This window comes from Tenacibaculum sp. TB-56 (genome assembly GCF_059716275.2).
The window spans coordinates 949386-1410758 of sequence record NZ_CM201367.1; the positions used below are offsets into that span (position 1 = coordinate 949386).

Below are 461373 nucleotides of genomic sequence, written 5' to 3' on the forward strand. Positions count from 1 at the left end.
TAATGCTATAGCGTTTCTTTTTTAATCTTTCAGAAGCAACTAAATCTTCTAAAACTTTTTTGTTTTCAACTTCAGCAACCCCAAGAATTGCAGGGCTTGTGTTCGCTTTTTCTTCTCCTAATTGTGAAATTACCTCGCCAAGTTTATCTATTTTATCCCAATAAACCTCTTCCTTATCTCCCTTCATTTCCATGATAGGACTTGCTTCATCGTTTTTATCAGGATCATTTTCAGTATCAAAAAGGTTTTCTAAATTATAAAACCCTACAGTTCTAATTTTATATTTCTTTCCCTCTTGTTGTGCGTAAGTAGAAAAACCAACAAAAATTAAAACTAAAAGTGTAGCTATATTTCTCATTTAATAAATTTTACCCTGCAAAAATAAAACAATTTTTCATGTCTATTTTTTATTGTTTTATAATTTATTTATTAATAATACTCCCTTAACTTAAACATAATCAGAAATTTCTTAATTTTGTCACCCTTTGGTTTTTAATAGAATCAGAGGAGTTAACAAATTTAAATATTTTATAAACAATCATTTATGAGAAATTTTACGATGACAATGTTGTTGTTGTTTTTAGGCTTTACAAGCTTAAATGCGCAGAATGTTGTAAAGGGGATCGTAATAAACAGCGATTCTGAAAATCCCATGCAAGGTGTTTCTGTAAGTGTAAAAATTGCTAATGTTTCTAGTGTTACTGACGCTAGCGGAGCTTTTACATTAACTGGTTTACCAGACGGAAGACAAATTGTAACGGTATCATTAAGTGGGTATGAAACCCAAAACTTTCCGGTAGAATTATCTGGAAAAACAGTAGACTTAGGTACTATCTTCATGTACGAAGATATATCTGAAGATCAAGATTTAAGTACTATCACCATTACGGATGATGAGTTGAATGACGACACTAGTGCTGCAGACAACATTTCTGGATTACTACAAGCTTCTAGAGACGTTTATTTACGTACAGCTGCTTTTGAGTGGAGTGGTTCTTTTTACAGAGTTCGCGGTTTAGATTCTGAAAACGGTAAAGTTTTGATTAATGGTATTGAAATGAACAAGTTATACAACGGAAGACCTCAATGGAGTAACTGGGGAGGTTTAAACGATGTGTTTCGTAACCAAGAATTTAGTAATGGTTTAACACCATCTAACTATGCTTTTGGGGGAGTTTTAGGTTCTACCAACATCAACACAAGAGCTTCTGAGTACAGTGAGGGTGGACGTATTTCATACGCTTCTTCTAACAGAAGTTACAGTCATCGTTTAATGGCTACTTATACTTCTGGTTTATTAGCTAACGGATGGGCAATAGCTGCTTCTGGTAGTAGAAGAGCTGGTAACGAAGGGTATGTTGACGGTACTTTTTATGATGCTAACTCAATCTTTTTATCTATTGAAAAACAAATCAACGATGCGCACAGTTTAAATTTAACTGTTATCGCTGCTGAAAACGAGAGAGGAAAATCATCTCCAAACACTCAAGAAGTTTTTGATATTAGAGGAATTCGTTATAACTCTTACTGGGGGTATCAAAATGGAAAAATGAGAAACTCAAGAGTGAAAAGATTATACGAGCCAATTATAATGTTAAACCACTATTGGAACCTTTCTGACAACACAACCTTAAATACAAATATTGGTTATCAATTTGGTGAAATAGGAAACAGTCGTTTAGATTATAATGGAACCAACAATCCAGATCCTACATACTACAGAAAATTACCAAGTTGGTATTTATCAGACCCTAACGGACCTGATTATGAAAATGCATACAAAGCCTTAACCGGCTTCCAAAATGATGGTCAAATTGACTGGAACGAATTATATTTTGGAAACGAAGGAAGTCCTGAAAATGCACGTGCTATTTTATATGAAGACAGAAATGATGATAAGCAATTAACTGCTAACATGATTTTATCTTCTGAATTAAATGAAAATATTACGTTAACAGCTAGTGCTGAATATAGAACATTAAGATCTGAAAATTTTGCTACTCCTATAGATATGTTAGGAGCAATAGGATATTTAGATGTAAATACATTTGGCAGTACTTTTGACCAACAACAAAGTAACTTATTAACTCCAAGCAGGACTGTAGGGTTAGGTGATCGCTTTAAGTACAACTACAACTTCGACTCTGAAGTATATGGAGGGTTTGCTCAATTACAGTTTAAATACAGTAATATTGACTTTTACGTAGCTGGACAAGCAAACAACACTACACATCAAAGAGAAGGTTTATTCCAAAACGGATATTTCCCTACAAATTCTTACGGAAAATCTGATAAGTTAGATTTCTTTAACTACGGAGCAAAAGCTGGAGTTACTTATAAAATTTCTGGTCGTCATTTAATTGATGTAAACGGAGGTTATATTACAAAAGCACCATCTTTACGAAACTCTTTTGCTAACTCAAGAGCAAGCAATGTAACAGTTGCTGATGTTGCTGAATTAAATAGTGAAAAGATTTTATCAGGAGATGTAAGTTATATTTTTAGAAGTCCATTAATCACTTCAAAAGTAACAGGATACTTTACCGATGTTCAAGATGCTACTGAAATTTCTTTCTTCTTTGCTGATGGTATTGGAGGTGATAACTCTGCGTTTATCCAAGAAATTTTAACAGGTATCGATAAAAGACATTTTGGAGTAGAATTAGGTATTGAAGCACAAGTTACTTCAACAATTAAATTAAAAGGAGCGGCTAATATTGGTCAGTACACTTATAACAACAACCCAAACCTTGTTATTACTACTGAAAATGCTTCTGCTCAAGGGTTCGTTAACGGTAAAAGAGATATGGGGACTGCTTCATTAAAAGATTACAGAATTGCAGCTGAACCACAAAAAGCGTACTCTTTTGGTTTTGAATATCGTGACCCTGATTACTGGTGGTTCGGAGCTACAGTTAACTATTTAGACGAAGCTTTTGTGGATGTTTCTCCTATTAGAAGAACTAGCAACTTCATTAATGAAGATGGTGACCTTTTCTTAGACTACGATCCTGTACTAGCTAGAAAACTGTTACAACAAGAGCAATTTGATGATTATTTCGTTGTAAACGCTATCGGTGGAAAATCTTGGAAAGTAGGTGATAATAAATACATCGGGTTATTTGCTAGTATAAATAACATTTTCAACCAAGAATATAAAACAGGAGGTTTCGAACAAGGAAGAAATGCTAATTACCGTGAGCTACGCGACGATAACGCTAACGGAACGCCTTCTTTCGGAAACAAATACTGGTACGGTAGAGGTACTACTTATTTCTTAAACGTAAACTATAGATTCTAAAAAAACATTCAAAATGAAAAAAATAAACTTATATAAGATTTTTGCAATTTTATTTATTGCAATTTCTGTTTCATGTGTTGATAACAACGACTTTGAGTTACCAACAATGGGAGCAGACAAAGAGTACGCTAATTTAAAATCGTTAGATGAAATCATTGCTTTGTACAATGGTTCTCCAGTAGAATTTACTGATGACACAACTGTATACGGTTATGTAATTTCTGATGATAGAGAAGGTAACTTCTTTAAAGTTTTAACTATTCAAGACAAACCAGAAAACCCAACTGTAGGTTTAGAGGTAAAAATAGATGATACCAATTTAAGTGCTCGTTACAATGTAGGTAGAAAAGTTTACATCAACTTAAAAGGTCTTGCTTTAAGTAAATACTTTGCATCTTTTCAAATAGGTAGTTTAAACGGAAACAGTACTGATAGAATTGACACCAATGAATACCTTAACCATATTGAAAGATCTACTGAAATCGTAGATATCGTACCAACTACTTTAACAATTGGTGACTTAACTGATAACCATATCAATACGTTAGTTAAAATTGAAGGTTTACAATCTCAAGAAAAAGGATTAACCTATGCTGATCCAGATCCAAATAATACTTCTTCTGTAAACAGATACTTTACAAGTTGTGAAACTTTTGAGTCTATTATTATGAGAACAAGTGGGTTTGCTACTTTTAAAGCATACCCTATTCCTGATAAAAAAGGAAGTGTTACTGCTATTTTAAATAAATTTAGAAGTGATTACCAGTTATTCATAAGAGATACTAATGACGTTAACTTTACTGAAGAATACGGTTGTAACAACAACCCTACTGAAGCTTCTTTAGCAGAAGTTAAGGCTTTATATGCTGGTAGTGAAACTACAGTAACTCAAAACTTAAAATTAAAGCTTGTAATTACTTCAGACCTTTCTACAGATAACATTTCAAATCAAAATGCTTTTGCTCAAGATGCAACAGCTGGTATTGCTTTACGTTTTAGTGATGCTTACGATTTAAAGTTAGGAGACGAAATAGAAATTGCAGTTGGCGGAGCTAAATTAAGTGAGTATAATGGCTTATTACAGTTAAACGTTTCTCCATCTAATATCCTTAGCACAACAGCTGGAACACTACCTACTCCTGAAATAATTACCATAGCACAGGCTTTAACAGGAGACTACCAAGGAAAGTTAGTACAAATTGAAGGTGTACAGTTCAAAGACAACACTAAAACATATAGTGGTAATAATGAGTTAATTGCTGAATGTGATGGTACTCCATTAATAACGTATGTTAGAAATGATGCTTCTTTTGCAAGCAATAACGTAAGCGATAAAAAAGGAACAATTACAGGAGTAATGTCTGACTTTAATGGAGTTCAAATCTATTTAAGAAATGAAACTGATGTTAACTTTACAGAAGACTATACTACTTGTGGTGGAGGTGGTTCTACTGGTGATGCTGATTTATATATCTCTGAATATGCAGAAGGTAGTAGTAATAATAAATATATTGAGATTTATAATGGCACAGGTGCTGACGTAGATTTAACTAACTATACTGTTGGATTATATGGTAATGGTTCAGCTACTGTGGGTAACACAATCGATTTAAGCACCATTAAAAGTACCTTAGCTGACGGTGAAGTAATTGTAATTTATAATGGAGGAGCTTCTGATGCTGCTATTACTGGTTCAGGAGGAACTACTTCTACTGTAACTTACTTTAATGGAGACGACGCTATCGCTTTATTAAAAAGTGGTACTGTTATAGATGTAGTAGGTAATATAGGAGAAGATCCAGGAAGTGCTTGGGCTGTTGCTGGGGTTTCAGACGGAACTAAAGAACACACTTTAATTAGAAAAGCTTCAATAACTCAAGGTAATGCTGATTGGACTGCAAGTGCAGGTACAGATGCTGACAATTCTGAATGGATTGTTAAAGATCAAAACGATTTTACCTCAATAGGTGTAAGATAATCTATCTTTCAATAAAAATTCAAAAACCCAAGTTCTAGAACTTGGGTTTTTTTATGCATCTTTAGCTAGTAAAATAACACCTATGTTTTCTTCTAACGATAGATTAAACCGCGCTTTTAAAAAAGCAAAAAAACTACCCTTAAACGAAGCATCTAAGTATGTTTTATTTTCCGATTGCCATAGAGGCGATAATAGTTTTGCTGATGATTTTGCTCGTAATCGAAAAATATATCATTTTGCCTTATCTCAATATTTACAAAAAGATTTCACCTATATAGAACTAGGTGATGGCGATGAGTTATGGGAAAACAAATTTGTGAATATTTTTAATGCAAATAAAGATGTGTACTTATTACTTCAAAAATTTCATCTAAAAAATAAGTTGCATTTTATTTGGGGAAACCATGACATGAATTACCGAAAACCCAAAAATGTTAGAAAAAACCTAAGCTATTATTACGATACTATTGATGGAAAAGAAAAAGAGTTGCTCCCTAACGCTTCCTTTTCTGAAGCCATTCGATTAACTCAAGATGACGGAAAATCAATTTTCTTACTTCATGGTCATCAAGCAGATTGGTTTAATTATACCTTTTGGAAATTCAGTCGATTTTTAGTGAAGGTTTTATGGCGACCATTACAAATACACGGAATTAAAGACCCTACAAGTCCCGCTCAAAACTTTAAAGAACTTATAAAAGTAGAACGTCGTTTAGAAAACTGGATAAAAACCAATAATAACCAAATGATTGTTACTGGGCATACACACCGACCTCGATTTCCTTCTTGTGAAGAATTACCTCATTTTAATGATGGTAGCTGTGTTCATCCTAGATGCATTACTGGTTTAGAAATTGAAAACAACGAAATTACACTCATTAAATGGCATTTAGTAACCAACAATAACGGAACCATGCAAATTACACGAACCGTTTTAGAAGGGCCTGAAAAAATAGTAGAATACTTATAAACACTTTTCTACATCAAATTAACCTAAAATTTACCTTGGTAACAGTTTATTAAATTGTACTTAATATTAGAATCAGAAAAAGCCAGTAATTTTGAACTACCTCACTCTTGAGGCGTACAGTCATTATAAATTATTAGTTTTTGTCGACTATTTATCTGACTTACATAATACTGCCTTGCATAAAGGCAGTTTTTTTAATATTCAGTTAACACTTATTTAACATTAGAGCTAGTTATTTGCCGCGACAAAAACTAATAACTAAATCTAATGAACTGTAAAACAGCACTTACAATTGTAAGTATGTTTGTGTTATCTTATACACATGCTCAACAAACAAATGCCCCTAAATTTGGAAAAGGCTTATTTAATTTAACAGGAAAAGACAGCACTTGGTCTATGAATATGAGTGCTAGAATGCAATTTTTAGCAACTGCTGAATGGGATTCTAACAAAGAAGGATTATACAATCCATCATCTTCAATGTTGGTAAGAAGAGCTCGCTTAAAATTTAAAGGATTTGCTTTTTCTCCAAAATTAAAGTACAAATTGGAAATAGGAATGTCTAATAACGATATTAGCGGAGCTTCTGAACACACAGGTAATGCTCCAAGATATATTTTAGATGCCGTGTTAAAGTGGAACTTTCACCAAAATTTCGAGCTTTGGTTTGGGCAAACTAAGTTACCAGGAAACCGTGAGCGTATTATTTCTTCAGCAGACATGCAATTGGTTGATCGTTCTTTATTAAACAAACGTTTTAATATTGACCGAGATATGGGGATGCAATTACGCCACCATTTTAATCTATCAGACAAATTCGTGGTTAGAGAAGCCATAGCAATTTCACAAGGTGAAGGAAGAAATATTACTGTTGGAAATCTAGGTGGTCACCAATATACAGCACATCTCGAGTTTTTACCTTTCGGATTATTTGAAGGAAATGGAGATTATAAAGGAGGCGATTTAAAAAGAGAACAAACACCTAAGTTAGCTATAGGTATGAGTTATGATTTTAACAACAATGCGGTAAAAACAAGAAGTAATCAAGGCACCTATATGGTAAATGATGAAGGTTACTACGAAACAAACATTTCAACCTTCTTTGTTGATGCCATGTTTAAATACAAAGGATTCTCTTTTATGGGAGAATATGCTTACAGAGATGCTGAAGACCCTATTGCAAAAAACTCTGACGGAACACCAACCGATGATGTAGTACAAGTAGGTAGCGCATTAAACCTTCAATCAGGATATTTATTTGACAAAAACTGGGAATTAACTGGACGTTACACCAATGTTTCATTAGATAAAAACATTGTAGGAAAAGGGGTAGAAAACCAATATACATTAGGATTATCGAAATATATAGTAGGACATAAATTAAAAGTACAAACCGATGTTAGTTACCTAGATATACCTACGGAAACCAATCATTTTATGTACCGATTACAAGTAGATATTCACCTATAAATGATAACATAAACATAACATAAGAGCATTCTTGTGTAACTAAATTTGCAAAACTTAATTAAAAACTAAAAAATGGGAGATCCATATATTTTGATGCTAGTCGCACTAGCTGTTTTAGCTATCGTCGACTTAGTTGTGGGAGTTAGTAACGATGCTGTTAACTTTTTAAATTCAGCCATCGGTTCTAAAGCAATTAAAGTAAGAAATATTATGATAATTGCGAGTGTTGGGGTTTTTATGGGAGCCGTAACATCAAGTGGTATGATGGAAGTTGCTCGTAAAGGAATTTTCAATCCTAACATGTTCATGTTCCAAGACATCATGTTTATTTTCATGGCAGTAATGATTACCGATATTTTATTACTAGATATCTTTAACTCATTAGGAATGCCAACCTCAACAACGGTTTCTATCGTATTTGAATTATTAGGAGCAGCTGTATGTATTTCATTAATCAAAATTGCTGCAAACGACTCTCAATCTATTTCAGATATTTGGAACTACATCAACCATAAAAAAGCGGTTGAAATTATAAACGGAATATTACTCTCCGTAGTAGTTGCTTTCTCTGTTGGAGCTATTGTTCAGTTCTTTTCTCGTTTAATTTATTCATTTAATTTTGAGAAAAGACCTACCTATATAAATTCATTATTTGGTGGTTTTGCTATTACAGCGATTACTTATTTTATCATTATTAAAGGTATGAAAGGAACTCCTTTTTACAGTGATGTAAAACATTTAATTGAGGGGAATACTATACTTATTATTGCTGGAAGTTTTGTTTTTTGGAGTGCTATTTCGCATGCTTTAATTCAATTCTTTAAGGTTAATATTTTAAAATTAATCATTGGTGTTGGTACTTTCTCTTTAGCAATGGCGTTCTCTGGTAACGACTTAGTAAACTTTATTGGTGTACCAATCGCTGCATGGAACTCTTACCAAGCTTGGGAAATATCTGGAGTTGCCCCTGACGCATTCTCTATGGGGATTTTAGCTAAAAAAGTACCTTCTAACGTTTGGTTATTATTATTAGCTGGAGCAATTATGGTTATTACCTTATGGACTTCAAGCAAAGCAAAGGAAGTAATTAAAACCGGTATCGATTTATCTCGTCAAGGTGATGGACATGAAAAATTTCAACCAAACCCATTATCAAGAATCGTAGTAAGAAGTGCTATGGGTATCAATGCTGCTATCAGCTATATTGTTCCTCAAAAAACATTAACCTATATTGATACTAAATTTCAAAAACCAGTAATAGAATTACCTAAAGACAAAACGTATGAAATGCCAGCTTTCGATTTAGTTAGAGCTGCCGTTAACTTAATTGTTGCAGGTATCTTAATTTCTATTGCAACTTCTATGAAATTACCTTTATCAACTACTTATGTAACTTTTATGGTAGCAATGGGTACTTCGTTAGCTGATAGAGCTTGGGGACGTGAAAGTGCTGTATATAGAGTTGCTGGTGTTATCAACGTAATTGGAGGATGGTTCTTAACAGCTATTACTGCTTTTGCTACTGCTGCATTAGTTGCTTACTTAATTAGCTGGGATAAAGTAATGATTCCTGTATTGTTATTAGTTGTTGCTCTTTTAATTGCAAGAAATACTTTACAACACAGAAAGAAATCTAAGCAAGAGAAGAAACAAGTGCATATGGAAAGGGCAGAATTAATCACTATTAACGGTGTGATTGAAGAAAGTTCTGACCACATTGCTGAAGTTGCGCAACGTATTAACAAACTATATTCAAGCGTTGTGAAAGATCTAGCTACGCACGATTTAGTAAAGTTGCGTAAAACAGATAAGCACGTTACGAAACTAAACGATGAAATTGATAATTTAAAAGATGGTGTATTCTACTTTATTAAGTCATTAGACGATACTTCTGTGCAAGCAAGTAGATTCTACATCTTAATTTTAGGGTATTTACAAGACGTAGCACAATCGATTAGCTATATTTCTAGAGCTACGTACAAACACGTAAATAACAACCATAAAAACCTTAAAAAAGGTCAAATTAAAGACTTAAAGAGCATCGATAATACTCTTTCTAAATTATTAGAAGATATTAGTGAAACTTTTGAAAATAGAAGTTTTGACAACTTAGAACATATCATTAATGAGAAGAAAGAATTATTAAAAGATGTTTCTCAATCTATTGAAAAACAAGTAGACCGTATTAGAACTGATGAAACGAGTCCGAAAAACACTACATTATACTTTAGTATTTTAATCGAGACACAAGATTTAGTTTCTGGTTTAATGAGTTTATTAGAAACATACGAAGAGTTTCACGTCAGTACAAAATCTGCTGAAATAGACGCTTAACAAATAAAAAACCGAGTTACTAAGTAACTCGGTTTTTTTATTCCTTTTATTTCTTATATAGTCTTACTAGCTTCTTTTCATTGGTCGCATTAATCCTTCTTGAGCAACTGAAGCTATTAATCTTCCTTCTCTAGTATAAATATTACCCATAGCAAAACCTCTAGCTCCAAAAGCATTTGGGCTTTCTATTGAAAATAACATCCAATCATCAAAATTAAAATCACGGTAAAACCACATTGAGTGATCTAAACTAGCCAGTTGAGTATTTCCAAAATTAGCAATACTAGCATTCGGATTTAAACATGCTGATAAAATATTGTAGTCGGAAATATAAGTAAGTATTTGCTGCTTTATTCCTAATGGTAAATCTTTCGCATCTCCTTTCAACTTAAACCAAACATCAACCACAGGTGGTAAATCTTTACGATCTAACGGATTTACTATTTGTACAGGTTTAAAATCTATAGGTCTTTCAATACTTAAAAAATCTTTCATTTTTTGAGGTAGAAAAGCTCCAAATTGATCTAACATATCTGTCCAACTTAACAACTCTTCCGGTTGTTTTATGTCCTTTTTTATTGGTTTTTGATGTTCAAACCCTTCTTCTTCTTTATGAAATGAACAAGACAAAATAAAGATAGTTTTATCTTCTTGATGAGCTGTTACTCTTCGTGTAGAAAAGCTTCCACCATCACGAATAGCTTGTACATTGTATGTTATGGGTAACTCTAAATTTCCCGCTTCTAAAAAATACGAGTGTAGTGAGTGCAAAATACGCTCTTTAGGTGTTGTTCTATACGCTGCATTTAAGGCCTGAGCTAGTACTTGTCCTCCAAAAACATTCGGACTTCCTATATCTCTACTTACTCCATTAAAGTTTCCATTTCCTAAATCGTCGAGGGTAAGTATATTTAATAGTTCTTGAGTGTTTTTCATCTTATTTTATTAGGAAAACAAATTTGAGAAAAGTTTTTGGTTTCTCAATACAAAAAAAGCCTCTACATTTTCATGTAAAGGCTTTTGATTAATAATATTCTATAGTATTGTTACCCTACAATATTAATAATTTTACCAGGAACGATAATTACTTTCTTTGGCTTTCTTCCTTGTAATTGTGCTTGTGTCTTTTCGTGCGACATTACCGTTTTTTCAATTTCTTCTTTACTCATATCTAACGGTAATTCTAAGGTAAAACGCATTTTTCCATTAAAAGAAACTGGATAGTTCTTAGAACTTTCAACTAAATGCTTTTCTTCAAATTTTGGGAAAGCTACAGTTGAAATAGATTCGGTATGTCCTAACTGACTCCATAATTCTTCTGCAATATGAGGAGCATACGGAGAAATTAATACTAACAATGGCTCTAAAATAGCACGTTTGTTACATTTTAAGGCTGATAACTCATTCACTGCAATCATAAAGGTAGAAACTGACGTATTGAACGAGAAGTTCTCTATATCTTCTTCTACTTTCTTAATCGTTTTATGTAAGGTTTTTAATTCTTCTTTAGTTGGCTCTTCGTCTGAAACGTTGATACCATTTTCGTCAGCAAATAATTTCCATAATTTCTTAAGGAAAGAATATACGCCTGAAATACCTGAAGTCTTCCAAGGCTTAGTTTGCTCTAACGGCCCTAAGAACATTTCAAATAAACGTAAACTATCCGCACCGTATTCTTCACAAATCAAATCTGGATTTACCACATTGTATTTCGATTTCGACATTTTTTCAACCTCACGTGAAACTTTAATCACTTCGTCTTCATCTTTAATGAATTCAGCATCTATGAAATCTGGCCTCCATTTTCTAAAAGCTTCAGTATCTAACTCATCAGAAGTATTCACAAATGAGACATCAGTGTGTATAGGTGTAAACCTAAATGCATGATAAATTTCATCAATAGGGAGATTTCCATTTTCTGCTCCTATAAAATCTCTTAATCCTCTTCTTATTTCATCTTCGCAATTTAAATTAATATATTCTTCCAAATCATCAATTTTATCAACCAAAGACTTAGAGAAGAAAATTGGTTTAACCATAAATGAATTTCCTTCACTTATTTGATTATCAAAATTATCTAATATTTTACTACTAGGTTCATATTCCAATCTATACACAAAAGCAGAAGTTCCTAAAATCATTCCTTGGTTGATGAGTTTTTTAGCAAATTCATCCACAGGTAACAATCCTCTATCAAATAAGAATTTTTGCCAAAAACGCGCATATAATAAGTGTCCTGTCGCATGTTCAGAACCTCCAATATATAAATCTACCTCTTTCCAGTAATCAACCGCTTCTTTGCTTACAAATTCTCCTTCGTTATTCGAATCCATATAGCGGTTAAAATACCAAGAACTTCCTGCCCACCCTGGCATGGTGTTTAGTTCAAGAGGGAAAACAGTCTCGTTGTCAATCTTAGTATTTTCAATAACAGTATTTGTTGTTGTGTCCCATGCCCAAACCTCAGCGTTTCCTAATGGTGGCTTTCCGTCTTCAGTAGGTAAGTATTTTTCAACTTCAGGTAATACAATTGGCAAATACTTTGCATCAATCATTTGAGGCATTCCATCTTTGTAATATACTGGGAATGGTTCTCCCCAATAACGTTGACGACTAAATACTGCATCGCGTAAACGATAGTTTATTTTTCCGTAACCAAATCCACGTTTTTCTAATTCGTAGATTACAGTTTTCATTCCTTTCTTATAATTTAAACCATCTAAAAAATCAGAGTTTGCTAATTTGATTCCGTCTTTAGCATCGTTTGCTTTTTCAGAAATATCAACATCTGCAAAAATATTCGGAATCTCTAATCCGAAGTGTTTTGCAAAATCGTAATCACGTTGGTCACCACATGGTACCGCCATAACAGCCCCTGTACCGTAACTTGCTAATACATAATCACCAATCCAAATTGGCACTTGTTTTCCTGTAAACGGATGCAATGCATACGCACCAGTAAACACTCCTGAAATAGTTTTTACATCTGCCATACGATCGCGCTCTGAACGTTTTGCTGTTGCTTCTATATAAGCTTCTACCGCTTCTTTTTGCTCAGCAGTTGTAATTTTCGCCACTAAATCGTGCTCTGGAGCTAAGGTCATAAAAGACACTCCGAAAATAGTATCAGGGCGTGTAGTAAACACATCTATTTTAGCATCATGTCCATCCACATCAAAAGAAACCATTGCCCCTTGTGAACGACCAATCCAATTGGTTTGGCTATCTTTTAATGGTTGAGGCCAATCGATAGTTTCTAAACCATCTAATAAACGTTGTGCATACGCAGAAATTCGCATAGACCATTGGGTCATTTTTTTACGAATCACTTGATGTCCACCACGTTCTGAAACTCCGTTTACAATTTCATCGTTTGCTAATACCGTTCCCAATGCTGGACACCAGTTTACTTCAGTATCAGATAAAAATGTTAAACGGTATTGTAATAGTATTTCTTGTTGTTTTGTTACTGAGAAGTTTTTCCATTCTTCTGCAGAAAAAACAGCAATATCTTCATCAGAAACAGCATTTACGTTCGCGTTCCCTTCTGCTTCAAATTTAGCTACTAAGGTTGCAATATCTTCTGCTTTATCTGTGTCTTTATTATACCAAGAGTTGAACAATTGGATAAAAATCCACTGTGTCCATTTATAATACTCAGGGTTCGAAGTACGAACTTCGCGAGACCAATCAAATGAAAACCCAATATTATCTAACTGACGACGATAGGTTTTGATGTTCGTTTCAGTAGTAATAGCGGGATGTTGTCCTGTTTGAATCGCATATTGTTCAGCAGGTAACCCAAAAGAATCATATCCTTGTGGATGCAATACATTAAACCCCTTATGACGCTTGTAACGTGCATAAATATCAGATGCGATATATCCTAACGGATGCCCTACGTGCAATCCTGCTCCTGAAGGATAAGGAAACATATCTAACACATAATATTTTGGTTTATCAGAATTGTTACTAGCTTTAAATGTTTGGTTATTTGCCCAAAATTCTTGCCACTTACGTTCTATTTCTTGATGATTGTATTGCATTTGTAACTTCTTGTTTTAAAGGATGCAAATTTACAATTATCGTTTGGATGTGAAAAGCTATAAAAACAAAAAGGCTTCATTAGTACAAAACCAATGAAGCCTTTTATTTATTTTAAATAAGTTTTACCCTTTAACCGGTACAGTAACTACAACGTTACCCCAACCTAAATACATATTAAACTCATCTTCTTCACCATCAAAAGCGATTGAGAAAGCTTCAATATTTTCGTTTGCTCTAGAAACTTTTCCTGTAACACGTACTACATCATCTGATTCGTTGTAAGAATAAGCTCCCCAAACATTTTTAGCAGTATTTAAAATAACCGTCCATTCTTTGTCTCCTGGAATGGTAAATAACGAGTATGTTCCTGCTTTTACTTCTTTTCCTCCAAAGTTTACATCTTTGTAAAAAGTAATTTCTGGGGCTTCATTTGCTCCTGTTCTCCATACTTTACCTGCAACTGCTAAACGAGATACTGGCCTTCTTTTTAACTGAGGACGACTATAAATAATTTTTACTTTTTTATCTGAATTTCTGTAACTACTTGGGTATGTAGCTGCATCCATCGGACTTTTATCTAAGTTCGAGAAATCTTGAGCTACAACTTCGTTAGAGAATACTAGAGCTACAGCAAATACAATAATTGATAAAATAGATTTTTTCATTTTTAAATTTTTAGTTAATATTTGGGAGATTTGTCTCCAAATTTAAGTAACCTTACTCGAAAATTAAAATTTATACTGTAAGAATGCTGTAAAGTTTCTTCCTGGTTCATAAATTCTAGTCATTGGTAAATCTGCTTGGTTTTTATATGAAAAGTTTAAGTGGTTGATATAATTCTCATCAAACACATTTAAACAAGCTACCCCTAACGTAAAATTTTTAAACGGTTTTACCCCTAATTTTATATCAAAAGTTTGGTAACCTTCTGTTTCAGTTTCACCAAAAGAAGGAGCTATATCTTTTTGAGTTGACACTACGTTATACTGTGCTTTTGCCCAATACTTTTCTTTGTCTACTCCCATAGAAATTTTTGAAGTGAAAGGCGGATTCAACGGCAACGACTCATCAAAATCTTTGTTTTCTGTTTTTACATAAGCTACTTCTGTTTGAAAATAATAGTCATTAAACATTTGCAACTTTGCAGCTACTTCAAATCCAATTTTTCTAGCATCTTCAATATTGGTAAATACTTTTGTAAATTCTGGTTTTTGATTTGGCATAAATTTCCTTGGGATGGTTGGGTCAACCACTGCTGAAATATAATCTTCAAAAATTGAGTAAAACGCTGATGTTTGATAATGTAATTGCAAGTTGTTGTTCAATCCTAATTTTCCTTTTAATCCTAACTCAAATTGGTTATTTACTTCTGGTCGCAACATCGGGTTTCCTAAATATTCGTACGAATCTGAACCAATCGTAAAATGATTGATATAACGCTCAGCCATATTTGCAGTACGTACTCCTCTACCAAATGCAGCTTCTAAAATTGCTTTTTTAGAAAATGCGTGTTTTACCGAAATGTTACCGCTCACATTGGTTTCGTTTGTTTTTACAACAGGATATCTTGCCGCAAAATCTGCTTCTAAATCTTTGGCGTTAGCACTTACTAAATCTACTCGAAAACCTGTAGTTAATATAGTTTTAGGTGCCAGGTTAAATTTTGCTTCAGAAAACATTCCGAAATCATTAATATAAGCATCTTGCCAAATCTTATCCACTTTAACCATTGGTGTTGGCAACATCATACCATTCATCATTTTAATAGTACGTGTACGATTTCCTTCTCTTTGTATATGGTTAACATCACTTCCTATAAACAAATCAAGGTTTTTGTGTAAATCTAACTCAAACTCTATTTTACCTCCTATAGTAGTTGATTCTACTGGTGATGAAGCAAAAACCATGTGATAATTCGGACGATTTGTATTCGTCATTAAATGATCTACATAGCTGTAAAAACCTTTGGTAGTAATTGTTTTTAAGGTGCTACCTATATTTATTGCTTTGTAATCTAACGATACAATTGTACTGTTGTCATAATCGGTATCCATTGGTAAAGCAGCATGTTTTATGTCTCTGCCAAACGATTGACGCCAGTGCGCTTGCAAACGTTGATGTTCAGTAATGTTATACCCTAATTTAACTCCATAATCGGTACTAGTGAATGATGATGGAATCTCAGTACCACTTCCGTCTTTATAATCTCCAAAGTTTCGGTAGCCTACATTTCCTACCACATCAAATTTATTGGTAACATGTTGTAATTGTAACATGTTTACAAATGAATTTCCATTGGTTTCATATCCTGTTGAAAATTTTCCGTGGAATCCGTTTTCTAACATGTTATGATTTTCTGTCACCATATTTACGATACCTCCAAAAGTTGCTCCATATCGTACCGTAAAAGGCCCTTTGATGATTTCAATTTTTGAAATTTCTTCTGGAATAATGTGTGTAGTAATCGGATCCATTCTATTCGGACAAGCATTTACTGCTTTTGTACCTCCATCGTACATCACATTTAACTGCTCGTAGGCAGCTCCTCTAAATGTTGGATCCATTGCATAGTTTCCTCTTTTTATCACCGAAAACCCGTTAATTTCAGAAAATAAATCTGCTACATTTTTAGGTTGAATTACCTTTTTTTGATAATCATTTTTAACGGTGGCATGAACAGGATTTGTTTTTATTTTTCCTTCAACGATTACTTCGTTTAACTGTATAGTTTCTTGTTTAACTGTGTCTTTTTTTTGTTCTTGAGCAGACATAGCTATTGTGCAGATGCTAAGAAGCATCCATCCTAAATTTTTCATTAAAATTGAATTTAATTTTTACATAATTGTATAGCAACACCTATCAATTCAAAAAACTTTTGAATTGTTTACGATGTAAAAAACTGTATGAAAAAATTAAATTGTAGGCGGGTGAAAAACTTCCTGATTGAATGAAAAGCGATAGTTTTTCTTATAAGAGAATGATTCTTTTTCTTTTATAAACTTTTTTTCTTCTAAGTCTAAATTTAAAACCGAAACAAATCCGATAGGATATTCTTCCATTGAAATTCGTAACGATTTAAAATCATCATCTTGTTGTTGTTCAAGCTCCATCATTAACTGGCATTTACCATTACAGTTTAACTCTGGTTTATCTTTGTTGATACACAAAACTTTTGAGATATAATCGTAATTTATTGCATACTCTACAAAAGGAGCTATGGGACGTAACATGGCTATCATGTACAATGCAACAAAAAAATATATGCTAAGTTTTTTCAACAAGAAAAAGGGGCTTTTTTTACTTACGCAAAGATACGACTATCCCCACTGATTACCAATAACAAAAAACACGATTTTTTTCTTTTATTTTAATTTATTCTAAATAAAAAACTTATATTTGCACGGATTTTACGAAAAGATAATGATTGTTTTTTATACTGAAACCAAGAAAGTTACCTCTATTACCCCTGTAAAAAAACTGCAGGAAGTTACAATTTGTAATTCAGTTTGTTCTAGCAACTGTATTAAACCTAAAAGTAAATGTTGTAATAAGTACCAAAAGAAAGGCATTAATTGTAAAAGATGCCCTTTAACATTCGATTTTAAAGCTGTTTCTTAAAAATTTTCCCTTTGTTTATAAATGCAAAAAGCCCTTGGTAGATTTTCTATCAAGGGCTTTTTAAATTGTATTTTTATTGCTTATGCTACTTTTAATAAAAAGTAATTCTTTTTACCTCTTTGTAATAACACATACTTATCAGCTATTAAATCTTTTGAAGTGATTACGAAATCTTCACTTACTTTTTCTTTATTTACCGATATTGAATTTTCTTTCAAAGCTCTTCTAGCATCTCCATTAGACTTTAAGAAACCTGTTTTAGCTGCTAAAGCTGAAATCATATCTAACCCTTCAGAAACATCTTCAGAAGTTACCTCAGCTTGTGGTACACCATCGAACACATCTAAAAAGGTTTGTTCATCTAAGTTTTTTAAATCGTCAGCTGTTGAATTTCCAAATAAAATATTAGAAGCAGCAATAGCCTTATCTAATTCTTCTTTTGAATGTACAAACGTTGTTACTTCTTCAGCTAACTTCTTTTGTAACGCTCTTTGATGTGGTGCTTCTTTATGTTCAGCAATTACAGCATCAATAGTATCTTTATCTAGAAAGGTGAATATCTTAATATACTTCTCAGCATCTTCATCCGAAGTATTTAACCAAAACTGGTAAAACTTGTATACTGATGTTTTATCGGCATCTAACCAAACATTTCCTCCTTCAGATTTTCCAAATTTAGAACCGTCTGCTTTAGTAATTAACGGACATGTAGCAGCAAATACTTTTGCTTCTTCACCTGGAGTCATTCTACGAACTAATTCTGTACCTGTGGTAATATTACCCCATTGGTCAGAACCTCCCATTTGTAATTTACAATTTAAGGTTTTATATAAATGATAGAAATCATACCCTTGAATTAGTTGATAAGTAAACTCTGTAAAACTCATTCCGTTACCTGCTTCTCCTGTAATACGCTTTTTTACAGAATCTTTTGCCATCATGTAGTTTACAGTGATTCTCTTTCCAACATCACGCACAAATTCGATAAATGAAAAATCTTTCATCCAATCGTAATTGTTTACCAATAAAGGAGTGTTTTTAGCTCCGTTATCAAAATTTAAAAAGCGACCTAAGGTTCTTTTTAAACCTTCAACGTTTTTCGCTAAAGCTTCTTCATTTAATAAATTACGCTCATCAGATTTTCCTGTTGGATCACCGATCATACCAGTCGCACCTCCTACTAAAGCTACTGGCTGATGCCCTGCTTTTTCAATGTGAACTAATAAAATAATTGGAACTAAACTACCAATGTGTAACGAATCTGCAGTTGGATCAAAACCAATATAAACCGATGTCATTTCCTTTTGAAGTTGTTCTTCGGTTCCTGGCATAATGTCGTGAATCATTCCACGCCATTGTAATTCTTCTACTAAATTCTTGGTCATTTTATTCTATTTTTAAAGAAGCAAAGATAAGTTTATCAACCAAAATAAACTAAATTCGCTGTATGATTTTAGTTACAGGAGGAACAGGTTTAGTAGGCTCACATTTATTATATTATTTAAGCCAAAAAAACGATACAATTCGAGCTATTTTTAGAACAGAAGAAAAGCGTGAACACGTAAAAAAAATCTTTTCTTATTATACAGATGATGTCCAACAACATTTCTCTAAAATTGAATGGATTAAAGCTGATATTACCGAAACCCCTTCTTTAGAACCTGTTTTTAATAATGTAACCGAAGTTTATCACTGTGCTGCCTTAGTTTCTTTCAACCCGAAAGATTACAGAAAAATGCGCCAAGTGAATATTGAAGGAACTGCAAACCTTATCAATTTTGCTATTGATGCTGGCGTTAAAAAATTCTGTTTTGTAAGTTCTATCGCTGCTGTGGGAAATTCGATTAACGGAAAGCCAATTAATGAAGAAAACGAATGGTCTGATGCTGATGAAAATCACGGATATGCAATAACCAAATACGGTGCCGAAATGGAAGTGTGGAGAGGAAGTCAAGAAGGTTTAGAGGTCGTAATCGTGAACCCTGGTGTTATTTTAGGTAGTGGTTTTTGGAACGAAGGGTCAGGAAAAATGTTTACCCAAGTACATAATGGATTTAACTTTTATACCGAAGGTAAAACTGGATTTGTTAGCGTAAAAGATGTGGTAAAAGCAATGATAAACTTGATGAATTCTGACATAAAAAACGAACGTTATGTTCTAGTTTCAGAAAATAAATCGTTTCAAGAAGTATTTAATGCTATTGCTGATGGGTTACAGAAAAAAAGACCTTCTAAAAAAGTAGGGAAATTAGCAACTGCTATTTTTTGGAGAATTGATTGGCTTATAACAAAACTTACAGGAAAAGAGCCTTTATTGACCAAAAACTCAGCTAAATCTGCCCATAACACCTCTTTTTATACTTCAAAAAAGATTATTGAACAACTTGATTTTGAATTTGAATCAATTAATGAAGTTATTTCAGAAACTTGTAAAGACTTTAGAAAATAGATTCTTATTTTACTTTCTCTAGTTCTTTATAATCTCTTTCTATTAATAACTCTTCAGGAACTTCTTTAAACACTCGCTTGTCATTTAAAACAGAATCTTTTAGTATTTTGTCTTTTCCTTTTATAGAGTCTTGCTCTTTTTTCATTTCTTTATAAAAAGTAGCTAATGAATCTATATTACGTTTTACCTTTTTTAAAATTTCTGTATATTCATCAACTTGTGAGGTGTAATAAACATTGCTAATATCAAAACGAGTGGTGTCTATTTTATATTTTTCATACACCAAAAACATGTAATTATCCTCTCGTTCTAAAAACTTATTTTTTTGATTTTTAGCGGAAGAAGCTATATATATATCAGTTAACAACAAAACCATCGAATCTTTCGAAATCAGATTTTCTGGCTTTTTATAAATCGTATTACTGGTACACGAAACTAAAAGTATACCGATAAGTATATAAGCTGCTTTTCTCATCTATCTATTAAATAGTAATCGTTTTCCTTTAATTTCTTCGTTAAACATTCCTTCGTTATACATAAGGTTTCCGTTTACAAAAGTATGGGTTATTTGGTTTGAAAATTCAACTCCCTCAAACGGAGACCATCCACATTTATACAATACGTTTTCTTTATCTACTGTCCATTTTTTATCAGCATCAACTAACACTAAATCAGCATAAAACCCTTCTTTGATAAATCCTCTTTTTTCAATTTTGAAGATTTTTGCTGGATTATGGCTCATTTTTTCTACCGCTTTTTCAATTGGCAGCACTCCTTCTTTCACTTTTTCTAAAACAGCTATAACCGCATGTTGCACTAACGGACCACCACTTGGCGCTTTGGTATATACGTTATCTTTTTCCTCTATCGTATGAGGTGCATGGTCGGTTGCAATGATATCAATTCTATCGTCTAACAAGGCTTTCCATAATCCGTCTTTATCTTTTTGCGTTTTCACAGCTGGATTCCACTTGATAAGTGTTCCTTTTTTATCGTAATCAGCATCGGTAAACCACAAATGGTGCACACAAACCTCAGCAGTTATTTGCTTTTCTTCTAACGGAACATCATTTCTGAATAAATGCGTTTCTTTTTCTGTAGATAAATGGAAAATATGTAGGCGAGCTCCTGTTTTCTTAGCTAATTCAATTGCTTTTGATGATGATAAATAACATGCCTCTTCACTACGAATTAACGGGTGATATTTTACCGGAATATCATCTCCATATTTTGCTTGATACTCTTCTGTGTTTTTTCTAATGGTTGCTTCATCTTCACAGTGCACCGATATTAACATATCGGTTGAAGAAAATATTTTCTCTAATACTTCTTCATTATCTACCAACATATTTCCTGTTGATGATCCTAAGAATAGTTTGATTCCAGCAACATCTTTCGGATTCGTTTTTAACAATTCTTCTAAATTATCATTTGTTCCTCCGAACATAAAAGAGTAGTTCGCATAGGATGTTTTACTAGCAATGTCAAACTTATCTGCTAACAATTCTTGAGTTGTTGCTTGCGGTACCGTATTTGGCATTTCAATAAAAGAAGTGATACCTCCAGCAATAGCTGCCTTACTTTCTGTTGCAATATTTGCTTTATGTGTTAATCCAGGCTCACGAAAATGTACCTGATCATCAATCATTCCTGGAATTAAGTATTTACCAGCAGCATCAATTACCTGCATATCATCAGCAGGTACAATGGTTTCATCTATCTTTTTAATAAATTCTCCTTCTAATAAAACATCGCCTTTAAAAACCTTGTTTTCATTAACGATTTGTGCATTTTTAATTAAAATTGATTGCATGTTGTTATTTTGGTAATCCGTTAATTCTCATTTTTATCACGCCAAAAACAGCTTCTTTGATAATTCCTTTGCTAAGTTTCGATTTTCCTAATACTCTGTCTGTGAAAATAACCGAAACTTCTTTTATATTAAATTGATGTTTCCAAGCTTTGTATTTCATTTCAATCTGAAATGCATAGCCTACAAATTTCACTTTATCTAACTTAATCGTTTCTAACACTTTTCTTTTATAGCATACAAAACCAGCGGTGGTATCATGAATTGGCATTCGTGTAATCAATCGTACATACTTTGATGCAAAATATGATAGCAACACTCTACTCATAGGCCAGTTTACTACATTTACCCCTACTGAATATCTTGACCCTATTGCTACATCGGCTCCTTCAATAGCACATTCGTTATACAATCGAATTAAATCGTTGGGGTTGTGTGAAAAATCGGCATCCATTTCAATAATGTAGTCATACTTCTTGGCAATGGCCCATTTGAATCCATGAATGTAGGCAGTACCTAAACCATTTTTTCCTTTTCTTTTTTCAATAAAAAGCTGACTAGGGAACTCTTGTTGTAGATTTTCTACGATTTCAGCAGTTCCATCAGGTGAGTTATCATCGACCACTAATACATGAAATGCCTTTTCTTGACTAAAAGTTGCTCGAATAATAGCTTCGATGTTTTCTTTTTCGTTATAGGTAGGGATTATGACTAAGGCGTCTGACTTCATGTAATTTTCATATAAATCAAGGCAAAGATACACTAATTTATTACTAATTTTGTGTTAATTAAAAGTATAAAAACAATTGCAAGCAATAGAGCGAATTATTAATGATAGTAGTTGGATAACCTTGGTTATTGTTACAGCAATTATACTGCTAGCCTTGATGAAACTACTTAAACCTACGCAATTATATGGTTACGTTGTTGCTTTTATCTCTCCTGGTTTTTTTCATAAAAGAATTGAAGAAGGAGATTCTTTTTTCACGCCTTTTAGGTTGTTTTTATTTTTCTTTTCTACGATTGTAATTTCCTTATTTTTATTCCAAGCTGTACTTGCAGAATTATACCCTCAAGGTTTTTTAGCTTTTCTTGGACTCTTTTTCTTTGTTACAACATACCTTGCAATACGAGTATTTTTAGACCATGCAATTGCTAATATTTTAGGGTTAACACCTATAATCTCCTATTTTTTATACACAAAATCAGGCTATTTGTATGTACTTTGTATATGGCTACTTCCTTTTATCATAGTGTATCAATATACATTTCCTAATAAACTATTCTTAATTTCCTCATTCTGTGCATTGCTTATTATTAGGGCTTTTTTAATATTAAACAATAATAAAAAGCTTGTGCTTAGTAAGTTGTTCTATTTTATTTTGTACTTTTGCACCCTTGAAATAGCACCGCTATTAATTCTTTATAAAACAACAACTACGTAATAAAGAGAATGTTTATGAAAGTGAAAACTATTTTAGTCTCTCAACCAAAACCAAAGACAGAAACTTCACCGTATTTCGACTTAGCCGAAAAACAAAAAGTAAAAGTTGACTTTCGCTCATTTATACATGTCGAAGGAATTCCTGTGAAAGAGGTAAGAGCTCAAAAAGTAGATTTAAAAAACTACACTGCAATTATTTTAACTAGTAGAAATGCTGTTGATCACTTTTTTAGAATTGCAGAAGAAATGCGTTTTACAGTGCCTGATGATATGAAGTATTTTTGTCAATCTGAAGCAGTGGCTTACTACTTACAAAAGTATGTAGTTTACAGAAAACGTAAAATTTATGTTGGAAACAGAACGTTTCCTGAATTAACTAAATTAATTAAAAAGCATAAAGACGAAAAGTTCTTATTGCCTTCTTCTGACAAACTGAAAGATTTAATTCCAGAAGAGTTAAATAAGTTAGGAGTCGACTGGAAGCGTGCCGATTTATACCGCACAGTAGTAAGTGATTTATCTGACTTAGAAGATGTTTTTTATGACATTTTAGTATTCTTTAGTCCATCAGGAATTGATAGTTTATTTGAAAACTTCCCTGATTTCAAACAAAACGATACTAGAATCGCTGTATTTGGTAATTCAACTATTCAAGCCGTTGAAGATAGAGGTTTACGTGTAGATATCGCTGCACCAACACCTGAAACTCCTTCAATGACGATGGCTTTAGAAAAGTACATTAAAGAGGCTAACAAAAAGTAAGTAAATTAATTTTTTACATACAACCAAGAGACTGTCTACAAAGGCAGTCTCTTTTGTTTTTAACAAATCATTGTAACCTAGGTAACATTTCAAGCATATTTATTTCATTAATTTTACGAAATATTTTTACCCGAAAAACACATGGATAAGTACCTAGACATCATAAAAAACTCATACACTGGTTACTGGAACTACATTAAACAATCAGTACTAATGGAGTTGAACTGGGAAAATTATTTTTACGGATTAATTATTATTTCTCTAGTGGTATGGGGATTAGAAATTGTGTTTCCTTGGCGTAAAAATCAACCTTTATTTAGAAAAGATTTTTGGTTAGATACATTTTACATGTTCTTCAATTTCTTTTTACTAAACCTTATCGTACTTATTGCCTTATCAAATACAGCAGAGCAGTTTTTTAATGATATTTTAGGTTTGGTTGGACTATCCGTTGCGAATTTTCAATTATTCGACATCAACACATTTCCTTATTGGGCTAGACTTTTCGTATTTTTTATCATTATTGATTTTGTTCAGTGGTTTACGCACACGTTACTACATCGGTATGAATTTTTATGGAACTTCCACAAAGTACATCACTCAGTAAAACAAATGGGGTTTGCAGCACACCTTCGTTATCACTGGATGGAGCCTGTTGTTTACAACTCCATGAAATACATTCCGCTTGCAATTATGGGTGGGTTTACAGCACAAGATGTTGCTATTGTTCATTTTTTTAATATTACTATTGGTCATTTAAATCATGCCAATATTAATTGGGATTATGGTTGGTTAAAATATATTCTAAACAATCCAAGAATGCATATTTGGCATCATGCAAAAGAGCTTCCTGAAGATAGAAAAATGGGCGTAAATTTTGGCATCACACTAAGCATTTGGGATTATATTTTTAAAACAAACTACATTCCCTATAACGGGCGTGATATAGAACTAGGATTTGATGGAGATGAAGAATTTCCTAAAGATTTTATTCACCAAGAAATGTATCCGTTAGGAAAGAAATAGCATTTTCATAATTTAAAAAACTCACAATACTCTCATCTCCAAAAAAGAGTAATTTTTAACGTATTTTAACTTACTTCTATACAAGCTTCTTCTAAGTAGTTTGTTTCCAATTTGTATCTTTATCGCTTTTAATAATTAACAGATGAAGTACATAAAAATTCTATTCTTATTTATTGTCGTTCAAGTTACTGCACAACAAGGTGGTATGTGGATTCCTTCCCTTTTAGAAGGAATGAACGAGCAAGAAATGACTTCTTTAGGAAGTAAATTAACTGCAAAAGACATTTACGATGTAAACAACTCAAGTTTAAAAGATGCTATTGGGCATTTTAATGGTGGTTGTACTAGTGAAGTTATTTCTCCTGAAGGGTTAATATTAACCAATCACCACTGTGGTTTTGGAGAAATTCAATCGCACTCTTCTTTAGAAAATGATTACCTAAAAGATGGTTTTTGGGCTATGAGTAAGCAAGAAGAATTGCCTAACGAAAACTTATACATTGAGTTTATTGTTCGTATTGATGATGTAACTACTAAAGCGTTAAATGGAGTTACTAATACAATGACCGAGCGCGAAAAGCAATCGACAATTGATAAAAACATCAATGAAATTCAAAAAACAGTACAAAAAGAAGCATGGCAAGGTGTTAAAGTAAAACCTTTTTATAAAGGAAATCAGTACTTTTTACTTGTTACTGAAAGATTTGATGACGTTCGTTTAGTTGGAGCGCCACCAAGTAGTATCGGAAAATTTGGTAGTGACACTGATAACTGGGTGTTCCCTCGCCATACGGGAGATTTTGCGTTATTCAGAATTTATGCTGATAAAAATAACCGTCCTGCTAAATACAGCAAAGACAACGTTCCTTACAAGCCAAAACACTTTTTACCAGTTTCTTTAGATGGAGTTGAAGAAGGTGATTTTACAATGGTTTTCGGGTTTCCTGGTAGTACTAACGAATACTTACCTGCGGTAGCTATTCAACATATTACAGAAGAATTCAACCCTAGTAATATTGCGATTAGAGAAGCTGCTTTAAAAGAAATTGATGCGCAAATGAAAGCAAGCGATGCTGTTCGTATTAAATATGCATCAAAACAAGCTCGTATTGCAAATGCATGGAAAAAATGGATTGGAGAAAACTTAGGTATAAAAAAGAGTAATGCTATTGCTGAGCGTCAAGCTTTCGAAGCTACTTTCAAAAAAGCTTTAAAAGAAAAAGGATTAGAAGCTAGCTACGGAAATATTCTTCCAGAGTTTGAAAAATTATATGCTGATTTTACTGAAATTAATATTAGAAGAAGAAACTTTATTGAAGTTTTCTTAGTAAACAACGAATTAATGCAAATAATGTTTAGAGCTTACCAATTAGAACAAGTAGCCTTAAACAAACCTGAAAGATTTGACGAAGCTAAAAACTCATACATCAACAGACTTAAAGGAATCCACAAAAACTTTGATGCCAATGTAGACAAAGGAGTATTTAGCAATGTAATGCCTTTATACAATCCTAAAAATGTAGACGCTTCTATCTACGAAAAAACAAGCTTCACTAACTTAGATAACGCTTTACAATTATTTGAAGGAAATGCTAAAAAGGTCGTGAAAAACTTAAATAAAGATGTTGCTTACCAGTATGCAAAACCTATGATTAAAGAGTTTTTCACCAAAATTGATCCTGAGTTCCAACAAAAAAACCAACCTATTACAGCGTTACAAAAAACGTATATGAAAGCATTAATGGAAGCATTACCAAATGCACGCTATTTTCCTGATGCTAATAGCACTTTACGTGTTACTTACGGTCAAGTTCGTGGATACTCTCCTAGAGATGCAGTATACTACAACCCCGTAAGTTATTTAGATGGTGTTATTGAAAAATATGTTCCTGGTGATTATGAGTTCGATGTTCCACAAAAATTACGTGATTTATATGACGCTAAGGATTTTGGACAATACACTGATAAAAACGGAAAAGTTCCTGTATGTTTCTTAGGAACCAACCACACAACTGGTGGTAACTCTGGTAGTCCAGCTATCGACGCACATGGAAACTTAATCGGGTTAAACTTCGACCGTGTGTGGGAAGGTACGATGAGTGATATGAATTACGATCCTGAAATTTGTAGAAACATCATGGTGGATGCTCGTTATATTTTATTTATCATTGATAAATACGCCGGAGCAAAACATTTAATTGATGAAATGAAATTAGTACATCCTAAAAAGAAATAATTCTTCAATAGATCTCAACTAAAAAACCGATGAAAATTTCATCGGTTTTTTTCTACTCTCATTTTAACAACTATTTATATCGATTTTAAATATTCTTTCTTTGTTAAGTTCTTAACTTTAACAACGACCTAAACTGCAAAATCAACTTTTATGGAGCATGTTGTTATAATTGGTAATGGAATTTCTGGTGTTACTGCTGCAAGACACATTAGAAAATTATCAGACAAAAAAATCACCATTATTTCTGCTGAAACTGAAGAGTTCTTTTCAAGAACAGCATTAATGTATGTGTATATGGGGTACATGAAATTTGAGCATACAAAACCTTACGAATCATGGTTTTGGAAGAAAAATAACATCGAACTCAAAAAAGATTATGTTACTAAAATACATTCATCAACCAAAGAAATTGAATTTAGTAATGGTGGAAAATTAGCGTATGATACATTAATCATCGCTACAGGCTCAAAACCTAATAAGCTTGGTTGGCCAGGGCAGGATTTAGAGGGAGTAATGGGCATGTATCACAAACAAGACCTAGAGTCGCTTGAAAAATATGCTCCAAATAATCAAATATGCAAAAGAGCGGTAATTGTTGGTGGCGGATTGATAGGTATTGAACTTGCCGAAATGCTTCATAGTAGAAATATTCCCGTTACTTTTTTAGTTCGTGAAGATAGTTTTTGGAACAACGTATTACCTTCGGAAGAATCAGCTATGATAAATCGTGAAATTTTAGAAAACCATATTGATTTGCGTTTAAGAGTAAATCTTAAAGAAATTAAAGCTGATGAAAACGGACATGTAAAATCTGTAATTATTGAAGAAACTGGTGAAGAAATCACTTGTAATGTTGTGGGATTAACCGCAGGAGTTTCTCCTAATATCGATTTTTTAAAAGGTTCAGAAATTGAACTTAGTAAAGGAGTTAAAGTAAATCGTTTTTTAGAAACCAACATCAAAGACATCTATGCTATTGGCGATTGCGCTGAACAACACGAAGCTATCGGGTTTCGACGTCCTATTGAAGCTGTTTGGTATACTGGTAGAATGATGGGGGAAACCGTTGCGCAAACTATTTGTGGCAACAAGACCCAATATAAACCTGGGCATTGGTTTAACTCTGCTAAATTTATTGATATCGAATACCAAACCTATGGTTGGGTATGGGCACAACCTAAAGAAAATGAAACTCATTTTTATTGGGAGCATGAAAATGGTAAAAAATGTATTCGATTAAATTATGATAAAAACACGCAAGAATTTATCGGAATAAACACTTTAGGAATACGTATGCGTCATACCTTTTTCGATAAAGTTCTGACAGAAAAACGTTCTGTAACTTATGTATTAGAACATCTGGCAGACGCTAACTTTGACCCAGAATTTTATAAGCTTCATGAACCAGAAATTGTGGCAAAATTCAACAAAGAAAATAATACTACTATTCAATTAAAGAAGAAAAGCTGGAAACGCATTTTTAGCATTTAAACCTAATCGTAATGAAAGTAATACAAAACATAGGATTAAGCATATTTTTAATTGGATTAAGTATTTTCGTTTCTCTCATTTTCTTAGGGAAATATGAACTTAGTTCAGAACTTTTTGAAAAAGTAATCTCTAATAAAGGCATCAAAAGTGAGCTTTTTATTAATGATATAAAGAACAATGTTGTTGGAAAAGAATTCACTAATCCTTTTTCATTTTCTTCTAAAATTACTTCTGCCCTGGAAGTAGCTAATACTACTCACAAAGAAAATAGTGAATGGGATAAAGTTATTTGGAGTAAACCCCATAGTTTTTCTTATGAAATTGCAAAAGAAGCTGGAACAGGAATTGTAAAAGAAAATAAAAGTCTTTTTTGGCTACTAACCTTCGGTTTAGGAATCATTGGTTCTTTATTATTTATCATTCCAACTGTAATTACCCAAGGACCTCCAGGTATTAAAAACAATGGAGTTTGGTTGAATTCTTCCACTAATAGAGGCTGGATTGGTTGGTTTGTTTTTTTGTTCTTAGTTACGTTTTACATACTTCTTTATTTCTTTCCAGATTATATAGTAAACTGGACATACATTGTTGATCCAATCAGCCAATATTTAAGTGGAAATTTAGCGTCTCAATGGTTTTTGTACGGATTTTTGTATTGTGTGGTAATGGTTGTAATGGCAATAAGAATGTACATTAAATACCGTCATAATAAATACCAAACCCTTAGAACAACATCTGTTTTATTCTTTCAAATTGTTTTTGCTTTTTTAATTCCAGAAATATTAGTTCGTTTTGAAAAACCTTGGTACGATTTTAAAAATGCTTTTCCGTTAGATTATGATTTCTTTTTTAGTTGGAATTTAGATCAGCTAATTGCTAGCGGTGGCTTCGGGTTGTTCATTTTAGTTTGGGGAATCGTACTCACCTTAGTCATTGTTCCAGTTATGGTATATTTCTTCGGAAAACGTTGGTACTGTTCTTGGGTTTGTGGTTGTGGTGGATTAGCAGAAACTTTAGGAGATCCTTACAGACAACTATCAGACAAATCATTAAAAGCATGGAAATTTGAACGTTGGATAGTCCATGGAGTTCTTGTATTTGCCTTAATAATGACTGGATTCACATTATATTCTTATTTTTCTGGAAGTCAAGAAGTATTAGGAATTAAAACGCAAACCATTCAAGATATTTATGGTTTCTTAATCGGATCCATTTTTGCAGGTGTTATTGGTACAGGGTTTTATCCAATTTTCGGTAATCGTGTTTGGTGTCGTTTTGGATGTCCGTTAGCCGCTTATTTAGGAATTGTACAGCGTTTTAAATCTCGATTTAGAATTACTACCAATGGCGGACAATGTATTTCTTGCGGAAATTGTTCTACGTATTGTGAACAAGGTATTGATGTACGTGCTTATGCTCAAAAAGGAGAAAACATAGTACGTGCTAGTTGTGTTGGTTGCGGAATTTGTTCGGCTGTTTGTCCTCGTGGTGTATTAAAATTAGAAAACGGACCAGAAAAAGGACGTATCAATCCTACAGAAATTTTACTTGGCAACGATGTAGACTTAATGAAACTGGTGAATAAAAAATAAATTTTATTCAATTCTAAAAACACAATACCTTGCAAGCTTTAAAATAGCAAATGAAACCTTTAATTAAAGTAATCATCCCCGCCTATAATGAACAAGACTCTATTGCTCTTGTCATAAACGACATTCCTTCTATAGTAGATGAAGTCATTGTGATTAGCAATAATTCAACTGACAATACCGAAGTTAATGCAAAAAATGCAGGAGCTACAGTACTTTCAGAAAATAGAAAAGGGTACGGATATGCTTGTTTAAAAGGAATGCAGTATGTTTCCTTAAAAAACGAAAAACCAGATATCATTGTTTTCCTAGATGGAGATTATTCTGATTACCCTGAACAACTCAACGAACTTGTTGAACCTATACTTAAAAACAATATAGATTTTGTAATAGGATCCCGAGTAAAACACTTGCGTGAACATGGCTCTATGACTCCACAACAAATTTTCGGCAACTGGTTAGCTACAACTTTAATGAAACTATTTTTTGGCGCTAAATTCACCGATTTAGGTTCCATTTAGAGCTATTAAATACGACAAACTATTAGCTTTACAAATGGAGGATAAAACCTACGGATGGACGGTTGAAATGCAACTAAAAGCCTTAAAACAAAAATTAAGTTATACTGAAGTCCCTATGAAATACCGAAACAGAATAGGCGTTTCAAAAGTTTCAGGAACTGTAAAAGGTAGTATATTAGCTGGCGTTAAAATTTTAGGTTGGATTTTTAAATATAGCTTTAAATAATGGTCTTAGAATATACAATAATTACGCTATACACCATATCGCTAGTTCTTATTTTACTATATGCTTTAGCGCAATTTAACTTGCTGATAAATTATTTAAAAGCAAGAAAAAAGCAAGACAACTCACCTAAATTTGATTTTTCAAATCCGAGCGAAATTCCTTATGTAACCATACAATTACCCGTTTTTAATGAGTTGTATGTAATGGAACGCTTGCTAAATAATATAGCAAAACTTGAGTATCCCCGTGAAAAATTAGAAATTCAAGTACTGGATGACTCTACAGATGAATCGGTTGAAAATACTGCCAAACAAATAGCAGAACTTCAAAAAACAGGATTAGACATTCAACATATTAGACGAGAAAATCGTCAAGGATTTAAAGCTGGAGCTTTAAAAGAGGGGTTAAAAACTGCTAAAGGAGAATTCATTGCCATTTTTGACGCAGATTTTTTACCTAAAGAAAACTGGTTGTTAGAAACGGTTCCTTATTTCAAGGACCCTAAAATTGGTGTGGTACAAACTCGTTGGGGACACATCAACAGAAACTATTCGACCTTAACAAAAATTCAAGCTTTTGCTTTAGATGCTCATTTTACTTTAGAACAAGTGGGGAGAAATAGTCAAGGACATTTCATCAACTTTAATGGTACCGCTGGTATATGGCGTAAAGAATGTATTTATGATGCAGGAAATTGGGAAGGAGATACCTTGACCGAAGATTTAGACCTAAGCTACCGCGCACAATTAAAAAACTGGAAATTCAAATACTTAGAAAATGTTGTAACTCCAGCTGAATTACCTGTGGTTATTAGTGCTGCTCGCTCACAACAATTTAGATGGAATAAAGGTGGAGCCGAAAATTTTCAAAAAATGCTAAAAAGGATTCTTACAAACAAGAATATTCCTTTGAAAACTAAAATTCACGGAACTCTGCACCTTCTCAATAGTTCAATGTTTACTTGTATTTTTTTAGTAGCTATTTTAAGTATACCTATGTTGTATATTAAAAACGAATATGCACATTTAAAAATTTACTTTTTAGTGATGAGTTTCTTCATCATAAGCACACTGATTTTCTTTATTTGTTATTGGTTTATGTACAAGAAAACTTATGGAGGAGGTATGTTAAACTTTATAAAATATATCGGAGCTTTTTTTGCCTTTTTCTCTATTGCAATGGGCTTTTCACTACACAACACCATTGCTGTTTTAGAAGGTCATCTAGGAAAAAAAAGTGAATTTGTTAGAACACCAAAATTCAATATTAAATCGTTAAAAGATAGTTGGAAAAACAACAAATACATCCGTAAAAAACCTTCGTTACATGTAATTATTGAAGGAGTATTAACCCTGTATTTTGCATTTGGAATGTATAGCGCTTTTATTGTTGGGAATAAAGGCGGTGATTTTGGAATGTTTCCTTTTCACTTAATGTTGTTTGTTGGTTTTGGATATGTTTTTTATAAATCTCTGTTTTCTAAGGCATAAATGTCTTTACTAAAAAAATACAACGTACTTATACTAACATTTGTTAGTGTATGCTTTTATACCTTTTTTGCCTACTCTTTAGAACGTACCGAGTTTTACAAACTACTAATTTTGTGGATTGGCTTATTTGGTTCTTTTTATTATTTGCTACAAAACAAACAGGTTTCATTTAAATATTGGGTTGCTATTGCAATTCTTTTTAGGTTGATATTCTTATTAGTTATACCTAATTTATCACAAGATTTTTATCGATTTATTTGGGATGGTCGTATGATTTTAGAAGGATTTAATCCGTATTTATCTTTACCTCAAACTTTAATTGAGCAAAACAACGCACCTATTTTACAAGCAACAGAATTGTATAAGGGAATGGGACAATTAAACGGAAGTCATTATACTAATTACCCTCCCATTAATCAGTTGTGTTTTTTATTAGCTGCTTTGTTTTCAAAACACAGCATTTTGGGAAGTGTGATTGTGATGCGCCTCCTCATTATTTTAGCTGATATTGGAATTTTATACTTCGGAAAAAAGCTCTTAGAAAAATTACAGTTACCCGTTCATAATATCTTTTTATATATTTTAAATCCTTTCGTAATTATAGAGTTTACTGGGAACTTACATTTTGAGCCTGTAATGCTGTTTTTTGTAGTTTGGAGTTTGTACAAATTGCAACATCGAAAATGGATTTGGGCAGGTGTTTTGTTAGCTTGTGCGGTTTCCGTAAAACTAATTCCCTTGATTTTCTTACCCTTATTTTATCAATGGTTTGTAAAAAATGAAACGTCTTATACTGTCGGTATCAAAAAATTAATTGGTTTTTACACAGTTGTACTATTAACAATTGCCATAACTTTCCTTCCATTTTTCTCTCTTGAATTCATAGCCAATTATTCGAATTCTTTAGGACTTTGGTTTCGAAATTTCGAGTTTAATGCGAGCTTCTACTATATTGCAAGAGAAATAGGTTATTTGTTTAGAGGATACAATGAAATTGCTATTATAGGTAAAACAATCCCTCTTCTTACTGTTAGTTTTCTTTTGGTTCTTACTTTTTTCAGAAGAAATACATCTACGATGCAATTGATAACAGCAATGTTATTTGGTTTATCGTTCTATTATTTTGTAAGTACAACAATGCACCCTTGGTATATTGGTTCTCTTCTAATTTTATCAGTATTTACCAAATATCGTTTCCCTATGGTGTGGAGCTTTGTTATTATATTAAGTTATCAGGCTTATGCTAATATTCCTTGGAAGGAAAATCTTTGGCTAATTGCCTTAGAATATGTGGTTTTATACTCTTTCCTGATTTGGGAATTGAGCATAAAAAAACCCACTCATAATTGAGTGGGAAAAATTGCTATGAAAAAGAAAAAGAAAGTGGTTTTTCAACCACAATTCAAAGATAAATAAGTTTTTCTTTTTTACAAATACTTTTTTTAAAATTTTTAATCTTTTTTTTACCCTTTACAAACCTTTGGTTAACACTTTGTGACTTTATTATCTTTCAGTTGATATTTTTCTTCACTTTCTGGACAAACAGCATATCCTTTTTCATCAAAATCTAAGCGATGCCCATATTCACTTATCCAACCAATTTGCTTAGAAGGATTCCCTACAACTAATGCATAGGGAGCAACTTCTTTTGTAACTACGGCTCCAGCACCAATAAAAGCATATTCTCCTATATTGTTACCGCAAACAATCGTTGCATTGGCACCTATGCTCGCACCTTTTTTTACAATGGTCTCTAAGTATTGATTTTGTCTTTTAATAGCGCTACGCGGATTAATAACATTCGTAAACACCATAGACGGACCTAAAAAAACATCGTCTTCGCAAATAACCCCTGTATAAATAGAAACATTGTTTTGAACTTTTACATTGCTACCCAATACAACTTGTGGTGATACCACTACATTTTGACCTATATTACAATTATTCCCTATTATACAATTAGGCATTATATGACTAAAATGCCAAATTTTTGTTCCTTCTCCAATAGTACATCCGTCATCTATAACAGCTGTTTCGTGTGCAAAAAACGTTTTATTTGTATCCATATAAACAAAAATAAAAAAACTCAACCTAAATGGTTGAGCTTTTAATTATTATTCAACTTTAAAAAGAATTGGTAAGGTATATTTTACTTTTACTTCTTTGTTGTTCTGCTTTCCTGGTTGAAACTGCGGAATTTTATTCACCACTCTATCCGTTTCCTTTTCTAATTTAGCGTGTGGCGCTCTAATTTGAATATCGATCACGCTTCCAGATTCATCAATTACAAACTGTGTTAAGATTTTATATTTTCCAGAACTTAACCCTACGTCTTGCGCAAGTACTGAATTAAAATTACGTTGTACATGTTGCTGAATTTTTCGTTCGAAACACTTTCTATTTTCTTCTTCTGATAGTCCTTCACAGCCTTTAAATACTGGTGTGTTTTGTACATTATTGATTGAAATTGGATCGTCTGCTTTATCAATTATTTCTTCTTCTTTTTCCTGCGGAATTGCAGTTACATCTATTATAGGTTCATCAACAGGCATTTCAATTACCGCAGTAATTTCAGTATCATTGTCTACTACTTTTGGTTTTTGAATTTCTTTAAGTACCTTTTTTTTCTTTGGATATTCCGTTACCTGTTCAACTCTTTTTAAAATAAAAGGCTGTTTAAAGCTGTAAACGGGTTCGTACAACTCACTACTTGAGGGTTTTAAAACCGCTACTTCCTTTTCTGTTTCATGCTCTAAAGCTAAAAAAACTATAAATAAAGTGAGTACTAAGCCTAACTGAGTAAAAATTGTTGAGAATTTTTCTAACTGCTTTCTAGCATGTTTTTTTGTTGTTTTCATAGTGCATTTATTTTAAATTACTAATCATCTAAAAACAAGAAACATGCCAATAAAAAAAGCAATCCGAAATGGATTGCTTTTAAGTTTTTATAAGTAAGATAATTTACTACTCTACGTTAAATGTAATAGGTAATGTATAACCAACTCTTACTGGTCTACCTCTTTGTTTACCTGGTTGCATTTTAGGAATTTTTCTAGCTACTCTTTCAGCTTCTTGCTTTAACCTTGGGTGTGGAGCTCTTGCTGCTACGCTAGTAATAGAACCATCTTTGTCAATCTTAAACTGAACATAGATTCTCTTTTTCCCTGGTGATAAACCTAATTCATTAGCCAACTCGGCGTTAAAGTTACGCTGAACATGTCTTTGTAAATTCTTGTTTAAACAGTCTTTCTTTTGTTGTTTTGTACCTGTACATCCAGGAAATACAGGAACTTCTTCAATAATAGCAAAAGGTACATCTTCTACTACTTCTTCTACCTCTTCTACCTCTTCGATGTCTTCAACAATGATTTCTTCAGATTCATCAGTTTCTGTAGATTCGATAATTGTTTCTTCTACTTCTTTTTCGTCTTCTACTACTTCAATTTTTTCAGGAGCTGGTGGTGGTGGCGTATTTGGTTTTGGTTTTGGTGGCTCAATTTGAAGCTCGATTGTTTCTTCTTCAATTTCAGAAGCCATATTTGCCATACCTAAGTCAGCATATTCTTTATCATATGTTTTATTTTCGATAGCAACATACGTTACAAATAAAGCAAAAACCAAACCTATTTGCATAAATAGCTTACTGTAATTTTCTAAGTTTGATTTTGGATTTTTCTTGATTTCCATCCTAAATGTTTTTAATAGTTCGCTAATTTAATTAATTTATTTCAACTTATACAAGCATAATCTTTAAATAGCCTCATTTTTCTTAAAAAAAGAATTATATGCAATAAAAGCTATTAAAATACCCGTCGTGTTTGCGATTACATCTAAAATCTCTCCTGATCGATGTGATGTGATTGTAACTTGTAGAGTCTCAATAATTATGCCGTAAAAAAAACAACAAAAAACTATTAAATATTTACTAATTCTTGTTGTTCTTAAGGCTATCAACCATACGAAGCTTAGTACAAAATAAGCAAAAGCATGCTTAATTTTATCTAAATGGTTTATCTGTATGGGTGATTTTCCTAGCTTTATTAAACTAAGAATAGCAATACCTAAAGTAATAAGTATTGCTATTGTTGTTAGTTTATCCTTTAATAAGCTCTTGATATTGTTCAGCACTTAATAAATCTGCTACTTGTGAATCGTCTGATAATTTTACTTTTACCATCCATCCTGCTCCGTAAGGATCAGAGTTTATCAATTCTGGTTCATCTTCTAAAGCTTCGTTAAACTCTACTACTTCACCTGATAAAGGCATAAATAAATCTGAAACTGTTTTTACTGCTTCTACCGATCCGAAAACCTCTTCAGCTTCTAATTCTTCATCTAAAGTGTCAACATCTACATATACGATGTCTCCTAATTCACCTTGTGCAAAATCAGTAATACCAATAGTTGCTACACCGTCTTCTACCTTAACCCACTCGTGATCTTTGGTATACTTTAATTCTGATGGAATGTTCATTGTAATTATTTTTTATTGTGTTTGTTTTAATTTCCTAGGTTATATACTATATTAATTCCTGCATTAATTGATTGTCTTGGAAAAGTAGTAGAAACCGCATACTCAAACGTTTGATGATTATAATAAAAAGAAGCAGTTAAATTACTTGTTAAATTATAATCGGCGATAAATTTTAATCCGAATAACTTTTCTCCTCCTGTTATCTGGCTATTCTCTTTATCTACACTTCTTATTAAAGTTAGGTTGTCTCTTAACGAAACATCTGCTCTTAAATTTATATCTCCTTTTAAGGTTTCTTTCTTTCCTGTAAATCTGGTGACAAATTTAACATCTCTAATCTTATATCCAAATCCTAAAACATATTCTGTTCCTTTAATATCTGTTAACGTGTTATTGTTAAAGTTTAAAGTTAACGTTCTATCTTTTCTTACTTCTCCTTTAAACGAAATAGAATTTTTCATTCTGAAATCTACTTTTATTAATGGAGAAAATTCATCAATTAAAGTTGCCGACGAAATTAAGAGTTCTGGTTGATAATTACCAGAAGTATTTGTATTTGTTGTACTATTCGCATCATACTGTAAATTATTGGTGTAATTACCTATAGTATAAAGGGAATTATATCCGTGTGATAAGGTAAATGAGCTAAAGTTTTTCTTAAACCATTTGTACTTCATAAATCCGTTATAACGCAAAGTCCAGTTAGGGATTGGAATGTTTTTAAAGATTCCTGTACTTACCGAATTAGGACTGTTACCCGAATATGCTGCAATAAATGCTGGCAACATTGCTTGTTGTCCGTTTGTTTTAAAACCTGGATCACTGTTAGCCGGATTGGAATTGTTAGCAGTTATACCTTGCTCATTAGCTAGTCTTCCTGAAATTTCTTGCCTATAATCTAAAAAGTTTTGATACAAGGTTTCATTATCTGTAAAAGCAGTTCCTAACATAAAATGGCTTATGCTATAGTTTCCTGTTTCAAAAGGCTTGATATTAGGATCTTGCTCAAAACCTCCACTTCCGTTAGAAACAACATCTAATTGTTGTGTTAAATTACTTGTTTGAATTCTGTTTCCTTGTAAATCGATAGTTAAGTCTCTAAACGGTTTTACTGATACAGTATAATCTAGCTTTTTATATCTTGTCTTGGCGTAGTTTTTACTGTAATATTCTTCGCCGTCATTTCGGGTGATTAACCATCCGTTTTCAATTGCTCTATTTAAAATATCTGTTTGACTACCAAAAACAAATCCTAAAGTTGGTGCTAAACCTCCATCATAACTATTTCTTCCTAAGAATCCTACCGAAGGTTTGTATCCTTGTAATAGTGTTCCGTTATTTTGAGCATAGCTAATTTTCGCCCTTTTTACCGATGTTAAAACATCGTAAAATCCTTTTCCTAGTTTTTGTCCGAAAGTAGCTTTGCTTTTTAACTTTACATTTTGTGCTACTTGATTCCCCCCTAAAGTAGCTGTTCCTTGTTGAGCTGGTTGTTTTTTTGCTCCTTTTAACAACAACTTATCTACCCCTATAATTTTATAAAAACGTCCAAAATCTATATTGGTATTTAGGTTATGAGTATTCGCATTTTGAATCATGTTTCCAACTTCTTCAATATAACTTTGCGAACCTGCTTTCCAATCAAAGTCTGCTGTATAACCATAATCAGCATTAATAAAGGTTAAAAAAGGAAACTTATCTAATGGCAATTTATAGGTTGCGTTTAGTTTTTGATGATAATTATCGGGTCTACCAATACTAAAAAACTGATCGTAAACTTCTAGTTGTTCATCTTGTCCAAAACTATCATATATATAGTTGTTCGTTGCGTTGAAGTTTAACTGTAACGATTTTGTTAAGTCAAAACCAACTGTATAATCCCAGTTAAATAAAAACCTACGCTGTATAAGTTCTGGTTGCGGTGTTAACCCAATATCTTGAATTAAATTTCGTGATTGTTGGCTGTTGTAATTTCTATTAATTCTTGAATTTATCGCTAAGGTTTTAGGTACTGGATTAAAGTTTAAATCTTTTATAAATTGTAAATACCTGCTCTTAAATCCTTCTGAATTTTTAAATGGTTCAATAGAAAAAGGCACAAAATTGAAGTTGTAACTAGCTCCTGCCATTACATTTTTATTCTCGAACTTTTCAATATTGTAATCTTTATGAAACTCTTCGCTGTGTGCATAAGAAGCAGAGAAATTTTCTACATCGTAAAACTTTGGCTTTTTCTTACTCTCTGGATTCCTGTTTTTCTTTACATTGATAAAACTAATGCTTTTTCTTCTTGTATAATCTTGCGCATTTTTACTATTTGGATTTTTATCAATCGCATCTTTTAATTCTACATCTTGAAACTGCGGATCGTATTTTGGATCTCTAAATTCTTCACCATACGTATAACTCATTGGTACTTGCATGTTCCATTTTTTAGGCATCATTTTACCTAACTGAACATTGGTTGCTACACTATATTGTTTAACCTCTTCAATACTTCGTTGCTGAACTCTATCTTCAACATTACCAAAACCAACGGTAGACATTCTTCCTGCTAAAGAAACATCTAACACATCAGCCATGTTTGCATCGGCATTTACTACAGCTGCCCAACCACCTTTATTATCAAAACCTACGGCACGTAATTCGTTAAACCAAACTTCTACTGATTTTGGAGAAACTGTCTTGTTTTTAACTCCCAACATTATGGTTCTTATTTGCGCCAATGTCGGATTTCCTTTAACCGAAATATCCAATCCTTTAGAGCTTACACCAGCAAAAATGTTAGAAATAGGATCTCCTGTTGGTCGTTGGATTTTAAGGTTTGCTAATTCTTCAAGTAAAATATCTAAGTTGTTTTCAGTTGGCCAAATATCTGTATCGATAGAAGCATTTGATGCTGATATTTTTAATGGCTTTTCAATTTGATAGTAATTATCGTTTAAGTCGGTTCCTAAACGGATAATTGCAACCATATCGTCATCACCTGCTCCTTCTGGGGTATTCGGACTTTCGGCATGTAAAAACATACGTAAGTTTTTATACCTACGCATATCAATGCTAATATTTTTATAAATCGTTCGCGCCTGATCAGCTTCTAAATCGGTAACTCTTAAGGTTACAGATTGCTCATTCTGACGTTGAATTCTATTCGTTCCTTGTAATTCTTCTCGTTCAATTCCTGGAGGCAACGCGTAACGTTCTGGGTTTTGTTCAATACTTACAACTCCTACTTCAAACTTATTTAAATCTACTGTTTGTAAAGGAACTGGTGTACCTGACTCTGGTAAAGTTTTGGTATATCTACGCCAATCTCCTCTAACCAATTCGAACTCTCCGAAACGTAAAACTACTGGCATTTTAAATCCTGCAAGAAACATTCGTATAAAACGAATACTGTTAAAATCGGAAATACCATTAATTCGTTGAAAGTCTTCTACATTTCTTACCGGAATTCTAAATTGATACCATTTAACCTCTCTCTCTGCCCCATTAAGTAATGTTACTCTTTCATTTTTAACATCTATAATGTGATTTTTATTTGTTCTTCCTGCTAAATCATTATTGTCTTGAGGTAAATCTGTTTTATTTAATGAAACCTCGTACTCAAAATAACTATTTACAGGATTCATCGTTTGATCCTTATTGATGTCTTCTGTATCTGGATAAGTGGTTGATGATGTTGGATACGATTCTCCTGATTGACTTGCCGTTGGCGAATTTCCTTCTGTACCGTTATAGTTTTTATAACGTGATAAAACCGAAGGATCAGTACTTTCAATTGCTCCTCCTCTAAAAAATTGGAAATTATCTCCTGCCGGATCATCTAATCCTGCAAAAGCAGGAAACTTTGCTCTTTCTTCTTCATCGCTCAATCCGTCTAAACCAACATCTTGGTTTGTTCTTGCATCGTTGCTAGAATCAAAAGCATATATGATTGATGGATTGATAGGTGTGGTTCCCCAAATAGATGTTTCAACATTTCCTCCATCTACTTTTTGTCCATCTTCAGGAAGTCCATTTTCGTACTGTTTTCTTCCGTCTTTTAAAATATCTTCAGAAACATTTCCTAAGTTAATAAACAGCTTTCCTACTCGGTTAGTTGGGTCATCTGGATTAACTCCTGCTGGCAATCCTTCTTCCGCAGTAATTGAATAATTATCATACGGATCCATTAACCAAAACTGAATGTACTCTACGTTTGCTTGCTCAAAATTATTGGTGGTTAATGCTCGCATAATACCTCCCCAGCGCTCTTCTGGCAACACAGTGTTAGCATTTTCATTATAGTTATACGGACCTCTTTCTGCAGGATAATAGGCTAAATCTAATGTGCGAACTAAATTTTGCTGCGTAATATCTAAATCTGTTTCAGGAAATAACTCATTGTAACGTATTTGACGAACTTCATCTCTCGACAACTCATTTTCATCAATATTACTTGGTCTGTTTCCGCTTCCGTAAAATAACTGATCAACATTATACCATGCTAATTTTCCTCTTTTATAATTGTATTCTAAGCCAAAAGCACCACCATCAAATCCTTGCGATTCTGGTGTACTTGCTAAAAACCATTGTTGTGGCGAACTTAAGTTGATTGGAATTTGAGAAGCTTCAAAATCATCTAAATATGAAGTTGCTGTACCGTCTACATTAATTCCGCTTGGAGCACCTGGTAATAAATAAGCCATATCTGCTCTTACCGAAACATTTGAAGGTACTTCGGTTTCCACGAATGGCAGTTTGTTTGCTAATTTAGTTAAATAAGGTACTTCAGAAGAGTAATCTAAATTTAACCCTAACATGATATTATCAATAGGCTCTCCACCAAAATTTACTTTAGGTGTGATAGGTTTTTCGCTAACATTTAAGAAGGTTCCTCCTAAAATAAAATCGTCTGAAAAACGATGCTCTATATCTACTCCAATAAACGTTTTTCTTTGTTGATTGAAAAAGGTATTATTTTCTACGGAAGCATTAATTGGAATTCCTGATGCTTCTAAACCTGGATCTAAAATTTGTACACGACCTAACTGATAATCTACCACGTAATCAACTCCTTCAACTAGTTGTCTTCCTCCTGCTGTAACACGTACTGAACCTCTTGGAACATTGAATGCTCCTAAAGAAATTCCTCTACTAGTTTCCGATTTAAAATATCCTTTTAAAAAGAATTTATCTAGATTTTGATATTCGTTTTTTGCTTGAATCTTAGTAGTTAAATACAATTCCTCAAAACCATATTTTTCTTGATCAAGCGGATTCGTTAACTTTAGTAATAAATCTTCTCCAAATGGTTCTGGTTCGGGAAACAAAATGTATCCTCTTTCAGAATTTACCGTAATTCCTTCTACATAATCAAAAAAACCATCTCCATTCGTAACTGCATACTCACTTTGGTCTAGCTTATCTAAATTCAGTAACCTTAATAAAGGCTCGTTCTTTAACGCCGTAGTTGTCGCGTTTTGTAAGGTGTTTTGTAGTGTTCCTGTTTCGTCATCTCGATACAATAACTCGAAACGGAAACCATCACGTTGTAACGGAAATGCTCCTAAAGCATACACATTTTTCATCATTAAACGCCAGGTAGGAAAAGGCTCACCAGGATTCGTTGGTGTTGATGTTCCTGGACGTACTGTGTTTAAAATTTCGCTACGTAATAATTTTACGGCTATGTTTGATGGCGCTACAATTCCGTCGTTTGAAAATTCACCTACTCTAAAAACTGTTTCGCTATTAGATGCACCAACAACAGTATACTCAAAAGCTACTGCTAAAACTTCTCCGTCGTTTAATCGTCGGTTTAACGAAATAAACCCTAACTGCGGATGTAACTTAAACTCATTAGGTTGTAACCTACGAGCATTTTGTAAATACGTGTAGTTAAAACCTTGTCGAGCTGGAACACCAATACCGTTTATGGCATTATCTACCGTTGCAACATCTCTAATTCCACCACTAGTAGCAGTTAATAAAGAACTTAAATTGTTTACTCCGTTATATGGTAAAATCGCAGAATTAGCAGATATTGCTCCTGGTGTGGTAATAATTTCTGACGGATTCACCTCGTTGTCATCATCTGACTCTCCTAAATCGGCAAAAGCAACGATACTACGATAATCGCTTACATTTTGATTTCTGTTCGTTACCCAAACTTCTATACGAGTAATGTTTATCGGGCTATTAATTAGCGGGTATCTCTCTAAAGCTTTTGAGTAATTTTCTCTAAAATATTGCGATAAGAAGAAGTGTCGATCATTATCATAGTCAGAAGCTCGTAACTCAAAAGGTTCAATCGTTGCGCCACCTTCGGCTATTACCGTTTTAGATTGTGAATTTTGTTGTGAAAAAGCAGCTGTAACATACGTCTTACCGAATTGCAATTGTGTTTTTACTCCAAATAACGATTGCGCTCCGTTAATTAATGAGTTTTTAATCGGCATACTAATGTTACCCGCTTCAATATTTCTTATAATATCGTCTTCGGTAGGTGTGTACTCTAATTTTATAACATTTTGAAAATCGAAAGTAGACTGTGTATCGTAATTTGCGGTTACTTTTAATCGCTTCCCTACTTTAGCTTGTATACTCGCACTAATTTGTTGATCAAAATCAAACGTAAAACTACTTTGGTTTTCTACAGAAATTTGAGGGTTCTCGTTATTTTGATAAACTCCTCCTAATTTGATATTAATTTGCCCTGTTGGATTTACCTCCACTGTATTTCCACCAAAAACAGATTCAAAAAATTTAGAATTTACATAATATTTTGGGAGTAAGTTTTTACGAGCAGCATCACTTCCTTTTTTCTTCGGATTGGTAGCATCTACCTTTTCTTTGAAGTAATCTTTTAAATCGTTTTTTAAACGATACTCGTCATACTCTTTTGGTGTCATAAAAATAGGAGTTCCCACATAGTAATCTCCTACTTTTTCAACAATCATAAACTTGTTCAACACCTTATCATAAGTAACTACTTTTTGACTAGGGTTACTTAAAAAAAGAGCGCCGTTTTGGTTATTTTTAAAATTATATTTGAGAGGAACAACAGTATCTTTCTTAACAGTTTTTGTACTATCGTTTTGCGTATTTTGCGAAAACGAAACAACACTTACTAAAAAAGCAAGCACTGTTACTAGTCTGTTCATAACTGATTTTTCCAAACTTTTTTATAATTTTTTCAACGCCTGCTTTATAAGTATTTCAACACTTGCATCAGGTGTTTCTTTTAATATTCCCCCTATTACTTTATCGGCCTGCTTCCTAACAAAGCCAAGAACCTCTAAAGCAGATAACGCTTCTTCTTTATTTGTATTGTTCTGTACTACAGAAACTTCATCAAGATCAAAAGTTTTTAAAACTTTATCTTTTAAATCGACAATAACACGTTGTGCTGTTTTTGCTCCAATTCCTTTAACTGATTGTATAAGTTTTACATCTTCTGAAGCTATAGCTTGTTGAACTTCTTGAGAAGTCATTGAAGACAACATAGTTCTTGCGATACTTGGTCCTACACCTGAAACTGAAGTTAATAATAAAAACACTTCTCGTTCCATCTTGGTTGAAAAACCATATAACGTATGTGCGTCTTCCCTAATAGATAAGTGTGTGTATAACAACACATATTCATCATTTGGTAATGATGAATATGTGTTTAGTGAAATATGCAGTAAATACCCTACCCCGTTACAATCTACAACGGCGTATGTAGGATTTTTCTCCACAAGCTTCCCCCTAATTTGTGTTATCATCCAGCGATTTTTTTCTATTTGCCTAAAATAGACAAAATTATTTTTTAAAAAAAGTTTCCTAACCCTATTAAGAGTTCTGAAGAGCTTTCTTTTTAGCTTTCATTTCTTTATTCTGAGCGTCAACCACTGCTACGGCAGCCATGTTTACCATTTCATCTACACTAGCACCTAATTGTAAAATGTGTACTGGTTTACTCATTCCTAATAAAATAGGCCCTATAGACTCTACTTCATCTACAGCTTTCATTAATTTGTACGTAATGTTTGCTGATTCTAAGTTAGGGAAGATTAAAACATTGGCTCTTTTTCCATTTAATTTAGAAAACGGGAATTCTTTAGCTAATAACTCAGGATTCAACGCAAAATCTGCTTGTAATTCACCATCAACAACAACATTAGGGTAATTACGGTGGATATATGAAACTGCTTCTCTTATTTTGGCTGAACTTTCAGATTTAGATGAACCAAAGTTTGAAAAACCTAACATTGCTACGTTTGGCTTCATTCCAAACATTTTAGCTAATACTGATGTTAACTGTGTAATCTTAGCTAAATCCTTCGCTGTTGGATTGATATTAATCGTCGTATCTGCCAAGAACATTGGTCCTTGCTTAGTTAACATCATGTTCGTAGCCGCCACTCTTGTTACTCCTTGATCTTTCTCAATCAATTCTAACATTGGCTTTACTACTGACGGATACGGTCTTGAATATCCTGTAATCAATGCGTCTGCTTCACCAGAATTTACCATCATTGCAGCAAAATAGTTACGTTCACGCATCCATTTTTGAGCTTCTAAAAACGTAACTCCTTTACGTTGTCTTGTTTTCCAGAAAGCTTCAGCATAACGATTTCTTCTATCTTCTTCTTCATCTGTTTTAGGATCGATAATCGGAATATCAGCATCAAAACCTAACTCAGCTTTTAACTCTAAGATGATTTCTCTTCTTCCTAATAAAATTGGATGTCCAATTTTTTCTTCATAAACTCTCTGTGCAGCTTTTAACACATCTAAATGATCTGCTTCTGCAAACACTAATCGTTTTGGAGCTTTCTTAGCTCGGTTATGTAACATCCTAACCTCTTTACTTCCTGTCCCTGAACGATCCATTAACTCTTCACGGTACTTGTCCCAATCTTCAATAGGCTCTTGAGCTACACCAGAATCCATCGCAGCTTTCGCAATTGCTGGAGGAATTTCATAAATTAATCTTGGATCAAATGGTTTTGGAATGATGTACTCTTTTCCGAAGGAAAGACTTACCTCATCGTACACAATATTCACTTGCTCTGGCACTGATTGCTTAGCTAAATCTGCCAACGCATGTACCGCAGCAATTTTCATTTCTTCGTTAATCTTTTTAGCACGAACATCTAATGCTCCACGGAAAATAAAAGGGAATCCTAACACATTATTCACCTGATTAGGATGATCTGACCTTCCTGTTGCCATGATGATATCATCTCTAGTAGCAATTGCTAAATCGTAATCAATTTCTGGTTCAGGATTCGCCATTGCAAAAACAATAGGATTTTTTGCCATAGACAACAACATTTCTGGAGAAACCACATTTCCTTTAGATAAACCAATAAACACATCAGCATTTAACATGGCTTCTTCTAAAGTATTCACATCTACATCTGTAGCAAACTCCGCTTTTTGAGAGGTTAAATTCTCATTGTCTTTTCTAATGACACCTTTACTATCACACATGATTACGTTTTCGCGTTTAGCTCCAAGAGCTAAATACAAACGTGTACATGAAATAGCTGCTGCCCCTGCTCCGTTCACCACTATTTTAACATCTTCGATGTTTTTTTCATTAATCTCTAATGCATTTTTTAAGGCTGCAGCAGAAATAATTGCAGTTCCGTGTTGGTCGTCGTGCATTACAGGAATATCTAATTCCTCTTTTAATCTTCGTTCAATTTCAAAAGCTTCTGGAGCTTTGATATCTTCTAAATTAATTCCTCCAAAAGTAGGAGCGATTGCTTTTACTGTTTCTACAAATTTATCTACATCTGTCGCGTCAACTTCAATATCAAAAACATCAATATCAGCAAAAATTTTAAATAACAATCCTTTTCCTTCCATTACTGGTTTAGAAGCTTCAGGACCGATATCGCCTAATCCCAAAACAGCTGTTCCGTTTGAAATAACAGCTACTAAATTGCTTTTTGAAGTATATTTATAAACGTTGTTTTTGTCTTTCGCTATTTCTAAACAAGGCTCAGCAACACCTGGTGAATACGCTAATGATAAATCGTGTTGAGTTGCGTATTTTTTGGTAGGTACTACTGCTATTTTTCCTGGCTTCGGTTTGGCATGATAAAGTAAAGCTTCATGCCTTTTTCTAGAATCTCTCATAGGTTCGTTCTTGTTTGTTTGAACTTACAAATATACATTTTGTTTGTTAAGTAAAAATAATTTACTACCCGATAAAAGTTATAGTACTCCTTATACTATTTATGTTAAATTTAAGAGTTACAGAACATCAATCAAAAAAAATTGACAACCTGACAAAAGTCATGTTTAGTATTTCTTTTTCTCCTCAACTTTGTCCCAACCTTAAACCAATAGAAAATGGAAACCACACAAAGACACATTATTGATGAAGAAGTACAATGGGACAAAACTAAGACTATTGTAAGTAAAACCGATATCTACGGAACAATTTTATATGCTAATGATGTTTTTTCTAACACTTGTGAATATAGCACCATTGAATTAGTAGGAGAACCTCACAACATTATTCGCCACCCAGACATGCCTAAAGTAGCTTTTAAAGTGTTATGGGATGCGTTAAAAAAAGGTGAGAACTTTCATGCTATCGTTAAAAACCTAACAAGAACTGGTAGATACTATTGGGTTATTACAGATTTTGATGTTGAAAAAGACGAAAAAGGAAAAATAACTGGTTACACCGGTAGAAGAAAAGCTTTACCACAAAGTGTAATTCAAAAAATAGAGCCTTTGTACAAAACTCTTTTAGAGATAGAAAAAATAAAAGGAGAAAAAGCCAGTGAATTATACTTCAATTCTTACTTACAAGAAGAAGTAAACTCTTCTTATGAAGATTTTGTTGTAAAGTTATTTGAAGATAGTGGAGCTGCTGGATCAAATGGAGCAGTAGTAGAAGACACCCCTAAAGAAGGAGGCAAGATTAAAAAAGGAATTAATTGGTTTTTCTTTGGAGAAACTAACCCTAAATAGATTAAAAATAAAAGCAGGTTTTAAACCTGCTTTTATTTTTTTAAGAAATTAATATTTCTTGTCAGTCCTGAAAACTTAGTCCGCTTTACTGCCGATTTTTTAAATACTTTACTAAACGTTTCTTGCGTCAACTCTTGCCAATCCCGTTTTGTCATATCTAACAAACTCTCTTGCGGTGCAAACAACGACTCTTCATGTGGTTTTGAAAAACGATTCCACGGGCATACATCTTGACATACATCACAACCAAACATCCAATCTTGCATTTCTCCCTTAAATTCTGATGGAATTGCATCTTTTAACTCAATTGTTAAATATGAAATACATTTACTTCCATCCACTGTATTATTAGGTAAAATAGCTTGTGTTGGGCATGCATCAATACAACGAGTACAACTTCCACAATGATCTGTTTTAAAAGGAACATCGTATTCTAATTCTAAATCGATAATCAATTCAGCTAAAAAGAAAAAGGATCCTTGTTGCTTTTGAATTAATAACGAGTGTTTTCCATTCCACCCCAACCCAGATTTTGTTGCCCAAGCACGTTCTAACACAGGAGCAGAATCAACAAAACAACGCCCTGAAACTTCGCCTATTTCATCATTAATCAACTGTAATAATTCTCGTAATTTATCTTTTATGATATGATGATAATCTTGTCCGTAAGCATATTTAGAAATCTTATAACTTCCTTCTTGCTGAACTTCCGAAGGAAAATAATTATACGATAAAGAAATTACTGATTTCGCCCCATCAACCAATAACCTTGGATCTAAACGTTTATCAAAATGGTTTTCCATATAATGCATCTCTCCATGATATCCATTCTGTAACCATTTTTCTAATCGAGGAGCTTCCTCTTCTAAAAAATCAGCTTTTGCTATACCACATTCCAAAAAACCCAAGCGTTTTGCTTGTGCTTTTATAAAATTTGAGTATTGCTGTTTCTTATCCAAAATACATGGTTTTATCGCCACAAAATTACCAAAAGAAAAATTATAATTTTATTCACTTTTTATTTACAAATAAATGTTGAAATTTGTTTGTTAGTATTACATGACAAACTTTATTCATAATGAAAAAGATATATAAAATATTATTAGGTATTATAGTTTTTTTCTTCATCCTTTTGATTAGTATTCCCCTACTATTTCAAGATAAAGTGATGAACTTGGTAAAAACTACCATTAACAACAACGTAAATGCTAAAGTTGATTTTAGCGACTCAAGTTTAAGCTTGCTTAGAAATTTCCCAAACGCATCAGTACAATTATCTAACCTAACGGTTATTAATAATGCTCCTTTTGAAGGAGATACTTTAGTATACGCTAAAGAAGTAAACTTAGCCTTAAAACTTACCGAACTTTTTAAAGCTTCATCAGAACAGTTAAATATTAAATCGTTTACTATTGATGATGCCTTGGTAAATGTACTAATTGATGAAAAAGGAAATGCGAACTACGATATTGCAAAACCTTCTGATACTAAAGAGGTAAAAGATGAAGAACCATCAACTTTTGGATTATCAATTAACTCATACGCTATTAACAACGCTACGATAAAATATAATGATAAACAAGGGAAACTACATCTTGAATTAACTGAGTTAAACCACAGTGGTAGCGGTGACTTCTCTCAATCAAACACAGAGTTAGACACTCAAACTTCTACCTTAGTTTCTTTTGGAATGGACGGAAATTCGTACGCAGAGAATCAAAAAATAGAGTTAGATGCCATTTTAGGAATGGATTTAACCAACATGAAGTTTTCTTTCTTAAAAAATGAAGCTAAATTGAATAATTTACCTTTAATTTTTGACGGATATGTTCAAATAAACGAAAATAACCAAGAGGTTGATATTAACTTTAAAACACCATCGTCTGACTTTAAAAACTTTTTAGGATTGATTCCTGAAACTTACACTAAAAGTATTGCTAACGTTTCTACTACTGGTAACTTTAGTGTTGACGGAAAAGTAAACGGAATCATTGACGACAACCATATTCCGAAGTTAGATATCACTATGAAATCTAACAACGCTTCATTTAAATATCCTGATTTACCAAAAAGTGTTCAAAACATCAACATAGATACCCAAATAAAGAATACTACAGGTAAAGTTGAAAACACCTATGTTTCTATTAACAATTTATCATTTAAAATTGATGAAGATACTTTTTCTGGAAAAGGAAATGTCTACAATTTAACAACTAATCCTAAAGTTAATGCTACTGTAAAGGGGACATTGAATCTTGCTAAATTAAGTCAAGCTTACCCTATTGATTTACAAAATGAATTAAGTGGTATTTTAAAAGCAGATTTACATACCGAATTTGATATGAAAGCTATTGAAAATAGTGTTGTAAGTCGTATTAAAAACAACGGAAAAATGGAGGTTAGCGATTTTGTTTTTTCTTCGGAAGATGTTGTAAATCCTCTTCATATCAAAAACACCGTTGTTACTTTTACCCCAAGTACTGTTTCATTAACTAAGTTTGATGCTACTACAGGAAAAAGTGATTTAAATGCTACTGGAACTCTTAAAAACTTATTAGGTTTTTTACTTTCTGATAATAAATTACAAGGGAACTTCAACCTAAATTCAAATGTTTTTTATGTAAGTGATTTTATGCAAGAAAATCCAGAGACTTCTGAGAAAAAAGAAGAAACTTCTAAAGAAAACACATCTAGTGAATCTTTAAAAATTCCTGCTTTCTTAGACTGTTCTGTAAAAGCAAATGCAAAAACGGTACATTATGATAACTTAACTTTACAAAATGTTACCGGAACACTTCTTTTAAAAGACGAAAAAGCCATCTTACAAAATATGAATGCTGGTATTTTTAATGGTCAAATTGCTTTAAATGGAGAAGTTAACACACAAAAAGAGAAGCCTACTTTCGATATGAAGTTAGGTATCAAATCTTTTGACATTGCTCAATCCTTTACTAGTTTAGATTTGTTACAATCATTGAGTCCTATTGCGGGTGCTATGAGTGGTAAATTAAATTCTGACATTGATTTATCTGGTAGTTTAAATGATGATTTTACACTGAACTTAGCTTCTGTTTCTGGTAAAGCATTAGCTGAATTGTTAACGACTAGCATCAATCCTGAAAAAACTAAAGCGTTAAGCTTACTAAATGATAAATTATCATTTATGGATTTAACAAAACTAGACCTATCAGATATTAAAACATATTTATCTTTTAAAGACGGACAAGTAGTTGTAAAACCTTTCGATTTAAAGTATAACGACATTGGAATTACTGTTGGCGGAAGTCATGGTTTTGACAAAACAATGAACTACAATGTTACTTTAAATGTTCCTGCTAAATACTTAGGTAACGAAGCCGAAGGATTACTTTCTAAATTAAGCGCAAAAGATCAGCAAAATATTACAGTTCCTATTACGGCTAATATTACGGGTAACATGATGAGTCCTTCTGTAAAAACAGACATGTCTTCATCGGTTAGCAAATTAAGTCAAAAACTAATCGATCAACAAAAAGACAAATTAGTCAATGATGCTTTAGGTGGTTTATTGGGAGATAAAAAGAAAGACAGTACTTCTACAACCACTAAAAAGGATGAAACTGTTAAAAAAGTAACCGACGTATTAGGTGGGTTATTCGGAAAAAAGAAAAAAACACAGCAAAAAGATACGGTTAAGTAATCTTTTGTAACATTTCTTTTACCTCATAGTCTTACTATTAATTAAGAGAACTTTGTAAGTTATTTAACACTTCTTAAATACACTTTACAAAGTTCTTCTTTTATGTTTGCTACCAACAACTAACTGACTATGAAAAATATAACTACTTTTTTATTTCTAATATGCTCGTCAATAACCTTTTCTCAAGTTAAAGGAAGAGTTACAGACACTAAAAAACAACCTATTTCTTTTGTAAGTGTTTACTTAGAAAACACGATTACAGGTACAACTACCAATACCAATGGAGATTATGAATTAGCACTCTCCAAAACAGGAAATCACACCCTAATTTTTCAAATGTTAGGTTATAAAACCATAAAAAAAACAGTTAAAATCAATTCTTTTCCTTTCACAGTAGATGTTTCTTTAACAGAAGAAGAAGTGGTTTTAGATGAAGTTGTGGTTTCTTTAGAAGAAAATCCTGCCAACAAAATTATTAGAAATGCTATTACTCATAAAAATAAAAACACTGATAAATTTGCTGAATATACTGCCGATTTTTACTCTAGAGGATTATTTAAAGTAAAGGATTTACCAAAGAAATTTTTAGGACAAGATATTGGTGATATGGGTGGTGGATTGGATTCTACCCGAAGTGGTGTGGTGTACCTTTCTGAAACGGTTTCTAAAATTGCATTTCAAAAAAGACCTAAAAATTTTAAAGAACACATTATAGCCTCAAAAGTTAGTGGTGAAGACAATGGCATTAGCTTTAACCAAGCTGAAGATGTTAACTTTAATTTTTATGAAAATTCTTTTAATCTAGCGGATGTTCGTATAATTTCTCCTATAGCAAACGGAGCTTTCGGGTACTATAATTACAAGCTAGCAGGGGTATTTTACAATGAAAACGGAAAATTAATTAACAAAATTCAACTACTACCTAAACGAAAAAATGACCGTGTTTTTAGTGGATATATTTATATTGTTGAAGATGATTGGGCTGTGTATGGAGCCGATGTTATTGTAACAGGAGCACAAATAAGCTTGCCAATGGTTGATTCTTTACATATTAAACAGAACTATAATTTTTCAACAAAAAATAAAGCGTGGGTTCCTATAACTCAAACCATCGATTTTAAAGCAGGTATGTTCGGATTTCATTTTAACGGACGCTTTTCTGCTGCTTATTCAAATTATAATTTTTCTCCTGATTTTAATGAAAAAACTTTCAGTAACGAAATACTTTCCTTTGCTGAAAATGCTACAGAAAAAGATTCTACATATTGGAACACCATACGTCCAGTAGCTCTAACAGTAGAAGAGATAACAGATTATAAACTGAAAGACAGTATTAAAGCTATTCGAAAATCAGAAAAATATTTAGATTCAATCGATACCAAAAGCAACAAATTTAAACCGTTGGATATTCTTTCTGGTTATACCTACCGAGATTCTTACAACAAATGGTCGTTGAGCATTTCTTCTCCCGTTGAAAACATCAATTTTAACACCGTACAAGGCTGGAATTCTTCTTTAGGAATTAACTACCGAAAAACTCTAAATAAAAAAGGAAAACGATTTGGTATGGGAGCCGATGTTAATTATGGTTTTTCAGAAAAAAAAGCGCGCCCTACTGCCTACTTCAACTACCAGTGGAATAATACAACAAGACCATACCTGCATATTTCTGGAGGAATTGCTACACCACAATTCAACCAAAAAGAACCTATTTCTAAGTTTTGGAATACCATAAGTTCAATTGGTTTTGAAAGAAATTACCTAAAAATCTACGAAAAAACTTATGCAAAAGCTTCTTTTTCACAAGAAGTAACTAACGGAATTCGTATGTTTTCTTCTCTAGAATTTGCCGATAGAAAACCGCTGTTCAATACCTCAGACTATGTAATGTTCCCTAAAAAAGATGTTGATTACACTTCTAACAATCCACAAGAACCAAACAATTTTACTTCAGGATTTACTCCGCATCAAATGTGGACATTTTCGGTGGGAGCTAACATCAATTTTGGTCAAAAGTATTTATCATATCCTGATGGAAAATACAATATTACCAGTCGTAAATATCCATCGTTGTATATTGGTTATCAAAAAAACTTCGGATCTGGAAATTCTGAGTGGAATTCAGATATCATATTCTCACAACTGTACCAACATATTAATTTAAGCAACTGGGGAGAGTTTTCCTACAAAGCTAAAGGAGGACTGTTTTTAGAACAAAAAGACATTCCGTTTATAGATTATGCTCATTTTAACGGAAATCGTTTATTAATAGCTCCAAACAACAACTATTTAAACAACTTTTACATGCTTCCTTATTACAAATTAAGTTCTAACGATAAATATGCTGAACTTCATGGAGAATACAACTTTAAAGGAGCATTATTAAGTAAAATCCCTTTATTAAATAAGCTGAATTTTCATTTAGTTACAGGAGCAAAAGGATTATTTACTGCGGGTAACAAACCCTATTCTGAATTTGCTATTGGTTTAGACAATGTTGGTTTTGGAAAATGGCGTTTTTTACGTGTAGATTTTGCTCGCTCAAACTTTAACGGAAAAAATGAAAACAGAGTCCTTTTTGGGATAAAATTGTAAATTTGTAACACAACTGTTTTATATGAAAACAACCCTATTACTTTTTGGTATCGCTGCAGATTTAGCTGATAGTTCTTCATTAACCCTAGAACTACCTAACAAAAGCACGGTAGCTAGTTTTAAAGAATTTCTTTCTAATGAATTTCCTGAATTTCAAAAAATGAGTTCGTATGCTGTGGCTATTAATGAGAGTTATGCAAGCGATGATACACTCATACGAGAAAATGATGTAATAGCCATTATACCTCCAGTAAGCGGAGGATAGTTGTTCAATGATATACTTACTAATGTAATAATGATTTAATGTAGCATGAACTTTAAGAATGTCATTATTACATTAAATCACTAATACATTAAGTCAATATTATACTGTTTCTTGCTTAAGATATCTTCCTACGAAAAAGGTTCCGAAAGGTAAAATAGACAACAAACAAACGATTCCGAAAGTTTTCCCGTTCCAGTTTAACTCGTATTTCAACATAATTGCTAATACGATATACCCTACAAATAGTAATCCGTGAGGCATTCCTAACATTTTTACATATTCTGGATTTCCTTGCATGTATTTAATTGGAACTGCTATAAAAAGCAATAAAATGTAAGATATTCCTTCTAATAAACTTACTAATCTGAAAAAATTAATCATTTGTTTACGCTTAAAAATTCGTTTGCAAAGATACTGAAATATTGCGTCCTGCAGAAGATACTCCAGAGGCAAATTCTTTATAATGTTCGTCAAATAAATTAGACAATTGCGCTTGTATTGCTATGTTTTTAGTGAACTGATATTTTCCGTACAATCCAACAGTCATCCAGCTAGGAGTACCGTAGTACATATCAATATCATTTGTAGCATCAGGGTTCACAATTGGTGTTTGATCGTGATTATCTATGCCTTCTGTTAGGTTATAATCAGAAATGTCTTTTTTAGCATTGAAAACTAGATTAGCTCCTCCTTCAAACTTCTTGTTTACATAACTTAAATCGAAACGACCAAATAATGGTGGAATAGATGATAATGGTTCATCTGGCACTCCTTTTTCTTCCGACTTTAATGTATTCCCTTTAGTGTATGTAATTGACCCTGAAGTTTTCCAATTTTTAGAGATTTTACCTTCGTAACTCGCAGTAAATCCTGTAATGTAAGCTCTTCCTCTGTTATAATTCGTTAAAATTTCTCCATCAGCAGTATTGTACTCATCCCCATCATAAAACACAGTACTTTGTCCAAAAAATTCATACGGGATTCGAGTGATATTTCGATCTAATATTGTGTAATAGGCATTCATTCCTACTCTAAACTTTCTATTATTAAAATATTTTTGAAGTCCTATTTCAAAATTGTATGCGTATTCTGGTCCGTAACTCGGTATTAGGAACCGTTAACCTACCGCTTTTCTCTCTAATTTTTCCTACATCATCAATATTTGGAGAACGGAACCCTGAAGAAATTACTCCGTTTAATTGCCAATTTCTTGTTGGCTTATACACATAACCTATCGTTGCTGTAATGGATTGATTATCTAATCGAATATCGTTTTGAGGAATATCTATGAATGTTTCATCGATCCATTTAGCTTTTAATACTGTATGTGTACCTCTAATTCCTGTATTTAAAGTAGATTTAGCATTGATATCCTGACGGTAATCTACATAAAAAGCAGAGCTTAAATAACTACTCCCACCGTCAGGATAACGAGATTGCACTGCAAAATCACCATCAAATCCGATAATTTCATTTTCGTTTAATCGCAATGTTTTTCCGTAAGAATTAGAAGCCACATCATTATAAGCAAGCTCAACTCCATATCCTAAATTTCTATGCGCTGCTAACGGAACTGTAAAATCTCCATTCAAACTAAAAACATCTACTGCTTCCTTTCTATACGATCTATCTAAACTTCCAAATTTTCGTTGAATACGACTCTCTTTTATGTTTTGATATGCTAAGGTAATTGTTCCTTTATCCATCCATTTTTTCTTCGGATTGATGAGTAATTGTGGAGAAACTAATAATCTTTCTTGCGGTCCATAATACCACTCTGCAAATTTTAAATCTCCATTTCCTTTTAACTCTGTTAACTTATCAAAACGTGGAATATTTGAAGAGTTTGAATATTGAATGTTTAACTTAAAATCGGTGTCTTTTGAGAAAGGAATATAAAACTTCTGCAATACATCTGTTTGACTGTAACCAGTATTTCTCTGAATATTTAAATTAGAATTTGCAACTGGTGTATCGTTGTAATAACTATCAGTATTATTAGAGTAGAAAGGTACTTTACCCCAGTCATCAAAACCATGAGAGCGATTTTTCCCCATTCGTAAATCACCGAAATTACTGTGAGCTACACTTGTAAATGAAGCCCATTTTTTAAATCTAAGCTCGGTAGAAACCACATTGGTTACCTCATTATTTGCAGAGCTGTATCGTAAAAAGGCACTTCCTTTCACTTCACTACCTTTTTCTGATATTTTTGGTGTTTTTGTATAGTAGTGAATTACTCCACCCAGAGCATCTGAACCATAAATTACTGATGACGGACCAAAAACAATTTCAGTTCTGTCTAGTAAATTGGGAGCTACTGTAATTGAATTTTGTAAGTGTCCTTTTCTATAAATTGCATTATTCATACGAACACCATCAACCACTAATAACACTCGGTTACTTTCCATTCCTCGCATTACAGGACTTCCTCCCCCAAATTGTGATTTTTGAATTTTTATTCCAGGTACACTCGATAATAAATCTGCTGATGTTTGTGGTGATAATTTTTCTATCTCTTTTGATGAAACTACCGCAATTTGTTCTGCTATACGATTTGTTTTTTCTCTGTTCTTAAATACCGAAACGACCACCTCATCTAACTGCTCTGAGTTTTTTGACAAATACACATGATAATTATTTGCCTTTAAAGCTGATTTTTTCTCTTGATATTCTGCATACGAAACATGCGAAAAAATTAGCACTTCATTTTTTGAAAAAGCTGAAATATCAACTTTTCCTAACTCATCGCTTACAGCATACGTTGTATTATTTTTATTAAATACAGTAACAGATTCAACAGGTTTTCCTGTTTCAGCATCAATAACAGTAAGGTTTTGTGAAAAAATTGTGGTTACAATTAGTAAAAAAAATACAGTAATTATTTGTTTCATAAATTAACTAAAAACAGTTTCTAATACGTCTAACGACTTGGGTTTCCGAAATCCTTCCAAATGTAATTCATAATATTTTATGATAATTCGAAGAATAATTTGCCTATCATTTTTTGAATAGGAAATTGAATTTATTGCATCAAAATTTATGCCTAACAAACTTTTAAAAAGATTAATTTCTTTACCTGTTAAATTCCCTTTTTCATATACCAAATCAGTAAAACTTCCTTCTAACAAACTAAAGGCTTTTTTATCAGATTCGGAAGTATCAGGATAAAACCCTAAATACTTTGATAAATTTAATAAAAACAACAAGTGAAAATTAGCCACCTCATCGTGAGTATCTATCCAAACTAAAGAGGTTTCTAAGTACTGATACAATGGAATATTTTCTTCTTCTTCTTGAATGATTTTTGATAATATTTCAGACAAAAACAATATGATAGATTGCTTTACTATTGAAGTATGTATTGTTTCATACGGATGAATTACCTGCACTTCTTTTATAGAGTGTAAAGAACTTTTATTACTATGATTTGCTGTGATTTGTAATTGTGTTAACGGTTGAAAGTGAGCTGCCTTTAATTTTCCTTTTTTAGCTTTTAAAATCCCTTTTAACATATACGATTTCACCCCTTCTTGTAACGTAAAACACTTTACAATTAAACTTGTATCACCATACTTTAGCGAACTTAAAACAATAGCTTTGGTAGCAACAACCGCCATTTAATCGAGTTTATCAGTTAAAATCATCAATCAAAGATATTTAATATTGACTATAAAAATGGTACTTTCGTACAAATTTGACGCACTTTGGTATGGCTGTAGAAATAGAAAGAAAATTCTTAGTAAAATCAGAAGCTTTTAAAGAAAGTTCATTTCAAAAAAATTATATAAAACAAGGGTTTTTAAATTCAGACAAAGAACGAGTAGTTCGAGTTCGAATAAAAGACGACAAAGGTTTTTTGACTATAAAAGGAGCTTCAAATGCTAGCGGAACAACCCGTTTTGAATGGGAAAAAGAAATTGATAAAAATGAAGCTAAAAGTCTTTTTAATCTTTGTGAAAAAGGGATTATAGAAAAATACCGATACTTAGTAAAAATTGATAATCATACTTTTGAAATAGATGAGTTTTTAGGAGAAAACAACGGTTTACTAATTGCCGAAGTTGAACTAAAAAATGAAAATGAAAATTTCACAAAACCAGAATGGTTAGGAGAAGAGGTTACAGGTATCGCAAAATATTACAACTCAAACTTAAGTAAACATCCTTTTATTAATTGGTCTTCTTAGATACAGAAATAAACAGCTATAAAGTGGCTTAAACTTCCTAATAATACGAAGACATGAAACGTTGCGTGATTGTATTTTAGCTTTTTAATCGAATAAAAAACAGCGCCAACAGTATAAAAAACGCCTCCCAAAAAAAGATAGAATAATCCTTCGCTAGAAAAACTATCAATTAACGGTTTAATTAAAAAGACTATTTGCCAACCCATTAATAAGTATAACGCTGTTGATAATTTGTCAAACCTTCCTGTAAAAAACAACTTTAAAACAACGCCTGTTAACGCAAAGCTCCAAACAACGATAAATAAATACCAACCTAAATTCGGTGATAAAACCAGCAAGCAAAAGGGAGTATATGTTCCTGCTATAAGCACATAAATAGCAGCATGATCAAAAATATTAAGCTTTCGTCTAAGCTTGGGTTCTTTAGCTGCATGATAAAAAGTAGATGCTGCGTATAAAACAATCATACTTATTCCATAAATCACCAAACTAATACCTTTCCAAAAAGCATTATATTCAAATGATTTTTGCAGTAACACAGGAAAAGCAATAATACTTAAAAGCAATCCTAAACCATGAGAAAACACATTAAGTCTTTCCTCTTTATCACTATAACGATGATTTAATTTCTCACTCATTATTTAATCGGTTTGTATCTTTCATATACAACTCATCATTAATCAATTCATTGTATATAACACTGTAAGTTTGCTCTTTAAGTTTTTTCTTATCTTCTTGAACTAAGTTTGCTGTTTCAATAAAACTGCATTGTTTTACTCTAAATGTTCCAGGAGATCCTTTGAAAATATCCCAAGAAAATAAACGTTTTCCATCGTAGTATACTTGAGGAACTATTGGTATCTGATGTTCAATCGCTAAACTAAACGCTCCATTTTTAAACGGTGCTAATACAACATCTTCATCAGGAACCAATCCTTCAGGAAAAATAGCGACGCTTGTTCCGTTTTTTAATCTGCTATGTGCTTGCTCATATACTTTTCTTCTACTTTCTGCATCACTTCTATCAACCATAATAACCACTTTTTTGTAAAAGAAACCGAAAACAGGAAACTTTACCAATTCTTTTTTTCCTACAAAAACAATTGGGTTTTTACTCATAGCTATTAACACCCAAGGATCTAAAAAAGAAGCATGATTTGCACAAAACATATAACTTTTATTTCTATCAATCTCTTGCTCTTTTTCAATTTTTAATCGGAAACCCATTCCGTAAATTAAAAAGAAAGCCCAAGCTCTAACAACTTTCCAAAATAACGGATAGTACTTTTCATCTGATGTTAAAATCAACATAAAAGGAGCCATTAACAAAATTGAAGCGACCATTAACAAGTAAAACCAAACACGCCAAATAAATCGAATAGGAAAAAAAATATACTTCAAGCCTTTAAAATTAAAAATGGATAACTCTTTTTTCTCATCAACTTAACAAAGGAGAGTAAATAGAAATGCGAATGTAGTAATTTCTTTTGTTTGATGAATTTTAAGCTTATTTTTGCTTACTTAAGTAAAAAATTTTCAAAACAGATTTATGTCAAGAATTTTAACAGGTGTACAAAGTACAGGAACCCCACATTTAGGAAATTTATTAGGAGCAATTTTACCTGCTATTGAAATGGCTAATGATTCAAAAAACGAATCGTTTATTTTCATTGCAGATATGCACTCTTTAACTCAGATTAAAGACGGTAACGAATTGCGCGAAAACACCTATAGTGTAGCGGCTACTTGGCTTGCCTGTGGAATTGACATTAACAAAACCGTTTTTTATCGTCAAAGTGATATTCCTGAAGTTACTGAGTTAACTTGGTATTTAAGCTGCTTTTTTCCATACCAACGTTTAACTTTAGCACATGGTTTTAAAGACAAAGCCGATCGTTTAGCAGATGTAAATGCTGGTTTATTTACCTATCCTATGTTAATGGCTGCAGATATTTTATTGTATGATGCTGAAGTTGTTCCTGTAGGAAAAGATCAGTTACAGCACTTAGAAATGACACGTGATGTTGCCAACAGATTTAACAACATAGTAGGTGAAACTTTAGTTCCGCCTCAAGCAAAAATAAATGAAGACACCAAATTAGTTCCTGGGACTGATGGTGAAAAGATGAGTAAATCTCGAAATAATTTCATCAATATTTTCTTACCAGACAAAAAGTTACGTAAGCAAATTATGGCTATTCAAACGGATAGTAAAGCCTTAGAAGACCCAAAAGATCCAGATACTGATAATGTTTTTGCTATATATAAATTATTAGCTTCGGAAGAACAAATTGCCGAAATGCGTGCTAATTACGAAAATGGAGGTTATGGGTACGGACACGCTAAACAGGCTCTTTATGAACTAATTATTGATAAGTTTGCTGATGTACGCACAAAATATAACCACTACATGGAAAACCGTCATGAAATTGATGAAGCTTTAGCTGTAGGAGCTGAAAAAGCACGAGTAATTGCTAAAGATGTTTTGCAAAGAGTACGTGGTAAAATAGGATATTAATCCTACCCAAACTAGTAACTTAAAACTCTCAATAATATGAAAAAACTAGTATTTCTTTTTTTCTTCGGAATCTTGGCTTGTAGTACTCCAAAAGAAAAAACACAAATAGTAGAAGCTTCATGCGGTCAATGTAAGTTTGGTTTAGATAGCCAACATGGATGCGATTTAGCAGTTAAAGTTGATGGACAAGCCTATTTTGTTGATGGTGCTCACATAGACGATTATGGAGACTCTCATGATGAAAATACCGGTTTTTGTAATGTTGTTAGAAAAGCTGAAGTTTCTGGAAAAGTAGAAGACGGAAGATTTAAAGCTACTTCTTTTAAAATTGTAAAAGAATAGTTTTTAAATTTTTTAGAAACAAGGTTTCTAGATAAAAACATAAAAAAATCCGAAGTAGAAAACTACTTCGGTTTTTTTATATACACCAATAATTGTATATACTTTATATATTATGTATATTTGTTTCTCCTTTAAATTATTAAAACAACTTAACAAATGAAAAAACTGGTAGAAGTAAACGATACTCTTCTTACCAAACTGAAAGTGTTATCCGCTTTTGAAGGATTAAGTGTAAAAGCTTTAATGGAAAAAGCTATTGAATTGTTTGTTATTCAAAAGGAAAAAGAACAATTAGATAGTTTAACCGAAGAACAAAAAGAAGACTTAGGCTTATTACTCTTAATGCAACAAGCTGATAGAACCGACACAGTAAGTGAAGAAGAGTTCTTAAAAGCATTAAAATAATGAATATTATCTATTCTCGTCTGGCTTTAAAAGATGTAAAAAAAGTAAAAGATGAAAAATTAAAATTGGCTTTACTTGAATTAATTAATGATTTAAAAAGAGCTGAAAACTTGCTAGACGTTAATGGTATAAAAAAAATGTCTGGTCATCCAGATGCTTATCGAGTAAGAATAGGTGACTATCGTCTAGGTATTTATTATTCTGATAATGAAATTACTATTGCTCGTTTTGTAAAGCGAAACGATATTTATAAATTATTCCCATAAAAAAATCGATGTAAAGTTTACATCGATTTTTTATTTTAGATTTTATTTAGCTTATGGAGCTGGATTCGGAATTACCTTGTGCACTGCTTCAATCTCTGCTAAAATATCTTCTGACAATTCAATATTGATAGAATTGATATTTTCTTTTAACTGACTCATTTTCGTAGCTCCAATAATATTACTCGTTACAAATGGTAACTGATTAACGTACGCTAAAGATAACTCAGCTAACGTCAATCCGTGTTTAGTTGCTATTTTTTGATACGCTAAAACTGCTTTTTCTGAACCTTCATTTTTATATCTAGCTATGAACCTTGGAAATAAAGTTCCTCTTGCTCCTTCTGGAGTTTTTCCATCAATATATTTTCCTGTTAATACTCCTTGTGCTAGAGGAGAGTAAGCCAGTAAACCAATATTTTCTCTCATAGAAACTTCAGACATTCCCACTTCATATCCTCTATGAATTAACGAGTATGAGTTTTGAATCGTAACCATTCTTGGCAAACCGTGTTGTTCTGCTGTTTGCAGATATTTCATCGTTCCCCAAGGTGTTTCGTTAGACAAACCTACGTGCTTTATCTTTCCTTGTTTTACAAAATCGTTCAAGGTTTCTAAAATCTCTAAATGCTTTTCAGCTTCTTTAGTAGAAGTTTTATACGGATAATCACGCACTCCAAAACAGTTCACTCCACGATCTGGCCAATGTAACTGATACAAATCAATATAATCGGTTTGTAAACGTTTTAAACTACCTTCAATCGCTTCAGATATATTTTTTCTATTGAAACCACCTGTTCTGATGTGTGCCGTATAATCTCCACCTCCAGCGATTTTAGACGTCAACACTACTTTTTCTCTGTTTCCTGTTTTTTTGAACCAAGAACCTATAATTTTTTCCGTAGCTCCGTATGTTTCTGGGAGTGCTGGCACAGGGTACAATTCCGCGGTATCAAAAAAGTTTACCCCTTGTTCTAAGGCATAATCCATTTGTTCGTGACCGTCTGCTTCTGTATTTTGTCGACCCCAAGTCATTGTTCCTAAACAAATTTTAGAAACTTTTACATCGGTATTGGGTAGTGTGGTGTATTTCATTCTTTATATCGTTTAACTGTTGAATTGTGTAATTGTTTAAAAAAGCAACATAATAAACACTTCAACAATTACACATTTAAACTTTTAATTTGAAAGTTTGTTGATTTGAAAATTAGTGAATTAACTCATTTTCAAATTTGCTAATTAAGAATTGCTTCAATTCCTGGTAAGGTACGTCCTTCTAACATTTCTAGCATCGCTCCTCCACCTGTAGACACATAACTCACTTTATCAGCAAATCCGAATTGTTTTACAGCAGCAACTGAATCTCCTCCACCTACTAAAGAGAATGCTCCATTTTTAGTTGCTTCTTCAATTGCATTTCCTAAACCAATGGTTCCTTGTGCAAACTTTTCCATTTCAAAAACTCCTAAAGGACCATTCCATAAAATTGTTTTTGATTTTGCGATAACTTTAGCAAATTTTTCAACGGTTTTAGGTCCGCAATCTAACCCCATCCATCCATCAGGAATTTCATTTGTGTCTACTACTTGTGTATTCGCATCGTTTGAAAAAGCATCTGCGATAACTGCATCTACAGGTAAATGAATTTCTGTATTATTCTCTTTTGCTTTCGCTAAAATTTCTAATGCTAACTCTAATTTATCCTCTTCAACTAATGAGTTTCCAATCTTACCTCCTAAAGCTTTGATAAACGTAAACGTCATACCACCTCCAACAATAATGTGATCTACTTTTTCAATAATATTTTCAATCACACCAATTTTAGACGACACTTTCGCCCCTCCTAAAATAGCGGTCACTGGTTTCTCTGAATTGTTTAATACCTTATCGATGCTTTCAATCTCAGTTGCTAATAAATTTCCGAAGCATTTATTTTCTGGAAAAAATTGTGCGATAATCGCAGTAGATGCATGTGCTCTGTGTGCTGTACCAAAAGCATCATTTACATACGCATCTCCCCATTTGGCTAATTGTTCAGCAAAAGCAACATCTCCCGCTTTTTCTTCTGTATAAAAACGTAAGTTTTCTAACAATAAAACTTCTCCGCTTTTTAAATTAGTTACTGCTTCTTCAACTACTGAACCAATACAATCATCAACAAACTTCACTTGTACACCTAACACTTCTGTTACCTTGCTAACAATATGACGTAACGAAAATTGATCTTCTTTTCCTTTTGGACGTCCTAAATGCGACATTAACACACAGCTACCACCATCTTCTAGTATTTTAATAATCGTTGGTTTTGCTGCTTGGATTCTTGTATCGTCTGTTACTTCAAAACTATCGTTTAAAGGCACATTAAAATCTACGCGAATTAATGCTTTTTTATTTTCGAAATTGAAATCGTTCAATGTTTTCATTTTAAGTTGTGTTCTGTTTCAGCAAACAAAAATAATTATTTAAATCTGATTGGTTTCTATTCTTTTTGAGCTTTCAATCTTATATCTTTGTTAAACTTACATGCTTATTAATATGAACACAACATCTATAAAAATAACTTCTGAAAAACTTAATTTACAAGAATGTTACGATTTTGTAGCTGATCCTTCTTGTGGTGGAATCGCTGTTTTTGTAGGTACTGTAAGAAATGCTACACAAAACAAAAAAGTAACTCAACTAGATTTTTCTACCTACAAGCCTATGGCAATTAAGGAAATGCAAAAAATTGCGGATGCTGCTTTGGAAAAATTTGGAGTAACAAAAATTGCCATTCATCATGCAGAAGGTTTGTTAACTATTGGTGATATTCCTGTAATTATTACAGTTTCTTCTCCGCACAGAAAAGCCGCTTTTGAAGCTTGTCAGTACGCCATTGACACCTTAAAAGAAACAGTGCCCATTTGGAAAAAAGAATTTTTTGAAGATGGAGAAGTTTGGGTGAATGCGCACCCTTAAAAATACTATATTTGGTATTAAGTCATTTCTAATAATGTAAATACATAACAATCTTTATTGGGGCATTAGCTCAGTTGGCTAGAGCGTCCCGATAAGTCGGGAAGGTTTAGTGTTCGACTCCGATATGCTCCACTTTTTTATCTTTAAATCATGATTGAGTTCACAACTGTAACCCACCCAACAGAATTGCTTCAAATATTAGAGTTGCAACAACAGAACTTGCCTGGTAATTTATCAGAAATAGATAAAAAAGAACAAGGTTTTGTTACCGTTCATCATGATTTGGAGTTACTGCAAAAAATGAATGATGTACATCCGCATATTATTGCAAAAAGTGGAGAGCTAGTTATTGGTTATGCTTTATCAATGTCTAAAGTTTTCAGGAATGATATTCCAATTCTCATTCCTATGTTTAATAAAATTGACATGACTTCAAAAGGCACAAAATCATATGTTTTAATGGGGCAAGTTTGTATAGACAAGCATTACCGAGGAAAGGGAATTTTTAGAGGTTTATATACTAAAATGAAAGAAGAATTCTCTGGATTATACGATTGTATTATTACTGAAATTGATAAGAAAAACACTCGATCTATGAATGCGCATAAAGCAATTGGTTTTAGAACTTTAAAAACCTACAGAAGTAACAATCATAATTGGGAGATTATTTATTTAGGTATCTAATACGGTAAATCAGCAGGTTCAACAAAATTGACTGCTGGATCATATAACTCAGTTAAGAGATTTTTTATTTCAGTCATGAATTCTTCTAATCTTTCTTCTGTAATAGCGTTATCAGGTTTTCGATAATTAGATGAGAAATTCATCTGTAAAAAGCCACTTTTTAAGTTTTTGAAGGAGATAATTCCTGCTGCCAATCGTTTCTCAAAATTAAATTGTGTGTGTTGAGTATATAAAAACGCATATAACATTACCTGAATGGCTTTGTGGTATTTTAAATCGCGTATCACTTCAAAGTCGAGTACTTTTAAGTTCGTGCTATCAACCATTCCTGTTTTATAATCAATAATTCTAGTAACACCGTTGAGTTCATCAATTCGATCGACAATTCCTTTTATTTTTATTGGAAAATTAATTCCTTCAACCATAATTTCTGAAGATAATTCTTGCTCAGTAGCTATTATTTTCAATTGATTATTTTCGTCTTTTAAGAGTTGTTTTTCTTTAGCTAAAAAATTCTCTACAAAACGATTTGCAACTTCAAAAATTAATCGATTCTTTCCTGTGGTTAAATCTCCATTTTTAAAATGTTTTGAGAAATAAAAAGTTACGAGTTCTTTGGTTTTCTTCTGCATATTTTCAACATCTCCTAATTGTAAATATTTTCCTTCAAAGGGTTTATATAATTCTTCTAAGGTATCATGCACAACAGTTCCCATCGTATTTGCAGCAACTGTTTCTTCAACGTCGTCTAATTCATTAATTTTTAAAATTTTCTGTTTGTAAAAGGCAATCGGATTGTACAAATAATTGGTTAATGCTGATGGAGAAGTCCCTTTTTGAGCTAATTCTTGTAAGCGTTCAAGAACTTTTTCATCCTTCTGAATTTCTTTTAATTGAACAGGCGATGTTACTACTTTAGGACTCACTATTTTTTCAGTAATATCATCTCGCATCATTTCTAACTGCGTTACAAAACGACTTTTTTCTCCACTTCCAAACACATCATGTTCGGTATTGTATAAAATGTAAATGTTTTTAGCACGTTGTAACAATCTAAAAAAATGGTAAGAGAACAGTGCATCTTTCTCCCTGTATGTTGGTAAACCAAACTCTATTTTTACATCAAAAGGAATAAACGTGTTCTGTTGATGATTTCCTGGCAAAACTCCTTCATTTACTGAAGTGATAATTACATTTTCAAAATCTAGTACACGTGTTTCTAATACTCCCATTAACTGTAATCCTTGTAACGGTTCTCCTTGAAATGATAAACTTTCTGATTGTATTAGTTGCCTAAAAAATTGATGTAAGGTTTTTAAATCTTGTACATAACCAAATTCATTATGCAAGTTTTGCAACTGAGTAAACGCTGTATAAAATCGGAATAAATATTCTTTTTCCAACTCATTGGCTTCATCTTTCAACAAGTTGATCAACTCAATAATTCTGTTTAAAAACTCACTAATTGATACAAACGAATTGAAAATAGTAACTATTCTTTCTTTAATCTCCTTACTAACTGGAGAAAGAAATGTTATGATTTCTTCTTGATTAATGAAGGTATTATTCTCTTTAGCTACTGTTTCTGAAAGCACATCTGCAATGTTTGTTTGCTCATCTTTCTGTAATAATCGATAAATAGTAGCATCCTTTACCAAGCGTACCACATCTTTATGATAAAAAAGGTTTTCTTCCTTCTTTTCTAACTTTTCTTGATTCAGAAATAATTGAAAAATAGCAAAGATTAAACTCGTTGTTGGAATATCTTTTAGTGGATATCCCATCGTAATATTAATCGCATCTACACTTGATGGCAACGAATTCAACGTAATTGGCAACAGTGTTTCATCTGCCAAAACCAACGCTGTGTTATTATAATTAGGAAGTTTTTCTAAAATCTCTCCTGCATATTTTATCTGTGTGATATTTTTAGATGCTCCAATTACCTCAATATGTTTGCTTTCTGAAAAGTAGTCTTTAATCGTTTGAATTGGGTGCTGCTGATAATATTTCCAACGAGTTTTATACTTTCTTAAAAAACTTCCTGCTTGATGTTGACTTTCAAAAAATGTTTTGTCAATATCCCAATAGGCTTCTGCATTTCCATTCAACAAAAATTGTTCAAATAACAATTCTTCCGCAGCATTTAACGCATTAAACCCTATAAAAAAGTATTTCTTTTGTTGATTTCTATGGATGAAATCCGCTACTTTTTTAGTTGATTCTCGATATAAAACCCCTTGATATCCGATATTGTTTTCAACCAAAAATTGATAAAAAGCATCGTAATATTTGTTCAACTTTTCCATAAAAGAAAAGTGATCTTTCATCAATTCGGTTTCTTTAAACTCTCCTTTTACCGACCATTTTCTCAAACGATGAATATCCCGCAAATACACAAAGATTTCTCTCGAATTAATTAAATGTTGATCGATTTCATTAAAATCTTGTAAAAGCGTGAATGCCCACGACGAAAACACATCAAACGAATCTGGATTCTCTTCTTGCTCTTTGTAAATGGTATAAAAATGGAAAAGTAGCTGAACAGCATCTATCTTTTTCATTTCAGAAATTTCTTCAACAAAATCACCAATATTGATAATCTCTGGTAAAAAGCCTGCCGAAATTTTCTTTTTAAATGTTTCTTTTACAAAAACTCCTGCCCTTTGTGAGGGCAATATAAACACAACATTTTCAAACGATTTGGTGTTTTGTAAAATACTATCTAACGTTTCTGAAATAAAAGACTGCATACCTTGGTTTTCTTGTAAGCAAAGTACAATTTTTATCCTACTTTTGATAGTACAAACAACCTTTAGTCATGAACACAACAAATACTTTAAAAGTAGCTTTAATTCAATCGGATTTGGTTTGGGAAAACCCAACAGAAAATAGAAAACGATTTGAAGAAAAAATGAATGGTTTGTCAGATAAAATTGATTTAGTCGTTTTACCTGAGATGTTTACTACAGGATTTACCATGAATGCTTCAACTGTTGCTGAAACTATGGAAGGTGAAACGGTACAATGGCTACAATATTTGGCTCAAAAAAAATCCACAGCTATTGTAGGCAGTATTGTTATTCGTGAAAATGATTGTTTTTACAATCGTTTGTTGTTTGTTCGTCCTTCAGGAAAAATAGATTCGTATAACAAAAAACACACCTTTACACTGGCAGGTGAACATGAGATTTTTTCCGCAGGAACTGAAAGAATCATCGTTGACTACAAAGGATGGAAAATTTGCCCGTTAATATGTTATGATTTACGTTTTCCTGTATGGGCTAGAAACACCGATAATTATGATTTATTACTGTATGTGGCAAGTTGGCCTAAACCTCGTATTGAAGCTTGGGACAGCTTATTAAAAGCGCGTGCTATCGAAAACATGAGCTATACCATTGGTGTGAATAGAGTAGGTGTTGACCCTAATAAGTATGAATATACAGGAAATACCGTATGCTATGATACTTTAGGTAATTGTTTAGCTAAAAATAACCAAGGAACTGAGGAAATATTGATTGTTGAATTAGATAAAAATGAGCAAACAAAAATCCGTGATCGATTTTGTTTTTTAGATGACAGGGATGCCTTTGTTATTAAAAAATAACGTCATTACGAGGAATTTATGACGAAGTAATCTGTTTGTAGAATAACTATAAACTAGAAGATTACTTCACTACCGTTCGTAATGACGCTACTTAATTAGTTTATGCAGGAACCATCCATTTAAAATTGAACTTTGTATCAGGTACTACGATACGTTCAGTGATTCTGTACATTCTATCCGGTAATTTCATTAAGAAATCACGTGCTTTTTCTGCTTCTGGAGTTAAATTGGTGATTTTATCAATTTCCCAAGTTTCATTCAACTTTTTAAGAATGTCAACATAGTCAAAGCCAGTGTATACACCTATTCTTTGCGCTACTGTAGAGAAATCATCAAACAAACTTCCTTTTTCTCCAAAAGATTCTCTTAAATGCATTGCGGGCATTACAATTTTATGTTTCATCATGTGTTGAAATGCCAACATCATTTCACTTGGATCTATCTTAAAGATTTCTTTCACAAACTCAGTATACGCTAAGTGATGACGCATTTCATCTCCAGCAATGATTTTAGACATTTTTGCTAAAGCTTTGTGTCCTTGCTTTTTTGCAATTTTAGCTACATTATTGTGTGAAATATATGTTGCTAACTCTTGAAAACTTGTGTACACGAAGTTTTTATACGGATCAGTAGCTGTACCAATATCAAATCCATCAGCAATTAAATGCTGTGTAGATATTTCTACCTCACGCATATTAACTCTTCCTGAAAGATATAAGTATTTGTTTAACACATCTCCATGACGGTTTTCTTCCGCAGTCCAAGCACGCACCCATTTTGCCCAACCATTATCTGGTTGTTGTGTAACTCCGTCTAAGTCTAATAACCATGACTCATACGTTGGTAAAGCTTCTTCAGTAATAGTATCTCCTACTAAAACCACCCAAAAATCATCATCAAGTTCTTTTGATAGTTCTTGAATTTCTTTTACTTCATCAATAAAAGAATCTTTTTGTGAGTTGGGTAAAAAATCGGTAGGTTGCCAAATCTTTTCTATTGGCATCAAGAATTTGTCTACAAAACTGTCAATGTTTTTTTCCAGCGTTTGCATTACTTCCTTTCTAATGTTTTGTATCGACATAATTAAGGGTTTATATTTATTGTTGTTTGTTTTCGTTTAAGTATATCTAGTATATCCCAGACTTTACTGCTGTTTCAGTTTTTGCTATTAACTCATCAAACGGTAAACTGTTTACTTTTATAGGTTCGTGAGTTTGGATCTTTATAGGACATCCTATTCCTAATGGAAATTTTCCGTATTTAAATACTTTCCACGAATTATTGATTGATAAAGGCACCACATACGCTTCTGGATTGTATTTAGCGATCATTTTAAGTCCGTTTACAGAGAATGCCTTTGGTTTTCCTGTTCTACTTCTAGTTCCTTCTGGAAAAATAGCTGCAGACCAGTTATTTTCATTAATTCTCTTAGCAAACTTTCCTAATTCAGATAAGGCTTGTTTAGGGTCTTTTCTATCAATTAAAGCAGCTCCTCCGTATTTTAAATTGAAGGAAATGCTAGGAATTCCTTTTCCTAGTTCTTTTTTTGATACAAATTTTGGGTAGTGTCTTCTAAGGTACCAAATAATTGGCGGAATATCAAATGTACTTTGATGATTGGCTACAAAAATTAAGGTTGTATTTTCTGGCAAGTTGTGTTTGTTTTCAAATTGAACTCGTATTCCTAAAATCAATAACGATTTAACAAGAAACCAATTCATGAAATTTACTACATTTTGATGTCCTTCTTGACCAAAAAGCTTCAACCCAATCCATTGTATTGGATGAAAAATTAACAATAGCGAAAAAAACACCAATGCAAAGATTGATGAGAGAATATAACTTAAAATCTTCATTCTATTTAGTTGTTTTGTTGTTTATTAGTTTAGTTTTTTACTAATTAAAACCGCTACAAAAACATACCGATTTCATTTTTAAAACTTTACTAGTGCGTAAAAATAAAAAATCCCGCGAAAGCGGGACTATAATTTTATCTTAAAACCAGTTGCTCCAAGGAATTCTTGAGAGAATTAGTAATAAAGCTAATCCGTAAAAGATGGCAAAGGTTTTAAACTTAGCTTCGCTTTTTACTTGTTTTTTGTGCTTAGACCACCCTATTGTAATTAACACAATAGCAATTATCATCATTAATGGGTGCTCTACTGCTAACAAAAGTGTCATTGGCTCTCCCATAACCTCACTTCCATTAGCTTTTAAAGCTTTATACCAAGGAGACATAAAATACCATCCTAAACCAATTAATAATTGAATATGAGCTGTTATTAATGTAAATAACCCTAAACGGAACTCTTTGTGGGTAAATTCTTTCTTTTGTACTAATCCTATAATAGCATTTACCACCGTAAATATTAAAACTGCTAATACAATGTATGCCCAATAAGAGTGTAATGTTTTCATCATGATTTTTAAGTTTTGTCTGTGTAAAAATACTGAATTTTCTGCATAAAAAAACCACCTCGTACGAGGTGGTTTTTAAATTATTTTTTGGTTGGATATTACTTAAAGATATATCTTAAACCTACTTGCATTTGCCAACGAGATGAGTTTAATCCTGAATCATCTACAGAATAGATGTTTGTTGCATTAGGATTGAAACTAAACTCAGGAGTTGTTCCATTAATTCCTTCATTTCTTAAAATAGAAGCTTCTCCAAAGTTAGATACAAATTTTCTTGTACCCCACTCTTTGTTTAATAAGTTAGTAAAGTTAAAAATATCAAAAGTAGCTTGTAGTGTATGCTTTTTCTCTCCAATGTTTAAAGAAAAATCTTGAATTAACTTCATATCAACTACATGACTCCAAGGTCCAAACTGAGCATTTCTTTCAACATATTGACCACGACGTGTTCTTAAATACTCGTCATTTTCAATATAGCTATTTAATCCCTCCCATTGTTGAGCAGTTGTTAAACCGTTAGCTCCATCAACTAATACAATATCACTAGCATCTACTGGTACGTACATTAAAGCATTATCTCTTGAATCATCATTTAACAAATCTCTTCCTTCACTATAAACATATGAGAATGGAGCTCCTTGTTTACCTTCATAAACAAAAGAGATAGCTGTTTTTAAGTTTTCGTTCCACTTATACTCGTAACCTACGTTTGCTAAAACTCTATGACCTTGTGCAAACTGAGATCTTGCTAATTCAGATCTGTTTTTACCATTTACAGATAATTGGTTTCTCCATTGAGAACTATTTTGAGAACTTGTTCCTTCAAAAATACTTTTAGAGTCACCATAACTATATGTTACACTACCATTGAAACCATAAATAGGAGTTTTTCTTAAAGTTACAGACGTATTCCAAGAATACCCTTTGTTAGTATTCGATGCTAAATATATACCATCATAAGTTGGATCAACTCTATCATTTCTATTCCATAATGGTCTATTATCACCAGTTCCTGTAAGAGTTTGAGTTGGATTTTTAAGGTTTACATTTTCATAATAAATAGCTTTTAAGTTATCATTATATAAAGCGTCTGCACTTAAAATAAATCCTCCTGGTAATTTTTGATCAATAGCTAAGTTATACTTTACCACTTGAGGTAACTCAAATGATGGAGCAAATAAATCAATATTACCTCCTACTTGTCCACTTCCAGGAACAGCTCCTACTGGTTGAGAATTTACATCTGGGTTAAATGAAGCTACTCCATTATTTGTAAAATAATAACCTCCTGTAATACCGTTATTGTTGTATGTACCTCCTGGCCATACTAATGGCAATCTAGACACGAAAATACCAAAACCTCCTCTAACTTGAGTTTTAGACTCTCCGTTAACATTCCAGTTAAATCCTAATCTTGGAGAGAAATAAAGTTTAGTTTCAACTTTTTTACCAACTCTTGCTCCTAATAATCTACCACCTAATAAAGCTGCAGTTCTTGTGTTAAAATCATCATTAGCTATACCATCTTCCCATAATGGAATATCTAAACGTAAACCAGCTGTGAACTTAAAGTCATCTGTGATATCAACCTCATCTTGAATATAAAATCCTATTTGAGATGTCGCAAATTCAGACGCTCCACTAGAAGAATCTCCAACACCAGGAGCTAATAAAGAATATCCTCTTTGGTAGTTAGACGGTGCTCCTCCTGCCATAAAATCAGCTACAGAATCGTACTCATAATAACCAAAGTTATTAGCAAAGAATAAGTTTTTTGCTGTAGCAAATTCATTGTGTGTACCTATTGTAAACTTATGTCTTCCTGAGAAAATCTCGAAGTTATTTGTTATTGTAAGAATATCTTGCTCTAACAAGTTTGCTGTTGAATATTGTTCTGACCCAAAACGAATAGTACCATTTCCATCATCAATTCTCACATAAGGAAATGGATTTCCAAAAGGATCTCTATCATCTCTTACAGAAGTATAACCTACCACTAAATTGTTTGAAAACTTATCATTAAACCTAGAGTTAAATTCTAACGAAGTAGAGTTTGTTTCTGAAGGGAAAAATATAGCTGTGTTATAAAAATTTATTGTAGAATTAGTAGATCTACTAGCATTAATTTGCTCAGCATTAACATAAGAATGTTTTAACGATAATTTGTGCTTATCATTTATGTTCCAATCTAATTTCGCAATAAATTTATGGCTACTTAATTTATCCGTGTTATTTGCATAACCTCCTGGATTATAACCGTAAGTGTTTTGTAAAAAACTACTTAGGTTTTCTAAATCTGTAGCTGAAGAAGCTCCATTATAATTAGCAATATCATAAGGTTGTGGAGTTTCATCATCTTGTCTTTCATAGTTTACGAAAAAGAATAATTTATCTTTAACAATTGGACCTCCAATTCTAGCACCATAAGTTAATGCAGTAAACTCATCTAATTTTTTACGATTATTTTCTGAAATAGCATATGGAGTTTTTCCTGCTAAACTCTCATTTCTTACAAAAGCATAAGCAGAACCTTCAAACTCATTTGTTCCTGATCTTGTAATTGCACTAATTGCACCTCCTGAGAAACCAGAAATTTTCACATCAAAAGGAGCTACGTTAACTTGAAATGATTCAATAGCATCAACAGAAAAAGGATTTACTCCTGTTTGACCACCGTTTGTACCTGATGCTGCTAAACCAAACACATCATTATTGACAGCTCCATCAATATAAATAGCATTATAACGATTATTTTGACCTGCAATAGATATTTCGTTGTCATTAGTAATTTGTGCTTGTGGTGTTAATCTAACAAAATCAGCTATACCTCTAGATACAGAAGGTAAGTTTTGAATTTGTTTTTGAGAAATCGTTGTCTCAGATCCATTTTTATCAGATCCAAAAACACCGTTATTCTGAGCTGTAATTACTACTTCTTCTAAAGTATTAGCGTCTTCTACCATTACAACTGTAAATCTTTTAGATTCCCCTAAACCTAAAACAACATTACTTTGCTCGTAATTTTTTAGACCAACAAAAGAAATAGTAACCGTATAAGGTTCATCCTGATTTCATGTTAGTAATTCTAAAATAACCATCAAAGTCGGTTGATGCACCATACTTTGTTCCTGTCGGTGTGTGAACAGCAACAACATTCGCTCCTGGTAAAGACTCTCCAGTAGGATCTGTTACTTTCCCTCCAATGGAAGAAGTTGTTACTCCTTGCCCTAAAACCGTAGCTGTCGCAAAAAACAAAGCTACAAGTAATACATTTTTAAATGTTTTCATTTTTTAATCTAATTGTTATTAAATGCAAGTGCAAATATCCTGCTTTTACATATGGCTAATATTAAATTAATGTTAAGTTTTAACAAGAATTTAAGACGCTTTAAGTTAATAAAACTGAAAAACAAATCTGATTACCAGTCAATTATATATCAACAGAGTTGTTAACAAAACCTAATTATAAGTTAAAGAAATAAAAATAAATACGATTGACAGAAGTTTAATCGTTAACTAAGTTCTTTTGAGCCAATTCTTTTCCTAGTTCTACTCCAAATTGATCATATGAAAAGATATTCCATATTACTCCTTGAGTAAAAATTTTATGTTCGTAAATAGCTAATAACATTCCCAAAGTATAGGGCGACAGTTTATCGAACAGCATAGAATTACTTGGATGATTCCCTTTAAAAACTTTATATGGTAAAAGTTGATTTATTTGACTTGCTTGACCATTTAATTTCAACTCTAAATGAGCTTCTTCTTTTGTTCTTCCAAAAGCTAGTGCCTCTTGTTGAGCATAATAGTTTGCCATCAATTTCTCATGATGATCTTCAAAGTCGTATAATGGTTCTCTAAAACCAATGAAATCCACTGGAATTAATTTGGTACCATGGTGTAGTAATTGCATGAACGCATGTTGAGAGTTAACTCCTGTTCCTCCCCAAATAATGGTTCCAGTTTGGTAATCAATCTCCTCTCCATTTCTATCTACATTTTTACCATTACTTTCCATAATAGCTTGTTGCAAGTGCTCTGGAAATTTAGCTAAATATTGACTGTAAGGCAATACCAATTCTGTTTCAGCATCAAAAAAATTGTTATACCAAATACTTAATAAAGCCAGTAAAACCGGAATATTCTCATCAAAATTAGTTATTCTAAAATGTTCATCAACTTTTTCTGCTCCTTTCAATAACTCTTTAAAATTATCAAATCCAACAGATAAGCAAATTGACAAACCTACTGCAGACCAAAGAGAAAATCTACCTCCAACCCAATCCCACATCGGGAATACATTTTTCTTGTCAATTCCAAAACTATCAACAGCTTTCATATTACATGAAACTGCGACAAAATGTTTAGAAATATCAAAAACTGTGGCTGATTTTAAAAACCAATCTCGAATGGTATTTGCATTACTCATTGTTTCTTGAGTTGTAAAACTTTTTGAAACAACAATGAATAAAGTGGTTTCTGGATTAATTTTTTTTAAAATCTCAAAGACATGATCTCCATCAATATTAGATACAAAATGAGTGTTTAGCTTATTTTTATAAAACTGAAGTGCTTCTACAACCATTTGAGGTCCCAAATCTGATCCGCCAACACCTATATTAACAATATCTGTAATAGGTTTTCCTGTAAAACCTTTCCATTTTCCTAAAATAACTTTATTACTAAAAGCTTTCATTTTACGTAAAGCCGTTTGGATTTTAGGTTTTACATCTTTTCCTTCTACAAAAACTGGAATATCAGAACTGCTTCTTAAAGCTGTGTGCAATACTGCCCTATTTTCAGTAACGTTAATTTTATCTCCTGAAAAATATTTTTCAATAGCATCTTTTAGTTCCGCTTCTTCAGCCAATGAGACCAATAAATCTATCGTTTCTTGAGTAATTCTATTTTTAGAAAAATCGAATTGGAATTCATCTATAGAAATAGAAAACTCTTCTTTTCTGTTCTTGTTTTTAAGAAACAATTCTTTCAACTCATACTCTTTTGCTTGTTGAAAGTGTTTTGTTAAATTTTCCCAAGCAACAGTTTCAGTTGGCTTTATGTTAAGTAAAGGCATAGTTAATTCGTAGCTAATATTTCTTTTTCTTTAAATGAAAGAGGCTCTGGTTGAGGATATTGTATACTATCTAATTGTCTCTTCAATGGTTTTATAAACTCAAAATACGTAGGTTTAATTTCTGCTGCCAAAGGTTCTGCTGAAGGAAGCTTTTCTCTAAACGGGTCTACTTGTCTACCATTTTTCCAGAAACGATAGCACACATGCGGACCACTCGTATTTCCTGTCATACCTACCCAACCTATTACATCTCCTTGTTTTACGTAATCTCCAACGCGTACATTACGCCTTTTCATGTGCAAATATTGCGTTGTATAGGTACTATTATGTTTTATTTTAACATAGTTTCCATTCCCCCCTCTTCTAGCAGACTCTACAACTGTTCCGCTAGCAGTAGTCATAATTTCTGTTCCATATCTAGCTGCAAAATCAGTTCCTTTATGAGCTCTTACTTTATTACCATATAACTTAATTCTTCTTCTTAAATTATAGCGTGAAGAAATTCGGTATTGAAATTTAATTGGAGATTTTAAAAAAGCTCGACGCAACATATTTCCATCTTGATCGTAATACTCAGGGATTTTCTTAATTGAGTCTGCAACAAATTTATACGCATATAAATCTTCTCCTCCATGGCTAAAAACAGCTGCTTTTACCTCTCCATAACCTACAAAAACGGTATCATTTATAAATTTTTCCTCATAGATTAATTTAAACTTGTCTCCCTTCTGTAATCGATAAAAATCTAATGTCCATGCGTAAATATCTGCCACGGTATTCGTAAGTGTTGGTTTTAGTTGTAAACTATCCATCGTAATCGAAAGGTTTGAATAAATTTTACCTGCTATTTCTTTCTGTACCGTTTTAATTGGTTTTCTGTACTTGTACGCTGAAATTATAGAATCTTTAAAATCAATAATTGTAGCTTCAACTTTGTTGTGTTTATAAATAAAAACTTTAGCTTGTTCTAAAGTATCTTTAGATGCTAAAATGGTGTATGCTCTTCCAGATCGAACTCTTCTTACATCAAAAGTATCTTTAATTTTTGTAGCGATTTCATTTATTTTAGGATACATCACACGATGTCTATCCATAATTACTCCAAAACTTTCGCCTTCCTTAATCGTATCGTTAATAACAGTAAAATTATCTAAATTAAAACCGTAAGCTATAACTGGCTCTGGTTCTTTTATTTCAACTGGTTCTGTTATAACTACTTTCTTTTCTTCTTTACAAGAAAACAGAAGTAAGGCGATAATAAATGGAAGGATTATTTTTTTCAAAAAAAAGCTGCTTTAGATTTGAGTTTATGCGCAAAAGTACAAATAAATAGTATTTTTTCTTACACTTTAACAATTCATAAACAGCATATATTACTTTTTTAATCTACAACAATTTCAAAAGGGTTTGCTAAACCTTTATATGCGTCTAAATCTGCACGCAATGAACCAACAGCTAAAGAAGCTCTCATCTTGATAGGTATTTTATTATCATCTGCTGAAATCCAAATAGTTACACTTTCTTTTTCCTTGAAAACTCTACCTGCTTGAACTAAAGGTCTAAACTTTTGGGTTTTTACTTTACCAAACTTTGTTTTAACCGTTTCGTTGCCTAAAAAACGTAATTTGAACGGATAACTTTTATTATCAAAAAACATATCGAGTTCAATTTCTTCACCTTTTTTCATGTTTTCTGTATCTTGACTTCTTAAGAAATAAAAGGTAGAAATCATATCTTGAGGGGATTTTACTGAAATCAATGTATCTTTTTGTTTCAAAAAATCTTGAACGTATGCCGTATTTTTTTGATGGTTAAAAGTTATATGACGATTCTTTTTATGCCCACCTTCATCAATTTTTCTTTTGAATAAATACGGTTGAACTTTATCAATTCCAAAATAACTCTCATACCTGTCTTCAACCTTAAAAAACCAGCTAATAACTCCTGTTGTTTTTCCAGTTCCTACAGCATGAAGCACTTTTTTATTATTTAAGTTCTTCTCCTTTAATTGTAAAACAGCCGTTCCTGCTTTTAAAAATCCGCTATAACTCATATCAAATCGTAACCACTCACCGCTCTTATATGCTACAGGGTTTTCTTGCGCAAAGAAACTTTGCACAACGACTAAAAACGTAAAAAATAATATTCTTTTTCTCATAATATTCAAACTTATGAAAATTGATAAACAATTACTATTCCAAAAATCAAAAAAGCTGTTTAACCAAACATTAAACAGCTTTTATTTTATTGTTATACCGGTTAAAAAGTTCCCCAGTTTTTTAATTCTTCTTCACTCCATAGATATGGGAAGAAAATTCTTCTCTGATATTTAGGATGCAAATACTTACGCCAGTTACTACCACCGGTAGCCTCTATATCACCTTCCTCACCTCCAAGGTATTTTCCTGCAGCATTGTAATGAGCCATTACCCACTTTACATTTACCGTATAATCGTAATGACGCATTGCTCTGATTAACGCTTCATCATTTTGAACATCATCTGGTAATTGTTTGAATTTTTTTGAAAGGTTACAATCATTATAATCTTCCATAAAATCGATAAAATCACCCATATACTTCTTTTCAAACAACGTTAATAAGGTGGTTTTTTGACCTGTGGTATAGTTTTTTCCTGCTGCTTGCCAATACAAATGATCGTAAGCATTTTTAAATGATGAATTTCTGTCAATCGTATCTCTATAACGAGCATCTATCAAATTAATTAAATCTGTTGATGCAAACTCAATTTTACGATATTGTGCACTTTGAAAACCACTCGCAGGGGTAAGTGTATTACGGAATTTTAAGTATTGGTCTACATCCATTCCGTCACCCATTACTGTAAACGAACTACACAACATATCAAAATAGCGACTAATACGCATTAGATGTTTAGAAAACTTTTCTGCTGTAATTTCTTCAGATTTTGCTACCTGATCAATTTCCCACAAAATCATTTTGAATAATAATTCGTTTACTTGATGATACATGATAAACACCATTTCATCAGGTAATGTTGTTCTTGGAATCTGTAACCCTAAAAGTGCATCTGTTTGTATATAATCCCAATAAGTTATAGGTTCGCTCCAAAGTAATCCTTCTAGCATTGCTTCTACAGGAACACCTAACTTATCGTATTTTTCTTCTATTGCTTTTAATATTTCTTCTTTGCTCATTTTACATTTGTTTGAGAAAAAAGAAAAGAGAAAAGAGAAAATAGACAGTAAAACCATCTATTTTCTTTTCTCTTTTTTCTATTATCTATTAGTTTATAACGTTCCTCTTAATTCTTGCTCTCTTTCGATTGATTCGAACAACGCTTTAAAGTTTCCTGCTCCAAAACCACGAGCTCCCATACGTTGGATAATTTCAAAGAATAACGTAGGACGATCTTCTACTGGTTTTGTAAAGATTTGTAATAAATACCCTTCTTCATCAGCATCAATCATAATTCCTAGAGATTTTAGCTTTTCAATATCTTCTCTTAACTCGTGACTAAATTCTTCTAATCTTCCTGGAACTGCTTTGTAATATTCTTCTGGTGGAGTTGATAAAAATTCTACCCCTTGAGATCTTAATTGACTTACTGTTTTTATAATATCATCAGTAGCAACAGCAATGTGTTGTACTCCTGCTCCTTCATAAAAATCTAAATATTCTTCAATTTGAGAACGTTTTTTTCCTTCAGCTGGCTCGTTAATTGGGAATTTGATTCTTCCGTTTCCGTTAGACATTACTTTACTCATTAAAGCAGAGTATTCTGTATGAATTTGTTTGTCATCAAATGATAAGAAGTTTTCAAATCCCATTACATCTTCGTACCATTTTACCCAAACATCCATTTGATTCCAACCAACATTACCAACCATATGATCGATATATTTTAATCCTGCTGTTGGTGGATTATAATCTGATTCCCATTTTTGGAAACCTGGTAAAAATGTTCCGTTGTAATTTTTACGCTCTACAAACATATGAACTGTTTCTCCATACGTGTAAATTCCCGCTCTTACAACTTCTCCGTGCTCATCTGTTTCAACAGTTGGCTCCATGTATGATTTTGCTCCTCTTGAAGTTGTTTCTTCATAAGCTTTTCTAGCATCTTCAACCCAAAGTGCTACTACTTTAACTCCATCACCATGTTTTACAATATGCTCATTAATTGGTGACTTACTGTTTAAAGGAGTCGTTAGTACTAATCGGATTTTATCTTGTACTAATACATAGCTTACTTCTTCTTTTGAACCTGTTTCTAGTCCTTTATAGGCTAACGATTGAAACCCGAATGCTGTTTTATAAAAATGCGCTGCTTGTTTTGCATTTCCTACATAAAACTCTACATAATCTGTTCCTAAAAGTGGTAAGAAGTCTTGCGCTCCTTCAAATATTTTTTCTAAACCGTAGTTTACTGATTTTATTTCCTTACTCATGATGTGATAATTTGTTGATTAGCGAATTAGCGAATGTTTTTGCTAAGTAACTCAACTACTAATACGTTTTGAGCTGCTAATTATTTTGTTTAAAATTTTAATAATTGTATTTAGTTTCTCTATTAGTTTACCTGGATTAGGATATGAATCTAGATTTTCACATAAAAACAACCAATATTCGGTTTCATCAGCCTCTTTTAAAGCTATTTTCATTTTGTGAATGAAATCAGCTTTACTTTCAGCATTTTGTGCTTCTTTAACATTAGCTCCTATTGATGTTCCTGATCGAATAATTTGTTTAGCTAAAACAAACTTTCTTTTTTCTTCTAGTGATTCCGAATATCTGACTATTTCAAGGGAAAACTCAAAGGTTTCTTTTAAAATAGGATTATTTTGATACTTATCACTTTTCGAAAAAATCATCATTAGCTCATTTCCTAATTATCAAATTAACTAATTACTCCTCTAACCAAGATTTGTAATAATCTTCATCTGCTATTTTCATAGCTTCTTCGGTTACTTTTAACGGTTTAAAAGTATCAACCATTACGGCTAGTTCTTCAGTTACAGTTTCACCGATACTTCTTTCAGTAGCACCTGGATGTGGTCCGTGAGGAATTCCTGCTGGGTGTAACGATATATGTCCTGGAGCAATATCGTTTCTACTCATAAAATCTCCATCTACATAATACAACACTTCATCAGAATCAATATTACTGTGATTGTATGGTGCTGGAATAGCCTGCGGGTGGTAGTCGTATAACCTTGGCACAAAACTACAGATTACAAAAGCATCTGTTTCAAAAGTTTGATGCACTGGTGGCGGTTGATGAATACGCCCTGTTATTGGTTCGAAATCGTGAATTGAAAATGCATACGGATAGTTATATCCATCGTATCCAACCACATCAAATGGATGTGTTGCGTACACCATTTCAATAATTTCATCTTGTTTTTTTACATTGATAACAAAATCGCCTTTTTCATCATGCGTTTCTAACTCTTCTGGTCTGCGGATATCACGTTCACAAAATGGTGAATGTTCTAATAATTGTCCAAACCAGTTACGATATCTTTTTGGAGTATATACCGGACGATATGATTCTACGATAAATAATCTGTTATCTTCCGTATCGAAATCTAATTTATAAATGATTCCACGAGGAATTACTAAGTAATCACCATATTTGAAATCTAAATTCCCTAACATCGTACGTAATTTCCCCGTTCCTTTGTGGATGAAAATTACCTCATCTGCATCTGTATTTTTATAAAAGTAATCTTTGGTAGATTCTTTTGGAGCCGATAAAATGATGTTACAATCAGAATTGGTAAGAACTACTTTTCTACTTTTTAAGTAATCATTTTCTGCTGGAACTTGAAATCCTCTGAAGCGATACGATTGAATATTATTTTCTTTCGCTACTTTAGGCGCAATAGAGTATTGCTTACGAATTTCTTTGACCATTGTTGGTCTGTATTCATGATAACTGTTGGTTGACATTCCGTCGAAACCAATTGTACCAAATAATTGTTCGTAATATAAACTTCCGTCTTCTTTACGAAATTGTATATGTCGTTTATGTGGAATTTTTCCTAATTTATGATAAAAAGGCATACTTGATAATTTGATAATTAATTAATGTGTTAATTTGATAATTAACTCCTTTTTTAACTAACTAGTTGCAACTATTCAGGGTTGCGCTTTATCATAAATTTTAAATGTGATAAAAGGTCTAACCAATACATTTCTAGAACTTTAGTTGTTGTTCTACAAATATACAGAAAAGTGTGGTTTTTTATTAACTTTCAGGAGCTAATTCTACCTCTAAACCATCTAAATCTGGTGTAATTTGTATTTGACAACCCAATCGGCTATTGTCTTCTACATAAAAAGCTTCGGCTAGCATTGCTTCTTCATCATCTCCCATTTCTGGTAATAAGTGATCAGATTTAACATAGCATTGACATGATGCGCACATTGCCATTCCACCACAAATACCAATAGTTCCTTCTGGAGCTAATTCGTACGAACGAACTACCTCCATTAAGTTCATAGCCATATCTGTTGGTGCTTGTACCTCGTGAGTAACTCCGTCACGATCGGTAATTTTTATAGTAATATCTTGTTCCATCTTACAAATTCATTTTTTTTCGAAGTGTTTTCGCTCTTTTATCTTCCCCATCATGTGTCCAACCTGGTGAATTGAATATATAATTCAGTTTGTCGCTCCATTTATAAGCTCTTTTGACATCACTCCAAATAGCAGCGTATTCATGCGTTGCTACTTTTACGGGATTAAAGGTTTCAATATTAACTGTAAGACCATATACAGGTTTATCAACTTCTTTTAATTCTTCTGAAAAGGTACCAAACATACGATCCCAAACAATTAAAATTCCTGCATGATTACAATCTAGGTAACGAATATTAGAAGTATGGTGCACTCTATGATGTGAAGGTGTATTGAAAATGAATTCAATAGGTTTTGGCAGTTTATCTACCAATTCTGTATGCACAAAAAACTGATAAATTAAACTGATTCCCATCATCGTAAACATCATTAAAGGATCAAATCCTAATAACGGAATCCACATCCAAAAGAAAAATTTATGAATACGTTCACCGACTCCTTGGCGTAACGCTGTTCCTAAATTCATATGCACTGACGAATGATGTGGTACATGACCTGCCCAAAACAAGCGTACTTCGTGATTTAAACGGTGGAACCAGTAATAAGCAAAATCATCAGCCAACAACAATAAAATCCATGCCCACCATTGACGTTGTACAATACCTTTTAATGGGCTAATTTCATGCAAGTAGAAAAAAGCCACAAATGCTAAGATTTTTGGAATAAATTCAACAATAGCAGAAAACACCATCATTAACATTGATACTCTGGTATCTTTACCATGATATTTTTCTTTTGCTATTCGGTATTCCACTAACATGGAAATGAAAAATATAGGCAAAGCGAAGTACAATAATCTGTCTTCGGATAATTGCTGTATGTATTCAGTTAATGTCACGCTTAATTTATCGCTTTAACCACAGCTTTAGGCGCTTCTTTTCGAGTACCGTCAAACCCGTCAACACCACCAACTGTGGTATATTTCATCACATATTTTTTATCTGGATGAATACGTTGGAAAGCACTCTGACACATTAAGGTCGCTTCGTGGAATCCACATAAAATCAACTTTAACTTTCCTGGATATGTATTTACATCACCAATGGCATAAATACCTTCTACATTGGTTTGATAATCTAAAGCATTATTTACTTTAATGGCATTTTTTTCAATCTCTAATCCCCAATTGGCAATTGGTCCTAACTTTGGTGCCAATCCAAATAATGGAATAAAATGATCACATGCTAAAGTAAATGGTTCTTTATCTTTTTGCTCAACTACAACGCCTTCTACCTTACCTTCTCCAACAATTCCTGTTACTTCAGCTGGTGTTATTAGCATCAATCTTCCTTCGTTTTTTAACTCTTGTACTTTATCAACTGAATCTAAGGCCCCTCTAAATTCATTTCTTCGATGTATTAATGTTACCGATTTAGCCACATCAGTTAAGAAAATTGACCAATCTAAAGCGGAATCTCCTCCTCCCGCAATTACCACATCTTTATCACGATACAACTCAGGCTCTTTAATCATGTACTCAACTCCCTTATCTTCAAAGTCAGCAATATTTGGAATAGGTGGTTTACGCGGTTCAAAACTTCCTAAACCTCCTGCAATTGCTACTACTGGTGCTTGGTGTTTTGTTCCTTTATTGGTGGTAACGATAAACGTTCCGTCCTCTTGTTTTTCAATCGTATCTGCACGTTCTCCTAAGGTAAACCCTGGTTCAAATTGTTTAATTTGTTCCATTAATTTATCTGTCAAATCTCCTGCTAAAATCTCAGGATATGCTGGGATATCATAAATAGGTTTCTTTGGATAAATTTCTGAACATTGCCCACCTGGTTGTGGTAAAGCATCGATTAAATGACAACGTAATTTTAATAATCCTGCTTCAAAAACCGTGAATAATCCTGTTGGTTAGTGCTCCAATAATTAATATGTCTGTTTGTATCATTTTAGTTACAAAATTGTCTTTTTATATTGACAATTCCTGCCTTGGTATTTAAGACAGGAATGTTTTATGCGTTAGTGATTGAGTGACTTGTTTGAACTCTCCTCTTTTTTAAAACCGGAAAGCTAACGACGAAAGCACATTCGAACACCCAAAATTACAGTAATAATTCAGTTTAAAACCTGACTTTTATCAGTTTTAAGCTACGTTTATTACCTCTTTAATTTCTGGCGCATATTTTTTAATAGTAGCTTCCACTCCGTTCTTTAAAGTCATCTGATTAACAGAACAACCACTACAAGCTCCTTCTAACTGTACTTTTACCGTATTATCTTCAATAGATAACAACTTGATATTCCCTCCATCACTTACTAAGAATGGACGAATTTCCTCTAAAGCTTTTTCTACGTTATTTTTTATGTCTGTTGTTGCCATAATAAGTCCCTTTTAATCTCCCCAAGGGGAGAAACTCAAAACAGGGTGTCTGAGTTTTATTTATACTTTCTTAGCACATTACATGTAGTGAATCCTACTATAACACTCACTTTTTCCCTCCCTTTGGGAGGGATAGGGTGGGCTTTATTTTGTGCTACAACCACTCATGGTAGTAATTCGTACTACTTCTGTTGGTGGTAAATTAGCATTTCTTTTTAATAGTTGTGAAACCATTTCTTTAGTTACCTCTGTAAAAGCTTCTGCTAGTGGTGTGTTTTCTTGTAAAGCTACTGGATGTCCAACATCTCCTGCTTCACGTATGCTTTGTACTAATGGTATTTCTCCTAAGAAACTTGTTTCAATATCTTCTGCTAAATTTTTAGCTCCTCCTTCTCCAAAAATATAATATTTATTATTAGGAAGTTCTGCTGGTGTAAAATACGCCATATTTTCAACGATACCTAATACTGGCACGTTAATACTTTCTTGTTTAAACATTGCCACTCCTTTTTTAGCATCTGCTAAGGCAATGTTTTGCGGTGTACTTACCACAACTGCTCCGTTAATTGGTACTGCTTGTACTATTGATAAGTGTACATCACCTGTTCCTGGGGGTAAATCGATTAGTAAGAAATCTAACTCTCCCCAATCTGCATCAAAAATTAATTGATTTAATGCTTTTGAAGCCATTGGTTCACGCCAAATTACTGCCTGATTAGGATCTGTAAAGAACCCTAATGATAATAATTTTACTCCGTAGCTTTCAATAGGCTTCATTTTTGAGCGCCCATTTACATTTACCGCTAATGGTTTTTCTCTTTCAACATCAAACATTAAATGCTGTGATCGAACCGATAAACATCGGCATCTAACACTCCAACTTTAAAGCCCATTTTTGCTAATGAAACCGCCATGTTTGAGGTAATAGTAGATTTCCCTACTCCTCCTTTACCTGACGCTATGGCAATAATATTTTGAATATTAGGAATTTCTTTTCCTCTAATTTGATTTGGATTTTCTTTTTGTTGAACCTCCACCTTCACATTCACTTTTACATCGATTTTTTGATCAACATGTTCGTGAATTGCTTTCATAATTTCAACTTCTATTTTCTTTTTTGCTTGCAATGAAGGGTTTGAAATTGTTACATCAACAATTACTTCATTTCCAAAACTTACAACGTTGGTTACATTTTCGTTTTCAATTAAGCTTTTACCTTCTCCTGGCGCTGTAATTGTTTCTAACGCTTTGTATATATCTTGTTTTTTAAAACTCATGTTTTAGGGTGTATACTTTGAGCAGCAAGCTTTAACCTTGTTGCTTATTTTTATTTAATCTTAACTGCAAAGATACATTTTAGAGCGCAGAAAATAAAGTGTTTAGATAGCTAATATTTATGGTTTTATCAACTTGTTTTATAGACACAAATTCTGCGGATTAACTCTATTTTTAGAAATGTAAGATACAAACTTTTAAATAGCTAGAACTAGTGTAACTCTTCGCTCGGATTCCAAAACACCTTTTTAAAATCTTGAATTTGATTATCAATAACTTTTATCCCTTCGCTTTCTAACAGTTGCTGCATTAAGTTAGTTCCATCAAAATGATGTTTTCCTGTTAGCAGCCCTTTTCTGTTAACTACTCGGTGTGCTGGTACTTCTTTTTCTGAAGAATTATTCATTGCCCATCCTACCATACGTGCGGAACGAACTGCTCCTAAGTAAGTCGCGATTGCTCCGTAACTGGTTACTCTTCCGTAGGGAATTAATCGAGCTACTTCGTATACTTTTTCAAAGAAGTTTTTGTCTGTCATGTCGTAAAGATAAAATTCTTTTAAAAATATACGAATATGGTTCTCCATACTCTCGAAGTTTCAGGACTCTTCTGCTATTAGAAAAACCACTCGAACGGACATTTATCACAAACCTAACGCGTTAGCGATTGCAGCAAGTTACCGTGTAACGCGGAAAGCGCGACCCGAAGGGGAACGCCCAAAAACAAAAAATCCTGCAAAAAAGCAGGATTAGTAATTAAGTTTGAATTTTATATAGGTAATCGGTTTTCCGATTTCTAAATATTGTTTTTCGTAGAATGTTTGCGTACCGGTTACTTCTTCTGGGCTATACACGTTTTTATACACATCGTGGTTGGCGTGTAAAATTTCGTGTCCTTCACCATGTAACAACCCTAAAGTGTATCCGTGCATGAATTCACTATCGGTTTTTAAGTTGACTGTTCCTTCTGAATTTAAAATAACATGGTATTTCTTTAAAAATTCAGAATTCGTCATACGGTGCTTAGTACGCTTATACTTAATTTGTGGATCTGGGAAAGTTATCCAAATTTCAGAAACTTCGTTTTCAGCAAAAATATAATCGACCAACTCTATTTGGGTTCTGATAAATGCAACATTGTTCATGTCGTTTTCAAGGGCTGTTTTAGCTCCTCGCCAAAAACGTGCTCCTTTAATATCAATACCAATAAAGTTTTTATCATGATTCTTTTCTGCTAACGCAATGGTATATTCACCCTTACCACAACCCAATTCTAAAACTATCGGATTGTCGTTTTTAAAGAAGTCTTTCCATTTTCCTTTGTGTTGAAAATCGTTAACTACTTCTTCACGAGTTGGCTGAATAACATTAGCGAACGTTTCATTTTCTTTGAAACGCTTTAATTTGTTTTTACTTCCCAAAGTGTATAGAAATTAGGCTCTGTCTTCAGTTCCTTCTTTTTTGAAACGTGCTGCTTCTTTCATCCAATAAGCAAATAACACTAATAGGACTAGTAAAAAGAACCAGTTTACAGCGTTAGACGTCCACCAACCTGCATCTGATTTAGCGATTGTTAAACGTAACCAATTAAACGGAGCGAATAAAAAGTCGGTAAATAAACTACCAATCCATTCAAAAATATTGCCTGCTATCATATCTTAAGTATCTTTACAGCTGCAAAAATATAAAAAGAAACAATGTTAGCCAATTTTTTCGGTAAATCTAAACCCATAAATTTTATTGTACTCCTTGTACTTTTTTTAGGGTATTTTGTTTTAAGTATTTTTTCTAAAGAATTATCATTTAACCTTCTTACAGAATTAGGGTGGTTTTTAGTAGTTTTTTCTGTTTATAATTTTATCATTGCCAAAAACTTACTAACCTACGATAACTCTTTTGCTTTTCTGTTTTTTATAATACTAATTGGGTTTTTTCCTGATGTAATTAACATAAACAAAACTTTTTATGCGAATTTAACTGTACTACTCTTCTTACGAAAAGTATATAGCTTACAGTCATCTAAAAACCTGTTTCACAAATTGTTTGATGGTGGTTTATGGTTAGGTATTTCTTTTTTGATAGAACCTTATACAGCCTCGTTAATCATACTACTTTACCTATCAATTTTTCTACATCAACGGTTTACATATCAAACCTTGTTGATTCCTGTAATCGGAATTTTCGGACCTGTATTTTTATACTTTACATATTGTTTTTGGTATGATGAAACAGAAAAGTTTACAGCTCTTTTTAACTGGAATTTGTATCCGGATTTAAGTTTTTACTCGCATCAAAAATCATTATTCCCTATTCTTTTTATTAGTTTCTTTTTAATAGCCTCTATACTTTTAAAAAGTCCTGGAGCACTTTCTGTACCTAATAAGTTTAGAAAAAACTGGATTTTAGTACTGACACAGTTTATTATTTCAACTATAATTTTTCTTTTAGTTGAAGATGGCTCTGGAACTGAATTTTTATATGTGTTTTTCCCAGTATCTGTTATTCTAGCTAACGGAATTGAGTTTTTTCAGAAAAAGTGGTATGCTAATGCTATTATTGTTTTGTTTTTACTTGCTTCTTTTGTTGTAAGTGCATTTATGTAAAGTTCTACAACTTTGCTCCATAAGCTAAATCGCCTGCATCGCCTAAACCAGGAACGATATATCCTTTCTCATTTAACTTTTCATCAATATCACCAATCCATAAAGTTGTTTCTTCAGGAACGTGCTTTGCTACATACTCAACACCTTCTTCTGAACCGATTACCGATACCAGAATTATTTCTTTAGGTGTTCCGTATTTTTTAATTCCTTCATAAACCTCAACCATTGAGCGACCTGTTGCTAACATAGGATCTACTAACAATAATGTTTTTCCATCAATTGATGGTGCTGCAAAATATTCTACCACTATTTCAAACTCTTCATCATTATTCGGATGGTGGCGATACGCCGAAATAAAGGCATTTTCTACATCATCAAAATAATTCAACATTCCGTTATGCAACGGTAATCCTGCTCTAAGAATTGAGCACAACACAATATTATTCGTTGGTAAATTTGCTTGTTTTGTGCCTAAAGGAGTTGTTATTTCTTTAGTGTCGTAATTCAATTCTTTACTAAGTTCATATCCTAAAACTTCACCTATTCGTTCTATATTTCTACGAAAACGCATTGAATCTTTTTGAACGGTAACATCTCTAAGTTCTGCTAAGAATTTATTAAGAATAGAGTTTTGCTTTGCTAAATGATGAACTTTCATTGACTTAAATCTTTTAAAACTGTACAAAAGTAACAGAAAATTATTAGGATTTCACAAAGTTAGCTAACGCTTTTAAGAGCTCTTCTTTTGCTTCAATATGACTCATATGACCGTTGGGCAACTCAATTAAAGTGGTTTTTGTTCTGTTCGATTCTTTTACAACAGCATCATAATTTAATATTGAATCTTGTTTACCTGCAATCATCAATCGTTTATCAATTGTTTGCAAAACTGCTTCTTTGTTTTCACGTAAACGCATTCCTTCACTTGCAGCAATATATCCTCTTACAGGAGTTTTTAACGCTTCAGCTATTACTTTTTCTATTACTTCGGAAAATTGCTCTCGGGTTTGTTCAGCAAATAAATTACCTATCGACATTTTTACCAAGGTCTCATAATTTTCTTTTGCCATTTCATTAGCTCTAAGGCGTAACTTTTTTCTTTCTTCGCTGTCTGCTTGAGAAGTAGAATTTAGCAAACACAACCCTTTTACATTCTTCGAATATTTTTCTGCAAAAGCAAGAGCAACATACCCTCCCATTGAGTGCCCTACAAAAATAGCTCTGCGAATTTTTAATTCTTGTAACACAGCTTTTACTGCTTCTGCCATTTCTTCCATCGAATGAATATACCCAATACATCCTGTTTTTCCATGCCCCAACAAATCAATACATATCACACGGTTTCTTTTAGAAACTTCCTCAACAACAGCATCCCACATGGTATTATTTTCTAAAAATCCATGTAACAAAACAACGCTATTTCCTTTACCTGAATCTGTGTAAAAAACCGTGGTTTCCTTAAATTTTACAATCATTTTTTAATGTATATTGGTCGCCTATTAATTTGTTAAACGATGCACAAAACTAAGGAGATATTTATAAACGGGTTTGCTTTATTTTCAATGTTTTTCGGAGCTGGAAATTTAATTTTACCCCCTCTTTTAGGAAAAAACGCAGGAAACTTATGGATTTGGGTTACCCTTGGTTTTTTTGTTACCGCGGTATTTATTCCTATGTTAGGAATTTTAGCACATGCTAAACTACAAGGTACCATGTACGATTTTGGTAAAAAAGTATCTCATCCTTTTAGCCTTGTTTACTGCTTTGTTATGTATGTTATTTGTCTTGCTTTACCTGCGCCCAGAACAGCATCTGTAACTCATGAAATGGCTATTGCTCCTTATTTTGATAGTAGTTCTTTACTTACTAGTACTGTTTACTTTGGGTTGGTTTTTGTCTTTTCAATAAACCGTTCGAAAGTATTAGAATTGTTAGGGAAGTTCTTAACCCCACTTATCATATTTATTTTATTGGCGATTATTTTTGTTGGAATTTTCACCGCTCCTGAAGCTGTAAACCCATCATCTTTTAAAATGCCTTTTGTAGATGGTTTGCTAGAGGGCTACCAAACTTTTGACGCTATTGCCTCCATAGTCGTTGGTGGAGTTTTAGTAGTTTCGATGAACTTTAACACCAATACTTCATTTGAAGAAAAAAAGGAAGTTATTACCAAAGCTGGATTCATTGCTGGTTTCGGATTGTTAATCATCTACGCAGGACTTATTTACAACGGAGTTTTATTTAGTTCTACTTTTGGTGAAGGTGCTACCAGAACAGAAATTTTAAACTCTTTAAGTTACCAAACACTTGGTAATATAGGTAGTGTTTTTTTAAGTGTTTTGGTTGCTTTAGCATGTTTTACAACAGCAGTTGGAATTATTACGGGTACAGCAGATTACTTTAAAGGAATTAATAATAATTCTCAAAAAGTTTTTATAATCACTGCTATTATTGGTTGCTTATTAGGAATTGCTATTGGACAGTTTGATGTAAAATATATCATAAACATTGCATTACCTGCATTGATGTTTATTTACCCAATAACCATCATTTTAATTATATTGAACGTACTTCCAGAAAGATACACTTCAACTACCGTGTTTAAAATTGTGGTTGCTGTTACTTTTCTATTTAGTATTCCAGACTTTTTAGGCTACATTATTGATGCTGAATATTTATCTGGATTTAAAAACACCATTCCGTTTGCTGAACAAAATTTAGGATGGGTTTTACCTGCGTTTTTAAGTTTTATAATCGCTAATTTGATTCAAAAGAAAAAGCCTGCTCTAACGGAGTAGTTTATTTAATTACGATTTTTGAATACCATTATCATAAACTAAAAAAGCTCGCGATTGCGAGCTTTGTTATTCTATATTTAAGTTGAATATCTTAAAAACGATATCCTAAATTTATTCCTACCCTAGGCACAACTGCACGAGATTCAGAAGTAAATAAGTTTCTACCTAAACCTCCGTAGATATCTACCACAAAACCCCCTGAAGACACATATTTAGATCCAACCGCTACACCCAAAGCTCCATCCGTATATTCTTTGTATTGTTTAAGCGTTGTTCCTTCTACCGTAACCTCTCTTTCACCTGTATTTATTCCCATAAAAACTTCTCCAAAATAATTCCAGTTACTACTATCGCTAAAATAATGACGGAAGAATGGAGTGAACATTTGCTTTTCGTTGTACTTAAAATCAGCCGATCTTTTTTCAAAATTGAACAATGCTGAAATACCGATTGACGAACGTTCTGTTGTATAATATTCGTACGATAATTCTAATGTTTTAAAAGCTAAAGCATCAAATAAATCTGCTTTAATTTCTTGTTGTGCCTGTGCAAAAGAGCTAACAAAAACGACAACTACTAAAAGTATTTTTTTCATATTAAATTTTACTGATTATTTCCTTTTTATACCTATCAAGTATAATACCGCAAACTTACACCTTTTGCTAAAATTGAAACAGCAAAGTATTGTTAAAGGTTATTAAGAACAATTGCAATTGGTATCGCATTTATTTTTTTTAGCCTTAAAGAAAAACTTTTTCACTAAAAAAATAACCGCTCCTAAAACAACTAAATATGTTAAAACTTCTTGCATTAGCTTAAAATTTGATAGGCTGCAAAAGCAGATAAGTACGCTAAAACACCCATGCTTACTAATTGAACCAATGGCCATTTCCAGCTTTTTGTTTCACGTTTTACAATTGCCAAGGTTGCCATACATTGCATTGCAAATGCATAAAACAACAATAACGACATTCCTGTAGCAAAATTGAATCGTTTTTCACCAGTATCTGGGTTGATTTCTGACTCCATTTTTTGTTTGATAGTAGTTGAATCTTCGCTGTCATCTTCAACACTATAAATGGTAGCTAGTGTACCAATAAACACTTCACGAGCAGCAAAAGAACTAATCAATCCGATTCCTATCTTCCAATCATAACCTAGCGGTTTAACAATAGGCTCAATGGTTTTACCTGCTATTCCAATGTATGAATTTTCTAATTTAGCTGAAGCTATCTTCTTTGATAATTCTTCTTCTGACAACTGCTGATTCGCTACATTTTCAACTACATTTTTTTCTGCATTTTCAAAAGCTGACGGTCCGTGAGACGCTAAAAACCACAATACTATCGAGATTGCTAAAATGATTTTTCCTGCTCCTGAAACAAATGCTTTTGTTTTATCTAACACATCAAAAAATACATTTTTTACCGATGGTATTTTGTAGTTAGGCATTTCAACTACAAAAAGTGAATTGTTTTTAATTTTTAATGTTTTGTGTAACACATACGCTGCTATAATTGCTGCAGCAAACCCTAAAATATACAGCGCTAACAAGGTGAAACCTTGTAAACTTAAAAAACCGAACAACTTAGTATCTGGAATTATTAATGCGATTAAAATTGCATACACGGGTAATCGTGCCGAACAAGTTGTAAATGGTGTTACTAAAATGGTAATTAAACGCTCTTTCCAACTACCAATAGTACGAGTTGCCATAATTGCTGGTATTGCACAGGCAGTTCCTGAAATTAACGGAATTACACTCTTACCACTCATTCCGAATTTACGCATAATTTTATCCATTAAAAACACCACTCTACTCATATATCCTGATTCTTCAAGAATAGAAATAAACAGGAATAAAATGGCAATCTGCGGAATAAAGATTACTACTCCACCAACACCCGGAATAACACCATCTGTAAGTAAGTCGGTAAACATTCCTGCAGGTAATTGTGCTTTGGTAAATTCAGCAATTTCAGCAAATAAACCATCTATAAAATCCATTGGAGTAGACGCCCAATCAAAAATAGATTGGAATATCAGTAGTAATAATCCGAAGAAAATTACATACCCAAATATTTTATGTGTAAAAACTCTATCGAGCTTACTACGTACATCTGTAGCTTTTGACTTATCTACGTGATACGTTTTCTTTAAAATGTTATTTATTTGCTGATACCTATAAATTGTTTCTTTATGTTGATGCTTTTTCTGGGTTGCTTCTTCACTTTCAAACTCCTTTATTTTCTCTTTTTCTACATCAGAAAGTAATGAAGTGTTCTTTTTGGTAAGTAACATCCACATTTCATAGGCTGTAAATTCATCACTTATTAAAGACAGCTTCTTAAAATAATTCGCATCTATTTTTTCTGCTAACTCGTTAAAGTTAGAATGCACTTGCAACGATTCATAATTGGCAATTACGTTTTTTAAATCATCAATTCCTTCATTATTTCTTGCCGACATTAACACTACTTTGGTGTGCAATTCTTTTTCTAAAGCAGGTATATCTATCGAAATTCCTTTACGTTGTAGCTGATCTGCCATGTTTAAAGCCAAAACCGTCGGAATTTCTAAATCTTGAATTTGAGAAAACAGTAATAAGTTTCGCTTTAAGTTTTCAATATCAGCAACCACAACAATCATATCAGGTTTATCATCTCGATGCGCTGTCATCAACGTTTTTAAAACGATACTTTCATCTAAAGAAGTTGGGTTGATACTATAAGTACCTGGCAAATCGGTAATCGTTGCACTTTTACCATTGGGTAGTTTAGAAACTCCTTGTTTTTTATCAACAGTAACTCCTGGATAGTTTCCTACTTTTTGATTTAAACCTGTAAGTTGATTGAATAATGATGTTTTTCCTGTATTCGGATTTCCGATTAATGCTACTTTAATACGATTACTCATCGACTATAATTTAAATATTGATATTTGACAAGCTGTCTCTTTTCGAATTGCTAAATGACTCCCATTTACACAGATGTACATAGGGTCTTTTAACGGAGCTATTTGAAGTAATTCAACCTCTGTTCCCGGCAAACACCCCATTTCTAATAACTTTAACGGAATTTTATCTAAACATTCTTCAGATATAATTCCTTTTTCTCCGATTTGTAATGATGCAATTGTACTCAAAAAACACGTATTTTTAGCTAGCAAATATACCAAAATAGAATCATTCTAAACAATATATCAATACAATATATCATTTACTTACAATCGATTGTTCTCTTTGTTTGTTGTGTTATATTTGTGGTATGACTTTCGACGAAATTATTGGGCAAGAACACATCAAAAAACACTTACAGCAATCTGCTGAAAACAATAGAATTCCGCACGCGCAACTCTTTGTTGGTAAAGAAGGTAGCGGAACCTTGCCTGTGGCGATAGCCTATGCTCAATACTTGTTGTGTAGTTTTTCAGATAATGCGGAAGCTTGCAATATTAAGTGTAATAAATTACAGCATCCTGACTTACATTTTGCTTTTCCTGTTACTACAAACGATTCAGTAAAAAAACATCCAGTTAGTAATTTGTTTTTAGAAGATTGGAGATCTTTTATCGAAAAACAACCTTACGGAAGTTTGTTTAATTGGCTACAACACATTGGCGTAGAAAACAAACAAGGACAAATTGGAGTAGATGAGGCAGAAGACATCGTAAAAAAACTACAACTAAAATCGTACGAAGGAGGTTTTAAGGTGATGATTATTTGGATGGCTGAAAAAATGAATGTTGCCGCTTCAAATAAATTATTAAAACTGATAGAAGAACCACCGAGTAAAACAGTTTTTATTTTAGTTACTGAAGATGAAGGGCAAATTATAAACACAATAAAATCTCGTTGTCAAGCATTACATTTTCCTGTGTTAAGCGAAAGTGATATTGCAACCACTTTAGTGCAACAAAAAGGGATTTCAGAAAATGAAGCGATTAGAATTGCGCATCAATCTGAAGGAAATTATAACAAAGCCTTACTTCAGTTAAATAACGATTCTAACGATTTAATTTTCGAGCAATGGTTTATTACTTGGATTCGTGCTGCCTTTAGAGCCAAAGGAAACGCTGCTGTTATTCAAGATTTAATTGGTTGGTCAGAAGAGATTTCAAAAACAGGTCGTGAAACACAAAAGCAGTTTTTACAATATTGTTTACAGTTTTTCAGACAAGCCTTATTACTTAATTACGGAACTCCAGATTTAGTTTTTTTAGAAACGCAATCAGCCAATTTCGAATTGTCAAAATTTGCTCCGTTTATCCATAGTGGAAATATCATGACTATTGAAAAAGAAGTAAGTGATGCGCAATACCACATTGAAAGAAACGGAAACGCTAAAATTATTTTATTAGATTTATCTATCAAACTAACACGTTTGTTGCATACCAAAGAAGAAAAACTTCAATCATAAGAATTATGAGAACACAATATTTTATTGCTGCGTTAATTTTCGGAATGTTTTTTGTTGCCTGCAAACAAGAAAAAGAACCTTTATTGAAAGATTATTTGATTGGTAATTGGGAAACTACCTATTTAAAAATAGAATATTTAACAGCTAACGAAACGGATAACACATCTGTTTTTGAAGACGATTTTAGCAAGCCATCGTCAGGAAAAGCACAATCTTCTTACAAAAATGATGGAACTTTTGCTGCTTGGTTCGTACAGCCTGATGGTCAAAAAATAGGTGAAACGACCGGAAAATGGGAAACCAAAGGAGATAGTTTGTTCGTAGATTATTTATATTTAGGAAATCAGGTGCAAGCTTGGTATACAATAAAAATAGCTGAAAATGGTTTTGAAGCTGCCTCTACATACGATTGGGATAACGACGGTGATAAGGACGATACTTTATCAATGAAAACTAAAAGAATTAAACCATAAAATTGTACATTTTCAATAACATATCGCTACGAATTAGAATATTCTTGTCAATGATACTTTTAGTGTTATTGGCTTCTATTTTAATTGTTTTAGTCACAATTTACCAGTACGATGAACAAACTAAAGATTATAACATCTCAAGGTTTGAACGTAAAGAAGCATCTACAAAACAAGATATAGAAATAGAGTTAAAACGTAGAACAACGTATCCTGTAACTACTCAAAATTTAGCTAAAATATTTCAAGACAGAATTTATGACATTGCTTATGTACATAAACTTACCATTTCAATGTATGACATGGATGGTAATCTGTTAAAGTCTTCTATCCCTTATAATTTCGACAAAAAAGAAGGCAACAATCTTTCTGATGAAACCATTAGAACTCTTGCTAATAACTCCAATCATAAAATCTTAAAAAGTAGAACAGAAAAAGGAGTTACCTACCAGTCTTCTTACTCGTATATTAATGATACTCGTTTTAAACGAATTGGAATTTTAGAATTGCAAATTGCTCAAGACAACGAAGAACAACAGCACGAACTTCGCGAATTTATTTCACGCTTGTCATTGGTGTATTTATTAATGCTCATCATCGCAATTGTTTTAGCCTATTTCTTATCAACATATATTACACGTTCTATCCAAACAATTTCAGAAAAAATTAAAGAAACACGCTTAAACAAACGCAACGAAAAAATTACGTTGAACTCTGCTAGTTCAGAAATTAACTCGTTAGTAGCTGCCTACAATAATATGATAGATCAGTTAGAAGATAGTGCTGCTAGACTTGCTAAAAGTGAACGTGAGCAAGCTTGGAGAGAAATGGCAAAACAAGTAGCGCATGAAATTAAAAATCCGCTAACTCCTATGCGCTTATCGGTGCAAAGTTTTGAAAGAAAATTTGACCCGAACGATCCAAATATAAAAGAAAAGCTTTCTGAATACAGTGAAACTCTTATTCAGCAAATTGATGTGATGAGCTCTATTGCCTCTGCTTTTTCTGACTTTGCTAAAATGCCAACGCAGCGTCGTGAAAAACTAAATGTAGTAGATGTTGTTAAGCATTCACTAGATATTTTTACCGAAGATTATATAGAATATCTTCCGCAAGAAAAAGAACTTTATGCGAGTCTTGATAAAACACAATTGGTACGAATTGTAACTAATTTGGTTAAAAACTCAATACAAGCAATAAAAGAAACTGATAAAAACCCAAAAATTGAAGTAAAAGTGGCTTCGGAAGGAAACAGTGTTAAAATTACGGTTTCTGATAACGGTAAGGGAATTAGCGAAAAAAACAAAGAGCTTGTTTTCGAACCTAAATTCACCACAAAAACAAGTGGAATGGGGCTAGGTTTATCAATTATAAAAAATATTATTGAAGCGTATGACGGATCTATTTCTTTGACTTCAACCAAAGGAGTAGGAACCGTTTTTACCATAATTTTACCAAAAACATAAATAGTATCATGAATTTTGAAAATATTTTAGTTGAACAAGCTAACGGACTAGCATCTGTTACCATCAACAGACCAAAAAAATTAAACGCTTTAAACAAAGCTACAATTGAAGAATTACACAGTGCTTTTAAAGCTTTAGAAGACGATTCAGCAGTTAAAGTAATCATCATTACAGGAAGTGGTGAAAAAGCTTTTGTTGCCGGTGCAGATATTTCTGAATTTGCTCATTTTTCTATTGAAGAGGGAGGAATGTTAGCAAAAAAAGGACAGGAAACTTTATTTGATTTTGTTGAAAACCTATCTACTCCTGTTATTGCCGCTGTTAACGGTTTTGCTTTAGGTGGAGGATTAGAATTAGCAATGGCTTGTCATTTTAGAGTAGCTTCAGACAATGCTAAAATGGGCTTACCTGAAGTATCTTTAGGAGTTATTCCTGGATATGGAGGTACACAACGCTTACCACAATTAGTAGGTAAGGGAAAAGCTATGGAATTAATTATGACAGCAGGTATGATTTCTGCTGATGAAGCAAAAGAAGCTGGTTTAGTTAACCATGTAACTTCACAAGAAGAACTACTTCCTTTAGCTGAAAAAATTGCCTCTAAAATTATGCGAAATTCTTCTGTAGCAATCAGTGCAGCAATTAAAGCTGTAAACGATAATTTTAAAGATGGAGTTAATGGTTTTGAAACAGAAATCACTGAGTTCGGAAATTGTTTTGGAACCGAAGATTTTAAAGAAGGAACTACTGCTTTTTTAGAAAAGCGTAAACCAGATTTCCCTGGGAAATAACAAGATATTCATACAAGCAAAAAAAGCATCTAACCTAGGTTAGATGCTTTTTTTTTCATTAAGGGGATTACATTAATAAGCTAGGGGGTTATTAACTGAGGCAAATATATATTAAATTCAATAACAGCCAAATTTTAACGTAATTTTTTTATTAAAATAACCATATTTTTACATTATTATTTTAAAAAACACTAAGCCTTTCCATTCCACTCATTGTAAAACTGCTGTAAAAAGTCCTCCATGTATGCGTGTCTTTGTGCTGCAATAGCTTTACCTGCTTGTGTGTTCATTTTATCTTTTAATAATAATAACTTTTCATAAAAATGATTAATAGTTGGCGCAGTAGACTTTTTATACTCCTCTTTTGTCATCTTTAAATTCGGAGGAATCTCAGGATTGTACAATTCCCTGTTTTTAAAACCTCCATAATTAAAACAACGAGCAATACCAATAGCGCCAATAGCATCTAATCGGTCTGCATCCTGAATTACATCAAGTTCAGGAGAAGTGAACTTTTGTTCAAAATTTCCTCCTTTAAAAGAAATGTTCGTAATTATCTTTTCTATATGAGTAATGATTTCTTCAGAAACCCTCTGACTTTCTAAAAATGTTCTCGCTTTTTGCAGCCAACAGTTTCATCACCATTGTAAAATTTGCTATCCGCTATATCATGTAGTAAAGCTCCTAAAGAAACCACAAACACATCTACCTTTTCATCTTCTGCTATCAACAATGCGTTTTTGTATACGCGCTCAATGTGAAAAAAATCATGCCCTCCCTCTGCTCCTTTTAAGGTATCTTTTACAAACTCAATTGTGTTTTGTATTATTTGCTCTTTGTTCATATTCCAAAAATAAAAATCCTGCACTTGTAAGTACAGGATTTTTACATATTATTTATGTTTGCTTCTTTCTAAGTAGTAACTGATGACTTTACTAAATTGTTAGCCACTAAATATTCTGCTATTTGAATTGTATTGGTCGCTGCTCCTTTACGTAAATTATCCGCTACAATCCACATATTTAAGGTATTTGGTTGAGATTCGTCTCTTCTAATTCTACCTACAAAAACCTCATCTTTATTATTTGCTAAAATAGGCATTGGATAAACGTTGTTTTGTACATCATCTTGTACAATAACACCTTCAGTTTGTGTAAGCAACTCACGAACTTTATCTAATTCAAAATCATTTTCAAACTGAACATTCACCGATTCAGAGTGCCCTCCTGCTGTAGGAATTCTAACCGCTGTAGCTGTAATACTAAAAGAATCGTCTCGTAAAATCTTTTTAGGTTCTTTTACCAACTTCATTTCCTCTTTAGTGTAACCATTTTCTAAAAACACATCACAATGTGGTAATGCATTTCTTCCAATAGGATGTGGATACGCCATTTCTCCTTCAACTCCTGCCTCTTCATTGTCTAATTGTTGAACAGCTTTAACACCCGTTCCTGAAACAGATTGGTAAGTAGAAATCACCACACGTTTCATTTGATATTCTTTATGTAATGGTGCCAATGCCATTACCAATTGAATAGTTGAACAGTTAGGATTTGCAATGATTTTATCTTCACTAGTTAGTACATCTCCGTTAATTTCTGGAACTACTAACTTCTTTGTTGGATCCATTCTCCAAGCTGATGAATTATCAATTACGGTTGTACCAACCTCAGCAAATTTAGGAGCCCATTCTAACGATGTATCCCCTCCAGCAGAAAACAACGCAATATCTGGTCGCATCGTAACTGCGGTTTCTAAACCTACTACTGTATAATTTGTTCCTTGAAATTCAATTTGATTTCCTACTGAACGTTCTGACGCAACAGGAATTAATTCTGTTACTGGGAAATTACGTTCTGCTAATACTTGTAACATTACATTGCCTACCATTCCGGTAGCTCCTACTACTGCTACTCTCATCTTTTTGCTATTTGAGTATAAAAATTAATTGTTTGTATGGTACAAAGGTTTAAAAAAATTAAATTGGTTGTATCTTATTTGTATAAAAAAAAGCGTTAAAGTTTAAAATTACATCACTTTTCATTTAAAAGTCTTGTTTTAAACAGTAAAGCACCTAAAAACTAGCCACTAATCATTTAGTAAATATAATTACAGTTTTAAATGTTTAAGGCTCAATTACCGAGTAAAACGCAAAAAATCAGTACATTTGCACCGATTTTATGCAAAATCAATAAAATATTGTTTAACTTAAAAGGTATAGCATGCAACTGTACAACAAGTTAAGCGCAGAAGAACGCGCTAAATTAATAGACGAAGCGGGTAAAGACCGTATTACTATTTCTTTCTATCGATATTACAAGATAGAAAATCCAACCCTATTTAGAAATAAACTATTCCTAGAATGGAATGAGCTAGAAGTATTAGGAAGAACCTATGTTTCTTATGAAGGAATCAATGCTCAAATTTCTGTTCCTGCTGAAAATTTCAACGCTTTAAAAAAACAATTAGACAGCATTTCTTTTTTGAAAGGAATCCGTTTAAATGTAGCTGTTGAACACGACAACAAATCATTTTTAAAATTAAAAGTAAAGGTTCGTGATAAAATCGTAGCTGACGGATTAAATGACGACACTTTTGATGTAACTAATAAGGGAGTGCATTTATCTGCAAAAGAATTTAACGAAATGTTAGCGGATCCTAATACGGTTTGTGTAGACATGCGTAATCATTACGAAAGTGAAATTGGGCATTTTGAAGGTGCTGTAACTCCAGATGTAGATACATTTAGAGATTCGTTAGATATTATTGAAGAAGACTTAAAAAACCATAAAGAAGATAAAAACCTATTGATGTATTGTACAGGAGGAATTCGTTGCGAAAAAGCTTCTGCCTACTATAAACACAAAGGTTTTAAAAATGTTTTCCAGCTAGAAGGAGGAATTATTGAATATACCCGTCAGGTAAAAGCTGAAGGTATAGAAAATAAATTTTTAGGAAAGAATTTTGTTTTTGACCACCGAAGAGCTGAAAAGATTTCTGATGATGTAGTTTCTAACTGTCATCAATGTGGAAAACCTTGCGATACACATACCAACTGCGCCAACGAAGGTTGTCATTTATTATTCATTCAGTGTGATGACTGTGCTGAAAAAATGGAAAACACCTGTTCTCCTGAGTGCCAAGACATCATTCATTTACCCTACGAAGAGCAAAAAGAATTACGTAAAGGAAAACACGCAAGCAATAAAATATTTAAAAAAGGACGTTCAGAAGCTTTAAAATTTAAAAAGTAATGCAAAAGATTGAGTTAATGGCACCTGCTGGTAATTTCGAGTCGTTACAAGCAGCGTTAGATAATGGATGTGATTCAGTATATTTTGGTGTTGAACAATTAAATATGCGTGCTCGAGCATCTATCAACTTTACCTTAGATGATTTAGAAGAAATTTCACGTAGATGTTCAGAAAAAAATGTTCGTACCTATTTGACCTTAAACACCATTGTGTACGATCATGATTTATCTATCGTAAAAACCTTAATCAAAAGAGCCAAAGAAGCAAATATTACTGCGGTAATTGCTATGGATCAGGCTGTAATTGCAATGGCAAGAGCTGAAAATATGGAAGTTCATATTTCCACTCAAATCAACATTACCAATATCGAAACGGTGAAGTTTTATGCCATGTTTGCCGATACTGTAGTGTTGAGTAGAGAGTTAAGCTTACGTCAAGTAAAAAAGATTACTGAACAGATTGAAAAAGAAGAAATCAAAGGACCTTCTGGTCGCTTGTTAGAGATTGAAATTTTTGGTCACGGGGCTTTATGTATGGCTGTTTCTGGAAAATGCTACATGAGTTTACACTCACATAATTCATCTGCAAACAGAGGTGCTTGTAAACAAAATTGTCGTAAAAAGTATACCGTAATTGATCAGGAATCTGGTTTTGAAATGGAATTAGACAATGAGTACATCATGTCTCCAAAAGATTTGTGTACGATTGATTTCTTAGATCAAGTTGCAGATGCTGGAATTAAAGTGTTGAAGATTGAAGGTCGTGGTCGCGCTCCTGAATATGTTGCCAAAGTAATTAAATGTTACCGTGACGCTATTGATAGTTTATCTAACGGAACTTACGATAAAGAAAAGGTAATTAGCTGGATGTTAGAGCTTGAAAAAGTGTACAATCGCGGTTTCTGGAATGGATATTACTTAGGTCAGAAATTAGGTGAGTGGAGTAAAGAACCAGGTTCACATGCTACTCAAAAGAAAGTTTACTTAGGAAAAGGAATGCACTATTTTCCTAAAGCTGAAATTGGTGAATTTAAAATAGAAGCATACGATTTAGCTGTGGGTGACACCATTTTAATTACAGGTCCTACCACAGGTGCTCAAGAAATGGAATTAAAAAGCATGTTTGTGAACGATAAAGAAGCACAAACTGCAACCAAAGGTGATGAAGTTACTATGAAATTAGATTTCAGAATTCGCCCATCAGACAAGTTATACAAAATTGTAAAAACCGAATTTGCTAAAAACTAATGGTTGTAATTACCTTACAAAGAAACAAGTGTATTGGCTGTAATTATTGCGTGGAGCTAGCTCCAGCACAATTTCAAATGTCGAAAAAAGACGGAAAATCAGTTTTATTGCATTCTACAGAAAAGAAAGGTTTCTTTACCATAAAATCTCACGACGATAGTATTTTTGAGTCTTCAAACGAAGCTAAAAAAGCATGTCCTGTGAATATTATTGAAGTAAAACAAGTATAGTTTTTAAAAAAAGAATCAAGACTAACAAAAGCTCTCTTACGAGGGCTTTTGTTATTTTTACACAATGGACTTACAACCTCCTTTTCGTAAAATTATTCATGTAGATATGGATGCTTTTTATGCATCTGTAGAGCAATTGGATAATCCTGAACTAAGAGGAAAACCCGTTGCTGTGGGTGGTAATGAAGTGCGAGGTGTGGTTTCTGCTGCTAGTTACGAAGCTCGAAAGTTTGGAGTACGTTCTGCTATGAGTGGTGTTTTAGCAAAACAAAAATGTCCACACATCATCTTTGTACCTCCTAGATTTGATCGCTACAAAGAAATATCCTCTAAAATTAGGAAGATATTTTACGACTATACCGATTTGGTTGAACCTCTATCGTTGGACGAAGCCTACTTAGATGTTACTGAAAACAAAAAAGGGAATCCGTCAGCAAGTATGATTGCCCAAGAAATTCGTCAGCGAATTTGGGAGGAACTAGAATTGAGAGCCTCGGCAGGAATTTCCATTAATAAATTTATTGCGAAAGTAGCTTCCGATATTAACAAACCCAATGGACAGAAAACTATAAATCCAGAAGAAGTTCTTGAATTTCTAGAACAATTACCTGTCAACAAATTTTATGGAGTAGGTAAAGTTACCGCTGCAAAAATGCACAACCTCGGCATTTTTACTGGATTAGATTTAAAACAGAAATCACTGGAAGAACTTTCTAAATTATTTGGAAAATCTGGCGTACATTATTACCATATTGTTCGAGGGATTCATAATTCAGCAGTAAAACCTAATCGTATTCGAAAATCAATTGCTGCCGAAACTACTTTTCGTGAAAATTTATCTTCCGAAGTATTTATGTTAGAACGGCTTGATAAAATTGCTGATGAGCTAGAGCGTCGCATGAAAAAATCGAACACCAAAGGTAAAACAGTTACCTTAAAAATCAAATACAGCGATTTTACGCAACAAACTCGTAGTAAAACCACCAATCACTTTCTACAATTAAAAAATGAGTTCTACCCTATCGTAAAAGAGTTGTTATATCAAGATACTCTTACCAATTCTGTTCGCTTGTTAGGAATTTCTTTTAGTAATTTGAACACAGAAAAAAAAGAACCTGTTTGGGTTCAATTAAAGTTCGATTTTTAAATAATTGGTATTTTTAGTGAAACTTTTGTTCCGCTTGTATTTCCATTTTCATCGATTACATCTGAATATTCTAATGAAAAATTATTTTTGTACTCATTAGCGAAGTTTTGCAGTCTTTCTTTGGTCAAATCAATTCCTATAGATTTTCTGTTTAGCGATTTATTATTTCTAATTTTCAACGCTGCATCTCTTCCTATTCCGTTATCAACAATGTCTATTTGAATGAATTCATCAGAAATTTTACTTACAGACAAACTCACTTCTTTTTCGCCTTTCTTAGATGACAACCCATGCCAAATCGAGTTTTCTAAAAATGGTTGTAAAATTAAAGGCGGTATTTTAATTCTTTCAATATTTACGTTCGGATCAACTTTTTCTATGTAATTTATTTCATTCGAAAATCGAATATTTTCAATACTCATGTATAAATTCATGGTTTTTAGCTCTTCGCTAAGGGTTACCTCTTTTATTGATGACGATTCTAAAATACTTCGAATTAACTTTGAAAACTTGTTTAAGTAGTGTACCGCATTCTTTTGTTCGTTGTTAATAACATACAATTTTATTGAATTTAAGGCATTAAAAACAAAATGTGGATTCATTTGAATTCTCAATGCTTCTTGTTCTAGTTTCAATATTTTTTTGTCGTTATTTAACAAACGTTGTCTGTACATAGAATACAACAATACCCCTAATAACGCTATAGAAACTAAGGCAATGATTAAAACATTTCTGTTTCGAAGTAATTTAAGTTTAGCAATCTCATTTTCTTTTGCTAAGCTTTTAATTTTATTTCTACTTACCTCATTATCATATTTATTAATAAGGTTGTTTACGTAAGAAATATTTTTGTCATTGAAAGTTTTTCGTTCTCCTTCTATTGCTTTTTTATAAAAATCATATGCATTTTTAAAATCTCCTTTTTCTTCATAAAATTCAGATAAATACAGGTTAGACTTGTTTATTCCTAAAGGAATTTTATGCTTTTTTGCAATTTCTAATGCTTTTTCGAGGTTCACTTTTGCCTTACCTAAACTATCTAATTTTAATTGGATGTATCCTAAAGTTGCAAAGATCTCTGAGGTATAATACTGATTTCCTATTTTCTCAGAAACAGGAACAACTTCATTTACATAATTATACGCTTCTTCATATTTTCCTTGCATTAATAAAACATCACCTATACTTTTGTGGCATATTACTTTTCCTAAATCTGATTTAATTTCTAAGTTATACGCCAACGATTTTTGATAATGTTCTAATGCTGCATCAATATCTCCTAAATTCTTAAACGCAAATCCTATATTCTGATGATTTATTGCCAGCCCTCTTTTATCTCCTGTTCTACCTTGTATTAAAATAGACTTTTTAAACATTTCTAATGCTAGCTGATATTGTTTTAAGGCTAAGTAGATGTTACCGATACTGTTGTTAGAAATACTAATACTTATTTTAGTATCTATATCTGGTCGTTCAATTTTATCTGCTAGCTCTAACGCCATTTGATGATAATTTAAAGCACTTCTAACCTTGTCTTGGCGTCTGTAAACTACACCTATTTGATTAAGAGTAACAATCTCAGCATTTACATCGTTTATTTCTCTTGCTAGCTCTAAAGCTTTTAAATGGTTTTCTATAGACTTATCAAAGAAGGAGTTATTTCTAAAACTTCTTCCTAATAAGTTATACGCGTAAATTTCTCCTAGCTTATAATTGTTTTTTCTGCTTTCTTTAAAGAGTAAATCGATCTCTTCGCTATCAAATCTACCTCTTTCAAAAAAACGGTACAGCTCGTAATAATTATCAATTTTTTTATTTACCGCTATATGAATGAGACTATCTTTATTTCCTCTATCATTTATAGCATAGCTAGAAAAAATTATAAAAAAAAGAAAAGGGATAATTACTAACTGCTTCATTTACAACTAAAATTTTTCTAAGAAATCTGATTTTCTCTGACGAGACACAGGAATTTTATGATTATTTTCTAACACAACATAGCCATCAGACTTTAAAAACTCTTTAATTTTATTTAGATTGATAATGTAAGAATTGTGTATTCTAAAAAAATGATCTTCAGGAAGTAACGAATCTATTTCTTTCAATTTTTTGGTTACTACAATTTTTTTATTTCCTGAAGTATGTATGGTTGAATAATTTCCATCAGATTCTACAAATAGAATTTCATCTTCCGATAAAAAAACCAGTTTTCCATCGGTGTTTATCGTAATTTTTCTTCTATTGAATTTTTTATTGAAGCTCGATAATATCTTTTCAACCTTTTCTGTATTGTTATACTTCTTATGGTGAAGTTTTATTCTACCTATAGTTTCTTCTAAATCATCCGAATCAATTGGTTTTAGAAGATAGTCTATTGCTTGATTTTTTAATGCTTTAATAGCATATTCATTATATGCAGTGGTAATTATAATAGCAAAATCTTTGTTATCTAATTTTTCTAACAACTGAAAACCATCCATCGTAGGCATTTCTATATCTAAAAAAAGACAATCAATATCATTTTCATTAATATATCTAATTGCTTTTTCTGCTTCGGTAAATGTTTCGATAATTTCTATATCTTCATTAAAATTTGACAACTCCCAAGACAACCCTTGTATTGCTTTCGGTTCGTCATCAACTATTACAGCTCTTAACATTGTGTGTACATTTGTACCAAATGTAATAGATAATATCTTAAAAATAAAATATATAGATAACGCTTTATTTAAACCATAACTAAAGAGCTATAGTATCATAAAATAATTACCATTTACACAAAAAAACAAACCATTTATACATCTACCCCCTAAAAACATCTTTTTTCCTCTGATATTTGTAGTGTAATACACAAGGGGAATCATATTGATAAATTGGGGGATTAATCAATAATGATATTAAGTTATGAAACACCGCTTTAACGAGCGGTGTTTTTTTTGTATAAATTTTAATGTTCGGTTTATATACAAAAAAAGCTCAACTATTTCTAGTTGAGCTTTTATCTTATCTAATCAGTTAGTTTCTTAAGCCTCGAATGGAGTTACAGAAACGTATGATTTGTTATCTCTTTTCTTTTGGAATTTTACAACACCATCAACTTTAGCGTGTAAAGTATGATCTTTACCCATGTAAACGTTTTCACCTGGATTGTGTTGAGTTCCTCTTTGACGAACAATAATGTTACCTGCAATTGCAGCTTGTCCTCCAAAAATCTTTACTCCTAATCGTTTCGATTCCGATTCACGACCGTTCTTCGAACTACCGACACCTTTCTTATGAGCCATCTTTGTAAGTTTTTAAAGTTAATTATTTACTTAATGCTTCAATTAATTCTGCTTTCTTTAAAGAAGTGTATCCTGAAATACCTTGCTCTTTAGCTAAAGCTTTTAATTCTGCAACAGTCATAGAACTTAAATCGTTAGATTCAGTCTTTGCTTCTGCTTTAGGAGCTTCTTTTTTAGCAGCTGCCTTAACACCAGAAGTAGCAATTCCTTCAATTTGGATTTCAGTTAAATACTGTCTGTGTCCATTTTTCTTTTTGTAACCTTTTCTTCTTTTCTTTTTGAAAACGATTACTTTATCACCTTTTAAGTGACCTAAAATCTTTGCAGTTACTCCTGCACCTTCTATAGCTGGGGCGCCAATTGTAACGTTTCCGTTCTCTTCAACAAGCATTACTTTATCAAAAGTTACTTTTGATCCTTCTGCCTCTTGTAAACGGTGTACGTATACTTTTTGGTCTTTAGCTACTTTAAACTGTTGCCCTGCTATCTCTACGATTGCGTACATACTATTTGTTTTGCGTTTATACTTTTATTCACACTTTCTTATTGAAAATGCGGGTGCAAATATACGTTTTTTACTTCAAGAAACAATCTATTCATCAGAAAATTACTCTCTTAACGTAATTTTTCTCATTTCTAATCCTAATTCTGTAACAAAACAAATAATTTAACGTCACATAGGCTAATTAAAACAATTCAAAATTAAATTTCAATCAATGAGAAAAAGAGTTATCACTCTAGCTTCGGCTTTATTAGTAGGTTTTTCTGCTAATGCACAAAAAGTGGAGTTTGAAGAGTACGATTTAAACAATGGAATGCATGTTATTTTGCATCAAGACAATTCTGCTCCTGTAGTTACTGTAGCTGTAATGTACCATGTTGGATCGAAAGATGAAGAAACTGGAAAGACAGGAATGGCGCATTTTTACGAGCATTTATTATTCACAGGAACAAAAAATATTGGTCGTGGTGAATGGAATAAAATTGAAGCTGCCAACGGTGGAACTGGAAATGCAAATACCAACTGGGATAGAACTTACTACTACGAAACTTTCCCTTCTAACAACTTACAGTTAGGTTTATGGATGGAATCTGAGCGTTTATTACACCCAATTATCGACCAAAAAGCAGTTGATACACAAAACGAGGTGGTAAAAGAAGAAAAGCGTCAACGTATGGATAATGCTCCTTATGGAAAAATCATTTACGGAGATGTTTACAACCACATTTTTGACAAGCACAATTATGGTAGACCAATGATTGGTTACATTAAAGATTTAGATGCTGCTACTTTAGCAGAGTTTCAAGATTTTTACAACAAATGGTACATGCCTAACAATGCAGTGTTAGTAGTAGCTGGTGATTTTGAAAAAGCTAGTACTAAAAAAATGATTAAAGAGTATTTTGAGCCAATTCCTGCACGTACACTTGCTAAACGTGTAAAAGTTGTTGAGCCAGAAAGAACTCAAGAAAAAAGAGTTAAAGAATACGACACTAACATTCAATTACCTGCTCTTTTATTAGCTCACAAAACTCCTTCTATGAAAGAAAGAGATTCTAAAATTTTAGATGTTATTTCTACTATTTTAAGTGACGGAAGAAGTTCTCGTTTATACAAAAAGTTAGTTGACGATAAGAAAAAAGCCTTACAAGTATTCTCTTTTGCAAGAACTTTAGAAGATTATAGTGTGTACAATATCGGTGCGATTCCTTTAGGAGAAACTTCTTTAGATGACTTAATTAAAGAAATGGATGAAGAAATTGAGAAATTACAAACGGAATTAATTTCTGATAGAGATTTACAAAAAGTGCGTAACAAGTTCGAAAATCAATTCGTTGCTTCAAACTCAAGCATTGAAGGTGTTGCGAACTCTTTAGCTAGAAACTACATGTTAGTAGGTGACACCAATCAAATCAACAAAGAGTTAGAAGTTATCAACTCTATCACCAAAGAAGAAATTAGAGACGTAGCTAAAAAATATTTAGCTAAAAATCGTCGTGTTGTTATCGAATATTTACCAAAAAAGAAATAATCATCTAAACTGAATTTTAATGAAAAAAATATTTTCAATAATCACAATATTATTTCTATCATTAACTGTTTCAGCACAGATTGATAGAACCCAACAACCAAAACCAGGACCTGCTCCTAAAATTAATTTAGGAACTCCTAAAAAATTCACATTACCTAACGGATTGCGAGTTTTAGTGGTTGAAAACAACAAATTACCTAGAGTAACTGCAACTTTAACAATTGACAATCCACCAATGTCTTTTGGAAACAAAAAAGGAGTTGAAGGTTTGTTAAGCGGAATGCTAGGTACTGGATCTACAAATACCCCAAAAGCTAAATTTGACGAAGAAGTTGACTTTTTAGGAGCAAACATCTCTTTTTGGAATGAAGGTGCAAGAGCAAGCTCATTATCAAAATACTTTCCAAAAGTATTAAACTTAATGGCGGATGCTGCTTTTAACCCTGTGTTTACTCAAGAGGAGTTTGACAAGCAAATGAAGCAAGCTCTTGACGGAATTAAATCGAACGAAAACAACGTTGCTGCTATTGCTGGTAGAGTAGAAAGTGCTTTAATCTATGGTAAAAATCACCCTTATGGAGAATTTACAACAGAAGAAACCTTAAAAAATGTTACGCTTCAAGATGTAAAAGATTTATACAACAACACGTATAAACCAAACAATGCGTATTTAATTATTATTGGTGATATTACTTTTAAGGATGCAAAATCTCAAGTTGAAAACTTATTCAACGGATGGAAAAAAGGAGAATTAGCAGCGCAAACTTTACCTAAAGTTGAAAACCCTGCAACTACTGAAATCAACTTTATCGATATGCCAAATGCTGTTCAGTCAGAATTAGCAGTTGTAAATGCTGTTAATTTAAAAATGGGTGATAAAGATTACTATGCTGCTTTATTAGCTAACCAAATTCTTGGTGGGGGTGGTACTGGTAGATTGTACAAAAACCTTCGTGAAGATAAAGGTTATACTTACGGAGCTTACTCAGGAATTGGAGCTGATAGATACGCATCTCGTTTTAAAACTTCAGCATCGGTAAGAAACATGGTTACTGATAGTGCTATGGTTGAAGCGATGAAAGAAATCAACAAAATTCGTTACCAAAAAGCGACTCAAGAAGAGTTAGATATTGCGAAAGCAAAATACATTGGAAGCTTTGTTCGTAATGTTGAAAAACCTCAAACTGTAGCGAATTACGCATTAAATATTTTAACAAATAACTTACCTGAAGATTATTACCAAAACTATTTAAAAAACATTAACGCTGTAACGCTAGACGATGTTCAAAATGCAGCTATTAAATATTTTAAAGGTGATAAAGCTCGTATTATCATTACTGGTAAAGGAATTGATGTTTTAAAGAATTTAGAAAAAACAGCTGATTACAAAATCAACTATTTTGATAAAAACGGAAATCCTACTGAAAAGCCTGCAATGAAAAAAGCAGTTCCTGCTGGTGTAACTAAAGAAACTGTACTTAACAAGTATTTTGATGCTATTGGTGGTACTGATAAAATTAAGAGCTTAAAAACAACCATGGTTGTTTACGGTACAGAAATGCAAGGAACAAAAATTGAAAGCACTGAAAAAAGAAATGCTACACATTATGCTAATACAACAGCAATGAATGGAAACGTTATGATGAAAGTTGTAATGGATAAAAGTGCTGTAAAAATGAACGGACAAGCGTTACCTCCTGCTATGGCAAATGATATGACGCAACTTTTAGGAGTTTTTCCTGAAATTGGTTTATTAGCTAATGCTGATGCTAAATTAACAGGTATCGAAACTATTAACGGTAAAGAAGTATATGTAGTTGCTAAAAAAGGAGCTGTTGTTTCTACTTCTTTTTATTATGATGTTAATAATGGTTTAAAATTAAAAGAAACCCAAACAATTAACATGGGTGGACAAACACAAAACCAAGAAGCTTTATACAGTGATTATAAAGATTTTGGTGGAGTAAAGTTTGCTACTAAAAAAACAGGAAGTTTAGGTACACAAAAAGTACAATTCATTTTAAAAGAGGCTAAAATCAACGAAGGAGTTTCTGACGCTGATTTTCAATAATAAGTAAACTTTTTAGTTAAAAATTAAGAGAACCAAGACGCAAGTTTTGGTTCTTTTTTTTGTAAAAACTAACCCCTTACACCTGAATACTGAATACTGAATACTGAAAAAACTACTTCGCCTTATTCACCAACCAAACACCTAATAAAATTATTCCGCCAGCAAAGAACTGTATAAAACTTAATTTTTCACCATCAATAACGCCCCACATAACCGCCACCACAGGTATTATGTACGTTACAGAAGAAGAAAACACAGGTGAAGAAATATGTATTAATTTATTAAATAACACTTTAGCTATTCCTGTTCCAAAAATGGCTAAAACAGCTACATAACCTAAGGCATTTGTCGTCTTTGACGTTACTTCAAACGTTGAGAAAAAACCAGAAAAAGTCAATACCAATAATGCTGGAACCGATAACAACAAAAAATGCCCTGTCGTAATTGCCAAAGCATCTAAATCTGACAAGTATTTTTTAATCATATTTACATTAAAAGCATACCCTACAGAAGCAATAATAACCAACAAAGCATACCAATAATTCTGATTCGGATTTAGTTCTGCTCCTTTTAAAATCAAAACCAACGTACCAATTAATCCAACTAAGATTCCGATAAGTTGTTTCTTTTTAAAAGCAAAACCAAACACCAATGCTCCAAACATAAATGTATTGAAAGGTGTTAATGAGTTTAAAATAGCTGCGATAGAACTATCAATTCCATTAATGGCAAAAGCAAACAAAAAGACCGGAAAAAAAGTTCCTAAAGCGGCGGTTATAGCAATATACTTCCAGTGTTTTTTTTCGATTTTCCGAATACTTCTAAACCCAATTAACAATAAAAAAACTGCTGAAATTACCATTCGTAAAGCTCCTACTTGTACTGGGCTTAAACCAATAAGCGCCTTTTTCATCAAAATAAAAGAGCTTCCCCAAACTAGCGAAAGCACAATTAAAAACAACCATTTTTGCTGTTGCTTATTCATTATCAAGTATTTTAATAACAAAAGTCGCTTATTTATATTTTAAATTTTGATTTTATTAATAAATTTGCTGAATAATCCAATAAATAAAAATGATGAAATTTTTAAAAATATTTTTTGTTGCTGCTTTTGTAAGTTTAACAATGATTGCTTGTAAAAGTGAAGCTAAAAAAGAAGAAGCTCAAGAACAAAAAACCGAAACAGTAGCAGAAGCTAATCCACAAGAACTTTCATTAAACATTTCAGGAATGACTTGTGAAATAGGTTGTGCAAGAAAAATAGCTTCTGATTTAAATAAAAAGGATGGAGTTTTAGAAGCTAACGTTGTGTTTAACGATAGTATTGCAACTATAAAATATGATGCTAACAAAACTAACAAAGCTGAATTAATTGCCTTTGTTGAAGGAATTGGTAGCGGTGATATGTACAAAGCTGCTGAAGCTACTAAAAAAGTAGATGAGAAAGCTTGTAAGGCTGATTGCACTATGGCATGTTGCGCAAAAAAAGATGCTGATAAAAAAGCTTGTGGCGACGATTGTAAAAAAGAGTGCTGTACAAAAACAGAAGCTGAAAAAGCTGCTTGTAAAGAAGATTGCACTATGGCTTGTTGTGCTGAAACAAAAAAAGCATAATTTCTTATTTTAAACAATATTGAAAGCTCCTAAATTAGGAGCTTTTTTTATGTCTTTTAAGTATCTTTGCTAAAACTTTTCATCAGATGAAGAAACATTTTCCTCTCATTGTAAAAATCTCGTTAATTGCGGTATATGTTATTTTTTTAGCTGGTTCTGTTGTTCGTATGACAGGTTCTGGAATGGGCTGTCCTGATTGGCCTAAGTGTTTCGGATATTACATTCCGCCAACTTCTGAAGAAGAAATTACTTGGCAACCTAATTACGAGTACAAAAAAGGAATGATTATCGTAAAAGATGAAGCTTTATTTGTTGCGGGTCATAACATTAAAACCACTGATGAATTTAATGCTAACAATTGGGAAAAGTACACCAAACACGATTACGCTAAGTTTAACAAATTCCATACTTGGACGGAGTACATCAACCGATTAAGCTCTGCTTTGGCTGGAATTCCGTTTCTATTTTTAATTTTTGTTTCTGTTAAATTTTGGAAGGAAAAAAAGCTAATCACACTTTTATCATTCGGAGCTTTCTTTTTAATGCTCTTTGAAGCGTGGCTTGGAAAAACGGTGGTAGACTCAAACTTAAAACCTACAATTATCACCATTCACATGGTTGGTGGTTTGGTAATTATAGCCCTGTTATTATGGCTACTTTACATCGTTTCTGATCGTAAAAAAGCATCTTACAAATACAACTCTTTATTTAGCAAGCTAGTTATTATTTCAGCTGTATTTTCTTTAATTCAAATTGCTTTAGGAACACAAGTACGCCAATTTATTGACGAACAAGTAAAATTACACGGATTTGAAAACAAGCACTACAGCTTAATGGATCCTAACCTTAAATTTTACATTCATCGCTCGTTTACCATAGCAATTGTATTGGTAAATTTGGGATTATTTTACTTAAATCAAGTAAAGAATTTAGGTTATAAACTAGTAAACTGGATAGTTTTCTTAATCTTTTTAGAAACGATTACAGGTATTTTAATGTACTATGCAGAATTCCCATTAGGAACACAAGCTGTACACTTATTATCAGGTGCTATTTTATTCGGATTACAATTTTATTTGTGGTTACAGAGTAGGAAAGTAACGATTCAATAGCTTAATCTTTCCATTCAAGCGTTTCCATCATATGAATCATATCTTTTTTAATATATTCAACAGCTGGTAAAATAGAATCGTAATTTGGCTTGGTATAAAAAAATAAAGACCCTTTTAAAAAGTGCTTAGAGCTGTCTGTTGCATGAAACTGCACTTGCGAAGCTGCATCCCCTAAAATTTGATATAAACTCCCGTAAACCTTAGTATTTGGATTTACATATTCTACAGGTGCGGTAATTTGATCTGCTTTTATAGCATGTTCAAACACTAATTTTTCCGACTCCATTAACAACTCCCTCAAATTTCCTTCAATTGGACGATACGTAATATCTACCGATGCTTTTAAAGTTGGATACTCAACCTTCATCCAGTTTTTTGGTAAGTTTTTAGATTGTGTTATTTGAGTTGTTTCAAAAGAATATGGCTTTTGAAGTGGCATTTTGCTGTACCTTTTACTAGGATACTCTAAACTTAAATATGCTTTAGGTTTAGGTAAGGTTTCTTCACTACAACTTATCAAAAATATTGCTGATGCCAGCAAAAAGAATTTACGCATTTCGGGTAACTTTTACTTGTTTTATACGTTTTTTAGCCAACGCTTCAATAGTAAACGTATAATTACTGAAGTTTATTTTTTCGCCTTTTTTAGGAAACTTTCCAGAAACTTCTAAAATAAAGCCTGCGAGGGTTTCACTTTCTCCTTTGGCCTCTTCAAATTTCTCTTCATCTTCATCATCTAAGACACGGCAAAAATCTTTGATGGTTATTTTTCCTTCAAAAATATAATTATTTTCATCAAGTTTCGAGTAGGTCAAGTCTTCATCATCAAATTCATCATTAATATCACCTACAATTTCTTCAATAACATCTTCTAAGGTTACAATTCCACTTGTTCCTCCGTATTCATCAACTACAATAGCAAGGTGTTTTTTCTTTTCTTGAAACTCAATTAATAAATCGTCTAACTTTTTGTTTTCAGGCACAAAAAATGCTTCCCTTAATAGATTTTGCCATTTAAATGTCTTCTTATTCAAATGCTCCAATAAATCTTTTGCATACAACACCCCAACAATGGTATCCATATTTTCACGATATACAGGATTTCTTGAATAACCGTTCTTTAAAATCATTTGCAGCACCTCTTCATAACTTGCATCTTCTGAAATGGCACAAACATCGGTTCGAGGTTTCATAATTTGTACTGTTTCGGTATTTCCAAAACTTACAATTCCCTCTAAAATTTTTTGTTCTTCTTTGGTTGTAGCATCATCTGAAGTTAGCTCTAACGCTTGTGATAAACGCTCAACTGAAAGGTTGTTGTTTTTGTTTCCTAGTCTATTTTCTATAACACTAGTTAACTTGATAAGCGGAAAACTTAACGGAGTTAACAAGGTGTTTAAAACCTGAATTGGTTTTGCCATCATTTCGGCAAACTGCAATGATTTTCTGCTTGCATATACTTTTGGTAATACTTCTCCAAACAATAGAATTAAAAAAGTAATAAGTACAATTTCTATCAAAAAAAGTACAGAAACATTGAAGAAATAAAAATCCAGCTCATAATCTAACCCCGTAAACAATACCTTACCAATATTTGCAAATAACAATACAATAAGAATGTTAATGAAGTTATTGGTAATTAAAATTGTACCTAGTAATTTTTTGGGATCATTTAATAATTTTACTACTGTATTTTCATCTTTCGAATTTGATGACAACTCATCTAACTCGGTTTGTGAGATTGAAAAAAACGCTACTTCAGTTCCTGAAACTAGTGCAGAACAAATTAATAAAAGCAGTAAAAGCAAAAGGTTAACGGTTGTTAACCAATCAAAACTTGATAATAATAAAAATAAAGGTTCGGGTTCTGGATCCAATTTTTAAAATTTAATTATACTAAAATGGTAAATCGTCATCTTCTTCAGGAGCTACACTTGGTGGTGTAGGATTTCCTTGCATTGGTTCTGCGCTAGATTGCGGACTACTTGGGTCTTTTTTAGTAGATAAAAACGTCATGTCTTGTACATGAATTTCGGTAGCATATCGTTTTTGACCATCTACTTCATACTGACGTGTTTTTATACGACCTTCGCAATACACACGATCTCCTTTGGTTAAATATTTTTCACAAATTTCAGCCAATTTATTACGCACTACAATATTATGCCATTCAACATTGGTTACCTTTTCTCCGGTTTGACGATTGGTATATGTTTCATTAGTAGCTAATGGAAAACGCCCTATCGAATTTCCTCCTTCAAAATAGTGCATTTTAACCTCATCACCTAAATGTCCTATTAAAATAACCTTGTTTATTGTTCCTGCCATAGCATTATAGTTTAGTGTAAAATCAAATATACAAAAATTAGGACTCCTTGTTTAGATATTCCTCCAAAAACTTATCTATCAACACCGGCACAGGTTGCTCTTTTACTTTTGACCAACTCATTGTATTCTCACTAACATTGGTCGTTTTTACTACCCAAAACTTCGTAACTAAATGTTGATGTGACAATTTATGAACAATATCTTCTTTATTAAAAAGTGATATGGTGGTTTCTTCAGGAAATAATTTTACGAATTGATCATGCTCTATCAACTCTTTTTCGTCCGTTTCTTTTTTTGTTTCCACAAGTGGAAATTGATACAATCCTTGCCAAATTCCTTTTCCAACACGCTCTTCTAATACTGTTTGGTTATCCTCTGTAACTGGTACCAAATAATTAAAATAACGTTTCTTTATTTTGATTTTCTTTTCTTTTACAGGAAGTTCTTTTACACTGTTATTTGCCAATGCTACACAACTTTCAGCTAGCGGACATTCATCACACAGCGGATTTTGAGGCTTGCAGTGTAACGCACCAAAATCCATGATAGCTTGATTGTACACTCCTGGTTGTGTTGCATCAATTACAGTTTGTGCTAACTCTTTAAACTCTTTAATTCCTTTGGTAGAATTAATAGGAGTAGCTATTCCAAAATAACGAGATAACACTCTATATACATTACCATCTACCACAGCAACAGGCTCATCATAGCAAATAGACGCAATTGCTGAGGCGGTATAATCGCCTACTCCTTTTAATTGTAATAATTCTTTATAGCTTTTAGGAAATACGCCTTTAAACTCTTCCGAAATATAATTAGCTGTAAAATGTAAATTTCTTGCTCTTGAATAATAACCCAAACCTTGCCATAATTTTAACACTTCACTTTCTTCAGCTTTTGCTAAATCAAATACTGTTGGAAAAGCTTCTGTAAACTTTAAAAAATACGGTAAGCCTTGCGCAACGCGGGTTTGTTGTAACATAATTTCACTTAACCAAACACGATACGGATCTTTAGTTTTTCTCCAAGGAAGTTCTCTTTTGTTTTGTAAATACCAGAAAATTAATTGTTTAGATAAAGACATTTATGTAAATTGTGCCGGCAAAATTAACATATTTTATTTAGATATTTTTATTCTTATTTTTTTCGGAATAGATTAATTATCATATATTTGCACCCTCAAAAATTCAAAAAGTAATTTCAAAAAAATATATAGAATGACAAAAGCAGATATCGTATCTAAAATTTCAGATAAGAGTGGAATTGAAAAAGCAGATGTTTTAGCGACTGTTGAAGCATTTATGGACGAAGTAAAAGATGCATTAGAGAGTGGAGATAATGTATATTTAAGAGGTTTCGGTAGTTTTATTATTAAAACTAGAGCAGAAAAAACTGGTAGAAACATTTCTAAAAATACAACTATCAAGATTCCTGCACACAACATACCTGCTTTTAAACCTTCTAAGGTATTTACTGAAGGTGTAAAAACTAAAGTAGCCGTAAAATAATTAAGAAAGTATTAACCAAAAGCCTTATTAACTAAGGTTTTACAAAACATTTTAACTATGCCAAGTGGTAAAAAAAGAAAGAGAGCTAAGATCTCTACACACAAAAGAAAGAAAAGAGCGAGAGCAAATCGTCATAAGAAGAAAAAGTAAGCAGTAGCTTACTTTTTCGTTGCTTTTATAAGCTACGTTCATTGACATTAAGGTTTTAACACCTTAAAATGGTATAAATTATACCTGTTTACAAATTTTAATCCGTCTTCGTAAGCAATTACGACGGCATAAAACCATATTCAGAATGAAAACAGAATTAATAATTCGTTCCAATTCTTCTGATATTGATTTCGCCTTACTAAGAGATGGTAAACTTATTGAGTTAAACAAAGAAACAAGCGACCATAATTTTTCAGTCGGGGATATTTTTCTTGCTAAAATAGGAAAAGTAATGACTGGTTTAAATGCCGCTTTTGTAAATGTTGGTTATCCTAAAGATGGTTTTTTACACTATCACGATTTAGGACCACAAGTACAGTCTTTAAATAAATTCATTAAGAAAGTAAGCACAGGTAATTACAAAGAGTTCACTTTAAAAAACTTTCGTTTTGAAGAAGACATCAACAAAGACGGAAGTATTAACGATGTACTAAAATCAGGTCAAAGTTTATTAGTACAAATTGTAAAAGAACCAATATCTACCAAAGGTCCGCGTATTAGTTCGGAACTTTCAATAGCAGGTAGGTTTTTAGTTTTAGTTCCTTTTTCTAACCGTATATCGGTATCACAAAAAATAGCAGATCCGAAAGAAAAGGAACGTTTAAAAAAATTAGCAAAAAGTATCAGACCAAAAGGGTTTGGACTTATTTTACGTACTGTTGCCGAAGGTAAAAAGGTAGCAGAACTTGACAAAGATTTACAAAACTCACTTGACCGTTGGAAAACAATGTGTAAACGCATTGCTAATAATAACACCCCAACTAAAATATTAAGTGAGTTAAACAGAGCATCTTCAATTTTAAGAGATGTAATGAACGATTCTTTTACAAGCATTGTAACCAACGATGAAACTTTAAAAGTTGAAATTAAAGAGTATTTACAAGAAATATATCCTGAAAAGGAAAACATTGTAAAACTTCATGCGTCTGAAGTACCTATTTTCGAAAAATATGGTATAGAACGTCAAATTAAAACATCGTTTGGTAAAACAGTTTCTATGAGTAAAGGGGCTTATTTAGTTATAGAGCATACCGAAGCTTTACACGTAATTGATGTAAATAGTGGTAACCGCTCTAATAAGTCTTTAAACCAAGAAGAAACTGCCTTAGAAGTTAATTTAATTGCTGCCAGTGAAATTGCTCGTCAATTACAATTGCGAGATATGGGAGGAATTATAGTTGTTGACTTTATTGATATGAAATCTGCTGAAAACAGACAGAAATTGTATCAGCACTTAAAAGACGCGATGGCTTTAGACCGTACTAAACACAAAATTTTACCTCCGAGTAAATTTGGTTTAGTACAAATTACAAGACAACGTGTACGACCTGAGTTAGAGATAAAAACACGTGAACCAAATCCAAATAAAAATGGAGAAGTGGAAGCTCCTATTGTCTTATTAGATAAAATAGAAGCAGAACTTGAACGCCTTATAAATAGTGGTAAAAACTATAAGGATATTACTTTAAATGTACATCCTTTTATAGCTGCTTATTTAACAAAAGGCGTGAACTCTATCCGTTTTAAATGGTTTGTTCAATACAAAAAGTGGATAAAAGTATTACCAAGAGATGCTTACCAGTACTTACAATATAAATTCTATTTTAAAAAGAAGAAAAAAAAGTAAGTAAGGCAATCTTATTATGAAATAAAAAACCCGTATCGTTTGATACGGGTTTTTTTTATGTTTAAAACCAAAACCCTAAGTTAAATAACCAATAATGTTCAGAGTGATCTGGTGACCAAGTATATTTTAATTCAACAGGTCCCATAAACGTTTCTACGCTATAACCTAAAGCATATCCTGATTTGGTGTTTTTAAATAAGCTTCCTTTATCAAAAATATCTTCTTCTACACGAGCATAATTGGCAATAAACATTGCGTAATGATTTTTTAAAACCTCATAACGCAGATTAAATTCTGATCTTAAGTAAGACTGATTATTTAAACCTCCTGTATCATAACCATACATAGGAATGAAATTATTAATATAGTTTTGATTGTAGCCTCCTAAGTGATAATCAAAAATTTCGAATGACTTTTTTCCTAAAGTATATCCTGCTTGTGAGGTATATTGAAAGGTCAATTTATCATAAAAAGTAGTAGCAAACCCCAAGGTTCCTCCTAACTGCGAAAATTGATGAAAGGGCTCGCTATTGGGTAATAGTCCTTCTAACCTATTATTCCTATCAGACCATAAAAACCACTTAAAGCCTATATCTGCATAAAACCCTCTTGTAGGGAACATTTCTTTGTTGTAGGTGTCTAATTTTAAATATGAATAGGCATTTATATAATTACTTCTATCAAAAAAGTCTTCTTTACCATCAGAAGATATATTTTGTGTGCTTGCTTCAATATTTTTATGCTCTGTTCCTATACCAATCGCAAACTTTTTATCGAAGGTTGTTTGAAAGTATAATGAACTTGAAAAATCTGAATACTTTCCGTTTATAAGTCCTGTATCATAAATGAAATCACTATTGAAAGAGTTGTATCTTGTACTAAAACCATAACTTGTTAAAAATCCGTTATCCACAAAATATTCTAAGTTATATCTGATTTTATCACCAATACCAAAATCAACAGAAAGTTCATCATTTTGAAAAAGCAACTTTTTATGATTATAATTCAATAAGACTGCTGACTTATACAGTAAATCATAATGTAACCCAAGACGTAAATAAGACTGAATTTTTTCTTCTTTTACTGTTAGCTCTAGTTTTTTTCCATGGAAAGATTTATCGAAATGATAATCAATTCTAGTAAAGTTTTTTGTCGCTGTTAAGGTGTTTATTTTCTTAGAGATTTCTTTGTAAGAAACACTATCTCCTTCACGTAATTGCAACTTTCCTAAAATATAATTATTGGTATAGTTTTTATTTCCTTTAATAATAATTCTATCAACAATAAACTTTTTTTCTTTTAGCTCTACCTTAGGCAGTTTTCTTTTGATAGGCTGCATTTTTGCAATACTATCAAAAACCACTCTGTACTTTTTTGCTACTTTATACCCTTCATCTAAAACTTCATTTTTTTGATTAAAATCTATAACACTATACTCTATAACATTTGGGCGAATGTAGACATTTAACAGCTCTATTTGCTCGTCAGACTTCTTATACATTTGAAAGTTAATAATCTGCATCAACAAAGAAGCTACAGAAACTAACTCATCTTTTTTTAATAACTCTCCTTGAACGCTGACTCCTATTATGATATCAACTCCTTTCTTTTTCATAACATCAGCAGGAAAGTTATTTACAACTCCACCATCAACCAATAATTTCCCTTCAATATCTACCGGATTTAATAAAGACGGAAAGGCAGCACTTGCTCTAAGCGCTAGCGGTAACGAACCCGTTTCTAAAACTTCCTCTTCACCTGTTTCTATGTTTGTACCTATACAATAAAAAGGTATTGGTAATTTAGAAAAATCACTAATTTCATCTACTGGTGCTAATAATTCAGTTAAAAAATTTAAGACGTTTTGTCCTTTTGACAAACCTAAAGGTAACCCTAAACTACCTTTCTTTATCGGAAGAGATACCGCATATTTTTCACCGTGAAGTTTGCTAAAAAAAGGTTTTTCTTTTCTTGGAACTTTATCTTGTAGCAAACTCATAAAATCTGTTTCAAAAACAGCTTCTTCTATTTGATCGGCTGTATAGCCAGCAGCATATAAACCTCCTACAATAGCTCCCATGCTTGTACCACCAATATAATCGATCTGAACACCAGCTTTTTCAAGCTCTTTTAATATCCCTATATGAGCTATACCTTTTGCACCACCGCCACTAAGCACCAAACCTACTTTAGGTTGTTCTTGGCCAGCATCAGCGCTGGAAATAATAATAAAATTAGCAACTTTTTCATTCTTCTTTTTTTTGATAATATTGATATATTTTTTGAGCTCGTGCATTACCTACAACTTCTTTCAATTCTTCTAAGCTAGCACTTTTAACACGTTTTGCTGACTTAAATTTACGCAATAAATTGGTGATTGTTTGCTTACCAATGTCAGGAATTTGCTCTAATTCTGATTGAATAGCACTTTTACTTCGTTTATTTCTATGGAAAGTGATCCCGAAACGGTGTGCCTCGTTACGTAAATACTGAATTATTTTAAGCGTTTCAGATTTTTTATCTAAATACAACGGAACAGAATCTCCCGGATAATAAATTTCTTCCAAGCGTTTTGCAATTCCTATAATAGCTATTTTCCCTCTTAAATCGAGGGCATCTAAACTTTTTAAAGCAGATGATAATTGTCCCTTTCCTCCATCAATAACGATTAACTGAGGCAATGGTTGTTCTTCTTCTAACAATCGTTTATATCTTCTGTATACAACTTCTTCCATCGAAGCAAAATCATCGGGACCTTCAACTGTTTTGATGTTAAAATGACGATAGTCTTTCTTACTTGGTTTTCCATCTTTAAAAACCACACAGGCAGCTACAGGATTGGTTCCTTGGATGTTCGAGTTATCAAAACATTCAATATGACGTGGTTCTTTTCCTAATCGCAAATCCTTTTGCATTTGCGCCATAATTCTTTTTACATGACGATCAGGATCCACAATTTTTATTTGTTTAAACTGCTCTTGACGGTAGAATTTCGCATTGCGTTCAGAGAGTTCTACAATACGTTTTTTATCTCCTAGCTTTGGAATAGTTACCTTAACATCTTTACCAACACTAACTTTAAAAGGCACAAAAATTTCTCGTGATAACGAATTAAAACGCTGGCGAGTTTCAATAATAAATAACTCTAAAAGCTCTTTATCGGTTTCATCTAATTTTTTCTTAATTTCTGTAGTATACGATTGTACTATGGAGCCATTCATCACCTTAAAGAAGTTTGCGTAGCCATGCGATTCATCAGAAATAATGGAAAACACATCTACATTATTAATCGACGGGTTGACAATTGTTGATTTTGCTTGATAATTCTGTAGCGACGCTAATTTTTCTTTAATCTTTTGTGCTTCTTCAAAGCGCATATCGGAAGCAAAATCGAGCATTAATTTTTCAAACTGCTGTAAACTTTCTTTGAAATTTCCTTTGATGATGTTTCGAATAGCTCTTATATCTTCTAAGTAATCTTCTTCTGTTTGATATGCTTCACAAGGCCCTTTACAATTACCTAAATGATATTCTAAACATACTTTGTATTTATCAGCATCAATCTTATCCTGACTTAAGTCGTAATTACAAGTACGTAACGGATACAGCTCTTTAATTAAATCTAATAGAGCATGTACCGTTCGCATATTGGTATACGGACCAAAATATTCCGAACCATCCTTCACAACTCTTCGTGTAGAAAACACGCGCGGAAATCGCTCCTTTTTAATACAAATCCACGGATACGATTTATCATCCTTCAACAATACATTGTATCGTGGTTTATATTTTTTTATTAGATTGTTTTCAAGAAGCAAAGCATCTGTTTCCGTATCAACCACCACATGCTCAATACGAACAATTTTCTTGACTAAAACTCGTGTTTTTCCATTCTCATGATTCTTGGTAAAGTACGACGAAACACGTTTTTTTAAGTTCTTAGCTTTTCCTACGTAAATAATCACATCTTCCTTATCAAAATATTGATAAACTCCGGGTGAATTAGGCAGTGTTTGTATTTGAAGTTCTAGCGATGTTGGCATACAACGAAAATACGATTTTTTAGCCTTTTAAAAGGGTATAAACGCTAGTTTTAGTACCTTTACGATATGGGTAAACTTATTGATAATTTTGGCAGACAAATTAGTTATGTTCGGTTAGCTGTAACTGACCGCTGTAACTTGCGTTGTCAATATTGCATGCCTGCACACGGTATTGATATTGTGCCTCGTGAAGAACTACTTACCTACAAAGAAATGTACCGCATTATCAGAGTACTTACTGAATTAGGAGTAAACAAAGTTCGTTTAACTGGTGGCGAGCCTTTTGCTCGTAGAGATTTTATGTCGTTTTTAGAGATGTTATCGTACAACGATTTACTGGACGCTATCAATATTACTACCAATGGTGCTCTTGTTTCTAAACACATCAAAGACTTAGAAAAGCTTGAAAAAATAAAAACCATCAACTTAAGTATTGATAGTTTACATGCCGATAAGTTTGCCAAAATTACACGTCGTGATGTATTTTCCGAAGTATATAAAACCTTTGAATTACTGGAAAAAAGTCCACTCAATTTAAAATTAAATGTAGTAGTGCAATCGGGTTTTAATACTGATGAAATAGTTGACTTTGTTGCATTAACCAAAGATAAAAATATTGCGGTTCGCTTTATTGAAGAAATGCCTTTTAACGGAAAAGGGCAACGAAACACCGAAGAAATATGGAATTACAACCGAATTTTAAACGAGATACAATCAAGCTATAATATTACACAACTCATCACAGAAAAATCATCGACTTCTCGCAATTTTTCTGTTGAAAATCATATAGGAACTGTAGGAATTATTCCTGCTTTTACTCGTACTATATGTAATGATTGTAACCGAATTAGAGTTACCTCAACAGGAACTTTTAAAAACTGTTTGTTTGATGATGGTGTTTTTAACCTACGAGATTTTATTAGAAATGGTGCCAGTAATGAAGATTTGAAAGCGTTATTTTTATCACTCATAAAAGAAAAACCAGAGAATGGTTTTGTAGCCGAAGCCAATCGTAAACAAGGAAATGTTTCTGAAAGCATGAGTACAATTGGAGGATAGATTATGGATAATTTCATCAAACAAAACCCCATCATTTCAGGTTTTATAATAGTTATTCTTACATCTCTTTTACTTTTATATCATCTGAAAAACATAAAAAAAGAAAAAAACAATATGGATATATCTATTTTGTCTAAAACATCAAAAATCGATTTAGTCATATTAATTATTACCTTATATCTTATCGCACTAGTATTAATTATAAGAGGTCTATGATTACAGTAGAAGAAGCTAAACATATAATTTTAAAAAACACACAAGATTTCGGAATTGAAGAAATTCCCTTTTTAGAAACAGTCGGAAGAGTTTTAAAGGAAGACATTCTTGCCGATAGAGATTTCCCTCCTTTCAACCGAGTGGCTATGGATGGTATAGCGATCAATCATCGTTTTTTTGAGTATGGTGTTCGCGATTTCAAAATTGAAGGTATTCAGCCTGCAGGAGCACCTCAACAAACTATGGAGAATACTTCAAACTGTTATGAAGTGATGACAGGAGCCTGCTTACCTAACAATACAGATACGGTTATTCGCTACGAAGATGTAGAAATCAATACCTTAATGGCAACTATCAATATTGATAAAATTACCGAAGGGCAAAATATTCATGTACAAGGTTCAGACAAAACCAAAGAAGAAGTTCTTATTAAAAAAGACACAATTATTTCTGCTGCTGAAATAGGAGTTTTAGCTACAGTAGGTAAAGCTATGGTTAAAGTAGCCAAACAACCTAAAGTAATGATTATTTCTACGGGTGATGAATTGGTTGACACTCATAAAACTCCGTTAGCACATCAGATTAGAAGAAGTAATGTATATACCTTAGTTTCTTTATTGAATGATTTAAAAATTCCTGCAAAAACTGCTCATATTGCTGATGAAAAATCAGTTTTAAAAGAAAAAATAGCGTCTTTTCTACAAGAATATGACGTGCTTTTATTTAGCGGTGCTGTAAGTAAAGGGAAGTTTGATTTTTTACCTGAGGTTTTAGGTGAACTGGGTGTTAAAAAGTTATTTCATAGAGTTTCACAAAGGCCAGGAAAGCCTTTTTGGGCTGGTGTTACTGATAATTGCAATGTGTTCGCTTTTCCAGGGAATCCAGTGTCTACATTTGTAAATTGTTTGGTGTATTTTTATCCTTGGTATTATAAATCTGTTGGAGTTTCTTCCGAAGAAAAAACAGCAATTTTAGTAAAAGACATTACTTTTAAACCTAATCTAAGCTGTTTTTTACAAGTAAAATTAACTTCGGAAAACGGACAAGCATATGCAACTCCAATACAAGGAAATGGTTCCGGTGATTTAGCAAGTTTGGTCGAAGCTGATGGCTTTATTAAACTACCAAAAACTGAAGAGATAGAATTTAAAAAAGGAAGTGTTTTTCCTATACTAACGTATCGGAGTTTTTAATTATTAATGTTTAGTTTTGAGTTAAAAATTTAAAATGAAGGAAAGTATTGTTCAAGGCAAGAGTTTTCAATTCTCTTTAAAAATAATTTCTCTGTACAAAAAACTACAACAAGAAAAAGAGTTTATAATTTCAAAACAGCTTTTAAGAAGCGGAACTTCAATAGGAGCAAATATAGAAGAAGCTTTAGCTGGTCAAAGTAAAAGAGATTTTATTTCTAAAATGTCTATTTCTTCAAAAGAAGCTAGAGAAACTAAATATTGGTTACGTTTATTAAAAGAAAGTAATTTAACAAATATTGATGTTACAGATATACTTTCGGATATTCACGAGCTAATTAGGCTATTAACAGCAATTGTAAAAACATCACAACAGAGTTTAACTAAAAATTAAAAACTCAACATTCAAAACTTATATAAAGTGAGCAACTTTTCCCATATAAACGAGCAAAACCAACCTAAAATGGTAAATGTTTCTGATAAAAAAATCACGAAACGTACCGCTATTGCCAAAGCAACTATGTTTTTAGGTTCAGAAATTGTGAGTCATTTTACCAATGATGAACTCATCACTAAAAAAGGACCTGTTTTTCAAACAGCTATCATTGCTGGAATTCAAGCCGTAAAAAAAACTTCTGATATCATCCCAATGTGCCATCCTTTGTTAATCAATGGTGTGGACATTGATATCAATATTGTAGACGATGAGCATGTGGGGGTTTTTTGTAAAGTAACCATCGAAGGTAAAACAGGAGTAGAAATGGAAGCTCTTACTGGAGCTTCAGCAACTTGTTTAACTATTTATGATATGTGTAAAGCTATCAGTCAAAAAATGGTAATTAAAGAAGTAAAGTTAGTAGAAAAAACAGGTGGTAAATCGGATATTAAAAATGGATGATAAGCATACTAAACATACAAACTTAGTTAAAAAACATAATGATAATTTTGCTCCTAATGAAGTAGCTATTTTAGGAACTAAGTGTGGGGTTATCGCTGATTTAGTTCATAACGTTTCAAAAAAATTATCGAACTATAACTTAGGGTATTTTGATGCTTCACATGCTAAAGATGTTGAGCAAAACACCCTAACTGAATACACCTTTCATCATGAAGGAAATTTACAAATAAAGACTACTTCTTCAGTAAACAAATACGAACAACGCTTACAGTTTTACAATCATGATTTAGTATTCATCAATGGAAATCATTACCAAGGAGCTAAACAAATTTTAATTTTAGATGATGAAAAGGAAGCTTCTGTAAAAAAGAGATTAGACCAACTAACGAGTATTCAATTTGTAATTAAACTGAATGAAAACTCAAAATATTTTGATTGTTTACTAGAACGTTTTCCAAACATCAAAAATAGTACTTCTTATACAATTAATGAGGTTGATAAAATATCTAATCATATACATAATCTCATTAAAGAAAATATTGCTCCCGTAAAAGGATTGGTTTTAATAGGCGGAAAAAGCACACGAATGGGGCGTAACAAATCGGAGTTGATGTATTATAAAAAACCACAAAAAGAACACGTAAAAGAGTTGCTAGAAAACAACAATTTAGAAATTTTTTATTCTGTTCAAGCCTCCTCAGAAAAAGAGAATGAAATTCATGATACCTTTTTAAATTTAGGACCGTTTGGAGGTATTTGCTCTGCTTTTCAAAAAGATCCAAACTCAGCATGGCTTGTCATGGCTACAGATGTTCCGTTTGTAAACAATGAGCTTATTCAATTGTTATTACAAAAGAGAAATCCTGCTAAAGTAGCCACTACCGTTAAAGGAAGAAACAAAGAATTTCCTGAACCTCTAATCACCATTTACGAACCAAAAGCCTACGGAAAATTATTAGCTTATTTAGCACAAGGATATTCGTGCCCACGTAAAATGCTCATTAATTCTGATGTTGAGATTATTGAAGTTGACGATAACTTAATAAGAAACATCAACACTCCTGAAGAGTTCGAGCAGGTTAAAAAAGAGCTCAATTCAAAATAAAAAAGCACTTAAATCTAGATTTAAGTGCTTTTTTGTACCAAAGGTGGGACTGTGTATTAAAAAATCGAAAAACTTAACTATCTAGTTTTCAATCGTTATTATTTACAATATTTAGGTAAATATACCCTTTTTTGACACAAATTTGACACGTGTCTTTTACCTTTTTTATAAAAAACACCCTTTAATTATTTTTTACATTCTCTTTTATATATTTTTTGTATTATTTATACTCACTATAAAAATAATAATATAAAAACCTAAATATCAAAAACTTAGACTGAGTATAAAATGAATATAAAAGTGAGTATAAATTTCTATGAGTATAAAATTTGTATTCATTAAAAAGTTGTTTCTTCTGGAATACATTTTTTGTAAAAAATAGGGAAATGAAAGAATTTGTAAAAAACCCGTTTGAATCTTTATAATTTTTATGATACTTTTATAAGGAAGAAAACTTGCTTTTAAAATTGCTGAATCATAGTCGTATAAAAACCAATTATTATTCCGCATATCCTTCCAAAAAAGGAAACTATAAAGCTAAAACATACGCATATAAACTAGTTGTGCGTCATATAACCAAAACCAACAAATGGCAATTCCAAAAAACAAAGAAGAATTGATTTTTGAAATCAAAAACAACTATTCCAAACTGAAAAAGGACTTGGAAACTATTCCAACGGAATTAACCAAAGAAAAAGAACTCGATGGACACGCCAAAGAAACGAAAATGAGTATTTCCGATTTGGTTGCTTATCTCATTGGCTGGGGAGAATTGGTATTAAAATGGAATCACAAAAAAGAAAACGGAGAAAAAGTTGATTTTCCCGAAACAGGGTATAAATGGAATGAATTGGGGAAACTTGCACAAAAATTCTATTCAGATTATGAAAATCTTGACTATTCCGATTTGCTGAATAAATTAGACCAAACCGTAGATAAAATCCTCAAGTTGATTGAAAGTAATACGAACAAAGAACTTTATGAAAATGCTTGGTACGACAAATGGACAAAAGGAAAAATGATACAGTTCAACACTTCTTCACCGTATAAAAACGCCAGAAGTAGAGTGCGAAAATGGAAAAAAACTTTAAAAACAATAAATTAATATGCAATACGCTTACACGATAATTTACGTTGAAAACGTAGTCGAAACGATTGAATTTTATAAAAGAGCATTTGGCTTTGAAAAGAAATTTGTAACGCCTGAAAACGACTACGGAGAATTGATTTCAGGAGAAACAACAATCGCCTTTGCTTCTTTTGAACTTGGAATTTCAAATTTCAAGAAAGGATTTGAAAAAATAGATAAGTCAAAAAAGCCGTTCGGAGTAGAAATGGCATTTACAACAGAAAATATCGAAACGGATTTTAAGAAAGCGATTGATGCAGGTGCAACTGAATTTGAACCACTTGTAGAAAAACCCTGGGGACAGAAAGTGGGGTATGTTTTAGATAATAATGGATTTTTAATTGAAATTTGTACACCTATAAAGAACTAAAAATACGAACGCACAACAATGGCTATAAGCAATTGGGACTAAAGTGATAAAACGAAAGTATAAACATAAAACAAAGGTCAGTGCTAAACCGAAAAGTTAGGGCATAAAATCCCCAACTGCTCATAGCCGAGACCGTTGTGCGTCATTCAAAAAAACACCGTACTATAAATGAACTACCAAACTTTTAAACCGAATTCCGACTTGAAATCTATTGTCAGTTGTTATTGGACTTTAGAAGTTTCTGCCGAATCTGATGCCCAAAAACAGCGGATAATTCCAGACGGAACAATTGAAATGGCTTTTATACTTGGAGACGACATTAAAAGGTACACTTCCGAAGATGAATTCATTATACAACCTCGTGCAATGGTTCTTGGACAGACAATTGAACCCTTCTATATCGAACCGACAGGATATGTAAATACTTTCGCAATTCGTTTTTATCCTTACGGTTTTGCGAATTTTGTAACAATCCCGATTAAGAATTTGGCAAATAAGGAAACACCAATACAATTATTGTTTGGAGAAAAAACGGCTAATGAATTGGAACAAAAAATAATTGAGGCAACCAATAGTAGTGAACGAATAGAAATTATTGAAAATTTTCTTTTAGCCAAATTAAATGAAAAATCAACAATTGACAATATCGTAAAAACAACAATTGATGCCCTTTTGGCAACAAACGGAAGTGCTTCTATAACTGCAATTCTCAAAGAAGATATATCAAAACGGAGACAACTTGAACGAAATTTTTTAAAGCAAATTGGAGTTAGTCCAAAACAGTTAGGAAAAGTAATCCGACTACAAACTGCCCTAAAAATGTTACTTAACAAGAAGGTAGAAAACCTAACAGAAATTGCATACGAAAGTGAATATTTTGACCAAGCACATTTTATAAAAGACTTTAAGGAGTTTACAGGCATTAACCCTAAAGAATTTTTAGGAAACGAAAAAATGGTACTTTCTTCACTTTTCTACAAATAGCCAGCGTGTCGCATTTTTACAATTTTAGTATTTGCAAGTATTCTAAATTTGTGTTGTCAAATCAAAATGGACAAAATGAAAAAATCTATTCTTTGTACAGCCATAATTATTTTCCTTAGCATTACAGCGTGTAACAACAAATCTAAAACCGAAACTAACTCGGTTGAACCTAATATTAATCAAAAAACAAAAGAAATGAAAAGTCATATTTCAATTTTTGAAATTCCAGCAACGGATATTTCACGAGCAGTAAATTTTTATCAGGCAATTTTAGACATTAACATTGAGAAAATAGAAATGCCCGAAATGGAAATGGGAATATTCCCTTATGAAGAGCATATTGTTACAGGAGTTATCGTTAAGACCGAAGGAGATAAACCTTCGGCTAATGGAGTGACTATATACTTGAATGGTGGAGATAATCTTCAGGTCATTCTTGATAAAGTGGAGAAAAATGGTGGTAAGATAATTGTTCCGAAATCACCTCACGCAGACGATAGTGGATATTACGCACTATTTCTTGACTCGGAGGGAAATAAAATGGGACTACATTCCCCGAACTAAACGCGGGAAAAGAACGAACGCACAACAACGTATATAGCTCATAGCTAATTAGTTAATTACTAAAAATTAGTGCTTATTTGCCAAAAAGCCAAATTTTTGAATTTGGCTTTTTGCGTTAATAAGGAAAAAAGAAAAATTCAAAAATTTGGCTTGTGCTTAACCGAAAAAACAGTACCTTTTTACACGCTACGAGCCATATACAAAACCGTTGCCAGTAATTTGAGAAACTGTAACTATTTGAAACAAAATTAGTCTTTATTTGAAAACACAATTAATGAAAAAAACTATTTTACTAATTCTACTTTTAGCTTCATTAAAAAGTATCGGACAAAAATCAGAATTAAACATTACAATTGACGAAAGGATTGAGACAATCTATTCAATAGCATTTTTAGACAATTACTTTTTAGTTAGTAATCACGATAATCTTTATAAATCAAAGTTGAGAAAAAAACTCGATGCTCTGAAGAATCATAAAGCAGTGGTTTTATTTGACACATTATCTAAAAAACACGGATTTAATTTTTATAAAGTTACTGACTGGGCTTTACAGTTCGGAAAATTTCCTGAATTAAATAAAGTGAGAGAAGTAGCAGAACCATATCCTTTTATTGAAAGCGAAAGCGATTATCTTATTGAAAATTTCAAAAAAGAGTTTATTTCTTTCAATCAAGATTCATTATTTCAAGAATATTTAACTGAAATAAAACCATTGAATGAAAAGGTTATTAATCAAGTAAAAGAATCCAAATCTATTCAAGAGCTTCCAACATATTTAGAAAGTTATTACGGAACTGAATTGGGTTCATATAATTTAATTCTTTCACCATTAGTTCATTCAGGAGGTTTTAATGCGGAATTCGTAGAAAATGGAAAAAAAGAAGTTTATGCTATAATTGGACCAAATGGCGAAATTGAACATATTCCTTATTTTGAAAAGGAATTTCTTGAAATGGATTTGATTTTACACGAATTCGGTCATTCATTCGTAAATCCCTTAATGGTAAAATATCACAATGAAATAGAGAATCTTAAAGAAAAATATTATACTGAAAGTTTAAAGAAAACTGGAGAAAACGAGGGTTATAGCGAATGGAAATATGTTTTTAACGAACTTTTGATAAGAGCAACAACTATAAGAATAACAGAGAAAAATTTTGGAACAGAAAAAGCTAAAGAACTTTTAGATTATGAAAAATCTATTGGATTTTCATTGGTAGAAAATATCGTAGGAATTTTAAAAGAATATGAAAATAACAAAAATAAATATCCAAACTTTAATAAGTTTTATCCGATTTTAATTGAACGAATGAAATAAAAACTACTGGCAACACCGTGTATAATTAATTGCTTTGGTCGTTGCCTATTTGGAAAATTCCTTCGGAATTTTCTCGCGTTCGTTTTTGTTTACTAAATTAGTTGCTTAAACACGCAACTAACCATACACAAAACCGTTGGCGGTAATTTGAAGAAACGATTAACAACGAAAAACAATCAAGAAAATGAAGATATAAGTAACTGTAAGGTAGAATAAGAATTGAAATACCTTTTACAATGCAAAGTAGAAAGGGTAAGTATAAATATTAAAAAATTAGAAAATGACACAGTTACAAATGATTGACAAAACAAAGTCAATAGCTCAAATTGATAAAAATATTTCTGCCGTATTTATGTACGGGTCATTTACCAAAAATGAAGGAGATAAATATTCAGATATTGAGTTCTATATCTTCTTAAAGGACAAAGAAAATTTTTCGGCTGAAAATTGGGTAAGACAAATTCATCCTTTGGCATTATATTTTACCAACGAGTATGGAAGTGAAGTTGCTATTTTTGAAAATATGATAAGGGGGGAATTTCATTTTTTGACAAACGACCAAATGGAAGTTATCAAATCGTGGGACGGTTTGGTAGAGTTTAGCGACTTTGACAAAATGATTTTAGTAGATAAAGAAGCCTTATTGACTAACACTCTCAAAGAAATCAAAACTAAAATACCTGACCGAACAACAAGTGAAAACACCTTGTGGTTAAGTCAATCATTGTTGAATGTTTTACTGACAACAAGCAACTTAATTAAACGACAGGAATTTGCTCACGCTTACCAAAGTTTATCAAATACTCAAAAATACTTACTTTGGTTAATCAGAATTGAGACATCTCAAACTAAACATTGGGAAAGTCCTACAAAAAGTTTAGAGAAAGACATAGACCCAGAGTGGTATTCATTATTTCAGCAGACAACATCAAGCTTAGACCCGACAGATATTAAAACAGCTTTCAAGAATACACTAACATTGACTGAAAAACTTTTTGATAATCTTGGAGTTGAAGCAAAATTAAAGGGATTATTAAGGAGAATTGAATAAAAAAACTACCGCCAACATTGTGTATAAGTAATAGCGGTTTAAGTGATAAAACGAAAGTATAAACATAAAACAAAGGTCAGTGCAAAACCGAAAGGTTTGTGAGTAGAAATCCGCTACTACTCATACACGAGACCGTTGTGGTGCATTTAAAAACTGACATTTGCGAAAACATTGAGGTTTGAAAAATCATAAAATCTATAAGAAAAAAACTAACTGAATTAACCAATGAACAACAGAACACTTGAACAACAGCGGATTGAATTTATCAATCAAAAATTTCTTGCTACACCATTAGCTGGTTTGATTATATGGACTATAATTGGATTAATCGGAATCTTTTTTTCTGACTTTATAGCAGTTTGGTCAATTTTTATTGGAACCGGAAGTATTGTATATCTAGGTCTGCTTCTCTCAAAATTCACAGGTGAAAATTTCCTAGATAAAAGTAAACCGAAAAACGAATTCGACACTCTTTTTCTTTTTACGGCTGGACAAGCGATACTTGTCTATTCAATTGCAATACCATTTTTTCTGGTTGACTATTCTTCTCTTCCAATGACTGTAGGAATTCTGACTGGATTAATGTGGTTGCCATTTTCTTGGATTATAAAACATTGGGTTGGAATTTTTCACACCTTGACTAGAATCATTACAGTTCTAACTCTTTGGTATCTTTTACCCGAATATAGGTTTATAGCTATTCCTTTTGCAATTGTTTTAATTTATGTCATTACATTAATAATCTTAAAAAACAGAAAGAAAACTGAATAAAAACGACACCACAACAATGTATAACCGCAATTACGGCGGATTCGACTACGTCCGAATCCACTCGGAATTGCTAAAGTCAGTGCCAAACCGAAAATTAACGCATATTAATCCGTAACTGACGGTTATACGAGACCGTTGCCACAAATTTAATAAAATGGAAAACTTAAAAAATAAAAAAAAAGCATTCATTATTATATTATTTTCTATTTTGATGTTGATTTATGGTTTAATTACTAAAAGTTCTCCTGCTGCTGGATATGATAATGTGCCTTTAAAATTTTATGAAATTAACCTATTTGGGTTAAGTATTAATTATCAAAGTTTTGTATTGATTTTTATAATTACATTGGGAATTGGAATTTATTTTTTTGTTTTTAAAAGTGATGAATCTTTAAAGCAAGATTTGAAAAAAATCACTTCTAACAAAAAAAATAAAGCAACAAATTCCGATAATAAAAATTTAGAAATTAAAAATACGCCAAAAGAATCTAATGAAAACTTGAATTCAAATAATAAAAGTTATATATACTTTATATTATTTTTTTCTTTGATTTTTACATTATATATAGCTTGTATAGGAAGAGGAACTATTTGGTTTTTTATAATTTTATCTTATTTACTTTATATCTTTCTTAAACCAAAATCTAAAAAGGAATTGATTTTAAAATCAATAGGTTTTCCACTTATCTTTTTATGTATAATTTCATTTTTTTTAAGTAGAGAAATATATTATGGTTATAATTTTTCATATATTTTAGGAAAAAATATAGCTCCTTATCTTATATGTGTTCTTATCGTTTTTTTTAGCAAATTTCGAAAGTTAAATACTCCTGCAAATTTTAGTTTCAAAAACCCATTATTATGGATTTCTATAATTTGTCTTTTAATAAGTATAGTAAATTTTACAGCATCTGAATATTTAAAGATGATTATGAAGTGATAAAACTTGTGGCAACACCGTATATAAAAAATAGCTTCCTCTGCCCTAACCCGCAAATTTTGGTATATTTACGATGTCGCCAAATCTTTTGATTTGGCTTTTTGAAAAGTAAGATAAAATCAAAATGCAAAAGATTTGGCTTGTGGCGGGACGGAAAAGAAATCGCTAATTTGCACGCTACTTATCATATACAAACACGTTACCTGCAAGCTGAACAAACCGATGAACATAGGAAAAGAAATTAGAAATAGATTATCCAATTATGAAAAATTAGGTGTTGAAAAACAATCTAATGGAACTGAATTAATTGGTAAAGCACCTCACATTGCACCTTTAGCTTATTTACATTCAATATACAAAGGACTAAATAAAGAGGAAATTGATAGGCTTGAACGAGAATTAGAAACTGAAATACCAACAGACTATAAAAAGTTCCTACAATTTTCAAATGGACTTCATATTTTCAACACAACATTTTGTCTTGATGGATTGAGAACATCATACAACAGAATAAAAGAAATCGAAAATCGATTACCATTCTCAATTTTGACAACTAATCTTTATGAAAGACCTAAAAACGCAAAGTCCGAATATTTTTTTATTGGTGGATATGATTGGGGAAATGGTTCACATTTGTACATAAATAGAAATAATAATAAAGTCTATCGTTGTAAAGAAAATGATACAAAACCACTCAATGAATGGAATAACTTGAATGAAATGATATTAAGTGAAATTGACAGACTAATGGAATTGCATAATACAAATGGGGAATTGAAAGAAAATATCGAAAAAACAACACCGGAAAGCCAATTTTCATCAGATAAAAAAGGTTTCTGGAACAGATTGAAAAAAATGTTTTAATAAAAAAAGCCAGCAGGTAACACCGTGTATAATTCATTGCTAGTTCTAGCCTACTTACGAAAGTCCTCGCGGACTTTCTATCTGTGATTTATTTGCTAACTTTAGTGCTTAAACCACGCAACGAAACCATACACAAAACCGTTGTGTGTAATATCCCAATCAACCGTAAACTGAACTAAAAAATGACTGAATTACAAACTATAAAGGAAAATTTTAAATCGGATTTAAAAAAATTACGGATTTTATTAATCATTCTGACTTTAATCCAAATCGGATATATGATTATAATCTTTGCGGACACAAAACTGTGGATTAAACTCGACTTTGATTATAAAGCAAACTGGCTGATTTGGACTCTGAATTTAATTGTTGCAGGAATTTTTATCTGGTTTAATTGGACAAAAATGCCGATTAAAAAAAAGACAAAAACAAACAATACGTTTATGATTTTGTTTTTAGGAATTATAGGAATGTGGTTATGGATTCCAAACAAACGTGAAATAAATAAACTGACTGAAAAATAAAAAATACTACACACAACACCGGCTCCTATGAAAAGCACTAGTCTAGTTTTTCAAAGTTACTATATTTATTTTTAATTCTTACATAATAATAATTTTAGGGTGTTGAATTGTTGATAATTCCGAAGGATTATCAATACTTCAATACCTTATAACTTGCTCCGCATCCTATATGTGATCAACTCTATTGGTCGTCACCAGCATCTGTATGATTATAAGTTATAATAAGTCCAGCCACTTGCTATAAAAATGTGATCTTCGGGTTAATTTTGAAGTCACCCACGTTGTTTTGTGATATGGACTCTAAATACTTCTTTTCTGAGCTTTGTTATTGATTTATATACTATTCTATAACTCCTATCTCATAAGGAGTCTCTGTTTTGATAACGGCCAAAGTTCTACTAAGTAACTTACGAGCTATCTTTATGATTATCTTCTTAGTATCCTTACCATAATGCTTTCGGTAATAATGCTGCATCACTGGGTCTGTTCGAATCGCCTGCCATGAGGCTTCTATAAAATATGATCGCATTAATCGATGTGCTCGTGGCGTTATACCTATCGTTTTATAATTATCACCACTCTGATAAATACCTGGAGCTAACCCTACATAACCTGCCAAGTGTTTTATGCTATTAAACCTGCGTAAATCTCCTAATTCACTAATAATTCCACAAGCTACAATTCCACCAATACCCGGTATGCTTCTAAGCAAATAATAATCTTTCTTAAAATGCTTACGACAATAAGCTCTTAACTGATTACTAACTAAACGTAAATCTTCATCTACAAATCGAAAATAACGCATCCTACTCTCTAAGCTTGCTTTTGCTATTGCATATTCAAATATTATATCATCTAACCACCCCCGAAAACCATGACTCCAATGGTCATTATCGTACTGTTCTGGAACTTTTATTCCAAAGTAGAGCAACTGCATTTTTATGTAACTCTTGATACGTCTAAAATCCTTTACCAAATCATTACGCCTACGAAATAAACTACGCAAAGCTTCGCGATGCTCATCGGGCACATAAATACTACTTAATCGACCATCTTTCAATTCTCTACTAATCAACTGTGCATCTATACGATCGGTCTTTGTAAAACGCTCTTTCCCCTTACGATGGATATCGGCAGGATTAACTACTAAAGAGCGCCAGCCATAACTCTCAAAACAACGATGGGCATAATAGCCACAACATCCTGCCTCATAAGCTGTACTTACATCATATCCCGAAAAATGTCTATCAACATAAGCTTTCAATTGCAAAGGGTCTGGTGGCATACTAAAACTTTTGCCAGAAAATAGATCTGTTGAACAATGAACTTTCCAGCTGCGCTTGTGTATGTCAATTCCTATATATAATTTAGTGTCGGCAGTAATTTGAGTATTCATATCTTTATGTTTTTGTGAACTTTAAAGATACTCGTCTTACTGCTTTTTCATGGATGCTATAATTCATTGCGGCGGAATTTTCTCTCGAAAATTCCACGTTTTTTTCTATCTTTGAGCTACAACGGAATAAATCCTGCGTATTTTTCCGCAACGAAATCATAGCCAAGGCCGTTATGCAACATTAACTTCGAGATGAAAGTAAACCTAAAAGAAATTACAAAATCAAATAACAAGAGTGATTTTCTTCCTGTATTTCCAATATTAAAAGATGGAAAGTTATTTTTTGGAATTAATACTAATGGTATAAATCACTGTATTCACGGAAATAACACATTTATTGTTTGTTATAATTTAAATGAGAATAAGGTTGACTGGGTTAGAGAATTTAATGATAAAAACACTATTGGAATAGAAACAAATTTTGTAATTCATAATGATAAAATCATTGGATGTACAACAAGAGAATTATTAGCTTTAAATATAAATACAGGAATAACCTTATGGAAAAAATCATTCAAAAACTTTAGTGGTGAAATAACAATATTAAACAATAGATTATTTTTCTCAAACTGGGGAGAATTAATGGAATTAGATTTTGAAAAAGGAAAGAAAATTCAATCAAAAAAACCAAGAGTTAGTTGGTTTGACTCAAAACTTACTAACTACAAAGACAGATATTTTATTTCTACAAGTAATTCCAAAATTTTAGAATTATTTATTGAAAATTTAGACATTAAAAATCAATACAAATTTACAGGAGGTTGGGCTATTGGAACTGAACCTATATTTTTTAAAGACAAATTAATATCAGGTAGTTATGGTAGTAAAATAGTCATATTTGACTTAATCGAAAATAAAGAAATAAAAAGGTTTAAAAAAGTTACTGGTTCAAAACCGCAACAAATAAAATCAGATAATAGTTTCTTTTTCGCTGAAAAAGAAAACAATGATAACACCTCTATTTTAAGTTGTTATGATTTGATTAAAGGTAATAAAACGTGGAAAAAATCTTTTGAAGAAATAATAAAACTAGGTTTAATACAAAATGAACTGTTCATAATAACATTAAAAGATAATTATATATCGGTACACTTGATAAATAAAAAAACGGGAGAAATCAATAAAACTATTGAAAGTAGTTCTAATAGCGCATTACAAAAATTTAATCATTTCAGAGGTATTGATTTAGTTCACAATGAAAATACTCTAATTTCATCAATCGAACCTAATACTCTAAAAGTAAAAACGTTGCATAACATTGTATAACCGCAATTACGGCGGATTCGACTTCGTCCGAATCCACTCGGAATTGCTAAAGTCTGTGTCTCGTTTGAAATTTTTCGCTAAATTTGTCCGTAACTGCGGTTATACGTATTCCAAGGTTAAAAACAAGTTTTTTTTAGAAATTTACTGCTGCTATATTTACAAAGGGAGTACCTCTTTTAATTACTGCAAAACTGCGTGCTAAAATTTTATTTCTAACGTTGTTTAATACAATCATTTTATGTTTGCCTTCCTCTAACTTTCTGTGATAATAATTCTTTAACTCCTGATCAGACTGTATCGCTGAAACAGCAACCATACTTAATAATGTCTTCATTTTTCTATCGCCTATATAGTGGCTTTGTTTTCGTCGCCTAATAGAGCTTCCTGAGCTATATTCAAATGGGGCGATTCCACAATAACTTGAAAATGAACGCCAGTTATTAAATTTCATAAAATTGGATGTATGATAAAGTAATTGACAACTTAATATCAGACCTACTCCTTTTACAGTCCTTAACAACTCATAGTTGTGCTGTAACTTATCATCTGTCTTTAATAATTCTTTCATACGTTTCTCTATAGATAATACTTGCTTGTCAATGTACTTTATTGAGCGTTCTAATATCTTACAACAAGGGTCTGTTGAAGGACTTGAAAGCAAATGCTTTTGCTCTTTTAAAGTAGATTTTAAACCACTACGGTCTCTTACCATTTGATCTCGCAAAGCTAAAAGCCTACCAATCTCTTGAAACTCTTTTGGCTTTACATTACTGGGTTCTAATTCTTCTCGGTATATCCATCCAAATCGGGCAATCATGTAGGAATCTAGTTTATCTGTCTTCTCTCTAGCAAGACCTGTACTACGTTTAATTCGTATAGGGCTTTCTTCTACATAAATAAGTGATAGTGACGACAAAAAAACCGATAGCTTTAAGGAATAATTCCCTGTATTTTCAAAACAGAAAAAATACTCTGATGTTTCTAAATGGCGTTTACTCCATCGGATAAGCTCTTCATATCCCTCTTCATCATTTGAAAATACCGCATGTTGCCTACTGTTGTATAAGGTGGCATCAATGGTCTTTTTTGATACATCAATCCCAATTACATCTCTTACTTTTTTCATATATTTAAAAAATTAATGATTAATGACGTTTTGCAACTATTTCCTTTAATGAGCCATAGTGGCTAGGTATTCCAAGTAGTTCAACTAAACGTCGTGCAAGAAGTAGAGAGGACTATTACGTGTAATAGGTATTACCTAAAGACCGTTCGAGTTCTCCTCTCTACTCTTGTTAAATTTAATAATATCAAAGTAAAGGAGACCGTTGTAGCCAATTAAACAAAACCGTAATCTATTCTGAAACTTATCCAAAAAAAAAACATTTATATAAACAAAAAAATACGTAATCCGTCGTATTTTTTTAATCAAATAACTACTCTAAATTGGTAACCTTAATTATATCATATGAAACATAAAAGTATTCTACTAATAACACTTTTTGGTTTATTATCATCTGCATTTGCACAAAAAGTAGATTTTATAAATGCACCTTTAAATCCTATTGCTGTAAAATATAAGCTTGAACATTTTAATCTCAAAGGAGATGTTTATGGTTATGATCATTTTATTTTCTCTGAAAGCGGTTATTTAATAAGCTCTAATGAGCTAGTAAACTCTAAAGTCTTTATTTATGATGAAAATAACAGACTACTACACAATACAGAAGGTGAAACCTATAAGTATAATGACCAAGGTTATATAGCAGAACAAACGTATGCTAGTTTAGGGAAGAAAACCATAAAATTTCATTATAATCCAAAAGGATTGCTAATCAAAGAAGAACATGATACGTATAGCATTATTTATGAGTACGATAGCTTAAACCGCATAATAAAACAAACATCAAACATTCTAATAATAAATTATACCTACAAAAAAGAAGGTGATGTACTTTACGTAGAAGAGAATAAAACAAACGGCGGAGAAAAATTTAATACTATTAAACACGCATTCAGGAAGGGCCATAAAATAGCATTTAACACTGTAAAATTTGGGCCAACATTCGATAAACATGGTAATACATCAATTGCTGGTTTTAACCAAACGATACTTTACAGTGAATTAGCCAACACACCCAAATTATCACTTATTTACAAGAAAAGTTCATATAGAATGAATGATTTATATAATTGTAAACTGTACGTAAATAACAAAATTGTAAATTTTTTAAACACGCGTTTAATTAATGATAAAGATGTTATGGTTTACAACCCTTTTCAGGAAAACTATATGATTATTCGTAACGCACTTGACGAAGCTAAATCTGGTAAAAAGCAAGTATTTAAAACCATATATTTAAACACACATGCTTACTTGCAGTTTATTGGACAATCTTTTTATTTATTTTATAAAGGCATTAGTATATCAAACAAATTCTATCTTAGAAATAAAAGTTTAAAGATTTACAATCAGTTTAACAATGCGATTTGTTATGATGATTTTTTAGATAAAACATTTTTTGTAAAAATGACTCCTAATATAAATAAGGTGTTTCTTCCGCTTGAAGAATTACAATCTGAAGACAATATTTTCTTTATGATAAATGATGAAACAAAAATTTTTGTTGAAAAAGGAATGGCTTTAAAAAATTCTGAATACACCTTTGCTTACAATAATAATGATTTTGTGCTTTTTAAAAATAATGAACCTCTTTACTATTTTCCTAATTTAAAAAACGCAGAAAAAGAAACAGTTCATCCAGGTAGGAAATACAATAAAACAACAGACACATATCAAATTGCAAAAAAAAATACTGAAACACCAAAAAACACCTCAACTTGTCTTTCAGGAAATTGTGAAGATGGATATGGCGAGTTAAAAACCGATGAATATATTCTAAAGGGCTTTTTTAAAAACGGAAAAGCTAATGGTTTTGGTAAACAAACCTTTAGCGACAACGCTGATTATTACGAAGGTAATTTTATTGATGGTTTTAGAAATGGATTTGGCATGTTTATATGGCATGATACCAAACAATACTACATTGGGCAGTTTAAAAATGGTACGTTTCACGGTTATGGTTATGTAAAAAAAGGTGGCGAAATTTTACAAGCAGGTTATTACGAAAAAGGTAAGCAAACCCGTAACATGATTACTGCTAATTTTAAAAACAAACGTGCTGTTGGTAATTGTATAGGAGACTGTAGCAATGGTTTTGGCTTTTATCAATTTGCAAATCGAGATACTTACGTGGGCTTCTTTACTAATGGGCAAATAGATAAAGTTGGCGCCTACGGATGGTCATCGGGAGATAGCTACATTGGCGAAATACAAAATAAAAATTTTAGTGGCCAAGGCGTACAATATTACAAAAGTACTGGCACAACGTATTACGGTAATTTTTCAACAGGACAAAGACACGGTTTAGGTGTTTACCTAAACAAAAACAAACAAATAAGTAGTAAAGGCTATTGGGTAAATGGCACACTTAAAACGGCGTATTAAAAACAAGCAATAATGAAACAATTAATAATATATTTCACAACAAGTATTTTTTTACTTAATATATCCTTTGGTTTTGCACAAGGTCTTAATAAAGAAGGAATTTTCCAGAAATACTATCTTTTAAGCAATAAAAGATTAGAAGAACTTAAAGAAACTAAGAGGTTATCATGGACAGCATACAATAGACTAGTTAACAATAACACTATAAGAGTTGCTGGAGAGTATTTAGCTTTTAAAAAAAATAAGAAGAATTATGATGAGATTACTTTTATTTTGGGAGGTAGATGGCTTACTACATCAGGTAAGCTCTATATAAATAAAAATAAATCTTATGGAGAAGGTCTTAAAACACCAAGATACTCAAGTGTAGCTATTAAGCCTACTTCAGATATTCGTTACAAAAGTAATGGTCAACTGTTTGCTAGCATAGAAGATATTGAAGGGTTTATTATTAAACCTGAAGGTAATTTATATTATGAAGATGGTAGTGTTCTTTATAGTGAAGAATTAGATGAGTCTGGTCAATACAACCGTATAACTATAAGAAGAGCTAATGGTGAATACGATGTTTTATTAAATGCTATGCTACCAGAAGGCTTGGGTTCTAAATATTCAAATATGATTTATCCAACTAGACCAAGTAGTCTTATTATTTCACCTTTGTCTAAAGAGACCTCAATAATAAATTTTGAAAATGGACATAAGTATATAGGTCTTTCTACTGTTGGTACATATGATGCAAGTGGTAAAGGTGCATTTACTGGTTTTATGCCTACCTTATTTATGGAATACGGTAACGGAGGTGTGTTTTTTTTAGAGAAACCGTGGTCTAAAACACCTTATCAATGGGCTTTGGTTGTTGATGGAGAAGTCGAAATGACGATTCCTGCAAATGAAACTGATAAACCACAAATAGATAGCCTTCTAAATAACCTGTCAGTTAAGATGACTTATTACCCTTATTCTTACCCATTAATCAAAAATGAAGAAAGCAAAGCTATACATTGGCCAACAATGGATGGTTATCTTCATAGTAAAGACACTACAAATCTTAATGGTTATGGAATCAAATTTCACACAACCGATTCTATTTTTAAAGGAGATCATTCATATTTAGAAGTTGGTACTTTTAAAAATGGAAAATTACACGGTATGGGTTATAAAGTAAATATAACCAGACTTTATAATGATCAATATTCAAGTCGTCCAAGTAACCATGATGAGGATTATAAAGCATTTGCTGCTCGTGTTAAAGGTGCTGCAGGTGTTTTTGAAAATGGCACATTAGTAGAAGGAAGAGAATTGAATATTGATAATGCAAGAAAAACATATATAAATGGTAATAGATGGAAACATATACCTGTTGAAGGTTTTGCATACATTGGACAAGAGCCACTCATATATAAAAGTAGTGTTTATTATGGAGAGATGCCTTTTACAGAAGTTCCTATTTACAATTCATATGTTTATATAAGCAAAATAAAACGCCAAGTAAAAATTTTAGAAGTAAACACAACTAAGAGAGCTATTAAAGTAATGGGAGATTTTAATGAGCCTGTTTGGTTAGATAAAAACTCTGGACCTATATACTATCAGTATACAACAAAAACAACAACTACCAAATTTTGTCCTAAAACCATCACTCGTGACAAGCATAAAGAAATAAATGTAAAGAAATCTATACCTAGAACCACAACTAAAGTTAGAAAAGTTGAAGGAGCTATAGTAGATTATTATTATACTACTCGCAGCAGTGACCCTATAGAGTATACTGTAAAAGAAACGGTTTATGATGGTTTAGAAACGGTAACTTGTCCAGTTTGTAACGGTACTGGAATAAGAAATATCCCGGCAAATAGTAATGAGCATAGACTGCTAACTTTTTAAAAAAACTTAATCACAATAACTACCTTTTATGAAAACACTTAGAAAATTATGGTGCTTAATTATACTCTTTTCAATTATTAATGTTTATTCACAAGAAAAAGAAAATAATTCACCCTACGATAAACTTTCGAAAGTAAATAAAGGCTACAAATTACTTTCACCAGAAGCCGAAGCATTTATTGATTCATTTAACAAAAATCAAGATAGTGTTGTGCAATATGTTAATGATATGGGAAGATCGTTTTATAAATATAAGGTACCCTCGTATGTACAAAAAGAAAAATTATTATATGTCATAAATGAGCTTTTCACTGTTCAACCATATTTAGTCTTTAGAATTTACATGGTTATTAATGAAAGTTTCAGGAATTATATTTATGAAAATATAACCTCTGATATAAAAATGTCTTTGAAGTTTGCAAGTGAAAGATATCTTAATAAAAAAAGAGAATAGAAAATGCCAACAAAGGCAATTAAATACTAATGCTATTAAAATAAAACACAATGAACCAGACCATTAATATATTTTCAGCTATTCTATTGTTACTTAGTTTTAATGCAAGTGCTCAATCCCTACCACAAATAAACGCTAAGGATTATGAATTTGAATCAAACACCAAACAAGTTGAAATCACCACCTACAATGTTGAAAATGATAGTGTAGTGGTATCAAAAATTAGTAGCTACAGCTTTAACAGTGAAGGTGCTATGAAAAGCTATGAGTACCGAAATAAGCAAAACAAGTTGTGGGGAAAAGTAAAAAACACTTACAAAAAGGGGAGATTACACAAAAAAACTGGGAAGTATAGTAATTCTACCCTAAATAAAAAGCATTACTACACCTATGATGACAATGGTAACTTAACCAGTGAGCAAATTCGTTTAAATAACGGAAATACGAATACTGTAAAATTCGAATATAAAGACAATTTGCTTTACAAAATTAACAGTACTGTAGATGAAACTGTCATCACACATCAATATACCCAAAAAGGACATTTATTTAAAAAAGTAGTTTCAAAAAAACAAGGCGATACATCAAATGTTATATCCAACCATTTTTATTTAAAAAATAAAGAAATTTTCTCTTACACAGAGCCAAAAAAACATTATAAATTACATATCTATAACGAAAACGTATACATTGGTTTTGAACTTATAGACGACGAACGTGTTAAAAGCAAACTAGAAAGAGGTATACAACGATTTAACAAAGAAGCCCCCAAAGATAATCTTCCGTTCAATCTACAACAACATTGTAACCAAACTTGGCAATTTTACAATAAAAATTTAGACAAAGTAATCCCTTTTGAAATAAAAATTTACAAGTACAAAAAAGATGCTTCGGGTAAGAAAATAAAATATGCTAAAGCAATAGTTGATATAAAAACTAAAACCATTTCTAGCGTTAGTTTTTATAAAACAACCTTTAATAATAACAGTGTTGTAGGTAGTACAGCTTTCGATGAAAACCTATTTTCAGAGTTTAAAGAAGATATTACATTTATAAATATCCCATAACATTTATAAAATGACAACTAACAATTTTGAAATAAAACCACTATCCTCTCAAGACAGAAATAAACTTAGAAAACAGTACTTATTTGCTGTTTTGTTCTTAGGTGTTGCAAGTGCTATATTTTCTTTCATCTATTTTTTTGTTATAAAACCAGATAACTTTAGTGGAATTCCTATAGTGATGTTTTCTATATTTCTGGTATTCTTTGCTGGTATTTTTTCTTATATATTTTGGAATACCTATATCGATTTAAAACGCGGTATTAAACACTGTTACACAGGTATTATTACCGATAAACGTGTTGACAAACACACTACTAAATCAAGAAGTTATAATACCAAAATGGGCACAAATACAAGACACAAGTCTAGCAGAACCTATTATTATATAACCATTGATAATAAAGAACACAGCGTTCCTTATTCAAAATATGCAAAAGTAAACGTTAACGACAAAGTGTATTTAGAATCTAGCCCAAAAAACAAAGAAGTTTTAGCTTTTACTATTTTAGAAAAAAATCAAAATCCAATTACAAATACTGCCAAAACATCTTATTCTTCCCCTTTTAAGAGTAAAAGCATTACTAAGCCAATGCGCCAAAGTGAAATTGATTTAGTGAAAGAAAAATTTTTTAAAAAAGTAAGACGAGCATTAATTTACATAGCTATTTACAGCATTTTATTGTTTACCCTATGGCAAGGAATATTCATTTTTTTAATTCCTGTAATAATCGCCTTTATTTATACTTCAATTAAATTACTGATTCTAATCAATAAGTATGCAAAATTCAATAGAAACGGAAATCTAAAACAAATAACTACAGTACAAGTAATCGACAAGTTAACAATGACTTCTAATACAAGCTCTACTAAATTTAGAGTGACAACCAATGCAGAAAGTATTAATGTTTCTGAAAAAATTTACAAGAAACTAAAGGCAAATGCTATAATAGAATTACACAAAGCAACTTTTCTTAAAAATTTAGTAGGAGTTAGTATTGATGAAGGAACACAATATTTAGAAAATTTATGAAAGCCGGACTTTTCAAAATAGCATATAGCATCATCCTTATATTTTTTATAAGCCATAAGCTATATAGCAATGTAGCTCAACCTGGTATTTGGAACGCGGGCGGCACTGTTTTTACAATGCTACATCCCGAAGATTCCCTTAGCTTTAAAAAAGTACAAATGCAACAAGAGCAAATTTACATTCAGTTGTACAAAGGCTTTGCGGTTGTAAAAGGCGTTTACTGGTTTCGCAATACTACTAAAGACCGCTTACAGTTTAAAATGGGATATCCTGTAAATGGTATTTACGCTGGCGGAGAAACAGACTTAAACCAAGTGAGTATAGATTCATTAAATGCGTTTAAAATAAAAGCCAAAGGCAAGTGGCTACCACTACTTAAACAATCTTATCCAGAGCTTAATAATAATGATAAAAATACAATGCCATATAGCGACAATTGGAAAGTGTGGGAAATGACGTTTCAACCCAACGAAATACAAATTGTCGAAGTATATTTTATAGTAAATACCAATAATGCGCAAATAAGAAAGGGTTATAATGTGGATAACAAAAATGCGTTTATTTACCTGTTAGAAAGTGGCAGTGTATGGCAGTCACCAATTGAAAAAGCAACGTTTTATGTACAGTTAATGGATGGATTGCTGCCAACAGATATAAACGGAATGTCTTCAGGTTTCCATTTTAAATTTAGCAAAAAACATAAACTATTTGTAGGTGAAAAACAGCACTTTTCCCCTACACCAAAAGACAATTTAGTGATTAACTATTATACTCAAGAAGCTAAATTTTCATTTCATAATACGCTTTCAAACACCAATGCTTTATACTTATCTATTGACAGTTTAGGAACTTTACCTAAAAATGGCCTCGAATATAAAGCCATAAAGTTAGGCAACCCTTATAGCGTAAAACCCACAGTTGATGGTTTTTTACCAATGCTATTAACCTATTTTGTAATGTATCTTCCAGGTATAATAATTGCTTTTTTAATAATACTATTTATACGATATATGCTTAAACGAAGAAAACTAAAAATCAATTCTTAAACTAGCCTAAACAATGCATTCCTTTATTGAAAAACATCTAAAACATTATTCGCAATGGGATTTTTTGGTTTTCACACTCTTTACAATTATTTCCATTTTAAATGGAAAAACCACCATATTTTATATGCTCTATTTCTTTTGGTGCAATGAAGTATTGCGCATTATTATTGACCGCCTACTTTATAAAACTAACTCAAATGCCATTTTAGGATCATCTAAAAAGCCTTCTATTTTACCTTCGTTATTACCAATGGGTATATATTTTGTATTTATCGTTGTCTTTTTTGGTTTTGTTTCCAGCTGGAAAAATGAGGAAATTACGTTAATGAATATGCAAATATTGTTTTTTAAAAATACATTTTTTGTACTTAACTTAATTTTTGTAGCTATAGAACGCATACTACTTCACAGAACACAACAGCAAGTAATAGTGATTTTTGGAATATTCACACCTAATATGCTCATACTCCATATGTCAATTGTTCTTGGCGCTTTATTAATGTTTTTTGTAGTACGTAGTTTTCCCGAAACATTTACTCCAAGCAACCTATGGGGTTCGGTTATTATTATCTTTCCATTCTTACTTATAAAAGCTTTTTTTGCTTATTACATGCAGAATAAATAAAAATGTAACTGGCTACAATCGAGTAGACGGCTCCGCACCCAAATAGGCACGGAGTTCGCCTCTCACACTACCGTACGTAAGGATCTCGTATACTGCGGTTCAATAATGATACATTACTGTTTGAGGTATTCGACTAAACTTATGTAACCCCGCCTTTTCAATCGTTCGTTTGTAATTGTAGTTCTAAGAATAGGGCTTTGAGCAATAAGATTCGACATACTTATGATATTCACATGATGTTAAAAGATGATGAACTCAACTCTTTTTTCAATTCTACAGCATTTGACGTAATGCTTTTAAAAGTTGCCAATGATGATGTGCAAAGTTTTAAAAACAATAATAATTGGTTATCAAACCATCCAATAACCGCAATATTATTTTCAGACACAGAAAACACTTGGAATCAAATCAAAAACAAACACTTATGAAACCCGTTTTAAAGAATTAGTTTTTGGCGAGTTTCCATCAGAAAATGAAATAATGAACACCATAAAAGTAATTGCTAAAAGACTAAAAACAGTTGTGTGGAATATTGAAACGGAAAAATAGCCAACACTATAAGCCATACACATTTGCAGTTCGCACTAGTTAACGATTCATCAAAAACTGCAAAAAGAATATGCCTTTGCCAACGCTAATAAAAAAATAACAAAGTTATCAGACGGTACAGTAAATTCAAGTTAAAACTTTATAGATAAACCCGCAAAACACTAGCTTTCCCTCCAAATGGTTAATAACCATATATTAGTTTGCCTTTTATAATTTTTCTTTGCGTTTTGCGGTTATTCATTTTATTATAAACAACTTAATTTTTAATCCTTTCTCACTATTTTACAAATTTCATTCTCATGTTTAGGCTTTTGAATACAAAAAACGTATTCTAGAATACGAATATTAATAGTCTTTTTTTATTTGTATTCTTTATTGTATTCATATTAAACAACTGTAAAACAACAATTTAAACCAAAAAATTACGAAAGATTCACAGGATTTAAAATCAACCGTTTTACCTTTTGCGTTGAAATTTGCGTTTTTATGCTTCAAAATTTAAGTTAAGCCTAGAGGTGTTTTCGTTGAAATTTCATTTTTACTTAGACTTTTCCTTCTATATTTAATCTCATGAGTATAAAATTATACTCATGAATATAACTTATTTAGAGTTTTCTGAGTTTATACTCAATTTTATACTCGACATAAAGAAATGAAAACCAGTTAATTAAAAACAAAAAACACAGCTGAGTATAAAAAATATAATTTTTTTATAAAAATTACTCCAAACATATTAAAAATGAAAATCTGCATTTTTTACTATTGCGTCAAATGTTGCGTTTCTTTGCGTATAAGTTTCTGTCATTTTTAAATCATGATGCCTTGCTTGATGACGTACTTTTATAGAGGGAACTCCACTGTTTAACAAATCAGTAATTCCAGTATCTTTTAAAGAATACCATTGATACTTTTTTTCAATTTTATACTTATTTCTAAACTTCGTCCATTCATCAGAAACCTTTTTAGGAGGTATTTGTTCTTTTCCTGATTCAAAATTGTTTTTAGAGAACAAATAGTAGTCAGGTTTAGCCCCTTCTAAATGTTTTAAGAGCAAAGGAAATAATGAGTTCGGTATTGTAACATTATCAGATTTTTTGTTTTTCGAATTTTCTCCTGATATAGTAATAAACCCTTCTTTTAAATTAACATCACTTACTTTCAATTTTGTTAATTCTGTTCTTCTAATAAAGCAATAGTATGTACACATACATAAAACATAATAATTAAAGTTTGTTCTCTTTAATTCTTTTAGTTTTTCCTTTTCTTGCGTTCGCAAAACTTCACGCACCTTCTTTTGTTGCGGTATAGGTTTTATAAGTTCTGCTGGATTTTGTTTGATATAACCTTTAGATCTACACCAAATGAAAAAAGTATTTAAAAACTGAAGATAATTATTATAGGTTCTAGGGCTATAATTCTTTTCTAAGTACAAATAATCTAAAAAAGCATGAACAAAAGTATTATCTATTTCTATCATGAACTTTACTGTTCTGTTTTTTTCTTTCATAAATAGACCAAGCATTTTTAAATAAGATTTATATCCATTTAAGCTTACTTGACGTTTAATTCCGTCTTTTACTTCTTTCTCTTGGACTAACAAAAAAGTATCTACGCAATCTTGATAAGACTTATACTGTGTGCTTTTTTCTTCATAAAAAGGAGACCAACCATGTTCTAACTTACTATTAATAGCTGCTACCATTTTTTTTGCATAACGCAACCTCTCTGTTTTGTTGTTGAGTTTAGGAACACGACTTCTGAAACGCTTAAACTCCTCCTTTGCAGGAACCTTAGCATAATAAACAATAATCCAGTCTTGATTTTGGCGTAATTCCGCTGGTTTGTAGTCTACAAAGATTTTTGCGGAATTTTCTTTTTTAAGTTTTGACATTTTTTTTATTACCCTTCATTTTCAACGATTTGAAAGGGAATAGTTAAATGACTCAATTTTGACACAGCTTTTTTACCTTTTTTAAGATAAAACACTGATTCTGTGTTCATAACACAGCAATAGTACCAAAGGTGGGACTCGAACCCACACGCCCTTGCGAGCATCGGATTTTGAATCCGACGTGTCTACCAATTCCACCACTTTGGCTTTTGGTGAGTGCAAATCTATAAAATATTTCGTTCAAAATATCTTTTAAACTCTTTAAAATAGTTTTATTTTTGCCCATACAACAACATTAACTAAAATATACTTTTCTAAATGGCTACAAATCAATTAAGCCCTAAAATATTTGCTTGTTCACAAAGTATTGAATTAGCAGAGGAAATCGCTAATGCATACGGAGTTGAACTTGGAAATGTAACTACCACTCACTTTAGCGACGGTGAATTTCAACCTGCTTTCGAAGAATCAATCAGAGGAAGAAGAGTTTTTATTGTAGGATCTACATTTCCATCAACAGATAATTTAATGGAAATGTTATTAATGTGTGATGCTGCTAAACGTGCATCTGCAAGACATATTACTGCTGTAATGCCTTATTTCGGTTGGGCTCGCCAAGACAGAAAAGACAAACCTCGTGTAGCTATTGGAGCTAAATTGGTAGCTAAGTTATTAGAAACTGCTGGAGCTACTAGAATTATGACGATGGATTTACATGCTGATCAAATTCAAGGTTTCTTTGAAAAACCAGTAGATCACTTATTTGCTTCTACCATCTTTTTACCTTATGTAAAAAGTTTAGGTTTAGATAACTTAACTATTGCATCACCAGATATGGGAGGCTCTAAAAGAGCTTACGCATATTCTAAATACTTAGAAAGTGATGTAGTTATTTGTTATAAGCAGCGTCAAAAAGCCAATGTAATTGCTCACATGGAGCTAATTGGTGAGGTAAAAGGTAAAAATGTAATTCTTGTAGATGATATGATTGATACAGGAGGAACACTTACCAAAGCAGCCGATTTGATGATGGAACGTGGTGCAAAAAGTGTACGGGCTATTTGTACTCACCCTATTCTTTCAGGTAATGCCTATGAAAGAATTCAAAATTCGCAATTAACAGAGCTAATCGTTTCAGATACAATTCCTTTAAAAAAGAATATTTCTAAAATAAAAGTTGTATCTTGCGCCGCTTTATTCGCTGATGTGATGCATAAAGTTCAAGACAATACATCTATTAGCGATCAATTTTTAATGTAAATAAACAAAGTAATGAAATCAATTACAATCAAAGGATCACAAAGAGAAAGCGTAGGTAAAAAAGCAACAAAAGCCTTACGTAATGCTGGAAAGGTTCCTTGCGTATTATACGGAGGAGACAAGCCTGTTCACTTTTCAGCAGATGAAAAAGCGTTCAAATCGTTAATCTATACTCCAGAAGTATTTACTGCTACGATTGAATTAGAAGGAGCTACTTATAGCGCTGTATTACAAGATGTACAATTTCACCCAGTAAGTGATGAAATTTTACACATCGACTTCTATCAATTATTTGATGATAAAGCTGTAACTATGGAAATTCCTGTACGTTTAGTAGGAAAATCTAAAGGTGTTATGGTTGGTGGAGCTTTACGTCACAACTTACGTAAATTAAAAGTAAAAGCTTTACCAGCTAACTTGCCAGATTTTATCGAAGCTGATATTACTGAGTTAGAAATTGGTAACAAGTTATATGTAACTAAGTTACAAAACGATAACTACTCAATTTTACACCCAGATAACACAGTGGTTGCTCAAGTTCGTATGTCTCGTAACGCGGCAAAAGCAGCAGCTGAAGCTGAAAAGAAATAAGACTTACCTCGTTAAGTTTTTAAAAAGCGTTACCAAGTGTAGCGCTTTTTTTATTTTTGACACATGATTTTTAATACCCTTTGGAAAAGATTATTTGGTTTTTCTAACACACATTCAACAGCTACAGAAAACGATACAATGAAGAAATTTTTAATAGTAGGTTTAGGTAATATTGGTGAAAAATATGACAACACACGTCATAATATTGGCTTTAAAATAGTAGATGCTTTCGTAAAAGAATATGATGGGTCTTTTGAATCTGAAAAACTAGGTGATGTTGCTACACTTAAAATTAAAGGAAAAACAGTTATTGTTTTAAAACCGAATACTTATATGAATTTAAGTGGAAAAGCGGTTAAATTTTGGATGCAAAAAGAAAATATTCAAATTGAAAACTTACTGATTATTACCGATGATTTAAATATCGACTTCGGAAAGATTCGTATAAAAGGAAAAGGTAGTTCAGGTGGTCATAACGGATTAAAAGACATCCAAGACAAGCTTAATACTGGTTCTTATCCACGTTTTCGCTTTGGGGTTGGTGCTGACTACTCTAAAGGAAGACAAGTTGATTACGTGCTAGGGAAATGGTCTTCTGAAGAAGAAAGTGCCATGATTGAACGCATACCAACTTCTGTTAATGCTATTACCTCATTTATCAATGCAGGATTAGCAAATACTATGAATGAATTTAACGGAAAGTAATCTGTTAGTTTGTTAGTTCATTGAAAAATTGAAATATTGAAGAATTAATATATTCATTCCTTAAATCAATAACTCATTAGAGCATTTCCTCATTAACCAATTAAATCATTCGCTAATTATCCGAAGCATACCACTCTGCAAAACTAGTTTCTGTTTCCTGTAACTTAATTGCATGTAGTTTGATACTTTCTGGTAAACGCGATTGGATTTTTTGAGCAAAATCAATCACCATCATTTCACTGGTTGGTTGATAATCTACCAAAATCACATGATGCCCTCTATCTTTTAACTCTTTGGCTAATTCAATATGAGGTGTGTTTTTATTAAATACTGTTGCATGGTCAAACACATCAACAATTTCTTCTTTTACAATCTTTTTTAAATCTCCGAAATCGATAACCATACCGTATTTAACATTCGATGTATCTCTAATTGGTGAGCCAATTACCGTTACCGAAAGTTTGTAACTATGCCCGTGAACATTTTTACACTTTCCGTCATAACCATACAATGCATGCCCAGTTTCGAAGTTAAATTGCTTGGTAATTCTAATCTTGCCCATAAGTTTCTATTTTAAAAGAAGTGATGAAAGATTACTTCACTTTAGCTTGTCTTAAGCGACAACTAAAAGATTGTAATACGTTATTTTCTTTTAAACTTCTTGTTTGCTCTGTATTTATTAAAAAAATACACTACTGCTACACCTGCTGCTAAAATGGCAAATAAATAATCTCCGCCCATACTATTTTGTTTTTATTCGCCGAAAGTACGAATTTGTTTTACAACTTTTGTTAATATCCATACAAAACCTACTGAAACTACGACTCCAATCAATAGTGTTAATATCGGATTCTGTGCTACCCACTTTCCTACTTCATACCCAACTTCATATCCTGCATTGTAAGCTGCAGAGCCTTTTTCTTCTTGTACTAAAAGCATCGCTTATTTTTTAAATTTTTCTAAAGCCTTTTTGGTAAAGTCTGACAAGACTAATTTTCCAGAAGTTTCAGCTCTTTCAATTAGTAATTCTTCCCAGTGTTCGGTTCCTTTCCATAATGCTCTCTTCATTTCTACTAAAGCTTCTGGATTGTACGATGCTAATTTCTCTGATAAAATCTCAACCTCTTTATCCAATTCATTTTGTGTTTCAAAAACACGCGCATACAACCCTTTTTCTTTCGCCCAATACGCATTTTTCCAACTAGTCGCATCCAACGTTAATTCTGCCAATCCGCTTACGTTTATTTTACGTTCTACAGCAGGTGCAATTACAAACGGACCAATACCTATTGTAAATTCAGAAAGTTTAATAGCGGCTTGTTCTGTAGCCAACACATAATCGCAAGCTGCTGCTAATCCAACTCCGCCACCTACAGTTTTTCCTTGTACTCTCCCTATAATTAATTTTGAACAACGACGCATTGCATTAATTACATTCGCAAATCCTGAGAAAAAAGCTTTTCCATCTATTGAGTTATCAATCGCAACCAATTCATCAAACGAAGCACCTGCACAAAAAGCTCGATCTCCTTCCGATTTTAGTATAATTATTGAAACCTCATCGTTTGTTGATAATTTATCAAACTCGTTGGCTAAACGCTCTAACAATACACTTGGAAAAGAGTTACTTGCTGGGTGCCCGAATTCAACTGTTGCTATTTTATTTTCAATATGCGTATATAAACTTCCGTTTTCTCTAGTTGTAGTCATTTGTTTATTCTTTGTTCAAATTTACGAGAAATGTTACTGCAAGTAAAGTTCTTTCCAGAAATTTTGTAAGAGTTCTCGATATATTTTTCTTCATTCTTCAGAAAAACACTCGAACTGACACTATTTTTGTTGAGCAAGCGGTAAAAATTTACTTCTAAACTTAACAACTAATGGAACTGCTCTGGCAATCATCCATAGATAAAAAGCAATCCAAATTGCATGTAATTTATAGTCTAGAGAATCAAAAAATAAGAGTGTAGGAATAAAAACCAATCCTGTTGCTAACAACAAAACGTTTCGTAAATATTTCATTTCTCCCATTCCTTTAAACATTCCGTCATAAATAAAGGCGATAGAACATATAGGTTGCATGATTAAAATAATCCAAAAAGTATTGTAGAACTGTTCTAAAACTTCAGCTTCTTTGGTGAAAACTCTTCCAATAAACTGATACAAAACAAATCCGACCAACGCTAAAAACAATCCGAAGAAAAAGCCATATTTAATTAATCTGTTTCCTAGAACGACCAAGGTTTTATATGCTTTTGCGCCTAAAAGTTTTCCTGATAAAATATTTCCTGCGGAAGAATAGCCATCAATCATAAAAGCACCCATAAGCCATAAATTAAAGCCGATAGTATACGCTGCAATATAGGCATCGCCATAATCGGTAGCGTAGGATGTTCCGAAATATAGGGCAACATTTAGTGCTAAAGTTCGAACAAATAAATTCAACACCATATTGATAAACTTCGGAATTTCAGAGTTAAATGGTAATGTAAATTTTAATGAAATATCGGTCTTTTTCAATAACAATACGGCAGAAATTATCGCCATGGTAACTTGAGCTGCTACACTTGCATACGCTGCTCCTTGAATTTGCATTGCAGGAATATATCCTTCAATTCCATAAACCAGCACAACGTCTAACACTATATTTATAACAGTACCTATCAAGGCAATTACCATAGGGTAAAAAGTGTTTTGTAAACCCCGGAATGTACCAAAGATTGCAATGGTAAAAAGCGTAAACGGAAACCCAAAAACACGGATTTTATAATACTCAATCGAGTAGTCTAAAATCGTTCCTGACGCATTATACAATTCAAAAATTTCTTTAGCAAACGGGTAACTCAATCCTAGAATAAGAGCGCTTACCCCTAATACAATAACAATGGCTTGTGCAGGTAGATTTTTAATTTCCTCAAGCTTATTAGCCCCTAAATATTGAGAAACGATGGAAGAAATTCCGCTACGTGTTTGCCCGAACACCCAAATTAACATCGAAAGAAAAGCACCTACAATACCAATCGCAGCGATACTTTCAGTAGCATTGTATTCAATATTCCCCACAATGGCTAAATCGGTGGTAGAAAGTAAGGGTTCTGCAACACCTGCCACCAATGCAGGAAAGGCTAGTTTGTTAATGTATTTAAAACTGATATCGTGTTGCATAGTTTGTTTTGTCAAAAATATCAAACATCTTTATTTTTTAACTCTCTACAAGAAGCAATTTAGTAGTTTTTTGTTAAAGAAATGTTAACAAAAACTCAGAGTTTTCCCTAATGCTAACTAAAAACAAATAAGGAAACCCCTTGTTGCAAAAAATAATAAACTCTTCTATATTTACCTCGAATTACACGTAAAAAAATAACCTTGTAATTCACACTCATGCATGAAAAAGGAGGTAAAGCAGAAAATTCTACACAACAGAGTATGCTATGAATCATTTAAAAAATTTATAAAATGAAAAGAATTAAAATTTTATTACAAGTATTTTTAGTAACACTTTTGGTGTTAAGTTGTACTAAGAATGAAGAACAACTAAATGAGAATCAAACTCTAAACATTTCTTCTGTAAATATTGCCTTATTAGGAAAAACTAGCACTAACTTACTCAACAAGTACTATAATAAAAGTAGCTCTAAAAACACTGATGAAGTAAGTTTTAGTGATGAAGATAAAATAATTATGGGAAGTTTTATTGAAGAAAAGCTAACTTTAATCGAATCGAATGATTATGATGTCAGATTTTTGGATAATAATTTCTCTCTTGAAGCTAATCAATTTCTTGCAGAATTAATGGTTTCAGTTGATGAATTAAAAAGTATAAATGATTTTAAATTAAAAATATCAAGTCTAGTAGAAAAAGTAGATAATTCATCAATTAATGATTTTGAAAAAAAAGCAATAATTGGAACAATCGAAGTTACAAAAAATTCAACCATAATTCACGCTCCTATCGAGTTAGGAGGAGAAGGCTTAACAACTCTAAATCCTGATTTAGCGGCCAAAAAATGGAGCTGGAGGAGAGCTGCAAAAGGTGCTGCTGCAGGTTCAATGACATTCTTTTTAGGTATTGGTTTAGCTGTTGTTGCTCCACCAGTTGGTTTGGCTGTTTTAAGTGGTTGGGCTTGGTCTGCAGCTGCTGGAGCTGTAGTAAGAGGTAGTGGTATTATAAATGACTTATAATAAGGAATTAACAATGGTTATTAAAAAAAAGCAAGTCTATTTTTTCTTAGGAAGTATCTTTTTAATTTATTTTATTTTATTTGATGAATGTGAACATACTACCTTTTCGAACAAAATTTTTATAATTAATATACTAAAATCTATTCTATTATCATTCATTATAAGTTTAATTCTTCATTTTTATCAAGGCAAAAGGGATTGATTTTAATCAAAAACAAGGAGGTTAAAATTAACCTCCTTGTTTTTTCAACAAAAAGCTTGCCTTTTTAATATATATATTTGCCGCCATTATCTTTACAATAAAGATAAAAATTGCATGCAAAAAGAAGGTAAAGCAGAAAATCCTACACAACAGAGTATGCTATGAATCATTTAAAAAATTTATAAAATGAAAAGAATTAAAATTTTATTACAAGTATTTTTAGTAACACTTTTGGTGTTAAGTTGTACTAAGAATGAGGAAACTGTTGATTTAAATGAAAATAAATTAACACCAGAACAAATTGGAAAAATCCATAATATGGCTATGGATAACTTCAAGAACAACTTTAATAATCAAAATAATTTAGAAAGTAAAGAATTAATTGACGAAATAATAAAGTTCAACAATTCTTTTATTATATGTTTCAATTAGTTGTCATTCCGACCGAAGCGGAGGAATCACATTATTTAATTGTTCTCTTCCAAAACACCATATCTCTAGATAACAAATTACTTCTTCGTCAACATTCGTTTAATTTCATTGAGCTTCATCAATGCTTCTATTGGTGTCAACGTATCAATATTTGTTGTCAAAATTTCCTCTCGAATGTCTTCTAACAACGGATCGTCTAACTGAAAAAAGCTCATTTGCATATCTTGATGCTGTGCTTCTTTCAAGGTTTCTTTTACCTCTTGATGCTTGTGACTTTCCTCTAACTCTTTTAGTATTTTCTGCGCTCTGTGAATTACCATATTCGGCATACCCGCCAACTTCGCTACATGAATACCAAAACTGTGGTCACTTCCTCCTTTTACCAACTTACGCAAGAAAATAATGCTGTGATCTAATTCTTTAACTGATACATTAAAATTCTTGATACGCTCAAAGGTCGTAGTCATTTCATTCAATTCGTGATAGTGCGTCGCAAACAACGTTTTTGCTTTTGACGGATGCTCATGCAAATATTCAGCAATTGCCCAAGCAATCGAAATTCCATCATAGGTTGAAGTTCCTCGTCCAATTTCATCTAACAATACCAAACTACGATCGGAAATATTATTTAAGATGGATGCAGTTTCATTCATTTCAACCATAAAGGTCGATTCTCCCATCGAAATATTATCGCTAGCTCCTACTCTAGTAAAAATCTTATCTACAATTCCTATTCGAGCATTTTGTGCGGGTACATAACTTCCCATTTGTGCCAGTAACACAATCAATGCGGTTTGACGTAAAATCGCTGATTTACCCGACATATTCGGACCTGTAATCATTATAATTTGTTGCTGATTACAATTCAACACAACATCGTTAGCAATATATTCTTCACCAATGGGTAATTGTTTTTCTATAACTGGATGACGTCCATTTTTAATTTCAATATCGGTGCTTTCATCCAACATCGGACGCACGTAGTTATTCTCCATTGCCAAGGTTGCAAACGATAACAATGCATCTATCTTTGCAATACTCTGTGCATTTTGTTGTACAGGTTGCACAAAACCAATAATATACTGTACTAATTTGGCAAAAATCTCCGTTTCTAACTGCTGAATTTTCTCCTCTGCTCCTAAAATTTTTGCTTCGTATTCTTTTAACTCCTCCGTAATATAGCGCTCTGCATTCACCAAGGTTTGTTTACGAATCCACTCTTCTGGAACTTTATCTTTATGTGTGTTTCTAACTTCAATATAATACCCGAATACGTTGTTAAAGGCAATTTTTAAACTCGGAATTCCTGTTCGTTCTGTTTCACGAGTCAACATACTATCTAAATACTCTTTTCCTGAGTTTGAAATATTTCGTAGTTCATCCAACTCTTCTGAAACTCCGTTTGCAATAGCATTTCCTTTATTAATGTTTACAGGAGCTTCTTCTAAAACAGTCTCGGTAATTTTATCAATTAATTCATCACAAGTATTAATTTTTTCTCCTAATAACCTAACGGCAGCGTTTTCGCTGCTTTCTGCGGATTCTTTTATCGGAAGAATCGCTTTCAACGAGTTTTTTAACAAGACAACTTCTCTTGGAGACACTTTGCCTGTTGCAACTTTCGATATCAATCGTTCGATATCAGAAATTTGTTTTAATTGATACGTTACTGTTTCAGAAAAGGCATCGTTATCAATTAAAAACTTCACTAATTCGTGTCGCTGCTGAATTTGGGCTAAATCTTTTAACGGAAGCGCTAACCAACGTTTTAATAAACGTCCTCCCATCGGAGAAATTGTTTTATCGATTACATCTAGTAACGAAACCGAATTCACAGAATTACCTCCATATAACTCTAAGTTTTTTACGGTAAAGCGATCCATCCACACATAATTATCTTCCGCAATTCTACTGATAGATTGTATGTGTTCTATTTTGTTGTGTTGTGTTTCCGATAAGTAATACATCGCAGCACCACCGGCTACAATTCCATATTCCAGCTCCTGAACTCCAAACCCTTTTAGGTTTTTTACTTTAAAATGATTTCGGAGTAATTCATCTCCATAATCTTTTTGAAACACCCAATCCTCCAAATAAAAGGTATGAAAACGATTGGTAAAAACTTCTAAAAAGCGTTGCTTATTCTTTTTTTCAACCAATACCTCACTTGGTGTAAAGTTTTGCAAGAGTTTATCGATATATTCTTCATTTCCTTGGGCAATGAGAAATTCTCCTGTAGAAACATCTAAAAAAGAAACGCCTAGTAATTTCTTTCCAAAATGAACTGCGGCTAAAAAGTTGTTCGATTTCGATTGTAATACCTCATCATTCAAAGCAACCCCTGGTGTTACCAACTCCGTAACTCCTCTTTTTACAATCGTTTTGGTCATTTTCGGATCTTCCAACTGATCACAAATTGCCACACGTAACCCAGATTTTACTAGCTTGGGTAAATACGTATTTAAAGAGTGGTGTGGAAAACCTGCCAAGGCAGTTTCACTTTCACTTCCGCTTCCTCTTTTGGTTAAAATAATTCCTAAAACTTCGGATGCTTTTACCGCATCTTCTCCAAAGGTTTCATAAAAATCGCCCACTCTAAAGAGCAACATTGCATCAGGATATTTTGCCTTGATTCCGTTATACTGTTGCATTAATGGAGTTACCTTTTTTGCCTTTGTTTTTGCCAAGTTTGTGGATTTTTTAGGTTAGTTTTGCGAAGATATAAAAGTTTAGAGTTTCTTTCGTTTCAAGTTATCCACAACTTTAAACTTTTGAACCTGAAAACCAATTTATGAGGAAATTAAAAAACAGCGAACTCGGTAGAAAAACAGTTGAGGAATTTAAACAAACCAACAAAACTCCCATTATTGTAGTGTTGGACAATATTCGTAGTTTGAATAATGTAGGTTCTGTTTTTAGAACTTCGGATGCTTTTTTAATTGAAAAAATTTACTTGTGTGGTATTACAGCAACGCCGCCTAATAAAGAAATTCACAAAACTGCTTTAGGTGCTACCAAATCGGTAGATTGGGAATATATTGAAAACACCATGGATTTGGTTGAAAAGCTACAAACAGACAATGTAAAAGTACTCTCTATTGAACAAGCTGAAAACAGTACGATGCTAGATACTTTTACTCCTGAAACTAACCAAAAATACGCAGTAGTATTTGGTAACGAAGTTAAAGGTGTACAGCAAGCCGTGGTTTCTGCTTCTGATATGTGTATTGAAATACCGCAGTTAGGTACCAAACACTCTTTAAACATCTCCGTAAGTTGTGGTGTGGTTTTATGGGATCTGTTTACGAAAATGCGTTAAATCTTATGTTTTTTTTAGTTAAAAAGTATACTTTAGTACGCAATTGCACACAAATATTTTTTTAACTTAAGAAAACCCGTATAATATGGAAAACAAAAACTTACAAAAAACAGCTATGAATTTAAGCCCTGATACGGTGGAAGATCCGAAAACAGGAGGAGGGAACCAAGGAGGATCTACCGGTGGCGGTGGAACTGGTTCAGGAGATGGGGATACCAAGAAGAACTAAAAATACTAAAAACCACCTAATCTGGTGATTTTTCTTATCATTAAAATGAGAACATTTTTCCTTATACTTTCCTTTTATTATAGTATTTCTATTTTTTCACAAAAAACTGAAAAACACTCTCTTAAACAAAAAAAAGAAGAAATTTTTAAGGCAAGTAAAGAAGCATACCTTTCAAAAGACACTCTTACTTTAAACGAAAAAAATAAGCAATTATTAAATTTCTTCGATAAATACAAAGATTCCTCTTTATTAGCAAAATACTACCATAACAAGGCTTTACTTCATAAAATAAACTACTCTCCTGATAGCTCTTTTTATTATTATAATCAATCAAAAAATATCTCTAAAGATTTAAAAGACTCTATTGAAGTTGGTAAACGTTTACTAAGTATTGCTGTACTTCAAAGGGGTATTAAAGATTTTTTAGGAAGCCAAATTAGCTCAATAAATGCTTTACAGAATTTAGAAACTACAAAGTCTACAAAATATTTAGGAACTGTATATAACAACCTAGGAATTATTGGAGAAGAGCTTAATCAAGTAGATGAAGCCCTTTCTTATTATCAAATAGCGATTAAATTTAGTTTAGAAAACAAAAATGATTTAGAATACCTTTATATAATAAACAACATAGGTGTTTTGTATCAAAAAAAGAACCAACATGCTAAAGCTATTCCTTACTTTCAAAAAGGATTGTCTTTTGATAAAATAGAACAGAAATACCCAACTCAACATGCTTTTTTATTGGAAAACTTAGCTTTTAGCAATTACTCATTAGGGAAAAAAGAAGGTGTACTTCAGCAATACAATGAAGTACTTAGCGTTAGAAGAAGATTAAAAGAGTTTGATAATATTGCTGTTACGCATATAAATATCTCTAATTATTATAAAGACCTTAACCAACCCCAAAAAGCCCTTTTTCATTCAAACGAAGCACTAAAATATGCCAAACAAACTCATAACAATAAAAAATGGCTAGAAGCTTTAAAAAACTTAGCTAACTTAACCAAAGGAGAAGAATCAAAACAATATTTATTTGAATATATCACCTTAAACGATAGTCTCTTTCAAAATGAACGTCGTTTAAAAAATCAGTTTGCTAAAATTAGGTATGAAACCGATAAAAAAGAAAAAGAAAATGTTGTTTTAAAAACAGAAAACCAACAAAAGCAAGCAGAAATTACTTATCAAAAACAACAAAAAACCATTGGTTGGCTGGTTGCTTTAAGTGGCCTTTTATTTTCTGGTTTTAGTGTGTTGTTTTACTTTCAACGTAAACGAAAAATACTGTATCAAGCGCAATTACAAAAAGTAGAAGCAAGAGAACACGAACGTCAACAAATTGCTAAATCTTTGCATGACGAAGTAGCTGGGGATTTACGTTTACTACATCAAAAGTTAGAAAAATCAAACCTATTAGAAGAAGCTGTAAAGCTAAATTCAGTAAAAGAGAACGTTCGTAATTTGTCGCATCAATTAAGTAGTATCAGCTTTGATAAAGTGTCTTTTAAAGATCAAATTATCAATTTAGTAAGCGATTATTTTGAGTTAGATTTTAAAATAAAAGTCTACGGTATTCGAGATTATGATTGGACTTCCATAGACAATTCTATAAAACGATTACTCTATTTAAGCACTCGTGAAAGCATACAAAACTGTAAAAAATATGCTAAGGCAAGTACTATAACTATCGATTTCTCAGTACACAAAAAATATGTACATTTGAATATTACTGATAACGGTGTTGGTTTTAATACCGAAGTCAGTAAAAAAGGGATTGGTTTACAAAACCTACAAGACCGCGTTGAAGAGTTAAACGGAACGTTAACCATAACTAGTGAAGTAGGTAAAGGAACCCAAACCCATATTCAAATCCCCTTCCATGTCTAAGAAAACGAAAATTCTTTTAGTTGACGACCATCAATTAATTATTGAAGGTATTCTTTCTTGTTTAAAGAATATAGATGGTCTAGAAATTGAAACAGCTAATTCTTGTGATGAAGCTTTTTCAAAAATAAAATCGAACTTACAAACGAGTCCTTTTCATCTTATTTTTACCGATTTAAGTTTCGACAATCAGAGTCAAAACAACACTTTTATTGATGGTGAAGCGTTGATAAAAGCAATTCAAGAAAAAGAAATTCCTATCAAGATTGGTGTAATAACAGGACACTCTGAAACAAACAGAGTTTTTAATATAATTAAAAACTTAAATCCTTTAGCCTATATTTTAAAAGGAAATTGTAGTGTCGATGAACTAACGTTTGCAATTCAAAAAATGCTTAAAGATGAGGTGTATTATACACATGAAATACACCAAAAACTCTTAAAAAGAGCCTTAATTGAAATCCAAATGGACGATGTTGCTATTCAAATTTTAAAAGAACTTCCTAAGCATCCTAAAATTTCAAACTTAGAAGGGCTTATAAAAAAGAACGATGGTTCGTTACTTAAAGTTAGATCTATAGAAAGCAAACTTTCAAAATTAAGAACTGATTTACAAGCAAATAACAATACAGACTTAGTTCTTAAAGCCAAAGAACTTGGGATTATAGATTAATTTTTGCGGAAAAACACATTTCTTTTTACGGTTTTCCCCTTTTGTTACCTAAAAGGAACCTATATTTTCGCAGGGAAATTCAAAACTTGCTGGGAGAATTTTGAAAAAGAAAAACGTAAAAGCTTTTAGTTGCCTAGAGGCTTTTTTTATTTTAACTAACCGATTTGCATAAATCTGCATTATTTTTTGCGGAAATCCCTTTTTTTTAAACAAATGATCTTTTTAATTTCGTGACATCTTTTTCCAAAATTGCATGGAAAAAAGACATTTAAGGGGAAAACTAACCTTCTAGAAAATCTAGGAGGTTTTTTTTGTTACTATAGGTAAAATTGTAAATTAGGCATTTAATCATTTTACGTTTAAATGACCCACAAATATATTATTGCTTTAGATCAAGGAACCACAAGTTGTCGTACCGTAATTATTAATAATGAAGAAAAAATTGTTGCTAAAGTTCAACAAGAATTTCAACAATTATTCCCTCAATCAGGTTGGGTAGAACACGATGCTGCCGAAATCTTACAAACACAACTTTACACCCTACAAAAAGCTATTCAACAAGCTAAAATTTCGCCTTCTGAAATTGCAGGGATCGGAATTACAAACCAAAGAGAAACTACCGTGGTTTGGAATAAAAACACAGGAAAACCTATTTATAATGCCATTGTTTGGCAAGATAAACGTACTGCTGATATTTGTGAACAATTAAAAGAAACGGGACTAGAAAACTATGTTAGAAAGACAACCGGATTAGTTATTGATAGTTATTTTTCTGCCACTAAAATTAACTGGATTTTAACTCATGTTGAAGGAGCTCAAAAAGAAGCAGAAAAAGGAAATTTACTCTTCGGAACAATTGACACCTGGTTACTATGGAATTTAACCAATGGCAAAGTACATGCTACCGATTACAGTAATGCTTCTCGTACTATGCTGTACGATATTAAAAACCTTTGTTGGGATAAAACACTTGTAAACGAATTGAACATTCCTTTTTCTATGTTACCTGAAGTAAAACCTTCTTCTTTTCACTTCGGAAATTATGAGTTGGACGGAATTCAAATTCCGATTGCGGGTATTGCTGGAGATCAGCAATCTGCGTTATTTGGACAAGCTTGTTTTAAGAAAGGAGAAGCTAAAAACACCTACGGAACTGGTTGCTTTATGTTAATGAATACAGGTGAAAATCTAGAATATTCTGAAAATGGTTTAATTTCTACCATTGCTTGGGGAATTAACGATAAAGTGTATTACGCGCTCGAAGGAAGTGTGTTTGTAGCTGGTTCTGCTATTCAGTGGTTACGCGACGGTTTACAAATAATAAACAGTGCGGAAGAAAGCGAGTTGTTTGCTGAACAAGTTACTGATGAAAATCCTGTATATGTAGTTCCTGCTTTTGCTGGTTTGGGTGCTCCATACTGGGATATGTATGCTAGAGGAGCTGTTTTTGGATTAACTCGTGATACTGGAAAAAACCATTTAATTAAAGCCACACTGCAATCTTTAGCCTTTCAAACCAAAGATATTTTAGATGTGATGCAAAAAGACAGCCTTTTACCGCTCTCATCTTTAAAAGTTGATGGCGGTGCTTGCGCTAATAATTTATTAATGCAGTTTCAGGCAGATATTTTAAATGTGACCGTAGAACGTCCTGAAGAAATAGAAACAACAGTGATGGGAGCTGCTTATTTAGCAGGAATCTGTGTGGGTTTATGGAAACAAGACGACATTATAAATAGAAGAAAAATAAATCAACAATTTATACCTTCATTTACTAAAGAAAAAAGAGAACGATTGTACAAAAAATGGCAAAAAGCTGTTGAACGCACCAAAGATTGGGTTGACTAAAAAGTAATTCAATCTTTTAAAAAACTATGATGAATATAAAAAAATTACTTTCTGTACAACGTATTACCTTCTTCTTAATACTCTCTTTTATACTTATCGCATTTGTGCCTTTTATACACTTCATAGATTATGATGCGAAAGATGATCGTTTTGGTTTATGGCCTTTAATTGCTATAGCAATTATTTTAATCGGTTTGTTCATTTTACTTATCGATTATATTCTATTTAAAATTATTAAGGATAAAGTCTTATTAAATCTCATTGAAGTAATATTGTTACTTATAATACTCTCTTTCATATGGTCTAATTAAGTAAGGTTAATTAAGTTTTATCTTACTGTAGTCTTACCGTTTATTTTCAAAATCCTGATAAATATCATGTTTTAATTTCGCTTTTCCCTATATTTTTGAGAAAACAAAGAACAAGGAAAAAAATGACACAATTACTAAATATTCCATTAGTATCTTGGACAAACGGAACCATTATGATGATAATTTTCGGATTTGTTTGTGTAGGATTGGTTGCCGCTCTTTTAATTCTAATTAACAGTGGCAAGAAAAAAGACAGTTAAATTATTTGTAACAAATAATACTATAAAATAATTGCGTTGAAAAAGACGAAGGTCTTTTAAAAACCCGTAAAGTGGGTAAACTTTAGTTTTAATAGTTGATTGAAGAAGCACTCTATAATAATGTGTTAGTGGTTTAACGTTTGAGTGCTTCTTCTTCTTTTTTTATTTAAAAGCATTTAATCCGGTAATATCTAATCCAGTAATTAATAAATGTATATCGTGAGTTCCTTCGTAGGTAATTACACTTTCTAAATTCATTGAGTGTCTCATTATTGAATATTCTCCTGTAATTCCCATACCTCCTAACATTTGACGCGCTTCTCTAGCAATATTAATAGCCATATCCACATTATTACGCTTCGCCATAGATATTTGTGCTGAGGTAGCTTTCCCTTCGTTACGAAGCACACCTAGCCTCCAAGCTAATAATTGCGCTTTCGTTATTTCAGTAATCATTTCTGCCAACTTCTTTTGTTGCAGTTGAAATTGTGCAATAGGCTTACCAAACTGAGTACGTTCTTTCGTATAACGTAACGCTGTATCGTAACAATCCATCGCAGCACCAATAGCACCCCAAGCAATTCCGTAACGAGCAGAATCTAAACATCCTAACGGAGCTCCTAAACCAGATTTGTTTGACAACAAGTTTTCTTTAGGAACTTTTACGTTATCAAAAATTAGCTCTCCAGTAGCAGAAGCTCTTAACGACCATTTGTTATGTGTTTCTGGTGTTGAAAACCCTTCCATACCACGCTCTACAATTAGTCCATGAATACGTCCTTCTTCATTTTTAGCCCATACCACAGCTACTTGTGCAAAAGGTGCATTAGAAATCCACATTTTTGCTCCGTTCAATAAATAATGGTCTCCCATATCTTTGAACTTAGTTTCCATTCCTCCCGGATTACTTCCATGGTTTGGTTCTGTTAAACCAAAACACCCCATCCATTCTCCAGATGCTAATTTTGGCAAGTACTTTTTACGTTGCTCTTCATTTCCGTATTTATAAATTGGATACATTACCAATGAAGATTGAACAGAGGCAGTAGATCGCACTCCAGAATCTCCTCTTTCAATTTCTTGCATAATTAAACCATATGAAATTTGATCTAATCCTGCTCCTCCATACTCTTCAGGAATATACGGTCCAAATGCCCCAATTTCTGCTAACCCTCCAATTATTTGCTTAGGAAACTCTGCTCGTTGTGCGTATTCTTCAATAATAGGAGAAACTTCACGTTTTACCCATTCTCTAGAAGCGTCTCTGACAAGCTTATGTTCTTCAGTTAATAAATCATCAATGTTATAATAATCTGGAGCTTGAAATAAATCCATAGTTAGTCGAGTTTTAGAATTCTTTCAAATGTAATTAAAAAAATGATTTTTTTCTAGGGTTTCCGTATGTTTGTACCGATGAGATTTACTTTAGGAAAAGAGGAACGGTTAAAGAGTAAAAAGCTGATAGGTAGGCTTTACGAAGAAGGAAAAATAATTAAAGTTTTTCCGCTTCGAATGGTGTATATACAAGCCGAACACACCTCTAAATTTCCTGCACAAGTAGGGGTTTCTGTTCCGAAACGGAATTTTAAAAAAGCAGTAGACAGAAACCGGATTAAACGTTTATTACGAGAAACTTACCGGAAAGAAAAACATACAATTTATGAGGCTGTAGATAAACAATATGTGTTTATGATTTCTTATCTTGCAAGAGATGAATGGAAATATGCTGATATTGAGCATAAAATGAAGAAATTATTAACACAGTTTATTACAGAAATTACTCAAGATGAAAAATAGAACAGTACTTATTTTAGGTTCCCTCATTATCATCTCTCTTTTCTTTTCTTTTCAGTCTCGTTTTTTTGAGATCGCTAAACAAATTGAAATTTACAACAACCTTTTTAAGGAATTAAACATCAATTATATTGATGAGATTAATCCTGGTGATCTTACTGATAAAGCAATAAAAAATACGCTTCAAAACTTAGATCCTTACACAAACTTCTTTAACGAACAAGATGTTGAAGATGCTCGTATTAGTCGTGAAGGTGAATATGGTGGTTTAGGTATTTCTTCTTTTACTATAAACAAAGGAATTGTTATTTCTGAAGTATACAAAGGCTTTTCTGCCGATAAAGCAGGATTAAAAGTAGGTGATATTATTACCACTGTAAACGATGTGGAGTTGTCTAGAACAGAAAGAAGCCAATTTTCACAAATGTTGAAAGGAGTTCCTGGTAAAAAACTTTCTTTAAGAGTAAATAGAAACGGAGCAACAAAAAACATATCAGTAGAACTTGATAAAGTTATTTTAAATCCCGTTCCTTTTTACGACATGATTGATGCTGAAACCGGATACATTGTTTTAACACGATTTATAAGTCAAAAAGCTACCGAAGGTGTTGTAAATGCTTTTGCTGACCTTAAAAAAAGAGGAATGACAAAACTTGTGTTTGATTTACGATACAATCCTGGTGGATCATTATATGATGCTGTTAATATTACAAACCTATTTATACCTAAAGGATTAAAAGTTGTAGACACACGTGGTAAAAGTCAAAAAAATAGTAGAACTTATAAAACTAACAAAGATCCGCTAGATGCCAATATTCCTATTGTAGTGTTGATAAATGGTCGTTCAGCCTCAGCTTCAGAAATTGTTTCAGGAGCTTTACAAGATTATGACCGAGCAGTAATTATGGGAGAACGTTCTTTTGGAAAAGGCTTAGTTCAGCGTTACTTTAATTTAAGTTACGGAACCCAAATGAAAATTACTATTTCTAAATACTACACTCCTAGTGGGCGTTGTATTCAAGAATTAGATTACGCCAATAGAGACCCTAAAACAGGAAAAGTGCCTAAGTTTTCAGATACTACTCTTAATGAATTTACTACTAAAAATGGAAGAATAGTATTCGATGGTGGTGGTGTAACGCCAGATATTGTTAGTGACTTTTCTAAAAAAACAGAAGAAACTGATGAATTACTTAAATCAAGAGCCATCTTTAATTTTGTAACCGATTTCACTTATCAAAATCCTAATTTATCTGCCGAAAACTACACGTTTACACCTAAGGATTTTAATAGCTTTAAAGAATATTTACTTCGTAAGGACACCGCTTTTGTTTCTAACGAAGAAAGGTTATTTCAGTCTGCATACAAGTCGGTAAAAAACAATAAAATTATTACTCCAGAATATACTACAATCATTCAACAACTAAAAGCTATAAAGGTTGCAAAGATTGTAGAAAATCAAGATTTGCTTTCAAAGGAAATTGAAAATGAAATAGTTGAGCGTTATACCTACAAAGAAGGAATGTATAAACATTTATTTAAAAATGATATCACTATTAAAAATGCTGTTACGCTGTTAAACGATACCAAAAAGTATAACAGTATTTTAGAGAAATAGCTTCCAGAATATAATTTGTATATTTGCACTTTAAAAACATATGTCAAAACCTATCCAAAAAGAACGTACAAGAGCACACGAATCTACAAGCGCTATTGAGCGTTTATACATCTCAATGCGACACCTCTTTAGTCGTGGTTTTTATAAACCGATGGGAGTTTCAGGTGAAACTTTACGTAAATCACTTTTATCATTACGCCCAGAAATTTATGGGTCGATTGCTGAAGACAAAACCGAATTAAACGGATTGGTATACGTTATTGAACGTTTACCTGAAGGAATTGAAGAATGTCAATTTATTTACTTAACCGCCGACGAAGGGTATCGAAATTCTAAATTCAAAGCGATTGTACCTCCTAAAAGAAGGAGAAACTGCTATCGTATTGATAAAAACCAAATGAATATCGAAATTACTCGTGGTCGTTCAGAAATTTATGATATTCTAACACACTTGACATTTTTATTTATTGAATCTCATAAAATAAAAGATCGTGTTGTAATTAACAACGGAGAAAGCTTCATTCGCGAATGGTTACTCTTAGAAGATATAGTACTACATAACAAAACTCTTACTGATGAAGAAAAAGATGTAATTGTAGTACATCTTGGTAACATTTTAGGAAGAACCTACGACGAAATTTACGACGCATACAACACCTTTTCTACAGAAGAAAACCCGAATAGATTTTTCCATTTAATTTATTGGTTAGGTAAGCTAGCTATTAACGAATCTTTATACGATCAAAAACGCTCTATAAAATTCAGCTCAGTGTTAACTGAAGAAATCGGTCATCATTATTACGGTGAATTATGGGCGAATAGCATCAAAAAAGTCTTGTTAGATAACGGATTGATAGAACGTCCTATCCATATCATCAGTGCAAACATGCACAGTGTAATGAATAGTATTTATGGTAAAAACGCATTGCCTAAAGAAGCTAAAAAACACAAAGATTTTCAGTTATTCGAATTGTTAAGTAACTCTAACAGTAGTGCTTTACAATCTGCTGTGAAAAATTATGCTTCGGAAAACGGGTTGATTTATATCAAAGATACTTCAGGAACCAATATCAATGTACAAGTTATCGACACTGATAAAATTGATTTTGACACCAACTCTTTTAACAAAGTAAATTCAGTTGGAGAAAAACCTGTAATTATCGTAATGGATTATGCCTTTGGTGAGCAAGCTTTTGAAACCATGGATGAATTGTTAAAACCTTATAAAACCGGAGGTAAAACAATCCATTTAGATGTTCAATCGGTTTCTATTATGGGGAAAGCTGGTATTTTAGAAGGTGGAAAAGGAGATATTATGATTCCTTCTTCACATATTTTTGAAGGAACTGCTGATAATTACCCGTTTAAAAACGAACTATCAAAAGAAGATTTAGAAGGTTTTGGTGTTCAAGTTTTTGATGGAGCTATGATTACCGTACTTGGAACATCTCTTCAAAACAAAGACTTATTAAAATTCTTCCACGATTCTACTTGGAATGTAATCGGGTTAGAAATGGAAGGTGCTCATTATCAAAAAGCGATTCAATCAGCTTCAAAAATTAGAGGAAATATTTCAGAAAATGTAAAAGTGCGCTACGCATATTATGCATCTGATAATCCGTTAGAAACTGGTGCAACACTGGCTTCTGGTGGACTTGGAATGAGCGGAGTAACACCAACTTACGCCATTACACAAAAAATACTTGAGCAAATATTCTAGTCATAGAACGACTATCAAAAATATAAAAAGGCTTCTTTTAGTTTAAAAAGAGGTCTTTTTTACTTTTTATGCAATTTTAAAGACAGGTTTTGCTCATAGCCTTTTTTCTTATTTTATATTTGCACTCACAATACAACAACACACACAATGAATATTCTAATTTTAGGATCGGGCGGTAGAGAACACGCCTTTGCTAAAAAACTTTCAGAAAGTACAAAAATCAACAACCTTTTTGTAGCTCCTGGTAACGCAGGAACTGATGCAATTGCTAAAAATATAGCTATCAATCCAACTGATTTTGCTCAGGTAAAGGAAACTGTTTTACAACACGATATCAATATGGTAGTTGTAGGTCCTGAAGCTCCTTTAGTTGAAGGAGTTCACGACTTTTTCTTAGCTGATGAAGAGTTAAAAAACATTCCTGTAATCGGACCTAAAAAAGATGGTGCCTTATTAGAAGGAAGTAAAGATTTTTCGAAGCAATTTATGGAAAAACACAACATTCCTACAGCTCGTTACGAATCTTTTACTACTGATACTTTAGCTGAAGGAAAAAAGTTCTTAGAAACATTAGATGCTCCGTATGTGTTAAAAGCTGACGGATTAGCTGCTGGAAAAGGAGTTTTAATCTTAAACGATTTAGAAGAAGCCAAAGCTGAATTAGAAGAAATGCTTTCCAATCAAAAATTTGGAAGCGCTTCATCAACTGTAGTTATTGAAGAGTTTTTAAAAGGAATAGAATTATCTGTTTTTGTTTTAACTGACGGAAAAAATTATAAAATTTTACCTTCTGCTAAAGATTACAAACGTATTGGAGAAGGCGATACAGGGCTAAATACAGGCGGTATGGGCGCTATTTCTCCTGTTCCTTTTGCAACGGATGATTTTTTAACGAAAGTGGAAGAATTAATCGTTAAACCAACAATTGAAGGTTTTCAAAAAGACGGAATTGATTACAGAGGATTTATTTTTATCGGATTGATGAACGATAACGGAAATCCTTCTGTGGTTGAATACAATGTTCGTATGGGAGATCCTGAAACAGAAGTGGTATTACCTCGTATTCAAACAGATTTAGTCGATTTATTTGAAGGAGTTGCAACGCAAACTTTAGGAGAAAAGTCATACGAAGTTACTCCACAAACTGCAACTACAGTAATGTTAGTTTCGGGTGGATATCCTGAAACTTATGAAAAAGGGAAAGAAATTACAGGTTTTAATACCGTAGATGATTCTATCGTTTTTCATGCTGGAACTACTTTAAAAGACGGTAAAGTTGTTACGAGCGGTGGGCGTGTGATGGCAATTACTTCTTTTGGAAACTCAATTGAAGAAGCTCTAGAAAAATCGTATAAAAGCATCGACAAAATAACTTTTGATAAAATGAACTATCGAAGAGATATCGGATTCGATTTAAAATAATAGTAATAAAAAAAGGAGTTGATAATCAACTCCTTTTTTTATTTCATTGCCTTTTCTAAGGTAAACGAAAACTCAGATCCTTCTCCATATTTACTTTTTAGAAGAATGGTTTCGTTATGGGCTTCAATAATATGTTTTACGATAGAAAGCCCTAATCCAGAACCTCCTTGCTCACGTGATCTACTTTGATCTACACGATAAAAACGTTCAAACAAACGAGAAAGATGTTCTTGTTTAATTCCTTCCCCATTATCGTTTATTTTAATGATAAGTTTATTCTGATTATATGGTTCAACACTCACTGTAGTAATACCACCTACTCTACCATATTTTATTGAGTTTACCACTAAATTGATTAATACTTGTTCAATTCGTTCAACATCTCCTTTTACTAAGTGAGGAAAATCGTACACGCGATCGAAACGCAGTGTAATGTTTCTCTTTTTAGCTTTCATTTCAAACAAATCAAACACATTTTGAATCAACTCAATAATGTTGAATGTTTGTATATTCATTTTCATTCCCTCTGTTTCTAACTTAGCAATCATATCTAAGTCTTTTACAATAGAGGTTAATCGCTCTACACCCTTATTAGCTCTATCTAAATATTTAGCAAGAATTTCTTTATCATCTGCAGCACCTTCCAATAGCGTTAAAATATATCCCTGCACCGTAAATAATGGTGTTTTTAACTCGTGGGCTACGTTTCCTAAGAAATCTCGACGAAAAGAATCTCGCTGCGTTAAATGGGCTATTTCTTCACTTTTCCCTTCAACGTATTCTTGTACACTTTTAGTAAGCTCTTCAACGTCGGTCGTTACTTTCTTTCTTTTTAAATCGTTGATATCTAAAATAGAAATATCTTCATACATCTTTCTTACTCGTTGGTAAATAAAATGTTCTGCTCGATATTGTATGACAAAAAACGACACAATAAACATGGCGATACCAAAAACGATAACTGCACCAATTCCTAAAATATTAACTAAAAACAGGTATGATAATACTGCTATTATCAACGATAATAACGTAGAATAGAATGCCGACCAAAGGGCGTATCTGTATGTTTTTTTTATTTTTACCATAGATAAAAAAATAGATTGCTAGCTAGCAATCTACTTATTATTTTTTGAGTTCAAAAATTATTTGTCTACTTCGTCTAGCACAAACTTATAGCCTACCCCTTTAACCGTTTTAAAATAGTTATCTCCTATTTTTTCGCGTAGTTTACGAATATGCACATCAATAGTTCTACCACCTACTACAACTTCATTCCCCCAAACGCTATCTAAAATTACTTCTCTTTTAAATACTTTTCCTGGTTTTGAAGTTAGTAAAGAAAATAGTTCAAACTCTTTTCTTGGCAACACTATTTTTTCATCTCCTTTAAAAACAACATACTCATCTCGGTTGATGATGATATCTCCAATTTTCGTGGTTGTATCAGCTTTTTCTTCTGTTTTTAAACGACGTAGCAATGATTTTACCTTGCTAATTAACACTTTTGGTTTAACAGGCTTTGTAATATAATCATCAGCTCCCGCATCAAAACCAGCTACTTGCGAGTAATCTTCACCTCTAGCAGTTAAAAAAGAAATTAAAACATCTTCTAAAGATTTTATATTTCTAATTTTTTCACAAGCTTCGATACCATCCATTTCTGGCATCATGATATCTAGTAAAATTAAATGTGGAGTTACTTTTTTGGCTGTTTTTACAGCTTCTGCCCCATTATTGGCAGTAAAAACCTGATATCCTTCTGATTTTAAATTGTAACCTACAATTTCTAAAATATCTGGTTCATCATCTACTAGTAGAATTTTAATATCGCTAGTATTCATAGTTCATTTATAATTGATATCCAAAAGTAATCATAAAATAATAAACGCTTGATACACACGCTTAACTTAACGTTCATTTAATATTTAATAAACTTTTACTTAAAAAAACACCTCGTAAAGCACAAAAATTTCCATTTTTTCAATGTTTTTGTATCTTTATAAAAAGAAATTCTATGAAAATTATTCCGTCTCTTGATGAGATTCTATCAAAAGCTAAAAATACATTTAACCGCTTTCCTATAACACATGCTTGGGTAGTTATTGGTACATTTTTTACTTTATTTACTATTGAAGCAGACACTTTTGATCGTACTGCTAATGGTAAAATTATTTTAACTTTTGTTTTAGGGGTAAGCTGGTTAATCGCTACTCGTTTTTTTCTAGAACAATTCAAAAAGAAAAATTATTGGGTATTTTTAATTACTCTTGGCTTCTTAATAGGTTTTTATTTTAGTATCGATATAGATACATATCGGATAGATAAAACTTCAATCATACGATTCTTTCTTTATTTTATAGCAGGTCATTTGTTTGTGATGATTGCTCCTTTTATTACAAAATGGAATAAATCGGCGTATTTTAATTATTTAAAAGCTGTTTTTATATCTATTGTTAGAAGCCTGTTCTTTTCACTAATTCTTTATTTAGGAGTTGTATTAGCTTTGCTTGCTGTTAAACATTTGTTCAATATTGATGTTAAGGGTGACCGTTTTTTACAAGTCTTTGTAATCTGTATAGGTATTGTAAACACATGGATTTACCTTTCTGATTTTCCAAAGAATATTCACAATCAACTTGCTATTAACTACACCAAGGCTTTAGAGGTTCTAGTAAAGTATATTTTAATTCCGTTAGTCATTTTATACCTCATCATTTTATATGCATACAGTTTAAAAATTGTGATTAATTGGAATTTACCTAAAGGATGGGTTTCGTATTTAGTAATTGCTTTGTCTTTTTTAGGTTTTATTGTTCAAACACTGATCAATCCTATTCAAAAAACAATTAACTCACGTGCTATTAGAAGATTTCACCCTTGGTTTTATTACTTGTTGTTACCTTTATTAGGATTACTTTTTGTGGCTATTTTTAGACGTGTTAATGAATACGGAATTACCGAAAATCGCTATTTCGTACTTGTTCTTGCTTTCTGGATTTTAGCCATGACATTGTACATGATTTTTAGCAAACAACAAAGAATTAAAATATTTCCACTAAGTCTAGCAATTATAACCTTGCTTATTTCCTTCGGGTTTTGGGGTGCTTTTTCTATATCTACTAAAAGTCAAGTTCAGCAATTTGAAAAAGTGTACACCGATATTAAAAACACTGATTTTTCAACCACTTTTGAAAAGAAGAATCAACTCCGTTCTATTATTCGTTACCTAAATAAAAAAGACGAGCTAGAGAAAGTTACAGCAACCATAGGTTACAACCCTAAAACCGTATTTAAAACTGAAAGTCATTGGCAACTACAAGAAAAATTAATGGATACTCTAAATATCAAAGCAACAGATCGTCCTGAAAAATTATACGGAGCCTATTATTATAATTTGGATGATTTTAATATAACGTTAGATCTTAAAAACTATGATTTTTTAAAACGTTTATACATCAACCTTCACGAAAATAAAAACTCTATAAATCAGTACCAATTTACTTTAACTGAAAGAAGTAATATTCTAAAAATTTCTACAGGAGAAGATTTAATAGGTGAAATCGACTGTACTGAAATGATTAAAAATCTTAAAAATCAAGAGCTCAATTATAATTTACCCCTTGATTTAATGACTATTGAACAGCATTTTGAAATGTTGAATGTAAAACTTGTTTTTCAAAGTATTAATTTATCAAAAATTGATGATAATGCCTTAGAAGAATATTTGTCTAACGCTACTATTTATGTTTTAATTAAAGAAAAAGATGCTGAATAAACTCAACTTACAAAACATTTTGTTTTTAGATATTGAAACCGTTCCAGAAGTAGAATTATTTACCGATTTATCTCCTGAAATGCAAGAGTTGTATGCGTTAAAAACGCAGTATCAACGAAAAGATGAATTTACTCCTGAAGAGTTTTACCACCGAGCAGGTATATGGGCAGAATTTGGAAAAATCATCTGTATTTCTGTTGGCTATTTTGTAGAACGAAAAGGCGTAAATCAACTACGAGTTACTTCATTTTATGGCGATAATGAGCATAAACTTTTACTAGATTTTAAAAACCTGTTAGATACGCATTTCAATCACCCAAATCACTTATTATGTGCTCATAATGGAAAAGAGTTTGATTTTCCGTACATCGCACGACGTATGATTATCAATGAAATTGAACTACCTAACAAACTCAATTTATTTGGTAAAAAACCATGGGAAGTTCCGCATTTAGACACCATGGATTTATGGAAATTTGGAGATTATAAACACTATACTTCTTTAAAATTACTCACTGCTATTTTAGGGGTTCCATCACCCAAACAAGATATTGATGGAAGCGAAGTTGCTAATGTTTATTACCAAGAGAAAAACTTATCAAGAATTGTTGAATATTGCGAGCGCGATACCGTAGCAGTAGCTCAATTACTTTTACGTTTTTTAAACAAGCCTTTGGTTGACGAAATTGATATTATCAACGTTTAATAGAAGAACAATCTAAATTCCTCCCTTTGGGAGGGTTAGGGTGGGCTTCTACCCTTCCAACTTCATAGAAAGCTCAAACCAACGTTCTTCCTTTTCTTCTAAACTCTCAATAATTTGTTGCAGCTCAAGCGATTTTTCATTGATATCGTCCATTGCTATTTCTCCATTGGTAAATTGTGCTTCAAGATTGACCTTCTTTTTTTGTAACTTTTCAATATCAACCTCTAACTGACCAAACTCACGTTTTTCATTATAACTCAACCTTCCTTTTTGAGGTGCTTTTTCAGACTTTTCTGCAACTGTTTTCTCTTCTTTAGGTTCTGGTGGTAAAGAACTCTCATACGCTCTGTAATCCGAGTAATTTCCTGGAAAATTCTCTACTTCTCCTTCTCCTTTGAAAACAAACAATCCATCTACGATTTTATCCATAAAATAACGGTCGTGTGATACCACCATTAAGTTTCCAGGGTAATCCAGTAAAAAACTTTCTAATACATTTAGCGTTACCACATCTAAATCGTTGGTAGGCTCATCAAGAATTAAAAAATTAGGGTTTTGAATTAACACCGCACATAAATACAAACGCTTTTGTTCTCCTCCACTTAATTTCTCTACAAAATCATGTTGCTTTTTTCGGTCGAATAAAAATCGTTCTAATAACTGGGCTGCAGAAATTCTTCTTCCTTTCGTTAACGGTATTTCTTCTCCAAATTCTTTGATGACTTCTATTACTTTTTGTCCTTCTTTTATTTGGATTCCTTTCTGTGTATAATATCCAAATTTTACCGTCTCTCCTACAATTACCTTCCCGCCATCAACAGGAATTTTACCCGTTAGTATGTTTAAAAATGAGGATTTCCCCGTTCCGTTTTTTCCAATAATTCCAATACGTTCTCCTCTCTTAAAAACGTAGTCAAATCCATCTAAAATTACCTTGTCGCCAAAGTTCTTTTTCAGTTTATGAAGCTCTACTATTTTGCTTCCTAAACGCTCCATGTTAATTTCTAACTGAACTTCGTGTTCTTTTCTTCGTTGATGTGCTTTTTCTTTGATTTGGAAAAAGTCATCAATACGTGATTTTGACTTGGTTGTACGTGCCTTTGGTTGACGACGCATCCATTCCAACTCTTTTTTAAACAAACTTTTCGCTTTGCTTAAATTGGTTGCTTCTAAAGCTAAACGCTCTTCTTTATTTTGAAGGTAATACGAATAATTTCCTTTGTACTTATAGAGTTTTCCGTTATCTAGTTCGATGATTTCATTACACACACGCTCTAAAAAATAACGATCGTGCGTTACCATAAACAGGGTAATTTTTTCCTTTGCAAAAAAAGCTTCTAACCATTCAATCATTTCTAAATCTAGATGGTTGGTTGGCTCATCAAGAATTAGTAAGTCTGGTTTATTAATCAGAATAATTGCTAGTGATAATCGCTTTTTTTGTCCACCAGAAAGTTTTCCTACTTTTTGCGATAAATCATCTAATTTTAACTTAGAAAGTATCTGTTTGTATTGCGTTTCAAAATCCCAAGCATTGTGTTGCTCCATCAACTCAAATGCTTTTTGATACGCCTCAGCATCATCAGGATTTTGTAATGCTTTTTCGTATTGTTGGATGACAGGAAGAATTGTACTTTCTGTAGAAAAAATAGTTTCTTCAATCGTTAAATCAGGATTCAAGTCATCGTCTTGCGCTAAATAGGCAATGTTAATTCCTTTTCGGCTAATAACTTGTCCTTCATCAGGCGTATCTTTTCCTGCAATAATGTTTAAAATAGAGGTTTTTCCACTACCGTTTTTTGCAACAAAGGCTATTTTCTGATCTTTATTAATTCCGAAGGAAATATCTTCAAACAACACTTTTTCACCATATGATTTTGCTATATTTTCTACTGATAGGTAATTCATCCTCTAAAATTTTATGCAAAGAAACGAAAAACCCAAGCAAATCGCTGTAATCTATTTTCTTTTTAAAAGTTTTAATTAAGTGCTTATGATGAATTTTTTTAATTGTACTTTTATTTAAAATTATAGGATAGATGCTTGTTGTTAAAAATTTAGAAATCTCTTTTAAAAATGCACCTTCAGTTGTTCAAGGTATTTCTTTTGAGCTCAAAAAAAATAAAACTTTGGGTATTGTAGGAGAGAGTGGTAGTGGAAAATCGATAAGTTCTTTAGCTATTTTAGGATTACTTCCTAAAACAGCTACTATAAAAGGCAAATTATTTTTTAATGAGCAAAACCTATTGGAGTTTAACGAAGCAGATTTTCAAAAAATAAGAGGAAATCAAATTGCGATGATTTTTCAAGAACCTATGAGTTCTTTAAATCCGACCTTAACTTGTGGCGTTCAAGTGGCTGAAATTTTGCAACAGCACACGCAACTATCTTCCAAAGAAATTAAAGAAGAAGTGATTTCTTTATTTTCAAAAGTGAAACTTCCAAGACCAGAAGCTATTTACAATTCGTATCCGCACCAAATAAGTGGTGGACAAAAACAACGGGTTATGATTGCAATGGCAATTGCTTGTAAACCTCAACTTTTAATTGCAGATGAACCTACCACAGCGTTGGATGTAACGGTGCAAAAAGAAATAATTTTATTACTGAAAGAGTTGCAGCAAGAATTTGGTATGGGTATTATTTTTATTTCTCACGATTTAGCGTTGGTTTCTGAAATTGCAGATGATGTCGTGGTAATGCACAAAGGAAAATTGGTTGAGAAAGGGAGTGCTAACCATGTTTTTTTGCATCCGAAGGAAAGTTATACAAAAGCTTTAATCAATTCGAAACCCAACACAAAAAAACGACTAAAAATCTTACCTACGGTTAGCGATTTTATCAACGATACGATTGATTCAACAGTGTATACAGATGAAGAACGCACTACTTTTCATCAAAAAATTTACAACAGACCCCCATTATTAGAAATTGTTAATTTACATAAAGATTTTATCAGCAATGCTTCATGGTGGTCAAAACCAACAGTAGTAAAAGCTGTAAATGATGTGTCTTTTAAAATTTATGAAGGTGAAACCTTAGGGTTAGTAGGAGAGAGCGGTTGTGGAAAAACGACCTTGAGTAGAACTATTTTGCAGTTAGAAAAAGCGACTTCGGGAAGTATCTTATACAACGGAACAGATATTGCCAAACTTTCTAGAAAAGAGTTTAAAAAACTTCGAAAAGAAATTCAAATTATATTTCAAGATCCGTTTTCTTCATTAAATCCTAGAATTACTGTTGGAAATGCGATTTTAGAACCGATGAAAGTTCATAATATCTTAAACTCTAACAAAGAGCGAAAAGAATACGTGTGTAACTTGTTAGAAAAAGTAGGGTTGGAGACAACGCATTTTAATCGCTATCCACATGAATTTTCTGGTGGACAACGTCAACGTATAGGAATTGCTCGTGCCATTACTTTACAGCCTAAATTGATTATTTGTGACGAATCAGTTTCTGCATTAGATGTATCAGTACAGGCACAAGTTTTGAATTTATTGAATCAGTTAAAAACAGAATTCAACTTCACTTATATTTTTATTTCACATGATTTATCGGTAGTAAAATATATGGCAGATCAATTAGTAGTGATGAACAAAGGTAGGGTAGAAGAAATAGCTGATGCTGATGAGATTTACCAACATCCAAAGACAAAATACACACAAACGCTAATTAACGCCATACCAAAAGGATTATAACTTTTTTCACTGCGTTATTAATGGTATATTGCACCGTTAAAACGAAAAGAAAATTATGAAGATTATAGTACCAATGGCTGGAATTGGGTCTCGTTTAAGACCACATACTTTAACAACTCCTAAGCCACTAACGGTTATAGCTGGTAAATCAATTGTACAACGATTAGTAGAAGATATTACTTCTGTTGTAGATCAACCTATTGAAGAAATTGCTTTTATAATCGGACCTGCTGCTAAAGGTTTTCCTGCAGATACTAAAGATAAATTAATAAAAATAGCTGAAAATTTAGGTGCTAAAGGTTCAGTATATGTTCAAGAAGAAGCGTTAGGAACAGCACATGCTATTTACTGTGCTAAAGAATCATTAGGTGGTTCGTGCGTAGTAGCTTTTGCTGATACGTTATTTAAAGCAGATTTTACTTTAGATGCCAATGCTGATGGGGCTATTTGGGTTAAACAAGTAGAAGATCCTAGTGCTTTTGGAGTAGTAAAATTAAAAGATGGTTTTATTACTGATTTTGTTGAAAAACCTAAAGAGTTTGTTTCTGATTTAGCGATTATCGGTATTTATTATTTTAAGGATGCTGATAAATTACTAGATGAGATTAACTATTTAATTGATAATGATATCAGACCTTCTGGTGAGTATCAATTAACTGAAGCTTTAGAAGCGTTAAAACAAAAAGGAGCTAAGTTTATTCCTGGTAAAGTAAGTACTTGGATGGATTGTGGTAAAAAAGATCCAACGGTAGATACTAACAAACTTGTATTAGGATTTGAACAAGCTGATGGCAACAATTTAGTATCGGAAGACGTTGTATTAGAGAATGCTGAAATTATTCAGCCTTGTTACGTAGGAAAAAATGTAGTGTTGAAAAACACTAAAATTGGTCCTTATGTTTCAATTGGTGAAAATAGTGTGATTGAAAACTCAACTATTACCAACTCACTAATTCAAACAAATGTGCATATTTCAAATGCAAATTTAGATAATGCCATGATTGGAAATCATGCAAAATACAATGCAAATTATACATCGGTAAGTATAGGTGATTATACAGAGCTTACATAAATTTTTAAAAGAAGAAAGGCTAAAGGTTTTAGGCAAATGGGATAACCTTTGTTATAATGTGCCTTTTATTAAAAAGAGAGAAGAGAGAAGAGAAAAGAGAGCTTTTCTGTCTTTCTTCTTTCTTCTTTTTACTTTCTCCTTTTACCTTTCACCTCAACACCTTAACGCTCAAGATAGCATTCCAGCTGCTGTGGATGTTAATGAAAGGAACAATTTTGAGTTTCAACAACACTTTTTCAGAGCTCTTTCAGATAAGGCTATTTTCAATTATAAAAATGCGATTGAGCATTTAGAAAAGTGCAATAAGATACTTCCTAACAATACCGCTGTTTTATTTGAGCTTTCAAAAAACTATACACAATTAGGCAGAAACCCTGAGGCTTTAAACTACATTGATATGGCTTTAACTAACGATCCTAGTAATTTATGGATGCTAGAACATAAAGTCACTATTTTAAGAAAGCTTGCTAATTTTGAAGATGCAATAATCACACAACAAAAAATTGTAGAAAAACATCCTAAGAAAAAACAAGTATTGGTTTATTTACATCTTCAAAACAAAGATGTTGAAGCTGCAAAAACTGTCTTATCTGAATTAAGAGAGGCTAAATTATTAAACGCTCAACTGCGTAAAATAGAGGAAAACTTAACTGCTCGTACGGTAAAAGTAGTTGCCTCAAATAAAACATCTAAAAATATCGATGCTAAATCGCTTTTTGAAAAAGAAAAGTCATTTGTTAATTTAAAAACGTTACTAGATGAATTGGCTACCGAAAAAAATTCTGATTTATTAAAGTACAGTGAAGAAGGATTATCGCTTTTTCCAGCCCAACCTTTCGTGTACTTAATGAATGGTAAAGCATACAATGACAACAAAAACTTTAAAAAAGCATTGGTAAGCTTACAAAACGGCATTGATTTTGTTATTGACAATAACGAAATAGAAGCAAAGTTTTATTTAGAAATGGCAAGGTCTTATCATGGGTTAAACGATATTAAAAAATCAAATTCTTACAAGAATAAAGCTGCCAAAATTTTAAAATAAAACTAACATCGTTAGTATAAATTTATGAGATATATCACTCTTTTACTTATCGTATTCTTAAGTATTACTTCATGTAAGTCAACTAAAAACGTTACTAGTAACACTGCTATTAAAGAACTTTCTGCACGAAAAGTAGCTAAAAAACATAGTGCAGCAAACTTTGATAAAGAAACGGTAGACGCTAGGTTAAAGATAAACTATAAAGACAACAGAGAAAATGTTGGTTTTTCTGTTCGTATGAAAATTAAAAAAGATGAGGTTATTTGGTTGAAAGGGTCTAAAATGATTACCGTTTTTAAAGCTAAAATTACCCCAACTAGAGTACAATTTTATTCTCCTTACAAAAAGAACTTTTTTGATGGAGATTTTTCCATGTTGAAAGAACTGTTAGGAACCGATATTAACTTTCAGCAATTACAAAACATGTTGTTAGGCGAAGCTTTGGTTGATGTAAAATCGGAACGTCAAGAAGTGGCTATACATGATAAATCATATCAATTATCGCCAAAAAACCAATCAGAATTGTTCGATTTGTTTTTTTACATCAACCCTTTGCATTTCAAACTGAACAAACAATCGGTTATAAATCCGCTAAAAAACCAACGTTTAGATATTAGTTATCCTAAATATTCTAAAAAAAATAGTACTTTATTCCCTGAAAAAATCAACATTCAAGCCAAAGAAAATAATAAGTTTACTATTATTGATATTCATACGCGTTCGGTTGAATACAACACGAAATTAAATGTAGATTTTACTATTCCTAACGGATATAAAGAAATTCAATTATAATGAAACACACTGTTTATTACATCTTTTTATGCCTGTTTTTTATGGGACTTTCTTCTTTTGGTCAAAGTAGAAAAGAACTTGAGAATAAGCGAAAAAAACTTCAAAATGAAATACAGCAGGTTAACAGTCTTATAATTAAAACCAATAAGAAGAAAAGCAACGCTTTAGACGATTTAAAAGATTTAAGCCAAAAAATTACGGTACGTGAGCGCTTAATTGAAACAATAGAATTAGAGTCGAAAGCTTTGTCTTTAGAGATAAAATCAAACGAAAAAGAGCTTAAAAAATACAACGATGAATTGGCTAAATTAAAAGCTGATTATGCTGATATGGTTGTAAAATCATACAAAAGTAAATCGCAACAAAGTAAAACCATGTTCTTACTTTCTTCTGAAAGCTTTTATCAAGCTTACAAGCGTTTAAAATACATGCAACAATACAGTGATTTTAGACGAAAACAAGGTGAAGAAATTGTTGTAAAAGCTAAAGAAATTGAGCAGTTAAATGATTCGTTAATTGTACAAAGAAAATCTAAAGAGGCTTTACTTTCTGATGAGAAAAATCAGAAAAAAGAAATTGAAGAAGATAAAAAAAATCAAGAACAACTCATTTCAAAAATTAAAAAGGAAGAAAAAAAGTATAAAAGTGAGTTACAGAAAAAACAGAAAGAAGAAAAAAGAATTGCTGCTAAAATTGATAAGTTAATTAGAGACGCTATTGCCAAAGCCAATGAAGGTAAAAAAACCGACAAAGGTAAAACGAGTAGCTCTGGGTTTATTTTAAATGCTGAAGAAAAAGCCTTATTAGCTAATTTTGAACAAAACAAAGGAAATCTTCCTTGGCCAGTTAATGGTATTATTACCAGAAAATATGGAGTACAACCGCACCCAACATTTCCTGGAATCAAAATCAACAGTCACGGATTGTATATCGCAACCAAAGCAGGTACCGATGTAAAAAGTATTTTTAACGGAAAAGTATTAGTAATTCAATTACATTCTGATGGTAGAAAATCTGTTTTGGTACAGCATGGTAACTATATTTCTGCTTATAACAAGCTAAAAGAAGTATACGTTAATAAAGGAGATGTTGTAAAAACAGGCGATAAATTAGGGAAGGTTTTCACCGATAAAATTACGGGTAAATCACAACTTAGTTTTATGCTGTATAAAAACAAAGACCGATTGAATCCTTCACAGTGGATTCGCTCATAATAATTATGAAACGAACATTAATAAATTTTAAGCTTTATCTTTTGTGAAAAAAGCTTAAAATTTATTAATGTGAGAGCGTAGCGGTTACACACGTTCTCAATTTTATAATTAAACTTTTGATAAAACAATTATAAAAATTTAAACGTGTGAAAAACGCAGCCAACTTTATTATTGTAACCGTAGCTATTTTAGCTACACTGGTTATTGGAAAAGGAATTTTAATTCCGTTCATTTTCGCACTTATTTTTTGGTTTTTAACACGAGAGATTCGAAAAACTATTTATAAAATTCCTTTTGCTAAGCGATTTATTCCTTTTTGGTTGAGTAATGTGTTTGTGTTTTCTCTTATTGTTTTAGGTTTTGGGTTTGTTTCTGAAATTATTACCAATAGCATTTCCAATTTAACCACATCATATTCGAAATATGAACCTAATGTTGATGCTATCATTAAAAGTTTAGATACCTTTTTTCATATTGATATCATTACTTCGGTAAAATCGGTAGTAGGAGATTTTGATTATGGCTCTGTTTTAGGCGATATAGCGAACGGAATTAGTAGTTTGCTGGGTGATACCTTTATGATTATTATTTATGCCTTATTTATCTTCTTAGAGGAAAGCAACTTTAAGTTAAAACTACAACGTGTATTCTCTAATCATGAAGGAAGTTCAAAAAGCTTTCAATTTATCTTAAAAAAGGTAGAAAGCTCAATTTCTAACTACTTACGTTTAAAAACCTATGTAAGTTTATTAACGGGTATCTTAAGTTATTTTGTTTTGCTAATGGTTGGAGTAGATGGCGCACCGTTTTGGGCCTTCCTTATCTTTTTATTAAACTACATTCCAACTATCGGATCATTAGTCGCTACAGCATTCCCAGCAATTTTTTGTTTGATTCAGTTTGGAGAATTCACTCCGTTTTTAATTGTTGTATTTGCCGTTGGTGCTATTCAGGTAGTCGTAGGAAATGTTGTAGAACCTAAAGTTTTTGGAAAATCGCTGAATTTAAGCCCGCTAGTTACCATTCTTTCACTAGCTGTTTGGGGAGAAATTTGGGGAATTACAGGGATGATACTTTCAGTACCTATTACCGTAATTATGATTATTATCTTTTCTCAGTTTGAAAATACAAAAAACATTGCCATTCTCTTATCCGAAAGTGGCAATGTTGATGATATTTAATATACTCTATGTTTCTTTCTACTTTAAACTAAAAACACATCGTAAAGGTTTAAGCCAACTAAGAGTAAAATGATTATAATAGCAACTTTTACTTTCTATTTTTAATTGATATACCATAACCAATAAAAAATAAGGTACTCACTACTAACAAAACTAGCATCCTGTTTTCGTTTAGTCTATTAAGTCCATCTTCGAAATCATATGGTATTAAATGGCAATTGACAAGTAGCGATAATAATATTATGTATATAGCTAGACCTTAGCATTATTTTTTAATAAATCTAATAGCTCTACATTCATCTGGATCACCATATTCTATAAATAATACAGGTTTCTTTTCTTTTACATAAACTTGTATAGTTCTTAACGCTAAACCTGTACCATCATTTTCGCCAAACTTTAAATCTGTAGGTAGAAAATACTTATCTTTTGAACGATTTTCAATAAAATTCTGTTTCCATGTTCCTTGTACGTTTATTTTTTTATTAGATTTTATAAAGTCGAAAATATCTATAGGCATATTATTCATCTCTATTGTTTTATCTTTTTTTAATTTTATTATAGAATTATTAGTTTTAAAATTATTATTAATACTTCTTTCTACTATATATTCACCAATAAAAAAACTATCTTTTTGTTTTTCTGTTAATTGATTAAGTCCTGAGTCTAAATTACAGGGGATTAAATAACAATTATAAAGAAATAAAGTTAAAAGTAAATAAAGTTTTACTATATGTTTGTTTTTTAATGATTTGATTTTCATTTTATCTAACTTTTAGTTTAAATTTAAAATATTGTTTAATAGTTGAGAGAGGTTTGTTATTCCCAGAACCATCTCTGTCATAATTCTCTCCTATATGAAGTAATAGAGAGTTTCTACTAGTGCCATTTGATAGTTCAACAATAATCCAATCAGGGTCACTACTTGGAGAATATTTAACACTTGCCCCACCTATAAAAAACTGCACCCAATTAGCACTAGCTACAACATCAATATGTTTATTAATAGAATCAATAATACCTGCATGATCTGGGCTAAAAGAATAACCTCCTGAAAGAGGAGTAATTCTATTTAAAAATTGATCATATGTTATCCCTTCTTTATCTAATCTTTCAAAAAAATCAACTTTAATATCATTAGGTACATTACCTGCTAGCATTTGTTGTGTCATATCATAATCAAAAGGAAATTGTCTTTCGTCTTTACCTTCTCCGTTTGCAAATTCATACAATAAATATCCAACCCCTTTTTTACCGTCGTTTTTAAAAGCATATTCTTTATTAGCTTCTTTGGTTTGGTTAGCATCTGGGTTTAACTTAAAAGCAGTTTTTGTTAAGGCTTTTGTAAGTTGCTGGTCTAAATATTTATTTAAATCATCCCAAATCTCTTTAGAAATTTTATCTTTAAGTTGTTCTAGTCTTTTAGCATATTCTCTTAAGGTTTTTTACCAAGGTGTTTCTAAAGCATCGAAAGTAGGAGTGTCTAGAAGAGTCTCAAAATTATTTAAGTCAATATAAATTTCAATAGCTTGTTCGGCAAAGGTTGCGGCTTCTAGGGAAGAATCAGTACTTAAATAAGTTACTAAGCTATCATAAGCTCCTTTATTATTTTCATCAAATAACCATTCTCTCTCCTCAATAGTTAAACTTTTAGATAAGCTAGCAGGTAATAAATATACTGGTGAAGTTATTGTTGTTACTTCTTCTATTGAATCATTTGTTGACCCTCGTGTACTACCATTTGTACCTCCACCAACAGGATAATCAGTGCCTGTGTCTGTAACTCCACCACCACCAGATTGACAATCATAACTCCAAGTAGTTATGGTATTAGTTGTACATTCTCTTCTCGCTCCTAGCATTGGGTCTCCATAAAAACCACAACTAGTATCTCCAAAACTATGACTTAAAGGTTTTCCGTCTAAATATCCCTTACATGATAAGTAAATACAACTACTTGTGTCTTCTTCTGTTTCGGTAACTAACCTAGGAGCACATCCGTCTGTTTTATTTTGATAAAATTCAGTGCCTAATTTCAAATTAATGGCGTTGTTAATTTTAAACTCGCCTGTGCTAGTAATAAAATAGCTTACAAGATGCTGGATAATTTTACCATCATTATATTTTGTTACTACTAAATTATAAATTTGGTTCTTAAGGAAATCATTACTTGAAACAGCGAATGTATAACTTGTACTAGTTTTTGTTTTTAATTTTAAAACTAAGCTTTTGTCAAAAAACAAATTATTTAATTTTACACTTTCTTCTTTTGATAGAACATCTTGTTCTAAATTTAATTTTTCAATTCTTTCAACCACATTAAAATCTACTGATTTTAACTCATTAAAAGTTAAGTATTCTCCTTGAATAACTTTATTTGGATTTGAATCAATGGTTTCGTCTGTTTCACAACTTAACATAAATACTGTAATACCTAGCAATAATACAATACTTAAAAAATTAACAATCTTGCCTCTTTTTAATTTCATAATAATAACTTTTATTTTTTGCTCACAAAAGTAAATCATCATAAATTAAAACAGGTAAGTGTTTTGCATAAAAAAAGTAAGTGAATCACTTACTTTTTATTATTAAACTATCTTTTATAGTTATATTTATACATTTACTTTTTGAAGCTGTTTTAATCCATGAAAATAGATTTTAGCTCTATGGCTTCCTTAGGATCCATTTTACCGGCTAAAACTAAACTTAATTGCTTTCTACGTAAAGCAGCTTCATATCGTTTTTTCTCTAACTCTGTTTCTGGTTCAATTTGTGGAATTGGTACAGGCTTTCCTGTTTCATCAACTGCTACAAACGTGTAAATTCCTTCGTTTACTTTAGTTTTCTCACCAGATTGACGGTCTTCAATCCAAACATCAACATAAATCTCCATTGAAGATTTAAACGCACGAGAAACTTTTGCTTCTAAGGTAACTACACTTCCTACAGGAACTGATTTTGAAAAAGCTACGTGATTTACAGAGGCTGTTACTACAATTCTTCTCGAATGACGGCGTGCAGCAATACTACAAGCTCTATCCATACGAGCTAATAACTCTCCTCCAAAAAGATTGTCTAAATAATTGGTTTCTCCTGGTAATACAAGATCGGTAAGTACCGTTAACGATTCGCTAGGTGTTTTTGCTCTCATCAATTACATTTTGATGCAAAGATACAGCAAGAAAAAAACCTATACTAGTTCTTGATTTGAAATTACGCTAAAATAAAAAACAACTTTTATAGTGTAATTTTAATGGAGAAATAGTATTAACTACAATAAATTGGGTTTATTTAGCCAACAACCAAGCGTCTTCGCTTACCTTTTCTTTGATGATTTCTAAGGCTTTTCTAGCTTCTTCTTTGGTTGCATAACTAGCAAAGGCTACTTGAGTTAATCCATACTTGTTTTTTCCAAGAATCGTAGCTTCATATCCTTTGTTTTCTAACTCTGCTAATTTGTTTTCAGCATTGTGTACATCTTGAAAAGCCCCTGCAATAATATGAAAGTTCTTAGCCTCTTTGCTAACGTTTAAATTAATCGTTGGTAACGGATTCTCAATCACAAAAGTAGCCGATTGAATTTTCTTTTGTACCGACTCTTCCTGATTAGCCAATAATTCTTGCTGTTGTTGATTCTGAATTCCATTCCAACCTACATACGCAACTCCTACGAAAACTGCAGCTGCTGCAGCTCTTCTGATATATAAAGGAATTGTTTTGCTTTTCTCTTCAGAAACAACAGGCAAAGGTTTTACAGTTACTTCTTTTACTCTTTCTACTGAAGGAGTAGCAACCTCAGCCAATCCGAAAGATGCTGTTAAGAAATTACTTGTAAGGTTTGGTTCAAAAACTACTTGACCAGCTTCGTTTAATGCTAAACTTCCAACTGACGCAACTTCTACTGAAATCGTTTTTAAGTTTTTATTCCACTCTGCAACTTCATTTGCAATAAAAGTAGTAGCTTCTTCAAAAGAAATATTCTTGTCAGAAGCAATATAGTTAGCCAATAACCCATCATTATGCTGTAAATACGCATTAAATGTCAATTGTTTTTTTGGCGGATAAAAAGTGTGAGTAGTAGTATTTACCCTTGCACCAATGGTGTTGGTTACAAATCCTCCAAAATTAGGAACAATTACGCAGTCGTATCTATATAATAAATCGTTGATGTAGTTGGCTAATATCATAAGAACAAATATAGCTTTTTCAATGTATAGTTTCAAGTGATTGTTCAATTTTTATTAACAGTTTTTTGTATATTGAAAATCAAATTATTGCTGTATGAATTCTGAAAAACTGCTTGCTGTACTACGATTACAGGCTACCAAAAATGTAGGTGATATCTTAGCAAAAAAGTTAATTACTGCTGTTGGAAGTGTTGAAAATGTGTTTAAAGAAAAAACTCATGTGCTACATAAAATTAACGGAATTGGAACACAGGTAACTCAGCATCTTTTTGATAAAAACAACTTAAAAAGAGCAGAGGAGGAGCTCAACTACATTCAACAAAACAACATTGCTTTTTCTTATTTTTTAGAGGATGATTATCCGCAAAACTTAAAGCATTGTGTCGATGCTCCCATACTTATTTTTAAAGATGGAAATCTCAACCTTAACAACGATAAAATCATCTCGATAGTAGGTACTCGAAACATGAGTTCGTATGGACGCGATTTTTGTAATCAACTTATTGAAGATCTTAAAGAACACAATCCAATAATTGTGAGTGGATTTGCTTACGGAGTAGATATTTGTGCCCATAAAGCGGCTATAAAAAACAACTTACAAACCATCGCTGTCTTAGCACATGGTTTGGAAGAAATTTATCCGAAGACACATAAAAAATATATTCATGAAGTAAACAATAATGGCGGGTTCATTACCGAATTTTGGCACGATGAACAGCCAATGCGAGAGAATTTTCTAAAACGAAATCGTATTGTGGCGGGAATTTCCAAAGCGACTATTATTATCGAATCTGCTGAAAAAGGAGGTTCGTTGGTTACTGCAGATATCGCCAATTCGTACAATCGTGATGTGTTTGCGCTATCAGGAAGAGCTACAGATATTTACAGTAAAGGATGCAACAACCTAATCAAAAACAATCAGGCGCATTTGTTAACTTCTGCTGAAGATATCGTAAAAATGCTTAATTGGGACATACGGCAAGCTGCAGTACCCAAGCAAGAAAAGTTATTTGTTGAACTTAATTCTTCCGAACAAAAAATTTATGATTATTTACAACAAAACGGAAGACAGTTGCTAGACGATATCGCTATTAATTGTGAATTGCCAATTTATCAACTCTCTTCTATTTTAATTCAATTGGAATTAAAAGGTGTTGTAAAACCCTTACCAGGAAAAATGTTTGAAGTTTAATCGCAGGGCGATTGCCAAGAGTTTTGTTAAGAATTAACAAATATTATTCCAAAGAAATAAATTCAAGTATCTTTGAAAAAAGGTTCTTAAATGACGTCAGAAAACAAACTTATATCACAAAAAAAACCAGCTTTTCCCGTTACTAAAAAGCTAGGAAATTATTTGAAAAGACATAATCGTACGATTCAAATTCCTATTTTTTATGATGATTTGCTGCGTTTTCAAGGATCAATTGTGGTGTATGATAAACACGAAAACGACACCTTGTGGGTACGTGTGTATTACAATGAGTTTGAGCGACAAGAAATAGATTTAAGCCTTAAAAAAATCTATAATATTCTGCATTCTAACGGTTCTGATGCCAGTATACAACACTTAAATATTGATGCTGTTGATTATTGTACCTTCGGGAATTCGAAGCCTTTTCGAGTAAAAGTTCGAAATATTTTAAACGATAACTACACCTATTTTTACGTAAAAAAAACGGATGCCTCTCGTATTTACGGTTTAGAACTCGAAGATATTTTATCGCCGTATAACTTGAATTTTTTAGTGTATCAAGACACCTTGATTGAAGAGCATATTTCAGGAATTCCGGGTGATGTCTTTATCAATGATTATTTAGATAATTGCATTGAAATTGAAAAAGCACAAATAGCCAAAGAGTTTGTTAAGTTTAACGAACGTTGTATGATTCGTTTATTGGGTGATATGCGCTCGTACAACTACGTTGTGGTGCCTACGCACGATTTTGAAAATGTCGTGTATAAAATCCGTCCGATAGATTTTGACCAACAATGTTACGAAGGAAAATTTAAAGTGTATTATCCGCAGTTTTTTAAAGAAAACCTAAAAATGGTTCAATTAGTAGCAGATAAACTTACCTCATCATCTATAGAACAATATCAGTTAGAAGAACGATCAATTGTTGCTAAAAGAATTTTAGGGTCTCGCACACGCTTAAATCGCTTGATAAAAGCGATGAAAGCTGATAATATTTCTATACCAAAAAATATCGAACAATTAAAATCAGAAATTTTTGATTTTACAGGAGATATCAACTTTAGAGATAGTGATGGAATGGGAGAAATACTAGACAGTGCACTCACATTTGTTCGTAGAAATTACGAAGATGTGAGTATGAAAACCATTATACAGCAACAGCAAAAATTGTATTAACGATTTCTACTTCGAATACTCTCAATAATCACTGTTGCTAGAATTAAACTTCCACCAATAAATGTGTTCCACGTGGGAACTTCCTTTAGAAAAATAAAGGCTAAAATAATTCCGAAAATAGGTTGAACACTACTAATTATACTTGCAGTTGATGCGGTAAAAAATTGTAGTGAATGTACCATTAAACTATGTCCGATAGCTGTGGTTAACAACGCTAATAACAACAAGTAGGGGAGTTGCTCTTGAAATCCTGAAACATCCATAAAAAACAGCACTGGAACTAATAAAACTGTAATGATTACCGTTTGATAAAACATGAGCATTACCCCGTTGTATTGCTGTACATATTGTTTTAAAATTAAGATACGAATCGCATACGACAAAGCGGAAAGCAAACCAAATAACACTCCTTGAACCTGTGTGTTTTTAATATCGAAATCTGGGGCTAAAATGTACAAGCCTAGCAAAACCAATAATCCTAACACAATATGAATCGGATTGAATTTAATTTTTAGAAACAAGGGTTCTAAAAAAGCAATCATCACTGGAAAAGTATACAACGACAACATTCCGATAGCTACATTCGATAGTTTTAAAGCGTAGAAATAAGTAATCCAATGTGCACCCATTAAAATTCCCCCCATTAAAAACGGAAACAAATGTCTTCTGGATTGTATGGTTAAATCAATCTTTTTAAATCGACAAAACACATACAAAATCACCATGGCAAATACCGAACGGAACCACACAATAACTTCCGAAGGCATGGCAATATATTTACCTAATACTCCTGAAGTACTGATAAACAGGGTTGCTAAAATAATTCCTGATAGGTTTTTGATGTGATTGTTTTGCATGGGCATAAAAGTATGTCATTTCGACCAGAGGGAGAAATCTTAAGAAAATGAGTACTTCATTGAATGAGATTTCTCGTTTCACTCGAAATGATAGTTTCTTTGTTTCGTCATTGCGAATGGACACTGAGCGAAGTCGAAGTGGAAATGAAGCAATCTCTAAGTTTTAATTGTCACGTCAAGCGAATTTCTTTTTCGATAGAAAAAAAGAAATTTGTATCGAGATGTATATAAACTAGTTCTCGATACAATTTTCACTCATTCTAATCGTGAAAACCACTCGAACAGACAACTTCTTTGTACCGTCATTGCGAGCGAGGAATGACTTTTTATACTTTCTGTAAGGTTTCTAACGCCTTGTGCACACTATCAATTTTAATAAATGTGATCAGTAAGCGCAATCCGTTTATGGTTTTCTTTTCTTTCATTACAGAACTCTTCGGATTTTGCTGTACGTACCTCAACATTTTGGTAAACGCTTCGGTTTGGTAAAAAGCACTTTGCTGATCGGCTACAAAATATCCAATTAATCGTTTTTGCTTTAAAATCACCTTTTCTAAACCTAGTTCTTTCGCTAACCATTTAATACGAACACTGTCTAATAAATCGGCCACTTGGGTTGGATATTCTCCAAAACGATCGATAATTTCAGTCTCAAAAGTTTGCAATTCTTCTTCTGTAGTTAAGGTTCCTAATTTGTTGTATAAACTTAAACGTTCGGTAACCGAATTCACATAATCATCTGGGAATAGAATTTCAAAATCGGTATCAATTTGTACCTCTTTTACATACTCTTTTGGTGCATTTTCATCCGTAGGATATAAGTCTTTAAACTCATTTTCCTTCAGTTCTTCAATCGCTTCATGTAAGATTTTCTGATAGGTATCAAAACCAATATCGTTGATAAATCCGCTTTGTTCACCTCCTAACAAATCTCCCGCGCCACGAATCTCTAAATCTTTCATGGCAATATTCAATCCGCTTCCTAAATCAGAAAACAGCTCTAATGCCTGAATTCGTTTACGCGCATCATCGGTCATGTGATGATACGGTGGAGTGATAAAATAACAGAAGGCTTTTTTGTTAGAACGCCCAACACGACCACGCATTTGGTGTAAATCTGACAGTCCAAAATTATTGGCGTTGTTGATAAAAATCGTATTGGCATTCGGTACATCCAATCCACTTTCGATAATGGTGGTAGACACCAATACATCAAACTCATTGTTCATAAAACCAAGCATGAGTTCTTCTAACTTTTTTCCTTCCATTTGTCCGTGACCAATACCAATTTTCGCACTTGGCACCAAACGCTGCAACAACCCTGCTACTTCTTTGATGTTTTCAATACGGTTATGGATAAAAAATACCTGTCCACCACGAGAAATCTCGTACGAAATCGCATCGCGAATGGTTTCTTCACTAAAGCGAATTACATTGGTTTCTATCGGGTGACGGTTTGGTGGTGGTGTTTTAATCACCGATAAATCTCTTGCCGCCATTAAACTGAATTGTAATGTACGCGGTATCGGCGTTGCCGTTAAGGTTAGCGTATCGACATTTTCTTTAATGGTTTTTAGTTTATCTTTCGCTGCTACCCCAAATTTTTGTTCCTCATCAATAACCAACAATCCCAAATCTTTAAACTGAACTGCTTTATTGGTTAACTGGTGCGTTCCAATCACAATATCTACACTTCCATCAGCAACCCCTTCTAACACTCCTTTGCGTTGTTTTGTGGTTCTAAAACGGTTTAGATAGTCAATCGTAACCGGAAAGTCTTTTAATCGCTTAGAAAAGGTTTTAAAGTGCTGAAATGCCAAAACCGTAGTTGGTACAAGCACCGCAACCTGTTTTCCGTTATCTACCGCTTTAAATGCCGCTCTAATGGCAATTTCTGTTTTTCCAAAACCAACATCACCACACACCAAACGATCCATCGGTTGTTCTTTTTCCATATCGGCTTTTACTTCTTGGGTAGAAGAGAACTGATCGGGTGTGTCTTCGTATAAGAAACTCGCTTCCAACTCGTGTTGCATGTGCGTATCGGTCCGAAAGCAAATCCTTTTTGAAGTCTACGTTTTGCGTATAGCTGAATAAGGTTAAACGCGATTTCTTTAACGCGGGTTTTGGTTTTCTGCTTGACTTTCTTCCAAGCATTCGACCCTAGTTTATATACTTTTGGTGGTTTTCCGTCTTTTCCGTTGAATTTGGAAATTTTGTGTAGCGAGTGAATACTCACGTATAAAATATCGCGGTCGCCATAAATTAACTTGATGGCTTCTTGCTTTTTACCTTCTACATCAATTTTTTGAAGTCCGCCAAACTTTCCAATTCCGTGATCGATATGTGTTACATAATCGCCTACGTCTAATTTAGTAAGTTCTTGTAGGGTGATGGATTGCTTTTTCGCATATCCATTTTTGAGTCGGAATTTGTAATAACGCTCAAAGATTTGATGATCCGTATAACAAACAATTTTACTATCAATATCCACAAATCCTTGATACAACGGAAACACGATGGTTTCATAAGAAACTTCTTCTTCGTGGTCATCAAAAATATCGTGGAAACGTTGTGCTTGCTGTTCGTTAGAACATAAAATATAATTAGTAAATCCTTTGGCTGAAAATTCGTTGAAATTCTGAATTAACAAGTCGAATTTTTTGTTGAAAGACGGCTGTGGGTGGGTATTAAACTGAATAGTTACGTCATTCTGAACTTGTTTCAGAATCTCACCTTTATGCGACGCTGAATCAAGTTCAGCGTGACGGTTTTTACCAATGTTAACTAATGTAAAATCTTGTAATTGATTACGAATAAGCTCACCGTTGCAAAACAATTCTTCGGGTTTTGCATGTTTGATTTCTGTAGATAATTCGTTAAACGACAGTTCTGCTTTTCGGTAGAATTTATCCAACGAATCGCTTAACAAATCTACATTCTTCACAAAAACAGCGGTTTTAGCCGATATGTATTTTAAAAAGCTTTCTCGTGACTCTTGTAGTGTTTTGTTTTCTACATTGGGCATAATGCTCACTTTCTTCAGTTTTTCTTTAGAAAGTTGCGTTTCAACATCAAACGTTCGGATGCTGTCTACCTCATCACCAAAAAACTCAATACGATAGGGTTCGTCGTGCGAAAACGAAAACACATCGATAATTCCACCACGTACCGAAAACTCTCCTGGTTCGGTTACAAAATCGACACGTTTAAAATGATATTCAAACAATACTTCGTTGACAAAATCGAGCGATACTTGCTCGCCCACCACCACTTTTAGCGTGTTTTTTTCCAGCTCTTTTTTGGTGACTACTTTTTCGAATAGGCCGTAGGATAGGTAACAATAATCGCAGGTTTTTTACGAGAATTGATACGGTTTAACACCTCTGAACGCAAGAGTACATTGGCATTGTCAGTTTCTTCTATCTGATAGGGTCTGCGATATGAACCCGGATAAAACAACACGTTTTTATCGCCCAATAACTGCTCTAAATCGTTTAGATAATACGCGGCTTCTTCCTTGTCATTAAAAATTAACAAGTAAGGTTTATCGGCTTGTTTAAAAGTTTCGGAAATGACAAAAGACAACGAAGAACCGACCAAATTCGTTAGTTGAAAATGGTGTGGATCTTGTTGAAGCTGATGAACAATCTGTTTTACATTCTCAGATTGTTGATAGTGATTTACAATTGCTTGCTTGCTCAACGTACAAAAATTTTACGCAAATGTACGAGGATTATTTTTTATTGAAAGGGTTGTTTTTTAACTGCTTCTATAAGGTTAATTGTGTTGTTTAAACAATGATGTCAACAAATAAAACACAAATAGAAATTGTAAAGGTTAACTAATTCGTTGACAAAATCTTATATTTTGTTATGCGTATAAACACAGATGATTTAACACTAATTCGAAGCTATTTACAGAAATGACAACTCTTTTACTTTAAACAATTTCCTGTTTCAAAATCTTGTTTGGTAATTAATTTTTCGTTGATAGTATTAGTATCCCAATCTTGTGCAATCAACCATTGATTGTTTATTTTTTTCAACACCGCGTGAAACTTTCCATAAGAAATAGTCGGTTTTTTATCTTTTTCTGTAGAAATAATTCGGTAATAACCCACTTCATAACCTGTATCTTCCTTATAAATTCTTTGATCGAAACAAAAATCAATCTGTCGTTTTCTGTTAAATAGAAAAAAACAAAGAGTAGCTGCTAATTTCATTTTTTACCACAATTAAAATTTGCTCGACAACAAGTTAGTTATTTTTTTATACTTTTTTACAAAATGATAAGAAATGCCTATTCAATCTTTAAGCTTTGGTTTTACAAAGCTAAAAACCTCATAAAACGATTTTAAACAACGATAACAACACGATATAGGTATTTGTATTACTATTTTTTAAAAACGCCTTAAACCACCAATTAAATAATCGTGTTTTATTACTCGTTTTTATGTGAAATAAAATAACTATAAAAAAAAATAATACTTTGTTTTTAAGGAGAATTGTTAACTTTCGGCGAAAGTTGACGGGCTTTAAACTTACCTGTTGATAGTATTTATAAAAAATAAAATTATGTCGATATCAGATTTATATTCAAGCGGAAAACACAAACAAGAAATAGGGCATTTTGCCAGCATCGTAAAAATTGCTAAAGTTGATGGAATCATTTCTGAAGGTGAACAAGAATTATTAGATAGAGCTTCTAAAAAATTAAACATTAGTGAAGAAGAGTATACACTAATTTTAAAAACTCCTGAAAAATTTCCTGTAAACTCACCAGTAAGTTACGATGAGCGTATTGAACGTTTATATCTTTTAACTAAAATGATTTTTGCTGATGAAGAAGTAGCAAAAGAAGAAGTAGGTTTGCTACGTAAAATAGCATTGGCTTTAAATTTTACTTCTGAAAATGTTGAAAAAGTTTGTGATGAAGCCATCCATTTAGTTTTAAACGATAATGACTTAGATGACTTTACTACGGCCATTAAAAATGTTAATATCAATTAATTCAATTATACTAAAATCCTTTAAAACCAGTTATTACTCATAAACAAATCCTCCCAAATGAAATATAAAATATTATTCATAACTATCTTTACCTGTTTAACAACGGCTGTTTTTTCTCAAAACTTAAACGATTCTTGGCAAATAGGTATAGGAGCAGGAATAACAAAATTTAGTGAAAGCGATGCCGCTTTTATTGGCGATCAATACTTATTTCAAGTACCAACCTTAAGTTTAACTATGCCTATTGGCGATCGTTTTTCTTTAGATGGAGCTATGTCATTCAATACAATTGATGATATCGGTTTTATCTCTAATTCAGCGAAGTATTTTTCTATGGATGCTTCTTTTCGTTATAATTTTGATGCTGTATTAGATAAACTTGCTCCGTATGTTTTTGTTGGAGGAAGTTTAGTAGATTCTGATCGTAAAATGACTCCAACATTGAATATTGGTGGTGGTGGAATTTACTGGGTGAGTGATAAAGTAGGTATCAATCCTCAATTATATTACAAACACTCTTTTGAAGGATACGAAAGTATGCGTTCGCACATTCAAGGAACTTTAGGTGTTGTTTTCAAATTAAATTGGAATAATAGTGGCTCTTCAAGCAGTCGTAGTTCAGCGAAACATTTAGGAGGTTGTATGATTTAAACCTCAAAATAACACAAAAAAAAGCCGCTAATTAGCGGCTTTTTTTTGTTATGATAATGCGTTTATTGCATTTTGTATTCTTATAATAGTGGTTTCTTTACCAATCATTGTCATAATATCAAACAAGTCTGGTCCTGCTAACTTACCTACTAAACTTAAACGAAGTGGTTGCATTACTTTGCCAAAACCAATTTCTTTAGAAGTAATCCACCCTTTAATTTCTGTTTGAGCATTTTCAATTGAGAAATCTTCAATTTTAGAAATCACTTCGATTAACTCTTGCATTAAAGCTCCAGTTTCTGTTTTCCATTGTTTCTTTACTGCTTTCTCATCATATTCTGAAGGGTTTTCAAAGAAAAAGTTTGATAACTCCCAGAAATCTGCCACGAACGTAGCACGTTCTTTTATCAATCCAACTACTTTTTCAACAAAAGCTTCGTCCGTTTTAATTCCTTTTTCTTCAAGAATAGGTAAGTATAAATCGGTTAAAACTTTGTTTGATTTTTGTTGTAAATACTGTTGATTAAACCATTTGGTTTTATCTGGACTGAATTTCGCTCCTGATTTACTTACTCTACTTAAATCGAACGCTTCAACCAATTCTTCTAAACTGAACATTTCTTGTTCCGTTCCTGGATTCCATCCTAAGAAAGCTAACATATTAATGAAAGCATCTGCAAAATATCCGTCTTCTCTGTATCCACGAGAAACATCACCCGTTTCTTCATTTGTATATTCTAACGGGAAAACTGGGAAACCTAATTTATCACCATCACGCTTACTTAATTTTCCTTTTCCTACTGGTTTTAAAATTAACGGTAAGTGTGCAAATTTTGGTGCTTGCCAATCAAAAGCGCGGTATAATAATTCATGAAGTGGGAGAGAAGGTAACCATTCTTCACCACGAATTACGTGCGAAATTTCCATTAAATGATCATCAACAATATTTGCTAAGTGATAAGTTGGCATACCATCTGACTTAAACAAAACTTTATCATCTAAAGTATTTGTTTCAACTTTTATCGTACCACGAATTTCATCTTGTAAAATCAACGTTTCGTCTTGTGGTGTTTTAAAACGAATTACATATTTATCTCCAGCATTAATTTTAGCATCAACTTCTTCTTTAGACAGTACTAATGAATTTACCAATCTTCCTTTTTCACGATTGTGCCAGTTGTAAATAAATGTCTTTCCTTGCTCTTCATGATCTTTACGGTGTGCATCTAAATCTTCTGCAGTATCAAATGCATAGTAAGCCCACCCTTTTTCAATCAACTCATCAGCGTATTGTTTGTACAACTCTTTACGCTCTGACTGACGATATGGTCCGAATTTTTCGTTTTTCCCTGGACCTTCATCAAAAGGAATAGTACACCATTCTAACGAATTGATGATGTATTGTTCTGCATTGGCTACATAACGAGTTTGATCTGTATCTTCAATACGTAATACAAAAGTTCCGTTATGTTTTTTAGCAAATAAATAATTGAATAAAGCAGTTCTTACACCACCCATGTGTAACGGTCCTGTCGGACTCGGAGCAAAGCGTACTCTTACGTTCTCAGTCATTTTTTATTGATTTGAAAACGCAAAGATAGTTTTATGTTTAGAAATAGAAAAGAGAATCAAGTTCGCTTCGCAGAAAGAAAAAGAGATAATTATAAGCAGTCATCTAATTCTGTTAATTTGTTACTGCGTACAACCCGCTTTTAAAGCTTTTCAAGCGTTTTTACCCTAAAATAATATGTTTACACAAATCTTAACTTAAAATTCCTTATAAAACACGTATTTTTATAATTACTTATGGGAGAGTTTAGTAAAATACAGCAAAAGCTACAGCAATTCAGTAGAAAATACTACACCAATGAATTGATAAAAGGAAGCATTTTATTTGTTTCGTTAGGATTGATATATCTATTTTTCACCTTATTTATTGAATATTTTCTTTGGTTACAACCTACTGCTAGAACCATTTTATTTTGGTTGTTTATTACTGTTGAATTGTTTTTACTATTCCGTTTTATCTGTTTCCCTATTTTTAAAATTATAGGATTACAAAAAGGAATTTCTTTTGAAGAAGCTTCTAAAATTATTGGAAACCATTTTCCTGAAGTACAAGACAAATTATTAAACGTACTTCAATTGCAACAAACCAATCTGCAATCGGATTTATTAGCTGCAAGTATTGAGCAAAAATCGAAAGAACTGCAACCTATTTCTTTCAACAAAGCCATCGATTTTAGCAACAATAAAAAGTATTTGAAATATGTATTGATTCCTATTTTTATTTGGATGCTTTCTCTGCTTACAGGAACTTCTGAAAAGCTTTCTCAAAGTTTAAATCGTGTAGTGAATCATTCTGTTGCTTACAATCCTCCTGCGCCATTTTATTTCGATTTAACAGCTAAAGATTTGCGTGTAATTAAAGGAAAAGATATTACCATATATTTTCAAACGAAAGGGGAAGTTATTCCTAGTGAAGCAAAAATTCATTTTAACAATCAACAGTACTTTTTAGAAAATGAAGGAAACGGATTGTTCTCTTATACTTTTTCAGAAGTACAAGTACCTATTTCTTTTTTTGCTAGTGCAAACGGAATTAATTCACAAGAATATGAACTTACAATAATCAATACTCCTTCGATTCAAAACATTTCATTACACCTACAATATCCGTCGTACACAAAAAAAGGGAATGAGACTATTCATAATACAGGAAATTTAAATGTTCCACAAGGAACATTCATTACCTGGGGAATTAAAACTTCTGAAACCGATACAGTTACCTTCATTAATAAAGAAAAAAGAGAAATTTTTACACAAAAAGAAAACGATCAATTTGAATTAAAAAAACAACTGAATGAAAGTTTACACTATCAAATTTCCACATCTAATAAAAACCTAAAAGATTACGAACAATTACAGTTTTCAATTGATGTGATTAAAGATGAATATCCAACCATTTCTGTAAATTCAAACATCGATAGTATTACTCGAGGTAATGCTCAATTTGCGGGTCAAATTACCGATGATTATGGTTTTAAAAAACTAGAAATATTCTATTACGATAAAAACAATACTCAGATTATTCAGAGTAAATCATTAACCATTAATAAAGAAAATATACAAACTTTTTATTTTGAATTCCCTGGTAGTTTAGATTTACAAGAAGGGATAAATTATGAAATGTACTTTCAAGTGTACGATAACGACATTGTAAATGGCAGTAAAAAAGCCCTGAGTAAAAAGTTTAGTTATCGTCAAAAATCTGAAGAAGAAATAGAGGAGGAGCTATTATTAGAACAAAAAAACTACATTGAAAACATTAACAATTCTTTGGATCAACAGCAAAAAAGTAAAAAAGAATTAGAGAAAATACAGTTCGATTTACAGAATAAAAAGAACATCAACTGGAACGACCAGAAGAAGATTCAGAATTTGGTTAAGCGTCAAGAGCAGTATAAAGAAATGATGCGACGTCAAACGCAAAAATTACAAGAGAATTTCTCTGAAAAGAAAGAGGAAAACGAAACACTTCAAGAGAAAAAAGAAAACCTACAGAAGCGTATAGAAGAACTTAAAAAACTTGATAAGCAACAAAAGTTATTAGATGAGTTAAAGAAGTTGGCAGACAAACTAAATAAGGAAGAACTCATAAAAAAGACCAAAGAACTAGCTGAACAAAACAAACAACAAGAACGTAGTTTAGAACGTATTTTAGAAATGACAAAGCGTTTTTATGTTGAGCAAAAAATGTCTCAGTTAGCAAACAAGCTTGATGAATTATCAAAAAAACAAGAAGATTTAAGTAAGCAAAACACAACAAAAGAAAAGCAAAAAGAAATTAACACTGAATTTCAAAAAGCAAAAAAAGAATTAAATGAGCTTCATAAAGACAATGAAAATTTAAAACAACCCATGGAAATTCCTTCTATGGAAAATTTAGAAAAAGAAGCTCAAGAAGAACTTAATAAAGCTGATGAAAATTTAGAAAATAATCAGCAACAAAAAGCTAAAGAAAATCAGAAAAAAGCTTCTGATAAGATGCAGCAAATGAGTCAGAAAATGCAACAAGCAATGCAATCGATGAGTGCTGAAATGGAAGAGGAGAATATGGAAGGTTTACGTCAAATCTTAGAAAATCTAATTACGTTTTCTTTTGACCAAGAAGCACTGATGGATGAGTTTTCTTCAACCAACTCATCACATCCTAACTTTGGTAAAAACCTTCAAAAGCAGCACCAGCTTAAAACTTATTTTGAACACATAGATGATAGCTTATTTGTGCTTTCTATGCGTATACCAAGTATCTCATCTAAAGTACAAGATCAATTAGCACAAGCGCATTATAATTTAGATCAATCATTAGAAAACTTTGCAGATAATTATTTCCAGAATGGAATATCAAACCAACAGTATGTAATGACTTCTGCTAACACTTTAGCAGATATGTTAAGTAATACATTAGATGCTATGCAAAATCCAAAACCAGGGAATGGAAAGGGGAAAGGAAAAGGTAAATCGTTTAGCTTACCAGACATTATTCAACAACAAAATGTACTAATGGAAAAGATGAAAGAAGGTATACAAAAACAAAATCAAGGCAAACCTAAAGATGGTAAAGATGGACAAAAAGAAGGTGATGGTGAAGGCAAAAAAAACGACGATTTAGATGGTGAATTATATCAAATTTATAAAGAGCAATCTCAGTTAAGAGAACAATTAGAAAATGCTATTAAAGAAGGAAACGGAGAAAATAAGGAAGCTAAAAAAGCATTAAAAAAAATGGAACAACTAGAAAATGAGATTTTAGAAAAAGGTTTTACGCAAGAAAGTATTAATAGAATGCAGCAATTAAATTATGAATTGCTAAAACTAGACAAAGCTACCTTTGAACAAAACAGAGAAAAACAACGTAAATCGAACACCAATTTACAAGAGTTTAACAACAATACTAGCAAAGAACTAAAATTTAAAAAGTTGTTTTATAACCAAACAGAGATATTAAACAGACAATCATTACCTTTGCGCCAAAATTACAAAAAGAAAGTACAAGAGTACTTTAGTCTTCCGAAAGACAAAAAATAACGTATTAAAAAGCCTTAGATAATAGTAAATATTATAGCTTTTTAATTCACAGTTTAAGATTAAGAACATATAGTATTTAATATAAAGAAATGATTGCATTTAATTACGAAACCGAGTTTCAATTACACAATGAAGAAAACACATCTAAATGGATAGAAACGTGTATTGAAAAGGAAGGTTTTGAACTAGGAGAAATCAACTATATTTTTTGTGATGATGCTTATTTACACAAAATAAATGTTGAGTTTTTACAGCACGATACTTTAACCGATATCATCAGTTTCGATTATACGTTAGGTAAATTAGTAGGAGGTGATATTTTTATTTCTGTAGAAAGGGTTAAAGAAAATGCTAAAGAGTTTAATGTTTCTTTTGAAAACGAATTGCACCGCGTAATTATTCACGGTATTTTACACTATATGAAATACAAGGATAAGACAGAAGAAGAAAAAGAATTAATGCGTTCGAAAGAAAACGAATGTTTAGAAATTTTAGATAAAAATTAAAATCGTTCCACGTGGAACTGAATAAAAAAATGAGTTTATTTAATACAACATACGATGTAATTGTAGTAGGAGGTGGACATGCTGGTAGCGAAGCAGCAGCAGCAAGTGCAAATATGGGAGCACACACTTTGTTAATTACAATGAACTTACAAAACATTGCTCAAATGAGTTGTAATCCTGCTATGGGAGGGATTGCAAAAGGGCAAATAGTACGTGAAATTGATGCCCTTGGTGGTTATAGTGGTATTGTAACTGATAAGACTGCTATTCAATTTAAAATGCTTAATAAATCGAAAGGTCCTGCTATGTGGAGTCCGAGAGCACAATCGGATAGAATGCAATTTGCAGAGTGCTGGAGAACAATGTTAGAGCAAACAGAAAATTTAGATTTTTATCAAGATTCTGTTAACGGATTGTTGTTTGATGGAGATACTATCACAGGTGTAAAAACTGCTTTAGGTTTAGAAATAAAAGCTAAAACAGTAATCGTTACAGCAGGTACTTTTTTAAATGGATTAATTCATATTGGTGAAAAAACATTTGGTGGAGGTAGAGCAGGAGAAGGTGCTTCAACAGGTATTACTGAAGATTTAGTTACGAAAGGATTTGAAGCTGGTAGAATGAAAACAGGAACTCCTCCTCGAGTAGATGGACGCTCTTTAGATTATTCTAAAATGACCGAACAACCAGGAGATGATAATCCAGAAAAATTCTCGTATTTACCGGTTACAAAACCATTAACTAAACAACGTTCTTGTTATTTAACCTATACCAATCCTGAAGTACACGATTTACTTCGTGAAGGATTCGATCGTTCACCTATGTTTAACGGTAGAATTAAATCTACAGGACCACGTTATTGTCCTTCCGTAGAAGATAAAATCAATCGTTTTGCAGAGAAAGAACGTCACCAAGTTTTTGTAGAACCAGAAGGATGGAATACGGTAGAAATATATGTAAATGGATTCTCTACATCACTTCCAGAAGATATTCAAGACAAAGCTATACGTTCTATTCCTGGATTTGAAAATGTGAAATTTTTTAGATATGGATACGCAATCGAATACGATTATTTTCCACCAACACAATTAAAACATAACTTAGAAACGAAGTTAATTAACAACTTGTTTTTTGCAGGTCAAATAAACGGAACGACAGGTTATGAAGAAGCAGCTGCACAAGGTTTAATGGCAGGTGTAAATGCCGCTTTAAAAGTTCAAGAAAAAGAGCCTTTCATTTTAAAAAGAAGTGAAGCTTATATAGGTGTTTTAATTGATGATTTAATTACCAAAGGAACTGAAGAACCCTATCGTATGTTTACTTCGCGTGCTGAATACAGAACACTTTTAAGACAAGATAATGCTGATTTACGATTAACTGAAAAATCGTATAAATTAGGATTAGCTTCTCAAGAAAGAATGGATAGAGTAGAAGAGAAGAAAAACAAAACACAAAACCTTATCGATTTTATTAGTGATTTAAGCATTACAAAAGAAGAGATAAATCCGATTTTAGAAAGTAAAAATTTAGCAACAATTAATCAGTCAATGAAATTGTTTAAAATTGCTGCGAGACCTCAGTTAAGTTTTACTGATTTTAGATCAATAGATAAACTAGAAAACTATATTCAAGAGAATAATATTGATCAAGAAATTATTGAACAAGTAGAAATTCACTTAAAATATTCTGGCTATATAGAAAAAGAAAAAAGCAATGCTGATAAATTAAACAGATTAGAGAATGTTCCTATTCCTTCAACATTTGATTACAGCAAAGTAAAATCTTTATCATTTGAAGCTAGAGAAAAATTATCTAAAATACAACCTACATCCATTTCTCAAGCAAGTAGAATAAGTGGAGTATCACCAAGTGATATTTCAGTACTACTTGTATACATGGGAAGGTAACTTACCGTATTTAGAACCATAAAAAATAAAATGTTCCATGTGGAACGTTTTATTTTTTTATGTATAATTGTTTAACCAAAAACCAATGTTCCACATGGAACACTCAACACACATAAAATTTGATTACAGAAAAAGAGTTCTATAAGAACTTAAAACCTTTTTTAAACTGTATAGATTATACAGTTTCAGAGGAGAGTTATGAAGTAATGAAAAACGAAGCTTACGATATGCTTGTAACTTCTCCTGTTCCAAACAACTTAGATAAATATTATTTAAGTGAAAATTACATTTCACATACAGATAGTAAAAAATCTCTATTTGATAAAGTTTATCAGATAGTAAAAAACCATACCCTTAAGAAAAAACTTAAATTAATTAACTCATTTAAAACAGAAGGAAAAACTATTTTAGATGTAGGAGCGGGTACAGGTGATTTTTTAAAAGTATGTAAAAATGGTGGTTGGAAAATTACAGGTGTAGAACCATCAGATAAAGCTCGAGAATTTGCTGAAACTAAAAATATAATTTTACACGAAAATTTAACTCAAGTTGAAAACAAGCAATTTGATGTAATTACGCTTTGGCATGTTTTAGAACATATTCCTAATTTAGTTGAATATATTGAACAGTTAAAAAAATTGTTAAAGCCTAACGGAGTATTAATTATTGCTGTTCCTAATCATAAAAGTTACGATGCAAAATATTATAAAGAGTTTTGGGCAGCTTACGATGTTCCAAGACATTTGTGGCATTTTTCTAAAACAGCTATTTCAAAACTATTTTCTTTAGTTGATATGAATGTTGAAAAAATACTTCCAATGAAATTCGATTCATATTATGTTTCACTTCTATCAGAAAAATACAAAACAAAAAAATCACAACCCATAAAGGCATTTTTGGTTGGTTTACAATCAAATTTAAAAGCAAAAAGCAACGGAGAGTATTCTTCTTTGATTTACATCCTAAAAAACAAGTAAAACTTAATTTAAGGACAGTTATTTCTATTTAAAATAATAAAATATAGAAACACCTTAAGAAAAATAAAAAACCTCTTAAAATTGATTTTTTAAGAGGTTTTTTAATAAACTAAAATTATAAAATATTTAATTTATTATAAATTTTAACTATTTAATAAATACACTGCAAAAATGGCTATTAAAAAGTAAACTGCTAATGTCATTGCCCCTGCATAATCTTTTGCTAATCGTTGACCAATTAATAAAAAGATTAAAGTTAATGCACATAATTCTGCTCCAATTAAAGCATAGGTATTATTTCCTGTAGTTGCTAAATGGAAAATTCCTACAAACATTAAAGCACCTGCTAACAATTCTAAAACTAAAATAATAGCTAATAATAGTGGTACTGAATTTTTTAATGGTGAGTTTTGAAAATGATCTTTTATAAAAGATAAATTTCCTTTCCAATCACTTACCTTATCTATTCCAGATTGTAAAAAAGTAACGATTAAAAAAAGTAATAACAAGATTTCTGTTATGCTTTGTTGTATAAGTTCCATAAAGTTGATTTTTTACAAATATATATTTTAAAATGGACTGTAACAATTCAAAAAAAGTTCGTCATATAAATAGTATCTTTAACAAAAAAATTACTAACATTTAAAAATTAAAACTATGCTAAATTTGTTACCAGTATTACCTTACATACTTGCAGCTTTCTTTTTAATTGCAGCATCATTCTTTATAATTAAACAACAAACAGCTGCGATAATTGAACGTTTCGGACGTTTTCAAAGCATTCGTCATTCTGGTCCTCAATTTAAAATTCCATTAGTAGATAGAGTTGCAGGAAAATTAAGTTTAAAAATTCAGCAATTAGATGTAATAGTTGAAACAAAAACATTGGATGATGTATTTGTAAAATTAAAAGTATCTGTTCAATACAAAGTAATAAAAGATAAGGTATATGATGCTTTTTATAAGCTAGATTATCCGCACGATCAAATTACTTCGTATGTTTTTGATGTTGTTCGTGCAGAAGTACCTAAAATGCGCTTAGATGACGTATTTGTTAAGAAAGATGATATTGCAATTGCTGTAAAAACAGAATTAAACGACGCGATGATGGATTATGGTTATGATATTATAAAAACCTTAGTTACTGATATTGATCCTGACGCACAAGTAAAGGCTGCTATGAACCGTATTAATGCCGCAGATAGAGAAAAACAGCAGCGCAATATGAAGGTGATGCACAACGTATATTAATTGTTGAAAAAGCAAAAGCTGAGGCTGAGAGTAAGCGTTTACAAGGACAAGGTATTGCTGATCAACGTCGTGAAATTGCTCGTGGTTTAGAAGAATCTGTAGAGGTTTTAAACCGTGTAGGTATTAATAGTCAAGAAGCATCTGCTTTGATTGTAGTAACACAACATTATGATACCTTACAATCGTTAGGGGAAGAAACAAATAGTAACTTAATTTTATTACCTAATTCACCACAAGTAGGAAGTAATATGTTAAATGATATGGTAGCAAGCTTTACAGCTAGTAATCAAATTGGAGAGGCGATGAAAAAAGCACAAAAAGATAAAGACAACGAATAATTATGATATTATCTACCACACCATCGTTAGAAAATAAACCAGCTAAAGAATATTTAGGTATTGTTTCTGGTGAAACAATTATAGGTGCAAACGTTTTTAAAGACTTTTTTGCAAGTATTAGAGATATTGTAGGAGGTAGATCTGGTTCTTATGAAAAAGTGCTTAGAGAAGCGAAAGAAATAGCTATAAGAGAAATGACTGAAAGAGCTCAAAGACTAGGAGCTGATGCAATAGTTGGAATCGATTTAGATTACGAAACCGTTGGTGGAAGTGGAGGTATGTTAATGGTAACAGCCTCTGGAACCGCCATAAAACTATAAACAAATAAAAAACCGAAACGTAAATGTTTCGGTTTTTTTTATTGATAAATATATACTTATTTCTTGTCTTCTACTTTATCGGTAGTATCATCATCATTTTTGGTAGCATCTTTAAATTCTTTGATACCAGTACCCAATCCTCTCATTAATTCTGGAATTTTTCTACCTCCAAATAATAATAACACTAATGCAACGACAATAGCTATTTGCCAAGGTCCAATCATTCCTAAAAATATAGTAAGTAAATTCATTTTTATTAAATTTTGCGTTACAAAGATACAAAATTAACCTCTGTGTTCAATTACACCACCAATTACTTTTTTATCTCTAAAAACTTCTGGTTTTCCTTTGTAAAAAATAGAACCACCAAACGATACTTTTGCATCTAAAGTTTCACCTGCTTGTACTTCTACTTTAGATCCAGAACCTGCTTTAACAATAGTCATTTCTTCTACTGATAATTTATATCCGTGGTACATACCACCTAAATCTGCATCTACATTTTGGTTCTTTGTGCTTCCAGAAAGCCTAATAACAGCTCCTGAAGAGCTTTTTACCTTTAGGTGCTTAACCTTAACTGAAAGATTAATAAAAGCTCCCTCTTGAGCCTTTATTTCAACTTTTTGTTGATTAATATCTTTACCTGTTACAGTGGCACCTTCATTAGCATCAATTATATCAATATCTTCTTTGTAATACAAGGTTGCTTTCACTTTTCCGTTGGCAGTAGTTTCAGGAAATTTTAATAATACTTTTAACGTATATCCTTCAACTTTGATCTTTACTTTATCAGTTTTTTCACCAGTAACAACTATTTTAGATTCGTTAGATCTAACTAATTCTAAATCGATACCATTGTACACTTTTACTTGATAAAAGCTACCTAATTCTTTAGTCATCGTTGTTTGTGCTGACGCTATAACGGTCATCAAAAACAAACTTATGCATACTAAATTCTTCATAATAAATCCATTAGTTTATTGTCTTAAAACAATAATTATACCAATACAATAAAGACAAATATTGAAAATTATTGTTGAAAATAGTATTTTAATATGAAATCAAATTAAAATCAAGGTGTTTACGCTCTAAATCAGTGTGTTTCACTTTCACTACAACTTCATCACCTAATTGAATCATATTTTTAGTCGACTGACCAACCACAGCATATTGTTTTTCATCAAAAATGTAGTAATCATCTTTTATGTCTTTAATACGCACCATACCTTCACATTTGTTGGATTTTATCTCTACATAAATTCCCCATTCAGTTACACCAGAAACAACACCTTCAAATTCTTCATCTTTGTGATCTTGCATGTATTTAACTTGCATATACTTGATAGAATCTCTTTCGGCTTTAGAAGCTAATTCTTCCATTTTTGAAGAATGTTTACACTTTTCTTCATATACTTCAGCTTTTGGAGAATTACCACCATCTAAATAGTGCTGTAATAAACGATGCGTCATTACATCAGGATAACGACGAATTGGCGATGTGAAATGGCTATAATAATCAAAAGCTAATCCGTAGTGACCAATATTTTGTGTAGTATATTCTGCTTTACTCATCGAACGAATCGCTAAGGTTTCTACCATATTAGCTTCACCTTTTCCATGAACATCAGATAATAACTTGTTTAGACTATCCGAAGTTTTTTGTCGTGTTTCAGTATTGATTTTATAACCAAACTTACTCACAATATTCTGTAAAGAGGCTAATTTTTCAACATCTGGTTCGTCGTGTACACGATACACAAAGGTTTTATTACTTGGTTTTCCACCTGATAACCCTACAAATTCAGCTACTTTTTTATTCGCCAATAACATAAATTCTTCAATTAATTTATTAGCATCTTTTGCTTCTTTGAAGAATACGCCTGTAGGATTTGCATTTTCATCTAAATGAAACTTCACCTCAATTTTATCAAAAGAAATAGCTCCAGATTTCATGCGCTTTTTACGCATTTTCTTGGCTAATTCATCTAATTTGAGCGTAGCTTCAACAATAGTTTCATCAACTTCATAAGACTCACCAGTTAAGGAAACATCTTCTGGAATTATATTACCTTTTGTTTCTATTATTGCTTGTGCTTCTTCATAAGCAAAACGCTTATCAGAATAGGTAACCGTTCTTCCAAACCATTGGTTGACAACTTGCGCTTTTTCATTCATTTCAAACACAGCTGAAAACGTTAATTTTTCTTCATTTGGACGTAAAGAACAAACTCCGTTACTTAACATTTCTGGTAGCATTGGTACCACTCTATCAACTAAATATACTGATGTTGCTCGATCGTAAGCTTCATCATCTAAAATAGTTTTGGGTTGTACATAATGTGAAACATCTGCAATGTGAATACCTATTTCATAGTTTCCATTTTCTAGTTTGGTAAATGATAAAGCATCATCAAAATCTTTCGCATCTTTTGGGTCGATGGTAAACGTTAAATCACCACGCATATCTCTACGCTTCGCAATTTCTTCTTTCGTAATTTCTATTGGCAATTCTGAAGCTTCTTTTTCAACTTCATTAGGAAACTCATACGGTAAACCATATTCTAATAAAATAGAATGAATTTCTGTATCATGATCTCCAGGTTTACCAAGTACTTGCGTAATTTTTCCGAAGGGATTTTTAGAATTTTCCGGCCAATCAGTGATTTTCGCAACTACTTTATCTCCATCTTCAGCACCATTTAATTTACTCTGTGAAATAAAAATATCAGCGTACATTTTGTTACTGTCGGGTACTACAAATCCGAAGTTTTTATTCATTTGCAAAACCCCAACAAACTCAGTTTTTGCTCTGTCTATAATTTCAACAACATCTGCTTCTTGTTTGTTACTTCTGCGTTTATTGTATACATAGGCTTTAACAGTATCGTTATGTAAACCTTTACCTAAGTTTACAGAAGGTACAAATATGTCGTGTTCAAAATCGTCACAAATAAAGTAAGCATTTCCGTTAGATGTAACATCTAAGGTTCCTACATGATATTTTCGATCTTCATTAAGCTGAAATTTTCCTCTATCTACTTCTTTTATCTTTTTTTGAGATGTTAGCTCAGCTAATTTTTGAATAATTTGAGTTTTTCCATCGGTATCTGATATTCCCATTTTAGCAGCAATTTGTTTGTAATTGTACTTTTTATTGCTGTCTTCGTTAAGTACTTTGAAAATGTTTCGGGTAAGATCTTTAATTACCTTTCCCTTTTTTTTGTAGATTTTTTTCTTTCTAGTCATTAATCTTTCGTCTTATTTAATTTTCAACCAAAGTACGAATAAAAATAACGCTAATGATTTTAAATAACTGTTATAAATTCATTTTGTACATTTCAATTTTTATTTAAAAGTATGTATATGAGTGATTCATGGTTTGTAATTGTAAATCCAGTTGCAGGAAAAGGTAATTTTAATAAGATATGGAATACTATTCAACAAGAATTAACAACTCAAAAAATTCCTTTTAAATATGCACAAACTACACATACTAAACATGAAATAGCGTTAGTTCAAAATGCTATTAATGAAGGATTTAAAAAAATTATTTCGGTAGGTGGTGATGGTACTTTACATCATATTATTAACGGTATAATGTCTCAAAAAAACATTGATAGTCAAGAAATTACAGTAGCGGTTATTCCGTTAGGAACAGGGAATGATTGGATTAAAACCTATAATATTTCAAAAAATATAAAAGAAGCTATTAGTTATATTCAACAAGAAAAAACGATACATCAAGATATTGGTCTTTTAGAATTAAAAAACACCTCTTCGTACTTTTATAATGTAGCAGGAATAGGTTATGACGGATATGTTGTTAATAAATTGAATAAACTAAAAAGATTTGGACCTATTGCTTACTTATTAAGCGGAATAGCAGGTTTGTTACTTTATAAAAAAACTGAATTTACTATAGAAGTCAACAATCAAATTATTGAAACTAAATGCTTAATGACCTTATTCGGAATTTGTAAGTTTTCTGGAGGAGGAATGCAATTAACTGATTATAAAGCTAGTAGTAATGGTTTATTTGATATTACCATTGCTAAAAACTTCTCATTAATAGATTTATTATTGAATATTAAAAAGTTGTACAACGGTAAAATAGTAGAACATAAAAAGGTAGAAACACTCCTATCAAACTCACTGTTAATAACTCCAAAAAATACTACAGATATACCTTATATTGAGGCAGATGGCGAGTTAATAGGTCAAGGCTCAGTAAAAGTAACAATGTTTAAAAAAGCTATTAAAATCCTTATTCCGTAAAAAAGTTAAAAAAAACTTAAGAAAATTGTAACATATCTTAAATTTATACGTCTTTATAATAAAAGAAAGTCGTTATAAATGAAAAGCTTACGCAAAATAATAGCACTATTTATTTTCATATTTATTACAGGAATTATCGTTACTGTAGTAAGCATTAATACGACTTTAAACGAAAAAAATCCTACAGAAGTAGTAAAAGCAAAAGACTCTCTTTACCTTATAAAAGCTGCTAAAAAAGCCGTTTAATAGCAGAGCGATAGCCAAATAATATTCAATTACACACTTATCAGTACTTATAAACAATAGTAGCTTACACAGCTTAATTTTCGGAATTTTATCCTACAAACGAGAAAGAAAAGAATTCCTTCTCCCAGCTTTATTTCAATCAAAAGAAACTTAAGAAAGCTTTCTAAGTAAAGAATCACAAATAGGTAACAATTAAAATTGATCTTCAGAAAAAGAAAATCTAGAATTTCAAAAAAACTGTTATCAACATATAATATTATTAATAAAAAAGATTTTTAAAATTTAAAAAAAGAAATGATTGTTATTATAGCGTGTTAATATGTGGAATAAAAAGTGGATTTTATTTTTGGTGAAGTGACTTATTAAAATAAATAAACAAGTTATTAGCTGAATAAAATCTTTAAAATCAATTATAAAATAGAGTTATTAACAAAAGTTATAAACAGCAATTCACTAAATTTTATGAATAGTTAATTTATTTTTAAATGTAAAAAAAGGGTTAATTTTATGTTGATAAATGTTCATTAAAATCTCAAAAAAAAAGTTGCATAATTAATTCTTGTTCTTGTATTGTAAAAAATATCTAGAAAATCAAATTTTCTTTTCAGAATATACTATTAGTTCTTAACAATTAGATAACATAGTTTAACTCCTTAATTTTAAAGAGGTTATTAAGAATACTAAAAAAAGCATTGTTAATTACTGTTGATAACCGTGAATAACTGTATTTTTGTAACTCACAACTGAATTAAAATCAACAAATTATGACAATCGCTGTAGGAAATGACCATGCAGGTACCGAGTATAAGTTTGAAATTATTAAACTTTTAGAAGAATTAGGACATAAAGTAATCAACTTTGGTACAAATGATACTAATAGTATGGATTACCCAGATACCATTCATCCAACTGCAGAAGCTGTAGAGACAGGACAAGCAGAAATGGGAATTATTTTATGTGGAAGTGGTAACGGAGCGCAAATGACCGCTAATAAACACCAAGGAGTACGTGCCGCTTTATGTTGGAATAATGAATTGGTAGAATTAACACGTCAGCACAATGATGCTAATATCTTAACGATTCCAGCTCGTTTTGTATCGTTACAACAAGCTTTAGGTTTTGTAAAAATATTCTTATCAACTGAATTTGAAGGTGGGCGTCACGCTAACAGAGTAGAAAAAATAGCTTGCTGTTAATGAATATTACGATTAAAACATTTCAAGAATTAACAACTTCAGAATTGTATGAGCTTTTGCAATTACGTTCTGAAGTTTTTGTTGTTGAGCAAGATTGTGTGTATCAAGATATTGACGGAAAAGACTTAAAAGCATTGCATGTTTTAGGTGTAAAAGAAGGAAAAATAATAGCCTATACACGATTGTTTAACAGTGGTGAATATTTTGATACACCCAGTATTGGTAGGGTAGTAGTTAAGGAAAGTGAACGTAAATATGGGTACGGACACGATTTAATGAAAGCTTCTATACAAGCAATTGTTGATAACTACAATGAAACCACCATAACCATTTCTGCACAAACCTATTTACAAAAATTCTATGAATCTCACGGATTTAAACAAGTAGGTGAAGGTTATTTAGAAGATGGAATTCCGCATATAAGAATGGTGAGGAAGTAAATTTAGTTATCTTTCTCTTTCTTATTCATTTTATAAAGTAGATATCCAAAACCTACTAAAAAATGCAGTATAATAATTCCTGCTATGATGTATATAAATGTGTTTGAATTATTGTTCATAGTCATAAAATTACAACAATAATATTTTTTAAAAAGTAACTTAAGTTACAGTAACTCTCCAACCTCTTTAACCTCACCAACTTGCATATTTCCTAATAAAATATCACCTACACGAACACGAACTAAACGAAGAGTAGGAAATCCAACAGCCGAGGTCATTTTACGTACTTGCCTAAATTTTCCTTCGGTTAAGGTAACAGATATCCAAGGAGTAGGACCGTGACGAGCATCGCGAATTTTTTTAGAACGTTCTGGTAAATCAGGAGTGTCAATTAAGTCGACTTTACAAGGTTTAGTCATGTATTTTTTTCCTTCAAAACCAATTTCAACACCGTTTTGTAATTTTTCAATAGCTTCCGCAGTAATAGCACCATCTAATTGAACGTAATATTCTTTTTCAACTCCACCTCTGGTAGTAATAAAATCACTTACTTTTCCGTCAGTTGTCAATAATAATAAACCTTCCGATTTTACATCTAATCTACCAACAGCCATAGTTTTTTCAGGAAAATCATACAATTCTCCTAACAATTTGTGTTTACCTCCTTTTATTTGATTGGTTATAAATTGGGAAAGAAAACCATAAGGTTTGTAAATGATAAAGTGATGATGTTCTGACATCTGTTATTTTTAAAGAGTACAATATTACAAAATGTAACATAAAAAAGATGGGGAATTAAAGTTAGTTTTTCATAACTTAGCCATTCTTATATATTAAAATAATTAGCACGATTTATGGCAGCAGATAAAGAAAAAGAAGCGAAACTAAAAGCGCTTCAACTTACACTAGATAAGCTAGATAAGACCTATGGAAAAGGAACGGTAATGAAGTTAGGCGATAGCCAAGTAGAAGATGTAGATGCTATTTCATCGGGTTCTTTAGGCTTAGATTTAGCTTTAGGGGTTGGAGGTTATCCTCGCGGAAGAATTATTGAAATTTACGGACCAGAATCATCAGGTAAAACTACTTTAACGATACATGCAATTGCTGAAGCTCAAAAAGCTGGAGGTATTGCTGCTTTTATTGATGCAGAACATGCTTTCGACCGTTTTTATGCTGAAAGTTTAGGAGTTGATGTTGATAACTTAATTATCTCTCAACCAGATCATGGAGAGCAAGCTTTAGAAATTGCTGATAACTTAATTCGTTCAGGAGCTATTGATATTGTAGTGATTGACTCTGTAGCTGCCTTAACACCAAAATCTGAGATTGAAGGTGAAATGGGAGATTCTAAAATGGGATTACATGCACGTTTAATGTCGCAAGCTTTACGTAAGTTAACAGGAACAATTAGTAAAACCAACTGTACGGTATTTTTCATTAACCAATTACGTGAAAAAATTGGTGTAATGTTCGGTAATCCTGAAACTACAACGGGTGGTAATGCATTAAAATTCTACGCATCGGTTCGTTTAGATATTCGTAAGAGAACTCAAATTAAAGATGGCGACAAGGTAATTGGTAACAGTACGAAAGTTAAAATTGTAAAAAATAAAGTAGCTCCACCATTCCAACAAGCAGAATTTGATATTATGTATGGAGAAGGAATCTCAAAAGTTGGTGAAGTTTTAGATATTGGTGTAGAGTACGGAATTATAAAGAAAAGTGGTTCTTGGTTTAGTTACGGAGACACAAAATTAGGTCAGGGTAGAGATGCTGTAAAAGGAGTTATTAAAGACAATCCTGAATTAATGGACGAACTAGAAAATAAAATTAAAGAAGCTATTGAAAATCAAGAATAAGTAATTTAAATTCAAAGTTCAAACTATTACTATTTAAAAAGCTGTTCTTGTTAAAGAACAGCTTTTTTATTTCAAAAATTTTAAATAGTAAAAAATATTTTAAACTCCTGTACTACCAAAACCACCAGCACCACGTTCAGTTTCGTTTAAAACTTCTACTTCTTGCCAGTTTACACGTTCGTGTTTTGCAATAACTAATTGAGCAATTCGCTCACCATCGTTTACTACAAAATCTTCGTTAGATAAGTTTACTAAAATCACTCCAATTTCACCACGATAATCAGCATCAACTGTACCAGGAGAATTTAATACGGTAATTCCTTTTTTAGCTGCGAGTCCACTACGCGGACGAACTTGAGCTTCATATCCAACAGGAAGCGCAATAAATAACCCAGTTTTAATAATCGCTCTTTCTAAAGGTTTTAAAATAATTGTTTCGTTTATATTAGCACGTAAATCCATTCCTGCAGAACCTTCGGTTTCATAAGCTGGAGTTTGATGTTTGGATTTGTTTATGATTTGTACGTTCATATTTTTCAATAATTTTTAAAATTCAAATATAATAAGGTTTAAGATTAGAGAGTAGTTTATAGATTTCTTAATTTTGTATAACAAACAAATACTACTTATGAGCAATCAAACAAAAATAGCTGTATTAGGAGGAGGAAGTTGGGCAACTGCTATTGTTAAAATGTTATCCGAAAATTTAGAAACGATTGGTTGGTATATGCGTAGTGTGTATGCTATTGAACATATAAAACGCAACAAACACAATCCTAATTATTTAAGTTCTGCAGAACTGCATCCAGAACAACTCGATTTGTCTGATGATATGAATTATATTGTTGAAAATTATGATGTGTTAATTTTTGCCGTTCCATCAGCATTTTTAAACAAAGAGTTAGAAAAATTGACTGTTTCGTTAGAAAATAAAGTTGTGTTTTCTGCAATTAAAGGTATTGTTCCAGAATCTGGGTTGATTGTTGGCGAGTATTTTCATGAAAGCTACAATGTTCCGTATGAAAATATAGGAGTAATTACAGGTCCTTGCCATGCCGAAGAAGTAGCGATGGAACGTTTATCATATTTAACATTGGCTTGCCAAGATCAAGAAAAGGCTAAAGAATTAAGTAAATCGATAGCAGGCCGTTATATAAAAACAAAAATTTCCGACGATATTATAGGTACTGAATATGCAGCAATGCTAAAAAATATTTATGCTATTGCCGCAGGAATAGCTCATGGTTTAGGCTATGGAGATAATTTTCAAGCAGTATTAATGAGTAACGGAATTCGTGAAATGAAACGCTTTATTAAAAAGGTTCATAAAATGAAGCGAAATATTAACAATTCGGCATATTTAGGTGATTTGTTAGTTACAGGATATTCTACATTTAGTAGAAATAGAATGTTTGGAAATATGATAGGTAAAGGCTATACGGTAAAATCTGCGATGTTAGAAATGAGTATGGTTGCAGAAGGATATTATGCCACTAAAAGTGCTTACGAAATTAATCAAAATAACGGTGCAAAAACTCCAATTATAAACGCTGTATATAATGTCTTATATGACAAAAAAGAAGCGAAAGATGAGTTTTTAAAGTTAACAAATAGATTAGATTAGTTGTTTGCATTTGTACAAATAATCCTTCTTAAAATGAATTAAGAAGCCTCATCAATCACTTCTATAATTGAGTTGTTTGTAGGTTTTGTATAGAAAAATAATAACAAATTTAATTTAAAAATCTGATTAGTAAATATTTTTGTTAAATTTTTGATGAAAAATAAGTAGTGGTATAAAATTACTGATTATTATATTTTTATTACTTTTAGTTTAAAACTAAACAATTATGAAATGAGCCATAACAAATCTTACCATCCTTTTAAAAAAGATTATTGGCGAATTACATCTGACTATAAAAAAAATAAAAATTAACAGATGAAAACAATTCAAGAAGCTGTTGAAATTACCATCAGAAAAACGCCTTTTATAGAAGAGGCTTTAAATGAAAAGTTGATAAATGTATCTTCATTGGCAAGAGAAATCTTACCTGAAGTTTCAAAGCTTTTAAAGAAAGATATAAAAGTTGGTGCGGTAATGATGGCAATTAATAGGCTATCACCAGCGAATGAATTGAGAGTTCGTAAAAATATTAAGCGACTTGCCTTAAATTTAGGTGATGTAATTGTACGTTCTGATTTATGCGACTTTACATTTAAAAATACCACTTCATTACTTAGAGAAATTGCTAAAATTTTAAGCAAGTCTGCTGATAGTAATGACTATTTCTTAACTGTTTCACAAGGAATTTTTGAAACCAACATTGTTACCAGTAAAAATTTACAGCCATTTGTTGAAGAAATTTTTAAGAAAGAAACATTAATTAATAATGTGAACGATTTAGCATCAATCACGTTAAAGCTTCCAAAAGATAACTTAGATCAATCAGGAATTTATTACTTTATTTTAAAGCAATTTGCTTGGGCAAATATTGCTGTACAAGAGGTAATATCTACTACTCATGAAATGACCATCGTGGTAAAAGAACGCGATGTAAATGAAACATTTGCCATTTTAATGGATTTGAAATTGAATTAATCCATGCAGAAAAAAGATCCCTATGCTTCCCTCAGAATTAAAGAATTCAACATTTTTCTTTTAGTTCGCTTTGCTTTGGTATTTGCTTGGTCTATGCAATTTATCATTATCGAGTGGCAAGTGTATAGTATTACAAAAAATCCATTATCATTAGGTATCATTGGGTTGATGGAAGTAATTCCTGCAGTTTCTATGGCATTGTTTGCAGGGCATATTGTTGATCAAAAAGAGAAACGAAACTTACTTGCTTTGTGTATCGGATTGTTTTCGCTCATAAGTTTAGGTTTATTCTTTTTAACTCTACCTAGTTTTGTTGAAGGATGGGAGCAAAACACTATTCTCTATGCTATTTATGCATTGGTATTTTTTGGCGGATTGTTACGCTCGTTTTTCGGACCAACGATTTTTTCACTAATCGCCTTAATCGTTCCTAAAAAATTATACCCAAATGCAGCAACATGGAGTAGTTCTACGTGGCAAATAGCTTCGGTATTAGGTCCTGCTTTTGCAGGTTTAACCATTTCTTGGATTGGAGTACATTGGTCGTTGTGCATTGTTTTCGGACTGGTTTCTGTATCATTTTTAACTGTATTCTTTATCAAAAAGAAACCAATTTTAAACCCGAAGATTGGCGAACCTGTCATGAAAAGTTTAAAAGAAGGAGTGCGTTTTGTGTATAAGACAAAAGCGATTTTAGGAGCCATTACGTTAGATATGATTTCGGTATTGTTTGGCGGAGCTGTAGCCTTGTTACCTGTATACGCACAAGATATTTTAAAAGTAGGTCCTGAAGGATTTGGGGTTTTACGTGCTGCACCTGCTGTAGGAGCGTTTTTAACGATGTTAATAACTGCTTATATACCTATCAGTAGAAATGCTGGAATGAAGCTCTTAGCAGCTATTTTTGGTTTTGGAGTTTGTATTATAGTTTTTGGACTATCTTCTGTTTTTTGGATTTCAATCGTAGCACTGTTTTTTAGTGGAGTTACCGATGGGGTTTCAATGGTTATTCGTCAAACGATTTTACAATTAAAAACACCCGATCACATGCGTGGTAGAGTAGCCTCGGTAAACTCTATGTTTGTTGGGTCTTCTAACGAATTAGGTGCTTTTGAAAGTGGTGTAACAGCAAAGTTAATGGGAACGGTAACCGCTGTAGTTTTTGGTGGAACTATGACCTTAATTACGGTAGTAACTACAGGAATAGTAAATCCAACACTTCGAAAATTAGATTTGACGAAAGATTTGGAAGCGCATGAGAAAATAGAGTAATAATAGCTTTTACTTACATAAATTAAAAAACGCCCAGAAACTCAGTTTCTGGGCGTTTTTTATATCATTATTTAGTCAATTAAGACATATCAAAATAGTTGATTTTTGTAATTGTTTTTGTTGTTTGATCGAAATCGATATTTATAAAAACATCACAACTATCACATTCAGCATATAAAATACTTTTATCACCATTTCTACCAGTACTAAAATCAATAGTACCTAATTTACTAATAGGGTCTCCCACAGTTACTGTAATACCTTTTATGGTAAAACTAGCTTCACTATTTAAAACATCAAATGATTCGATGTAAGGTTTTCTTCCTGAGGTAGAAAAATCAATTTTTAATCCATTGAATTTATAGTAATAGTAAAACCCGTTATCTTCATAAGAATTAGAAGCACCAAGTAGCGATTCTATCTTAGCTTGTTTTCCAAGCGTTTTTTTTAAATCACCTAAAGTGATATTATTGATTTTAATATTGTTAAAATCAGAACTAGAAATAATATTGGTTTGGCTTTTTACTATAAAACTGGTTAATAAAAAGAATACGACTACAACTTGTTTCATGCTACTTAAAATAATTGTACTAACCTTTTTTTGGTAGGATTTTAGATCGCCAAAGATAAAATTCTAAGATAATTTAGAGGGTAAGAAACTAGTTAAATTTTACTGTTAAGTTTATCTTTTCTTCCAACTCTTTTTCGTGCAATAAAGTTGTATCATTATTCCAATTAAAGCGTTTAGAAAACTCTTGTATTACAAAGTTTTTATGAATATCAACACTAGGTTTATCAAAAAACAAACGCCCCGTTCTTCTCATAAAAAAGTCGGTAGGTGTGCAAGTCATTTCGTGTTTGGTAGTAAACCAAATTTCAGCTTGTAATAAGCGTCTTTCAAGGTTTTCTTCCTCTAACTCATCAAATTTATCTAAAATAAGTTCAGTTTGTTTTCCGTAGTTATGCACTAAATAGTTAGCATCTTTTTCAGTGAAACCAAACGGTTTTATACGTTTATAAATCTGATTGCCATATAATTTTACCGATTTGTAGTTTTGAAATGGTTCACCAGCCAATACAATTTCTTCAGTTTGAATAGGGTCGAAATCTACCTCAAAACGGCGTTTCATTTTTTTAGCAACGATATCTACAATACGTTCAGCCATTTTTCGATATCCAGTTAATTTTCCTCCAGCAATAGAGATTAACTTGGTGTCAGACACAAAAATTTCATCCTTACGAGATAACTCTGAAGCTGATTTTCCTTCTTCATGAATTAAAGGGCGTAATCCAGCCCATGAAGATTGAATATCATCTATTGTTAAATGAATATCAGGAAACATATTGTTAACCGCTTCAATCAAATACAAAGCATCTACCATTGAGGTTTCTACTGAATCTTTGTCTTGTTGATAATTGGTATCAGTAGTTCCGAAATAGGTTACTTTTCCACGAGGAATAGCAAACATCATACGACCATCAGGAATATCAAAATAAACGGATTGTTTTACAGGCAATTTTTCATGTGGAACTACTAAATGCACTCCTTTGGTTAAGTGTAAACGTTTTCCAATTTTAGAGTTATTTATTTGACGCAATTCATCTACCCAAGGTCAGTCCAGCATTTACTACATATTTCGCCTTGATATCGTAGCTTTCTTTGGTAAAAACATCAGTTACTTTAGCGCCTACTACACGATTCTTTTCATAAATAAAATCATCTGCATGCGTATAGTTTAGTATTTGAGCATCGTATTGACTGGCTGTTTTTAACACTTCAATAGTTAAGCGCGCATCATCGGTACGATATTCAGCATAAAAACCTGCTCCGTTTAAAATGTTTTCTGGTAACAAAGGCTCTTTTTCTAACGCTTCATTTTTGGTAAGCATTTTACGTTTATCATCGCCTTCAACAGAAGCCAACACATCGTAAACTTTTAATCCGATAGAGGTTAACCACGAACCGTAGGTTCCGCCTTCAATAAGTGGTAAAATCATCTTTTCAGGAACCACCAAATGAGGTGCTAATTTATGAACAATGGCACGCTCGGTACCTACTTCTTTTACCAACCAAAAATCGAATTGTTTAAGGTATCGTAATCCACCATGAATAAGTTTGGTTGATTTACTAGAAGTACCAGAAGCGAAATCATTTTTTTCAATAAGGGCAACTTTCATACCACGTGAAGCCGCATCTAAAGCAATACCCGCTCCAGTTATTCCGCCACCAATTACTAAAATATCGAACTCCGTTGTTTGTAGTTCTTGCTGAATATTAGCTCGGTTAAAAAAAGAAAAATTGTTCATAGATGTTTTTTATCTACCAAAAGTAAGAATAAAAAGAACTGAAAGAGAATAAAAAAAGCGTTGAATTTTTTAATTTTGATATAAATTTTACTCATTTTAATCGTGAAATCAACTAGAATTGACAAAAATTATAAAACCATTAGATTACAACCTCTAATATCAGAATTATCAAAACGACCGATAATTTCAAAACTATTGTCTTGGTATACTTTTCCTAAATCTTGTGTAGCAATAAAAGAACAAGAATTGTAGTTTGCTAAATCGATTACATTAATTCCGCCAGATTTTCCCTTTGGCAAAATAGTCAAAGCATCTTCAGTATCACGAGTTAAAATTTGCATCCAAGGCGGACAGTTAAAAATACCATTTCCTTTCGAATATCCTTGGCTTAACAATTCTGTCATTCCATATTCAGAATGAATATTCTTCACTCCAAATCCGTTACTTAAAATCGTGTGTAACTCGTTGCGAATAAGCTCTTTTCTTCTCCCTTTCATACCACCAGTTTCCATAATAATAGTATTAGAAAGGTTAAATTCATATTGTTCAATTAAATCTAACAAAGCAAATGAAACACCAATTAAAAGTACTTTTTTTCCTTGGGTATCCAGAAACTTAAGTTTTTGAGCTAACTCATCAAGATTGTTGAGGTAGAATCCGCTTTCAGGATGTTGAGAACGCTTGATTAAATCATCAACCATATAAATTAAAGAAGACCCCTTTCGTTCTAAATAATTTGGCAACAAAGCTAGTACCACATAATCTTCGATATTTCCGTAAAAATGTTCAAAACCTTTTAAATAGCTGGTTTCGTACCAAGATAAATCGGTAACTAAATGTTTACTAGTTGTACTTCCCGTTGTTCCCGAACTGGTAAAAGTTTCTTGAATTTCATCAGCAGATGAAAGCACTTCACGAGTTTTAAAAAACTGAATAGGTAAAAACGGAATTTGCTCTACAGTATGTACATCAGAAGGATGAACATAGATTAAATCGCAAAAAGAACGATATACCTTGTTATTAGCAAATTGATGCTTAAAAACCTGTAGTGCTGTATTCGTGAAATCTTCAGTAGATTGTATGTTAAAAACGGTACTTTTCATAAACTTTCACAAAAATACAAGTATTCCACGCAACCTTTTTAATTTTTTTTCATCTAGTAGGTAAATCAATAAATTTAAAATATAGATAATGAAGAAAATTTTAGTTCTTTTTTTAAGTGTGTTTACCTTTTATTCTTGTTTGGATGATGACGGACCGAATTTTAGATATGAGTTTTTAAAGGTTGACAGTGCGGAAACTCCAGAGAGTTTTACCTTCGGGGAGGTAGATACCATAAAAATTAAGTATACACTACCTAATAGTTGTTATGCTTTTGACGGATTGTACTACCAAAAAGTTGATACTACCAGAATAGTGGCGGGTACGGCAATAGTTAATCTTGATGGTGCATGTACTCAAGAAACAAGACAGGAAGAATATGTTTTTACTGTTGAAGCAAGTCAACGAGAAGATTACGTTTTCAAGTTTTGGAAAGGTAAAAATGACGAAGACGAAGATGTATATGAAGAAGTGGTAATTCCAGTAAATTTGTAGCATCAATTTAGAGAAACTCATACAAGAATGCTGTCGTCAAAATATAACAGCTCAAGCTCAAGTTTATCAGTTATTTTCTGGTAAACTTTTTGCGCTTTGTTTAAAGTATTCTCGAAATTATCAAGATGCAGAAGATACATTGCAAGACAGTTTCTTAACCATTTTTAAAAAGATACCTCAATATAATAATGAAGGTTCTTTTGAAGGATGGATGAAGCGAATAACCATAAATACAGCTTTACAAAAGTATAGAGAGAAATCACCTTTACAATTAGTGTCGGAAGGAATTAATGAGGAATTAGAAGAAGAAGTTGTATTAGAAACAGAAAGTGTAAATGTTGATGTATTGTTAAGTTTAATTCAAAATTTACCAGATAGGTATCGTTTGGTTTTTAACTTGTATGTTTTAGACAATTATTCGCATAAAGAAATAGCGTCGTTACTGAATATTACAGAAGGAACGTCCAAATCTAATTTATCAAGAGCACGACAATTGCTAAAAAAAGAGGTAGAAGTGTATCAAGCAACAGCACAAAAGGCATAAATGATGGAAGATAAAAACATCGATAGACTTTTTCAAGAAGGACTTAAAGATTTGGAGGTAACTCCGAACGATAGTGTGTGGAACGGAATTGAAAGTAAGTTAAAAAAGAAGAAAAAGAATCGTTTGCTTCCTATTTGGTGGTTTTCTGGCGGAGTTGCAGCCATATTAGTTTTAGGACTTTTATTGTATCCTTATATTGATAAACAAGAGAATTTAGAAAAAATAAACCCAGTAATTGTTGAATCAGAATCATCAACACCTGAAGAAAATAAAAAAGAAGAACTAAAAGATATTTTATTAACTGAACCAATAAAAGAAAATTTAGAAGAAACACGTATAGTAAAAGAAGAAACGAAAAAGAAAAAAGTATTGAAAGAAAAACTTCATACGAATGAAGTTTTAGTCGCTAATCATGTTGTGAAGATTAGTAAAAATGAGCTACAAGAAAAAGATAGCAACACAGAGAATGGAGTTGTTGAAGGGTCTTTATTCTCTAAAAACCATGTTGTGAAAGAAGAAAATACTGGCAAGCTTGAAAATAGCTTGCCAGTTATTACTGAAAATGCTCAAGAAGAATCAAACAAAAAAAATGATAGTGTAAAACAAAAAATTACTCCTAAAAAAGATTTTTTAGCCTTTGTTGATGAGAAATCGGTGGAAGAAACAAAAGAAAAGTCTAAAACAAAATCTTGGTCTGTATCACCTACAGTAGCAGTTTTAAACTCTAATTCATTTTCAGAATCATCTCCAATAGATGCGAGTTTATCAAATTCAACAAAAGGAAATACAAGCTATTCGTATGGAGTTCAAGTAGCATATCAACTAAATAAAAAATGGACACTTCAATCAGGAATTCATTTACAAGAAATGGGTTATTCTAATACTAATGTAGCTGTTAATCCTGTAAAATCAAGTAGTTCAAATGTAGTTTTCAGCTCAGGTGAAAGTTATGCATTAAATGATGCATCACAAGAAAGTTTTAGTTCTAATTCCATTTCCATAAGTAGAGGAAGCCTTGATGGAGAGTTAAATCAAAAATATGGATATGTTGAGGTTCCAGTACAAATAAAATACAATTTTTTAGAAGGAAAAAAGCTTAAAACAGAATTAGTAGTTGGTTTTAGCTCGTTGTTTTTAAATAAAAACGATGTAACTCTTAATACAACGAATTTTTCTACTTCAGGCGAAGCCAATAACTTAAACTCAATTAATTTTAGTGGAAACTTAGGAATTGATTTAAACTATCAATTGGGTAATAAATGGTCTATAAATATTAATCCAATGCTAAAAACCCAATTAAATACCTTTAAAAATGATTCGAATGGATTTCAGCCTTACTTTATAGGAATTTACACAGGAATTAATTACCAATTTTAATTAATAAATAATAAGGGGAAATTTAAAAGGCTAAATGTTCAAAACATTTAGCCTTTTATTATTTTATTTCTGTTTTCCTTGAAAAAAATCTAAAACACTATCGTACTTTGGTTCAAATAGAATGTCATAAAAAGAACGTTTAGGTTCTTTTTTAGAAACCTCTTCTTGATTTGATTCGCTAATAGTAATAATGTTAAAATTCTTATTAACAAGGTTTTTATATTCATTTTGAAAAACTTCCAATTTAGTTATGAAGTCTTCGTAAGAAATAGTAGAATTATAATGCATTGTTTAGCTCTAATTTATACTTATTTAATAAAGTCTTAATAATAGCTAAGTTCGCTTTATCAGAATCAACAGCTAAGTAGATGAAATATCCACCACTAGGAGCGATACTGATAATGTGAACTTGAGTAGATAAAGTAATTGCAATATCTTTAATTTCTTCATCTAAACCTAAAGCACTAATTGCATTTAACTTAGCTTTTACAACTTCTAAGTTGTATGCTGAAGCTAATTCAGGATCAAAACTTGGATTAGCAGTATTAGAAACTAAAGCTTCACCTGTTTCTAATTCTGTTACACATAGGGCAATGTAACCAGGAATGTTCTTACTTACGTTTGTTACTAAGTCATTAAGGATTTCTGTCATTTTTGAGAGATTTTAAATATTAAAAAATGGTTTATTCTGATTTTAAATTCTTTTTTAGAGATAAAGACACCACACTAGTATTCATAACACCTTCAGTCAGTATACATAGTACATGATCTTGATTATATTTCATTATATAAAAAAAATGATTATCAGACTTTACAATAATTTCATTTGACGGTTTTACACTAAGTACTTGTGTAAAAAAGTCATCAACCATCTTAACCATGATATTGGTTAATGCTGAAAAATTATTTAAATCATATGCGTCTTCTTCGTGAAAAGAATCTACAATAGTTCCATCATTATTAATTAATAATAAAGCCTTAGCATCAGTGAACTTATACAGCTCTTCTAAATTCATATATTATATAAATAAAATAAATTAATAGTTCTCTTTTTTTAAAAAAAAGGAACACTCTAAAAAATGAGTTTGTAGGGGGGAGTACAAACGAGAGGCAAAGATAGTAATTTTTTTTAGAACCTGCTAAAGAACAAGTTTTTTTTTAATAAAACAAATTATGTTAACAAAAGGTTAATAAGTATTGTTTTTAAATTTAATCACCATAAATTTTAACAACCAAATCACCTTTATCATTCATAGAAGCTCTATACATACCAGCAGTATTGAACTCAAAAGACATGTTTCCGTTTTTGTCAAGAGCTACGACACCACCAGTACCACCAAGTTTGGTTAATTTGTTTTGAATAACATCTTTAGTAGCCTCTTTCAATGTTTTTTGTTGATATTCCATTTGTGCAGAAATATCATAGGCTACTTGAGTACGTATAAAATATTCACCCCAACCAGTTGAAGAAACACCACAAGTTTTATTATTTGCATAGGTACCCGAACCAATAATAGGAGAATCTCCAATACGACCCCAACGTTTGTTAGTCATACCACCCGTAGAAGTACCCGCAGTAATATTTCCATCTTTATCTAAAGCAACACAACCAACTGTACCATATTTACTGTTTTTAATATCAGCATCGTAAAAAGCAGTTTTTTTATCGTCATGGTCTAATTCCGTTTTTTGTTTGTCTTTAATTCGTTGTAAAGATTTGAAACGATTTTCGGTATAAAAATAACTTGGATCTACAATATCTAAACCTTGTTCTTTAGCAAATAGAGAAGCTCCACTACCAGAAAGCATCACATGATCAGAATTTGTCATTACTTTTCTTGCAGCTTCAATAGGACTTTTAATATCTTTTACCCCTGCTACAGCACCAGCATTCAAGGTTTTTCCATCCATAAAAGAAGCATCTAACTCGTTAGTTTCTTCATGCGTAAACACAGCTCCTTTTCCAGCATTAAATAAGGGAGATTCTTCCATTACCTGAATAGTTTTTACAACAGCATCTCCACTAGAACCTCCATTTTTTAAAATTTCATACCCAGTTCTTACAGCTTCTTCTAATTTAGCTTTATAAGCAGCTTCTTTTTCAGGAGTCATGTTTTTTTTCAGAATTGTACCAGCCCCACCATGAATAATAATTGCAAACTCGTTTGTAGGAGTATTATTTAGCTCTTTTGAAGTTGTTTTAGTTTTATTACAAGAAAACAGTAGGAAGGTTAAAGTAAGGCAGTAGAAAATATTTTTCATGATTTTGTTAATTTTTAAACAAACAGAGTTGTTTTTGTTTAATTTATTAATTGTAAAATTATTCGTAGTTTTGAGCTTTAAATTTAAAAAACTAAAATTACAATATAAAACATGGCAGATTTTGGTATTAAAGAAGCTTTAGTTCAATTAGGCTTAAAAGATATAAACAACGGAACTTCAACAGGTTCAGTAAACTTCGCAAACGGAGAAATTATTGAAAGTTATTCACCAGTTGATGGTAAGTTAATTGGTAAGGTAGTAGCAAGTACTCGTGAAGATTATGATAAGGTGATGGACACTGCTACTGCAGCTTTTAAAGAGTGGAGATCTGTACCTGCACCGCAAAGAGGAGAAATTGTTCGTCAATTTGGAAACAAATTAAGAGAATTAAAAGAACCATTAGGGAAGTTAGTTTCTTATGAAATGGGAAAATCTTACCAAGAAGGTTTAGGTGAGGTTCAAGAAATGATTGATATCTGTGATTTTGCTGTAGGTTTATCTCGTCAGTTAAACGGACAAGTAATCCCATCAGAAAGACCAGGACACGTAATGCGTGAACAATGGCATCCATTAGGAGTTGTTGGTATTATTTCAGCATTTAACTTCCCAGTTGCTGTTTGGTCTTGGAACACAGCTTTAGCTTGGATTTGTGGTAACGTATGTGTATGGAAAGGATCTGAAAAAGCGCCTTTATGTTCAGTAGCTTGCCAAAATATTATAGCTGAGGTTTTAAAAGCTAACGATTTACCAGAAGGAATTTCTTGTATTGTTAATGGAGATTATAAAGTTGGTGAATATATTACTGAAGATACTCGTATTCCTTTAGTATCTGCTACTGGTTCTACAAGAATGGGACGTATTGTTGGTGCTAAAGTTGCTGAGCGTTTTGGTAAATCTTTATTAGAATTAGGAGGAAACAATGCAATTATCATTACTCCAACTGCTGACTTAAAAGTAGTAGTTCCAGGTGCTGTATTTGGTGCTGTAGGTACTTGTGGTCAACGTTGTACGTCAACTCGTCGTTTAATCATCCACGAATCTGTGTATGATAAAGTAAGAGATGCGATTGTTGGAGCTTACGGTCAAATTAAGATTGGAAATCCATTAGATGAAAATAATCACGTTGGACCATTAATTGATACTGATGCTGTAAATACGTATTTAGCTGCTATTGAAAAAGCAAAAGCTGAAGGAGGAAACGTATTAGTTGAAGGAGGAGTTTTAGAAGGAGAAGGTTACGAAAGTGGATGTTATGTAAAACCAGCAATTATTGAAGCAGAAAACCACTTTGAAATTGTTCAACACGAAACATTTGCTCCAATTTTATATTTAATGAAGTATTCAGGTGGTGTTGAAAATGCTATTGAATTACAAAACGGGGTTGCGCAAGGATTATCTTCTTCAATCATGACAAATGAAATGAAAGAAGCTGAAAAATTCTTATCATTCGCAGGATCTGATTGTGGTATTGCTAATGTTAACATTGGTACTTCAGGAGCTGAAATTGGTGGAGCATTTGGTGGTGAAAAAGAAACAGGAGGCGGACGTGAGTCTGGATCTGATGCTTGGAAAGTATACATGCGTCGTCAAACAAACACGGTAAACTATTCTGATGAATTACCTTTAGCACAAGGAATTAAATTCGATTTATAAGAAAACACAGTTTTCAAAACATAAAAAAGTCACATCAATTTGATGTGACTTTTTGTTTTATACTAAGTTGGTCATCTTATTTTTCTAAAGCAGCGGCAATAGCTTTATAAGCTTCGTGTGCTTTCGACATTTTTGCATATTCTAAAGCGGTATATCCTCTTTCAGATTTAGTTTTTAATTTAGCTCCGTTATCAATTAATAATTGAACAATATCTGCTTTGTTATATCTAGCAGCAAACATTAAAGGAGTTAACCCTACAGACTTTCTGTTAATATCTGTTCCATTATCAACCATTGCTTTTACAGCTTCAAAATTTCCAGCTCTAATTAATTTACAAAAAGTACTTACATCAGGACTTTCAATAGTCGTTTTTACAGGAGCTTCAAAAGAAGTTGAAGCAGTAATAGTTCCAAAAGATAAGGCGATTGCTAAAGCAGTTAATACAAATTTTTTCATGATGTTACGTTTTTATTTTAAGATTAGGTTACAGCTAAAAGACGCCTGTTAATACATTACGTTTCACCAAAAACACATACTTAACAATTATTTAAGATAAGCTCTTAAAAATCTCTTAATAGATTTAAATTATTTTTAATAAATTAACAATCAATAAATTAAAGGGATTGATGAGTAAACGGTCAACATATTTATTCAGTGTTTTTTTAACCATTACAATAGGTACTTTGTTGTGTTGGTATTTATGTTGTAAGAAGCAGTACAATACAAATGGAAAGACGCAAGAAGAAACATATTATGAAAAAAAATAATTAACTAACTAAAATAAACTTAAACCAGAAACTATGAATTTATGTCTTTTAATTCCATTAATAGTAGGACTTATTACTGCTTTTTTAGGCTATTTAATTGGAAAGCTATCTAGCAAAAACATAAAAAACGACGAGATTGTTCTTTTAAAAAATAAGATTGCTAAACTAGAGGCTAGTTTACGAACTTGTAGAGAGAATAACTCAAATCTTGAAACAGATTTAAAACTAGCAAGAACAGGTACAGAAACTTCTTTTGACAGCGCACTAGTCAAGAAAATTTTTGGTAAAAAGATAAAAGAAAACGACTTGAAAATAGTTGAAGGTATTGGACCAAAAATAGAAAGTCTTTTTCACAATTTTGGAATTGACACCTGGAAAATATTAGGAGAAACCTCTGTAGAAAAATGCCAAGAGGTATTAAATAGTGGAGGAGATCGTTATAAAATTCATAAACCAGATTCATGGCCAAAACAAGCTCAGCTAGCTTCAGAAGGAAAATGGCAAGAGCTTAAAGATTGGCAAGAGACATTAAATGGAGGAAAGTAAAAAAACGCAATAAAATTCTGACCCTTGATAATTTCAAGGGTTATTTTTTACCTCAAAACATAGATTGATTCTTAATATAAAACCAAGTACCTTCGTTACTTAAAAGGTGCAAATGAAAGATATTAACTTTATTTTTTTACTACTAGCTTTAGTAGCTGAAATAATTGGAACAATTGGTGGATTTGGTTCTTCTGTTTTCTTTGTTCCGTTAGGAAATTTTTATTTCGATTTTTATTCTGTGTTAGGCTTAACCGCTATTTTTCATCTGTCGAGTAATGTGAGTAAAATCTTTTTATTCAAAAAAGGATTAGATAAGAAGTTGTTGATAAACATAGGAATTCCTTCTGTGATTTTTGTAATCTTAGGAGGTGTATTATCAAAATATTTAAACAGTACGTATTTAGAAATCTTTTTAGGTGTTTTTTTAGTAGCATTTAGCGCTTTTTTTCTGATTAGAAGTAAATTTTCTTTTTCTCCTAACAGAAAAAACGCCATTGTAGGTGGTACCCTTTCAGGATTTTCAGCAGGATTATTAGGTACAGGAGGAGCTATAAGAGGGTTAACTATGGCAGCTTTTAATTTAGAAAAGAGTGTGTTTATAGCAACTTCTGCTTTTATTGATTTTATGATCGATTTTTCAAGAACTTTTGTGTATTACCAAAATGGCTATATTCATGATCATGACTTAAAATATGTGCCTTTTTTATTTGTCATCGGTATAGTAGGTACATTCATCGGAAAGAAAATACTAGCCTATATACCACAGTCTAAATTTAGAACCTTGTCGTTGTCTTTTATTTTATTGATTGGGATAGTAACGATTGTTCAGTTGGTGTTGAGGTAGTATGTTTTAAAACTCATAGAAATTAAAGTATATTTGAAAATGAATGAAAAAGAACTTTTAGAAGTTATTACAGCGTATTTTGAAGAGAAAATATTTGAAAATCATAAAATTAGCTCTTTAAAAACACACTCTAAACTTAAATCATACAAGATAAACCCTATTGTAGTTAAGTATTTATCAAAAATACTTGAGAATGATTTTACTGCAATAGGAATTGCTAAAGCATTGTACTATCCTAGAGTTTTGGGAACTTCTATTAATACCTCATTTGGAACAAGAATTCAAAACATGTTTGTCGAGTTAAATTTGGCAGAAGGTTCTTTAATCAAAGGAATGGATATTGAGTTTACAGATAAAGTTGATGGACGACGAAAATGGTGTCAGCTTAAATCAGGGCCAAACACAATTAATTCTGAAGATGTGAGTCCTTTGCTTAAAAAATTCACTACGGTAACTAATTTGGCAAGAACGAATTCAATGGATTTAAATAATTCAGATTTAATACTAGGTGTTCTTTATGGAGAAGAAGATCAATTAAGTCAACATTATCGAAAAATAGATGAATTGTTTCCTGTAATTATTGGTGAAGAGTTTTGGCATAGACTTACAGGCTTTCCAAACTTTTACAATAAGTTAGTTTCAAACTTAGATTTGATGACTTTAAATTTAGATACAGAAGGTTTTTTCAAACAAGGTTATATGGCGTTAGCTAAAGAGATTGAAGCATCTGATTTGTTCGATTTTGAATAGTATTTATTTAAAAACTTAATTATAGAATAGCCTATTTCTTTACCCAAATTGCAAGGTACAGCATTTCCAATTTGTTTGTATTGTTGAGAAACAGAACCTGCAAACTCCCAACTGTCAGGAAAAGTTTGTATACGAGCATATTCTCTAACTGTAAATGGACGCGTTTCTTCTGGGTGGCAACGTTCGGTTTGTTTTTGTGCGGGGCTACAAGTAAGGGTTAAGCAAGGTTCATCCCAACCAATTCTTCTTGCCATTCCGGTTTTTCCTCCTCCTAAATAAAAGCTTTTACCCATATATTCTTTTTGAATATCTATAGGTAAATCTCTCCAATAACCTTTTTGAGGAACTAAATCTAATACTTCTTTTTTATGTTCAGGATATTTTGAACCAGGAGACTTAGGTACGTCTTTATCATATAATCGTCCTTTTTTTAGGGCGTCTGATAAATTGTAAATGGTATTGTAGGGAGTAGGGTATTCGTAATTAATATTTATATCTTTTCTTACACCAACCAAAATTAATCGTTCTCTTTTTTGCGGAACGTTATAATTAATTGCTTTTAAAACTTGAACAGGCACTACATTATATCCAATTTCATCTAAGATAGAAATCATTCCTTGTAGTGTTTTTCCTTTATCATGAGAAAGTAATCCTTTTACATTTTCACCAATACAAATTAAAGGATTAACTTCTTGAACAACTCTTGCAAATTCGTAAAACAAAGTTCCTCTAGCATCTTCTAACCCTAATTTTTTTCCGGCATAGCTAAAAGCTTGACAAGGAAATCCTCCTGTAACAATTTCAACTTCATTTTTATAGTTTTCAAAATTGAAAGATTTAATATCACCTTCTAAAACATTCCAGTGAGGTCTATTTTTTCTTAAGGTTTCACAGGCCCATTTATCAATTTCATTAAGAGCTACACATTTTATTCCTGATTGTTCTAAACCGATTGCTAAACCACCAGCTCCAGCAAATAACTCTAGTACTTTATATTCTTTAAGAGGTTCTTCAGTATTATCAATACTTTCATCTATTTCAGTAATCAGCGGTTCTATAAGAGCGTTAATCTCTTCTTTTTTATAAACACGATAGTTACTCATAGGTTCGCGAACAGCATTTAATTTTCCTTCTCTATCCCATCTTCGTAAAGTTTCTTTACTTTTACCCAATACATCTGCTGCTTCTGAAATTGAATAATAACCTTTTGTAACCATATTATATAACCTTATACATTGGTTACAAATTTAAGATAAAAATCTACATAAAAAAACAGTGAGAAATAATCTTTTACATTCTTAACTATACTTCACTTTCCTTAGCACACGCATCGCTTCTTTGTATTTGATATAGGTGGTTTTATCTTCTAGATTTTTAATATAGTTTTTTGCTTTTTTAAGTTGTAACGGAGCGTTTAAAAATCCGTTTAAATAGCAAATTAAGTAGGAGGTAGGAAGCCTGAATACATCTTCATGTTCAGTAACTGAAAGCGGTTTATTTTTTATAATTTTTGCTACAATACAGTTGTTATTATTGTAAATATGCAGTAAAATATTTTTATCGTATTGTGGTGGTTCAAACAAAAACTCGGTAACAATATCATGTTTTCCGTTATCTTTAAAATTGATGATGGTTTTTTCTAATGGATAACGTTTTTCGGTTTTATCAATTCCTAAAACAATGTATTCAGTAATAATAAATGATTGCTCGTTATAACTGATTTGAACATCATCTAACGAAGAAAAAAACAAACGAACTTGTTCGTTGACTAATTCAATATCTACTCGAGTAAAAAACTCTTCGTTGTTAATTAGTTTTCTTTTTCCTGCCCAACACAATACGAATTGCTCGTTAAATACTTTGTATCTTGGATTGTATTCTGGTTTATGTCGGTTGATAAAATCGAAAACACCATCAAGTGTGAGTTTAATATTGTTATTGGCATTTTTTTCAATAGCTTCAACAATTGCTTTATTGTTGTTTCTAAGTTCAAAACTACCTTCTACAGGTATTGAGTTACTTCCTCTACGGTAAAACACTGCTCCTTTACTATATTTCCATGTGTTTTTTGCCAAAGACGTAATAGAGTTGTTAGGGTATATAGTTACCAACCCTATTACTTTATGACGCTGTAAACGAGGAAAAGGAACGTTTTCATATTCTATTTTAGGAGGATTGTTTAGATAAGCGTTAACCAGATTTTGAATTTTGCTATCATCGTAAAAATCTACACCAATAATAGCATTTTCTTCATCTTCAACACCAATAACAATATAAGAATTGTTATTAGGATTTGAATTAGAAAGGGCGCAGACGTGTTTTATAAACTTAGCTTTTCCTTCTTTTGAGCCTAAGGATAACTTTTGCTTTTTATCATAAAAACTATTCTCATCGTTATGAGACAGTAAGTTTTTAATTAAAAGACGTTTGTTAATCACAGCTTAAGCATTTTTGTTCACAATAGTTGCGCTAGCTTGTGCTGTAGGGTATACGATTAAATCTTCAATATTAACGTGATATGGGCGTGTAACAACAAAATGAATAATATCTGCTATATCTTCAGGTTGTAGTGCTTTGTAACCTTTGTATACGGTTTTGGCTCTTTCAGAGTCTCCTTTAAAACGAACATCAGAAAATTCAGTTTCTACCAAACCTGGATGAATGGCACACACCCGAATGTTATGTTGGTTTAAATCGATGCGCATTCCCTTGTTTAAAGCGTTTACAGCGAACTTTGAAGCACAATACACATTTCCGTTAGGATATACATCTTTTCCTGCAATAGAACCGATATTTAAGATAAATCCGTTGTTGCGTTCAACCATTTGAGGAATCACAGCTTTTGAAACGTATAAAAGTCCTTTTACGTTTCCGTCAATCATAGCATCCCAATCGTCTATATTTCCATTTTGAAAGCTGTCTAGTCCGTGTGCATTACCGGCATTGTTAATAAGAATGTCTATATGTTTAAATTCACTAGGTAAACTGTTGATTGCTTTTTTAACTTCATCGTTATAACGAACATCGAATTGAAGTATATGTACTTTAGTAAACTGAGATAGTTCTTGTTGAAGTTGTTGAAGCTTTTCAATACGTCGGCCACAAATAATTAAATTGATGTTATTTTTAGCAAAAAGTTGAGCGGTTGCCTTACCAATACCTGAGGTTGCTCCTGTAATTAAAGCAGTTTGTTGCATGGTTTTTGTTTTTTATAAAGGTAACCTTTTTTATGTTAAGCAACTATTAATACCACTTCTCCATTAAAATTATACTATAAAAATTATTCTTTTCCGTTTTATACTTCAAAATAAAATAAAACCATAGCTATGGCTATGCCTTGATTTTCTTTCTCTTCTAAACAAAAAATACCTGCTTTTTATTTAGCGTAATTTCAATTAAGAACTGGTATAAAATGAAAAACCGCCCCTTGCGGAGCGGTTCCTTTTAGTTGGCTACTACACCAACCAAAAATCAACTAACCAAACTTTATTTTTACTTCCTTTTCGGAACTGTTTCTCTTTCTATCTTAGTACGTTTTCTACCGCTATTCCTTACAGCTGGTTTAGTACTAGTGGTACTTTCACCTTTTTTGTATTGTATAAACCCTCTACCAGAAAAAACATAGGTTCTTTGAGAATTTACATGATACAGTTCTATCTCACCATCATTAATAACGGTTAAATCAAATTCTTCAGTATCTCCGTTATCATAATTAAGTGTTAAATATTTTAAGTTCTGTTCGCCTTGAACATTACGGACGATATAACTTCCCTTAAAATCCCAATTAATATTAGCAACATTTGTGCCAAAAGGATCGTGAGATGAATAGAATGTCACATCATTTTCTGGAGTGAACTGTAAGTAATTTTCATAATCAAATGGGTTGTTAATTCCTGCTACAGATTCTCCAGTTTTTTCCCAAGCTATATACTCTTGTAAAAAGTATTCAATATTATCATAGAACAACATGTCATAATCAAATTGATTTCTTTGGTATCCAACCAAATAGTAACTTACGTTTTGCGATAAGTCATCAATTCGAATTCTATTATCTGAAAGTTGTACTACCTCAAATTCAAAATATCCATCTATATTGTGTCGAGTTTCTAATACAGTTCCATAAGTTCCGTAGCTTCCAACTGCAATTCCTAAACCGTTTCCTGTATGACCGATATCAACAATATTGTTGTTTGCATACATGGTTCCGTTTAAAAAGGAAATGGTAAACGCTCTTGATAAAAATGGAACATCGCCTGTACCTGTTGTTTTGTGATAATCTACATACCATAAATCATAACTCGAAATATATTGACGTAATGAAAAACCATCATCTCCAAATCCATCATGTACAATTTCATTTCTTACAACACATGAAGTAAGTGTTACGCTACCAACAAGTAGTAATAAAAGTAATTTTATACGTTTCATAAGCTTTCGTTTTATGGTTATGCTTATGAGTTTTCAAATTACGTGCCAAAAATAAAAAACACCTCTTTTGGAGGTGCTTTTTTATAGTTACGTTTAACAGATTTACTGCATAAAAATCTTTTTTTGCTTTTCGATATTTTCCACTTTTACATAGTGAATTTTATCACCAATTGTATACGAAACCATCGCTTCATTTTCTTTCAATTCAAAAGGAAATTTTTCTGTAGGATTATTCGGTGTATTGCCAAATTCCTCTTTAGGATCTGCATGTAAAATTAGGTCTTTTCTATCTTCACCTGATGAGGTTTTGTAACGTGCAGCAATATATTGTTTATCGTTATGTTGCTCTATTACTGCATTAGTTATTCTGTTTTGAAAATATACTTTTTGAAAATCAACAGGCTCTTTAGCAGTAAAATTGATAATTAAGTTAGTAGAATTATAACTGCCTTTTACACCTCCTGTAACGTGAGCATAACTTGCTGATTCTATTTTAAAAGGATGATTGTTTTCCATTTTTACACTTGCGCATTGTGTTAGACTAAAAGCTAAAATTAAGATTCCGATTAGTTTCATCTGTTTAAATTTTTTATTGTTTTTAATTGGTCAGATGTAATTCGCCATTAAACAGTTCTATTAGTAAAAAGAATTGTGATGGCTCATTTCATAGAGTTGTTTTTTAATGTTTAAATTTAGGCATTCAAGTAGTGTGCCAAGTCACAAATATAATCAGATTTATATGAAGTTGAACTTCAGTTATTGGGAGCTAAAAGAGTGGTTTACAACTGTAGATTTTACTGTAGTTGGTAGTGGAATTGTAGGGTTAAATTGTGCGTTACAATTGCGAAAAATGCATCCGAAAGCAAAAATTATAATTCTAGAAAAAGGAATGTTACCGCAAGGAGCTAGTACCAAAAATGCTGGTTTTGCTTGCTTTGGAAGTTTATCTGAACTCATAGATGATTTAAACACACATACTGAAGAAGAAGTTGTTAGTTTGGTAAAAAAACGTTGGGAAGGATTGCAATTGTTACGAACAACTTTAGGTGATAAAAACATCGATTTTCAGCAAAATAAAGGATACGAATTATTTTTAACCACAGAACTGTACGAATCGTGTTTAGCACAGAAATCGAAGATAAATGAATTATTAAAGCCCTTATTTTCTTCGGAAGTTTTTACGGTTGATGACAATAAGTTTGGTTTTCAAAATATTCATCAACAGTATATAACTAATCAGTTTGAAGGACAGCTAGATACTGGAAAAATGGCCGCTAAATTGTTAGAAAAAGTAGTGTCTTCAGGAATTAAAATCGTAAACAATATTCAGGTTAAAAATTTTATTGAAAACAACGAACAAGTTGAGGTTGAAACCAACCAAATTACATTTAACACTAAAAAATTATTTGTTGCAACTAACGGATTTGCCAATCAACTGTTGAATGAAAACGTGCAACCCGCTAGAGCACAGGTGTTAATTACCAAACCGATTAAAAATTTACACATCAAAGGAACTTTTCATTTAGATAAAGGTTATTATTATTTTAGAAATATTGATGATAGAATTTTGTTTGGAGGTGGTAGAAATCTCGATTTTAAAGGTGAAGAAACTGCCGATTTTGGACAAACTGCACTTATTCAAAACAAATTAGAAGAAATTTTAAAAACAACTATTTTACCAAATACAGAAGTTGAAACAGACCACAGATGGAGTGGAATTATGGGAGTTGGAAATCAGAAAAAAGCGATTGTAAAGCAACTTTCTAACAATGTATTTTGTGGTGTTCGTTTAGGAGGAATGGGAGTTGCTATAGGTAGTTTGGTAGGGAAGGAGCTTGCGGAACTTTTAGATTAACACTATTTCATCTGAAATAAAAAGAATGAGTATAAAAGAAGAATTATATAAACAATGTGAGTCGTATGTAGATAAGCGTTTACAAACGGTGGAAGAAACAATAGCTTCTCATCAAAAAAGCTTGCAATCTGAAACAAAAAGTTCTGCTGGAGATAAACATGAAACAGGACGAGCAATGCTTCAGTTAGAAATGGAAAAAGCAAGTCAACAACTTAGTGGAATTGCTCAAATGAAAGAGGTCTTAGCAAAATTGAAAATAGATATTACTTCAGAAGTAGTTTGTTTGGGCAGTGTGGTGGAAACTTCTACTACAAATTATTTTATCAGTATAAGTGTAGGTTTACTAACGGTTGATAATAAAAAATACTTCGCTATCTCACCTTCTTCACCAATAGGAAAGCTAATTTTAGGAAAAAAAGTAGGAGAAAGCTTCGATTTTAATGGAGCGAAAAACACTATTAAAAAAATTTTCTAAAAAAAGTAGGGTAAATTAAAACCTAATTGTTTTATATGCAGGAAAGGTTGTTATAACCAAGAATAGAAAGAGAAACTACAATACACTTTTATCTTTTGGTGTTTAATACGGTAAGAGTGTATTTTTTTTAAGAAACAAATTTATTTTAAGATAGTTGAGTAATAATTATGAGATAGTTATTATTGGTTTAAGCAGCCTTTTTTAATTTAAAAAAGGCTGTTGTTTTTTCCTCAATATTTTCTTGATGATTTATAAAAATTGATTGGTCATCATAAGCAACTTCTATCAACCAATATCCTCCTTTAAAATAAGATTTTACTACAGTTCCTTTTAAATTTGAAGGCTCATCAACAATTTGTAGTTGATTTGGGTATAACAACATGGTTTTATTGTTAATTGAAATTTCATTTACATCATCAAATAACGAAGCCACATATTTTTCCTTCGGATATTGGTATAAGTTGGAAGGACTGCCATATGCAAGTACTTGATGATTTCGGATTACCATCATGTTATCGGCAAATGATAAAGCGTCATTTCCGTCATGGGTAGCTACAATACAAGCGATGTTTTTCTTTTTTAGGTAAGCGAATAATCGTCTACGTAACGAGTTTTTTTTGAAATTATCTATCTGACTAAAAGGTTCGTCTAACAATAATAACTCAGGTTCTTTGGCTAATGCTCTAGCAATAGCTACTCGTTGTTGCTGACCACCGCTTAAATTTTTTACTTTTTCGTTGGCAAGCTCTGTCATTTCAATAACTCCTAAAAGTTCTTGAGTTCTTTCTTCTGCTTCTTTAGGATAAAATCGTGATAAGAATTTTTTAATATTCTCACTTACCGAGGTAAACGGCATTAAATCAAAATCTTGTGCTACGAACTTGAAAAATTCCATTCCAGGAACCAAGTGATGTTCTGGACCTAAAATTTGAGTGTCGTTCCAAAATAAATCTCCTTTACCAACATCCAACAAACCATATACAATTTTTAAAAGAGTTGATTTTCCGCAACCACTTTCACCCATAACACACAAATGTTCTCCTTTCTCTAAGGTGAAATTAATGTTTTCTAAGGTTTTTTCTTTTGAAGGATAGGTAAATGAAATATTGTTTACTTGTAGCATAAATGCAAAAGTAACGGATTAGTAGGAAACAAAAAACCGACACTTTCGTATCGGTTTATATTTTTAAGCGCTTCTTTCAACAAAGCGAATAATACTTTTGGCGATGTCTTTTCCTGTGGCTTTTTCAATACCTTCTAAACCAGGAGAAGAGTTTACTTCTAAGATTAACGGACCTCTATCTGACTGTAACATATCTACACCTGCAACACCTAATCGCATTGCTTTAGCAGCTTTTAAAGCAGCGTTTTCTTCTTCATCAGTTAATTCTATGATTTCAGCGGTTCCACCTCTGTGTAAATTTGATCTAAATTCACCTTCTTTACCTTGACGTTTCATAGCACCTACAACCACACCATCAACCACAAAAGCACGAATATCAGCTCCTTTTGCTTCTTTAATATATTCTTGAACGATTACACGAGCTTGAAGACCGTTAAATGCTTCTAAAACCGATTCAGCAGCTTTTTTTGTTTCAGCTAATACAACTCCTAATCCTTGTGTTCCTTCTAGTAATTTGATGATTAAAGGAGCTCCGCCTACTTTTTTAATAATTTCAGAAGTGTCTTTAGAATAATTGGTAAAAACAGTTTTTGGCAACCCTAAATTTGCTCTAGACAATACTTGCAAACTGCTTAATTTATCTCTAGATCTCACTAAGGCTTGTGACTCTACAACCGAAAAAACTTTCATCATTTCAAATTGGCGTACTACAGCAGTACCATAAAATGTAACTGAGGCCCCGATACGAGGTATAATAGCATCTACATCAGTTATAAGCTCATGGTTGTATACAATAGCTGGTTTTCTTTTTTCAATAATTAAATCACATTTTGTATGATCTAATACCAGCATTTGATGACCTCTTTTTTCTCCTGCTTCTACTAAACGTTTTGTTGAATATAATTTTGAGTTTCTAGAAAGAACAACAATTTTCATGTGTTTGTTTTTACTGTTTTTTTAATAGTCATAATATAACCTTTCTTAATGAAAATAATCAAGCAAATATTTTATTTAATGATTATTTAAATTACGCAGGTTTCATTTTATTTTTCTTTTGACGTGATGTTTTTTTGTGAAACATCAACGATAAATTTTTTATTTAAAAATTTTCTACCAATTAAAACTGGATAGGTCATTTTACCTCTATCAGATAAAGATAGTTTTATTTTATATTTTTTATCGAAAAAAACAACAGATGTTGATACCACATATCTTTTTTGTTTTTTACCGTTTGAGCTCCGTATACTTTTAACTTGATACTTGTTGGTTTGTAGCAATTTATTATTGTATTTTTCTGTTTTCGGACACAATAATATAAATTCTAACACGCCATCTTTTTCTTTAATATGCTTACAATGTATCGCAGAAGTATAGGCACCCGTATCTATTTTAGCAGGCAAATCTTCAATTTCCCAGTTTAAAAAGGATATTTTTTCAACTCTTCCTATTAGTTTCATAAGATAAAAAGTTAAGGAGGGCGAATTACTTACTATTTTTTGAAATACGCAATACCCAATTATCTATTTATTAAAAATAAAAAAACCAGTGTTTACACACTGGTTTAAAGGTACTTATTTTTTTGTTGAATTTACCAAATTCTAACGCGATCTTCTGGTTTTAAGTACATGCTATCTCCTTCTTTAACATCAAATGCTTCATAGAAAGCATCAACATTTTTAAGAGGCATGTAGGCTCTGTATTTTCCAGGAGCATGTGGATCTGTCATGATTTGGTTTTTTAAAGCCTCATCACGTACTTTAGTTCTCCAAATTGTTGCCCAAGAAAGGAAGAAACGTTGCTCAGGAGTATACCCATCAATGTTTTCAGGACGACCATTTTTTTCTAAGAAAATTTGTAATCCTTCATAAGCAGCTTGTACACCACCTAAATCACCAATATTTTCACCTAACGTAAATTCACCGTTTAAGTTCATGCTATCAATAGCAACAATGTCACTAAATTGTTTGATTAATTTAGAACCAGCTTCTTTAAATTTTTCTGAATCTTCTTCTGTCCACCAGTTTTTTAAGTTTCCATCACCGTCGAAACGAGCACCAGAATCATCAAAACTGTGTGAAATTTCGTGACCAATAACTGCTCCAATTCCTCCGTAGTTTACAGCTTCATCAGCTTTGTAGTTATAGAAAGGAGGTTGTAAAATTGCTGCTGGGAAAACGATTTCATTGTTTACCGGGTTAAAGTAAGCATTTACTGTTTGAGGAGACATTCCCCACTCGGTTCTATCTACTTCTTTACCTAATTTAGCCATATCTTTTTCAAAGTTCCATTTACGAACGTTTACAGCGTTATCAAAGTATGTACCGCCATCTTCTAACCCTTTTACTTGTAAAGTAGTGTAATCTTTCCACTTATCAGGATAGGCAATTTTAACAGTTAATTTGCTTAATTTTTCTAAAGCTTTTTCTTTAGTTTCAGCACTCATCCAAGGTAATTGCGCGATACGTTTTTCAAAACCTAACATTACGTTATCAATCATTTCCTTAGCTTTTTGCTTTGCTTCTGGCGGGAATTTCTCGTCAACATATAATTTACCTAAAGCTTCACCTATTGCACCGTTTAAATTAGCTAAAGCACGCTCATTTCTTGGTTTTTGTTGTTTAGCTCCACGCATTTCTTTGCTATAAAACTCCCAATTAGCTTTTTCTAAATCGGTAGATAATAAACCTAATGAGTTGTTAATTGCATTCCAACGTAATACTAATTTAACATCTTCAATAGGAGCATTTTTTAATACTTCGTTCATAGCTTTGAAGTATTTAGGATCGGTAACGATAACTTTTTCGATATTTTCAACACCAATTCCTTTTAAATGTGCTTCCCAATCAATTACTGGAGCTAATTCAGTTAATTCAGCAATAGTCATAGGATTGTACATTTTACGAGTATCTCTACGCTCTTCTTTAGTCATCATTGGCTCAGCTAAACTTTTTTCAAAAGCAACAATAGTTGCTGCATTTTTCTTAGCTGTTGCTTCATCATCACCAAATTCTTGTAACATTTTTGCTACAAACACTTGATATTTTTCAAGTTTGTCTTTTACTTTTTCGTCTACATAGTAGTCTCTAGATAAACCAAGTCCACCAGCGCCCATATAACCAGCATTCATGCTACTGTTTTTAAGGTCGTTAAATACCCCAAAACCGTAAAAACCACCACCACCGTAAGGAGCCATGTTGGTAATATATGTTTGTACGTCGTTTAAGTCTTTAATTTCTTCAATTTTTTTAAGAAAAGGTTGTAAAGGTGCTTTACCAGCGTTGTTTCTAGCTACGGTATCCATGATAGTTTCGTAGTAGTTTACCGCTTTTTCTTGATCAGAATCTATTTCGTTTCCTTCAGCATCTTTTATTTTTTCGAAGTTTCCTTCTTCAATCGCTTTGTTTAAGATGGCTAAGACATCTTTGGTAGTGGTTTTTCTTAATTGATTGAATCCTCCCCAAGAAGTTTCATCAGCTGGAATTTCAGTTTTATCAACCCAAGAACCGTTTACATATCTAAAGAAATCGTCTGTTGGTTGTACCGAAGTATCCATGTTTTCTAAAACAATTGCCTGTACTTTTTCTTCAGGCTTTTTGTCTGTTTTACAAGCAACGACTCCTAAAGAAGCAACTGCAGTTGTAAACAACATTTTGTGAATGGTTTTCATTTTTTGTGATTTTTGATTGAATCTTATATTTAACAAACTACCTCGAGGTTTTGCCTCGAGGTAGTAAATTTACTCTAATAAGAGTGTGTTTTTATAAAAGTGTTACAGTTTTTAACTCTTTATTTCAGATTTTTGAGCATTTGGTAACGATTCAAATCCCATATTGAATAAAGTGAATCCGAAAATATCAGCATATTGCTCAATAGTTTTAGCTACAGGAGTTCCTGCACCGTGACCCGCATTTGTTTCAATTCTGATTAATACAGGGTTATTTCCTTGTTGCTTGTCTTGTAATTCAGCAGCAAATTTAAAACTATGTGCAGGTACTACACGATCGTCATGATCACCTGTAGTTACCATTGTTGCAGGATATTGAACACCTTCTTTTACGTTGTGTACTGGTGAATATCCTTTTAAGTAGTTAAACATTTCCTCACTTTGTTCAGAAGTTCCGTAGTCGTAAGCCCAACCAGCTCCAGCTGTAAAGGTGTGGTAACGTAACATATCTAATACTCCAACAGCAGGTAACGCTACTTTCATTAAATCAGGACGTTGTGTCATTGTAGCTCCTACTAATAATCCTCCGTTTGAACCACCTCTAATTGCTAAATAATCAGAAGAAGTATAGTTTTCTTTAATTAGGTATTCAGCAGCAGCAATAAAATCGTCAAATACGTTTTGCTTTTTTAACTGAGTACCTGCATCGTGCCATTTTTTACCATACTCTCCACCACCACGTAAGTTTGGTACAGCGTATACACCACCTTGTTCCATCCAAACAGCATTAGCAATACTAAAACTAGGAGTTAAAGAAACGTTGAATCCACCGTAACCATATAAAATAGTTGGGTTTTTACCGTTTAACTCTAATCCTTTTTTATAGGTAATAATCATAGGAACTTTTGTTCCGTCTTTTGAAGTGTAGAATACTTGCTTGCTTTCATAGTCCTCTGCGTTGAAAGAAATAGCAGGCTTCCAGTATAATTCATACGTTCCGTCTTCTGGATTGAATTTGTAAGAAGAACTTGGTGTGTTGTAGTTTGTGAAAGAGAAATATAACTCTTTAGCCTCAGTTTTTCCACCGAAACCACCAGCAGTTCCTACGCCTGGTAATTTAACCTCACGGATTAATTTTCCGTCAAAATCGTATTGTACTACTTTAGAAACAGCATCTACCATATATTTCGCAAAGAAATATCCACCTCCAGTTGAAGGAGATAATACATTTTCTGTTTCAGGAATAAAGTCTACCCAGTTTTCAGGTGTTGGGTTTGAAGCATCAACAGTAACAATCTTTTTGTTAGGAGCGTTTAAGTTAGTAACTAAATATAATTTACTTCCTCTACTGTCTATTACACCAGTATCGCTATCAAAATTATCAATGATAGGGGTTAACTTGCTATTTGGATCCGTTAAATCTTTGATGAATAACTTGTTTCCTGAAGTTGAAGTTGAAGCAGAAATTAATAAGTATTTATTATCTTCAGTTAAGTAACCACCTACATAACGGTGCTTTTGTTCTGGAGTAGCTCCAAAAATAACTTCATCAGAACTTTGAGGAGTTCCTAATTTGTGATAGTATAATTTATGTTGATCAGTTTTTGCTGACAACTCACTTCCTTTTGGTTTATCGTAGCTAGAATAGTAAAAACCTTCGTTTCCTTTCCAAGCAATTCCAGAGAACTTTACATCAACTAAAGTATCTCCTTTAATTTCTTTAGTTTCAGCATCCATTACAATTACCTTTCTCCAATCACTTCCTCCTTCAGAAATAGCGTAAGCTACTGTTTTTCCATCTTTAGTAAAGCTGATAGACCCTAATGATGTAGTTCCATCTTCAGCAAAAGTGTTAGGGTCTAAGAAAACCTCTTCTTTCCCGTCTTTATCTTTTCTATAGATAACGTATTGGTTTTGTAATCCGTTATTTTTATAGAAATAAGTATAATCTCCTTCTTTAAATGGCGTTCCTACTTTTTCGTAGTTCCATAATTCAGATAAACGTTCTTTTAATTGTTCGCGATAAGGAACTTTACTTAAATAATCGAAGGTAACTTCATTTTCAGCTTTTACCCAAGCTTCAGTTTCAGCACTTCTATCATCTTCTAACCAACGGTAGTTGTCAGTTACTTTGGTGCCAAAGTATTCATCTACCACAGGTTTTTTAGCTGTTTCAGGGTAATTCACACTAATATCGTTTTTAGATTGTTTTTCTTCTTTACAAGAAACTAAAATAGCTCCTGCACAAATAATGGGAAGAAGGATTCTTTTCATGATTTAAAAATTGGTTAATTGGATCAAATTTAGAAGAAAAACGATCATAACAATTCATTTTAAGACGAATTTAACAAAAATACCACTGAAAGCTATTGAAATAAAAACGACTACCTTTACATAATTATAATATGATAGATAAACATGACAGAGAATTTAAATAAAGAAACGTTCTTTAAGAAGGTTTTTAATTATGAAGAGAATAAAGAGTGGAAATTTGAAGGAGAAATTCCAGCAATTATTGATTTTTATGCCGATTGGTGCGGACCATGTAAAGCTTTGGCTCCTGTTTTAGAAGAGTTGAGTAATGAGTACGAAGGAAAAATCAATATTTATAAAATAGATACTGAAGCTGAACAAGAATTATCAGCTGCTTTTGGTATTAGAAGTATTCCGTCGATGTTATTTTGTCCAGTAGGAGAAGACCCACAAATGGCTCACGGAGCGTTACCGAAAAAACAGATAGAACAAATAATTTCAGATGTATTAAAGGTTGAAAAATAAGCCCTTTTTTACACTAAAATGAGAAGTTAAAAAGTGATGCAATTAGCATCACTTTTTTTATGTGCAAACACCAAACAAGAAACTCAGTGAGTATCACTGTTTAAGCGATTTTTTGGTTTTTAAGTGTTTGTTTTTAAGTTTTTTATGAAAGGAGTTGGTTTTGTTAAAATCAGCAAAAAAATCCATTTTGTTAAAAACTTCAAGGGATTTGTGAATAAGTAAAGCTTTCAATTTTTAGCAATTTTTTCAATCTTTGTTTCTCCCTCAAAGCGAGAAAAAAATAACACACTAAAAGAGCTAAAAAAAGCATGGCATCTATTGAACCAATTTTACAAGAAAATAAAGACAGATTTGTAATTTTTCCAATCCAACATAACGATTTATGGGAGTGGTATAAAAAGCAACAAGCTTGTTTTTGGACTGCAGAAGAAATTGATTTACATTCAGATTTAAACGACTGGAACACCAAGTTAACAGATGATGAGCGTTACTTTATTAAGCACGTTTTAGCATTTTTTGCAGCATCTGACGGAATTGTAAATGAAAATTTAGCAGAAAACTTTGTAAATGAAGTTCAGTATTCAGAAGCAAAGTTCTTTTATGGTTTTCAAATCATGATGGAAAATATTCATTCTGAAACCTATTCATTATTAATTGATACCTACATTAAAGATGAAGAGGAGAAAGACAGGTTGTTTAAGGCAATTGATGTTTTTCCTGCCATTAAAAAGAAAGCTGATTGGGCATTAAAATGGATTGAATCTGATTCGTTTGCTGAGCGTTTAATTGCTTTTGCTGCGGTAGAAGGAATCTTCTTCTCAGGATCATTCTGTTCAATTTTCTGGTTAAAGAAACGTGGGTTATTACCTGGGTTAACATTCTCAAACGAGTTAATTTCTCGTGATGAGGGTATGCATTGTGATTTTGCTGTACACTTACACAACAATCACTTAGTAAACAAGGTGCCAAAAGAAAGAATTAAAGAAATTATTATTTCTGCTTTAGATATTGAAAGAGAGTTTATTACCGAATCACTTCCAGTAAGTTTAATTGGTATGAACGCAACGTTAATGACTCAGTATTTAGAGTATGTTACCGATAGATTACTTTTAGAATTCGGATGTGAAAAAGAGTACGAGTCTACTAACCCATTTGATTTCATGGAAATGATTTCATTAGAAGGAAAAACTAATTTCTTCGAAAAAAGAGTATCAGAGTACCAAAAAGCCGGAGTAAAATCAGGAGGTACAGGAAGCATCAGCTTTGATGCAGATTTTTAGGAACCAATAAGCTGCTATTCCCCTACATGCAGTATTACTCAGCTAAAGCACAGTAAACGTGCTTTAGCTTATATATCGTTTCAACAAGAAACAAATTAAAATTAACATTTTACAAGTTGCCTAACGAAGCATGTTTTGGCGACGCTATTAACCAACTAAAAACCAATATCAATATGTATGTAGTAAAAAGAGACGGCAGAAAAGAGCCTGTGATGTTCGATAAAATCACAGCAAGGGTTAGAAAAATGTGTTACGGATTAAACAATATCGTTGATCCGGTTAAAGTAGCAATGCGTGTTATTGAGGGATTGTATGATGGGGTAACTACTTCTGAATTAGATAATTTAGCGGCTGAAGTAGCTGCAACAATGACAACCGCGCATCCAGATTATGCAAAACTAGCAGCAAGAATTGCCGTATCTAACTTACATAAAAATACTAAGAAGTCATTTTCTGAAACAATGACTGATTTGTATGAATATATCAATCCACGTACCGGAAATAAAGCACCATTATTAGCTGATGATGTATATAAAATCATCATGGATAATGCGGATAAATTAGATTCAACAATCATTTACAGTCGTGATTTTAACTACGATTATTTTGGTTTTAAAACATTAGAGCGTTCTTATTTATTAAAGTTAAACGGAAACATTGTTGAGCGTCCGCAACAAATGTTAATGCGTGTTGCTATTGGTATTCATAAAGAAGATATTGATGAGGCAATTGCTACATACGAATTGATGAGTAAAAAATATTTTACACATGCAACACCAACGTTATTTAACTCAGGTACGCCAAAACCACAAATGTCTTCTTGTTTCTTATTACAAATGCAAGATGATAGTATTGATGGAATCTACGATACGTTAAAACAAACAGCTAAGATTTCTCAATCTGCAGGAGGTATAGGTTTATCTATTCACAATATTCGTGCAACAGGATCATACATTGCAGGTACTAACGGAACATCAAATGGTATTGTACCAATGTTACGTGTTTTTAACGATACTGCTCGTTATGTAGATCAAGGAGGAGGAAAGCGTAAAGGTTCTTTTGCAATGTATTTAGAGCCTTGGCATGCTGATATTTATGACTTCTTAGACTTAAAGAAGAACCACGGTAAAGAAGAAATGCGTGCGCGTGATTTATTCTATGCTATGTGGATTTCTGATTTATTCATGAAACGTGTGCAGGAAGATGGTGAATGGACGTTAATGTGTCCACACGAATGTCCTCATTTATATGACACTTATGGTGAAGAGTTTGAGCGTTTATATACAGGATATGAGGCTGCTGGTAAAGGTAGAAAAACGATCAAAGCACGTGATTTATGGGAGAAAATCTTAGAATCACAAATTGAAACAGGTACTCCGTACATGTTATATAAAGATGCAGCAAACCGTAAATCAAATCAAAAGAATTTAGGAACCATCCGTTCTTCAAATTTATGTACTGAGATTATGGAATATACTGCAGAAGATGAAGTAGCAGTATGTAATTTAGCATCGATTGCAATTCCAATGTTTGTTGCTGAAGATGAAAATGGAAACAAATTCTTTGATCACCAAAAATTATTTGAAGTAACTAAAAAAGTTACACGTAATTTAGATACTGTAATCGATCGTAACTACTACCCAGTAAAAGAAGCTGAAAACTCGAATTTCCGTCACCGTCCGGTAGGATTAGGAATTCAAGGGTTAGCAGATGCTTTTATCATGTTACGTTTACCATTTACTTCAGAAGAAGCTAAGAAATTAAACCAAGAAATTTTTGAAACCTTATATTTTGCAGCAGTTACATCATCTATGGAAGTTGCAAAAGCAAAAGGAGCCTATTCAACATTTGAAGGATCACCAATGTCGCAAGGAGAATTCCAACACAATATGTGGGGAATTAACGATGATGAATTAAGTGGTCGTTGGGATTGGGCGAAGTTGCGTAAAGAAGTGAAAAAACACGGGGTTCGTAACTCGTTATTAGTAGCGCCAATGCCAACTGCATCTACTTCTCAAATTTTAGGAAACAACGAAGCATTCGAACCATATACTTCTAACATTTATACTCGTAGAGTATTATCAGGTGAGTTTATCGTAGTAAACAAGCATTTATTAGAAGATTTAGTAGAGTTAGATTTATGGGACAACAATATGAAAGAGGATATCATGCGTGCAAACGGATCTATCCAACATATTGATGAAATTCCTCAAGACTTAAAAGATTTATACAAAACAGTTTGGGAAATGAGTATGAAAGATATTATTGATATGGCACGCCATAGAGGATATTTTATCGATCAATCTCAATCGTTAAACTTATTTATGCAAGATCCAGACTTTGCTAAGTTAACGTCAATGCACTTCTATGCTTGGAAATCTGGATTAAAAACAGGAATGTACTATTTACGTACCAAATCTGCAGTAAACGCGAAGCAATTCACGTTAAATGTAGAAAAGAAAGAAGAAGACAAGCCAATGAGTACAGATGAATTCAAAGCGATGGTAGAAGCTTCTAAAAACGCTGAGGGACCAGACGATTGTTTAATGTGTGGATCTTAAGAATTTGTTTTAATTATTCATTAAAGATTGCTGAGCGCAGTCGAAGCAAAATTAAAAGTGAGAAAAGAGAAGTTGAAAGGCTTCTCTTTTTTGTATTTTCGAAAAAATTTATTTGATAATGAACTGGGAACAACTCCTTTCTTTAAAACGTTTTGGTGATACCCATAAACGTGAACGTGCAAAACAAGACGAAACTCGTTTAGGTTTTGAGGTAGATTTTGATAGAATTATCTTTTCATCGGCTTTTCGTAGCTTACAAGATAAAACACAGGTAATTCCGCTATCTAAAACTGATTTCGTTCATACACGTTTAACGCATAGTTTAGAGGTTTCTGTTGTAGGTAGAACTTTAGGTCGTAGAGTAGGAAAGGAGCTGTTAGAGCGTCATCCAAATTTAAAAGAGTTAGGATATACCTTTAACGATTTCGGAGCGATTGTCGCTGCAGCATCAGTAATGCACGATATAGGGAATCCGCCATTCGGTCATTCAGGAGAAAAAGCGATTGGGGAGTATTTTAAAACAGGTAAAGGACTTCAATATAAAGAGCAACTAACCGATTTAGAATATCAAGATTTGATTGATTTTGAAGGGAATGCCAACGGATTTAAAATCCTTACAGAAAGCAGAGAAGGTATTGAAGGAGGTTTACGTTTGTCGTATGCAACCTTAGGAGCGTTTTTAAAGTATCCAAAAGAGAGTCTTCCAAAGAAACCAACCCAACATATTGTCGATAAAAAATACGGCTTCTTTCAGTCGGAAAAAGCTGCTTTTTCTGAGATTGCTGAAGATTTAGGTTTGTTAAAAAAAGAATCTGAAGGAGTTTCTTACTACCGTCATCCATTAGCGTATTTGGTAGAAGCTGCGGATGATATTTGCTATACGATTATCGATTTTGAAGATGGAATAAATCTTGGCTTAATTGAAGAAGATTATGCTTTAGAATATATGATTAAGTTGGTAAAAGATACGATTGATAGTAAAAAGTACCATTCATTGCAACATCAAAAAGATCGTGTAAGTTATTTGCGTGCTTTAGCAATTGGCGTGTTAATAAATGAAGCTGTTACCATCTTTTTAGAGAATGAAGAGGCTATTTTAAACGGAACTTTTGATAAAGGTTTGTTAGACAAGTGTAAATACGAAGCACAGATTAACGATATCATCAAAATAAGTGTTGATAAAATTTACCGAAGTAAAGAAGTGGTTGAAAAAGAAGTAGCTGGCTATAAAATCATTGCTGATTTACTAAATGTTTTTGTAACAGCACTTAATAATAAGTTTGATAACAAACAGTCAAACTACGATAAGTTGGTATTGAACTTACTTCCAGAGGAATACCAACAAGAGAGAGAAAATTTATATGACAGAATTATGCAAGTGTGTAGTTATATTGCAGGCTTATCTGACGGATATGCCATTCGATTACACAGAAAATTAATGGGATATATTAGTTAGAAAATGTTAAATAGTTGGTTTTTTGATTAAAATTTAACGGGTTTAACATATTATTGCTAAAAATTAATAGGGTAAAGTAAAAGTTGCCTGTTATACTAGTCATTAACCACTTTATTATGAATAAAAAAATACTTTTTTTTAGCTTTTTAACTATAGCTATATGTAGTGTTGTTTTTAAAGTTTCAGTTAATAATGAAACAGAGATTGACAAACTAAGAAAACAGCATGCAAAAATCTTACAAGAACATCCTTTTCAAAAAACGGGAAACCTACCTAAGAAAAAAAGAAAAGCACAGGGGCTACCTCCTAATGCTTATTTTGAACAGAAATATTTGAGTGAAATTAACCCTAGTACAGGAAGAACACACAAAGAAAATGTTTACAGACTTCAAGAGGAATTAAACAAACGAAGAATTGGACGAAAAGTACCTGGTGATGCAGATAATGCTTGGGTAGAAAGAGGACCCGATAATGTTGGAGGAAGAACCAGAGCTCTTTTATTTGACCCTAATGATGCTACTAAAGAAACCGTTTTTGCAGGAGGAGTTAGTGGTGGTTTGTGGAAAAACTCAAATATTTCTAATTATAACCAAAAATGGGAACGTGTTGGAATTCCAGAGAACTTAGCAGTGTCATGTATAGCTGTGGACCCAAATGATTCAAAAATCTTTTATGTAGGAACCGGAGAATCTTATGTAAATGGAGATGTAAACGGAGACGGTTTATGGAAGTCTATAGATGGAGGAAACACGTGGAACAAAGTATTAGGAGGGGTGACAGGAGAAACCTTTCTAGATACAAATTCTAAATTAACAATTAATTCACCTGCCGAAATAGGAGGAGATTATGTCTCAGTATTAACAACTGCTTTTGGAGGTGATATTACAACACCTATTACAAAAGATTTAGTTTTAGTTATAGACGGTACAGTTCCAACAGAAGATGGTTGCGATGCTATTACAAATGCAGCAGAATTAAATGGAAAAATAGCAGTTATTAGAAGAGGAGCTTGTAATTTCTCAGCAAAAGCAAAAAATGCTCAAGATGCGGGAGCAGTAGCTGTAATTATAGTAAATAATGTAAGTACAGCACCTTTTAACATGGCTGCAGGAGATGGGTCGGAAGCAGTAACTATTCCTGCAGTAATGATAAACCAAGAAATAGGTGATGCTATAATAACGAAGTTATCTAAAGGTTCTGTAAATGGAACGTTAACAAAATTAAAAGAGGATGCGACAAACTCGACTATAGTTCCAGGAATACAGCACATAAACGATATCGTAGTAAGAAATAATGCTGGAGTTTCAGAAGTTTACGTTGCGGTAGGAGAAGCAGGATATACGGGAGAAGTTTCATTAGGAGGAGACAGTTTTGGAGTATACAAGTCTGTCGATGGTATAAATTTTACTAAAATAAACCTTCCTAAAACCTCTGGAGGTAATCAGTATGAGCCAAATAATTTAGAAGTTGCAACTGATAACTCTATTTATCTTAGTACTACAAGAAGTTTCACTTTTAGTGATGGTGGAGGCGCTATCTTTAAATCCACTGATGGAGATAATTTTAACCTTATATATTCAATAAATAATGGGGTTCGAACCGAGATTGCTGTATCTCCAACTAATGCAGGAACAGTATATGTTTTAGCAGAAATTTATGATTCGGAAACACCTGTTAAAATATTAAAAACAACAAATGGTTTTGCTACTGTAAATGAAACAGCATTACCAAATGATGCAGATACAAATATTGATGCAAATGATTTTACGAGAGGTCAAGCTTTTTATGATTTATTGATAAAAGTTGACCCAAATAATGAAAATACAATTTACGTAGGTGGAATAGACTTATTTAAATCAACAAATGGAGGAACAACATGGACTCAATTATCTCATTGGTACGGAGGGTTTGGAAAACAATATGTACATGCCGATCAACATGGGTTAGCATTTGCTTCTTCTGATAGAATGGTTTTTGGTAATGATGGAGGAGTTTACTTTTCTAATAACTCAGGAATTACGATAAGTGCGAGGAATAATAACTATAATACACTACAGTTTTACACAGTTGGTGTAGCACCAACAACGGCTTTTGATGGAAAGGAGTACTTTTTAGCAGGAGCTCAGGACAATGGAACCCAATTAATCGAAGAAGCATCAGAAGGAATTAATAGTTCAGAAGATGTTTCAGGAGGTGATGGAGCGGCTAGCTTTTTTGATACAGATGGAACTGATAAATATTATATAGTTAATTATGTATATAACCAAGCAATTGCATTAAAAAACTTAGCAAATAATCAGGAAATAATTATTAACGAAGAAGAAAGTTCGAATGGAGATTTTATTAATCAAGAAGAATTAGATTCAAATCTAAATATCTTATACTCAAACTATTCTTCAGTAGGTAATTATGTTGTTAGGAGATACTCTAATATATTATCTAACTCTGTAGCAAAACAAAACTTATCTAATTCGTTAATGAATAGTGAGCCATCTGCATTAAAAGTTTCCCCCCATACAACAACTTCAAGCAAGTTATATCTTGGACTAAAAAATGGAAAACTATTAAAGGTTGAAGAAGCAAATTCAGGTTCAGGAACTTGGTCAGAAATTACAGGTCCAGAGTTTATCGGATCAGTTTCTGATATTGAATTCGGTGTTAATGAAAACCAAATATTTGTTACGATGCACAATTACGGAGTACAAAATATCTGGTATACAAATGATGGAGGGGCTAACTGGGTAAGTAAAGAAGGAAATTTACCAGATATTCCAGTAAAAGCTATTTTGCAAAATCCACTAAGCACTAATGAGGTTATTATAGGTACCGATTTAGGTGTGTGGAAAACACAAAACTTTGATGATGCTTCACCAAATTGGTCTCAATCGTATAACGGTATGAGTAATGTACCTGTTTTAGATCTAGATTTGAGAGATGATCATACTGTTTTTGCAGCTACTTATGGTAGAGGTATTTTCTCTGGAAAATTTACAATTGACCCTAATGGAGATGCTGATGGAGACGGTGTGTTAAACGGAGTTGATAACTGCCCTAATACAGCAAATGCAGACCAAGCAGATGTTGATAATAATGGAATAGGTGACGTATGTCAAGATACAGATGAAGATGGTGTTTTAGATGTTGATGATAACTGTCCTAACACAGCAAATCCAAATCAAACAGATATTGATAATAATGGAATAGGAGATGCGTGTCAAGATACCGATGACGATGGTGTAATGGATGATGTGGATAACTGTTTAACTACAAAAAATCCAGATCAAGCAGATACTAACGGTAATGGTATAGGTGATGTGTGTGATACGAGTTATAAGAATGCAGATAACATTTCTGTTAAAACAATTTCAGAAACTTGTGTTGATCAAAACGATGGAAAAATAGTAGTAGAGGCAAAACAAACCTATGTAAGTTATACAGTAACTGTTAAAGGAACTTCAACAGATGTAACCGAGCAATTAACAACAACATCAGCTACCTTTTCAGATTTAGCACCAGGAAACTATGAAGTATGTGCAAAGGTTAATGACAGAGATGATTACACTCAATGTTTTGAGGTAAATATTAAAGCATCTAACCCTGTATCGTTAAAATTAGCTAAAAATGAAGCATCTCGAAATTACACGGTCAATGTAACCTCAGGAACGGCACCATATACAGTATATTTAAACGGAAACATACTAGATACATTTACGACATCAACATTTGATGTAAACACTAGTGAAGGAGGAGTTTTAGAGGTTAAAACAGCAAAAGCATGTGAAGGAAAGTTTAATGTAGTTATCAATAATATTTTCTTGAAAAAGAACCCAGTTACAGAAACAATAGATTTGATGTTACCTGATAATGCACCTTCTAGTATAGAGGCTAAAGTATATAATATAAAAGGAAAATTGATTCTTGAAGGAAGATTTGAAAAGCAAGGAAACGAACTGTCAATCCCTTTTAACGGATTAAATTCAGGAACCTATATCCTTAAAGTAGGAAACGAAAACACCAACACATTTAAAGTTTTAAAACGATGAGAAAAGCAATAAAAACAATCGCCCTATTTTCACTTCCTTTATTTGTGGCTTGTGGAGGCGGAAGCAAAGAACCTGTAAATGAAGCACCAACAAGTGTAAACTTGGTATATCCTACAGAAAATTTATTATGTATAGATAATAGTATTCCATTTGATTGGAGCGATGCTACAGACCCTAATAATGATAATATTAGTTACAAAGTAGAAATCTCAAAAAACAGAGAATTAACCAATATTGCTAAATCACAAACAGTAAGTAATTCTCAAGCTACAATTACTTTAGAAAAAGGGGTAGCGTATTACTGGAGAGTTACTGCAGTAGATAATAAAGGAAAGCAAGGTGAGCCGTCATCAGTATTTGCTTTTTATACAAAAGCAGATGGAGAGAGCAATATAGCACCCTTTACGGCAGAATTAGTGAAACCAGCAGACGAGGACGCAGTGGATGAACTAACGGTTACTTTAGAGTGGAAAGGAGCCGATTCTAATACAGGAGATACCTTAACCTATGATGTTTATTTTGGTGAAGATGCAACTCCAACAACGTTAAAAGAAGAAGGTATAAGCACCACTAGTGTAGAGGAAACTGTCGAGTCAGGAAAAACTTACTATTGGAAAGTAAATACAATTGATAATGCAGGAGCAAAATCGATTGGGCAAATATGGAGTTTTACAGTAAAATAAAACAAGAGTTTAGAATAAAAAACGACGCTGAATAGCGTCGTTTTTTATTGAACTTATTTATTTAAATACTTTTCTGCAACTTTTTCAAGTTCATCGTACCAATTCTGACCAAACTTTCTAATTAAAGCTTGTTTTACAAATTTGTATACAGGTACTTGCAGTTCTTTTCCTAAAGAGCAAGCATCATCACAAATTTCCCATTTATGGTAATTAACTGCAGCAAACTCACTATAATCTTTTACACGAACAGGATATAAATGACAAGAAACAGGTTTTTTCCAATCTACAATTCCTTGGTTATAGGCTTCTTCAATAGCACACAAGGCAGTTCCTTTATCATCAAAAATAACATAAGCACAATCGGCATCATTGATTAAAGGAGTTTCTAATTCTCCAAAATCGCTAGTTATCCAAGTTCCTTGTTTTTCAATAGCTTCAATACCTTCTTTGCGTAAAAAAGGTTTAATTTTAGGATAAATTTCTTCCAATATTTTGGTTTCTTCTTTTTCTAACGGAGCACCTGCATCACCATCAATACAACAAGCACCTTTACAAGCAGATAAGTTACAGACAAACTCTTTTTCTATAAGATCTTCTGAAACGATGGTTTTTCCTAATTGAAACATAAAATGTATTTAAAGTTGGAAGTTTATATGACTTCACGTAAATTTAAATGCAAAAATACTAGATTGTAAGATTACTTATATAATTTTGCACACGAAAAACATCAACTATGAACTTTAACTTTAAAGAAATTTTTACAGCCTTTATGGTATTATTCGCGGTAATTGATATTGTTGGAAATATTCCTATTATTATCGATTTACGTAAAAAAGTAGGGCATATTCAATCAGAAAAAGCTTCAGTTATTGCAGGTTTTATTATGATTCTATTTTTATTTTTAGGACAAAGACTATTAAATTTAATTGGTATAGACGTCCATTCTTTTGCAGTAGCAGGAGCTTTTATCCTATTTTTCTTAGCATTAGAAATGATTTTAGGAATTACCTTATATAGAAGTGATGATGAAGAAGAGGCTTTAAGCGCAACAGTTTTTCCGTTAGCATTCCCATTAATTGCAGGTTCAGGGAGTTTAACAACCTTACTTTCTTTACGTGCAGAGTTTAGTTTAGAAAACATCATAGTAGCAGTATTGTTAAATGTAATTGTAATTTACATCGTGTTAAAAACATCTTCTAAAATTGAACGTGTAATAGGTCCAAACGGAATTAACATTATTAGAAAAATATTTGGAGTTGTGCTACTAGCAATTGCAGTTAAATTATTTGCAGCCAATATTAAAATATTATTAGCATAAAATGAATTTTGACGTATTAGTTGTTGGAGGAGGCGTCTCTGGAATGCAATGCGCCTTAGTTTTAGGTTCTGCATTAAGTAAAGAATATGCAAAAGGTAAGAAAGTTGGAATTATAATGCATCAAAGAGCTTCTCATTTGCAAGAGGCTTTATTTTATAACGTACTAGGTTTGGTTCCTGGAACTCTAGGGAAAGATATTTTAGAGGAAGGAAAAAAACAGCTAGAAGAAATTTACCCTGAAGTTGTTCAGATAGAAAATGAAAAAGGAGCAGCGGTTTTAGACGAAGGAGAAGGATACAAAATAATCACGAACAAAGGTGAATATACCAGTAAAATGGTTGTGATAGCACTAAATTATGCAAAACCATTTGAAATTGCTGGTTTAGAGCAATATGTAGAAAAGCACATGCGAGCAAATGCAATGAAAGATAGAATACAATTACGTAACTTTAATCACTTGATTAAAGACGGATTGTATGTATGCGGAACCTTAGCGGGTTGGCGAAGTCAATTTGCCATTGCTGCTGGAAGTGGTGCTAGCGTTGCAACAGATATTTTAACGGTCTGGAATGAAAATGTACCAACTAAAGTACACGATAAGAATAAAAAAGAATAATTATTAAAAGTAGTAGATTATGAAGAAAGTAATTGGACTCATAGCAATGTTAGCATTGTTTGTGAATTGTGGAGGTAGCGATAGCGAAGTTATACCCCCAAAAGAAGAAAAGGTTGTCGCTGTAAATGACTCTTATGAAGTAACCGAAGATACAGCTTCTGAATTAAACTTCTTATCAAATGATACGTATACGCAAGGAAGTATAGAAGTGTCGTTCCCAACAACCTCTAATGAAAATGGTATTATAGTTCAAACCAACAATAAAATAACTTATACGCCAGCTAAAAGCTTTGTAGGTGCAGATTCTTTTACTTATACTATTTGTAGTACAAAAGAAGAGGATAAGTGCTCAACAGCAACAGTAAGTATAACTGTTGTAGATCAAGGGAGTCCTGATGCAAAAAATGACGCTTATACTACACAAAAGAATATAGAAATTACTATTAGTGATTTCTTAGAAAATGATAATTTAATTGACGATGCAGAATTTGAATCTATTGATAATTCTAGCACAAATGGATCGGTTACCTTAAATAGCAATGGAACAATAAAATATGTGCCACAAGCTGATTTTGTAGGTAATGACACATTTACATATACAATTTGTGATGATGATACTACAAAAAGTTGTTCTACAGCCACTATAACTATTAAGGTAGAAGAGCCTTCTAATAATGCAGGGAGTTTTAATATACCTTCTGAATTAGCTGAATATTATAAAAATACCGATTTTAATTTGACGGGTAATGACCTAAAAGAAGAATTAGCTACAACGATAATAGGTACACATACTACCAACTTATCATATACTCCTGGTGTATGGGATGTATTAAAACAATCTGATTTAGATCCTACAGATAATAGCAAAGTAGTCTTAATTTACGGGTATGATGATAATGACGGAAATTATGTAACAGATAGAACTCGTAGTAAAGATGCAAATGGAGGCGCACAAGGAACTGATTGGAATAGAGAACATGTATACCCTAAGTCTTTAGGAAACCCGAATTTAGGAACATCTGGACCTGGTGCAGATGCACATCATTTAAGACCTTCAGATGTTAAATTTAATAATGATAGATCGAGTAAAAAATTTGCTGCTGGCTCAGGTAATGCTGGTGATGTTTCTGGAAACTGGTATCCAGGTGATGAATGGAAAGGTGATGTAGCGCGTATGATGATGTATATGTATTTACGATATGGGAGTCAATGTTTACCAAAAAATGTAGCTGTAGGTTCTACAGTAGCTTCTGACAGTAATATGGTTGCTTTGTTGTTAGAATGGAATGCTGACGACCCTGTGTCTGATTTAGAAATACAACGTAATAATGTTGTAGCTAATAATCAAGGAAATAGAAATCCATTTATTGATAATCCGTATTTAGCTACTCTAATATGGGATGGTAGTGAAGCGGATAACACCTGGAAGTAACGATTTATTTTTAATATAATTGAAAAGCCTGAGCAGATGCTCAGGCTTTTTTTTGATTTTGTAATAGATAGTCCACACAGATTATAATATTGTAATGAATGGTGGCAAATGTATTTTCTTTTTAAGCTTATAGTATGGAAAAAGGTACAAACGTAATAAATTGAAGAATATGTGAAATTCGATATAATTGAGCATAAAAAAACCGAAGCATTTGCTTCGGTTTTTTATCTATAGATTATTATAAAATCTTATCCTTTAAAACTTGCTTTTAAGAACTCAGAGTTCATACGAGCAATGTTTTCTAAAGAAATTCCTTTTGGACATTCAACCTCACAAGCTCCAGTGTTAGTACAGTTACCAAAACCTTCTAAATCCATTTGAGCTACCATGTTTTTAACACGTTCAGTAGCCTCAACTTGTCCTTGAGGTAATAAAGCGTATTGAGATACTTTTGCTCCTACAAATAACATTGCAGATGAGTTTTTACAAGTAGCTACACAAGCACCACAACCAATACAAGTTGCAGCATCCATTGCTTTATCAGCATCTTCTTTAGGAACTAAGATTGCATTCGCATCGGTAGTGTTTCCAGAAGTGTTTACAGAGATATACCCTCCAGCTTGTTGAATTCTTTCAAAAGAACTTCTGTCAACTACTAAATCTTTAATTACAGGGAACGCTGCAGCTCTAAATGGCTCAATTGTAATTGTATCACCATCGTTAAACATACGCATGTGTAACTGACAAGTAGTTACACCACGGTCTGGTCCGTGTGCTTCACCGTTGATGTACATAGAACACATACCGCAAATTCCTTCACGACAGTCGTGGTCGAATGCTACAGGTTCTTCACCAGTGTTTACTAGTTGTTCGTTTAATACGTCCATCATTTCTAAGAAAGACATATGCTCAGAAATATCGGTCACTTTATATTCGACCATTTTTCCTTTATCGTTCGCTCCTTTTTGTCTCCAAATTTTTAGCGTAAGATTCATGTTACTCATATCTCTTTTCTTATTTGTATGAACGTTGTTTTAGTTCAATATCGTTAAACTCTAATTCTTCTTTGTGTAAAACAGCATCAGCTGGTTCACCTTTATATTCCCAAGCAGCAACGTAAGCAAAGTTAGCATCATCACGTTTAGCTTCTCCTTTTTGAGGTCCGTCTAATTCAACAGACTCTTCTCTAAAGTGTCCTCCACAAGATTCAGTTCTGTTTAAGGCATCTTTAGCGAATAATTCACCTAATTCTAAGAAATCAGCAACTCTTCCTGCTTTTTCTAATTCTGGGTTCATTTCGTTAGCTTCTCCAGGAACTTTTACGTTTTTCCAGAAATCTTCACGTAACTCTTTAATTTCAGCCATCGCTTCTTTTAAACCTTGTTCGTTACGCGCCATTCCACATTTATCCCACATGATTTTTCCTAATTTCTTGTGGTAGTAATCTACAGAATGCTCTCCGTTATTGTTGATGAAGAAATCAATACGATCTTTAACTGCTTTTTCAGCTTCTTCAAATTCTTTTGTATCAGTAGAAATTTTTCCTGTACGAATATCGTCAGATAAATAATCACCAATGGTGTATGGTAATACGAAGTATCCGTCAGCTAAACCTTGCATTAAAGCAGAAGCTCCTAAACGGTTTGCACCGTGATCAGAGAAGTTTGCTTCACCAATAGCATAACAACCAGGAATCGTTGTCATTAAGTTATAATCTACCCAAATTCCTCCCATAGTATAGTGAGTTGCAGGATAAATCATCATTGGTGTTTTGTATGGATTGTCATCTACAATCTTCTCATACATTTGGAATAAGTTTCCGTATTTAGCTTCTACAATAGCTTCACCTAATTCAGTGATTTTAGTTGCAGAAGGGTTTTCAATACCTTTTAATTTTGCTTGCTCTTTACCGTAACGCTCAATTGCCGATTTAAAATCTAAGTAAACAGCTTCACCAGTAGCATTTACACCATAACCAGCATCACAACGCTCTTTTGCAGCACGAGAAGCCACATCACGAGGTACTAAGTTACCAAAGGCAGGGTATCTTCTTTCTAAGTAGTAATCTCTATCTTCTTCAGCGATTTGAGTTGGCTTTAATTTACCTTCTCTAATAGCTAATACATCTTCCATTTTCTTCGGAACCCAAATACGTCCGTCGTTACGTAACGACTCTGACATTAAGGTTAATTTAGACTGATAGTCTCCCGAACGAGGAATACATGTTGGGTGAATTTGTGTATAACAAGGGTTTGCAAAGAATGCTCCCTTTTTATGAATTTTCCAAGCAGCGGTTGCGTTAGATCCCATTGCGTTGGTTGATAAGAAATATACGTTTCCGTATCCACCAGAAGCAATTACTACTGCGTGTGCAGAGTGACGCTCAATTTCACCAGTAACTAAGTTACGAGCAATAATTCCACGTGCTTTTCCATCAACAATAACAACGTCTAACATTTCATGACGATTGAACATTTCAATCTTACCACGAGCAATTTGACGGTTCATTGCAGAATATGCTCCTAATAATAACTGCTGACCTGTTTGTCCTTTCGCGTAGAAAGTACGAGATACTAATACCCCACCAAACGAACGGTTATCTAATTGTCCACCATAATCACGAGCAAAAGGAACACCTTGCGCCACACATTGATCGATGATGTTTGCAGAAACCTCAGCTAAACGATAAACGTTAGCCTCACGAGAACGGTAATCTCCACCTTTTACAGTATCGTAAAATAAGCGGTAAAAAGAGTCACCATCTCCTTGATAGTTTTTTGCTGCGTTAATACCTCCTTGTGCTGCAATAGAGTGCGCACGACGAGGAGAATCTTGGTAAGCAAATGCTTTAACGTTGTATCCTAATTCTGCTAAAGTTGCACAAGCAGAACCACCTGCTAAACCAGTACCTACTACAATTACGTCAATTAAACGCTTGTTAGCAGGGTTTACCAAGTCGATTTTATCTTTATAAGTTGTCCACTTATCTTTTAATGGAACTTTTGGTATTTTTGAATCTAAAATTGCCATATTTAAGTGGTTTTATTAGTGATTGAAAAAGTGGAATAACGCAATGATGATAAATCCTGCTGGAATACCAATAGCATATATTTTACCAAATGTTTTCAATCCTCTGGTATATTTGTTATTTGCTCCAACTGACTGGAATGCAGAGTTGAACCCGTGTAATAAGTGTAATGCTAAGAAAACAAAAGCAATTACATAAGCACCTACTCTAAGTGGATTTACAAATTTGTGTTGTAACTCGTGGAAGTATCTAAACTCTCCATCGTGTAAACCACTCCAATCACCTTGAATGAATTTGGTGTTGATTTCTGGAAACCAAAAATCGATAAAGTGTAATACAATAAACGCTAAAATAGCGGCTCCACTATAAATCATGTTTCTACTCATCCAAGTAGAGTTCGCAGCTCCGTTATTTTTAGCATAACTTACTTTACGTGCACTGTTGTTTTTCATTTCTAAGATGAATCCCATTACAAAGTGAAAAACGACACCAAAAATTAAGATTGGTTGCATTACATACTGTACCAAACCGTTAGTTCCCATAAAATGAGATAGTTTGTTGAATGTAGCTCCGTTATCTGGAAAAATTGAGGTGATGTTAATTGCAAAATGTTGTAATAAGAAAAACATCAGGAAGAATGCCGAAAGTGCCATGGCAAATTTTCTTCCAATAGAAGATTTTAGTAATCCGCTCATTATTTTGTTGATTGATTAAATAATAAGACAAATTTAAGCGGAACGCATTACTTGAACAAACTTTACGAATTGTTTTCTTAAATATTTAGAATGGGTTTAAATAGAGGGTTTTTTTGAAAGGGTTTCGTTATCGGTTAAGATATTCGTCGTTTTAATGATTGATATCGTCTGATAGCGAAGTTAGTTGTTTAAAGGTTAAGAATAAAACCAAATTTAAAATATGAGCTAGCTCCAAGGGTTTTTCTAACGGAATCATGTGTCCGCAATTTTTAATAGTAATATTTTTTCCGTTTTTAGTTGTTTGTGTAAACTCTTTTACTTTTTTTGGATTGATAAGTGCATCATTTTCCGCAGTAATAAAAAGGATAGGAATGTTTAATTTTGAAACTTCTTGTGAAATATTTATTCTAGATGAAGTAGCTTTTAACTGACGCAATAATACTTCTTTTCCTAAATCTGCATCCATTTTTTTGATGATGGAAACAATCTTGGAATTACTGTGATTATCAGGGTGTAGAAATTGTTGAATTCTTGCTTGTGAGATTCCTTTATAGGTGTGTTTTTCTAAAAAATCAATGGTGCTTTTCCGCAGTTGAATTTCTGAATCACTCAATCCGTCTGTGTTGGCGGCAACTATAATTAGTTTTTTTACTTTTTCAGGATGGTGTACCGCAAAGTTCATAGCAGAAAATCCGCCTAAAGAAAACCCAACAATTGTAGCTGGAACTTCAATATGATTTGTAATAATTGTATTGATTTCTTCAAAAGAGTTTGCTGGAGTAATGTCAATATGGATAGGCAATATGTTTTCTAACTTCGGAAACACAAATTGCCATAAATCTACCGTACACATCGTACCTGAAATAAAGTATATTTTTTGCATTTATTGATTGTAATTAGAATTGACTAAGCATTTGTTGTTTTTCCATTTTCCTTTGAGAGACTCATCAGAAATAATTTTATCATCACAAGTTAAAAAATTTCCTTTTGGGTCTTTTTTAATGACTTTTAGCTTTCCTTGATGAATGGCGTTGATTACTCTGTAAATTAATCCATTTTTAGGGAGTTTTCCATTTTCCTCAGAAAGAGACAACCCTATTTCGTTATTAAACAAATCCATTTCTGATGAAATTTCATCAGGAACAACACCGTCTTCTAATTGTTGTTTTTTAAAAGTTTGATAGTTTTCTTTTTGCGTGGCCTTCCAAGGGATCGAGCCGCTTTTTTTCCAATTTCTTGTTGTAACAAAGCCATCCAAAAAGCATGACGAAACGCATCTACTTTTCCACCAGAATAATCACCATCTAACAAGGGAGAAACTCTTATAGAGTCACTTACTCTTAATGCTTCACGTGAAACAATTAAGGCTTGTTTAGCCTTGAAAGGGTGGAGTAGTACCCAATTTTTTTTAGGGGAAGATAATTTTTTAAATTCTTCCCAGTTGGATTGAGAAAACGAAGAAATATTTAAAAAAAGAAAAGTTGTGAGTAGTATTTTTTGCATTAACAATATTTTAGAGCAAAGATATAGGGTTTTGCTTGTTCTTGTTTTGTGTAAGAAAATAATGAACAAAAAAAACCACGCAACGCGTGGTCAACTACACAACTAATACGTTTGTTACACTAATACAAACAACCTTTTTTGACATGGTAAAACTACAGCTAACAAGATGAATAGATATTATTTAAGTTTTAACAAAAGGTCAAATTAATGTGCTCTTTATGTTTTTAATGTTATCTAAAAACAACAGATATTATTGTTTTTAAAATAGCGAAAAGAGCGGTTGTGGTCTCCCCAAGAAATTCCTTTTCCAGTTTTAAAAGCCTCTTCAACTTTTGGTTCGTCATGGTATACTGAAGAAACTGCATAAAAACAGGACTTTTATTATTACCGAAAACCGCAGTTTGCTCAGGGGTCATATAAAAATTATTATTAGTAGCATCGTACTCTACATATCCAGAAGCAGCATGTGCAGCTAACCATTCTCTTACATATCTTTCTGAAGTATTTGTTTTACCTGCCAATTCACTAGAAGATAAAGCATCAGATTCTGAAAGAGATTTGTACAATCCTAGTTTGTCACCAATGGTAACAAGAGGTTCGATTAGCAGCAGCCCCCATTTCGGTAACCACTTTTCCTAATAACTCGTGTAGTTTTGTTTCGTTTAGTTCCATAATTAAATAGTTTAGTTGTTAGTAGAAAAACTAATGAGAAACAACTCGTTAATTATGCACTAGATAAAGTAGAAAGCTTGCAAACTCATTAGTAATATGAGGAGCGAGCTGAATTTAAAAAATAAAAAAACAGGCAACAAAGGAAATCCCTGCCAATTAGCAGGGATTTTTTACTGTTTTTTACGATAAGCTTTTGTTTACTCTTTGATTTTTTGTCCTCTGCCTATTAAGAAATATAAAACAGCTCCAAAGAAGTTGGCGAATAAAACTAATAGAATCCAAAGAATTTTATCGTTTCCTTTAAATTTACTTTTTAAAATATCAATAAGAGCTACGATTGTTGGTATAATACCCAATAATATAAAGACTAAAATTAAAAGAATTTGCCAAGGGCCTATTATTCCTAAATAATTCATTTTCGATATTTTTATTTACAAATAGTTATAAAAGCAGTAGGTGCCCACCATGAATTTATTCCAAAAGAAACAGATATAATTTCGTATCCTTGAGCACTTTTCTCGTTTACTATTTTTTCAGTTTTTTCTTTCAATTCACTTGTTGACCAAGCAGAACTAAGCTTAATTATTGAGTAATTTTTCATTCTTATAAAATTTATTAGTAATAATTTGAATGCAGAATCGTAACTTCTTTTATGTTTACTTGGAGTAAAAGATGGAAGAATTCTAGCAATTTTTGTATGCTAAAAGTAATAAAAATAGTAGAAAGAAGATTAATTTTATCAGAAACAAAAACGCCATTACAATTCTTTAAAAGTAATCATAATGGCGTTTAAAAAGTGTGGGAAATAATACTATTTATTCATAATATCTTCTATTTCGTCTGCTTCAATAGGTATGTTGCGCATTAAGTTAAAAGGCTCTCCAGTTTCTTGAATTACAACATCATCTTCTAAACGAATACCAAAACCTTCCTCAGGAATATAAATACCAGGTTCTACCGTAAATACCATATTAGCTTCCATTGGTTGGTGTAATAATCCGTAGTCATGCGTGTCTAATCCCATGTGGTGAGAAGTTCCGTGCATAAAGTACTTTTTGTAAGCTGGCCAATTAGGATCTTCATTTTGTACATCTGCTTTGTCTAATAAGCCTAAACCTAATAATTCCGAAGTCATTAATTTACCAACTTCTACATGATAATCAGCCCAAAGAGTTCCTGGAACTAACATTTTTGTAGCATCATTTTTTACGCGGTTTACAGCATTATACACTGCTTTTTGTCTGTCAGTAAAACGACCAGAAACAGGAATAGTACGAGTCATATCCGAAGAATAATTTGCGTATTCAGCTCCTACATCCATCAATAATAAATCTCCTGCTTTACATTGTTGGTTGTTTTCAATATAGTGTAATACGTTTGCGTTGTTACCTGATGCAATAATTGGTGTATATGCAAACTTCTTAGAACGATTTCTGATGAATTCATGAATAAACTCAGCTTCTACTTCATATTCCCAAACACCAGGTTTTACGAAATCTAACACACGTCTAAATCCTTTTTCAGTAATATCACAAGCAGTTTGAATTAAATCGATTTCGATTTGATCTTTTAGTGAACGTAAACGTTGTAAAATAGGGTTGCTCTTTGCTACAGAGTGTGCAGGATATTTATTTAATAACCATTTAGTAAAACGAGCCTCACGCGTTTCAGTTTCAACAGTAGCACGGTAATGCTCGTTTGTGTTGATGTAAACTGTATCTGCTAACGCCATCATTTCAGCCAATACTTTTTCTAAATCTTGTAACCAGTGTACATTTTTAATTCCGCTAGTTTCTAAGGCTTTTTCTTTGGTTAGTTTTTCACCTTCCCAAACAGCAATATGTTCATTGGTTTCACGTAAAAATAATACTTCACGTAAGTTTTCTTTCGGACAATCTGGAAATAAAACCAATACACTTTCTTCTTGATCAACTCCACTTAAAAAGAAAATATCTCGGTGTTGTTCAAAAGGTAAAGTGCTATCTGCACTTACAGGATATATATCGTTTGAGTTAAAAACAGCTAAACTATTTGGCTTCATTTGCGCCATAAAGTTTTTACGATTTTTTATAAATAATTGACTGTTTATTGCGTCGTATTTCATAATGATTCAATTAAATTTGATAAAGTCCTTCAAAAATACGGAAAGAAACTGTGCAAATATTAGCCATTTGGCGCTAATTTATGTTTTTTCGAATCCTACTCATGTGTCGGGTAGAAATTCCTAAAAAGGAAGCTAAATAGTGTAGCGGAACTTCTTGAAGCAATTTAGGTTCGTTTACGAGTAGTTTTTTGTAACGCTCTTCAGGTGTTAGTGTTAATAAATCAATACGGTAATCGTCAATTAAAAAAATTTGATGTTCAACTAAATTGTAATAAAACTGATGAAAAGCCTTGTTGTGTTTCATTAAATATTTAAAATCATTTATCGTAATAACCCAAAGTTTGCAAGTACTTAATGCTTTGATGTTTTTAGGGGAAGGAGTTTGTTGTAAAAAACTTTTTAATGATGAGGTAAAACTATTTTTTAAACCTAAATAAGTGGTTTTTTCCTCTCCAGAAACAGCAACAGCATGCTGTAAAATACCACTTTCTATAAAACAGAAATAAGAGCAAATTTCTCCTTTTTCAACAAAATATTGGTTTTTTAACAAAGAAAACTCTTTAAAATACTCGACAATCTCAGGAATGAGATTGTTTAAAGCGTTGTCATTTACAATTTCTTGAAGGTGTTGTGCTACTATTTTTTTTGAAGCTTCCATTTATGGAAATAAATTTTAGCTTAAAAATATAAAAAAAGAAGCTATTTCAAAACATTTAATACCATGTCATTTTGAATGAATTTGAGAATTCTATTACAAAAAATATCCCTTAACTTGTAATAGTTAAAATTTCTCTACACGCGAAAATGACGTTTTGAAATAACCTCTTTTTGAGAGTTTATGTTTATAAGAATTATTCTAGCTCAACAGTTCCCATATCGGTGTTTTCACCTAGAACAGAATTAACTCCTTCAACAGTTTTTGGTGTTAAACCAGAAGCTTCATCTGGAGTAAAGGTTACGTTGTAAGTACCAGCTGGAACTCCGTATAACATAAATTTACCTTCTTCATTTGTTAAAGTGGTAATTGTTTCTTCTCCAACAACAGTGCTAACTTCTACTTGATAGTCAAAAGGATTTACCATTCCAGAAATAGCACCTGAAGCAGCTTCAGTAATTACTCTAATGGTTGGTTTTAAACTATAATCTCCGTTACCTTCAACTACGATTGATTTATCAACCATAAAATCTAAGATAAATGAGTATTTAACACCGCCTACTAAATCTTGGTGTACATTTAATTTTAATCCTGATTGTTGAGCACTAGGGGTTGCTAATGGATGTGTTTGTCCATCTACCACAATCGAGTTGTTTTCACCTAAAACCAAACGGATTTGGCTAATTTTTCCAGCTGGAATTTCGGTATCAACTAATAAAGCCTCAACTCCTCCGGTTAACTCCAATAAGTCATATACTTGTGGGGTTACGTTTCCTAAGCTCTTCCATCCGTTTTCTCCATCATTAGCATTAATCATCACGTCTTGTACGTCGATGTTTACTGCATCATAATCTCCAGGAGCATCAACTAAGCGAACCTCTACTTGAGATGTTTTTGGATCATCGTTAGAACAGCTAATAAAAGCGGTAAAAAAAGTTGCTAAAGCAACTAGTAAAAAAACATGTTTTTTCATAATTATATTGGTTTTGTAATACAAAATATATAACTAGATTTCTACCAAAATATTGCTTTATGTAAAGATTAAAATATCAAAACCCCAGATACCTAATGAGCTAATTTTGTTATTGAGAAGCTTTATTATTATTTCTTCTATTATGGTTGTTTCGTTTTCTTGGGGTGTGTTTTTTAGTACCTTCAGAAGTAGTTGTAGGCTTCTTTTTTTTAGATTTAAAAGGTTTCTTAGAAGTCTTTTTTTCAGTACGCTCTGGTTTTGTACGTTCTGTAGTTACTTCATTTTTTATAGTGGATAAATCAAATCCTTCTAACTGAGAAACGATAATTTTTTGACCTAATAACTTCTCAATACTTTTTAAGTACGCTTCTTCTTCTTGGGCTACTAATGAAATAGCTTCTCCGCTAGCACCAGCTCTTCCTGTTCTACCAATTCGGTGTACATAATCTTCAGGAACATTAGGAAGTTCAAAATTAATAACGTGTGGTAATAATGGAATATCCAATCCACGAGCTGCAATATCAGTAGCTACTAATACTCGAATAGAATTGTCTTTAAAGCCTTTTAAAGCTTTGGTTCTTGCTCCTTGACTTTTGTTACCATGTATAGCTGCGGCAGAAATACCTCGTTTAACTAGTTTTTCGGTTAACCTGTTAGCACCGTGTTTAGTTCGAGTAAAAATTAATACTTGACTCCAGTTTCCTTTTGAAATCAACTGACCAACTAGCTCCGTTTTTTTACTTTTTGGAACTTTATATAGTTTCTGATTTACTTTTTCAGCAGTTGTGTTTTCAGGAGCCGCTTCAACCAACACAGGATTGTGTAAAATACCTTCTGCTAATTTTTTTATTTCTTTAGAAAAAGTTGCCGAAAACAACAAGTTTTGACGTTTTTGAGGTAAAAAAGAGATAATTTTTTTAATATCTCGTAAAAAACCCATGTCAAGCATTCTATCGGCTTCATCTAAAACCAAAACGTCTACACGTTTTAAAGAAAGTTGATTTTGCTCGTGTAAATCTATTAATCTACCAGGAGTAGCCACCAAAACATCAATTCCGTTTTTAAGTGTTGCTATTTGAGCGCTTGGTTTTACGCCACCAAAAATAGCGGTAGATTTAATATTTAAATGGGTGCTGTATTCGCGAACATTATCATAAACCTGAGCGGCTAATTCTCTTGTAGGTGTTAGTACCAATGCTTTGATTGGACGATATTTTGGATTCTTTTTTTCTGATATATTTTGTAAAATAGGCAAGGTAAACCCTGCAGTTTTCCCTGTTCCGGTTTGTGCAGAAGCTAATACGTCTTTGCCTTCTAAAATAACTGGAATTGCTTTTTCTTGAATAGGAGAGGGAGTTTCATACCCTTTTTCGGTTACAGCTTTCACTAAAGCTTTTGATAAACCTAACGATGTAAATGTCATATATAATTCTTCAGTAGTATCTAAAGAAAATACCACTATGAGCCAACAAAGGTACTGCTATTTTATTGGGCTTTGGCTATAAATAAAAAAGACGCCTTATTTAGACGTCTTTTTTTTAAAGTTTTAATATGTGTTTAACTTTTAGCCATGGCACTTTTTATAATACCAACAATAACTAATAAAACAGCTCCACCAACACCACTACCAGCAATATTACCAATAATACCAGAAATATCAATATTTAACATTCCTAGTAATTGAGCACCAAGCCCCCCTCCTAAAATTCCTACCACCGAATTCCATAGGGTACCTAGAGAAAACTTTTTTAACAAAGCCCCAGCAATGTTACCACCAATGGCACCACTTAATAAGCTAATTAATAATTCCATAATTTATAATTTTTGATTAGTTAATTTGAATTAAAGAACGTAAAAAATAAATTATAAAGCAACTAAAATCAGTTTGTTAGGTGTTTCCTAAATGGAATAAAGGATCTCCCATGTTAATAATCGGAAAGTTGTTTTTAGCAATGATATAGCCATTTGCTGGAGATTTTACGGTAAAGTTTGTTTCTCCATAAGTATCCATAATATGCCCTAAAACTTCCCCTTTTTTAACTTCAGCACCGTTATGAACGGTTGGATTAAACAAACCAGCAACTTTTGCGCGAATCCAACTGCGTTTGTTAATGTGAATAGAAGAAGGGTTTTCAGGAACTTGAACTCTTTCGTGTATCATTTTAAAGTGTTTTAGAATACGAAGCGTTCCATCAATTCCTTGTTGAATGGCTTTTTCTTCTAAACGCAATGATTCTCCTCCTTCATAAACAATTACAGGAATATTGTTTTTATAACATTGATTTCTAAAGGACTTCGGAATAAGGCTAGAACCGAACATAAATGGAGCACTAAAAATACTGGCTAGTGTACGTCCTATTTCATCTTGAGGTGTATATCGTATTTGTGGAAAGTTGTTGCGTTGTTCACCACCCGTATGATAATCAATAGCGAAATCTACATTGTTAGTTATTTCTTTTATTAGGTAATATGCCATTCTACTGGCTAAAGATCCTGTTTTAGATCCAGGAAAGCTTCGGTTTACATCTTTACCATGCATGTCACGAGACATGTTTAAGAAACCAAAAACATTTAACAAAGGAACCACAATAACACAACCACGATGAATTTTATACGATTTGTCAATTAACATTCTTCGTACCAATTCTACGCTATTAACCTCGTCTCCATGTAAACCACCCTGTAATAAAATAGTTGGACCTACTTCATCTCCGTTAAAAATATAGACAGGGATTTCTATGAGGGTTCCTGTAGGTAATCGATCAATTGGGATTCTGATAAGTTTAGATTCACCCAATCCTATTTTTTGCCCTCTTATTTCTATGGTTTCGTTTTTAAAGTTTTGGTCGAACATTTTCTTCTAAAAATTTAATAATAGTTTTAGCGATATTGTCTTTGGTGTACGTTTCAATTCCTTGCAAGCCAGGAGTAGAGTTAACTTCAATTAATAAGGCTCCTCGTTTTGAAAGTATCATATCTACTCCGGCGACAGAAAGGTCTAAGAGTTGAGTAGCTTTAATGGCTATTTCTTCTTCTTCTGGGGTTAAAGTAACTTTACATCCACTTCCTCCTTTATGAATGTTTGAACGAAAATCATCGTCTAATCCTTTACGTTTCATTGAAGAAATTACCTTGCCGTCTACCACAAAAGCACGAATATCTTCACTATTACTTTCTTTAATAAATTCTTGTAATAAAATACCAGTATTAGAGCTGTATAAAGTATCAATAATAGAAATGGCAGATTTTTTACTTTCTGCTAAAATAACTCCTGATCCGTGTGTGCCTTCTTGTAATTTAATTATGATTGGAGCTTCTCCTAACAAATCTATTTGTTCTGTTACATTTTCAGAGTCTACAGAAAAAACAGTTTGTGGTATTGGCAATCTATTTCTGCTAGCTATTTGTAAGGTCTCTATTTTGTTTTGTGCTTTTAAAATACCAGATGAACTAGCTGTACTGTACACTCCATTTAGTTCAAACTCTTTTACAACAGCAGCTCCGTGTCTCATTGCAGAAAAGCCTATTCGAGGAATAATAACATCAGGAACATCAATAATGTCTTTACCTTGATAAATAATTGCAGGTTTGCCTTTACCTAGTTTGATAGAACATTTTAAATGATTTATAATTTCAACTTTATGACCTCTACGAAGTGCTTCTTTATATATTCTTTGTGTTGAATAAATATGTTCGCTAACAGAAAGAATAAAAATGGTCATAGCTTTATGTAATTGAGTTAACACAAATCTAATAATTTTTTGCGGGTGTATTACTCGGAGGAAATACCCCAAATTTCTGTTAATTTTTTTGAAATAGTTTTAACATACAGTATTTTCACAAGCTACTAAACCAAATAATCATGAAAACCTTAGCAAAAGTTTGTATTGCTTTGTTGCCATTTACAGTAGTTGCTCAACAACCTACTTCAGCAGAAAAAATACAAGATGCTTTACAGCAAAAAGAAGCGTTAACAAAAAATTCCACGGTAAAAAATATTTCATTTAAAAGCATCGGACCTACAGTAATGAGTGGACGTGTGGTGGATATTGATGTGAATCCAAATGATCCAACAGAATTTTATGTAGGATTTGCTTCTGGTGGGGTATGGCATACCAATAACAACGGAACTACTTTTACTCCAATTTTAGATAATTCTCCTACACAAAATGTGGGTGATATTGCTGTAGATTGGAAAAATGGAACAATTTGGGTTGGTACAGGAGAAAACAATTCTTCTCGTTCGTCGTATGCAGGAATCGGAATTTTAAAATCTACCGATAAAGGTAAAACTTGGATAAACGTTGGGTTACTCGATTCACATCATATTGGGCGAATTTTAATCAATCCGAAAAATCCTGATGAAGTAATAGTAGGTTCTATAGGACATTTATATTCATCAAACAATGAAAGAGGAATTTTTAAAACTACAGATGGAGGAAAAACATGGACAAAAACCTTGTTCATTGATGAAAATACAGGGATTATTGACATTCAACCTGTACCTAACAACTTCAATATTTTATATGCTGCTGCTTGGGAACGCGAGCGTAAAGCATGGAATTTTGATGGAGATGGAAAAAATTCTGCAATATATAAATCGACTGATGCTGGAAATACGTGGACTAAAATTTCGGATAACAATGGTTTTCCTAATGGAGATGGAGTAGGAAGGATTGGTTTAGCGGTATATGATGAAAACACGGTATATGCTTTTCACGATAGTCAATTCCGAAGAAAAAAAGATCCTGCTAAGAAAGAGAAGGGAGCAGGAGCCTTAACAAAAGAGGAGCTTGCATCAATTTCGGCAGATGAACTTTTGAATATGAAAGACAAAAAATTGAATTCATATATCAAAATGAATGGTCTTCAAGAAAAATATCGTGCGGAAAATATTAAGCAAATCATTCGCTCAAGTCCAGGGGAAATGAAACCAAGTGATTTAATTGGTTATTTAAAAGATGCAAATGCAGCGTTATTTGATACTCCAGTAATAGGGGCGGAGGTTTTTAAGACTACTGATGGAGGTAAAACATGGAAAAAAACACATGAAGGGCATTTAGATGATTTATACTATTCTTATGGGTATTATTTTGGAGAAATTCGTGTAGATCCGCAAGATGAAAATGGAATTTATGTATTAGGAGTTCCAATTTTAAAATCGAAAGATGGAGGAAAAACATTTACATCTATTAGCAAAGAAAATGTACATGCCGATCATCAAGCATTATGGGTGAACCCTAAAAAACAGGGACACCTAATTGATGGAAACGATGGTGGGTTAAATATTTCATACGATGATGGTGAAAGCTGGATTAAATTAAATCAACCAGCAGTTGGGCAGTTTTATACCGTGTATGCGGATAATCAAGAAGTGTACAAGGTATATGGAGGATTACAAGACAACGGAGTTTGGGTAGGAAACCACAATGCAAAAATTGACAAAAGCTGGCATCAAACAGGACAAAATCCTTACGAAAGTTTAATGGGAGGTGACGGAATGCAAGTTGCCGTTGATGACAGAAATCCGAATATTGTGTATACAGGGTATCAATTTGGAAACTATTATCGAATTGATAGAGCTTCAGGAAAACAAACTTATATTCAACCGAAACCTAAAAAAGATAAACCAGCATATCGATTCAATTGGCAAACTCCTATTCAGCTATCAAAACACAATCAAGATATTTTATATTTAGGAGGAAATAAGTTACACCGTTCTTTAAATAAAGGTGATGATTGGGAAGAAATTTCTGGAGATTTAACCAAAGGAGAGAAGGAAGGAAATGTAGCTTACGGAACGTTAACTACTATTTCTGAAAGCCCATTCCAATTTGGGTTAATCTACGTAGGTTCTGATGATGGATTGGTACAAGTGACTAAAAACGGAGGAGGAAGTTGGGAGAAAATTTCCAATTCTTTACCACAAAATTTATGGGTAAGTCGTGTAATAGCTTCAAAATATAAGAAAGAACGTGTATATGTTACGTTAAACGGATACCGTTTTGATGATTTTACACCTTATGTATACATGTCTGATGACTACGGAAAAACATGGAAAAACATCAGTAGTAACATACCAACTTCCGCAGTAAATGTGATTAAGGAAGATCCAGAAAAGGAAAACATTTTATACCTAGGAACAGATAACGGATTGTATGTTTCTTTCAATCAAGGAGAAACTTGGGAAGCGTTTAGTAATGGTTTACCAAATGTAGCCGTACACGATTTAGTAATTCAACCAAAAGCAAAACATTTATTAGTAGGTACCCACGGACGTAGTTTATACAAAGCAAATGTCACATCGTTACAAGAGTTTGATGGTAAAGAAGCTATTTTTAGTATCAAGAATATTAAAAAAAGAAATTCTTGGGGAAGCTCTTGGAGTAAGTGGTTAGAGCCTTATACGCCAAGTGTTAACATTCCATTTTATGTGAATTCTGATAAAGAAGTTGTGTTAGAAGTATATTCTTCAGATGATATTTTGGTAAATACGTTAACAACGAAAGCTTCAAAAGGATTTAACGAGGCTGTGTATGATGTTTCTTTTTCAGAAAAAGGAAGAAAGAAATACCTGAAAAAGCACAAAGATGCTGAGATAAAAAAAGCAAAGAATGATAAATACTATTTACCAAAAGGAAAGTATAAAGTAACAATGGGCGAGTTAAGTCAAACATTTGAAATTCTTTAAAAAGAATAATTTATAAAAGAGAAAAGCAAGATTGTTGTTTTTCTCTTTTTTTTGAAATAAAATTTACACGACTTAATAAAGAAACATTACTATTTTTGCGGCATGGGAATTATACGTGTAAACGACATCCGATTATTTACGAATCATGGATGTTTAGATGAAGAAGCAAGAATCGGTTCGGAATATAGAGTTGATATTGAAGTAAAAGCTGATTTACAAACATCTGCAAAAACAGATAATTTGGTTGATACGGTAGATTATGTGCATTTAAATAAAATTGTAAAAGAAGAGATGGCAATTCGTTCTAAATTACTAGAGCATGTTGCTCAACGAATTTTAGATAGAATCTTTAAAGAAATACAACTGGTTGATGAAGCGGAAGTTAGCGTAGCAAAAATTAATCCACCAATTGGCGGAAATGTTGCTGAGGTAGCAATTGTTTTATCGGAAGTGCGTAAAAAGTAAAAAAAGCTTGCAAAAAAAGATAAAAGCTGTAAATTTGCAGTCCTTATCAATATAAGGTGTCGTGGCCGAGTGGCTAGGCAGTGGTCTGCAACACCATCTACAGCGGTTCGAATCCGCTCGACACCTCAAAAAGCACATCTAAACGATGTGCTTTTTTGTTTTTATTAACAAAATAACTCGCTAAAATTCTGCATCTTTGTCGTTATGCGAATTTATCCGATAGAAACAGGTAACTTTAAATTAGACGGAGGCGCTATGTTTGGCGTGGTTCCGAAGTCGATTTGGCAGAAGACAAATCCAGCCGATGAAAACAATATGATCTCAATGGGCATGCGTTGTATGTTGATTGAAGATGGTGATCGATTAACCTTAATCGATACAGGAATTGGAAACAAACAGTCCGATAAATTTTTTGGTTATTATTATTTATACGGAGATTTTTCATTAGATACTTCTTTAGCAAAATACGGTTTTCATAGAGATGACATAACCGATGTGTTTTTAACACACTTACATTTTGATCACTGTGGAGGAGCAATTCAATGGAATAAAGACAGAACAGGATACGAACCAGCCTTTAAAAATGCACGTTTTTGGAGTAACCAACGTCATTGGGACTGGGCAGTACACCCTAATGCACGCGAAAAAGCTTCCTTCTTACAAGAAAACATTTTACCTATTGAAGAAAGTGGACAATTAAATTTTTTGCATTTAAATGCAAGGGATTATGTTGGTTTTGATGTCTTATTTAAAGACGGACATACAGAAAAGCAAATGTTACCAAAAATAGAATATCAAGGAAAAACCTTAGTATTCATGGCAGATTTATTACCAACAGCAGGTCATGTTCCGTTACCGTATGTAATGGGTTATGATACGCGTCCGTTACTTACCTTAAAAGAAAAAGAAGCTTTCTTAAAAGAAGCTGCCGATAAAGAGTTTTACCTGTTTTTAGAGCACGATGCTTACAATGAGGTAATAACTGTTAAGCACACTGAAAAAGGAGTTCGCTTAAAAGACACATTTAAATTTACAGATATTTTTAATTAAGAATAGAGATTATGAGAGTTTTAAAGCCCGTATTTTACTCGGCAATTGCAGTAGCTACATTAGCTAGTTGTAACACAGTAAGCAAAATCCCTGTACCAGCAGGAAGCAATACAGTAGTTAATATTCCAGCAAAAAAAGCGGAGTTAACTGATTATGAACAAGAAAACTGGCAACATTTAGATTTAGCAACTGATACAATTCCTGGAATGAGCGTTAACAAAGCGTATGAATTCTTAAAAGGAAAGAAACATGTTGAGGTTGTTGTTGGTGTAGTTGATTCGGGTACCGATTTAAAACATGAAGATTTAGTTGATGTAGCTTGGGTAAACACTAAAGAAGTTGCAGGAGACGGAATTGACAACGATAAGAATGGTTATGTTGATGATATCAACGGGTGGAACTTCTTAGGAGATTCATACAAAGAGCACTTAGAGTACGAGCGTATTTTAATGAACCCTTCTATTGCTGATGCTGAAACTTTAGCAGAAGTAGAAGCTTTTCAGGCTGAAAAAGTTGAAGAAGCTAAAAAAACAGTTAGTCGTTACGAGAACTTAAAAATGGGTGCAGTAGAGTCTGATAAAGTATTCACTAAATACTTCGGAAAAGCAACCTATACAAAAGAAGAGGTAGCAGCAATTAACACAAACGATCCTGCGTTAGGTAATGCAAAAGATTTTGCAACTAGAATGTTCGGATTTTTTGATACGTTAACTGAAGCAAAAGAATACTTTGAAAAAGGGATTAAAAATGCTCAAAAAACAATTGACGGAGAAAACTTAAAAACAGATTACCGTACAGTTGTAGGAGATAATGCTTACGATATTAACGATAAGCCAGGATACGGAAATGGTAATACAGGACACTCTGAAAAAGGAGAAGCTCACGGTTCTCACGTATCAGGAATTATTGGTGCAACTCGTAACAATGGTAAAGGTATGGATGGTGTTGCTAATAACGTAAAAATTATGGCAGTACGTTCAGTTTCTGATGGAGATGAGTACGATAAAGATGTTGCTTTAGGTATTCGTTATGCAGTTGATAACGGAGCAAAAGTAATCAACACAAGTTTTGGTAAAGGTTTTTCACCAAACAAAGAGTGGGTTTACGATGCTATTAAGTATGCCGCTTCCAAAGATGTATTAATTGTAAATGCAGCAGGAAACGATGGTAAAAACATTGATGTTGAAAAAACATTCCCAAATGATGCTCCAGACTTAGTAAATGAGGTTTCAGACAACTTCTTAACTATTGGTGCAATGAGTGCTAATTATGATGAGAACTTACCAGCAACATTCTCTAACTACGGTAAAAAGAATGTAGATGTATTTGCTCCAGGAGTACAAGTATACTCAACTACTCCAGATAATGAGTATAAGAAATTCAACGGAACATCTATGGCTTCTCCAGCAGCAGCAGGGGTTGCAGCATTAGTACGTTCTTATTATCCTGAATTAACAGCAAGTCAAGTAAAACACATCTTAATGAATTCAGGAACTAAGATTGATTTTAAAGTTATAAAACCAGGTACAGGAGCAAGATATGGTAACGAGCCAGTAAAAGTTCCTTTCTCAGAATTATCGGTTTCAGGACGTGTTGTAAACGCATACAATGCAGTTAGAATGGCTGAAAGAATGGTTAACGGAAGAAAATAAGACTATTATAAATTAGCTAAAAAAGAGCATTATTTTTTGATGCTCTTTTTTTGTTATAATGAAAATGCTATGCAATTAGAGTTCAATAAAAAAACAGAAGAACTAACTATTAAAGACGAAGTTCCTATGCATTCTTGGTTAGTTATAATTTTAATGTTTGTTAACGGAGTTAATATGGGAGTTCAGCTATACTTAATGAGTTATCAGAACAATGAATTACTATTTAGCTTTATGTTTTTATTAGCTTTAGTTTCGGTAGCTGTGATATTGTATTACGTTGTAAAAAGATCGTGGAAGTCTAAATATTTACTAAAAGAAATAGCAGGACTGGAAACAAAAGTAGCTTACGGAAGAGAACGTATTTTTTTAAAGCTACAAAACGGGAAAAGACGTAGTTTTCCAATATTAAAAAATGAAGAAGAATTAAAGAGTTTGAAAAGAACACTAACCTCAATGGGAATTAAACCAGTTTAATATGAAGAAAATAATTTTTAGCCTTTTATTGTTGCCAATGGTTTCATGTGCTACAATGAAAAATGGTACCGATACTAATGTGGTAAAAGCACACGAAAATAAGCAATCTACCAATAACGGTTATTGGCAACAGCATGTAGATTATACAATGGATATTGATATGGATGTAAAAACCTATCAGTATAAAGGAATCCAAAAACTGGTGTACACAAATAATTCACCAGATGTGTTAGATAAAGTATTTTATCACTTATACTTTAATGCTTTTCAACCAAACTCTCAAATGGATGTTCGCTCAAGAAACATTCAAGATCCAGATAGAAGAGTAGGTGATAGAATTAGTAAATTATCACCTTCAGAAATAGGATATATCAAAGTAAACTCTTTACAACAAAATGGAACAGCGGTAAAACACGAAACTGTTGGAACCATTTTAGAGGTTACCTTAAACGAGCCAATTCAACCAGGACAAAGCGTAACATTTGATATGATTTTTGATGCGCAAGTACCAAAACAAATCCGTCGTTCAGGGCGTAATAGTGCAGAAGGAGTTGCTTTGTCTATGACACAATGGTATCCTAAAATGGCTGAGTATGATTTTGAAGGATGGCACACACCTCCGTACTTAGGAAGAGAATTCCATGGAGTTTGGGGTAATTTTGATGTGACATTACATATCGACAAGAACTATGTAGTTGGAGGAACAGGATATGTACAAAATCCACAAGAGGTAGGTCATGGTTACGAAGACAAAAAGCAACCATTAAACCTTCCTTCAGGAGATAAGTTAACATGGAAATTTACAGCACCAGATGTACATGATTTTACATGGGGGGCAGATCCAGAGTTCATTCACGATACGTATAAAATGAAGAATGGTATCGATTTACACTTCTTATACAAAAAAACATTAGATGCTGAATATTTAGAAAACTGGAAAAAATTACAGCCAAAAACAGCTGAGTTAATGGAGTATTTCAGTAAACATATTGGGCAATATCCATACAAACAATACTCAGTTATCCAAGGAGGAGACGGGGGTATGGAATACGCAATGTGTACGTTAATTACTGGGCAGCGTGAATGGAGAAGTTTATTCGGTGTTACTGCGCACGAGTTAGCACATACTTGGTTCCAATTCTTGTTAGCAACTAACGAAAGTAAACACCCTTGGATGGATGAAGGATTTACCACGTATATTTCAAACAAAGCTGAAAATGAAATTTTAGGTGAAGGAAAGGAAAATCCACACACAGGTTCTTACAGAGGATATAATTATGTGGTGGGTAATAATATTGAAGAGCCTTTAACAACACATGCTGATAGATATCACACGAACACTGCATACGGAGTTGCGAGTTATTCTAAAGGAAATATTTTCTTATCGCAATTAGAGTATATTATAGGTAAAGAAAACGTAGCAAAAACCTTAAAAAAGTATTTTGAAGATTTTGCGTTTAAACACCCAACACCAAATGATATTAAGCGTACAGCAGAAAAAGTTTCAGGTATTCAGTTAGATTGGTACTTAAATGAATGGACGCAAACGACGCATACAATTGACTACGGAATCAAATCTGTTAACGGTAAAGAAATTACCTTAGAGCGTATTGGTCAAATGCCAATGCCTATTGATGTTGAGGTAATTTATACTGATGGTTCAAAAGAACCGTTTAACATTCCGTTACGTATGATGCGTGGAGAAAAACCAACCAACGCAACTATTATTACTGATTGGACTTTTGCGCATCCAACCTACACGTTTACTGCAAAAAAAGAGGTAAAATCAGTTGAAATTGATCCGTCTAAATTAATGGCAGATGTAAATCAAGCAAACAATTCATACGGTAAATAAAACCAAGTTATATAAAAGCTTATAAACGGAAACCCATTCAGGTTTCCGTTTTTTTGTTGTAAAAGTTTAATCCTTAGTTTTCTTTGTGTAAATATCTCACAGATTCTATGTAATTTTGTGGCTTAATTTCACAAATGAATCCTTTTAAGAGGAATTAATGAAAGAAATTATAGAAGATTGAACAAAGACAATTAACAATTCAGAATGTCAGAAGAAAAGAAATCATTGAATTTTTTAGAGCAAATTATTGAAGAAGATTTGGCTAACGGAATGCCAAAAGAAAATTTACGTTTTCGTTTTCCACCAGAACCAAACGGATATTTACACATTGGGCACACGAAAGCCATTGGTATTAGTTTTGGTTTAGGGGAAAAGTATAACGCTCCTGTAAATCTTCGTTTTGACGATACCAACCCAGCAAAAGAAGAACAAGAGTATGTAGATGCTATTAAACGCGATGTAGCTTGGCTAGGGTATCAATGGGAAAAAGAATGTTATTCTTCTGATTATTTCCAGCAGCTTTACGATTGGGCTGTTCAATTAATTAAAGACGGAAAAGCGTATGTAGATAGTCAGTCTTCAGAAGCGATGGCCGAACAAAAAGGAACGCCAACGCAACCTGGAGTAGCTGAACCTTATCGTGATAGAAGTGTAGAAGAAAATCTAGATTTGTTTACACGTATGAAAAATGGTGAGTTTAATGAAGGAGCTCATGTATTACGTGCAAAAATTGATATGACTTCGCCTAACATGCTAATGCGTGATCCTATCATGTACCGTATCCTAAAAAAAGCACACCACCGTACAGGAAACGATTGGGTAATTTACCCAATGTATGATTGGACGCATGGAGAGAGTGATTATATAGAACAAATCTCACACTCGTTATGTTCGTTAGAGTTTAAACCTCACCGTGAATTGTACGATTGGTTTAAAGATAATGTGTATGAGTACAGTAAATCAGAATATCCTTTACCTCCAAAACAACGTGAGTTTTCTCGTTTAAACTTAAGTTATACGGTAATGAGTAAGCGTAAGCTGATGAAATTGGTAGAAGAAGGTGTTGTTTCTGGATGGGATGATCCACGTATGCCAACTATTTCAGGGTTACGTCGTAGAGGATATACACCAGCATCTATCCGTAGTTTTGTAGAAACTGTAGGAGTTTCAAAAAGAGAAAACGTAATTGATGTAGCGTTGTTAGAGTTTAAAATTCGTGAAGATTTAAACAAAACAGCAAACCGAGTAATGGCTGTGTTAGATCCTGTGAAGTTGGTAATTACTAATTATCCAGAAGGAGAAGAGGAAATTTTAATTGCTGAAAATAATCCTGAAGATGAAAACTCAGGGTCAAGAGAAGTGCCTTTTTCAAAAGAATTATATATTGAAAGAGATGACTTCAAAGAAGAGGCAAATAAGAAATACTTCCGTTTAACCATTGGTAAAGAAGTTCGTTTAAAGAATGCGTATATCATTAAAGGAGAATCTTGTGTCAAAGACGAAAACGGAAATATCACTGAAATTCACTGTACATACGATCCGTTGAGTAAATCAGGAAGTGGTACAGAAGAAAGTAAGCGTAAAGTAAAAGGAACGATTCATTGGGTATCGGAAAAACATGCGGTAAAAGCAGAGGTAAGAGCGTACGATCGTTTGTTTTTAGATGAAGCTCCAGACAGTCATAAAGACAAAGATTTCATGGAGTTTTTAAATCCAAATTCGTTGGAGAAAATTACAGCTTATGTTGAGCCTAGTTTGCAAACAGCAAATATTGGAGATCGTTTCCAGTTTCAACGTTTAGGATATTTTAATGTAGATGACGATTCAACTTCAGAAGCTTTAGTATTCAACAAAACAGTAGGTTTACGCGATACTTGGGCGAAGAAGAATAATTAGAATAAACATACTAGAATTAATATAAAAACCGCTGCTTTTATGATAAAAGTGGCGGTTTTCTTTTAACAAAAATTCAATTTTCACTTTTCATCAGAATATGTATCTTTACAGATTAAGGAAAGATGTGATAAAAGAGATTTTATCTAGTTGAAAGTCAATAATAAAAATGCTTTTTGATACTGTGTAAACTACAGGTTTAAAAGGCTTTTCAAAAAATATACTATTGTATGAGTTGTAGCAGTTGCTCAACTAACAAAGACGGTGTACCTAACGGATGTAAGAGCAATGGAAATTGTGGAACAGGTACCTGCGGAAGTGGAAATAAACTTGCCGTTTTTGATTGGTTATCGAATATGACTTTACCTACGGGTGAAGCTCCATTTAATATTTTTGAAGTCCGTTTTAAAAACGGTCGAAAACACTTTTTTAGCAATCCTGAAAACCTTACCATTTCTATGGGAGATGTGGTTGCGGTAGAAGGTTCGTCGGGTCATGATGTAGGTATTGTATCGTTAGCAGGAGAACTGGTAAAAGTTCAAATGAAAAAGCGAAAAATTGATGCAGATAGTGAGGAAGTAAAGAAAATTTACAGAAAAGCTTCACAAAAAGACATCGATGTTTGGCAAGAAGCTAGAGATAGAGAGCCAGAAACCCAACGAAAAGGAAGAGAAATTATTAGTCGTTTAGGTTTAAAAATGAAACTTTCTGATGTTGAGTATCAAGGAGACGCTACCAAAGCTACTTTTTATTACACAGCTGATGATCGTGTAGATTTCCGTCAATTAATTCGCGATTTAGCAAGCGCTTTTTCTATTCGAGTTGAGATGCGTCAAGTAGGAATGCGTCAAGAAGCTGCTCGTTTAGGAGGGGTAGGGTCTTGTGGTAGAGAACTGTGTTGTTCTACTTGGCTAACCGATTTTAGAAAGGTAAATACCGCAGCGGCTAGGTATCAGCAATTATCGTTGAATCCGTTAAAATTAGCAGGACAATGTGGTAAGTTAAAGTGTTGTTTAAACTACGAGTTAGATACGTATTTAGACGCATTGCAAAGCTTTCCGAAGCAAGATAAAGTTTTAAAAACTGAAAAAGGAGATGCTGTTTTTGTGAAAATGGACATCTTTAAAAAATTACTTTGGTACACTTACAAAGAAGAAAGCTTTAAATGGTACAAACTGTCATTAGATCAAGTTCATGAAATTATAGAAATGAACAAAAATAATGAGCTTGCTTTACCGTTAGAAGAATACGAATTAGAGATAGCAGAAGAAACTCCAATAGATTTTGAAAATGTTGTTGGCCAAGACAGTTTAACTCGTTTTGATGCTCCTAAGAAAAGCAGAAATAACAGAAGAAGATCAAGAAAACCTGTAAGTAAAAAACCAGAAAATCAGGCTTCGGAGGCTAAAACAACAAGAAAACCTCAAGCAAAACAGGTAAAAAAGGCAGAAGGAGAGCCGAAACCAGATAAAAAACGAGTTGACAACAGAAAGCCAAGGCCTAAAAACAATCCGAGAAACAGGAAACCTAAACCTGAAGGAGGTACAACAGAGAAGCCAACTCAAGGGCAACAAAAAAAGCCTAGAAATCCGAGAAGAAAGAATAATAATCAGCGTAAAAAAAATAATAGCGATACTAAAAACAACCCCAATAATGAGAACTAAAATTGGTTTACTTTTTTTTATAGCTACACTAATTGTATCGTGTAAGTCAAATAGTGATTTTGATGAATATGTGGCACTTCCAAAGAGTGCTTGGCATAGAACAAATACGATACAATTTACATTTCCAGTTAATGATTCAATAAATAAGAAAAACCTATTTATAAATCTTAGAAATAATAAAGATTACGAGTACAGTAATCTTTTTTTGATAGCCCAAATGAATTTTCCAGACGGTCAAGTTATTGTCGATACTTTAGAGTATGATATGGCAGACGTTACAGGAAAGTTTTTAGGGCAAGGTTTTTCAGATATTAAAGAGAATAAACTTTTTTATAAAGAAAACATAACATTTCCAAGCACGGGAGATTATATCTTTAAAGTTCGTCAAGCTATGCGAAAAAACGGAGAAATTCAGGGCATAGAAGAATTAGAAGGAATAACTCATGTAGGATTTAGAATTGAAAAAACACAATAAATGACAAAGAAAAAAACAGCAAATTTTAGTAAATACATTAAATGGTTTTGGGGTATTATTATAGGAGGCTTTCTTACGTTAGGTCTTCTGTTTTTACTTGCCTCTTGGGGTGTGTTTGGTGCTTTACCTACTTTTGAAGAACTAGAAAATCCAAGAAGTGATTTAGCAACAGAAGTAATTTCTTCAGATGGAAAAACCTTAGGTAAATACTATGTAAATGCGAATAGAACTCCAATTCAATATAAAGATTTACCAGATAATTTAATAAAAGCTGTAGTTGCTACAGAAGATGAACGTTTTTACGAACATTCAGGAATTGACTTTAGAGGAACTGCTAGAGCGGTTGCTAACTTAGGAAGGTCAGGTGGAGCAAGTACCATTACACAACAGTTAGCTAAAAATTTATTTAACAGAGGAGGTTCTAGTAATATCTTTAAAAGATTATCACAAAAACTTAAAGAATGGGTTGTAGCGGTTAAGTTAGAGCGTCAGTACACAAAAGAAGAGATTGTGACGATGTACTTTAACACGCAAGATTTCATTTTTAATGCGGTGGGTATTCGTTCAGCAGCTCGTATTTACTTCGGGAAAGAACCTAAAGATTTAGATTTGCAAGAGTCTGCTATTTTAGTAGCAATGCTTAAAAACCCACGTCAGTTTAATCCACATAGAGAACGTTCAAAAGCGAAATCGTTAGTTCGTAGAAATGTAGTGTTTGGTCAAATGCAAAAAAATGGGTTTATAACGGAACAAGAAAAAGACTCATTACAAAAATTACCATTAAAAATAAATTTTACTCCTGAAAGTCATAGTGATGGTTTAGCCACTTATTTTAGAGAGCACTTACGAAGCTATTTAAAAGAATGGGCAAAAGAACATCCTAAGGCAAATGGTGAAGAGTATAATATTTATAGAGATGGATTAAAAGTTTATACAACGATTGACTCACGTATGCAACAATACGCAGAAGAAGCGGTAGTAGAACATATGTCTAACCTTCAAACGTATTTTGACAAAGAACAAAAGCGTAATAAAACAGCTCCTTTTTACGATATTAATGAAACTGAGATAGAAAGAATTTTACGAAGAGCTAAACTAAATTCAGATCGTTACCAACGAATGAAGGCAAATGGTAAATCTGAAAAAGAAATAGATAAGGTGTTTAATACTGCAACAGATATGCGTATTTTCACATGGAAAGGAGAACGTGATACGGTAATGACACCTTACGATTCTATTCGTCACTATAAATATTTCTTACGTTCAGGTTTGGTATCTATTGAACCTCAAACAGGTCATATCAAAGCTTGGGTAGGAGGTATTAATCACAAGTATTTTAAATACGATGCAGTAGAGCAACAAAAGCGTCAAGTAGGTTCTACCTTTAAACCTTTTGTATATGCGACAGCAATTAATCAATTAAAAATGTCTCCTTGTGATAAGTTGCCAAATACACCATATACTATTCCGAAGGAAAAATATGGAATGCCAGAAGATTGGACACCAAAGAATGCTGGAGGTAAATATGGTGAAGAGATAACCTTAAAAGATGCTTTAGCAAAATCGTTAAACGTAATTACAGCCCAATTAATTGATAAAGTCTCACCAATAAATGTGGTACGATTAGCAGAGTCTGCTGGAATAACATCTAAATTAGAGGCAAATCCGTCTATTGCATTAGGTGCTGTAGAATTATCATTAATGGAAATGGTAAGTGCTTATTCAACCTTTGCAAATAAAGGATTACGTGTAAGCCCGTTAATGGTTACGCGAATTGAAGATAAAAACGGAACTGTTTTACAAGAGTTTGTTCCAGAAACAAAAGAGGTATTAAGCGAAGAATCAGCTTATGTTATTTTAGATTTAATGCAAGGAGTAACGAAGGTAGGTTCAGGAGCACGTTTACGATCTAACTATACATCAGGAGGAGATGCGGTTACAGGTTTCCCTTACAGATTTACCAATCCGATTGCAGGAAAAACTGGTACTACTCAAAATCAATCAGATGGTTGGTTTATGGGTATGGTTCCTAATCTAGCAACTGGTATTTGGGCTGGAGGAGAAGATAGAGCTACACACTTTGCGGGGTTAAGATATGGTCAAGGTGCAACGATGGCACTTCCAACCTGGGGTATATTCATGCGAAAGTGCTATGAAGACAAGACATTAGACATCAGTAAAGGAAATTTTGAAAAACCAGAAAATATAAGTATTAATTTGGATTGTTCAAAAGTAACAGCTCCGGAAGAAGGCGAGGAAGAAGAAAACCTTAACGATACAGATTTTTAGTAACGAAGCTTTAAAACAACAACTATAATGATAAATAAAAAAGTAAATAACGTACAAGAAGCATTAGAGGGCGTAAAAGACGGAATGACTTTTATGTTAGGTGGATTTGGTTTATGCGGTATTCCTGAAAATGCTATTGCAGAGTTAGTTAAAATAGGAGTAAAAGATGTTACTTGTATTTCTAACAATGCAGGGGTTGATGATTTTGGCTTAGGATTATTATTACAAAATCATCAAATAAAGAAAATGATTTCTTCTTATGTTGGAGAAAATGACGAATTCGAACGTCAAATGTTATCAGGAGAGTTGGAGGTAGAATTAACTCCACAAGGAACTTTGGCAGAAAAGTGTAGAGCAGCACAAGCAGGTTTTCCAGCATTTTATACACCAGCAGGTTATGGTACAGAAGTAGCAGAAGGTAAAGAAACACGTGAGTTTGATGGAAAAATGTACGTACTTGAGCCTGCTTTTAAATCAGATTTTTCATTTGTAAAAGCATGGAAAGGAGATACTGCGGGGAACTTAATTTTTAAAGGAACTGCACGTAACTTTAATCCAAATATGTGCGGAGCTTCTAAAATTACGGTTGCTGAAGTAGAAGAGTTAGTTCCTGCTGGAGAGTTAGATCCAAATCAAATTCATATTCCAGGAATTTTTGTACAACGTATTTTTCAAGGAGAGAAATATGAAAAGAGAATTGAACAACGAACAGTAACTCCTAAATCGTAAATCATGGCATTAAGCAAAGAACAAATAGCACAAAGAATAGCTAAAGAATTACAAAACAAATGGTATGTTAATTTAGGAATTGGTATTCCTACGTTAGTTGCAAACTATATTCCTGAAGGAATTGAAGTTGAGTTTCAATCAGAAAATGGTTTGTTAGGAATGGGGAACTTTCCCTGTTGAAGGAACTGAAGATGCCGATTTAATTAACGCAGGAAAACAAACGGTGACTGTGTTAGATGGAGGGTCTATTTTTGATTCTGCAACTAGTTTTTCAATGATCCGTGGGCAACACGTACAACTAACCGTTTTAGGGGCGATGGAAGTGGCTCAAAATGGAGATATTGCCAACTGGAAAATACCAGGAAAAATGGTAAAAGGAATGGGAGGAGCAATGGATTTAGTAGCTTCTGCAGATAATATTATCGTAGCAATGATGCATACCAATAAAGCAGGAGAATCTAAATTGTTAAAGAAATGCTCGTTGCCATTAACGGGTGTAGGTTGTGTAACAAAGATTGTAACCAATTTAGCGGTATTAGAAATTAAAGACAATAAATTTTACTTGTTAGAAAGAGCTCCAGGAGTTTCTGTTGAAGAAATTCAAGCAGCCACTGAAGGTACTTTAGTAGTCGAAGGAGATATTCCTGAGATGAACTTTTAACAAAATTATAGGATAAAAAAAGACGTAAAGCATTAAGCTTTACGTTTTTGTATTTTAAATAAATAGATGAAAATAATTTCATACAACGTAAACGGAATACGAGCAGCACTTAAAAAAGGATTTATCGATTGGCTTCAAGCTGCAAATCCTGATGTAATCTGTATTCAAGAAACAAAAGCACATAAAGAGCAGTTAGATGTAACAGAGTTTGAAAATGCAGGATATCCATATCACTATTGGTTTTCAGCAGAAAAAAAAGGATATTCATCTGTGGCTATTTTCTGTAAAGAAGAACCAAATCATGTAGAGTACGGAACAGGAATCGAATCAATGGATTTTGAAGGAAGAAACCTTCGTGTAGATTTTGATGAGGTATCTGTAATGAGTATGTACTTACCTTCAGGAACGAACAGTGATCGATTAGATTATAAGTTCAATTATATGGATGAAATTCTTGAGTATGCTACTGAGTTAAGAAAGGAAATTCCGAATTTAGTTATTTGTGGAGATTATAATATTTGTCATGAAGAAATAGATATTCATAACCCAAAAATGAAAGGTGTTTCAGGGTTTTTACCTGAAGAACGTGAGTGGTTAGGAAAATTTATAAATAGTGGTTTTATTGATAGTTTCCGTCACATACATCCAGAAAAACAAGAGTATTCATGGTGGAGTTATCGCGCAAATGCCAGAGCGAATAACAAAGGTTGGCGTATTGATTACAATATGGTAACTGAACCATTGAAAGATAAAATTTCAAGAGCATATATTTTACCAGAAGCGAAGCATTCAGACCACTGTCCGATTGCAGTTGAATTAGATTTATAAAACCCAAAATGAAAAAACTACTATTACTACTACTTTTTACAACATCCATAATAGCACAACAACCTGCAGATAGTCTTTTAGTGGCTAAAGACAGTATTAACGTTGAGCTGATGGTAAATGATTCTATAAATCCAATACAAAATCAAGAGTTATTTTCTACAAAGGATTTAAAAATGATTGATAGTTTGTTGGTAGAAGAAAAATTTAATTCTTCGTTGTTTGACAGTATTCAATATGTTATTAACGATAAAGATATTTTAGGTAATTCAACAACAATACTTACTACAGAATTGTTAAAGAAAAGATTACACGATTTAAATGTAAAAACTCCTTTTCATTTAGAGTACAATCCTGCGTTAGAAAAAGTAATTAACAGCTATTTAAAATATAGAAAGAAATACTATCCAGCTTTAATGGCGCGTGCTCAATATTACTTTCCAATGTTTGAGCGATATTTAGACCAGTACGACATTCCTCTAGAAATGAAGTATTTGGCAATTGTTGAATCTGCGCTTCGTCCAGATGCCCGTTCTTGGGTAGGAGCTACCGGTTTATGGCAGTTTATGTACGGAACAGGTGTTCAGTTTGATTTAAAAGTAAATTCGTATGTAGATGAACGCCAAGATCCTGTAAAATCTACCATTGCAGCATGTCAATACTTAAGTCAATTATATAAAATTTTTGGTGATTGGGATTTAGCTTTAGCTGCGTATAATTCAGGACCTGGAAATGTATCAAAAGCAATAAAACGTTCTGGTGGGTATAAGAATTATTGGAATATTCGTCCGTTTTTACCTACAGAAACAGCAGGCTACGTTCCTGCATTTTATGCGACAATGTATATTTTTGAGTATGCAGATAAACATCATATTTATCCAGACGCACCTAAAATCTTCAATTTTGAAACAGATACAATCCGTGTAAAGAGAACTATTAGTTTTGATCAAATTTCAGAGAAAACAGGTATTAATTCTGATTTATTATCATTTTTAAATCCGTCTTACAAGCTAGATATCATTCCATATGTAAAAGAAAAGAATTATGCTGTTCGATTACCTCGAAGAGATATGATTGAGTTCTTAGAAAAGGAAGAAGAAATTTACGCATTGGCTAACGAAGATGATGCGAAAAGAGAAAAACCATTACCTAAGTACTTTGAAATGGATAAACGTATTCGTTACAAAGTACGAAGTGGAGATTATTTAGGAAAAATAGCGAATAAGTTTGGTGTACGAGTTAGCGATATTAAAAGATGGAATGGTTTACGAACCCATCATTTAAAAATAGGCCAGCGATTAAGTATTTATCCGAAGAAAATGGCAATTCCAAAAGAGGTTTCACAAAAGAAAGTAGCAACTCCAAAAGGCAAGCATGAGGTTTATGTTGTTAAGTCTGGAGATTCTTTATGGACAATTTCTAAAAAATATCCTACAGTTTCTATTGAAGAAATTAAAAAATGGAACAATATTTGGGGTGCTAAAAGTTTAAAGCCAGGAATGAAGCTTAAAATTTTTAAAAGTTAAAACCAATTATTTAAACGCTATCAACTATGAATAAACTATTAACCTTTTTTGTATTGATTTTTATATCAATATCATGTAAAACAGAAGGAGGAAAAAATAATCATGTTTTACCCACATCAACAGGTAACACCAATAAAATTTTGGTAGTTATAAAAGGAGTTGATTGGGAAGGAAGAATTGGAGATGAAATCCGTACTACTTTTGGAGAGCATCAAGTGGGTTTACCGCAACCAGAAACATTATTATCTGTAAGTCAAATAGATCCTGTAGGCTACAAAGGTTTTATAAGGAATGCAAAGGCTGTTTTAATAGTTAGAGAAGGAGAAAATGAGAAAATAGTAGTTGAAAAAAACAAATACGCACAGCCTCAAATATTAGTTTATGCAACAGCAAAAGATAAAGAAGGTATTGTAAATTTAATCCGAAATAGAGGAAAAGAAATCTTGCAATTATTTAAAGATGAAGATGTTAAATTTATTCAAAGAATTTTCAATAAAGAAAAATTAGACGAGAGTAAATTTAAAACAATTAAAGATTTAGGTGTTACAATTACAATTCCTGAAAGGTATAATTTAGTTGAAGATACAGGTGAATTTTTATGGTTACGTCAACACTTAAAAAGTGGAATTGCTAGAGGAGACGGATCGAATAATATATTAGTATACAGTTATCCGCTAGAAGACGAAGCTAAAGTTGCAGATAATATCACCAATATGAGAGATGTTATAGGTGAAAAATACATTCCTGGAAGCAAAGAAGGAATGTACATGATTACTGAACAAGCCTATACACCGTTTACGTATGATGCAGAAATAGATGGAAAAAAAGCCTATGAAACTAGAGGTAAATGGGAAGTGAAAAATGATTTTATGGCAGGGCCTTTTATTAATTATACTATAGTTGATAAAGAGCACAACCGAGTAATTGTTTTTGAAGGATTTACTTATGCACCCTCTGTAAATAAAAGAGATTTTATTTTTGAACTAGAAGCAATCGGAAAGTCGTTAACAATAAAATAGCCCCGACTAACAAAGACTAAGTAAAGCATCAATTTAAAAATTGATGCTTTTTTTATGTAACAAAATTCAGGGATGATAGACTTATAAAATAATCAACCAAATTAGTAACCAAATGATTGCACATTTTTTAAAACTTGAGTGGAAACAATTTTTTCGCTCCTCTTATTTTGGGAAAAGTATTGCACTAAAAATTATCATGGGCTTTTTTGCCTTGTATATGTTAGCGTCTTTTTTAATGATAGGTTTAGGAGGCTATTTTTTTATTAAAAAAGAATATCCGAATACAGACCCTTTGTTTTTTGTAAATGGAATTATCATTTTCTTGTTAGTAGCCGATTTAATTTTTCGCTATTTAATGCAAAAACTTCCTGTGCTGAATATTAAACCATTTCTTGGATTACCCATAAGAAAGGAAAAGTTAGTACATTTTGTATTAGGCAAATCAGCCTTTTCGTTTTTCAACTTCATGCCGTTGTTTTTTTATGTTCCTTTTTCAATAGTACTAATAGGACAAGGTTATAACGCTTTGGGAGTTGTAGGATGGTTGCTTTTAATGATTACACTAGTATTAAGCGCTAACTATCTTAATTTTTTAATTAACAAAAATAACTATGCACTAGGAATAATGGTTGCTGTTTTAGCACTATTGTTTTTGGTAAACAAATACGAAATATTCAACATTACTGAGTTTTTTGCACCAGTTTTTCAATCAGTATATAACAATCCAATAGTTGCTCTTTTAGGAGTGTTTTTGCTTGCAGGATTGTATTATTTGAACTTTAAATTCTTACGAAGTAAAGTATATTTAGATGACGCGATTAAAAGTAAAGAAGAAGTAGCTAGTACTACTGATCTGTCTTTTATTGATAGGTTAGGAGATGTAGCGCCATTTATAAAAAACGACATCCGACAAATCTGGAGAAACAAACGTACTAAAACAGTATTTTTTATGTCTTTTTTGTTTCTTTTTTACGGAGCTATTTTCTTTGGACAAGACACCTATCGAGAAAAAATGCCTGCTTTTTTAGTCTTTGCAGCAATATTTATTACCGGAGGTTTTACACTTAATTATGGGCAATTTATTCCTGCTTGGGATAGTGAATATTATAAGATGCTTATGAGTCAAAATATTCGTTATCGAAAGTTTTTAGAAAGTAAATGGTACTTAATGGTTGTGGTATCGGCAGGATTATATCTTTTAAGCATTCCATATTTATATTTTTATGGATTAGACATCTTTTTGATGATTACAGCTGGAGCTATTTTTAATATCGGATTCAACTCATTGTTTTTACTATTTGCAGGAGCGTTCAATAAAAAACGAATCGACTTAAATAAAAGTGGATTTTCAAACTATCAAGGAACTAGTGCAACACAGTTTTTAATTATCATTCCTATTATGGGGGTTCCAATGTTCTTATTTTGGATTTTTAACAAGTTTGTAGGATTCAATTCTGGTGTTTTAGCAATTGCTATAACAGGAGCAATTGCCTTAGTGTTCAAAAATTACTTTATGAATAGGATAGAAAAGAGATACATTAAAAATAAATATGCTGCAATACACGCATTTAGCCAAAAATCATAACCAACCTTAAAAGAACTAAAATGATTTCAATACAAAATATTTCAAAAACCTACGGAACAGCACAAGTTTTAAACCTTGAAAATATAGAAATTCCTAGCGGACAATCTTTTGGATTGGTAGGAAATAACGGAGCAGGAAAAACTACGTTGTTTAACTTGTTGTTAGATTTGATTCGACCTACGACTGGAGAAATTGTAAATAATCAAGTAGTAGTGAATAAAAGTGAAGATTGGAAAACCTTTACAGGATCGTTTATCGATGAATCTTTTTTAATAGGTTATTTAACTCCTGAAGAATATTTTGATTTTGTAGGAGATTTACGCGGAATGAACAAAGCCGATATACAAGGTTTCTTAACTCAGTTTGAAGAATTTTTTAATGGTGAAATCTTAGGGAAGAAAAAATACTTACGAAGCTTAAGTAAAGGAAACCAGAAAAAAGTAGGTATTGTTGCTGCAATGATGGGGAATCCTCAAGTAGTAATTTTAGATGAACCTTTTGCAAATTTAGATCCAACCACTCAAATCAGATTAAAAAAGCTAATTAAAAAATTAACTGAAAATAACGAGGTAACCGTGTTAATTTCTAGCCACGATTTAAGTCATGTTACCGAAGTTTGTGAGCGCATAGTAGTTTTAGATAAAGGAAACTTAGTAAAAGACATTCACACATCACAAGAAACATTACAAGAGTTAGAAAGCTATTTTTCTATTTAAAATAGGGTTAAAATCACCTTATAATTATTATTTTTACCTTTTTACGTACAAAAAAGACAATTATAACGTTGTTGTACAGTAAAAGCTTTATTTTATGAAAAAAGGGGGCAAAATAATAGTATTCAGTGTTTTAGCAGCTATCGTATATTCGTGTAGTGTTAAAAAGGACGCTTTTTTAAATAGAAGTTACCATGCTGTTACCACCAAATACAATGTGCTTTTTAATGGAGAACAAGCGTATTTAAAAGGCCTTGAAGAAATTCAAGAAAAACATGAAGATAACTTTTGGAAACGTTTACAAATTGAACCTATTACGTTTGATGAGAGTACAATAGATACTAAAGTACTAACTCCAGGTACAGGTTTTAATACTGGAGAAGAAGACGAAGAGAATAAAAATCTTACTCCTTTTGAAAAAGCAGAAGAGAAAGCTGTAAAAGCAATTCAAACCCATTCAATGAACATTAATGGGTACGAAAAAAATAGTCAAATAGATGATGCTTATCTTCTTTTAGGAAAATCAAGATACTACACACAGAGATTTATTCCAGCGTTAGAGGCGTTTAACTACGTTATAGTTAACTACCCTAAAGCAAACTTGAACTACGAAACCAGAATTTGGAGAGCTAAGGCAAACATTCGTCTAGGAAATGAAAAAAGAGCGATTCAAACATTACGATTATTATTAGATGTTTTAGACGAAACGGAAAAGATCGGTAAATCGACTAAAGAGCAAGCCTATACAGCTATGGCAATGGCGTATGAGCAAACAGATACGATTCAAAAAGTAGTAGATTACTTAAAATTAGCCACTACAACAAATTACAATAAAGAACAAACAGCGCGAAACATGTTTGTTTTAGGGCAAGTGTATAGTGAATTAGATAGAAAAGATTCTGCTCGAATGGTGTTTAAAAAACTAGCAGAAAGTAGAAAAGCACCAGATAGATTCCGTATTAGAGCAGAAATAGAATATGCTAAAAATACTCCGAACGATTCAGCATCTATAGTAGTGTTGGCAAGAATGAAAAAACTCATAAAGAATACAGATAATCGTAAGTTTTTAAACGCACTGTATTATCAAGCAGGAGTTTTAGAAGAAGGAAGAAATAACTCTGAAAAAGCAGTTGAGTACTATAAAAAATCACTACAAGCAAAGCATAATAATAACTATCAAAAAACGTATGCCTACGAACGTTTGGCAGATATGGCTTTTGAAAAAGAAGATTATCTACTAGCAGGTTCGTATTACGATAGTGTAATGCAGGTGGTTTCTAAAGAATTTGATCAAGAAAAAAGAATCCGAAAAATCCGAAGAAAAAATAAAGGACTTACTACTTTAAGACAATACGAAGAAACAGTGAAGAACAACGACAGTATTCTTCAATTAGTAGCTATGACTCCCGATGAAAGAACTTCTTTTTTTGAAAGCTATATAGAAAAAATTAAAAAAGAAGACGAAGAAAAACAACAGCGGTTGTTAAATGCGCAAAACTTCGGAAATAGTTTTGGAGGTGGTGCTTCAATAAATAGTGTAGCAAATAAAGGAAAATGGTATTTCTACAATACACAAGCTCTTAATTTTGGAAGAGGAGAGTTTCAAAAAATATGGGGAACACGCCCTTTAGAAGATAACTGGAGATTGTCAGATAAGTCAATAAATACTGTCGAGAACACATCAGCAAATGCAGAAGGAACAAAAGTTAATCCAAGATATGAGCTTTCAACCTATCTAGATGCGATTCCAACCGACGAACAAGTAATTACAAATTTAGTTTTGGAACGTAATGAGGCATTGTATCAATTAGGGTTGATTTACAAAGAGCAGTTTATAAATCATGCACTAGCCATTAAGAATTTAGAACGCTTAAGAGAAGTAAGTACAGATGATAAGTTAGAATTACCAATAAGCTATCACTTATATCAAGTTTATAAAGAACAAGGAGATATAGCAAAATCTAATGAGTATAAAAATATCATTTTACAAAAGTATCCTGAAACAACGTTTGCTCAAATAATTAAAAACCCTGACGTAAAGTTAGTAACGGAGAAAAAAGAAGATGAAATTTTAAACAAGTATAAAGAAGTTTACTATTTGTATAAAGAAAATAAATTTGAAGAAGCTGTTAATGAGATAGATAATTTTTCTTCTTCACTACAAAATTCAAATTTAATTCCTAAATTCGCACTCCTAAAAGCCCTAGCAATAGGTAAATATCAAAATAAAGAAACCTATAAAAAAGAGTTAGAGTTTGTTGCGGTTAGTTATGCAACTACCGAAGAAGGTAAAAAAGCAAAAGAAATCATAGAACAATTAAATAAAACATAAATCCCTTAAATTCCCCTAATATGTTTGGTAAAGAGAATAAAAAATCCGGAGAAAACAAAGTTGCAGAAAGAAATATCATAGGACAAAACACTAAAATTACTGGAGAAATCATTTCAGAAGGAGATTTTAGAATTGACGGTTCTTTAGAAGGAACCATAGTTACCAATGGTAGAGTAATTATTGGAGGTTCAGGTCTTATTAAAGGAAAAGTAGAATGTACTGATGCTGATATTGAAGGAAAATTTTCAGGTGAATTATTAGTTTCAAACGTGCTTACCGTAAAATCAACAGCAAACATTAATGGAGATGTTGTTATAGGAAAGCTTTCTGTAGAGCCAGGAGCAGAGTTTAACGCAACATGTGCCATGAAAGGAGCGGTAAAAGAATTGAACAAAAATGAGCAAGGACTCAAAGAAAAATCCGCTTAATAAATACATACGATTCACAGGAATCGCACTTCAAATGGGTTTAACCATTTACGTAGGAAGTTTACTAGGTGAATGGTTAGACCAAAAATACCCTAACGATAGTGAACTTTACACAAAAATTTGTACACTTGCAGCGGTTTTTGGTGCCATATATTCTGTAATACGCCAAGTAATTAAGATAACCGATAATAATGGGTAAACGAATACTACTATTTTCTTCTATCATACTAACTTTAGGGATAGGAGGCTTTTTTTTAAACAGCTTTTTACTTTCTAATGCAGGGGTAACACTTTCTTTTTCGGTGTTACAAGTGTATTGTTTTAATGTAATAGCAACCATTTTAATTTATGCGTTAATAGAATGGGTGTTAGGATATTTACCCAATGAAACAGGATATTTATATTTAGGAATGTTGATGGTGAAGTTCGGTATCTTTATCCTATTATTTCAAAAGAGTATTTTTTCAGAGACAGGATTAACAACTCCAGAAAAAGCCACCTTGTTGGTTCCTATTATGGTATTTTTAGTTATTGAAACTATAGCGCTTTCAAAAATACTTAATGCCAAATAGATGAACTGTTTAAGGTATGGTATAGGCTTCTTTAAAACTAAGCAAAAAAAGGGTTTGTAGTTTTAATTAAATGTGTACCTTTGCAGCGAAATTTACAGACCCAAAATCTATATTTAGTAAAGGTATGATGGTAGCAAACAGAACTATCAAGTTTTTAACACTTTTGACACTTGTGTTTTCATCGTTAACTGCATTTGCAGGAGGAGGCGATACAACTTCCAACGATAATGGTAGAGTTAACACTAAAGAATCGATAGACTCTTACATTAAGCATCACTTAGCAGACTCTCACGATTTTAGCTTGTTTTCATATACAAATGATGCAGGAGAACGTAAACACATTGGGTTTCCGTTACCAGTAATTGTTTGGACAACCGAAGGATTAAGAGTTTTTATGTCTTCAGAATTTCATCATAATGATGACGGTGCTGTTATCGTAGAAAAAGATGGAGTTAAGTTAACGAAAATTCACAGTAAAATATATGAGTTAAATGCAGGTGAAGAAGCGGTTGCTTTTGATGAAGAACACCACGCTACAAATGCACAAAAAGTGTTAGATTTATCTATTACTAAAAGTGTTTTTGGTATGTTGTTCGCAGGTTTGTTAATGTTCTTCGGATTTAGAAGTTTAGCTTCAGGATACAAGAAAGGGCCAATTCCAACAGGTGCGGCACGTATATTAGAGCCTTTAGTATTATATGTAAGAGACGAAATTGCGCGTCCAAATATCGGAGAGAAGCATTACCGTAGATTTATGGGGTTCTTATTAACTGTGTTCTTCTTTATTTGGTTATTAAACTTATTAGGATTAACTCCGTTAGGATTTAACGTAACAGGTCAAATAGCAGTAACAGTTTGTTTAGCTTTATTCACATTCTTTATTGTGCAATTTAGCGGAAATAAAGATTATTGGAAACATATCTTCTGGATGCCAGGTGTGCCAGTATTAATGAAAATAGTATTAGCGCCAATCGAGGTATTAGGTATGTTAACTAAACCATTCTCTTTATTTGTGCGTTTATTTGCGAACATCACAGCAGGTCACTCTGTAGTAATGGGTATCGCAGCATTGATGATTTTATTAAGAGCAAAGTTTGGAACAGCAGGGGCAACAGGAATCTCTTTCTTCCTAACTTTATTCTTAACTATTATAGAATTATTAGTAGCCTTTTTACAAGCTTATATCTTTACCATGTTATCATCGTTATTCATTGGTATGGCTGTAGAAGAGCATGATCATCATTAAGAACTAGAATCAAAAATTTGTTTAATTATATATAAATCAATTATTATGACACTTAATTTAGTTGGAGCAGGATTAATCGTAATCGGAGCAGGATTAGGATTAGGGAAAATCGGTAGTAGTGCAATGGAAGCTATTGCTCGTCAACCAGAAGCAGCTGGTAAAATCCAAACTGCAATGATTATTATTGGAGCATTATTAGAAGGTTTAGCATTCGGTGCTTTACTTTTAGGATAAGCTACAAAACAAAAAAACAAATTCCTGTAACGGTTGGTTACAGGAATTGTTTACACAATTAAACAAAAACACGAAAAAATAAATAATAATGGGAATATTTAATGACTTTTCAATAGGGTTGTTTCTTATGCAACTTGTAATCTTATGTTTGTTAATCTTTATAATGGCAAAGTTTGCATGGAAGCCTATTTTGAATGCGTTAAATGAGCGTGAAGAAGGAATTCAAGGAGCTTTAGATGCTGCAGAAAACGCTCGTAAGGAAATGCAAAATTTACAAGCTGATAATGAGCGTTTATTAAAAGAAGCAAGAGCAGAGAGAGACGCAATGATGAAAGAAGCTCGTGAAATTAAAGATAAAATTATAGCTGATGCTAAGCAAGAAGCAGAAGAGCAAACTACTGCAATGATTGATAACGCAAAAGCTACTATAAAACAAGAGCAACAAGCAGCTATCGCTGAGTTAAAGAAAACAGTAGGTAACTTATCTATTGAAATCGCTCAAAAAGTAGTAAGAAAAGAATTAGCTTCACAAGACGATCAGTTAAAGCTTGTTGAAGGAATGTTAGAAGAGGTTACTTTAAACTAATCACTAGATGAAAGAAGCAAGAGCAGCATTACGTTACGCAAAAGCAGTTTTAAACTTAGCTAAAGGTTCAGGAAATGAAACTTTAGTAAACGATAACATGAAGTTAATCGTTAATACAATTGCCGAAAGCGCTGATTTAGATGTTATGCTTAAAAGTCCTGTAATAAAAGCTGCAGATAAGCGTAGAGTTTTAAATGCACTTTTTGGAGATAAAGTAGATAACATTGTAAAAGGGTTATTTAATTTATTAGAGGAAAATAAGCGTATGATTATGTTAGAGTCTATTGCTAGACAATACTCAGTAATTTACGATTTTGATAAAAGCATGCAAGTTGCTAAAGTTACTACTGCGGTAGCTTTAACAAAAGAGTTAGAAGATAAAATACAAGCAAAGATTGTTGCCTTAACAGGAAACAGCGCTAGTATTGAAAATATAGTAAATCCTGAGATTTTAGGAGGATTTATCTTACGTGTTGGAGATGTGCAGTACGATGCAAGTATCTCTAATCAATTTAATGAGTTAAGGAGAGAGTTTGACAACGGTCATTACATTCCAAAAATTTAATTATACATCAAAAGAAATAAGATGGCAGCAATTAAACCAGCTGAAGTATCAGCAATTTTAAAGGAACAATTAACAAATTTTGAGTCTAAAGCTTCATTAAACGAAGTAGGGACAGTATTACAAGTAGGTGATGGTATTGCACGTGTTTACGGTTTATCTAACGTACAATATGGAGAATTAGTAGAATTCGATAACGGATTAGAAGGTATCGTATTAAACTTAGAAGAAGATAATGCAGGTGTTGTATTATTAGGAGCTTCTACTTCAGTAAGAGAAGGATCTACTGTAAAACGTACAGAAAGAATTGCTTCTTTAAAAGCTGGAGAAGGAATTGTAGGACGTGTTGTTAACACTTTAGGGCAACCAATCGATGGTAAAGGACCAATCGAAGGTGAAACTTTCGAAATGCCTTTAGAGCGTAAAGCACCAGGAGTTATCTTCCGTGAGCCTGTAACTGAGCCAATGCAAACAGGTATCAAATCTATCGATGCAATGATTCCAGTTGGTCGTGGTCAACGTGAGTTAATCATTGGAGACCGTCAAACAGGTAAATCAACTGTTGCTATTGATACTATTTTAAATCAAAAAGAATTTTATGATGCAGGACAACCAGTGTACTGTATCTACGTAGCTATCGGTCAAAAAGCTTCAACAGTAGCAGCTATTGCTAACATGTTAGAAGAAAAAGGAGCGTTAGCATATACAACTATAGTTGCTGCAAATGCATCTGATCCTGCACCAATGCAGGTATATGCACCATTCGCAGGAGCTGCAATTGGAGAATATTTCCGTGATACTGGTAGACCAGCTTTAATTGTTTATGATGATTTATCTAAACAAGCAGTAGCTTACCGTGAGGTATCTTTATTATTAAGAAGACCACCAGGACGTGAGGCATATCCAGGGGATGTATTCTACTTACACTCAAGATTATTAGAGCGTGCTGCAAAAGTTATTAATGACGATGCTATTGCTGCTGAAATGAACGACTTACCAGAATCATTAAAAGGTAAAGTAAAAGGTGGAGGATCTTTAACGGCATTACCAATTATTGAAACTCAAGCTGGAGACGTTTCTGCATATATTCCTACAAACGTAATTTCGATTACTGATGGTCAGATCTTCTTAGAGTCAGATTTATTCAACTCAGGGGTTCGTCCAGCGATTAACGTAGGTATCTCTGTATCACGTGTAGGAGGTAACGCTCAGATTAAATCAATGAAGAAAGTATCTGGTACTTTAAAGTTAGATCAAGCTCAGTATCGTGAATTAGAAGCATTCGCTAAGTTTGGTTCTGATTTAGATGCTGCTACAATGAACGTAATTGAAAAAGGTAAGCGTAACGTAGAAATCTTAAAGCAAGCTCAAAACGATCCTTTTACTGTAGAAGATCAGGTAGCTATCATTTATGCAGGTTCTAAAAACTTGTTAAAAGATGTACCAGTAGAAAAGGTAAAAGAATTTGAAAGAGATTATTTAGAGTACTTAAACGCTAAGCACAGAGGTACTTTAGATACTTTAAAAGCAGGAAAATTAACTGACGAAGTAATCGATACTTTAACAGAAGCTGCTAAAGAAGTTTCAGCTAAATTTTCAGCTTAATAAAAAGACTTTAGTATTGAGTATTGAGATGAAACTTCTCAATACTCAGTGCTCAATACTAAATACTACAAAGTATGGCAAACTTAAAAGAAATACGTAACAGAATTACTTCGATTAAATCAACAATGCAGATTACCTCTGCCATGAAAATGGTATCGGCAGCAAAGTTGAAAAAGGCTCAAGATGCAATTACAGCAATGCGTCCGTATTCATCTAAGCTTACCGAATTATTACAAAGCTTAAGCGCTACTTTAGATAGCGATGCAGGTGGCGTATATTCAACAGAAAGAGAAGTAAATAAGGTATTGTTAGTTACTGTAACTTCTAACAGAGGTTTATGTGGTGGTTTTAACTCATCTGTTATCAAAGAAACAGTTAAAACAATCAATGAAAAATATAACAATACTACTGTTGATTTATTAACGATTGGTAAAAAAGGAAACGATATTTTATCAAAAGAATATACAGTTGTTGAAAATAGAAATGACATTTTTGATGACTTAACTTTTGAAAACGTTGCTGAAGTAGCTGAAAAGTTAATGAATTTATTCGTAGATGGTTCTTACGACAAAATAGAAATCATTTACAACAGGTTTAAAAATGCTGCTACTCAAATTGTACAGGTAGAGCAATTTTTACCAATTCAACCTGTAGAAGGTGAGGCTAATGCTAATTTAGATTACATTTTTGAGCCTTCTAAAGAAGAAATTATTTTAGAGTTAATTCCTAAGTCATTAAAAACACAATTATACAAAGCAATTCGTGATTCATTTGCTGCCGAACACGGTGCTCGTATGACTGCAATGCACAAAGCAACGGATAATGCTACGGAATTACGTGATGAGTTATTATTAACTTATAACAAAGCTCGTCAAGCTGCTATTACAAACGAGATCTTAGAGATTGTTGGTGGAGCAGAAGCTTTAAATAACTAAGAGAAACACCTCGGAATATTCTGAGAGTTATCATAAAAGAAAAGCGAACCAATTTTGGTTCGCTTTTCTTTTATACTAGATTTTGAATTGTTTTTTTGATAGAGTTAATATCAATCTCACAAATTTCTTGTAATTGCTGAACAGTGCCGTGATGGATAAACGCATCAGGAATACCCAAAAGTTTAATGTTTCCTTGATAGTTTACTTCGGAAGCATATTCTAATACTGCACTTCCAAATCCGCCTTTAATCGTACCATCTTCAATAGTAATAATCGTATCGAATTTATTGAAAATTGTATCTAAAAGTAGAGTATCTAATGGTTTTACAAAACGAAGGTCGTAATGTGCTACAGCTTCGTTGTTTTCAAGCTGATTTATCGCTTCTGAGACATTATTAGCTATTGTTCCGATAGATAACACTGCTACTTTATTTCCTTCTTTTAAACAGACTCCTTTCCCTATTTCAATATTTTCAAAAGGAAGTTGCCATTGTTCTAATTTTCCTTTTCCTCTCGGGTAACGAATTGCAATCGGATTTTTCAATCCTTGTTGAGCGGTAAACATCATATTACGTAACTCAATTTCGTTTCGAGGAGCAAAAACAATTAAATTCGGAATGGAACGTAAGTAGGCTAAATCAAAAACACCGTGATGTGTTGCTCCGTCTTCACCAACCAATCCAGCTCTGTCCAAGCAGAAAATTACAGGTAAGTTTTGTAAAGCTACATCATGAATTACTTGATCGTAAGCACGTTGTAAAAAGGTAGAATAAATGTTACAAAATGGAATTAACCCTTGAGTTGCCATACCTGCAGCTAAAGTTACTGCATGTTGTTCGGCAATCCCCACATCAAAAGTTCGGTTAGGAAAAGCTTCTAACATAAACTTCAAGGAACTACCTGTTAACATAGCAGGAGTAATTCCTACAATTTTTTCGTTTTGCTGTGCTAATTCAACAATGGTTTTACCAAAAACATCTTGATATTTTGTGTACTTGCTTTCTTCTTTGGGTAATACATCACCAGAAATTTTATCAAATTTTCCAGGAGCATGGTATTTTACTTGATCTTGTTCTGCTTGTCGTAATCCTTTTCCTTTAGTAGTAATTACATGCAAAAACTTTGAGCCTTGAATATTTTTTAAACGTTCTAATTCAGAGAGTAATTCCTCAAAATTATGTCCGTCAATAGGACCTGAATAGTCAAAATTTAAGGCTTCAAAAATATTGTGTTGTTCAACTTCTAATCGAGGTGATTTAATCTTAGTTAAATAATCCTTTAAAGCACCGACTGATGGATCAATACCAATAGCGTTATCATTCAGAATAACTAACAAATTAGTATTGGTGTCTCCTGCATGATTCAACGCTTCAAAAGCCATTCCGCTTGCGATAGAAGCATCACCAATTACCGCAATGTGATGTTTGTGAACTCCTTGTAATTTAGAAGCAATTGCCATTCCTAAAGCTGCTGAAATAGCGGTAGAAGAGTGTCCAACACCAAAGGTGTCGTATTCACTTTCAGAACGTTTTGGGAAACCTGAAATTCCATCAAATTGACGATTGGTGTGAAAAACGTCTTTTCTTCCTGTTAAAATTTTATGTCCGTAAGCTTGATGCCCAACATCCCAAACTAATAAATCGTTAGGGGTATCAAACAAATAATGGAGTGCAATGGTTAGCTCTATCACACCTAAACTTGCGCCTAAATGTCCTTCTTTAGTGGCAACTACATCAATAATAAACTCGCGCAATTCTTTGGCAAGTTGTGGTAATTCGTCTGATGTTAGCTTACGTAAATCAGCAGGAATTTGAATGTTTTTCAAAAGGTCGTTCGACATATAGCAAAAGTACAAAAAGGTAGAGATTCCTAACTTTTTAGACTAAAAACTTTGTAGTTTTGTTGTATGAGCAAATTGTACTTGGTGCCTACACCGATTGGGAATTTAGAAGATATTACGCTGAGAGCGTTAAAAGTCTTAAAAGAAGTAGATTATATTTTAGCAGAAGATACGCGTACTAGTGGAAAACTGTTAAAGCATTTTGATATTGCTACGCCCATGCAATCGCACCACATGCACAATGAACATAAAACGGTTGAAACCATTGTAAAACGTTTGCAAAGTGGTGAAACTTTTGCTTTGATTTCAGATGCAGGAACTCCTGCAATTTCTGATCCTGGCTTTTTACTGACTAGAGCTTGTGTACAAAACAATATTGAGGTGGAATGCTTACCTGGGGCGACTGCTTTTGTGCCTGCATTAGTAAATTCTGGTTTACCAAATGATAAATTTGTTTTTGAAGGTTTTTTGCCTGTAAAAAAAGGACGTCAAACACGTTTACAGTTCTTAGCTGAAGAAACACGCACCATGATTTTTTATGAGAGTCCGCATAAATTATTAAAAACCTTAGCAAATTTTGCTGAGTATTTTGGTGAAGATAGACAGCTATCAGTTTCTAGAGAATTGACAAAATTGTTTGAAGAAACCAAGCGAGGAAGTGTAAAAGAAGTGTTAGCATATTATACTGAAAAACCTGCCAAAGGCGAGATTGTAATTGTGATTGAAGGGAAAAAGTAGTTTAGATTGTTGGACTATTAGATAATTGGATTTTTAGAGTTTTAATTGTTCGCAAATTTATATTCAGGATACTGCTCTTCGAGAAGTTTTTCTGACTTTTTAGGGATTAGCTCTAAAGTGATGTAAGACACTAATATTAAAAGAACCGAAAAGACAGAAATAAAAAGCGTAAATTCTTTTCTATGCATCAGTTCTGCTAATCGAAAAATATTATATACATTAGAAAAAAAGACAATAAAGTTAGTAGATGCCATTTTAAAAATGATATCTTCTAATAACCAGTTTTTACCAGTTTCTTTTACTCGCTGCTTTTGTTGCTTGATTAAAAATTGACATCTAATTATTATAAAAAGGAAAAAGAAAACTTCTAAACCGTAGAAAAAATACTTTCCATAATATGGTATTTGGAATAAAAAATAAAAGATAAAAACAGAACTTAGAGTTAAAATTATTTTAGGTAGCGTAAACCATTGTTTTAGGTAGCTCCAAATAATTTTTCTGTACTTTTTATTCATTTGCTTTTGTTTTTCTTCAACGACATTCATAAACCCAAAAACACCAAATTTTTTGAACGATTTATCGCGAGCTTGCTCAAAAGTGAGTGTTGGATTTTCTTCCCAAATTTGTTCAATATCGTTAGCTAGATGATCTACTAACTCTGTTTGCACATCATAATGCTCAACAAAATGTTGACGTGTAAACTTGTATAATTGTTCTATATGTTGATCGGTTAGTTTCATAGCTATTAAATTAAATACTGATATTTTTTTTCAATAAAATCTCTTTTCTCTAGAAAACTTTGAGAGAGTAAGTAATTAAAAACAAAAGCAGTTAGATAAATATAGATAGCATTTTTTTGATAATTACCATTATAAAAAATGTCAAAAAAATTAGGGAAGTTTAAAGCAAAAATAATAACAAATGAGCTTACAAAAGAGTAAGTTTTTACAATTTTAAGAAACTTATGTTTCTTTGTAAAATTACAGGAAACATATGAAGTATATACAAGATTTAACATTAATGAACTAAAAATGAAAATAGAAGTTTCTTTAACATATTTAGGACCAAAAAAGAAGCATATAAACGAGAAGAAAAGTATAACGAGTACATTTTTAGGATATATGACTTTTTTTAAGATGTCTTTTAAGATAGCTTTAGTATAATGCCAATGTAATTTCTTGGTCTGTTTTTCATATCGGTTTTTTAGAGCTTTTTTTCTGCTCAACATATACTTTATAAAAGGTACTTGAAAACCTTTACCTTCAAAAAAAGCATTTGTATCTTCAATGTTATTTTCAATTTCGGCAGCAATATGATCTACCATTTCAAAACGGATATCGATATATTCAATTCCTATTCCTTCTAAAAAAAGGTCTATTTTTTTAATTTGTTCTTTTGTTAATTCCATAGCTAAAAAAATTATTCCAAACTAAACTTAGGGTTTACCAATTGTTGCATGGTACTTAAAAACTCCTGCATTTCTGAAATACGATTAGCGGTTTCTTTCGTTCCATTTTCTGTGAGTTTATAATATTTACGTAAGCGATTACCAACTTTTGCAACTTCAACATCTAACAAGCCTTCTGCTTCAAGTTTGTGTAGGGCAGGATACAAAGCGCCTTCAGTAATTTTTAGTTCACCTTTGGTAAGTTCTTTTACTTTTTGTGTGATTTCGTATCCGTACATTTTATCATTTTGAGCTAATAACTTCAAAATAATAGTTTGTAAAGAACCCTTATATAATTTCTGATTTCCCATTGTGTTAATATTGAATGGTTTGTTTTTAGTTGCTTTTTTGTGTTTGCGACTTGCAACAAATATACATAATTTTCTTATGTATAAAATTCTTAGGTATATATTTTATAACAACCCTAACTTTTGTTCGTGCTTAGTTTCTTATTTTTGTAATCCTTATAAAATGAATAAATGTCTACATTTCACAAACTACGTATTGAAAAAATAATAAAGGAAACGGCAGATGCTGTTTCAATTTTATTTGATGTTCCTGCTGAGTTAGCAAGTAATTATACCTTTATTGCAGGACAATATATTACCATAAAAGCCAATTTAGATGATAAGGAAATAAGAAGAGCTTATTCTATTTGTGCTTCACCTAACAGTAAACAAATAAAAGTAGCGGTAAAAGCTGTTAATCACGGAAAATTTTCAACCTATGCTACTACGAAATTAAAAGAGAATACTTTTTTAGAAATTTCTGAACCAGAAGGAAAGTTTATCATAGAGCCTCAAGCGCAAAAGAATTATTTAGCGTTTGCTGCAGGAAGTGGTATAACACCAGTTTTATCGATGGTAAAAGCAGTGTTAGAAAATGAACCAACTTCAACAATTACTTTGGTTTTTGGAAATAAGAAAGCAGAGAGCACTATTTTTTACGATGAATTAAATGAGTTAGCAGAAAAATACTCTTCTCAATTAAATTTACACTATGTGTTTAGCCAAGAGGTTAAAACCAATACTAAGTTTGGTAGAATTGACAAAGGACTTGTAAATTACTTTGTAAAGAATGTTCATAAAGATATTTCTTTTGATTCAGTGTACTTATGTGAACCAGAAGAGATGATTCAAACAGTTTCTAATACACTTCAAGAAGATGGGTTTGACGAAAGAGATATCAATTTTGAATTATTTACAGCAAGCGTTTCAGATGAAGAAGCAGCGTTAAATATTCCTGATGGAAAATCTGAAATCACTGTACTATTAGATGATGAAGAGCATACTTTTATGATGGAAAAGACAGATACGGTTTTAGCGGCTTCTTTACACCATAAATTAGATGCTCCTTATTCTTGTCAAGGTGGGGTTTGCAGTAGTTGTATTGCAAAAGTTACCGAAGGAGAAGCAGTAATGGCGAAAAACTCAATTTTAACAGACGAAGAATTAGAAGAAGGATTAATTCTTACGTGTCAAGCACATCCGACGACTCAGAAGATTGTGGTAGATTTTGACGATGTTTAGTAAGTCGTAACTTTATAACTATGGATTTCTACGATTTTAAAAATGCTTTTTTAGTAGGTGTTTTTATGGCTTTTATGATAGGCCCAGTGTTTTTTATGCTAATAAAAACAAGTATTTTAAAAGGTGCCCGAGCAGCTATTGCCTTTGATCTTGGGGTAATTTTAGGAGATATTTCTTTTATGTTAATTGCCTATTTTGGAAGTAGAAGTTTGTTAGAAAAAATAAAAGACGATCCGCGGTTGTTTCTTATCGGCGGATTGGTCTTAATTGTTTACGGATTAATCACTTATTTAGACAAAAACAATAAAAAGGAAGCAGAAGCTCCTGATGTTGTGCTTCCTGAAAGTAATAACTACTTAAAACTACTATTTAAAGGATTCTTTTTAAACTTTATTAATATTGGCGTTTTGGCTTTTTGGTTAGGATTAATTGTGGTAATTGGTCCTACTTATGACATGAATCCGAAGTATTTAGTATGGTATTTTGGTACTGTAATAGCAGGATATATGATTACCGATTTAGGAAAGATACTTTTAGCAAAACAATTAAAAAGTAGATTAACTCCTTTAGTTATTTACCGTATAAAACGCGGAATGGGAATATTACTCATCGTTTTCGGAGCTTTCCTAATGTTGAAAGGCTTTATTCCTAATGAAAAAATTGATAATCTGATTGAAAAAGTAGAATCGATAGATTAAACAACGGGTAAGCTTCGAGGAAATTCAACCCTTGGCTATTTCTTGCGATTAAAAGCCAATAATCATTTTGGCTATTGAAAAGTAAATTAGAATTCCAAAAATATCATTACTGGTTGTAATAAAAGCTGCCCTGTTGCAATAGCAGGATCTATCCCATATTTATCTAAAATTAACGGAATAGAGGTGCCAACCAAACCAGCGACAATAATAACTGAAAATAGTGAAGTAGAAATAGCTAAAGCTACTTGAAAATCCCCTTTGGCTATCCATACAAAAGAGAATAATAAAATAGCTAAGATTACCCCATTAAGCATTGCTAAAGAAACTTCTTTTAATAAACGATTCCAGATAGAACCTTTAATTCCATCATTAGCTAAACCTTGTACAATAATTGCAGAGGATTGTACTCCTACATTACCAGCCATCGCCGCAATTAGTGGTGTAAATAAAAATAGAATAGGGCTTTTTTCCATAGCATCTTGAAAAACTCCCATAATACTAGCAGCACTTAGTCCACCAACCATTCCTAAGAATAACCAAGGTAAACGTGCTTTGGTTAAGGCAAAAATACTGTCCTCAGAATCTACATCTTGGGTAATACCGGCAGCTAATTGGTAATCTTTTTCAGCTTCCTCTTTAATTACATCAACAATATCATCAATGGTAATTCTTCCAACTAAAACTCCTAGTTCATCAACAACAGGAATAGCTTCAAGGTCATATTTACTCATAATATTAGCAACTTCTTCTGCTTTATCATGAACATGAACAAAATCTACTTTCGGAATATAAACGTCTGATATTTTTGCACGGGTAGACGCCATTAAAAGGTCTTTTAAAGACAAACGCCCTTTTAGCTTTCCTTCATCATCTACTACGTAAATAGAATGCACTCTGGTAACCTCTTCTGCTTGTAAACGCATTTTTTTTACACAGGTAAGTACATTCCAGTTTTCATTAACTTTTACAAGCTCTTTTGCCATTAATCCACCGGCAGAATCTTCATCGTAACGTAATAATTCAACAATTTCTTTAGCGTGTTCACGGTCTTCAATTTGTTGGATTACTTCTTGTTTACGCTCTTCTGGAAGTTCAGCGATAACATCGGCAGCATCATCGGTATCTAATTCATCAATTTCTTCGGCAATCTCTTTGGCAGAAAGTTGTTCTAGAATGTTTTCACGTACCTCTTCGTCAACATCCATTAATACCTCTGAGGTAGTTTCACTATCAAGTAGTCGAATGATATATACAGCATCATCAAAAGACAATTCATCTAAAACTTCTGCAATATCCGCGTGGTGGAATTCTGAGAAGAATTTAGAAAGCGATTTATTTTTCTGATTTTGTATAAGCTCTTCTACGCGCTCTAGTAAGTCTTTCGTAATTTCTAATGCCATCGTTTACGATTTTAGCCGATAATCGAGAGTTGAATGTTCTAAAATTAACTTAAAAATAAGCGTTTAACTGTTGTCTTGTGCTATTTTTTGTGTCAATTCTATGAATTTTTGTACCGATAATTGTTCGGGACGCATCGCAAATATAGGGTCTTCTTTTAAGGTATCCGAAAGATTGAAAGATTTTAAGCTTGAACGAAGCATTTTTCTTCGTTGATTAAAGGCAGTTTTTACTACTCTAAAAAATAACTTTTCATCTACAGGAAGTGTATAGTTTTCTTTTCTGATAAGACGAATAACTCCAGAATCTACTTTTGGGGGTGGGTTGAAAACTGACGGAGGAACGGTAAATAAATACTCAGCATCGTAAAAAGCCTGTGTTAATACGGATAATATTCCGTAGGTTTTACTTCCTTCTTTTTCAGCAATTCGTTCAGCTACTTCTTTTTGAAACATTCCAGAGAATTCAGGAATATACTCTCTGTTTTCAATCGCTTTAAAAACAATTTGTGATGAAATATTGTATGGAAAGTTTCCTATAATAGCTACTTGTTGCTTATTAAAAATCTCTGTAAAATCCTTTTTTAAAAAATCACCTTCAATGATATTAAATTTTTCTTTTGAAGTGTCTAACTTAATATGTTCAACAGGAAAGGTGTCTTGTAAGTAAACCACCGATTCTGAATCAAGTTCCATTACGGTAACCTTAGGTTTTTTTTCTAACAAATACTTTGTTAAAACCCCCATTCCAGGACCAATTTCTAATACATTATCGTATCCGTTTTCGGTTAAAGTATCAGCTATTTTTTTTGCAATGTTTTCATCGTTTAAAAAATGCTGTCCTAAATGTTTTTTAGCTCTTACGGTCATTCTTTATTGTATCTATTTGGTTGGTGGTTTTATTGTTAAGGCTATAACTGTTAGTCCAAAACCTATCCCGCTAATTACTCCACTAATGGTTTCCCAAGGGTTGTTGTCATAAGTGTAATACCCCATAACTCCACCTAAAGTTGCTATGAGTATTCCTAAGATTATGAGTAGTTTTTTCTTTTGATAGATTTTTTCTTGCATGTTTAGTTGCAGTTCACTGTAGGATAAAACTCATTCACTACTTTAAGTTCTGTACGGAACGCTAACATTTTATCTGCAAACTTTTTTAATCCATCGCTGCGTAATTTATCTGCACTGTGTTTGTAGTAGTTGTCCAAATCTTCACGAGTTCTTGCTGTATATTGAATAGAGTAGGTAATTCCTCCCATTTCTTCTTCAACCAGAACTTGCGTCATTTTTGCGCTGATAAAATGTCCTGTTGCTAATACTTCAGGAATATGGCTTTCTATCCAAGTTAACCATTCAGCGTGGATACTTTCGTCTATATTTACGGTTACATTGTATATGTACATTCTTTTTAATTTGGGAATTTAAAAATTTGAAAATGAAGTAATTTATGCATCTTCAAATTTTCAAATTGATTTGTTAAATATCGTCTCCTCTTATTTTTCTAAACTTTTTACGAGCTTCTACTAAATAGATGCTCGAAGGGTGGTCAAAAATAATCTTTTGATAGTATTCTTTTGCCTTTTCAGGGTTATTTAATTCGTTGTTGTACAATTCTGCCATGTAGTAATAAACATCATCAACATAAATTCCGTTTTTATCTAAGGCTATGATTTTAGCATAGTTTAAAATAGCTTCATCATATTGCTTCTTTTTAATAAATAATTGGGCTTGTTTAAACAAGGCTTCATCTTCAATAGCTTGTCCTCTATAAGTTGTAATAATTTCACTTAAAACAGCAATAGCTTGGTCGTTTTTATTCTGAAAAGCTAACAAATCGGCTTTGGCGTATTCTTTTAATCCAGAAGAAATGCTGTCTTTAGGTTCGTTATCTGATATAGTTAAAAACAAGTTTGCAGCATCGTTGGCAATAAGTTGAGAGGCTGATCCTTTTAAAACTTTTAGTTGCGCTTTAGCCCATTTAAAATCATTTTTAAAGTAAGATGCTTGGGCAACTTTAAAACGAGCTTCTTGACCTATATTATGATTTTTAAATGAAGTTTGTACCTGCGAATAATAAATGAGAGCTTTATTGAATTTACCCATGTACACTAAAACATCTCCTAATTTTAATTTTATTGATGCTTTTATAAATCTTGAGTTAGAAAAATCTAAAGATTTGTGTAAAATAACTTCAGCTTGTTCAGGGATGTTTTTGGTAAAGGTTAAATAATCAGCATAAGCTATTTGGGTGAATAATGTGTTTGAATTTATACCGTATTCTTTAAAAATAGCATCAAAACGTTGGTCAATGTCTGGTTGTTTGGTGTCTATAGCTATTCTCAGATTGTTGTTTATGGCTTCAAACTTATCTCTTGGGTAATTGGTGTTTTCTATAATAAGATCAAAACATTCTTTAGCAGTTTCGTAGTCTTTATTTTCCAAAGCTATTTTACCTAGTTCATTAATCCTATTTAAATTATCAGGATCTCTGGCAAACAATGCTTTGCTTTGAATAAGTGCTTTGCTATATTCTTTTTGCCTAATAAACAACCAAGAAAGTAGGTCGTTCCAAATGTCTTTTGGGTTACTTATAGATCTTTTTAATAAAGCTTTTTTGAATAAAATATTATTTTCATCTTCACTATCATCGGTTAAGTATTTACCAGCATAACGTTTAACATTGTTGAGGTAGCCTTCGTTTTTATCAACCAAATCGATGTATGATTCGAACATTTGTTTAAAATCACCTTTTTCACCATAAATTTGAGCCATTTGAAACCCATAATTAGCTTTCGGATTTATATCCATTATCTTTTGAAAGGTTTCAATAGCTAAATCTAGTTTGCTGTAATTTTTAAACATACCAGCAATTAATGCTCCGTAATTAGCCTTGTTATTAATGGATTCTATTGCTAATTGATAATGTTTGTTTGCAGTATCTATTTTTTCTTGACGTTCGAAGTTGTGACCGAGAACAACATGCAAGTAAGCTAAATTTGGTTTTTCTTTTAATTTTTGAAAAAGAAGCTCTTCAGCAACTGAAAATTGTTCGGTTTCTTGGTAGCAAGTAATTAATCTTTCTAAATAAGTAGTGTTGTAAGGGCTTTGGTTGTATAACTCTTTATATAACTGAATTGCTTTTTCATATTCATTATTTCTAAAATAATTTTCAGCAATGATAAATTCGTTTTGTTGCGCATGACAAAACAAACTAAATATCAGTAAATTAAATAGAATAACGACTCTTTTCATTTATCAAAAATACTGAACATAATTGTTAAAATACTATTAAAAGGGGTGCTTTTTTGAAAAGTACTGTAACATTTTGGCACGAACTTTGTTTTATTAGTAAAACAACTAAACAATGTTAATTATGAAAAACTTTACTACACAATACGAGATAGCAAAGCAGAATGCAAATGAGTTTATGAGAAAAGGTCAAATAACTCAATATTTTGAAGCATTGCTTGAAATGAACAAATACAAGAGATTAATGGTAGCGGTAGTTGCCAATTAAACATATTTTTTTTCAATGGGGATTGATTAATTAAAAATCCCAAGCGTCGTAATTGAGGCTTGGGATTTTTTCATTTTTATAGTGAAGATTGATTAATTAATCATATCAAAACCACAGTAAGGAACTAATACTTCAGGAATTTTAATTCCGTTTTCAGTTTGGTAATTCTCTAAAATACCAGCAAGTACACGAGGTAATGCTAAAGAGCTTCCGTTTAAAGTGTGTACTAATTGGCTTTTTCCTTCTTTATTTTTGAAACGTAACTTTAAACGATTTGCTTGAAAAGTTTCAAAATTTGAAGCAGAACTAATTTCTAACCAACGTTCTTGAGCAGTTGAATATAATTCAAAATCAAAAGTTAAGGCAGAAGTAAATCCTGTATCACCACCACATAAGCGTAAAATACGATACGGTAATTTTAATTCACGTAAAATTTCTTTGATATGTTCTACCATTCCGTTTAAGGCATTGTATGAATTATCAGGATGCTCAACACGAACAATTTCTACTTTATCAAATTGATGTAAACGATTTAATCCACGAACATGTGCTCCGTAGCTTCCAGCTTCACGACGAAAACAAGGAGTGTAACCAGTTACAGTAATTGGTAAATCATTTTCTTGTACTATTTCATCTCTAAAGATATTGGTTACTGGAACTTCAGCTGTAGGAATTAAGTACAAATTGTCACCTGTTACGTGATACATTTGTCCTTCTTTATCAGGTAACTGACCCGTACCAAAACCAGAAGCTTCATTTACCAAATGAGGAACTTGTACTTCTTTATAACCAGCCGCTGTATTCTTATCTAAGAAATAGTTGATTAAAGCACGTTGTAAACGAGCTCCTTTTCCTTTGTATACAGGAAAACCAGCACCTGTAATTTTTACACCTAATTCAAAATCGATGATGTCGTACTTCTTAGCTAATTCCCAGTGAGGTAAGGCATTTTCTCCTAAATCAGGAATAATCCCTTCTTTAAAAATTTCTTCATTATCTTCTTCATTCTTTCCTGCTTTTACAGAAGCATGCGGAATGTTAGGAATTTGATATAATAACTCGTTTAATTTATCAGCAGCAGCGTTTAACTCTTCAGTTAATTGTTTAGATTCCTCTTTTAATTCACCTGTTTTTGCTTTTAGTTGATTCGCTTCTTCAACTTTACCAGATTTAAAAAGACCACCAATTTCCTTGGATATTTTGTTAGATTCAGCCAATATATTGTCTAACGAAACTTGTGTAGCTCTACGTGTTTCATCAGTAGTTAATACTTCTTCAATAATTGCTTCGGCATCAGCAAAATTACGTTTTGCTAATCCGTCTAAAACAGTTTGTTTGTTTTCTCTAATAAACTGAACCTGTAACATCTTTTTAATTTTTTAAGAAAAGCAAAGATAAAAGAAGCAACAGACTTAAGCAATGCTAGAGGCTAATTGTTTTGAGGTAGTTTAAAGAAGTTTCTTTGTCTTTTTTAAGTTGTGATATTAAATCGGGAACAGAATCGAACTTTTGTTCATCTCTTAAAAAGTATAACAGTTCAATAGTTAACTCTTTATTATATAGATTTTGGTTGAAATCAAAAAAGTGGACTTCAATGGTTTGGTATTCGCCATCAACAGTAGGACGATTTCCAATATTCATCATTCCGTAAACAGTAGCATTTTCTATAGTTGATTTTACAACGTAAACTCCTGTTTTAGGAATCAATTTATATTCTTCAGAAACATCAATATTAGCAGTCGGAAATCCTATTTTTCCGCCTAATTGTTTACCGTTTACAACTTTTCCTGTGAGAGAAAAGTTATAACCTAAATAGTTGTTGGCGGTTTTTAACTGACCGTTGGCAAGTGCTTTTCTAATTTTGGTAGAGCTTACAGAAACTTCATCAATATCTTGAGCAGGAATTTCTTCGACCGTAAAATCGTATAAATGAGAATATTCAGTTAGCTGTTCAATGTTCCCTTCTCTATTTTTTCCGAAGTGATGATCGTATCCAATTATTAATTTAGAAATTTTTAGTCGATTCACTAGAACATCTCGAACAAAGTCTAAAGCAGTAAGTCTTGAAAACTCTTTACTAAACGGATGAATGATTAAATAATCTAATCCCAATTTTTCAAGATGTTGTGCACGTTCATCAATTGTATTAATCAATTTGATAGAAACGTCTTTTTGTAACACCATTCTAGGGTGTGGAAAAAAAGTAAGTAGTACCGATTTTTTTCCGCTAGATTTTGCTTCATGCACTAGCTTTTCAATAATTTTTTGATGCCCAATGTGCACACCGTCAAAAGTACCAATGGTAACTATTGTTTTTTGAGTAGGAGTGAAGTCAAAAATAGAATGTGTAATTTCCAAGGTTACAAATAAATTTAGGCAAAAATACAATTTGTATAAGAGGATAAATAATATTTCAAGAATAAAATCTAAAATTCAGATTTAGTAAAAAAATTATCTAATTATTTAATAAAATAGTAAAAAAGAACAGTGTATATTTCGTAAATGAAAAAAAATTGTATTTTGCAAAGCAGTTAACAAATTATTTTACATTATGATGAAAAAACTATTACTTGTTGCATTTGTGCTATTTGGCACAGCAATAATGGTTGCTCAAACTACCATTACAGGTACGGTAAAAGACGTCTCATTAGGAGAGCCTATTCCGGGAGCAAACATTAAGGTTTCAAGAAAAGCAGTAGGTACATCTACTGATTTTGACGGAAAGTTTACAATGACGGTAACAGATACCCCACCGTTTACAATTGAAATCTCTTCTTTAGGGTATCAAACAAAAACAGTTGAGATAACTAAAAACAACCAAGTTGTTGAGGTTAGCTTAACCGAAAATGCTACTTCGTTAGATGAAGTTGTTATCTCAGCTTCTAGAACTCCAGAACGTGTTATGGAATCGCCTGTAACTATTGAACGTTTTGATTCAAGAGCGATTAAAAATACCGCTTCTGCATCGTATTACGATGGATTAGAAAATTTAAAAGGAGTAGATATTAACTCAGGAGGTTTAACTTTTAAAACAGTTAACACTCGTGGTTTTGCTACTTTTGGGAATGAGCGTTTTGTTCAGTTGGTTGATGGAATGGATAATGCATCTCCGGCATTAAACTTTGCAATTGGAAACTTATTAGGAATTTCTGAAGTAGATGTAAAAAGTGTTGAAATTTTACCAGGAGCCGCTTCTGCTCTATATGGGGCTAACGCATTTAACGGTATTATGTTAATGCGTAGTGAAAACCCATTTAATGAACAAGGAATTAGTGTAGGTTTAAAAGCAGGTTTAACAAGTCAAGAAGCAGCAGGAGACAATGGTTATTATGATGCTACTATCAAAATGGCACATGCTTTTGATGATTATTTTGCAGTTAAAGCTAGTTTCTCTTATTTGAAAGGAGAAGAATGGCATGCTACTGATTATAGAAACACAACAGGTATCGGTGGTACATATATTCCAGGTATGAGTCATAATGATGATCCTAATTATGATGGCGCAAATACTTATGGAGATGAAGTTTCTGTTGATTTAGGAGGAGCTATTGGAAAAGTTAGTAGAACAGGATATAGAGAGGTAGATTTAATGTCTAACGAAGCAAAAAGTGTAAAGTTCAATGGAGCTATTCACTATCGTCCATTAGGAAATGATCGAGTAGAAATAATATGGAACTCTAAATATGGTACAGGTAATACTATTTACCAAGGACAAAACCGTTACAATCTTGCTAATTTCTTTATGGAGCAACACAAATTAGAAGTTAGAGGTAAAAACTTCTTTGTTAGAGGATATTACGCAGGTGAAGACGCAGGAGATTCTTACGATACTCGTTTTGCTGCAATCAATATAAATGGCAAATGGAAAGATAATACAGCTTGGTTTCAAGAATATGCGGGAGCATATTTAATGCATGGATCACATGATATAGCTAGAGAGTTTGCTGATAGAAACAGACCAGAACCTGGTTCTGCTGAATTTACAAGATTATTTAATGAGGTGACTTCTGACCCAGACTTATTAACAGGATCTAAGTTTAGAGATAATACAAGTTATTATCATGCAGATGCAAACTTAAATTTACGTGATTATATTGATTGGGCAGAAGTACAAGTTGGAGGTTCTTATAGACAATATAGATTAAACTCTTACGGAACTATTTATACTGATAATGACGGGCCAATTAAATATGGAGAATATGGTGTATATACACAAATCCAAAAGAAAATGATGGATGATCGTTTAAAGTTTACAGCTTCTGCACGTTATGATAAGTCAGATAACTTTGATGGTAACTTCACACCAAGAGTTTCATTAGCTTATGCAGCAGGAGAAAACAAAAATCATAACTTTAGAGCATCTTTTCAAACAGGATTCCGTAATCCTACAACACAAGATCAATACATTGGTTTAGCTACAGGAGCAGGATACATTATAGGAACAGCTCCAGATAATATTGATCGTTTTTCTGCTACTGCACAAACTACAACAGGGACTTTTACCTTAACAGGTCAAGATGTACTCAATAGAGGGTATTCAGCGGCTTCAATTACTGAAAAAGCAGATGCACCAAACGATCCAAGTGTTCCAGATCCTTCTCTAGTTAAAACAGCTTTGGTAAATCCAGAAAAAGTAAAGTCATTTGAAATAGGTTATCGAGCAGCGCTTCCTTTAGGAGAAAACAAGTTATCAGTAGATTTTAGTACTTATTATAATATGTATTCTGACTTTATTTCAAATAAAGACGTGGTTGTTTTAGTTGACCCTACGACACAACCTACTCTTAGTAATTTACAAAATAGAGATTTGATAAGAACTTTTAGTGTAAAGACAAACTCAACAGTAGATGTAAATTCATACGGAGTAGGTTTAGGATTAAACACTAAAATTTTTAATGGATTTGATATAGGATTAAATTATACATGGTCTAAATTTGATTTTGATCAAGCAGCTGACCCAGATTTCGAAGCAGGTTTTAATACACCTGAGCATAAAGTAAAAATGCAATTTGGACACCCAAATTTATTTGAAAATTTTGGTTTTAACATTAGTGCACGTTGGCAAGATGAGTTTTATTGGCAATCTACTTTCTTAGAAGGCACAATAGAAGAAAGAACAGTTCTTGATGCTCAAGTTAACTACTCTATCCCATCAATAAAGTCTGTGTTTAAAGTAGGAGGTTCTAATTTAACAGGAAAAGAATACTTAAGTGCCCCAGGAGTGGGAGCTGTTGGTTCTCAATACTACATTTCATGGACTATCAACAACTAAAAAAAGAAACAATGAAAAATACAATAAAATATACATTTTTATCTGCGTTATTTTTAGGTTTTGTTGCCTGTGATGTAGATAATACATTACCTGAAATTAAAGGAGAAGCAGAGAGTACTGTAGCATTAGAAGCAGGTAGTGCAGACTTTTCAAAATATGTTGCTATTGGAGCATCTTTTACAGCAGGTTTTACAGATAACGCTTTGTTTAAAGCAGGGCAAGAAAATTCTTTTCCAAATACCTTGGCAAAGAGATTTGCTTTAGTTGGTGGAGGAACATTTACTCAACCGTTAATGAATGATAACTATGGAGGGTTAATTTTAGCAGGAAACCCTGTATTACATCCAGTAACAGGAGAAAGGTTATTTGATGTAAGATTAACTTTCAATGGTGAAGGTCCAACCTCTTTAAGTAACGTTAATCCAATGGCGATGTCTACTACAGATTTTGCATTGAATAATCCAACAGGACCATTTAATAATGTAGGGGTGCCAGGAGCAAAAAGTACGCATTTTATTGCACCAGGATATGGTAATTTAGCTAATTTCCCTGCAGCTGCAAATCCTTATGCTATAAGAGTAGCTGGAAATACAAATGCTTCTATTATTGAATTGGCAGTTGGTCAAAACCCAACATTTTTTACTTTGTCTGAGTTTGGAGGAAACGATGTTTTAGGTTATGCTATCTCTGGAGGAGACAATTCTAGTCCAATTACACCTACAGCAACTTTTGATTTTGCTTTGAGTACGGTTGAATCGGCCTTAAAAGAAACAGGAGCAAAAGGTGTAGTGGCAAACTTACCATATATTACAAGTTTACCTCACTTTACAACAGTACCACACGCACCATTAGATCCTAGTAACCCTGATTTTGGGGCGCAAATACCAACATTAAATAATGTTTTTGGAGCGATAAATGGAGTTTTTGAAGCTATTGGTGTTCCAGAAAGATCAATTGTGTTTGCTACAGATGCTGCAAGTGCTGTTGTGATTAAAGATGAATCGTTAGAAAATAAAACTGCTCAAATCGTTGGTGCTCTATTGGCAAGTCCTACTTTCCCTCCTTTTGTAGCGAGTTTTGGATTACCTACTGATGCAACTACATTGCAAAAAGTAGCAGGTTTATTAGGTACTTATTATGGTCAAGCAAGACAAGCGACTGCTGATGATTTGTTAGTGCTACCAAGTATGAATGTGATAGGAGAGGTGAATGCTGATTCAGTTGCATTTTTAATGTCTCAAGGTTTACCACAACAATTGGCAGGAATGTTTTCTGTAGAGGGTGTGTCTTTGCCTTTGGAAGATAAGTGGGTTTTGATTCCTGGTGAACAGGCAGAAATAAAAGTAGCAACGGATGCTTATAACACAAGCCTTAAAACAATGGCAGATGCAAACGGATATGCTTTTGTTGACTTTAAAGCTATTTTACAAGAAGCTTCTACAGTTGGTTTAGAATTTGGAAATTACAATATGAATACTAGTCTAGTAACTGGTGGTTTAGTTGGTTTAGATGGAATTCACTTAACTGGTAGAGGATATGCTTTAATGGCTAATAAAATGTTAGCTGCTATTGATGCTACCTACGGATCTAACTTTACTGTAGGTAAGGACGGTTTAGCTAAACCAGATGATTATCCAACAAATTACTCACCTACTTTACAATAGTGAGCAAAATATAAAGTAAAAAAAGCTGAAGATTAATCTTCAGCTTTTTTTTTGTCTTTATCGGAGTTCATAACATATTTTTTATACTTACCATCTTTGTATCTATGGTATATAAATATAGGCATTAATACAAAAGACATGTATAAAACGCCTAAACCCATTACAACTTGACCTTTGAGATGGTCAGTGTTTAAAAGATAAGCTCCTACAATCATCCAAAGTAAAAAGATTATAAATAATATTTTAAGTAATGTCTTCATCTGTTCTTTTGAAATAGTTTTCTAATGCAAAAATAAAAATCCTAAACGGTTAGGCTTAGGATTTTTGCTTGTTTTATGGTTTTAAAAGACTATGCTTCCATTTTTTGTAACCAAGAACGTACATTTACCTCTTGATTAATAATGTTGCTTAATTCTTCTATTTTAACACGTTTTTGCTCCATGGTATCTCTATGACGAATGGTAACGGTATTGTCTTCTAAAGTATCATGATCTACAGTAATACAAAAAGGAGTTCCTGCAGCATCTTGACGACGATATCTTCTACCTACAGCATCTTTATCATCGTAAGAAACATTGAAATCCCATTTTAAATCATCTACAATTTTACGAGCTATTTCTGGCAACCCATCTTTTTTTACTAATGGTAAAATAGCTGCTTTTGTTGGAGCTAAAACAGCAGGTAATTTTAATACTGTTCTAGTGGTACCGTTTTCTAATTCTTCTTCTTGTAAAGAGTTAGCGAAAACAGCTAAGAACATTCTGTCTAAACCGATAGAAGTTTCTACTACGTATGGCACATAGTTTTTGTTCTCTTCTGGATCGAAATATTGTAATTTTTTCCCAGAGAATTCTTCGTGTGCCTTTAAATCGAAGTCGGTACGTGAGTGAATTCCTTCTAATTCTTTAAATCCGAATGGGAATTTAAACTCGATGTCAGCAGCAGCATCCGCATAATGCGCTAATTTCTCATGGTCATGAAAACGATAATTATCAGCTCCCATTCCTAATGATAAGTGCCATTTTAAACGGGTTTCTTTCCATTTTTCATACCATTCTTTTTGAGTTCCTGGTTTTACAAAAAATTGCATTTCCATTTGCTCAAATTCACGCATTCTAAAGATAAACTGACGTGCAACGATTTCGTTACGGAAAGCTTTACCTGTTTGTGCAATTCCGAAAGGAATTTTCATACGACCTGTTTTTTGCACGTTTAAGAAGTTTACAAAAATTCCTTGCGCAGTTTCAGGACGTAAGTATACTTGCATAGCACTATCGGCAGAAGCACCTAATTGAGTACCAAACATTAAGTTGAATTGCTTTACTTCTGTCCAGTTTTTAGAACCAGTTAACGGATCCGCAATTTCTAACTCTTCAATTAAGGCTTTAACATCCGCTAAATCTTCATTTTCTAAGGATTTCGCTAACCTGCTTAAAATAGTATTAATTTTTTCTTGATACCCTAGTACTCTTCCGTTCGTTGAAATAAACTCTTCTTTATTAAAAGCATCGCCAAAACGTTTTGCAGCCTTAGCTACTTCTTTATCAATTTTGGCTTCAATTTTAGCACAGTAATCTTCTACTAAAACATCAGCTCTATATCGTTTTTTAGAATCTTTATTGTCGATTAATGGATCGTTAAAAGCATCAACGTGCCCAGAAGCTTTCCAAGTAGTTGGGTGCATTAATATTGACGCATCAATACCTACAATGTTTTCGTGCATTTGCACCATTGCTTTCCACCAATAATCGCGAATATTTTTCTTTAATTCTACTCCGTTTTGAGCATAATCATACACCGCACTTAATCCGTCATAAATTTCAGATGATTGGAATACATAACCGTATTCTTTAGCGTGCGATAAAACTTTTTTAAATTGATCTTCTTGTTTTGCCATATTGCAAAAATAGAATAAGGATTTGAACTTAGGGTATTGAAAAAGAAAAAAGTGAAGAATTTAGTAAACTCTTCACTTTGGCTGAAATATTGTGGGTAACTATTGTTTTATTTAAGCTTAATTTTGGTGTTTCCAGAATACACCCCGTCAATAAATGCACTTATAACGTACGTGCCTCTTTTAATGTCGTCACGATTAACCAATACTAAAGAAACTAAGCTTAAGCGGTTGTTGTCGTAATTTACTTCAAGCGAATCGGTATATTGAACTTGAGCGCCAGTTTTTAAACTAAACTTTCCTTTAGGGGCAATTACATTTTTGTTTTCATCAGTAATTTGAATGTATACTCTTTTTTCACCAGAAGAAGTGATAGGGTTTTCTAATAAATCAAAATTTATTCGAAATGCATCAGTTCTGTTAGATCTAGAGGTTGTAGTAAGTTTTCCGCTACTACGCTCTTTCATTGCAATTGCTTTAACAGGACTTGTTTTAATAATACCTCCAATAGCTACTTTAGCTTCTAACTCTTTGTTTTTTTCTACTAAATTTTCGTTTACACTGTCTTTTTGTTGTAAAATTTCGTTAGCAATAACATTTTCTTGCGTTAAGGCTTCGTTAGCGCTGTTTAAAGAATCTATTAGAATGAATAACTTTTTGTTTTCGCGCTCTAGAGTAGCAATTCTTCTTCGATATTTTCTGATTAAATTGAAATTATCAGACTTTAAATCTTTAATAGAGTCTCTTAAACTCTTCATTTTTGTTAGCTCTATCTCTAATCTATCAGCTAAACGTTTTTTGCCAACAACAACATCGGTGTAATCTTTAATCATTTCGTCAAGATCTTGCTGTAAATCGGCTTTTTCTTCTAAGAAAATGTTGTTGAGTGTTTTGTTTTCGTTTGATTTTTGCTGAGCATAAAAAATTAGGAAAACTGTTAGAAGTAGGAGTACGATAATTAGTACATTCTTCTTTTTTTGATGATTCATGATTTTAGGGGAATTGAATTTATATTATGTCTTTTCTATCTATTAAGGAGGTTTATTTTAAATCTAATGAATTTTTGCCGACGTTAATACCATTTACAAAGGTACTAATGTGATAAACACCTGCAGTTATTTTATTATTAATATTTACGACTGAAACCATAGACAATTGTCTGTTGTTATAATCGGCGATTAAAACATCACTACATGGTATCTTTTTTTTATTATGAGTACAATCATCTTTTATAGGCGCCACAACATTGTTGTTGTTATCAGTAATTTGAATGTGTACTTCTTTAGGACCTGGTGCAGCTACTTTATTTTCTAATAAATCGAACTCTATTTTAAAAGCATTTACCTTTTCTGATCTCGTTGTAGAAGTATATTTTCCGTTTCTCTTTTTTTTAAGCGCTTCTGCTTTAATTGTTGATATTTCAATAACTTCTGCAATGGCAACTTTTTCTTTTAAAACTTGACGTTCTTTACTTAGCTGGTTGTTTATACTAGATAATTTTGTGTTTTGATGTTCTTTAAAGAGTAGTGCCTGTTTAACACTATCGTTTTTTGAAAGTAACTCATCGTTTATACTGCTTAGGTAATTTATTTTTTCAAAAAGTTTATGGTTTTCTTCGATAAGGATTTTTGTTCTTTTTCTGTAGTATCGTATAAATCGATAATCAGCTTCTTTTAAGTTTTTAACAGAATCTCTTAGTTGAACAACCTTTTCTAGCTCGTCTTTTAATTTTAAAGAATATTCATTTTTCTTAAAACTAGCTTGCCTATAGTCTTTAATGATAGTGGTGAGTTCTTGTTCTAACTCATCTTTGTCTAATTCGAAAACAGCTTTTAATTCGGAATAGTCTTTAGCATTTTGATAGGAAAGAACACCTATAATAAACACTAATAGAATCAAGAAGGCTGTAAAGCCATTGTTTTTTATTATTGAAGGGATCATCATTTTAGGGGGTATGATGCATTATTGTGTTTTGGGCTAATATACTATTTATTTTTTAACACATTTGTAAATAAATGCAGGCGGAAAGTTTAAAGGCTCAAAACTTAAGTCAATATTATTACCAAAAACATCTTTTAATTTCTTGTAATAAGTTAAGCTGTATTGGTACTGAATGAAAGCTCCGTTAGTAGCAAGAAAATTATAGTTTTTTACTAAAATAGCATGTGAAATTTCTTTAGGAATAATAGTTAAAGGTAAGCTAGAAATAATATAATCTGCTTTAGTGTAGCCTAACTTTTCAAGTTCCGGTTTAATTTTTTCAGCAGATGCTTTTAGAACAATTAACTGTGGATGTTTTATTTTTTGTAACTCTTGGTAAAAAACATCATTAATTTCAAAACAAATCAGTACAGAATTCGGTTTGATTTTATTGAGAATATGATGTGTAATTGCTCCATTACCAGGGCCTAGTTCTACAACTACTTCCGCCGTAGTAAAATCAATTTCATTTAGCATTTTATTAGCCAAATACCTTGAACTAGGAATAATTGTTCCTGATGTTTTATAGTTTTTTACTGCTTCTTTAAAAAAGTTAAATTTAGTGCTCAAAATATCGTTTTCTGTTACTTTTTGTATCTTTCTGTTAAAAAAGGCTTGTAAAGATGCAATTTTTAAAAGATATATTTTATGTATTCTACCCCAATTTATGTATAAATTGTGAAACAACATTACTTCAAAATGAAAAATTTCTGTGTACATTTTGCAAAAATGATCTTCCAATTATAGACGATAATGAGCATATAAATGTTACATTAATGTCAACTTTTTATGGTAGAATTCCTGTAGAAAAAGTACGTTCGTTTTTGTATTATCAAAAAGATGGAATTACTCAAAAACTCATTCATCAATTAAAATATAAAAATCAACCAGAAATAGGAGTTTTTATTGGTGAGTGGTTTGGAAGTAATTTAGTAGATATGAATGTTTTTGAGGACATAGATTATATTGTTCCTGTTCCATTGCATCCCAAAAAGCAGAGGAAGAGAGGTTATAATCAAGTAACATTATTTGGAGAAACATTAAGTAAGATACTCGATGTTGAATATAAACCAAACGTGCTTATTAGGTCTTCAACAACTAAAACGCAAACATTAAAGCAGCGATTTGAACGATTTTCTGATAGTAACACCAAATTCAAATTAGCAAACACCACAATTTTTGAAAACAAACATGTTTTACTAATTGATGATGTGATTACAACTGGAGCAACGATAGAAGCTTGTGCAAACGAATTGTTAAAAACTAAAAATATAACCATTAGTGTTGCTACTATGGCGTACACGCAAAAAGGGTAGTAACTTTCCATCTTAATTTACTACTTTTGAAATTGGATTTAAAACCATCAATTTGTGAAAAATAAACATCTTATTTTAATAACACTTTTTGCTTTTATCATCGTTAGTTGTGCACGTAAAGGAAGACCAGAAGGAGGCCCAAAAGATGAAACAGCACCCATTATGGTTACTGCAAATCCACCATACGAAACTATTCATTTTAAAGAAGATAATATTCGTATTTATTTCGATGAGTATATTGTTTTAAAAGATTTACAAAAACAATTAGTGGTTTCACCTCCAATGAAAAACCCACCACTAATTACACCTCAAGGAGCTCCAAGTAAGTATATCAATATAAAAATATTAGATACACTACAACCGAATACAACCTATACATTTAACTTCGGAAATGCGGTTCAAGACAACAATGAAAACAATAAATTAGAGAGTTTCAAGTACGTGTTTTCTACAGGGAATTATATCGATTCGTTAACAATAAAGGGCTCTGTCGCTGATGCTTTTGATAAAAAGGAAGTAAAAGAAGTAAGTGTGTTATTGTATAAGTTAGATAGCGTTTATAACGACTCAATTATATACAAACAAAAACCTAACTACGTAACGAGTACGTTAGATTCTACAAACTTTGAGTTTAGTAATTTACGAGAAGGAAAATATTTAATGTTAGCTTTAAAAGAGCAAGCAAACGACTATATTTTTAGTAGTAGAAATGACAAAATAGGTTTTGTAGCAGATACGATTACATTGCCAGCAGATAGTATTATAAGTAACCCGATTCGTTTTTTTAAAGAAATTCAACCGTATGAATTTAAAAGAGGGAAAGAAGTAACTAAAGGAAAAATTCAGTTTGGATTTGAAGGGAAGCAAGATGATATAAATATTGAAATACTGTCGGAAGTTCCGCAAGATTTCAAATCATTTACACAGTTAGAAAAAGACAAGGACACATTAAACTATTGGTATACTCCGATTGTAAGAGACTCGTTAAACTTTATTGTAAACAACCTAAATTTTAAAGATACGGTTACCGTATTTTTAAGAAAAAAACAGATTGATTCTTTATCAGTGTCATCAAACGTGGGGGGTGTTTTACATTTAAAAGATACAATGTTTATTCAAACGAATAACCCTATTGTTTCTATTGATAAATCCAAGTTTTCTTTAATAGATAAAGATACTGTTGAGGTAGCTTTTGAGTTAAAAAAGCAATCGATTAACAAATTAGCTGTTTTATTTGAGAAGAAACCTAAGTTTGGCTACATTTTTAAAGGATTGCCACAAGGAATTACGGATGTTTACGAAACCACCAACGACACGTTAAATTACAAGTTTACTACTCGTGCAGTAGATGATTACGGAAGTATAGTGTTGGATGTTAAAAAAGAAACACCACATCCAGTAATTATTCAATTATTGGTGAAAGATGAGGTGAAAGAAACAGTGTATCTTTCAGAATCTAAAAAAATAGAGTTTGCCTTGTTAGAGCCTAAAGAATACAGTGTAAGAGCTATTATTGATGAAAATAATAACCGTGTGTGGGATACGGGTAATTTCTTAGAGCGTAAACAACCAGAGCAAATCATTTACTTAGAAACAGAGTTTAAATTAAGAGCTAACTGGGTACAAAACGAAACGTTTGTAATTAAGTAAATGTCATTTCGAAGGAGTCTACGACTGAGAAATCTCACTCTAGAGATTTAATTCTTCAAAAAGACACGTTTAAAAAAGCTTAGAAGCACATATTAATGTGCCTCTAACCAATTTGCTCCTGTATCTATTTCAACATCTAACGGAACGCTCATTTTAAATGCATTTTCCATTTCTTGTTTAATGATAGGTTTAATGATGTCTAACTCATCTTTATGGGCATCAAAAACCAATTCATCATGGACTTGTAGTAACATTTTCGACTTGAAATTTTCTTGCTCAAATCGCTTATAAATGTTAATCATGGCAAGTTTAATGATATCAGCAGCAGAACCCTGAATAGGTGCGTTTACTGCGTTTCTCTCAGCTGCACCACGAACAATTGCATTACGAGAATTGATGTCTTTCAAATAACGACGACGCTTTAAAACAGTTTCTACGTATCCGTGTTCACGAGCAAAATCTACTTGTTCAGCAATGTAACGTCTTAGTTTAGGATAGGTAGCATAATAGGTGTCGATTAATTCTTTGGCTTCTGAACGAGTTAAATCGGTTTGATTGCTTAATCCGAAGGCAGAAACTCCATAAATAATTCCGAAGTTAACCGTTTTAGCATTGCTACGTTGCTCACGCGTTACTTCTTCAATAGGAACATTAAATACTTTAGCAGCAGTAGAAGCATGAATATCTTCTCCATGCTGAAAAGCTTTAATCATGGTTTCTTCTTCACTTAAAGCAGCGATAATTCGTAATTCAATTTGACTGTAATCTGCCGCTAATAACACATAATCTTCATTTCTTGGAATGAAAGCCTTACGTACTTCTTGTCCGCGTTTTGTACGAATAGGAATGTTTTGTAAGTTCGGGTTGTTTGAACTTAAACGTCCAGTAGCAGCTACTGCTTGCGCATACACCGTATGTACTCTTCCTGTTTTTGGATTGATTTCATTAGGAAGTGCATCAACATAGGTGCTTTGTAATTTTTTATACTGACGATATTCTAAAATATCAGACACTATCTGATGGTCTTTGGCTAAATAAGAAAGTACATCTTCCGCAGTAGAATATTGCCCTGTTTTTGTTTTTTTAGGTTTGTCAACCAACTTTAATTTGTCAAATAGGATAGGACCTAATTGCTTTGGAGAAGCAATGTTAAACTCTTCTCCAGCTTGTTGGTAAATGTTTTGTTCTAATTGCTGAATATCTTTGGTTAACTCAACTGATAAGGACTTTAAAAAGTCGGTATCTAAGTTAATACCTTCAATTTCCATGGCTGATAATACAGAAACTAACGGGATTTCAACTTCATTAAACAGTTTGGTTACATTTCCGCTTTCTAATTCCTTAGAAAAATGCTCTTTTAATTGATACGTTACATCAGCATCTTCTACAGCATATTCAGTTTGTTTTGGCAATTCAACTTCGCGCATAGAAAGTTGATTTTTACCTTTTTTACCAATCAATTCAGTTATTGAAACAGGTTGGTAGTTTAAATAGGTTTCAGAAAGTACATCCATGTTATGGCGCATATCTGGATTGATAAGGTAATGCGCAATCATGGTGTCAAATAGTTTACCTTTTACAGGTATGTTATAATTTGATAATACTTTGATATCGTATTTTAAATTGTGACCTATTTTTTCAATAGTTTCCGCTTCAAAAAATGGACGAAACTCTTCTAAAATAGTTGTGGTTTCTTCTTGGTCTTCTGGAAAAGCAACATAGTATCCTTTGTTAGCTTCCCATGAAAAAGCAATTCCAATTAATTCAACCTCTAGTGCTTTTAAACCCGTTGTTTCGGTATCAAAACACACAGAGTTTTGTTGCAATAACTTTTCTAATAAGAGTTTTCTTGAAAGAGGTGTATTGGCTAATTGGTAAAAATGATTGGTGTTTTCAATGGTTCTAAATCCGTTGATAGTATTTTCTTCTGAAGTATTTCCGCTACCTGGAGCGGCAAACAAATCGAATTGACCTGAAGTGCTAGTTTTGGTGGCTTTTGGTTTTTCAACAGAAGAAGAATTTTCTTGAATATCTTCTGGAGAAGCAAATGTTTTTAGGAAGTTTTCTGTTAAACGACGGAACTCTAAATCGGTAAAAATTTCTTTGGTAGCTTCAATGTTTGGTTGTTCAAAAATTAGTTTATCTAGCTCTAATTCTACAGGAACATCTAACATAATAGTAGCTAGTTGCTTTGAAAGTATACCAAGTTCCGCATTGGCTTCAATCTTTTCTTTCATTTTACCCTTTAATTCATGGGTGTTGGCAAGCAATCCTTCCATAGAACCATAAGCAGCAATGAATTTTTTAGCTGTTTTTTCACCTACACCAGGTAGTCCAGGGATATTATCAACAGAATCCCCCATCATACCTAAAAAGTCAATTACTTGTAATGGATCTTCAACTTCAAACTTAGCTTTTACTTCTTCAATACCCCATTTTTCATAACCATTCCCCATACGTGGCGGACGGTACATAAAAATGTTATCAGACACTAATTGAGCAAAATCCTTATCAGGAGTTACCATATAGGTTTGCAGACCTACTTTTTCGGCTTTTTTGGCAAGAGTTCCAATAATATCATCAGCTTCATATCCTTCTTTTACAATAGCAGGAATATTCATTGCTTCTAATATTTTTTCGATATACGGAACCGCTAAACGAATAGCTTCTGGTGTTTCTTGTCGGTTAGCTTTGTAATGTTCAAAAGCTTCAACACGATCAGTACTACCTCCTTTATCGAAACATACAGCTAAATAATCGGGTTTTTCTCGTTTAATTACATCTAGTAAAGAGTTTGTAAACCCCATAATAGCAGAAGTGTCTAAACCTTTAGAGTTGATTCTCGGATTTTTAATAAAAGCGTAATACCCTCTAAAGATTAGCGCATATGCATCGAGTAAAAAAAGTCGTTTTTGATCTGCCATGTTGTATATTGAGTCTGTTGAATTAAATTATTGATACCTATTCGCTTACGGTAAAAAGGCAATATTGTTTATTCGTGAGAATTTTGAAGGTAAAGCTACAAAACTTTAACAAGATGTTAAAAACCTATTTTAAGAATCGCTGTATCTTTGTTTATCCTTAAAAATGAAGTAAATGTCTCGTTGGGTAGTAACTCTTATTATAATATCAGCAATTGTTATTCTGCTTGAAACGTATGCGTTTCAGGCAATAAAAACACTAACTAAAAGTAAAATTGTACAGTACAGTTGGTTCTTGGTAAGTTTGCTGGTGTATGCGAATTTTTTCTATGTAATTCTTACGTCAGATAGAGGCTCTGGACAAACAATTAAGTTTCAATGGGCAGTAGGGATGTTTTTACTTGTTTTGGTGCCAAAATTAGTAGTATTGTTGTTAATGTTTGGTGAAGACGTTGTGAGGTTGGCTCAAAAAGGATTTTCATTTTTCTCTAAAGAAGAAACCAAAGATTTAGCAGGAAGAAGAGCTTTTGTATCAAAAATAGCCTTAGGGTTGGCTGCACTTCCTTTTGCAAGCATGCTGTATGGTATGGTTAAAGGAAAATACAATTATAAAGTATTAAAATATCAATTAAGTTTTAAAGATTTACCCGAAGCTTTTGATGGCTTTACCATATCTCACATTACCGATATTCACTCTGGAAGTTTTGACAATCATGAGAAAATTCAATACGGAGTAGATTTAATCAATGAGCAACAATCAGATATGATTTTATTTACAGGTGATATGGTAAATAATTTTGCTCATGAAATGGATGATTGGGTGTCTGTTTTTTCTCAATTAAAGGCTCCTAAAGGGATGTTTTCTGTTTTAGGAAACCATGATTATGGTGATTATTCAGACTGGACAAGTCCAAGAGACAAAAAAGCTAATTTTGAAGCAATCAAAGATATTCACCCAAAGATTGGGTTTGATTTATTGTTAAATGAAAACCGTTATATTGAAAAAGACGGACAAAAAATAGCATTGATAGGTGTAGAAAACTGGGGGAAAGGTCGTTTTAGTAAAAAGGGAGATTTAGCAAAAGCCTCTGAAGGAGTAAAGCAAGAAGATTTTAAGATTTTACTTTCTCATGATCCCAGCCATTGGGAACATATGGTAAAGACAGATGAACACAATTATCAATTAACGCTTAGCGGACATACACACGGATTACAATTTGGAATTGAAATTCCAGGTTGGTTCAAATGGAGTCCCTCTAAATATGTGTATAAGCAATGGGCAGGATTGTACGAAGAATTTGGCAGATATATTAACGTAAACAGAGGATTTGGATATCACGCTTTTCCTGGAAGAGTAGGGATTTGGCCTGAAATTACCGTTATAGAGTTAAAAAAAGCCTGATTTTCAGTATTTTTTAAGAATTAAATAATATTTACCTAACAAAAAATTAGTAATTTTAGGCTCTTTACTGATTAAACTTATGCAAAAGATGACAAAGTTTGGTGAAATTATAAGTATTAACAAGCCTGTGTTAATTGATTTTTATGCAGATTGGAGTGAGTTAGAGCCTAGTTTAGACACACTTCGTGATGTTGCTGCTGCTTTGGGAGATAAAGCGAAAGTTATCAAAATAGATATTAAAAAGAATGAAATTCTTGCTGAAGCTTTGCGTGTAAAAGGAAATCCTACATTTATCATTTACAAAAATGGGGAAATGAAGTGGCGTCAAACAGGTGAGCAAGATGCCAATACCTTAATTGGTTTGGTGCAACAATACGTTTAATCGCAGGGCGATAGCCAAAGATTTAATTTTCCGAGGTTTGTCTCGAAAATAGTGAGGCTTATTCACTTAAATTCCTCTTATACTTACTCTGAGGCACTTGATTTTATAGCCTTAAATTCGTAACCTGTTTCCGAAAATTCTTGAAGTACTTTTGGTAGTGCATAATATAGCTTTTCACTAGCTTTTATACTGTCGTGAAAAACGACAATGCTTCCGTTTTGTGTATTTTTAAGTACATTTTGTAAGCATTTTTCTTTTGAAATAGTTTTGTCAAAATCAGCAGAAAGTACATCCCACATAATAATTTTGTAACCTTTCGCAATCAATTTTTTTGCTTGAGTTCTTTTTATTTTTCCGTAAGGAGGACGAAACAGTTTTACTGTTTGATGAGTTAACAAACTTTCACACTTATTTATATTTTCAATATAAGTGGTATTACTGTTTTTCCAGCCGTTTAAATGATTAAAAGTGTGGTTTCCTACCGAATGTCCTTCTGTAATAATTCTATTGAAAACAGCAGGATGTTTACGTATGTTATCACCTATGCAAAAAAAAGTAGCTTTCGCATTAAATTGTTGGAGTTGATCAAGTACAAATTCCGTTACTTCTGGAATAGGACCGTCATCAAAAGTTAGAAAGATTTCTTTTTGATCAGAAAAAAAAGACCACGTATACTTTGTGAATAAACGTTTAAGTATACGTGGTGTTTTTATAAAATACAACCTCATTAATTAAGGTTTTATAGAATCTAGTTGTTCTAGTTCCAATTCTTCTTCAGTTGGTGCTCTAAAGAATCTTTCGTGAACCATATAGTCTTGGAATGCTTTTTTTCCGTACTCTTCATCTTTGTCATAACGTACAATTTGCTGAATAATGTTTTGGTACATGTACAGGTTAGTTTGTATGTTATCTTCTACCAAATAAAGGTCTTGAGGATCAAAAGTAATATAGTATTGTAGTTTTTGCTGGAAGATGTCAATCAATGTTTCAGCAGTTTCACGTGCTTTATCAATATCACCAATACGGTAGTACAATTCTGGATATCCTAAAGAGAAGTTATAGTGATCAAAATCTCTAATAGGCATTTTATGTAACGATAAATCTAACACGTCTTTTGCGTTTACAGAATCACCTTTTTGCATAAACTCTTCCGATAAACGGATTAAGTTATTACGTAAGGAAATAGCGTTACGCTTGCTTTGTTCATCCAAATAAATTTCACCGTTATTAATAGTTTTCCAATCCCATTTTTTAACGTTAGCATACATTTTTTCTGGGTCGATACGTCCCATTTCAAAAATAGATTGTCCTTCATTAGAAGTTTTAATAGGAACCAGTTTGTACGACATTCCATCTAGCTGTAAATAATCTTTTAACCAGATGTACTCTTCATCTGCATTAGCACCACCTGTAAAATAAAGAGGGCGTTTCCAATCAAAATTATTTAAGATATCTAACATTAAAATTCGCGCTTTTGATAAACCTCTGTCATCAACAGTAATATCAATATAATCTACCATTTTATCAGCATCTTTTGCTGCTACCAAACCAGATTTTAACGCATTTTCTTTGTTAACAGGAATACGGATTTTATTGGTTGGATAGAATTTTTCTCTTGCTCCATCTCCAGCATCTAAATAGGTTGCATCATTGTCACTAGCAATCCAACGCATAAAGTCGCTGATAGAAAGAACAGAATCTTTTAACTGCGGAATAGGATAATGGTACGCCATATCTAAGGTTCCGTATTTGTACTGGTCGTGCGTTAATTGTGACGGAATAGGATCTGCCGTATATGTTTTCTTTTTCATTTGATCGATATACCAATCTGTTTGAAAAAGGCTAGTGTTTACAACTTTAATATCTCTACGTACTCCTTCAACTTGTTGCATATACCATAGCGGGAATGTATCATTATCACCTATGGTAAAAATAATCGCATTCGGATCACAGCTTTCTAAATAGGTTTGCGCATTTAATCGGGCTAAATAGCGATCTGATCTATCATGGTCATCCCAGTTTTGGAAGCCCATTAATGCAGGAACAGCAACTAATGAAACTGCAGAAGTGGCAATGGCAACCACACGTTTGTTGGCGTACTTTTTAAAATAATCATATAAAGCAAGTACCCCGAAACCAATCCAGATGGCAAAGACATAAAACGAACCAACTACGGCATAATCACGTTCACGTGGTTCAAATGGTTTAGGGTTGGTGTAAAATATAATAGCTAGCCCTGTAAATAAGAAGAACAAGGTTAGTACATAAAAATTCTTTTTATCTCTGTTAAGTTGATATAACAGTCCGAAAATTCCTAAAAGTAAAGGCAAAAAGAAATAGGTGTTCCGTCCTTTGTTGTTTTTAACATCATCTGGTAAATTTTGTTGAGAGCCTAAGCGAGCTTCATCAATAAAATTAATACCGCTTAACCAGTTTCCGTTTTCAATGTCTAAATGTCCTTGAATATCGTTTTGACGACCTACAAAGTTCCACATAAAATAACGCCCGTACATATATCCAAATTGAAAATCAACCATGAATTTTATGTTTTCTAAAAACGTTGGACGTCTTTTACTTCGAGCAGGAATTCCAGCAATGCTTTTGTATTGTTGCTCAGAAGCAGGATTTACCATACGAGGAATAAACCCTTTGTGTTTGCTTGAATAATTAGGAAGTACGTTTTTATACCTGTTTACAATAACATACTTACCATCTATTTTTTCATATTTAGGTTTGTCGTCTTTATATGGATTTTCGGCATCTTGTTCTCTATCATAAGCTACAGAATAGTAATTATCATAAAAAACATTTGCATCACCATATTGTTCACGATTGTAGTATGCTAGTAGTTCACGCGCACTTGATGGGTTGTTTTCATTAATAATGGTATCAGCATTGGCACGAATTGGTAACATTAACCAAGACGAGAAACCAATCATTATGAATAATACTGAAAGTACTAAAGTGTTTGCAGTAACCATATTCTTTTTACGCGTGTATTTTAATCCGTAAAAGAATAAAGCTATTAAAACAATTCCTGCTATAATAGTTCCTGAGTTATAAGGTAGTCCTACTTGGTTGATAAAGAATAATTCAGCAGCACTAAAGAACTTTAAAGTAAAAGGGAATAAAAACTTAAACACAAACGCTAAAACTAATACTGCAACTAGTGTAGCAATTGCAGTTGTTTTGATGTTGATATCCTTATATGTTTTGAAGAAATATACCAAAACGATTGATGGAATTACTAATAAGGATAGTATATGAACTCCAAAAGATAGTCCAACTACAAAGCTAATTAATACCAACCATTTATTTCCTCTAGGAGTATTTAATTCACTTTCCCATCGTAACCCTAACCAAAATAGTAGCGCCATTAAGAAAGAAGACATGGCATATACCTCTCCTTCTACAGCACTAAACCAAAAGCTATCTGAAAAAGTATACGCTAAAGCACCTACTAATCCGCTTCCTAATACAGCAATAGCTTCATTATTACCTAACCTTCCATTTTTTATAGCCATTCTTTTAGCTAAATTGGTAATTGTCCAAAACATGAAAAGGATAGTAAAAGCACTTGCTAACCCAGACATAAAGTTGACCATTTTAGCCAACTGACTAGGATCACTAGTAAACATAGCGAAAAAAGCACCTAACATTTGAAATAAAGGAGCACCAGGAGGGTGTCCAACCTCTAAATTTACAGCAGTTGCGATGTATTCTCCACAATCCCATGAACTCACTGTGGGCTCAAGAGTTAAGGTATAAGTGATTAACGCTACTGCAAACGAAACCCATCCTAAAATGATGTTCCACTTTTTATAGTTAAACTCAGTCATAGTTTTTTATCTAGATATAAAGTACGAATGTATTAATTACTAATGGTTTTTTTCGTTGAAAACAAAAATATAATTTTAACAGTTTCCCTAAAATAGTCACTCATATAAAGTTCTGTTAAATGAAATTTTAGAGGTTAAAAAAGAAGTAACCGAAAAAAAGTGTAAAAAATTTGCTGAAATATAATTTTGTTTTATATTTGCATCCGCAATAAGCAATTGGCCTATGGTGTAATGGTAACACACCGGTTTTTGGTACCGATATTCAAGGTTCGAGTCCTTGTAGGCCAACAAAATCCTTACGAATTTCGTGAGGATTTTTTTATAAAAAGTGTTTAATGATTTCTAAATATAAAACTTTGTTTTTATATTTGCACTGTAAACATTGGCCCATGGTGTAATGGTAACACACCGGTTTTTGGTACCGATATTCAAGGTTCGAGTCCTTGTGGGCCAACTAAAAAGTCTTAACTGTATAAGTTAAGGCTTTTTTATTTGTAACAAACTTCAAAGATTATCGTCTTCATTTTAAAATAACTACTATTATGAGACGAATTGTAATCACCTTTTTTAGCCTTTTTGTATTAACTACTGCTTTTGCACAAGAACAAAACTTTAAAGAATTCTATCAATCTAATAAAGATAGAGCTGAGGTATCGTTAAATATCTCTAGTTTCTTTGCTAATATGTTCATTTCTGATGAAGATACTGATGAGTTTGGAGTGTTTTTAAAGAAATCTAAAAACTATAAAATCATGGTTTTTAACAATAACATGTCCTCTGTTCAAAAAGATTTTCAAAAGTTTGCTAGAAAAAATAAATTAAAAACTCTAGTTAGAGTAAAAGACGGTAAAGAAAGAGTTACGGTGTATTTTAGAGAAAGCAAAGATCGTATTAAAGAAATTATTGTTAATGTTCATGACAATATGGATGAGTTAGTTTTATTAGGAATTAAAACCAACCTTACAATGGATGAATTATCAGCTATGGTTGAAGCGTCTCCCAAAAATAAAAGCATAGCTTCAAATTAAAATACTTCTTAGTTCCTTAAGTGTAGTCGAAGAGAAGCCTAGAGAACTAACCTTATTATATAGAAAACTCCGACAATTTTTGTCGGAGTTTTTATTTAATCAAGCATAGCCTTTAAGCTTTCTACTACTTTTTTACTGTTTCCAATAAAAATTTGGTCCTCAACAATAAAAACTGGGCGCTTTAAAAAGGTATATTCATCTAAAATATACTGGCGATAATCAGCTTCAGTAATATTTTGATTTTTCAAATCCATTTCTTTGTAAAGTTTTGCTCTTTTGTTAAATAAACTCTCATAGCTATCAGTCATAGCACGCATTTCTTCTAACTGAGCAACTGTAATTGGTTGGGTTTTTATTTCTTGTTTTTCAAACCCATCAAGATTTACTTCTTTTAAGATTCTACGGCAAGTATCACAAGTTTGTAAAAAATAAACTTTCTTCATCGTGTTATGTTTTTAAGACGTTAGATTTTAACCATTAAATAATAAATACTCAACACAAGTTTTCATGGTTAAATAGGTATCTTTGAAATAGCTAAAATAAGTAGAAAAATGAACAAACAATTTGAAGTTTTAAAAAGATCAAGAGAATTAGTTTTAAAAAGAATAGAAGGCTTAACAACAGAGCAATTACATACAATTCCTGAAGGTTTTAATAACAATATTGCATGGAATGTAGCTCATTTAGTAGTAACACAACAGTTATTGCACTATAAGTTATCTGGATTGAATTGTTTAGCACCAGATGAATTAATTGAAGAATATAGAAAAGGAACTTTTCCAACGAAAGAATTTACAGAAGAAGAATTTGAAGAAGTAAAAGAATTATTACTTGGTTTGCCAGATACTTTACAAGAAGATTTTGAAGCAGGAATTTTTACAGAATACGAAGAATATGAAACTAGTACAGGTTTTGTAATCGATTCTATTGAAAGTGCTATTGCGTTTAATAACTTACATGAAGGAATGCATTTAGGTATTATCATGACTTTGACGAAGTTGGTGTAATAGCTGCTTAACTCTGAAGAAAATAATAAATATCGATAGATGAAGTTCAATACCAAAACCATACACGGAGGACAAGAGCACGAAGAAGCTACAGGAGCGGTAATGCCACCTATATTTCAAACATCTACCTATGCGCAATCAAGTCCGGGAGTGAATAAAGGATATGCGTATTCACGTGCAGCCAATCCAACTCGTACGGCTTTAGAAAAAGCTTTTGCAGCTCTTGAAAATGGAACTCACGGATTTGCTTTTTCTTCAGGTTTAGCGGCAATCGATTGTGTATTACGTACTTTAAAGCCAGGTGATGAGGTGATTGCTGGTGATGATATTTATGGAGGAAGCTATCGCCTGTTCACTAGATTGTTTCAAAAAAACGGATTGAAATTTCAATTTGTTGATATGGATGAGGTATCGAGCGTAACTAATGCGATTTCTGAAAACACAAAATTAATTTGGATTGAAACTCCAACAAATCCGTTAATGAAAATTGCGGATATAAAAGAAATTACAAAAGCTGTAAAAAACAAAAGAGCTGATATTTTAGTGGCGGTTGATAATACATTTGCGACTCCTTATTTACAGCGTCCGTTAGATTTAGGAGTTGATATTGTAATGCATTCGGCAACTAAGTATTTAGGAGGACATTCCGATTTGGTGATGGGAGCTTTAATGGTTAAAGATGTTCAATTAGCTGAAGAATTACATTTCATACATTTTGCTGCAGGTGCTATTGCAGGACCGATGGATTCTTTTTTAGCACTTCGTGGAGTAAAAACTTTGCATTTGCGTATGCAGCGTCATTGCGAAAACGGGAAAGCTGTTGCTGAATATTTAGTAAGTCACCCTAAAGTAGGAGAGGTGTTTTACCCAGGTTTAGAGAGTCATCCAAGTTATGAAATAGCTAAAAAGCAAATGGATGACTTTGGAGGAATGGTTTCTTTTCGACTAAAAGATGAGAGTAAACAGGCAGCCTTAACTTTTTTAGAAAACACTAAAATTTTTACATTAGCAGAATCGCTGGGAGGCGTAGAAAGTTTGGTGAGCCATCCAGTAACAATGACCCATGCTTCAATTCCAGAAGCGGAACGTTTAAAAATTGGAATTACCGATTCTTTAATTCGTTTAAGTGTTGGAGTAGAGGATATTGATGATTTATTAGCTGATTTAGAGCAAGCATTGAATAGATAAAAGAGTGTTTTACTTTTAGGCTTAAAGGTAAATGGTAAAAACATACTAATAAAAAAATCCGAAGTGTAAGCACTTCGGATTTTTTATTATACAAAAACTAAAATTATTTAGCTTCTGCGTATCTTCTTTCTACTTCGTTCCAGTTGATTACTTTAAAGAAAGCTTCAATGTAATCAGGACGACGGTTTTGATAGTTTAAGTAGTAAGCGTGTTCCCAAACATCTAATCCTAAAATAGGAGTTCCGCCACAAGTAACACCAGGCATTAATGGGTTGTCTTGGTTTGGAGTAGAGCAAACTTCTACTTTTCCTCCTTTGTGTACACATAACCAAGCCCATCCTGAACCAAATTGTGTAGCAGCTGCTTTAGAGAAAGCATCGATAAATGCTTCTTTCGATCCAAATTCAGCTTCGATAGCATCTTTTAATTCTCCAGATAAATAGCCTCTATCTTCTGGGTTCATTACTGTCCAGAATAAAGAGTGATTATAAAAACCACCACCGTTGTTACGTACAGCAGCATTGCTCATGTCTAAATTAGTTAAGATATCTTCGATAGATTTTCCTTCTAAATCAGTACCTGCAATAGCATTGTTTAAGTTGTTTGTATATCCTTGGTGGTGCTTGCTATGGTGAATTTCCATAGTTCTAGCATCTATATTTGGTTCTAAAGCGTCGTAAGCGTATCCTAATTCTGGTAAGTTAAAAGCCATAATTATTTGTTTTTAAATAGGTTAAATTTTTCGTTTTTCTGAATGTAAATTTAACCCAAAAAAATAAGGCAAACAACTGTTTGCCTTATGGATAATTTATTTGGGTATAAATAATAACTATTCTTTAATAAGTCGGTTTATCTTCTGAAGAAAATTCACTCATAAATTCTTCCGCTCTTTCTACCATTTGTATACTTCCGCAGTAAAAAGGAACACGTTGATGTAATTCTGTTGGCTTAATATCCATGATGCGTGTAAATCCGTCAGAAGCTTTACCACCTGCTTGTTCACAAATAAAAGCCATAGGGTTACATTCGTATAATAAACGTAGTTTTCCTTTAGGAGTTATCGCTGTAGCAGGATAAATATATACACCACCTTTAATCATGTTTCTATGGAAGTCTGATACTAATGATCCGATGTAACGCGCTGTATACGGACGGTTATCAGCTTCGTTTAACTCTTTACAGTGAATTAAGAAACGTTTCATCCCTTCTTGGAAATGTGTAAAATACCCTTCACTTACTGAGTAAATTCTACCAATTTCTGGGAATTGCATGTTAGGGTGTGATAAGTAAAAAGTTCCGATTGCTGGATTTAACGTAAATCCGTTTACACCGTTACCAGTAGTGAAAACTAACATAGTTGAGGTACCGTATGCAACATAACCAGCAGCTACTTGCTCGCTACCTTTTTGTAAGAAGTCTTCTTTAGTAACAGGAGTTCCTACAGGAGAAATTCTTCGATAAATAGAGAAAATAGTTCCAACAGATACGTTTACATCAATGTTAGATGATCCGTCTAGAGGATCCATCAACAAAACATATTTGTTTTCGTTAGCTTTATTACTTCCTTCAACAATTACAAAGTCATCTTCTTCTTCACTAGCAATACCACAAACAATTTCACGGTTAATTAGTGTTTGTTTGAATAAATCATTAGCTAAAACATCTAATTTTTGCTGTGCTTCACCTTGTACATTAATATCTCCAGCAGCTCCAGTAATATCTACCAATCCTGCTTTTCTAATTTCGTGATTCACCACTTTGGCAGCAAGACGAATAGAATTTATTAAACGAGATAATTCACCAGAAGAATATTTAAAGTCTTTTTGTTTGCTGATGATAAACTCACCCAGCGTCATATGCTTGTTACTCATGTCAAATTTTTGTGTTGTGCGTACAAAGATGCCAACTTTTATTTAGTATTTTAAAATTTTCAACAAAAAAATATGATGTGTTTTAATTTTTCATTTGTTTTATCAGAAAGTTTTAAGAGAAGTATCTTTACCCAAAAAAGTAAGAAATGAGTTTTATTATCAGACCAGGAGAGCAAAAAGATGCTCAAGCTATATTAGATTTAATTATTGAATTAGCTGTTTTTGAGAAGGAACCCAACGCGGTTAAAATTACGGTAGAAGACATTATTAAAGATGGTTTTGCTGAAAAACCAAAGTTTAAAACCTTTGTAGCTGAAGAAGATAATAAGATTATAGGTATGGCGTTGTTTTATGAACGTTATTCTACATGGAAAGGAAAAGCAATTCACTTAGAAGATTTAATGGTTACTCAATCTAAAAGAGGTATAGGTGCAGGAAAAGCACTGTACACTTCGGTATTAAAATATGCTTATGAAAATGGGTGTAAAAGGGTAGCTTGGGAAGTTTTAGATTGGAATACTGGTGCTGTAGATTTTTATAAAGGAACAGGAGCAACAGTATACGAAGAGTGGAGAGTATGTCATATGAATGAACAAAGCTTACAACAATATTGTAATGAGAATATTTAAGTTTGGAGGAGCATCAGTAAAAGATGCTAATGGAGTAAAAAATGTTGCACAAGTATTGCAACATGAAGGTACAGAAAATACTTTGGTAGTAATTTCTGCCATGGGAAAAATGACTAACGCGTTTGAACGTGTGGTTGATAGTTATTTTTATAAAAAGGAAGATCTTACAGAGGCTTTAAGTTTTATAGAAAGTTTTCATCAACAAATGATGGATGATTTATTCAGTCAAAACCATGAAGTTTATAACAAGGTCAATTGTTTATTTGGAGAGTTAAGCGGATTTATGGCTCGAAACACTTCAAAAGATTATAATTTTGTGTACGATCAAATGGTTGGTTTTGGTGAATTGTTATCAACAACTATAGTAAGTGCATATTTGTCTGAAATAGGAGTTAACAATCAATGGTTAGATGTAAGAGAATTGATTAAAACCGATGGTAATTACCGTGACGCAAAGATTGATTGGGAACAAACTCAACAACAAATTCACGATAAAGTTGATGTTTCTCAATTAAATATTACTCAAGGATTTTTAGGAGGTTTTGGAGAACAAACTACAACGTTGGGCAGAGAAGGTTCTGATTATACCGCAGGTATTTTTGCGTATTGTTTAGATGCCGATAGTGTTACTATTTGGAAAGATGTTGAAGGGGTATTGAATGCTGATCCTAGAGTATTTTCAGAAACAGCTTTGTTAGAAGAAATTTCATATACCGAAGCGATAGAAATGGCATTTTATGGAGCCTCTGTAATTCACCCAAAAACGATTCAACCTTTAGAGCAAAAAAATATTCCGTTGTTTGTACGCTCGTTTGAAGATGTTACAAAATCGGGAACTTGTGTTGGTAGAGGAAAGAAAATAACTCCAGAAATACCGTGTTACATTGTAAAGAAAAATCAAATTTTAGTGGCAATCTCTGCAAAAGATTTTTCTTTTATGGTGGAAGATAATATCAGTGACGTTTTTAAAAAATTACACGAATACAAATTAAAAGTAAACTTGATTCAAAATTCTGCTATTAGTTTTTCAGTTTGTATCGAAGATAAGTACAATCACTTTAAAGACTTTTATAATGACTTAAAAGGAGCGTATAAGATTAAAGCTTATGAAGATACGACCTTATTTACCATTCGTCATTTTGATGATGAAGCCATAGAAACTATTAGAAAGCGAGGAAAATCAATCATTCGTCAGATTAATACTGAAACGGCGCAATTAGTGATTCAAGAAAACGTTTAAAGCTAGCAAAAAATGATTTATATTTGCAGTTATGTCAATTGATAACTGTGTATGGGATTAGTAACACCTAAAGAAGTTGCAAAAGCAATAGGAGCTGATAAGTTCGGGGTTTTCGGAACATTTTCAGGATGGTTGCTGATGAAAGTTCTACGAATTTCAAAAGCTAATGAAGTTTATAACAAGCATAAGCATAAAAAGGATTTACCTTTTTTAAATGGTTTGCTTGATGAGTTTCAGATAGAGTTTGAAATTCCTGAAGAAGATTTAAAACGTATTCCTAAAGAAGGACCGTTTATTACCATTTCTAATCATCCGTTAGGAGGGATTGATGGTATTTTATTATTAAAACTTTTATTAGAACATAGAGCAGATTATAAGATAATCGCTAACTTTTTATTACACAGAATAGAGCCTTTAAAGCCTTATGTAATGCCCGTAAATCCTTTTGAAAATCATAAGGATGCAAAATCGAGTGTTACAGGAATTAAAAACGCTTTACTGCATTTACGTGAAGGAAAGCCTTTAGGACTTTTTCCAGCAGGAGAAGTATCTACCTATCGTGATGGGAAGTTAATGGTAGATAAAGAGTGGGAGCAAGGAGCTGTTCGTTTGATAAAAAAAGCGAAGGTACCAGTAATTCCTATTTATTTTCACGCTAAAAACAGTCAGTTGTTTTATACGCTATCTAAAATTAGTGATACCTTAAGAACTGCAAAACTTCCATCGGAATTATTATCTCAAAAAAATAGGGTTATAAAAGTAAGGATTGGAAAACCAATTTCAGTAAAAGACCAAGATGCTTATCCTGAAATCCCAGAGTTTTACCAGTTTTTACGTAGAAAAACGTATATGTTGGCAAATCCGTATGAGAAAGCTTCTCAAAAGATTTTATCAACACAAAACCTTAAAATTCCGAAGAAAGCCAAAAATATTACTTCTCAAAAATCACCAGAGTTATTTGTAAAAGAAGTAGATGCTTTACGTGAGAAGGGAAGTAGGTTATTAGAAAGTAAAAATTATGAGGTGTTTTTTGCAACTGCAAAAGAGATTCCTAATATTTTACATGAAGTAGGTCGTTTGCGCGAAATTACCTTTAGAGAGGTTGGAGAAGGAACCAACAAGCCGATTGATTTAGATAGGTTTGACAAGTATTATCACCATTTATTTTTATGGGATAATGACCAAAAGAAGTTGGTTGGAGCTTATAGAATGGGCTTAGGAAAAGATATCTTTAAAAAGCATGGTGTAAATGGTTTTTACATTCACACGCTGTTTAGAATTGAACCTGAGTTATACCCAATGATGGAAAAAACCATTGAAATGGGACGTGCTTTTATCATTAAAGAATATCAACAAAAACCAATGCCACTATTCTTGTTGTGGAAAGGTATAGTTCATGTCACGTTACGATATCCAGAACATAAATATTTAATGGGAGGAGTAAGTATTAGTAACCAATTTTCTGAGTTTTCAAAGTCGTTGATGATTGAGTTTATGAAGTCGCATTATTACGACCCATATGTGGCGCAATACATTCATCCGAAGAAAGAGTTTAAGGTGAAGCTGAAAGATGCCGATAAAGACTTTGTTTTTGATGCTACAGAGGCAGATATGCAGAAGTTCGATAAACTTATTGATGAGCTAGAACCAGGAGAATTACGTATTCCTGTGTTAATTAAGAAGTACGTAAAACAAAATGCACGATTAGTAGCTTTTAATGTAGATCCGAAGTTTAATAATGCTATTGATGGATTAATGTATATTAAGGTAGCAGACATACCAGAAAGCACGGTAAAACCCGTAATGGAAGAGTTTCAAGCAGAGTTAGAGCGTCGCGCAGCAGAGAACTTGAATAAATAATAGCTTATAAAAAAGCAGTAATAAAAAAAGCATCGTACTAAGTACGATGCTTTTTTTATTATGTAGTTTCAAAGGTTATTTGAATAACCTGAAAATATCATTTCCGTTAGCAAATAGCAGTAATGCTATTAATAAGATAAATCCTGTGATTTGCGCGTATTCTAGGAACTTATCACCTGGTTTTTTACCCGTAATCATTTCCCATAAGGTAAATACAACGTGACCACCATCTAACGCAGGAATTGGTAATAAATTCATAAAACCTAACATGATTGATAAGAATGCTGTAATGTTCCAGAATGTTTCCCAGCTAAATTCAGAAGGAAATATACTTCCAATAGAAATAAATCCTCCTAAACCTTTGTAAGCACCTGTACTCGGATTTAAAATCTTTTTCATTTGCTTAATATAGTTAGTTAGGGTTGTCCAAGCTTTGTTTGCTCCTGCAGGAATAGCTTCTCCAAAAGAATAACTTCTTTCAGCTAAGGTGTAATATCCTAACTTTTCTAAATCTGGTAAAGATAAAATAGCAATAACAACACCTAATTTTCCTTCTTCAGTAACTTTTACAGGAAGGCTCACATTTTGGTTATCTCTTTTAACGGTAATAGTTACATCTTGACCTTTATTTTTATCTAGTTCAACTTGAGCTTGATCAAAATAGGTTATTGGTGTTCCATTAATAGAAGTTATAATATCTGTCTTTTTTAATCCACTTTTGTTATTTGGAGAATCTTCAGGAACTTGTCCTATTACAAAAGGTGTTCTGTAGCTTAGAAAAGCACCAGCATCTTTACTTCTATCAACTAATTTAGAAATAAAATCGGTAGGAATTTCTTTTTCTAGAACGGTTCCATTTCTTTCTATAGTATAATTATGCCCGTTGATAAATTCTAAGGGAAGCTCTCTAAATTTTTCAATTTTTTGACCGTCAATAGTTAAAATTTTATCTCCTGTTTCTAAACCTAAGTCTTTTCCTAATTGGTCTTGAACCCAAACACCATCTTTTAAGCTTTCGTTTGGCAAGTATTTCTCACCATAAGCCCACATCAAACAGATGTATATTAAAATACCTAAAATGAAGTTTACAAAAACGCCACCTAACATAATAATTAAACGTTGCCATGCTGGTTTAGAACGAAACTCCCATGGTTGTGCAGGTTTTTGCATTTGCTCGGTATCCATACTTTCGTCAATCATACCAGCAATTTTTACATAACCTCCTAACGGAATCCAACCAATACCATATACTGTATCACCGATTTTCTTTTTAAATAAAGAGAATTTGTAATCGAAAAATAAATAGAATTTTTCTACTCGGGTTTTAAACAGTTTTGCTGGAATAAAGTGTCCTAATTCGTGTAAAACGATTAAGAGCGATAAGCTTAAAATAAATTGTGATGCTTTTATTAAAATCTCCATAAATGGTGTTCGTCTAAATTTAAAATCTGACAAATGTACGTTTTTAACAACAGTTGTAAAAGTTTGTATGTAAGTTAGCCTTTGGTTTTAACAAAGTTTTTAGGATAGTAGTTTATAAACCTTGTTTTTAGTCGTATTTTTGTAGAAAATTTTAGTACTGTGGATATTAAATTCTTCAAAAAATCGAAAAGCACCCTAATTTTTATACTTGTTTTTAGTGCAATTGTTGTTCCTGTATTTTATCATTTAGTAAAAGTTGATACTAAATTACCTATTTACAATCCTGCAGACATCAATCCAAAATTAGTTGATGTTTCCGTAAGAAATAGAACGAAGAATCATAAAGTAGGAGAATTTACTTTGATTAACCAAAATGGTGATACGATTACCAATGCTGATTATAAAGATAAAATATACATAGCTGATTTCTTTTTTACCCGTTGTCAAACCATTTGTATTGCAATGGCGTATAACATGAGCGAATTGCAAGAGCATTACAAAAATGATGATGATATTATGTTTTTATCGCATTCTGTCACTCCAGTTATGGATAGTGTACCACAATTACGAAAGTATGCCGATGAAAAAGGTGTGATTGATGGAAAATGGAACGTAACCACAGGTGAAAAAAAGCATATTTACAACTTAGCACGTAAGCATTATTTTGCTGTGTTAGATGAAGGTGATGGAGGAGAGAGTGATTGGGTTCATACCGAAAACTTTGTGTTGATAGATAAAGAAGGACGCATTAGAGGTTCGTATGACGGAACTAAAAAAGAAAACATGCAAAAAATAATCGATGATATTACTCTTTTAAAAGAAGAGTATAAATAGGAGATTATAAAAAACTCATAAGTAAAAAGACCTTGATGTTAAGCTTAACATCAAGGTCTTTTAGTTTATGGTAGAATTTAGTTTTTACTTTTTATTACCGTCTTCGTCAAAATTCTTATTAATCTCTTGTTCTGTTTTAACTACAGATACCGCTAACGATAACAACATAATCGCCATTGGCTGCCATGTTAATTCTTTCGATAAGTAAGCTAAAACTAAAGCTGCAACTAACGAAATTGCTGAATATTTCATAAACTCCTTAGAGAAAAAAGAATTAGCGAATTGCCAAATAGTATCGTTTTTCATGGTTTTATTAGTACGGTAACCGTAAATCGCATTGATTTTTTTTGGTGGAAAAAAGTGAAAAATAATACTGAATAAAAAAAGCACTCCGTTTATAGAAAGCACATAATAAATAGGGTTCATGTTTTAATGTTTAATAGAATTTATAATTCCTTTTAACAAGGTGTTTACATCTGCATTTTTGGTAAGTCCAGTACGAACTACCACCAAATCTTGATCAGGCAAAATAAATACATTTTGACCTTTATAGCCGTTAAAAGAATACATATTTTTAGGAGCATCAGGAAATTTTCCGCCAGCGTTTAACCAAATTTGTGCTCCGTAAGAACCATCAGAGGTTGGTGTAGGTTTTGTAGCATAATCAACCCAATCTTTATCAAAAAGGTGCTCACCATTCCACTCACCGTTGTGTAGGTATAACAATCCAAACTTAGCCCAGTCTCTTGTAGTAGCCCAAGCATAAGATGAACCTACATAATGATTACTCATATCGGTTTCAACTATCATAGAATTCATGCCAATTTTATCAATTAAAGCACTATACCAAAAATCAAGATATTCTTGTTGTGTGTTGAATTTTGTTCGTAAAATACCAGAGAGTAAATTGGTAGTTCCAGAAGAATAATTCCAAGTCTCGTTGGGTTTACCTACTAAAGGCTTGTTGACTTGAACTTTAGTCATGTCTTTTTCTAAAAACAACATTTTAGTAACATCAGAAATGGTATTGTAATCTTCTTCCCATTCTAGGCCAGAATTCATTTGTAATAAATTGTGAATGGTAATGTTTTTACGGTCGTCACTTTCCCATTCTGGAAATAAATTGCTTTGTTGAATATCAATTTTCCCTTGACATTTTAAAATACCGAACAAAGTACCTGTAATACTTTTGGTCATCGACCAACCTAATTGCTTTGACTCTTTGGTAAAACCAGTATCGTATTTTTCAGCAATAATTTTGTCTTTGTATACTACAATAACCGAACGAGTTTGATTTCTATCATTAAAAATAGTATCAATAGTTTCGTTAAGTTTTTTATAGTTAATATTAGAAAAAATTGTGTCTTTATGATCAGCATTTCCGTAAGGAAATGGAGTGTTGTTGTCAGGTTTAGAACGTTTAGGTGTGAGTTGAGGTTTAGTAATATCGAAATCATCAGTAACCAAAACAGCTCCGAGTCCTTTACGGTATACGGCTTTTCTTTTTAGTAAACCGTACACTGAACCTGTTGCTGATTTTTCTTCAATATTAATTTCGTCAGAAGTTACATTGATAGGAGAAAAGTTATTGTCGTTAGCATCGGTAAACTCTAAACTTCTTCCAGCAAGAAAAACCGACGAAGCAGTGTTTTTGGCAGAGTATCCAGCAAGGATATTTAGCTTCGGATAGTTGTAATAAATAGCGATACCCAAGGCTATTACAATGAGTAAAAGGATTCTTTTAAAACTTTTCATAAAACGTGGTTTTAAGCAAATGTAATAATTTAATTGTTTGATGATTGTATTTGAAAAGCAAGCCCTACCTTTGTGCTAAATTTGATATTTTACATGTTTAGTATAGATAAAATTCGAGCTGATTTTCCTATTTTAAATAGAGAAGTACACGGAAAAAAATTAGTGTATTTAGATAACGGAGCAACTTCGCAAACTCCGCAGGTGGTAATTGACGCTATTGTTGATTATTATTCTAATTACAATGCCAATATCCATAGAGGAGTACATACGTTAAGCCAAGAAGCAACTGATAAATATGAAGAAGCAAGAATTAAAGTCCAAAAACACTTTAATGCGAAGCATTTGTATGAAATCATATTAACTTCAGGAACCACTCACGGAATTAACATTGTAGCGTCTGGTTTTTCGGCAATTTTACAAGAAGGTGATGAGGTACTAGTTTCGGCTTTAGAGCATCATTCTAATATTGTGCCTTGGCAAATGTTATGTGAGAAAACAGGAGCTATTTTAAAGGTAATACCAATGAATGAAGATGGTTCGTTACGAATGGATTTATATCATGAATTGTTAAACCCAAAAACTAAATTAGTTTTTTGTAATCATGTTTCGAATGCATTGGGAACTATCAATCCAATTAAAGAAATTATTCATGCAGCGCATAAGTTTGGCGCGTATGTATTGATTGATGGTGCGCAAGCGGTTCCGCATATAAAACCAGATGTACAAGCATTAGATGCTGACTTTTATGTAGCATCAGCACATAAAATGTGTGGGCCAACAGGTGTTGGAATGTTGTATGGAAAGGAAGAATTGTTACAATTATTACCTCCATATCAAGGAGGTGGAGAAATGATTGAAACCGTAACTTTTGAAAAGACTACGTATGCAGGATTACCACATAAGTTTGAAGCAGGAACTCCTAATATTTGTGGAGGAATTGCTTTTGGAGTAGCTATTGATTATATGAATTCGATTGGTTTTGATGCTATTCAACAACAAGAAAATGAATTGTTAGCATACGCAACCCAAGAGTTAGAAAAAATAGACGGATTAAAAATCTACGGAACAACGAACAAAACATCGGTGATCTCTTTTAATTTAGAAGGAATTCATCCGTATGATGTTGGAGCAATTTTAGATAAATTGGGTGTAGCAGTTCGTACAGGACACCATTGTGCACAGCCTATTATGGAATTTTACTGTATTCCTGGTACTGTAAGAGCATCGTTTGCTTTTTACAATACTATAGAGGAAGTAGATGTGCTAGTAAACGCGGTTAAGAAAGCGCAGATGATGTTAAGTTAAAAGATTATAATAATTTAAAAAAGCCTCCATTGGAGGCTTTTTTTGTTTGTAATTATATTTTGATTTTTAGTCTCTTGACATAAATATCTGCAAAACATACCAGAATAATAGCATTAACGAAGCAAATAAACCTAATGCTGCAGGAATGTAATCGTCTGTAGAAAATTTATGAACTAAGTTAGAAGTTTGATATAAAATAGATTCAGCTGCCAATACACACATTCCAACTGAAAACCATAACCCTAAGTTAAATCCGAATAAGGTTCCAGCAATAATTAATCCGATAGCGATAAAAAAACCAACTGATAATCCAGCTCTGATAAAAGAAAAATCTTTTTTAGTAATAAATACGATGGAAGAAATTCCAACAAATAATGCAAGTGTTACAATTCCTGCCTGTTTTATAATATCAAAGTTGTTGGTATACGAAATGGCAATATAAATTAGAGGGACAAAAATAAAAGCTTGCGCAAAAACATACCCTGAATAGGCTAGGTACTGCAAGTTTTTATCCGAAGTTTTTAAAGCGGTGCTTTCAGCGTAACTGGTTATCAACATAAAACCTCCTAGTAATAATAACCACTTATAGCCTTGTGTCATTGATAAGGCGAATTCTACTATAGTAGCACTTTGCAAGAATAAATATTCAAACAAAACGAATAACAATACACCACCAGCAACGTGTGTGTGTTTTTTTTTTAAAAAGCTATCTTATCAGCTTCTGAAACTTGTGCTACAAGCACTTTTGGCTCAAATGAGTTTTCCATAATTATTTTTTTAAACTAAATGTAAATATGTGTTTTTTAGATGATTTTTAAATTTAGCTTTCCATGTTGTAGAAAATACAATTTAAGTGTGTTAAAAATGTCGTATTTAAAATTTTTATTGTTTAAAATTGACGTTTTTTTATTGTTTTTGTTAAGTTTTAACATTTCTATATTGTTAAGAAATGCAGGCTCCCAAGTGATAAAACCTAATAAATTAACTTTTTTTTAACTTTTATCTAGCGTTTAAAAAAAATTATATATTGCATATCGTTAAAAAACCCTTCAAATAATTATCAAAGTGATAGGTATTTAACAGTTTGATTGAGGATACCTTCTCTTTTGAGTTTTTTAACAAGTTTATTGCCTTACAGGCAGTTTTTTAAATAACTAATTTTTTAATTTTTCACAACATGAAAAGAATTTTTTTAACACTAGCTGTAGCGGCATCTGTTTTAGTAGGTTGTCAAGAAACCTCTAAAGACGAAGCTCCGTTAGAACAAGAAGCAATTGACATGAGCGATTTCTATGTAGTAACTGATGAAGTTTCTCACAAAGGAGGAACCGAGCAATGTCATTCAATGCGAGTTTTAAACAAACAAGTGAAAGAGAACCCAGGATTATACAAGAAAATGTATGATATTGAGTATGCTACAAGAAAGTTAACAACGGCTAAAGGTAAACCAGGAGGTGGTTCTGGAAGCGGTGATGTAGATGTTTTACCAATCGAAGATGGATTAGGAACTATTAACATTCCAGTATACGTACACGTTGTTTTACCAAACGCAAGTAGTGTTACAAACTCTCAAATTCAAGCACAAATGAACGTGTTGAATGATGATTTTAGTAGTCCAAACACAAACCAACTTCCTTCAGGAGCTACTGATTTTATCAACGATGCAACAAATACAGGAATCCAATTTACATTAGCAGGTACTTTTAGACATGACGACCCTAAGTCTTCATGGGGAACGAACGATGCTGTAAAAGCTGCTTACCCTCCAGTTACTCCTTCAACTCACTTAAACATTTGGGTGTGTGAAATAGGTGGAGGAATTTTAGGATATGCTCAATTCCCAGGAGGTAGTTCTGCTACTGATGGAGTAGTGTTATTAGCAGGAACTTTACCAGGAGGGTCTTCTGCTCCATATAATATGGGTAGAACTGCAACTCACGAAGTTGGTCACTACTTAAATTTACGTCACATTTGGGGAGACGGAAGATGTCGTCAAGACGATTTCGTAGCTGATACTCCATCTTCTGATGCCTCAAACTACGGATGTCCAACGTATCCAGATGTTAGCTGTAAATCTGCTGATATGACTATGAACTATATGGATTATACAAATGATGCTTGTATGTACATGTTCACTGATGGTCAGCGTAACAGAATGAGAGCTTTATTTGCTTCAGGTGGTGCAAGAGCTTCTATGTTAAACTAGAAAAAACCAAAGTCTTTTAAAAAGACGTTCTCAATAATTATTTTTAATTATTATAAAGCCAAGAGGTATTAAGCTCTTGGCTTTTTTTATATTTTTAACAACTCAAATAAAACGTGCACATTGAAAAAAATAAAATTCCCAACACCGCATACCATTTTATTATTAATAGCAGGGTTTGTTGCTATTTTAACGTGGTTTATACCCGCAGGTAAATTCGATACTTTACAGTATCAAGAAGCTGATAATTCTTTTGTTTATAAACATTTAGAAGAAGAAAAAACAATGCCTGTGAATCAAGAAACTTTGGAGAGTTTAGGAATTAAAATTCCGTTAGAAAAATTCACGAGTGGAGATATTGCAAAACCGATTAGTGTACCAGAAACCTATACCCAACTAGATCCAAAACCTCAAGGGTTTTTAGACTTTTTTAAATCGCCTATAAAGGGTATTATTCAATCTTCGGATATTATCCTGTTTGTATTAATTTTAGGAGGAATCATTGGTATTATGAACTTTACAGGAGCTTTTGATGCGGGTATTGCATGGTTAGCAAAAACATTGAAAGGGAAAGAATATTGGTTGATTTTTGTGGTAACTACTTTAATTGCTGTTGGAGGGACTACCTTCGGATTAGCAGAAGAAACCATTGCTTTCTATCCGATTCTAATTCCGATTTTTTTAGCAGCAAAATACGACGCTATTGTGGCTTTAGCTTGCGTGTATATTGGTTCTTCAATTGGTACGATGTGCTCAACGGTAAATCCGTTTAGTGTGATTATCGCTTCAGATGCTGCTGGAATTAACTGGACGACTGGTTTTACAGGAAGATTATTAATGTTGATTGGAGGAATAATCATCTGTGTGATTTATATTTTACGATATGCCAACAAAGTTCAAAAAGACCCAACAAAATCGATTATTTACGATCAAAAAGAAATGATAGAAGGTCTTTTTGGAAGCTCAACATCAAATACACATACGTTAACAGGAAGATTACGCATCATATTAACTGTTTTTGCGATGTGTTTTGTGATTATGATTTACGGAGTTTCTCGTTTAGGATGGTGGTTTGAAGAAATGACAGTCGTGTTTTTAATAGGGGCAATTTTAATTGGTTTCTTAGCCAAAATGAAAGAAGAAAACTTTGTAACTACGTTTATTAAAGGAGCAAACGATTTATTAGGAGTTGCTTTTATTATTGGTATTGCTCGTGGTGTTTCAGTATTGATGGAACAAGGGTTGATTAGCGATACAATTTTACAACATGCAAGTGAGTTTACTACAGGAATGTCTAAAGGAATTTTCACAAATGTGATGCTGTTTATTTATTCAGGATTGTCGTTTTTTATTCCAAGTTCATCAGGAATGGCGGTATTAACGATGCCAATTATGTCGCCTTTGGCAGATACAGTAGGTGTAGGTAGAGAAGTGATTGTAAATGCTTATCAATATGGAATGGGGCTGTTCGCTTTTATCAATCCAACAGGATTGATTTTAGCATCGTTGGCAATAGTAAAAGTAGGATACGATAAATGGTTAAAATTTGTAATTCCGTTAGTAATTATTTTAACTGTTTTCACCATGATAGCCTTAACTGTTCAAGTGTATTTATAACCTATGAAACGAATTTGTACTTTTCTTTTTTTTAGTGTTTTCTTCGGATGTACACCTGTTAAAAAATCAACAAATATGAATACAAAAACTGTCATAGCGCATCGAGGAGCCTCAGGATATTTACCTGAACATACTATGGAAGCCAAAGCGATGGCGTATGCGATGAATCCTGATTATATTGAGCAGGATTTGGTATTGAGTAAAGATGATGTTCTTATTGTGATTCATGATATTGAATTGGATGATGTTACTGACGTTGCTCTAAAATTTCCTGAAAGAAAACGTGAAGACGGGCGATTTTATGTCATCGATTTTACTTTTGATGAATTGCAGCAATTGAATGTTACAGAACGTTTCAATCCGAAGACGGGAGAGCAGGTGTATCCGAATCGATTTCCGAAAGGAAAGGGGAGTTTTAAATTACATTCTTTACAACAAGAAATAGAATTGATTCAGGGATTGAATGCTTCTACAGGAAAAAATATCGGAATTTATCCAGAAATTAAAAATCCAGCATTTCATCATCAAAACGGAAAAGATATTGCTAAAATTACCTTGGATATTATTTCTGAGTACGGTTACAAAACCAAGGAAGATAAATGTATGTTTCAATGTTTTGATGCTAAGGAGCTAGAACGTGTTCGAAAAGAATTACAATCGGACTTGTTTTTAGTGCAATTAATTGAGTTTCCTGAAGAAACCAAACAACTTCAATATTTCGCAACCTATGCAGATGGATTAGGGCCTTGGTATAAACAAATTTTGGATAAAAAAGTAGGAGAGAAGTGGCAGTTTACAACACTTGTTGAAGATGCTCACAAACTCGGATTACAAGTACATCCGTATACATTTAGAGCTGATCAACTAGAAGAGTTTTCTTCTTTTGAAGAAATGATGCAAGTACTCTTTTTTGAAGCAAATATTGATGGTGCTTTTACCGATTTTCCTGATAAAATGGTTCAATTTTTAGCTAAACAGTAACTTCTAATAATTTTTTACGGTACACCGAAAGTAGTTTTGATTTAGAAATAAAACCAACATAGACCCCGTCTTTTACCACAGGCAAATTCCACGCGCCACTTTCTTTAAATTTCTCCATGACTTTTTCGGTAGTATCGTTGTAGAAAATTATAGCAGGGGCAATTTTCATAATATCACTCACTTTGGTGGCTTCGTATAATTCTTGATTAAACATCATAGGACGAATATCATCTAACAAAACAATTCCTATAAACTTTTCATCATCATCAATTACCGGAAAAATATTTCGTTTCGATTTTGCTACAGCTTGTTTTAGCATATCACCAAGACTCATTTCTGGATGAATTTTCACAAAGTTTTTTTCAATAACTTGACTCATTCTCATCATCATCATCACATTTTTGTCTTTGTTATGTGTAAATAACTCTCCACGTTCTGCCAATTCAATTGTATAAATAGAGTTTGATACAAAATACTTGGTAATAGCAAACGAAACGGCTGCAACCAACATTAGCGGAACAAATAAATCATAACCTCCTGTAATTTCAGCAATTAAGAAAATTGCAGTTAAGGGTGCGTGTAACACACCTGCCATTAAACCTGTCATACCAATTAAGGTAAAATTGGTTTCAGAAACATCAAATCCAAATTGATTGATGACTTTTGCAACAGCATTTCCTAAAGTACTTCCCATTACCAATGTAGGGATGAAGATTCCTCCAACCCCACCAGCAGCAAAGGTGGTGGTCATAGCAATTGCTTTAAATATTCCGATAAGTAACAAAAAAACAATGACCATCCATACATTTTCAAAATCGATATTGTAATGAATACTTTTTAATGCTTCTGGTGCATTTTCAGAGAGTAAGTTGTTGATGATTCCGTACCCTTCACCATATAGTGGAGGGATTAAAAAAAGCATCAATCCAATAGCAATTCCACCAAAAACCAACCGTTTAAAAGGTGTATACTGTTTGAAAAAATTCGTTATTCTGAAATATATTTTTGAAAAATAGACTGATGAAAATCCTGTGAAAATAGCTAGAACTACGTAAAACATCAAGTCGTTAATTTCAAAAGCTTGTTGAAGTTTTACGCTGAATAATACGTCTTTACCTAAAAAGAAATAAGAGGTTATTACAGCTGAAACCGATGCTAGTAATAACGGAACTAAAGATGCAAAAGCAATATCTAAACTAAAAATTTCTACGGCAAAAATAATGGCGGCAATGGGAGCTTTAAACATAGAAGACATTGCCCCAGCAGTTGCACAACCTATTAATAACATTCGGGTTCTCATATTCATATGAAATAGTTGTGCTACTCCAGAACCTAACGCTGCACCTGTACTTACAGCAGGTCCTTGTAACCCTGCAGACCCTCCAAAACCAACTGTGATTGGTGCAGTGATAAGTGACGCATACATTTTGTAACGCTCTATAATTCCGTTTTTCTTGGAAATTGATTGTAGCGTGGTAGAAATACCATGACCAATGTCTTTTTTTATCACGTATTTTTTAATGTAATACACTAAAAATAATCCGATGATAGGAAAGATAAAGTATAGTGAATGATGGTATTCTTCAATAAGACCATCTTCTAAAATATTGTGAAAAAAGAACGTGAGGTTTTTTAAGATTAACGTACCCAAACCCGCTAAAAAACCTACTAAAACACTCAATATATAGATAAATTGACGTTCAGAAATATGTTTATACCTCCAAACAAGTATTTTCTTGTAAATTTCTTTTGATGATAGCATTGTGCTTCAGAGCCTTAGTTGATATATGAAAACCTAGTTATGAATAATTAAAGATACTACCATCTTTTTAATTTATGAATAATTTTATTACACAATTAAGCGAACACCACCTAGTTCTTCTACTTTATAAGGAAACTTTTTACTTGGTGCTCCTATAAACATGAAATTAATTGGGATGTTCCATTTTTCAGATAATTCCTTGATTAATTCTGGAGTGAATTTTCCTTCAACTACTTGAAAATCTACTTTAATTCCTGGGTATTCTTTGTCTAAAAACGTAATTTCACTTGGTAAATTTTCAGGAATAGCTTGCCCTTTTTCCAACGCTAACACAATTTTTATTTTCTTAGTATGTTCGTTTCTAATAATGTATAACATTACTTTATTAAGAGTAGCAATGTTGTCTCCCTTGGTAAAAAACACAAATTCTTGAGAGTTTATTTTGTCTACGGTTTGGGTAATTTTTTTATCTACGTTAAAAACTAACCTTCTTAGCGGATTAAAGATAGCATAGATTATTCGTAGTACTAGCTTTAATAAAACCGTACGGTTTAACATGATGATGACAAAAATAATTGTAGGAACAAAGTAGTCTAAGAAGACTATAGTATTACTAGGTAAATCGTCTTTAGGATCCATTAAAATATTACCAGCTAGAGCAGAAGAAACAGCTATGATTGCTAATATAACAGAAGCCCAAGGAGCTTTTTCTGGTCTAGGTAATTGGTTCCTTCTTATTTTTAAAAGAATGTTTCCTATAGCAAACAAAGCCATTACCGATAAGAATGAAATTGTATACACGCCAGCTAATAAAGCAACATTTCCATTGGTTATGAGTAATACAGAAACTGCCAGAATAAAGAATAAAATAATGATTCGGTAAGAGCTTCCTCTTTTGTTTTTCTTTAAAAAGAATCGAGGCATGATGCGGTCTAAGGTCATACGCTCCAAGAGACCGGTAACTCCAACAAAACTAGTTAAAACAGCACCACTCAACACCAAGAAAGCATCAACAGCAATAATAGCAGCTACCCATTCTCCTCCAACAAAATCGCCCATTTGAACTAGTAAGGTGTTTTGGTAATCTGCACTTTGTAATACTGGAATAGCAAATAATGATAAAGCAAAAATAGCCATTAAAGGGTTGATAATACTCACGATTATCCACATATTTTTTAGTGTTTTTGGAAACACACCTTTTTGCTGTTCTTCAACAAAATTGGCAGAACTTTCAAAACCAGAAACCCCCAACATTGAAGCTGCAAAACCAAAAAAGATGGCATACCAAATACTATTTTCCGATTGATATCCCCAGTTTTTAAAAAGAATATCTATACCGTTTTGAGATAAATAAAAGATGATAAAAAAGGTTAGTACAACTAGTGATACTAAATGAAACAAAAAAATACCAACCGCTACTTTAGCCGATTCGGTAATACCACCAATGGTTAATAATGCGAAAAATAATAAAAGTCCAACAGTTGCTATGATAATTGGCATAGAAGGAATTAGGTGATGTAAGTAATGAATAGCTTCATTGGCAGAAATTACAGCAGTAGCCATATACGAAAGTATGGTTAAGGTTGCAGCAAAAGAAGCCATCATTTTACTTGTCGTATTCAATAAAGCATTGTAAGCACCTCCGTTCAGTGGCATTGCACCAACAACTTCACCATAAATTTTTCTGAATAAAAATAGTACTAATGATACTATTAAAAGTGTTATCCATGCATATTGACCGGCAAAGGCTATTGCTAGGGCAGATACATACAAAACAGAAGAGCTGATGTCATTACCACAAATGGCAGTTGATTCTAATTCATTTAGCTTTTTAGAAACGTTGTGTTTCATAATATTATTGATTAGTTTTTTTGAGATTTAGTCTTTTTCAAGAAGTGTAACGATTTGTACATTAAAGGTAATAAAAAACCCTGCATAATTTGCAGGGTTCTTATTTTTAAGCTTTTACATCTAGTTTGATGCTTAGTTCTTGTAATTGTTCATCGTCTATAGTTGCAGGTGCATCGATCATTACATCACGACCTGAATTGTTTTTAGGGAAGGCAATAAAATCACGAATAGTTTCTTGTCCTCCTAAAATAGCTACCAAACGATCTAATCCGAAAGCTAACCCTCCGTGAGGTGGTGCTCCGTATTCGAAAGCATCCATTAAGAATCCGAACTGTGCTTTTGCTTCTTCTTCAGTAAATCCTAAGTGTTTAAACATGATTGCCTGAGTTTCTTTATCGTGAATTCTGATTGAACCTCCACCAATTTCATTTCCGTTTAACACTAAATCGTAAGCATTTGCTTTTACTGCTCCTGGATCTGTGTCTAATAATGCTAACTGACCTGGTTTAGGAGAGGTAAATGGGTGGTGCATTGCGTGGTAGTGACCAGTTTCTTCATCTAACTCTAATAACGGGAAATCGATTACCCATAAAGGAGCAAATTCATCAGGTTTACGTAAACCTAAACGTTCTGCCATTTCCATACGTAAAGCACTTAATTGTGCACGAACTTTGTTGGTGTTTCCTGAAAGAATACAGATTAAATCTCCTGCTTTAGCACCTGTAGCTTCTGCCCATTTTGCTAAATCATCTTGATCATAGAATTTGTCTACTGATGATTTAAAACTTCCGTCTTCGTTACATTTTACATATACCATTCCTAAAGCTCCTACTTGCGGACGCTTAACCCAATCGATTAATTTATCAATTTCTTTGCGAGTGTATGCGTTTCCTCCTGGCACAGCAATTCCTACTACTAACTCAGCATCGTTAAAAACTTTGAAGTCTTTGTGTTGTGCTACTTCGTTTAACTCGCCAAATTCCATTCCGAAGCGAATATCTGGTTTATCATTACCATATTTACGCATCGCTTCATCAAACGTAATTCTTGGGAATTTATCTACGTCAACTCCGTTGATTTCTTTCAATAAATGACGTGTCATTCCTTCAAAAATCTCTAAAATATCTTCTTGCTCAACAAACGCCATTTCACAGTCTATCTGTGTAAATTCTGGTTGACGGTCGGCACGTAAATCTTCATCTCTAAAACACTTAACAATCTGGAAGTATTTATCCATACCACCTACCATTAATAACTGTTTAAAGGTTTGTGGTGATTGTGGTAAGGCGTAAAACTGACCAGCATTCATACGTGAAGGCACTAAGAAATCACGCGCTCCTTCTGGAGTAGATTTGATTAAATATGGAGTTTCAACATCAATAAATCCTTTGTCAGATAAATATTTTCGAACTTCCATCGATACTTTATGACGGAAAATTAAGCTGTTTTTAACTGGGTTACGACGGATGTCTAAATAACGATATTTCATACGAATATCTTCACCACCATCCGTTTCATCTTCAATAGTAAAAGGTGGCAATTTAGCTTCGTTTAAAATTTCTAAGTTCGATACTAAAACTTCTACATCACCTGTTGGGATATTAGCATTTTTAGATTGACGCTCAATTACGGTACCAGTTACTTGCACAACAAACTCACGCCCTAAAGTTTTAGCCTTCTCCATTAAATCTTTAGAAGTACGTTCTTCGTCGAAAATTAACTGTGTAATTCCGTAACGATCACGTAAATCTACCCAAATCATAAAACCTTTATCACGTGATTTTTGTACCCATCCAGAAAGGGTAACTTCAGTATTGATGTGCGATGCTCTTAACTCACCACAAGTATGCGTTCTGTACATTTTTAAAAATTTTATTCTCGCATAGCGAGATTTCCTACAAATTGTCATTCCGAACTTGTTTCGGAATCTAGAAATTTTTGCTGTGCAAATTTAACTATAAATGTTAGTTTGTAAAAAATTACTACGAGTTAGTTTTTATGAGTTTAAATCTTTTGTTTTGTAGTGTAAAACCTTTTTAAAATGACACTAGATACATTTAAACAAACGATACAAAATACACCGGAAAAAGTTGAGTTTTCTGATACTATTTCAGTGATTGAAAACGTATATAACTTTACGCCAACTGCTTTTAAAAATGGCGATTTATATAATGAAGCTGAAAAAAATCAAGGTTCATGTAAAGTGTTTTCGTTTGCTATACAACAAGGATTCAGTAAAGAAGAAACCTTGGCTTGTTTTGGACAGTATTATTTTGAAGATGTTTTAAAAAATCCTGAAGGAACAGATCATCAAAACATTAGAAATTTTATAAACACTGGTTTTGAAGGATTGCTTTTTGAAGGAGAAGCGCTAACAAAACGTTAAGTATTGTTAGAGAGTTAGTCTGTTTCTTCTATCTCAAATAAGTACTCCAAAAAAACATTAAATATCTAAGGTTGCTCTTTAATAAAGTAACTAGGGCTTTATTATTTATTGATTTTTTCGTAAATTATAGGGTAATTTGATGATTATGAAGAATTCAGCTATGTTTTTGGTGTTGTTTACCACTGCTTTCTTATTTGTACTAACAGGTTTGATTTTTGCTAAAATAGGTTTTAGTTGGATGTTTGTACTTACGGTTATCGGTCAGTTACTGGTAGTATTGATGGTTTACAAAGTATTACGAGACCATTATACGACCAACAAAACTTTTGAAGATTTTTATGAAGATTTTCCTATAGGCAGAGAGTAAAACTAACGCCACAGGTTAATATATAACTACAAATCATTTTTGTTTTACAGAAATGACACTAAAAAGAATTTGTTTTTAATTTCTGAAAATATTTTGCAGCTTCTCTTTTTACTTTTGGCGCTAGAATTAGTGTTGAGAGCACAGTAGGAATTGCCATTAAAGCATAAGCACTGTCAATTAGATTGATTACAAAGTCTAATTTTATGATAGAAGCAATTACAATAGTGATGATGTAAATGTAATTGTATGATTTTCCAATCTTGGTATTGGTTAAAAAGCTTAAACAACTAAATCCGTAAAAAGAGTAGGTGAAGAGTGTTGAAAAAGCAAAAATCAATACACAAATGGTTAAAATAACACTTCCTATATTGTGAGGAAGTACCGCATCGAATGCAGCTAAGGTCATCGAAATTCCGTTACCATCAAAATCTTTCCAAACACCCGAAGCTAAAATAGCCAATGCAGTTAAAGAACAAACTAATAATGTGTCAATAGCAGGCCCTAGCATAGCAACTAACCCTTCTCGTATAGGTTCTTTGGTTTTTGCTGTTCCGTGCATCATAGGTGCAGTTCCTAAACCAGCTTCGTTAGAAAAAGCAGCTCGTTTTACTCCAGTAATTATCAAAACACCTAAAGCACCACCAAGAACAGATTTTCCTGAAAAAGCATCTTCAAAAATTAAAGAAAAAATAGCAGGAACTTGTTCTATTCTTAAAAACAGGATAGTTAATACCGTAACAAGGTATACTACTACCATTATAGGAACTAATTTTCCTGCGACACTACCAATTCGTTTAATTCCCCCAAAAATTACCATGGCAACAATAATGGTAATGGTAATTCCTAGTAATAATTTTGCAGTGAAATGATTGGTTTCATGTACCTGAAAAACATCAATCAATGTTTGTGTTAATTGGTTGGCTTGAAAAGCAGGTAGCGTTCCTATCAATCCAGCAGAAGCAAAAAACACAGCTAAAGGTTTCCATTTTTTTCCTAATCCCTCTGTAATAACATACATCGGACCGCCTTTTACATTTCCGTTTTCATCTTTTCCTCGATACATTACTGATAAACTACAAGTAAAAAACTTGGTTGCCATACCTACAAAAGCACTTACCCACATCCAAAAAATAGTACCAGGACCACCAGTTGCAATAGCAATGGCAACACCACTAATATTCCCCATTCCAACGGTAGCAGCAATAGCGGAAGATAAAGCTTCGTAGTGCGATAAATCACCAGGAGAATCAGCTTTGTCGTACTTTCCTCTTAAAATAGCAATGGCATGTCCCATATATCTAAAAGGAACCAACCCTGAATAAATAAATAGGTATAAACCACCACCAATTAATAAAATTAATAAGGGAATTCCCCATACCCAAGAAGAAAATTGTGCAACTAAGTCTTGAATGTTTAAAAACATGAAATAGGATTTTTACGAAAGTACTAAAAAGTGATAGTAAAAAAAGAACGATAGCTGTGAATTAACAACTATCGTTCTTTTGTGAGTTTTTATTTACAAACAATTCCTCTTTTTCCTAAGAACTCAATATCTCTTAAAAAACCTTCTTGAATTGTTTCTGCTTGAAAAATAAAGGTTTTGTCGTGTAGCCTATTATTTTCAAAAAAAGTAACTTGAAAACGGTTGTCTAAATCGAATAATTCAGGTTGCATTAGTTCAAACTTTTGGTAACTATTTGCAGGAAGTTTGTCTATTTTTCTACGGAAAACAGAAGTGGTTTTAGTATCTGAGAATCCTTGAGAAACAATTACGACCATTTCTAAGTCAACATCTTTTTTGTTTAGAATGTATACATTCCAATCCTCTTTACCGTCAACTTCATTAGTTTCTAAAACTACTGCGATTTCAACGCCAGTAACCTTTGGAATTTCAATATCTTTTTTCATTTTGAAACTATTGTTTTAAATCGTTGTTAGTTTTTTTAATTAAAAAAATAAAATTAATTATTGAGAATATTAGTATAATAAAATGATTAACTCTTTGATTTTCAAAAGGAATGAATTCAAAGAAAGCATTAAGTCCAAAAACAATTAATCCGATACTTGAGACAAGTAAAATAGGAGTATTCTTTATCAAATTAAAAAAATTAAATTACCGATTTAAATTGTTCTAAGAAACGTTTGTCATTTTCGTAGAACATACGAATATCTGGAATTTGGTATAATAACATTGCAATACGCTCAATACCCATTCCGAAAGCGTAACCGCTATATTTTGTTGGATCGATATTACAGTTCTTTAATACATTAGGATCTACCATACCACATCCCATAATTTCTAACCAACCTGTTCCTTTGGTAATTCTATAGTCGGTTTCAGTCTCTAGTCCCCAGTAAATATCTACTTCAGCACTTGGCTCAGTAAACGGGAAGTATGAAGGACGTAAACGTATTTTAGATTTACCAAACATTTCTTTGGTAAAGTATAATAAGGTTTGTTTTAAATCAGCAAAAGAAACATCAGTATCAATGTATAAACCTTCTACTTGGTGGAAAATACAGTGTGCACGTGCAGAAATGTCCTCATTTCTAAATACACGACCTGGAGAAATTGTACGAATTGGAGGTTCGTTGTTTTCCATATAACGTACTTGAACTGATGAGGTATGTGTTCTTAACAACGTATCAGTCCCGACGTTTCGGGATTTTTCAATAAAGAAAGTGTCCTGCATATCGCGTGCTGGATGATACTCTGGTAAGTTTAAAGCTGTAAAGTTATGCCAATCATCTTCAATTTCTGGTCCTTCAGATACTGTAAAACCAATTCGGTTAAACACTTCAATGATTTGATTTTTTACTAATGAAATAGGATGGCGAGAACCTAAATTAATTGGCTCTGACGGACGTGTTAAATCGCCATAAACACCTTTGTCTTCAACAGCATTTTCAATAGCTTCTTTTAATACGTTTACTTTATCTTCAGCAGAAGTTTTAAGTAAATTGATGGTTTGACCAAATTCTTTCTTTTGGTCGTTAGGTACATTCTTAAATTCAGCAAATAAATCTTTTAAAATCCCTTTACTTCCTAAATACTTAATTCTAAATGCTTCAATTTCTTCTTTTGAAGTAGTATTAAAAGCGTTTACCTCTCCAATCAATTCTTTTACCTTGTCTAACATATATCTGTCCAAAAGTTAAGTGGCAAATTTACGTTTTTTTGTGAAAATAAAAGGGGTTTTAAGAGTCTTTGCTTATAATACTAGTGAAACAAGGAAATTAACCAGTAAAATGGAAATTAAAAAATTGGAAATTAAGTATATTTGTATAGTAAAAATACAGAACAACTAAATTTATGGAATCTAAAATAAATGCATTTATGGATTACGTTAAAGAACGTAATGCATACGAACCAGAGTTTCTGCAAGCTGTACATGAAGTAGCAGAAACAGTAATTCCGTTTATAGAAAACAATCCAAAGTATCAAGGTAAAAAGTTACTAGAACGCATGGTTGAACCTGAGCGTACGATTATGTTTAGAGTACCTTGGGTTGATGATAACGGAGAAACTCAAGTAAACAGAGGATATAGAGTAGAGTTCAACTCAGCTATTGGTCCTTATAAAGGAGGTTTACGTTTTCATCCATCAGTAAACTTATCAATTTTAAAATTTTTAGGATTTGAACAAGTATTCAAAAACTCATTAACTACCTTACCAATGGGTGGAGGTAAAGGAGGATCTGACTTTAACCCTAAAGGAAAATCTGATCGTGAAGTTATGGCGTTTTGTCAATCTTTTATGACAGAATTAGCGCGTCATATTGGTCCTGATACTGATGTTCCTGCTGGAGATATCGGTGTTGGTGGTCGTGAAATCGGATACATGTTTGGTCAGTACAAACGTTTACGTAACGAATTTACAGGTGTTTTAACTGGTAAAGGAGCTACTTGGGGTGGATCGTTAATCCGTCCTGAAGCTACGGGTTACGGTGATGTATATTTCGCTGAAAACATGTTAAAAACTAAAGGAGATTCTTTTGAAGGAAAAACGGTAGTAGTTTCTGGTTCAGGTAATGTGGCGCAGTATGCAACTGAAAAAGCAACAGAATTAGGAGCAAAAGTAGTTACAATGTCTGATTCTTCAGGATATATCTATGATGAGGCAGGTATTGATGCTGAAAAACTAGCTTTTGTAATGGAGTTAAAGAATGTAAAGCGTGGACGTATTAGCGAGTATGTAGATAAATATCCATCAGCTAAGTTTTTTGCTGGAGAAAGACCATGGGGAACTAAATGTGATGTAGCGTTACCTTGTGCAACTCAAAATGAGTTAAACGGTGAAGAGGCTACAACTTTAGTTGCTAATGGATGTATTTGTGTGGCTGAAGGAGCGAATATGCCTTCTACACCTGAAGCCATTGAGGTGTTTCAAAAAGCAAAAATATTGTTTGCACCAGGAAAAGCATCTAACGCAGGTGGAGTTGCTACTTCAGGGTTAGAAATGTCTCAAAACTCATTGCGTTTGTCTTGGACTCGTGAAGAGGTTGATGCTAAGTTACATTCAATTATGAACAATATTCACGAAGCTTGTGTTAAGTACGGTACGCAAGAAGGTGGATATGTTGATTATGTTAAAGGTGCAAATGTTGCAGGTTTCGTTAAGGTTGCTGATGCAATGTTAGATCAAGGAGCTGTGTAATAAATAGCACATATATAAGTAAAAACCTCATAGATATCTATGAGGTTTTGTTTTTTAGTAGAGGAATGAAAATGGGCTATTTTAAAGGGCTCTTTATCGTTAAAGGCATCTTATAAAAGCTGTTTTTTAATGTTGATTTTTTACTAATCAATTTATAGTTCAACCTGCTTTTTACATACTGACAAATTTGTTCAGTGTTGCAGTTAACGTTCAAAATAACAATCTCACCGTTTTTATTAATTAAAAACTCAACGGTAGTCTTTACTTCCTCATCAAGGATAAAGTTTGGGTTACCTAGTAACTCAACAATTTTAGTTCTGATTTCTTCTTTTTTTGAAGGACTTTCATTTACTGAAAACACTGATGTGCTCATTAACGTAACGAATACGAATACAAATAACTTTTTCATTTTTTAGAGATTTAGAGTTTGTTAAAATTTGTTGCTGTAAAAGTACTGTTAATGAGTTGTTTGAGTGTTGTATTGTTGATTAATAAAAGATTGTTTTAAGGTAAAAGAATGAGCAACGATTGGTTAGTTTACATAGAGTTAATATTGATAATATTTATCTTTTTTGTTGATTTCATTTCTTGTTTTTCAATCAATAATTTGTTTTTTATTTAAAATGCTAATTTTATTTAGAAAAATTAAGAAAAATTAATATTTCTAAGAGTTAGTTTTAGGTTATAACTCTCTTAAAAATTCCTTTTTACTCGATGTTTTTTTATGATAATTCTTTGCGAAAAGACATAAAAAAATCCTGAGAAAACTCTCAGGATTTATATTTTAAATAAAAATCGATTTATTATTCTACAGTAACCGATTTTGCTAAATTTCTAGGTTGATCTACGTTTTTACCTAACATTACAGCTACATGATATGATAATAACTGTAACGGAATCGTAGTTAATAAAGGAGTAAAAGCTTCTTCAGTATCAGGAATTTCAATTACGTGATCTGCAATTTCTTTAACCGTTTCATCACCTTCAGTAACAATCGCTACAATTTTACCACTTCTCGATTTAATTTCTTGAATGTTACTTACTACCTTTTCATAATGACCTCTACTAGTAGCGATTACAAAAACAGGCATGTTTTCATCAATTAAAGCGATAGGTCCGTGTTTCATTTCTGCAGCAGGATATCCTTCAGCATGGATATAAGAAATCTCTTTTAGTTTTAAAGCTCCTTCTAAAGCAACAGGGAAGTTAAATCCTCTACCTAAATATAAACAGTTCTTTGCGTCTTTATAAACAGCTGCTATTTCTTTAACTTGAGCATCAATTTTTAATAAATTCTCTACTTGCGTAGGAATTTGCTGCATCGTTTGCAAGTAGTTGTTTATAGCTGATGTAGATAAAGTTCCTTTAGCTTGCGCTAACTTTAAAGCTATTAAAGAAAGCACTGTTATTTGTGTTGTAAATGCTTTTGTAGAAGCTACTCCAATTTCTGGTTCAGCATGAGTATATGCTCCAGCATGCGTTTCTCTGGCAATAGAAGAACCTACTACATTACATACTCCGAATACGAAAGCGCCCATAGATTTTGCTAATTTAATAGCAGCTAATGTGTCAGCAGTTTCTCCAGATTGCGAAATAGCAATTACCACATCATTTGGAGTTATAATTGGGTTACGATATCTAAATTCAGAAGCATATTCTACTTCAACAGGAATGCGAGCCATGTCTTCAAAAAGATACTCACCAACCAATCCTGCATGCCAAGAAGTACCACAAGCAACAATAATAATTCTGTCTGCATTTAAGAATTTAGAAATGTTATCATCAACACCTGCCATTCGGATGATTCCCTCATTGGCTAACATCCTACCTCTATAGGTGTCTATAATCGCTTTAGGTTGCTCGTAAATTTCTTTTAGCATAAAGTGGTCGTAACCACCTTTTTCAATCTGCTCTAAGCTTAATTGCAACTTTTGAATGTTTGCATCGATTTCTTTATCGTTATCAATTTTATGAACTTTGATACCCTTGTTCTTTTTTATAATTGCTAACTCACCATCTTCAAGATAAATCGCATCTTTGGTGTATTCAATAAAAGGAGAAGCATCAGAAGCTACAAAAAATTCTTCGTTGTTTTTCCCAACACCGATAGCAATCGGACTACCTAAACGGGCTACAACTAACTCGTTTGGTTTTGTTTTATCAAAAACAGCAATGGCATAAGCTCCAATTACGTTGGTAAGTGCAATTTGAACAGCTTTACCTAGTTTACAACCTTCACTTTTCTTAACTTCTTCAATAAGGTTTACTAAAACTTCAGTATCAGTATCACTTTTAAATTCGTAACCTCTAGAGATTAACTCTTTTTTAATAGTATCGTAATTCTCAATAATACCGTTATGTACAATCACTAAATCTCCAGATTGAGAAAAATGTGGATGTGAATTTACGTCATTAGGTACACCATGAGTTGCCCAACGCGTGTGTCCTATTCCTATTTTTCCTACTTTTCGTTCTTCTTCTTTGTTGGTAATTACTTCTAAATCAGAAACTTTTCCTTTAGTTTTAGATAAATGCATTGCTTCACCATCGTACATCATGATGCCCGCACTATCGTAACCTCTATACTCTAAACGCTTCAACCCGTTAATTACAATAGGGTAAGCATCTCTGTGTCCTATATAACCTGTGATTCCACACATAACAATTTCTTATTTTTCTTTTGAATATGATATTTTAAAAACAGCTTTTTTTGTTCCATTAGCAGTTTCATTTCCATTTAATAAAGTTACTGCTCTAGGATTCCAATTGTATGTTTTTACGTTTGTGTTAACTCCTCCAGTACTACTTGTAGTAGGGAAATCTGTAGCATTGTACACTTTCAATACTAATGGTTCGGCTGTAAAATTATCTTCACCAGCTAATAAATTAGTAATATAGTTAGTGATTCTAAAAGTATATTTTTCAGGAGTTTTGTTATCCTCTGCTAAACTAAGACTTCCTCCAAAAGTACCTGTTTCAGTATAAACATCTGAAATATGGGTAGGAGAAATTTCTCCTGCACCGTTGTCTTTATTCTGATACAAGAATAATTGCTGAGGTGTGGTGCTTTTGTCGCTGTTAATGCTTTGGTTAACATAAAATGTTAGTGAGGCATCATTAATTAAAAGATTTTGACTTTTTAATTCTTGAAGTATGGTGTCATCTAAAATTTTAACTTCTGCCATACTACCTGCAGTTCCTTGAATTACAAAATTGTTTGCAGGAGCAGCTGAAGTAGCGTCCGTCATTTTATAAACACTGTTTCTTACTCCAGAAAGAGGGAAACTAAACACTTCTTTAGCAGTATTCTTTATTGTTGTGCCATCAACTTCAGATTTGGTGTATAAGAAATCTATAGATGGTGCTGGATTTGCAGAGGTCAAATTAAGCGGAACTATAGATCCGTCATTTCCTGTAGCAATTATTTTAATCCCTCTAAAGTGATTATCAAAAGCCTCTTTAGAAGCGAATTTTCCACTTTGAAATTCATCCCAAAATAAGGTTTTCATTGTAGTTAGATCTAAAGGAATTGCCAAAAAAGGAACATTCAAATCCTGTGAGTTTGTAGCTCTGATAGTATCTTTATATGTTGTTGTATTTGTTAACGAGATAGATCTGTCAATTCTATCAAAAATAAATACCGTATCTGTGGCTTTAGGTTTTAACTCATATATACCACCATCTTCGTTTAACACTACGTTTCCTGCGTATTCATCATCAGAAAAGAATGTATTCTTTTTAGACGGATCGTTAGGGTTTAACGTGTTTAGGTACGTTTCGTTTTGTAATACTTGAATAGAGGCGGCTACGTTAGGATCTCCTAAAATAGAGTCTAGCCTAAAAGTTGTTACATTATCAGTAGTACCTGTAGAAGTTGATTGATAAGGAATTTTTAAGATAACCTTCTCAAGGTTAAAAACAGTTGTGTCTGTGTTCTTATTGTTTGGGTTTTCAATAAAACCTAGTTGAGAAATGATAGAAGCTTCAATCTTTTTTCCGTTAGGGTTGTTGTACACACCTAACCAATACTCGCTAATACTAGCATTGATATTGTCTGCTTGAACTTTTTGAATATCTATAGGAGTGATTTCAACATCTAATAAAATTTCTCCTGTTTCAAATTTATCGTTTGTAACAACATTTGTTCCTACATCACTAAAGTCTTTTTCACAAGATGTAAAAGCTGCTAAACATAGCAGGCTAATACCTAATGCACCAATTTTTCTAATCATTATTCGCTTAATTCTAAAACGTTTTCTTTGTAAAATTCTAAATATGCTTCGGTTAAAGTCTCTTCAGACTGGAAATCTAACACTTTTGCATTTGCTTCTTCAATAAAAGCTTCAATTTCGTCTGGTAAAACTTCACTACCTTTTATAACAGCATCTGAGTTTTCAATAGCGCTTTTTAAAATATTTAAATGACTTGGTGTTTCGATGGTTACTACTTTAGATTCTTCAATCTTGTCAAAACGAACCTTGTTAGCCATTTCTTTATTTAAATCTTCAATGTCACTATTATACAGCGAAGTTACAATCTTACTTTCTGTAAACAAAGGTTCTTCTTTATAATATTCTCTTAAATATAGAGGTAATAAAGAGGCCATCCATCCGTGAACATGAATAATATCTGGAGCCCAGTTTAGTTTTTTAACGGTTTCAACAACACCTTTAGCGAAGAAGATCATGCGCTCATCGTTATCTTCAAAAAGCTTATCGTCTTCGTCAGAATAAACGGCTTTACGCTTAAAATATTCATCATTGTCAATAAAGTACACTTGCATTCTTTCTTTAGGAATAGAGGCAACTTTAATTATTAAAGGCATGTCCATGTCGTTAATAATCAGGTTCATACCCGAAAGGCGAATAACTTCGTGCAATTGATGCCTGCGCTCATTAATTACCCCAAAGCGAGGCATGAAAATACGGGTTTGAATTCCTTTAGAATGTGCATTTTTAGCAACGTTAAATGCGGTAGACGATAATTCTGTTTCTGGTAAATAAGGGGTAACCTCAGACGAAACATATAAAATTCTCTTATCCTTCATTAAATCGGTCTCTTTTATTGGAGGTGCAAAAATACGAAAATTAATGCAAAAATCGTGTTAAATTGCTAATTTTGCATGCATTTCAATAAAATAACAATGAAAATTTTCACAAGAAAATCCGAATTAAAAGAGTTTTTATCAACTCAAAAAAAAGATGAAAAGTCTATCGGATTTGTACCAACGATGGGAGCTCTTCACCAAGGGCATTTGTCACTTATAAAAAGAGCAAAAAAGAAGCACGACCTTGCTGTTGTTAGCGTTTTTGTAAACCCAACTCAGTTTGATAGTAAGGAGGATTTAGCTAAATATCCTAAAACATACGATAACGATGTAGCTTTACTAGAGTCGGTTAATTGTGATGTGTTATTTTTCCCTTCGGTAGAGGAAATTTATGCTGAAAATGTAGTTTCAGAAAAATTTGATTTTGATGGTTTAGAACATCAAATGGAAGGAAAGTTTAGGGATGGTCATTTTGATGGAGTAGGTACAATTGTAAAAACCTTGTTTGAAATCGTTGAGCCAAATACAGCTTATTTTGGGAAGAAAGACTTTCAACAATTACAAATCATCAAAAAATTAGTTGAAAAATATGAGCTACCAGTAATAGTAAAAGGAAGACCAATTTTTAGAGAAGAAGATGAGTTGGCTATGAGCTCTCGAAATACACGATTGACTAAAGAGTATAGAGAAGCTGCACCTTTTATTTATAAAACCTTAAAAAAGGCAAAAAAGAAATTTGGTTCCAAAAGTCCAGAAGAATTAACCAAATGGGTAGAAAAACAGTTCAAAAAACATCCGTTGCTAGAGCTGGAGTATTTTACTATTGCAGATGAAAAAACCTTGCAAACAGCAACAAAAAAGGAAGCAAACACCAAGTATCGCGCTTTTATAGCTGTTTTTGCAGGAGATATTCGTTTGATTGATAATATTCGTTTAAAGAATTAAACGGTTGAAAACTAGGTAAGAAATCAGGTTTTACAATAATGTTAAAATCATTAAAAAACAACTTAGTATTCATTAAAAAACAACTATTTTTGCAGCATGTTAGTACAAGTAGTAAAATCTAAAATCCACCGTGTTAAAGTAACTAACGCGGATTTAAACTATATAGGAAGCATTACCATTGATGAAGATTTAATGGATGCAGCAGGTATTATTGAAGGTGAACGTGTTCAAATTGTGAACAACAATAATGGTGAGCGTTTAGAAACTTATGCGATTCCTGAACCAAGAAGAAGTGGTGAAATTACATTGAATGGTGCCGCTGCTCGTAGAGTTCAAAAAGGAGACATACTTATTTTAATTGTGTATGCCTTTATGGAACTAGAAGAAGCGAAGAAATTTAAACCACAATTGGTATTTCCTAACGAAGAAAATAACTTGCTAGAATAGTTTGAGTTTATCAGTCAAAAAAATTACAAAAATACTATTACCTCTCATTTTGGGAGGTTTTTTAGTTTGGTATTCATTGTCAAAAATTTCAATAGAAACCTTAGTTCAATATTTTAAAAATGCTAAATATTCGTGGATAGCTTTAGGGCTTTTCTTCGGAATATTAAGTCACTTATCTCGTGCTTATCGTTGGAAGTTTTTATTAGAGCCAATGGGATATAAACCAAACTTTGGTAATAGTACCATGGCAGTTTTAGTAGCCTACTTGGTAAATTATGCAGTACCAAGAGCCGGAGAAGTGTCGCGTGCAGCGGTGATGACAAATTACGAAAACATTCCGTTCGAAAAAGGCTTCGGAACCATCGTTGCCGAACGAATGGCAGATTTGTTAATGATGCTAAGTATCGTTGCTATTACTCTTTTTGTACAATTCGATTTTATTTATCAACTGCTTACCAAAAACTTCAATCCTATTAAAATTGGAATTCTGTTAGCAGGTTTAGTGTTGCTTTTTGTAGTTTTTACACGTTTTGTAAAAAAAGCACAATCAGGTATCGGATTAAAAATTAAAAACTTTGTAGTCGGTTTGGTTGAAGGGCTAACCAGTATCTTCAAAATGAAACACAAATGGGCGTTTATATTCCATACGGTATTCATTTGGGTGATGTATGTACTAATGTTTTGGGCAACAATTCCCGCAATTGAAGGGTTACAAGTTCCGTTAGGAGGTGTTTTAATCGGGTTTATCGCTGGTGGATTTGCAATTGCAGCTACTAATGGAGGAATAGGATTGTATCCTGTTGCCGTAGCTGGAGCTTTAGCGTTATTTGGAATTGCAGAAGAGCCTGCAACAGCCTTTGGTTGGATTATGTGGACAGCTCAAACTGCTATGATTATTGTCTTTGGTGGACTGGCATTTTTGTTCTTGCCTATTTATAATAGAAATAAAAAAATATAGGGCGTTCCCTTTCAGGTCGCGCTTTCCGCACTCGCTTTTTTTGTTTTTAAAAACAAAAAAGAGCTTAAACAATTGCTGCAATCGCTAACGCAAACATTCGTTCAATAAAAAAGCAAAGTATTTTATATTTGAAACTTGTAACTTTAGCATTTTTCAATATTTAAAATGTGTTAAACTAAACTAATGGCAAAAACCAAAACAACTTTTTTCTGTCAAAACTGTGGAGCGCAACATGCGCAATGGGTAGGGCAATGTGGCTCATGTAAAGAATGGAACACTATTGTTGAAGAAGTGATTCAAAAAGAAGAAAAAAGAAATTGGAAATCACCATCAAACACACAAAAAAGAATAGCGAAACCTTTACGAGTTGAAGATATTCAATTGAATCCAGAAGAGCGATTTGGCACCAAGAATCAAGAGTTAGATACTGTTTTAGGTGGCGGATTGGTGAAAGGAGCGGTAGTGTTATTAGGCGGAGAACCAGGGATTGGTAAATCTACCTTGTTGTTACAGATTGCTTTACAAATTCCACAAAAAGTGTTGTATGTTTCTGGTGAAGAAAGTCAGTCGCAGATTAAAATGCGTGCTGAACGTATAGAGGGAAAAAATCCTAATTGTTTAATTCTTACCGAAACTAATACACAACAGATTTTTAAAAACATAGAAGAAGTTCAACCAGATGTATTGGTGATTGATTCTATTCAAACTTTACATACAGATACAATTGAAGCTTCACCAGGAAGTATTTCACAAATACGAGAAACTTCCGCAGAACTCATCAAGTTTGCAAAAGAAACAGCAACTCCAGTATTGTTAATCGGACATATCAATAAAGAAGGACATATTGCAGGGCCTAAAATTTTAGAACACATGGTAGATGTGGTGTTGCAGTTTGAAGGAGACCGAAATCATACCTATCGAATTTTACGCTCCCAAAAAAACCGTTTTGGGTCTACTGCTGAGTTGGGAATCTACGAGATGTTATCAGACGGATTGCGAGAAGTATCGAATCCTTCAGAAATCTTAATCTCTAAAAAAGATGCTGATTTAAGTGGAACTGCGATTGCTTCCACGTTAGAAGGAATTCGTCCATTGATGATAGAAATTCAGGCCTTAGTTTCAACAGCGGTTTATGGAACTCCACAACGAACTACCACGGGGTACAATTTAAAACGCTTGCACATGATTTTAGCGGTGTTAGAAAAACGTGCGGGATTCAAATTAGGAGCGAAAGATGTGTTTTTGAATGTTACTGGTGGAATTCATGTAGATGATCCCGCGATAGATTTAGCAGTGGTAGCAGCAATTTTATCATCAAACCAAGATTTGGCCATCAATCCCGATGTGTGTTTTGCTGCAGAGGTTGGTTTAGCAGGGGAGATTCGTCCAGTTTCTAAAATAGATCAGCGCATTACCGAAGCTGAAAAATTAGGCTATAAAACCTTTGTAACTTCAAAATACAACAAGATTACGAGTAAAAACCATTCGATAAAACTGATTTTAGTGAGTAAGATTGAAGAAGCTTTTGCTACCTTGTTTGCGTAGGTTAATTTTCTTCTTTTTTCTTTCCAAAAATCCTATTGAAAAACCCTTTAATTCCTTTTTCTCTGTATGGAGGACAGTCGATTGAGGAAGATATTTCTTCTGGTATATCAAAAGAGGTTAAGTATTTTTTCTTTAGTTCAGGATTGTTTTCAATTTCTTTTAAAATGTTCGCAACAATTGGTAGGGCTAAAGAAGATCCCGAACCATTTCCACTGTTAAAATGTATGTCGTTTTTAGAAGTCCCAACCCAAGTTCCAAGAACAATATTTGGTGTATATGCCATAAACCAAGCGTTGGTATAGTTTTGAGCGGTACCTGTTTTGCTGGCTAACGGACTTTTAATTTTATACCTATTTCTTATGCTAGCTCCTGTTCCTTGTTCTACTGCTTGCTGTAAAATGGTGGTTAGGGTTTGTGTGCTTTCTTTTGTAAATACTCTTTCGGGTTTTTGCACTTCGCTTTCATAAATGACATTTCCTTCTTTATCTGTAATCTTATGAATCATATACAAGTCGTTCATTTCACCATTATTGGCAAAAGTACCGTAAGCTCTTGTAGCTTCAAATAGGGATAAATCTAACGTTCCTAAAGCAATAGAAGGAGCGTCGTCGGTAATTTCAGGGAACAATAATTTTTCACAAGTATCGATTAGCCATTCTTTTTCTAGTTTAAAATATAGGTTTACACTAGGAATATTCATAGATTTTATCAACGCATACCACATGGCAACTTTTTTATCAGGAGTTGAGCTATGGTCGGCATTTTGTGGTTCCCAATTATCGTATTCAGGGTAGGTTTTTTCTTCGTTTTCAAAATAATCACACGGAGAAATTCCATTTTCCAGTGCTGTAGCATACAAAAACGGTTTAAATGCCGAGGCTATTTGACGGTGTGATAGCACCATATCAAAAGGAAGTGTGTTAAAGTTATTACCACCCACCCAACTAATTACTGCTCCGTTTTTCGGATTCGTAACTAAAACAGAAGCATTTAGCATTTTATCATAATACCAAAGACTGTCAATTTTATTACCAGTAATGGTTTTTGTGCTATCCCAATCAAAGAGTTGAATAGTTCTATTTTGTTTGTCGTCTTCTGTAAACTGTTGCTTTTTTAACCATCTATTTTTTAGTCTGTTTGAAGCTAATTCTTTGTCTAATTGTTGTTGCTTGATGACGAGCTGTTCCTTCGCAGATTTCTCCGCAATTTTTTGAATCTCATAATTCAGCGTCGTATGAATTTTTAATCCGTCTGTTTCTAAGTTATAGTTGCTATTAGAAGTCTCATTAATGGTTTTTACAAGCTCCGAAGCTTTTTTCTTTACCTGATACGTAAAATAACCCGCTGTTGTATTTATATCGAGATTATGATAGTTGAGTGCAATAGGTAGTTTTTGTAAACTGTCGGTAACTTTATTGCTTAAATAGGCTTCGCCATTCATTAACTGTAGCACCGTATTACGACGTTTTTTAGCATTTTCTGGATTCAATCTTGGATTGTAGTAGGTGTTGGCTTTTAACATTCCTACAAGTACCGCTGATTCTTCGATATTTAATTTGTTGACTGATTTATTAAAAAATCTATTAGCAGCCGATTCTACTCCGAAGTTATTTTCTCCAAAAGGAACCGAGTTTAAATACAATAGTAAGATTTCATCTTTGCTGTATAATTTCTCCATACGACTGGCAATAATGAGCTCTTTTATTTTGTTGATAGGCATGCTCAAAAAACCATGGTACTGTCTACCGTATAGGTTTTTAATTAACTGTTGAGTAATGGTGCTTCCACCACCTCCAGAGGCATCTTGTAGTAAAATACTTCTAAAGAAAACACGTGCATAGCTTTGACCGTCGTAGCCATTATGAGAATAGAATCGTTTATCCTCTGTAGCTATTAAAGCTTCTTTTAAATGATTTGGAATTTGTTCTAGTTGAACATTGGTTCTATTCTCAGCAAATACTTTACCTATAATTACCTCGTCGGATGAATAAATTAAAGAAGCTTCTTCATTGATGATGGATGTTAATTCTTCTTTGTTAGGGAGTTTACCAAAGACCTCAAAATACACTAAGGAGAATAATAGTACTACTGAAAGAAACCCAAACAGTATGAATCCTGTTACATATTTTAACAGAAGGGTTAGTTTCTTATTTTCTCTAAGTTGAAGTTGTATTTCTTTTAATGTTTTCATTGTACTAAAAACGAAGATTCGTTGATGAAATTGTAAAGTTAAAAAACGAGGTTCGTTAAACTTTTATGGAGTTATAATTATTGAATGACAATTGAATAGGAGGATTCATTATGTTGTTTGTTAACAGTCAGTATAAGGTAATAAAAGTTTTATGGGCAAGAACTTTTTAGGGTTTAAATTGATGTTTTTAGTTTATTCACACTAATCCAGTATTATTTTATGTACTGTTATATGTAAATCCTTAATTTCTATATGGTCCAAGAAACTTATCACCATTAAAATGTACCATATGGTCAGGATTATCGGCAATCCAAACCTCAGTTTCCCAAGCTATCTCAGCCATAAATTGTCTAAACTTTAATCTGTCTAAAAAAGTAGTTACAAAGACAATATCAGCTGTACATTTTTCAGTTAATTTTTGGAGTTGAATAAGTCGTATTTCGCTTATTGGTCCAGAAGAATGAACAGCTTCTATTAAATAAAGCCAATTTTTCTTTTTAGAATAAGCGATTACATCAGGTAATTCTTCGTGAGATATTTCAAAGAAATTTAACTCTTTGAGTTTTTCAGTTTCTAAGTATAAATATTTGTCTGAAGTATCTCCTACATATAAAACTTCTGCACCAAATCCATATCTAGGTAAAAAGTCTTCAATAATTGCCTTTTGCAAATCGTTATGTTCACCAGCAGAAAACTCAAGTTTTCCCCCAGATGGTAAGGTAACTTTTACCTTTTGTATTTCTCTTTGTCTTTTTAGTTTTTGATTTAAAGGTTCAACACCTTCAAGTTTTTTGGCAACAAGTTGTTTCCAATTATCAACACCATATTTTTTTATGAGCTCTGCATAAAGTGGGTTGACACAATATCCACGAGTAGAGTCATTTGTTGCAGAATTTGGACTTGATCTTAAAACAACCTCTGCAATAGTAAGTAGTTTTAAATCTTTTCTCCTTATATCATCGTAAGAACCTGAACTAATATTTTCTCCAAAATTTAAATTTACGTAATCTATTATATCTCTAGTCTTTAAAGAATAACCACTATTTGAATCTTTTATAGACTTAAAATCATTTATATTTTTAATGTCAGCAGTAGCTAAAAAAGCAATTGCCATTCTCTCTAGTCTTCTATGTGTTGAATCTGTAGGTATACCAAAACATTCTAAAATATGTAGTGTAGTATTTATCAGTTCCTGAACTTGTTTGCTTTTTTGGTTAAATGTTTTTGATTTATCTGGACTGATATATTGTTTCATTTTCGAATAGTTTGAATTGTTGGTCTTCTGTTATTAGATATGTTGAATCATTTGTCAAATAGTCTTTAATACTCGAAGCTAAATGATAAGCAAAGTTTGGTGCTACTGCATTCCCAATTTGATTGTATTGATGTGTTTCTGTGCCTGAAAAATCAAACCAATCAGGAAAACTTTGAAGTCTTGCAGCTTCTCTAACTGTAATTCTACGTCTTCTTCCGTCTTTTAATCTAACTCGGTGCATGTCACCAGTAGCTCCAGCTAAATTTCTACAAGTTAAAGTTCTAGCAGGTCTGTCTAGGTATAAATCTCTCGGGTTTACGCACTTTGAAGCTTTTTCATATTTTGCAACATACTCATCCATAGATTTTGTAAAAAATTTTGAGTTTTCGTCAAACTGAAAAGCTAGTTCTCCCAAAGCATCTCCTGCTGTAACTTTTCTATTTATTTTTTTAGGCAATCTATTTTTCTTTTTTGAACCAATGACAATAACTCTTTCTCTATTTTGAGGAACTTCATAGTCTTTTGCATTTAGCAAAGAGTAGCTTATATAATACTCTAATTTTTCAAGTTCTTCAATAACTTCTTTTAAATACCATTTGTTTTTATAGAGCATTCCACGAACATTCTCGAATAGAAGTATTTCTGGATTTAATTGCTTAACCGCAGATAGAAAAATAGGAAATCCATCACGAGAATCTTTTAATCCAAGTTGTTTTCCTCCAACACTAAATGGTTGACAAGGATGATCCTCCAATAACAATATCTGCTTTTGGATAAATAGTTTCCGTTGTTAGTTTTAGATTGAAGCATTCTCCAATTAAATTTTTATTATATGTTTTTGTGGCGTTTTGATCCATTTCATAACCAATAGTTTTAAATCCATTAGCTTCAAATCCTAGGGAAAGCCCGCCGCAACCAGCAAATAAATCAACTACTGTTTTATTTAAATCAGTATCAATCCAAGGTTTCAGTTTATTGTTTATTTCTTCCCAATATTCCATTTTGTAAAGGTACAATTTTTCTGTCTCATTATTTTCCACACTATGAATAAGGGCAAGATACTTATTATCAAAAGAAAAATCAGAAATCAAATAAAAAAGCAATCTCATTTGAGATTGCTTTACTAGTTTTTTGCTTGTTTCTAACAACATCCACCACCATCGTAATGATAGGTAGATTCCGAGAAAAATATATCGTCTCTTCCCAATGCTTTTAAATCCGAGGCTGTTTTATCACAAATCGCTAAGGGTTGGTTTTTTAATAAGGTGTGTCCTGCTCCGTCATCAAAATAATCTTCATCACCAAAGTAAATGGCAGCTTTTCCTGTAAACACACAAGGTCCGTCAGCAGGCATAGGATCTTTAATCGCTGCTACTTCAATCGATTCAATATAAATCAATTCATCGGTAGGATAATTTTTAGGATCTAAAATTCTATACGGTTTACGTGCTCTTATTTCAATGGTTCCAAAACCAGCATCAGTCAACATTTTAACATATTCCGCAATCGGTAAACTTCCGCTTAAACATAAAGCACGTAAACGTTCGTCGTTGCGTAAGGTTTCGTTCATAGGTTGCTCACACGTAGGGTCGCTCATAACCAAACGTCCGTGAGGCTTCAATACACGGTACATTTCAGCAATGGCTTTTTTTAGTTCTTCAGCTTTAAAAATGTTGAATAAACAGTTTTGAGCAGCCACATCAATCGAATTATCTTCTACAGGTAAGTGTAAAGCATCACCTTTGCGTAAATCTACAAACTCACTTTTAAACCAATCGTTTTGCGCTTCGGCTTCCATAAAATTCTTTTGAGAAGCTTCTAACATTTCATCTACCACATCGATTCCAATCACGCCGTTTTTCTGACGAGAGAAATACGCAAACTGCAACAATTCCATTCCTCCGCCAACACCAACATAGAGTATTTTAGGATTGTTGGTTAAATCACGAGCATGCACAGTAGAACCACATCCGTAGTTCATTTCTTGCATAATTTTCGGAATTTTTAATCCTGGCAACTCCCAAATAGGGTTTGTTGTACAGCATAAACCAACATCAGGGGTTAAGGCTGCTTCTTTATATACATCTATTGTGGTTTCTAAGTAACTCATCTTTTTAAGATTAAAGACCGCTTTGCTGTTAGATAAAAGAATAAAGACTTGTATTGTTTGTCTTGATTCTTGAGTCTAATAGTCTTGCTTCTATAAATTAGTAATTAATTCTTTAAAAAGTGTAATCATTTTCGGTTCTGCTTTTCCTGCAACTTCAATGATTTCGGTAATATCAACAGGTTGTAAATTTTTAGGATCGCACTCATCGGTTAATACCGAAACAGCTGCACACGGAATGTTGAGTTGTTTTGCTACTATTACTTCAGGTACGGTACTCATTCCTACCGCATCTACTTCTAAAATTTGTAACATTCTGTACTCTGCTCTGGTTTCCAATTGCGGACCTACAACACTTGCATATACTCCTTCTTTCAGGTCTATGTCGTTAGCTTTAGCGATTGCTTTCATTTTTGTATTCAGTTTTTTTGAATACGGTTCTAGCATATCGGCAAAAATATTTCCGAAGGCATTAGCTCCTTTAAAGGCTAGGGGAGAACCTCCTTGTAAATTCAAGTGATCTTCTAGTAACATCAAATCACCTTTTTTATAAGAAAGGTTGATAGCACCTGCAGCATTAGAAACTAATAACGTTTGAATACCTAACGCATACATGGTTCTGATACCATAGGTAACTTCCCATAAATTATACCCTTCATACATATGAAAACGACCAGACATAACAACTACTTTTTTGCCTGATAAAGTTCCGTAAATTAACTTTCCGGAGTGAAATTCTACCGTTGCTTGTGGAAAGTGGGGAATGTCTGCATAGGAAACTTCTTGCTCAATAGTTATTTCATTGATTAATTTTCCTAACCCTGTTCCTAAAACAATTCCTATTTCTGGGTTGGTAATTCCTTTATGTTGAAGAAACTCTTGTGTTTCTTGTAGTTGTTGTTTTTTTAGCATTTTATATCGTGTTTGTCATTATGGGGAGTGACGGTTAGTTTAAAAACTGATTGAATACTGGGTTATTTTTGATGTCGTCAAAAACATCTACATCATTTAAGGTTTCCAACAAATGTACTGATTCGTTTTGTAAATCGTTCAACGTATCTTTTCTAACAGTTGAGGTTCCCCAGTTTTTATTTTGAAAAATGTTTGCACGAAGTTTTTTCATGCCCAATAAGTAATAACCTCCATCTTCTGCAGGTCCCATAACGACATCGTTTGCGTTGAGTTTTTCAAAAGCTTTATTGATATGTTCAGAAGTCAAATCTGGCAAATCGCTACCAATAATTACAACTTTTTCATATTCAGTAGAAAACGCTTGTTGAAAGGCATTGTACATTCGTATACCTAAATCGTTTCCATCTTGCAGGTGCTTTTGATATACTGAAGCATCCCAAATATCATTTTCACGAACTTTTACTGAGTAGTACACAGCTTTGTCACAAGATAAATTTTGGGTGACTTGTTTTGTGTGTTCTAATAAGAATTTATAAATATCTAACGCAGCTTCGTCTCCAATTGTTTTAGCTAAACGTGTTTTTACTTTACCTAACTCAGGGTTTCTGGTGAAAATTAAAAGAAGATTTTTTGACTTAGGCAATAAAGACATATTGTTTGTAAAGGTGTTTCGAAATTAATGTGTTATGCTACAGTTCCTTGGCAGCTGCTACCAGCCCCTGCGGTACATCCGTAACAATGTTGGTTGATAATGATATCTCTATTTTGTAACAATGCTTCGTTGTATTCAGAAATATGTTGGGATTTACTGGCTACTTTTAGGTTTAGCATCTGGTTGAAATCACAATCGTATAAATATCCGTCCCAACTTACAGATAAGGTATTGGTACACATTACATTTTCTACCGCCATAGGATTGTAGGCTTCTACTAAGGAATACATATAATCTTCGTAATTTTCAGAAGCAATTAAGTAATCTAAAAATCGACTGATAGGTAAATTGGTAATTGCAAATAAACTGTTGAATGAGATTCCGAAATCTTCATATAATGCTTTCTTGAAATCAGCTTCTAAAGCAGCTTGATCTCCTGGTAAGAAGGCGCCTGATGGATTGTATACCAAGTCTAATTGTAAACTAGTTCCTTCAATTCCATAACCCTCAGCATTTAGCATTTTTAAAGCTTCAATAGACTTGTCGAAAACACCATCACCACGCTGCTTGTCGGTTTTTCCACGTGTCCAATGTGGCATAGAAGAGACCACATGTATATTATGTTTCTTGAAGAACTCAGGTAAGTCGTGATATTTTTTATTAGCTCTGATGATGGTTAGGTTAGAGCGAACAATAAAATCTTTGATTCCTGCTTTGGAAGCTTCTTCTACAAACCATCGAAAATTAGGATTCATTTCAGGAGCACCTCCTGTTAAGTCTAAGGTGTGTGCTTCCGTTTTTCGAATAACCTCTAAACATTGCTCCATGGTTTCTATGGTCATAATTTCTTTTCGATCAGGACCTGCATCTACATGACAATGTGCACAAACTTGATTACACATGTATCCTAAATTAATTTGAAGAATTTCTAATTTTTTAGGACGTAAAGGAAACTGATTGGTTTCTTTGAGTTTTTTTGCAAACGTAGGTAATTCGCCATCAGCAAAAACCCCGTTTGATAAGATTTCAAGCTGACGTTGCGTGTTTGCTAAGTCATTATTTCTTGCTAAAAGTGATTTCTTCATACTTACATTTCTAGTTTGTTCACTTTGTTCATCATTTGAACTCCGTGTACTAAAGTAGCACCACTTTTAATAGCAGCTCCTACGTGAATGGCTTCCATCATTTCTTCTTTAGTGATTCCGCGTTGCAATCCGTCTTTTGTATACGCATCAATACAATAGGGGCATTGTTCGGTATGCGCAACAGCTAAAGCTATTAAGCTTTTTTCGCGTGCCGTTAAGGCGCCTTCTTCAAAGACTTTTCCGTAGTATTCGAAAAACTTGTTTCCTAATTCTTCACTCCACTCAGTAATTTTACCAAACTTTCGTAAGTCGGCAGGATCGTAATATGTTTTTGACATGTATTTTATTTTGGGGGTTAGACGAGACGTTTATTGATACTTTACAAGCAATATTATGAAAAGTATAGATACAAAAAAAGCCTTAACAAATTTGTTAAGGCTTTTGTACTGAAGGCGGGACTTGAACCCGCACGGGCATTACGGCCCATTGGATTTTAAGTCCAACGTGTCTACCAATTCCACCACTTCAGCGTATGTGCTTTGTTAATGACTACTTTTAAAATGAAACCTCACTCATACAAGTGAGGTTTCTTGGTACTGAAGGCGGGACTTGAACCCGCACGAGCATTACGGCTCATTGGATTTTAAGTCCAACGTGTCTACCAATTCCACCACTTCAGCATACTCTTTTAAAAAAGGCTTGAGCGAAAGACGGGATTTGAACCCGCGACCCTCACCTTGGCAAGGTGATGCTCTACCCCTGAGCTACTTTCGCGTAGTCATTTATTATTTTAATGAACGTGCATTACTGCGAATGCGGGTGCAAATATAAAACCTTTTTTTTAATTACAAAGCACTTTTTAATTTTTTTCAATTTTAATTCCAATAAAAATTTATGGTGGTTCAATAAGAATGGAATATCTTTGCAGAAATTTTTTAAAATTAGAAGTGAATTCTGTTTCATCTGTACATACTAAACCCTCTGTAAAATCAATAGTTAAAGATTTTAAACAATTAACTAAAGTTGGATTATCTATAAGTGTAGTTTTTACATCGGTTACAGGATATTTATTAGGAGCAGAAACGATTGATTATACTACTATAATATTATTAGCTTTAGGAGGCTACTTAATGGTAGGGGCATCTAATGCTTTTAATCAGGTAATAGAAAAGGATATTGATGCGGTAATGCAACGCACAAAAAATCGTCCGTTACCTTCTGGAAGAATGTCTACGACCGTAGCATTAACTATAGCAACTCTTTTTACGATAGCGGGTATTGCAATTTTATATATTATAGATCCGAAATGTGCTTTATTTGGGGCGATTTCTATCTTTTTATATACAAGTGCTTACACACCATTAAAAGCAGTAACACCTTTAGCAGTATTTGTAGGGGCAATTCCTGGAGCGATTCCTTTTATGTTAGGATGGGTAGCAGCAACAGGTAAATTTGGTATTGAAGCTGGATTTTTATTTATGATTCAGTTTTTTTGGCAGTTTCCTCATTTTTGGGCTATTGGTTGGTTACAATTTGAAGAATATAACAAGGCAGGTTTGCACATGTTGCCAATGGATAAAAAAGACAAAGGTGCTGTGGTGCAAATTATTTTTTATACCTGCATAATGATTTTAATGTCAATTGCGCCTGTGTTAAAAGTAACAGGAGATTTATATATATATCCGTTAACAGCAGTAATTATTCTATTATTAGGATTGTTAATGTTGTATTACGCAATACAATTATATAAAACAGAAAAAAACACTGATGCACGTAAATTGATGTTGGCAAGTGTTTTTTATATTACAATAGTGCCCATTATATATGTGGTAGATAAATTTTTACACTAATGAGTGAACAATCGTTACAAGAAGAATTAAAAGTAGCTAAACGTAAATCGGCTAAACCAATGCTATGGATTTCCATGGTAAGTATGGTAATGTTTTTTGCAGGATTAACCAGTGCTTACGTAGTAAGTATGAATCGTGAAGATTGGGTTACCTTCGATTTACCTCAGGCATTTTACATTAGTACCGTGTTAATTGTACTAAGTAGTATTACGTTGTTTTTCTCTCAAAACTTATTGAAAAAAGACAATATTAAAGGTTCTTTCATTTTATTATTAGTTACATTGGTGTTAGGTTTAGGCTTTGTGTGGTATCAATGGGTAGGATTTAATGAATTAAAAAATACAGGATTATATTTTACAGGACCTGAAAGTACAGTATCAACATCGTATATAATAGGAATAACATTTATGCACGTTTTACACTTGTTAGCAGGGGTAATCGTGTTATTGGTTGTTATTTATAATCATTTTAAAAAGAAGTATACATCAAGCAATATGCTTGGATTTGAACTAGGTGCAATCTTTTGGCATTTTGTAGATGTATTGTGGATTTACCTATTTTTCTTTTTCTATTTTATTAGATGATGAAAAATGCGTAATTTTGGCGCACTGATTAAACAAAAATTAACAAAAAGAGATTTATGGGAGCAAATATTGCTGTAAATTCTGACAACAAAGAGACCTGGGGCGGAGGTGGTGTAAAACCATTTGGCGCTAGTTATGGGAAAATGATGATGTGGTTTTTCATCGTATCTGATGCATTAACTTTTTCGGGCTTTTTAGCAGCGTATGGTTTAACACGTTTTAAGTTTATTGACTCTTGGCCTATTGCTGATGAGGTATTTACACACTTTCCTGGTTTACACGGTGTTCATGCACCGATGTATTACGTAGCATTGATGACATTTATTTTAATTGTATCATCGGTAACAATGGTGTTAGCCGTAGATGCAGGTCATAAAATGCAAAAGAAAAAAGTAGCTTGGTACATGTTTGCTACCATCGTTTTTGGTATTATTTTCGTAGGTTCTCAGGCTTGGGAATGGAAAAACTTCATTAACGGTTCTTACGGAGCTGTTAAAACTGCCGATAATCACATTTTACAATTTGTAAAAGACGGACATCAAATAGCATTGGCTGATTTTGTTCATAATGATAGAAAAGAAGGAAGAGTTCAACACCAAAGAGAAAATGGATTGTGGTTTGTAGACGAAGCAACAATTTCTCAATATTCAGTAGCTCAAGTTCAAGAAGCTTTTAAAGCAGATCCTTCTTTATTAATTAGAATCGAAAGAATTAATCCTGAAACGAAACAAAAAATTGTTTTATCAAGAGAAGAAAGTATCGCTAAGTTAGCTACAGCAACTAAAGTTGTTGAAGGAGCAAACTTAATAGAGAACGAATATGGTAACCCTATTTTTGCTGATTTCTTCTTCTTTATTACTGGTTTCCACGGATTCCACGTATTTTCAGGAATTATCTTAAATATCATTATCTTCTTTAACGTTGTATTAGGTACGTACGAGCGTAGAAGAAGTTACGAAATGGTTGAAAAAGTAGGTTTATATTGGCACTTTGTAGATTTAGTTTGGGTATTCGTATTTACCTTCTTCTACTTAGTATAATCAAAAAACAATAGTAAAAATGGGTCACGCACACGAATCAAATACAAAAAGAATTTGGATTGTTTTAGCAATCTTAACCATAGTAACAACAGTAGAAGTAGTTTTAGGTATTATTAAACCTGCTGCTTTACACTTACACGGTTGGGGTACTAGTTGGTTAAACTGGATATTTATCATCTTAACAATAGTAAAAGCATATTATATTGCTTGGGCATTTATGCACTTAGAAGGAGAAAAACCATGGTTAAGAAGAGCCATTGTTTGGACAGGTGTTTTCTTAATATGTTATTTAGTAACACTAGTGTTAATAGAAGGTGATTACTTATACGATACATTAGCACCATTAGTAAAGTGGTAATCAAAATAAAATGAGAAAAGAGGTGGTGTTAACCGCCTCTTTTTGTATATAAGATTTAGTAAAATGGATAAAACAAGAAAATACATAGTACTGTTAGCGCTTTTTATAGTGCCGCTATTGTTTTATATTTTTTTGTCACTAGGAATCAATAATTTCGCAAAATTACCGGTGCTTACAGAAAATGTAATTGATATATCATCAGTAAGTAAACAACATCAATTTGATAAAAAAATATCAATTGTTACTTTTTTAGGAAAGAATGTAGAGGAAGTAAAAGGGGAATTATTCAATCTTAACGAAAAAATATACAAACCATTTTACGGATTTAAAGATTTTCAACTAATTGTAATAGCTTCTCCTGATGTTAAAGACGATGTTGAAAAACTTGAAAAAGAAATTGGCGCTTATACCAATATGATTAGCTGGAAGTTTGTTTATGCGTCTGATACCGAAATTGAAGTATTGTACGATAGCTTTAAAACAAACCAATCATTAGATAATAAACTGCACTCATCTAAAGCTTTTATAATTGATAAGGAAGGAAATTTAAGAGGAAGAAATGATGATGAAGATAGCGTTGATGGAAAGTTGTTTGGGTACAATATGACATCGGTAGCAGAGTTGAATAATAAAATGAAAGACGATGTTAAGGTTGTATTGGCAGAATATCGTTTAGCATTAAAAAAGAACAACGCAGACAGACAGATTTAATTAGACTTGAGTCATGAAAAAACAGAATTATTCTTACGTAGGTATTTCATTAATCGTTTTACTTTTCGGAATTTATGCTATTCCTAAAATCATAGCACACTTTCAAACAGCGAACTTGCACAAGTTTAACAAGGTGCCAGATTTTGAGTTTATCAATCAAGATGAGAAAGTAATTACTAATAAAGATTATGAAGGAAAGGTATATGTAGTTGAATTTTTCTTTGCTACATGCCCAACAATATGTCCATTGATGAATCAAAAAATGGTAGAAATTCAAAACGAATTTATGGGGAATCCTAATTTCGGAATCGCTTCGTTTTCAATTACTCCAGATATAGATACTCCACACCAATTAAAAGAATATGCTAAGAACAATGGTATAAACCATAAAAACTGGCATATGTTAACCGGAAAAGGAGATGATGTAGTGTATGAGTTATCTAACGAAGGGTTTAAGTTGTATGCAGGTAAAGGAGAAGTTAGTCATGGCGGATTCGAACATTCAGGATTATTTGCTTTAGTAGATAAAGATGGATATATAAGATCACGATACGATGAAAACGGAAATCCGATAATGTATTACAGAGCATTAGACGAGCATGGTTTTGGTGATCAAATAACAGAGTTGAAAGAAGATATTAAGTTATTATTAAAAGAATAACATGAGTACTACAGAAGAAAAAAAATATAAGAGGTTTATTACAATAGTTTCTATTGTGGTTCCTATTGCAGTAGCAGCGTTGTTTGGTATTAAAATACCGAATGTAGAACCGTTGTCGTTTTTACCTCCTATTTATGCCAGTATTAACGGATTTACAGCAGTATTATTAGTTGCTTCTGTTGTGGCTATTAAAAACGGTAAAAGAAAATTACACGAGCAGTTAAATACAACAGCAATAATTTGTTCTGCGTTATTTTTAGTAATGTATGTGGCTTACCACATGACCTCTAATTCAACACCATTTGGAGGAGAAGGAACAATAAGATATGTGTATTTCTTTATTTTAATAACACATATTTTATTATCTATTGTAATTATACCTTTTGTATTAATTACATTTATGAGAGCGCGTTTAGGAAATTTTCCAGAACATAAAAAAATAGCAAAAATTACATTTCCATTGTGGTTGTATGTGGCGGTAACAGGAGTTGTAGTGTATTTAATGATATCACCTTATTATGTATAAAAAACTTGTAGTATTAGCATTATTATTGTTCTTCACATTAAACACATCTGCACAGTGTGCTATGTGTAAAGCTGTTATTGAAGGAGATAATCCTTCTGTTGCCGAAGGAGTGAATAACGGAATTACTTACTTAATGGTTTTTCCATATATTTTAGTGGGAACACTTTTTTATTTTATTTACCGTCATAAAAAGAAAGGTAAAGAGTAATTTAATTTAGCAAAGTTTTTTGTAACAAATTATATTTTTAATCGTCATATAGAGGCAGTTAAAAATAGTTAACTGTTTTTTATTGTTGATTTTAAACTGTTTAAAGGTTTACTTTTTAATAATAAAATGATATATTTCTGTTTTTGAAATATCAACTAGCTAATAATTTAAACAAAAAATATTTGTCTTTTGAAAACTAAAATTGCACTATTCACAGCTATATTTGCCTCATTAGCTGTTTTTTCTCAAAAACAATGAACCTTAAAAGAGTGTGTAGATTACGCTCTTAAAAACAACATAACGATTAAACAAAATCGGTTAAATGTAAATTTAGCAGAAAATGATGTTGAGGTCGCTAAAGGAAATTTCTTACCTGATTTAGGATTTAGTAATTCTCATAGAGGATCTTTTGGATTGTCTTCAGGTGTTAGCGGAGTTAATACCAGTCAAGATAGGTATTCAACAAATTTCACTTTAGGAACTCAAGGTACTATATTCAATGGTTTTAGAAACTTAAACACTAAAAAACAAGCTTTACTTAATGTTAAAGGAAGTGAGTTAGACTTAGCGAAAATAGAAAATGATATTTCTTTAAATGTAGTAAACGAATACTTAAATGTACTGTTCGCAAAAGAAAACCTTGTCGTGGCAAAAGTTCAAGCCGAAATAAGTAAAAAACAAATTGAAAGAGCAAAAGCTCAATATGAAGGAGGAGCAATACCTAAAGGAGATTTATTAAATGTAGAGTCTACAGCTGCTAATGATGTTCAAAATGTAGTTTTACAAGAAAACGCATTAAGTATTGCTTTACTTAGATTAAGTCAGTTGTTACAAATTTCTTCAGAAGATTTTGCTATTGCAGATATTGAAGTAGGGTCACCATCAGCAGCTTTATTGTATGACAATTCTAGTGTCGTATACGAAAAAGCATTAACACAATGGCCAGATATAGAAAGGGCAGAATTAAACCTTGAAAATGCAGATTTAGGAATAGAATTAGCTAAAGGGGCTTATTTACCAACCTTAACCTATTCAGCAAATGCAGGTACTTCTTATTTTACAGTATTTGGAGAGCCTGATAGAAGAGTTATTGGAGTTGATCCAGTGACACAATTACCTATATATGAGTCTTATGGTTTTTTTAAGCAATTAGATAATAATTTAAGTTACGGTGTAGGGATTTCGTTAAATGTTCCAATATTTAATCGTTTTCAAACAAAAAACAGAGTAGCTAAATCTACTATTGATAAAGAGGTTTCAGAGTTAGCTCTTGAAAATCAAAAATTGCAGTTGCAACAAGAAATTGAAAGTGCTTTTTTAGATGCTAAAGCAGCAGCAAAAACTTTTGAAGCAGCACAAATATCGTTAGAAGCCCAAAAAGAAGCGTTTAAAAACGCACAGGTAAGTTATGATTACGGATCAATGACTCAATTTGATTTTGATCAAGTTCGTAATCGTTTAGTAAATGCTGAAGGAGCAATGATTAGAGCAAAATATGATTATGTATTTAAAACGAAAGTATTAAAATTCTACTATGGTGAATCTATTGTAGATTAATAAGAAAGAGATATTTATTGTTGGAAGAACCTCGTTAGATTTATGCTAACGGGGTTTTTCTTTGTATGACATACAATGATTTTTTTATTCAACTTTATATAAAATGTATCTTTGCCAAAAATAATTTCAGTTTGGCAACAATCTTAAACATAGAAACAGCAACTAAAAATTGCTCGGTTAGTATAGCGAAAGATGGAGTAACCCTTATTTTACAAGAGTTGAATGATGGTAATTATTCTCATGCTGAAAAACTACATCCATTTATTCAACAAGTGGTAGAGGAAGCTAAAATATCTTTCAATGATATTGATGCTGTAGCTGTAAGTAAAGGACCAGGTTCTTATACAGGTTTGCGTATCGGAGTTTCTGCTGCTAAAGGATTATGTTTTGCCTTTGATAAACCTTTAATTTCTATAGAAACATTGAACTCTTTAGCTCACAAAGCTACTGTAGATAATGGGGTAATTGTACCAATGTTAGATGCACGTCGTATGGAAGTTTATGCGGCAGTTTACGATAGTAATTATAATCAGTTAAGAGAAATTAAAGCTGAAGTTATTGATGAAAACTCTTTTCAAGAATATTTGTCAGAAGGAAAAGTATATTTTTTAGGGGATGGGGCAGAGAAGTGTAAAGAAGTTATAACACATGAAAATGCTGTTTTTATTGACAGTAAACATCCTTCAGCAAAAGAAATGGCACAATTAAGTTATGATAAGTACAAAAAAAACGACATCGAAGATGTCGCTTATTTTGAACCTTTTTATTTGAAAGATTTTGTGGTAACGCCCGAAAAAAAGCGTTAATTCTCTTTGTGAATTTCCACAGAGTGTGGATATGGAATTTCGATTCCAGCTTTGTCTAAGGCTATTTTAGTATTTTCGGTTACATCAAAGTAAACACCCCAGTAATCTTCTGTTTTACACCAAGGTCTTACAGCAAAATTTACTGAGCTATCTGCTAACTCTAATACATTAACCGTAGGAGCTGGTTCTTTTAATACTTTTGGGTGTGAAGTAAGAACATTCATCAACACTTCTTTAGTTTGTTTAATATCTGCGTCATAAGAAACTCCAAAAACTAAATCAACTCTACGAGTTCCTTCCGAAGAAAAATTAATAATATTTCCGTTTGATAAAGAACCGTTAGGAATAATTATTTCTCTATTTGATAAACCAGTAAGCTTAGTAGTAAAAATTTCTATTTCTTTTACAACACCAGTTTCACCTTGAGCTTGTATTAAATCACCAACTTTAAAAGGTTTGAATAACATAATTAACACACCGCCAGCAAAATTACCTAAAGAACCTTGTAGCGCTAAACCAACAGCTAAACCAGCAGAAGCTAATATTGCTGCAAATGAAGTCGTTTCTACTCCAAGTTTTGCTATTACAGTAATTATTAAAAGGATTTTTAATGTCCAGTTTAATAAGCTGATTAAGAATTTTTGAAGTGTGATGTCAACTTCTCTTTTAATCATTACTTTTTTGGTAGCTCTAAGTAGTAGGCTAATAATATAAGAACCTACAATGTAAATAATAATAGCCATAATCGCTTTTGGGGCATAGGTGACTATTAACTCTTGAAATTTTTCTAAATACTTTTCCATTAGTTATGGTAAATTTTAGTGATTAATAATTGATTTTATTAGTAGTGGTTGGTTTTTATCTATAGAATTAAACTAGCTAACGCTAATAAAGCTGGGATAGACTGAATGGCAAAAATACGAGGTTTTTTTGTAGAAAAAGAACCATAAAGACCTGCAATAAACACACAGATTAGAAAAAATATAGCAATATCGTTTTTTTGTGAAATCATAGACCAGATTAAACCAGCTGCTAAAAAGCCATTATACAATCCTTGATTGGCTGCTAATACTTTAGTTTCTTCGGCAAATTGTTTAGATTTTAGTCCGAAGGTTTTTATGCCTTTAGGATGCGTCCATAAAAACATTTCAAGTATTACGATGTAAATATGAATCAATGAAACAAACGCTATTAAAGTGTATTGTAAACCATTCATAAATATTAGAAAATTAAATAAGCGGTTTCGAAAATAATTAATCAAAACCGCAATTGATAGTTAGTGTATGTTTTCGGTTATTTTACTTCAAAAGTAACCTTAAGATTTACTCTAAACTCTGTGACTTCGTCATTATTTACAACCACACTTTGTGATTGCACAAAGGCAGACTTAATCCCTTTTACCGATTTTGAAGCTTGTTTAATCGCTTTTTTTGTAGCATCTTCCCAACTATTTTCAGAGTTTGCTAAGATTTCAATAACTTTCATTACAGCCATAATTTCTCGTTTTTTTATAATTGTTATGTAAATATAAGGTTTTGTTTTTTTTATTTTGCTGAAAATTAATCAATTATATTTTTAATGTTAATTTAATGTTACGTAAATGTTTCAAATATGTAAAATTTTTGTATATTTGTGTTATCAGGTATTAACTTTAAAAGATTTAGATTATGAAAAAATTAGTATTAGCAGTATGCATGTTGTCGGTAGGATTGTTACAAGCTCAAGAAGTAGAGCCAAAATATGAAGTAACAGGAGAGTTAGTGAAAGTCACGTATTATTACGAAAATGGTGCTATTAAAGAACAAGGTTTTTTCAAAGATAAAAAGTTAGAAGGTACTTGGACGTCTTTTGATACAAAAGGTAACAAAGTGGCTATTGGTCATTATGAAGCTGGTAAAAAAGTAGGAAAATGGTTTATGTGGAAAGAAGACGGTTTAAAAGAAATCGACTTTAAAGACTATACTATTGCTAGTGTTCAAACTTGGAAAGAAGAAACCAAAATGGCAGTTAAGTAAGGTTGTTACTTGAATAAAAAATAAAAAACCGAGCAATTTGCTCGGTTTTTTTATTTTCTTCCAAAATCGGCAGGAATTTCGCCCCATGCCTTGGTTTCCCATTTCAATAATGGATTTTTATAAGAATTTTCTTGTAGCCATTTTTCGGCACGTTTTATTAAATCTAGTATCTCTTTATTAGAGCTGTCAAAAACAATATTTGTTCTGCATTGTTTCTTTTTAACCCAACTCATGGCAATTTTTGAATCGGAATAAATAGGGTAAGTATCCAGTTTTTTACTTTTTAGTAAAGCAATTCCGTGAACTAAAGCTAAAAATTCACCAATATTGTTGGTCCCATTCTTAAAAGGCCCCATTCTAAAAATTTCTTTTTTACTGTGGGTAAGTACACCTCGGTATTCCATTATTCCAGGATTACCAGCACAAGCAGCATCAACCGAGATGCTTTCTAGAATAGGAGTTCCATATTTAGCTTTCTCTGTAGTTGATAAAGTATGCTTTTTAGTGTCTTTTCCTTTGAATTCGTTATAACTTTTACTCAACGCAAGTTCTGCCTCTTTTTTATCGGCAAAAGCCTTGTATTGAGCTCCTGTGAAACCATCAATTTGTTTTTTACAAGCATCCCAAGATGAAAAAACACCCGTTTTTTTCCCTTTCCAAACAACGTAGTATTTTTTCTTTTTACTCATTTTGTAAAATTACCTCTTCAATCACCTTCGGAAAATGCTCATATTCTAACTCGTGAACTTTTTGAGCAATCGTTTCTGGGGTATCTTCAGAAGAAACAGCCGTTTTTGCTTGAAAAATAATAGCTCCTTCATCATAATTTTCATTCACATAATGGATGGTAATACCTGTTTCAGGTTCATTATTTTCTTTTACAGCTTTGTGTACATTCATCCCGTACATGCCTTTCCCACCATACTTTGGTAATAATGCAGGATGAATATTGATGATTTTATTAGGGAAAGCTTCAACAATTTTAGCAGGAATACGCCATAAGAAGCCTGCTAACACGATAAAATCGGCTTCTACATGTAAGAAATTTAAAACAGTGTCATCTTTTGTAAAACTTTCTCTATCAAAGAGCGATGCGTCTATTCCTAGTCTTTCGCAACGGTCAAAAACTTTGGCATGTTCATTGTTAGAGAGCACGTGAGTAACAATTGCAGTTTGAGTTGAATTGAAGTGTTTTATGATGTTTTCGGCGTTAGAACCCGATCCTGAAGCAAAAATTACGATGCGTTTCATGTTAAAAATCAGTTGTTTTGTTACTACAAAAAAAAGAATAATTATTAACAATGGTGGTATTTGTAGCAAAATATTCAGGTATTTTTTTTAATTTAGACATCACATTTTTGTGCAAAAGTTAGAATTAATAACTAAGATTTGTATTTTTGCCACGATTTTAAATTTTAAAACAAACAAATTATGTCAGACATTGCATCAAGAGTAAAAGCAATTATCGTAGACAAATTAGGAGTAGACGATAACGAAGTAACTAACGAAGCAAGCTTCACAAACGATTTAGGAGCAGATTCTTTAGATACAGTTGAGTTAATCATGGAATTCGAAAAAGAATTTGATATCCAAATTCCAGATGATCAAGCAGAAAACATTGGTACTGTAGGTCAAGCGATTAGCTATATTGAAGACGCAAAAAAATAAGATTATATGCAATTAAAACGAGTTGTAGTAACTGGACTTGGCGCATTAACGCCAATAGGAAACAATAAAGAAGAGTATTGGAATAGCTTAGTTAACGGAGTTAGCGGAGCAGCACCTATAACGTATTTTGATGCTGCCAAGTTCAAAACTCGTTTCGCATGTGAACTTAAAAACTTCGACGCGACTGAATTCATTAACAGAAAAGAAGCGCGTAAAATGGATAGGTTTACGCAGTATGCAATGGTTGCTTCTGATGAAGCAATTGCTGATGCGAAGTTAAACTTAGACGAAGTAAACAAATTAAGAGTTGGTGTTATTTGGGGCGCTGGTATCGGAGGTTTAGAAACATTTCAAAACGAAGTGTTAAGCTATGCTGAAGGTGACGGCTCACCTCGATTTAACCCATTCTTTATTCCAAAGATGATTGCAGATATTGCACCTGGAAATATTTCTATTAAAAATGGATTTATGGGGCCTAACTATACTACGGTATCTGCTTGTGCATCATCTGCAAATGCAATGATTGATGCATTAAATTACATTAGACTTGGTCATTGTGATGTAGTTGTAACAGGTGGTAGTGAAGCTGCAGTTACAATTGCTGGTATGGGAGGTTTTAATGCTATGCACGCTTTATCTACTAGAAATGAGAGTCCAGAAACAGCTTCAAGACCATTTGATGCTGAGCGTGACGGATTTGTATTAGGTGAAGGAGCAGGAGCTATTATCTTAGAAGAATACGAACATGCCAAAGCTCGTGGAGCTAAAATTTATGCTGAAGTTATAGGTGGAGGGTTATCTTCGGATGCTTACCACATGACGGCACCACATCCTGACGGAATAGGTGTTATTGCTGTAATGAAGAACTGTCTTGAAAATGCTGGAATAAAACCAGAAGACGTAGATCATATCAACACTCACGGTACTTCTACCCCTTTAGGAGATGTTGCAGAGTTAAAAGCAATCTCTGAAGTTTTTGGAGATCATGCTAAAAACATTAATATCAACTCAACAAAGTCTATGACAGGACATTTGTTAGGTGCTGCTGGTGCAGTTGAAGCTATTGCTTCATTATTAGCCATGGAGCACGGTATTGTTCCCCCAACAATTAATCACACTAACGTTGATGAAAACATCAACCCAGAGTTAAATTTAACGTTAAACAAAGCTCAAAAAAGAGAGATTAAAGTTGCAATGAGCAATACATTTGGTTTTGGTGGTCATAATGCCTGTATAGCCTTTAGAAAACTAGATTAATCTTTTATGAATTTTCTTCGTAGAATTGTCAAACCCCAAAATAAGGAGGACGAAAACTTCTACTACGAATTAAAAGAGTTACTTAATTTTAAACCAATTAAGTTATCGCTTTATAAAAAAGCGTTTACGCACAGATCTCTAAAGTTAGTTGACAGTAAGGGAAATCCAGTTAATTATGAACGTTTAGAGTTTTTGGGAGATGCTATTTTAGGAACGGTAATAGCTTCTTACCTATTTAAAAAAGTGCCCGATGGAGACGAAGGGTACTTAACACAAATGCGCTCTAAAATTGTTAGTAGAGAGCACTTGAATGATTTAGGTAAAGATTTGGACTTAATCAAATTTGTAAAAAGTAATATTTCCAAAGAACATGTTAGTAACAATATTCATGGAAATATTTTTGAAGCCCTCATCGGAGCTATTTATTTAGATAGAGGGTTCAATTATTGTCATCAGTTTATTTACGAACAAGTTATAATGCCTTATGTAGATATTGAAAGACTTGAAGGTAAAATATCAAGCTACAAAGGTTTTGTTATCGAATGGTGTCAAAAGCAGAAGAAAAAATACAAGTTTGAGTCTTATGAAGATTCTGGTAATCAGAATAAGAAGCATTTTAGCGTACGTGTAAGTATAGATGGTAATATTATCGCAAAAGGTAGGGCGACCTCTAAGAAAAAAGCAGAAGAAATAGCTGCTAAAAGAGTGTACTACGCTATGCAAAGTCAAATGTTAAATACTTAACACTTACTTAAAAACGTTTTCGGAAAATTTACACACTGTTTTAGATACATTCATTAATTTAGCAAAAAGCAAATAGTTGTTTTTATGCCAATTTATGAGGTAAATATTAATGATTTTTCTAACGACGATTACACGTTAATAGGCGTCCATACTACTTTGAATGACTATAGGTTAGCGTATTTGTTAAACAAACATTTACAAGTTAACTTTCGTAGAGCAAATTACGATTTAGATTTTTTTCAAAAGAATATAGAATCTTCATATGTCGTATACGAGTATACAAACACAAAATTAGATCAAGATTGGTTTTTAATATCCAACGTATTTAAATACACTCTTGAAGCAGAATCAATAAGTCTTTTTGGTCAAAGTGATTCAACTAGCTTTTTGATTCCAGAAAAGAAAAAAGTTGATTTTTTTTTAAAGATAGAAGGAGAATTTGATTACGATTTTATAGTAAAACTAATAGAAAATATTAATCAAATTCCACAAATAATAACCTCTTATGAAATAGAGGTAAACTCATTAAAGTCGAAAGACTTTTTAATTTTTTAATAATATGCCACATAACAAGAAAACAAAAATTGTAGCAACATTAGGTTCAGCAACCAGTACTAAAGAAGTTTTAGCAGATATGGCTGCTGCAGGTGTTAATGTTTTTAGAATTAATTTTTCACACGCTGATTATGATGTAGTAAAAGAGCGTATTCGTCAAATACGTGAAATTAATGAAGAAAGAGGGTATAATGTAGCAATTTTAGCCGATTTGCAGGGTCCTAAGCTAAGAGTAGGGGTAATGGAGGAAGGAGTAGAGTTAAAGGCTGGAGACACCTTTATTTTTACTACAGAGAAATGTGAAGGAACTCAAGAAAAGGCTTTCATGACCTATCAACATTTTCCTAAAGATGTAAAAGTCGGAGAAAAGATCTTAGTTGATGATGGGAAGCTGTTATTTGAAGTAGTTGCAACAGACAAAGAGAAAGAAGTTGTAACTAAAGTTATAGTAGGAGGTCACTTTAAAATCAAAAAAAGGTGTAAACTTACCTAATACTAAAATATCATTACCTGCTTTAACTGAAAAAGATAAAAAAGATGTTGTTTTTGCATTAGAACAAGAGGTAGATTGGATTGCACTTTCTTTTGTGAGAACACCAGAAGATTTACGTATTCTTCGCGATTTAATTAAGCAGAAATCACGTTATAGAGTTCCTGTAATTGCTAAGATTGAAAAACCAGAAGCGGTTGAAAATATTGATGCTTTAATCCCTTATTGTGACGGATTAATGGTAGCTCGTGGTGATTTAGGGGTTGAAGTGCCAATGCAAGATGTACCTTTAATACAAAAAATGTTGGTTCGTAGAGCTAAACAAGCGAGAATTCCTGTAATTATTGCAACGCAAATGATGGAGACCATGATTGAAAATTCGGTACCAACTAGAGCAGAAGTAAATGATGTGGCCAATTCTATTATGGATGGGGCTGACGCAGTTATGCTTTCAGGTGAAACATCGGTTGGTAAACATCCGGTACGAGTTATTCAAAAGATGACAGAGATTATTGGAAGTGTAGAGTTTTCAGATTTGATTGAAGTTCCGCAAGAACCGCCACATATTCGCACAAAAAGATTCATTACAAAATCGGTTTGCCACCATGCAGCACTAATGGCAGATGATATTAATGCAGCTGCAATCTCTACTTTAACGAATAGTGGATATACCGCTTTTCAAATTTCAGCTTGGAGACCTAAATCACACGTATTGGCATTTTCTTCTGAAAAGAGAATTTTAGGGAAATTGAATTTGTTGTGGGGAGTTAGAGCTTATTTTTATGATAGAGAGTTAAGTACTGATGACACAATTGAAGATATTAATGAAATTGCAAAGGAGAAAGGTTTTGTAAAATCAGGAGATTTTATAATAAATCTATCATCAATGCCTGTTGAAGCCAAAGGAATGGTAAATACCTTACGTGTTTCACATATTGACTAAATAAAGACAATAAAATATAGAAAAGCTCAACTTTAAAAGTTGAGCTTTTTTGTTTTATAGTTTAAGCTTTCGAGTACAAATAATAGCATCGTTTATCACAAAAGGCATGGGCATCATTACTTCACTTCTTGGTTTAATTGTAAACTTAGGATGTGATAGTAAATCATTAGATATTTCGTGTAATGTAATATCTGGTTCTACATTTTTATCAATAGAAAAAGAAATAGTTAAATTGCTATCAGTATTTGCCATTTGGTAAATAAGTAACGTGCCTTTATCAGTAGTAAAAGCTTTTCCAGAGTCATATAAAGTACCGTTAACAGTTAGGTCAGTTAGAGTAATTTTAGAAGCTGTAAACAATTCATATTTAGCGATAGTTCTAGTAGGTGTAATAGTAAGAGAGATGTTTCTCTTCCCATTACTAATAGTGTCTTTATTGATATTTATGTTAGAAACAGCAATGTCTTTATTATCTGTTTTTTTATAATAATTAAAAGAAGTATTGTACTTGCTATTTCCAGCAAGCAAATCTTTTCCTCCTTGAGGGGAATCTTCATCAAAAAACTGTTTAGTATATCCGTCTAGGGTTTTATTATGACTAGCCCAATACGAAGTATTAGTATCAGAATTCTGGATGAATACTAAGCTGTTAGGTTTTTTCTTTTCTATTGAAAATCCACTATTAAAAGTAGCTAAAACAAAAAATAATAAGGTTATAAAACCTGTAAGAGCTTGCCACCCATTTTTTAGTTTTTCTTGCTGAAAAATAGGAAGCATAAATCCGAAAAGAAGCACTAAAAGTACAGCAGAAATTAATAGCATTTTTAAACCTAAAGCAACAGGAAATAGTAGAACCATTGGGGCAACCATATAAATAGTTGGAATTGATAGAATAGCAAACAAAGTACCTCTAGACTCCCTTTTAATATTCATAAAAAGTAGAACTGCTAAAATAAATAATGAAGCATATACAGGAATAATTAAAAAACCAGCACCAGGAAGGTTTGTGTATATAAGGTAATTTACAACCAATCCAAAGGTAATAGGAGCAACCAATAAATCTGTTGTTTTGTGTTCTTTAAAGAACGAATAAGTTTTAAAAATTATCCAAAGGTTTAAGAATACAAAAGCGATGATGTATTGATGTCCGTTATAAGTAAATCCGTGTAATATATCGGTATACTGTGGATGAATAATTAATAGCAATTGCCATAAACCATACGATATTCCCATACAGATTACTAAGGAAATGATATAAGGGATAAACCCTTTTAACATTCCAACAGTGGTGATTTTTTTTCTTGAAATTCCTACAAAAACCAACGCAATAAAAATAACTAGGGCAATAATTAACATAGGTAAAACCCAAGAAAAAGGATAGGTTAAAAGTTTTGTAAAAGGAAAGTTGACATAAATATAGTCGGTGTCACTGTTTAAATTAGTTAAGTCAGCATCTGCAAAATAGTTTAATGTGCTAGTTAAGTAGTCTGCTTGATGGAGTAAGGTTTCTCTGTTTAATCGTTCGTAAGAGTCTTGTTCGGTATGATAATCAAAATGATCATCAATAAAAGCAAAATTAAATCCGTTGACATTCCCTTTTTCTCTAAAAACCGTTAAATCGGTATCGTTAGGTAGTTTTTTGTATACTCCATACATCAAAGAATTGGCGGCAGGATAGTTTGGATTCGCTTTCAGAAATTCAGTAAGTAATGTTTTATTTTTTCCGTTAGTTTCCATCAGCATATAACTAGATCCACCACTACCACGTGCTTCAAAATTTAAAACTAAACCAACATCTTTTGCCCAAGGGTGCTTTTCAACAAAGGCTTGCGCTCCTAATAAACCTAATTCTTCTGCATCCGAAAAAAGAATGATAATATCGTTTTTGGGCGTTTTATTTGCTGCTAAGTAAGCTCTAATACCTTCTAAAATAGTTACCACACCAGAACCCGCGTCACTAGCTCCAAGTGAAGAATGTGGATTGGAATCGTAATGTGATAATAGTAGCAAAGCTTTGCTACTGTCACTTCCCTTAATTCTAGCAAGAATATTTTCTGTGGTTGTAGCAGCTCTCCATTTTTTATTGATAGCTGTCTGATATTGAACTTCGGGGTTTAATCCTAGTTTTTTTAATTCTTGCACAAGATATTCTTGTACAATTTTGTGCTCCTCTGTACCGGTATGATGTGGTTTTTGAGAAATGTTTTTTAGATGATATAACGCGTTGTCTACAGAAAAATCAGCAGTTTTTATTTCTTTTTTAGTGGAAGATACACTAGGTATCATATCACTAAAGCTCCAATAAACTGTTAGAATGATAATGATTACAGCTAGGTAATTTCTTGATGTTTTCATAGTTTAATTTTATCCCTTATAAAAATAGGGAATTTATTTTTTAACATTCGTAATTTTAATTAGTTAAAAATCAGTATATTTAAGTCTATCCTAAAACTAATTATTATGGGAATTATCAATTTTCAAGGTAAACGAAATAATCCACCAGAAAAAGAGAAGGAGCCAATTTTAGTGTCAGATTATATGACGAAAAAGCTTATTACGTTTAAGGAAGATCAAACTATTGAAGAGGCTATTAATATTTTAATTAATAATAAAATATCAGGTGGCCCAGTTGTAAATGATAATAATGAATTGGTAGGTATTATTTCAGAAGGTGATTGTATAAAGCAAATTTCAGATAGCAGATATTATAATTTACCGATAGAGAATAGTACTGTTGGAAGAGCGATGGTGAAAGAGGTTGAAACGATAGATGGTACTACGAACATATTAGATGCAGCCAATAAGTTTTTACAATCTCGTAGAAGACGTTTTCCTATCGTTCAAAACGGTAAGCTAGTCGGTCAAATTAGCCAAAAAGATGTGTTAATTGCAGCGATGAAGCTTAAAGGAAATACTTGGAAGTAGTTACTCTTGTCTAACTAATAAATAGAATTCATTTTCCAGTTCTAAATATCCTTGGTCGTACACATAATAATAGGTGTTTCCTGTTTTTGTGGTGTATAAAGATGTGATAAATTTAAAGTCGAAACCCCTATCAAATAGTTTACGACGTGTTACTTTTGTTTTTCCAGAAACGTTTAACTCGGAAAGAATTTTATAGTTTTTTCGTAAGCGGTTATTCGTATTTCTGATAAGGTTTTTACTATCCTTGTTTACCTTGTTATTGTAGGCATTTCTACAGTAATCGGAACAGAATTTTTTATCAATTCTTCCTATTACTTTTTCACCACACTCTAAGCATTGTTTATCGATCATAATCTGATTTTTTTAATTCGTACCAGTTTACATCCACACCCTTGAATCCAAATTCATTCACAAATTGTAAACCTATTTTTTGCAGAATTTTGTTAGAACCAATATTTTCTACATCGGCAGCACCGTAAATAATATCATAATTCATTTCTTTAAAGCCGAAGTCTAAACAAGCAAAAGCAGATTCAGAAGCATACCCTTTACCCCAAAAACGAGGAATGAAACGATAACCGATATCAATAAAATCAGTAAATCCATTTAATTCTTCTTTTTCTCCTGTATTGAGTTTCAATCCTGACCATCCAATGAATTCTCCTGATTCTTTTTCAAAAGCAGCAAATCTGCCAATACCTCTTTCTTTGTATTGCTCTTCAAAAAACGTGATAATATCTTCTGCTTGCTTGTAGGTTGTGATTGGATTGTTTCCTAAATATTTATGCACTTCAGCGTTTGAGTCTAACTCAAAAATTCCTTCTGTTTCACTTTTTCTAAATTCTCTTAAAATTAAGCGCTCGGTTTCTAAATAAAATCTCATGCTCTAACTGTTTGATTTCAAATATATTAAAAATATTTAAACGATTACATTCAATTACAAACGAAAACAAATGATTACTAACCGTTTTTAATTTGTACGGTGTTTCATCTTTGCAGTGTCAATTCGTTTGAATGACAGAGTCTTAACTGTTTAACATTAAAAACAAATATTATGAACGCACTAAAAAACAGAGTACAGTTAATTGGAAATTTAGGAACTACACCAGAAATCATCACATTAGAAAGTGGTAAGAAGCTAGCAAAATTTGCTATTGCAACCAACGAAACATATAAAAACGCACGTGGTGAAAAGGTTACCGATACACAATGGCACAATGTGGTTGCTTGGAACAAAACAGCTGAAATTATTGAGAAGTACTTAAAAAAAGGTAAAGAAGTAATGATTGAAGGCAAATTAACATCTCGTTCTTTTGAAGATAAAGAAGGGAATAAACGTTATGTAACTGAAGTAGTTTGTAATGAACTATTGATGTTAGGGAAATAGTGCTTTAAGAGGCTGTCAAATGATAGCCTTTATTTTTTACATTTCTTACATGTCTGTTAAAATCTTGTTTCTTAAAAAACTTGTTGTTGATATATTTTTTATTCTAATTAAGTTTTAACTTGTTTTTTTATAACTCCAAACCGCCAAACCGTTCATTATTATGGCATAGACCAGTGTTTTTATGGCCAATGGAAAAATATTGGTAAACCCAGAACCTTTAAGCATGACCATTCGTATGATTTCCACAAAGTATTTGATAGGATTAAATTCCGTAAGTAGTTGCGCCCATTTTGGCATACTTTCAATGGGGGTGAATAAACCACTCATCAATATAAATATGACCATAAAAAACCAAGCAATAAACATAGCCTGCTGTTGTGTGTCCGTGAAGTTTGAGATGAACAACCCCATTCCCAAAATCACTAATATATAAACTGAAGTATAGGCATAAAGCAGTCCCAAATTTCCTAGCATGGGTGTATTAAAAATAACTTTGGCGAGTAGTAAGCCTATGGTTAACAGTCCCATTCCCAAAACCCAAAAAGGGAATAGTTTTCCAATTATAAAATGATGCTTTTTTATGGGCGTTACATTGATTTGTTCCAAGGTACCTATTTCTTTTTCTCTCACAATGTTCATTCCCGAAAGAAACAGCGTAATCATGGTAACAAGCAAAACCAAAATCCCGGGTACCATGAATGTTTTGTAGTTCAAGGTTTGGTTGTACCAAAATAGAGGAATGCTGTCAATACTGTTCGGTTTTTGTACCGTATCTGAAATCTGTATTAATTCTGTTGCAATGTACTTGTTGTAATTCTGAATGATTTGTGTTATGTAGACATTAATAACGCCTGCTGCCGCACCATCAATGGCATCGATAAACACGCCTATGGCATTTGTTTTGTCTTTTTGTAAATCCCCTTCAAAGCGCACAGGTATGTTTAAGTAGGCATCTATTTTACCTTCTTGCATAGCTTGCGAAGCTTCTTTTTCAGAAGAAAATCTTTCTGAAACATTGAAATACGATGAAGCTTCAAATTGCGTTATCAATCCTCTTGAGGTGCTGCTATTATCGGCATCAACATATCCAAATTGAATGTTTTTTATTTCGTAGGTTGCCGCATTGGATAAAATGACCAATTGCAGTACTGGTAAAATAAATATAATGGGCAGCATGCCTTTGTTTCTAAAGATTTGCTTAAACTCCTTTCGAATGATATACAGTATAATGTTCATCTTACTCCAACCTGATTTTATATTTTTTTACACTTATGCCTATGAATAGCAAGGTCATTAGAACAAGGATTGCGGTTTCTTTAAAAATATAGCCAATGCTAACACCCTTTAGCATGATGCCTTTTACGATAATGATAAACCATTTTGCGGGTATGATATTGCTGATAACTTGAAGCGGTAAGGGCATGCTGCTGATGGGAAAAATGAACCCGGAAAGTAATATGGTGGGCAGCATTAAACCCATTAGGGAAATCATCATGGCCGCTTGCTGTGTTGCCGATATGGTTGAAATTAAAATACCCAATGCCAATGAGGTGATGATAAACAGCACGCTTTCAATACCTAGTAAGAACAGGCTACCATTAACAGGCACATTAAAGACGAAAATGCTCAACAACACAATAACTAGCGCATTGATAATGGATAGGAAAATGTACGGAAACACTTTGCCAATAATTACCTGAAACGGTTTTAATGGGGACACCAATAAAATTTCCATAGTGCCCTGTTCTTTTTCCCGGGTGATGGAAATGGACGTCATCATCGCGGATACCAACATCAAGATAACCGTCATCACGCCTGGAACAAACATATAAACGCTCTTCAATTCGGCGTTATATACCATCCTGCTTTGCGGAACAATTTGGTAATCTATGGTGCTATTTTTGTTTAATTCCTGCTGATATTTTTTAAGTATTGACGAAATATAATTACTGATGGTGCTTGCCATATTAGGGTCGGTAGCATCGGTAAGTACCTGTACATTGGCCTGTTTTTCTTTAATGAGATTATTCCCAAAGTTATTTTCAAATTGAACTACAGCTTTTACTTTTCCTTTTTTGAATATGGATTCTATGGACGATTCTTGCTGAATAATATCTACAATACTAAAGTGTTTTGAAGAGGCTATTTTATTTATTATTTCTTTAGAGGTAACATCATTGGCTTGGTCTAAAATGGCAATATTTACATTGTTGATTTCATTGGTAATGGCAAAACCAAACAGTAATATTTGGGCAATGGGCATTCCGAACAAAATAAACAGGGAACGTTTATCTCGGAAAATGTGATAAAACTCTTTTCGTACAAAGCCTACAAATCGTTTCATCCTCTGGCCAGTTTTAAAAACACATCGTTCATGGTGTCTGTTTTATAATGCTCTTTTAGTTTTTTTGGGGTATCAAGCGCTTCAATTTTACCATTGACCATTATGGAAACGCGGTCGCAGTATTCGGCTTCATCCATATAATGGGTCGTTACAAAAATGGTCGTTCCGTTGTGGGCGGCTTTGTATATCATTTCCCAAAACTGGCGTCGGGTAATAGGGTCAACGCCACCTGTGGGCTCATCTAAAAAGACAATTTTGGGTTCGTGCAAAAGCGAAACTGAAAAGGCCAACTTTTGCTTCCATCCCAAGGGTAATGAAGCCACAAGGCTGTTGGTGACTTCTTGAAGCCCTAGTTCCTCAACCAGTTCGCAGCGCTTTTGGTCTATTTGCTTTTTAGATAGTCCATAGATGCCACCAAAAAAAGTGATGTTCTCTTTTACGGTCAAATCATCATACAAAGCAAATTTTTGACTCATGTAGCCAATGTTCTTTTTAATGGACTCGGCTTCTTTATACACATCAAAACCGGCAACCGTTGCCTTTCCCGATGTAGGCGATGAAATACCAATAAGCATTTTCATGGCTGTCGTTTTGCCAGCGCCATTAGCTCCTAAAAAACCAAATATTTCACCTGCCTTAACCTGAAAACTGATGTTGTTTACGGCAGCAAAATCACCAAATAATTTGGATAAATCTTCTACTTGTATGACGTTCTTATCTTTCATTATTTCGCTAATTCCATAAAAGTATCTTCTATGGTAGGTTGGGTTTCTTCTATGTGAATATCCGTAAGCCCTTGTGATTCCAAATAGGCTTTTAAACTTTCCTTATCCATAGAGTCCCGCTTGTCTGTATAGTGTACAAACTCACCAAAAGGAAAAATACTGTAGGTATGTTCATACTTTGTTAAACTCGCAATAAGACCGTACATATTATCAGCATTGATATTGTATAAAGGTTTAGGGAAATGGCTTACAATAGCGTTTGGCGTGTCAATTTCCAGGATTTTACCATCTTGAATTAACGCAATACGGTCACATAGGGCCGCTTCGTCCATATAAGGAGTAGACACCAAAATGGTGATACCTTTTTCTTGCAACCGCTTTAGCATTTCCCAAAACTCTTTTCTGGACACAGGATCCACACCGGTTGTAGGTTCATCCAAGAACAATACTTTGGGTTTGTGTATCAATGCACAGCTCAACGCTAATTTTTGCTTCATACCACCTGATAATTTGCCTGCCCTACGATTTTTAAAAGGTTCTATTTGTACATAAATATCTTTTACCAAATCGTAGTTTTCTTCAATGGTTGTTCCAAAAATGGTGGCGAAAAAATTTAGGTTTTCCTCTACGGTCAAATCTTGATACAATGAGAATCGCCCAGGCATGTAGCCAACACTGTTTCTAATGGACTTGTAATCATTAAGTACGTCATAACCTGCCACGGTAGCTTGTCCTTTATCAGCTATCAACAAGGTGGTTAGGATGCGAAACAAGGTCGTTTTACCGGCACCATCAGGCCCAATGAGCCCAAAAAGCTCACCGGGCTTTACATCAAAAGAAATAGCCGATAAGGCAGTTACCTTGCCATAGGATTTTGATATGTTGGATACGGTAATGCCCATGTTTATTCGAAATATTCGTCGTAGGCATTTACATTTTGCTCAATGCTCTTATAAATGCGTTGTGCTTCATCCAGTGTTTTAGCCTCTTCTAAAGCATCAATTTTTTCAATTAAAGGAAGTAGCCATACGTGAAGATTATCGTGTGAAGGTCCTTTCATGGAACACTCCTTGATGACATAGTTTTTCTCTTTATTCAAGGCATTGACAATCTCGTGATAGTCTTTCAACTCTTTAGGATTACTCTGTGTTAAAATTGATTTCATATTGGCGACACCTTCATTGGTTTCTGGGTTTGCTTCCCATCTAGCACCATTGTTCAGTTCTATGTTGTTCATCCAGTTATTGTCAATTACAGCACTTTCAGAATGTTGTTCTGTGTGTTCAACTTTTTTGGTTTCAGTTGTGCTGTTTTCTTTTGGCTGGTCTTTACAGCTTGCAATAAATAATGCTGCTGCAAATAGCATGAGTGTTGTTCTTTTCATAAGTTTTAGATTTAAATAGTTATTGATTTTTATTTGATTTTAACCACATTTCGGCGGGCATTCCTATTTTTAAACTACCATCGTTTTTTACCTGAACCTTTACTGCATAGACCAAGGCAACGCGTTCCTCTTTGGTCTGGATGATTTTAGGAGTAAACTCCGCTTCTGAAGCTATCCAACTAATAGTACCCTCATAGGTTTTCATTCCCTCTTGGTCATCGATTTTGACGGAAACGGATTCACCTATCGTTATCTTGGCCAATTGAGTTTCACTTACGTAAACACGCAGTTCCATTGTTGATAAATCGGCAATTTTATAGAGTGGTTTTCCAAAAGCTACAATCTCGTTGGTTTCGGCATATTTTGATAGCACCGTTCCGTTTATTGGATTAACGATTTTACTTTTTTGAATTTGGTCTTCTACTTGTTGTAATTGCACGTCAAGCGTTTTTAGTTCGTTTACCACAGGCGCATTTTGGATTTCCACACTTCGTATTTGGTTTTTGATGACGTCTATTTCACCTTGCACATCATCCAGTTGTTTTTGAGTCCCGGCATTGTCTCTAATTAGGTTCTCGACTCGGGTTTTGTTGATATTGGCGGTTTTCAGTCTGGCCTGTAACACGTCAATTTGCGACAAGACACCTTTGGATTTGGAATTAATGACATCTTTTTGAACCAAAAGTTGCTCTTTTTTGAGATACAAAGGAATGGTGTCTATATAACCGATTAATTGGTTGTGCTCTACAACAGTGCCTTCGTCAATAGTGAAAGCCATTAGTTTTCCTGTGTTTTCCGCGGAAATGGTTATTTCGGTAGCTTCAAAATTACCGTAGCCATCTGCTTTATCACCATTACTGTTACAAGCGGTTTGCAAAACTGAAACAGTTAGTACAATTAGTATTTTTATTCTTGTTGTTTTCATTGTTCTTCTATTTAGTATCTCCTTTAAGGATGTTGTAATTGGCTTTGGCCAGTTCCAATTGGGTTTTATGTTGATTGAACACATTCTCTGTTTCGTGCAATTTGGTAAGTTCTGTAACATATTCAGAGGTTGTAATAACACCATTCTTTAATTGGGACTCCGAAGTGGCCACAACTTCCTGTTGCAAAACCATAAGCTGTTGGTCTATATCAATGGTGTTTTCAAGGGTTTCAATTTCTTTGAGCTGTTCATTTAAAGCGGTGTTTGTGTTCAGTTTAAAAACTTCTTCTTGATTGTCTATCAATTCTTTTGAATAGTCCAGTGCTTGCCGTTGCTTTTTATTGCCGTTCCAGTCGAACACATTCCAGTTTAACTTTAAACCAACTATGTAATATGAGGTAAAGTCGTTTTCCAGCATATTCAAGCCTGGGTTGCCATAACCGCCTGTTGCAAAACCATTGAGTTCAGGAATCAATGATTTTGATAGTAGGTTTTGTTGATGTTCAATCTCTTGTTTTTGCAAGCTGTACAAACCTAATTCGGGTCTGTTCAATTCAGAACTTTCGTTCATTGAGACCAAAGGTTTTTGGAATTCTGTTTCAGCTGAAATGGAAATTCCAATTAATGCAGATAAAGAGGCTATCAATTTTGATTTATTGTTGACGGCTTCTTGTTTATGCTGTAAGATTTTAAGCAATTCGGCTTCAATAACTTTATCTGAAGTTGGTAACAGCACGCCGTTTTCTATTCCAGACTTCACTTCCTTTAGTTTACTTTGTAACTGTTGTTCCCTTACATTCAATAGTGCCGTTTGGTCATCAATCAGAAGAATTGAAAAATACAGTTGGTTAACATGTTGTTTCAACTGGTACAGATTGACTTCAACTTCCTGTTTTTTTCTATCGGTTGCAATATTCTGAAGCCCTTGTGTTGCCTTGATTTTTCCGCCATTAAAAATCAACTGGTTGGCCGTAAGGGTAGCACGGTATTGGTCGTTGTTCAAAGGTTCGATACCCGTGTTTGGAAAAGGCACTTCCGTAACGTCACTTTGATAGGTGGCTTGGGCATTCAGGTTAAATTGCGGTAACGTTTTGGCTGTAATAGCCGAAAGTTCTGCTTCTTTTTGACTATCTAAAATAGCACGCTGTTTAACAAGTGGATAATTTGTATTTAAACCTTCATAACACTCTTGTAAACTCATTGTGCTTTGGCTGTAGCCAAAACATGTTGTTAACAGAACTAATGCATATATAAATATAGTTTTCATAGAGAATTATTTTCTAATGGAATTAATGATGAAATCGGATACTTCCTTTTTTCTTGCTTCCATAAGTGTTTTGAAGGTTTTGTCATCAGCATCTGTAAAGGCTTTGATTAAAGGTGAAGCAACAAAGGGGAAAATATTTAGGGATATAATGTTGATGAACAATTGTTCTGCGCTAATCGGTTTTATGGTTCCTTTGTCCACTTCATTTTTTACTTGCTCCTTAAACTTGTCAATATTGGGAAAAGCAACATTGGTTTTTATTTTTTCAATGAACTGCGGATTTCTGTTAAGCTCTTGAATGATGAAGTTTGGTAAGTAAGGATGCTTTAAAATAAAGCTGATATGGTTATGGGTGAAGTTCTTGATTTTGTCTTCCAAGCTTGAATCATCGTTAAGTATGGCATTAAGCTGTGGTGCCAATAAGGTAAACGCCTTTTTGAAAACAGCTTCAAACAAAAGTTGCTTGCTTCTGTAATAGTAGTGCAACATGGCCTTGTTGATGCTAGCTTTATCAGCAATTTCTTGCATTCTGGCACCATCCATTCCTTTAGATTGAAATATTTTTTGTGCTGCTTCCAGTATTTGTTCCTCTGTTTTATTGTCTTTGTGTTTCGCCATAATTCAACCATTAAGTTTAACCATTTGGTTAACAAAATTAAATAAAAAAAGATTAAAAACAAATATGGTAGCTTAAATTTGTGGCTTTAATATGGGTGAGGCTAACAAAAGTAGTGAGCAACGAGGCACAATGTAGTTGCTTGGAATAAAACAGCTGAAATTATTGAGAGGTACTTAGAAAAAGGAAAAGAGGTAATGATTGAAGGTAAATTAACCTCTCGTTCTTTTGAAGACAAAGATGGTAACAAGCGTTACATTACAGAAGTAGTTTGTAATGAGCTATTGATGTTAGGAAATAAATAAGTGGGAAAACTACTATGATGAAAGAAAAAGTAAAAGAGCGGTTTTTAACCGCTCTTTTTATATTATAAATTCATACTTAACTGAATACGTTTTCTAGCAATATCAACTTCTAACACTTTTACCTGAACATGTTGATGCAAACTCACATGTTCATTTACATCTTTAACAAATGTATCAGATAGATTAGATACATGTACCAAGCCACTTTCTTTAATTCCAATATCTACAAAGCAACCAAAGTTGGTGATGTTGTTTATAATTCCAGGTAGTATCATACCTGTTCGTACATCATCTATTGTTTTAATATGCTCGTTAAAACTAAAAGCTTTGGCTTTTTCACGAGGATCTAAGCCAGGTTTTTCCAACTCTTTTATAATATCTTGTAGGGTTGGTAATCCGTAAGAATCGGTTACATATTGTTGTAGTTTAATTTGTTTTAAAACTGAAGAATTGCCAATCAAATCATCTACTTTTTTACCAACGTCTTTGGCTATTTGTTTTACTAAAGCATAGCGCTCTGGATGTACAGCAGAATCATCTAGCGGGTTGTCACCATTTTTAATTCGTAAGAAACCAGCAGATTGCTCAAAGGCTTTTCCTCCTAAACGAGGAACTTTTTTAATGGCAGTTCTATTTGCAAATGCTCCGTTTTCATTTCTATAATTCACAATATTTTCTGCCAATTTAGGTCCGATACCAGAAACATAACTTAACAAAGAAGCACTGGCGGTATTAATATTAACACCTACTTTGTTAACACAGTGTTCTACTACAGTATCTAACGACTTTTTTAGTTGTGTTTGATCTACATCGTGTTGATACTGTCCAACTCCGATTGATTTTGCTTCAATCTTTACCAATTCAGCTAAAGGATCTGCTAATCTACGACCGATGGAAACTGCTCCACGAACGGTTACATCATAATTAGGAAATTCATCTCGTGCAATTTTGGATGCTGAATAAATAGAAGCACCAGCTTCACTTACGAAAAACAGTTCTACGGAATTTTTAAAGTATACACGTTTTACTAATTGCTCTGTTTCTCTCGAAGCAGTTCCGTTACCAATAGCAATGGCTTCAATTTTATAAGCATCGGCCAAAGAGCTAAGTTTGTTCATCGCTTCTTTCGACTGATGCTGAGGAGCATGAGGAAAAATAGTTTCGTTATGTAATAAATGTCCTAGTTCGTTCAAACAAACTACTTTACAACCTGTTCTAAATCCTGGGTCGATAGCTAAAATTCGTTTTTCACCCAGTGGAGAGCCTAATAGTAGTTGTTGTAGGTTTTTAGCAAATACTTTGATGGCACTTTCGTCTGCTTTTTCTTTGGCAAGAGTTAAAGCTTCATTTGACAAAGCAGGAAAAAGCAAACGTTTGTATGCATCGGCAATAGCTAGTTCAATTTGTTCTGCACATCCGTTATGTGAACGAATAATTCTGTCTTCTATTTTTTGAAGTGCTCGTTCGTCGTCAATACTAATTTTTACACGAATGAAACCTTCTTTTTCTGCACGTAAAATAGCTAACAATCTGTGAGAAGGAATTCGACTTAGGTTTTCTTCCCAATCAAAATAATCTTTAAATTTTTGAGCAGCTTCGTCTTCCTTTTTGGTTTTGACAGCTTTGGTTGCAATGGTAGCAAAACGTTCTAATTGGTAACGAATGTTATTTCTAACATCCGTTCGTTCGTTAATCCATTCCGCAATAATATGGCGAGCACCTTCTAAAGCATCGTCTATTTGTTCTACTTCGTTCGAAAGGTATTTTGAAGCAGTAAACTCCAAATCGTTGACTCGCTGACTCATAATCATCTTTGCTAACGGTTCTAATCCATTTTTGCGAGCCGTTTCAGCTTTGGTTTTACGTTTCTTTTTATAGGGAAGGTATAGGTCTTCTAGGGAGGTTAAATCTTCTGCTTTTTCAACCTTGCTTTTTAATTCATCGGTTAAAACTTCTTGCTCTTCTAAAGCTTTTAAAATTGTTGCTTTTCGTTTTTCTAAGGCTTCAAATTGTTCTTTGAATTGTACAATTTGACCAATTTCAACTTCATCTAAATTTCCTGTTTTTTCTTTTCGGTAACGAGCAATAAAAGGAATGGTACAATCTTCATTTAACAGTTCAATAGTATTTTGAATTGATTTTTGAGAGATTTGAGTACGGGAGGTTATATAAGAAATGAGTTGCATAGTTTAATTAAAGGTGTAAAAAGAATATTTTTTGGTTAATGGTAAATAGAATCCAAGGATGGTGGAGTTGCTAGTTTTAAATATATCAATGGCTTGAGGAACTTCTGTATTTTGTGAACTAACCTCATAGATACCATCTTTTTCGGTAATTAATTTAGGTTTTATAAAGTTTGTTATCCGATCATATATATTCTCTTGAATTCTTCCAGCTTTATGATTAAAATTTTCATCAAAAAGACAATGAATACGAACTGATTTTGTAGTTAAATAATTAGTGAAAGAATTAAAATCAGTTTGTGAAAAATTACCAGTATCCATTAAGTTGGGAGAGAAACCTGCTAACCCCATACTTAAAATAGTTGAAATAGTGTTTATACCTTTAACTGTTTGCTTTTCGCAACCTATTACTATTTCATAACCATCTTTATTGTTTGCAACACCAATTCCTATATTACTTTGAGACACTTTTCTTAAAAACTGTTTAGTTTGCTCGAGGCTTCTATACTCTTTAAATGCCCCTCCTTCTTGAATAATGGGAGAATTTTTAAATTTTATGGAGTCACTAGATGTAGTTATAAACTCTTTTAAAAGGTTTTTATTTTCCAAATCGTAAATAGAGAAGTTTAAACCGTCTTTTGAAGCAGTAATTTGAAAAAACAAATTATTATGAATAAAAGAATTAGATCTTTTATTCATACTACTGACATTATAAAGAGGTTTTTTTATTTTTTGAAATAAATAAGTGCCATATTCTAAGTTTAGTGTTAAGATTTGTGTATAAAATCTGTTTTTATCTAGGGTGATGATAACATTATTTTCGTTAATGTATAATTTATTTAATCGAGAAGAAAGCTCTATGGAAGTAGGAGGAACTTGACTTCTTTTAGTTGTTGTAGAAAAAATTTTGTAAACAAACTCATTTTTATATGGGCTATCATTAATTTTTGTAAGTTCATAAACAATATTTTTAATTTCCGAATGATTAGGTTTCGTATAATCAGTTAAGAGTTGTTTTAAAGATGTTTCTTTTGTGTCTGTTATAAAGAACTTTTCATTTTTAAAATCAAAAACAGTTGATGTTGTTTCCTTGTTTATCGAATAATTTCGTGAGACTATATTAGATGTTTTCTCATCTAGAAAAAGTAAGTGAGCTTTATCTCCTTTGTTAACACTTTGAAGAAAGCGAAGATTTTTTGTATCAAAACTATCCTCAATTAATAGAACTTTATTAGTGTCAAAAAGAAATTTAATTGTAACAAATTTTGTTCTCTTGTTGTTGGAAAGAATTAGAGTATAGTTATCTTTTTTATCATATATTTTTCCAACAAAAACATTGTATTTCTGTTTTTTGCTTTCAAAAGTAAGTTGTTTTTTAAGATTGAAATTTTCATTCAATAAGTAAGCATAAATAGTTTTGTTTTCAAACAAAAAGGTTGAAGTATTGTTATTATATTTATTAAATATTGAAAATGATTTTTGAATTGATTTCGAAGAACTCTTAATTTCAAAATTAAAACTACCAACTTGTTTTTGTGAATACGTATAAATCAGATTCATCATTATCAATCCAAAAACAATTTTTTTCATGTCAATTTTATTAAATAAACTCATAAATTTCTGAGGTTTCAAATATAATAAAAGCAGTTTTTGTTTAACAATTAAGCTTTTCATTGTTTGTCTTTATAAGAAAATTACTAAGCTATAAAAAGAAAATAAATTTTTATTCGGGGGTATACAATCTATATGTTTTTAGACTATCTTTCGCGGTTAGTCTAATTGTAAATTTATTAATGCAAACAACTGTAAATGAATTGCATAAGCAACAGTATGAACGATTGATTACTGGCTTAATTTCCAACGAGTTTGGAGTTTGTGATGATTTTTTTTCTGCGGATATGATAGCAGGATTTCGGGATAATTTGAAACAACACTATACCGAAGGAACCATGTATAGAGCGGGTATTGGAAAAGACGCTGATTATACAAAAGACAAAGAGATAAGACGAGATGTTATTTGTTGGATTAACGAAAAAACAGAGAATGATTTAGAAAAGTTGTTTATCCAGAAAATGAATGAATTTGCTGAGTATCTAAACAAAACATGCTATACGAGTATCAATGCATTTGAATTTCATTATGCGTATTATGATGTAGGTAGTTTTTACAAACGTCATATTGATCAATTTAAGAGTGATAACGGACGATTATTTTCGTTTGTAATGTACTTAAATGACGATTGGAATGTTGATGATGGAGGGGAGTTAGTGTTGTACACCAAAGAAAAGACAGAAACCATTTTACCGATTGGAGGTAGAGTTGCTTTTTTTAAGAGTGATGTAACTGAACATGAAGTAAAAGCAGCATTAACAAGACCTCGTTTAAGTATCGTAGGTTGGTTAAAAAATACGTAAAATAAAAAGCCTCTCAATTTGAGAGGCTTTTTATTTTATGAATATATGTTATTAAGCTATAAATTCTCCGTTGTTCACCTTTTCAGAAGGTTGCACAAAAGCTAATCTACCATCAGGGGTATCAGTCATTAAAATCATTCCTTGGCTTTCTACTCCACGAATTTTTCTTGGTGCTAAGTTGCATAAAACGGTTACTTGTTGCCCTACGATATCTTCTGGTTTAAAGCTTTCAGCAATACCAGAAACGATTGTACGAACATCCATACCAACATCAACCTTTAGTTTTAATAACTTTTTAGCTTTCGCTACTTTTTCAGCTTCTAAAATAGTTCCGACACGCATATCCATTTTAGTGAAATCATCAAACTCAATAGTATCTTTTTGAGGCTCCACCACTTTGTTAGCAGCTTCATTCGCTTTTTTAGTTGCTTCTAATTTATCTAACTGTACTTGAATAGTGGCGTCTTCAATTTTAGCAAACAATAATTCAGCTTTATTTATTTTATGATTTTCAGTTAATAAAACGTCTTTTTCAGCAATGTCATTCCAAGTAAGTGAATCATCAATATTTAAAATTGATTTTAACTTTTCTGAAGTGAATGGTAAAAATGGTTCCGATACTATTGCTAAACCAGCTGCGATTTGTAAGGCAACATTCATAATCGTTTTTGTGCGCTCTTCATCTTCTTTAATTACTTTCCAAGGCTCTTCATCTGCTAAATACTTGTTACCCAAACGAGCTAAGTTCATCATTTCTTGAGATGCTTCTCTAAAACGATAACGCTCGATAGATTTCGCAATCACATCTGGAAATTGTTTTAATTGTTCTAAAGCATTTTCATCCGCTTCTGATAATTCACCAGCAGCAGGTACTAATCCGTTATAGTATTTGTTGGTTAACACTACCACACGGTTGATAAAGTTTCCGAAAATAGCTACTAATTCATTGTTATTCTTTGCTTGAAAATCTTTCCAAGTAAAATCGTTGTCTTTAGTTTCAGGTGCGTTTGCTGTTAAGGTATAACGTAATACATCTTGCTGATTAGGGAAATCTTCTAAATACTCATGTAACCAAACCGCCCAGTTTTTAGAGGTAGACAATTTATTTCCTTCTAAATTTAAAAACTCGTTTGCCGGTACATTTTCAGGTAAAATAAAATCTCCATGTGCTTTTAACATTGCAGGGAAAATAATACAGTGAAACACAATATTATCTTTACCGATAAAGTGTACTAATTTCGTATCATCTTTTTTCCAATAGTCTTCCCAGTTTTTACCCTCACGAGTAGCCCATTCTTTGGTTGAAGAAATATATCCGATAGGCGCATCAAACCAAACATATAAAACTTTTCCATCAGCACCTTCAACAGGAACGGGAATTCCCCAATCTAAATCACGAGTTACGGCACGAGGACGTAAACCGTCATCAATCCACGATTTTACTTGACCTAACACGTTAGGTTTCCAATCGTTTTTATGTCCTTCTAAAATCCATTCACGTAAAAAAGCTTCGTGTTTATCTAATGGTAAAAACCAGTGTTTGGTTTCTTTTAAAGTAGGTACATTACCAGTGATTGCTGATTTAGGATTGATTAAATCGGTAGCATTATGGCTCGTTCCGCATTTTTCACACTGATCACCATAACTTTCTTCGTTGCCACATTTAGGACAGGTACCAATTACGAAACGATCTGCTAAAAACTGATTAGCTTCTTCATCGTACAATTGTTGTGTAACCTCTTCAATAAATTCACCATCGTTGTATAATTTGGTGAAGAAATCTGAAGCTGTTTTATGATGAATTTCTGCTGAGGTACGCGAATAGTTATCAAAAGAAATTCCGAAATCTTCAAACGATTGTTTAATGATTCCGTTGTATTTGTCTATAATAGCTTGTGGAGTAACACCTTCTTTTTTAGCGCGCATTGGTATTGCAACTCCGTGTTCATCTGAACCACAAATGTATGCCACGTCTTTTCCTCTTTGACGTAAATAACGAGCATAAATATCTCCAGGAACATATACCCCTGCTAAGTGACCAATATGAATAGGTCCGTTTGTATAAGGTAATGCCGCTGTAATTGTATATCTTTTTGGTGTACTCATGTTTTTCGACTAAAATTAAAGCGCAAAAGTACGAAAAAGCAATTTTTTATACTGTTATAAATTAGGTACATTTGATGGATTTTAAACTTTTAGAATCAAGAAAGAGACTTGTTTATGGAAAAAAGAATTTTCACTTTATTTTTTTTATTGATAATTACATCGGTTTGTGCGCAAAATAAAACTATGAAATTAATAACACCACCATATTTACATAAAGGAGATACAATAGCTATTGTGGCTCCTGCAGGAATTTTAAAGAATAGAAAACATGTAATTGATAAAGCAAAAGAACTTGCTGAAAGTTGGGGATTAAAAGTGGTTTATGGTAAACATTTATTCAATCAGAATGATCATTTTGCTGGGACGGATGAAGAGCGTTGTCAAGATTTTCAAGATGCGTTAGATAACCCGAATATTAAAGCAATTTGGGCTGCACGTGGTGGATATGGTTCAGTTAGAATTATTGATAAATTAGATTTTACGAAGTTTAAACAGCATCCTAAATGGATTGTTGGTTATTCTGATATTACAGCTTTTCATAATCATATTCATAATTTAGGAATAGAAACGCTACATGCTATGATGGGTACAAGTATGGAAGAAAAACCAGAAGAACTTGTACAAACCATTGCTGCTTTTAAAAAAGCTTTATTTGGAGAGGAATTACGATATTCAATTCCTTCTTCAAAAGAGAATAGAGTAGGAGAAGTATCAGGAGAATTGGTAGGAGGTAATATCGCTATTTTAGCTTCGATGTTGGGGTCGGATAGTCAAATTTCTACGGATGGTAAAATTTTATTTATAGAAGAAATAGGAGAATACAAATATTCGATTGATCGAATGTTGCAAAGCTTGAAACGAGCAGGGTATTTTACAAAGGTTAAGGCTATTATTGTAGGTGATATGACCAAAATAAAAAGAAATACAACTCCGTGGGGAAGTTCAATAGAGCAGTTAATTTTAGAGGTTGTACCAAAAGATATTCCTATTCTTTTTAACTTTCCTGCAGGGCATGAGCCAGATAATAGGGCTTTGATTTTAGGAAGAGAAGTTTCTTTAAGTGTCCAAAAAGAAACTTCTACAGTACTATTTAAGTAATTTAATTTTTGTCTTTTCGAGTGTTTATACCAAACAAACGATATAACGGACAAAAGTTAACAAAACTAGTAATTAGCAAAATAATTGCCAGTACAAGCAATATGTTGCCTAAAACGCCTGAGATAATTTCAAAGTAAGATAGAGCTGCAATAATTAAAGCAATTAGCGTTCTAATAGCCTTGTCGGTGTTTCCCATATTTTTTTTCATGGTAGATAGTTTTAAGGTTATTCAAATATAAGTTTTTATATGGCACAACACAATGAGCTTGGTAAGAAAGGAGAGCAGTTAGCAGTTGATTATCTATTGAAAAATGGGTATGAAATTGTTGAAAAGAATTATCGTTTTCAAAAAGCAGAAGTAGATATTATTGCTCAAAAAGACGATTTGTTAATTGCTGTTGAGGTGAAAACAAGATCATCTATCGATTTTGGTAATCCCCAAGATTTTGTGAATCCGAAGAAAATAAAATTACTAGTAAGTGCTATTGATAATTATGTAAATGACCGAGATCTAGATGTTGAAGTTCGATTTGATATAATTGCTATTTTACGAGAACAAGGAGCGTTTAAAATAGAGCATATTAAAGATGCCTTTCTATATTTTTAAAGTATAAAAAAAGCTCAACAAATAATTCTGTTGAGCTTTTTTTGTGAGGTTTTAATTGAGTGGATTAATTGTTTTTACCACTATTAAAATATTTTTCTACATCTTCTTCGTGATCAGGCATTGCAATAATTTTCTTGTCTTTGTCTAATATGAAATAAGTAGGTGTACCAAGTAAGTTGTATTTCTTTACCGTTTCATTATCAAACTTGTAATCAGGATGTGTTCCTATTGCATTATGCCACTCTGGTAAATCTTTAACGAATGCAGTCCATTCAGCAGCATCGTCTTCTATACCAAAAGAAATAACAGAAACTTCTTTATGCGTTTGCATGAATTTATATAATTCAGGTATTTCTTTTACACAGTGTGGGCAACCCGTACTCCAAAATACTAACAAGTACTTTTCTCCGTCATTTAAAGTAGATAATTTTAATTCTTGCCCGTTTTCTTCCCAAGAAAAATCTGGAGCAGTTCTACCTACAGTTGCAAGTAAAACGTCTAATTTTTCTTTTTTAAACTCCGCATCTTGATCTTTAGCAGGTAACTCATCAAAATATTCTTCAAACATCCAATCTACAAGAGGGCCGTTTCTTTTATCGGTAAGTGCGCTAATTAAGTAGTAAGTAACAGCCTTTTCTAATTTATCTGAAGAAATTTTCTTCATTACATTTTCAATAGACTCTTTAATTAACTTTTGTTGTACTTCTCTATCGTCAGAATAGTTTAAATAGAAAACATAGTCGTTAATTCTATCAATTAAAAAAGAAGAGTTGTATAGGTCTTCGTTTTTAAAATCTACATACTCAAAAAAGTTTTCATTAGTAGCAGATAAATAATCTTTTATATTGTCGTGAGGATTGTATGAGTTATAACGGCGAGATGCTTTTATAAAGCTGTTTACCAGCATTCCTTCCGATTTGTTTTCAAAGGTTTTTTGAATATCTTCAAGCTCTTTAATTTCTTTCTTATAAGCTTTTTTAGCTTCTTTATCTTCAGACTCTATATAAGAAGCTTGTAAAGAATCTATTTTTTTTTGTACTGCGTTATAAGCTTGTAGGTATTCACTATACAATTTATTTTCTCTAGAACTTGTAAAAAGAACCGATTGATCTGGGTATTTTGGGTTGAAAATAAATTCAATATTTTCATTATTGAAGAAAAAATCAACAAAACCTGCTCCTCTAGTTCTGTATACTGCACGATAAGCACCAGGTTTAGCATTTTCGCCCAAATCAAAATTAAACTTCCCTAAAACTTGCTGGCTTCCGTTAATGTTTACGGTATCTAACTTTATGTTTGTGAAGGCAACATAATCTTGTTTTGCGCCTTCTATTTTATAAAGAGCTATTTGGTCACTTTTCTCTGGAGGAGTCATAGTACCTTTAACAGAATATTGAGCGTTAACTAGTGGTGCGGTAAATATTAATAGAGCGAGTAATTTTTTCATCATAATATTTTAAAGGGTTACTTACAAGGTTTTAAAACTAGGTATTTACAAACTTCTATCCAAGAAGTATACCACTTTTATTTTTTCTTGTGTACTTTAGAGATGTTTTTTTAATTGTTTGATAACATGAAATTTAAAGATCAAGTATTTTGGATTACTGGAGCTTCATCAGGTATAGGAAAATCTTTAACTATTGAATTGGCTAATCTAGGAGCAAAATTAATTATCTCTTCAAGAAACGAGAGTGCTTTAATTGAAGTAAAGAATCAATGTAAGTTTCCTGAAAAGGTTGCTATTCTTACGTTAGATTTAGAGGTTTATGAAAGTTTAGCTAGTAAAGTAGCCAAAGCTATTTCATTTTTTGGTAGAATAGATGTTTTAGTAAATAATGGAGGAATTAGCCAACGATCATTGGTAAAAGATACTTCAATTCAGGTTGACAAACGATTGATGGATGTTAATTATTTAGGAACGGTTGCTTTAACAAAGGCTTTATTACCTCATTTTATTGAAAATAAATCGGGGCATTTTGTGGTAACTACGAGTATAGTAGGAAAGATTGGAACTCCATTACGTTCAACCTATGCTGCTACCAAACATGCATTGCATGGTTTTTTTGATAGTTTACGAGCTGAACACCATAACGATAATATTGCTGTTACATTGATTTGTCCAGGTTTTGTAACGACTAATGTTTCTAAAAATGCGTTGACAGGTGATGGAAGTCCGCAAAATACCATGGATACAGCCACGGCAAACGGTATTCATCCTGATGAGTTTGCTAAACACATGCTAAAAGCTATTCGAAACAAACGAGAAGAGGTATACATCGCCGGAGTTAAGGAAAAGCTTGGAGTTTATACCAAACGTTTCTTTCCGAAGTTATTATCAAAAATGATTCGAAAATTAAGTGTTACTTAACTAAAAAAGTCAATTACTTCAAAATAGTTAATAATAGCTTCTTTCATTAAAACCGATTGCTCTCCTGGTTTTAAAGTTGGAAGCTCAGTTAAGGTTTTATAGTGAGGCCAACCATCATTATCAAAATAATCGAATTCATAGTATCCGTAAGGTTCTAATAACTTACAAATTGCTATGTGCATAAGGTTAACTTTCTCATCTTTTTTAAACTTTCTATGACCTTGTCCGAGTTCTTGAACACCAATTAAATAAATAATTCCATCTATATTTAATTCATCACCGTCAGCAAATTGTTGTGATAATTGAGTTACCACGAAGTCCCATTTTTCTTTTAAGTTGGTTTTTTTAGTCATTTGTGTTTTTTAGAAAAAGCAAAGATACAAATGAGTTATGTATATTTGAGCATGTAATTTGTTTTCACACTTATGAATACTTTTGATATTATTATCACAGCTTTGTTGCTCTTCGGTTTTGTAAGAGGTATTATGAAAGGGCTTTTTGTTGAAATAGCTTCGTTGGTAGCCTTGGTTGCTGGAGTATATGGAGCGATTCACTTTTCGTATTTTATTGGAGATTGGTTAAAAAATAGTGTTACTTGGGATGAAAAGTATATTTCTCTAGCGGCTTTTGCAGGAACTTTTGTAGTGATAATTATTGTAATTGCTTTACTTGGTAAAATACTAACTAAAATAGCTGATTTTGCTTCACTTGGAATTTTAAATAAGATTTTAGGAGGTGTTTTTGGAGCTTTAAAAATTGGATTAATTTTAAGTGTAGTTTTTATTTTCTTTGGAAAAATGAATGACACCATTCCGTTTGTAAAACAAGAAAGTTTAGAAGAGTCTATTTTATACACACCCGTAAAAAAAATAGCACCAACTATTTTCCCATCAATTATTAAAGATGATGAAAAGGAGGAGGGAGAAAAGAATACTTTAGAGTTAGATATCAATATATAAAAACAAAAACGGATGAAAAGTTTCATCCGTTTTTGTTTTTAATCTAAATGGTAAATTTCCATAATACCCTCTAAGATGCGTTCAAAATCGATGTTTAAATCGATGAGGTTTCCTGTTTTAATATCAAAAACCCAACCATGTACTTTTAAGCCTCTATCTCTGTAAGCCTTTTGTACAGCTGCAGTTTTAATAAGATTAACACATTGTTCTTGTACGTTTAAATCAACCAAGCGATCGTAACGTTCATTTTCATCTTCAATTTTATTCAATTCATCTTTATGTAAGCGATATACATCTCTAATATAACGTAACCAAGGATTTAATAAACCTAAATCGGCAGATTGCATTGCAGCTTTTACACCACCACAAGAGTAGTGACCGCAAACCACAATATGGTTAACTTTTAAATGTTCTACAGCATATTCAATTACTGAAGCAGAATTCAAATCGATTGCAGGTACCATGTTGGCAATATTTCTGTGTACAAAAACATCACCAGGGTCAAGACCCATTAAGTCTTCGGCAGAAACTCTACTATCTGAACATCCTATGTATAGTAATTCAGGATTTTGTCCTTCGTTTAATTTTTTAAAATAGTCTTTATCGGTAGATAGCTTGTTTTTTACCCACTCTTTATTGTTATCAAAAATTTTAGATAGATTCATAGTTGTAAATATTACTCGTTAGAAGAGTTTTCACCACCGTTCTGTATTTGGAGGGAAATAATTTTCGAAGTTAATAAAAAAAGAGAACCTAAAATTAAATTTAGATTCTCTTTGTGGTGTAAAATCAAGAGGAGTGATTCTTATTCAAAAAAAGTAACAGCACCGTCTTCAATGTTATACATAGCTCCAACGATCATAACCTCACCGTTTTTATGCATATCAGCTAGTACTTCACTTTCGTTTAAAATTCTATCAATAGTTAATTGTACGTTCTTTTCAGCAACGTTATTTACAAACTCGATGTTAGAAGAGTTTCTTAAGCTTTCATCTTTTGGCTCAGTTACAGCTTCTACAGCTGGTTTAATTTTACCTAACATGGCGGTTAAGTTACCTAACTCAGCATTATCACAAGCTCCTTTAACGGCACCACAACTTGTGTGTCCTAATACTACGATTAATTTAGTACCTGCTAACTTACAAGCAAACTCCATACTACCTAAAATATCTTCGTTTACAAAGTTACCAGCAATTCTTGCGCTAAAAATATCTCCTAAACCTTGGTCGAAAACTAATTCAGCAGAAACTCTTGAATCGATACAGCTTAAAATAGTAGCAAAAGGAAATTGTCCTTCTCTGGTATCGTTAACTTGCTCTAATAAGTTACGGTTCGCTTTTAAGTTATTTTGAAATCTTAAGTTTCCTTCTTTTAAATATTGTAATGACTTTTCAGGAGTCATAGTAGCTTGAGTTTCTTTAGTATGTGCTTTCATGATTTGTATTTTTATAAAATTATTTATATCTTTTTATTGAATACTAACAATACTTTGAATAGCGTATTGTTAGTAAAGTGTTTTTTATTTCGTTATAACCTTTAAAAGGCGTTATGCCACTTTTGGTCTTAACTTAAAGAATTGAATGAAACTATCTGGGTTTTCAACTTCACCACGTTCAGAAATAAGCTTGATATTAATATTTCTTTCTTTGGCTTTAAAGGCGAAATCTTCTAAAATTTCAATAATATCGTTATCTAAATATCTAGTTTTTCTAACGTCTAATTCTAAGTGTGTTCCTTCAGCTAAACTATCTAATTCTTTTAAGATAGCTCCTTTGTTAAAGAATGTTACTTCTTCAGCAAGTGTCATTTTTATTTTGTGTACGCCATTACTTTTGTCTTCAATGTGTAAGAAGTGTGAGTTTTGGTAGCTTTTAATTAAAATAACAACTACTCCTACTGCTAAACCTAATGAAATACCAGTTAATAAATCGGTAAAAACAATACCTAAAACTGTTACCATAAAAGGTACAAACTGCTTCCATCCTAAAGCGTACATTTGTTTGAATAAGCTTGGTTTTGCTAATTTGTAACCTACTACTAATAAAATAGCAGCTAAAACAGATAAAGGTATTTTGTTTAATAAAGTTGGAATTAAAATTACCGATATCAACAATAATAAACCGTGAATAATAGTAGACATTTTAGATTTACCACCTGATTGGATGTTAGCAGAACTTCTTACAATTACTTGCGTAATAGGTAAACCTCCAATTAAACCAGATAAAATGTTTCCTGTTCCTTGTGCAACTAATTCTCTATTGGTTGGAGTTACATTTTTTTCAGGGTCTAACTTGTCAGTAGCTTCAACACAAAGTAAAGTTTCTAAACTAGCAACTAAAGCAATGGTAAAGGCAGTTACCCATACTTCATAGTTAGTAATGGCGCTAAAGTTAGGGAAAGTAAATTGACCTAAGAAAGAATCAAAACTTTCAGGAATTGGTACACTTACCAAGTGAGAAGCTTGTATAGCTAATGTTTCATTTCCTTGTGTTAATGTAAAAAACACAATTCCCAACACTACAGCTACTAAAGGCCCTTGAATTAGTTGAAATATTTTCCCTTTTTTACTTAGAACTTTATCCCAAAGAATTAAAATAGCTAATCCAATAAAACCAATAACCATAGACCCCATGGTAATATTATCTACAATATTAAAGATTGCAGAAAAAGTATTTTCACCAGAAGCTTCAATAAAACTATCTGCTCCTTCTGGTTCAGCATCGTATCCGAAGAAATGAGGAATTTGCTTTAAAATAATGATAACTCCAATACCGGTAAGCATTCCTTTAATTACAGATGACGGAAAGTAATATCCGATAACACCAGCTTTAAGAACTCCGAAAAGAATTTGAATAATTCCTCCTAATACTACAGCTACTAAAAAGTTTTCATAACCTCCTAAAGAACCAATAGCTGTTAATACAATAGCTGCTAAACCAGCAGCAGGTCCACTAACTCCAATTTTAGAGCCACTGATAGCTCCAACAACAACACCTCCAACAATTCCTGCAATTACTCCTGAAAAAAGAGGGGCTCCACTGGCCAAAGCAATACCTAAACATAAAGGTAAGGCAACAAAGAATACGACGATACTTGCAGGCAAGTCGCTTTTAATATTTTTAAACATAATGTATGTGTATATTTTTATACTCCAAATGAAAATTTAGAGTGTATTTTAAAATGTAAATGAATTATTTATTACTTATTAGGTTGAGCCAAGGCAATATGTAACAAGCCTTATTTCAAAATAACGTTGTTTTTATTCACTAAGCATCACACGGAGTTTTATTCCATGAAATAATTAGCCAAAAAATTAAGCAGTAAAAAATTCGGGAGGTGGGGTGAGAATTTTTGGATATTGAGAAACGTAGTTTTTAGATTGAAAACGCACGTTTTTCTTTTTTTGAATAGTCTTGTATAAAAAAGAGATGTAATCTTTGTTAGGGTGTGCTTTTAATTCAGCAACCTTAACATGTTTTGTGTTCTCTTCTTCTTCACTTAAATTCAAGAAAATAGTTAAGTCTTGGTTCTTATCTACCAAAGTAATTACCGTAGGAGCCACAATGATTCCTGCGAATAATACAATAAAGAATATGGCGATTTTAGATTTCAAATACTATAACTATTATAAGTTGAGCTGCAAAAGTAATTATTTTTTTAAAGCTAAAATGTTATAATTCTTTTAAATTTTCAGATTGCGTCCAACCTATTTTGCCATCGGCTAGTTTTATTTTCTTCCAATTATCTACCGAATCTAACACAAGAATTTTAGTGCCTTCGTGTAAAGTAAAGACTTCATCTGAGTTATTTGTAGGCTCGTTACTAACCGAAACTACTTCCGAAAAAATAATAGCTTCTACAGTGTTTTTTGATTGATTGTATTCAGTGTATGTAACAATCAAAGATGTAATTAAAAGTAAAAAAGAGATAATGCTAGTTGTAAAATATAACCTCTTTTTATTTGGGGTATAAGCAAAATAGAAAAGTAAAAAGAATACAGAAGCAATGAACGAGATTATTACCGTAACGATAGCCCAAGTGTTGTAAGCTAGCTTTTGTAAATAGTTTTCATTGAATTTTTGCAATACAGACTTAGGTAAGGCTTCAATTCTATCTAAGGTTAATCGTTTTGCTAAAACTAAATTGTTTTTAGCATCTTCGTTTAAAGGATTTAGTTTTAATGCTTTTTCGTAATTGTAAATTGTAGGAGCCACTTTATTTAGCTTGTAATAACAGTTTCCTAAATTGTAATACAGTTCAGAAGAAACAATGCCTTGACTTTGAATTTGCTCGTACAATTTAACTGCCTCTTCGTAATTACCTTCTTTATACAAAGAATTAGCCGTTGAAAATAAATTGTCGGTGTTTTGTGCTAACGTACTAATTGACACAAAAAAGAATAATAATATAGCTAGCTTTCTCATTATAATTGTCGGTCTAATTGCGTTATTACTTTTTTTGCCTTTTCGTACTCTTCTTTCATTTGTACGTTGGTAATAGGAGTGTATCGAGCAAAATCACAATTATTAAAAACATCGATAAAACTATGTGTTGTAGTGCTATCTACATTTTTATCGGCCAATAATTCAGTGATTTTCTCACGACTGATATCAGAGGTTTCTACGCTTAATTTTGCTTTTAAATAATTGTGTAAAGCTCTTTCTAACGCCTCATAAAAAGCTTCTTTATTACCTAGTTGTTTTTGAGCTTCTGATAAGTATTTCTTAGCTAGTTTATCGGCTTTACGTAGCTTATTACCCAATACATCACTATTACGTTCTTCTTTCTTTTTCTGAATAAAAATTCCAATAGGAATTGCTACAATAGGAAGTAATAACAAAATATAAAATAAAGTAGATTTAAAGAAATCTTCTGTTTGTATAGGTTGGAAATTAGTTGATGTTTGAATATATCTAAAATCACTACCTGTAATATTTACATTTTGTTTGGCTACCTCATTGGTGTCTGAATCCGTAGGGATTTCTTTTCCTTCTAAAACATCAACATATAAATCTTCAGTTGTAATTGTTTGATATACCTCTTCTTTAGGGTTGAAGTATGAAAAACTAACCTTCGGGATTTTATACTTTCCTTTAAATTCTGGAACTACAGTGTAGCTGTCGGTAACAGATCCTTTTAGCCCGTCAGAAAGAACACTAACACTTTCTTTTCTTTCTGGTTGGTATACTTCTAGCTCTTTAGGGGTTTCAATTTTAGGAAGTTCAAATAATTTTAAATTTCCTTTTCCGTTAACGGCAACTTTAATTTGAGATGATTCGTTTGCTTTTAAAGTGTTTTTACTAAGAGAAACATCAAAAGAAAATTGCCCTACTGCTCCTGTAAAATCTTCTGGTTTATTTTGAAGAGGTAATGCTTTTGCGTTGATTACTTTTTTTACTGAAGAAAACTCTTTACGAACTTGACGTGTAATAAGATTGCCAAAAAAGTCTGCTTTTCCAGTAGGTACAGCTACGACAACATCCATTTTCATAGGGTCTATTGTTAGCTTACCTGAAGTTGTTGGGATTAATAAAGCTTTATGTAAAACGGCGTAACGATGACGTTCTCCATTGTAAGTGCCTATTTTAACTTGAGTTCCATTAATTTTTATCTCTTGGTTCCAAAAACCATTGTATTGTGGTGCTTCTGTAATTCCAAAATCATAAACGCTCACATTATCGCTAACATACAGACGATATTCTATGTATACTCCTTCACCTACATAAGGTTGTGATTTGGAAACTTCTGCAACTAAATGGATGTTTTGTTCGGCAATATAATTAGGATCGTTCGGATTTTTAGGAATATCTACAGCATCTAATACAATAACTTTTACAGGATTAGATTTGATGGTTTCTCCTTCAATTTCAATGCTTGCTGAAGGAATGTTAAATTCTCCTTTTCGTAAAGGTTGAAGAATATATGTATACGATTGATTGAATGAAACCTTACCATTAATCCAAGATTGACTTACCGATTGACTCGGACCACCAACAATTTTAAAATTAGTGAAGTTTGGTGGTTTAAAATTATCGGCTCCTTGTTTGTTGATAGAAAACTCAATACGTAGTCGCTGGTTTACTCCCAATTTATTTTTACTAACAGTAGTTGTTAATGCAACATCTTGCGCACTAATAGAATGTGAAATAAAAATTAATATTAAAATTAATAAACGCATTACTTTAGTTTAATTTTTTGAAACTAATTTTAACTCAAGAGTGTCTTTAGTTATAGAAATAAAATCGTCTATTGAGTTATTAATTTTGACTTTTAAATTAAGAATCATAGGAGATTCTTCTTCTTGATTTTTATTGGTTGTTAATAAAAATTTTTTAAATAAAATTTTGTTATAATTTATTCCTTTGTGTTTGACAACTTCTTTTTTAATATTAGTTATTTTAACTTCTTTTGAGTGAAAGCCTTTAAACCTAGGCTCTGATATTACAAGGTAGGAGTCAGGTACTCCTTCTTCCAAGTAATAGAGGTAGTAATTTACAGATTGGGGATTATTATTTCTTTTTGAGAATAGGAATGTGTTTTTCGAAACTTTACATTTGATATCAGCTAAACATTTTGCTTCATTTGAATAACTATCAATTACTTTAATAGTTAGTTTTTGTGCTTTTAATTTTGTGTTGTTTAAGAGAAAGGAAGGTGGCGATATTGTGTATGTGCCTTTTTTTTGGGGCTTTATCAAGTAATACCATGATAAAGAACGTTTGTTTATGGTGTTACCATTTTTATCTTTAAATAAAAAGCGGTTAAAATTCTTTGAAATTTTGTCAGAAACTATATTAAAGTCATTTAAATCTGGTGGAGTAAATAAAGAATCTATGGGGAGTTTAGTTAAAAAAGAACTATCAATCTGATCAGAGGTAGTTGTTAACTTGAATTTTAATTTAAACTCCTGATTTGAACTAACCTTTTCATGATTAACAGACATTAAAAAGTTGACATCTTGCGCGCTAAGAGCAATTGTAATAAAACTAATTAATAACGTTATGTATACTTTCAACTTCATACTTATTTTTCAAAAATGCCTAAAAGTAATTAAGATTTTAACAACTGAAAAATTACCAGTCTTTTTCTTGTTTTACTTTTCTTCCTTTTGATTTTTGCGCATTCATTTTCTTTTGCGTCTTGTTTTCTTCATTATTTAAACTCTCAAGTAGCTGTTTCATTTGCTCAGGAGTCATGTTACCTTGCTGAGGTTTAGGTTGTTGATTTTGTTTGTCTTTTTGGTCTTGATTAGGTTTTTGCTGATTGTTTTGATCATCGTTTTTCTGATCTTGGTTATCATCCTTTTTGTCCTTATCGTCGCCTTTTTGATCCTTATTTTTATCGTTTTGTTTGTCTTTGTTGTCTTGCTCTTGCTGATCTTTATTTTGCTGATTCTGATCTTGTTGATCTTTGTTTTTATTCTTTTCCTCTTCTTCTTCAATTTTTTTCTTTAAGGCATTCAACTTTCTATCATTAGGAAAAGCTTGTAATCCATCATTAATAATGTCTTTTGCAGATTGAGTTTTTCCGTAGGTATATAGCTGTGCTCCCGCATTAAAAAAATTAGTAGCAGAGCTTTGTGCTTGCATCAGTGTTGAAGCCAAACAAACTAATATGAATAAAAAACTTCTCATTATTTAATAATTTGATTAATATCTTCAAGTCTTTTAATATAGTCTTGATAATGTTTGGTTGTTTGATCTTTACTTAAAGCTTCTTTCATTAAACTTAATGCTTTAGAAAAATCATTATTATTTAATGCGTTATCAGCTTTTTGTTTCATGCTTTTTGCATACTCTGATGGTTTAATATCTTTATTATCAGGATTATTTTTGTTCTTATTGTCGTTATTGTTCTGTTTGTTTTGTTCTTGTTTCTTAGCTTCTTTTTGAGCAACCGCTAAATTATAACGAGTTTCATCATCATTAGGATTTCTTCGTAAGGCATTTTTAAAAGCTTCTACAGCTTGTTCGTACTGCTTTTCTTCTATCATAGCATTACCAATATTGTGGTAAGCCTCAGCTTGCTCTATTTTATTTTTTGAGGTTTTGGTGGTTACTTCAAACTGTTCAATAGCTTCTTTGTACTTTTTTTCTTGATATAAAGTGTTTCCGAAGTTATAACTCGCTTTTTCATACTTACTGTTTTTGCCTAAGGCTTTTCGGTAAGCAATGGCAGCATCGCTATATTTTTCTTTGTTGTAAAGCTTGTTTCCGTCTCGTAATAAAGCACGCGCTTCACGTTGTAACTTCAGCGTGTCTTGTTGTGCGTTTACCGTAGCTGATAAAGCAAAAGCAAGGATTATTAGGATGTTTTGTAAATTTTTCATTCTATCATTCAATACTTAACGGAGTTTACGACTCCTCATTAAATAAATCTACTTTCTTTAACCATTTGGTCTTTTTGTCGAACAAAAACATATCGAGAATTAAAAACAACAATCCGATAGCTACAAACCATTGAAATTGGTCTTTGTAATCAGAGAATTGCTTAGTTTCAAACTCACTTTTTTGTGCGTTACCAATAATTTTTTCGATGGCCTCAACTGGATTTTCAGTTTTATTTCCATCAAAATATTGTCCGTCAGAAGCATCAGCAATTCCTTGTAAAACATCGGGTTTACGTTGGGTAATTACTGTTTCTCCAATTCTATCTTTTTTATAACCAATAAGTGCGCCATTTAATTTTATAGGAATTGGACCTCCTTTTTCAGTACCTACACCTACGGTGTATACTTTTACACCTTCGTTGGCAATATTTTGCGCAACTTGTTTAGTTTCTTCTTGATGATCTTCACCATCAGAGATTATAATTAAAAAGCGATTGGTTTGCTCGTCGTTATCGTAATAAGTTTTTGCTAAGTTTAAGGCTTCGTTTATAGCGGTACCTTGACTTGAAACCATATCAGGGTTTGCATTTTGCAAAAACATTTTTGCTGCGGCGTGATCGGTTGTAATTGGAAGTAACGGATACGCATTTCCTGCATAAATGATAATACCAACTCTATCGCTTCCTAATTTATCAATCGTTTTAGAGATAATTTGTTTAGCTTTTTCTAGTCGATTTGGAGCAATATCTTCTGCTAACATACTTTTAGAAACATCTAAAGCAAAAACAACATCAACACCTTCTCTTTTTACAGTTTTAAGTTTGGTACCCATTTTAGGGTTTACCAAAGACAGAATTAAAAATGACAGTCCTAAAATAAAAAAAATCAATTTTAAAACGGATTTAAAAGTGGAAGTGTTTGGTGCTATTCTGGTTAAAAGAATAGTGTTAGCGAATTTTTTCTGTGTTCGTTTTTTCCACCATAAAACCAACAGGAAAACCACAATTATTATTGGAATAATTGCAAAAAGGTAAAAATATATTGGTTCTTCTAGTTTGTACATCCTTCGGATAGTTTAATTGTTGATGTGTTTAATGGTTTAACTGTGTTTTTCGTAAAGAATTCAAAATTAAACAACTAAAATTTATATAAAACTCTTAAACAGTGTGTTTTTTAACAAGAATTCTAGCAATAAAAATATTCCTGCTAAGAACACGAGTAAGCGATATTTTTCAGAATAATTATAGTATTTAAACTCTTCTATTTTTGTTTTTTCTAGCTTGTCAATTTCGTCGTAAATTTCTTTAAGTTTTGTATTGTTTGTGGCTCTAAAATATTTCCCGTTGGTTTCGGAAGCTATATGTTTTAGTAAGGCTTCGTCAATTTCTACAGGTTGATTTTTAAATGAAATCTTACCTGTTCTTGGGTCTCTTGCCCAAGGTACAGGAGCCATTCCGTTAGTTCCGATGCCAATAGTATATACTTTTATTTCGTTACCTTTCGCTAGCTCCGTAGCTGTTTTAGGGTCAACAAAACCAGCATTGTTTACTCCGTCAGTCAACAGAATAATTACTTTACTCTTTGCTTCACTTTCTTTTAATCTGTTTACGGCAGAACCTAAGCCCATTCCGATAGCAGTACCGTCATCTAATTGTCCCCATTTAATTTCAGAAATGGTTCTTTTTACAATGGATTTATCACTGGTGATAGGGGTTTGTGTGAAGCTTTCACCAGCATACACAACAATACCAATACGATCGTTGGGACGGCGATTCACAAAATCAGTAGCTACTCTTTTTAAAGCTTCCAGTCGGTTTGGTTGTAAATCTTTGGCTAACATACTTGCCGAAACATCAATAGCCATTACAATATCAATACCGCGATTTGTTTTTGTTTTCTTGCTAACAGCTACGTTTCTTGGACGAGCCAAAGCAATGATTAAACAAGTCAATGCAAGTAGTCTTAACAAGTACAGTAAAGGTTTTAATTTAGGTAAAATAGAACCTTGTATTTTAAAACCTTTGGTGCTTGACATTTTTAATTTTGCACTATCTTTTTTTCGGCTATAGAAACTCCAAAAAGCTAATAGAGGAATCAATATCAGTAACCATAAAAACTCAGGGTTATGAAACTCAAAATTATTCCACTTCATCTTCTTCTATTTGTTTTTTTGGTTTCAAATTATCAATAATAAAGGTAGCATTTTTACGGTCTCCCTCGATTTCATGAGATAAAGGTTTTGACTTTGCAAACTTTACTAAATCGGATTCTTGTAATAAACCTTTTAACTTTTCAATAGTTTCTTTCGTTGTTTCTATTGATTTTGTGTCGTTAAAGTCTTTTAAAACACTAATTAATTCATCTGTAGTGCTTTCTAAAGCAGGAACGTGTAACTCTCGTTCAATATACCCTCTAATAATGTCGGTTAACTCGCTGTAATATTGTTTTACTTGATTATTCTGCCACAATAATTTTTTATCTAGCTCTTCTAATTTTTGCATTGCTTCTTCATAAGGAGCCAATAACGGAACAACAACTTTTTCTTGTTGTTCTTTTTTCTTTTTGAAAACAAAGAAGTAGAGTAGTAGTGCAATAATAGCTAAAGCTATTACAGCCCACCAGATATACTGTTTGAAATCATCAAATTGATACGGTTCCCCTTTGATCCCTTTAATAGGGAATTTTTTAACCTTGGTGGTATCGATAGGAACAGTAGCAACATTTACAAGTAAACTATCAGTTAAATAGGCTTGATTTCTAATAAATATTTGCTGCCTAGGAATGTAAAATGCGCCACTATCAAATCCTGTTAAAATATATTTTTGAACCAGTTTGTTTTCAATTGTGTCAATTTTTAGGGTGTCGATTACTTCCAACCCTTTTAAATCTTCTAACTTAGGGATGATGACATTCTCAATAGCATCAACAGATATTTTATATTGAAATTGTTCTCCAATTCTAATGCTGGTAGTGTCAATTTCAGCTTTTACCTGAGGTTGTTGTGCAAAGGTAAAAGAAGCTAAAAACAAGCATAAATAAAAAAAGTTGTATTTCATTCTTATCCTTTTCTTTTAAAATAACCTAATAATTTACGCACATAGCTTTCATCAACTCTAGTGCTAATAGTACCTGCGCCACTTTTTGTAAACGAATTTTCAAAATAATCAGCTAAACGCAAAGCATTTGCTTTGTAATGTGTTCTTACATTTTTAGAACTTGTATTTACCAAATGTGTTTTACCTGTCTCTGCATCTAACATTTGAACCATTCCTAAATTCGGAATTTCTTCATCGTGTTTGTCGTATACGCGAATACCTGTTACATCGTGCTTATTACCAACAATTTTTAAAGTACGCTCATAATTGTCATCCATAAAATCAGAAAGCATAAAAACAATAGCTTTCTTTTTCATAATGTTGGATAAAAACTTTAAAGCCTCACTAATGTTGGTTTGTTTGCTTTTTGGTTGAAACTCTATAAGCTCACGAATAATTCGTAATACGTGACTTTTTCCTTTTTTAGGCGGAATGTATAACTCAACCTGATCAGAAAACAGAATTAATCCAACCTTATCGTTATTTTGGATGGCAGAAAATGCTAATGTTGCGGCAATTTCAGTAACTGTATCCTTTTTAAATTGTTCAGAAGTACCAAAAAATTCAGAACCTGAAACATCGACTACCAACATCATAGTAAGTTCGCGTTCCTCTTCAAAAACTTTTACATAAGGTTCATTGTAACGCGCGGTAACATTCCAATCGATTGCTCTAATATCGTCTCCGTATTGATATTGGCGTACTTCAGAAAAAGTCATACCACGCCCTTTAAAGGTTGAGTGGTATTCTCCTCCAAAAATATGATTAGACAACCTACGTGTCTTAATTTCTATTTTTCGAACTTTTTTTAGTAATTCTTTTGTGTCCATTTTTTCAATTCTCAGTTAACAGTTATCAATAATCAGTAAAAATATATTCAGCTGATAATTGTTCATTGATAATTGATTAAGGTACTTGTACTTCGTTAATAATAGAGTTGATAATATCTATTGAAGTAATATTTTCGGCTTCTGCTTCGTAAGTAATTCCAATTCTGTGGCGTAATACGTCATTTACTACAGCTCTCACATCTTCAGGAATCACATATCCTCTTCGTTTAATAAAAGCATAACATTTTGCAGCTTTTGCCAAAGCGATACTACCACGAGGAGAAGATCCGAAACTAATTAATGGTTGCAGTTTCTCTAGATTATATTTTTCAGGATAACGAGTTGCGAAAATGATATCTAAGATATATTTTTCGATTTTTTCATCCATATACACCTCATTAACTACTTGACGAGCTTTGATAATCTGGTTTATAGAAATTACAGGGTTTATTTTTTGAAAACTTCCATTTAAGTTTTGACGCATGATAAGTTGTTCGTCTTGTAATTTTGGATAGTCAATTACAGTTTTTAACATGAAACGGTCAACTTGTGCCTCAGGAAGTGGGTATGTACCTTCTTGTTCAACTGGGTTTTGAGTTGCCATTACTAAGAAAGGTTCGTCTAGTTTAAACGTTTCGTCACCAATAGTAATTTGACGTTCTTGCATAGCTTCTAACAATGCAGATTGCACTTTTGCAGGAGCACGGTTAATCTCATCTGCTAATACAAAGTTGGCAAAAATTGGCCCTTTTTTAATAGAGAAGTCATTCTCTTTTACGTTGTATATCATAGTACCTACAACATCAGCAGGTAGTAAGTCTGGAGTAAACTGTATACGGCTAAAACTTGCATCAACAGCTTTAGAAAGTGTATTAATGGCTAATGTTTTAGCTAAACCAGGAACACCTTCTAATAAGATATGACCGTTTCCTAAAAGCCCTATAAGTAATCGTTCAATCATGTGCTTTTGACCAACAATTACTTTATTCATTTCAGTAGTTAATAAATCTACAAAGGCACTCTCTCTTTCTATTTTTTCATTGATGGCTCTTACGTCTATATCCATAGTATTTGAAATAAATTAGAATTTTATGAAACAAAGCTACAATAATAAGAAAATAAGAGTTGTTAAAGTATGGTTAAAGATGAAAGGGTGTGTTTTGGTGCTGTATTGATATTTAAACAGTGTTAAATATTTTGTTTTTAATTTATTATAACACTATATTTAGTTTTTTTATATAAATTTAACAGAAATTAACAATCATATATAAACTAAAACTTAATGAATGTACTTATGGATAAAAAAAGCAAAATATTTGTTTTCATCTTATTGATGTCTTTCACATCAATGATTGGACAAACAATTAAAGGTAAAGTAACAGACGGAAATGGGGTTCCTCTTGCTTTTGTAAATGTTCTAGAAAAGGAGACCGTTAACGGAGTGAGTACAGACGAACAGGGTGAATTTGTACTCAATGTTAAACAGATGCCTGCTACGTTAGTGTTTTCTTCAGTAGGTTTTACCACGTTAGAAAAAACATTATACAATGTTTCTTTTATTACTGTAGTTTTAAAAGAAGATAATGTTTTGGAGGAGGTTGTGTTAACAGGTAACCGTGCTAAGCCTAGAACAATTTTAGACTCTGCAGTACCTATTGATAATGTAAGTGTGAGAGAGTTGCAAGCTACAGGTCAAACAAATATAGACCAAATGTTAACGTACACAGTTCCTTCTTACAATTCAAGTAACCAAACAATTTCTGATGCAACTGCGCATTTTGATCCTGCCGATTTGCGTGGGTTAGGGCCAAGTAGAACTTTAGTTTTGGTAAATGGAAAGCGTAAGAACCAAAGTGCCTTAGTATATGTAAATGATACACCAGGTAAAGGAGAAGTAGGAGTAGATATGAAAAGTATTCCTACAGCTGCTATTGAAAGAGTAGAAATTTTACGTGATGGGGCTTCTGCTCAATATGGTTCAGATGCTGTAGCTGGGGTTGTAAACATTATTTTAAAAAAAGGTGTTGAATTTACTCAAGTAAATGTAAACTCTGGAGTAACGAAAGAAGGAGACGGATTTAATATTGATGGAGATGTTAATCATACATTTACCTTTGGTGAAGGAGGTTTTGTGAATGCTACACTTGGTTTAAGTTATCAAGAGAAAACCGATAGGGCTGGTGAACCAGGAAAAGATGATTTGTTTGGTGTAGATAATCAATGGACACGAGATAATCCAGATTTAGGAATGATTATTGGACAGCCAGAAATGAAAAAAGGAGATTTGTTTGTGAATGCAGAATATCCTTTAAACGAGAATACTACACTATATGGTTTTGGAGGATTTAATATGCGACAAGGTAAAAGTTTTGCTCTTTATAGACCTCCATATTGGATTACAGATGATTTTGGATTGTTAACACCTCCAGGAGAAACTTATGATGGATTTCAACCAACCTTTGAAACAGATATTCAAGATATTTTGTTTACAGCAGGTAGTAGGTTTAAGTTAGGAGGATTTAATGCAGATTTAAGTGGTAGTTATGGTCGTAACTCTGTTGATTATACAATAGGTAATACTATTAATGTAAGCTTAGGAGCTAACAGTCCTACTTCTTTTGATGCAGGAGCATATGCTTTCAGTAATATTGTAGGGAACTTTGATATGAGTCGTTCTTTTGGAGATGTAAGTATAGGGTTTGGTGTTGAAGCAAGACAAGAACGATTTGAAGTAACAGCTGGAGAGGAGGCTTCGTATATTGATGGTGGAGCACAATCATTTCCTGGTTTACAACCTGGTAATGCTTTAAATGAAACAAGAACTAACGTAGGTGGTTATGGTACATTAGATTGGGATGTTTCAGAAGACTTTTTAATAGGTGGGGCAGTTCGTTATGAGAATTATTCAGATTTTGGAGATAATTTTTCATGGAAAGTAAATTCTAGATATAAGTTAGGAGAAGCAGGAGTGTTAAGAGCTTCATATAGTACAGGATTTAGAGCGCCATCATTACATCAGGTATATTTGAGTAATGTACAAACTTTAGTTTCAGGAGGTACTATTTCAAATCAAGGAACATTCAATAATGTAAGTCCAGTGATTAGAGATTTAGGAGTTGATCCGCTATTTGCTGAAACTTCTGAAAATGTTTCGGCTGGTATTACGGTAAAGGCTTCGAATGACTTTACAATTTCGTTAGATTATTACAATGTTAAAGTAGATGATAGAGTAGTGTTTTCTGGAGAAATTGGAGGTACTGATGATGACGGGAATCCAAATGCAGATGTTCAACAGATTTTAGATGATAACTCAGTAACAAGTATTAAGTTTTTTATCAATGCTGCTGATACTAAAACAGAAGGTTTTGATTATACAATGCGTTATAAAAACATTGACTTTGCAGCAGGTAAATTAGGATTAAACTTAGCATTAAACATCAATAAAACTAAATTAGAAGGAGAAGTAAAAACTCCAACTAAGTTAGCAAATTATAAGAATGCTATTTTTAATAGAAAAGAACAATCAAGAATTATTAGTGCAAGACCTAATACTAAACTTTTATTTGGGGCTGATTATAAGTATAAAAAGTTTACAGCCTTTTTAAATAACACATACTTTGGAGAGGTAATGTGGCAGCATGCTACAGATCCAGGAAAAGATCAAACATTTAGTGGAAAGATAATTACAGACATCTCTTTTGGGTATGAGTTTTCTGATATGATTTCTTTCAATGCACAAGTAAATAATTTATTTGATGTGTACCCAGACGAAATTGATACAAAGGGAGATGTTGTAACTGATTTAGGAGGTCGTTTTAAATACCCTTGGGAAGTAAACCAATTTGGATTTAATGGGATGACTTTTAAAGCAGGATTAACCTTTAAATTTTAAGCTTAATTATTTGATAACGAAAAAGCACCTTTTTTGAGGTGCTTTTTTATGAATTATACTTTTTTAAAACTAATTTATCATTTTCAAAAACCGCATAGGTGTAATACTGAATCCAGTCACCAGTATTCAAATAAGTACTATCCTCTTTAAGTTGAATTTCCAAAGGAAGATGTCGGTGTCCAAACACAAAATAATCGTAGTGTTTAGTTTCTAATTTACGTTTACAATATTGTACAAGCCATTCATTGTCTTCGCCTAAAAATTTAGCATCTTCATCACCAGAAATCAATTTGTTTTTAACTGACATATACTGTCCTAATCGAACACCTAAATCTGGATGTAACCAACGAAACATCCATTGAAATAAAGGAAACGTAAATACTTTTTTCATACGTTTATATCCTTTGTCCCCTGGTCCTAGTCCATCACCATGACCAATTAAAAACAATTGATTGTTGATTTTAAACTCTTGAGGAGAATGATACACAGGAATGTTTAATTCCTTTTCAAAATAATCACGCATCCATAAATCATGATTTCCAACAAAAAAGTAAATCGGAATACCACTGTCTTTTATTTCTCCGAGCTTACCTAAAACGCGAACAAAGCCTTTAGGTACTACAGTTTTGTATTCGAACCAAAAATCAAATAAATCACCTAAAATAAAAATAGCCTCAGCATCTTTCTTAACTTCGTTTAACCATGCAACAAACTTTTGTTCACGAGGAAAACTAGCTTCAGAAGTCGGAGCTCCCAAATGTTGGTCGGAAGCAAAATAAACTTTTTTATTATCAGAAGTGTTGATTGAAATCAAATCGTAAATTTTGGTAAAAATAAGTATTTTACTCAGAGTTAGCACAAACAAATTTTGGCTACATTTGTTTAAGAACTTACATGAACCCACGTATATGAATCCGTTTGATGATACTTACTTTATGAAAAAAGCCTTGCAAGAGGCTGAGCTTGCTTTTGATAAAGGAGAGGTTCCAGTAGGTGCAGTAATTGTTTTTAACAACCAGATTATTGCTAGAGCGCATAATTTAACTGAGTTGTTAAACGATGTTACGGCGCATGCCGAAATGCAAGCTTTTACCGCAGCAGCAGACTTTTTAGGTGGAAAATATTTAAAGGACTGTACTTTGTATGTTACCTTAGAGCCTTGTCAGATGTGTGCTGGAGCAAGTTATTGGGCTCAAATAGGAAAGATAGTGTATGGAGCCAGTGAACCAAAGCTTGGTTTTAGTGTATTAAAAACAAAATTACATCCAAAAACAAAGGTAATATCAGGGGTTTTAGAAGAAGAATGCGGGTTTTTATTGAAGAAATTTTTTATTGAAAAACGCAATTTGAATTAAGTTGTCATCCCTGCGTATGCAGGAATCTTTTTAGGATGCGAAGCTGAAACGAGTTCAGCTTGACGAAAATTAAAATAACGTTTGTTGTTTTGCCCCACTTTCGTGTTCTAACAACCACTTTTTACGCCAAACACCACCTGCATATCCTGTTAACGAACCATCAGAACCTACAACTCTGTGACACGGAATAACTATCCAAATAGGATTTTTACCATTCGCTGAAGCTACCGCACGAATTGCTTTTACATCACCTAATTGTTTGGTTTGTTCTAAGTAGGTTCTAGTACTTCCGAAAGGGATGTTTAGTAATTCCTCCCAAACCGATTGCTGAAAGGTTGTTCCTTGAGGATTCAATTGTAAATCAAACGCTGTTCTTGTTCCTGCAAAATACTCGTCCAATTGTGTAACACATTCTTGTAAATAAGCAGGAACATCTTTTTGAGTACTGATTGGAGTTGAAGTATCTTCATCCAATACAGAAATCGATTGGATTCCGTTTTTATCACCATCAATTTTGGCAATTCCGATTGGGGTTTTATAATATGTAGTTTGTAGGTTAGACACCAAAAACGTCTTTAGAGTTCTGTGTTGTAATTTCCGAAATTTCATCGAAAGTTAATCCGTAAATATCTACTAACTTACCCACAACATTAGTAATGTAACTACTCTCATTACGTTTTCCTCGGTACGGAGTAGGAGCTAGGTAAGGAGAATCGGTCTCTAACACAATGTGTTTAATGTCTATTTGGTTTAGGAACTTGTCAATCTTTCCATTTTTAAAAGTCGCTACACCACCAATTCCTAATTTCATGTTATAAGAAATTGCTTTCTCAGCTTGTTCTAAGGTTCCTGTAAAGCAGTGAAAAATTCCAAATAAATTGTTTCCTTTTTCAGTTTCTAATACTTCGAAAATTTCATCAAAAGCATCACGACAATGGATAACAATCGGCAATTGTTTTTCTTTAGCCCATTGAATTTGCGTACGAAAAGCTTCTTGTTGTTGTGGTAAAAATGATTTATCCCAATACAAATCGATACCAATTTCACCAATTGCATAAAAATCACGTTTATCTAACCACTCTTTTACATGTGCTAACTCTTCTTGGTAGTTTTCTTTTACCGAAGTTGGGTGTAACCCCATCATTAAAAACACATCGTTCGGGTAGTTTTTTTCTAAATCGAACATACGTTCAGTGTAAGAACTATCAATTGCAGGAATAAAGAAACGAGAAACCCCAGCATCTTTTGCACGTTGTATCATTTCGTTTCTGTCTTCATCAAACTGGCTTGAGTATAGGTGTGTATGTGTATCGGTTATCATAATTTTAATAAAAATCCCTTTCGACTGTGTTCAAGGGGACATTGTATTATATTGTATCTTTGCGAGGACAAAAGTACAAGAAATGGCAAGTTTGAAAAAAGTATTACGAAAAAAGAAATACATCAAAATAAAACTCAAAAAAATGGTGACTAATCATTTAGAGTTAGATGCGGAGATAAATGGTGTTAAAGGAAGGTTTATTTTAGATACAGGCGCTTCCAATTCGTGTGTTGGATTGGATTTAATTGAGCGTTTTAAACTTGTCTCTGAAGAGAGTGAGGTAAAAGCAGCAGGAGCTGGAGCAACCGATATGGAAACACAAAAGTCAGAAAATAATTCACTTAAAATAGGAAAGTGGAAAACCGAAGCTTGTGATTTAGTATTGTTTGACTTAACGCATGTAAATACTGCCTTAAAACAACATGATGCACAAGAAGTTGATGGGATTATTGGTGCAGATATTTTAGAAGCTGGAAAAGCGTTTATTGATTATAACAAGAAAGCATTATACTTAAAGAAGCTTAAAAAGAAAAAAGTTAGAAAATTGAAAGTACCTTTCTAAAAAATAAAAATCCGTAAGATATTTCTTACGGATTTTTTTATGCTTGACAGTTTAAGTTAATTAACTTAAAACTTCTTTAATTCTTTTAATAGCTTCACGTAATTGTAATTCAGAAGCAGCATATGATAAACGGATACAGTCTGGAGCACCAAAAGCTTCACCAGTAACTGTAGCTACATTAGCTTCTTCTAATAACAACATAGAAAAATCGTTAGCATCTTTAATTTCTTTTCCACGGATGGTTTTTCCGAAGAAATCAGAAATATCTGGGAATACATAAAAAGCACCTTCAGGTATGTTTAATTTGAAACCGTCAATTTCACCTAATAATTGTAATACTAAATCTCTACGGTTTTTAAACTCATCTACCATGTACTGTACCTTTTCTGGCGATGCTTTTACAGCAGTAATTGCAGCACGTTGAGCGATACAATTGGTTCCTGAAGTAATTTGACCTTGCATTTTTGTACACGCTTTAGCAATCCATTCAGGAGCGCCAATATAACCGATTCGCCATCCTGTCATAGCAAATGCTTTTGCTAATCCGTTAACAGTAATGGTGCGGTCGTACATGCTTTCAATAGCAGCAAAGCTAAATGGCTTTGTTCCGTAGTTGATATGCTCGTAAATCTCGTCTGATAAGATGTAGATGTTTGGATACTTCTCTAACACTTTAGCCAAAGCTCTGTATTCTTCTTCACTATAAATAGAACCACTTGGGTTGGTTGGTGAGTTGAAGAAAATCATCTTTGTTTTTGGTGTAATTGCTGCTTCTAATTGCTCTGGAGTGATTTTGAAATCAGTATCAATAGAAGAAGGAATTTCTGTGTAGGTAGCCTCGCATAACGTAGCAATAGCAGAATAACTTACCCAATATGGTGCAGGTAATAATACTTCATCACCAGGATTTAACAATACTTGTGCTACGTTAGCAATAGATTGTTTTGCTCCTGTAGAAACTACAATTTGGTTTGGTGTGTATGTTAAGTCGTTATCACGCTTAAATTTTTCGCAAATAGCTTCTTTCAATTCTACATATCCGTCTACAGGAGTATATGAATTGTAATTTTGATTGATGGCTTCAATAGCGGCATCTTTAATAAAATCAGGAGTGTTAAAATCAGGCTCTCCTAAACTTAAACTGATGATATCTCTACCTTCAGCCTTTAATTCTCTTGCTTTAGCTGCCATAGCTAAAGTTTGCGATACAGGTAAACTGTTAATTCTGTTTGATAATGCGTTTGACATTGTGTTGTTATCTTGTGTGTTGATTATGCTAATTGAGGTTTTCTTCCTAACTCAGCTAAATGTCTAAAGTGTTCAATAACTGCTCTACGAGTTGTTTTGTATTCGTTATAAGGAAGATTAAATTCCTTAGCAGTTTCTTTTACAATCTTAGCTAATTTATCATAATGAATATGAGAAATATGAGGAAAAATATGGTGTTCTACTTGATGGTTTAATCCACCTGTATAGAAATTGATAAACCAGTTTTTAGGGGCAAAATTTGCAGTGGTATATAACTGATGAATAGCCCAGGTGTTTTTCATATTTCCGTCTTCATCAGGTAAAGGAGTTTCTGTTTTAGGAACGATGTGTGCTAATTGGAAAACTACACTTAAAATGATTCCTGCAGTATAATGCATGACAAAAAATCCGATTAATACCTTCCACCAAGCAACATCCGTAACTACGATTGGTAATACCAACCAAAGAGCATAATAAATCACTTTAGAAACTACTAATTTTGTCCATTCTTTTGCTGGATTAGGAAATTCTCCGTACGATAATTTACGTTTTAAATAGCTGTGCATTTGCTTAAAATCGGTCGTAATTGCCCAGTTAATAGTTAACAATCCGTATAAAAAGATTGAATAATATTTTTGGAATTTGTGAATCCACAACCATTGTGAATGCTTTGAAAAACGGATGATTCTACCAGCATCCATGTCTTCATCATGATCTTGAATGTTTGTATAGGTATGGTGCAATACATTGTGTTGTACTTTCCAGTTGTATACATTACCTGCTAAAATATAAATACTACTTCCAAAAAGTTTATTTACCCATTTTTTACTCGAAAAAGATTCATGGTTGGCATCGTGCATTACATTCATTCCAACTCCTGCCATTCCAACTCCCATTAATACAGTTAGGGCTAATTTTATCCATTGAGACATATCAATAGTTAAAATTAATATGAAAGGAACAATAAAAATAGCTAACATAATTATTGCCTTTGTGTATAATTTCCAGTTTCCTGTACGTTTAATTTCGTTTTCTTTAAAGTATGTATTAACTCTTTTGTTTAAAGTTCTAAAAAACTTTGTTTTGTCTATTCTTGAGAAGTTTACTGTCGTCATTTGTTGTTTGTTTGTCTCGCAAAAATAAACGTTTTTGGTTCACGGTTATTGCTATACACCAACTTTTTAACCAGATTAATATCTTTTACTTAAAAATTAACAATACCAAATTGTTTTTTATTTTTGCAGCGGAAAAAATCACTAGATGGAACTTATAAAAAAATACTTTGGCAATTTAACGGAAACACAATTAGAACAATTTTCTAAGTTGCAAGAATTGTATCAAGATTGGAATTTGAAAATTAACGTTGTTTCTCGTAAAGATATTGATGAATTGTATTTACGTCATGTATTACATTCATTAGGAATAGCGAAGGTAATGGAGTTTCAACCAGGAGCAAATGTGATGGATGTAGGTACCGGAGGTGGTTTTCCTGGAGTTCCGTTGGCAATTTTATTTCCTGAAACGCAATTTCACTTGGTAGATTCTATCGGGAAGAAGATTAAAGTGGTTAATGAAGTAGTAGAAGGATTAGGGTTAGAAAATGTAAAAACGACTCACGGACGCGTAGAGGAGGTAGATGAAACTTATGATTTTATTGTGAGTAGAGCGGTAGCGCAAATGGAAACTTTTCATCGTTGGGTAAAAAATAAGGTAAAAAAGAAAGAAAACCACACGTTAAAAAACGGAATTCTATATTTAAAAGGTGGTGACCTTACAGAAGAACTTGCGAACTTCCCTAAAGCCACCATTTATGATTTACCAGATTTTTTTGAAGAAGACTTCTTCGAAACTAAAAAAGTGGTGCACTTACCAATAAAGTTTAAAGGCTAGTTTTTGTTGAAGAAAATACATACTGCATTTCAGATGCAATTTGTAAACTTCTTTCTAAGTATTTTTCTTTTTCAGAAGTTGTTCCATCATATAATTTTGGATCTTCATAAGTAACAGGTATCCTTTTATCAGCACCCGCGATAAACGGACATCCTTCATCTGCTTGTGAACAAGTCATAATAGCTCCAAAAGCTGAGGTTGGATTAAAGTCATCGTCATATTTTTTAGAAAAACCTATAATAGATGGTGTGTTATCAGCATACTTTACTGCGTAAATAGGATTTGTTCCATCAGATAATTGTTGAATTTTAAATCCGTTATCTTTTAAAGTAGTAACAACTGTTGAATTCATAGCGGTAGCTTCTGTTCCTCCTGAATAAGAAAGTACATTTGGTATTTGATGATAAAAAGCTATTGTTTTCGCCCATACTTGCGACAAATGACTTCTTCTGGAGTTGTGTGTGCAAATAAAATTCAAGTTTATAGCTTCCTTGTTATCCAGTTTTCCCTGAATATACTCTACAAGCGGTTGTAAAACTTCTTTTCGTTCTTCTGAAACGGTTGGTAAGCTCGAGATAGTTTCCTGTAATTCAGGAAATAGCGTTGAGGTTTGTGTTTTCATATTAACAGCATCCTGAGTTTGGTGCACAAGTAGTTTGCTTTTGTAAATCAGCTAATTTCACTTTTGGTTTTTCTTGTGGAATTCCGCAGTTATCTTTCGCTAAACAATCTGTTTGTTTTGTAGTTAATAAGAAGTTAGTTCCGTCAAAATCCAACCCATACTTTCCAATCGTACTTCCTTGATATTCCACTTCAATTTCTAAATCAGGAATATTTAATACTTTTTCTGATAATTCAATAATGTGGATTAGTTTTTCTGGATGCAATCTGTGATCATAATCATTCGCATTCCATAATTGAAAGTTTACCACTTCTTCATTTCTAACAACTCCACCACAATCGATAAAGTTTTTGGTAATTTTTCCTACTTCTGTTACGTGAAAATGATTGGGTACTAAGCTTCCGTTAGGTAATTGAAAAGCGATAGTTTTTAACGTGCTTAAATGCTGTTTAATTTCTGATAGTTTCATGGTTTTGTTTTTTTAATTGTAATATTACGATTAATGGTTTCAAATTTTTTTAGCAACAACTCTGGTTATTCATGTCAAGGTTTAAAAAAGAAGAAAGCAAGGTTTTAATTTCTTTCCATGTTGATGGATTGATGCAATAGCAAACGCTAGTTCCTTCAATAGTTCCTTTAATGATACCAATCTTTTTTAATTCTTTTAAATGTTGCGAAATAGTAGGTTGCGCCAAACCGATTTCATTTACCAAATCACCACAAACACAAGAATTCAATTTGAATAAGTGTTGTAAAATTGCAATACGAGCAGGATGCCCCAAGACTTTTGCGATGGTAGCCAATTGATTTTGTTCTTCAGTAAATATTTCTGATTTGGTTAATCCCATTGATTAATTATTATATTGCAATATTACGATTAATAAATAAAATACTAACTATTTTTAGTGTTGTTTTTTATAAAAAGTTTAATACCAGCGTCTTTTCTTCTTTTTAGAAGCTTCTGATTTTCTTCCTTTTTTGTGTTTGCTAATAGTGTTTGGCTGTTTTTTTGGCTTAGGCTTTGCTAAAGGAAATGGATGATCTTCTACAACTTTTATAGTTCTGTCCATAAATTCCTGAATAGCTTTGATGTAAGAAGTTTCATCGGCGCTACACAATGAAAAGGCAATTCCAGATTTACCTGCTCTACCTGTTCTACCAATTCTATGCACGTAGGTTTCAGGAATGTTAGGTAAGTCAACATTAATAACCGCATCTACTTTGCTTACGTCTATTCCGCGAGCAGCAAGATCGGTAGCAATTAAAATATTGGCTTTGTTATTTTTGAAATCTTCGATAGCTTGGTTTCGTAAGTTTTGCGACTTATCACCGTGTACACTAGTTACTTTATATCCATTTTTTTGAAGTGTTTTTTCTAACTTATCAACTCCAAATTTGGTGCGACGGAAGATAATAATACGTCCATGTATAGTATTACGAAGCAAGTGTAAACATAAATCTACCTTGTTTTTTTTAGGTGTGTAATACAATAATTGTCCAATGTTAGTTGCCGTCGTTTCCGCAGGAGAAATATCTACCTTTTCAGGTTTGTATAACATCGATTTAGCCAAATCACTTACTTTATCAGGCATTGTTGCAGAAAATAGTAAGGTCTGTTTTTTACGCGGACAAAGCTCTTCAATTCTTTGCACATCTTCAATAAAGCCCATGTCTAGCATTAAATCGGCTTCATCTAGCACCAATGTTTTTAATTGGCGAACATCAATACTACCTTGTTGGTGCAAATCGATAAAACGACCTGGGGTAGTGATTAAAATATCCACTCCTTTTTCTAAAACATCTTTTTGAGGTTGTGTAGCAACGCCACCGAAAATAACAGTGCTTCGTAAGTTGGTGTATTTGCTGTAGGCTTTAAAATTCTCTTGAATTTGAATCGCTAATTCACGAGTAGGGCTCACCACTAACGCTTTTATCTTTTTGGCTCTTTTTTCAACATCAGCTTCTTCAGAAAGCTCTTGAATAATAGGCAACGCAAAAGCAGCAGTTTTACCTGTACCTGTTTGAGCAGCTACAATCACATCTTTTTTATTGAGTACTAACGGAATTACTTCTTCTTGTACCGGAGTTGGTTTGTGGTGTCTTTCTTCATTAAGTGCTTTTAAGATAGACTTGCTAAGTTGTAGGTCTGAAAACTGCATCAAAATATTTTTTGCAAAGGTAGGTTAAAAGGAATGATGAAACATTTATTTTATAGTATTTCAGAGGGCAAACTAAGTATAAAAGCCTTGTTAAAGGTACTTTTTACACTTTTTTGACAATTGATTTGCACTTTTCACGATAGGCTCTGATAATTTTGAGGAAACTTTAAAATTTGAAATTATGAATAGTATAAAAAAAGGCCTTCTGTTAGGAGTGTTATTGTTAACAGTAGTTTTTATTAGTGGTTATGCTACTAAAACTTCAGTACCTACTATAAAAGAGAAAACAGAGGTTGAAAAAACAGAAAAAAATCAAACGATTAATATGTTTGTAACACACGGACATTGTAGCACACCGTTTGGAGGTATTGTAGACGATTTAAAAGTGGAAATTCCTGTGCGAATGGATGCTGGAAATCCGTTAGAAAATATGCGTATTTCGTTTGAGGTTGATCCGAACTCATTTAAAGCATGCAGAGGTGATGTGGCTGATTTAACCGAAAGAGTTAAAACGAAAGGAGTGTTTGTTAGTGATAACAACGAGAAAATAAGATTTAAAACGACCAATGTGTATGTGATGGGAGTTGATTGGTATCAAATTAATGGAGTGATGTCTATTAAAGGAGTGGAAAGAGAGGTGAAGTTTTTTGCAACAGGAATTAGAAATGCATACGAAAGTATGTCGAGTGAATTGGTATTACAAGGTCAAGTGAATTTATTGGACTGGGGTATTGATTATGATAAGTTAGTAAATGGACAATCGTTAGAGGTTCCTACAAAATGGTTGTACTTGAATATGAAAATTGAGTTGAGTTAATTAAGGAAAAAAACAAAATAGTATTACAGATGCTATTTTGTTTTTTTTCGCTAATGTATTTATGCAGATTGTTGTATATGTTTTTTTCTAAAGGAACTTTAATGAAAACAACCAGTCATTAATATCAGCTGCTAATTCCGTTTTAATTAAAGGTTGTTTATCTATAACTTTAATCAAAACTATATAAATATGATTGTCTTTGTCGGCAAAAAACACTTCTCCAGTCTCAAATATTGTTACGGGTTCAACATCATATTCTTGAGTGTATTTTGTGTAAAAAACTTCTGATTTTTTTTGGACACTTTGTAGTTCCAAAGTGTTTCCGGTCGATAATGAGTTATAGACCATTCCATTTAGAATTAAGTTAAAAATAAGACTACTTGAATTTTGATTAAATTGTTTTTCCGCTGTTTTAACTATTTGATTGACCATTGTACTATCAATATCAAGACTTTTCAATAGTTGCTTTTCCTTGTTTATATTTTCATTGAGTATGTCAAAAATTATTTTGGCAACGTCTTTCTTAATTACAATAACATTTATTGAAGAATTATAAACTTCTTCTTTTCCCGCAACTTCAATTTTAAGAGAGTCTTTGTATTTAAATTGATGAAATCTATATTTCTTTTTGTATTTTTTAAATTCTGGATTTTTGAAAATACTATCGATTGTAAAACTACTTTTTCGACCTATTGCAAATTCAAAAGGATTTATGTCTAATCCATTTTTAATAAACGTCACAGGTGAAATTTGTTTATATATCCAATTAATATTAGTTGTATCTGCGTAGAAGTTTCCGCTTGTTATGTAATCAGATTTTATAGATGGTGTATTTCTATTATAATCGGATATAAATAGTTGTTTTACATCGAAATAATCGTTTTCTCCAATATTTCTTTCTATTGAGGATATTTTAGTTTTAAGTTCAGTCAGTTCTTTTGCATGTCTTTCATCTCTATTATTAGATTGGTAATTCCAAAGAAAACCAACGATTGAACCTAAAAAAGCAAGTATTCCAATCCAATAAAGATGATTGTTTCTTTTTTCTTCAATTATTGATTTTTTCTGATTCTTTTTTTTATTCAAGGCTATTATTTTTTCAAATTGTAGATAACTTTTTAAGAATATAAACTTATTTTAATAATTTATATTCAACGTCAACCAAGTTAATTAAAATAAGAATAAAATCAACCTAAAAAATAGACTGTTCAGAAAGGGTGGTAAACTCCTCTAAAAAGCGCATACCTCTGTAGGAATTTCCTTTTTTGTTCAATTTAGGACTCCATACTGCAATCGCATACTGGTTAGGATGTATGGCAATAATACCGCCACCAACACCGCTTTTACCAGCGAGTCCAACTTTAAAAGCAAACTCACCCGATTCGTCGTAAAACCCACAGGTTTGCATCAAGGCATTGATTCTTTTCGATTGACTTTTGGTTAATATTTGTTCTCCTTGTCGTGTTTGTCCGTTATTGGCTAAGAAGAAAAATAATTCAGAAAGTTGTTCGCACGTCAGTTCCAATGAACATAAATCGAAATAGAAATCGAGCACCACTTCAGGGTCGTTGTAGATGTTTCCGTAAGACTTGATAAAATTACACAAGGCAACATTTCTGTATCCTACCGATTTTTCAGAAGCTGCAATTTTTGCAGAGTAGTCAATGTCTTTATTTTTGGAAAGACTTTTAATGAAACTCAATAAATCTTCTTTAGGATTTACCAAACTGCTAATTAAAATATCAGCAATAACAATAGCACCCGCGTTAATAAACGGGTTTCTAGGAATACCATTGTCCGTTTCCAGTTGTACTAATGAGTTAAAACTATTACCAGAAGGTTCTACGCCTAATCTATTCCAAATAGATTCCCCAAGATGCTTATACGCCAAACAAAGTGATAATACTTTTGAAATACTTTGTATAGAGAATTTTTCTTGAAAGTTTCCTAAACCAAAATTGGCATGGGAAATGGTTGATATATGCACACCAAATTTTTCTGAATCAATGGTGGCCAATTCAGGAATGTAGGTAGCTAACTCACCTATGTTTTCAATAGGAGTTATTTTCTCGTATACATTTTTAAGTATTTCTTTATAATTCATTGTTTTTAAACGTCGTGAACAGTTGCTAAACGAAATTAGTTGAATTCTGTTTGAAAACAAATAAAAAAGCAACCTACTTGGTTACTGAGCGTAGCCGAAGTGAGGTTGCTTTTAGTTATATAGAGTTCCGTAATCGGAATATCTTATCCTAAGAAAGGGTAACGGTAATCAGTTGGAGAAACAAATGTTTCTTTGATTAAACGAGGAGATACCCAACGTAATAAGTTTTGAGCAGATCCTGCTTTATCGTTTGTTCCTGAAGCTCTTGCTCCACCAAATGGTTGTTGTCCTACTACAGCACCTGTTGGCTTATCGTTTACGTAGAAGTTACCAGCACAGTTTTCTAATGCTTTAGTAGCTTCAGCAATTGCATAACGATCTGTAGAGAATACAGCACCTGTTAAAGCGTATTCAGAAGTTCCGTCAACTAATTGTAATGTTTCAGCCCAATCAGCATCTTCGTATACATAAATAGTAACTACAGGACCGAATAATTCAGTTTCCATAGTCGTGTATTTAGGATTAGTAGTTAAGATAACTGTTGGCTCGATAAAGTATCCTTTAGATTTATCGTAGTTACCACCTGCAATAACTTCAGCATCAGCATCAGCTTTAGCTTGATCGATATAGCTAGCTAATTTATCAAAAGATCCTTCGTGGATTACAGCTGTGATAAAGTTGCTCATATCTTCTGGAGAACCCATTTTGAAAGAAGCGATATCTTCTTTTACATAATTTAAAGTTTCTTCAGCTAATGATTTTGGTAAGTATACTCTTGAAGCCGCAGAACATTTTTGCCCTTGGAATTCGAAAGCACCACGAGAAATACCAGTAGCTACTTGCTTAGCGTTTGCTGATGGGTGAGCGATGATAAAATCTTTACCTCCTGTTTCACCAACAATTTTTGGATATGTTTTATAGATGTGGATGTTTTCTCCAATCTTCTTCCAAATATCTTGGAATACGTTTGTAGAACCAGTAAAGTGGATTCCAGCAAAATCAGGAGAAGCTAATACAACTTCAGTAATATCAGCAGGATTTCCTAATACTAAATTGATAACACCATCAGGTAAACCAGCTTCTTTAAATATTTGCATAATTACGTTTGCAGAAAAAACTTGGCTACTAGAAGGTTTCCAAACTACAACATTCCCCATCATTGCTGCAGATGCAGGTAAGTTTCCAGCAATAGCAGTAAAGTTAAACGGAGTTACAGCGTACACAAATCCTTCTAATGGTCTGTATTCAACGCGATTCCAAATTCCGTCATCAGAATTAGGTTGCTCACTGTAAATATCAGTCATATACTCTACGTTAAAACGTAAGAAGTCGATTAACTCACAAGCTGAATCAATTTCTGCTTGATGAACTGTTTTAGACTGTGCAATCATTGTTGCAGCATTAATCTTTGCACGGTAAGGACCTGCGATTAATTCAGCAGCACGTAAAAAGATAGCAGCTCTTTGCTCCCAAGGCATTTGTGCCCATTCTTTACGAGCTTCTAAAGCAACAGCGATAGCTTTTTCAGCGTGCGATTTGTCTCCAACATGATATTGTCCTACTACATGTTGATGATCGTGAGGAGGAGTCATGTTTTCAGTCTTTCCTGTTCTAACTTCTTCACTACCGATATACATTGGTACATCCATAGATCCGTTAAAATATTCTTTGTATTGTTTAGAAACTGCTTCGCGCTCTGGAGATCCAGGAGCGTATCCTTTTACAGTTTCATTAATGGCAGTCGGTACGTGAAAAAATCCTTTTCCCATTTTTGTATGTTGTTTGTTGAATTAAATTTCTTTCTTTGTTATTGAAAAGTCTTGAAAACTTTCTTAAAAAGACAAAGTTAAGGTTATTTTAGGAATATTTAGGTAGACAAAAGGCTTGAATTTAATAAAAGGAGAACAACATGTGTACGGTAACTTATTTACCTTTAAAGGATAATAATTTTATTTTAACTTCTAATAGAGATGAAGATCCGAAGCGTAAAACAATTGCGCCAAAAACTTACTGTGAAGAAGGAGTGAAGTTAACCTATCCGAAAGATGAGCTAGCTGGTGGCACATGGATTGGTTTTAGTGAAAAACACCGGTTGATTTGTTTATTGAACGGAGGTTTTACCAAACACAAAAGAGCTGAGTCGTACCGCATGAGTAGGGGAGTTATTGTAAAGCAATTACTAAAGGTTGATAATCCTGTTGAAATGATTGAGAATTTTAATTTTGAAGGAATAGAGCCATTTACAATTGTATTGGTAGATTGGGTAAACGAACTAAAAGCATACGAGTTGGTTTGGGATGGAGTTGAAAAATATTTTCAAGAGTTAGGTAGTGAACCTAAAATATGGTCATCTTCAACTTTATATGGAGAAGAAATGAAACAATTAAGAAGAGAATGGTTTTCAGAATGGTTGAATACTACTCAAGAGATTAATAAGTTAAATATCGTTAACTTTCATCAAGATGAAACCAGAGGAACTCCAGAAATTTCATTAAAAATGAAACGTAGTTATGTTGAAACAGTAAGTATTACTTCTGTGGTAAAAAAAGACAATGAACTTACCATGACTTACTACGATTTACATTCAAATATTAACACAATACAAGAAGAAATCATTCGTTCGTAATTAAACCTAATTGGTATCTTTGCCAAAAATTTAATATGAACAAAAGATTACTATTGCTATTCTCACTTATTTCTACTTTTTTGTTTACAAGTTGCTTTGAGTTTGTAGAAGAAGTTAGCTTTAATAAAGATGGTTCAGGTAGTGCTGTGTTAACTATCAATTTAAGTAAAAGTAAAACAAAATTAGCTTCAATAATGTTGCTTGATAGTATTAATGGTTATAAAGTACCATCTAAAACTACTATTAGAAACAAAGTAAACGAAATAGTTTACAAAATAAAGCAGACCAAAGGGGTTCACAATGTAAAAAACACGCTAGATTTTAACGAATTTATCGTAACTGTTTCGTGTGATTTTGATAATGTTGAAGCTTTGAACGAAGTGATTTCTAACTTCAGTTCAAAAAAGCATATAGAAGCGATTAGGAAGAATCAGCACTTTACCTATAATAAAGAAAAGAAAACGTTTACTCGTAGTCATCATTTCGATTTAGGAAAAGAGTTTCAAAAAACAAAAAATCAAGATCGTAAAGTATTTGAAACGGCTACGTATACGAGCGTTTATCGATTTGAAGAACCTATAAAATCAACCGAGAATAACCAAGCAAGAATATCAAAAAGTAAAAAAGCAATTATGCTGCATTTACAAGCACAAGATATTATATCGAACACACAAACAATCAAAAATAAAATTCAATTAGAAAATTAAAATCAGGATGAAACCCACATGGTTAAAAGAATCTTTTAAATAGAAAGGGTAAAAGATTAGTTTAAACATCAAAGGTTACTTATGATTTTAAAAAGTAAAAACAAACAGATGAAAAAAATTATTGCTACACTACTGCTTTTAAACACAATTACAGTTATACAAGCTCAAAGATTAGAGACTAAAATACCTGAGAATGTTGATGTATTAATCTCTGCAAATGCAGAAAACTTATTTAAGTTAATCAATGTGTCGGATATTGATGATAATGCTATTGGAAGAGAGATTTTAAAAGATTTAAATAGAGATTATAGGAATTACGAGGTTAAGTCTCAATCAGTAGTTGTTGATGAAAATCAAGAAAGAAGTAAAGATAATGAAGTAATTAAGCATAAAGTTTCTTCTGTAGCTAAGGCAGGTGTGAATATTAATGCAAACGCATATTATTTCTTAACAAAGACGGATAGCATTTCGTATCATAACTTTTATGTTGAGTTAAACGATAGAAAAACGTTTGAATCTTTGTTGTATGAACGCGAAAAGAAGAAGCTTAAAACGGAAGGAAATTATAGTTATATCGCAGGACGTTCTTCTTTTAAAATTTGGAATGACCACACGTTATTACTTATAAACGGAAGTATGTCTTCATCATTTTTCTCTGATAACAAAGAGCGTTTAGAGCAATTAAAGGAAGAAGGAGAATACAATTATAACTTTAAAAGAAGATTAGCTAGAGAATGGTCGAAAGAATATGGATTAAATGTTTTTGATAAAAACTATTCTAAATCAATTGCTTCAAACAGAAAATTTCAAAAAAGCAAAAAGAAGAATTCATCAGCAACATTATGGGTGCGTAATTATGGTGAGTTAATGACAGATATTTTTAAATCTTTTGG

Annotated in this window: 422 protein-coding genes, 8 tRNA genes and 12 pseudogenes (2 of these 442 running past the window's edge); 217 read left to right on the forward strand and 225 right to left on the reverse strand. The window is 32.6% G+C overall.

The genetic code is table 11. The annotated features are described in order from the left end of the window. A protein-coding gene (locus AC3VI6_RS04650; protein ID WP_497705324.1) for an endonuclease/exonuclease/phosphatase family protein crosses the window boundary here: on the reverse strand, window positions 1-358 show its start. 698 nt of this gene lie to the left of the window's left edge; the window shows 358 of its 1056 coding nt (coding positions 1-358); it begins with the start codon at window positions 356-358; the stop codon falls past the left edge of the window. A 186-nt stretch (window positions 359-544) separates the two neighbouring features. On the opposite strand from AC3VI6_RS04650, the gene AC3VI6_RS04655 reads away from it, so the two are divergent. The 5 genes from AC3VI6_RS04655 to AC3VI6_RS04675 all read left to right on the forward strand — a co-directional run bounded on the left by AC3VI6_RS04655 (window position 545) and on the right by AC3VI6_RS04675 (window position 10053). Further along, a complete protein-coding gene (locus tag AC3VI6_RS04655; protein ID WP_497705325.1) occupies window positions 545-3301 on the forward strand; it encodes a carboxypeptidase-like regulatory domain-containing protein in 2757 nt (918 codons plus the stop codon). Window positions 3302-3314: 13 nt separating this feature from the next. Beyond that, entirely contained in the window at window positions 3315-5279 is a 1965-nt protein-coding gene (locus AC3VI6_RS04660) for a DUF5689 domain-containing protein (protein WP_497705326.1), read from the forward strand. An 82-nt stretch (window positions 5280-5361) separates the two neighbouring features. Next, on the forward strand, window positions 5362-6249 hold the full coding sequence (locus tag AC3VI6_RS04665) for a metallophosphoesterase (protein WP_497705327.1): 888 nt from the start codon (window positions 5362-5364) through the stop codon (window positions 6247-6249). Window positions 6250-6516: 267 nt separating this feature from the next. Next, complete coding sequence (locus AC3VI6_RS04670) at window positions 6517-7719, forward strand: porin (protein ID WP_497705328.1); 1203 nt, start codon at window positions 6517-6519, stop codon at window positions 7717-7719. Between the two features lie 72 nt (window positions 7720-7791). Then, a complete protein-coding gene (locus AC3VI6_RS04675) occupies window positions 7792-10053 on the forward strand; it encodes an inorganic phosphate transporter (protein WP_497705329.1) in 2262 nt (753 codons plus the stop codon). 66 nt (window positions 10054-10119) lie between these two features. Here AC3VI6_RS04675 and AC3VI6_RS04680 read toward each other — a convergent pair whose 3' ends face one another. The 6 genes from AC3VI6_RS04680 to tyrS form a co-directional block, all read right to left on the reverse strand. Next, window positions 10120-10989 (reverse strand): acyl-CoA thioesterase, encoded by an 870-nt coding sequence (locus AC3VI6_RS04680; protein ID WP_497705330.1) that lies wholly within the window; start codon window positions 10987-10989, stop codon window positions 10120-10122. Between the two features lie 110 nt (window positions 10990-11099). Next, on the reverse strand, window positions 11100-14099 hold the full coding sequence (locus tag AC3VI6_RS04685) for a leucine--tRNA ligase (protein WP_497705331.1): 3000 nt from the start codon (window positions 14097-14099) through the stop codon (window positions 11100-11102). Between the two features lie 123 nt (window positions 14100-14222). Beyond that, window positions 14223-14765, reverse strand: a complete 543-nt coding sequence (locus AC3VI6_RS04690) for a DUF2911 domain-containing protein (RefSeq protein ID WP_435253799.1) — start codon at window positions 14763-14765, stop codon at window positions 14223-14225. 63 nt (window positions 14766-14828) lie between these two features. Next, a complete protein-coding gene (locus tag AC3VI6_RS04695) occupies window positions 14829-16916 on the reverse strand; it encodes a TonB-dependent receptor domain-containing protein (protein ID WP_497705332.1) in 2088 nt (695 codons plus the stop codon). A gap of 96 nt (window positions 16917-17012) precedes the next feature. Beyond that, window positions 17013-17378 (reverse strand): hypothetical protein, encoded by a 366-nt coding sequence (locus tag AC3VI6_RS04700; RefSeq protein WP_497705333.1) that lies wholly within the window; start codon window positions 17376-17378, stop codon window positions 17013-17015. Window positions 17379-17798: 420 nt separating this feature from the next. Then, window positions 17799-19103, reverse strand: a complete 1305-nt coding sequence (gene tyrS, locus AC3VI6_RS04705) for a tyrosine--tRNA ligase (protein WP_299002464.1) — start codon at window positions 19101-19103, stop codon at window positions 17799-17801. 62 nt (window positions 19104-19165) lie between these two features. Between tyrS and AC3VI6_RS04710 the strand changes: the two genes are divergently transcribed. Next, entirely contained in the window at window positions 19166-20167 is a 1002-nt protein-coding gene (locus AC3VI6_RS04710) for an NAD-dependent epimerase/dehydratase family protein (protein ID WP_497705334.1), read from the forward strand. Window positions 20168-20171: 4 nt separating this feature from the next. Here the strand turns inward: AC3VI6_RS04710 and AC3VI6_RS04715 are convergent, their stop codons facing one another. The 3 genes from AC3VI6_RS04715 to AC3VI6_RS04725 are packed head-to-tail and all read right to left on the reverse strand — an operon-like array spanning window position 20172 to window position 22707. Next, complete coding sequence (locus AC3VI6_RS04715; protein ID WP_497705335.1) at window positions 20172-20642, reverse strand: DUF4296 domain-containing protein; 471 nt, start codon at window positions 20640-20642, stop codon at window positions 20172-20174. Continuing rightward, window positions 20643-21980 carry a dihydroorotase gene (locus AC3VI6_RS04720; protein ID WP_497705336.1) on the reverse strand — a complete coding sequence of 446 codons (1338 nt, stop codon included), beginning with the start codon at window positions 21978-21980 and terminating at the stop codon, window positions 20643-20645. Window positions 21981-21984: 4 nt separating this feature from the next. Beyond that, the gene (locus AC3VI6_RS04725; RefSeq protein WP_274633855.1) at window positions 21985-22707 is read right to left on the reverse strand and encodes a polyprenol monophosphomannose synthase; all 723 of its coding nucleotides are present in this window, start codon (window positions 22705-22707) and stop codon (window positions 21985-21987) included. Between the two features lie 76 nt (window positions 22708-22783). Between AC3VI6_RS04725 and AC3VI6_RS04730 the strand changes: the two genes are divergently transcribed. From AC3VI6_RS04730 to AC3VI6_RS04770, 9 genes and pseudogenes are all read left to right on the forward strand, one after another. Continuing rightward, window positions 22784-23422, forward strand: a complete 639-nt coding sequence (locus AC3VI6_RS04730) for a DUF4271 domain-containing protein (RefSeq protein ID WP_497705337.1) — start codon at window positions 22784-22786, stop codon at window positions 23420-23422. A 14-nt stretch (window positions 23423-23436) separates the two neighbouring features. After that, window positions 23437-24183, forward strand: coding sequence for a uroporphyrinogen-III synthase (locus tag AC3VI6_RS04735; protein WP_299002476.1), 747 nt, complete (start codon window positions 23437-23439; stop codon window positions 24181-24183). A gap of 141 nt (window positions 24184-24324) precedes the next feature. Further along, window positions 24325-25209, forward strand: a complete 885-nt coding sequence (locus tag AC3VI6_RS04740; protein WP_497705338.1) for a sterol desaturase family protein — start codon at window positions 24325-24327, stop codon at window positions 25207-25209. A 142-nt stretch (window positions 25210-25351) separates the two neighbouring features. After that, window positions 25352-27445: a S46 family peptidase gene (locus AC3VI6_RS04745; protein ID WP_497705339.1), complete on the forward strand. Its 2094-nt coding sequence runs from the start codon at window positions 25352-25354 to the stop codon at window positions 27443-27445. A gap of 150 nt (window positions 27446-27595) precedes the next feature. Beyond that, window positions 27596-28936, forward strand: a complete 1341-nt coding sequence (locus AC3VI6_RS04750; RefSeq protein WP_497705340.1) for an NAD(P)/FAD-dependent oxidoreductase — start codon at window positions 27596-27598, stop codon at window positions 28934-28936. Window positions 28937-28947: 11 nt separating this feature from the next. Beyond that, the gene (locus AC3VI6_RS04755; RefSeq protein ID WP_497705341.1) at window positions 28948-30528 is read left to right on the forward strand and encodes a 4Fe-4S binding protein; all 1581 of its coding nucleotides are present in this window, start codon (window positions 28948-28950) and stop codon (window positions 30526-30528) included. 50 nt (window positions 30529-30578) lie between these two features. Continuing rightward, window positions 30579-31272, forward strand: a pseudogene (locus AC3VI6_RS04760) (glycosyltransferase family 2 protein). Then, complete coding sequence (locus AC3VI6_RS04765) at window positions 31272-32762, forward strand: cellulose synthase family protein (protein ID WP_497705342.1); 1491 nt, start codon at window positions 31272-31274, stop codon at window positions 32760-32762. The pseudogene AC3VI6_RS04760 and the gene AC3VI6_RS04765 overlap by 1 nt, the downstream one beginning before the upstream one ends. Next, window positions 32763-34112 carry an MptA/MptB family glycosyltransferase gene (locus tag AC3VI6_RS04770; RefSeq protein ID WP_497705343.1) on the forward strand — a complete coding sequence of 450 codons (1350 nt, stop codon included), beginning with the start codon at window positions 32763-32765 and terminating at the stop codon, window positions 34110-34112. It abuts the gene before it with no gap. A 134-nt stretch (window positions 34113-34246) separates the two neighbouring features. On the opposite strand, the gene AC3VI6_RS04775 is transcribed toward AC3VI6_RS04770, so the two are convergent. From AC3VI6_RS04775 to AC3VI6_RS04810, 8 genes are all read right to left on the reverse strand, one after another. Next, a complete protein-coding gene (locus AC3VI6_RS04775; RefSeq protein WP_497705344.1) occupies window positions 34247-34828 on the reverse strand; it encodes an acyltransferase in 582 nt (193 codons plus the stop codon). 48 nt (window positions 34829-34876) lie between these two features. Then, window positions 34877-35620 (reverse strand): energy transducer TonB, encoded by a 744-nt coding sequence (locus tag AC3VI6_RS04780; RefSeq protein WP_497705345.1) that lies wholly within the window; start codon window positions 35618-35620, stop codon window positions 34877-34879. Between the two features lie 106 nt (window positions 35621-35726). Next, the gene (locus tag AC3VI6_RS04785) at window positions 35727-36449 is read right to left on the reverse strand and encodes an energy transducer TonB (protein ID WP_497705346.1); all 723 of its coding nucleotides are present in this window, start codon (window positions 36447-36449) and stop codon (window positions 35727-35729) included. Between the two features lie 63 nt (window positions 36450-36512). Continuing rightward, window positions 36513-36890, reverse strand: a complete 378-nt coding sequence (locus AC3VI6_RS04790; protein WP_366936905.1) for a VanZ family protein — start codon at window positions 36888-36890, stop codon at window positions 36513-36515. Beyond that, entirely contained in the window at window positions 36856-37236 is a 381-nt protein-coding gene (gcvH, locus tag AC3VI6_RS04795) for a glycine cleavage system protein GcvH (RefSeq protein WP_435253824.1), read from the reverse strand. Before gcvH ends, AC3VI6_RS04790 begins: the two co-directional genes overlap by 35 nt. 26 nt (window positions 37237-37262) lie before the next feature. Then, the gene (gene sov / locus AC3VI6_RS04800; RefSeq protein ID WP_497705347.1) at window positions 37263-44384 is read right to left on the reverse strand and encodes a T9SS outer membrane translocon Sov/SprA; all 7122 of its coding nucleotides are present in this window, start codon (window positions 44382-44384) and stop codon (window positions 37263-37265) included. A gap of 21 nt (window positions 44385-44405) precedes the next feature. Continuing rightward, window positions 44406-44987 (reverse strand): Holliday junction branch migration protein RuvA, encoded by a 582-nt coding sequence (ruvA, locus tag AC3VI6_RS04805; RefSeq protein ID WP_497705348.1) that lies wholly within the window; start codon window positions 44985-44987, stop codon window positions 44406-44408. A 67-nt stretch (window positions 44988-45054) separates the two neighbouring features. Beyond that, window positions 45055-47355 carry an NADP-dependent malic enzyme gene (locus tag AC3VI6_RS04810; protein WP_497705349.1) on the reverse strand — a complete coding sequence of 767 codons (2301 nt, stop codon included), beginning with the start codon at window positions 47353-47355 and terminating at the stop codon, window positions 45055-45057. Window positions 47356-47571: 216 nt separating this feature from the next. On the opposite strand from AC3VI6_RS04810, the gene AC3VI6_RS04815 reads away from it, so the two are divergent. Beyond that, complete coding sequence (locus tag AC3VI6_RS04815) at window positions 47572-48201, forward strand: PAS domain-containing protein (RefSeq protein WP_497705350.1); 630 nt, start codon at window positions 47572-47574, stop codon at window positions 48199-48201. 32 nt (window positions 48202-48233) lie between these two features. Here AC3VI6_RS04815 and queG read toward each other — a convergent pair whose 3' ends face one another. Continuing rightward, on the reverse strand, window positions 48234-49160 hold the full coding sequence (gene queG / locus AC3VI6_RS04820; RefSeq protein ID WP_497705351.1) for a tRNA epoxyqueuosine(34) reductase QueG: 927 nt from the start codon (window positions 49158-49160) through the stop codon (window positions 48234-48236). A gap of 119 nt (window positions 49161-49279) precedes the next feature. Here queG and AC3VI6_RS04825 point away from each other — a divergent pair, with 119 nt between their 5' ends. From AC3VI6_RS04825 to moaD, 3 genes are all read left to right on the forward strand, one after another. Then, window positions 49280-51880, forward strand: coding sequence for an AsmA family protein (locus AC3VI6_RS04825; RefSeq protein ID WP_497705352.1), 2601 nt, complete (start codon window positions 49280-49282; stop codon window positions 51878-51880). A 129-nt stretch (window positions 51881-52009) separates the two neighbouring features. Then, a complete protein-coding gene (locus AC3VI6_RS04830) occupies window positions 52010-54475 on the forward strand; it encodes a DUF5686 family protein (RefSeq protein ID WP_497705353.1) in 2466 nt (821 codons plus the stop codon). A gap of 22 nt (window positions 54476-54497) precedes the next feature. Continuing rightward, the gene (gene moaD, locus AC3VI6_RS04835; protein WP_299004688.1) at window positions 54498-54740 is read left to right on the forward strand and encodes a molybdopterin converting factor subunit 1; all 243 of its coding nucleotides are present in this window, start codon (window positions 54498-54500) and stop codon (window positions 54738-54740) included. A gap of 99 nt (window positions 54741-54839) precedes the next feature. Here moaD and AC3VI6_RS04840 read toward each other — a convergent pair whose 3' ends face one another. From AC3VI6_RS04840 to recO, 4 genes are read right to left on the reverse strand one after another with little or no spacing between them, the layout of a single operon-like run. Continuing rightward, window positions 54840-55121, reverse strand: a complete 282-nt coding sequence (locus AC3VI6_RS04840; protein WP_497705354.1) for a DUF3817 domain-containing protein — start codon at window positions 55119-55121, stop codon at window positions 54840-54842. A gap of 10 nt (window positions 55122-55131) precedes the next feature. Beyond that, entirely contained in the window at window positions 55132-55848 is a 717-nt protein-coding gene (locus tag AC3VI6_RS04845) for a TonB-dependent receptor domain-containing protein (RefSeq protein WP_497706570.1), read from the reverse strand. Next, window positions 55811-57634 (reverse strand): TonB-dependent receptor, encoded by a 1824-nt coding sequence (locus tag AC3VI6_RS04850; protein WP_497705355.1) that lies wholly within the window; start codon window positions 57632-57634, stop codon window positions 55811-55813. Before AC3VI6_RS04850 ends, AC3VI6_RS04845 begins: the two co-directional genes overlap by 38 nt. 3 nt (window positions 57635-57637) lie before the next feature. Then, window positions 57638-58360: a DNA repair protein RecO gene (recO, locus tag AC3VI6_RS04855; RefSeq protein ID WP_299000800.1), complete on the reverse strand. Its 723-nt coding sequence runs from the start codon at window positions 58358-58360 to the stop codon at window positions 57638-57640. Window positions 58361-58452: 92 nt separating this feature from the next. On the opposite strand from recO, the gene AC3VI6_RS04860 reads away from it, so the two are divergent. Then, window positions 58453-58929, forward strand: a complete 477-nt coding sequence (locus AC3VI6_RS04860) for a CYTH domain-containing protein (RefSeq protein WP_497705356.1) — start codon at window positions 58453-58455, stop codon at window positions 58927-58929. On the opposite strand, the gene trhA is transcribed toward AC3VI6_RS04860, so the two are convergent. Beyond that, window positions 58926-59567: a PAQR family membrane homeostasis protein TrhA gene (gene trhA, locus AC3VI6_RS04865; protein WP_497705357.1), complete on the reverse strand. Its 642-nt coding sequence runs from the start codon at window positions 59565-59567 to the stop codon at window positions 58926-58928. The two genes, AC3VI6_RS04860 and trhA, sit on opposite strands and share 4 nt — an antisense overlap. Beyond that, window positions 59560-60330 (reverse strand): lysophospholipid acyltransferase family protein, encoded by a 771-nt coding sequence (locus AC3VI6_RS04870; RefSeq protein WP_497705358.1) that lies wholly within the window; start codon window positions 60328-60330, stop codon window positions 59560-59562. The genes trhA and AC3VI6_RS04870 overlap by 8 nt, the downstream gene beginning before the upstream one ends. A 148-nt stretch (window positions 60331-60478) precedes the next feature. Between AC3VI6_RS04870 and trpS the strand changes: the two genes are divergently transcribed. The 4 genes from trpS (at window position 60479) to AC3VI6_RS04890 (ending at window position 62460) form a co-directional block, all read left to right on the forward strand. Next, window positions 60479-61447, forward strand: coding sequence for a tryptophan--tRNA ligase (trpS, locus tag AC3VI6_RS04875; protein ID WP_274633884.1), 969 nt, complete (start codon window positions 60479-60481; stop codon window positions 61445-61447). Between the two features lie 36 nt (window positions 61448-61483). After that, window positions 61484-61789, forward strand: a complete 306-nt coding sequence (locus AC3VI6_RS04880; RefSeq protein ID WP_497705359.1) for a DUF6370 family protein — start codon at window positions 61484-61486, stop codon at window positions 61787-61789. A gap of 156 nt (window positions 61790-61945) precedes the next feature. Next, window positions 61946-62194 carry a hypothetical protein gene (locus AC3VI6_RS04885; RefSeq protein ID WP_497705360.1) on the forward strand — a complete coding sequence of 83 codons (249 nt, stop codon included), beginning with the start codon at window positions 61946-61948 and terminating at the stop codon, window positions 62192-62194. Continuing rightward, entirely contained in the window at window positions 62194-62460 is a 267-nt protein-coding gene (locus tag AC3VI6_RS04890; protein ID WP_497705361.1) for a type II toxin-antitoxin system RelE family toxin, read from the forward strand. Before AC3VI6_RS04885 ends, AC3VI6_RS04890 begins: the two co-directional genes overlap by 1 nt. A 51-nt stretch (window positions 62461-62511) precedes the next feature. On the opposite strand, the gene AC3VI6_RS04895 is transcribed toward AC3VI6_RS04890, so the two are convergent. Next, window positions 62512-63552, reverse strand: a complete 1041-nt coding sequence (locus tag AC3VI6_RS04895; RefSeq protein WP_497705362.1) for an NADP(H)-dependent aldo-keto reductase — start codon at window positions 63550-63552, stop codon at window positions 62512-62514. 140 nt (window positions 63553-63692) lie between these two features. Continuing rightward, on the reverse strand, window positions 63693-64880 hold the full coding sequence (locus AC3VI6_RS04900; RefSeq protein ID WP_497705363.1) for a phosphoglycerate kinase: 1188 nt from the start codon (window positions 64878-64880) through the stop codon (window positions 63693-63695). A gap of 112 nt (window positions 64881-64992) precedes the next feature. Between AC3VI6_RS04900 and AC3VI6_RS04905 the strand changes: the two genes are divergently transcribed. From AC3VI6_RS04905 to AC3VI6_RS04915, 3 genes are all read left to right on the forward strand, one after another. Further along, entirely contained in the window at window positions 64993-65415 is a 423-nt protein-coding gene (locus AC3VI6_RS04905; RefSeq protein ID WP_497705364.1) for a molybdenum cofactor biosynthesis protein MoaE, read from the forward strand. A gap of 59 nt (window positions 65416-65474) precedes the next feature. Beyond that, window positions 65475-65547, forward strand: a tRNA-OTHER gene (locus AC3VI6_RS04910). Between the two features lie 18 nt (window positions 65548-65565). Continuing rightward, window positions 65566-66099 (forward strand): GNAT family N-acetyltransferase, encoded by a 534-nt coding sequence (locus AC3VI6_RS04915; RefSeq protein ID WP_497705365.1) that lies wholly within the window; start codon window positions 65566-65568, stop codon window positions 66097-66099. Here the strand turns inward: AC3VI6_RS04915 and AC3VI6_RS04920 are convergent. Further along, window positions 66096-68852 (reverse strand): PD-(D/E)XK nuclease family protein, encoded by a 2757-nt coding sequence (locus tag AC3VI6_RS04920; RefSeq protein WP_497705366.1) that lies wholly within the window; start codon window positions 68850-68852, stop codon window positions 66096-66098. The genes AC3VI6_RS04915 and AC3VI6_RS04920 overlap by 4 nt on opposite strands. A 68-nt stretch (window positions 68853-68920) precedes the next feature. On the opposite strand from AC3VI6_RS04920, the gene AC3VI6_RS04925 reads away from it, so the two are divergent. Continuing rightward, window positions 68921-69709 carry an amidohydrolase gene (locus AC3VI6_RS04925; protein WP_497705367.1) on the forward strand — a complete coding sequence of 263 codons (789 nt, stop codon included), beginning with the start codon at window positions 68921-68923 and terminating at the stop codon, window positions 69707-69709. 100 nt (window positions 69710-69809) lie between these two features. On the opposite strand, the gene AC3VI6_RS04930 is transcribed toward AC3VI6_RS04925, so the two are convergent. The 19 genes and pseudogenes from AC3VI6_RS04930 to AC3VI6_RS05020 form a co-directional block, all read right to left on the reverse strand. After that, a complete protein-coding gene (locus tag AC3VI6_RS04930; protein ID WP_497705368.1) occupies window positions 69810-70790 on the reverse strand; it encodes an acyl-ACP desaturase in 981 nt (326 codons plus the stop codon). A 46-nt stretch (window positions 70791-70836) separates the two neighbouring features. After that, complete coding sequence (locus AC3VI6_RS04935; RefSeq protein ID WP_497705369.1) at window positions 70837-71565, reverse strand: lysophospholipid acyltransferase family protein; 729 nt, start codon at window positions 71563-71565, stop codon at window positions 70837-70839. A 139-nt stretch (window positions 71566-71704) separates the two neighbouring features. Next, a complete protein-coding gene (locus AC3VI6_RS04940; protein ID WP_497706571.1) occupies window positions 71705-72127 on the reverse strand; it encodes a hypothetical protein in 423 nt (140 codons plus the stop codon). 98 nt (window positions 72128-72225) lie between these two features. Continuing rightward, window positions 72226-75415: pseudogene (locus AC3VI6_RS04945) on the reverse strand (TonB-dependent receptor). A 217-nt stretch (window positions 75416-75632) separates the two neighbouring features. Next, complete coding sequence (gene pgi / locus AC3VI6_RS04950; RefSeq protein ID WP_497705370.1) at window positions 75633-77204, reverse strand: glucose-6-phosphate isomerase; 1572 nt, start codon at window positions 77202-77204, stop codon at window positions 75633-75635. A 2-nt stretch (window positions 77205-77206) separates the two neighbouring features. After that, a complete protein-coding gene (locus AC3VI6_RS04955) occupies window positions 77207-78487 on the reverse strand; it encodes a M23 family metallopeptidase (RefSeq protein ID WP_497705371.1) in 1281 nt (426 codons plus the stop codon). A 98-nt stretch (window positions 78488-78585) separates the two neighbouring features. Beyond that, entirely contained in the window at window positions 78586-79362 is a 777-nt protein-coding gene (locus tag AC3VI6_RS04960; protein ID WP_435253852.1) for a DUF3108 domain-containing protein, read from the reverse strand. Window positions 79363-79463: 101 nt separating this feature from the next. Beyond that, complete coding sequence (locus AC3VI6_RS04965; RefSeq protein WP_497705372.1) at window positions 79464-80381, reverse strand: tryptophan 2,3-dioxygenase family protein; 918 nt, start codon at window positions 80379-80381, stop codon at window positions 79464-79466. Between the two features lie 93 nt (window positions 80382-80474). Next, the gene (gene hppD / locus AC3VI6_RS04970) at window positions 80475-81635 is read right to left on the reverse strand and encodes a 4-hydroxyphenylpyruvate dioxygenase (RefSeq protein ID WP_028891719.1); all 1161 of its coding nucleotides are present in this window, start codon (window positions 81633-81635) and stop codon (window positions 80475-80477) included. 51 nt (window positions 81636-81686) lie between these two features. Beyond that, the gene (locus tag AC3VI6_RS04975; RefSeq protein ID WP_435253854.1) at window positions 81687-82061 is read right to left on the reverse strand and encodes a four helix bundle protein; all 375 of its coding nucleotides are present in this window, start codon (window positions 82059-82061) and stop codon (window positions 81687-81689) included. A gap of 31 nt (window positions 82062-82092) precedes the next feature. Further along, the gene (locus AC3VI6_RS04980) at window positions 82093-83253 is read right to left on the reverse strand and encodes a homogentisate 1,2-dioxygenase (RefSeq protein ID WP_274634205.1); all 1161 of its coding nucleotides are present in this window, start codon (window positions 83251-83253) and stop codon (window positions 82093-82095) included. Between the two features lie 184 nt (window positions 83254-83437). Further along, a complete protein-coding gene (locus AC3VI6_RS04985; RefSeq protein WP_435253856.1) occupies window positions 83438-83770 on the reverse strand; it encodes a 2Fe-2S iron-sulfur cluster-binding family protein in 333 nt (110 codons plus the stop codon). Window position 83771: 1 nt separating this feature from the next. Then, complete coding sequence (locus AC3VI6_RS04990) at window positions 83772-84668, reverse strand: sterol desaturase family protein (protein ID WP_497705373.1); 897 nt, start codon at window positions 84666-84668, stop codon at window positions 83772-83774. Between the two features lie 2 nt (window positions 84669-84670). After that, window positions 84671-85727: pseudogene (locus AC3VI6_RS04995) on the reverse strand (NAD(P)/FAD-dependent oxidoreductase). Between the two features lie 195 nt (window positions 85728-85922). Beyond that, window positions 85923-86159 (reverse strand): NifU family protein, encoded by a 237-nt coding sequence (locus AC3VI6_RS05000; RefSeq protein ID WP_274634208.1) that lies wholly within the window; start codon window positions 86157-86159, stop codon window positions 85923-85925. A 144-nt stretch (window positions 86160-86303) separates the two neighbouring features. Then, window positions 86304-87436: pseudogene (locus AC3VI6_RS05005) on the reverse strand (Mrp/NBP35 family ATP-binding protein). A gap of 209 nt (window positions 87437-87645) precedes the next feature. Continuing rightward, window positions 87646-87972: an MGMT family protein gene (locus tag AC3VI6_RS05010; RefSeq protein ID WP_497706572.1), complete on the reverse strand. Its 327-nt coding sequence runs from the start codon at window positions 87970-87972 to the stop codon at window positions 87646-87648. A gap of 210 nt (window positions 87973-88182) precedes the next feature. After that, entirely contained in the window at window positions 88183-88854 is a 672-nt protein-coding gene (gene trmB, locus AC3VI6_RS05015; protein ID WP_497705374.1) for a tRNA (guanosine(46)-N7)-methyltransferase TrmB, read from the reverse strand. A 12-nt stretch (window positions 88855-88866) separates the two neighbouring features. Beyond that, window positions 88867-89088, reverse strand: a complete 222-nt coding sequence (locus AC3VI6_RS05020) for a DUF6341 family protein (RefSeq protein WP_435253862.1) — start codon at window positions 89086-89088, stop codon at window positions 88867-88869. 42 nt (window positions 89089-89130) lie between these two features. Here AC3VI6_RS05020 and AC3VI6_RS05025 point away from each other — a divergent pair, with 42 nt between their 5' ends. After that, the gene (locus AC3VI6_RS05025; RefSeq protein ID WP_497705375.1) at window positions 89131-90036 is read left to right on the forward strand and encodes a DUF6427 family protein; all 906 of its coding nucleotides are present in this window, start codon (window positions 89131-89133) and stop codon (window positions 90034-90036) included. 4 nt (window positions 90037-90040) lie between these two features. Here the strand turns inward: AC3VI6_RS05025 and upp are convergent, their stop codons facing one another. Both upp and AC3VI6_RS05035 read right to left on the reverse strand, forming a co-directional pair. Beyond that, the gene (gene upp, locus AC3VI6_RS05030; protein WP_497705376.1) at window positions 90041-90694 is read right to left on the reverse strand and encodes a uracil phosphoribosyltransferase; all 654 of its coding nucleotides are present in this window, start codon (window positions 90692-90694) and stop codon (window positions 90041-90043) included. Window positions 90695-90737: 43 nt separating this feature from the next. After that, window positions 90738-91511, reverse strand: a complete 774-nt coding sequence (locus AC3VI6_RS05035) for an alpha/beta fold hydrolase (protein ID WP_497705377.1) — start codon at window positions 91509-91511, stop codon at window positions 90738-90740. Window positions 91512-91550: 39 nt separating this feature from the next. On the opposite strand from AC3VI6_RS05035, the gene brnQ reads away from it, so the two are divergent. After that, window positions 91551-92834 (forward strand): branched-chain amino acid transport system II carrier protein, encoded by a 1284-nt coding sequence (brnQ, locus tag AC3VI6_RS05040; protein WP_497705378.1) that lies wholly within the window; start codon window positions 91551-91553, stop codon window positions 92832-92834. 91 nt (window positions 92835-92925) lie between these two features. Here brnQ and AC3VI6_RS05045 read toward each other — a convergent pair whose 3' ends face one another. From AC3VI6_RS05045 to AC3VI6_RS05055, 3 genes are all read right to left on the reverse strand, one after another. After that, window positions 92926-93429 (reverse strand): DUF3575 domain-containing protein, encoded by a 504-nt coding sequence (locus AC3VI6_RS05045; RefSeq protein ID WP_435253867.1) that lies wholly within the window; start codon window positions 93427-93429, stop codon window positions 92926-92928. 215 nt (window positions 93430-93644) lie between these two features. After that, window positions 93645-95750: a ferrous iron transport protein B gene (gene feoB, locus AC3VI6_RS05050; protein ID WP_497705379.1), complete on the reverse strand. Its 2106-nt coding sequence runs from the start codon at window positions 95748-95750 to the stop codon at window positions 93645-93647. A 3-nt stretch (window positions 95751-95753) separates the two neighbouring features. Then, window positions 95754-95978 carry a FeoA family protein gene (locus AC3VI6_RS05055; RefSeq protein WP_274634219.1) on the reverse strand — a complete coding sequence of 75 codons (225 nt, stop codon included), beginning with the start codon at window positions 95976-95978 and terminating at the stop codon, window positions 95754-95756. Window positions 95979-96100: 122 nt separating this feature from the next. Here AC3VI6_RS05055 and AC3VI6_RS05060 point away from each other — a divergent pair, with 122 nt between their 5' ends. Genes AC3VI6_RS05060 through AC3VI6_RS05075 form a run of 4 tightly spaced genes read left to right on the forward strand, consistent with a single transcriptional unit; the run spans window position 96101 to window position 99979 of the window. Next, entirely contained in the window at window positions 96101-97252 is a 1152-nt protein-coding gene (locus AC3VI6_RS05060; RefSeq protein WP_497705380.1) for a DNA polymerase III subunit, read from the forward strand. A 5-nt stretch (window positions 97253-97257) separates the two neighbouring features. Continuing rightward, entirely contained in the window at window positions 97258-97725 is a 468-nt protein-coding gene (locus AC3VI6_RS05065; protein WP_497705381.1) for a hypothetical protein, read from the forward strand. Window positions 97726-97775: 50 nt separating this feature from the next. After that, a complete protein-coding gene (locus AC3VI6_RS05070) occupies window positions 97776-99188 on the forward strand; it encodes a sensor histidine kinase (protein WP_497705382.1) in 1413 nt (470 codons plus the stop codon). Between the two features lie 8 nt (window positions 99189-99196). Further along, window positions 99197-99979 carry an enoyl-CoA hydratase/isomerase family protein gene (locus AC3VI6_RS05075; RefSeq protein WP_497705383.1) on the forward strand — a complete coding sequence of 261 codons (783 nt, stop codon included), beginning with the start codon at window positions 99197-99199 and terminating at the stop codon, window positions 99977-99979. A 191-nt stretch (window positions 99980-100170) separates the two neighbouring features. Here the strand turns inward: AC3VI6_RS05075 and AC3VI6_RS05080 are convergent. Both AC3VI6_RS05080 and AC3VI6_RS05085 read right to left on the reverse strand, forming a co-directional pair. Further along, window positions 100171-100823, reverse strand: a pseudogene (locus AC3VI6_RS05080) (HD domain-containing protein). Between the two features lie 68 nt (window positions 100824-100891). Continuing rightward, window positions 100892-101899: an aspartate-semialdehyde dehydrogenase gene (locus AC3VI6_RS05085; protein WP_497705384.1), complete on the reverse strand. Its 1008-nt coding sequence runs from the start codon at window positions 101897-101899 to the stop codon at window positions 100892-100894. Window positions 101900-102201: 302 nt separating this feature from the next. Here AC3VI6_RS05085 and trhO point away from each other — a divergent pair, with 302 nt between their 5' ends. The 4 genes from trhO to dinB all read left to right on the forward strand — a co-directional run bounded on the left by trhO (window position 102202) and on the right by dinB (window position 105857). Continuing rightward, the gene (gene trhO, locus AC3VI6_RS05090; RefSeq protein WP_497705385.1) at window positions 102202-103233 is read left to right on the forward strand and encodes an oxygen-dependent tRNA uridine(34) hydroxylase TrhO; all 1032 of its coding nucleotides are present in this window, start codon (window positions 102202-102204) and stop codon (window positions 103231-103233) included. After that, complete coding sequence (locus AC3VI6_RS05095) at window positions 103233-104480, forward strand: peptidase U32 family protein (RefSeq protein ID WP_497705386.1); 1248 nt, start codon at window positions 103233-103235, stop codon at window positions 104478-104480. The genes trhO and AC3VI6_RS05095 overlap by 1 nt, the downstream gene beginning before the upstream one ends. After that, the gene (locus AC3VI6_RS05100) at window positions 104480-104710 is read left to right on the forward strand and encodes a ferredoxin (RefSeq protein ID WP_497705387.1); all 231 of its coding nucleotides are present in this window, start codon (window positions 104480-104482) and stop codon (window positions 104708-104710) included. The genes AC3VI6_RS05095 and AC3VI6_RS05100 overlap by 1 nt, the downstream gene beginning before the upstream one ends. 64 nt (window positions 104711-104774) lie before the next feature. Continuing rightward, entirely contained in the window at window positions 104775-105857 is a 1083-nt protein-coding gene (gene dinB, locus AC3VI6_RS05105; protein WP_497705388.1) for a DNA polymerase IV, read from the forward strand. On the opposite strand, the gene AC3VI6_RS05110 is transcribed toward dinB, so the two are convergent. The 4 genes from AC3VI6_RS05110 to rplU form a co-directional block, all read right to left on the reverse strand. After that, window positions 105854-107776 (reverse strand): tetratricopeptide repeat-containing sensor histidine kinase, encoded by a 1923-nt coding sequence (locus AC3VI6_RS05110; protein WP_497705389.1) that lies wholly within the window; start codon window positions 107774-107776, stop codon window positions 105854-105856. The two genes, dinB and AC3VI6_RS05110, sit on opposite strands and share 4 nt — an antisense overlap. A gap of 6 nt (window positions 107777-107782) precedes the next feature. Further along, a complete protein-coding gene (locus AC3VI6_RS05115) occupies window positions 107783-108517 on the reverse strand; it encodes a LytR/AlgR family response regulator transcription factor (protein WP_497705390.1) in 735 nt (244 codons plus the stop codon). Window positions 108518-108880: 363 nt separating this feature from the next. Then, on the reverse strand, window positions 108881-109141 hold the full coding sequence (gene rpmA / locus AC3VI6_RS05120; RefSeq protein WP_028891690.1) for a 50S ribosomal protein L27: 261 nt from the start codon (window positions 109139-109141) through the stop codon (window positions 108881-108883). A gap of 22 nt (window positions 109142-109163) precedes the next feature. Continuing rightward, window positions 109164-109646 (reverse strand): 50S ribosomal protein L21, encoded by a 483-nt coding sequence (gene rplU, locus AC3VI6_RS05125; RefSeq protein ID WP_274634231.1) that lies wholly within the window; start codon window positions 109644-109646, stop codon window positions 109164-109166. A 211-nt stretch (window positions 109647-109857) separates the two neighbouring features. Between rplU and AC3VI6_RS05130 the strand changes: the two genes are divergently transcribed. Then, on the forward strand, window positions 109858-111174 hold the full coding sequence (locus AC3VI6_RS05130) for a M16 family metallopeptidase (RefSeq protein ID WP_497705391.1): 1317 nt from the start codon (window positions 109858-109860) through the stop codon (window positions 111172-111174). Window positions 111175-111193: 19 nt separating this feature from the next. Beyond that, complete coding sequence (locus AC3VI6_RS05135) at window positions 111194-113245, forward strand: M16 family metallopeptidase (protein ID WP_497705392.1); 2052 nt, start codon at window positions 111194-111196, stop codon at window positions 113243-113245. A gap of 112 nt (window positions 113246-113357) precedes the next feature. Here the strand turns inward: AC3VI6_RS05135 and AC3VI6_RS05140 are convergent, their stop codons facing one another. After that, complete coding sequence (locus tag AC3VI6_RS05140; RefSeq protein WP_497705393.1) at window positions 113358-114230, reverse strand: DMT family transporter; 873 nt, start codon at window positions 114228-114230, stop codon at window positions 113358-113360. Between the two features lie 89 nt (window positions 114231-114319). Between AC3VI6_RS05140 and AC3VI6_RS05145 the strand changes: the two genes are divergently transcribed. Both AC3VI6_RS05145 and AC3VI6_RS05150 read left to right on the forward strand, forming a co-directional pair. Next, window positions 114320-114859: a cation transporter gene (locus AC3VI6_RS05145; protein WP_497705394.1), complete on the forward strand. Its 540-nt coding sequence runs from the start codon at window positions 114320-114322 to the stop codon at window positions 114857-114859. An 86-nt stretch (window positions 114860-114945) separates the two neighbouring features. After that, window positions 114946-115971 carry a COX15/CtaA family protein gene (locus AC3VI6_RS05150; protein ID WP_497705395.1) on the forward strand — a complete coding sequence of 342 codons (1026 nt, stop codon included), beginning with the start codon at window positions 114946-114948 and terminating at the stop codon, window positions 115969-115971. A gap of 1 nt (window position 115972) precedes the next feature. On the opposite strand, the gene gldD is transcribed toward AC3VI6_RS05150, so the two are convergent. The 4 genes from gldD to mutY are packed head-to-tail and all read right to left on the reverse strand — an operon-like array spanning window position 115973 to window position 119383. Then, window positions 115973-116527: a gliding motility lipoprotein GldD gene (gldD, locus tag AC3VI6_RS05155; RefSeq protein ID WP_299032645.1), complete on the reverse strand. Its 555-nt coding sequence runs from the start codon at window positions 116525-116527 to the stop codon at window positions 115973-115975. Then, window positions 116520-117848 carry a gliding motility-associated protein GldE gene (gene gldE / locus AC3VI6_RS05160; RefSeq protein ID WP_497705396.1) on the reverse strand — a complete coding sequence of 443 codons (1329 nt, stop codon included), beginning with the start codon at window positions 117846-117848 and terminating at the stop codon, window positions 116520-116522. Before gldE ends, gldD begins: the two co-directional genes overlap by 8 nt. Before the next feature lie 19 nt (window positions 117849-117867). Further along, entirely contained in the window at window positions 117868-118299 is a 432-nt protein-coding gene (locus AC3VI6_RS05165; RefSeq protein WP_435253886.1) for a single-stranded DNA-binding protein, read from the reverse strand. Between the two features lie 37 nt (window positions 118300-118336). After that, a complete protein-coding gene (gene mutY, locus AC3VI6_RS05170; RefSeq protein ID WP_497705397.1) occupies window positions 118337-119383 on the reverse strand; it encodes an A/G-specific adenine glycosylase in 1047 nt (348 codons plus the stop codon). Between the two features lie 133 nt (window positions 119384-119516). On the opposite strand from mutY, the gene AC3VI6_RS05175 reads away from it, so the two are divergent. Continuing rightward, window positions 119517-119807 (forward strand): HU family DNA-binding protein, encoded by a 291-nt coding sequence (locus AC3VI6_RS05175; protein WP_120185941.1) that lies wholly within the window; start codon window positions 119517-119519, stop codon window positions 119805-119807. A gap of 295 nt (window positions 119808-120102) precedes the next feature. Then, window positions 120103-121644: an Rne/Rng family ribonuclease gene (locus tag AC3VI6_RS05180; RefSeq protein ID WP_435253888.1), complete on the forward strand. Its 1542-nt coding sequence runs from the start codon at window positions 120103-120105 to the stop codon at window positions 121642-121644. A gap of 61 nt (window positions 121645-121705) precedes the next feature. Here AC3VI6_RS05180 and AC3VI6_RS05185 read toward each other — a convergent pair whose 3' ends face one another. Both AC3VI6_RS05185 and uvrC read right to left on the reverse strand, forming a co-directional pair. Then, window positions 121706-123940 carry a patatin-like phospholipase family protein gene (locus AC3VI6_RS05185; RefSeq protein WP_497705398.1) on the reverse strand — a complete coding sequence of 745 codons (2235 nt, stop codon included), beginning with the start codon at window positions 123938-123940 and terminating at the stop codon, window positions 121706-121708. Beyond that, a complete protein-coding gene (gene uvrC, locus AC3VI6_RS05190) occupies window positions 123891-125687 on the reverse strand; it encodes an excinuclease ABC subunit UvrC (protein WP_497705399.1) in 1797 nt (598 codons plus the stop codon). Before uvrC ends, AC3VI6_RS05185 begins: the two co-directional genes overlap by 50 nt. A gap of 66 nt (window positions 125688-125753) precedes the next feature. Here uvrC and moaA point away from each other — a divergent pair, with 66 nt between their 5' ends. From moaA to AC3VI6_RS05265, 15 genes are all read left to right on the forward strand, one after another. After that, complete coding sequence (gene moaA / locus AC3VI6_RS05195; protein WP_497705400.1) at window positions 125754-126746, forward strand: GTP 3',8-cyclase MoaA; 993 nt, start codon at window positions 125754-125756, stop codon at window positions 126744-126746. Window positions 126747-126958: 212 nt separating this feature from the next. Then, window positions 126959-128155, forward strand: coding sequence for a molybdopterin molybdotransferase MoeA (locus AC3VI6_RS05200; RefSeq protein ID WP_497705401.1), 1197 nt, complete (start codon window positions 126959-126961; stop codon window positions 128153-128155). A 34-nt stretch (window positions 128156-128189) separates the two neighbouring features. Next, window positions 128190-128546, forward strand: a complete 357-nt coding sequence (locus tag AC3VI6_RS05205; RefSeq protein WP_299000950.1) for a four helix bundle protein — start codon at window positions 128190-128192, stop codon at window positions 128544-128546. Between the two features lie 27 nt (window positions 128547-128573). Beyond that, on the forward strand, window positions 128574-129050 hold the full coding sequence (moaC, locus tag AC3VI6_RS05210; RefSeq protein WP_274635007.1) for a cyclic pyranopterin monophosphate synthase MoaC: 477 nt from the start codon (window positions 128574-128576) through the stop codon (window positions 129048-129050). Then, window positions 129043-130155 carry an NTP transferase domain-containing protein gene (locus tag AC3VI6_RS05215; RefSeq protein WP_497705402.1) on the forward strand — a complete coding sequence of 371 codons (1113 nt, stop codon included), beginning with the start codon at window positions 129043-129045 and terminating at the stop codon, window positions 130153-130155. The genes moaC and AC3VI6_RS05215 overlap by 8 nt, the downstream gene beginning before the upstream one ends. 589 nt (window positions 130156-130744) lie before the next feature. Continuing rightward, window positions 130745-131260 (forward strand): ClbS/DfsB family four-helix bundle protein, encoded by a 516-nt coding sequence (locus AC3VI6_RS05220; RefSeq protein WP_068483076.1) that lies wholly within the window; start codon window positions 130745-130747, stop codon window positions 131258-131260. A 1-nt stretch (window position 131261) separates the two neighbouring features. Further along, a complete protein-coding gene (locus tag AC3VI6_RS05225; protein WP_068483073.1) occupies window positions 131262-131654 on the forward strand; it encodes a VOC family protein in 393 nt (130 codons plus the stop codon). Between the two features lie 168 nt (window positions 131655-131822). After that, window positions 131823-132638 (forward strand): AraC family transcriptional regulator, encoded by an 816-nt coding sequence (locus AC3VI6_RS05230; RefSeq protein WP_497705403.1) that lies wholly within the window; start codon window positions 131823-131825, stop codon window positions 132636-132638. A 75-nt stretch (window positions 132639-132713) separates the two neighbouring features. Further along, on the forward strand, window positions 132714-133202 hold the full coding sequence (locus AC3VI6_RS05235; protein ID WP_497705404.1) for a VOC family protein: 489 nt from the start codon (window positions 132714-132716) through the stop codon (window positions 133200-133202). Between the two features lie 274 nt (window positions 133203-133476). Then, window positions 133477-134520, forward strand: a complete 1044-nt coding sequence (locus tag AC3VI6_RS05240) for a DUF4932 domain-containing protein (protein WP_497705405.1) — start codon at window positions 133477-133479, stop codon at window positions 134518-134520. Between the two features lie 280 nt (window positions 134521-134800). After that, window positions 134801-135571, forward strand: coding sequence for a lincosamide nucleotidyltransferase Lnu(I) (lnu(I), locus tag AC3VI6_RS05245; protein ID WP_262318285.1), 771 nt, complete (start codon window positions 134801-134803; stop codon window positions 135569-135571). A 225-nt stretch (window positions 135572-135796) separates the two neighbouring features. Beyond that, a complete protein-coding gene (locus tag AC3VI6_RS05250) occupies window positions 135797-136342 on the forward strand; it encodes a DUF7010 family protein (protein ID WP_147862357.1) in 546 nt (181 codons plus the stop codon). Window positions 136343-136496: 154 nt separating this feature from the next. Next, complete coding sequence (locus tag AC3VI6_RS05255) at window positions 136497-137282, forward strand: hypothetical protein (protein WP_497705406.1); 786 nt, start codon at window positions 136497-136499, stop codon at window positions 137280-137282. Between the two features lie 222 nt (window positions 137283-137504). Then, window positions 137505-138146: an SMI1/KNR4 family protein gene (locus AC3VI6_RS05260; RefSeq protein WP_497705407.1), complete on the forward strand. Its 642-nt coding sequence runs from the start codon at window positions 137505-137507 to the stop codon at window positions 138144-138146. A gap of 182 nt (window positions 138147-138328) precedes the next feature. Continuing rightward, entirely contained in the window at window positions 138329-138670 is a 342-nt protein-coding gene (locus AC3VI6_RS05265) for a hypothetical protein (protein WP_386410840.1), read from the forward strand. Between the two features lie 340 nt (window positions 138671-139010). Here the strand turns inward: AC3VI6_RS05265 and AC3VI6_RS05270 are convergent, their stop codons facing one another. Next, complete coding sequence (locus tag AC3VI6_RS05270) at window positions 139011-140066, reverse strand: IS110 family RNA-guided transposase (RefSeq protein ID WP_497704953.1); 1056 nt, start codon at window positions 140064-140066, stop codon at window positions 139011-139013. 192 nt (window positions 140067-140258) lie between these two features. Between AC3VI6_RS05270 and AC3VI6_RS05275 the strand changes: the two genes are divergently transcribed. Continuing rightward, window positions 140259-141332 (forward strand): BamB-related PQQ repeat family beta-propellar protein, encoded by a 1074-nt coding sequence (locus tag AC3VI6_RS05275; RefSeq protein WP_497705408.1) that lies wholly within the window; start codon window positions 140259-140261, stop codon window positions 141330-141332. Between the two features lie 133 nt (window positions 141333-141465). On the opposite strand, the gene AC3VI6_RS05280 is transcribed toward AC3VI6_RS05275, so the two are convergent. Next, entirely contained in the window at window positions 141466-142458 is a 993-nt protein-coding gene (locus AC3VI6_RS05280; RefSeq protein WP_497705409.1) for an IS110 family RNA-guided transposase, read from the reverse strand. 342 nt (window positions 142459-142800) lie between these two features. On the opposite strand from AC3VI6_RS05280, the gene AC3VI6_RS05285 reads away from it, so the two are divergent. The 8 genes from AC3VI6_RS05285 (at window position 142801) to AC3VI6_RS05320 (ending at window position 151377) form a co-directional block, all read left to right on the forward strand. Further along, a complete protein-coding gene (locus tag AC3VI6_RS05285) occupies window positions 142801-144840 on the forward strand; it encodes an MORN repeat-containing protein (RefSeq protein ID WP_497705410.1) in 2040 nt (679 codons plus the stop codon). A gap of 12 nt (window positions 144841-144852) precedes the next feature. Then, window positions 144853-146727 carry a hypothetical protein gene (locus AC3VI6_RS05290; RefSeq protein WP_497705411.1) on the forward strand — a complete coding sequence of 625 codons (1875 nt, stop codon included), beginning with the start codon at window positions 144853-144855 and terminating at the stop codon, window positions 146725-146727. A 28-nt stretch (window positions 146728-146755) separates the two neighbouring features. Then, window positions 146756-147181, forward strand: a complete 426-nt coding sequence (locus tag AC3VI6_RS05295) for a hypothetical protein (RefSeq protein WP_497705412.1) — start codon at window positions 146756-146758, stop codon at window positions 147179-147181. A 50-nt stretch (window positions 147182-147231) separates the two neighbouring features. Beyond that, window positions 147232-148248 (forward strand): hypothetical protein, encoded by a 1017-nt coding sequence (locus AC3VI6_RS05300; RefSeq protein WP_497705413.1) that lies wholly within the window; start codon window positions 147232-147234, stop codon window positions 148246-148248. A 10-nt stretch (window positions 148249-148258) separates the two neighbouring features. Further along, complete coding sequence (locus AC3VI6_RS05305; RefSeq protein WP_497705414.1) at window positions 148259-149278, forward strand: hypothetical protein; 1020 nt, start codon at window positions 148259-148261, stop codon at window positions 149276-149278. A 158-nt stretch (window positions 149279-149436) separates the two neighbouring features. Beyond that, window positions 149437-150324 carry a hypothetical protein gene (locus AC3VI6_RS05310; RefSeq protein WP_497705415.1) on the forward strand — a complete coding sequence of 296 codons (888 nt, stop codon included), beginning with the start codon at window positions 149437-149439 and terminating at the stop codon, window positions 150322-150324. Window positions 150325-150337: 13 nt separating this feature from the next. Beyond that, entirely contained in the window at window positions 150338-150949 is a 612-nt protein-coding gene (locus tag AC3VI6_RS05315) for a hypothetical protein (RefSeq protein WP_497705416.1), read from the forward strand. 197 nt (window positions 150950-151146) lie between these two features. Beyond that, entirely contained in the window at window positions 151147-151377 is a 231-nt protein-coding gene (locus AC3VI6_RS05320; RefSeq protein ID WP_497705417.1) for a hypothetical protein, read from the forward strand. A gap of 854 nt (window positions 151378-152231) precedes the next feature. Here the strand turns inward: AC3VI6_RS05320 and AC3VI6_RS05325 are convergent. Further along, window positions 152232-153389 (reverse strand): tyrosine-type recombinase/integrase, encoded by a 1158-nt coding sequence (locus AC3VI6_RS05325; protein ID WP_497705418.1) that lies wholly within the window; start codon window positions 153387-153389, stop codon window positions 152232-152234. Window positions 153390-153512: 123 nt separating this feature from the next. Beyond that, window positions 153513-153596 (reverse strand) — tRNA-Leu (locus AC3VI6_RS05330). 111 nt (window positions 153597-153707) lie between these two features. On the opposite strand from AC3VI6_RS05330, the gene AC3VI6_RS05335 reads away from it, so the two are divergent. The 3 genes from AC3VI6_RS05335 to pth all read left to right on the forward strand — a co-directional run bounded on the left by AC3VI6_RS05335 (window position 153708) and on the right by pth (window position 155945). Continuing rightward, a complete protein-coding gene (locus tag AC3VI6_RS05335) occupies window positions 153708-154649 on the forward strand; it encodes a ribose-phosphate pyrophosphokinase (protein ID WP_497705419.1) in 942 nt (313 codons plus the stop codon). 12 nt (window positions 154650-154661) lie between these two features. After that, window positions 154662-155240 carry a 50S ribosomal protein L25/general stress protein Ctc gene (locus AC3VI6_RS05340; RefSeq protein ID WP_497705420.1) on the forward strand — a complete coding sequence of 193 codons (579 nt, stop codon included), beginning with the start codon at window positions 154662-154664 and terminating at the stop codon, window positions 155238-155240. Window positions 155241-155378: 138 nt separating this feature from the next. After that, window positions 155379-155945: an aminoacyl-tRNA hydrolase gene (gene pth / locus AC3VI6_RS05345; protein WP_497705421.1), complete on the forward strand. Its 567-nt coding sequence runs from the start codon at window positions 155379-155381 to the stop codon at window positions 155943-155945. A gap of 112 nt (window positions 155946-156057) precedes the next feature. On the opposite strand, the gene AC3VI6_RS05350 is transcribed toward pth, so the two are convergent. The 4 genes from AC3VI6_RS05350 to AC3VI6_RS05365 form a co-directional block, all read right to left on the reverse strand. After that, window positions 156058-156507: a 6-pyruvoyl trahydropterin synthase family protein gene (locus AC3VI6_RS05350; RefSeq protein WP_497705422.1), complete on the reverse strand. Its 450-nt coding sequence runs from the start codon at window positions 156505-156507 to the stop codon at window positions 156058-156060. A 191-nt stretch (window positions 156508-156698) separates the two neighbouring features. Continuing rightward, window positions 156699-156884 carry a hypothetical protein gene (locus AC3VI6_RS05355; RefSeq protein WP_299004891.1) on the reverse strand — a complete coding sequence of 62 codons (186 nt, stop codon included), beginning with the start codon at window positions 156882-156884 and terminating at the stop codon, window positions 156699-156701. A gap of 3 nt (window positions 156885-156887) precedes the next feature. Next, window positions 156888-157655: an enoyl-CoA hydratase/isomerase family protein gene (locus AC3VI6_RS05360; RefSeq protein WP_497705423.1), complete on the reverse strand. Its 768-nt coding sequence runs from the start codon at window positions 157653-157655 to the stop codon at window positions 156888-156890. A gap of 120 nt (window positions 157656-157775) precedes the next feature. Then, a complete protein-coding gene (locus AC3VI6_RS05365; protein ID WP_497705424.1) occupies window positions 157776-159110 on the reverse strand; it encodes an MATE family efflux transporter in 1335 nt (444 codons plus the stop codon). Between the two features lie 291 nt (window positions 159111-159401). On the opposite strand from AC3VI6_RS05365, the gene AC3VI6_RS05370 reads away from it, so the two are divergent. Together AC3VI6_RS05370 and AC3VI6_RS05375 are read left to right on the forward strand one after the other, a co-directional pair. Further along, window positions 159402-160127 carry a hypothetical protein gene (locus AC3VI6_RS05370; protein ID WP_497705425.1) on the forward strand — a complete coding sequence of 242 codons (726 nt, stop codon included), beginning with the start codon at window positions 159402-159404 and terminating at the stop codon, window positions 160125-160127. 388 nt (window positions 160128-160515) lie between these two features. Beyond that, a complete protein-coding gene (locus AC3VI6_RS05375) occupies window positions 160516-160761 on the forward strand; it encodes a hypothetical protein (protein WP_299004901.1) in 246 nt (81 codons plus the stop codon). Between the two features lie 77 nt (window positions 160762-160838). Here the strand turns inward: AC3VI6_RS05375 and mutS are convergent, their stop codons facing one another. Further along, on the reverse strand, window positions 160839-163448 hold the full coding sequence (mutS, locus tag AC3VI6_RS05380) for a DNA mismatch repair protein MutS (RefSeq protein WP_497705426.1): 2610 nt from the start codon (window positions 163446-163448) through the stop codon (window positions 160839-160841). A 104-nt stretch (window positions 163449-163552) separates the two neighbouring features. On the opposite strand from mutS, the gene AC3VI6_RS05385 reads away from it, so the two are divergent. From AC3VI6_RS05385 to AC3VI6_RS05410, 6 genes are all read left to right on the forward strand, one after another. Beyond that, a complete protein-coding gene (locus AC3VI6_RS05385) occupies window positions 163553-164080 on the forward strand; it encodes an RNA methyltransferase (RefSeq protein ID WP_497705427.1) in 528 nt (175 codons plus the stop codon). Between the two features lie 85 nt (window positions 164081-164165). Further along, window positions 164166-164309, forward strand: a complete 144-nt coding sequence (locus tag AC3VI6_RS05390; RefSeq protein ID WP_497705428.1) for a hypothetical protein — start codon at window positions 164166-164168, stop codon at window positions 164307-164309. Window positions 164310-164354: 45 nt separating this feature from the next. After that, a complete protein-coding gene (locus AC3VI6_RS05395) occupies window positions 164355-166199 on the forward strand; it encodes a tetratricopeptide repeat-containing sensor histidine kinase (RefSeq protein ID WP_497705429.1) in 1845 nt (614 codons plus the stop codon). Further along, window positions 166192-166869, forward strand: coding sequence for a response regulator transcription factor (locus tag AC3VI6_RS05400; RefSeq protein WP_299031901.1), 678 nt, complete (start codon window positions 166192-166194; stop codon window positions 166867-166869). The genes AC3VI6_RS05395 and AC3VI6_RS05400 overlap by 8 nt, the downstream gene beginning before the upstream one ends. A gap of 363 nt (window positions 166870-167232) precedes the next feature. Beyond that, a complete protein-coding gene (gene glpK / locus AC3VI6_RS05405; protein ID WP_497705430.1) occupies window positions 167233-168717 on the forward strand; it encodes a glycerol kinase GlpK in 1485 nt (494 codons plus the stop codon). A 433-nt stretch (window positions 168718-169150) separates the two neighbouring features. Next, window positions 169151-169288, forward strand: a complete 138-nt coding sequence (locus tag AC3VI6_RS05410) for a hypothetical protein (protein ID WP_274635109.1) — start codon at window positions 169151-169153, stop codon at window positions 169286-169288. Between the two features lie 162 nt (window positions 169289-169450). Here AC3VI6_RS05410 and AC3VI6_RS05415 read toward each other — a convergent pair whose 3' ends face one another. Then, window positions 169451-170623: an acyl-CoA dehydrogenase family protein gene (locus AC3VI6_RS05415; RefSeq protein WP_497705431.1), complete on the reverse strand. Its 1173-nt coding sequence runs from the start codon at window positions 170621-170623 to the stop codon at window positions 169451-169453. Window positions 170624-170701: 78 nt separating this feature from the next. Here AC3VI6_RS05415 and rnpA point away from each other — a divergent pair, with 78 nt between their 5' ends. The 4 genes from rnpA (at window position 170702) to purD (ending at window position 175842) form a co-directional block, all read left to right on the forward strand. Further along, on the forward strand, window positions 170702-171085 hold the full coding sequence (gene rnpA / locus AC3VI6_RS05420; RefSeq protein ID WP_274635111.1) for a ribonuclease P protein component: 384 nt from the start codon (window positions 170702-170704) through the stop codon (window positions 171083-171085). After that, complete coding sequence (locus AC3VI6_RS05425; RefSeq protein WP_497705432.1) at window positions 171075-172700, forward strand: S41 family peptidase; 1626 nt, start codon at window positions 171075-171077, stop codon at window positions 172698-172700. Before rnpA ends, AC3VI6_RS05425 begins: the two co-directional genes overlap by 11 nt. 40 nt (window positions 172701-172740) lie before the next feature. After that, window positions 172741-174420, forward strand: a complete 1680-nt coding sequence (locus AC3VI6_RS05430; RefSeq protein WP_497705433.1) for a DUF6909 family protein — start codon at window positions 172741-172743, stop codon at window positions 174418-174420. Window positions 174421-174567: 147 nt separating this feature from the next. Beyond that, window positions 174568-175842, forward strand: coding sequence for a phosphoribosylamine--glycine ligase (purD, locus tag AC3VI6_RS05435; protein WP_497705434.1), 1275 nt, complete (start codon window positions 174568-174570; stop codon window positions 175840-175842). A 38-nt stretch (window positions 175843-175880) separates the two neighbouring features. Here the strand turns inward: purD and AC3VI6_RS05440 are convergent, their stop codons facing one another. Both AC3VI6_RS05440 and AC3VI6_RS05445 read right to left on the reverse strand, forming a co-directional pair. Beyond that, entirely contained in the window at window positions 175881-176927 is a 1047-nt protein-coding gene (locus AC3VI6_RS05440; protein ID WP_274635307.1) for a sensor histidine kinase, read from the reverse strand. A 57-nt stretch (window positions 176928-176984) separates the two neighbouring features. Continuing rightward, the gene (locus AC3VI6_RS05445) at window positions 176985-177683 is read right to left on the reverse strand and encodes a response regulator transcription factor (protein WP_497705435.1); all 699 of its coding nucleotides are present in this window, start codon (window positions 177681-177683) and stop codon (window positions 176985-176987) included. Between the two features lie 173 nt (window positions 177684-177856). Between AC3VI6_RS05445 and AC3VI6_RS05450 the strand changes: the two genes are divergently transcribed. Together AC3VI6_RS05450 and AC3VI6_RS05455 are read left to right on the forward strand one after the other, a co-directional pair. Then, window positions 177857-179617 (forward strand): DUF4153 domain-containing protein, encoded by a 1761-nt coding sequence (locus AC3VI6_RS05450; RefSeq protein WP_497705436.1) that lies wholly within the window; start codon window positions 177857-177859, stop codon window positions 179615-179617. Beyond that, the gene (locus AC3VI6_RS05455; protein WP_274635304.1) at window positions 179607-180323 is read left to right on the forward strand and encodes a 3'-5' exonuclease; all 717 of its coding nucleotides are present in this window, start codon (window positions 179607-179609) and stop codon (window positions 180321-180323) included. The genes AC3VI6_RS05450 and AC3VI6_RS05455 overlap by 11 nt, the downstream gene beginning before the upstream one ends. A gap of 48 nt (window positions 180324-180371) precedes the next feature. On the opposite strand, the gene AC3VI6_RS05460 is transcribed toward AC3VI6_RS05455, so the two are convergent. Continuing rightward, window positions 180372-182231, reverse strand: a complete 1860-nt coding sequence (locus tag AC3VI6_RS05460) for an ABC-F family ATP-binding cassette domain-containing protein (RefSeq protein ID WP_497705437.1) — start codon at window positions 182229-182231, stop codon at window positions 180372-180374. Between the two features lie 131 nt (window positions 182232-182362). Here AC3VI6_RS05460 and AC3VI6_RS05465 point away from each other — a divergent pair, with 131 nt between their 5' ends. The 6 genes from AC3VI6_RS05465 to AC3VI6_RS05490 all read left to right on the forward strand — a co-directional run bounded on the left by AC3VI6_RS05465 (window position 182363) and on the right by AC3VI6_RS05490 (window position 189328). Continuing rightward, window positions 182363-184024, forward strand: a complete 1662-nt coding sequence (locus AC3VI6_RS05465; RefSeq protein ID WP_497705438.1) for an ABC transporter ATP-binding protein — start codon at window positions 182363-182365, stop codon at window positions 184022-184024. A gap of 55 nt (window positions 184025-184079) precedes the next feature. Next, a complete protein-coding gene (locus AC3VI6_RS05470) occupies window positions 184080-185096 on the forward strand; it encodes a sugar nucleotidyltransferase (protein WP_435253912.1) in 1017 nt (338 codons plus the stop codon). A 58-nt stretch (window positions 185097-185154) separates the two neighbouring features. Further along, the gene (locus AC3VI6_RS05475) at window positions 185155-186141 is read left to right on the forward strand and encodes a tetratricopeptide repeat protein (RefSeq protein ID WP_497705439.1); all 987 of its coding nucleotides are present in this window, start codon (window positions 185155-185157) and stop codon (window positions 186139-186141) included. 24 nt (window positions 186142-186165) lie between these two features. Next, window positions 186166-186933, forward strand: a complete 768-nt coding sequence (gene lolB1, locus AC3VI6_RS05480) for a lipoprotein insertase outer membrane protein LolB1 (protein ID WP_497705440.1) — start codon at window positions 186166-186168, stop codon at window positions 186931-186933. Beyond that, on the forward strand, window positions 186933-188147 hold the full coding sequence (locus AC3VI6_RS05485) for a murein hydrolase activator EnvC family protein (protein WP_497705441.1): 1215 nt from the start codon (window positions 186933-186935) through the stop codon (window positions 188145-188147). The genes lolB1 and AC3VI6_RS05485 overlap by 1 nt, the downstream gene beginning before the upstream one ends. Window positions 188148-188293: 146 nt before the next feature. Further along, a complete protein-coding gene (locus tag AC3VI6_RS05490; RefSeq protein WP_497705442.1) occupies window positions 188294-189328 on the forward strand; it encodes an AI-2E family transporter in 1035 nt (344 codons plus the stop codon). Window positions 189329-189593: 265 nt separating this feature from the next. Here the strand turns inward: AC3VI6_RS05490 and AC3VI6_RS05495 are convergent, their stop codons facing one another. The 5 genes from AC3VI6_RS05495 to AC3VI6_RS05515 all read right to left on the reverse strand — a co-directional run bounded on the left by AC3VI6_RS05495 (window position 189594) and on the right by AC3VI6_RS05515 (window position 193518). Further along, entirely contained in the window at window positions 189594-190091 is a 498-nt protein-coding gene (locus AC3VI6_RS05495; protein ID WP_435253917.1) for a hypothetical protein, read from the reverse strand. Window position 190092: 1 nt separating this feature from the next. Continuing rightward, window positions 190093-190560 (reverse strand): hypothetical protein, encoded by a 468-nt coding sequence (locus AC3VI6_RS05500; protein ID WP_497705443.1) that lies wholly within the window; start codon window positions 190558-190560, stop codon window positions 190093-190095. Between the two features lie 213 nt (window positions 190561-190773). After that, on the reverse strand, window positions 190774-191817 hold the full coding sequence (locus AC3VI6_RS05505; RefSeq protein WP_497705444.1) for a hypothetical protein: 1044 nt from the start codon (window positions 191815-191817) through the stop codon (window positions 190774-190776). Window positions 191818-191969: 152 nt separating this feature from the next. Beyond that, window positions 191970-192482: an acyl-CoA thioesterase gene (locus AC3VI6_RS05510; protein WP_028891640.1), complete on the reverse strand. Its 513-nt coding sequence runs from the start codon at window positions 192480-192482 to the stop codon at window positions 191970-191972. 136 nt (window positions 192483-192618) lie between these two features. After that, window positions 192619-193518 carry an HU domain-containing protein gene (locus AC3VI6_RS05515; RefSeq protein ID WP_497705445.1) on the reverse strand — a complete coding sequence of 300 codons (900 nt, stop codon included), beginning with the start codon at window positions 193516-193518 and terminating at the stop codon, window positions 192619-192621. Between the two features lie 94 nt (window positions 193519-193612). On the opposite strand from AC3VI6_RS05515, the gene dprA reads away from it, so the two are divergent. Further along, complete coding sequence (gene dprA / locus AC3VI6_RS05520) at window positions 193613-194710, forward strand: DNA-processing protein DprA (RefSeq protein WP_497705446.1); 1098 nt, start codon at window positions 193613-193615, stop codon at window positions 194708-194710. Window positions 194711-194800: 90 nt separating this feature from the next. Further along, entirely contained in the window at window positions 194801-195889 is a 1089-nt protein-coding gene (locus AC3VI6_RS05525; protein WP_497705447.1) for a hypothetical protein, read from the forward strand. Here the strand turns inward: AC3VI6_RS05525 and AC3VI6_RS05530 are convergent. From AC3VI6_RS05530 to AC3VI6_RS05540, 3 genes and pseudogenes are all read right to left on the reverse strand, one after another. Beyond that, entirely contained in the window at window positions 195886-196746 is an 861-nt protein-coding gene (locus AC3VI6_RS05530; protein ID WP_299001029.1) for a DMT family transporter, read from the reverse strand. The two genes, AC3VI6_RS05525 and AC3VI6_RS05530, sit on opposite strands and share 4 nt — an antisense overlap. Window positions 196747-197072: 326 nt before the next feature. Next, window positions 197073-200397, reverse strand: a pseudogene (gene mfd, locus AC3VI6_RS05535) (transcription-repair coupling factor). A 286-nt stretch (window positions 200398-200683) separates the two neighbouring features. Beyond that, on the reverse strand, window positions 200684-200971 hold the full coding sequence (locus AC3VI6_RS05540; protein WP_497705448.1) for a hypothetical protein: 288 nt from the start codon (window positions 200969-200971) through the stop codon (window positions 200684-200686). A 352-nt stretch (window positions 200972-201323) separates the two neighbouring features. Between AC3VI6_RS05540 and AC3VI6_RS05545 the strand changes: the two genes are divergently transcribed. Together AC3VI6_RS05545 and AC3VI6_RS05550 are read left to right on the forward strand one after the other, a co-directional pair. Continuing rightward, window positions 201324-201758, forward strand: coding sequence for a tellurite resistance TerB family protein (locus tag AC3VI6_RS05545; protein ID WP_299001038.1), 435 nt, complete (start codon window positions 201324-201326; stop codon window positions 201756-201758). A 57-nt stretch (window positions 201759-201815) separates the two neighbouring features. Further along, window positions 201816-202409 carry a hypothetical protein gene (locus AC3VI6_RS05550; protein ID WP_497705449.1) on the forward strand — a complete coding sequence of 198 codons (594 nt, stop codon included), beginning with the start codon at window positions 201816-201818 and terminating at the stop codon, window positions 202407-202409. 48 nt (window positions 202410-202457) lie between these two features. Here the strand turns inward: AC3VI6_RS05550 and gltX are convergent, their stop codons facing one another. Beyond that, window positions 202458-203981: a glutamate--tRNA ligase gene (gltX, locus tag AC3VI6_RS05555; protein ID WP_497705450.1), complete on the reverse strand. Its 1524-nt coding sequence runs from the start codon at window positions 203979-203981 to the stop codon at window positions 202458-202460. Between the two features lie 234 nt (window positions 203982-204215). Here gltX and AC3VI6_RS05560 point away from each other — a divergent pair, with 234 nt between their 5' ends. The 4 genes from AC3VI6_RS05560 to AC3VI6_RS05575 all read left to right on the forward strand — a co-directional run bounded on the left by AC3VI6_RS05560 (window position 204216) and on the right by AC3VI6_RS05575 (window position 210890). Continuing rightward, a complete protein-coding gene (locus AC3VI6_RS05560) occupies window positions 204216-207500 on the forward strand; it encodes a DUF4175 family protein (protein ID WP_497705451.1) in 3285 nt (1094 codons plus the stop codon). 89 nt (window positions 207501-207589) lie between these two features. Further along, complete coding sequence (ybeY, locus tag AC3VI6_RS05565) at window positions 207590-208006, forward strand: rRNA maturation RNase YbeY (protein ID WP_435253929.1); 417 nt, start codon at window positions 207590-207592, stop codon at window positions 208004-208006. A 29-nt stretch (window positions 208007-208035) separates the two neighbouring features. Next, window positions 208036-209913, forward strand: coding sequence for a tRNA uridine-5-carboxymethylaminomethyl(34) synthesis enzyme MnmG (gene mnmG, locus AC3VI6_RS05570; RefSeq protein WP_497705452.1), 1878 nt, complete (start codon window positions 208036-208038; stop codon window positions 209911-209913). 119 nt (window positions 209914-210032) lie between these two features. Further along, complete coding sequence (locus AC3VI6_RS05575; RefSeq protein ID WP_497705453.1) at window positions 210033-210890, forward strand: class I SAM-dependent methyltransferase; 858 nt, start codon at window positions 210033-210035, stop codon at window positions 210888-210890. Window positions 210891-211033: 143 nt separating this feature from the next. Here the strand turns inward: AC3VI6_RS05575 and AC3VI6_RS05580 are convergent, their stop codons facing one another. Further along, a complete protein-coding gene (locus AC3VI6_RS05580) occupies window positions 211034-211432 on the reverse strand; it encodes a DoxX family membrane protein (protein WP_274634085.1) in 399 nt (132 codons plus the stop codon). Between the two features lie 115 nt (window positions 211433-211547). On the opposite strand from AC3VI6_RS05580, the pseudogene AC3VI6_RS05585 reads away from it, so the two are divergent. Together AC3VI6_RS05585 and AC3VI6_RS05590 are read left to right on the forward strand one after the other, a co-directional pair. Next, window positions 211548-212479 (forward strand): annotated as a pseudogene (locus AC3VI6_RS05585) (SPFH domain-containing protein). Window positions 212480-212481: 2 nt separating this feature from the next. After that, window positions 212482-212799: a heavy metal-binding domain-containing protein gene (locus AC3VI6_RS05590; protein ID WP_497705454.1), complete on the forward strand. Its 318-nt coding sequence runs from the start codon at window positions 212482-212484 to the stop codon at window positions 212797-212799. A gap of 56 nt (window positions 212800-212855) precedes the next feature. On the opposite strand, the gene AC3VI6_RS05595 is transcribed toward AC3VI6_RS05590, so the two are convergent. From AC3VI6_RS05595 to rnr, 3 genes are all read right to left on the reverse strand, one after another. After that, a complete protein-coding gene (locus AC3VI6_RS05595) occupies window positions 212856-213050 on the reverse strand; it encodes a Sec-independent protein translocase subunit TatA/TatB (RefSeq protein ID WP_435253934.1) in 195 nt (64 codons plus the stop codon). Window positions 213051-213083: 33 nt separating this feature from the next. After that, window positions 213084-213728, reverse strand: a complete 645-nt coding sequence (locus AC3VI6_RS05600) for a head GIN domain-containing protein (RefSeq protein ID WP_497705455.1) — start codon at window positions 213726-213728, stop codon at window positions 213084-213086. Between the two features lie 121 nt (window positions 213729-213849). Then, on the reverse strand, window positions 213850-216045 hold the full coding sequence (gene rnr / locus AC3VI6_RS05605; protein ID WP_497705456.1) for a ribonuclease R: 2196 nt from the start codon (window positions 216043-216045) through the stop codon (window positions 213850-213852). 117 nt (window positions 216046-216162) lie between these two features. Here rnr and AC3VI6_RS05610 point away from each other — a divergent pair, with 117 nt between their 5' ends. From AC3VI6_RS05610 to AC3VI6_RS05625, 4 genes are all read left to right on the forward strand, one after another. Then, window positions 216163-217074, forward strand: a complete 912-nt coding sequence (locus tag AC3VI6_RS05610) for a diacylglycerol/lipid kinase family protein (RefSeq protein WP_497705457.1) — start codon at window positions 216163-216165, stop codon at window positions 217072-217074. 78 nt (window positions 217075-217152) lie between these two features. Beyond that, the gene (locus AC3VI6_RS05615) at window positions 217153-217320 is read left to right on the forward strand and encodes a hypothetical protein (protein ID WP_299001064.1); all 168 of its coding nucleotides are present in this window, start codon (window positions 217153-217155) and stop codon (window positions 217318-217320) included. A 764-nt stretch (window positions 217321-218084) separates the two neighbouring features. After that, window positions 218085-218516 (forward strand): ribose 5-phosphate isomerase B, encoded by a 432-nt coding sequence (rpiB, locus tag AC3VI6_RS05620; protein WP_497705458.1) that lies wholly within the window; start codon window positions 218085-218087, stop codon window positions 218514-218516. Beyond that, complete coding sequence (locus AC3VI6_RS05625; protein ID WP_497705459.1) at window positions 218516-218956, forward strand: GNAT family N-acetyltransferase; 441 nt, start codon at window positions 218516-218518, stop codon at window positions 218954-218956. The genes rpiB and AC3VI6_RS05625 overlap by 1 nt, the downstream gene beginning before the upstream one ends. Before the next feature lie 164 nt (window positions 218957-219120). Here the strand turns inward: AC3VI6_RS05625 and AC3VI6_RS05630 are convergent, their stop codons facing one another. Continuing rightward, on the reverse strand, window positions 219121-219696 hold the full coding sequence (locus AC3VI6_RS05630) for a pseudouridine synthase (protein ID WP_497705460.1): 576 nt from the start codon (window positions 219694-219696) through the stop codon (window positions 219121-219123). A 114-nt stretch (window positions 219697-219810) separates the two neighbouring features. Between AC3VI6_RS05630 and recA the strand changes: the two genes are divergently transcribed. Further along, window positions 219811-220818: a recombinase RecA gene (gene recA / locus AC3VI6_RS05635; protein WP_028891613.1), complete on the forward strand. Its 1008-nt coding sequence runs from the start codon at window positions 219811-219813 to the stop codon at window positions 220816-220818. A 99-nt stretch (window positions 220819-220917) separates the two neighbouring features. On the opposite strand, the gene dut is transcribed toward recA, so the two are convergent. Beyond that, complete coding sequence (gene dut / locus AC3VI6_RS05640) at window positions 220918-221349, reverse strand: dUTP diphosphatase (RefSeq protein ID WP_497705461.1); 432 nt, start codon at window positions 221347-221349, stop codon at window positions 220918-220920. Window positions 221350-221446: 97 nt separating this feature from the next. On the opposite strand from dut, the gene AC3VI6_RS05645 reads away from it, so the two are divergent. The 3 genes from AC3VI6_RS05645 (at window position 221447) to AC3VI6_RS05655 (ending at window position 224689) form a co-directional block, all read left to right on the forward strand. After that, window positions 221447-222442: an NAD(P)H-dependent glycerol-3-phosphate dehydrogenase gene (locus AC3VI6_RS05645; RefSeq protein ID WP_497705462.1), complete on the forward strand. Its 996-nt coding sequence runs from the start codon at window positions 221447-221449 to the stop codon at window positions 222440-222442. A 315-nt stretch (window positions 222443-222757) separates the two neighbouring features. After that, complete coding sequence (locus tag AC3VI6_RS05650; protein ID WP_274634097.1) at window positions 222758-223417, forward strand: hypothetical protein; 660 nt, start codon at window positions 222758-222760, stop codon at window positions 223415-223417. A gap of 3 nt (window positions 223418-223420) precedes the next feature. Next, window positions 223421-224689, forward strand: coding sequence for an MFS transporter (locus tag AC3VI6_RS05655; RefSeq protein ID WP_497705463.1), 1269 nt, complete (start codon window positions 223421-223423; stop codon window positions 224687-224689). Between the two features lie 79 nt (window positions 224690-224768). Here AC3VI6_RS05655 and AC3VI6_RS05660 read toward each other — a convergent pair whose 3' ends face one another. The 4 genes from AC3VI6_RS05660 to AC3VI6_RS05675 all read right to left on the reverse strand — a co-directional run bounded on the left by AC3VI6_RS05660 (window position 224769) and on the right by AC3VI6_RS05675 (window position 228099). Further along, window positions 224769-225260: a hypothetical protein gene (locus AC3VI6_RS05660; RefSeq protein ID WP_274634099.1), complete on the reverse strand. Its 492-nt coding sequence runs from the start codon at window positions 225258-225260 to the stop codon at window positions 224769-224771. Between the two features lie 88 nt (window positions 225261-225348). Beyond that, on the reverse strand, window positions 225349-226287 hold the full coding sequence (locus AC3VI6_RS05665) for an FAD-dependent oxidoreductase (RefSeq protein ID WP_497705464.1): 939 nt from the start codon (window positions 226285-226287) through the stop codon (window positions 225349-225351). 1 nt (window position 226288) lies between these two features. Beyond that, the gene (locus tag AC3VI6_RS05670) at window positions 226289-226996 is read right to left on the reverse strand and encodes a glycerol-3-phosphate dehydrogenase/oxidase (protein WP_497705465.1); all 708 of its coding nucleotides are present in this window, start codon (window positions 226994-226996) and stop codon (window positions 226289-226291) included. 128 nt (window positions 226997-227124) lie between these two features. Further along, the gene (locus AC3VI6_RS05675) at window positions 227125-228099 is read right to left on the reverse strand and encodes a LuxE/PaaK family acyltransferase (RefSeq protein ID WP_497705466.1); all 975 of its coding nucleotides are present in this window, start codon (window positions 228097-228099) and stop codon (window positions 227125-227127) included. A gap of 88 nt (window positions 228100-228187) precedes the next feature. On the opposite strand from AC3VI6_RS05675, the gene AC3VI6_RS05680 reads away from it, so the two are divergent. Genes AC3VI6_RS05680 through AC3VI6_RS05690 form a run of 3 tightly spaced genes read left to right on the forward strand, consistent with a single transcriptional unit; the run spans window position 228188 to window position 230513 of the window. Continuing rightward, window positions 228188-228592 carry a hypothetical protein gene (locus tag AC3VI6_RS05680; RefSeq protein ID WP_497705467.1) on the forward strand — a complete coding sequence of 135 codons (405 nt, stop codon included), beginning with the start codon at window positions 228188-228190 and terminating at the stop codon, window positions 228590-228592. A gap of 43 nt (window positions 228593-228635) precedes the next feature. Continuing rightward, on the forward strand, window positions 228636-229136 hold the full coding sequence (locus AC3VI6_RS05685; protein ID WP_497706573.1) for an RNA polymerase sigma factor: 501 nt from the start codon (window positions 228636-228638) through the stop codon (window positions 229134-229136). After that, window positions 229137-230513, forward strand: coding sequence for an outer membrane beta-barrel protein (locus AC3VI6_RS05690; protein WP_497705468.1), 1377 nt, complete (start codon window positions 229137-229139; stop codon window positions 230511-230513). Between the two features lie 63 nt (window positions 230514-230576). Here the strand turns inward: AC3VI6_RS05690 and AC3VI6_RS05695 are convergent, their stop codons facing one another. From AC3VI6_RS05695 to AC3VI6_RS05710, 4 genes are all read right to left on the reverse strand, one after another. Continuing rightward, window positions 230577-230801 (reverse strand): hypothetical protein, encoded by a 225-nt coding sequence (locus AC3VI6_RS05695; RefSeq protein WP_497705469.1) that lies wholly within the window; start codon window positions 230799-230801, stop codon window positions 230577-230579. Next, window positions 230791-231165, reverse strand: a complete 375-nt coding sequence (locus AC3VI6_RS05700; RefSeq protein WP_497705470.1) for a hypothetical protein — start codon at window positions 231163-231165, stop codon at window positions 230791-230793. The genes AC3VI6_RS05695 and AC3VI6_RS05700 overlap by 11 nt, the downstream gene beginning before the upstream one ends. A gap of 31 nt (window positions 231166-231196) precedes the next feature. Then, window positions 231197-231529, reverse strand: coding sequence for a roadblock/LC7 domain-containing protein (locus AC3VI6_RS05705; RefSeq protein WP_497705471.1), 333 nt, complete (start codon window positions 231527-231529; stop codon window positions 231197-231199). A 193-nt stretch (window positions 231530-231722) separates the two neighbouring features. Next, a complete protein-coding gene (locus tag AC3VI6_RS05710) occupies window positions 231723-232775 on the reverse strand; it encodes an isoaspartyl peptidase/L-asparaginase family protein (protein WP_497705472.1) in 1053 nt (350 codons plus the stop codon). 111 nt (window positions 232776-232886) lie between these two features. On the opposite strand from AC3VI6_RS05710, the gene amaB reads away from it, so the two are divergent. Next, the gene (gene amaB / locus AC3VI6_RS05715; protein WP_497705473.1) at window positions 232887-234428 is read left to right on the forward strand and encodes an L-piperidine-6-carboxylate dehydrogenase; all 1542 of its coding nucleotides are present in this window, start codon (window positions 232887-232889) and stop codon (window positions 234426-234428) included. A gap of 76 nt (window positions 234429-234504) precedes the next feature. Here amaB and AC3VI6_RS05720 read toward each other — a convergent pair whose 3' ends face one another. Beyond that, complete coding sequence (locus tag AC3VI6_RS05720) at window positions 234505-234885, reverse strand: ankyrin repeat domain-containing protein (RefSeq protein ID WP_299001109.1); 381 nt, start codon at window positions 234883-234885, stop codon at window positions 234505-234507. 344 nt (window positions 234886-235229) lie between these two features. Here AC3VI6_RS05720 and AC3VI6_RS05725 point away from each other — a divergent pair, with 344 nt between their 5' ends. The 3 genes from AC3VI6_RS05725 (at window position 235230) to AC3VI6_RS05735 (ending at window position 237336) form a co-directional block, all read left to right on the forward strand. Beyond that, window positions 235230-235742, forward strand: coding sequence for a helix-hairpin-helix domain-containing protein (locus tag AC3VI6_RS05725; protein ID WP_435253952.1), 513 nt, complete (start codon window positions 235230-235232; stop codon window positions 235740-235742). Window positions 235743-235854: 112 nt separating this feature from the next. After that, complete coding sequence (locus AC3VI6_RS05730) at window positions 235855-236586, forward strand: sulfite exporter TauE/SafE family protein (RefSeq protein WP_497705474.1); 732 nt, start codon at window positions 235855-235857, stop codon at window positions 236584-236586. Window positions 236587-236625: 39 nt separating this feature from the next. After that, window positions 236626-237336 carry a PmeII family type II restriction endonuclease gene (locus AC3VI6_RS05735; protein ID WP_274634109.1) on the forward strand — a complete coding sequence of 237 codons (711 nt, stop codon included), beginning with the start codon at window positions 236626-236628 and terminating at the stop codon, window positions 237334-237336. On the opposite strand, the gene dcm is transcribed toward AC3VI6_RS05735, so the two are convergent. The 5 genes from dcm to AC3VI6_RS05760 all read right to left on the reverse strand — a co-directional run bounded on the left by dcm (window position 237282) and on the right by AC3VI6_RS05760 (window position 242340). Continuing rightward, on the reverse strand, window positions 237282-238553 hold the full coding sequence (dcm, locus tag AC3VI6_RS05740; protein WP_497705475.1) for a DNA (cytosine-5-)-methyltransferase: 1272 nt from the start codon (window positions 238551-238553) through the stop codon (window positions 237282-237284). The two genes, AC3VI6_RS05735 and dcm, sit on opposite strands and share 55 nt — an antisense overlap. A gap of 81 nt (window positions 238554-238634) precedes the next feature. After that, window positions 238635-239774, reverse strand: coding sequence for an ATP-binding protein (locus AC3VI6_RS05745; RefSeq protein ID WP_497705476.1), 1140 nt, complete (start codon window positions 239772-239774; stop codon window positions 238635-238637). A 3-nt stretch (window positions 239775-239777) separates the two neighbouring features. Next, window positions 239778-240533 carry an SDR family NAD(P)-dependent oxidoreductase gene (locus tag AC3VI6_RS05750; protein ID WP_497705477.1) on the reverse strand — a complete coding sequence of 252 codons (756 nt, stop codon included), beginning with the start codon at window positions 240531-240533 and terminating at the stop codon, window positions 239778-239780. A 295-nt stretch (window positions 240534-240828) separates the two neighbouring features. Then, window positions 240829-241764: a hypothetical protein gene (locus AC3VI6_RS05755; RefSeq protein WP_497705478.1), complete on the reverse strand. Its 936-nt coding sequence runs from the start codon at window positions 241762-241764 to the stop codon at window positions 240829-240831. Window positions 241765-241866: 102 nt separating this feature from the next. Further along, window positions 241867-242340: a hypothetical protein gene (locus AC3VI6_RS05760; protein ID WP_497705479.1), complete on the reverse strand. Its 474-nt coding sequence runs from the start codon at window positions 242338-242340 to the stop codon at window positions 241867-241869. A 169-nt stretch (window positions 242341-242509) separates the two neighbouring features. Here AC3VI6_RS05760 and AC3VI6_RS05765 point away from each other — a divergent pair, with 169 nt between their 5' ends. Both AC3VI6_RS05765 and AC3VI6_RS05770 read left to right on the forward strand, forming a co-directional pair. Next, the gene (locus AC3VI6_RS05765) at window positions 242510-243619 is read left to right on the forward strand and encodes an NAD(P)/FAD-dependent oxidoreductase (protein WP_497706574.1); all 1110 of its coding nucleotides are present in this window, start codon (window positions 242510-242512) and stop codon (window positions 243617-243619) included. Window positions 243620-243644: 25 nt separating this feature from the next. Beyond that, complete coding sequence (locus tag AC3VI6_RS05770; protein WP_497705480.1) at window positions 243645-244094, forward strand: GreA/GreB family elongation factor; 450 nt, start codon at window positions 243645-243647, stop codon at window positions 244092-244094. Between the two features lie 187 nt (window positions 244095-244281). On the opposite strand, the gene AC3VI6_RS05775 is transcribed toward AC3VI6_RS05770, so the two are convergent. From AC3VI6_RS05775 to AC3VI6_RS05795, 5 genes are all read right to left on the reverse strand, one after another. Further along, window positions 244282-245217 (reverse strand): ABC transporter ATP-binding protein, encoded by a 936-nt coding sequence (locus tag AC3VI6_RS05775; RefSeq protein WP_497705481.1) that lies wholly within the window; start codon window positions 245215-245217, stop codon window positions 244282-244284. Between the two features lie 63 nt (window positions 245218-245280). After that, the gene (rimK, locus tag AC3VI6_RS05780) at window positions 245281-246153 is read right to left on the reverse strand and encodes a 30S ribosomal protein S6--L-glutamate ligase (RefSeq protein ID WP_274634117.1); all 873 of its coding nucleotides are present in this window, start codon (window positions 246151-246153) and stop codon (window positions 245281-245283) included. 107 nt (window positions 246154-246260) lie between these two features. Next, a complete protein-coding gene (locus tag AC3VI6_RS05785; RefSeq protein ID WP_274634118.1) occupies window positions 246261-246674 on the reverse strand; it encodes an ATP-dependent zinc protease family protein in 414 nt (137 codons plus the stop codon). A 131-nt stretch (window positions 246675-246805) separates the two neighbouring features. Then, window positions 246806-248884: a M13 family metallopeptidase gene (locus AC3VI6_RS05790; RefSeq protein WP_497705482.1), complete on the reverse strand. Its 2079-nt coding sequence runs from the start codon at window positions 248882-248884 to the stop codon at window positions 246806-246808. A gap of 111 nt (window positions 248885-248995) precedes the next feature. Beyond that, the gene (locus AC3VI6_RS05795) at window positions 248996-251155 is read right to left on the reverse strand and encodes a prolyl oligopeptidase family serine peptidase (RefSeq protein ID WP_497705483.1); all 2160 of its coding nucleotides are present in this window, start codon (window positions 251153-251155) and stop codon (window positions 248996-248998) included. A gap of 144 nt (window positions 251156-251299) precedes the next feature. On the opposite strand from AC3VI6_RS05795, the gene trxA reads away from it, so the two are divergent. From trxA to AC3VI6_RS05825, 6 genes are all read left to right on the forward strand, one after another. Beyond that, window positions 251300-251659, forward strand: a complete 360-nt coding sequence (gene trxA / locus AC3VI6_RS05800; RefSeq protein WP_497705484.1) for a thioredoxin — start codon at window positions 251300-251302, stop codon at window positions 251657-251659. Between the two features lie 308 nt (window positions 251660-251967). After that, entirely contained in the window at window positions 251968-252939 is a 972-nt protein-coding gene (locus AC3VI6_RS05805) for a ribonucleotide-diphosphate reductase subunit beta (RefSeq protein ID WP_274634122.1), read from the forward strand. A 173-nt stretch (window positions 252940-253112) separates the two neighbouring features. Then, complete coding sequence (locus tag AC3VI6_RS05810) at window positions 253113-255500, forward strand: ribonucleoside-diphosphate reductase subunit alpha (protein ID WP_497706575.1); 2388 nt, start codon at window positions 253113-253115, stop codon at window positions 255498-255500. A 118-nt stretch (window positions 255501-255618) separates the two neighbouring features. Beyond that, window positions 255619-256956 (forward strand): deoxyguanosinetriphosphate triphosphohydrolase, encoded by a 1338-nt coding sequence (locus AC3VI6_RS05815; RefSeq protein WP_497705485.1) that lies wholly within the window; start codon window positions 255619-255621, stop codon window positions 256954-256956. A gap of 116 nt (window positions 256957-257072) precedes the next feature. After that, a complete protein-coding gene (locus tag AC3VI6_RS05820; protein ID WP_497705486.1) occupies window positions 257073-260999 on the forward strand; it encodes a thrombospondin type 3 repeat-containing protein in 3927 nt (1308 codons plus the stop codon). Further along, on the forward strand, window positions 260996-261682 hold the full coding sequence (locus AC3VI6_RS05825) for a glycoside hydrolase family 78 protein (protein WP_497705487.1): 687 nt from the start codon (window positions 260996-260998) through the stop codon (window positions 261680-261682). Before AC3VI6_RS05820 ends, AC3VI6_RS05825 begins: the two co-directional genes overlap by 4 nt. Before the next feature lie 53 nt (window positions 261683-261735). On the opposite strand, the gene AC3VI6_RS05830 is transcribed toward AC3VI6_RS05825, so the two are convergent. Further along, on the reverse strand, window positions 261736-262308 hold the full coding sequence (locus AC3VI6_RS05830) for a DUF3109 family protein (RefSeq protein ID WP_274634559.1): 573 nt from the start codon (window positions 262306-262308) through the stop codon (window positions 261736-261738). A gap of 107 nt (window positions 262309-262415) precedes the next feature. Between AC3VI6_RS05830 and AC3VI6_RS05835 the strand changes: the two genes are divergently transcribed. Genes AC3VI6_RS05835 through AC3VI6_RS05845 form a run of 3 tightly spaced genes read left to right on the forward strand, consistent with a single transcriptional unit; the run spans window position 262416 to window position 265048 of the window. Further along, complete coding sequence (locus AC3VI6_RS05835; protein ID WP_497705488.1) at window positions 262416-263000, forward strand: MarC family protein; 585 nt, start codon at window positions 262416-262418, stop codon at window positions 262998-263000. A 1-nt stretch (window position 263001) separates the two neighbouring features. Continuing rightward, window positions 263002-263616, forward strand: coding sequence for an FAD-dependent oxidoreductase (locus AC3VI6_RS05840; RefSeq protein ID WP_497705489.1), 615 nt, complete (start codon window positions 263002-263004; stop codon window positions 263614-263616). A 19-nt stretch (window positions 263617-263635) separates the two neighbouring features. Next, complete coding sequence (locus AC3VI6_RS05845; protein WP_497705490.1) at window positions 263636-265048, forward strand: endonuclease; 1413 nt, start codon at window positions 263636-263638, stop codon at window positions 265046-265048. 248 nt (window positions 265049-265296) lie between these two features. Here the strand turns inward: AC3VI6_RS05845 and AC3VI6_RS05850 are convergent, their stop codons facing one another. The 16 genes from AC3VI6_RS05850 to AC3VI6_RS05925 form a co-directional block, all read right to left on the reverse strand. Further along, window positions 265297-266043, reverse strand: a complete 747-nt coding sequence (locus tag AC3VI6_RS05850) for a succinate dehydrogenase/fumarate reductase iron-sulfur subunit (RefSeq protein WP_520436371.1) — start codon at window positions 266041-266043, stop codon at window positions 265297-265299. A 19-nt stretch (window positions 266044-266062) separates the two neighbouring features. Next, entirely contained in the window at window positions 266063-268078 is a 2016-nt protein-coding gene (locus AC3VI6_RS05855) for a fumarate reductase/succinate dehydrogenase flavoprotein subunit (protein ID WP_497705492.1), read from the reverse strand. A 15-nt stretch (window positions 268079-268093) separates the two neighbouring features. Continuing rightward, complete coding sequence (locus tag AC3VI6_RS05860; protein ID WP_497705493.1) at window positions 268094-268771, reverse strand: succinate dehydrogenase cytochrome b subunit; 678 nt, start codon at window positions 268769-268771, stop codon at window positions 268094-268096. 151 nt (window positions 268772-268922) lie between these two features. Further along, window positions 268923-269654, reverse strand: coding sequence for an alpha/beta fold hydrolase (locus tag AC3VI6_RS05865; protein ID WP_497705494.1), 732 nt, complete (start codon window positions 269652-269654; stop codon window positions 268923-268925). Then, window positions 269655-269891, reverse strand: coding sequence for a hypothetical protein (locus AC3VI6_RS05870; RefSeq protein WP_497705495.1), 237 nt, complete (start codon window positions 269889-269891; stop codon window positions 269655-269657). It lies immediately after the preceding gene. Between the two features lie 35 nt (window positions 269892-269926). Beyond that, complete coding sequence (locus tag AC3VI6_RS05875; RefSeq protein WP_497705496.1) at window positions 269927-270274, reverse strand: DUF6973 domain-containing protein; 348 nt, start codon at window positions 270272-270274, stop codon at window positions 269927-269929. A gap of 230 nt (window positions 270275-270504) precedes the next feature. Further along, on the reverse strand, window positions 270505-270840 hold the full coding sequence (locus tag AC3VI6_RS05880; protein WP_497705497.1) for a hypothetical protein: 336 nt from the start codon (window positions 270838-270840) through the stop codon (window positions 270505-270507). A gap of 303 nt (window positions 270841-271143) precedes the next feature. Beyond that, on the reverse strand, window positions 271144-271362 hold the full coding sequence (locus AC3VI6_RS05885) for a PLD nuclease N-terminal domain-containing protein (RefSeq protein WP_435253971.1): 219 nt from the start codon (window positions 271360-271362) through the stop codon (window positions 271144-271146). A gap of 11 nt (window positions 271363-271373) precedes the next feature. Then, entirely contained in the window at window positions 271374-271547 is a 174-nt protein-coding gene (locus AC3VI6_RS05890; RefSeq protein WP_435253972.1) for a hypothetical protein, read from the reverse strand. A 210-nt stretch (window positions 271548-271757) separates the two neighbouring features. Then, entirely contained in the window at window positions 271758-273050 is a 1293-nt protein-coding gene (locus AC3VI6_RS05895; RefSeq protein ID WP_298997406.1) for an aminopeptidase P family protein, read from the reverse strand. Window positions 273051-273123: 73 nt separating this feature from the next. Next, on the reverse strand, window positions 273124-273708 hold the full coding sequence (locus tag AC3VI6_RS05900; protein ID WP_497705498.1) for a Crp/Fnr family transcriptional regulator: 585 nt from the start codon (window positions 273706-273708) through the stop codon (window positions 273124-273126). Between the two features lie 193 nt (window positions 273709-273901). After that, window positions 273902-274678 (reverse strand): DUF4382 domain-containing protein, encoded by a 777-nt coding sequence (locus tag AC3VI6_RS05905; RefSeq protein WP_497705499.1) that lies wholly within the window; start codon window positions 274676-274678, stop codon window positions 273902-273904. A 109-nt stretch (window positions 274679-274787) separates the two neighbouring features. Beyond that, complete coding sequence (locus AC3VI6_RS05910) at window positions 274788-276101, reverse strand: DEAD/DEAH box helicase (RefSeq protein WP_497705500.1); 1314 nt, start codon at window positions 276099-276101, stop codon at window positions 274788-274790. A 134-nt stretch (window positions 276102-276235) separates the two neighbouring features. Then, a complete protein-coding gene (locus AC3VI6_RS05915) occupies window positions 276236-276490 on the reverse strand; it encodes a hypothetical protein (protein WP_330487782.1) in 255 nt (84 codons plus the stop codon). 76 nt (window positions 276491-276566) lie between these two features. Continuing rightward, the gene (locus AC3VI6_RS05920) at window positions 276567-277532 is read right to left on the reverse strand and encodes a succinylglutamate desuccinylase/aspartoacylase family protein (protein WP_497705501.1); all 966 of its coding nucleotides are present in this window, start codon (window positions 277530-277532) and stop codon (window positions 276567-276569) included. Then, window positions 277513-278400 (reverse strand): ATP-grasp domain-containing protein, encoded by an 888-nt coding sequence (locus tag AC3VI6_RS05925; RefSeq protein WP_497705502.1) that lies wholly within the window; start codon window positions 278398-278400, stop codon window positions 277513-277515. The genes AC3VI6_RS05920 and AC3VI6_RS05925 overlap by 20 nt, the downstream gene beginning before the upstream one ends. A gap of 140 nt (window positions 278401-278540) precedes the next feature. On the opposite strand from AC3VI6_RS05925, the gene AC3VI6_RS05930 reads away from it, so the two are divergent. The 28 genes and pseudogenes from AC3VI6_RS05930 to atpG all read left to right on the forward strand — a co-directional run bounded on the left by AC3VI6_RS05930 (window position 278541) and on the right by atpG (window position 308744). Beyond that, window positions 278541-281369, forward strand: coding sequence for a VPS10 domain-containing protein (locus AC3VI6_RS05930; RefSeq protein ID WP_497705503.1), 2829 nt, complete (start codon window positions 278541-278543; stop codon window positions 281367-281369). 102 nt (window positions 281370-281471) lie between these two features. Further along, entirely contained in the window at window positions 281472-281834 is a 363-nt protein-coding gene (gene folB / locus AC3VI6_RS05935; protein ID WP_299005207.1) for a dihydroneopterin aldolase, read from the forward strand. Between the two features lie 55 nt (window positions 281835-281889). Next, window positions 281890-281960 (forward strand) — tRNA-Cys (locus tag AC3VI6_RS05940). A gap of 78 nt (window positions 281961-282038) precedes the next feature. Beyond that, window positions 282039-282884, forward strand: a complete 846-nt coding sequence (locus tag AC3VI6_RS05945; protein WP_497705504.1) for an MBL fold metallo-hydrolase — start codon at window positions 282039-282041, stop codon at window positions 282882-282884. 11 nt (window positions 282885-282895) lie between these two features. After that, entirely contained in the window at window positions 282896-284536 is a 1641-nt protein-coding gene (locus tag AC3VI6_RS05950; protein WP_497705505.1) for a S8 family serine peptidase, read from the forward strand. 69 nt (window positions 284537-284605) lie between these two features. After that, window positions 284606-285010 (forward strand): hypothetical protein, encoded by a 405-nt coding sequence (locus AC3VI6_RS05955; RefSeq protein ID WP_497705506.1) that lies wholly within the window; start codon window positions 284606-284608, stop codon window positions 285008-285010. Between the two features lies 1 nt (window position 285011). Next, window positions 285012-286865, forward strand: a complete 1854-nt coding sequence (locus tag AC3VI6_RS05960) for a M1 family metallopeptidase (protein WP_497705507.1) — start codon at window positions 285012-285014, stop codon at window positions 286863-286865. 204 nt (window positions 286866-287069) lie between these two features. After that, window positions 287070-288761 (forward strand): glutamine--tRNA ligase/YqeY domain fusion protein, encoded by a 1692-nt coding sequence (locus AC3VI6_RS05965; RefSeq protein WP_497705508.1) that lies wholly within the window; start codon window positions 287070-287072, stop codon window positions 288759-288761. Between the two features lie 227 nt (window positions 288762-288988). Beyond that, window positions 288989-290422, forward strand: coding sequence for a regulatory iron-sulfur-containing complex subunit RicT (locus AC3VI6_RS05970; RefSeq protein WP_298997399.1), 1434 nt, complete (start codon window positions 288989-288991; stop codon window positions 290420-290422). Then, window positions 290412-290897 (forward strand): gliding motility lipoprotein GldH, encoded by a 486-nt coding sequence (locus AC3VI6_RS05975; protein ID WP_298997397.1) that lies wholly within the window; start codon window positions 290412-290414, stop codon window positions 290895-290897. Before AC3VI6_RS05970 ends, AC3VI6_RS05975 begins: the two co-directional genes overlap by 11 nt. After that, window positions 290898-293186, forward strand: a complete 2289-nt coding sequence (locus AC3VI6_RS05980) for a penicillin-binding protein 1A (protein ID WP_497705509.1) — start codon at window positions 290898-290900, stop codon at window positions 293184-293186. Between the two features lie 27 nt (window positions 293187-293213). Continuing rightward, on the forward strand, window positions 293214-293915 hold the full coding sequence (locus AC3VI6_RS05985; protein ID WP_497705510.1) for a CoA transferase subunit A: 702 nt from the start codon (window positions 293214-293216) through the stop codon (window positions 293913-293915). Between the two features lie 3 nt (window positions 293916-293918). Then, window positions 293919-294576, forward strand: a pseudogene (locus AC3VI6_RS05990) (3-oxoacid CoA-transferase subunit B). Between the two features lie 66 nt (window positions 294577-294642). Next, window positions 294643-295404, forward strand: a complete 762-nt coding sequence (locus AC3VI6_RS05995; RefSeq protein WP_408034403.1) for an exodeoxyribonuclease III — start codon at window positions 294643-294645, stop codon at window positions 295402-295404. Window positions 295405-295412: 8 nt separating this feature from the next. Beyond that, window positions 295413-296927 (forward strand): lytic transglycosylase domain-containing protein, encoded by a 1515-nt coding sequence (locus tag AC3VI6_RS06000; protein WP_497705511.1) that lies wholly within the window; start codon window positions 295413-295415, stop codon window positions 296925-296927. A gap of 26 nt (window positions 296928-296953) precedes the next feature. After that, a complete protein-coding gene (locus AC3VI6_RS06005) occupies window positions 296954-297946 on the forward strand; it encodes a DUF4837 family protein (RefSeq protein ID WP_497705512.1) in 993 nt (330 codons plus the stop codon). A gap of 112 nt (window positions 297947-298058) precedes the next feature. After that, a complete protein-coding gene (locus AC3VI6_RS06010; RefSeq protein WP_497705513.1) occupies window positions 298059-299531 on the forward strand; it encodes a DUF5687 family protein in 1473 nt (490 codons plus the stop codon). 20 nt (window positions 299532-299551) lie between these two features. Continuing rightward, window positions 299552-300247, forward strand: a complete 696-nt coding sequence (locus tag AC3VI6_RS06015; RefSeq protein ID WP_274634290.1) for an ABC transporter ATP-binding protein — start codon at window positions 299552-299554, stop codon at window positions 300245-300247. 94 nt (window positions 300248-300341) lie between these two features. Further along, the gene (porW, locus tag AC3VI6_RS06020) at window positions 300342-302576 is read left to right on the forward strand and encodes a type IX secretion system periplasmic lipoprotein PorW/SprE (protein ID WP_497705514.1); all 2235 of its coding nucleotides are present in this window, start codon (window positions 300342-300344) and stop codon (window positions 302574-302576) included. A 20-nt stretch (window positions 302577-302596) separates the two neighbouring features. Next, window positions 302597-303004 (forward strand): bactofilin family protein, encoded by a 408-nt coding sequence (locus tag AC3VI6_RS06025; RefSeq protein ID WP_497705515.1) that lies wholly within the window; start codon window positions 302597-302599, stop codon window positions 303002-303004. Next, the gene (locus AC3VI6_RS06030) at window positions 302973-303203 is read left to right on the forward strand and encodes an AtpZ/AtpI family protein (protein ID WP_298997360.1); all 231 of its coding nucleotides are present in this window, start codon (window positions 302973-302975) and stop codon (window positions 303201-303203) included. Before AC3VI6_RS06025 ends, AC3VI6_RS06030 begins: the two co-directional genes overlap by 32 nt. Next, window positions 303196-303576, forward strand: a complete 381-nt coding sequence (locus tag AC3VI6_RS06035) for a DUF6168 family protein (RefSeq protein ID WP_497705516.1) — start codon at window positions 303196-303198, stop codon at window positions 303574-303576. Before AC3VI6_RS06030 ends, AC3VI6_RS06035 begins: the two co-directional genes overlap by 8 nt. A 124-nt stretch (window positions 303577-303700) precedes the next feature. Next, window positions 303701-304822, forward strand: coding sequence for a F0F1 ATP synthase subunit A (gene atpB / locus AC3VI6_RS06040; protein ID WP_497706576.1), 1122 nt, complete (start codon window positions 303701-303703; stop codon window positions 304820-304822). Between the two features lie 45 nt (window positions 304823-304867). Further along, window positions 304868-305056 (forward strand): ATP synthase F0 subunit C, encoded by a 189-nt coding sequence (gene atpE, locus AC3VI6_RS06045; RefSeq protein WP_028891526.1) that lies wholly within the window; start codon window positions 304868-304870, stop codon window positions 305054-305056. An 88-nt stretch (window positions 305057-305144) separates the two neighbouring features. Continuing rightward, entirely contained in the window at window positions 305145-305642 is a 498-nt protein-coding gene (locus AC3VI6_RS06050) for a F0F1 ATP synthase subunit B (protein WP_298997342.1), read from the forward strand. Window positions 305643-305649: 7 nt separating this feature from the next. Next, window positions 305650-306207: an ATP synthase F1 subunit delta gene (atpH, locus tag AC3VI6_RS06055; protein WP_497705517.1), complete on the forward strand. Its 558-nt coding sequence runs from the start codon at window positions 305650-305652 to the stop codon at window positions 306205-306207. A 21-nt stretch (window positions 306208-306228) separates the two neighbouring features. Further along, on the forward strand, window positions 306229-307809 hold the full coding sequence (gene atpA, locus AC3VI6_RS06060) for a F0F1 ATP synthase subunit alpha (RefSeq protein ID WP_435253991.1): 1581 nt from the start codon (window positions 306229-306231) through the stop codon (window positions 307807-307809). A 74-nt stretch (window positions 307810-307883) separates the two neighbouring features. After that, window positions 307884-308744, forward strand: a complete 861-nt coding sequence (atpG, locus tag AC3VI6_RS06065; protein ID WP_497705518.1) for an ATP synthase F1 subunit gamma — start codon at window positions 307884-307886, stop codon at window positions 308742-308744. A gap of 70 nt (window positions 308745-308814) precedes the next feature. Here the strand turns inward: atpG and dxs are convergent, their stop codons facing one another. Continuing rightward, on the reverse strand, window positions 308815-310584 hold the full coding sequence (gene dxs, locus AC3VI6_RS06070; RefSeq protein WP_497705519.1) for a 1-deoxy-D-xylulose-5-phosphate synthase: 1770 nt from the start codon (window positions 310582-310584) through the stop codon (window positions 308815-308817). Between the two features lie 66 nt (window positions 310585-310650). Here dxs and rsmI point away from each other — a divergent pair, with 66 nt between their 5' ends. Beyond that, complete coding sequence (gene rsmI, locus AC3VI6_RS06075) at window positions 310651-311322, forward strand: 16S rRNA (cytidine(1402)-2'-O)-methyltransferase (protein WP_497705520.1); 672 nt, start codon at window positions 310651-310653, stop codon at window positions 311320-311322. 41 nt (window positions 311323-311363) lie between these two features. Here rsmI and AC3VI6_RS06080 read toward each other — a convergent pair whose 3' ends face one another. From AC3VI6_RS06080 to AC3VI6_RS06090, 3 genes are read right to left on the reverse strand one after another with little or no spacing between them, the layout of a single operon-like run. After that, the gene (locus AC3VI6_RS06080; RefSeq protein ID WP_497705521.1) at window positions 311364-312062 is read right to left on the reverse strand and encodes a hypothetical protein; all 699 of its coding nucleotides are present in this window, start codon (window positions 312060-312062) and stop codon (window positions 311364-311366) included. A 5-nt stretch (window positions 312063-312067) separates the two neighbouring features. Continuing rightward, window positions 312068-312730, reverse strand: coding sequence for a hypothetical protein (locus AC3VI6_RS06085; protein WP_497705522.1), 663 nt, complete (start codon window positions 312728-312730; stop codon window positions 312068-312070). A gap of 11 nt (window positions 312731-312741) precedes the next feature. Beyond that, on the reverse strand, window positions 312742-313080 hold the full coding sequence (locus AC3VI6_RS06090; RefSeq protein WP_274634301.1) for a PadR family transcriptional regulator: 339 nt from the start codon (window positions 313078-313080) through the stop codon (window positions 312742-312744). Between the two features lie 168 nt (window positions 313081-313248). On the opposite strand from AC3VI6_RS06090, the gene AC3VI6_RS06095 reads away from it, so the two are divergent. Then, window positions 313249-314298, forward strand: a complete 1050-nt coding sequence (locus tag AC3VI6_RS06095) for a 2Fe-2S iron-sulfur cluster-binding protein (RefSeq protein ID WP_497705523.1) — start codon at window positions 313249-313251, stop codon at window positions 314296-314298. Between the two features lie 20 nt (window positions 314299-314318). Further along, window positions 314319-314996: a LysE family translocator gene (locus AC3VI6_RS06100; RefSeq protein ID WP_497705524.1), complete on the forward strand. Its 678-nt coding sequence runs from the start codon at window positions 314319-314321 to the stop codon at window positions 314994-314996. Window positions 314997-315044: 48 nt separating this feature from the next. Here AC3VI6_RS06100 and mgtE read toward each other — a convergent pair. The 5 genes and pseudogenes from mgtE to AC3VI6_RS06125 all read right to left on the reverse strand — a co-directional run bounded on the left by mgtE (window position 315045) and on the right by AC3VI6_RS06125 (window position 319645). Further along, window positions 315045-316396, reverse strand: a pseudogene (gene mgtE, locus AC3VI6_RS06105) (magnesium transporter). Window positions 316397-316459: 63 nt separating this feature from the next. After that, window positions 316460-317263 (reverse strand): 16S rRNA (adenine(1518)-N(6)/adenine(1519)-N(6))-dimethyltransferase RsmA, encoded by an 804-nt coding sequence (gene rsmA / locus AC3VI6_RS06110; protein ID WP_497705525.1) that lies wholly within the window; start codon window positions 317261-317263, stop codon window positions 316460-316462. Window positions 317264-317275: 12 nt separating this feature from the next. Beyond that, window positions 317276-317464 carry a hypothetical protein gene (locus tag AC3VI6_RS06115; RefSeq protein ID WP_497705526.1) on the reverse strand — a complete coding sequence of 63 codons (189 nt, stop codon included), beginning with the start codon at window positions 317462-317464 and terminating at the stop codon, window positions 317276-317278. Window positions 317465-317466: 2 nt separating this feature from the next. Continuing rightward, window positions 317467-317796 carry a DUF4286 family protein gene (locus tag AC3VI6_RS06120; protein ID WP_497705527.1) on the reverse strand — a complete coding sequence of 110 codons (330 nt, stop codon included), beginning with the start codon at window positions 317794-317796 and terminating at the stop codon, window positions 317467-317469. A 73-nt stretch (window positions 317797-317869) separates the two neighbouring features. Next, complete coding sequence (locus AC3VI6_RS06125) at window positions 317870-319645, reverse strand: tetratricopeptide repeat protein (RefSeq protein ID WP_497705528.1); 1776 nt, start codon at window positions 319643-319645, stop codon at window positions 317870-317872. Between the two features lie 121 nt (window positions 319646-319766). Here AC3VI6_RS06125 and AC3VI6_RS06130 point away from each other — a divergent pair, with 121 nt between their 5' ends. Further along, a complete protein-coding gene (locus AC3VI6_RS06130) occupies window positions 319767-319910 on the forward strand; it encodes a hypothetical protein (protein ID WP_166627718.1) in 144 nt (47 codons plus the stop codon). A 92-nt stretch (window positions 319911-320002) separates the two neighbouring features. On the opposite strand, the gene serS is transcribed toward AC3VI6_RS06130, so the two are convergent. Further along, window positions 320003-321277 carry a serine--tRNA ligase gene (gene serS, locus AC3VI6_RS06135; RefSeq protein ID WP_497705529.1) on the reverse strand — a complete coding sequence of 425 codons (1275 nt, stop codon included), beginning with the start codon at window positions 321275-321277 and terminating at the stop codon, window positions 320003-320005. Window positions 321278-321332: 55 nt separating this feature from the next. After that, window positions 321333-322268 carry a bifunctional riboflavin kinase/FAD synthetase gene (locus AC3VI6_RS06140; RefSeq protein ID WP_497705530.1) on the reverse strand — a complete coding sequence of 312 codons (936 nt, stop codon included), beginning with the start codon at window positions 322266-322268 and terminating at the stop codon, window positions 321333-321335. Between the two features lie 193 nt (window positions 322269-322461). Here AC3VI6_RS06140 and AC3VI6_RS06145 point away from each other — a divergent pair, with 193 nt between their 5' ends. Together AC3VI6_RS06145 and AC3VI6_RS06150 are read left to right on the forward strand one after the other, a co-directional pair. Next, window positions 322462-325182: a TonB-dependent receptor gene (locus AC3VI6_RS06145; protein ID WP_497705531.1), complete on the forward strand. Its 2721-nt coding sequence runs from the start codon at window positions 322462-322464 to the stop codon at window positions 325180-325182. Window positions 325183-325193: 11 nt separating this feature from the next. Then, entirely contained in the window at window positions 325194-326846 is a 1653-nt protein-coding gene (locus AC3VI6_RS06150; RefSeq protein ID WP_497705532.1) for an SGNH/GDSL hydrolase family protein, read from the forward strand. Between the two features lie 32 nt (window positions 326847-326878). Here the strand turns inward: AC3VI6_RS06150 and AC3VI6_RS06155 are convergent, their stop codons facing one another. The 5 genes from AC3VI6_RS06155 to AC3VI6_RS06175 form a co-directional block, all read right to left on the reverse strand. Beyond that, window positions 326879-327106, reverse strand: a complete 228-nt coding sequence (locus AC3VI6_RS06155; protein WP_497705533.1) for a hypothetical protein — start codon at window positions 327104-327106, stop codon at window positions 326879-326881. An 89-nt stretch (window positions 327107-327195) separates the two neighbouring features. Then, on the reverse strand, window positions 327196-328743 hold the full coding sequence (locus AC3VI6_RS06160; RefSeq protein ID WP_497705534.1) for a glycine--tRNA ligase: 1548 nt from the start codon (window positions 328741-328743) through the stop codon (window positions 327196-327198). A gap of 107 nt (window positions 328744-328850) precedes the next feature. Next, window positions 328851-329729 carry a DUF8428 domain-containing protein gene (locus AC3VI6_RS06165; RefSeq protein ID WP_497705535.1) on the reverse strand — a complete coding sequence of 293 codons (879 nt, stop codon included), beginning with the start codon at window positions 329727-329729 and terminating at the stop codon, window positions 328851-328853. 52 nt (window positions 329730-329781) lie between these two features. Next, window positions 329782-330684, reverse strand: coding sequence for a DUF8428 domain-containing protein (locus tag AC3VI6_RS06170; protein ID WP_274634830.1), 903 nt, complete (start codon window positions 330682-330684; stop codon window positions 329782-329784). Window positions 330685-330729: 45 nt separating this feature from the next. Then, window positions 330730-331440, reverse strand: coding sequence for a class I SAM-dependent methyltransferase (locus tag AC3VI6_RS06175; protein ID WP_435254011.1), 711 nt, complete (start codon window positions 331438-331440; stop codon window positions 330730-330732). 56 nt (window positions 331441-331496) lie between these two features. On the opposite strand from AC3VI6_RS06175, the gene AC3VI6_RS06180 reads away from it, so the two are divergent. Continuing rightward, entirely contained in the window at window positions 331497-332036 is a 540-nt protein-coding gene (locus tag AC3VI6_RS06180; RefSeq protein WP_497705536.1) for a ComF family protein, read from the forward strand. A gap of 54 nt (window positions 332037-332090) precedes the next feature. Further along, window positions 332091-333686, forward strand: coding sequence for an Ig-like domain-containing domain (locus tag AC3VI6_RS06185; RefSeq protein ID WP_497705537.1), 1596 nt, complete (start codon window positions 332091-332093; stop codon window positions 333684-333686). A gap of 92 nt (window positions 333687-333778) precedes the next feature. Here AC3VI6_RS06185 and polA read toward each other — a convergent pair whose 3' ends face one another. After that, window positions 333779-336610, reverse strand: a complete 2832-nt coding sequence (gene polA, locus AC3VI6_RS06190; RefSeq protein WP_497705538.1) for a DNA polymerase I — start codon at window positions 336608-336610, stop codon at window positions 333779-333781. A gap of 172 nt (window positions 336611-336782) precedes the next feature. Here polA and AC3VI6_RS06195 point away from each other — a divergent pair, with 172 nt between their 5' ends. Together AC3VI6_RS06195 and AC3VI6_RS06200 are read left to right on the forward strand one after the other, a co-directional pair. Next, window positions 336783-338009, forward strand: a complete 1227-nt coding sequence (locus AC3VI6_RS06195; RefSeq protein ID WP_497705539.1) for a metallophosphoesterase — start codon at window positions 336783-336785, stop codon at window positions 338007-338009. 88 nt (window positions 338010-338097) lie between these two features. Next, window positions 338098-338391, forward strand: coding sequence for a thioredoxin family protein (locus AC3VI6_RS06200; protein WP_435255641.1), 294 nt, complete (start codon window positions 338098-338100; stop codon window positions 338389-338391). An 83-nt stretch (window positions 338392-338474) separates the two neighbouring features. On the opposite strand, the gene AC3VI6_RS06205 is transcribed toward AC3VI6_RS06200, so the two are convergent. Beyond that, window positions 338475-339119 (reverse strand): polysaccharide deacetylase family protein, encoded by a 645-nt coding sequence (locus AC3VI6_RS06205; RefSeq protein WP_497705540.1) that lies wholly within the window; start codon window positions 339117-339119, stop codon window positions 338475-338477. Window positions 339120-339122: 3 nt separating this feature from the next. Continuing rightward, the gene (locus tag AC3VI6_RS06210; RefSeq protein ID WP_497705541.1) at window positions 339123-342230 is read right to left on the reverse strand and encodes a glycosyltransferase family 117 protein; all 3108 of its coding nucleotides are present in this window, start codon (window positions 342228-342230) and stop codon (window positions 339123-339125) included. A 217-nt stretch (window positions 342231-342447) separates the two neighbouring features. Here AC3VI6_RS06210 and AC3VI6_RS06215 point away from each other — a divergent pair. The 3 genes from AC3VI6_RS06215 to AC3VI6_RS06225 all read left to right on the forward strand — a co-directional run bounded on the left by AC3VI6_RS06215 (window position 342448) and on the right by AC3VI6_RS06225 (window position 343258). Then, window positions 342448-342518: transfer RNA gene (locus AC3VI6_RS06215), tRNA-Gln, on the forward strand. A 95-nt stretch (window positions 342519-342613) separates the two neighbouring features. Continuing rightward, window positions 342614-342684: transfer RNA gene (locus AC3VI6_RS06220), tRNA-Gln, on the forward strand. 88 nt (window positions 342685-342772) lie between these two features. Further along, the gene (locus tag AC3VI6_RS06225) at window positions 342773-343258 is read left to right on the forward strand and encodes a DUF4252 domain-containing protein (protein ID WP_497705542.1); all 486 of its coding nucleotides are present in this window, start codon (window positions 342773-342775) and stop codon (window positions 343256-343258) included. A 95-nt stretch (window positions 343259-343353) separates the two neighbouring features. Here the strand turns inward: AC3VI6_RS06225 and AC3VI6_RS06230 are convergent, their stop codons facing one another. Next, the gene (locus AC3VI6_RS06230) at window positions 343354-343701 is read right to left on the reverse strand and encodes an arsenate reductase family protein (protein ID WP_497705543.1); all 348 of its coding nucleotides are present in this window, start codon (window positions 343699-343701) and stop codon (window positions 343354-343356) included. A gap of 108 nt (window positions 343702-343809) precedes the next feature. Here AC3VI6_RS06230 and AC3VI6_RS06235 point away from each other — a divergent pair, with 108 nt between their 5' ends. Continuing rightward, on the forward strand, window positions 343810-344265 hold the full coding sequence (locus AC3VI6_RS06235; RefSeq protein WP_298997248.1) for a DinB family protein: 456 nt from the start codon (window positions 343810-343812) through the stop codon (window positions 344263-344265). A 39-nt stretch (window positions 344266-344304) separates the two neighbouring features. Beyond that, entirely contained in the window at window positions 344305-345453 is a 1149-nt protein-coding gene (locus AC3VI6_RS06240) for a cystathionine gamma-synthase (protein WP_497705544.1), read from the forward strand. 103 nt (window positions 345454-345556) lie between these two features. Here AC3VI6_RS06240 and AC3VI6_RS06245 read toward each other — a convergent pair whose 3' ends face one another. Next, window positions 345557-346165 carry a superoxide dismutase gene (locus tag AC3VI6_RS06245; RefSeq protein WP_497705545.1) on the reverse strand — a complete coding sequence of 203 codons (609 nt, stop codon included), beginning with the start codon at window positions 346163-346165 and terminating at the stop codon, window positions 345557-345559. A 124-nt stretch (window positions 346166-346289) separates the two neighbouring features. Further along, window positions 346290-347324: a class 1 fructose-bisphosphatase gene (fbp, locus tag AC3VI6_RS06250; protein ID WP_497705546.1), complete on the reverse strand. Its 1035-nt coding sequence runs from the start codon at window positions 347322-347324 to the stop codon at window positions 346290-346292. Window positions 347325-347470: 146 nt separating this feature from the next. Here fbp and AC3VI6_RS06255 point away from each other — a divergent pair, with 146 nt between their 5' ends. The 3 genes from AC3VI6_RS06255 to AC3VI6_RS06265 are packed head-to-tail and all read left to right on the forward strand — an operon-like array spanning window position 347471 to window position 351053. Then, complete coding sequence (locus tag AC3VI6_RS06255) at window positions 347471-347953, forward strand: GNAT family N-acetyltransferase (RefSeq protein ID WP_497705547.1); 483 nt, start codon at window positions 347471-347473, stop codon at window positions 347951-347953. Then, window positions 347940-349193, forward strand: a complete 1254-nt coding sequence (locus tag AC3VI6_RS06260) for an aspartate kinase (RefSeq protein WP_497705548.1) — start codon at window positions 347940-347942, stop codon at window positions 349191-349193. The genes AC3VI6_RS06255 and AC3VI6_RS06260 overlap by 14 nt, the downstream gene beginning before the upstream one ends. A gap of 51 nt (window positions 349194-349244) precedes the next feature. Then, on the forward strand, window positions 349245-351053 hold the full coding sequence (locus tag AC3VI6_RS06265; protein ID WP_497705549.1) for a lysophospholipid acyltransferase family protein: 1809 nt from the start codon (window positions 349245-349247) through the stop codon (window positions 351051-351053). Window positions 351054-351128: 75 nt separating this feature from the next. Here the strand turns inward: AC3VI6_RS06265 and rseP are convergent, their stop codons facing one another. After that, the gene (gene rseP, locus AC3VI6_RS06270; RefSeq protein WP_497706577.1) at window positions 351129-352475 is read right to left on the reverse strand and encodes an RIP metalloprotease RseP; all 1347 of its coding nucleotides are present in this window, start codon (window positions 352473-352475) and stop codon (window positions 351129-351131) included. A 159-nt stretch (window positions 352476-352634) separates the two neighbouring features. On the opposite strand from rseP, the gene AC3VI6_RS06275 reads away from it, so the two are divergent. Then, entirely contained in the window at window positions 352635-353309 is a 675-nt protein-coding gene (locus tag AC3VI6_RS06275) for an SCO family protein (RefSeq protein ID WP_408034470.1), read from the forward strand. 84 nt (window positions 353310-353393) lie between these two features. Here the strand turns inward: AC3VI6_RS06275 and AC3VI6_RS06280 are convergent, their stop codons facing one another. Together AC3VI6_RS06280 and AC3VI6_RS06285 are read right to left on the reverse strand one after the other, a co-directional pair. Further along, window positions 353394-353735: an SdpI family protein gene (locus AC3VI6_RS06280; RefSeq protein ID WP_497705550.1), complete on the reverse strand. Its 342-nt coding sequence runs from the start codon at window positions 353733-353735 to the stop codon at window positions 353394-353396. 3 nt (window positions 353736-353738) lie between these two features. Continuing rightward, window positions 353739-355064, reverse strand: a complete 1326-nt coding sequence (locus AC3VI6_RS06285; protein WP_497705551.1) for a serine hydrolase domain-containing protein — start codon at window positions 355062-355064, stop codon at window positions 353739-353741. A gap of 93 nt (window positions 355065-355157) precedes the next feature. On the opposite strand from AC3VI6_RS06285, the gene AC3VI6_RS06290 reads away from it, so the two are divergent. Then, complete coding sequence (locus AC3VI6_RS06290; protein ID WP_497705552.1) at window positions 355158-356369, forward strand: aminotransferase class V-fold PLP-dependent enzyme; 1212 nt, start codon at window positions 355158-355160, stop codon at window positions 356367-356369. A gap of 66 nt (window positions 356370-356435) precedes the next feature. On the opposite strand, the gene AC3VI6_RS06295 is transcribed toward AC3VI6_RS06290, so the two are convergent. Further along, complete coding sequence (locus AC3VI6_RS06295; RefSeq protein WP_497705553.1) at window positions 356436-357035, reverse strand: Bax inhibitor-1/YccA family protein; 600 nt, start codon at window positions 357033-357035, stop codon at window positions 356436-356438. A gap of 511 nt (window positions 357036-357546) precedes the next feature. Here AC3VI6_RS06295 and AC3VI6_RS06300 point away from each other — a divergent pair. The 3 genes from AC3VI6_RS06300 (at window position 357547) to glpQ (ending at window position 361170) form a co-directional block, all read left to right on the forward strand. Continuing rightward, window positions 357547-358575: a zinc metalloprotease gene (locus tag AC3VI6_RS06300; protein WP_497705554.1), complete on the forward strand. Its 1029-nt coding sequence runs from the start codon at window positions 357547-357549 to the stop codon at window positions 358573-358575. Window positions 358576-358695: 120 nt separating this feature from the next. Beyond that, entirely contained in the window at window positions 358696-360189 is a 1494-nt protein-coding gene (locus tag AC3VI6_RS06305; protein WP_497705555.1) for a YfcC family protein, read from the forward strand. A 3-nt stretch (window positions 360190-360192) separates the two neighbouring features. After that, the gene (glpQ, locus tag AC3VI6_RS06310) at window positions 360193-361170 is read left to right on the forward strand and encodes a glycerophosphodiester phosphodiesterase (protein WP_497705556.1); all 978 of its coding nucleotides are present in this window, start codon (window positions 360193-360195) and stop codon (window positions 361168-361170) included. Here glpQ and AC3VI6_RS06315 read toward each other — a convergent pair. The 3 genes from AC3VI6_RS06315 to aspS form a co-directional block, all read right to left on the reverse strand. After that, window positions 361160-362932 carry a chloride channel protein gene (locus AC3VI6_RS06315; protein WP_497705557.1) on the reverse strand — a complete coding sequence of 591 codons (1773 nt, stop codon included), beginning with the start codon at window positions 362930-362932 and terminating at the stop codon, window positions 361160-361162. The two genes, glpQ and AC3VI6_RS06315, sit on opposite strands and share 11 nt — an antisense overlap. Window positions 362933-363019: 87 nt before the next feature. Further along, complete coding sequence (locus AC3VI6_RS06320) at window positions 363020-364783, reverse strand: APC family permease (protein ID WP_497705558.1); 1764 nt, start codon at window positions 364781-364783, stop codon at window positions 363020-363022. A 106-nt stretch (window positions 364784-364889) separates the two neighbouring features. Then, window positions 364890-366644, reverse strand: coding sequence for an aspartate--tRNA ligase (gene aspS / locus AC3VI6_RS06325; protein WP_497705559.1), 1755 nt, complete (start codon window positions 366642-366644; stop codon window positions 364890-364892). Between the two features lie 180 nt (window positions 366645-366824). Between aspS and AC3VI6_RS06330 the strand changes: the two genes are divergently transcribed. Together AC3VI6_RS06330 and AC3VI6_RS06335 are read left to right on the forward strand one after the other, a co-directional pair. After that, entirely contained in the window at window positions 366825-367169 is a 345-nt protein-coding gene (locus tag AC3VI6_RS06330) for a HopJ type III effector protein (protein ID WP_497705560.1), read from the forward strand. 145 nt (window positions 367170-367314) lie between these two features. Next, complete coding sequence (locus tag AC3VI6_RS06335; protein WP_435254040.1) at window positions 367315-367536, forward strand: hypothetical protein; 222 nt, start codon at window positions 367315-367317, stop codon at window positions 367534-367536. A 58-nt stretch (window positions 367537-367594) separates the two neighbouring features. Here the strand turns inward: AC3VI6_RS06335 and AC3VI6_RS06340 are convergent, their stop codons facing one another. The 3 genes from AC3VI6_RS06340 to pheS form a co-directional block, all read right to left on the reverse strand. Further along, window positions 367595-368959 carry an alanine/glycine:cation symporter family protein gene (locus tag AC3VI6_RS06340; RefSeq protein ID WP_497705561.1) on the reverse strand — a complete coding sequence of 455 codons (1365 nt, stop codon included), beginning with the start codon at window positions 368957-368959 and terminating at the stop codon, window positions 367595-367597. Between the two features lie 89 nt (window positions 368960-369048). Further along, window positions 369049-369444: a hypothetical protein gene (locus AC3VI6_RS06345; protein WP_435254042.1), complete on the reverse strand. Its 396-nt coding sequence runs from the start codon at window positions 369442-369444 to the stop codon at window positions 369049-369051. A 200-nt stretch (window positions 369445-369644) separates the two neighbouring features. Then, window positions 369645-370676, reverse strand: coding sequence for a phenylalanine--tRNA ligase subunit alpha (pheS, locus tag AC3VI6_RS06350; RefSeq protein WP_497705562.1), 1032 nt, complete (start codon window positions 370674-370676; stop codon window positions 369645-369647). A gap of 173 nt (window positions 370677-370849) precedes the next feature. Here pheS and gdhA point away from each other — a divergent pair, with 173 nt between their 5' ends. Further along, complete coding sequence (gene gdhA / locus AC3VI6_RS06355; RefSeq protein WP_497705563.1) at window positions 370850-372193, forward strand: NADP-specific glutamate dehydrogenase; 1344 nt, start codon at window positions 370850-370852, stop codon at window positions 372191-372193. A 76-nt stretch (window positions 372194-372269) separates the two neighbouring features. Here the strand turns inward: gdhA and AC3VI6_RS06360 are convergent, their stop codons facing one another. The 4 genes from AC3VI6_RS06360 to AC3VI6_RS06375 form a co-directional block, all read right to left on the reverse strand. Further along, window positions 372270-372602, reverse strand: coding sequence for a hypothetical protein (locus AC3VI6_RS06360; RefSeq protein WP_497705564.1), 333 nt, complete (start codon window positions 372600-372602; stop codon window positions 372270-372272). Between the two features lie 394 nt (window positions 372603-372996). Beyond that, complete coding sequence (glmS, locus tag AC3VI6_RS06365; RefSeq protein ID WP_497705565.1) at window positions 372997-374853, reverse strand: glutamine--fructose-6-phosphate transaminase (isomerizing); 1857 nt, start codon at window positions 374851-374853, stop codon at window positions 372997-372999. 9 nt (window positions 374854-374862) lie between these two features. Beyond that, a complete protein-coding gene (locus AC3VI6_RS06370; protein WP_497705566.1) occupies window positions 374863-376425 on the reverse strand; it encodes a DUF4270 family protein in 1563 nt (520 codons plus the stop codon). Continuing rightward, entirely contained in the window at window positions 376425-377240 is an 816-nt protein-coding gene (locus AC3VI6_RS06375; protein WP_497705567.1) for a glycogen/starch synthase, read from the reverse strand. Before AC3VI6_RS06375 ends, AC3VI6_RS06370 begins: the two co-directional genes overlap by 1 nt. Before the next feature lie 96 nt (window positions 377241-377336). Here AC3VI6_RS06375 and panC point away from each other — a divergent pair, with 96 nt between their 5' ends. The 4 genes from panC to radA all read left to right on the forward strand — a co-directional run bounded on the left by panC (window position 377337) and on the right by radA (window position 381135). Further along, window positions 377337-378185: a pantoate--beta-alanine ligase gene (gene panC, locus AC3VI6_RS06380; RefSeq protein WP_497705568.1), complete on the forward strand. Its 849-nt coding sequence runs from the start codon at window positions 377337-377339 to the stop codon at window positions 378183-378185. Window positions 378186-378281: 96 nt separating this feature from the next. Then, window positions 378282-378632, forward strand: a complete 351-nt coding sequence (panD, locus tag AC3VI6_RS06385) for an aspartate 1-decarboxylase (protein WP_497705569.1) — start codon at window positions 378282-378284, stop codon at window positions 378630-378632. Window position 378633: 1 nt separating this feature from the next. Next, entirely contained in the window at window positions 378634-379590 is a 957-nt protein-coding gene (locus tag AC3VI6_RS06390; protein WP_497705570.1) for a lysylphosphatidylglycerol synthase transmembrane domain-containing protein, read from the forward strand. 183 nt (window positions 379591-379773) lie between these two features. Next, window positions 379774-381135 carry a DNA repair protein RadA gene (radA, locus tag AC3VI6_RS06395; RefSeq protein ID WP_497705571.1) on the forward strand — a complete coding sequence of 454 codons (1362 nt, stop codon included), beginning with the start codon at window positions 379774-379776 and terminating at the stop codon, window positions 381133-381135. Window position 381136: 1 nt separating this feature from the next. Here the strand turns inward: radA and AC3VI6_RS06400 are convergent, their stop codons facing one another. The 12 genes from AC3VI6_RS06400 to AC3VI6_RS06455 form a co-directional block, all read right to left on the reverse strand. Further along, window positions 381137-383326 (reverse strand): transglycosylase domain-containing protein, encoded by a 2190-nt coding sequence (locus AC3VI6_RS06400; protein ID WP_497705572.1) that lies wholly within the window; start codon window positions 383324-383326, stop codon window positions 381137-381139. A 241-nt stretch (window positions 383327-383567) separates the two neighbouring features. Next, on the reverse strand, window positions 383568-384581 hold the full coding sequence (locus tag AC3VI6_RS06405) for a BsuBI/PstI family type II restriction endonuclease (protein WP_497705573.1): 1014 nt from the start codon (window positions 384579-384581) through the stop codon (window positions 383568-383570). After that, on the reverse strand, window positions 384556-385335 hold the full coding sequence (locus AC3VI6_RS06410) for a DNA cytosine methyltransferase (RefSeq protein WP_497705574.1): 780 nt from the start codon (window positions 385333-385335) through the stop codon (window positions 384556-384558). Before AC3VI6_RS06410 ends, AC3VI6_RS06405 begins: the two co-directional genes overlap by 26 nt. Beyond that, on the reverse strand, window positions 385307-385732 hold the full coding sequence (locus AC3VI6_RS06415) for a DNA cytosine methyltransferase (RefSeq protein WP_497705575.1): 426 nt from the start codon (window positions 385730-385732) through the stop codon (window positions 385307-385309). Before AC3VI6_RS06415 ends, AC3VI6_RS06410 begins: the two co-directional genes overlap by 29 nt. Beyond that, on the reverse strand, window positions 385723-386691 hold the full coding sequence (gene arsM / locus AC3VI6_RS06420) for an arsenosugar biosynthesis arsenite methyltransferase ArsM (RefSeq protein ID WP_497705576.1): 969 nt from the start codon (window positions 386689-386691) through the stop codon (window positions 385723-385725). The genes AC3VI6_RS06415 and arsM overlap by 10 nt, the downstream gene beginning before the upstream one ends. Before the next feature lie 90 nt (window positions 386692-386781). Beyond that, window positions 386782-387600 (reverse strand): purine-nucleoside phosphorylase, encoded by an 819-nt coding sequence (locus AC3VI6_RS06425; protein ID WP_497705577.1) that lies wholly within the window; start codon window positions 387598-387600, stop codon window positions 386782-386784. A 34-nt stretch (window positions 387601-387634) separates the two neighbouring features. Further along, window positions 387635-388252 carry a TIGR04282 family arsenosugar biosynthesis glycosyltransferase gene (locus AC3VI6_RS06430; RefSeq protein ID WP_497705578.1) on the reverse strand — a complete coding sequence of 206 codons (618 nt, stop codon included), beginning with the start codon at window positions 388250-388252 and terminating at the stop codon, window positions 387635-387637. 32 nt (window positions 388253-388284) lie between these two features. Continuing rightward, on the reverse strand, window positions 388285-389337 hold the full coding sequence (gene arsS, locus AC3VI6_RS06435) for an arsenosugar biosynthesis radical SAM (seleno)protein ArsS (protein ID WP_497705579.1): 1053 nt from the start codon (window positions 389335-389337) through the stop codon (window positions 388285-388287). A gap of 2 nt (window positions 389338-389339) precedes the next feature. Then, a complete protein-coding gene (locus AC3VI6_RS06440; RefSeq protein WP_120185760.1) occupies window positions 389340-389675 on the reverse strand; it encodes an arsenosugar biosynthesis-associated peroxidase-like protein in 336 nt (111 codons plus the stop codon). 106 nt (window positions 389676-389781) lie between these two features. Beyond that, window positions 389782-389867, reverse strand: a tRNA-Leu gene (locus AC3VI6_RS06445). Between the two features lie 61 nt (window positions 389868-389928). Then, window positions 389929-390017 (reverse strand) — tRNA-Leu (locus AC3VI6_RS06450). A gap of 22 nt (window positions 390018-390039) precedes the next feature. Next, window positions 390040-390111: transfer RNA gene (locus tag AC3VI6_RS06455), tRNA-Gly, on the reverse strand. A gap of 137 nt (window positions 390112-390248) precedes the next feature. Between AC3VI6_RS06455 and cyoE the strand changes: the two genes are divergently transcribed. The 10 genes and pseudogenes from cyoE (at window position 390249) to tsaB (ending at window position 397638) form a co-directional block, all read left to right on the forward strand. Then, entirely contained in the window at window positions 390249-391187 is a 939-nt protein-coding gene (gene cyoE, locus AC3VI6_RS06460) for a heme o synthase (protein ID WP_497705580.1), read from the forward strand. Continuing rightward, entirely contained in the window at window positions 391187-391771 is a 585-nt protein-coding gene (locus tag AC3VI6_RS06465; protein ID WP_497705581.1) for a cytochrome c oxidase subunit 3, read from the forward strand. The genes cyoE and AC3VI6_RS06465 overlap by 1 nt, the downstream gene beginning before the upstream one ends. Before the next feature lie 56 nt (window positions 391772-391827). After that, the gene (locus AC3VI6_RS06470) at window positions 391828-392811 is read left to right on the forward strand and encodes a cytochrome c oxidase subunit 3 (RefSeq protein WP_497705582.1); all 984 of its coding nucleotides are present in this window, start codon (window positions 391828-391830) and stop codon (window positions 392809-392811) included. Window positions 392812-392830: 19 nt separating this feature from the next. Next, complete coding sequence (locus AC3VI6_RS06475) at window positions 392831-393169, forward strand: cytochrome C oxidase subunit IV family protein (RefSeq protein ID WP_274634765.1); 339 nt, start codon at window positions 392831-392833, stop codon at window positions 393167-393169. A 63-nt stretch (window positions 393170-393232) separates the two neighbouring features. Further along, entirely contained in the window at window positions 393233-393880 is a 648-nt protein-coding gene (locus AC3VI6_RS06480; protein ID WP_497705583.1) for a hypothetical protein, read from the forward strand. Window positions 393881-393893: 13 nt separating this feature from the next. Beyond that, on the forward strand, window positions 393894-394541 hold the full coding sequence (locus AC3VI6_RS06485) for an SCO family protein (protein ID WP_274634767.1): 648 nt from the start codon (window positions 393894-393896) through the stop codon (window positions 394539-394541). Between the two features lies 1 nt (window position 394542). Continuing rightward, on the forward strand, window positions 394543-395067 hold the full coding sequence (locus tag AC3VI6_RS06490; RefSeq protein ID WP_497705584.1) for a DUF420 domain-containing protein: 525 nt from the start codon (window positions 394543-394545) through the stop codon (window positions 395065-395067). Further along, window positions 395060-395275 carry a CAMCR motif-containing small membrane protein gene (locus tag AC3VI6_RS06495; protein WP_497705585.1) on the forward strand — a complete coding sequence of 72 codons (216 nt, stop codon included), beginning with the start codon at window positions 395060-395062 and terminating at the stop codon, window positions 395273-395275. Before AC3VI6_RS06490 ends, AC3VI6_RS06495 begins: the two co-directional genes overlap by 8 nt. 291 nt (window positions 395276-395566) lie before the next feature. Further along, window positions 395567-396832: pseudogene (locus AC3VI6_RS06500) on the forward strand (TolC family protein); the annotation flags it as partial. A gap of 131 nt (window positions 396833-396963) precedes the next feature. Further along, window positions 396964-397638 (forward strand): tRNA (adenosine(37)-N6)-threonylcarbamoyltransferase complex dimerization subunit type 1 TsaB, encoded by a 675-nt coding sequence (gene tsaB, locus AC3VI6_RS06505; RefSeq protein WP_497705586.1) that lies wholly within the window; start codon window positions 396964-396966, stop codon window positions 397636-397638. Here tsaB and AC3VI6_RS06510 read toward each other — a convergent pair. The 3 genes from AC3VI6_RS06510 to AC3VI6_RS06520 all read right to left on the reverse strand — a co-directional run bounded on the left by AC3VI6_RS06510 (window position 397635) and on the right by AC3VI6_RS06520 (window position 399132). Next, window positions 397635-398441 carry a mechanosensitive ion channel family protein gene (locus AC3VI6_RS06510; protein WP_497705587.1) on the reverse strand — a complete coding sequence of 269 codons (807 nt, stop codon included), beginning with the start codon at window positions 398439-398441 and terminating at the stop codon, window positions 397635-397637. The genes tsaB and AC3VI6_RS06510 overlap by 4 nt on opposite strands. A 59-nt stretch (window positions 398442-398500) precedes the next feature. After that, complete coding sequence (locus AC3VI6_RS06515) at window positions 398501-398854, reverse strand: DUF1304 domain-containing protein (RefSeq protein ID WP_497705588.1); 354 nt, start codon at window positions 398852-398854, stop codon at window positions 398501-398503. Between the two features lie 77 nt (window positions 398855-398931). Then, window positions 398932-399132, reverse strand: coding sequence for a dodecin family protein (locus AC3VI6_RS06520; RefSeq protein WP_408034512.1), 201 nt, complete (start codon window positions 399130-399132; stop codon window positions 398932-398934). Between the two features lie 173 nt (window positions 399133-399305). Here AC3VI6_RS06520 and AC3VI6_RS06525 point away from each other — a divergent pair, with 173 nt between their 5' ends. Then, complete coding sequence (locus AC3VI6_RS06525; protein ID WP_408034513.1) at window positions 399306-399653, forward strand: toxin-antitoxin system YwqK family antitoxin; 348 nt, start codon at window positions 399306-399308, stop codon at window positions 399651-399653. 50 nt (window positions 399654-399703) lie between these two features. Here AC3VI6_RS06525 and AC3VI6_RS06530 read toward each other — a convergent pair whose 3' ends face one another. Both AC3VI6_RS06530 and purN read right to left on the reverse strand, forming a co-directional pair. Beyond that, window positions 399704-400342, reverse strand: a complete 639-nt coding sequence (locus AC3VI6_RS06530) for a ribonuclease H1 domain-containing protein (RefSeq protein WP_497705589.1) — start codon at window positions 400340-400342, stop codon at window positions 399704-399706. Continuing rightward, window positions 400335-400904, reverse strand: a complete 570-nt coding sequence (gene purN, locus AC3VI6_RS06535) for a phosphoribosylglycinamide formyltransferase (RefSeq protein WP_298997123.1) — start codon at window positions 400902-400904, stop codon at window positions 400335-400337. The genes AC3VI6_RS06530 and purN overlap by 8 nt, the downstream gene beginning before the upstream one ends. Before the next feature lie 180 nt (window positions 400905-401084). Here purN and AC3VI6_RS06540 point away from each other — a divergent pair, with 180 nt between their 5' ends. The 5 genes and pseudogenes from AC3VI6_RS06540 (at window position 401085) to pyk (ending at window position 405310) form a co-directional block, all read left to right on the forward strand. Continuing rightward, window positions 401085-401321 (forward strand): acyl carrier protein, encoded by a 237-nt coding sequence (locus AC3VI6_RS06540; protein WP_028891431.1) that lies wholly within the window; start codon window positions 401085-401087, stop codon window positions 401319-401321. 6 nt (window positions 401322-401327) lie between these two features. Continuing rightward, complete coding sequence (gene fabF, locus AC3VI6_RS06545) at window positions 401328-402578, forward strand: beta-ketoacyl-ACP synthase II (protein WP_274634776.1); 1251 nt, start codon at window positions 401328-401330, stop codon at window positions 402576-402578. Between the two features lie 6 nt (window positions 402579-402584). Then, window positions 402585-403322 (forward strand): ribonuclease III, encoded by a 738-nt coding sequence (gene rnc, locus AC3VI6_RS06550; protein WP_274634777.1) that lies wholly within the window; start codon window positions 402585-402587, stop codon window positions 403320-403322. Between the two features lie 84 nt (window positions 403323-403406). Beyond that, window positions 403407-403877, forward strand: coding sequence for an IPExxxVDY family protein (locus AC3VI6_RS06555; RefSeq protein WP_298997097.1), 471 nt, complete (start codon window positions 403407-403409; stop codon window positions 403875-403877). Window positions 403878-403881: 4 nt separating this feature from the next. Next, window positions 403882-405310, forward strand: a pseudogene (pyk, locus tag AC3VI6_RS06560) (pyruvate kinase). Between the two features lie 54 nt (window positions 405311-405364). On the opposite strand, the gene AC3VI6_RS06565 reads toward pyk, so the two are convergent. Beyond that, window positions 405365-407665 carry a M20/M25/M40 family metallo-hydrolase gene (locus AC3VI6_RS06565; RefSeq protein WP_497705590.1) on the reverse strand — a complete coding sequence of 767 codons (2301 nt, stop codon included), beginning with the start codon at window positions 407663-407665 and terminating at the stop codon, window positions 405365-405367. Window positions 407666-407770: 105 nt separating this feature from the next. Here AC3VI6_RS06565 and AC3VI6_RS06570 point away from each other — a divergent pair, with 105 nt between their 5' ends. Then, on the forward strand, window positions 407771-408235 hold the full coding sequence (locus AC3VI6_RS06570) for a CBS domain-containing protein (RefSeq protein ID WP_435254066.1): 465 nt from the start codon (window positions 407771-407773) through the stop codon (window positions 408233-408235). Here AC3VI6_RS06570 and AC3VI6_RS06575 read toward each other — a convergent pair whose 3' ends face one another. Both AC3VI6_RS06575 and AC3VI6_RS06580 read right to left on the reverse strand, forming a co-directional pair. Beyond that, window positions 408236-408586, reverse strand: a complete 351-nt coding sequence (locus AC3VI6_RS06575; RefSeq protein ID WP_497705591.1) for a hypothetical protein — start codon at window positions 408584-408586, stop codon at window positions 408236-408238. After that, window positions 408576-409118 (reverse strand): GNAT family N-acetyltransferase, encoded by a 543-nt coding sequence (locus AC3VI6_RS06580; protein ID WP_497705592.1) that lies wholly within the window; start codon window positions 409116-409118, stop codon window positions 408576-408578. Before AC3VI6_RS06580 ends, AC3VI6_RS06575 begins: the two co-directional genes overlap by 11 nt. A 171-nt stretch (window positions 409119-409289) precedes the next feature. On the opposite strand from AC3VI6_RS06580, the gene AC3VI6_RS06585 reads away from it, so the two are divergent. After that, complete coding sequence (locus AC3VI6_RS06585) at window positions 409290-409622, forward strand: single-stranded DNA-binding protein (RefSeq protein ID WP_497705593.1); 333 nt, start codon at window positions 409290-409292, stop codon at window positions 409620-409622. Between the two features lie 114 nt (window positions 409623-409736). Here the strand turns inward: AC3VI6_RS06585 and AC3VI6_RS06590 are convergent, their stop codons facing one another. Genes AC3VI6_RS06590 through AC3VI6_RS06625 form a run of 8 tightly spaced genes read right to left on the reverse strand, consistent with a single transcriptional unit; the run spans window position 409737 to window position 416885 of the window. Further along, window positions 409737-410858 (reverse strand): ABC transporter permease, encoded by a 1122-nt coding sequence (locus AC3VI6_RS06590; protein ID WP_497705594.1) that lies wholly within the window; start codon window positions 410856-410858, stop codon window positions 409737-409739. Between the two features lies 1 nt (window position 410859). After that, window positions 410860-411966: an ABC transporter permease gene (locus AC3VI6_RS06595; protein ID WP_435254070.1), complete on the reverse strand. Its 1107-nt coding sequence runs from the start codon at window positions 411964-411966 to the stop codon at window positions 410860-410862. Next, window positions 411963-412691 carry an ABC transporter ATP-binding protein gene (locus AC3VI6_RS06600; protein ID WP_497705595.1) on the reverse strand — a complete coding sequence of 243 codons (729 nt, stop codon included), beginning with the start codon at window positions 412689-412691 and terminating at the stop codon, window positions 411963-411965. Before AC3VI6_RS06600 ends, AC3VI6_RS06595 begins: the two co-directional genes overlap by 4 nt. Then, the gene (locus tag AC3VI6_RS06605) at window positions 412691-413593 is read right to left on the reverse strand and encodes an ABC transporter ATP-binding protein (RefSeq protein ID WP_497705596.1); all 903 of its coding nucleotides are present in this window, start codon (window positions 413591-413593) and stop codon (window positions 412691-412693) included. Before AC3VI6_RS06605 ends, AC3VI6_RS06600 begins: the two co-directional genes overlap by 1 nt. A gap of 2 nt (window positions 413594-413595) precedes the next feature. Then, window positions 413596-414057: a hypothetical protein gene (locus tag AC3VI6_RS06610; RefSeq protein ID WP_497705597.1), complete on the reverse strand. Its 462-nt coding sequence runs from the start codon at window positions 414055-414057 to the stop codon at window positions 413596-413598. Between the two features lie 37 nt (window positions 414058-414094). Further along, window positions 414095-415000, reverse strand: a complete 906-nt coding sequence (locus AC3VI6_RS06615; protein ID WP_497705598.1) for an HlyD family secretion protein — start codon at window positions 414998-415000, stop codon at window positions 414095-414097. 7 nt (window positions 415001-415007) lie between these two features. Next, window positions 415008-416267, reverse strand: coding sequence for a TolC family protein (locus AC3VI6_RS06620; RefSeq protein WP_497705599.1), 1260 nt, complete (start codon window positions 416265-416267; stop codon window positions 415008-415010). A gap of 6 nt (window positions 416268-416273) precedes the next feature. Beyond that, window positions 416274-416885, reverse strand: coding sequence for a TetR/AcrR family transcriptional regulator (locus tag AC3VI6_RS06625; RefSeq protein WP_232395083.1), 612 nt, complete (start codon window positions 416883-416885; stop codon window positions 416274-416276). A 126-nt stretch (window positions 416886-417011) separates the two neighbouring features. Between AC3VI6_RS06625 and AC3VI6_RS06630 the strand changes: the two are divergent. Continuing rightward, a pseudogene (locus AC3VI6_RS06630) lies at window positions 417012-417188 on the forward strand (single-stranded DNA-binding protein); the annotation flags it as partial. A gap of 62 nt (window positions 417189-417250) precedes the next feature. Here AC3VI6_RS06630 and AC3VI6_RS06635 read toward each other — a convergent pair. Further along, on the reverse strand, window positions 417251-419374 hold the full coding sequence (locus AC3VI6_RS06635) for a Tex family protein (RefSeq protein ID WP_497705600.1): 2124 nt from the start codon (window positions 419372-419374) through the stop codon (window positions 417251-417253). Window positions 419375-419377: 3 nt separating this feature from the next. Beyond that, a complete protein-coding gene (locus AC3VI6_RS06640; protein ID WP_497705601.1) occupies window positions 419378-421045 on the reverse strand; it encodes a hypothetical protein in 1668 nt (555 codons plus the stop codon). A gap of 119 nt (window positions 421046-421164) precedes the next feature. Here AC3VI6_RS06640 and AC3VI6_RS06645 point away from each other — a divergent pair, with 119 nt between their 5' ends. Then, window positions 421165-421785, forward strand: a complete 621-nt coding sequence (locus AC3VI6_RS06645; protein WP_497705602.1) for a 2OG-Fe(II) oxygenase — start codon at window positions 421165-421167, stop codon at window positions 421783-421785. A 51-nt stretch (window positions 421786-421836) separates the two neighbouring features. Here AC3VI6_RS06645 and metG read toward each other — a convergent pair whose 3' ends face one another. Further along, window positions 421837-423891, reverse strand: coding sequence for a methionine--tRNA ligase (gene metG, locus AC3VI6_RS06650; protein WP_497705603.1), 2055 nt, complete (start codon window positions 423889-423891; stop codon window positions 421837-421839). A gap of 114 nt (window positions 423892-424005) precedes the next feature. On the opposite strand from metG, the gene AC3VI6_RS06655 reads away from it, so the two are divergent. Further along, window positions 424006-424989, forward strand: a complete 984-nt coding sequence (locus tag AC3VI6_RS06655) for a S66 peptidase family protein (RefSeq protein WP_497705604.1) — start codon at window positions 424006-424008, stop codon at window positions 424987-424989. 1 nt (window position 424990) lies between these two features. Here the strand turns inward: AC3VI6_RS06655 and AC3VI6_RS06660 are convergent, their stop codons facing one another. After that, window positions 424991-425197, reverse strand: coding sequence for a YgaP family membrane protein (locus AC3VI6_RS06660; protein WP_298997019.1), 207 nt, complete (start codon window positions 425195-425197; stop codon window positions 424991-424993). Between the two features lie 39 nt (window positions 425198-425236). Between AC3VI6_RS06660 and AC3VI6_RS06665 the strand changes: the two genes are divergently transcribed. After that, window positions 425237-425596 (forward strand): YraN family protein, encoded by a 360-nt coding sequence (locus AC3VI6_RS06665; protein WP_274634454.1) that lies wholly within the window; start codon window positions 425237-425239, stop codon window positions 425594-425596. Between the two features lie 64 nt (window positions 425597-425660). Here the strand turns inward: AC3VI6_RS06665 and AC3VI6_RS06670 are convergent, their stop codons facing one another. Further along, window positions 425661-427043: a TlpA family protein disulfide reductase gene (locus tag AC3VI6_RS06670; RefSeq protein WP_497705605.1), complete on the reverse strand. Its 1383-nt coding sequence runs from the start codon at window positions 427041-427043 to the stop codon at window positions 425661-425663. A gap of 126 nt (window positions 427044-427169) precedes the next feature. On the opposite strand from AC3VI6_RS06670, the gene AC3VI6_RS06675 reads away from it, so the two are divergent. Continuing rightward, window positions 427170-427964, forward strand: coding sequence for an SDR family oxidoreductase (locus AC3VI6_RS06675; protein WP_298997013.1), 795 nt, complete (start codon window positions 427170-427172; stop codon window positions 427962-427964). Here AC3VI6_RS06675 and AC3VI6_RS06680 read toward each other — a convergent pair. Then, window positions 427961-428317 carry a hypothetical protein gene (locus AC3VI6_RS06680; protein ID WP_497705606.1) on the reverse strand — a complete coding sequence of 119 codons (357 nt, stop codon included), beginning with the start codon at window positions 428315-428317 and terminating at the stop codon, window positions 427961-427963. The genes AC3VI6_RS06675 and AC3VI6_RS06680 overlap by 4 nt on opposite strands. A gap of 72 nt (window positions 428318-428389) precedes the next feature. Between AC3VI6_RS06680 and AC3VI6_RS06685 the strand changes: the two genes are divergently transcribed. Continuing rightward, the gene (locus AC3VI6_RS06685) at window positions 428390-428923 is read left to right on the forward strand and encodes a CvpA family protein (protein ID WP_497705607.1); all 534 of its coding nucleotides are present in this window, start codon (window positions 428390-428392) and stop codon (window positions 428921-428923) included. A 38-nt stretch (window positions 428924-428961) separates the two neighbouring features. Here AC3VI6_RS06685 and AC3VI6_RS06690 read toward each other — a convergent pair whose 3' ends face one another. The 14 genes from AC3VI6_RS06690 to AC3VI6_RS06755 form a co-directional block, all read right to left on the reverse strand. Continuing rightward, window positions 428962-429588, reverse strand: coding sequence for a carbonic anhydrase (locus AC3VI6_RS06690; protein WP_274634459.1), 627 nt, complete (start codon window positions 429586-429588; stop codon window positions 428962-428964). A gap of 140 nt (window positions 429589-429728) precedes the next feature. Next, window positions 429729-430358 carry a carbonic anhydrase family protein gene (locus tag AC3VI6_RS06695; protein WP_435254086.1) on the reverse strand — a complete coding sequence of 210 codons (630 nt, stop codon included), beginning with the start codon at window positions 430356-430358 and terminating at the stop codon, window positions 429729-429731. A 111-nt stretch (window positions 430359-430469) separates the two neighbouring features. Then, the gene (locus AC3VI6_RS06700; RefSeq protein WP_497705608.1) at window positions 430470-432050 is read right to left on the reverse strand and encodes a SulP family inorganic anion transporter; all 1581 of its coding nucleotides are present in this window, start codon (window positions 432048-432050) and stop codon (window positions 430470-430472) included. Between the two features lie 186 nt (window positions 432051-432236). Beyond that, window positions 432237-432536: a hypothetical protein gene (locus AC3VI6_RS06705; protein WP_497705609.1), complete on the reverse strand. Its 300-nt coding sequence runs from the start codon at window positions 432534-432536 to the stop codon at window positions 432237-432239. A 58-nt stretch (window positions 432537-432594) separates the two neighbouring features. Continuing rightward, on the reverse strand, window positions 432595-433347 hold the full coding sequence (locus tag AC3VI6_RS06710; protein WP_497705610.1) for a tetratricopeptide repeat protein: 753 nt from the start codon (window positions 433345-433347) through the stop codon (window positions 432595-432597). Next, complete coding sequence (batD, locus tag AC3VI6_RS06715; RefSeq protein WP_497705611.1) at window positions 433347-435101, reverse strand: aerotolerance protein BatD; 1755 nt, start codon at window positions 435099-435101, stop codon at window positions 433347-433349. The genes AC3VI6_RS06710 and batD overlap by 1 nt, the downstream gene beginning before the upstream one ends. 9 nt (window positions 435102-435110) lie before the next feature. Then, the gene (locus tag AC3VI6_RS06720) at window positions 435111-435944 is read right to left on the reverse strand and encodes a BatD family protein (protein WP_497705612.1); all 834 of its coding nucleotides are present in this window, start codon (window positions 435942-435944) and stop codon (window positions 435111-435113) included. Window positions 435945-435996: 52 nt separating this feature from the next. Continuing rightward, window positions 435997-436557: a hypothetical protein gene (locus tag AC3VI6_RS06725; RefSeq protein WP_497705613.1), complete on the reverse strand. Its 561-nt coding sequence runs from the start codon at window positions 436555-436557 to the stop codon at window positions 435997-435999. After that, the gene (batC, locus tag AC3VI6_RS06730) at window positions 436557-437252 is read right to left on the reverse strand and encodes a TPR repeat aerotolerance protein BatC (protein WP_497705614.1); all 696 of its coding nucleotides are present in this window, start codon (window positions 437250-437252) and stop codon (window positions 436557-436559) included. Before batC ends, AC3VI6_RS06725 begins: the two co-directional genes overlap by 1 nt. A 25-nt stretch (window positions 437253-437277) precedes the next feature. Beyond that, window positions 437278-438315 (reverse strand): VWA domain-containing protein, encoded by a 1038-nt coding sequence (locus tag AC3VI6_RS06735; protein WP_497705615.1) that lies wholly within the window; start codon window positions 438313-438315, stop codon window positions 437278-437280. 81 nt (window positions 438316-438396) lie between these two features. Next, the gene (locus AC3VI6_RS06740; RefSeq protein ID WP_497705616.1) at window positions 438397-439404 is read right to left on the reverse strand and encodes a vWA domain-containing protein; all 1008 of its coding nucleotides are present in this window, start codon (window positions 439402-439404) and stop codon (window positions 438397-438399) included. Continuing rightward, window positions 439391-440308, reverse strand: a complete 918-nt coding sequence (locus AC3VI6_RS06745; protein ID WP_497705617.1) for a hypothetical protein — start codon at window positions 440306-440308, stop codon at window positions 439391-439393. The genes AC3VI6_RS06740 and AC3VI6_RS06745 overlap by 14 nt, the downstream gene beginning before the upstream one ends. A gap of 2 nt (window positions 440309-440310) precedes the next feature. Beyond that, on the reverse strand, window positions 440311-441177 hold the full coding sequence (locus AC3VI6_RS06750; RefSeq protein ID WP_408034549.1) for a DUF58 domain-containing protein: 867 nt from the start codon (window positions 441175-441177) through the stop codon (window positions 440311-440313). 76 nt (window positions 441178-441253) lie between these two features. Continuing rightward, window positions 441254-442243, reverse strand: a complete 990-nt coding sequence (locus AC3VI6_RS06755; RefSeq protein WP_497705618.1) for an AAA family ATPase — start codon at window positions 442241-442243, stop codon at window positions 441254-441256. A gap of 216 nt (window positions 442244-442459) precedes the next feature. Between AC3VI6_RS06755 and AC3VI6_RS06760 the strand changes: the two genes are divergently transcribed. Continuing rightward, entirely contained in the window at window positions 442460-445069 is a 2610-nt protein-coding gene (locus AC3VI6_RS06760) for a TonB-dependent receptor (protein WP_497705619.1), read from the forward strand. A gap of 46 nt (window positions 445070-445115) precedes the next feature. Here the strand turns inward: AC3VI6_RS06760 and AC3VI6_RS06765 are convergent, their stop codons facing one another. Beyond that, entirely contained in the window at window positions 445116-445883 is a 768-nt protein-coding gene (locus tag AC3VI6_RS06765; protein ID WP_497705620.1) for a UDP-2,3-diacylglucosamine diphosphatase, read from the reverse strand. A gap of 94 nt (window positions 445884-445977) precedes the next feature. Between AC3VI6_RS06765 and AC3VI6_RS06770 the strand changes: the two genes are divergently transcribed. Next, window positions 445978-446424 (forward strand): nucleoside deaminase, encoded by a 447-nt coding sequence (locus tag AC3VI6_RS06770; RefSeq protein ID WP_497705621.1) that lies wholly within the window; start codon window positions 445978-445980, stop codon window positions 446422-446424. A 69-nt stretch (window positions 446425-446493) separates the two neighbouring features. On the opposite strand, the gene AC3VI6_RS06775 is transcribed toward AC3VI6_RS06770, so the two are convergent. Together AC3VI6_RS06775 and AC3VI6_RS06780 are read right to left on the reverse strand one after the other, a co-directional pair. Beyond that, window positions 446494-446988 carry a methylated-DNA--[protein]-cysteine S-methyltransferase gene (locus AC3VI6_RS06775; protein ID WP_497705622.1) on the reverse strand — a complete coding sequence of 165 codons (495 nt, stop codon included), beginning with the start codon at window positions 446986-446988 and terminating at the stop codon, window positions 446494-446496. Next, a complete protein-coding gene (locus AC3VI6_RS06780; protein WP_497705623.1) occupies window positions 446981-447745 on the reverse strand; it encodes a TatD family hydrolase in 765 nt (254 codons plus the stop codon). The genes AC3VI6_RS06775 and AC3VI6_RS06780 overlap by 8 nt, the downstream gene beginning before the upstream one ends. 82 nt (window positions 447746-447827) lie before the next feature. Here AC3VI6_RS06780 and AC3VI6_RS06785 point away from each other — a divergent pair, with 82 nt between their 5' ends. Next, window positions 447828-448307 (forward strand): retropepsin-like aspartic protease, encoded by a 480-nt coding sequence (locus tag AC3VI6_RS06785; protein WP_497705624.1) that lies wholly within the window; start codon window positions 447828-447830, stop codon window positions 448305-448307. 60 nt (window positions 448308-448367) lie between these two features. Here AC3VI6_RS06785 and AC3VI6_RS06790 read toward each other — a convergent pair whose 3' ends face one another. Continuing rightward, a complete protein-coding gene (locus AC3VI6_RS06790; protein ID WP_497705625.1) occupies window positions 448368-449555 on the reverse strand; it encodes a pyridoxal phosphate-dependent aminotransferase in 1188 nt (395 codons plus the stop codon). Window positions 449556-449578: 23 nt separating this feature from the next. Continuing rightward, window positions 449579-450670, reverse strand: coding sequence for a fatty acid desaturase family protein (locus AC3VI6_RS06795; protein ID WP_497705626.1), 1092 nt, complete (start codon window positions 450668-450670; stop codon window positions 449579-449581). A 145-nt stretch (window positions 450671-450815) separates the two neighbouring features. Here AC3VI6_RS06795 and rsmG point away from each other — a divergent pair, with 145 nt between their 5' ends. Beyond that, on the forward strand, window positions 450816-451445 hold the full coding sequence (gene rsmG / locus AC3VI6_RS06800; protein ID WP_497705627.1) for a 16S rRNA (guanine(527)-N(7))-methyltransferase RsmG: 630 nt from the start codon (window positions 450816-450818) through the stop codon (window positions 451443-451445). Here the strand turns inward: rsmG and AC3VI6_RS06805 are convergent. The 4 genes from AC3VI6_RS06805 to AC3VI6_RS06820 form a co-directional block, all read right to left on the reverse strand. Next, a complete protein-coding gene (locus tag AC3VI6_RS06805) occupies window positions 451435-452067 on the reverse strand; it encodes a low molecular weight phosphatase family protein (protein WP_497705628.1) in 633 nt (210 codons plus the stop codon). The two genes, rsmG and AC3VI6_RS06805, sit on opposite strands and share 11 nt — an antisense overlap. Window position 452068: 1 nt before the next feature. After that, window positions 452069-452536, reverse strand: coding sequence for a DUF6428 family protein (locus tag AC3VI6_RS06810; protein WP_497705629.1), 468 nt, complete (start codon window positions 452534-452536; stop codon window positions 452069-452071). 49 nt (window positions 452537-452585) lie between these two features. After that, window positions 452586-452915, reverse strand: coding sequence for an ArsR/SmtB family transcription factor (locus AC3VI6_RS06815; RefSeq protein ID WP_274634479.1), 330 nt, complete (start codon window positions 452913-452915; stop codon window positions 452586-452588). A gap of 78 nt (window positions 452916-452993) precedes the next feature. Continuing rightward, window positions 452994-454226 (reverse strand): DEAD/DEAH box helicase, encoded by a 1233-nt coding sequence (locus AC3VI6_RS06820; RefSeq protein ID WP_497705630.1) that lies wholly within the window; start codon window positions 454224-454226, stop codon window positions 452994-452996. Window positions 454227-454407: 181 nt separating this feature from the next. Between AC3VI6_RS06820 and AC3VI6_RS06825 the strand changes: the two genes are divergently transcribed. Next, window positions 454408-455043, forward strand: a complete 636-nt coding sequence (locus AC3VI6_RS06825; protein WP_497705631.1) for a YceI family protein — start codon at window positions 454408-454410, stop codon at window positions 455041-455043. 87 nt (window positions 455044-455130) lie between these two features. Here the strand turns inward: AC3VI6_RS06825 and AC3VI6_RS06830 are convergent, their stop codons facing one another. The 3 genes from AC3VI6_RS06830 to pruA form a co-directional block, all read right to left on the reverse strand. After that, window positions 455131-456129, reverse strand: coding sequence for a hypothetical protein (locus tag AC3VI6_RS06830; protein ID WP_497705632.1), 999 nt, complete (start codon window positions 456127-456129; stop codon window positions 455131-455133). A gap of 106 nt (window positions 456130-456235) precedes the next feature. Further along, window positions 456236-457147: a glutaminase gene (locus tag AC3VI6_RS06835; RefSeq protein ID WP_497705633.1), complete on the reverse strand. Its 912-nt coding sequence runs from the start codon at window positions 457145-457147 to the stop codon at window positions 456236-456238. A 143-nt stretch (window positions 457148-457290) separates the two neighbouring features. Continuing rightward, entirely contained in the window at window positions 457291-458916 is a 1626-nt protein-coding gene (gene pruA / locus AC3VI6_RS06840; protein WP_274635295.1) for an L-glutamate gamma-semialdehyde dehydrogenase, read from the reverse strand. Between the two features lie 140 nt (window positions 458917-459056). Between pruA and AC3VI6_RS06845 the strand changes: the two genes are divergently transcribed. The 3 genes from AC3VI6_RS06845 to AC3VI6_RS06855 form a co-directional block, all read left to right on the forward strand. Beyond that, the gene (locus AC3VI6_RS06845) at window positions 459057-459773 is read left to right on the forward strand and encodes an NRDE family protein (protein ID WP_497705634.1); all 717 of its coding nucleotides are present in this window, start codon (window positions 459057-459059) and stop codon (window positions 459771-459773) included. Window positions 459774-459808: 35 nt separating this feature from the next. Further along, entirely contained in the window at window positions 459809-460480 is a 672-nt protein-coding gene (locus tag AC3VI6_RS06850; RefSeq protein ID WP_497705635.1) for a hypothetical protein, read from the forward strand. Window positions 460481-460588: 108 nt separating this feature from the next. Further along, a protein-coding gene (locus AC3VI6_RS06855; RefSeq protein WP_497705636.1) for a hypothetical protein crosses the window boundary here: on the forward strand, window positions 460589-461373 show its 5' portion. Its footprint extends 994 nt past the window's final position; only the first 785 of its 1779 coding nucleotides appear in the window; its start codon is at window positions 460589-460591; its stop codon lies beyond the right edge, outside the window.

Excerpts from the sequence above, each read along its gene's own strand:
- AC3VI6_RS05930 (WP_497705503.1), top strand. The coding sequence starts at position 278,541 with ATGAAAACCTTAGCAAAAGTTTGTATTGCTTTGTTGCCATTTACAGTA.
- AC3VI6_RS06320 (WP_497705558.1), bottom strand. The coding sequence starts at position 364,783 with ATGAAACACAACGTTTCTAAAAAGCTAAATGAATTAGAATCAACTGCC.
- AC3VI6_RS06770 (WP_497705621.1), top strand. The coding sequence starts at position 445,978 with ATGAATCCGTTTGATGATACTTACTTTATGAAAAAAGCCTTGCAAGAG.
- AC3VI6_RS06725 (WP_497705613.1), bottom strand. The coding sequence starts at position 436,557 with ATGAGAAGTTTTTTATTCATATTAGTTTGTTTGGCTTCAACACTGATG.
- AC3VI6_RS05290 (WP_497705411.1), top strand. The coding sequence starts at position 144,853 with ATGAAACAATTAATAATATATTTCACAACAAGTATTTTTTTACTTAAT.
- AC3VI6_RS05430 (WP_497705433.1), top strand. The coding sequence starts at position 172,741 with ATGTCAAAACCTATCCAAAAAGAACGTACAAGAGCACACGAATCTACA.
- AC3VI6_RS06330 (WP_497705560.1), top strand. The coding sequence starts at position 366,825 with ATGACACTAGATACATTTAAACAAACGATACAAAATACACCGGAAAAA.
- AC3VI6_RS06735 (WP_497705615.1), bottom strand. The coding sequence starts at position 438,315 with ATGTACAAACTAGAAGAACCAATATATTTTTACCTTTTTGCAATTATT.
- radA (WP_497705571.1), top strand. The coding sequence starts at position 379,774 with ATGGCAAAAACCAAAACAACTTTTTTCTGTCAAAACTGTGGAGCGCAA.
- AC3VI6_RS05335 (WP_497705419.1), top strand. The coding sequence starts at position 153,708 with ATGGCTACAAATCAATTAAGCCCTAAAATATTTGCTTGTTCACAAAGT.
- AC3VI6_RS06755 (WP_497705618.1), bottom strand. The coding sequence starts at position 442,243 with ATGGATATAGACGTAAGAGCCATCAATGAAAAAATAGAAAGAGAGAGT.
- AC3VI6_RS04665 (WP_497705327.1), top strand. The coding sequence starts at position 5,362 with ATGTTTTCTTCTAACGATAGATTAAACCGCGCTTTTAAAAAAGCAAAA.
- AC3VI6_RS04755 (WP_497705341.1), top strand. The coding sequence starts at position 28,948 with ATGAAAGTAATACAAAACATAGGATTAAGCATATTTTTAATTGGATTA.
- AC3VI6_RS04770 (WP_497705343.1), top strand. The coding sequence starts at position 32,763 with ATGTCTTTACTAAAAAAATACAACGTACTTATACTAACATTTGTTAGT.
- AC3VI6_RS06530 (WP_497705589.1), bottom strand. The coding sequence starts at position 400,342 with ATGAGTAAAAAGAAAAAATACTACGTTGTTTGGAAAGGGAAAAAAACG.
- AC3VI6_RS05095 (WP_497705386.1), top strand. The coding sequence starts at position 103,233 with ATGCAAAAGATTGAGTTAATGGCACCTGCTGGTAATTTCGAGTCGTTA.
- fabF (WP_274634776.1), top strand. The coding sequence starts at position 401,328 with ATGCAATTAAAACGAGTTGTAGTAACTGGACTTGGCGCATTAACGCCA.
- AC3VI6_RS05770 (WP_497705480.1), top strand. The coding sequence starts at position 243,645 with ATGAGTATAAAAGAAGAATTATATAAACAATGTGAGTCGTATGTAGAT.
- AC3VI6_RS06845 (WP_497705634.1), top strand. The coding sequence starts at position 459,057 with ATGTGTACGGTAACTTATTTACCTTTAAAGGATAATAATTTTATTTTA.
- AC3VI6_RS05610 (WP_497705457.1), top strand. The coding sequence starts at position 216,163 with ATGAGTGATTCATGGTTTGTAATTGTAAATCCAGTTGCAGGAAAAGGT.
- AC3VI6_RS06780 (WP_497705623.1), bottom strand. The coding sequence starts at position 447,745 with ATGATAACCGATACACATACACACCTATACTCAAGCCAGTTTGATGAA.
- uvrC (WP_497705399.1), bottom strand. The coding sequence starts at position 125,687 with ATGCCAACATCGCTAGAACTTCAAATACAAACACTGCCTAATTCACCC.
- AC3VI6_RS05955 (WP_497705506.1), top strand. The coding sequence starts at position 284,606 with ATGCAATTAGAGTTCAATAAAAAAACAGAAGAACTAACTATTAAAGAC.
- AC3VI6_RS05595 (WP_435253934.1), bottom strand. The coding sequence starts at position 213,050 with ATGAATTTACTTACTATATTTTTAGGAATGATTGGACCTTGGCAAATA.
- AC3VI6_RS05830 (WP_274634559.1), bottom strand. The coding sequence starts at position 262,308 with ATGTTTCAATTAGGAAAAACCATCGTTTCAGAAGATCTTATAGAAAAA.
- AC3VI6_RS04975 (WP_435253854.1), bottom strand. The coding sequence starts at position 82,061 with ATGATGATTTTTTCGAAAAGTGATAAGTATCAAAATAATCCTATTTTA.
- AC3VI6_RS06625 (WP_232395083.1), bottom strand. The coding sequence starts at position 416,885 with ATGGCGAAACACAAAGACAATAAAACAGAGGAACAAATACTGGAAGCA.
- AC3VI6_RS06835 (WP_497705633.1), bottom strand. The coding sequence starts at position 457,147 with ATGAATTATAAAGAAATACTTAAAAATGTATACGAGAAAATAACTCCT.
- AC3VI6_RS06480 (WP_497705583.1), top strand. The coding sequence starts at position 393,233 with ATGGATAAAACAAGAAAATACATAGTACTGTTAGCGCTTTTTATAGTG.
- AC3VI6_RS05895 (WP_298997406.1), bottom strand. The coding sequence starts at position 273,050 with ATGAAATACGACGCAATAAACAGTCAATTATTTATAAAAAATCGTAAA.
- AC3VI6_RS05395 (WP_497705429.1), top strand. The coding sequence starts at position 164,355 with ATGAGAACATTTTTCCTTATACTTTCCTTTTATTATAGTATTTCTATT.
- AC3VI6_RS05590 (WP_497705454.1), top strand. The coding sequence starts at position 212,482 with ATGATATTATCTACCACACCATCGTTAGAAAATAAACCAGCTAAAGAA.
- AC3VI6_RS05200 (WP_497705401.1), top strand. The coding sequence starts at position 126,959 with ATGATTACAGTAGAAGAAGCTAAACATATAATTTTAAAAAACACACAA.
- AC3VI6_RS04745 (WP_497705339.1), top strand. The coding sequence starts at position 25,352 with ATGAAGTACATAAAAATTCTATTCTTATTTATTGTCGTTCAAGTTACT.
- AC3VI6_RS05825 (WP_497705487.1), top strand. The coding sequence starts at position 260,996 with ATGAGAAAAGCAATAAAAACAATCGCCCTATTTTCACTTCCTTTATTT.
- AC3VI6_RS05495 (WP_435253917.1), bottom strand. The coding sequence starts at position 190,091 with ATGAAAATCAAATCATTAAAAAACAAACATATAGTAAAACTTTATTTA.
- AC3VI6_RS06155 (WP_497705533.1), bottom strand. The coding sequence starts at position 327,106 with ATGAAGACATTACTTAAAATATTATTTATAATCTTTTTACTTTGGATG.
- AC3VI6_RS06170 (WP_274634830.1), bottom strand. The coding sequence starts at position 330,684 with ATGATGATCCCTTCAATAATAAAAAACAATGGCTTTACAGCCTTCTTG.
- AC3VI6_RS06805 (WP_497705628.1), bottom strand. The coding sequence starts at position 452,067 with ATGAAAACACAAACCTCAACGCTATTTCCTGAATTACAGGAAACTATC.
- AC3VI6_RS05235 (WP_497705404.1), top strand. The coding sequence starts at position 132,714 with ATGAAAAAATCTATTCTTTGTACAGCCATAATTATTTTCCTTAGCATT.
- AC3VI6_RS04915 (WP_497705365.1), top strand. The coding sequence starts at position 65,566 with ATGATTGAGTTCACAACTGTAACCCACCCAACAGAATTGCTTCAAATA.
- gltX (WP_497705450.1), bottom strand. The coding sequence starts at position 203,981 with ATGACTGAGAACGTAAGAGTACGCTTTGCTCCGAGTCCGACAGGACCG.
- brnQ (WP_497705378.1), top strand. The coding sequence starts at position 91,551 with ATGCACAAAACTAAGGAGATATTTATAAACGGGTTTGCTTTATTTTCA.
- AC3VI6_RS05465 (WP_497705438.1), top strand. The coding sequence starts at position 182,363 with ATGCTTGTTGTTAAAAATTTAGAAATCTCTTTTAAAAATGCACCTTCA.
- AC3VI6_RS05980 (WP_497705509.1), top strand. The coding sequence starts at position 290,898 with ATGACAAAGAAAAAAACAGCAAATTTTAGTAAATACATTAAATGGTTT.
- AC3VI6_RS05690 (WP_497705468.1), top strand. The coding sequence starts at position 229,137 with ATGATGGAAGATAAAAACATCGATAGACTTTTTCAAGAAGGACTTAAA.
- AC3VI6_RS05035 (WP_497705377.1), bottom strand. The coding sequence starts at position 91,511 with ATGATTGTAAAATTTAAGGAAACCACGGTTTTTTACACAGATTCAGGT.
- trhA (WP_497705357.1), bottom strand. The coding sequence starts at position 59,567 with ATGAGTGAGAAATTAAATCATCGTTATAGTGATAAAGAGGAAAGACTT.
- AC3VI6_RS05680 (WP_497705467.1), top strand. The coding sequence starts at position 228,188 with ATGAAGAAAATTTTAGTTCTTTTTTTAAGTGTGTTTACCTTTTATTCT.
- AC3VI6_RS05485 (WP_497705441.1), top strand. The coding sequence starts at position 186,933 with ATGAAACACACTGTTTATTACATCTTTTTATGCCTGTTTTTTATGGGA.
- AC3VI6_RS05550 (WP_497705449.1), top strand. The coding sequence starts at position 201,816 with ATGAAATATAAAATATTATTCATAACTATCTTTACCTGTTTAACAACG.
- AC3VI6_RS05300 (WP_497705413.1), top strand. The coding sequence starts at position 147,232 with ATGAACCAGACCATTAATATATTTTCAGCTATTCTATTGTTACTTAGT.
- AC3VI6_RS05180 (WP_435253888.1), top strand. The coding sequence starts at position 120,103 with ATGAAAACAGAATTAATAATTCGTTCCAATTCTTCTGATATTGATTTC.
- AC3VI6_RS04965 (WP_497705372.1), bottom strand. The coding sequence starts at position 80,381 with ATGAGCAAAGAAGAAATATTAAAAGCAATAGAAGAAAAATACGATAAG.
- AC3VI6_RS06240 (WP_497705544.1), top strand. The coding sequence starts at position 344,305 with ATGAAGTTCAATACCAAAACCATACACGGAGGACAAGAGCACGAAGAA.
- AC3VI6_RS05455 (WP_274635304.1), top strand. The coding sequence starts at position 179,607 with ATGCTGAATAAACTCAACTTACAAAACATTTTGTTTTTAGATATTGAA.
- AC3VI6_RS06210 (WP_497705541.1), bottom strand. The coding sequence starts at position 342,230 with ATGACTGAGTTTAACTATAAAAAGTGGAACATCATTTTAGGATGGGTT.
- recA (WP_028891613.1), top strand. The coding sequence starts at position 219,811 with ATGGCAGCAGATAAAGAAAAAGAAGCGAAACTAAAAGCGCTTCAACTT.
- AC3VI6_RS05995 (WP_408034403.1), top strand. The coding sequence starts at position 294,643 with ATGAAAATAATTTCATACAACGTAAACGGAATACGAGCAGCACTTAAA.
- AC3VI6_RS06230 (WP_497705543.1), bottom strand. The coding sequence starts at position 343,701 with ATGAAGAAAGTTTATTTTTTACAAACTTGTGATACTTGCCGTAGAATC.
- AC3VI6_RS06125 (WP_497705528.1), bottom strand. The coding sequence starts at position 319,645 with ATGAAAAGAGTCGTTATTCTATTTAATTTACTGATATTTAGTTTGTTT.
- AC3VI6_RS06090 (WP_274634301.1), bottom strand. The coding sequence starts at position 313,080 with ATGGGAAATCAGAAATTATATAAGGGTTCTTTACAAACTATTATTTTG.
- aspS (WP_497705559.1), bottom strand. The coding sequence starts at position 366,644 with ATGTACAGAACGCATACTTGTGGTGAGTTAAGAGCATCGCACATCAAT.
- AC3VI6_RS05530 (WP_299001029.1), bottom strand. The coding sequence starts at position 196,746 with ATGCAAAACAATCACATCAAAAACCTATCAGGAATTATTTTAGCAACC.
- AC3VI6_RS05085 (WP_497705384.1), bottom strand. The coding sequence starts at position 101,899 with ATGAGAGTAGCAGTAGTAGGAGCTACCGGAATGGTAGGCAATGTAATG.
- AC3VI6_RS05675 (WP_497705466.1), bottom strand. The coding sequence starts at position 228,099 with ATGAAAAGTACCGTTTTTAACATACAATCTACTGAAGATTTCACGAAT.
- AC3VI6_RS05025 (WP_497705375.1), top strand. The coding sequence starts at position 89,131 with ATGTTAGCCAATTTTTTCGGTAAATCTAAACCCATAAATTTTATTGTA.
- AC3VI6_RS05795 (WP_497705483.1), bottom strand. The coding sequence starts at position 251,155 with ATGAAAAGAATCCTTCTTCCCATTATTTGTGCAGGAGCTATTTTAGTT.
- AC3VI6_RS05670 (WP_497705465.1), bottom strand. The coding sequence starts at position 226,996 with ATGAACAATTTTTCTTTTTTTAACCGAGCTAATATTCAGCAAGAACTA.
- AC3VI6_RS05225 (WP_068483073.1), top strand. The coding sequence starts at position 131,262 with ATGCAATACGCTTACACGATAATTTACGTTGAAAACGTAGTCGAAACG.
- AC3VI6_RS05870 (WP_497705495.1), bottom strand. The coding sequence starts at position 269,891 with ATGGATTTGTTTAATAACGAAATAGGGTTGTCTCTTTCTGAGGAAAAT.
- glmS (WP_497705565.1), bottom strand. The coding sequence starts at position 374,853 with ATGTGTGGAATCACAGGTTATATAGGACACAGAGATGCTTACCCTATT.
- AC3VI6_RS05920 (WP_497705501.1), bottom strand. The coding sequence starts at position 277,532 with ATGTTCGACCAAAACTTTAAAAACGAAACCATAGAAATAAGAGGGCAA.
- AC3VI6_RS06120 (WP_497705527.1), bottom strand. The coding sequence starts at position 317,796 with ATGTACATATACAATGTAACCGTAAATATAGACGAAAGTATCCACGCT.
- AC3VI6_RS04710 (WP_497705334.1), top strand. The coding sequence starts at position 19,166 with ATGATTTTAGTTACAGGAGGAACAGGTTTAGTAGGCTCACATTTATTA.
- AC3VI6_RS05020 (WP_435253862.1), bottom strand. The coding sequence starts at position 89,088 with ATGATAGCAGGCAATATTTTTGAATGGATTGGTAGTTTATTTACCGAC.
- AC3VI6_RS04840 (WP_497705354.1), bottom strand. The coding sequence starts at position 55,121 with ATGATTAATTTTTTCAGATTAGTAAGTTTATTAGAAGGAATATCTTAC.
- AC3VI6_RS06515 (WP_497705588.1), bottom strand. The coding sequence starts at position 398,854 with ATGAATGGTTTACAATACACTTTAATAGCGTTTGTTTCATTGATTCAT.
- AC3VI6_RS04830 (WP_497705353.1), top strand. The coding sequence starts at position 52,010 with ATGAAAAATATAACTACTTTTTTATTTCTAATATGCTCGTCAATAACC.
- AC3VI6_RS04920 (WP_497705366.1), bottom strand. The coding sequence starts at position 68,852 with ATGCAGTCTTTTATTTCAGAAACGTTAGATAGTATTTTACAAAACACC.
- AC3VI6_RS04675 (WP_497705329.1), top strand. The coding sequence starts at position 7,792 with ATGGGAGATCCATATATTTTGATGCTAGTCGCACTAGCTGTTTTAGCT.
- AC3VI6_RS05775 (WP_497705481.1), bottom strand. The coding sequence starts at position 245,217 with ATGCTACAAGTAAACAATATTTCATTTACCTATCCTTCAAAAGAAAAA.
- AC3VI6_RS04960 (WP_435253852.1), bottom strand. The coding sequence starts at position 79,362 with ATGAGAAAAAGAATATTATTTTTTACGTTTTTAGTCGTTGTGCAAAGT.
- AC3VI6_RS05730 (WP_497705474.1), top strand. The coding sequence starts at position 235,855 with ATGAAAGATATTAACTTTATTTTTTTACTACTAGCTTTAGTAGCTGAA.
- AC3VI6_RS06165 (WP_497705535.1), bottom strand. The coding sequence starts at position 329,729 with ATGAATCATCAAAAAAAGAAGAATGTACTAATTATCGTACTCCTACTT.
- moaA (WP_497705400.1), top strand. The coding sequence starts at position 125,754 with ATGGGTAAACTTATTGATAATTTTGGCAGACAAATTAGTTATGTTCGG.
- AC3VI6_RS06290 (WP_497705552.1), top strand. The coding sequence starts at position 355,158 with ATGTTTAGTATAGATAAAATTCGAGCTGATTTTCCTATTTTAAATAGA.
- AC3VI6_RS06050 (WP_298997342.1), top strand. The coding sequence starts at position 305,145 with ATGGGAATATTTAATGACTTTTCAATAGGGTTGTTTCTTATGCAACTT.
- AC3VI6_RS06585 (WP_497705593.1), top strand. The coding sequence starts at position 409,290 with ATGAACGCACTAAAAAACAGAGTACAGTTAATTGGAAATTTAGGAACT.
- polA (WP_497705538.1), bottom strand. The coding sequence starts at position 336,610 with ATGGCAGATCAAAAACGACTTTTTTTACTCGATGCATATGCGCTAATC.
- AC3VI6_RS05010 (WP_497706572.1), bottom strand. The coding sequence starts at position 87,972 with ATGACAGACAAAAACTTCTTTGAAAAAGTATACGAAGTAGCTCGATTA.
- AC3VI6_RS05645 (WP_497705462.1), top strand. The coding sequence starts at position 221,447 with ATGAGCAATCAAACAAAAATAGCTGTATTAGGAGGAGGAAGTTGGGCA.
- AC3VI6_RS05230 (WP_497705403.1), top strand. The coding sequence starts at position 131,823 with ATGAACTACCAAACTTTTAAACCGAATTCCGACTTGAAATCTATTGTC.
- atpB (WP_497706576.1), top strand. The coding sequence starts at position 303,701 with ATGATGGTAGCAAACAGAACTATCAAGTTTTTAACACTTTTGACACTT.
- AC3VI6_RS05305 (WP_497705414.1), top strand. The coding sequence starts at position 148,259 with ATGACAACTAACAATTTTGAAATAAAACCACTATCCTCTCAAGACAGA.
- gdhA (WP_497705563.1), top strand. The coding sequence starts at position 370,850 with ATGGAATCTAAAATAAATGCATTTATGGATTACGTTAAAGAACGTAAT.
- AC3VI6_RS06100 (WP_497705524.1), top strand. The coding sequence starts at position 314,319 with ATGGATTTCTACGATTTTAAAAATGCTTTTTTAGTAGGTGTTTTTATG.
- AC3VI6_RS06025 (WP_497705515.1), top strand. The coding sequence starts at position 302,597 with ATGTTTGGTAAAGAGAATAAAAAATCCGGAGAAAACAAAGTTGCAGAA.
- AC3VI6_RS06205 (WP_497705540.1), bottom strand. The coding sequence starts at position 339,119 with ATGAGGTTGTATTTTATAAAAACACCACGTATACTTAAACGTTTATTC.
- tyrS (WP_299002464.1), bottom strand. The coding sequence starts at position 19,103 with ATGACCAAGAATTTAGTAGAAGAATTACAATGGCGTGGAATGATTCAC.
- AC3VI6_RS06375 (WP_497705567.1), bottom strand. The coding sequence starts at position 377,240 with ATGAAGGATAAGAGAATTTTATATGTTTCGTCTGAGGTTACCCCTTAT.
- AC3VI6_RS06225 (WP_497705542.1), top strand. The coding sequence starts at position 342,773 with ATGAGACGAATTGTAATCACCTTTTTTAGCCTTTTTGTATTAACTACT.
- porW (WP_497705514.1), top strand. The coding sequence starts at position 300,342 with ATGAAAAAAGGGGGCAAAATAATAGTATTCAGTGTTTTAGCAGCTATC.
- AC3VI6_RS05625 (WP_497705459.1), top strand. The coding sequence starts at position 218,516 with ATGAATATTACGATTAAAACATTTCAAGAATTAACAACTTCAGAATTG.
- AC3VI6_RS04725 (WP_274633855.1), bottom strand. The coding sequence starts at position 22,707 with ATGAAGTCAGACGCCTTAGTCATAATCCCTACCTATAACGAAAAAGAA.
- AC3VI6_RS05270 (WP_497704953.1), bottom strand. The coding sequence starts at position 140,066 with ATGAATACTCAAATTACTGCCGACACTAAATTATATATAGGAATTGAC.
- AC3VI6_RS06345 (WP_435254042.1), bottom strand. The coding sequence starts at position 369,444 with ATGAAAAAAGATATTGAAATTCCAAAGGTTACTGGCGTTGAAATCGCA.
- AC3VI6_RS05695 (WP_497705469.1), bottom strand. The coding sequence starts at position 230,801 with ATGCATTATAATTCTACTATTTCTTACGAAGACTTCATAACTAAATTG.
- AC3VI6_RS06815 (WP_274634479.1), bottom strand. The coding sequence starts at position 452,915 with ATGGGATTAACCAAATCAGAAATATTTACTGAAGAACAAAATCAATTG.
- AC3VI6_RS06095 (WP_497705523.1), top strand. The coding sequence starts at position 313,249 with ATGTCTACATTTCACAAACTACGTATTGAAAAAATAATAAAGGAAACG.
- AC3VI6_RS05115 (WP_497705390.1), bottom strand. The coding sequence starts at position 108,517 with ATGTTAAGAGCTGTAATAGTTGATGACGAACCGAAAGCAATACAAGGG.
- gldD (WP_299032645.1), bottom strand. The coding sequence starts at position 116,527 with ATGCGTAAATTCTTTTTGCTGGCATCAGCAATATTTTTGATAAGTTGT.
- AC3VI6_RS06605 (WP_497705596.1), bottom strand. The coding sequence starts at position 413,593 with ATGGGCATTACCGTATCCAACATATCAAAATCCTATGGCAAGGTAACT.
- AC3VI6_RS05600 (WP_497705455.1), bottom strand. The coding sequence starts at position 213,728 with ATGACCGTTATAGCGTCAGCACAAACAACGATGACTAAAGAATTAGGT.
- AC3VI6_RS04740 (WP_497705338.1), top strand. The coding sequence starts at position 24,325 with ATGGATAAGTACCTAGACATCATAAAAAACTCATACACTGGTTACTGG.
- AC3VI6_RS06010 (WP_497705513.1), top strand. The coding sequence starts at position 298,059 with ATGATTGCACATTTTTTAAAACTTGAGTGGAAACAATTTTTTCGCTCC.
- AC3VI6_RS06130 (WP_166627718.1), top strand. The coding sequence starts at position 319,767 with ATGAAAAACTTTACTACACAATACGAGATAGCAAAGCAGAATGCAAAT.
- atpG (WP_497705518.1), top strand. The coding sequence starts at position 307,884 with ATGGCAAACTTAAAAGAAATACGTAACAGAATTACTTCGATTAAATCA.
- AC3VI6_RS06710 (WP_497705610.1), bottom strand. The coding sequence starts at position 433,347 with ATGAGAAAGCTAGCTATATTATTATTCTTTTTTGTGTCAATTAGTACG.
- AC3VI6_RS05905 (WP_497705499.1), bottom strand. The coding sequence starts at position 274,678 with ATGAAAAAACATGTTTTTTTACTAGTTGCTTTAGCAACTTTTTTTACC.
- AC3VI6_RS06465 (WP_497705581.1), top strand. The coding sequence starts at position 391,187 with ATGAGTGAACAATCGTTACAAGAAGAATTAAAAGTAGCTAAACGTAAA.
- AC3VI6_RS06200 (WP_435255641.1), top strand. The coding sequence starts at position 338,098 with ATGACAAAGTTTGGTGAAATTATAAGTATTAACAAGCCTGTGTTAATT.
- AC3VI6_RS05875 (WP_497705496.1), bottom strand. The coding sequence starts at position 270,274 with ATGCAAAAAATACTACTCACAACTTTTCTTTTTTTAAATATTTCTTCG.
- AC3VI6_RS04895 (WP_497705362.1), bottom strand. The coding sequence starts at position 63,552 with ATGAAATACACCACACTACCCAATACCGATGTAAAAGTTTCTAAAATT.
- rsmI (WP_497705520.1), top strand. The coding sequence starts at position 310,651 with ATGAGCAAATTGTACTTGGTGCCTACACCGATTGGGAATTTAGAAGAT.
- AC3VI6_RS04785 (WP_497705346.1), bottom strand. The coding sequence starts at position 36,449 with ATGGAAATCAAGAAAAATCCAAAATCAAACTTAGAAAATTACAGTAAG.
- dut (WP_497705461.1), bottom strand. The coding sequence starts at position 221,349 with ATGAACGTACAAATCATAAACAAATCCAAACATCAAACTCCAGCTTAT.
- AC3VI6_RS05415 (WP_497705431.1), bottom strand. The coding sequence starts at position 170,623 with ATGGATTTATTTCAAGCTCCAGATTATTATAACATTGATGATTTATTA.
- AC3VI6_RS05045 (WP_435253867.1), bottom strand. The coding sequence starts at position 93,429 with ATGAAAAAAATACTTTTAGTAGTTGTCGTTTTTGTTAGCTCTTTTGCA.
- AC3VI6_RS06850 (WP_497705635.1), top strand. The coding sequence starts at position 459,809 with ATGAACAAAAGATTACTATTGCTATTCTCACTTATTTCTACTTTTTTG.
- AC3VI6_RS06525 (WP_408034513.1), top strand. The coding sequence starts at position 399,306 with ATGAAAAAATTAGTATTAGCAGTATGCATGTTGTCGGTAGGATTGTTA.
- AC3VI6_RS06600 (WP_497705595.1), bottom strand. The coding sequence starts at position 412,691 with ATGAAAGATAAGAACGTCATACAAGTAGAAGATTTATCCAAATTATTT.
- panC (WP_497705568.1), top strand. The coding sequence starts at position 377,337 with ATGAAAATTTTCACAAGAAAATCCGAATTAAAAGAGTTTTTATCAACT.
- AC3VI6_RS05505 (WP_497705444.1), bottom strand. The coding sequence starts at position 191,817 with ATGAAATTAAAAAGAGGCAAGATTGTTAATTTTTTAAGTATTGTATTA.
- AC3VI6_RS06700 (WP_497705608.1), bottom strand. The coding sequence starts at position 432,050 with ATGTTTAAAAATATTAAAAGCGACTTGCCTGCAAGTATCGTCGTATTC.
- AC3VI6_RS05815 (WP_497705485.1), top strand. The coding sequence starts at position 255,619 with ATGAACTGGGAACAACTCCTTTCTTTAAAACGTTTTGGTGATACCCAT.
- AC3VI6_RS04810 (WP_497705349.1), bottom strand. The coding sequence starts at position 47,355 with ATGAGAGATTCTAGAAAAAGGCATGAAGCTTTACTTTATCATGCCAAA.
- AC3VI6_RS05325 (WP_497705418.1), bottom strand. The coding sequence starts at position 153,389 with ATGTCAAAACTTAAAAAAGAAAATTCCGCAAAAATCTTTGTAGACTAC.
- AC3VI6_RS05285 (WP_497705410.1), top strand. The coding sequence starts at position 142,801 with ATGAAACATAAAAGTATTCTACTAATAACACTTTTTGGTTTATTATCA.
- AC3VI6_RS05275 (WP_497705408.1), top strand. The coding sequence starts at position 140,259 with ATGAAAGTAAACCTAAAAGAAATTACAAAATCAAATAACAAGAGTGAT.
- AC3VI6_RS05150 (WP_497705395.1), top strand. The coding sequence starts at position 114,946 with ATGAAGAAACATTTTCCTCTCATTGTAAAAATCTCGTTAATTGCGGTA.
- AC3VI6_RS05720 (WP_299001109.1), bottom strand. The coding sequence starts at position 234,885 with ATGAAAAAATTTGTATTAACTGCTTTAGCAATCGCCTTATCTTTTGGA.
- rnc (WP_274634777.1), top strand. The coding sequence starts at position 402,585 with ATGAATTTTCTTCGTAGAATTGTCAAACCCCAAAATAAGGAGGACGAA.
- moaD (WP_299004688.1), top strand. The coding sequence starts at position 54,498 with ATGAAAACAACCCTATTACTTTTTGGTATCGCTGCAGATTTAGCTGAT.
- AC3VI6_RS05820 (WP_497705486.1), top strand. The coding sequence starts at position 257,073 with ATGAATAAAAAAATACTTTTTTTTAGCTTTTTAACTATAGCTATATGT.
- AC3VI6_RS04905 (WP_497705364.1), top strand. The coding sequence starts at position 64,993 with ATGAACACAACATCTATAAAAATAACTTCTGAAAAACTTAATTTACAA.
- AC3VI6_RS05755 (WP_497705478.1), bottom strand. The coding sequence starts at position 241,764 with ATGAAACGTATAAAATTACTTTTATTACTACTTGTTGGTAGCGTAACA.
- AC3VI6_RS05205 (WP_299000950.1), top strand. The coding sequence starts at position 128,190 with ATGAAGGAAAGTATTGTTCAAGGCAAGAGTTTTCAATTCTCTTTAAAA.
- arsS (WP_497705579.1), bottom strand. The coding sequence starts at position 389,337 with ATGAAGAAATCACTTTTAGCAAGAAATAATGACTTAGCAAACACGCAA.
- rpiB (WP_497705458.1), top strand. The coding sequence starts at position 218,085 with ATGACAATCGCTGTAGGAAATGACCATGCAGGTACCGAGTATAAGTTT.
- sov (WP_497705347.1), bottom strand. The coding sequence starts at position 44,384 with ATGAACAGACTAGTAACAGTGCTTGCTTTTTTAGTAAGTGTTGTTTCG.
- AC3VI6_RS04690 (WP_435253799.1), bottom strand. The coding sequence starts at position 14,765 with ATGAAAAAATCTATTTTATCAATTATTGTATTTGCTGTAGCTCTAGTA.
- AC3VI6_RS06520 (WP_408034512.1), bottom strand. The coding sequence starts at position 399,132 with ATGGCTGTAATGAAAGTTATTGAAATCTTAGCAAACTCTGAAAATAGT.
- AC3VI6_RS06570 (WP_435254066.1), top strand. The coding sequence starts at position 407,771 with ATGGGAATTATCAATTTTCAAGGTAAACGAAATAATCCACCAGAAAAA.
- rimK (WP_274634117.1), bottom strand. The coding sequence starts at position 246,153 with ATGAAAATTGTTGTTCTTTCTAGAAACTCAAAATTATATTCAACAAAA.
- AC3VI6_RS06400 (WP_497705572.1), bottom strand. The coding sequence starts at position 383,326 with ATGAAAACATTAAAAGAAATACAACTTCAACTTAGAGAAAATAAGAAA.
- AC3VI6_RS06425 (WP_497705577.1), bottom strand. The coding sequence starts at position 387,600 with ATGCTAAAAAAACAACAACTACAAGAAACACAAGAGTTTCTTCAACAT.
- purN (WP_298997123.1), bottom strand. The coding sequence starts at position 400,904 with ATGAAACGCATCGTAATTTTTGCTTCAGGATCGGGTTCTAACGCCGAA.
- AC3VI6_RS04890 (WP_497705361.1), top strand. The coding sequence starts at position 62,194 with ATGAATATTATCTATTCTCGTCTGGCTTTAAAAGATGTAAAAAAAGTA.
- AC3VI6_RS06665 (WP_274634454.1), top strand. The coding sequence starts at position 425,237 with ATGGCACAACACAATGAGCTTGGTAAGAAAGGAGAGCAGTTAGCAGTT.
- AC3VI6_RS05510 (WP_028891640.1), bottom strand. The coding sequence starts at position 192,482 with ATGAGAGCAAAAACACCTAGCGAATCGTTAACGGTACTTACCGATCTT.
- AC3VI6_RS06555 (WP_298997097.1), top strand. The coding sequence starts at position 403,407 with ATGCCAATTTATGAGGTAAATATTAATGATTTTTCTAACGACGATTAC.
- AC3VI6_RS04980 (WP_274634205.1), bottom strand. The coding sequence starts at position 83,253 with ATGCCTTTTTATCATAAATTAGGAAAAATTCCACATAAACGACATATA.
- AC3VI6_RS05615 (WP_299001064.1), top strand. The coding sequence starts at position 217,153 with ATGAAAAGCTTACGCAAAATAATAGCACTATTTATTTTCATATTTATT.
- AC3VI6_RS06820 (WP_497705630.1), bottom strand. The coding sequence starts at position 454,226 with ATGCAGTTTTCAGACCTACAACTTAGCAAGTCTATCTTAAAAGCACTT.
- AC3VI6_RS05915 (WP_330487782.1), bottom strand. The coding sequence starts at position 276,490 with ATGGAATTATTAATTAGCTTATTAAGTGGTGCCATTGGTGGTAACATT.
- AC3VI6_RS05710 (WP_497705472.1), bottom strand. The coding sequence starts at position 232,775 with ATGAAAAATATTTTCTACTGCCTTACTTTAACCTTCCTACTGTTTTCT.
- AC3VI6_RS05540 (WP_497705448.1), bottom strand. The coding sequence starts at position 200,971 with ATGAAATTAGCAGCTACTCTTTGTTTTTTTCTATTTAACAGAAAACGA.
- AC3VI6_RS05975 (WP_298997397.1), top strand. The coding sequence starts at position 290,412 with ATGAGAACTAAAATTGGTTTACTTTTTTTTATAGCTACACTAATTGTA.
- fbp (WP_497705546.1), bottom strand. The coding sequence starts at position 347,324 with ATGAGTAACAAGCATATGACGCTGGGTGAGTTTATCATCAGCAAACAA.
- pruA (WP_274635295.1), bottom strand. The coding sequence starts at position 458,916 with ATGGGAAAAGGATTTTTTCACGTACCGACTGCCATTAATGAAACTGTA.
- atpE (WP_028891526.1), top strand. The coding sequence starts at position 304,868 with ATGACACTTAATTTAGTTGGAGCAGGATTAATCGTAATCGGAGCAGGA.
- AC3VI6_RS05885 (WP_435253971.1), bottom strand. The coding sequence starts at position 271,362 with ATGAATTATTTAGGAATAATAGGCCCTTGGCAAATTCTTTTAATTTTA.
- AC3VI6_RS05185 (WP_497705398.1), bottom strand. The coding sequence starts at position 123,940 with ATGCACGAGCTCAAAAAATATATCAATATTATCAAAAAAAAGAAGAAT.
- AC3VI6_RS06580 (WP_497705592.1), bottom strand. The coding sequence starts at position 409,118 with ATGAGATTTTATTTAGAAACCGAGCGCTTAATTTTAAGAGAATTTAGA.
- purD (WP_497705434.1), top strand. The coding sequence starts at position 174,568 with ATGAATATTCTAATTTTAGGATCGGGCGGTAGAGAACACGCCTTTGCT.
- AC3VI6_RS05650 (WP_274634097.1), top strand. The coding sequence starts at position 222,758 with ATGAAAACAATTCAAGAAGCTGTTGAAATTACCATCAGAAAAACGCCT.
- AC3VI6_RS04825 (WP_497705352.1), top strand. The coding sequence starts at position 49,280 with ATGAAAAAGATATATAAAATATTATTAGGTATTATAGTTTTTTTCTTC.
- trpS (WP_274633884.1), top strand. The coding sequence starts at position 60,479 with ATGTCAAGAATTTTAACAGGTGTACAAAGTACAGGAACCCCACATTTA.
- AC3VI6_RS06030 (WP_298997360.1), top strand. The coding sequence starts at position 302,973 with ATGAGCAAGGACTCAAAGAAAAATCCGCTTAATAAATACATACGATTC.
- AC3VI6_RS04775 (WP_497705344.1), bottom strand. The coding sequence starts at position 34,828 with ATGGATACAAATAAAACGTTTTTTGCACACGAAACAGCTGTTATAGAT.
- AC3VI6_RS05390 (WP_497705428.1), top strand. The coding sequence starts at position 164,166 with ATGGAAAACAAAAACTTACAAAAAACAGCTATGAATTTAAGCCCTGAT.
- AC3VI6_RS04685 (WP_497705331.1), bottom strand. The coding sequence starts at position 14,099 with ATGCAATACAATCATCAAGAAATAGAACGTAAGTGGCAAGAATTTTGG.
- AC3VI6_RS05365 (WP_497705424.1), bottom strand. The coding sequence starts at position 159,110 with ATGCAACACGATATCAGTTTTAAATACATTAACAAACTAGCCTTTCCT.
- AC3VI6_RS05785 (WP_274634118.1), bottom strand. The coding sequence starts at position 246,674 with ATGAAACTAATAGGAAGAGTTGAAAAAATATCCTTTTTAAACTGGGAA.
- AC3VI6_RS05560 (WP_497705451.1), top strand. The coding sequence starts at position 204,216 with ATGGGAGAGTTTAGTAAAATACAGCAAAAGCTACAGCAATTCAGTAGA.
- AC3VI6_RS05440 (WP_274635307.1), bottom strand. The coding sequence starts at position 176,927 with ATGGTAAAAATAAAAAAAACATACAGATACGCCCTTTGGTCGGCATTC.
- AC3VI6_RS05410 (WP_274635109.1), top strand. The coding sequence starts at position 169,151 with ATGACACAATTACTAAATATTCCATTAGTATCTTGGACAAACGGAACC.
- AC3VI6_RS06810 (WP_497705629.1), bottom strand. The coding sequence starts at position 452,536 with ATGAAACTATCAGAAATTAAACAGCATTTAAGCACGTTAAAAACTATC.
- AC3VI6_RS04940 (WP_497706571.1), bottom strand. The coding sequence starts at position 72,127 with ATGAAAACATTACACTCTTATTGGGCATACATTGTATTAGCAGTTTTA.
- AC3VI6_RS06660 (WP_298997019.1), bottom strand. The coding sequence starts at position 425,197 with ATGAAAAAAAATATGGGAAACACCGACAAGGCTATTAGAACGCTAATT.
- mutY (WP_497705397.1), bottom strand. The coding sequence starts at position 119,383 with ATGTCTTTATCTAAACAATTAATTTTCTGGTATTTACAAAACAAAAGA.
- AC3VI6_RS05130 (WP_497705391.1), top strand. The coding sequence starts at position 109,858 with ATGAGAAAAAGAGTTATCACTCTAGCTTCGGCTTTATTAGTAGGTTTT.
- AC3VI6_RS06360 (WP_497705564.1), bottom strand. The coding sequence starts at position 372,602 with ATGAAAAAGTTATTTGTATTCGTATTCGTTACGTTAATGAGCACATCA.
- AC3VI6_RS06575 (WP_497705591.1), bottom strand. The coding sequence starts at position 408,586 with ATGATCGATAAACAATGCTTAGAGTGTGGTGAAAAAGTAATAGGAAGA.
- AC3VI6_RS06595 (WP_435254070.1), bottom strand. The coding sequence starts at position 411,966 with ATGAAACGATTTGTAGGCTTTGTACGAAAAGAGTTTTATCACATTTTC.
- AC3VI6_RS05145 (WP_497705394.1), top strand. The coding sequence starts at position 114,320 with ATGATGAAATTTTTAAAAATATTTTTTGTTGCTGCTTTTGTAAGTTTA.
- batC (WP_497705614.1), bottom strand. The coding sequence starts at position 437,252 with ATGAAAAATTTACAAAACATCCTAATAATCCTTGCTTTTGCTTTATCA.
- lolB1 (WP_497705440.1), top strand. The coding sequence starts at position 186,166 with ATGAGATATATCACTCTTTTACTTATCGTATTCTTAAGTATTACTTCA.
- AC3VI6_RS05515 (WP_497705445.1), bottom strand. The coding sequence starts at position 193,518 with ATGATATTAGCCAACTACATCAACGATTTATTATATAGATACGACTGC.
- AC3VI6_RS04655 (WP_497705325.1), top strand. The coding sequence starts at position 545 with ATGAGAAATTTTACGATGACAATGTTGTTGTTGTTTTTAGGCTTTACA.
- AC3VI6_RS06760 (WP_497705619.1), top strand. The coding sequence starts at position 442,460 with ATGAATGTACTTATGGATAAAAAAAGCAAAATATTTGTTTTCATCTTA.
- rsmA (WP_497705525.1), bottom strand. The coding sequence starts at position 317,263 with ATGACCGTAAGAGCTAAAAAACATTTAGGACAGCATTTTTTAAACGAT.
- rplU (WP_274634231.1), bottom strand. The coding sequence starts at position 109,646 with ATGTACGCAATCGTAGAGATAGCAGGGCAACAGTTTAAAGTAGCTAAA.
- AC3VI6_RS05925 (WP_497705502.1), bottom strand. The coding sequence starts at position 278,400 with ATGACCATTTTTATTCTTTCTGTTAGCGAACATATTTATTCAACACAA.
- AC3VI6_RS05910 (WP_497705500.1), bottom strand. The coding sequence starts at position 276,101 with ATGACATTTACATCGTTAGGTTTATCAAAAGCTTTAGTGAAAGCTGTA.
- AC3VI6_RS06235 (WP_298997248.1), top strand. The coding sequence starts at position 343,810 with ATGAACAAACAATTTGAAGTTTTAAAAAGATCAAGAGAATTAGTTTTA.
- AC3VI6_RS05805 (WP_274634122.1), top strand. The coding sequence starts at position 251,968 with ATGGCATCTATTGAACCAATTTTACAAGAAAATAAAGACAGATTTGTA.
- batD (WP_497705611.1), bottom strand. The coding sequence starts at position 435,101 with ATGCGTTTATTAATTTTAATATTAATTTTTATTTCACATTCTATTAGT.
- AC3VI6_RS05950 (WP_497705505.1), top strand. The coding sequence starts at position 282,896 with ATGAGAGTTTTAAAGCCCGTATTTTACTCGGCAATTGCAGTAGCTACA.
- AC3VI6_RS05310 (WP_497705415.1), top strand. The coding sequence starts at position 149,437 with ATGCAACAAGAGCAAATTTACATTCAGTTGTACAAAGGCTTTGCGGTT.
- AC3VI6_RS05375 (WP_299004901.1), top strand. The coding sequence starts at position 160,516 with ATGAAAAGAATTAAAATTTTATTACAAGTATTTTTAGTAACACTTTTG.
- rpmA (WP_028891690.1), bottom strand. The coding sequence starts at position 109,141 with ATGGCTCATAAGAAAGGTGTCGGTAGTTCGAAGAACGGTCGTGAATCG.
- AC3VI6_RS05580 (WP_274634085.1), bottom strand. The coding sequence starts at position 211,432 with ATGGAACTTATACAACAAAGCATAACAGAAATCTTGTTATTACTTTTT.
- AC3VI6_RS06695 (WP_435254086.1), bottom strand. The coding sequence starts at position 430,358 with ATGAAAGCACATACTAAAGAAACTCAAGCTACTATGACTCCTGAAAAG.
- AC3VI6_RS05835 (WP_497705488.1), top strand. The coding sequence starts at position 262,416 with ATGAACTTTAACTTTAAAGAAATTTTTACAGCCTTTATGGTATTATTC.
- AC3VI6_RS05845 (WP_497705490.1), top strand. The coding sequence starts at position 263,636 with ATGAAGAAAGTAATTGGACTCATAGCAATGTTAGCATTGTTTGTGAAT.
- AC3VI6_RS05960 (WP_497705507.1), top strand. The coding sequence starts at position 285,012 with ATGAAGAAAATAATTTTTAGCCTTTTATTGTTGCCAATGGTTTCATGT.
- AC3VI6_RS05280 (WP_497705409.1), bottom strand. The coding sequence starts at position 142,458 with ATGAAAAAAGTAAGAGATGTAATTGGGATTGATGTATCAAAAAAGACC.
- AC3VI6_RS05265 (WP_386410840.1), top strand. The coding sequence starts at position 138,329 with ATGACTGAATTACAAACTATAAAGGAAAATTTTAAATCGGATTTAAAA.
- AC3VI6_RS05000 (WP_274634208.1), bottom strand. The coding sequence starts at position 86,159 with ATGGCAACAACAGACATAAAAAATAACGTAGAAAAAGCTTTAGAGGAA.
- AC3VI6_RS06265 (WP_497705549.1), top strand. The coding sequence starts at position 349,245 with ATGGGATTAGTAACACCTAAAGAAGTTGCAAAAGCAATAGGAGCTGAT.
- upp (WP_497705376.1), bottom strand. The coding sequence starts at position 90,694 with ATGAAAGTTCATCATTTAGCAAAGCAAAACTCTATTCTTAATAAATTC.
- AC3VI6_RS06565 (WP_497705590.1), bottom strand. The coding sequence starts at position 407,665 with ATGAAAACATCAAGAAATTACCTAGCTGTAATCATTATCATTCTAACA.
- AC3VI6_RS06195 (WP_497705539.1), top strand. The coding sequence starts at position 336,783 with ATGTCTCGTTGGGTAGTAACTCTTATTATAATATCAGCAATTGTTATT.
- AC3VI6_RS06490 (WP_497705584.1), top strand. The coding sequence starts at position 394,543 with ATGAGTACTACAGAAGAAAAAAAATATAAGAGGTTTATTACAATAGTT.
- AC3VI6_RS05135 (WP_497705392.1), top strand. The coding sequence starts at position 111,194 with ATGAAAAAAATATTTTCAATAATCACAATATTATTTCTATCATTAACT.
- AC3VI6_RS05810 (WP_497706575.1), top strand. The coding sequence starts at position 253,113 with ATGTATGTAGTAAAAAGAGACGGCAGAAAAGAGCCTGTGATGTTCGAT.
- AC3VI6_RS06645 (WP_497705602.1), top strand. The coding sequence starts at position 421,165 with ATGCAAACAACTGTAAATGAATTGCATAAGCAACAGTATGAACGATTG.
- trxA (WP_497705484.1), top strand. The coding sequence starts at position 251,300 with ATGACAGAGAATTTAAATAAAGAAACGTTCTTTAAGAAGGTTTTTAAT.
- AC3VI6_RS04695 (WP_497705332.1), bottom strand. The coding sequence starts at position 16,916 with ATGAAAAATTTAGGATGGATGCTTCTTAGCATCTGCACAATAGCTATG.
- AC3VI6_RS06260 (WP_497705548.1), top strand. The coding sequence starts at position 347,940 with ATGAGAATATTTAAGTTTGGAGGAGCATCAGTAAAAGATGCTAATGGA.
- amaB (WP_497705473.1), top strand. The coding sequence starts at position 232,887 with ATGGCAGATTTTGGTATTAAAGAAGCTTTAGTTCAATTAGGCTTAAAA.
- AC3VI6_RS06540 (WP_028891431.1), top strand. The coding sequence starts at position 401,085 with ATGTCAGACATTGCATCAAGAGTAAAAGCAATTATCGTAGACAAATTA.
- AC3VI6_RS06035 (WP_497705516.1), top strand. The coding sequence starts at position 303,196 with ATGGGTAAACGAATACTACTATTTTCTTCTATCATACTAACTTTAGGG.
- AC3VI6_RS05985 (WP_497705510.1), top strand. The coding sequence starts at position 293,214 with ATGATAAATAAAAAAGTAAATAACGTACAAGAAGCATTAGAGGGCGTA.
- AC3VI6_RS04930 (WP_497705368.1), bottom strand. The coding sequence starts at position 70,790 with ATGTCGATACAAAACATTAGAAAGGAAGTAATGCAAACGCTGGAAAAA.
- feoB (WP_497705379.1), bottom strand. The coding sequence starts at position 95,750 with ATGAGTAATCGTATTAAAGTAGCATTAATCGGAAATCCGAATACAGGA.
- AC3VI6_RS04720 (WP_497705336.1), bottom strand. The coding sequence starts at position 21,980 with ATGCAATCAATTTTAATTAAAAATGCACAAATCGTTAATGAAAACAAG.
- AC3VI6_RS06150 (WP_497705532.1), top strand. The coding sequence starts at position 325,194 with ATGAAAAATACAATAAAATATACATTTTTATCTGCGTTATTTTTAGGT.
- AC3VI6_RS06745 (WP_497705617.1), bottom strand. The coding sequence starts at position 440,308 with ATGAAATACAACTTTTTTTATTTATGCTTGTTTTTAGCTTCTTTTACC.
- AC3VI6_RS05255 (WP_497705406.1), top strand. The coding sequence starts at position 136,497 with ATGGAAAACTTAAAAAATAAAAAAAAAGCATTCATTATTATATTATTT.
- AC3VI6_RS06405 (WP_497705573.1), bottom strand. The coding sequence starts at position 384,581 with ATGAAACAATATATCAGTCCAGATAAATCAAAAACATTTAACCAAAAA.
- AC3VI6_RS05450 (WP_497705436.1), top strand. The coding sequence starts at position 177,857 with ATGAAAATTATTCCGTCTCTTGATGAGATTCTATCAAAAGCTAAAAAT.
- AC3VI6_RS05175 (WP_120185941.1), top strand. The coding sequence starts at position 119,517 with ATGACAAAAGCAGATATCGTATCTAAAATTTCAGATAAGAGTGGAATT.
- glpQ (WP_497705556.1), top strand. The coding sequence starts at position 360,193 with ATGAAACGAATTTGTACTTTTCTTTTTTTTAGTGTTTTCTTCGGATGT.
- AC3VI6_RS06335 (WP_435254040.1), top strand. The coding sequence starts at position 367,315 with ATGAAGAATTCAGCTATGTTTTTGGTGTTGTTTACCACTGCTTTCTTA.
- AC3VI6_RS06635 (WP_497705600.1), bottom strand. The coding sequence starts at position 419,374 with ATGCAACTCATTTCTTATATAACCTCCCGTACTCAAATCTCTCAAAAA.
- AC3VI6_RS06280 (WP_497705550.1), bottom strand. The coding sequence starts at position 353,735 with ATGAACCCTATTTATTATGTGCTTTCTATAAACGGAGTGCTTTTTTTA.
- AC3VI6_RS06255 (WP_497705547.1), top strand. The coding sequence starts at position 347,471 with ATGAGTTTTATTATCAGACCAGGAGAGCAAAAAGATGCTCAAGCTATA.
- AC3VI6_RS05250 (WP_147862357.1), top strand. The coding sequence starts at position 135,797 with ATGAACAACAGAACACTTGAACAACAGCGGATTGAATTTATCAATCAA.
- AC3VI6_RS05260 (WP_497705407.1), top strand. The coding sequence starts at position 137,505 with ATGAACATAGGAAAAGAAATTAGAAATAGATTATCCAATTATGAAAAA.
- trhO (WP_497705385.1), top strand. The coding sequence starts at position 102,202 with ATGCAACTGTACAACAAGTTAAGCGCAGAAGAACGCGCTAAATTAATA.
- AC3VI6_RS05340 (WP_497705420.1), top strand. The coding sequence starts at position 154,662 with ATGAAATCAATTACAATCAAAGGATCACAAAGAGAAAGCGTAGGTAAA.
- AC3VI6_RS04815 (WP_497705350.1), top strand. The coding sequence starts at position 47,572 with ATGGAAACCACACAAAGACACATTATTGATGAAGAAGTACAATGGGAC.
- AC3VI6_RS06790 (WP_497705625.1), bottom strand. The coding sequence starts at position 449,555 with ATGTCAAACGCATTATCAAACAGAATTAACAGTTTACCTGTATCGCAA.
- ybeY (WP_435253929.1), top strand. The coding sequence starts at position 207,590 with ATGATTGCATTTAATTACGAAACCGAGTTTCAATTACACAATGAAGAA.
- AC3VI6_RS05385 (WP_497705427.1), top strand. The coding sequence starts at position 163,553 with ATGAGGAAATTAAAAAACAGCGAACTCGGTAGAAAAACAGTTGAGGAA.
- AC3VI6_RS06675 (WP_298997013.1), top strand. The coding sequence starts at position 427,170 with ATGAAATTTAAAGATCAAGTATTTTGGATTACTGGAGCTTCATCAGGT.
- AC3VI6_RS04925 (WP_497705367.1), top strand. The coding sequence starts at position 68,921 with ATGAACACAACAAATACTTTAAAAGTAGCTTTAATTCAATCGGATTTG.
- AC3VI6_RS04885 (WP_497705360.1), top strand. The coding sequence starts at position 61,946 with ATGAAAAAACTGGTAGAAGTAAACGATACTCTTCTTACCAAACTGAAA.
- pheS (WP_497705562.1), bottom strand. The coding sequence starts at position 370,676 with ATGTTAGACAAGGTAAAAGAATTGATTGGAGAGGTAAACGCTTTTAAT.
- ruvA (WP_497705348.1), bottom strand. The coding sequence starts at position 44,987 with ATGATAACACAAATTAGGGGGAAGCTTGTGGAGAAAAATCCTACATAC.
- AC3VI6_RS04680 (WP_497705330.1), bottom strand. The coding sequence starts at position 10,989 with ATGAAAAACACTCAAGAACTATTAAATATACTTACCCTCGACGATTTA.
- AC3VI6_RS06475 (WP_274634765.1), top strand. The coding sequence starts at position 392,831 with ATGGGTCACGCACACGAATCAAATACAAAAAGAATTTGGATTGTTTTA.
- AC3VI6_RS05215 (WP_497705402.1), top strand. The coding sequence starts at position 129,043 with ATGGATGATAAGCATACTAAACATACAAACTTAGTTAAAAAACATAAT.
- AC3VI6_RS06080 (WP_497705521.1), bottom strand. The coding sequence starts at position 312,062 with ATGAAACTAACCGATCAACATATAGAACAATTATACAAGTTTACACGT.
- AC3VI6_RS05360 (WP_497705423.1), bottom strand. The coding sequence starts at position 157,655 with ATGACTACAACTAGAGAAAACGGAAGTTTATATACGCATATTGAAAAT.
- AC3VI6_RS06510 (WP_497705587.1), bottom strand. The coding sequence starts at position 398,441 with ATGGAAAAGTATTTAGAAAAATTTCAAGAGTTAATAGTCACCTATGCC.
- cyoE (WP_497705580.1), top strand. The coding sequence starts at position 390,249 with ATGGAATATCTTTGCAGAAATTTTTTAAAATTAGAAGTGAATTCTGTT.
- AC3VI6_RS06610 (WP_497705597.1), bottom strand. The coding sequence starts at position 414,057 with ATGCTATTTGCAGCAGCATTATTTATTGCAAGCTGTAAAGACCAGCCA.
- AC3VI6_RS06740 (WP_497705616.1), bottom strand. The coding sequence starts at position 439,404 with ATGAAGTGGAATAATTTTGAGTTTCATAACCCTGAGTTTTTATGGTTA.
- AC3VI6_RS05110 (WP_497705389.1), bottom strand. The coding sequence starts at position 107,776 with ATGAAGCAGTTAGTAATTATCCCTTTTCTTTTTTTTATAATTTTTTCT.
- metG (WP_497705603.1), bottom strand. The coding sequence starts at position 423,891 with ATGAGTACACCAAAAAGATATACAATTACAGCGGCATTACCTTATACA.
- AC3VI6_RS06415 (WP_497705575.1), bottom strand. The coding sequence starts at position 385,732 with ATGTTGTTAGAAACAAGCAAAAAACTAGTAAAGCAATCTCAAATGAGA.
- AC3VI6_RS04715 (WP_497705335.1), bottom strand. The coding sequence starts at position 20,642 with ATGAGAAAAGCAGCTTATATACTTATCGGTATACTTTTAGTTTCGTGT.
- AC3VI6_RS06655 (WP_497705604.1), top strand. The coding sequence starts at position 424,006 with ATGGAAAAAAGAATTTTCACTTTATTTTTTTTATTGATAATTACATCG.
- AC3VI6_RS06315 (WP_497705557.1), bottom strand. The coding sequence starts at position 362,932 with ATGCTATCATCAAAAGAAATTTACAAGAAAATACTTGTTTGGAGGTAT.
- rseP (WP_497706577.1), bottom strand. The coding sequence starts at position 352,475 with ATGGAGATTTTAATAAAAGCATCACAATTTATTTTAAGCTTATCGCTC.
- AC3VI6_RS05460 (WP_497705437.1), bottom strand. The coding sequence starts at position 182,231 with ATGAATTACCTATCAGTAGAAAATATAGCAAAATCATATGGTGAAAAA.
- AC3VI6_RS06340 (WP_497705561.1), bottom strand. The coding sequence starts at position 368,959 with ATGTTTTTAAACATTCAAGACTTAGTTGCACAATTTTCTTCTTGGGTA.
- AC3VI6_RS05370 (WP_497705425.1), top strand. The coding sequence starts at position 159,402 with ATGAAAAGAATTAAAATTTTATTACAAGTATTTTTAGTAACACTTTTG.
- AC3VI6_RS06795 (WP_497705626.1), bottom strand. The coding sequence starts at position 450,670 with ATGACGACAGTAAACTTCTCAAGAATAGACAAAACAAAGTTTTTTAGA.
- AC3VI6_RS06825 (WP_497705631.1), top strand. The coding sequence starts at position 454,408 with ATGAATAGTATAAAAAAAGGCCTTCTGTTAGGAGTGTTATTGTTAACA.
- AC3VI6_RS06145 (WP_497705531.1), top strand. The coding sequence starts at position 322,462 with ATGATGAAAAAACTATTACTTGTTGCATTTGTGCTATTTGGCACAGCA.
- AC3VI6_RS06015 (WP_274634290.1), top strand. The coding sequence starts at position 299,552 with ATGATTTCAATACAAAATATTTCAAAAACCTACGGAACAGCACAAGTT.
- AC3VI6_RS05970 (WP_298997399.1), top strand. The coding sequence starts at position 288,989 with ATGAGTTGTAGCAGTTGCTCAACTAACAAAGACGGTGTACCTAACGGA.
- AC3VI6_RS06005 (WP_497705512.1), top strand. The coding sequence starts at position 296,954 with ATGAATAAACTATTAACCTTTTTTGTATTGATTTTTATATCAATATCA.
- AC3VI6_RS05860 (WP_497705493.1), bottom strand. The coding sequence starts at position 268,771 with ATGAGCGGATTACTAAAATCTTCTATTGGAAGAAAATTTGCCATGGCA.
- AC3VI6_RS06115 (WP_497705526.1), bottom strand. The coding sequence starts at position 317,464 with ATGCAAGAAAAAATCTATCAAAAGAAAAAACTACTCATAATCTTAGGA.
- AC3VI6_RS05705 (WP_497705471.1), bottom strand. The coding sequence starts at position 231,529 with ATGAATTTAGAAGAGCTGTATAAGTTCACTGATGCTAAGGCTTTATTA.
- AC3VI6_RS06180 (WP_497705536.1), top strand. The coding sequence starts at position 331,497 with ATGTCAACTTTTTATGGTAGAATTCCTGTAGAAAAAGTACGTTCGTTT.
- AC3VI6_RS06640 (WP_497705601.1), bottom strand. The coding sequence starts at position 421,045 with ATGAAAAGCTTAATTGTTAAACAAAAACTGCTTTTATTATATTTGAAA.
- AC3VI6_RS06720 (WP_497705612.1), bottom strand. The coding sequence starts at position 435,944 with ATGAAGTTGAAAGTATACATAACGTTATTAATTAGTTTTATTACAATT.
- atpH (WP_497705517.1), top strand. The coding sequence starts at position 305,650 with ATGAAAGAAGCAAGAGCAGCATTACGTTACGCAAAAGCAGTTTTAAAC.
- AC3VI6_RS05140 (WP_497705393.1), bottom strand. The coding sequence starts at position 114,230 with ATGAATAAGCAACAGCAAAAATGGTTGTTTTTAATTGTGCTTTCGCTA.
- AC3VI6_RS04765 (WP_497705342.1), top strand. The coding sequence starts at position 31,272 with ATGGTCTTAGAATATACAATAATTACGCTATACACCATATCGCTAGTT.
- dinB (WP_497705388.1), top strand. The coding sequence starts at position 104,775 with ATGGACTTACAACCTCCTTTTCGTAAAATTATTCATGTAGATATGGAT.
- AC3VI6_RS06590 (WP_497705594.1), bottom strand. The coding sequence starts at position 410,858 with ATGAACATTATACTGTATATCATTCGAAAGGAGTTTAAGCAAATCTTT.
- AC3VI6_RS05240 (WP_497705405.1), top strand. The coding sequence starts at position 133,477 with ATGAAAAAAACTATTTTACTAATTCTACTTTTAGCTTCATTAAAAAGT.
- AC3VI6_RS04860 (WP_497705356.1), top strand. The coding sequence starts at position 58,453 with ATGGCTGTAGAAATAGAAAGAAAATTCTTAGTAAAATCAGAAGCTTTT.
- serS (WP_497705529.1), bottom strand. The coding sequence starts at position 321,277 with ATGTTACAGGTTCAGTTTATTAGAGAAAACAAACAAACTGTTTTAGAC.
- rsmG (WP_497705627.1), top strand. The coding sequence starts at position 450,816 with ATGGAACTTATAAAAAAATACTTTGGCAATTTAACGGAAACACAATTA.
- hppD (WP_028891719.1), bottom strand. The coding sequence starts at position 81,635 with ATGAGTAAGGAAATAAAATCAGTAAACTACGGTTTAGAAAAAATATTT.
- AC3VI6_RS04670 (WP_497705328.1), top strand. The coding sequence starts at position 6,517 with ATGAACTGTAAAACAGCACTTACAATTGTAAGTATGTTTGTGTTATCT.
- AC3VI6_RS06285 (WP_497705551.1), bottom strand. The coding sequence starts at position 355,064 with ATGAAAAGTTTTAAAAGAATCCTTTTACTCATTGTAATAGCCTTGGGT.
- dxs (WP_497705519.1), bottom strand. The coding sequence starts at position 310,584 with ATGTCGAACGACCTTTTGAAAAACATTCAAATTCCTGCTGATTTACGT.
- AC3VI6_RS04660 (WP_497705326.1), top strand. The coding sequence starts at position 3,315 with ATGAAAAAAATAAACTTATATAAGATTTTTGCAATTTTATTTATTGCA.
- AC3VI6_RS05220 (WP_068483076.1), top strand. The coding sequence starts at position 130,745 with ATGGCAATTCCAAAAAACAAAGAAGAATTGATTTTTGAAATCAAAAAC.
- AC3VI6_RS05315 (WP_497705416.1), top strand. The coding sequence starts at position 150,338 with ATGCATTCCTTTATTGAAAAACATCTAAAACATTATTCGCAATGGGAT.
- AC3VI6_RS05750 (WP_497705477.1), bottom strand. The coding sequence starts at position 240,533 with ATGCAACAAACTGCTTTAATTACAGGAGCAACCTCAGGTATTGGTAAG.
- AC3VI6_RS06175 (WP_435254011.1), bottom strand. The coding sequence starts at position 331,440 with ATGTACACAGAAATTTTTCATTTTGAAGTAATGTTGTTTCACAATTTA.
- AC3VI6_RS05525 (WP_497705447.1), top strand. The coding sequence starts at position 194,801 with ATGACGTCAGAAAACAAACTTATATCACAAAAAAAACCAGCTTTTCCC.
- arsM (WP_497705576.1), bottom strand. The coding sequence starts at position 386,691 with ATGAGTTACTTAGAAACCACAATAGATGTATATAAAGAAGCAGCCTTA.
- AC3VI6_RS06680 (WP_497705606.1), bottom strand. The coding sequence starts at position 428,317 with ATGACTAAAAAAACCAACTTAAAAGAAAAATGGGACTTCGTGGTAACT.
- AC3VI6_RS05065 (WP_497705381.1), top strand. The coding sequence starts at position 97,258 with ATGAGAACACAATATTTTATTGCTGCGTTAATTTTCGGAATGTTTTTT.
- AC3VI6_RS06440 (WP_120185760.1), bottom strand. The coding sequence starts at position 389,675 with ATGTCAAAAACATATTACGATCCTGCCGACTTACGAAAGTTTGGTAAA.
- AC3VI6_RS06620 (WP_497705599.1), bottom strand. The coding sequence starts at position 416,267 with ATGAAAACTATATTTATATATGCATTAGTTCTGTTAACAACATGTTTT.
- AC3VI6_RS05840 (WP_497705489.1), top strand. The coding sequence starts at position 263,002 with ATGAATTTTGACGTATTAGTTGTTGGAGGAGGCGTCTCTGGAATGCAA.
- gcvH (WP_435253824.1), bottom strand. The coding sequence starts at position 37,236 with ATGAACATTCCATCAGAATTAAAGTATACCAAAGATCACGAGTGGGTT.
- mnmG (WP_497705452.1), top strand. The coding sequence starts at position 208,036 with ATGAGTTTATTTAATACAACATACGATGTAATTGTAGTAGGAGGTGGA.
- AC3VI6_RS06430 (WP_497705578.1), bottom strand. The coding sequence starts at position 388,252 with ATGTCTTTATTGCCTAAGTCAAAAAATCTTCTTTTAATTTTCACCAGA.
- AC3VI6_RS05545 (WP_299001038.1), top strand. The coding sequence starts at position 201,324 with ATGTCGATATCAGATTTATATTCAAGCGGAAAACACAAACAAGAAATA.
- panD (WP_497705569.1), top strand. The coding sequence starts at position 378,282 with ATGTTAGTACAAGTAGTAAAATCTAAAATCCACCGTGTTAAAGTAACT.
- AC3VI6_RS05855 (WP_497705492.1), bottom strand. The coding sequence starts at position 268,078 with ATGGCAATTTTAGATTCAAAAATACCAAAAGTTCCATTAAAAGATAAG.
- AC3VI6_RS06470 (WP_497705582.1), top strand. The coding sequence starts at position 391,828 with ATGGGAGCAAATATTGCTGTAAATTCTGACAACAAAGAGACCTGGGGC.
- dprA (WP_497705446.1), top strand. The coding sequence starts at position 193,613 with ATGAATTCTGAAAAACTGCTTGCTGTACTACGATTACAGGCTACCAAA.
- AC3VI6_RS05700 (WP_497705470.1), bottom strand. The coding sequence starts at position 231,165 with ATGACAGAAATCCTTAATGACTTAGTAACAAACGTAAGTAAGAACATT.
- AC3VI6_RS06615 (WP_497705598.1), bottom strand. The coding sequence starts at position 415,000 with ATGAAAACAACAAGAATAAAAATACTAATTGTACTAACTGTTTCAGTT.
- rnpA (WP_274635111.1), top strand. The coding sequence starts at position 170,702 with ATGAGATTTACTTTAGGAAAAGAGGAACGGTTAAAGAGTAAAAAGCTG.
- pgi (WP_497705370.1), bottom strand. The coding sequence starts at position 77,204 with ATGCCTTTACTTAACATAAAGCCAACTGAAACTGTTGCTTGGGAAAAT.
- AC3VI6_RS04780 (WP_497705345.1), bottom strand. The coding sequence starts at position 35,620 with ATGAAAACAACAAAAAAACATGCTAGAAAGCAGTTAGAAAAATTCTCA.
- AC3VI6_RS05735 (WP_274634109.1), top strand. The coding sequence starts at position 236,626 with ATGAATGAAAAAGAACTTTTAGAAGTTATTACAGCGTATTTTGAAGAG.
- AC3VI6_RS05660 (WP_274634099.1), bottom strand. The coding sequence starts at position 225,260 with ATGAAACAAGTTGTAGTCGTATTCTTTTTATTAACCAGTTTTATAGTA.
- AC3VI6_RS04935 (WP_497705369.1), bottom strand. The coding sequence starts at position 71,565 with ATGAAGATTTTAAGTTATATTCTCTCATCAATCTTTGCATTGGTGTTT.
- AC3VI6_RS06485 (WP_274634767.1), top strand. The coding sequence starts at position 393,894 with ATGAAAAAACAGAATTATTCTTACGTAGGTATTTCATTAATCGTTTTA.
- AC3VI6_RS05945 (WP_497705504.1), top strand. The coding sequence starts at position 282,039 with ATGCGAATTTATCCGATAGAAACAGGTAACTTTAAATTAGACGGAGGC.
- AC3VI6_RS05470 (WP_435253912.1), top strand. The coding sequence starts at position 184,080 with ATGAAGATTATAGTACCAATGGCTGGAATTGGGTCTCGTTTAAGACCA.
- AC3VI6_RS05445 (WP_497705435.1), bottom strand. The coding sequence starts at position 177,683 with ATGAATACTAGCGATATTAAAATTCTACTAGTAGATGATGAACCAGAT.
- AC3VI6_RS06785 (WP_497705624.1), top strand. The coding sequence starts at position 447,828 with ATGGCAAGTTTGAAAAAAGTATTACGAAAAAAGAAATACATCAAAATA.
- AC3VI6_RS05400 (WP_299031901.1), top strand. The coding sequence starts at position 166,192 with ATGTCTAAGAAAACGAAAATTCTTTTAGTTGACGACCATCAATTAATT.
- rnr (WP_497705456.1), bottom strand. The coding sequence starts at position 216,045 with ATGACTAGAAAGAAAAAAATCTACAAAAAAAAGGGAAAGGTAATTAAA.
- dcm (WP_497705475.1), bottom strand. The coding sequence starts at position 238,553 with ATGGTTACAAAAGGTTATTATTCAATTTCAGAAGCAGCAGATGTATTG.
- AC3VI6_RS06670 (WP_497705605.1), bottom strand. The coding sequence starts at position 427,043 with ATGAAAAAATTACTCGCTCTATTAATATTTACCGCACCACTAGTTAAC.
- AC3VI6_RS06685 (WP_497705607.1), top strand. The coding sequence starts at position 428,390 with ATGAATACTTTTGATATTATTATCACAGCTTTGTTGCTCTTCGGTTTT.
- folB (WP_299005207.1), top strand. The coding sequence starts at position 281,472 with ATGGGAATTATACGTGTAAACGACATCCGATTATTTACGAATCATGGA.
- glpK (WP_497705430.1), top strand. The coding sequence starts at position 167,233 with ATGACCCACAAATATATTATTGCTTTAGATCAAGGAACCACAAGTTGT.
- AC3VI6_RS05890 (WP_435253972.1), bottom strand. The coding sequence starts at position 271,547 with ATGAAAAATTACTCAATAATTAAGCTTAGTTCTGCTTGGTCAACAAGT.
- AC3VI6_RS05965 (WP_497705508.1), top strand. The coding sequence starts at position 287,070 with ATGTCAGAAGAAAAGAAATCATTGAATTTTTTAGAGCAAATTATTGAA.
- AC3VI6_RS06160 (WP_497705534.1), bottom strand. The coding sequence starts at position 328,743 with ATGGCAAAACAAGAAGATCAATTTAAAAAAGTTTTATCGCACGCTAAA.
- AC3VI6_RS06300 (WP_497705554.1), top strand. The coding sequence starts at position 357,547 with ATGAAAAGAATTTTTTTAACACTAGCTGTAGCGGCATCTGTTTTAGTA.
- AC3VI6_RS04880 (WP_497705359.1), top strand. The coding sequence starts at position 61,484 with ATGAAAAAACTAGTATTTCTTTTTTTCTTCGGAATCTTGGCTTGTAGT.
- AC3VI6_RS04900 (WP_497705363.1), bottom strand. The coding sequence starts at position 64,880 with ATGAAAACATTGAACGATTTCAATTTCGAAAATAAAAAAGCATTAATT.
- pth (WP_497705421.1), top strand. The coding sequence starts at position 155,379 with ATGAAGAAATTTTTAATAGTAGGTTTAGGTAATATTGGTGAAAAATAT.
- AC3VI6_RS05760 (WP_497705479.1), bottom strand. The coding sequence starts at position 242,340 with ATGAAACTAATCGGAATCTTAATTTTAGCTTTTAGTCTAACACAATGC.
- AC3VI6_RS06750 (WP_408034549.1), bottom strand. The coding sequence starts at position 441,177 with ATGGACACAAAAGAATTACTAAAAAAAGTTCGAAAAATAGAAATTAAG.
- AC3VI6_RS05295 (WP_497705412.1), top strand. The coding sequence starts at position 146,756 with ATGAAAACACTTAGAAAATTATGGTGCTTAATTATACTCTTTTCAATT.
- AC3VI6_RS05900 (WP_497705498.1), bottom strand. The coding sequence starts at position 273,708 with ATGGAAGCTTCAAAAAAAATAGTAGCACAACACCTTCAAGAAATTGTA.
- AC3VI6_RS06690 (WP_274634459.1), bottom strand. The coding sequence starts at position 429,588 with ATGAATCTATCTAAAATTTTTGATAACAATAAAGAGTGGGTAAAAAAC.
- AC3VI6_RS05865 (WP_497705494.1), bottom strand. The coding sequence starts at position 269,654 with ATGCAAAAAATATACTTTATTTCAGGTACGATGTGTACGGTAGATTTA.
- AC3VI6_RS05790 (WP_497705482.1), bottom strand. The coding sequence starts at position 248,884 with ATGAAAACCATTCACAAAATGTTGTTTACAACTGCAGTTGCTTCTTTA.
- AC3VI6_RS05655 (WP_497705463.1), top strand. The coding sequence starts at position 223,421 with ATGCAGAAAAAAGATCCCTATGCTTCCCTCAGAATTAAAGAATTCAAC.
- AC3VI6_RS05165 (WP_435253886.1), bottom strand. The coding sequence starts at position 118,299 with ATGGCAGGAACAATAAACAAGGTTATTTTAATAGGACATTTAGGTGAT.
- AC3VI6_RS05850 (WP_520436371.1), bottom strand. The coding sequence starts at position 266,043 with ATGAATCTTACGCTAAAAATTTGGAGACAAAAAGGAGCGAACGATAAA.
- AC3VI6_RS04850 (WP_497705355.1), bottom strand. The coding sequence starts at position 57,634 with ATGAAACAAATAATTACTGTATTTTTTTTACTAATTGTAACCACAATT.
- AC3VI6_RS06495 (WP_497705585.1), top strand. The coding sequence starts at position 395,060 with ATGTATAAAAAACTTGTAGTATTAGCATTATTATTGTTCTTCACATTA.
- AC3VI6_RS05100 (WP_497705387.1), top strand. The coding sequence starts at position 104,480 with ATGGTTGTAATTACCTTACAAAGAAACAAGTGTATTGGCTGTAATTAT.
- AC3VI6_RS04750 (WP_497705340.1), top strand. The coding sequence starts at position 27,596 with ATGGAGCATGTTGTTATAATTGGTAATGGAATTTCTGGTGTTACTGCT.
- atpA (WP_435253991.1), top strand. The coding sequence starts at position 306,229 with ATGGCAGCAATTAAACCAGCTGAAGTATCAGCAATTTTAAAGGAACAA.
- AC3VI6_RS05630 (WP_497705460.1), bottom strand. The coding sequence starts at position 219,696 with ATGTCAGAACATCATCACTTTATCATTTACAAACCTTATGGTTTTCTT.
- AC3VI6_RS05060 (WP_497705380.1), top strand. The coding sequence starts at position 96,101 with ATGACTTTCGACGAAATTATTGGGCAAGAACACATCAAAAAACACTTA.
- AC3VI6_RS04735 (WP_299002476.1), top strand. The coding sequence starts at position 23,437 with ATGAAAGTGAAAACTATTTTAGTCTCTCAACCAAAACCAAAGACAGAA.
- AC3VI6_RS04985 (WP_435253856.1), bottom strand. The coding sequence starts at position 83,770 with ATGGAACAAGATATTACTATAAAAATTACCGATCGTGACGGAGTTACT.
- AC3VI6_RS05355 (WP_299004891.1), bottom strand. The coding sequence starts at position 156,884 with ATGCTTTTAGTACAAGAAGAAAAAGGCTCTGCAGCTTACAATGCAGGA.
- AC3VI6_RS05425 (WP_497705432.1), top strand. The coding sequence starts at position 171,075 with ATGAAAAATAGAACAGTACTTATTTTAGGTTCCCTCATTATCATCTCT.
- AC3VI6_RS06085 (WP_497705522.1), bottom strand. The coding sequence starts at position 312,730 with ATGGAATTAACAAAAGAACAAATTAAAAAAATAGACCTTTTTTTAGAA.
- AC3VI6_RS05070 (WP_497705382.1), top strand. The coding sequence starts at position 97,776 with ATGATACTTTTAGTGTTATTGGCTTCTATTTTAATTGTTTTAGTCACA.
- AC3VI6_RS06245 (WP_497705545.1), bottom strand. The coding sequence starts at position 346,165 with ATGGCTTTTAACTTACCAGAATTAGGATACGCTTACGACGCTTTAGAA.
- AC3VI6_RS06000 (WP_497705511.1), top strand. The coding sequence starts at position 295,413 with ATGAAAAAACTACTATTACTACTACTTTTTACAACATCCATAATAGCA.
- AC3VI6_RS05725 (WP_435253952.1), top strand. The coding sequence starts at position 235,230 with ATGAATTTATGTCTTTTAATTCCATTAATAGTAGGACTTATTACTGCT.
- AC3VI6_RS05075 (WP_497705383.1), top strand. The coding sequence starts at position 99,197 with ATGAATTTTGAAAATATTTTAGTTGAACAAGCTAACGGACTAGCATCT.
- recO (WP_299000800.1), bottom strand. The coding sequence starts at position 58,360 with ATGGCGGTTGTTGCTACCAAAGCTATTGTTTTAAGTTCGCTAAAGTAT.
- AC3VI6_RS05350 (WP_497705422.1), bottom strand. The coding sequence starts at position 156,507 with ATGGGCAAGATTAGAATTACCAAGCAATTTAACTTCGAAACTGGGCAT.
- AC3VI6_RS06370 (WP_497705566.1), bottom strand. The coding sequence starts at position 376,425 with ATGATTAGAAAAATTGGTGCATTAGGTATTAGCCTGCTATGTTTAGCA.